Origin of the sequence: Streptomyces xylophagus (assembly GCF_000716435.1) — a bacterium.
Taxonomy (GTDB): Bacteria; Actinomycetota; Actinomycetes; order Streptomycetales; family Streptomycetaceae; genus Streptomyces; species Streptomyces xylophagus.
Map to the genome: position 1 here is coordinate 1 of NZ_JNWO01000002.1, position 458910 is coordinate 458910.

Annotated in this window: 419 protein-coding genes, 3 pseudogenes and 1 riboswitch (1 of these 423 only partly in view); of the genes and pseudogenes, 224 read left to right on the plus strand and 198 right to left on the minus strand. The window is 70.2% G+C overall.

Annotated features, from left to right (window positions below):
• Nucleotides 1-119: 119 nt before the first annotated feature.
• A complete protein-coding gene (locus tag OO70_RS03420; RefSeq protein WP_043663783.1) occupies nt 120-2111 on the minus strand; it encodes an alpha-1,4-glucan--maltose-1-phosphate maltosyltransferase in 1992 nt (663 codons plus the stop codon).
• 72 nt (nt 2112-2183) lie between these two features.
• The gene (locus tag OO70_RS03425; RefSeq protein ID WP_043665278.1) at nt 2184-2486 is read right to left on the minus strand and encodes a DUF5133 domain-containing protein; all 303 of its coding nucleotides are present in this window, start codon (nt 2484-2486) and stop codon (nt 2184-2186) included.
• Nucleotides 2487-2784: 298 nt separating this feature from the next.
• Between OO70_RS03425 and OO70_RS03430 the strand changes: the two genes are divergently transcribed.
• A complete protein-coding gene (locus OO70_RS03430) occupies nt 2785-3288 on the plus strand; it encodes a hypothetical protein (protein ID WP_043663784.1) in 504 nt (167 codons plus the stop codon).
• A 23-nt stretch (nt 3289-3311) separates the two neighbouring features.
• Nucleotides 3312-5420 carry a glycogen debranching protein GlgX gene (gene glgX, locus OO70_RS03435; RefSeq protein WP_199827256.1) on the plus strand — a complete coding sequence of 703 codons (2109 nt, stop codon included), beginning with the start codon at nt 3312-3314 and terminating at the stop codon, nt 5418-5420.
• Nucleotides 5421-5423: 3 nt separating this feature from the next.
• On the opposite strand, the gene OO70_RS03440 is transcribed toward glgX, so the two are convergent.
• On the minus strand, nt 5424-6227 hold the full coding sequence (locus tag OO70_RS03440; RefSeq protein ID WP_043663786.1) for a VOC family protein: 804 nt from the start codon (nt 6225-6227) through the stop codon (nt 5424-5426).
• Nucleotides 6228-6370: 143 nt separating this feature from the next.
• Here OO70_RS03440 and OO70_RS03445 point away from each other — a divergent pair, with 143 nt between their 5' ends.
• The 4 genes from OO70_RS03445 to OO70_RS03460 all read left to right on the plus strand — a co-directional run bounded on the left by OO70_RS03445 (nt 6371) and on the right by OO70_RS03460 (nt 9208).
• Nucleotides 6371-6826, plus strand: coding sequence for a MarR family winged helix-turn-helix transcriptional regulator (locus OO70_RS03445; RefSeq protein WP_043663788.1), 456 nt, complete (start codon nt 6371-6373; stop codon nt 6824-6826).
• Nucleotides 6823-7683, plus strand: coding sequence for an ABC transporter ATP-binding protein (locus OO70_RS03450; RefSeq protein ID WP_043663790.1), 861 nt, complete (start codon nt 6823-6825; stop codon nt 7681-7683). The genes OO70_RS03445 and OO70_RS03450 overlap by 4 nt, the downstream gene beginning before the upstream one ends.
• Nucleotides 7643-8503 (plus strand): ABC transporter permease, encoded by an 861-nt coding sequence (locus OO70_RS03455; RefSeq protein WP_043663793.1) that lies wholly within the window; start codon nt 7643-7645, stop codon nt 8501-8503. The genes OO70_RS03450 and OO70_RS03455 overlap by 41 nt, the downstream gene beginning before the upstream one ends.
• 189 nt (nt 8504-8692) lie before the next feature.
• Nucleotides 8693-9208 (plus strand): hypothetical protein, encoded by a 516-nt coding sequence (locus OO70_RS03460; RefSeq protein ID WP_043663796.1) that lies wholly within the window; start codon nt 8693-8695, stop codon nt 9206-9208.
• A gap of 10 nt (nt 9209-9218) precedes the next feature.
• On the opposite strand, the gene hemC is transcribed toward OO70_RS03460, so the two are convergent.
• The 9 genes from hemC to OO70_RS03505 all read right to left on the minus strand — a co-directional run bounded on the left by hemC (nt 9219) and on the right by OO70_RS03505 (nt 19046).
• A complete protein-coding gene (gene hemC / locus OO70_RS03465) occupies nt 9219-10154 on the minus strand; it encodes a hydroxymethylbilane synthase (protein WP_043663798.1) in 936 nt (311 codons plus the stop codon).
• A 73-nt stretch (nt 10155-10227) separates the two neighbouring features.
• On the minus strand, nt 10228-11235 hold the full coding sequence (locus tag OO70_RS03470) for a questin oxidase family protein (protein WP_043665282.1): 1008 nt from the start codon (nt 11233-11235) through the stop codon (nt 10228-10230).
• A 172-nt stretch (nt 11236-11407) separates the two neighbouring features.
• Nucleotides 11408-12976 (minus strand): MGH1-like glycoside hydrolase domain-containing protein, encoded by a 1569-nt coding sequence (locus OO70_RS03475; protein ID WP_043663800.1) that lies wholly within the window; start codon nt 12974-12976, stop codon nt 11408-11410.
• A 77-nt stretch (nt 12977-13053) separates the two neighbouring features.
• The gene (locus tag OO70_RS03480) at nt 13054-13830 is read right to left on the minus strand and encodes an NPP1 family protein (protein ID WP_043663802.1); all 777 of its coding nucleotides are present in this window, start codon (nt 13828-13830) and stop codon (nt 13054-13056) included.
• 138 nt (nt 13831-13968) lie between these two features.
• Nucleotides 13969-14916 (minus strand): non-homologous end-joining DNA ligase, encoded by a 948-nt coding sequence (gene ligD / locus OO70_RS03485; RefSeq protein ID WP_078651234.1) that lies wholly within the window; start codon nt 14914-14916, stop codon nt 13969-13971.
• 159 nt (nt 14917-15075) lie between these two features.
• Nucleotides 15076-15765, minus strand: coding sequence for a response regulator (locus OO70_RS03490; protein ID WP_043663807.1), 690 nt, complete (start codon nt 15763-15765; stop codon nt 15076-15078).
• Complete coding sequence (locus OO70_RS03495; protein ID WP_043663810.1) at nt 15762-16970, minus strand: sensor histidine kinase; 1209 nt, start codon at nt 16968-16970, stop codon at nt 15762-15764. The genes OO70_RS03490 and OO70_RS03495 overlap by 4 nt, the downstream gene beginning before the upstream one ends.
• 248 nt (nt 16971-17218) lie before the next feature.
• On the minus strand, nt 17219-17863 hold the full coding sequence (locus OO70_RS03500) for a response regulator (protein ID WP_043663812.1): 645 nt from the start codon (nt 17861-17863) through the stop codon (nt 17219-17221).
• Nucleotides 17864-17885: 22 nt separating this feature from the next.
• Nucleotides 17886-19046 (minus strand): sensor histidine kinase, encoded by a 1161-nt coding sequence (locus OO70_RS03505; protein WP_043663813.1) that lies wholly within the window; start codon nt 19044-19046, stop codon nt 17886-17888.
• Between the two features lie 178 nt (nt 19047-19224).
• Between OO70_RS03505 and OO70_RS03510 the strand changes: the two genes are divergently transcribed.
• The 6 genes from OO70_RS03510 to OO70_RS03535 all read left to right on the plus strand — a co-directional run bounded on the left by OO70_RS03510 (nt 19225) and on the right by OO70_RS03535 (nt 24327).
• On the plus strand, nt 19225-19407 hold the full coding sequence (locus OO70_RS03510) for a hypothetical protein (protein WP_043663814.1): 183 nt from the start codon (nt 19225-19227) through the stop codon (nt 19405-19407).
• Between the two features lie 360 nt (nt 19408-19767).
• Nucleotides 19768-20490, plus strand: coding sequence for a response regulator transcription factor (locus tag OO70_RS03515; protein WP_106971623.1), 723 nt, complete (start codon nt 19768-19770; stop codon nt 20488-20490).
• A gap of 356 nt (nt 20491-20846) precedes the next feature.
• A complete protein-coding gene (locus OO70_RS03520; RefSeq protein ID WP_043663819.1) occupies nt 20847-22088 on the plus strand; it encodes a cytochrome P450 in 1242 nt (413 codons plus the stop codon).
• A gap of 49 nt (nt 22089-22137) precedes the next feature.
• Nucleotides 22138-22335 carry a ferredoxin gene (locus tag OO70_RS03525; protein ID WP_043663821.1) on the plus strand — a complete coding sequence of 66 codons (198 nt, stop codon included), beginning with the start codon at nt 22138-22140 and terminating at the stop codon, nt 22333-22335.
• Nucleotides 22332-23507: an NAD(P)/FAD-dependent oxidoreductase gene (locus OO70_RS03530; protein WP_043663822.1), complete on the plus strand. Its 1176-nt coding sequence runs from the start codon at nt 22332-22334 to the stop codon at nt 23505-23507. Before OO70_RS03525 ends, OO70_RS03530 begins: the two co-directional genes overlap by 4 nt.
• Nucleotides 23488-24327, plus strand: a complete 840-nt coding sequence (locus OO70_RS03535; protein WP_043663824.1) for an SDR family oxidoreductase — start codon at nt 23488-23490, stop codon at nt 24325-24327. The genes OO70_RS03530 and OO70_RS03535 overlap by 20 nt, the downstream gene beginning before the upstream one ends.
• A 67-nt stretch (nt 24328-24394) precedes the next feature.
• Here the strand turns inward: OO70_RS03535 and OO70_RS03540 are convergent, their stop codons facing one another.
• On the minus strand, nt 24395-25198 hold the full coding sequence (locus tag OO70_RS03540; protein ID WP_043663826.1) for an EamA family transporter: 804 nt from the start codon (nt 25196-25198) through the stop codon (nt 24395-24397).
• 161 nt (nt 25199-25359) lie between these two features.
• Between OO70_RS03540 and OO70_RS03545 the strand changes: the two genes are divergently transcribed.
• The 8 genes from OO70_RS03545 to OO70_RS03580 all read left to right on the plus strand — a co-directional run bounded on the left by OO70_RS03545 (nt 25360) and on the right by OO70_RS03580 (nt 34005).
• Nucleotides 25360-26214 (plus strand): LysR family transcriptional regulator, encoded by an 855-nt coding sequence (locus tag OO70_RS03545; protein ID WP_043663829.1) that lies wholly within the window; start codon nt 25360-25362, stop codon nt 26212-26214.
• A gap of 62 nt (nt 26215-26276) precedes the next feature.
• Complete coding sequence (locus tag OO70_RS03550) at nt 26277-28154, plus strand: tannase/feruloyl esterase family alpha/beta hydrolase (RefSeq protein ID WP_234336694.1); 1878 nt, start codon at nt 26277-26279, stop codon at nt 28152-28154.
• A gap of 164 nt (nt 28155-28318) precedes the next feature.
• Entirely contained in the window at nt 28319-28969 is a 651-nt protein-coding gene (locus OO70_RS03555) for a GntR family transcriptional regulator (protein WP_043663832.1), read from the plus strand.
• Between the two features lie 61 nt (nt 28970-29030).
• Complete coding sequence (locus OO70_RS03560; protein ID WP_043663834.1) at nt 29031-29780, plus strand: PIG-L deacetylase family protein; 750 nt, start codon at nt 29031-29033, stop codon at nt 29778-29780.
• 2 nt (nt 29781-29782) lie between these two features.
• Nucleotides 29783-30487 (plus strand): 4-carboxy-4-hydroxy-2-oxoadipate aldolase/oxaloacetate decarboxylase, encoded by a 705-nt coding sequence (locus OO70_RS03565; protein ID WP_043663836.1) that lies wholly within the window; start codon nt 29783-29785, stop codon nt 30485-30487.
• Nucleotides 30484-31611: a 4-oxalomesaconate tautomerase gene (locus OO70_RS03570; RefSeq protein WP_043663838.1), complete on the plus strand. Its 1128-nt coding sequence runs from the start codon at nt 30484-30486 to the stop codon at nt 31609-31611. The genes OO70_RS03565 and OO70_RS03570 overlap by 4 nt, the downstream gene beginning before the upstream one ends.
• A complete protein-coding gene (locus tag OO70_RS03575) occupies nt 31592-32542 on the plus strand; it encodes a catechol 2,3-dioxygenase (protein WP_043663841.1) in 951 nt (316 codons plus the stop codon). The genes OO70_RS03570 and OO70_RS03575 overlap by 20 nt, the downstream gene beginning before the upstream one ends.
• 125 nt (nt 32543-32667) lie before the next feature.
• Complete coding sequence (locus tag OO70_RS03580) at nt 32668-34005, plus strand: MFS transporter (protein WP_043663844.1); 1338 nt, start codon at nt 32668-32670, stop codon at nt 34003-34005.
• Nucleotides 34006-34061: 56 nt separating this feature from the next.
• Here the strand turns inward: OO70_RS03580 and OO70_RS03585 are convergent, their stop codons facing one another.
• Nucleotides 34062-34472 (minus strand): cupin domain-containing protein, encoded by a 411-nt coding sequence (locus OO70_RS03585; protein ID WP_043663847.1) that lies wholly within the window; start codon nt 34470-34472, stop codon nt 34062-34064.
• Between the two features lie 233 nt (nt 34473-34705).
• Here OO70_RS03585 and OO70_RS03590 point away from each other — a divergent pair, with 233 nt between their 5' ends.
• The 12 genes from OO70_RS03590 (at nt 34706) to OO70_RS03645 (ending at nt 45855) form a co-directional block, all read left to right on the plus strand.
• Complete coding sequence (locus OO70_RS03590; protein ID WP_078651235.1) at nt 34706-35278, plus strand: carboxymuconolactone decarboxylase family protein; 573 nt, start codon at nt 34706-34708, stop codon at nt 35276-35278.
• Complete coding sequence (locus OO70_RS03595) at nt 35275-36777, plus strand: sugar ABC transporter ATP-binding protein (protein WP_043663854.1); 1503 nt, start codon at nt 35275-35277, stop codon at nt 36775-36777. Before OO70_RS03590 ends, OO70_RS03595 begins: the two co-directional genes overlap by 4 nt.
• Nucleotides 36774-37787 (plus strand): ABC transporter permease, encoded by a 1014-nt coding sequence (locus OO70_RS03600; RefSeq protein ID WP_051740606.1) that lies wholly within the window; start codon nt 36774-36776, stop codon nt 37785-37787. Before OO70_RS03595 ends, OO70_RS03600 begins: the two co-directional genes overlap by 4 nt.
• Before the next feature lie 60 nt (nt 37788-37847).
• Nucleotides 37848-38798, plus strand: coding sequence for a sugar ABC transporter substrate-binding protein (locus OO70_RS03605; RefSeq protein ID WP_043663857.1), 951 nt, complete (start codon nt 37848-37850; stop codon nt 38796-38798).
• Nucleotides 38799-38975: 177 nt separating this feature from the next.
• The gene (locus OO70_RS03610) at nt 38976-39887 is read left to right on the plus strand and encodes a LysR family transcriptional regulator (RefSeq protein WP_043665285.1); all 912 of its coding nucleotides are present in this window, start codon (nt 38976-38978) and stop codon (nt 39885-39887) included.
• A 98-nt stretch (nt 39888-39985) separates the two neighbouring features.
• Nucleotides 39986-40906: a VOC family protein gene (locus tag OO70_RS03615; RefSeq protein ID WP_043663860.1), complete on the plus strand. Its 921-nt coding sequence runs from the start codon at nt 39986-39988 to the stop codon at nt 40904-40906.
• A 32-nt stretch (nt 40907-40938) separates the two neighbouring features.
• Nucleotides 40939-42387 (plus strand): NAD-dependent succinate-semialdehyde dehydrogenase, encoded by a 1449-nt coding sequence (locus OO70_RS03620; protein WP_043663863.1) that lies wholly within the window; start codon nt 40939-40941, stop codon nt 42385-42387.
• A gap of 6 nt (nt 42388-42393) precedes the next feature.
• Nucleotides 42394-43164: a fumarylacetoacetate hydrolase family protein gene (locus OO70_RS03625; RefSeq protein ID WP_043663866.1), complete on the plus strand. Its 771-nt coding sequence runs from the start codon at nt 42394-42396 to the stop codon at nt 43162-43164.
• The gene (locus tag OO70_RS03630; protein WP_043663869.1) at nt 43161-43532 is read left to right on the plus strand and encodes a VOC family protein; all 372 of its coding nucleotides are present in this window, start codon (nt 43161-43163) and stop codon (nt 43530-43532) included. Before OO70_RS03625 ends, OO70_RS03630 begins: the two co-directional genes overlap by 4 nt.
• 26 nt (nt 43533-43558) lie before the next feature.
• The gene (locus OO70_RS03635) at nt 43559-44344 is read left to right on the plus strand and encodes an alpha/beta fold hydrolase (RefSeq protein WP_043663872.1); all 786 of its coding nucleotides are present in this window, start codon (nt 43559-43561) and stop codon (nt 44342-44344) included.
• The gene (locus OO70_RS03640; protein ID WP_043663876.1) at nt 44341-44823 is read left to right on the plus strand and encodes a GlcG/HbpS family heme-binding protein; all 483 of its coding nucleotides are present in this window, start codon (nt 44341-44343) and stop codon (nt 44821-44823) included. Before OO70_RS03635 ends, OO70_RS03640 begins: the two co-directional genes overlap by 4 nt.
• A gap of 3 nt (nt 44824-44826) precedes the next feature.
• Nucleotides 44827-45855 (plus strand): uroporphyrinogen decarboxylase/cobalamine-independent methonine synthase family protein, encoded by a 1029-nt coding sequence (locus OO70_RS03645; protein ID WP_043663878.1) that lies wholly within the window; start codon nt 44827-44829, stop codon nt 45853-45855.
• A 46-nt stretch (nt 45856-45901) separates the two neighbouring features.
• Here OO70_RS03645 and OO70_RS03650 read toward each other — a convergent pair whose 3' ends face one another.
• Nucleotides 45902-46189, minus strand: a complete 288-nt coding sequence (locus OO70_RS03650; RefSeq protein WP_043663881.1) for a putative quinol monooxygenase — start codon at nt 46187-46189, stop codon at nt 45902-45904.
• 258 nt (nt 46190-46447) lie between these two features.
• Between OO70_RS03650 and OO70_RS03655 the strand changes: the two genes are divergently transcribed.
• From OO70_RS03655 to OO70_RS03675, 5 genes are all read left to right on the plus strand, one after another.
• The gene (locus tag OO70_RS03655; protein WP_199827245.1) at nt 46448-47896 is read left to right on the plus strand and encodes an aldehyde dehydrogenase family protein; all 1449 of its coding nucleotides are present in this window, start codon (nt 46448-46450) and stop codon (nt 47894-47896) included.
• A 32-nt stretch (nt 47897-47928) separates the two neighbouring features.
• A complete protein-coding gene (lhgO, locus tag OO70_RS03660) occupies nt 47929-49137 on the plus strand; it encodes an L-2-hydroxyglutarate oxidase (RefSeq protein ID WP_043663887.1) in 1209 nt (402 codons plus the stop codon).
• Nucleotides 49138-49305: 168 nt separating this feature from the next.
• Nucleotides 49306-50166, plus strand: coding sequence for an amidohydrolase family protein (locus OO70_RS03665; RefSeq protein ID WP_043663890.1), 861 nt, complete (start codon nt 49306-49308; stop codon nt 50164-50166).
• A 13-nt stretch (nt 50167-50179) separates the two neighbouring features.
• The gene (locus OO70_RS03670; protein ID WP_043663892.1) at nt 50180-51889 is read left to right on the plus strand and encodes a thiamine pyrophosphate-dependent enzyme; all 1710 of its coding nucleotides are present in this window, start codon (nt 50180-50182) and stop codon (nt 51887-51889) included.
• Nucleotides 51890-51910: 21 nt separating this feature from the next.
• A complete protein-coding gene (locus tag OO70_RS03675; protein ID WP_043663895.1) occupies nt 51911-52990 on the plus strand; it encodes an Ldh family oxidoreductase in 1080 nt (359 codons plus the stop codon).
• A 70-nt stretch (nt 52991-53060) separates the two neighbouring features.
• Here the strand turns inward: OO70_RS03675 and OO70_RS03680 are convergent, their stop codons facing one another.
• The 3 genes from OO70_RS03680 to OO70_RS03690 all read right to left on the minus strand — a co-directional run bounded on the left by OO70_RS03680 (nt 53061) and on the right by OO70_RS03690 (nt 55795).
• Nucleotides 53061-53996 carry an alpha/beta hydrolase fold domain-containing protein gene (locus OO70_RS03680; RefSeq protein ID WP_043663897.1) on the minus strand — a complete coding sequence of 312 codons (936 nt, stop codon included), beginning with the start codon at nt 53994-53996 and terminating at the stop codon, nt 53061-53063.
• Between the two features lie 331 nt (nt 53997-54327).
• A complete protein-coding gene (locus OO70_RS03685; protein ID WP_234336695.1) occupies nt 54328-55395 on the minus strand; it encodes a M56 family metallopeptidase in 1068 nt (355 codons plus the stop codon).
• Nucleotides 55340-55795, minus strand: a complete 456-nt coding sequence (locus OO70_RS03690; RefSeq protein ID WP_043663900.1) for a BlaI/MecI/CopY family transcriptional regulator — start codon at nt 55793-55795, stop codon at nt 55340-55342. Before OO70_RS03690 ends, OO70_RS03685 begins: the two co-directional genes overlap by 56 nt.
• 230 nt (nt 55796-56025) lie before the next feature.
• Here OO70_RS03690 and OO70_RS55755 point away from each other — a divergent pair, with 230 nt between their 5' ends.
• From OO70_RS55755 to OO70_RS03705, 3 genes are all read left to right on the plus strand, one after another.
• A complete protein-coding gene (locus tag OO70_RS55755; RefSeq protein WP_043663901.1) occupies nt 56026-57762 on the plus strand; it encodes a glycosyltransferase in 1737 nt (578 codons plus the stop codon).
• On the plus strand, nt 57759-58493 hold the full coding sequence (locus OO70_RS03700) for a polysaccharide deacetylase family protein (RefSeq protein ID WP_043663904.1): 735 nt from the start codon (nt 57759-57761) through the stop codon (nt 58491-58493). Before OO70_RS55755 ends, OO70_RS03700 begins: the two co-directional genes overlap by 4 nt.
• Before the next feature lie 179 nt (nt 58494-58672).
• A complete protein-coding gene (locus OO70_RS03705) occupies nt 58673-59194 on the plus strand; it encodes a MarR family winged helix-turn-helix transcriptional regulator (protein WP_043663906.1) in 522 nt (173 codons plus the stop codon).
• 40 nt (nt 59195-59234) lie between these two features.
• Here the strand turns inward: OO70_RS03705 and OO70_RS03710 are convergent, their stop codons facing one another.
• Together OO70_RS03710 and OO70_RS03715 are read right to left on the minus strand one after the other, a co-directional pair.
• A complete protein-coding gene (locus tag OO70_RS03710) occupies nt 59235-60296 on the minus strand; it encodes an NAD(P)H-dependent amine dehydrogenase family protein (RefSeq protein WP_043663909.1) in 1062 nt (353 codons plus the stop codon).
• A 76-nt stretch (nt 60297-60372) separates the two neighbouring features.
• Complete coding sequence (locus OO70_RS03715; protein WP_043663912.1) at nt 60373-61038, minus strand: TetR/AcrR family transcriptional regulator; 666 nt, start codon at nt 61036-61038, stop codon at nt 60373-60375.
• Nucleotides 61039-61183: 145 nt separating this feature from the next.
• On the opposite strand from OO70_RS03715, the gene OO70_RS03720 reads away from it, so the two are divergent.
• From OO70_RS03720 to OO70_RS03745, 6 genes are all read left to right on the plus strand, one after another.
• Nucleotides 61184-62464 (plus strand): acyl-CoA dehydrogenase family protein, encoded by a 1281-nt coding sequence (locus tag OO70_RS03720; RefSeq protein WP_043663915.1) that lies wholly within the window; start codon nt 61184-61186, stop codon nt 62462-62464.
• Nucleotides 62461-63483, plus strand: coding sequence for a phosphotransferase family protein (locus OO70_RS03725; protein ID WP_043663917.1), 1023 nt, complete (start codon nt 62461-62463; stop codon nt 63481-63483). Before OO70_RS03720 ends, OO70_RS03725 begins: the two co-directional genes overlap by 4 nt.
• A complete protein-coding gene (locus OO70_RS03730) occupies nt 63480-64451 on the plus strand; it encodes an NADPH:quinone oxidoreductase family protein (RefSeq protein WP_043663920.1) in 972 nt (323 codons plus the stop codon). Before OO70_RS03725 ends, OO70_RS03730 begins: the two co-directional genes overlap by 4 nt.
• Nucleotides 64441-65292 (plus strand): acyl-CoA dehydrogenase, encoded by an 852-nt coding sequence (locus OO70_RS03735; RefSeq protein WP_043663922.1) that lies wholly within the window; start codon nt 64441-64443, stop codon nt 65290-65292. The genes OO70_RS03730 and OO70_RS03735 overlap by 11 nt, the downstream gene beginning before the upstream one ends.
• Nucleotides 65289-66437 carry an acyl-CoA dehydrogenase family protein gene (locus tag OO70_RS03740; protein ID WP_043663925.1) on the plus strand — a complete coding sequence of 383 codons (1149 nt, stop codon included), beginning with the start codon at nt 65289-65291 and terminating at the stop codon, nt 66435-66437. The genes OO70_RS03735 and OO70_RS03740 overlap by 4 nt, the downstream gene beginning before the upstream one ends.
• Nucleotides 66438-66521: 84 nt before the next feature.
• Nucleotides 66522-67313 carry an enoyl-CoA hydratase gene (locus OO70_RS03745; protein WP_043663928.1) on the plus strand — a complete coding sequence of 264 codons (792 nt, stop codon included), beginning with the start codon at nt 66522-66524 and terminating at the stop codon, nt 67311-67313.
• 19 nt (nt 67314-67332) lie between these two features.
• Here the strand turns inward: OO70_RS03745 and OO70_RS03750 are convergent, their stop codons facing one another.
• The 7 genes from OO70_RS03750 to OO70_RS03780 form a co-directional block, all read right to left on the minus strand.
• Nucleotides 67333-68133 carry an SDR family NAD(P)-dependent oxidoreductase gene (locus tag OO70_RS03750; protein ID WP_043663931.1) on the minus strand — a complete coding sequence of 267 codons (801 nt, stop codon included), beginning with the start codon at nt 68131-68133 and terminating at the stop codon, nt 67333-67335.
• Between the two features lie 42 nt (nt 68134-68175).
• Nucleotides 68176-69006, minus strand: a complete 831-nt coding sequence (locus tag OO70_RS03755; RefSeq protein ID WP_078651237.1) for an NAD(P)-dependent oxidoreductase — start codon at nt 69004-69006, stop codon at nt 68176-68178.
• Complete coding sequence (locus OO70_RS03760) at nt 69003-69530, minus strand: nuclear transport factor 2 family protein (protein ID WP_043663937.1); 528 nt, start codon at nt 69528-69530, stop codon at nt 69003-69005. Before OO70_RS03760 ends, OO70_RS03755 begins: the two co-directional genes overlap by 4 nt.
• 6 nt (nt 69531-69536) lie before the next feature.
• A complete protein-coding gene (locus OO70_RS03765; RefSeq protein ID WP_043663941.1) occupies nt 69537-70559 on the minus strand; it encodes a zinc-binding dehydrogenase in 1023 nt (340 codons plus the stop codon).
• A 185-nt stretch (nt 70560-70744) separates the two neighbouring features.
• Nucleotides 70745-70897 (minus strand): hypothetical protein, encoded by a 153-nt coding sequence (locus OO70_RS55270; RefSeq protein ID WP_199827246.1) that lies wholly within the window; start codon nt 70895-70897, stop codon nt 70745-70747.
• Between the two features lie 26 nt (nt 70898-70923).
• Nucleotides 70924-71157 carry a hypothetical protein gene (locus OO70_RS03775; protein WP_043663948.1) on the minus strand — a complete coding sequence of 78 codons (234 nt, stop codon included), beginning with the start codon at nt 71155-71157 and terminating at the stop codon, nt 70924-70926.
• The gene (locus OO70_RS03780) at nt 71157-71357 is read right to left on the minus strand and encodes a hypothetical protein (RefSeq protein WP_043663951.1); all 201 of its coding nucleotides are present in this window, start codon (nt 71355-71357) and stop codon (nt 71157-71159) included. The genes OO70_RS03775 and OO70_RS03780 overlap by 1 nt, the downstream gene beginning before the upstream one ends.
• A gap of 170 nt (nt 71358-71527) precedes the next feature.
• On the opposite strand from OO70_RS03780, the gene OO70_RS03785 reads away from it, so the two are divergent.
• Nucleotides 71528-72280 carry a DUF6879 family protein gene (locus OO70_RS03785; RefSeq protein WP_043663954.1) on the plus strand — a complete coding sequence of 251 codons (753 nt, stop codon included), beginning with the start codon at nt 71528-71530 and terminating at the stop codon, nt 72278-72280.
• A gap of 12 nt (nt 72281-72292) precedes the next feature.
• Nucleotides 72293-73144, plus strand: a complete 852-nt coding sequence (locus tag OO70_RS03790; protein WP_043663957.1) for a helix-turn-helix domain-containing protein — start codon at nt 72293-72295, stop codon at nt 73142-73144.
• A 430-nt stretch (nt 73145-73574) separates the two neighbouring features.
• On the opposite strand, the gene OO70_RS52065 is transcribed toward OO70_RS03790, so the two are convergent.
• On the minus strand, nt 73575-73787 hold the full coding sequence (locus OO70_RS52065; protein ID WP_078651238.1) for a hypothetical protein: 213 nt from the start codon (nt 73785-73787) through the stop codon (nt 73575-73577).
• 795 nt (nt 73788-74582) lie between these two features.
• Between OO70_RS52065 and OO70_RS03795 the strand changes: the two genes are divergently transcribed.
• The 4 genes from OO70_RS03795 (at nt 74583) to OO70_RS03810 (ending at nt 78329) form a co-directional block, all read left to right on the plus strand.
• Nucleotides 74583-75389, plus strand: coding sequence for an SDR family oxidoreductase (locus tag OO70_RS03795; protein ID WP_043663962.1), 807 nt, complete (start codon nt 74583-74585; stop codon nt 75387-75389).
• A gap of 36 nt (nt 75390-75425) precedes the next feature.
• Nucleotides 75426-76310, plus strand: a complete 885-nt coding sequence (locus OO70_RS03800) for a helix-turn-helix transcriptional regulator (protein WP_043663965.1) — start codon at nt 75426-75428, stop codon at nt 76308-76310.
• 232 nt (nt 76311-76542) lie between these two features.
• The gene (locus OO70_RS03805; RefSeq protein WP_043663969.1) at nt 76543-77706 is read left to right on the plus strand and encodes an RNA-guided endonuclease InsQ/TnpB family protein; all 1164 of its coding nucleotides are present in this window, start codon (nt 76543-76545) and stop codon (nt 77704-77706) included.
• Nucleotides 77707-77735: 29 nt separating this feature from the next.
• A complete protein-coding gene (locus OO70_RS03810; RefSeq protein ID WP_043663972.1) occupies nt 77736-78329 on the plus strand; it encodes a TetR/AcrR family transcriptional regulator in 594 nt (197 codons plus the stop codon).
• A 31-nt stretch (nt 78330-78360) separates the two neighbouring features.
• Here the strand turns inward: OO70_RS03810 and OO70_RS03815 are convergent, their stop codons facing one another.
• Genes OO70_RS03815 through OO70_RS03835 form a run of 5 tightly spaced genes read right to left on the minus strand, consistent with a single transcriptional unit; the run spans nt 78361 to nt 82495 of the window.
• Nucleotides 78361-79575, minus strand: coding sequence for a metal-dependent hydrolase family protein (locus OO70_RS03815; RefSeq protein WP_043663976.1), 1215 nt, complete (start codon nt 79573-79575; stop codon nt 78361-78363).
• A 6-nt stretch (nt 79576-79581) separates the two neighbouring features.
• Complete coding sequence (locus OO70_RS03820) at nt 79582-79902, minus strand: hypothetical protein (RefSeq protein WP_043663979.1); 321 nt, start codon at nt 79900-79902, stop codon at nt 79582-79584.
• Nucleotides 79889-81154 (minus strand): aromatic ring-hydroxylating oxygenase subunit alpha, encoded by a 1266-nt coding sequence (locus OO70_RS03825; protein ID WP_043663981.1) that lies wholly within the window; start codon nt 81152-81154, stop codon nt 79889-79891. Before OO70_RS03825 ends, OO70_RS03820 begins: the two co-directional genes overlap by 14 nt.
• Nucleotides 81155-81158: 4 nt before the next feature.
• The gene (locus tag OO70_RS03830; RefSeq protein WP_106971612.1) at nt 81159-81794 is read right to left on the minus strand and encodes a carboxymuconolactone decarboxylase family protein; all 636 of its coding nucleotides are present in this window, start codon (nt 81792-81794) and stop codon (nt 81159-81161) included.
• Entirely contained in the window at nt 81791-82495 is a 705-nt protein-coding gene (locus tag OO70_RS03835) for an SDR family NAD(P)-dependent oxidoreductase (RefSeq protein ID WP_043663984.1), read from the minus strand. Before OO70_RS03835 ends, OO70_RS03830 begins: the two co-directional genes overlap by 4 nt.
• Before the next feature lie 236 nt (nt 82496-82731).
• Between OO70_RS03835 and OO70_RS03840 the strand changes: the two genes are divergently transcribed.
• The 14 genes from OO70_RS03840 (at nt 82732) to OO70_RS03905 (ending at nt 95904) form a co-directional block, all read left to right on the plus strand.
• Nucleotides 82732-83463: an SDR family oxidoreductase gene (locus OO70_RS03840; RefSeq protein WP_043663987.1), complete on the plus strand. Its 732-nt coding sequence runs from the start codon at nt 82732-82734 to the stop codon at nt 83461-83463.
• Entirely contained in the window at nt 83460-84899 is a 1440-nt protein-coding gene (locus OO70_RS03845) for an aldehyde dehydrogenase family protein (RefSeq protein WP_043663990.1), read from the plus strand. Before OO70_RS03840 ends, OO70_RS03845 begins: the two co-directional genes overlap by 4 nt.
• Nucleotides 84896-86101, plus strand: coding sequence for a CaiB/BaiF CoA transferase family protein (locus OO70_RS03850; RefSeq protein ID WP_043663993.1), 1206 nt, complete (start codon nt 84896-84898; stop codon nt 86099-86101). Before OO70_RS03845 ends, OO70_RS03850 begins: the two co-directional genes overlap by 4 nt.
• A gap of 39 nt (nt 86102-86140) precedes the next feature.
• Nucleotides 86141-87508, plus strand: a complete 1368-nt coding sequence (locus OO70_RS03855) for an ABC transporter substrate-binding protein (RefSeq protein WP_043663996.1) — start codon at nt 86141-86143, stop codon at nt 87506-87508.
• A 42-nt stretch (nt 87509-87550) separates the two neighbouring features.
• Entirely contained in the window at nt 87551-87745 is a 195-nt protein-coding gene (locus tag OO70_RS03860) for a ferredoxin (protein ID WP_043664000.1), read from the plus strand.
• 36 nt (nt 87746-87781) lie between these two features.
• Entirely contained in the window at nt 87782-89158 is a 1377-nt protein-coding gene (locus tag OO70_RS03865; protein WP_043664003.1) for a cytochrome P450, read from the plus strand.
• Entirely contained in the window at nt 89155-90813 is a 1659-nt protein-coding gene (locus OO70_RS03870) for a thiolase C-terminal domain-containing protein (protein WP_043664006.1), read from the plus strand. Before OO70_RS03865 ends, OO70_RS03870 begins: the two co-directional genes overlap by 4 nt.
• Nucleotides 90810-91742 carry an alpha/beta hydrolase gene (locus OO70_RS03875; RefSeq protein ID WP_043664009.1) on the plus strand — a complete coding sequence of 311 codons (933 nt, stop codon included), beginning with the start codon at nt 90810-90812 and terminating at the stop codon, nt 91740-91742. The genes OO70_RS03870 and OO70_RS03875 overlap by 4 nt, the downstream gene beginning before the upstream one ends.
• Nucleotides 91739-92350 carry a DoxX family protein gene (locus tag OO70_RS03880; RefSeq protein ID WP_234336696.1) on the plus strand — a complete coding sequence of 204 codons (612 nt, stop codon included), beginning with the start codon at nt 91739-91741 and terminating at the stop codon, nt 92348-92350. Before OO70_RS03875 ends, OO70_RS03880 begins: the two co-directional genes overlap by 4 nt.
• Nucleotides 92350-93201, plus strand: a complete 852-nt coding sequence (locus OO70_RS03885; RefSeq protein WP_051740608.1) for an NAD(P)-dependent oxidoreductase — start codon at nt 92350-92352, stop codon at nt 93199-93201. Before OO70_RS03880 ends, OO70_RS03885 begins: the two co-directional genes overlap by 1 nt.
• A 79-nt stretch (nt 93202-93280) precedes the next feature.
• Entirely contained in the window at nt 93281-94576 is a 1296-nt protein-coding gene (locus OO70_RS03890) for a cytochrome P450 (RefSeq protein ID WP_043664013.1), read from the plus strand.
• Nucleotides 94573-94761, plus strand: a complete 189-nt coding sequence (locus OO70_RS03895) for a ferredoxin (RefSeq protein WP_043664017.1) — start codon at nt 94573-94575, stop codon at nt 94759-94761. The genes OO70_RS03890 and OO70_RS03895 overlap by 4 nt, the downstream gene beginning before the upstream one ends.
• A 9-nt stretch (nt 94762-94770) precedes the next feature.
• On the plus strand, nt 94771-95082 hold the full coding sequence (locus OO70_RS03900; protein ID WP_043664021.1) for a DUF1330 domain-containing protein: 312 nt from the start codon (nt 94771-94773) through the stop codon (nt 95080-95082).
• A gap of 249 nt (nt 95083-95331) precedes the next feature.
• The gene (locus tag OO70_RS03905; RefSeq protein WP_051740610.1) at nt 95332-95904 is read left to right on the plus strand and encodes a TetR/AcrR family transcriptional regulator; all 573 of its coding nucleotides are present in this window, start codon (nt 95332-95334) and stop codon (nt 95902-95904) included.
• Here the strand turns inward: OO70_RS03905 and OO70_RS03910 are convergent.
• From OO70_RS03910 to OO70_RS03920, 3 genes are read right to left on the minus strand one after another with little or no spacing between them, the layout of a single operon-like run.
• Nucleotides 95870-96667: an alpha/beta hydrolase fold domain-containing protein gene (locus tag OO70_RS03910; protein ID WP_234336697.1), complete on the minus strand. Its 798-nt coding sequence runs from the start codon at nt 96665-96667 to the stop codon at nt 95870-95872. The genes OO70_RS03905 and OO70_RS03910 overlap by 35 nt on opposite strands.
• A complete protein-coding gene (locus OO70_RS03915; protein WP_043664029.1) occupies nt 96660-97379 on the minus strand; it encodes an enoyl-CoA hydratase/isomerase family protein in 720 nt (239 codons plus the stop codon). Before OO70_RS03915 ends, OO70_RS03910 begins: the two co-directional genes overlap by 8 nt.
• Before the next feature lie 4 nt (nt 97380-97383).
• On the minus strand, nt 97384-98388 hold the full coding sequence (locus tag OO70_RS03920; protein ID WP_043664031.1) for a ferredoxin--NADP reductase: 1005 nt from the start codon (nt 98386-98388) through the stop codon (nt 97384-97386).
• Between the two features lie 64 nt (nt 98389-98452).
• Here OO70_RS03920 and OO70_RS03925 point away from each other — a divergent pair, with 64 nt between their 5' ends.
• From OO70_RS03925 to OO70_RS03965, 9 genes are read left to right on the plus strand one after another with little or no spacing between them, the layout of a single operon-like run.
• Complete coding sequence (locus OO70_RS03925) at nt 98453-99991, plus strand: AMP-binding protein (RefSeq protein WP_043664033.1); 1539 nt, start codon at nt 98453-98455, stop codon at nt 99989-99991.
• A 35-nt stretch (nt 99992-100026) separates the two neighbouring features.
• Nucleotides 100027-101205 (plus strand): amidohydrolase family protein, encoded by a 1179-nt coding sequence (locus tag OO70_RS03930; protein WP_043664035.1) that lies wholly within the window; start codon nt 100027-100029, stop codon nt 101203-101205.
• Nucleotides 101202-102629, plus strand: coding sequence for a FadD3 family acyl-CoA ligase (locus tag OO70_RS03935; protein WP_043664037.1), 1428 nt, complete (start codon nt 101202-101204; stop codon nt 102627-102629). The genes OO70_RS03930 and OO70_RS03935 overlap by 4 nt, the downstream gene beginning before the upstream one ends.
• Entirely contained in the window at nt 102626-104227 is a 1602-nt protein-coding gene (locus OO70_RS03940; protein WP_043664039.1) for a methylmalonyl-CoA mutase family protein, read from the plus strand. The genes OO70_RS03935 and OO70_RS03940 overlap by 4 nt, the downstream gene beginning before the upstream one ends.
• Nucleotides 104227-104625, plus strand: a complete 399-nt coding sequence (locus OO70_RS03945) for a cobalamin B12-binding domain-containing protein (protein ID WP_043664042.1) — start codon at nt 104227-104229, stop codon at nt 104623-104625. The genes OO70_RS03940 and OO70_RS03945 overlap by 1 nt, the downstream gene beginning before the upstream one ends.
• Nucleotides 104626-104656: 31 nt before the next feature.
• Complete coding sequence (locus OO70_RS03950; protein WP_043664044.1) at nt 104657-105613, plus strand: LLM class F420-dependent oxidoreductase; 957 nt, start codon at nt 104657-104659, stop codon at nt 105611-105613.
• Entirely contained in the window at nt 105610-106668 is a 1059-nt protein-coding gene (locus tag OO70_RS03955) for a CaiB/BaiF CoA transferase family protein (RefSeq protein ID WP_043664047.1), read from the plus strand. The genes OO70_RS03950 and OO70_RS03955 overlap by 4 nt, the downstream gene beginning before the upstream one ends.
• Nucleotides 106665-107120, plus strand: coding sequence for a VOC family protein (locus OO70_RS03960; protein WP_043664051.1), 456 nt, complete (start codon nt 106665-106667; stop codon nt 107118-107120). The genes OO70_RS03955 and OO70_RS03960 overlap by 4 nt, the downstream gene beginning before the upstream one ends.
• The gene (locus tag OO70_RS03965; RefSeq protein ID WP_043664054.1) at nt 107117-107950 is read left to right on the plus strand and encodes an SDR family oxidoreductase; all 834 of its coding nucleotides are present in this window, start codon (nt 107117-107119) and stop codon (nt 107948-107950) included. The genes OO70_RS03960 and OO70_RS03965 overlap by 4 nt, the downstream gene beginning before the upstream one ends.
• A gap of 19 nt (nt 107951-107969) precedes the next feature.
• Here OO70_RS03965 and OO70_RS03970 read toward each other — a convergent pair whose 3' ends face one another.
• From OO70_RS03970 to OO70_RS03980, 3 genes are all read right to left on the minus strand, one after another.
• Nucleotides 107970-108152: a hypothetical protein gene (locus OO70_RS03970; protein WP_043664058.1), complete on the minus strand. Its 183-nt coding sequence runs from the start codon at nt 108150-108152 to the stop codon at nt 107970-107972.
• Nucleotides 108153-108301: 149 nt separating this feature from the next.
• Complete coding sequence (locus tag OO70_RS03975; protein WP_199827247.1) at nt 108302-109054, minus strand: SDR family NAD(P)-dependent oxidoreductase; 753 nt, start codon at nt 109052-109054, stop codon at nt 108302-108304.
• Between the two features lie 5 nt (nt 109055-109059).
• Entirely contained in the window at nt 109060-109821 is a 762-nt protein-coding gene (locus OO70_RS03980; RefSeq protein WP_043664061.1) for an SDR family NAD(P)-dependent oxidoreductase, read from the minus strand.
• Nucleotides 109822-109887: 66 nt separating this feature from the next.
• On the opposite strand from OO70_RS03980, the gene OO70_RS03985 reads away from it, so the two are divergent.
• The 3 genes from OO70_RS03985 (at nt 109888) to OO70_RS03995 (ending at nt 113317) form a co-directional block, all read left to right on the plus strand.
• Nucleotides 109888-111303 carry a class I adenylate-forming enzyme family protein gene (locus tag OO70_RS03985; protein ID WP_199827248.1) on the plus strand — a complete coding sequence of 472 codons (1416 nt, stop codon included), beginning with the start codon at nt 109888-109890 and terminating at the stop codon, nt 111301-111303.
• Nucleotides 111296-112444, plus strand: a complete 1149-nt coding sequence (locus OO70_RS03990; RefSeq protein ID WP_043664067.1) for a thiolase family protein — start codon at nt 111296-111298, stop codon at nt 112442-112444. Before OO70_RS03985 ends, OO70_RS03990 begins: the two co-directional genes overlap by 8 nt.
• A 111-nt stretch (nt 112445-112555) precedes the next feature.
• Nucleotides 112556-113317, plus strand: a complete 762-nt coding sequence (locus OO70_RS03995; RefSeq protein ID WP_043664070.1) for an SDR family NAD(P)-dependent oxidoreductase — start codon at nt 112556-112558, stop codon at nt 113315-113317.
• A 21-nt stretch (nt 113318-113338) separates the two neighbouring features.
• Here the strand turns inward: OO70_RS03995 and OO70_RS04000 are convergent, their stop codons facing one another.
• The 4 genes from OO70_RS04000 to OO70_RS04015 are packed head-to-tail and all read right to left on the minus strand — an operon-like array spanning nt 113339 to nt 116458.
• Entirely contained in the window at nt 113339-114142 is an 804-nt protein-coding gene (locus OO70_RS04000; protein ID WP_043664073.1) for an acyl-CoA thioesterase, read from the minus strand.
• Nucleotides 114143-114162: 20 nt separating this feature from the next.
• A complete protein-coding gene (locus OO70_RS04005; protein ID WP_043664075.1) occupies nt 114163-114948 on the minus strand; it encodes an acyl-CoA dehydrogenase family protein in 786 nt (261 codons plus the stop codon).
• A gap of 2 nt (nt 114949-114950) precedes the next feature.
• Nucleotides 114951-116066, minus strand: coding sequence for an acyl-CoA dehydrogenase family protein (locus OO70_RS04010; protein ID WP_234336698.1), 1116 nt, complete (start codon nt 116064-116066; stop codon nt 114951-114953).
• On the minus strand, nt 116063-116458 hold the full coding sequence (locus tag OO70_RS04015) for a nuclear transport factor 2 family protein (protein ID WP_033282975.1): 396 nt from the start codon (nt 116456-116458) through the stop codon (nt 116063-116065). Before OO70_RS04015 ends, OO70_RS04010 begins: the two co-directional genes overlap by 4 nt.
• A 210-nt stretch (nt 116459-116668) precedes the next feature.
• Between OO70_RS04015 and OO70_RS04020 the strand changes: the two genes are divergently transcribed.
• From OO70_RS04020 to OO70_RS04050, 7 genes are read left to right on the plus strand one after another with little or no spacing between them, the layout of a single operon-like run.
• Nucleotides 116669-118783 carry a branched-chain amino acid ABC transporter permease gene (locus OO70_RS04020; protein ID WP_043664083.1) on the plus strand — a complete coding sequence of 705 codons (2115 nt, stop codon included), beginning with the start codon at nt 116669-116671 and terminating at the stop codon, nt 118781-118783.
• Complete coding sequence (locus tag OO70_RS04025) at nt 118764-119474, plus strand: ABC transporter ATP-binding protein (RefSeq protein WP_043664086.1); 711 nt, start codon at nt 118764-118766, stop codon at nt 119472-119474. The genes OO70_RS04020 and OO70_RS04025 overlap by 20 nt, the downstream gene beginning before the upstream one ends.
• On the plus strand, nt 119471-120178 hold the full coding sequence (locus tag OO70_RS04030) for an ABC transporter ATP-binding protein (protein WP_043664091.1): 708 nt from the start codon (nt 119471-119473) through the stop codon (nt 120176-120178). Before OO70_RS04025 ends, OO70_RS04030 begins: the two co-directional genes overlap by 4 nt.
• Nucleotides 120175-120558: a hypothetical protein gene (locus tag OO70_RS04035; RefSeq protein ID WP_043664093.1), complete on the plus strand. Its 384-nt coding sequence runs from the start codon at nt 120175-120177 to the stop codon at nt 120556-120558. The genes OO70_RS04030 and OO70_RS04035 overlap by 4 nt, the downstream gene beginning before the upstream one ends.
• Complete coding sequence (locus OO70_RS04040) at nt 120524-120847, plus strand: hypothetical protein (RefSeq protein WP_043664095.1); 324 nt, start codon at nt 120524-120526, stop codon at nt 120845-120847. The genes OO70_RS04035 and OO70_RS04040 overlap by 35 nt, the downstream gene beginning before the upstream one ends.
• 26 nt (nt 120848-120873) lie before the next feature.
• Entirely contained in the window at nt 120874-122169 is a 1296-nt protein-coding gene (locus OO70_RS04045; protein ID WP_043664098.1) for an amidohydrolase family protein, read from the plus strand.
• Entirely contained in the window at nt 122166-122894 is a 729-nt protein-coding gene (locus tag OO70_RS04050; protein ID WP_043664101.1) for an enoyl-CoA hydratase-related protein, read from the plus strand. Before OO70_RS04045 ends, OO70_RS04050 begins: the two co-directional genes overlap by 4 nt.
• 51 nt (nt 122895-122945) lie before the next feature.
• Here the strand turns inward: OO70_RS04050 and OO70_RS04055 are convergent, their stop codons facing one another.
• Nucleotides 122946-123932 carry an enoyl-CoA hydratase/isomerase family protein gene (locus OO70_RS04055; protein WP_043664104.1) on the minus strand — a complete coding sequence of 329 codons (987 nt, stop codon included), beginning with the start codon at nt 123930-123932 and terminating at the stop codon, nt 122946-122948.
• A 97-nt stretch (nt 123933-124029) separates the two neighbouring features.
• Between OO70_RS04055 and OO70_RS04060 the strand changes: the two genes are divergently transcribed.
• Entirely contained in the window at nt 124030-125034 is a 1005-nt protein-coding gene (locus OO70_RS04060; RefSeq protein WP_051740627.1) for a CoA transferase, read from the plus strand.
• A complete protein-coding gene (locus OO70_RS04065; RefSeq protein ID WP_043664109.1) occupies nt 125028-126278 on the plus strand; it encodes an amidohydrolase family protein in 1251 nt (416 codons plus the stop codon). The genes OO70_RS04060 and OO70_RS04065 overlap by 7 nt, the downstream gene beginning before the upstream one ends.
• 28 nt (nt 126279-126306) lie before the next feature.
• Here OO70_RS04065 and OO70_RS04070 read toward each other — a convergent pair whose 3' ends face one another.
• The 13 genes from OO70_RS04070 to OO70_RS04130 form a co-directional block, all read right to left on the minus strand.
• A complete protein-coding gene (locus OO70_RS04070) occupies nt 126307-127032 on the minus strand; it encodes an SDR family NAD(P)-dependent oxidoreductase (RefSeq protein WP_043665300.1) in 726 nt (241 codons plus the stop codon).
• Nucleotides 127033-127078: 46 nt separating this feature from the next.
• Nucleotides 127079-128227: an acyl-CoA dehydrogenase family protein gene (locus OO70_RS04075; protein WP_043664111.1), complete on the minus strand. Its 1149-nt coding sequence runs from the start codon at nt 128225-128227 to the stop codon at nt 127079-127081.
• A gap of 11 nt (nt 128228-128238) precedes the next feature.
• On the minus strand, nt 128239-129384 hold the full coding sequence (locus tag OO70_RS04080; RefSeq protein ID WP_043664114.1) for a thiolase family protein: 1146 nt from the start codon (nt 129382-129384) through the stop codon (nt 128239-128241).
• Nucleotides 129384-130220, minus strand: coding sequence for an enoyl-CoA hydratase/isomerase family protein (locus tag OO70_RS04085; protein WP_043664118.1), 837 nt, complete (start codon nt 130218-130220; stop codon nt 129384-129386). Before OO70_RS04085 ends, OO70_RS04080 begins: the two co-directional genes overlap by 1 nt.
• Complete coding sequence (locus OO70_RS04090; protein ID WP_043664121.1) at nt 130217-131413, minus strand: CaiB/BaiF CoA transferase family protein; 1197 nt, start codon at nt 131411-131413, stop codon at nt 130217-130219. Before OO70_RS04090 ends, OO70_RS04085 begins: the two co-directional genes overlap by 4 nt.
• A gap of 1 nt (nt 131414) precedes the next feature.
• On the minus strand, nt 131415-132998 hold the full coding sequence (locus tag OO70_RS04095; RefSeq protein WP_043664124.1) for a FadD3 family acyl-CoA ligase: 1584 nt from the start codon (nt 132996-132998) through the stop codon (nt 131415-131417).
• A 15-nt stretch (nt 132999-133013) separates the two neighbouring features.
• A complete protein-coding gene (locus tag OO70_RS04100) occupies nt 133014-134153 on the minus strand; it encodes an acyl-CoA dehydrogenase family protein (RefSeq protein ID WP_051740629.1) in 1140 nt (379 codons plus the stop codon).
• Nucleotides 134150-135121: an acyl-CoA dehydrogenase family protein gene (locus OO70_RS04105; protein WP_043664127.1), complete on the minus strand. Its 972-nt coding sequence runs from the start codon at nt 135119-135121 to the stop codon at nt 134150-134152. Before OO70_RS04105 ends, OO70_RS04100 begins: the two co-directional genes overlap by 4 nt.
• A gap of 2 nt (nt 135122-135123) precedes the next feature.
• Nucleotides 135124-135924: an enoyl-CoA hydratase/isomerase family protein gene (locus tag OO70_RS04110; protein WP_043664130.1), complete on the minus strand. Its 801-nt coding sequence runs from the start codon at nt 135922-135924 to the stop codon at nt 135124-135126.
• 82 nt (nt 135925-136006) lie between these two features.
• Nucleotides 136007-136861, minus strand: coding sequence for a FadR/GntR family transcriptional regulator (locus OO70_RS04115; protein WP_234336699.1), 855 nt, complete (start codon nt 136859-136861; stop codon nt 136007-136009).
• Nucleotides 136862-136921: 60 nt separating this feature from the next.
• Nucleotides 136922-137689, minus strand: coding sequence for an SDR family NAD(P)-dependent oxidoreductase (locus tag OO70_RS04120; RefSeq protein ID WP_043664135.1), 768 nt, complete (start codon nt 137687-137689; stop codon nt 136922-136924).
• Entirely contained in the window at nt 137690-138856 is a 1167-nt protein-coding gene (locus OO70_RS04125; protein ID WP_043664138.1) for an acyl-CoA dehydrogenase family protein, read from the minus strand.
• Between the two features lie 45 nt (nt 138857-138901).
• Nucleotides 138902-139519 (minus strand): HAD family hydrolase, encoded by a 618-nt coding sequence (locus tag OO70_RS04130; protein WP_043664141.1) that lies wholly within the window; start codon nt 139517-139519, stop codon nt 138902-138904.
• 118 nt (nt 139520-139637) lie between these two features.
• Here OO70_RS04130 and OO70_RS04135 point away from each other — a divergent pair, with 118 nt between their 5' ends.
• From OO70_RS04135 to OO70_RS04145, 3 genes are all read left to right on the plus strand, one after another.
• On the plus strand, nt 139638-140018 hold the full coding sequence (locus tag OO70_RS04135) for a DoxX family protein (protein WP_043664144.1): 381 nt from the start codon (nt 139638-139640) through the stop codon (nt 140016-140018).
• Nucleotides 140015-140482, plus strand: a complete 468-nt coding sequence (locus OO70_RS04140) for a peroxiredoxin (RefSeq protein WP_043664147.1) — start codon at nt 140015-140017, stop codon at nt 140480-140482. Before OO70_RS04135 ends, OO70_RS04140 begins: the two co-directional genes overlap by 4 nt.
• 64 nt (nt 140483-140546) lie before the next feature.
• The gene (locus OO70_RS04145; protein ID WP_043664150.1) at nt 140547-142904 is read left to right on the plus strand and encodes an ATP-binding SpoIIE family protein phosphatase; all 2358 of its coding nucleotides are present in this window, start codon (nt 140547-140549) and stop codon (nt 142902-142904) included.
• Between the two features lie 9 nt (nt 142905-142913).
• On the opposite strand, the gene OO70_RS04150 is transcribed toward OO70_RS04145, so the two are convergent.
• Nucleotides 142914-143348, minus strand: a complete 435-nt coding sequence (locus OO70_RS04150) for a cupin domain-containing protein (RefSeq protein ID WP_043664153.1) — start codon at nt 143346-143348, stop codon at nt 142914-142916.
• Nucleotides 143349-143447: 99 nt separating this feature from the next.
• Nucleotides 143448-144278 (minus strand): aldo/keto reductase, encoded by an 831-nt coding sequence (locus tag OO70_RS04155; RefSeq protein ID WP_043664155.1) that lies wholly within the window; start codon nt 144276-144278, stop codon nt 143448-143450.
• Between the two features lie 133 nt (nt 144279-144411).
• On the opposite strand from OO70_RS04155, the gene OO70_RS04160 reads away from it, so the two are divergent.
• Nucleotides 144412-145389, plus strand: coding sequence for a TauD/TfdA dioxygenase family protein (locus OO70_RS04160; RefSeq protein ID WP_043664157.1), 978 nt, complete (start codon nt 144412-144414; stop codon nt 145387-145389).
• An 8-nt stretch (nt 145390-145397) separates the two neighbouring features.
• Here OO70_RS04160 and OO70_RS04165 read toward each other — a convergent pair whose 3' ends face one another.
• Entirely contained in the window at nt 145398-146426 is a 1029-nt protein-coding gene (locus tag OO70_RS04165) for an LLM class flavin-dependent oxidoreductase (RefSeq protein ID WP_043664159.1), read from the minus strand.
• Between the two features lie 72 nt (nt 146427-146498).
• Nucleotides 146499-148007: a metallophosphoesterase family protein gene (locus OO70_RS04170; RefSeq protein ID WP_043664163.1), complete on the minus strand. Its 1509-nt coding sequence runs from the start codon at nt 148005-148007 to the stop codon at nt 146499-146501.
• An 88-nt stretch (nt 148008-148095) separates the two neighbouring features.
• On the opposite strand from OO70_RS04170, the gene OO70_RS04175 reads away from it, so the two are divergent.
• Complete coding sequence (locus tag OO70_RS04175) at nt 148096-150384, plus strand: zinc-dependent metalloprotease (RefSeq protein WP_043664166.1); 2289 nt, start codon at nt 148096-148098, stop codon at nt 150382-150384.
• Nucleotides 150385-150457: 73 nt separating this feature from the next.
• On the opposite strand, the gene OO70_RS04180 is transcribed toward OO70_RS04175, so the two are convergent.
• Complete coding sequence (locus tag OO70_RS04180; RefSeq protein WP_043664169.1) at nt 150458-151486, minus strand: MHYT domain-containing protein; 1029 nt, start codon at nt 151484-151486, stop codon at nt 150458-150460.
• A gap of 154 nt (nt 151487-151640) precedes the next feature.
• Nucleotides 151641-151823: an antitoxin gene (locus tag OO70_RS04185; RefSeq protein WP_043664173.1), complete on the minus strand. Its 183-nt coding sequence runs from the start codon at nt 151821-151823 to the stop codon at nt 151641-151643.
• Nucleotides 151824-152067: 244 nt separating this feature from the next.
• Here OO70_RS04185 and OO70_RS04190 point away from each other — a divergent pair, with 244 nt between their 5' ends.
• From OO70_RS04190 to OO70_RS04200, 3 genes and pseudogenes are all read left to right on the plus strand, one after another.
• Nucleotides 152068-152829 (plus strand): SDR family NAD(P)-dependent oxidoreductase, encoded by a 762-nt coding sequence (locus OO70_RS04190; RefSeq protein ID WP_043664176.1) that lies wholly within the window; start codon nt 152068-152070, stop codon nt 152827-152829.
• Nucleotides 152830-152997: 168 nt separating this feature from the next.
• A pseudogene (locus OO70_RS51745) lies at nt 152998-153670 on the plus strand (SDR family NAD(P)-dependent oxidoreductase).
• A gap of 26 nt (nt 153671-153696) precedes the next feature.
• Complete coding sequence (locus OO70_RS04200; RefSeq protein ID WP_043664179.1) at nt 153697-154539, plus strand: helix-turn-helix transcriptional regulator; 843 nt, start codon at nt 153697-153699, stop codon at nt 154537-154539.
• 65 nt (nt 154540-154604) lie between these two features.
• Here the strand turns inward: OO70_RS04200 and OO70_RS04205 are convergent, their stop codons facing one another.
• Genes OO70_RS04205 through OO70_RS04245 form a run of 9 tightly spaced genes read right to left on the minus strand, consistent with a single transcriptional unit; the run spans nt 154605 to nt 164666 of the window.
• Nucleotides 154605-155849 (minus strand): MFS transporter, encoded by a 1245-nt coding sequence (locus tag OO70_RS04205; RefSeq protein ID WP_043664182.1) that lies wholly within the window; start codon nt 155847-155849, stop codon nt 154605-154607.
• Between the two features lie 31 nt (nt 155850-155880).
• Complete coding sequence (locus OO70_RS04210) at nt 155881-156861, minus strand: sugar phosphate isomerase/epimerase family protein (RefSeq protein ID WP_043664185.1); 981 nt, start codon at nt 156859-156861, stop codon at nt 155881-155883.
• On the minus strand, nt 156858-157469 hold the full coding sequence (locus tag OO70_RS04215; protein ID WP_043664188.1) for a nucleoside deaminase: 612 nt from the start codon (nt 157467-157469) through the stop codon (nt 156858-156860). Before OO70_RS04215 ends, OO70_RS04210 begins: the two co-directional genes overlap by 4 nt.
• 31 nt (nt 157470-157500) lie before the next feature.
• The gene (locus OO70_RS04220) at nt 157501-159027 is read right to left on the minus strand and encodes a GMC oxidoreductase (protein WP_043664191.1); all 1527 of its coding nucleotides are present in this window, start codon (nt 159025-159027) and stop codon (nt 157501-157503) included.
• Between the two features lie 34 nt (nt 159028-159061).
• Nucleotides 159062-160192 (minus strand): ROK family transcriptional regulator, encoded by a 1131-nt coding sequence (locus tag OO70_RS04225; RefSeq protein ID WP_199827259.1) that lies wholly within the window; start codon nt 160190-160192, stop codon nt 159062-159064.
• Nucleotides 160193-160200: 8 nt separating this feature from the next.
• On the minus strand, nt 160201-161550 hold the full coding sequence (locus tag OO70_RS04230) for a carboxylesterase family protein (RefSeq protein ID WP_043664195.1): 1350 nt from the start codon (nt 161548-161550) through the stop codon (nt 160201-160203).
• Nucleotides 161551-161555: 5 nt separating this feature from the next.
• Nucleotides 161556-162446, minus strand: coding sequence for a carbohydrate ABC transporter permease (locus OO70_RS04235; protein ID WP_043664198.1), 891 nt, complete (start codon nt 162444-162446; stop codon nt 161556-161558).
• Nucleotides 162443-163354 (minus strand): carbohydrate ABC transporter permease, encoded by a 912-nt coding sequence (locus OO70_RS04240; RefSeq protein ID WP_043664201.1) that lies wholly within the window; start codon nt 163352-163354, stop codon nt 162443-162445. The genes OO70_RS04235 and OO70_RS04240 overlap by 4 nt, the downstream gene beginning before the upstream one ends.
• A 7-nt stretch (nt 163355-163361) precedes the next feature.
• Nucleotides 163362-164666: an extracellular solute-binding protein gene (locus tag OO70_RS04245; protein ID WP_043664204.1), complete on the minus strand. Its 1305-nt coding sequence runs from the start codon at nt 164664-164666 to the stop codon at nt 163362-163364.
• Nucleotides 164667-165091: 425 nt separating this feature from the next.
• Between OO70_RS04245 and OO70_RS04250 the strand changes: the two genes are divergently transcribed.
• Nucleotides 165092-167485 carry a M4 family metallopeptidase gene (locus OO70_RS04250; protein ID WP_456113472.1) on the plus strand — a complete coding sequence of 798 codons (2394 nt, stop codon included), beginning with the start codon at nt 165092-165094 and terminating at the stop codon, nt 167483-167485.
• 59 nt (nt 167486-167544) lie between these two features.
• Here the strand turns inward: OO70_RS04250 and OO70_RS04255 are convergent, their stop codons facing one another.
• The 9 genes from OO70_RS04255 to OO70_RS04295 form a co-directional block, all read right to left on the minus strand.
• On the minus strand, nt 167545-168732 hold the full coding sequence (locus OO70_RS04255; protein WP_043664211.1) for a glycoside hydrolase family 64 protein: 1188 nt from the start codon (nt 168730-168732) through the stop codon (nt 167545-167547).
• Between the two features lie 165 nt (nt 168733-168897).
• Nucleotides 168898-169659 (minus strand): dienelactone hydrolase family protein, encoded by a 762-nt coding sequence (locus OO70_RS04260; RefSeq protein ID WP_043664214.1) that lies wholly within the window; start codon nt 169657-169659, stop codon nt 168898-168900.
• A 102-nt stretch (nt 169660-169761) separates the two neighbouring features.
• Entirely contained in the window at nt 169762-170382 is a 621-nt protein-coding gene (locus OO70_RS04265) for an L-threonylcarbamoyladenylate synthase (RefSeq protein WP_043664216.1), read from the minus strand.
• 194 nt (nt 170383-170576) lie between these two features.
• A complete protein-coding gene (locus OO70_RS04270) occupies nt 170577-171803 on the minus strand; it encodes a cytochrome P450 family protein (RefSeq protein ID WP_043664219.1) in 1227 nt (408 codons plus the stop codon).
• Complete coding sequence (locus OO70_RS04275; RefSeq protein WP_043664221.1) at nt 171800-173026, minus strand: cytochrome P450 family protein; 1227 nt, start codon at nt 173024-173026, stop codon at nt 171800-171802. Before OO70_RS04275 ends, OO70_RS04270 begins: the two co-directional genes overlap by 4 nt.
• A complete protein-coding gene (locus OO70_RS04280) occupies nt 173023-173631 on the minus strand; it encodes a GTP-binding protein (protein ID WP_043664223.1) in 609 nt (202 codons plus the stop codon). The genes OO70_RS04275 and OO70_RS04280 overlap by 4 nt, the downstream gene beginning before the upstream one ends.
• A complete protein-coding gene (locus OO70_RS04285) occupies nt 173603-173965 on the minus strand; it encodes a DUF742 domain-containing protein (RefSeq protein ID WP_043664226.1) in 363 nt (120 codons plus the stop codon). Before OO70_RS04285 ends, OO70_RS04280 begins: the two co-directional genes overlap by 29 nt.
• Nucleotides 173962-174384 carry a roadblock/LC7 domain-containing protein gene (locus tag OO70_RS04290; protein WP_043664229.1) on the minus strand — a complete coding sequence of 141 codons (423 nt, stop codon included), beginning with the start codon at nt 174382-174384 and terminating at the stop codon, nt 173962-173964. Before OO70_RS04290 ends, OO70_RS04285 begins: the two co-directional genes overlap by 4 nt.
• On the minus strand, nt 174381-175814 hold the full coding sequence (locus tag OO70_RS04295) for an ATP-binding protein (RefSeq protein ID WP_043664231.1): 1434 nt from the start codon (nt 175812-175814) through the stop codon (nt 174381-174383). The genes OO70_RS04290 and OO70_RS04295 overlap by 4 nt, the downstream gene beginning before the upstream one ends.
• 227 nt (nt 175815-176041) lie before the next feature.
• Here OO70_RS04295 and OO70_RS04300 point away from each other — a divergent pair, with 227 nt between their 5' ends.
• Nucleotides 176042-177124: an alpha-hydroxy acid oxidase gene (locus OO70_RS04300; RefSeq protein ID WP_043664233.1), complete on the plus strand. Its 1083-nt coding sequence runs from the start codon at nt 176042-176044 to the stop codon at nt 177122-177124.
• On the opposite strand, the gene OO70_RS04305 is transcribed toward OO70_RS04300, so the two are convergent.
• From OO70_RS04305 to OO70_RS04315, 3 genes are read right to left on the minus strand one after another with little or no spacing between them, the layout of a single operon-like run.
• Nucleotides 177090-178130, minus strand: a complete 1041-nt coding sequence (locus tag OO70_RS04305) for an NAD(P)-dependent alcohol dehydrogenase (protein ID WP_043664236.1) — start codon at nt 178128-178130, stop codon at nt 177090-177092. The genes OO70_RS04300 and OO70_RS04305 overlap by 35 nt on opposite strands.
• A gap of 20 nt (nt 178131-178150) precedes the next feature.
• Entirely contained in the window at nt 178151-178924 is a 774-nt protein-coding gene (locus OO70_RS04310; RefSeq protein ID WP_043664239.1) for an SDR family NAD(P)-dependent oxidoreductase, read from the minus strand.
• Between the two features lie 7 nt (nt 178925-178931).
• Complete coding sequence (locus OO70_RS04315; RefSeq protein ID WP_043664242.1) at nt 178932-179600, minus strand: TetR/AcrR family transcriptional regulator; 669 nt, start codon at nt 179598-179600, stop codon at nt 178932-178934.
• A 182-nt stretch (nt 179601-179782) separates the two neighbouring features.
• Here OO70_RS04315 and OO70_RS04320 point away from each other — a divergent pair, with 182 nt between their 5' ends.
• The 3 genes from OO70_RS04320 (at nt 179783) to OO70_RS04330 (ending at nt 183936) form a co-directional block, all read left to right on the plus strand.
• On the plus strand, nt 179783-181132 hold the full coding sequence (locus OO70_RS04320; RefSeq protein WP_043664245.1) for a transaminase: 1350 nt from the start codon (nt 179783-179785) through the stop codon (nt 181130-181132).
• A 22-nt stretch (nt 181133-181154) separates the two neighbouring features.
• Nucleotides 181155-181595: an Lrp/AsnC family transcriptional regulator gene (locus OO70_RS04325; protein ID WP_043664247.1), complete on the plus strand. Its 441-nt coding sequence runs from the start codon at nt 181155-181157 to the stop codon at nt 181593-181595.
• A gap of 94 nt (nt 181596-181689) precedes the next feature.
• A complete protein-coding gene (locus tag OO70_RS04330) occupies nt 181690-183936 on the plus strand; it encodes an MMPL family transporter (RefSeq protein ID WP_043664250.1) in 2247 nt (748 codons plus the stop codon).
• A gap of 3 nt (nt 183937-183939) precedes the next feature.
• Here OO70_RS04330 and OO70_RS04335 read toward each other — a convergent pair whose 3' ends face one another.
• Nucleotides 183940-185022, minus strand: coding sequence for a PP2C family protein-serine/threonine phosphatase (locus tag OO70_RS04335; protein ID WP_407702740.1), 1083 nt, complete (start codon nt 185020-185022; stop codon nt 183940-183942).
• Between the two features lie 180 nt (nt 185023-185202).
• Here OO70_RS04335 and OO70_RS04340 point away from each other — a divergent pair, with 180 nt between their 5' ends.
• Entirely contained in the window at nt 185203-186738 is a 1536-nt protein-coding gene (locus OO70_RS04340) for a DUF4331 domain-containing protein (protein ID WP_043664252.1), read from the plus strand.
• A gap of 52 nt (nt 186739-186790) precedes the next feature.
• Here the strand turns inward: OO70_RS04340 and OO70_RS04345 are convergent, their stop codons facing one another.
• Nucleotides 186791-187993 (minus strand): beta-1,3-glucanase family protein, encoded by a 1203-nt coding sequence (locus OO70_RS04345; RefSeq protein WP_043664255.1) that lies wholly within the window; start codon nt 187991-187993, stop codon nt 186791-186793.
• Nucleotides 187994-188250: 257 nt separating this feature from the next.
• Between OO70_RS04345 and OO70_RS04350 the strand changes: the two genes are divergently transcribed.
• Nucleotides 188251-190671 (plus strand): GH92 family glycosyl hydrolase, encoded by a 2421-nt coding sequence (locus tag OO70_RS04350; RefSeq protein WP_051740636.1) that lies wholly within the window; start codon nt 188251-188253, stop codon nt 190669-190671.
• 63 nt (nt 190672-190734) lie between these two features.
• Here OO70_RS04350 and OO70_RS04355 read toward each other — a convergent pair whose 3' ends face one another.
• Both OO70_RS04355 and OO70_RS04360 read right to left on the minus strand, forming a co-directional pair.
• On the minus strand, nt 190735-193152 hold the full coding sequence (locus OO70_RS04355; protein ID WP_043665312.1) for a phosphoketolase family protein: 2418 nt from the start codon (nt 193150-193152) through the stop codon (nt 190735-190737).
• A gap of 26 nt (nt 193153-193178) precedes the next feature.
• Entirely contained in the window at nt 193179-193598 is a 420-nt protein-coding gene (locus OO70_RS04360) for an STAS domain-containing protein (RefSeq protein ID WP_078651240.1), read from the minus strand.
• Between the two features lie 395 nt (nt 193599-193993).
• Between OO70_RS04360 and OO70_RS04365 the strand changes: the two genes are divergently transcribed.
• The 3 genes from OO70_RS04365 (at nt 193994) to OO70_RS04375 (ending at nt 195982) form a co-directional block, all read left to right on the plus strand.
• Entirely contained in the window at nt 193994-194392 is a 399-nt protein-coding gene (locus OO70_RS04365) for a nuclear transport factor 2 family protein (protein ID WP_043664258.1), read from the plus strand.
• Nucleotides 194393-194585: 193 nt separating this feature from the next.
• Complete coding sequence (locus tag OO70_RS04370) at nt 194586-195476, plus strand: GNAT family N-acetyltransferase (RefSeq protein WP_043664261.1); 891 nt, start codon at nt 194586-194588, stop codon at nt 195474-195476.
• A 119-nt stretch (nt 195477-195595) separates the two neighbouring features.
• Nucleotides 195596-195982: a hypothetical protein gene (locus OO70_RS04375; RefSeq protein ID WP_043664264.1), complete on the plus strand. Its 387-nt coding sequence runs from the start codon at nt 195596-195598 to the stop codon at nt 195980-195982.
• Between the two features lies 1 nt (nt 195983).
• Here OO70_RS04375 and OO70_RS04380 read toward each other — a convergent pair whose 3' ends face one another.
• Nucleotides 195984-196871 carry a Gfo/Idh/MocA family protein gene (locus OO70_RS04380; RefSeq protein WP_043664266.1) on the minus strand — a complete coding sequence of 296 codons (888 nt, stop codon included), beginning with the start codon at nt 196869-196871 and terminating at the stop codon, nt 195984-195986.
• Between the two features lie 314 nt (nt 196872-197185).
• Between OO70_RS04380 and OO70_RS04385 the strand changes: the two genes are divergently transcribed.
• The 3 genes from OO70_RS04385 (at nt 197186) to OO70_RS04395 (ending at nt 200210) form a co-directional block, all read left to right on the plus strand.
• Nucleotides 197186-198043, plus strand: coding sequence for an aldo/keto reductase (locus tag OO70_RS04385; protein ID WP_043664268.1), 858 nt, complete (start codon nt 197186-197188; stop codon nt 198041-198043).
• 90 nt (nt 198044-198133) lie between these two features.
• Nucleotides 198134-199906: an ABC transporter ATP-binding protein gene (locus tag OO70_RS04390; protein ID WP_043664271.1), complete on the plus strand. Its 1773-nt coding sequence runs from the start codon at nt 198134-198136 to the stop codon at nt 199904-199906.
• Between the two features lie 73 nt (nt 199907-199979).
• Nucleotides 199980-200210 carry a DUF5133 domain-containing protein gene (locus tag OO70_RS04395; RefSeq protein WP_043664272.1) on the plus strand — a complete coding sequence of 77 codons (231 nt, stop codon included), beginning with the start codon at nt 199980-199982 and terminating at the stop codon, nt 200208-200210.
• A gap of 5 nt (nt 200211-200215) precedes the next feature.
• On the opposite strand, the gene OO70_RS04400 is transcribed toward OO70_RS04395, so the two are convergent.
• Nucleotides 200216-201184: a GlxA family transcriptional regulator gene (locus tag OO70_RS04400; protein ID WP_043665318.1), complete on the minus strand. Its 969-nt coding sequence runs from the start codon at nt 201182-201184 to the stop codon at nt 200216-200218.
• Nucleotides 201185-201328: 144 nt separating this feature from the next.
• On the opposite strand from OO70_RS04400, the gene OO70_RS04405 reads away from it, so the two are divergent.
• On the plus strand, nt 201329-201796 hold the full coding sequence (locus OO70_RS04405) for a membrane protein (RefSeq protein ID WP_043664275.1): 468 nt from the start codon (nt 201329-201331) through the stop codon (nt 201794-201796).
• Nucleotides 201797-201800: 4 nt separating this feature from the next.
• On the opposite strand, the gene OO70_RS04410 is transcribed toward OO70_RS04405, so the two are convergent.
• On the minus strand, nt 201801-203840 hold the full coding sequence (locus OO70_RS04410) for a SpoIIE family protein phosphatase (protein WP_043664277.1): 2040 nt from the start codon (nt 203838-203840) through the stop codon (nt 201801-201803).
• A 200-nt stretch (nt 203841-204040) separates the two neighbouring features.
• Here OO70_RS04410 and OO70_RS04415 point away from each other — a divergent pair, with 200 nt between their 5' ends.
• The gene (locus tag OO70_RS04415) at nt 204041-205186 is read left to right on the plus strand and encodes a serine hydrolase domain-containing protein (protein WP_043664279.1); all 1146 of its coding nucleotides are present in this window, start codon (nt 204041-204043) and stop codon (nt 205184-205186) included.
• Nucleotides 205187-205232: 46 nt separating this feature from the next.
• Nucleotides 205233-205784 carry a hypothetical protein gene (locus tag OO70_RS04420; RefSeq protein WP_158711408.1) on the plus strand — a complete coding sequence of 184 codons (552 nt, stop codon included), beginning with the start codon at nt 205233-205235 and terminating at the stop codon, nt 205782-205784.
• A 24-nt stretch (nt 205785-205808) separates the two neighbouring features.
• On the opposite strand, the gene tgmB is transcribed toward OO70_RS04420, so the two are convergent.
• The 3 genes from tgmB to OO70_RS04435 all read right to left on the minus strand — a co-directional run bounded on the left by tgmB (nt 205809) and on the right by OO70_RS04435 (nt 207464).
• Nucleotides 205809-206795: an ATP-grasp ribosomal peptide maturase gene (tgmB, locus tag OO70_RS04425; RefSeq protein WP_043664283.1), complete on the minus strand. Its 987-nt coding sequence runs from the start codon at nt 206793-206795 to the stop codon at nt 205809-205811.
• A 16-nt stretch (nt 206796-206811) separates the two neighbouring features.
• Nucleotides 206812-207003 (minus strand): putative ATP-grasp-modified RiPP, encoded by a 192-nt coding sequence (gene tgmA / locus OO70_RS04430; RefSeq protein WP_033283043.1) that lies wholly within the window; start codon nt 207001-207003, stop codon nt 206812-206814.
• Between the two features lie 164 nt (nt 207004-207167).
• The gene (locus tag OO70_RS04435; protein ID WP_043664286.1) at nt 207168-207464 is read right to left on the minus strand and encodes a YkvA family protein; all 297 of its coding nucleotides are present in this window, start codon (nt 207462-207464) and stop codon (nt 207168-207170) included.
• A 156-nt stretch (nt 207465-207620) separates the two neighbouring features.
• On the opposite strand from OO70_RS04435, the gene OO70_RS04440 reads away from it, so the two are divergent.
• Nucleotides 207621-208418, plus strand: a complete 798-nt coding sequence (locus OO70_RS04440) for an AraC family transcriptional regulator (RefSeq protein WP_051740637.1) — start codon at nt 207621-207623, stop codon at nt 208416-208418.
• Between the two features lie 60 nt (nt 208419-208478).
• On the opposite strand, the gene OO70_RS04445 is transcribed toward OO70_RS04440, so the two are convergent.
• The 3 genes from OO70_RS04445 to OO70_RS04455 form a co-directional block, all read right to left on the minus strand.
• On the minus strand, nt 208479-209750 hold the full coding sequence (locus OO70_RS04445) for an alpha-L-fucosidase (RefSeq protein WP_043664289.1): 1272 nt from the start codon (nt 209748-209750) through the stop codon (nt 208479-208481).
• A 295-nt stretch (nt 209751-210045) separates the two neighbouring features.
• A complete protein-coding gene (locus OO70_RS04450; protein WP_234336700.1) occupies nt 210046-211236 on the minus strand; it encodes a hypothetical protein in 1191 nt (396 codons plus the stop codon).
• Nucleotides 211237-211506: 270 nt separating this feature from the next.
• The gene (locus OO70_RS04455; protein ID WP_078651241.1) at nt 211507-211938 is read right to left on the minus strand and encodes a hypothetical protein; all 432 of its coding nucleotides are present in this window, start codon (nt 211936-211938) and stop codon (nt 211507-211509) included.
• 420 nt (nt 211939-212358) lie between these two features.
• On the opposite strand from OO70_RS04455, the gene OO70_RS04460 reads away from it, so the two are divergent.
• Nucleotides 212359-212682 (plus strand): hypothetical protein, encoded by a 324-nt coding sequence (locus tag OO70_RS04460; protein WP_043664294.1) that lies wholly within the window; start codon nt 212359-212361, stop codon nt 212680-212682.
• Here OO70_RS04460 and OO70_RS04465 read toward each other — a convergent pair.
• Nucleotides 212621-213586, minus strand: a complete 966-nt coding sequence (locus OO70_RS04465; RefSeq protein ID WP_043664297.1) for a DUF1152 domain-containing protein — start codon at nt 213584-213586, stop codon at nt 212621-212623. The two genes, OO70_RS04460 and OO70_RS04465, sit on opposite strands and share 62 nt — an antisense overlap.
• Nucleotides 213587-213606: 20 nt before the next feature.
• Here OO70_RS04465 and OO70_RS04470 point away from each other — a divergent pair, with 20 nt between their 5' ends.
• Together OO70_RS04470 and OO70_RS04475 are read left to right on the plus strand one after the other, a co-directional pair.
• Nucleotides 213607-214563, plus strand: a complete 957-nt coding sequence (locus OO70_RS04470; protein ID WP_078651242.1) for a sigma-70 family RNA polymerase sigma factor — start codon at nt 213607-213609, stop codon at nt 214561-214563.
• 57 nt (nt 214564-214620) lie between these two features.
• A complete protein-coding gene (locus OO70_RS04475) occupies nt 214621-215178 on the plus strand; it encodes a dihydrofolate reductase family protein (protein WP_043664302.1) in 558 nt (185 codons plus the stop codon).
• Nucleotides 215179-215242: 64 nt separating this feature from the next.
• Here OO70_RS04475 and OO70_RS04480 read toward each other — a convergent pair whose 3' ends face one another.
• The 3 genes from OO70_RS04480 to OO70_RS04490 form a co-directional block, all read right to left on the minus strand.
• The gene (locus OO70_RS04480; RefSeq protein WP_043664306.1) at nt 215243-216469 is read right to left on the minus strand and encodes an IS30 family transposase; all 1227 of its coding nucleotides are present in this window, start codon (nt 216467-216469) and stop codon (nt 215243-215245) included.
• Nucleotides 216470-216551: 82 nt separating this feature from the next.
• Entirely contained in the window at nt 216552-217916 is a 1365-nt protein-coding gene (locus tag OO70_RS04485) for an FAD-dependent oxidoreductase (RefSeq protein WP_043664308.1), read from the minus strand.
• A 160-nt stretch (nt 217917-218076) separates the two neighbouring features.
• The gene (locus tag OO70_RS04490; protein WP_043664311.1) at nt 218077-218835 is read right to left on the minus strand and encodes an SDR family oxidoreductase; all 759 of its coding nucleotides are present in this window, start codon (nt 218833-218835) and stop codon (nt 218077-218079) included.
• Between the two features lie 211 nt (nt 218836-219046).
• On the opposite strand from OO70_RS04490, the gene glnT reads away from it, so the two are divergent.
• The 10 genes from glnT to OO70_RS04540 all read left to right on the plus strand — a co-directional run bounded on the left by glnT (nt 219047) and on the right by OO70_RS04540 (nt 231813).
• The gene (gene glnT, locus OO70_RS04495; protein ID WP_043664315.1) at nt 219047-220423 is read left to right on the plus strand and encodes a type III glutamate--ammonia ligase; all 1377 of its coding nucleotides are present in this window, start codon (nt 219047-219049) and stop codon (nt 220421-220423) included.
• Nucleotides 220424-220456: 33 nt separating this feature from the next.
• Nucleotides 220457-221332 carry a class II glutamine amidotransferase domain-containing protein gene (locus OO70_RS04500; RefSeq protein WP_043664316.1) on the plus strand — a complete coding sequence of 292 codons (876 nt, stop codon included), beginning with the start codon at nt 220457-220459 and terminating at the stop codon, nt 221330-221332.
• Complete coding sequence (locus tag OO70_RS04505) at nt 221320-222009, plus strand: GltB/FmdC/FwdC-like GXGXG domain-containing protein (protein WP_043664318.1); 690 nt, start codon at nt 221320-221322, stop codon at nt 222007-222009. The genes OO70_RS04500 and OO70_RS04505 overlap by 13 nt, the downstream gene beginning before the upstream one ends.
• Nucleotides 222010-222025: 16 nt before the next feature.
• On the plus strand, nt 222026-223360 hold the full coding sequence (locus tag OO70_RS04510) for an FMN-binding glutamate synthase family protein (protein ID WP_106971613.1): 1335 nt from the start codon (nt 222026-222028) through the stop codon (nt 223358-223360).
• On the plus strand, nt 223357-224451 hold the full coding sequence (locus tag OO70_RS04515; RefSeq protein ID WP_051740640.1) for an FAD-dependent oxidoreductase: 1095 nt from the start codon (nt 223357-223359) through the stop codon (nt 224449-224451). The genes OO70_RS04510 and OO70_RS04515 overlap by 4 nt, the downstream gene beginning before the upstream one ends.
• 53 nt (nt 224452-224504) lie before the next feature.
• On the plus strand, nt 224505-225155 hold the full coding sequence (locus tag OO70_RS04520) for a helix-turn-helix domain-containing protein (protein WP_051740643.1): 651 nt from the start codon (nt 224505-224507) through the stop codon (nt 225153-225155).
• 87 nt (nt 225156-225242) lie between these two features.
• Entirely contained in the window at nt 225243-226511 is a 1269-nt protein-coding gene (locus OO70_RS04525) for an MFS transporter (protein WP_043664321.1), read from the plus strand.
• Nucleotides 226495-229215 (plus strand): MGH1-like glycoside hydrolase domain-containing protein, encoded by a 2721-nt coding sequence (locus OO70_RS04530; protein WP_043664322.1) that lies wholly within the window; start codon nt 226495-226497, stop codon nt 229213-229215. The genes OO70_RS04525 and OO70_RS04530 overlap by 17 nt, the downstream gene beginning before the upstream one ends.
• Nucleotides 229212-230696, plus strand: a complete 1485-nt coding sequence (locus OO70_RS04535) for an alpha-amylase family protein (protein ID WP_043664323.1) — start codon at nt 229212-229214, stop codon at nt 230694-230696. The genes OO70_RS04530 and OO70_RS04535 overlap by 4 nt, the downstream gene beginning before the upstream one ends.
• Nucleotides 230697-230886: 190 nt before the next feature.
• On the plus strand, nt 230887-231813 hold the full coding sequence (locus OO70_RS04540; protein ID WP_043664324.1) for a hypothetical protein: 927 nt from the start codon (nt 230887-230889) through the stop codon (nt 231811-231813).
• A gap of 59 nt (nt 231814-231872) precedes the next feature.
• Here OO70_RS04540 and OO70_RS04545 read toward each other — a convergent pair whose 3' ends face one another.
• Nucleotides 231873-232328 (minus strand): MarR family winged helix-turn-helix transcriptional regulator, encoded by a 456-nt coding sequence (locus tag OO70_RS04545; RefSeq protein WP_043664326.1) that lies wholly within the window; start codon nt 232326-232328, stop codon nt 231873-231875.
• Nucleotides 232329-232505: 177 nt separating this feature from the next.
• On the opposite strand from OO70_RS04545, the gene OO70_RS04550 reads away from it, so the two are divergent.
• Together OO70_RS04550 and OO70_RS04555 are read left to right on the plus strand one after the other, a co-directional pair.
• On the plus strand, nt 232506-233963 hold the full coding sequence (locus OO70_RS04550; RefSeq protein ID WP_043664328.1) for an MFS transporter: 1458 nt from the start codon (nt 232506-232508) through the stop codon (nt 233961-233963).
• 155 nt (nt 233964-234118) lie between these two features.
• Entirely contained in the window at nt 234119-234940 is an 822-nt protein-coding gene (locus OO70_RS04555; protein WP_043665333.1) for a class I SAM-dependent methyltransferase, read from the plus strand.
• 17 nt (nt 234941-234957) lie between these two features.
• On the opposite strand, the gene OO70_RS04560 is transcribed toward OO70_RS04555, so the two are convergent.
• On the minus strand, nt 234958-235611 hold the full coding sequence (locus tag OO70_RS04560) for a TetR/AcrR family transcriptional regulator (protein WP_043664339.1): 654 nt from the start codon (nt 235609-235611) through the stop codon (nt 234958-234960).
• Between the two features lie 101 nt (nt 235612-235712).
• Here OO70_RS04560 and OO70_RS04565 point away from each other — a divergent pair, with 101 nt between their 5' ends.
• Nucleotides 235713-236558 (plus strand): patatin-like phospholipase family protein, encoded by an 846-nt coding sequence (locus OO70_RS04565; RefSeq protein WP_043664342.1) that lies wholly within the window; start codon nt 235713-235715, stop codon nt 236556-236558.
• Nucleotides 236559-236600: 42 nt separating this feature from the next.
• Nucleotides 236601-237803 carry a cytochrome P450 family protein gene (locus OO70_RS04570; RefSeq protein ID WP_043664344.1) on the plus strand — a complete coding sequence of 401 codons (1203 nt, stop codon included), beginning with the start codon at nt 236601-236603 and terminating at the stop codon, nt 237801-237803.
• Here the strand turns inward: OO70_RS04570 and OO70_RS04575 are convergent.
• Together OO70_RS04575 and OO70_RS53600 are read right to left on the minus strand one after the other, a co-directional pair.
• On the minus strand, nt 237800-238459 hold the full coding sequence (locus OO70_RS04575) for a DUF402 domain-containing protein (RefSeq protein ID WP_043664352.1): 660 nt from the start codon (nt 238457-238459) through the stop codon (nt 237800-237802). The genes OO70_RS04570 and OO70_RS04575 overlap by 4 nt on opposite strands.
• 3 nt (nt 238460-238462) lie before the next feature.
• A complete protein-coding gene (locus tag OO70_RS53600) occupies nt 238463-239335 on the minus strand; it encodes a helix-turn-helix domain-containing protein (protein ID WP_043664354.1) in 873 nt (290 codons plus the stop codon).
• Nucleotides 239336-239423: 88 nt separating this feature from the next.
• Between OO70_RS53600 and OO70_RS04585 the strand changes: the two genes are divergently transcribed.
• From OO70_RS04585 to OO70_RS04595, 3 genes are read left to right on the plus strand one after another with little or no spacing between them, the layout of a single operon-like run.
• Nucleotides 239424-240020 carry a non-oxidative hydroxyarylic acid decarboxylases subunit B gene (locus tag OO70_RS04585; RefSeq protein ID WP_043664358.1) on the plus strand — a complete coding sequence of 199 codons (597 nt, stop codon included), beginning with the start codon at nt 239424-239426 and terminating at the stop codon, nt 240018-240020.
• A 57-nt stretch (nt 240021-240077) separates the two neighbouring features.
• Nucleotides 240078-241502, plus strand: coding sequence for a non-oxidative hydroxyarylic acid decarboxylases subunit C (locus OO70_RS04590; RefSeq protein WP_043664370.1), 1425 nt, complete (start codon nt 240078-240080; stop codon nt 241500-241502).
• Nucleotides 241503-241537: 35 nt separating this feature from the next.
• Nucleotides 241538-241765: a non-oxidative hydroxyarylic acid decarboxylases subunit D gene (locus OO70_RS04595; protein ID WP_043664373.1), complete on the plus strand. Its 228-nt coding sequence runs from the start codon at nt 241538-241540 to the stop codon at nt 241763-241765.
• A 16-nt stretch (nt 241766-241781) separates the two neighbouring features.
• Here OO70_RS04595 and OO70_RS04600 read toward each other — a convergent pair whose 3' ends face one another.
• The 5 genes from OO70_RS04600 to OO70_RS04620 form a co-directional block, all read right to left on the minus strand.
• A complete protein-coding gene (locus tag OO70_RS04600) occupies nt 241782-242372 on the minus strand; it encodes a TetR/AcrR family transcriptional regulator (RefSeq protein WP_043664376.1) in 591 nt (196 codons plus the stop codon).
• A 230-nt stretch (nt 242373-242602) separates the two neighbouring features.
• The gene (locus OO70_RS04605) at nt 242603-243079 is read right to left on the minus strand and encodes a hypothetical protein (protein WP_043664378.1); all 477 of its coding nucleotides are present in this window, start codon (nt 243077-243079) and stop codon (nt 242603-242605) included.
• Nucleotides 243072-244487 carry an APC family permease gene (locus tag OO70_RS04610; protein ID WP_043664380.1) on the minus strand — a complete coding sequence of 472 codons (1416 nt, stop codon included), beginning with the start codon at nt 244485-244487 and terminating at the stop codon, nt 243072-243074. The genes OO70_RS04605 and OO70_RS04610 overlap by 8 nt, the downstream gene beginning before the upstream one ends.
• Complete coding sequence (locus OO70_RS04615; protein WP_043664382.1) at nt 244480-246390, minus strand: primary-amine oxidase; 1911 nt, start codon at nt 246388-246390, stop codon at nt 244480-244482. The genes OO70_RS04610 and OO70_RS04615 overlap by 8 nt, the downstream gene beginning before the upstream one ends.
• A gap of 120 nt (nt 246391-246510) precedes the next feature.
• Nucleotides 246511-246891, minus strand: a complete 381-nt coding sequence (locus OO70_RS04620; protein WP_043664383.1) for an ATP-binding protein — start codon at nt 246889-246891, stop codon at nt 246511-246513.
• A 336-nt stretch (nt 246892-247227) separates the two neighbouring features.
• Here OO70_RS04620 and OO70_RS04625 point away from each other — a divergent pair, with 336 nt between their 5' ends.
• The 4 genes from OO70_RS04625 to OO70_RS04640 all read left to right on the plus strand — a co-directional run bounded on the left by OO70_RS04625 (nt 247228) and on the right by OO70_RS04640 (nt 250953).
• The gene (locus OO70_RS04625) at nt 247228-248325 is read left to right on the plus strand and encodes a PP2C family protein-serine/threonine phosphatase (protein WP_043664384.1); all 1098 of its coding nucleotides are present in this window, start codon (nt 247228-247230) and stop codon (nt 248323-248325) included.
• A 69-nt stretch (nt 248326-248394) separates the two neighbouring features.
• Nucleotides 248395-248850 (plus strand): MarR family winged helix-turn-helix transcriptional regulator, encoded by a 456-nt coding sequence (locus OO70_RS04630; protein WP_043664386.1) that lies wholly within the window; start codon nt 248395-248397, stop codon nt 248848-248850.
• A 28-nt stretch (nt 248851-248878) separates the two neighbouring features.
• Complete coding sequence (locus tag OO70_RS04635) at nt 248879-249931, plus strand: LLM class flavin-dependent oxidoreductase (RefSeq protein WP_043664388.1); 1053 nt, start codon at nt 248879-248881, stop codon at nt 249929-249931.
• Nucleotides 249932-249990: 59 nt separating this feature from the next.
• Nucleotides 249991-250953, plus strand: coding sequence for a GNAT family N-acetyltransferase (locus tag OO70_RS04640; RefSeq protein WP_043664390.1), 963 nt, complete (start codon nt 249991-249993; stop codon nt 250951-250953).
• Nucleotides 250954-250959: 6 nt separating this feature from the next.
• Here the strand turns inward: OO70_RS04640 and OO70_RS04645 are convergent, their stop codons facing one another.
• The 3 genes from OO70_RS04645 to OO70_RS04655 form a co-directional block, all read right to left on the minus strand.
• Complete coding sequence (locus tag OO70_RS04645; protein WP_324604832.1) at nt 250960-251892, minus strand: chitinase; 933 nt, start codon at nt 251890-251892, stop codon at nt 250960-250962.
• Nucleotides 251893-252155: 263 nt separating this feature from the next.
• Nucleotides 252156-253331, minus strand: a complete 1176-nt coding sequence (locus tag OO70_RS04650; protein ID WP_043664395.1) for a permease — start codon at nt 253329-253331, stop codon at nt 252156-252158.
• Nucleotides 253332-253442: 111 nt separating this feature from the next.
• A complete protein-coding gene (locus tag OO70_RS04655; protein WP_078651244.1) occupies nt 253443-253880 on the minus strand; it encodes a DUF2218 domain-containing protein in 438 nt (145 codons plus the stop codon).
• 121 nt (nt 253881-254001) lie between these two features.
• Here OO70_RS04655 and OO70_RS04660 point away from each other — a divergent pair, with 121 nt between their 5' ends.
• The 5 genes from OO70_RS04660 to OO70_RS04680 all read left to right on the plus strand — a co-directional run bounded on the left by OO70_RS04660 (nt 254002) and on the right by OO70_RS04680 (nt 258619).
• Nucleotides 254002-254580: a TetR/AcrR family transcriptional regulator gene (locus OO70_RS04660; protein ID WP_043664398.1), complete on the plus strand. Its 579-nt coding sequence runs from the start codon at nt 254002-254004 to the stop codon at nt 254578-254580.
• Nucleotides 254577-255323: a hypothetical protein gene (locus tag OO70_RS04665; RefSeq protein ID WP_051740645.1), complete on the plus strand. Its 747-nt coding sequence runs from the start codon at nt 254577-254579 to the stop codon at nt 255321-255323. Before OO70_RS04660 ends, OO70_RS04665 begins: the two co-directional genes overlap by 4 nt.
• A gap of 188 nt (nt 255324-255511) precedes the next feature.
• Entirely contained in the window at nt 255512-256642 is a 1131-nt protein-coding gene (locus tag OO70_RS04670) for an ABC transporter substrate-binding protein (protein ID WP_043664400.1), read from the plus strand.
• 85 nt (nt 256643-256727) lie between these two features.
• The gene (locus OO70_RS04675) at nt 256728-257975 is read left to right on the plus strand and encodes a sensor histidine kinase (RefSeq protein WP_043664401.1); all 1248 of its coding nucleotides are present in this window, start codon (nt 256728-256730) and stop codon (nt 257973-257975) included.
• On the plus strand, nt 257972-258619 hold the full coding sequence (locus OO70_RS04680) for a response regulator (protein ID WP_043664403.1): 648 nt from the start codon (nt 257972-257974) through the stop codon (nt 258617-258619). The genes OO70_RS04675 and OO70_RS04680 overlap by 4 nt, the downstream gene beginning before the upstream one ends.
• Here the strand turns inward: OO70_RS04680 and OO70_RS04685 are convergent.
• The 4 genes from OO70_RS04685 to OO70_RS04700 form a co-directional block, all read right to left on the minus strand.
• Nucleotides 258612-260666, minus strand: a complete 2055-nt coding sequence (locus OO70_RS04685; RefSeq protein ID WP_043664404.1) for a beta-galactosidase — start codon at nt 260664-260666, stop codon at nt 258612-258614. The two genes, OO70_RS04680 and OO70_RS04685, sit on opposite strands and share 8 nt — an antisense overlap.
• A 154-nt stretch (nt 260667-260820) precedes the next feature.
• A complete protein-coding gene (locus tag OO70_RS04690) occupies nt 260821-262161 on the minus strand; it encodes an ABC transporter substrate-binding protein (protein WP_043664406.1) in 1341 nt (446 codons plus the stop codon).
• Nucleotides 262162-262207: 46 nt separating this feature from the next.
• Nucleotides 262208-263158 carry a carbohydrate ABC transporter permease gene (locus OO70_RS04695; protein ID WP_043664411.1) on the minus strand — a complete coding sequence of 317 codons (951 nt, stop codon included), beginning with the start codon at nt 263156-263158 and terminating at the stop codon, nt 262208-262210.
• 2 nt (nt 263159-263160) lie between these two features.
• Nucleotides 263161-264087: a carbohydrate ABC transporter permease gene (locus OO70_RS04700; protein WP_043664413.1), complete on the minus strand. Its 927-nt coding sequence runs from the start codon at nt 264085-264087 to the stop codon at nt 263161-263163.
• Nucleotides 264088-264382: 295 nt separating this feature from the next.
• On the opposite strand from OO70_RS04700, the gene OO70_RS04705 reads away from it, so the two are divergent.
• Nucleotides 264383-265390 carry a LacI family DNA-binding transcriptional regulator gene (locus OO70_RS04705; RefSeq protein ID WP_043664416.1) on the plus strand — a complete coding sequence of 336 codons (1008 nt, stop codon included), beginning with the start codon at nt 264383-264385 and terminating at the stop codon, nt 265388-265390.
• A 31-nt stretch (nt 265391-265421) separates the two neighbouring features.
• Here the strand turns inward: OO70_RS04705 and gndA are convergent, their stop codons facing one another.
• From gndA to OO70_RS04725, 4 genes are all read right to left on the minus strand, one after another.
• Nucleotides 265422-266891: an NADP-dependent phosphogluconate dehydrogenase gene (gene gndA / locus OO70_RS04710; protein WP_043664418.1), complete on the minus strand. Its 1470-nt coding sequence runs from the start codon at nt 266889-266891 to the stop codon at nt 265422-265424.
• Between the two features lie 144 nt (nt 266892-267035).
• Entirely contained in the window at nt 267036-267545 is a 510-nt protein-coding gene (locus OO70_RS04715) for a hypothetical protein (RefSeq protein WP_234336701.1), read from the minus strand.
• Between the two features lie 116 nt (nt 267546-267661).
• The gene (locus OO70_RS04720; RefSeq protein ID WP_051740649.1) at nt 267662-268186 is read right to left on the minus strand and encodes a GtrA family protein; all 525 of its coding nucleotides are present in this window, start codon (nt 268184-268186) and stop codon (nt 267662-267664) included.
• A 135-nt stretch (nt 268187-268321) separates the two neighbouring features.
• On the minus strand, nt 268322-268954 hold the full coding sequence (locus OO70_RS04725) for a TetR/AcrR family transcriptional regulator (protein ID WP_043664421.1): 633 nt from the start codon (nt 268952-268954) through the stop codon (nt 268322-268324).
• Between the two features lie 212 nt (nt 268955-269166).
• Between OO70_RS04725 and OO70_RS04730 the strand changes: the two genes are divergently transcribed.
• The gene (locus OO70_RS04730) at nt 269167-270027 is read left to right on the plus strand and encodes an endonuclease/exonuclease/phosphatase family protein (RefSeq protein WP_051740651.1); all 861 of its coding nucleotides are present in this window, start codon (nt 269167-269169) and stop codon (nt 270025-270027) included.
• A gap of 1 nt (nt 270028) precedes the next feature.
• On the opposite strand, the gene OO70_RS04735 is transcribed toward OO70_RS04730, so the two are convergent.
• Both OO70_RS04735 and OO70_RS04740 read right to left on the minus strand, forming a co-directional pair.
• On the minus strand, nt 270029-270493 hold the full coding sequence (locus tag OO70_RS04735) for a hypothetical protein (protein WP_106971614.1): 465 nt from the start codon (nt 270491-270493) through the stop codon (nt 270029-270031).
• A 206-nt stretch (nt 270494-270699) separates the two neighbouring features.
• Complete coding sequence (locus tag OO70_RS04740; protein WP_043664423.1) at nt 270700-272109, minus strand: C40 family peptidase; 1410 nt, start codon at nt 272107-272109, stop codon at nt 270700-270702.
• An 8-nt stretch (nt 272110-272117) separates the two neighbouring features.
• A riboswitch (cyclic di-AMP (ydaO/yuaA leader) is annotated at nt 272118-272290 on the minus strand.
• 334 nt (nt 272291-272624) lie between these two features.
• On the opposite strand from OO70_RS04740, the gene OO70_RS04745 reads away from it, so the two are divergent.
• Nucleotides 272625-274682 carry a DUF1996 domain-containing protein gene (locus OO70_RS04745; RefSeq protein ID WP_051740653.1) on the plus strand — a complete coding sequence of 686 codons (2058 nt, stop codon included), beginning with the start codon at nt 272625-272627 and terminating at the stop codon, nt 274680-274682.
• Between the two features lie 82 nt (nt 274683-274764).
• On the opposite strand, the gene OO70_RS04750 is transcribed toward OO70_RS04745, so the two are convergent.
• The 5 genes from OO70_RS04750 to OO70_RS04770 form a co-directional block, all read right to left on the minus strand.
• Nucleotides 274765-276210: a glyceraldehyde-3-phosphate dehydrogenase gene (locus OO70_RS04750; RefSeq protein WP_043664425.1), complete on the minus strand. Its 1446-nt coding sequence runs from the start codon at nt 276208-276210 to the stop codon at nt 274765-274767.
• 157 nt (nt 276211-276367) lie between these two features.
• Nucleotides 276368-276697 (minus strand): SCO5918 family protein, encoded by a 330-nt coding sequence (locus OO70_RS04755; protein ID WP_043664428.1) that lies wholly within the window; start codon nt 276695-276697, stop codon nt 276368-276370.
• Between the two features lie 64 nt (nt 276698-276761).
• Entirely contained in the window at nt 276762-278318 is a 1557-nt protein-coding gene (locus OO70_RS04760) for a DEAD/DEAH box helicase (protein ID WP_043664430.1), read from the minus strand.
• Between the two features lie 177 nt (nt 278319-278495).
• On the minus strand, nt 278496-278699 hold the full coding sequence (locus OO70_RS04765; RefSeq protein ID WP_019056860.1) for a cold-shock protein: 204 nt from the start codon (nt 278697-278699) through the stop codon (nt 278496-278498).
• 253 nt (nt 278700-278952) lie between these two features.
• On the minus strand, nt 278953-286800 hold the full coding sequence (locus OO70_RS04770) for a type I polyketide synthase (RefSeq protein WP_043664434.1): 7848 nt from the start codon (nt 286798-286800) through the stop codon (nt 278953-278955).
• 279 nt (nt 286801-287079) lie between these two features.
• Here OO70_RS04770 and OO70_RS04775 point away from each other — a divergent pair, with 279 nt between their 5' ends.
• Nucleotides 287080-288009: an oxygenase MpaB family protein gene (locus OO70_RS04775; RefSeq protein WP_043664437.1), complete on the plus strand. Its 930-nt coding sequence runs from the start codon at nt 287080-287082 to the stop codon at nt 288007-288009.
• A 91-nt stretch (nt 288010-288100) separates the two neighbouring features.
• Here the strand turns inward: OO70_RS04775 and OO70_RS04780 are convergent, their stop codons facing one another.
• The 3 genes from OO70_RS04780 to OO70_RS04790 form a co-directional block, all read right to left on the minus strand.
• Nucleotides 288101-288727: a DUF1349 domain-containing protein gene (locus OO70_RS04780; protein ID WP_043664439.1), complete on the minus strand. Its 627-nt coding sequence runs from the start codon at nt 288725-288727 to the stop codon at nt 288101-288103.
• Nucleotides 288728-288936: 209 nt separating this feature from the next.
• Nucleotides 288937-289743, minus strand: coding sequence for a class II aldolase/adducin family protein (locus OO70_RS04785; protein WP_078651245.1), 807 nt, complete (start codon nt 289741-289743; stop codon nt 288937-288939).
• A 118-nt stretch (nt 289744-289861) separates the two neighbouring features.
• Nucleotides 289862-290311, minus strand: a complete 450-nt coding sequence (locus tag OO70_RS04790) for an Lrp/AsnC family transcriptional regulator (protein ID WP_043664442.1) — start codon at nt 290309-290311, stop codon at nt 289862-289864.
• A 180-nt stretch (nt 290312-290491) separates the two neighbouring features.
• On the opposite strand from OO70_RS04790, the gene OO70_RS04795 reads away from it, so the two are divergent.
• The 7 genes from OO70_RS04795 (at nt 290492) to OO70_RS04825 (ending at nt 297404) form a co-directional block, all read left to right on the plus strand.
• Nucleotides 290492-291637: an acyl-CoA dehydrogenase family protein gene (locus OO70_RS04795; protein WP_043664445.1), complete on the plus strand. Its 1146-nt coding sequence runs from the start codon at nt 290492-290494 to the stop codon at nt 291635-291637.
• Between the two features lie 40 nt (nt 291638-291677).
• Complete coding sequence (locus OO70_RS04800; RefSeq protein WP_043664449.1) at nt 291678-292439, plus strand: SDR family NAD(P)-dependent oxidoreductase; 762 nt, start codon at nt 291678-291680, stop codon at nt 292437-292439.
• Between the two features lie 69 nt (nt 292440-292508).
• Nucleotides 292509-293648 carry a thiamine pyrophosphate-dependent dehydrogenase E1 component subunit alpha gene (locus tag OO70_RS04805; protein WP_043664452.1) on the plus strand — a complete coding sequence of 380 codons (1140 nt, stop codon included), beginning with the start codon at nt 292509-292511 and terminating at the stop codon, nt 293646-293648.
• An 8-nt stretch (nt 293649-293656) separates the two neighbouring features.
• A complete protein-coding gene (locus OO70_RS04810; RefSeq protein ID WP_199827261.1) occupies nt 293657-294613 on the plus strand; it encodes an alpha-ketoacid dehydrogenase subunit beta in 957 nt (318 codons plus the stop codon).
• Between the two features lie 13 nt (nt 294614-294626).
• Nucleotides 294627-295913 carry a dihydrolipoamide acetyltransferase family protein gene (locus tag OO70_RS04815; RefSeq protein ID WP_043664457.1) on the plus strand — a complete coding sequence of 429 codons (1287 nt, stop codon included), beginning with the start codon at nt 294627-294629 and terminating at the stop codon, nt 295911-295913.
• Between the two features lie 129 nt (nt 295914-296042).
• A complete protein-coding gene (locus OO70_RS04820; protein ID WP_043664460.1) occupies nt 296043-296738 on the plus strand; it encodes an alpha/beta hydrolase in 696 nt (231 codons plus the stop codon).
• Nucleotides 296739-296804: 66 nt separating this feature from the next.
• Nucleotides 296805-297404 carry a helix-turn-helix domain-containing protein gene (locus OO70_RS04825; RefSeq protein WP_043664462.1) on the plus strand — a complete coding sequence of 200 codons (600 nt, stop codon included), beginning with the start codon at nt 296805-296807 and terminating at the stop codon, nt 297402-297404.
• A gap of 63 nt (nt 297405-297467) precedes the next feature.
• On the opposite strand, the gene OO70_RS04830 is transcribed toward OO70_RS04825, so the two are convergent.
• The 4 genes from OO70_RS04830 to OO70_RS04845 form a co-directional block, all read right to left on the minus strand.
• Entirely contained in the window at nt 297468-298511 is a 1044-nt protein-coding gene (locus tag OO70_RS04830) for a glycoside hydrolase family 5 protein (protein WP_043664465.1), read from the minus strand.
• Between the two features lie 372 nt (nt 298512-298883).
• A complete protein-coding gene (locus OO70_RS04835; protein ID WP_043664468.1) occupies nt 298884-299711 on the minus strand; it encodes an SAM-dependent methyltransferase in 828 nt (275 codons plus the stop codon).
• Between the two features lie 84 nt (nt 299712-299795).
• Complete coding sequence (locus tag OO70_RS04840; RefSeq protein ID WP_043664470.1) at nt 299796-300047, minus strand: DUF397 domain-containing protein; 252 nt, start codon at nt 300045-300047, stop codon at nt 299796-299798.
• Nucleotides 300044-300916 (minus strand): helix-turn-helix domain-containing protein, encoded by an 873-nt coding sequence (locus OO70_RS04845; protein WP_043664471.1) that lies wholly within the window; start codon nt 300914-300916, stop codon nt 300044-300046. Before OO70_RS04845 ends, OO70_RS04840 begins: the two co-directional genes overlap by 4 nt.
• A 241-nt stretch (nt 300917-301157) precedes the next feature.
• On the opposite strand from OO70_RS04845, the gene OO70_RS04850 reads away from it, so the two are divergent.
• Nucleotides 301158-301604, plus strand: a complete 447-nt coding sequence (locus OO70_RS04850; protein ID WP_051740655.1) for an ATP-binding protein — start codon at nt 301158-301160, stop codon at nt 301602-301604.
• 40 nt (nt 301605-301644) lie between these two features.
• Here the strand turns inward: OO70_RS04850 and OO70_RS04855 are convergent, their stop codons facing one another.
• The gene (locus tag OO70_RS04855; RefSeq protein WP_043664473.1) at nt 301645-303066 is read right to left on the minus strand and encodes a PP2C family protein-serine/threonine phosphatase; all 1422 of its coding nucleotides are present in this window, start codon (nt 303064-303066) and stop codon (nt 301645-301647) included.
• Nucleotides 303067-303137: 71 nt separating this feature from the next.
• Between OO70_RS04855 and OO70_RS04860 the strand changes: the two genes are divergently transcribed.
• From OO70_RS04860 to OO70_RS04880, 5 genes are all read left to right on the plus strand, one after another.
• On the plus strand, nt 303138-303950 hold the full coding sequence (locus OO70_RS04860) for an SAM-dependent methyltransferase (protein WP_043664481.1): 813 nt from the start codon (nt 303138-303140) through the stop codon (nt 303948-303950).
• A 129-nt stretch (nt 303951-304079) separates the two neighbouring features.
• Entirely contained in the window at nt 304080-304958 is an 879-nt protein-coding gene (locus tag OO70_RS04865) for a SigB/SigF/SigG family RNA polymerase sigma factor (RefSeq protein ID WP_234336702.1), read from the plus strand.
• A gap of 143 nt (nt 304959-305101) precedes the next feature.
• The gene (locus OO70_RS04870; protein WP_043664483.1) at nt 305102-305680 is read left to right on the plus strand and encodes a hypothetical protein; all 579 of its coding nucleotides are present in this window, start codon (nt 305102-305104) and stop codon (nt 305678-305680) included.
• 114 nt (nt 305681-305794) lie between these two features.
• Nucleotides 305795-306451, plus strand: a complete 657-nt coding sequence (locus OO70_RS04875; protein ID WP_043664484.1) for an O-methyltransferase — start codon at nt 305795-305797, stop codon at nt 306449-306451.
• A gap of 100 nt (nt 306452-306551) precedes the next feature.
• Nucleotides 306552-307226, plus strand: a complete 675-nt coding sequence (locus OO70_RS04880; RefSeq protein ID WP_043664486.1) for a TetR/AcrR family transcriptional regulator — start codon at nt 306552-306554, stop codon at nt 307224-307226.
• Nucleotides 307227-307229: 3 nt separating this feature from the next.
• On the opposite strand, the gene OO70_RS04885 is transcribed toward OO70_RS04880, so the two are convergent.
• On the minus strand, nt 307230-308075 hold the full coding sequence (locus OO70_RS04885; RefSeq protein WP_043664488.1) for an LmeA family phospholipid-binding protein: 846 nt from the start codon (nt 308073-308075) through the stop codon (nt 307230-307232).
• Between the two features lie 10 nt (nt 308076-308085).
• A complete protein-coding gene (locus tag OO70_RS04890) occupies nt 308086-308718 on the minus strand; it encodes a TetR/AcrR family transcriptional regulator (RefSeq protein ID WP_043664491.1) in 633 nt (210 codons plus the stop codon).
• Nucleotides 308719-308827: 109 nt separating this feature from the next.
• Here OO70_RS04890 and OO70_RS04895 point away from each other — a divergent pair, with 109 nt between their 5' ends.
• The 3 genes and pseudogenes from OO70_RS04895 to OO70_RS04900 all read left to right on the plus strand — a co-directional run bounded on the left by OO70_RS04895 (nt 308828) and on the right by OO70_RS04900 (nt 311687).
• A complete protein-coding gene (locus OO70_RS04895; protein ID WP_043664493.1) occupies nt 308828-310438 on the plus strand; it encodes an MFS transporter in 1611 nt (536 codons plus the stop codon).
• A 12-nt stretch (nt 310439-310450) separates the two neighbouring features.
• Nucleotides 310451-310597 (plus strand): annotated as a pseudogene (locus OO70_RS55760) (VOC family protein); the annotation flags it as partial.
• A 37-nt stretch (nt 310598-310634) separates the two neighbouring features.
• Nucleotides 310635-311687 (plus strand): lysylphosphatidylglycerol synthase transmembrane domain-containing protein, encoded by a 1053-nt coding sequence (locus OO70_RS04900; protein WP_043664496.1) that lies wholly within the window; start codon nt 310635-310637, stop codon nt 311685-311687.
• Nucleotides 311688-311710: 23 nt separating this feature from the next.
• Here OO70_RS04900 and OO70_RS04905 read toward each other — a convergent pair whose 3' ends face one another.
• A complete protein-coding gene (locus OO70_RS04905) occupies nt 311711-312496 on the minus strand; it encodes an SDR family NAD(P)-dependent oxidoreductase (RefSeq protein ID WP_043664498.1) in 786 nt (261 codons plus the stop codon).
• A gap of 87 nt (nt 312497-312583) precedes the next feature.
• On the opposite strand from OO70_RS04905, the gene OO70_RS04910 reads away from it, so the two are divergent.
• A complete protein-coding gene (locus tag OO70_RS04910; RefSeq protein ID WP_043664501.1) occupies nt 312584-313435 on the plus strand; it encodes a helix-turn-helix transcriptional regulator in 852 nt (283 codons plus the stop codon).
• 6 nt (nt 313436-313441) lie between these two features.
• Here OO70_RS04910 and dmpG read toward each other — a convergent pair whose 3' ends face one another.
• From dmpG to mhpD, 3 genes are read right to left on the minus strand one after another with little or no spacing between them, the layout of a single operon-like run.
• The gene (gene dmpG / locus OO70_RS04915; RefSeq protein ID WP_043664504.1) at nt 313442-314458 is read right to left on the minus strand and encodes a 4-hydroxy-2-oxovalerate aldolase; all 1017 of its coding nucleotides are present in this window, start codon (nt 314456-314458) and stop codon (nt 313442-313444) included.
• Entirely contained in the window at nt 314455-315390 is a 936-nt protein-coding gene (locus tag OO70_RS04920) for an acetaldehyde dehydrogenase (acetylating) (protein WP_043664507.1), read from the minus strand. The genes dmpG and OO70_RS04920 overlap by 4 nt, the downstream gene beginning before the upstream one ends.
• Entirely contained in the window at nt 315387-316229 is an 843-nt protein-coding gene (mhpD, locus tag OO70_RS04925; protein ID WP_199827250.1) for a 2-keto-4-pentenoate hydratase, read from the minus strand. Before mhpD ends, OO70_RS04920 begins: the two co-directional genes overlap by 4 nt.
• 106 nt (nt 316230-316335) lie before the next feature.
• On the opposite strand from mhpD, the gene OO70_RS04930 reads away from it, so the two are divergent.
• Nucleotides 316336-317115, plus strand: coding sequence for an IclR family transcriptional regulator (locus tag OO70_RS04930; protein ID WP_051740658.1), 780 nt, complete (start codon nt 316336-316338; stop codon nt 317113-317115).
• A gap of 30 nt (nt 317116-317145) precedes the next feature.
• Complete coding sequence (locus OO70_RS04935) at nt 317146-318702, plus strand: hypothetical protein (protein WP_051740660.1); 1557 nt, start codon at nt 317146-317148, stop codon at nt 318700-318702.
• Between the two features lie 13 nt (nt 318703-318715).
• Here OO70_RS04935 and OO70_RS04940 read toward each other — a convergent pair whose 3' ends face one another.
• Nucleotides 318716-319741 carry an Lrp/AsnC family transcriptional regulator gene (locus tag OO70_RS04940; RefSeq protein WP_043664510.1) on the minus strand — a complete coding sequence of 342 codons (1026 nt, stop codon included), beginning with the start codon at nt 319739-319741 and terminating at the stop codon, nt 318716-318718.
• 114 nt (nt 319742-319855) lie between these two features.
• Here OO70_RS04940 and OO70_RS04945 point away from each other — a divergent pair, with 114 nt between their 5' ends.
• The 4 genes from OO70_RS04945 (at nt 319856) to OO70_RS04960 (ending at nt 325259) form a co-directional block, all read left to right on the plus strand.
• On the plus strand, nt 319856-321415 hold the full coding sequence (locus tag OO70_RS04945) for an AbgT family transporter (protein ID WP_043664513.1): 1560 nt from the start codon (nt 319856-319858) through the stop codon (nt 321413-321415).
• A 47-nt stretch (nt 321416-321462) separates the two neighbouring features.
• Entirely contained in the window at nt 321463-322647 is a 1185-nt protein-coding gene (locus OO70_RS04950; RefSeq protein ID WP_043664516.1) for a M20 family metallopeptidase, read from the plus strand.
• An 81-nt stretch (nt 322648-322728) separates the two neighbouring features.
• Nucleotides 322729-323472 (plus strand): hypothetical protein, encoded by a 744-nt coding sequence (locus OO70_RS04955; protein WP_043664520.1) that lies wholly within the window; start codon nt 322729-322731, stop codon nt 323470-323472.
• A gap of 131 nt (nt 323473-323603) precedes the next feature.
• Entirely contained in the window at nt 323604-325259 is a 1656-nt protein-coding gene (locus OO70_RS04960) for a carboxylesterase/lipase family protein (protein WP_043664523.1), read from the plus strand.
• A gap of 10 nt (nt 325260-325269) precedes the next feature.
• On the opposite strand, the gene OO70_RS04965 is transcribed toward OO70_RS04960, so the two are convergent.
• A complete protein-coding gene (locus OO70_RS04965; RefSeq protein WP_051740662.1) occupies nt 325270-326487 on the minus strand; it encodes a chitinase in 1218 nt (405 codons plus the stop codon).
• Nucleotides 326488-326722: 235 nt separating this feature from the next.
• Here OO70_RS04965 and OO70_RS04970 point away from each other — a divergent pair, with 235 nt between their 5' ends.
• From OO70_RS04970 to OO70_RS04985, 4 genes are all read left to right on the plus strand, one after another.
• Nucleotides 326723-330097: a pyruvate carboxylase gene (locus OO70_RS04970; protein ID WP_043664527.1), complete on the plus strand. Its 3375-nt coding sequence runs from the start codon at nt 326723-326725 to the stop codon at nt 330095-330097.
• 101 nt (nt 330098-330198) lie between these two features.
• Nucleotides 330199-330798: a cysteine hydrolase family protein gene (locus OO70_RS04975; RefSeq protein ID WP_043664529.1), complete on the plus strand. Its 600-nt coding sequence runs from the start codon at nt 330199-330201 to the stop codon at nt 330796-330798.
• Between the two features lie 10 nt (nt 330799-330808).
• Nucleotides 330809-331717, plus strand: a complete 909-nt coding sequence (locus OO70_RS04980; RefSeq protein WP_043664532.1) for a GlxA family transcriptional regulator — start codon at nt 330809-330811, stop codon at nt 331715-331717.
• 74 nt (nt 331718-331791) lie between these two features.
• A complete protein-coding gene (locus OO70_RS04985; protein WP_043664537.1) occupies nt 331792-332406 on the plus strand; it encodes a DinB family protein in 615 nt (204 codons plus the stop codon).
• Between the two features lie 3 nt (nt 332407-332409).
• Here the strand turns inward: OO70_RS04985 and OO70_RS04990 are convergent, their stop codons facing one another.
• The 3 genes from OO70_RS04990 to OO70_RS05000 all read right to left on the minus strand — a co-directional run bounded on the left by OO70_RS04990 (nt 332410) and on the right by OO70_RS05000 (nt 335975).
• Nucleotides 332410-333900 carry a UxaA family hydrolase gene (locus tag OO70_RS04990; RefSeq protein WP_078651247.1) on the minus strand — a complete coding sequence of 497 codons (1491 nt, stop codon included), beginning with the start codon at nt 333898-333900 and terminating at the stop codon, nt 332410-332412.
• 159 nt (nt 333901-334059) lie between these two features.
• A complete protein-coding gene (locus OO70_RS04995) occupies nt 334060-334938 on the minus strand; it encodes an SMP-30/gluconolactonase/LRE family protein (RefSeq protein ID WP_043664546.1) in 879 nt (292 codons plus the stop codon).
• Nucleotides 334939-335042: 104 nt separating this feature from the next.
• Nucleotides 335043-335975: a LysR family transcriptional regulator gene (locus OO70_RS05000; RefSeq protein ID WP_043664548.1), complete on the minus strand. Its 933-nt coding sequence runs from the start codon at nt 335973-335975 to the stop codon at nt 335043-335045.
• A gap of 137 nt (nt 335976-336112) precedes the next feature.
• Here OO70_RS05000 and OO70_RS05005 point away from each other — a divergent pair, with 137 nt between their 5' ends.
• The gene (locus tag OO70_RS05005) at nt 336113-337315 is read left to right on the plus strand and encodes a mandelate racemase/muconate lactonizing enzyme family protein (RefSeq protein WP_051740663.1); all 1203 of its coding nucleotides are present in this window, start codon (nt 336113-336115) and stop codon (nt 337313-337315) included.
• 69 nt (nt 337316-337384) lie between these two features.
• Nucleotides 337385-338107, plus strand: a complete 723-nt coding sequence (locus tag OO70_RS05010; protein ID WP_234336703.1) for an SDR family NAD(P)-dependent oxidoreductase — start codon at nt 337385-337387, stop codon at nt 338105-338107.
• 21 nt (nt 338108-338128) lie between these two features.
• Here OO70_RS05010 and OO70_RS05015 read toward each other — a convergent pair whose 3' ends face one another.
• Together OO70_RS05015 and OO70_RS05020 are read right to left on the minus strand one after the other, a co-directional pair.
• Nucleotides 338129-340459, minus strand: a complete 2331-nt coding sequence (locus tag OO70_RS05015; RefSeq protein ID WP_043664553.1) for a glycoside hydrolase family 95 protein — start codon at nt 340457-340459, stop codon at nt 338129-338131.
• 52 nt (nt 340460-340511) lie between these two features.
• Nucleotides 340512-341663, minus strand: a complete 1152-nt coding sequence (locus OO70_RS05020; RefSeq protein ID WP_043664556.1) for an ROK family transcriptional regulator — start codon at nt 341661-341663, stop codon at nt 340512-340514.
• Between the two features lie 403 nt (nt 341664-342066).
• On the opposite strand from OO70_RS05020, the gene OO70_RS05025 reads away from it, so the two are divergent.
• The 5 genes from OO70_RS05025 to OO70_RS05045 are packed head-to-tail and all read left to right on the plus strand — an operon-like array spanning nt 342067 to nt 349769.
• Complete coding sequence (locus tag OO70_RS05025) at nt 342067-344184, plus strand: fibronectin type III domain-containing protein (RefSeq protein WP_051740665.1); 2118 nt, start codon at nt 342067-342069, stop codon at nt 344182-344184.
• 33 nt (nt 344185-344217) lie between these two features.
• Nucleotides 344218-345237: a carbohydrate ABC transporter permease gene (locus tag OO70_RS05030; protein ID WP_043664557.1), complete on the plus strand. Its 1020-nt coding sequence runs from the start codon at nt 344218-344220 to the stop codon at nt 345235-345237.
• Nucleotides 345238-345251: 14 nt separating this feature from the next.
• The gene (locus tag OO70_RS05035) at nt 345252-346190 is read left to right on the plus strand and encodes a carbohydrate ABC transporter permease (protein ID WP_043664559.1); all 939 of its coding nucleotides are present in this window, start codon (nt 345252-345254) and stop codon (nt 346188-346190) included.
• A gap of 18 nt (nt 346191-346208) precedes the next feature.
• A complete protein-coding gene (locus OO70_RS05040; protein WP_043664562.1) occupies nt 346209-347558 on the plus strand; it encodes an ABC transporter substrate-binding protein in 1350 nt (449 codons plus the stop codon).
• 27 nt (nt 347559-347585) lie between these two features.
• Nucleotides 347586-349769: an alpha-galactosidase gene (locus OO70_RS05045; RefSeq protein ID WP_043664565.1), complete on the plus strand. Its 2184-nt coding sequence runs from the start codon at nt 347586-347588 to the stop codon at nt 349767-349769.
• 6 nt (nt 349770-349775) lie between these two features.
• Here the strand turns inward: OO70_RS05045 and OO70_RS05050 are convergent, their stop codons facing one another.
• Complete coding sequence (locus OO70_RS05050) at nt 349776-350999, minus strand: cytochrome P450 family protein (RefSeq protein ID WP_043664568.1); 1224 nt, start codon at nt 350997-350999, stop codon at nt 349776-349778.
• A 221-nt stretch (nt 351000-351220) separates the two neighbouring features.
• The gene (locus OO70_RS05055; protein ID WP_043664570.1) at nt 351221-351970 is read right to left on the minus strand and encodes an SDR family oxidoreductase; all 750 of its coding nucleotides are present in this window, start codon (nt 351968-351970) and stop codon (nt 351221-351223) included.
• Nucleotides 351971-352214: 244 nt separating this feature from the next.
• Between OO70_RS05055 and OO70_RS05060 the strand changes: the two genes are divergently transcribed.
• Nucleotides 352215-352619 (plus strand): tautomerase family protein, encoded by a 405-nt coding sequence (locus OO70_RS05060; RefSeq protein WP_043664573.1) that lies wholly within the window; start codon nt 352215-352217, stop codon nt 352617-352619.
• 149 nt (nt 352620-352768) lie between these two features.
• Here the strand turns inward: OO70_RS05060 and wrbA are convergent, their stop codons facing one another.
• The gene (gene wrbA, locus OO70_RS55765; RefSeq protein WP_043665380.1) at nt 352769-353371 is read right to left on the minus strand and encodes an NAD(P)H:quinone oxidoreductase; all 603 of its coding nucleotides are present in this window, start codon (nt 353369-353371) and stop codon (nt 352769-352771) included.
• Nucleotides 353372-353515: 144 nt separating this feature from the next.
• Nucleotides 353516-353959, minus strand: a pseudogene (locus OO70_RS55770) (YceI family protein); the annotation flags it as partial.
• Nucleotides 353960-354119: 160 nt separating this feature from the next.
• Here OO70_RS55770 and OO70_RS05070 point away from each other — a divergent pair.
• The 5 genes from OO70_RS05070 to OO70_RS05090 all read left to right on the plus strand — a co-directional run bounded on the left by OO70_RS05070 (nt 354120) and on the right by OO70_RS05090 (nt 358393).
• Nucleotides 354120-354662, plus strand: coding sequence for a MarR family winged helix-turn-helix transcriptional regulator (locus OO70_RS05070; RefSeq protein ID WP_043664576.1), 543 nt, complete (start codon nt 354120-354122; stop codon nt 354660-354662).
• Between the two features lie 72 nt (nt 354663-354734).
• Nucleotides 354735-355526, plus strand: coding sequence for an acetoacetate decarboxylase family protein (locus tag OO70_RS05075; RefSeq protein WP_043664579.1), 792 nt, complete (start codon nt 354735-354737; stop codon nt 355524-355526).
• A gap of 42 nt (nt 355527-355568) precedes the next feature.
• Complete coding sequence (gene poxB, locus OO70_RS05080) at nt 355569-357296, plus strand: ubiquinone-dependent pyruvate dehydrogenase (protein ID WP_043664582.1); 1728 nt, start codon at nt 355569-355571, stop codon at nt 357294-357296.
• Nucleotides 357297-357394: 98 nt separating this feature from the next.
• Nucleotides 357395-357856 carry an MEKHLA domain-containing protein gene (locus OO70_RS05085; RefSeq protein ID WP_043664585.1) on the plus strand — a complete coding sequence of 154 codons (462 nt, stop codon included), beginning with the start codon at nt 357395-357397 and terminating at the stop codon, nt 357854-357856.
• Between the two features lie 84 nt (nt 357857-357940).
• On the plus strand, nt 357941-358393 hold the full coding sequence (locus OO70_RS05090) for a MarR family winged helix-turn-helix transcriptional regulator (RefSeq protein ID WP_043664588.1): 453 nt from the start codon (nt 357941-357943) through the stop codon (nt 358391-358393).
• 95 nt (nt 358394-358488) lie between these two features.
• Here the strand turns inward: OO70_RS05090 and OO70_RS05095 are convergent, their stop codons facing one another.
• From OO70_RS05095 to OO70_RS05105, 3 genes are all read right to left on the minus strand, one after another.
• On the minus strand, nt 358489-360018 hold the full coding sequence (locus OO70_RS05095; RefSeq protein ID WP_043664591.1) for a GMC family oxidoreductase: 1530 nt from the start codon (nt 360016-360018) through the stop codon (nt 358489-358491).
• A gap of 91 nt (nt 360019-360109) precedes the next feature.
• On the minus strand, nt 360110-360988 hold the full coding sequence (locus OO70_RS05100; protein ID WP_043664593.1) for an LLM class F420-dependent oxidoreductase: 879 nt from the start codon (nt 360986-360988) through the stop codon (nt 360110-360112).
• Between the two features lie 173 nt (nt 360989-361161).
• The gene (locus tag OO70_RS05105; protein ID WP_043665383.1) at nt 361162-361713 is read right to left on the minus strand and encodes an HdeD family acid-resistance protein; all 552 of its coding nucleotides are present in this window, start codon (nt 361711-361713) and stop codon (nt 361162-361164) included.
• Between the two features lie 234 nt (nt 361714-361947).
• On the opposite strand from OO70_RS05105, the gene OO70_RS05110 reads away from it, so the two are divergent.
• The 6 genes from OO70_RS05110 to OO70_RS05135 all read left to right on the plus strand — a co-directional run bounded on the left by OO70_RS05110 (nt 361948) and on the right by OO70_RS05135 (nt 371901).
• Complete coding sequence (locus tag OO70_RS05110) at nt 361948-364434, plus strand: lysylphosphatidylglycerol synthase transmembrane domain-containing protein (RefSeq protein ID WP_043664596.1); 2487 nt, start codon at nt 361948-361950, stop codon at nt 364432-364434.
• A 156-nt stretch (nt 364435-364590) separates the two neighbouring features.
• Nucleotides 364591-367275 (plus strand): AAA family ATPase, encoded by a 2685-nt coding sequence (locus OO70_RS05115; protein WP_043664598.1) that lies wholly within the window; start codon nt 364591-364593, stop codon nt 367273-367275.
• A 72-nt stretch (nt 367276-367347) separates the two neighbouring features.
• Nucleotides 367348-370050 carry an AAA family ATPase gene (locus tag OO70_RS05120; protein ID WP_158711409.1) on the plus strand — a complete coding sequence of 901 codons (2703 nt, stop codon included), beginning with the start codon at nt 367348-367350 and terminating at the stop codon, nt 370048-370050.
• Nucleotides 370051-370303: 253 nt separating this feature from the next.
• Entirely contained in the window at nt 370304-370957 is a 654-nt protein-coding gene (locus OO70_RS05125; protein WP_043664600.1) for a BON domain-containing protein, read from the plus strand.
• Between the two features lie 122 nt (nt 370958-371079).
• Nucleotides 371080-371340 (plus strand): hypothetical protein, encoded by a 261-nt coding sequence (locus OO70_RS05130; protein WP_043664602.1) that lies wholly within the window; start codon nt 371080-371082, stop codon nt 371338-371340.
• Between the two features lie 90 nt (nt 371341-371430).
• On the plus strand, nt 371431-371901 hold the full coding sequence (locus OO70_RS05135) for an SsgA family sporulation/cell division regulator (protein WP_051740669.1): 471 nt from the start codon (nt 371431-371433) through the stop codon (nt 371899-371901).
• 33 nt (nt 371902-371934) lie between these two features.
• Here the strand turns inward: OO70_RS05135 and OO70_RS05140 are convergent, their stop codons facing one another.
• Together OO70_RS05140 and OO70_RS05145 are read right to left on the minus strand one after the other, a co-directional pair.
• Complete coding sequence (locus tag OO70_RS05140; protein WP_043664605.1) at nt 371935-372249, minus strand: WhiB family transcriptional regulator; 315 nt, start codon at nt 372247-372249, stop codon at nt 371935-371937.
• A 65-nt stretch (nt 372250-372314) separates the two neighbouring features.
• Nucleotides 372315-372782 (minus strand): DUF1003 domain-containing protein, encoded by a 468-nt coding sequence (locus tag OO70_RS05145; protein ID WP_051740671.1) that lies wholly within the window; start codon nt 372780-372782, stop codon nt 372315-372317.
• 294 nt (nt 372783-373076) lie between these two features.
• Here OO70_RS05145 and OO70_RS05150 point away from each other — a divergent pair, with 294 nt between their 5' ends.
• The 3 genes from OO70_RS05150 to OO70_RS05160 all read left to right on the plus strand — a co-directional run bounded on the left by OO70_RS05150 (nt 373077) and on the right by OO70_RS05160 (nt 377933).
• Entirely contained in the window at nt 373077-373553 is a 477-nt protein-coding gene (locus OO70_RS05150; protein ID WP_043664609.1) for a hypothetical protein, read from the plus strand.
• 291 nt (nt 373554-373844) lie between these two features.
• Nucleotides 373845-376697, plus strand: a complete 2853-nt coding sequence (locus OO70_RS05155; protein ID WP_051740674.1) for an AAA family ATPase — start codon at nt 373845-373847, stop codon at nt 376695-376697.
• 6 nt (nt 376698-376703) lie between these two features.
• Nucleotides 376704-377933: a PucR family transcriptional regulator gene (locus tag OO70_RS05160; protein ID WP_234336704.1), complete on the plus strand. Its 1230-nt coding sequence runs from the start codon at nt 376704-376706 to the stop codon at nt 377931-377933.
• On the opposite strand, the gene OO70_RS05165 is transcribed toward OO70_RS05160, so the two are convergent.
• A complete protein-coding gene (locus OO70_RS05165) occupies nt 377930-378922 on the minus strand; it encodes a phospholipase D-like domain-containing protein (RefSeq protein ID WP_043664613.1) in 993 nt (330 codons plus the stop codon). The two genes, OO70_RS05160 and OO70_RS05165, sit on opposite strands and share 4 nt — an antisense overlap.
• 353 nt (nt 378923-379275) lie before the next feature.
• On the opposite strand from OO70_RS05165, the gene OO70_RS05170 reads away from it, so the two are divergent.
• The 16 genes from OO70_RS05170 to OO70_RS05245 all read left to right on the plus strand — a co-directional run bounded on the left by OO70_RS05170 (nt 379276) and on the right by OO70_RS05245 (nt 397514).
• Nucleotides 379276-379770: a nitrobindin family protein gene (locus OO70_RS05170; RefSeq protein WP_051740675.1), complete on the plus strand. Its 495-nt coding sequence runs from the start codon at nt 379276-379278 to the stop codon at nt 379768-379770.
• 157 nt (nt 379771-379927) lie between these two features.
• Nucleotides 379928-381337 carry a condensation domain-containing protein gene (locus OO70_RS05175; RefSeq protein ID WP_043664614.1) on the plus strand — a complete coding sequence of 470 codons (1410 nt, stop codon included), beginning with the start codon at nt 379928-379930 and terminating at the stop codon, nt 381335-381337.
• A 135-nt stretch (nt 381338-381472) separates the two neighbouring features.
• On the plus strand, nt 381473-381763 hold the full coding sequence (locus OO70_RS05180; RefSeq protein ID WP_199827251.1) for a hypothetical protein: 291 nt from the start codon (nt 381473-381475) through the stop codon (nt 381761-381763).
• Between the two features lie 124 nt (nt 381764-381887).
• Nucleotides 381888-382580 carry a DJ-1/PfpI family protein gene (locus OO70_RS05185; RefSeq protein WP_043664617.1) on the plus strand — a complete coding sequence of 231 codons (693 nt, stop codon included), beginning with the start codon at nt 381888-381890 and terminating at the stop codon, nt 382578-382580.
• Nucleotides 382581-382627: 47 nt separating this feature from the next.
• Nucleotides 382628-382933, plus strand: a complete 306-nt coding sequence (locus tag OO70_RS05190; RefSeq protein ID WP_043664618.1) for a hypothetical protein — start codon at nt 382628-382630, stop codon at nt 382931-382933.
• Between the two features lie 170 nt (nt 382934-383103).
• A complete protein-coding gene (locus OO70_RS05195; protein WP_063749677.1) occupies nt 383104-384705 on the plus strand; it encodes an ABC transporter substrate-binding protein in 1602 nt (533 codons plus the stop codon).
• Complete coding sequence (locus OO70_RS05200; RefSeq protein WP_051740679.1) at nt 384702-385736, plus strand: ABC transporter permease; 1035 nt, start codon at nt 384702-384704, stop codon at nt 385734-385736. Before OO70_RS05195 ends, OO70_RS05200 begins: the two co-directional genes overlap by 4 nt.
• A complete protein-coding gene (locus OO70_RS05205; protein ID WP_043664625.1) occupies nt 385733-386590 on the plus strand; it encodes an ABC transporter permease in 858 nt (285 codons plus the stop codon). Before OO70_RS05200 ends, OO70_RS05205 begins: the two co-directional genes overlap by 4 nt.
• On the plus strand, nt 386587-388359 hold the full coding sequence (locus tag OO70_RS05210; protein ID WP_043664628.1) for an ABC transporter ATP-binding protein: 1773 nt from the start codon (nt 386587-386589) through the stop codon (nt 388357-388359). Before OO70_RS05205 ends, OO70_RS05210 begins: the two co-directional genes overlap by 4 nt.
• Entirely contained in the window at nt 388356-389606 is a 1251-nt protein-coding gene (locus OO70_RS05215; protein WP_051740681.1) for a M24 family metallopeptidase, read from the plus strand. Before OO70_RS05210 ends, OO70_RS05215 begins: the two co-directional genes overlap by 4 nt.
• Complete coding sequence (locus tag OO70_RS51090; protein ID WP_051740683.1) at nt 389596-390477, plus strand: alpha/beta fold hydrolase; 882 nt, start codon at nt 389596-389598, stop codon at nt 390475-390477. Before OO70_RS05215 ends, OO70_RS51090 begins: the two co-directional genes overlap by 11 nt.
• Nucleotides 390474-391646 (plus strand): aromatic ring-hydroxylating oxygenase subunit alpha, encoded by a 1173-nt coding sequence (locus OO70_RS05225; protein WP_043664631.1) that lies wholly within the window; start codon nt 390474-390476, stop codon nt 391644-391646. Before OO70_RS51090 ends, OO70_RS05225 begins: the two co-directional genes overlap by 4 nt.
• A 32-nt stretch (nt 391647-391678) precedes the next feature.
• On the plus strand, nt 391679-392911 hold the full coding sequence (locus OO70_RS05230) for an NAD(P)/FAD-dependent oxidoreductase (RefSeq protein ID WP_043664635.1): 1233 nt from the start codon (nt 391679-391681) through the stop codon (nt 392909-392911).
• 10 nt (nt 392912-392921) lie between these two features.
• Nucleotides 392922-394850, plus strand: coding sequence for a S9 family peptidase (locus OO70_RS05235; protein ID WP_043664638.1), 1929 nt, complete (start codon nt 392922-392924; stop codon nt 394848-394850).
• On the plus strand, nt 394850-396112 hold the full coding sequence (locus OO70_RS05240) for a PucR family transcriptional regulator (RefSeq protein WP_051740685.1): 1263 nt from the start codon (nt 394850-394852) through the stop codon (nt 396110-396112). The genes OO70_RS05235 and OO70_RS05240 overlap by 1 nt, the downstream gene beginning before the upstream one ends.
• Nucleotides 396113-396212: 100 nt before the next feature.
• Nucleotides 396213-397514: an NAD(P)/FAD-dependent oxidoreductase gene (locus OO70_RS05245; protein ID WP_043664641.1), complete on the plus strand. Its 1302-nt coding sequence runs from the start codon at nt 396213-396215 to the stop codon at nt 397512-397514.
• Between the two features lie 15 nt (nt 397515-397529).
• Here OO70_RS05245 and OO70_RS05250 read toward each other — a convergent pair whose 3' ends face one another.
• Entirely contained in the window at nt 397530-398465 is a 936-nt protein-coding gene (locus OO70_RS05250; RefSeq protein WP_043664643.1) for an ADP-ribosylglycohydrolase family protein, read from the minus strand.
• Between the two features lie 56 nt (nt 398466-398521).
• Here OO70_RS05250 and OO70_RS05255 point away from each other — a divergent pair, with 56 nt between their 5' ends.
• Nucleotides 398522-399043, plus strand: a complete 522-nt coding sequence (locus OO70_RS05255; RefSeq protein WP_043664645.1) for an AAA family ATPase — start codon at nt 398522-398524, stop codon at nt 399041-399043.
• Between the two features lie 22 nt (nt 399044-399065).
• Here OO70_RS05255 and OO70_RS05260 read toward each other — a convergent pair whose 3' ends face one another.
• The 11 genes from OO70_RS05260 to OO70_RS05310 form a co-directional block, all read right to left on the minus strand.
• Nucleotides 399066-400250, minus strand: a complete 1185-nt coding sequence (locus OO70_RS05260) for an acyl-CoA dehydrogenase family protein (protein WP_043664647.1) — start codon at nt 400248-400250, stop codon at nt 399066-399068.
• A 67-nt stretch (nt 400251-400317) separates the two neighbouring features.
• Nucleotides 400318-401403 carry an MSMEG_0565 family glycosyltransferase gene (locus OO70_RS05265; RefSeq protein ID WP_043664650.1) on the minus strand — a complete coding sequence of 362 codons (1086 nt, stop codon included), beginning with the start codon at nt 401401-401403 and terminating at the stop codon, nt 400318-400320.
• A complete protein-coding gene (locus tag OO70_RS05270) occupies nt 401400-402236 on the minus strand; it encodes a carbon-nitrogen hydrolase family protein (RefSeq protein WP_043664653.1) in 837 nt (278 codons plus the stop codon). The genes OO70_RS05265 and OO70_RS05270 overlap by 4 nt, the downstream gene beginning before the upstream one ends.
• Nucleotides 402233-403087: a carbon-nitrogen hydrolase family protein gene (locus OO70_RS05275; RefSeq protein WP_043664656.1), complete on the minus strand. Its 855-nt coding sequence runs from the start codon at nt 403085-403087 to the stop codon at nt 402233-402235. The genes OO70_RS05270 and OO70_RS05275 overlap by 4 nt, the downstream gene beginning before the upstream one ends.
• Nucleotides 403084-404514 (minus strand): MSMEG_0567/sll0787 family protein, encoded by a 1431-nt coding sequence (locus tag OO70_RS05280; RefSeq protein ID WP_078651282.1) that lies wholly within the window; start codon nt 404512-404514, stop codon nt 403084-403086. Before OO70_RS05280 ends, OO70_RS05275 begins: the two co-directional genes overlap by 4 nt.
• A gap of 5 nt (nt 404515-404519) precedes the next feature.
• Entirely contained in the window at nt 404520-405611 is a 1092-nt protein-coding gene (locus tag OO70_RS05285; RefSeq protein ID WP_234336705.1) for an MSMEG_0568 family radical SAM protein, read from the minus strand.
• A 10-nt stretch (nt 405612-405621) separates the two neighbouring features.
• Nucleotides 405622-406143 (minus strand): MSMEG_0572/Sll0783 family nitrogen starvation response protein, encoded by a 522-nt coding sequence (locus OO70_RS05290; RefSeq protein ID WP_033279770.1) that lies wholly within the window; start codon nt 406141-406143, stop codon nt 405622-405624.
• Between the two features lie 42 nt (nt 406144-406185).
• On the minus strand, nt 406186-407001 hold the full coding sequence (locus OO70_RS05295; protein WP_043664662.1) for an amidohydrolase family protein: 816 nt from the start codon (nt 406999-407001) through the stop codon (nt 406186-406188).
• A 15-nt stretch (nt 407002-407016) separates the two neighbouring features.
• A complete protein-coding gene (locus OO70_RS05300; RefSeq protein WP_043664664.1) occupies nt 407017-408333 on the minus strand; it encodes an MSMEG_0569 family flavin-dependent oxidoreductase in 1317 nt (438 codons plus the stop codon).
• Complete coding sequence (locus tag OO70_RS05305) at nt 408330-408509, minus strand: hypothetical protein (RefSeq protein WP_158711410.1); 180 nt, start codon at nt 408507-408509, stop codon at nt 408330-408332. Before OO70_RS05305 ends, OO70_RS05300 begins: the two co-directional genes overlap by 4 nt.
• 144 nt (nt 408510-408653) lie before the next feature.
• Nucleotides 408654-409145 carry a hypothetical protein gene (locus tag OO70_RS05310; protein WP_078651252.1) on the minus strand — a complete coding sequence of 164 codons (492 nt, stop codon included), beginning with the start codon at nt 409143-409145 and terminating at the stop codon, nt 408654-408656.
• 202 nt (nt 409146-409347) lie between these two features.
• Here OO70_RS05310 and OO70_RS05315 point away from each other — a divergent pair, with 202 nt between their 5' ends.
• On the plus strand, nt 409348-411495 hold the full coding sequence (locus tag OO70_RS05315) for an MMPL family transporter (protein ID WP_043664668.1): 2148 nt from the start codon (nt 409348-409350) through the stop codon (nt 411493-411495).
• Nucleotides 411496-411518: 23 nt separating this feature from the next.
• Here the strand turns inward: OO70_RS05315 and pepN are convergent, their stop codons facing one another.
• Nucleotides 411519-413951, minus strand: a complete 2433-nt coding sequence (pepN, locus tag OO70_RS05320; protein ID WP_043664671.1) for an aminopeptidase N — start codon at nt 413949-413951, stop codon at nt 411519-411521.
• Between the two features lie 197 nt (nt 413952-414148).
• Complete coding sequence (locus tag OO70_RS05325) at nt 414149-414898, minus strand: IclR family transcriptional regulator (RefSeq protein WP_043664673.1); 750 nt, start codon at nt 414896-414898, stop codon at nt 414149-414151.
• Between the two features lie 241 nt (nt 414899-415139).
• Between OO70_RS05325 and OO70_RS05330 the strand changes: the two genes are divergently transcribed.
• Nucleotides 415140-417962 (plus strand): AfsR/SARP family transcriptional regulator, encoded by a 2823-nt coding sequence (locus OO70_RS05330; protein WP_051740687.1) that lies wholly within the window; start codon nt 415140-415142, stop codon nt 417960-417962.
• Here the strand turns inward: OO70_RS05330 and OO70_RS05335 are convergent.
• Entirely contained in the window at nt 417928-419172 is a 1245-nt protein-coding gene (locus tag OO70_RS05335) for an MFS transporter (RefSeq protein WP_043664675.1), read from the minus strand. The genes OO70_RS05330 and OO70_RS05335 overlap by 35 nt on opposite strands.
• Before the next feature lie 130 nt (nt 419173-419302).
• On the opposite strand from OO70_RS05335, the gene OO70_RS05340 reads away from it, so the two are divergent.
• Nucleotides 419303-419788, plus strand: a complete 486-nt coding sequence (locus OO70_RS05340; RefSeq protein WP_043664677.1) for an Lrp/AsnC family transcriptional regulator — start codon at nt 419303-419305, stop codon at nt 419786-419788.
• On the opposite strand, the gene OO70_RS05345 is transcribed toward OO70_RS05340, so the two are convergent.
• The 6 genes from OO70_RS05345 to OO70_RS05370 are packed head-to-tail and all read right to left on the minus strand — an operon-like array spanning nt 419785 to nt 427718.
• A complete protein-coding gene (locus OO70_RS05345) occupies nt 419785-420771 on the minus strand; it encodes a PDR/VanB family oxidoreductase (RefSeq protein ID WP_043664679.1) in 987 nt (328 codons plus the stop codon). The two genes, OO70_RS05340 and OO70_RS05345, sit on opposite strands and share 4 nt — an antisense overlap.
• Nucleotides 420761-422197 (minus strand): glutamine synthetase family protein, encoded by a 1437-nt coding sequence (locus OO70_RS05350; protein WP_043664681.1) that lies wholly within the window; start codon nt 422195-422197, stop codon nt 420761-420763. The genes OO70_RS05345 and OO70_RS05350 overlap by 11 nt, the downstream gene beginning before the upstream one ends.
• Before the next feature lie 5 nt (nt 422198-422202).
• Entirely contained in the window at nt 422203-423555 is a 1353-nt protein-coding gene (locus tag OO70_RS05355; RefSeq protein ID WP_043664684.1) for an aromatic ring-hydroxylating dioxygenase subunit alpha, read from the minus strand.
• Between the two features lie 28 nt (nt 423556-423583).
• Nucleotides 423584-425530, minus strand: a complete 1947-nt coding sequence (locus OO70_RS05360) for a primary-amine oxidase (protein ID WP_043664686.1) — start codon at nt 425528-425530, stop codon at nt 423584-423586.
• Complete coding sequence (locus OO70_RS05365) at nt 425527-427068, minus strand: gamma-glutamyltransferase (RefSeq protein WP_043664688.1); 1542 nt, start codon at nt 427066-427068, stop codon at nt 425527-425529. The genes OO70_RS05360 and OO70_RS05365 overlap by 4 nt, the downstream gene beginning before the upstream one ends.
• On the minus strand, nt 427065-427718 hold the full coding sequence (locus OO70_RS05370) for a cyclase family protein (protein ID WP_043664689.1): 654 nt from the start codon (nt 427716-427718) through the stop codon (nt 427065-427067). The genes OO70_RS05365 and OO70_RS05370 overlap by 4 nt, the downstream gene beginning before the upstream one ends.
• Before the next feature lie 149 nt (nt 427719-427867).
• Between OO70_RS05370 and OO70_RS05375 the strand changes: the two genes are divergently transcribed.
• Entirely contained in the window at nt 427868-428572 is a 705-nt protein-coding gene (locus OO70_RS05375; protein ID WP_043664691.1) for a GntR family transcriptional regulator, read from the plus strand.
• 29 nt (nt 428573-428601) lie between these two features.
• On the opposite strand, the gene solA is transcribed toward OO70_RS05375, so the two are convergent.
• From solA to OO70_RS05435, 12 genes are all read right to left on the minus strand, one after another.
• Nucleotides 428602-431076, minus strand: a complete 2475-nt coding sequence (gene solA, locus OO70_RS05380) for an N-methyl-L-tryptophan oxidase (RefSeq protein WP_043664693.1) — start codon at nt 431074-431076, stop codon at nt 428602-428604.
• Nucleotides 431073-432530, minus strand: coding sequence for an aldehyde dehydrogenase family protein (locus OO70_RS05385; RefSeq protein ID WP_234336706.1), 1458 nt, complete (start codon nt 432528-432530; stop codon nt 431073-431075). Before OO70_RS05385 ends, solA begins: the two co-directional genes overlap by 4 nt.
• 11 nt (nt 432531-432541) lie before the next feature.
• The gene (locus tag OO70_RS51095; RefSeq protein WP_078651254.1) at nt 432542-433393 is read right to left on the minus strand and encodes a creatininase family protein; all 852 of its coding nucleotides are present in this window, start codon (nt 433391-433393) and stop codon (nt 432542-432544) included.
• 29 nt (nt 433394-433422) lie between these two features.
• Nucleotides 433423-433881 (minus strand): cytidine/deoxycytidylate deaminase family protein, encoded by a 459-nt coding sequence (locus tag OO70_RS05395; protein ID WP_043664695.1) that lies wholly within the window; start codon nt 433879-433881, stop codon nt 433423-433425.
• On the minus strand, nt 433878-434642 hold the full coding sequence (locus tag OO70_RS05400; RefSeq protein ID WP_043664697.1) for an amidohydrolase family protein: 765 nt from the start codon (nt 434640-434642) through the stop codon (nt 433878-433880). The genes OO70_RS05395 and OO70_RS05400 overlap by 4 nt, the downstream gene beginning before the upstream one ends.
• A gap of 33 nt (nt 434643-434675) precedes the next feature.
• Nucleotides 434676-435638, minus strand: coding sequence for an ABC transporter ATP-binding protein (locus OO70_RS05405; protein WP_043664700.1), 963 nt, complete (start codon nt 435636-435638; stop codon nt 434676-434678).
• Entirely contained in the window at nt 435635-436648 is a 1014-nt protein-coding gene (locus tag OO70_RS05410; RefSeq protein ID WP_043664702.1) for an ABC transporter ATP-binding protein, read from the minus strand. The genes OO70_RS05405 and OO70_RS05410 overlap by 4 nt, the downstream gene beginning before the upstream one ends.
• Nucleotides 436645-437334: an alpha/beta hydrolase gene (locus OO70_RS05415; protein ID WP_043664704.1), complete on the minus strand. Its 690-nt coding sequence runs from the start codon at nt 437332-437334 to the stop codon at nt 436645-436647. The genes OO70_RS05410 and OO70_RS05415 overlap by 4 nt, the downstream gene beginning before the upstream one ends.
• 5 nt (nt 437335-437339) lie before the next feature.
• A complete protein-coding gene (locus OO70_RS05420) occupies nt 437340-438410 on the minus strand; it encodes an ABC transporter permease (RefSeq protein WP_234336707.1) in 1071 nt (356 codons plus the stop codon).
• Nucleotides 438407-439324, minus strand: a complete 918-nt coding sequence (locus OO70_RS05425) for an ABC transporter permease (protein WP_234336709.1) — start codon at nt 439322-439324, stop codon at nt 438407-438409. Before OO70_RS05425 ends, OO70_RS05420 begins: the two co-directional genes overlap by 4 nt.
• The gene (locus OO70_RS05430; protein ID WP_043664711.1) at nt 439317-440972 is read right to left on the minus strand and encodes an ABC transporter substrate-binding protein; all 1656 of its coding nucleotides are present in this window, start codon (nt 440970-440972) and stop codon (nt 439317-439319) included. Before OO70_RS05430 ends, OO70_RS05425 begins: the two co-directional genes overlap by 8 nt.
• A 152-nt stretch (nt 440973-441124) precedes the next feature.
• On the minus strand, nt 441125-441928 hold the full coding sequence (locus OO70_RS05435; protein ID WP_043664714.1) for an N-acyl homoserine lactonase family protein: 804 nt from the start codon (nt 441926-441928) through the stop codon (nt 441125-441127).
• A 227-nt stretch (nt 441929-442155) separates the two neighbouring features.
• On the opposite strand from OO70_RS05435, the gene OO70_RS05440 reads away from it, so the two are divergent.
• Both OO70_RS05440 and OO70_RS05445 read left to right on the plus strand, forming a co-directional pair.
• Nucleotides 442156-442767: a GNAT family N-acetyltransferase gene (locus OO70_RS05440; protein ID WP_043664716.1), complete on the plus strand. Its 612-nt coding sequence runs from the start codon at nt 442156-442158 to the stop codon at nt 442765-442767.
• Nucleotides 442768-442869: 102 nt separating this feature from the next.
• On the plus strand, nt 442870-443988 hold the full coding sequence (locus tag OO70_RS05445) for a hypothetical protein (RefSeq protein WP_051740692.1): 1119 nt from the start codon (nt 442870-442872) through the stop codon (nt 443986-443988).
• On the opposite strand, the gene OO70_RS05450 is transcribed toward OO70_RS05445, so the two are convergent.
• Both OO70_RS05450 and OO70_RS05455 read right to left on the minus strand, forming a co-directional pair.
• Complete coding sequence (locus tag OO70_RS05450) at nt 443973-444752, minus strand: GNAT family N-acetyltransferase (protein ID WP_051740695.1); 780 nt, start codon at nt 444750-444752, stop codon at nt 443973-443975. The genes OO70_RS05445 and OO70_RS05450 overlap by 16 nt on opposite strands.
• A gap of 181 nt (nt 444753-444933) precedes the next feature.
• A complete protein-coding gene (locus OO70_RS05455; protein ID WP_043664719.1) occupies nt 444934-445497 on the minus strand; it encodes a CGNR zinc finger domain-containing protein in 564 nt (187 codons plus the stop codon).
• A gap of 100 nt (nt 445498-445597) precedes the next feature.
• Here OO70_RS05455 and OO70_RS05460 point away from each other — a divergent pair, with 100 nt between their 5' ends.
• Together OO70_RS05460 and OO70_RS05465 are read left to right on the plus strand one after the other, a co-directional pair.
• Nucleotides 445598-446830, plus strand: coding sequence for an MFS transporter (locus tag OO70_RS05460; protein ID WP_043664721.1), 1233 nt, complete (start codon nt 445598-445600; stop codon nt 446828-446830).
• Between the two features lie 131 nt (nt 446831-446961).
• Nucleotides 446962-449352: an ATP-binding cassette domain-containing protein gene (locus tag OO70_RS05465; protein ID WP_043665439.1), complete on the plus strand. Its 2391-nt coding sequence runs from the start codon at nt 446962-446964 to the stop codon at nt 449350-449352.
• Between the two features lie 44 nt (nt 449353-449396).
• Here the strand turns inward: OO70_RS05465 and OO70_RS05470 are convergent, their stop codons facing one another.
• From OO70_RS05470 to OO70_RS05485, 4 genes are all read right to left on the minus strand, one after another.
• Nucleotides 449397-451505 carry a bifunctional serine/threonine-protein kinase/ABC transporter substrate-binding protein gene (locus OO70_RS05470; RefSeq protein WP_043664724.1) on the minus strand — a complete coding sequence of 703 codons (2109 nt, stop codon included), beginning with the start codon at nt 451503-451505 and terminating at the stop codon, nt 449397-449399.
• A 51-nt stretch (nt 451506-451556) separates the two neighbouring features.
• Nucleotides 451557-453734 (minus strand): bifunctional serine/threonine-protein kinase/ABC transporter substrate-binding protein, encoded by a 2178-nt coding sequence (locus OO70_RS05475; RefSeq protein WP_043664727.1) that lies wholly within the window; start codon nt 453732-453734, stop codon nt 451557-451559.
• Nucleotides 453731-454432 carry a hypothetical protein gene (locus tag OO70_RS05480; protein WP_234336711.1) on the minus strand — a complete coding sequence of 234 codons (702 nt, stop codon included), beginning with the start codon at nt 454430-454432 and terminating at the stop codon, nt 453731-453733. The genes OO70_RS05475 and OO70_RS05480 overlap by 4 nt, the downstream gene beginning before the upstream one ends.
• A 298-nt stretch (nt 454433-454730) precedes the next feature.
• Nucleotides 454731-455342 carry a TetR/AcrR family transcriptional regulator gene (locus OO70_RS05485; RefSeq protein WP_043664732.1) on the minus strand — a complete coding sequence of 204 codons (612 nt, stop codon included), beginning with the start codon at nt 455340-455342 and terminating at the stop codon, nt 454731-454733.
• A 109-nt stretch (nt 455343-455451) separates the two neighbouring features.
• Between OO70_RS05485 and OO70_RS05490 the strand changes: the two genes are divergently transcribed.
• From OO70_RS05490 to OO70_RS05510, 5 genes are all read left to right on the plus strand, one after another.
• Nucleotides 455452-456027: an ester cyclase gene (locus OO70_RS05490; RefSeq protein ID WP_234336712.1), complete on the plus strand. Its 576-nt coding sequence runs from the start codon at nt 455452-455454 to the stop codon at nt 456025-456027.
• A gap of 164 nt (nt 456028-456191) precedes the next feature.
• Entirely contained in the window at nt 456192-456887 is a 696-nt protein-coding gene (locus OO70_RS05495; RefSeq protein ID WP_043664738.1) for a type 1 glutamine amidotransferase domain-containing protein, read from the plus strand.
• 154 nt (nt 456888-457041) lie between these two features.
• Nucleotides 457042-458082: an alpha/beta fold hydrolase gene (locus OO70_RS05500; protein ID WP_043664740.1), complete on the plus strand. Its 1041-nt coding sequence runs from the start codon at nt 457042-457044 to the stop codon at nt 458080-458082.
• A gap of 93 nt (nt 458083-458175) precedes the next feature.
• Entirely contained in the window at nt 458176-458793 is a 618-nt protein-coding gene (locus OO70_RS05505) for a VOC family protein (protein WP_043664742.1), read from the plus strand.
• A gap of 66 nt (nt 458794-458859) precedes the next feature.
• Nucleotides 458860-458910: the 5' end (the start) of an SDR family NAD(P)-dependent oxidoreductase gene (locus tag OO70_RS05510; RefSeq protein WP_043664745.1), read on the plus strand. Its footprint extends 717 nt past the window's final position; only the first 51 of its 768 coding nucleotides appear in the window; the start codon lies at nt 458860-458862; its stop codon lies off the right edge, out of view.

The window sequence follows — 458910 nt, forward strand, 5'->3', positions numbered from 1 at the left end:
GTTGCTGTCCTGGAAGGAGCGGACCAGGACCTCGTAGAAGACGGCGCGTTTGAACCACTCGGGGTCCCGGTCCTTGGCGGGAGTGTCCTCGAAGGTGTCGTGGACCGGTTCGTTGACAGTCATGAAGCTCTTGACCCTCCGCTCTGTGTGGACCGCCGGACGTGGAGCACGTGCGCGGGAGCCCGGCCGGGTTCGAGACGCACATAGTTGGTCCTGCCCCACTGATAGGACTCACCCGTCAGTTCGTCGTACACCGACATGGATTCGTTTGATTCCAGGCCGAGTTGCGGCATGTCCAACGAGACCGTGGCCTCCTGGGTGTGGTGCGGATCGAGGTTGACGACCACCAGAACCGTGTCCACGCCCGTTGTCTTGCTGTACGCGATCAGCGCGTCGTTGTCCGTCCGGTGAAAGCGGAGATTCCTGAGCCGGCGCAGCGACGGATGGCGGCGCCGGATCGCGTTGAGAGACGCGATGAGAGGAGCGATGCTACGTCCTTCTCGCTCGGCAGACTCCCAGTCGCGGGGGTGGAGTTGGTACTTCTCGGAGTCGAGATACTCCTCGCTGCCCGGCCGTAGCGCGGTGTTCTCGCACAGTTCGTAGCCGCTGTAGACGCCCCATGTCGGGGACAGCGTGGCGGCCAGTACCGCCCGCAGTTCGAAGGCGGGCCGGCCGCCGTCCTGGAGGAACTCGTGCAGGATGTCCGGGGTGTTCACGAACAGGTTCGGCCGCATGTAGGCGGCTGCCTCGCCCGACAACTCGCTCAAATACTCGGTGAGTTCCTGCTTGGTGTTGCGCCAGGTGAAGTAGGTGTACGACTGCTGGAAGCCGACCTGCGCGAGGGTGGCCATCATCGCGGGCCGGGTGAACGCCTCCGCCAGGAAGATCACGTCCGGGTCGGGGCCGTTGATCTCGGCGATGACCCGCTCCCAGAAGACGACCGGCTTGGTGTGCGGGTTGTCGACGCGGAAGATCCGCACCCCGTGGTCCATCCAGTGCCGCAGCACGCGGAGCGTCTCGGCGACCAGCCCGTCCAGGTCCCGGTCGAAGGCGATGGGGTAGATGTCCTGGTACTTCTTCGGCGGGTTCTCCGCGTACGCGATGGTGCCGTCGGGGCGGTGATGGAACCACTCCGGGTGCTTGTCCACCCACGGATGGTCCGGCGAGCACTGCAGCGCGAAGTCCAGCGCGATCTCCAGACCCAGCTCGGCGGCCCGCGCCACGAACGCGTCGAAGTCCTCCAGCGTGCCCAGCTGCGGGTGGATCGCGTCGTGGCCACCCTCCGGGGAGCCGATCGCCCACGGGACGCCGATGTCCTCGCGCCCGGCGGACAGGGTGTTGTTCGGGCCCTTGCGGAAGGTGGTCCCGATGGGGTGGATCGGCGGCAGGTAGACGACGTCGAAGCCCATCGCGGCAATCCCGGGCAGTCGTTTGGCCGCCGTACGGAACGTGCCGTGAGGCTGGGCCGGGGTGCCCTCGGAGCGGGGGAAGAACTCGTACCACGCGCCGTAGAGTGCCCGCTCCCGCTCGACCAGCAGCACGCGAGGTTCGGAAGTAGTCACCAACTCCCGCAGCGGGTACCGCTCCAGCACCCCTTCCACATCCGGCGTCAACGCGGCCACGAACCGCGTGCCCACCGCCAGCGTGTCGTCGCGCAGTGAGTCTGCCGCCGCCAGCACCGTGGCGCGGGCCGGTCCCTCGGGCACCCCGGCGGCGGCGCGGGCGTGCAGTTCCGCGCCCTCCTCCAGCATCAGGCCGACGTCGATGCCGGCCGGGATCTTGATGCGGGCGGCTCGGCGCCAGGTGGCGACGGGGTCGCCCCAGGCCTCCACGACGTAGGACCAACGGCCTGTCGTGTCCGGGGTGACCTCGGCGCCCCAGTGGTCGCTGCCGGGGGCGAGTTCGCGCATCGGGGTCCAGGGGCCGGGGCGGCCTTCCGGGTCGTGGAGGACGACGTTGGCGCCGATCGTGTCGTGGCCCTCGCGGAACACGGTGGCGGTGACCTCGAAGGTCTCGCCCACCACCGCCTTCGCCGGGCGGGCGCCGCTGTCCACGGCCGGGCGTACGTCACGTACCGGAATGCGGCCGATGGCCGCCGGGGTCGCGTTCATGGGTCTCACCTCCGCCGTGCTCGTGGCCGGGCTGTTCGCCCGGCCGGGGTCCAAGCTGCGCCGGAAGGGGGACTACCTTCCCGCCGGGGAACGCTGTTCGACGGCGACGGGCGGTCCGCGGTGGACGACGGCCGTCGTACGGGGGCGTCCGTTCTGCTCCTGGAGGTACGAGCCCTCGCTGCTGCACAGATAGCGCTCGGCGGCGTCCGCGGCCTCGCGCGCGCAGCGCTTCCCCATCAGCACGCACAAGGTGTAGCCCGAGTCCTCGAAGGTGGCCCGCGCCGTCCGGTCGCCCGGCGACGCGAGCATCACGCGTTCCCACACCCGGTAGCGCCGCAGGTGGCGGGCTACTTCGGCTTTGGCGGGTAGCAGCATGGCGCTGTTCACCTTCCGCCTCGGCGGACCGCGTTTCCCGACCGTCGGGTGGCGGCCGTGCACGGAGAGGGATCGTTCCGTCACGGCAGTCGAGGCTTTCACTCATGGTGCACAGGTGATGACCAAGCGTCTTGTTGGATCTTCAACTACCTCACCCGTCGCTCGTGTTGCACGAATGGCCTAGCGCTCGCACTCTGGAGCTGACTCAGAAGCGATCAGTGCTCACGCTTCGTGTTCGGGGCTCCGGCCCCGCAGGGCGAGGGGAAGCGCGAGCTTCGCCGGTAGGGAGCCAACGAAGATGAAGACCGCAGTGCCCTGCTACTACCACCTCGACGTGGACGTCAGCCCGGAACGGGTCGGACAGGTCAGGCGCATCCTGGCCGCCCACCTCCGCCTCTGGGACCTGGAGATTCTCGTGGAGCCCGTCTGCCGCGGCGCCGAGCTGCTGCTGCGGGCCATCGACGAGCACGCCACCGACAAGCACACCTCGATCGAGCTCTGGTGGAACGGCCAGCACCTGATCACCGCCATCGGCGACAACAACCGCGATCTGCGCCCGGACCAGGACCTGCGCGCCTGTCTCGCCCGGATCGCCGCGATGAGCGACGGCTGGGGCTGCTGCGCCACCGACACCGGAAGCAAGGTCATCTGGTTCTCGCAGCGCGCCCGCAGCGGCGAACGCGTCCCGCGCGTCCCCAGGACGCCCGCGCCGCGTCTGCGGGAAATGCTCCAACTCCCCCGCGAGGTACCGGCCGCCCTCCCGACCCGCCCGCCGCACGGCGCCCTGGAGGACGCCCGGTGACCGCGAGCCCGCGCAGGAAAGGGGTGTCCGTGTGGAGCGGGCACCCCTATCCGTTGGGTGCCGCCTTCGACGGGAAGGGCACCAACTTCGCGCTGTTCAGCGAGGTCGCCGAGCGCGTCGACCTCGTCCTCGTCGATGACGACGGCAGCCACCGGAACGTCCGGCTGACCGAGGCCGACGGCTTCGTCTGGCACTGCTATCTGCCCGACGTGGGTCCGGGGCAGCGATACGGCTACCGGGTGCACGGCCCGTGGGCTCCGGCCGCCGGACACCGCTGCAATCCCGCGAAGCTGCTCCTCGACCCGTACGCCCGGGCGGTGGACGGCCAGATCGACAACGACCCCTCGCTGTACGAGCGTTCGGCCGGCCCCGCCCCCGGCGACAGCGGCGGACACGGCATGCTCGGCGTGGTCACCGACCCGGCCTTCGACTGGGGCGACGACCGCCCGCCCCGGCGCTCGTACGCCGACACCGTGATCTACGAGGCCCATGTGAAGGGGCTGACCCGCACCCACCCGGAAGTGCCCGAGGAACTCCGCGGCACGTACGCGGGACTCGCGCACCCGGCGGTCGTCGACCACCTCGCCCAACTCGGCGTGACCGCCGTCGAGTTGATGCCGGTGCACCAGTTCGTGCAGGACGGGGTGCTCCAGGACCGGGGCCTGTCCAACTACTGGGGCTACAACACCATCGGCTTCTTCGCGCCCCACAACGCCTACGCCGCGCACCGCGAACGAGGCGGGCAGGTAACCGAGTTCAAGTCCATGGTGAAGGCGCTGCACGCAGCCGGCCTCGAAGTCATCCTCGACGTCGTCTACAACCACACCGCCGAGGGCAACGAGAAGGGTCCCACCCTGTCCTTCCGGGGCATCGACAACGCCTCCTACTACCGTCTGGTGGACGGCGACTGGGGCCACTACTACGACACGACGGGCACCGGGAACAGCCTGCTGATGCGGCACCCCTACGTCCTTCAGCTGATCATGGACTCGCTGCGCTACTGGGTCACCGAGATGCACGTCGACGGCTTCCGCTTCGACCTCGCGGCCACACTGGCCCGGCAGTTCCACGAGGTCGACCGGCTGTCGGCGTTCTTCGACCTGATCCAGCAGGACCCGGTGATCAGCCGCGTCAAGCTCATCGCCGAGCCGTGGGACGTGGGCGAGGGTGGCTACCAGGTGGGCAACTTCCCGCCGCTGTGGTCGGAGTGGAACGGCAAGTACCGTGACGCCGTACGGGACTTCTGGCGGGGCGGCGAGCACACGCTCGGCGAGTTCGCGTCCCGGCTCACCGGCTCGTCCGACCTGTACCAGCACAGCCGGCGGCGTCCGCGTGCCAGCGTCAACTTCGTCACCGCGCACGACGGGTTCACCCTGCGCGACCTGGTCTCGTACAACGACAAGCACAACGAGGCCAACGGGGAAGGGAATCGGGACGGCGAGAGCAGCAACCGGTCCTGGAACTGCGGGGCGGAGGGGGAGACCGACGATCCCGCCGTCCTGGAGCTGCGCGCCCGGCAGCAGCGCAACTTCCTTGCCACGCTGCTCCTTTCGCAGGGCATCCCGATGCTCGGCCATGGCGACGAACTGGGCCGCACTCAGCGCGGCAACAACAACGCCTACTGTCAGGACAACGAAGTCGCCTGGATCGACTGGGAGTTGACCGGCGAGCAGCGCGAACTCGCCGCCTTCACGCGGTATGTCATCGGGTTGCGCGCCGCACATCCCGTGCTGCGCCGTCGCCGGTTCTTCCGGGGTGAGACCGCCGTGCACGCCGGACAGCCGCTGCCCGACCTCGTGTGGCTGCTGCCGGACGCGCGCGAGATGGCCGACCGGGACTGGCAGCGCTCCGACGCGCACTGTATGGGCGTCTTCCTCAACGGTGACGCCATCGCCGAACGCGACCCGCACGGCGGGCCCGTCGTCGACGACTCCTTCCTGCTCCTGCTGAACAGTTACTGGGAGGCCGTCGATTTCCGGCTGCCCGACGGCACCTACGGCGAGCGCTGGACGACCCTGATCGACACAGCCGAGCCGCAGGGTGCTCCGGACGAGACGGAACACAAGGCCGGCACGGAGATGGTGGTCGAGGCGCGCAGTCTCGTGCTGTTGTCGCGGCCTGCCAGGCGGTGAGGGTCAGGGGGCGCCGCGCGAGGTCACCGTGAACCGGGCGCCGTCCGGGTCGCGCAGCACGGCGTCGTGCGCGTTCTCCCGCAGGACGCTCCCGCCGTAGGCCTCCGTGACCCGTGCGCAGGACCTGATGTCCGAGACCGCGAAGTGGACCTGCCAGTGGGGGCGGACGGTCGGGTCGGGGGCCGCCTCCAGGGCGCCCGACTCGATGCGGGCGACGACGTTGCCGCCGCTGCGCAGGACCACCTCGCCGCCCTCGTACTGCACCTCGCAGCTCGCCGGGTCCGCCGAGGCCCAGTCGAGAACCTCGCCGTAGAAGATCGCCGCGTCGAAGGCGTCGCGGGTGCGCAGCCGGACGAAGGCCGGGGCCGAGCGGCGCCAGGTCTCCCAGCCGCGCATGAGGTCGCCCTCCCAGATCCCGAAGGTCGCGCCGTCCCGGTCGCCGAGCAGGGCCGCGCGGCCGGGCGGGAAGGAGAGCGGTCCCACGGCGACCGTGCCGCCGCGCTCCCGTACCCGGGCCGCGGCCACATCCGCGTCGGGCACGGCGAAGTACGGCGTCCACGCCACCGCGACCTGCCACATCGAGGCGACCGCGGCCAGGCCGGCCACCGGAATGTCGTTCGCCGTGGCGATCCGGAAGCGGTCGCCGAGACTGGCCTCGCGCCACTTCCAGCCGAACACGGCCTCGTAGAACGCCTCGGTGGTCTCCACGTCGCGGCTGGTGAGACTCACCCAGCAGGGGGCGCCGAACACCGAACGGGTGGAGACGGCGTCCGGCTCGCCGAGGGACGGTTTCCTGTCGTGGTTCATGGCAGTCGCGTTCCGATCTCGTGGACCGGCGGCCACCGGTCTCCTCCCAGTGTCCAACCGGAAGCGGTCGCGCTGCCTCCCGAGCACGGGTCTTGACCATCCTTTTGGGTTAGTTACCTCTGCTAAAGAGGTAATCTCCGGGTGTGGAGACGGAGAAATTCCCGGAAGAGCTGGCCGACGCGCTCGTCGGGGTCCAGCGGCTGATCCGCAGGCGACTGCGCAGCGAGATGACCATGCCGCGGCTGCGCGGCGCCGAGGTGGAGCTGCTGCGCCTGGTCGAGGTCCGGCCCGGTATCGGCATCTCGGACGCGGCAAAGGAGCTGTTCCTCGCGAGCAACTCGGTGTCGACGCTGGTCAACCAGCTGGCCCGGGACGGCTTCCTGATCCGCGAGACGGACCCCGCCGACCGGCGCGCCGCCCGCCTCCAGCTCACCGGGACGGCCAAGACCCGCCTCAGCGACTGGCACGCACGGCGCGCCGAGCTCGTCCGCGCACAGGTCGACCGTCTCGACCAGGCGGACCGGGACGCGCTGCGCGCGGCGATCCCGGCCCTGCACCAACTGGCCGTCAATCTGCACGAGGAGGTCGAGGACTCATGACGCCGGACACCGCCACCGGGCCGTCCCCAGCCGTCAGCTGCACCCGGCTGACCTATTCCTTCGGCGAGACCACCGCGGTCGACGGACTCGACCTGTCCGTGGGGGAGGGCGAGGTCTTCGGACTGCTCGGCCCCAACGGCGCCGGAAAGACCACGGCCATCCGCTGTATCACCACCCTCCTGCCGGTCCCGGCGGGCATGGTCCACGTCTTCGGCCACGACACGGCCAAGGAGCAGATGTCCGTACGACGACTGCTCGGCTACGTCCCGCAGCAGCTGTCCGCCGACAGCGGGCTCACCGGCCGCGAGAACGTCGCTCTCTTCGCCCGCGTCTTCGACGTCCCTCGCAGGGAACGCGCGGCCCGCGTCGCCCAGGCCCTTGAGGCGGTCGACCTCACCGACGCCGCCGACCGGCTGGCCAACACCTACTCCGGCGGCATGGTCCGCCGGCTCGAACTCGCGCAGGCCCTGGTCAGCGCACCCCGACTGCTCATCCTCGACGAACCCACCATCGGCCTCGACCCGATCGCCCGCACCAGCGTGTGGGAGCACATCAACGCCGTACGCGAGGCGACCGGCATGACCGTCCTGGTCACCACCCACTACATGGACGAGGCCGACCAGTACTGCGACCGCGTCGGCCTGATGCACCGCGGCCGCATCCGCGCCCTGGGCACCCCGGTCCAGCTCCGCGAGGGCCTCGGCGAACGCCGACGGGCCGACGGCGCGCCCGCCACCGATCCGCTGCCCACCCTCGAGGACGTCTTCCGGGACATAGCCGGCAGCGGTCTCGAAGACCAGTCAGGAGGTTTCCGCGATGTCCGAAGCACCCGCCGCACCGCGAACCGCGTCGGCTGACCGCACCCCCGCCACCAGCCTGAACCTGCTGCTGACCCCGCCCGAACCCCGGGCCGGCTGGCGCCTGATCCCCGCCCGCGTCATCGCGATGTGCGCCGTCGAACTCCAGAAACTTCGCCACGACCGCACCGAGCTGTACACGCGAGCCGTCCAACCGGCCCTGTGGCTCCTGATCTTCGGTCAGACCTTCACCCGCATCAAGGCGATCCCCACCGGCGGCATCCCCTACATCGACTACCTGGCCCCGGGCATCATCGCCCAGTCCGCGATGTTCATCGCCATCTTCTACGGCATCCAGATCATCTGGGAACGTGACGCCGGCATCCTCAACAAGCTCCTCGTCACCCCGACCCCGCGCTCGGCACTGATCACCGGCAAGGCCTTCGCGGCCGGTGTGAAGTCACTGATCCAGGCCGTCGTCGTGGTCGTGATCGCCGCGATCCTCGGGGTGGCGCTGACCTGGAACCCGCTGAAGCTGCTCGGCGTCGGGGCGATCGTGATCCTCGGCTCGGCCTTCTTCTCCTGTCTGTCGATGACCATCGCCGGCATCGTGCTCAGCAGGGACCGGCTGATGGGCTTCGGACAGGCGATCACCATGCCGCTGTTCTTCGGTTCCAACGCCCTCTACCCGGTGGCGATCATGCCCGGCTGGCTCCAGGCGGTCAGCAAGGTGAACCCGCTGAGCTACGAAGTGGACGCCCTGCGCGGGCTGCTGCTCGGCACCCCGTCGCATCTGGGCACCGACTTCGGCGTCCTGCTGGTGGCCGCCGCACTGGGTATCGCCGCCGCTTCCTCCCTGCTCGGACGGCTCGCCCGCTGATCTTGCCGGGGACGTGATGTGCGGCACGCTCCCGGCCAGGATTCGACGGCCCGAATGCGGATTCTTGCTGCGCACGGCTTGATCAGTGATCAAGTGGGCGAAAACGCTGGCCACAGCGCATTCTGCTCATTTGACAGTGCGCTGAGCACACAGATAGGAAGCAGCTCTCTGAGGTCGAGAGGGTGCACTGTGTACGAGCCCAACGTGGTCGGGGACTGGCAGGAGTACGACGAACATGCCGGTCTGCGTGTCCGCGTCCACAGCCTGGCGGCGGCCGAGCCGCCGCGCGGACGTGACGACGCGGCCGAAGGGCTGACCTACTTCACGCTCCGTGTCACCGTCGAGAACCGCGGCGCGCGGCACCTCGGCATCCACCTGGAGGACGGTCAGATCGACGTCAGGCTCGGCCCGGACGGCGAGAGCGCCTTCATCGACTGGCGCAGCTCGCAGTTCATCGAGGGCTTCGACGTCTACCCGCTGCGCCGTGCCACCGCCGTCGTGTACGCGGCCGGTGCGGAGGCCTCCCTGACGCAGGTGGACGTACAGATCCAGCTGCGGGTCGAGGAGGAGTGGACCGAGCGGCGCCTGTGGGCGGGCGGTATCGGTCTGTGCGAGGAGGCCGTCGCGGCCGGTGCCGGGCGGGACGGCCTGGTGCACCAGGTGAGCAAGTTCCTCCGGGACCAGGCGGAACCCGGCACCCCCTGAGACCCTCGGGTCAGTGCGGGATGCCGTCGATGATCTCCCGGGCACCCTGCCGCAGCAGCGCCACCGCCACCGACGTGCCGAGCGTCGCCGGGTCCAGTCGACCCGCCCACTCGTGGGCGTTGAGCCGGGTCTTGCCGTCCGGAGTGAACACACAGGCGCGCAGCGACAGTTCACCGCTCCGGTCCACCTGGGCGTACCCGGCGATCGGGCTGTTGCAGTGCCCCTGGAGGACGTGCAGGAACATACGCTCCGCAGTGGCCTCGCGATGGGTCTCGGGGTGACCGAGCGCACTGATCGTGTCGATCACGTCGGTGTCGCCCTCGCGGCACTGCAGGGCGAGGATGCCCGCGCCGATCGGCGGCATCATCGCCTCGGCGGACAGCACCTCGCTGATCACGTCGCACCGGTCGATGCGCTCCAGGCCGGACATCGCCACCAGCAGCGCGTCGGCCTCGCCCGCCGCGAGCTTCTCCAGCCGCCGGTTGACGTTGCCGCGGAACGGCACGCACTCCAACTCCGGGTGCGTGGCGGCCAGTTGGGCGACCCGGCGGACCGACGAGGTGCCGATGCGGGTCCCGGCCGGCAGCTCGTCGAGGGTCAGCCCGCCCGGGTGGATCAGGGCGTCCCGGATGTCGTCCCGCTTCAGGAACGCGGCGAACGTCGTACCGGCGGGCAGCGGCCGGTCGGCGGGCACGTCCTTCATGCAGTGCACCGCGAGATCCGCCTCACCGGCGAGCAGCGCGGCGTCCACCTCCTTGGTGAACGCCCCCTTGCCCTCGACCTGGGACAGAGCTCCCATCCACTTGTCGCCGGTCGTCTTCACCGGCACGACCTCGGTGCGCACGTGTGGATGGAGGACGGCCAACTCGGCGCGCACGCGCTCCACTTGGGCCAGCGCCATGGGCGAGTCGCGGGAGACGATACGGATCAGTTCGGGCACGGACATGCGGACACGATAGACCTTCCGAGACGTCCCCCGACGCAGCACGGGTCAACTCAAACCCGTCGCACCACGCGAATCAGACAAGGGGCTCACTGATCTCCACGGCGCGCAGCGCGGCGACCAGGGCCGTTTCGTCCCCCACGTCCAGCGCGGTGTCGGTGAACTTGATCACGTGTTCGTCGCCATGGACCACGGCCCGCTCGAGCACCTCCTCGGCCGTGAGGCCCGCCGACGGTGTGTACCCGATCGGCTCACTCGGGGCGTACATCGCGGTGACCGCCGCCGACGCCGTCCACGCCGCGTGCAGACTCGGTGCCCACAGGTCCCGGGGCAGCGCGTCGAGGGCGCGCAGCACGGCGTTGGGCGCCGTCGCCGCGTGCACCAGCATCGTCGGCTCGCCGTGCCCGTGGGTGGCGTAGCGATGCGTGGCAGCGCGCACCAGCTCGGTGAGCCGTTCCCGCGCCACCTCCGGATCGCTCACCTCGCCCGCCCAGACGGGCAGTTGACGTACGGCGTCCAGCCGAGCGCGGAATCCGACCACCCCTCCGGCGATCGGCGGCACGGCGTCGAGAGTGCCGGCGGCGCTGGTTCCGCCGGGCAACGGCACGATGCCCACCACGGGTTGATGCCGCGCGGCCCAATAGCCCAGCCCATGCGCGAGTTCGGTACGGCGGGGTTCGTTCTCGCCCGAGCCGAGCGCCCGTACGGCATGGCCGACGCGGATGACCGGGTGGGTGGCGCCGGCGTAGATCCCGGGCAGCAGACGCGGCCACCACACGGCGAGGACGCTCCGCCAGGGGTGCTCGGCGACGGCCCGGGAGAAGTAGCCGATCCAGTCGGCGGCCCGGCGCGGATCGCCCAGCGCCGAGGGCCAGTTGTCGTCCGTGACGGGAGCCACCGCGTCGGGGAAGTCCTCCAGCTTGTCCCGGTAGAGATCGAGCCAGCGATGGACGGCCCCCGCCCGCCCGTGCGCGGCGAGCGCCTCGGCGACCATCGGCGCGTGATTACTGAGCCAGCCGTTTCGCTCGGGCCCGGTGGAGTGCAGCCGTTCGAATGCCTCTTCCAACGTTCCGCTCGTGTCCATGCCCAGCACGCTAGGCGCGGGGCTGCGTCCGCAGAACGGGCGGGAGGCGTAAGAAGAGCCCACCTCTGGTCCTACACCCGAGGACCGAGCGGATCGGGGCGCTGCCCCGGCAGCGCCCTGAAGGGGCGCGGGGAACTGCGCGACCAGCCACGACGGCGCGGCAGCCGAACGACTACCTACCGCCGCCCAACTCGATCGAGATCACACGATCCCCCCGCCCGTCCGAGGCCACGACAGGTTCCGCCGCCCGCCCGTCCACCGTGCACGACAACACCTCGCTCCCCCCGCCGCTCAACGTGACATCCAACGTCATCCCCCGATACGGCAGCCCACGCAACCGCACCGGGCCCCAGTTCGACGGCAGGCACGGGCGGAGCCGTAGCGCGTCGTCCGTGAACGTCAGGCCGAACAGGCCGTCGTGGATCAGCCGCAGATACGCCGTCGCCGACCAGGTCTGGTCGGGCTGGGAGACGAAGTGGGAGGCGTGCCCGCTCGCGCCGCCCTGCCAGCCGCCGTCGACGGCGCCGGTCACGGAGTTGTACAGCTCGTAGAAGCCGCCGCTCGTGGTGACCAGGTCGACGAGGGTGTCGACGGCGAGGGCGAACGGCTCGGTGCGGCCCGCGTCGGCGGCGGCCTGGCCGTACAGCCCGTGGACCATCGGCCAGACCATCACGTTGTGCCGTCCCGGACGCCGGTCGTCGAAGCGCGGGAAGTGCGGCCAGACGTTGACGATGCCGTACGGCTGCCAGTGCGTGGAGTCGAGGAGCTGCCCGGCGCGTTGGCGGTCGGCGACGCCGAGGAGGACGGCGAGGGCCAGCCCCGCGCCCTCCTGGGAGGTGTCGAGGTGTCCTGCAAGGGGGCCTTCGCCGTGGACGAGGTAGCCGTAGGTGTCGGCGTCCGCGCGCCACAGGTGCTGGTCGATCGCCGTGCGCAGGTGGTCCGCGTCCGAGCGCAGTGAGGCGGCCTGTACGGGGTGGCCGAGGGCCTCGGACATGGCCGCGAGGGCGAGATGGGCGCCGTAGTAGAGGCAGTTGGTCGACAGGCACATCAGCTTGGCGGCGTGCGGGTGGTCGAGGACGAAGGACGAGTGGACGGACTTCGAGGCGGGCGGGCTGGGGTAGCCGGAGATGCCGTCGTTCATGAAGCCCGGGCCCTCGAAGAGGCCGAACGACGGGTTGAAGTGCTGGGCGCGGCGGGCCGCGAGGGTGTGCGCGGACGTCTCGTGGGCCCGGGTGAGGAAGGCCAGGTCGCCGGTGACGAGGTAGTGGTGGTGGGCGGCCAGGACCCACACGATCTGGTCCCACCACTGATTGTCCTGCTGGACGACGAGCCCGTCCCGCGCGCGGTCCACCACGGACCACAGGGTGTTGCGGGCGACCTCCGGCGCCAGCAGGCTGACCCCGCTCCACGTGTTGACGGCCGCGTCGCGAGTCCAGCGCTGCGGCGCGGGATAGCCGCCGCCCGCCCGGACGACAGTGCCGGGCGGGTAGCTGAGCAGGCCCGCCTTGTCGTACACCGAGCGGTCGGCGCCGATGGTGTTGGCGCCGGACACGGATCTGAGCGCGGGCGAGTAGAGGGCGCCGAGCCTGCGTTGTACGGCCGGGTCGTCGAAGGCGAGGGTGGGCATGGCGTATCCGTTCCCGGGAGCCGGGCCCTGCGCACCCGCAGGGATGGCCGTCGCCCCGGCGATACCCAGGGCGATGAGCAGAGCCCTGCGTGAGATCCCGCGTTCAGCTGCCACGTTCCGTCCTCTCGGGCTCCCGGCGTCGAGATGACTCCGGGAGCCCTGAGAACGATGGTGCCCTGTAGACGGTACCGTCAGGCCGCCGGGTCGAACGCGATTCCGGAAGGCTTCGCCGAGGTGAGGTGGGCCACGAAGTTGGCGTCCTTGAGTCCGAAGTTGGCGCTGCCGAAGTCGTAGGCGCTCAACTTGTCGCGCAGGCCCGCCGGGTAGCCGTTCCAGCCGACGAGCGGCGGGTACTGCCAGGTGTGCTTGTCGTTCTCCGGCGGCTCGTCGTTCGCGTTCCCCAGCCGGAAGTCGTGCGTGCCGATGCCGTCCTTGTGGTAGACGATCTTGGCGTGGGTGCCGTCGAAGCGGACGTCGGACGCCGCGTGCACGGTGAACGAACCGTGGTTGGACGTCGACACGTACTGGATCGTGCCGTTCTGCACCCACACCACGACGTGTTCCCAGTCGTTGCGGTGCCCGCCGATGCTGGAGTTGGCGACGGCCTGGTCCTTCTCGAAGTACAGGCCGTACATGTACGCGCACCAGCCGTTGTTGCACTTGTAGCGCGAGTAGCTGTTGGTGTTGTCGAGGTCCGAGGCGTCGTGGCACTCGCCGCTGAGCGAACCCGTCGGGTTGAGGCCGCCGTTGATGGTCCCGTCGGGGCCGATCGCGGGCGTCGGGTAGCAGCCGTCCGTGTCGTAGTCGAAGGCGGGCAGATACGTCTGCTCGGCGGCTTCGGCGTTCGCGGGCAGTGCCTTGGGCGGGGCGGCGAAGGCGGCGTTCGGGAACGCGATGACGAGCGCGGCGGCACCGCCGAGACCGGCGAGCCACCTTCTGCGGCGGGTGCGGGACTTCTGGGACGACACTGCGTCCTCCTCTTCGGGCGCAGCCCAACGGCTGTGGGGGGAAAGGGCTTTCAGAGTCCCTACTTTTCATGTACGTGCCAAGGGGGCGGGGTGTCACTTCGGTAACAGGCCGCCCAATACTTGATCTTCGTAACCTCCTCAGCTCCGTGGGAAGTCGGCGGCCGACTCCTCCGGCGCCAGGTCCGGGCGCAGCCGCAGCCAGGACGGCTGGCGCAGCATCCCGGCCCGGGTACGGGTGCTGTAGCGGACCTCGCCGACCAGCCGGGGCACGACCCAGTGCGCGTCGGCCACCGGCGGTACGGGATCGAAGGGGCACCTGTCGGTCCCGGCGGCCCGCAGGAGTACGGCGAGTTCGGCGCGTTCGGCCTCGCTCCAGCCGGTGCCCACATTGCCGACGTACCGCAGCCGCCCCTCCGCGCGCTGTCCCACCAGCACCGCGCCCGGCAGGCCCGACAGGCGCCCCTTGCCGGGCACCCAGCCGCCGACGAGCACGTCCTCGCTGCGCAGGTTGCGGATCTTGATCCAGGCGCGGGAACGGACCCCGGGTTCGTACACCGAGTCCAGCCGCTTGCAGACGAGCCCCTCCAGGCCGTGCTCGCGGGTGGCTCGCAGTGCCTCGGCGCCATGCCCGGTGAGTGCGGCGGGAGTTGACCAGTACGGGCCGTGCAGACCGAGTCGCTCCAGCTCGGCGCGACGATGGGTGTAGGGGAGTGCTAGGAGAGGTCGGTCGAGGTACGGGACGTCGAACAGCACCAGGTGGACGGGCGTGTCCGCGGCTCGGCGGGCCGCCAGCGCGGGCGACCCGGCCAGGCCCATCCGGTTCTGCAGCAACTGGAAGTCGGCGCGCCCCTGTTCGTCCAGGGCCAGCACCTCGCCGTCCAGGATCGCCGGGGTGTCGCCCAACTCGCGCGCCAAGGACAGCAGTTCGGGATAGGCGCCGGTGATGTCCTCGCCGGAACGGGCACGTAGGACGACGCTGCCGTCGCCCGGGAGGTGGACCAGCACGCGCTGGCCGTCCTGTTTGGTCTCGTAGGCCCACCGGGTGTCCTGCGCGGCGGGCGGGAGGGTGCCGGGGGTGGCGAGCATGGGCGGGATGCGGGGGAGGGGCGGGGGTGGTGGGGTCACGGCAGAGGTGTCGACGGGGGTGGGCGGTGGCACGCGTGTTTCGGGATGGGTTCGCCTGAATGGGGTGAACGACCGCTGGTTTGCCGGAAGGACCGCGGGGCTGCCTGAACGGCCGCCGCGTCAGAACTCGGGACCGGGCGGAAGCGGCGCCTGCACCAGACCCGTCTGGTAGGCCATCACCACGAGTTGGGCGCGGTCGCGGGCGTCGAGTTTCGTCATGGCGCGGTGCACATGGGTGCGGACGGTCAGCGGGCTGACGTACAGCTTCTCGGCGATCTCGTCGTTGGAATGGCCCTCGGCGGCCATGGCCATGATCTCGCGTTCCCGGGCGGTGAGGGCGCCGAGTCGGTCGGGCGTGGCCAGCGGCGCGCCCTGTACGGGTGTGGCCAGGAAGCGGGTGATCAGGGTGCGGGTGGCGAGCGGGGAGAGGAGGGACTCGCCGGACGCGACCGTGCGGATGCCGGACAGCAGCGCCTCGGCGGTGACGTCCTTGCCGAGGAAACCGCTCGCGCCGGCCCGCAGTGCCTGTGCCACGTACTCGTCGACCTCGAAGGTGGTGAGGATGAGGACGCGGGTGCCGGACAGCGCCGGGTCGGCGCAGATGGCGGTCGTGGCGGTCAGGCCGTCGGTGCCGGGCATGCGGATGTCCATCAGGACGAGGTCGGGACGGTGTTCACCGGCCAGCAGGATCGCCTCGGCGCCGTCCGCCGCCTCGGCGACCACCTCTATGTCCTCGCAGGTGTCGATCAGGATCCGGAAGGTGGCCCGCAGGAGGGCCTGGTCGTCGGCGAGGAGCACGCGGATGGTCATGGGGTTCTCTCCGGTTCCGGGGCGCTGGGGTACAGCGGCAGTTCGGTGGTCACTTCGAAGCCGCCCTCGGCGCGGTGCCCGGCCTGGAGGGCGCCGCCGACCGACCGGGCACGCTCGCGCATCCCGATCAGCCCGAACCCGTGGCCGGGTGCTGGGGCGGCTGCCGTCGCCGCGCTCGCTCCGTCGTCGGTCACGGTGACGGTCAGCCGGTCGTGGAAGTAGCGCAGGCGCACGTGCGCCGACGCGGTCGTGGCGTGCTTGCTCACGTTCGTGAGGGCCTCCTGCACGATTCGGTACGCCGTCAGGTCCACCCCGGGGGAGAGCGGATGCGGCTCGCCCTCCGCCGTGACGGTGACCGTGAGTCCCGCGGCCCCGAACGCGCTTGTCAGTTCGGCGAGTTGGGCAAGGCCCGGGCTCGGGGCCAACGGTGCATCGGGGTCGTCGGGCCGGCGCAGCAGACCGACCGTGCTCTTCATCTCGCGCAGCGCGGAGGACGTCGTACCGGCGAGTTCCGTCAGGATCTTCTGCACATGGTCGGGGTGGGTGCGCGCGAGGTGGGCGGCGGTGCCGGCCTGGGCGTGGGCCAGGGCGAGATGGTGGGCGACGACGTCGTGCAACTCCCGGGCGATACGCATCCGTTCCTCGGCCACCCGGTGCCGGGCCTCCTCCTCCCGGCTGCGCTCGGCGTACTCGGCCCGCGCCTGCACCGCCTCCAGGTAGGCGTCCCGCAGCCGCAGCGCGTTCCCGGCGACGACCGGCAACAGCAGCCAGGCGGCCGGTCCGACGGTCTTGAACGGCCAGGGGTGATGCGCCGGGTCCATCACCGTGGCCGTGGTCACCACCAGCACGACCGAGGCGAAGAAGTAGCGGCGGGCCGTTCTGCGCCGGGTGAGGACGGCCAGCCGGTACAGGGCCAGCATCAGCGGCCCCAGCATCAGCGGGGTGAGCAGACAGCCCAGCGCGCCGGCCCCGGCGGCGGCCACCGCGGTGACGGCGACGACCGTACGAGGACGGCTCCGCTGCCAGAGCAGGGCCGCGCAGGAGATCGCGGCGAGCGCGATCGTGGGGCCCACCGCGTCCGGGCGGGGGCCGTTGGGCACGCCCAGTTCGCTGCCGAAGAGGAACATGGCGAACAGCAGGACGGCCGACATGGTGTCGACGGTGCGGAGGTGCTCGTCCGCGTAGCGCTGCCAGCTGTCGTTCATGGAGGTCTCCGGTGGGGCTCCTGGGGTCGGGGTCGGTCCTGGCCGGCGGTGCCGGAAGGCGAGCCGGTGCGGTCGACGGAGGAACATCGCCACGGGACGGGGCACTCCACATCTGCTCTCGGTGAACGATCCAGCCTCCCAGGCGGACCCCCCACCCCGTCGTCCTGCGGCTGCCGACAATCGTGGCTACTGAGAACGCAGTACGCGCCGCCGGCCGTGTCATCCCCGGGCACGACCGGCGGCGCGTGTCACACGTTCTGCAGATACGCCAGCACGGCCAGCACCCGGCGGTGCCCGCTGTCGCTCGGCGGCAGGCTCAGCTTCAGGAACACATTGCCGATGTGCTTGCTGACCGCGCGTTCCGTGACGACCAGGGTCTTGGCGATCGTCGTGTTGTCGTGGCCCTCCGCCATCAGCTTCAGCACCTCGCGCTCACGCGGGGTCAGCGAGTCCAGCGGTGAATTACGGCGCCGGGTGAGCAGCTCGGTCACCACCTCGGGGTCGAGCGCCGTACCGCCGGCCGCCACCCGGTCCAGCGCGTCCAGGAACTCGTCCACGCGGCCGATCCGGTCCTTGAGGAGATAGCCGACCCCGCTCGCCCCGACGCCCAACAGCTCGGCGGCGTACGACTCCTCGACGTACTGCGACAGCACCAGCACCGGCAGCCCGGGGATCCGCGCCCGAGCCTCCAACGCGGCCCGCAGCCCCTCGTCGCGGAAACCGGGCGGCATCCGCACGTCGAGCACGGCGACGTCCGGCCGGTGTTCGAGCAGCACGGGCAGCACCTCGGGCCCGCTGCCGGCGACGGCCACGACCTCGTGCCCTGCCGATGTCAGCAACAGGACGAGGCCCTCCCTGAGCAGGGCGTTGTCCTCGGCGATCACCACTCTCACGACAGTTCCGCCTCAACTACGCTCACCAGACGCACGGCAGCTCCACTTCGATCACGGTAGGTCCCCCCACGGGGCTGGTCACGGTCACACTGCCGTCGAGCGCGGCGACCCGGCGCTGCATACCGAGCAGCCCCGATCCGCCCGCTTCGTCGGCTCCGCCCCGCCCCTCGTCGCGCACCTGGACGCGCAGTCCGGTGCGGGCGCGGGCGAGATGGACGTCGGCGCGGTCGGCGCCGCTGTACTTGGCCGCGTTGGTCAGCGACTCGGCGATCACGAAGTAGGCCGCCGCCTCCACCGCCGCCGGAGCGCGCGGCCCGTCGTGTCCGTCGGTCAGCCCGTCCACGGTCACGGTGACCGATAGGGCGCTGCTGGCGGCCAGTGCCCGCACCGCGCCGACCAGGCCGCGGTCGGTGAGGATCGGCGGATGGATGGCGCGTACGACGTGCCGCAGATCCGTCAGCGCCTCCTCGGCCAGCGTCTGCGCGTCGTCGAGCATCCTGCGCGCCGCCTCCGGGTCCTGGTCGTAGGCCCGCTTGGCGAGCCCGATGCGCATCGACAGCGACACCAGCCGGGCCTGCGTCCCGTCGTGCAGATCCCGCTCGATCCGGCGTAGTTCGGCACCGTGCGCGGCGATCGCGCCGGCCCGGGTCTGCACCAACTCCTCGACTCGTACGGCCAGTTGGGCCTTCGGTGAGGGCTTCAGCAGGACGGTGGACCAGTGGGCGTCGAGATCCGCGAGCCGGCTGATCAACGGCAGGACGACGGCCCGGCGGCGCAGCAGCCCGCACCACACCCCGTCGACGACCAGCCCCAGCGGCCACAACGGCAGCATCAGCACGGGCAGCACGCCGTAGCCGTAGTAGGCGACCATCCAACGGAAATCGGTGAGCGTGCCCGGGTCGCGGACCGCCGTGCGCACCCGCTCCCGGACGGTGCCGGTGAGCGGCTGGTACGCCTCGGGGATCTTCCGGCCCGTCCACGCCCCCGCCTGCTGCCGCTTGGCCCCGGCGATCCGCCGTATCAGCAGCACCGTCTCCGGCAGCATGAACGCGCCGACCACCGCGGCCGTGGCGATCGCGGTGATCAGGAGCACGGTGATGAAGATGTACGACCCGAAGGCCATCGCGGCGGAGATGACCAGCTGGAGCGACGCCCGGGCCGCCTGCCGCAGGGTGTGGCGCATGGAGATCAGGTTAGGCGCGTGGGCCCGCCGGCGGTGGAGCTGACCGCCCGGCACGGGTGCAGCCCGCTCCACCACGGGTTCGGGAGAGCGCTCCCTCGTGTCGCCGGGCGGACGACGGAATCGTTGAAGCAACACGTCAACCAAGATCCAAGTCTTCTCGATCCGGAGGAAACCACCCATGAAGCCGCTGCTCGCGTCGAGACCCGTGCTGTGGTTCCTGTTCCTGTTCAACCTGGTCGTCGCCACGGCCGCGCCCTTCGTCGCCGCGGGGGCACAGGCCGTCCTGACCGCCGTGGGCATGGGTGTCGTCTCGATGGGGGCGGGCGTCAGCCTGTTCCGGACCCGCCGGAGGCAAAGCTGACAGGTCCTGTCGGTCATGTCGGGGGCCCGCGCCTACGGCACCGCGGGACCGGAATGTCGGAGACGGGAGGGGGTTTGTCCGCGGACCCGGTGCCGAGCCGGGGGAGTGGTCGGCGACCGGGTCCGGGACGGCGCCGACCCCCGTCCCCACGGGTTCGGCGCGGGGGCCGCCTTCCGCTCAAGGCGGCCCCGGCTCTGGTGAGCGAGGGCTCAGGTGCACTCCTGCTTTCCGACGGGCCCGACCGGGGCCCGGCTCCACGACGGCCATGGTTGAGTTAGGCAAGCATATGGGACTTACTTGAGTCAAGCAATCGAATGTATATTGCTTGAGTCAGGCAAGCAGCGCGGTAGGGTGATGCACATGTCCACGTACGACAGCATCGGTGAGACACGATCACTCGCCCGCGGTGGCGGGCAGCATCTGCTCGTCGCCGTGGATGAGCCGGACAACGCCGAACTCCTCTCCACGACACTGGAGTTGGCGGGCTACCACATCAGGACGGCCGGCAACGGCACCGAGGTGGTGGCGCGGCTCGCGGAGCAGCAGTTCGAACTGGTCGTCATCGACGCGGAGTTGCCCGAGATGGACGCGCTCGCCGAGGGCCGCCGACTCGTCACGCACCGCCCGCCCGTCCTCCTGCTCACCGCCTGGGACGCCCTCGACAGGCTGCTGCCCGAACTGGGCGCGGGGGAGCGGGACTACGTCACCAAACCCTTTCGGATCGCCGAAGTGCTGGCCCGCATCCAGGTGTTGCTGCGAGGCCGGGGCGGCTGTCGGGACGGTGCGCTGCACTATGCCGACCTGGTCCTGGACGACACCACCTGTCAGGCGCGGCGCGGCCGGCGCATCCTCGATCTGACGCCCGCGGAGTACCGGCTGCTGCGCCATCTCCTCGTCAACGCGCACAAGGTGCTGTCCAAGGAGCAGATCAGCCGGTACGTCTGGGGAGACTTCCGCGGCGGCAATGCGATGGAGCAGCTCGTCTCCCGTCTCCGCCGCAAGGTGGACCAGGAAGGTGCGGCGCTCATCCATACGCGCCGGGGCTTCGGTTACTGGCTCGGGGGTGCGGCCGCCGAGAGGTGAGCGGTCCGGTGGGGGAGTTGCAGGGGATTCGCGGAGCAAATACGAGCCCCCTGTGAAGTGGTGTGCCGGGAGGTGTCGCGGTGATGCGGCGCCGCCCGTTTCGCGTTGCGTTCGCGAGTCGGTGTCGTCACGTCCTGATCATTCAACCCGCAGGAAATTCACCCGAGTTGACCCTCCCTGACATCTGTGTCCGGTTCATGGCAACAGTGACGACGTGTGATCCGGGCCACGTCAGGACGTTGTCAGGAAACTGACCGGAAGGCGTCAGCCCACTCTGTTTGCATGTGCTCATCGAGGCCTCGTTCCCAGTATCCCGGCGCTCCGCCCGCGTGGAGCCCCCACCACCGAGGAGAGACATGGCCGACGTCCTGACCGACACCGCGCCCGACACGGCAGCGGCGGTCCCCGAATACCCGATGCAGCGGGACGCACGCTGCCCCCTCGCCCCGCCGCCCGCCGTGCACGGGCTGCGCGACGGGAAACCGCTCTCCAAAGTCCGTATCTGGAACGGCAGTACGCCCTGGCTGATCACCCGCCACGCCGACCAGCGCGCCCTGCTCACCGACCCGCGCGTCAGCGACGACGACCTGGAACCCGGCTTCCCCTACGTCAACGCGCACCGCGCCGAGATCGCCCCGCACACCCCGCGGATGATCACCAACACCGACGCCCCCGAGCACACCCGGCTGCGCCGGACGGTCAACGCGCCGTTCCTCGTCAAGCGCATCGAGGCCATGCGGGCCCCCGTCCAGAAGATCGTCGACGAGCTGATCGACGACATGCTGGCCGGCCCCAACCCCGCCGACCTGCTCACCGCGCTCGCCCTGCCCGTCCCCTCGCTGGTCATCGCCGAACTGCTCGGAGTGCCCTACGAGGACCACGACTTCTTCCAGCGCAACAGCAGCATCGCGCTCGACAGCGCCGCCTCGCCCCAGGAGGCGCGGGAGGCGAGCGGCGCGCTGGCCGCCTATCTGGACAAGCTCATCGGGCTCAAGCTGGAGAACCCGGGCGAGGGCGTGCTGTCCGAGATGGCAGGGCGGGTCAACAGCGGTGAGATGACCCGCACCGAGGCCGTCCACATGGGCGTCGCCATGCTCATCGCCGGGCACGAGACCACCGCCACGATGATCAGCCTCGGCACGCTCGCCCTGCTCCAGAACCCCGGCCAACTCGCCCTGGTACGGGACACGGACGACCCGAAGGTCATCGCCGGCGCGGTCGACGAACTGCTGCGCTACCTGACCATCGTCCAGACCGGAGTCCGTCGCGTCGCCAAGGAGGACATCGAGCTCGGCGGCGTCACCATCCGCGCCGGCGAGGGCATGATCTTCGACCTGCACGCCGCGAACTGGGACCCCGAGGCCTTCCCCGAGGCCGACCGCCTCGACATCACCCGCTCCGCCCGCCAGCACCAGGGCTTCGGCTACGGCCCCCACCAGTGCCTCGGCCAGAACCTCGCCCGCCTCGAACTCCAGGTCGTCTACGGCACCCTCTACCGCCGCATCCCGACCCTCCGACTGGCCGCCCCCGTCGAGCAGTTGGCCTTCGACCGCACCGGCACGACCTACGGCGTGGCCTGCCTGCCCGTCGCCTGGTGACCACCCCCTCATCAACGAGCCGAACGAACAGAGAGCAGAGGACACAGCCATGAAGGTCGAACTCGACGAACCGAAATGCGTCGCCTCCGGGCAGTGCGTGGTCGCCGCCCCCGACGTCTTCGACCAGCGGGACGACGACGGCGTGGCGATCCTCCTGGAGGAGCACCCCGGCGCCGAACTCGTCGACGACGTACGGGAAGCCGTGGCGGTCTGCCCGGCCGCGGCCATCCGACTGGTGGAGCGGTGACCCGGATCGTCGTCGTCGGAGCCTCGGCCGCCGGACTCGCGGCGGCCGAGACACTCCGCCGCGAGGGCTACACCGGCACGCTCACTCTCGTGGGCGAGGAACCCCATCTGCCCTACGACCGGCCGCCGTTGTCCAAGCAGGTCCTCGCCGCGGAGTGGGAGCCGGACCGGGTGGCCCTGCGCACCCCGGACGACCTGAGCGGGCTCGGCCTCGACCTGCGTCTCGGTGTCGCCGCGACCGCGCTCGACCTCGCCGCGCAGGCGATGTGGCTGTCGGACGGTGCGCAGGTGGCGTACGACGGGCTGATCATCGCGACCGGGGTGCGCCCGCGGCGGCTGCCGGGTGAGGGCGCGCATGTGCTGCGCACGCTCGACGACGCCCTCACCCTGCGCGAACGGCTCGGTCCCGGGCGGCGGTTGGTCGTGGCCGGCGCCGGGTTCCTTGGTGCGGAGGCCGCCGCCGTGGCCTGGCGTCTGGGGGCCCGAGTGACCCTGCTGGAACCGGCTCCCGTGCCCCTGGCGCACGCCGTCGGGGAGCAGGTCGGGCAGGTGCTGGCGCAGGCCCACGTCGAGCACGGCGTGAACCTGCGCACCGGAGTCTCCGTCACCGAGGTGACCGACGAGGGCGTACGGCTCGCGGACGGCAAGGAGATCGAGGCCGACGAGGTGCTCGTAGCGATCGGCTCGCTGCCGAACACCGGGTGGCTCGCCGACAGCGGACTGTCGGTGGGCGACGGCGTCGTGTGCGACGAGTACTGCGAGGCCGCGCGGAACGTCTACGCGGCCGGTGATGTCGCCCGCTGGTACAACCCGCTGTTCGGCACGTCGATGCGGATCGAGCACCGCACCAACGCGGCCGAGCAGGGCATTGCCGCCGCCCGCAACCTTCTGAACCCCGAGGCACGCAAGGCGTTCGCGCCCGTGCCGTACTTCTGGTCCGACCAGTACGACATGAAAATCCAGGCCTACGGCTATCTGCGCGGCCACGACGAAGTCGCCGTGGTGGACGGGGACTTGGGCGAACGGCGGTTCGTGGCCGCCTATCGCACCGGCGACCGGCTCACCGGCGCCCTCGCGGTCGGCATGCCGCCCAAGGCGATCCGCGGATGGCGGCAGGCCATCGTGGCCGGAGCGAGCTGGCAGGAGGCCCTCCATGGCGCAACGACCGTCTGAGGAACCCCGCGACGTCGTCGTGGTCACCGGCGCCGGCGGCATGGGGACGGCGATCGCGCGTCGCCTCGGCAGCGGCAGGACCCTGTTCCTCGCCGACGCCTCGCGCGGCCAACTCGACCGCACCGTGGCCGCGTTGCGCGCCGAGGGCTACGCGGCACACGGCGTCCTCACCGACATCTCCGACCGAACGGCGGTCGAGAAGCTCGCCCAGGCCGCAGCCGGAGAGGGCCGGATCGTCGCCGTCGCGCACACGGCCGGGGTCTCCGCGTCGATCGCGTCGGCGCGCACGATCCTTGAGGTCGACCTGCTCGGCACCGTCCATGTGATCGACGCCTTCGAGGAGGTGGCAGGACGCGGCACCGCCCTGGTCGCCGTCTCCAGCATGGCCGGGCACTACGCCTCGCTCAGCCCCGAGGACGAGGCCGCCCTCGCGACGGCACCGGCGGAGGAACTCCTCTCCCTGCCCGTCGTCACCGCCGTGGGCGACGACTCGCTGCGCGCCTACATGGTCGCCAAGCGCGCCAACCATGTACGCGTGGAGGCCGCCGCGCTCGCCTGGAACCTGCGCGGTGCCCGCATCAACACCGTGAGCCCCGGCGTCATTTCGACCGCGATGTCGAAGGCCGAGGCCGAGTCGCCGCACGGCCGACACATGCTCAAGATGATCGACGACTGCGGAGCGCGCCGCACCGGCACACCTGGCGAGATCGCCGACGCGGTGGCCTTCCTCACCGGTCCCCAGGCCCAGTTCATCACGGGCACCGATCTGCTCGTCGACGGCGGGCAGGCGGCCTGGGTGCGTCGGCACATGCGGCACTGACCGCCCCGCCCCGGACGCCGGCCACCCCACGGACACCGGCGTCCGGCCTGTACCGGGGCGCCATTGTTCAGTCCCGGGAAGTCAGAATGCTCAGCGCGTTCGCGGCCACGATGGCTCCGATGCCTACCCATTCCGCCCAGCCCAGCCGCTGACCGAGGCCGATCCATCCGACCACGGCGGCGAGCACCGGGTTGACGCTCATGAACAGCCCGAAGGCCGGGGCCGGCACCCGGCGCAGGGTGAACAGATCGGCCAGATACGGCACCGCCGACGACAGCACCCCGGCCGCCACGGCACACGCGGCCGCCGTGAGGGTCGGCGGATGCCGGACCCCGACGACGATCCCGACCGGCAGGAACATCAGCGCGGACACCCCGGCCGCGGCCGCCGCACCCTGCGCCCCGGGGATGCGTCGGCCGACGGTCCGGTTGAGCAGGATGTAGGACGCCCAGCACGCGGCGGCCAGGAGGCCGAGGCCCATGCCCAGGTAGTCGGCCGAGGGGCGCGGACGCATCAGCGTCACCACGCCCGCCGCCGCGATCAGCGCGTAGCAGACGTCCACGCGGCGCCGGGTAGCGGCCAGCGCTATGGACAGCGGGCCCAGGAACTCCAGCGTCACCGCCAGACCTAGGCCGACGCGGTCGATCGCGGTGTACAGGGACAGGTTCATCGTCCCGAACACCACGGCGAGCAGCAGTACCGGCCACCACTGCCGCCAGGTGAACTCCCGCAGCCGGGGCCTGCCCACGGCGAACAGGACGGCGGCGGCGACGTACTGGCGCACCGCGACCACCCCCACGGGCCCGATGACGGGGAAGGCGAGGGAGCCGAGCGCGGCACCGGTCTGGTTGGACAGCCCGCTGCCGGCCATGGTGGCGACACCGGCGAGTCCCACCCGGGACGGCCGCGGGGCGCCATGTGACGTGGTGGGCAAGGGAGTTGTCGCTGAGGAAGCTCCAGGCATGGTCCGATCGTGCGCCCCGCCCGCAGTTGCGCAAAATGCAACCACCGGACGATCTATACGCTTGAGTCATGGATATGGAGCTGAGGCAGTTGCGCTGTCTCGTCGCGATCGTCGACGAGGGCACCTTCACCGACGCAGCCCTCGCGCTCGGCGTCTCCCAGGCGGCCGTCTCCCGTACCCTCGCCTCACTCGAACGCGCCCTGGGCGTAAGGCTGTTGAGACGCACCTCCCGATCGGTGACCCCGACGAGCACCGGGCTGCGGGTGGTCGCGCACGCCCGGCGGGTCCTCGCCGAGGTCGACGAACTGGTCCGTGACGCCACCTCGGGCCACGCCCATCTGCGGATCGGCTACGCCTGGTCGGCGCTCGGCCGGCACACGCTGCCCTTCCAGCGCCGCTGGGGCCGGGCGCACCCGGAGACCGAGCTGCATCTGGTCCGCGTCAACTCGGCCACCGCCGGCCTCGGGGAAGGCGCCTGCGACCTGTCCGTGGTCCGCAGACCGCTCGACGACCGGCGGTTCGAGTCGGCCATCGTCGGGCTGGAGCGACGGCTGTGCGCGATGGCCTCCGACGACCCGCTGGCCCGGCGCCGCTCGGTCCGGCTGGCCGACCTCGCGGGGCGCACCCTCCTCGTCGACCGCCGTACCGGCACCACGACCGCCGACCTGTGGCCGCCCGACTCCCGCCCGGCCACCGAGGACACCCACGACGTGGACGACTGGCTCACCGTGATCGCCACCGGCCGGACCGTCGGCATGACCGCGGAATCGACGGCGAACCAGTACCCACGGCCCGGAGTCGTCTACCGGCCGGTGCGTGACGCCGAGCCCATCGCCGTACGGCTCGCCTGGTGGAAGGACGACCCGCACCCCGCCACCCAGCCCGTGCTGGAACTGCTCACCGCGCTCTACCGCGAGGCCTGACCCGGTCACCCTTGTGGCCCACGGCGGTGGCCTCCGCCAGGGGCCCACTCGACGCTGAGGTCATGAGCCCTGGTCATGCCCACTCGTCGAAGCGGACGAGGATCGCCCTCCTGGTGGCCGTCATCGCCGCGGCCCTCGTCACCGGCCTCGCGCTGCTGCCCGACACGTTCTCGGCGGACGCCGACGCGAGTGTCACCAAGGTGCGCGCAGGCGGTGACGTGGGCAAGAACCTGCCGGTGACCAAGCCGACCATCTCCTGCGCCGACCTGCTCCAGAAGGACTTCGGCACGCTGGACGACGCGGCGACATCCGTAGCCTCGGCGACCGTCGTGGCCAAGGGCGACGCGAACGCGTACGAGTACTGCGACGTCAAGGGCACCGTCGCCCCGCAGATCCAGTTCGAACTGCGGCTGCCGACACAGACGTACCGGCAGCGCTACCTCCAGGAGGGCTGCGGCGGCTACTGCGGCATGGTCGGCGTCAGCGCCCAGCCCGCCGCCTCCACCGGCTGCGTCCCCGTCACCGACGGCTCCTTCGCCCTCGGGCAGGACAACCAGGGGCACGTCTCCACCTCCGGCATGGGTGGCGGCTCCGCCGAGGTCTGGGCGACGAACCCGCAGCTCAAGGTGGACTTCGGCTACCGCTCCGAGCACGCCTTCGCCACCGCCGCCAAGGCGATCACCAAGGCGTTCTACGGCGCTGAGCCGATGTACACCTACTACGACGGCTGCTCGGACGGCGGGCGCGAGACGCTGATGGAGGTGCAGCGCTACCCCGGCGACTTCAGTGCCGCCCTGGTCGGCGCCCCGGCCTTCAACCAGACCGCGCTCAACGCGATGCAGGAGGCCTACCTCTCGACCATCGACTTCCGCGCCGACGGCTCGACGATCCTGCCCGCCTCGAAGCTCGGCATGCTGCACAAGGCCGTCATCGCGAAGTGCGCCGACCCCAAGCTGAACAACGACCTCATCCAGGATCCGGTGACCTGTACCTTCGACCCCGTGAGCCTCAAGTGCCCCGGCAACAAGGACAGTTCGAGCTGCCTCACCACCGAGCAGGCCGACGTCGTACGCAAGGCGTACGCGGGTGTGACCGCCCCGGACGGCACTCATCTCTACACCGGCGGCCAGCCCTACGGCTCCGAGACCGCCTGGGAGGGACTGTTCGTCCCGAAGGCGGGTCAGGGGCAGAGTTCGGTGCAGCTGTACGGGATCGGGCTCGGGTTCCTGCGCTGGGTCGGCAAATGGGAGGCGGACCCGACGCTGAAGCTCGACGCGTCGCTGTTCACCGTGGACACCTTCAAGGCCTATCAGCGGGAGGTCTCCGGGATCTACGACGCGACCGATCCCGACCTCACCAAGTTCCGGCAGGCCGGCGGCAAGCTGATCCAGTGGCACGGGCTGATCGACCCGAACATCCCGCCGACCGGCACGCGCGTGTACCGGCAGGCCATGATCGACACGATGGGGCAGGGCGAGGTCGACGACTTCTACCGCCTGTACTTGTTCCCCGGCGTGAACCACTGCGGCGGCGGTGACGGACCCGACAGCTTCGATCTGCTGAGCAAGCTGATCGACTGGCGGGAGACCGAGAAGACCCCCGGCGCCGTCATCGCCTCCAAGACCAGCGGCGGCAGCCGGCCCGGGGGACCGGCGGGCGGTCAGCTCGGCGGCGGTGACACCAAGGACACCAAGGCCTCCGCGAGCGCGAGCAGCAGCGCGCCCACCGTCGCGTACACGCGGCCCGTCTACCCGTACCCCCAACTCGTCGCCTACGACGGCTCGGGCGACAAGAAGGACGCGGCCAACTACCGTGCCTACACGCCGGACAAGCTGCCCGACGACCACTACAAGTGGGCCGGATCCTTCTCCTCCGGCTACCAGGAGTGGTGCGAGACGAAGGACGGCAAGTCGATGAGTTGCAGTCGCCGCAAGCCGTAGCGGAAGACGGTTCACCGCCCGTCCATGGCCGGTCCGTGGGCGGGCGGAGCCGTGTCTGCGGTAAGTATGGGCGGAAGCATGCCTGCAATACGGCGGACAAAATTGTTGACAATCTTGTTTGGCTAGATTTAGGTTCGACAGGCACTCACTCAGGGAGGGCAACGATGCCGAAAGAAGCCCGTCCGAGCACCGGGGAGCAGGCCAAGCAGCATGCGCTCACGCAGCTGCGGCAGGCGATCCTGCACGGCGACATGGCACCGGCACAGCGGTTGGTGGAGAACGAGCTCGCCGAGCAACTCGATGTGACGCGGGCCAGTATCCGCGCGGCGCTGATCGATCTGGCGGCCGAAGGACTGGTCGAGCGGATCCGCAACCGCGGCTCGCGGGTGCGGGTGGTGACCGTGGAGGAAGCGGTCGCCATCACGGAGTGCCGCATGGTCCTGGAAGGACTGTGCGCGGCCAAGGCGGCCGTCGCGGCCAGCGACGACCAGCTGACCGAACTGGCGGACCTGGGCCGGGCCATGACCAAGGCCGTGGCCGACGGCGAACCGGTCACCTACTCCGAGCTCAACCACGAACTGCACGACAAGGTCCGGGAGTTCTCCGGCCAGCAGACGGCCCTGGCCCTGCTGGAGCGGCTCAATGCCCAACTGGTGCGTCACCGCTTCCAGTTGGCGCTGCGGCCGGGGCGTCCGCAGCAGTCCCTGAGTGAGCATCTGGCGATGATCGAGGCGATCACGGCCAGGGACCCACAGGCGGCCGAGGCGGCCGTCCGCGCCCATCTCACCAGTGTGATCGAGGCGTTGCGCGACTGACGCGCGGCGGATCGGCACACCCGGGGCGGGCGCACACCTGTCCACCAAGGAGATTCGAGTCATGACGCACGGCAACGCGCCCGCCACCCCACGATCGACACTCGTCGTCACGGCGCACGCCGGGGACTTCGTCTGGCGGGCCGGCGGAGCCATCGCTCTGGCCGCCGCCCGCGGCGAGAAGGTCACCATCGCCTGTCTGACCTTCGGCGAGCGCGGCGAGTCCGCCAAGGCCTGGCGCGAGGGCAAGAAGCTGGACGAGATCAAGGCGATACGCCGCGACGAGGCCGAGCGCGCCGCGGCCACCCTCGGCGCCGAGGTCCTCTTCTACGACGCCGGCGACTACCCCCTGGTCGCCACCGCCGAGCTGACCGACAAGCTCGTCGAGGTCTACCGCGCCACCCAGCCGGACGTCGTGCTCACCCACCCCACCGAGGACCCGTACAACGGCGACCACCCGGCCGCCAACCGGATGGCGCTGGAGGCCCGCGTCCTGGCCCAGGCCATCGGCTACCCCGGCGAGGGCGAGATCATCGGCGCCCCGCCCGTCTTCTACTTCGAGCCGCACCAGCCCGAGATGAGCGGCTTCAAGCCCGAGGTCCTCCTCGACATCACCGAGGTGTGGGACACCAAGCGCAAGGCGATGGAGTGCCTCGGCGCCCAGCAGCACCTGTGGGACTACTACACCGACCTGGCCGTCCGCCGCGGTGTCCAGCTCAAGCGCAACGCCGGCCCGAACCTGGGCCTGGCCCACAAGACGATGGCCGAGGCGTACATGCGCCCGTACCCGCAGATCGCGAAGGAGCTGGCATAACCATGGGCGGCGTGATCGTCACCAACCCCCCGAAGGCCGAGGCCAAGGACGTCGAGGCACTGGCCGGCTTCGGCGTGGCCACCGTCAGCGAGGCCATGGGCCGCACCGGTCTGCTCGGTCCCTCAATCCGCCCTGTGCAGCAGGGAGTTCGGGTCGCGGGCACCGCTGTCACCGTGCTCAGCTGGCCCGGCGACAACCTCATGATCCACGCGGCCGTGGAGCAGTGCGGCGAGGGCGACATCCTCGTCGTCACCACCACCTCGCCGTGCACCGACGGCCTGTTCGGCGAGCTCTTCGCCACCGCGCTGCAGAAGCGCGGGGTGCGCGGAGTCGTCCTCAACACGGGCATCCGCGACACCCAGGAACTGCGCGACATGGGCTTCGCCGCCTGGTCCCGCGCCGTCTCCTCCCAGGGCACCGTCAAGGCCACCGGCGGCTCGGTCAATGTGCCCATCGCCATCGACGGCCAAGTCGTCCGCCCCGGTGACGTGATCGTCGCCGACGACGACGGCGTCGTGGTCGTACCGCGCGAGAAGGCCCGCGAGACCGCCGAGAAGTCGGAGGCCCGCGAGGCCAAGGAGGCGGCCACCCGCGCAGCCTTCTTCGAAGGCCAACTCGGCCTGGACCGCTACGGGTTGCGCGACACCCTCAAGCAACTCGGCGTCGAGTACCAGTCGTACGAGGAGTACACCGGAGCCGGGTCGTGACCGGGCCCGCGGAGGTGCGCTGCATGCTGATGCGCGGCGGCACCTCCAAGGGCGCCTACTTCCTGGCCGAGGACCTCCCCGCCGACCCGGCCGAGCGGGACGACCTGCTGCTGCGGGTCATGGGCAGCCCCGACCCGCGCCAGATCGACGGCCTCGGCGGCGCCCACCCGCTCACCAGCAAGGTCGGCGTGGTCTCCGCCTCGGCCGACCCCGAGGCCGACGTCGACTATCTGTTCCTGCAAGTCGCGGTCGACCGACCTGAGGTGACGGATCGTCAGAACTGCGGCAACATCCTCGCCGGAATAGGCCCGTTCGCCGTGGAGCGAGGGCTCGTGGCCCCCGCCGACGACGAGACCTCCGTCCGCATCCGGATGCTCAACACCGGGGAGCTGGCGATCGCGAGCTTCCCGACACCGGGCGGCCGGGTCGACTACACAGGCTTCGCGGAGATCTCCGGCGTGCCCGGCACCGCGGCACCGGTGGTGATCGAATTCCCGCAGGGCAGCAGTCCGTTGCTGCCGACGGGCCGTATCCGTGACGTCGTCGCCGGCACCGAGGTGACGTGCGTCGACAACGGCATGCCGGTCGTCCTGATCCCGGCCGCCGCGCTCGACATCACGGGGTACGAGAGTCCCAAGGATCTCGAAGAGAACCTCACTCTCGCCGACCGCCTCCGGGAGATCCGCCTGGAGGCCGGCAAGCTGATGGGCCTCGGCGACGTCGAGGGCACCACCGTGCCCAAGCTCACCCTGCTGGCACGGTCCAGGGACGGCGGCGCCGTCATGACCCGCACCTTCATCCCCGTGCGCTGCCACGCCTCGATCGGCGTCCTCGGCGCCGCGAGCGTGGCGGCCGGACTGCTCCTGCCCGGCGGGGTGGGGGAGGGCATCGCGGAGCTTCCGTCCCAAAGTGACCGAATTCGCATCGAGCATCCCAGCGGATTCCTAGACATCGAAACTAGCGTGGACGCCGGATCCGAAGACTCCGCTCCGGTGGTCCGCAGAACCGCGGTCGTACGCACCGCGCGAAAGATCTTCGACGGCACGGTCTTCCCCCGACCCGCCGCCTCAACTCCCGCACCCGCACGACCCCTTGGAGGCAACGATGGCTCCGCCGCTCGGTGACATCGCCCATATCGGCCACGCCCAGCTCTTCACCCCGGACCTGGACGCCAGTGTCGCCTTCTTCACCGACTACCTGGGCCTCACCGTCAACGGCCAGGACGGCGACACCGTCCACCTCCGGACCTACGACGACTACGAGCACCACAGCCTGGTCCTCACCGCCCGCGAACAGCCCGGCCTCGGCCGGCTCGCCCTGCGCACCTCCAGCGAGGAGGCCCTCCAACGCCGTATCAAGGCGATCGAGCAGGCGGGCGGCACCGGCAAGTGGGTCGAGGACGAACCCGGCCTCGGCAAGCTCTACGTCACCACCGACCCGGACGGCCACGAGCACGCCCTGTACTGGGAGAGCGAGCACTATGTGGCCCCCGACGAGCTGAAGCCGGCCCTGAAGAACCAGCCGCAGGCCAAGCCGAACCGGGGCGTCGGCGTACGGCGCCTGGACCACATCAACTTCCTCGCGGCCGACGTGCTCGCCAGCGCCGAGTTCCAGGAGCAGGTGCTGGGCGCCCGGCCCACCGAGCAGATCCGGCTCAACATCGGCCGGATCGCGGCGCGTTGGCTGACGTACACCAACAAGTCGTACGACGTCGTCTACACCGAGGACTGGACCGGTTCGACCGGGCGGCTGCACCACATCGCCTTCGCGACCGACACCCGTGAGGACATCCTGCGCGCGGCCGATCTCGCCATCGACACAGGCGTGTTCATCGAGACGGGGCCGCACAAGCACGCCATCCAGCAGACGTTCTTCCTCTACGTCTACGAACCCGGCGGCAACCGCATCGAGTTGTGCAACCCGCTCACCCGGCTCGTCCTGGCGCCCGACTGGCCGCTGATCACCTGGACCGAGGAGGAGCGGAAGAAGGGGCAGGCCTGGGGCCTGAAGACCATCGAGTCCTTCCACACGCACGGGACTCCGCCGGTCGGCTGAGCAGCGCGCAGGAGTCACCGGAGTCACCCTCACGCGATTGTCGATGAGATTGTTGACAAAAACGTTGACTATCCGGGGGGTGACTCCTTAGCGTCTGGCGCACCAAGCACGAGAGGTAACCAACGATGTCTTCCTCCCCCTCCCCGTCCCCCGCTCTGTCCGCCCGTATGAGCCGGCTGGCCCTCCTGGTCATCGGTCTGTGCTGGCTGGCCGTGCTCTTCGACGGCCTCGACATGTTCATCTACGGCTCGGTGCTGCCGCACCTGCTGGAGACGAAGACCTTCGGTCTCACCGCGGACCAGGCGGGCGACCTCGGCAGCTACGCCACCTTCGGCATGCTGGTGGGCGCCCTGACCGCGGGCACGGTCGCGGACCGGATCGGCCGTAAGCAGCTGATGATCGCCTGTGTGACGCTGTTCTCGCTGGCCTCCGGGATCTGCGCGGTCTCCGGCAGCGTCGAGGTCTTCGGCCTCGGCCGCACCCTCGCCGGCGTCGGCCTCGGCGGGCTGCTGCCCACCGCGATCAGCATGGTCTCCGACTACGCCCCGCGCGGCCGGACCGCCCTCACCATCGGCATGCTGATGACCGCCCACCACGCCGGCGGCATCCTCTCCGCCTACGTGGCCAAGTGGCTGGTGGACCCGGTCGGCTGGCGCGCCGCCTTCTGGGTCTGTGTCCTCCCGCTGCTCTTCGTCCCGGTGCTGCTGAAGTTCCTGCCCGAGTCGCTGAGCTTCCTGGTCGCCAAGGGCCGCACCGACGAAGCCCACGCCCTCGCCGAGCGCTTCGAGGTCGAACTCCCCACCGCCACCGGCAAGAAGACCGCGGCCGACCGCTGGGACGCCCTGCGCAACCTCTTCAGCGACGGCCAGTGGATCCAGACCCTGCTGTACTGGTTCGCCTCCTTCGGCGGCCTGCTGCTCGTCTACGGCGTCGCCACCTGGCTGCCCACCCTGATGCGCTCCGAGGGCTACGCACTCGCCGACGCCCTCACCTTCGTCGTCGTCTTCAACCTCGGCGGCATCGTGGGCATGCTCGCCGCCGGCCGTGCCGCCGACCGCTTCGGTGCCCCGCGCATCTCGTCGATCTGGTTCGCGCTCACCGCCGTGGGCGTCTTCCTGCTCGGTGTCCACATGGACCAGGCGGTGACGATGCTGGTCGTCTTCCTCACCGGCGTCTTCCTCAACAGCGCCCAGACGATGATCTACGCGACGGTCTCCATCCGCTCCACCCCGGACAACCGCGCCACCGCGGTCGGCTGGACCTCCGGCATGGGCCGCTTCGGCGCCGTGTTCGGCCCGTGGCTCGGCGGCCAGCTGCTCGCCTCCGGCAACGGCGACTGGGGCTTCACGTCCTTCGCGATCGCCGGTCTGTCGTCCATGGTGTTCATCGGGATCGCCGCCCTGCGCAGCTCGAAGCAGGCCGAACGGACCGGCGCGGAGCAGGAGTTGGTCTCCGCCCACTGACGTGACACACGGAGGCGCCCGCGTCGAAAGACGCGGGCGCCTCCGTGTGCGGCGGGTCAGTCCTTGCCCATCTGGTCCTCCGCCGACAGGTGTTCCACCGTCTTGCCCGTCTCCGTGAAGGTCCGGGTCACGTACCCCGACGAGTACACCCACAGGATGCGCAGCGGGGTGTCGCCGATGTTCCGGAACAGGTGGGGGATCGGTGAGGGGACGTACGTGGTGTCGTACTGCTCCAGCTTCGTCACCTCGCCGTCGACCCACACCTCCGCCTCGCCCTCGAGGATCGTCACGTGCTCGTCGCAGTTGTGCGAGTGCAACGGCGCCCCGGAGCCCACCGGATACACGCTCATGCCGCTGGTGATCCGGTTCTCCCCGCCCGCCGACGGTGTTGTGACGAGGGGTGTTGTGACGACGGCACCGCCCCGGTCGAGCAGGGGCACGGACGCGACCTTGATGATCGTGGTCATCCGGAGTTCCTTTCCACTTACACGCTTCGGCGTCGAACGACGGTAGGCCTCGCGCGGGGGAATGGGTGCCCTCTGGCGTGCAGCTTTACCTTGCATTTCCGGAGGGGTGAGGTTGCCGGACCCGGCTGTAGCGTCGGCTCGCATCGCACGGCTCCACGATCCGTGCACGTAACGCGCCGGAAAGAAAAGGCAGGTATCGGCCCATGAGGCTCCCCGTTCTCACCGAAGAGGAAATGGACCCGCGCCAGCAGGAACTGGCCGCCCGCATCGCCGGCCGGCGCGGCGGAGTCCGCGGCCCGTTCCGGGTCTGGCTGCACAGCCCGGAGATGTGCGAACGGGCCGAATCCCTCGGCGCGTTCGCCCGCTTCGACAGCAGCCTCCCCAAGCACCTGAGCGAACTCACCCTGCTGATGGCCGCCCGCAACTGGGACGCGCAGTACTCCTGGAACGCCCATGTGCACCAGGCGATCGAGGCCGGCATCCCGGAGGCCGTGGTCAAGGCGATCGCCGAGAAGCGCGAGGCCGTCTTCGACAACGAAGTGGACCAGGTTTTCTACCAGTTCTGCCGCGAGATCCTCGACGACCACTTCGTCACCGACGCCACCTTCGCCGCCGCACTGGAGCACTTCGGTTCCAAGGGCCTCGTCGACACCATCGGCGCGCTCGGCAACTTCACCATGCTCGGCATGTGCCTGAACACGTTCCAGGTGGACCTCCAGGCCGACAAGGAACCCCCGTTCCCCGATATCCGCGGCTACGGCCGCATCGCCCCGGACGGCTCCGACGGCACCGAGCCACGCCCGTGACAACCCCGGGGGGAGACGCGGTACTTCGCGTCCGGGACGTCACCAAGAGCTTCGGTGGGGCAGCCGCGCTGAAGGGCGTGGACCTCGACCTGTACCCCGGCGAGGTCCACGCACTGATGGGCATGAACGGCGCCGGCAAGTCGACGCTGGTACAGGTCCTTTCGGGGGTTCATCAGTCCGACGCCGGTACCGTCGAGGTCAACGGCCGGGCACAGCACGGACTTACGGTGCGCAAGGCCCGCCGGCTCGGCATCGCCTCGGTGCCGCAGCGCCGCGAACTGGCGATGGGGCTCACCGTCGCCGAGAACGTGATGCTGGGCGACCTGCCGACCCGCGCCGGTACCGTTCGCTGGAAGGCCGTCAACTCCCAGGCGCGTCAGGCACTTGAAGCCCTCGGCATCGACATCGACGTGACGCGGACCGCGGCCTCGCTCACCGTCGCCGAACAGACCATGGTCGAGGTGGCCCGCGAGGTCCGGCGCGGCGGCCGCATCCTGATCCTCGACGAGCCGACCGCCTGTCTGAGCGCCGAAGCGGCCCACCAGATACGGGAGTTGGTACGCACCCTGCGCGACGAGGGCGTGGCCGTCGTCTACATCTCGCACTACATCGACGAGGTACTGGCCGTCGCCGACCGCGTCACCGTCCTGCGCGACGGGGCCGTCGTACGCAGTGCGCCCGCCGCCGAGTTCGACGCCGCTGGTCTCGTACGGAGCATGGTGGGCAGGGATGTTGTGTCCCAGCGTTCCCAACGGCCCGCCCCCAAGGACGAGATCGGGCTCACCGTACGCGGCCTCACCGACGGCCGGGCCGTACGGGACTTCACCGTCGACGTGCGCAAGGGCGAGATCGTCGCCGTCCTCGGCCCGGCCGGGGACGCCCAGTCACGCCTCTTCGACCTGCTCTCCGGGCGCCGCCGCCCCGACACCGGCCGGCTCGCCGTGGACGGAACTCCGGTGGCCTTCGGCCGAGTTCACGCCTCCCTGGCCAGCGGTCTGCGCTGCGTCACCGGCGACCGCCGGGCCCTCGGCCTGGTCCCGGAACTGTCCCTGGACGAGAACCTGATGCTGGCCGGCGACCGCTTCGCCCGCCGGCGCACGTACCGACGCACCGAACTCGCCCGCCGCGCAGCCCCGTTGCGCCGCAGCTACGGCGTGGTCGCCCTCGCCGGCAACCCGCCCGTGGGCGCGCTGTCCGGCGGCAACCAGCAGAAGGTGCTGCTCGCCAAGTGGCTCCAGACCGAGCCGGTCGCCTGCTTCCTGGAGGACCCCACCAACGGGGTCGACATCGCCGCCATGGCCGACATCCACGCCCTCGTCGACGACCTCGCCTCGCGCGGTGTCGCCGTACTGCTCGCCTCCTCGTCCGCCGAGGAGGTCATGCGCCTCGCCGACCGGGTCGTCGTCGTCAGCGCCGGCCGGACCGTCGCCGAGCACGACATCGACGCCCTCACCCACGACGAACTCGTCGCCACCGCTCTCGGAGGTCAACCGCAGTGAGCGTCAAGACACTTGCCGATGCTTCCGGCGTCGACGACCCTCCCGAGCAGACCCGTCCCAGGTTCTCTTTGACCACGCTGCGCGGCGCCCCGCACACCGGGCTCATCGCCGTCCTGATCGTCGTGGTCGTCGCCACCTCGCTGCGGACCGATTCGTTCGCCACCGACACGAACGTCATCAACATCCTGCGCCAGGTCAGCGTCCTCGCCGTGATCGCCGCAGGGCTCACGCTGCTGATGACCGCGGGAGGCATGGACTTCTCCATGGGCAGCAACGTCGCCGTGACCACCGCGGTCGGGGCGCAGCTGCTGGCCCACGGCCACTCCACCGCGTTCACCGTCGTCGTCTCCTTGGTGCTGGCCACGCTGATCGGACTGGTCAACGGGGTGGTCGTGACGTTCACGAACGTCGCCCCGTTCGTCGCGACCCTGGCGACCGCCACCCTCCTGGACGGTGTCGCCCTGCTCGTGCTCGACAGCGTCAGCGTGTCCATCGGCACCAAGATGTTCGCCTTCGGCAACAACAAGATCCTCGGGGTGCCGTACCTGCTGGTCGTGGCGATCCTCGTGCTGGTGGCGACCGCCCTGGTCATGCGGTTCACCGTGTTCGGCCGCGACGCCTTCGCCATCGGCGGCAACGAGCACGTCGCCCGCCTCAGCGGCATCAACGTCACCGCCCGCAAGCTCTCCCTGTACGCCCTCACCGGCGCCCTGTCGGGCCTCGCCGGCCTGATGCTGCTGTCCCGGCTCAGCGGCAGCAGCCCCGGCACCGGCGGACTCTCCCTCCAGCTCCAGGCCGTCGCCGCGGTCGTCATCGGCGGCACCGCACTGGCCGGCGGCTACGGGACCGTCGTAGGCACCGCGCTCGGGGTGGTGCTTCTCGGAGTCGTCGCCAACGCGCTGAACCTGCTCCAGGTCTCCAGCAACTACCAGTCGGTCTCCGTCGGTGGAGTGCTGCTCATCGCGGCCATCGCCAACGAGATGCACAAGGCACGTTCCGCACGTCATTGACCGGCCCTGCCCACTCCCTCCTTGAGCCCTGCTCACTCCACCTTCGAATGGCGGTTCACCATGAGAATTTCGGTCCGTTCCCGCAGAACCGTGCTCGCCGCGTTCGCCGGCAGCAGTCTCGTACTGAGCGGCTGCGGCAGCGGTGACGACAGCGGGAGTTCCGGCGATGTCACCCTCGGATTCGTCAACGGGGGTGACACCGAGTTCCACAGCTGTCTCCAGAAAGCGGTCGAGCAGACGGCGAAGACGGAGAACGCCAAGATCTTCACCGCCAACTCGCACCAGAATTCCACCACCGAGCTGTCCAACATCGAGGACATGACCTCGCGCAGTGTGAGCGCGCTGATCGTGCAGACGGTCAATGTGGACGCGCTGAAGGGCGACATCGCCAAGGCGAAGGCCGCGAACATACCGATCTATCTGACGTCCGTGGCCACCAGCGACGTGAACGACATTCTCGGCGCGGCCGTGGTCGACCTGGGGAAGCTCGGTGCCCTGGACGCGGGCTGGATCGCGCAGGACGCGGGCGGCAAGAGCGTCCAGGTCGGCGTGATCGCGGGGGCGCCCGGTGCCGCCTCCGACCTGATGGTGGGCGGCTTCACGAAGGCGCTGCCGAGCACCGCCAAGGTGGTCGCGAACCAGCCGGGCATGTTCAATCCGGTGAAGGCGCAGGACGTGGCCGAGAACATGATCCAGGCCCACCCCGACCTGCAGTACGCGTTCGTCGCCTCCGAGGACATGGCGCTGGCCGCCCGCAAGGCGTTCGACGCGGCCGGCAAGAAGGACGTGAAGATCGTGACCGCCAACGGCACGGACGAGGGCCTGGCCGCCGTCAAGGACGGCCGGCTCTCCGCCACCGTCGCGAACTCGGCCATGTCGATCGGGCAGACCGCGGTCAAGAACGCCGTCGGACTCCTGGCCAAGAAGAAGGTTGACAAGATTGCCAACATTCCTCTTTTGTTGGTCACCAAGGACAACCTGAGCAAGGCACCCCAGTACTGCCCCAAGTAGCACAGCCGCGCGGGCAGCGTGCCTGCCCCCGACTGTCCTGAGCCGCCCGTCCGGCGCGTCGCGCGAATGTCCTGATAGAGCCGCTATGGGGACATTCCGGATCCGACCGGATCCCTAGGAATGACCGGCACCGCCGCCGGGGCCCACCCCTGGCACACGTGGGCCTCCGGAGGAATCATGGATCGACTGCTCCTCATGCACAGCTTCGTCACCGTCGCACAGACCGGGAGCTTCAGCGGCGCGGCGAAGAAGCTGGGCTCGTCCGGCTCGCTGGTGTCGCGCCACGTCGCCGAGCTGGAGCGACAGGTCGGCGTCCGCCTCGTCAACCGCACCGCCCGCTCGGTGAGCCTCACCGAACCGGGGCTGAAGTACGCCGAGTTCGCGGCCCGCATCCTCGACGAGATCGAGGCCGAGGACGCCGTCATCTCGCACCTCCACGACCGCGCCGAGGGCTCGCTCAGCATCATCTGCCCCAAGTGGATAGGCAGCCTGGACCTCGGAGACGCGATCGCCGCCTTCTCCGCCGCCCACCCCAAGATCCACGTCCGCTTCGAACTGGGCGGCATGTCCGACCGTACGTACGACTTCCTGGACAGCGGCTTCGATGTCGCCTTTCACACGAGGGACCTGCGGGACTCCAGCGTCCGGCTGAAGAAGATCGCCTCGCTGCCCTTCGTGCTGTGCGCCTCCGAGAAGTACCTGGAGCGCGGCGGCCCCCTCACCGAACCGAACGGCCTCGCCCACCACGACTGCCTCGTCCACGTCAACGACCCGGTCTGGCGCATCGGCCACGGCCACGCCTCCACCCTGCACAAGATCCGCAACGTGGCGTTCTCCTCCAACTCCTACCTCGCCCTCCAGAAGGCCGCCGTCCACGGCCGCGGCATCGCCCTGCTCCCGCAGCGCCCCGCCTACGACGACCTGCTCTCCGGCGCCCTCAAGGTCCTGCTCCCCGAACTCGCCGTACCCGACCGCCCGCTCTTCGCGATCTACGGCCCCGGCCAGGCCACTCCCCGCAAGGTCAGCGTGTTCCTGGACTTCCTCTCCGAGTGGTTCTCACAGAATCCCATTCCGGCCATCCGCGCGTAGCTGCAAGAAACGATTGCGAATTCAGACGAGCCCGGACCATTGAGGCCTTCACGCCCTGAAATCTAGGCTCGCCGGGCGACCCGCGAAACGAGGCATCCATGGGAATCCAGAGAATCGAATCAGTCACCTATGGCATCGACGACGTAGACGAATGTGTCCGTTTCTTCGAGGACTTCGGGCTGTTCCTGCTGGAGCGGACCGACGAGCACGCGGTCTTCGAGACCTTGACCGGACAGACGCTTCACCTGGACACCGTCCCCGGTTCGCTGCTGCCGCCGCCCTTGGAGGCCGGCCCCACCATCCGCGAGATCGTCTGGGGCGTCGACACCACCGAGGAACTGGCAAGGCTCGTCACCGCGGCCGGCCGTGACCGCAAGGTCCACGAGAGCGCCGACGGTGTCTTCCACACCGTCGACGAGAGCGGCTTCGGCGTCGGACTCACCCTGGCCCGCCCCAAGGACGCCGACGTCACCCCCCGCCCCGCCAACGCGCTGGGCAGCGTCGACCGTTGGAACACCCCGCTGGAACCGCTCACCCGGGCCTTCCCGCTGCGCATGTGCCATGTCGCGCTGAACATCGTCAAGGACGGGCGCGAGGAGGCCGTCGCGTTCTACACGGATCGGCTCGGCTTCCGGCCCACCGACGTCGTCGAACCGATGGGCGTATTCATGCAGGCACCGGGCGACGACGACCAGCACACCATGCTGCTGTGCCACCGCCCCGACCGCGCCGGCGTCAACCACATCGCCTACGAGGTCCCCGGCTTCGACGACGTCATCGAGGGCGGCAACTACATGATCGAGCGCGGCTGGCGGGAGGCCCGCAAGCTCGGCCGCCACACGGTCGGTTCGAACGTCTTCCGGTTCGTCCACGCCCCGTGCGGGGGCCGTGTCGAGTACGCGGCGGACATGGACCGCGTCGACGACACGTACGAGACCCGCGTCCACGAGACCACCCCGCCCCACCACATCTGGGCCCTTCGCTCCAACCGCGACCAGCAGGACGCCCCCGCCAACTGACTCTCCACCCCAGCCTGAGAGGGCACCCACTCATGACCTCCGACCACGGCTACCCCGCCGTCCGCATGTACATCGCGGGCGAGTGGTGCCAGGGCGGCACCGGACGGACCGCCCCGATCGTGAACCCGGCCACCGAGAAGGTGATCGGCGAAGTACCCCTCGCGACCACCGCCGACCTCGACCGAGCCCTGGACGCGGCCACCGAGGGCTTCCGCACTTGGCGCGCCACCCCCATAGCCAAGCGGTCCGCGATCCTGCACGCCGCCGCCGACCTGATCACCGAGCGCGCCCCCGAGATCGGCCGGATCATGGCCCAGGAACAGGGCAAGCCCCTCCGCGAGGGCACCACCGAGGCCCTGCGCACCGCCGACACCCTGCGCTGGCACATCGAGGACGCCCGCCGCGCCTACGGCCGGATCATCCCGTCCGCACCCGGCACCGTCCTCACCGTCCGCCGCGAACCTGTGGGCCCCGTGGCCGCGTTCGTGCCGTGGAACTTCCCCGTCGGCGGCCCCAACCGCAAGCTCTCCTCCGCCCTGTCCGCCGGATGCTCCATCGTCATCAAGGCGTCCGAGGAGACCCCGGGTACGGCCGCCGCGTTGGTCGCCTGCTACGCCGACGCCGGACTCCCGGCCGGTGTCCTCAACCTCGTCTTCGGCGAACCGGCCGAAGTCTCCGCCCACTTGATCCCCTCGCCGCAGATCCGCCTGGTCGCCTTCACCGGCTCGGTCCCGGTCGGCAAGCTCCTCGCGGCCCAGGCCGGTGAGGTCATGAAGCCCACCCTGATGGAACTCGGCGGCCACGCCCCGGTCATCGTGTGCGCCGACGCCGACCCGCTGAAGTCCGCCCGCAAGGCGGCACAGGCGAAGTTCTTCAACGCCGGCCAGGTGTGCACCTCGCCGAGCCGCTTCTTCGTCCACGAGAGCATCGTCGACGAATTCACCGCCGAGTTCGTGAAGGCCGCTCAGCAAGTCACCGTGGGAGACGGCCTCGACGCCGACACCACCATGGGCCCACTGGCCAACGAGCGCCGACTGCAGGCCGTGGAGAACCTGGTATCAGATGCCGTAGAGCGAGGTGCCAAGGTGCTCACCGGCGGTCAACGCCTGGAGCGCGACGGCTACTTCTACGCCCCGACTGTCCTCACCGACGTACCGGCGGACGCGCAGCTGATGCACGAGGAGCCCTTCGGCCCGCTCGCGCCGATCGTCCCGTTCACCGACCTGGACGAGACCCTGGCGCTCGCCAATGCCCTGCCCTACGGCCTAGCCGCCTACGGATTCACCGAGTCGGCCGCCACCGCCGAGAAACTCTCGGACGCGCTGGAGGCCGGCATCCTCTCCATCAACCACTGCGGTGGCTCCGTCGCCGAGGCCCCCTCCGGTGGCGTGAAGGAGAGCGGCTACGGCAGGGAGGGCGGCCCCGAGGCCCTCGACGCCTACCTCATCACCAAGCGCGTCTCCCACCTGCTGGCGGGCTGAACCGCCATGAGGTACACGCGTGTTGCGGTCGGCGGCCGAGCGGTCTGGGGCCGCGTGGGGGAGGAGGACATCGAGCTGCTGTCGGAGTCCCCTTTGGAAGGCGATCCGTCTGTCATCGGCTCGGTGTCGATCGCCGACGCCCAGTGGCTGCCTGTCGTCGTCCCGCCCGTGTTCTACGCGGTCGGCATGAACTACCCGCGCCACATCGCGCACGCCGGCGCGGAGACCCCGGACCGACCCGAGGTCGGCTACCGCGCCAACAACGCGCTCACCGGCCACCGTTCACCCATCGTCAAGCCGGTCGAGGTCGAGGGCCGCTTCGAGGCCGAGCCGGAACTCGTCGCCGTCATCGGCCGCACCCTGCGTCACGCGACCTACGACGAAGCACGTAAGTCGGTCTTCGGCTGGACCATCGGCAACGACGTCAGCGCCCGCACTTGGCAGCACCAGGACCGTTCCTTCTGGCGCAGCAAGAACAGCGACACGTTCAAGCCGATGGGGCCGTGGATAGAGACGGACGTCGATGCCCTCGCGCAAACCACAACTCTCCGTGTGAACGGGGAAGTTCGCGCCTCGTTCGCCACCGGCGACATGGTCTTCGACCCGTTCGACCACATCGTCGAGCTCACCAAGCACATCACCATGCACGCGGGGGACGTGCTGTGGATGGGCGCCGAGTCCACCTGCCAACTCGAACCCGGGGACACCGTGGACATCGAGATCAGCGGCATCGGCGTCCTGTCCAACCCCGTACACAGCGAAGGGAATCCGTCATGAGCAGCGCACCCCGCTACATCCACCACGTCAACTTCCCCACCACCGACCCCGACCGGACCGCCGAGTGGTACACGAAGGTCTTCGGGATGAAGCGGATCATGCCCAAGTCCAACTCCCGTGTGGTGCTGATGACCCGCGGCAACTTCGACCTCCACTTCACGCCGGTCGAGGAGATGGAGCGCATGGCGCCCTATCACTTCGCCGTCGAGGTCGACGACTGGGACGAGTTCCTCGCCCACATCACGGACCTGGGCATCCGCCACACCCGGCCGATCGAACGGCCCGAGAACCAGTCGAAGTTCTGCTACATCCACGACCCCGACCACACCATGATCGAGCTCGTCTTCCATGGTCGCCGCCCCAACTGATCCCCCGCGTACAGGAGTTCACCCCCATGCCCCTCGCCGACTCCGACGGCACCTCCATCTACTACGAGCGCCACGGCAGTGGTCCGGCGATCCTGTTCGTGCACGGCAGCGGCGGTCACCACGCCGCCTGGTGGCAGCAAGTGGCCGCACTGCGCGAGGAGTTCACGGTCGTCACCGTGGACCTGCGCGGCTTCGGCAAGTCCGACTCGTCCATGCCCGAGTTCGACGGGCAGGACTTCCCTGGCGACGTCGTCGCCGTACTTGACCAAGAAGACCTGACCGACGCCATGCTCGTCGGCCAGTCCATCGGCTCGGTCGCCGCCCTGCGCGCCGGACTGCTGCGGCCTGAGCGGGTCGGCTCCGTCGTGCTCGGTCACTCGCTGGGCGGCATCAGCCACCCCGAGCTGAAGGAACTGGCCGCCGCCGACCGGGCCGAAGCCGTCAAACTGCCGGTCATCGACCGCCTGTTGACGAAGCGGTTCCAGGAGGAGCGGGCCGACCTCACCTTCCTGTTCCAGCAGATGGGCACGTTCAACGTCGCCAAGATGCAGGATCTGCGGAACCTCGACACCAACGGCCCCTCCCTGGACGACATTCGGGCCTCGGGCGTCAAGGTCGCCTTCCTCGCGGGCGAGAAGGACGCGGTGCTCAGCGTGAAGACCGTGACCCGCGCCCACGAACTGCTGCCCGGCTCGCACCTGGAGATCGTCCCGGACGCCCCGCACTCCATGTACTGGGAGACGCCCGCCGCGTACAACGCCGCCGTCGCCCACCTGCGCCGCACCCTCACCGCACCGAAGGAAGCAGCATGAGCAGCCTCACCCTGGACGCCGCCGAGGAGATCATCGACGCCGCCCACAAACGCGCCCAGGCCATCGGGAAGGCGGTGAGCGTCGCCGTCGTGGACGCCGGCGGCTTCCCCATCGCCATCCGCCGCCCGGACGGCGCCCGCCCGCTCACCCCGGACATCGCCCGCGCCAAGGCGTACACGGCGGCCATCATGCAGCGGCCCGGCAAGATGCTGAAGAAGTGGCAGGAGAGCCAGCCCGTCTTCTTCTCCCAGCTCTCCCAACTCCCCGGCGCCGCCATGCCGATCATGGCCACCGAGGGCAGCCTCACCATCAAGAAGGACGGCGAGATCATCGGCGGCCTCGGCATCGCGGGCGGCACCGCGGACGAGGACCAGCAGATCGCCGAGGAGGTTCTCGCCTCCCTCGGCTACGAACTGGAGTTCGCCGCCTGGGGAGTTGCGGGAAAGCCCGCACCGTCCTCGCCCGGAAAGGACGCATGAGCCATGGCGGATACGTTCAACTACCGCATCGACCACCAGGGCAGCCTGGTCCGCCCCGCTGAACTCACCGCGGCACGCGCGGCCGGCGACCCCGAGGCGCTGAAGGAGGCGGAACTCCAGGCCGTCAGGGACGCGGTCGTCTTCCAGCGCAAGCTGCGCTCCACCGTCGTCACCGACGGCGACTTCCCCCGAGAAGACTTCCGCAGCGCGGTGTTTGACGGAGTATCAGGTTTCCGGCGGACGGACGAGACCGACACCGACGGCCTGGTCCGCTGGGTCGCGGAGTCCCTCCCGAAGGCCAACGGCCCGCTGCTCGCGGACTGGGCGGCACGCCTCACCGAGCTGACGGTGATCGCCCCGAAGGCCTCGCTGCCCTCGCCTGCGTACCTCGCGGCCACCACCTTCCAACCGGGCCTGGGCCCCTCCTCCGCACGGGAGTTGGGGGAGGCCCTCGCGGAGATCGTCCTCGCCGAGATAGAGCTGCTGGTCTCCAAGGGCGTCCGCCTGATCCAGCTCAACAACCCACTCCTGCTCCGCCAGTTGGGCACCGACCCGGCCGACTCCGGCGCGCTCTCCTTCGCGGACGCCCTAGCCGTCGACGCCCTGGCGGTACGCCTGGACGAGCGCCCCGAGGGCGTACGGATCGGCGTGGCCCCCGGCCCGATCGCCCCGGCCGCGGTGGACCTGTCCCGTGCCGAGCAGCTCTACGGCGCGATCGGCGCCGACCGCTGGATCCTCCCCTTCGACCAGGGCACCCCGGCCGAACTTGCCCTGGTCAAGGCCTTGCCGGAGGACCGGGACTTCTGCCTGGGTGTCGTCGACGCGACCGTGCCCGCGCTGGAGGGCATCGACACGGTGATGGCGAGGCTCGACGCGGTGGGCGAGTTCAAGGACCTGGAGGACGGGGCCGTAGCGCCGTCCCGGGGCTTCGCCGACGTGGCGAGCCGGCCGTTGCTGACCACCGAGGAACAGCGCCGGAAGATCGAGCTGGTGGAGACGGTGGCACGGTACGTGTGGGGCAACGAGTTCTGACGCACGAGCCGGGAAGCGCGTCCCAGCGCTTCCCGGCAGGGGTGTCTCAGAGCACCTCGGCGAAGGTCACCTTGCGGTCGGTCAGCAGCGGCCAAATCGCCTGCACGATCAGCTCGTCGAAGTGCTCGGCCGCCTTGTGCGCGTCGAAACCGGCCCGGTCGGCGTACTGCTCGTACAGCACGAAACTGCCCGGTGCGTCCGCCTCGGCGTGCACCTCGTACGCCAGGTTCCCCGGCTCGGCACGGGTGTGCTCGCGCACCTTCAGCAACGCGGCGCGCACCGTGGCCTCGTCGGCGGGCTCGCAGAAGTAGTGGGCGATGACTGCGTAGGCCATGTCGTGTCTCTCCTCAACGGATCTTCGATCGAATCCTCAGTGGATTCTCGGCTCCCGGCGGGCCGGCGCATGCCGTCCGGCCTGCCGATTCCAGCACGGATCAACCCTCCGCCGACCTGCGCGCGGCGCAAGCAATGCCTGCCTCTGCGGGACTGGTGGCACCGCCCCCACATGGTGTGTTGTCGCATCCGGCCCACTGTGGCCGCTGACTGTGCAGACCGCGGACCCGCACCGCGGCGGACGAAGGAAGTGATCTTCATGCGAAGCCTGGAAACCCTCTCCGGTGGAGAGTGGGTGGCGACCGGCGAGTGGATCGAGGTACAGAACCCCGCCGACGTCCGCACCCCCCTCGCGCGCATCCCCGCCCTCGCCGCCAAGGACGTCACCCGCGCCTACGACCACGCCGAGCGCGGCTTCGCCGTATGGAAGCGCACCAGCCCCTTCGAACGAGCCCGCGTCTTCACCGAGGCGGCCCGACTGATCCGCGACCGTGTCGACGAGATCGCCGCCGACGTCACCGCCGAGAACGGCAAGACCGGCGCCGAGGCCCGCGGCGAGACCCTCAAGGCCGCCGACTTCCTCGACTACTACGCGGGCCTGGCCCGCCAGGGCTACGGCACCCTCCTGCACGACGCCCGCCCGCACACCCGCGTGCACACCCAGCGCGAACCGATCGGCGTGATCCTCGTGATCAGCCCCTGGAACGACCCGCTGATCACCCCGGCCCGCAAGCTCGCCCCGCTGCTGGCCACCGGCAACGCGGCCGTGTTCAAGCCGGCCACCGAGACACCGTTGTCGGGCCTGCACTTCGCCCGCGCCCTGCACGACGCCGGCCTCCCCGCCGGTGTCCTCAACGTGGTGACGGGCCGCACCGCCGAGATCGAGGAGGCGCTCCTCGACGACCCGCGCATCGTCGGCATCACCTTCACCGGCTCCAACGAGGTCGGCAACCGCATCCGCCGCCGCCTCGCCGACCGCAACGTCCGCTTCCAGGGCGAACTCGGCGGCAAGAACGCCTCCGTCGTGCTCAAGGACGCCGACCTGCCGTTCGCCGCGAAGACCGTCGTAGCCGCCTCCTTCGGACAGGCCGGCCAGCGCTGCACCGCCACCAGCCGTGTCGTCGTAGAACAGCCGGTGTACGAAGAGTTCACCCGCCTCCTGGTCGCCGAGGTCGAGGCGCTGAAGGTCGGCCCGGGCAGTGACCCGACGACCACCCTGTGCCCGTTGTCCAGCCCGAAGCAGCGCGACAGCGTGCTCGCCCACATCGAAGGGGCCGTCGAGCAAGGCGCCACCGTCCTCACCGGCGGCCGGGCGGACACCGAGGGCGACCACGCGCACGGCTGCTTCGTCCAGCCGACCGTGCTCGCCGGCATCACGCCCGAGACGTCGATCTGGCGCGAGGAGGTCTTCGGCCCGGTGCTCGCGATCCGCGCCGTAGAAGACTTTACGCAGGCCGTCGAGGCCGTCAACGACTCCGACTTCGGGCTCGCCGCCGCCGTCTTCACCCGCGACCTCGCCTCCGCGCTCCGCTTCGCGGACGAGGCCGAGTGCGGGCAGATCGCGGTCAACGCGACCACTCCCGGCTGGGACGTCCACCTGCCCTTCGGCGGATTCCACGACTCCGGCACCGGTTACAAGGAGCAGGGCGACGAAGTCCTGCGCTTCTCCACCCGGGTCAAGACCGTCGCCATCCACATCGGCGCCTGAGCAAGCCGTAGGACAGAGAGAGGAGGATGCCGATGGCTGACGAGACGATCGGCATCGTCGGCGCCGGCATCGTGGGCCTGGCCACCGCCCGCGAGATCGCCCTGCGCCGCCCCGGCACCCGGGTCGTGGTCCTGGAGAAGGAACACGAGGTCGCCGTCCACCAGACCGGCCACAACTCCGGCGTCGTGCACGCCGGCATCTACTACGCGCCGGGCAGCCTCAAGGCCGACCTGTGCGTCCGGGGCGTATCGATCCTGCGCGAGTACTGCCAGGACCGCGGGCTGCCGTACGACGAGATCGGCAAGCTCGTAGTGGCCGTACGCCAGGACGAGTTGGGCCGGATGGAGAACCTCTACGAGCGGGCCAGGAACAACCACGTGCCCGAACTCCGCAAGATCTCCCAGGAGGAGATCAAGGAGCTGGAGCCCCACGCGGGAGGCATCGCGGCCCTGCACTCCCCGCGCACCGCGATCACCGACTACCCGGCGATCGCCCGCGAGTTCGCCAAGGACATCGAGGCGTCCGGGGGAGAGGTTCGGCTCGGTTTCCCGGTCACGTCCATCACCACCGTGCCGGGCGCCATCGAGGTCGCGTCGGGACAGGAACGCGTCCGCGTCGACCGGCTGATCCTCTGTGCGGGCCTGCACTCGGACGCCGTGGCGAAGCTCGCGCAGGACAAGAGGGAACCGAAGATCATCCCGTTCCGGGGCGAGTACATGCTCCTCAGACCCGAGCGCACGCACCTGGTGCGCGGGCTCATCTACCCGGTGCCGGACCCCCGTTACCCCTTCCTCGGCGTGCACTTCACCCCGCGTGTCGACGGCAGTGTCGAGGTCGGCCCGAACGCCGTCCTGGCCCTCGCCAGGGAGGGGTACAAGCTCAGCCGCTTCTCACTGAAGGACCTCGCCGGACTCGCCGCGTACCCCGGGTCCTGGCGGATGGCCGCCCAGCACTGGCGGACAGGCATCAAGGAGTACCGCGGCTCGCTCTCCGCGACGGCCTTCATGAAGGACGCGAAGCTCTACGTCCCCGGAGTCGGCGTCTCCGACGTCGTACGCGGCGGAGCGGGCGTCCGGGCGCAGGCGCTGGACCCCGACGGCACGCTCGTGGACGACTTCCGCATCCATCAGGTGGGCCGGATCACAGCCGTCCGCAACGCGCCCTCGCCGGCCGCCACGGCCTCCATGGCGATCGCCGAGCACATCGTCGGCGCGGTGTTCGACACTCCGTCCGCACACTGAGAATGCCCTGCGTACAGCGGTGTTTCGCGCAACTACTGCTTGCACTCCCAGGGCTCCGCAAGGCCTCGCGACCCGCCTAGCGTTCCTTCCGTCAACACCGCCTCACGATCCGCTTCCCACGACCTTTCAAAGACCTTCGATGGACCTTCGAGAGAAAGAGCTCAGGACATGTTCGTTGTCGACACGCAGATCCACATCTGGAAGGAAGAGACCCCGGACCGCCCCTGGGTCCCGGGCGCGCGGGAGCGCATCCGCCTCAACGGACACCGCGAGGACCCCTTCTCCTACGAGGAGGCCCTGGAGCTGATGGACGAGGCCGGCGTGAACCGGGCCCTGATCCTGCCGCCGTCCTGGGAGGGCGACCGTATCGACTACGCCCTGGAGGCCTGCGAGGCGTACCCGGACCGTTTCGGGATCATGGCGCGTATCCCGCAGAACAAGCCCGAAGAGGGCAAGGCGATGCTGGCCGACTTCGCGCAGAACCCGCATGTGAAGGGCACGCGCCTGACCTTCCACCGGCCGCAGGACCGCAACTGGATGATCGACGGCACCAACGACTGGTACTGGCCGATCGCCGAGGAACTGCGCGTCCCGACGATGGTCCACGCGCCCATCTGGAAGCGGGAGTTGGGCGAGATCGCCGCCAAGCACCCCGAGCTGAAGATCATCATCGACCACATGGGCATCATGGCCCGCTGCGTCGACGACGCGATCGGCTACTGGGTCTCGGAGACCGCCGACCTCGCCGCCCACCCGAACATCTACGTGAAGCTCTCGGCGCTCCCGGGCTACTCCACGCAGCCGTTCCCGAACAACAACATCCAGAAGTACGTCCGCGAGATGGTCGACAAGATGGGCCCGCAGCGCTGCTTCTACGGCACCGACATCACCCGGCTGCTCGGGCACGGCATCACGTACACCGACACGATCGAGCAGTTCACCAAGCACTGGGACTTCACGCCCGAGGAGCTTGAATGGATCATGGGCCGCGGTATCTCCGAGGTCCTGAACTGGCCGATCGAGGGCTGAGGAAACACGAGAGATGACCGACACCACCAACTCCCCGGGCGCCGACGGCGGCGATGCTCTCGTTACCGCCTTCAACGCCGTCGGCGCCGACTACATCTTCTGCTCCTCGGGCTCCGAGTGGGCCCCGGTCTGGGAGTCCCTGGCCCGCCGGCACCGCGACGGACTGCCCTGCCCGCAGTACCTGGACCTGACCCACGAGACCGTCGCCGTCGGCATGGCCACCGGCTACGGCCTCATCAAGCGCCGGCCGCAGGGCGTTCTCCTGCATGCGGCGCCCGGTCTGCTCCAGGGCTCGATGGCCGTGCACGGGGCGCTGCTCGCGGGCGTCCCGATGGTGGTCAGCTCCTCGGAGTCCACCACGTACGGCGACGGCCCCGGCCAGGACCCGGGCGGCCAGTGGTATCGCAACCTCTCCATCGTCGGCGGCCCGCACCAGATCGCACAGCCCTTCACCAAGTGGTCCAACGAGGCCGCCAGCGTCCACACCCTTCCTACGATGGTGACGCGCGCGGCGGAACTGGCGTGGCGGGCCCCGGCGGGACCGGCGTACCTCAACGTCCCCCTGGAGATCCTGCTTGAGGAGTGGGACGGGCGAGAGGCCAAGCCGATCGTGGCCCCGGGCTCCACGCACAGCTCGCCCGAAGAGGTGGACCCGGTAGCCCAGTTGATCCGGGAGGCGTCCAACCCCGTCATCGTCACGGAGACGGCGGGCCGTGAGGCGGGCGGCTTCGAGGCCCTCGTCGCCTTCGCCGAGGCGTGGAACATCCCGGTCGTCGAGCCCGACTCGGCGGTCTGCGGCAACTTCCCGCGCACCCACCCGCTGCACGCCGGCAGTGACATCGGCCCGTGGATGGACGAGGCGGACCTGATCCTCCTCGTCAACTGCCGCGCACCCTTCTACCCGCCGTCGCGCCGCCCCTGCAAGGCGACCGTCGTCGTCATCGACGAGGTGCCGCAGCGCCCGCACGTCGTCTACCAAGTCCTGTTCGCCGACAAGTACTTGGAAGGGAACGTCACCAACACGCTGCGGCAGCTGGCCAAGCGGGCGAAGGATCTCGACGAGACGACTGTGGCGGAGCGCAGGGCCGCACAGGAGGCTCGCTTCGCGGCCGAGCAGACGGCGATCACCCAGGCCGAGACGAAGGCCGAAGGCGCCGAGGGCATCGACCCGGTTCTCGTCGCCGCCACGCTGCGCAAGCTGCTCGACGGCAGGGACGCGATCGTCGTCGACGAGACCATCACCCACAGCCGCGTCGTCAAGCGCCACGTCCAAACGGCCGACCCCGACTCGTACTTCTACGTCCAGGGCGGCCTCGGCCAGGGCATCGCGGTCGCCCTCGGCGTCAAACTCGCCGCGAGGGAACGCCCGGTGGTGCTCACCATCGGGGACGGCGCGTTCACCTACAACCCGGTCATCCAGTCGTACGACGCCTCGAATGCCTACGAACTCCCTTTGCTGATCGTGGTGTTCAACAACCGCGTCTACAAGTCGATGAACCTCAACCACCGCAGGTTCTACCCCGAGGGCGCCGCCGCCGACACGGGGGAGTGGCTCGGCACCGATCTGCGCCGGCTGCCCCGACTCGCCGCGTTCGCCGAGCCGTTCGGGATGCACACCGAGACGGTCGACGCACCCGAGGCTCTCGCGCCCGCGCTGGAGCGTGCGCTCAAGGCCGTGGCGGAGGGCACCACCGCCGTCGTCGACGTACTCGTCACCCGCTGAACCAGGAAGGCACCCGCCACCATGTCCGACATCGCAACGCCCAAGCCGGGCAAGGTCCTTGTCGCCGCCGACGACCTGCGCACCTTCTCCGCCGCGCTCCTGGAGAAGGGCGGTCTGAACGCCGAGCGGGCGCGCACCACCGCCGACGTGTTCGTGTGGGCCGCGCTGCGGGGCGTCGACTCGCACGGCATCGCCCGCGTCCCCGCCTACCTGGAACTCCTCGCCAAGGGCCTGGCCAACGCCGACGCCGACATCAGGATCGAGTCCACCACTCCGGCCGCCGCCGTGCTGGATGCCGACCGTGCCCCTGGCCCGGTCGCTCTCAGCGCCGCCGCTGAGGAGGCGGTAACCCGGGCTCGGATCAGCGGAGTTGCTGCCGTCGGGGTCCGCCGTACGGTCCACACCGGGGCCATCGGCTACTACGTGTCGAAGATCGCCGAGCAGGGCCTCGTCGGCATCGGCTATGTCTCCGGGATGCCCAACATGGGCTACACCGGAGTCAAGGGCGCCGCCGTGGCCACCAGCCCGCTCGCCATCGCCGTACCGGCGGAGTCCCACGCCCCGCTGTTGCTCGACATGGCCACCGCGACCATCGCGCTGGGCAAGATCCGCCAGGCGAAGGCGAGCGGTACCCCGCTGCCCGAGGGCGCGGCGGCCACCGCGGACGGCACCCCGACCACCGACCCCGAACTGGCCGTCATGCCACTGCCGTTGGGCGGCGCCAAGGGATCCGGGATGTCCCTCGCCTTCGAGCTGCTGACCAGCGTGCTCGTCGGCGCGCCGATCTTCGCCGCGTTCCACTCGGACGACCCGCAGGGCCGCAAGCACCGTCAGAACGCGCTGCTCATCGCGTTGGACCCGGCGGCCTTCGGTGACCCGGCCGCCTTCACCGCGGCGGTCGACGAAACGCTGGCCACCCTCAAGCAGCTGCCGCCGGCGGATGGCGCAGAGGGAGTCTTCTACCCGGGCGAGCGCAGCGCCGCGGTCGCCGAAGGGCGCGGTGCGAAGGGCATCCCCGTGGCGCCGAAGGTGTGGCGTGAACTGACCGAGGCGGCAGGGAAGTTCGGCCTCACGCCGCCGGAGCCGGTGCCGTCGGCGTGACTCGGCGGCAGGCACTTCGCCGACCGTCCGAGGGGGGTGGTCGGCGAAGTGTGCTGTCCGCGTGGGGAGTTCAGGCGGTGCCCAGGGCTTCCCGCAGCTGACGGGCGATCAGGGCGTAGGTCTGCAGGGCCCGTTCGTCGTCCTTGCCGTCGTAGCCGTGGTCGGCTCCGGCGACCTCGACGTGCTCGACCAGGGAGCCCGCCGTCCGCAGTCGGTCGGCGTAGGCGACGCCCTCCGCCTTGAGGAGGTCGTACTCGGCCGTGATGACCATGGCCGGGGCGATGCCCTTGAGGTCCGCGGTGTCCGACGGATGGGCGGGCGACACCAGCCGGTCGGCACGTACCTTCGGGTCCGGGACGTAACAGGTGTCGAAGACCTCGGCCATCCAGGGCCGCAGCACCGGCTTGGCGATGGCGGAGTGCTTGTCCTTCGCGCTGGTCGCCAGGTCCAGCGGCGGATAGTGCAGCACCTGGAGCGCGATCGAGGGACCACCCTCATCGAGTGCCTGCCGGGCCACCGCCGCCGCGAGTCCGCCGCCGGCGCTCTGACCGCCCACGGTGAGCCGGGTGCCGTCCCAGCCCTGCTCCGCACCGTGCTCCGCGATCCACCGGACCACCTCGAAGGCCTGCCGGGGCGGCGCGGGGAACGGGTACTGCGGCGCGACCACATAGTCGACGTTGACCACCACGACACCCGCCTCCGCCGCGAGGAAACGGCACAGCGGGTCGTCCAGTTCGGTCAGCGGTACGACGTAGCCGCCGCCGTGGAAGTTCACGTGCACCGGCGGAGGCGGCCCTTCACCGGCGGGCAGGTACACCGTGGCGCGCGCCGGGGCGACGGTGGTCGGGATCGTCAACTCCCGTGTCCGGCGCGAGAATTGAGGAAACCGTTGATGTGAGGAGGCGGCGGAACCACGCCCGCTCGGGCGCCGGTCGGCCATCACGGAGAGACGCTGCAGGGACTTGGCGGCGAAGGCGGCCACCGCCGGCCGGGCCAGAACAGACATGCCGCTCCATTCGTGGAGTGCGCGCGACGGGGGACCACGGCCCGATCGCCAGAATTCGATCGACAGGATTCCTGGCGATGGACAGGGCGACGATAACACGGGCGCAGGGCGGGTGGATGCCGGGATCGCCCCTGTTCAGGGGCGGGCCGCCGCTCGCGGTACAGGCTGTGGGGCGGGAGGGGCGGCATCGAGGCGACCGCAGTTCTGGGCGTTGTGGATGCCCTGTGGGTCAGTGGTGCCAGGGGCCTGTTCCGAGGTTCGTGTTCGCGTCACGGTCCGCGGGCCGGCGTCGGTGCTGTCGTGGCTTGCGCCGCCGCATCGGCCCTGTCGGTCAGTGCTGGTGCGGAGGCGAGTCCGGTCGTCCGTGTGCGCAGCACGGCCCGTGCGGCGGAACCAGCGGCTGCGCCGACGTGGCCGCCGCCTGAGCCGTCACGCACGCCGCGTGCTGCGCGGTCTCGATCATCTGCTCGCTGTCGCCCGCGGCGTCGGCCAGGCTCGCGCAGCACATGACGAGCAGTGCGGCGCCCGCGACGAACGGCAGGGCCCGGCGCGGGGGAGGAGGCGCGAGCAGCGCCCGTACCCGCTGGGGTACCGCCCCGCCGGTGGCGGCCAGCGCCGGGCGGGAACGGTTCGCCGAGGTGGCCAGCGCGGCCCGGCCCACCGCGCGGGCGACGACCGTACGATCACCGACGCGCACCGCGGCCTCCTCGTCGGCCCAGCGCTCCAGGACGAAGCCGCCCGCGCCGGACAGCGGTCGTAGCAGTGGATTCACGGCGGCGGTGAGCCGCCAGAGGGTCTGGAAGAGATGGTGGCGGCAGCGCAGATGCGCGCGTTCGTGGGCCAGCAGCGCCTCGCGCTCGCGGTCGCCCAGGCAGCGCAGCATGCCGCGCGAGACCACGATCCGGCCCGGCGCCCCCGGCAGCGCGAACGCCTCCGGCAACTCCATGTCGAGGACGGCCAACTCCGTGTCCCCGGGCAGCAGTCGGCACTCGCGGCGGGCCCAGCGCAGGTGTCGTAGCTGACGGGTGGCGGCGACGGCGAGTCCGGTGACGGAGGCGAGGAGGGCGAGCGCGGCGATTCCGGCGACCGTGAGGTACACCGGGTCGGAGGCGCGCACGGCCGCGACCGACCACCGGCCCTCCTCGGCGACCTCGGGGAGCTGCGCCAGCCCGGCGAACGCGAGCAGCGCCAGGGAGCCGAGCCAGCCCAGCGACGCCACCAGGGCGGCGGAGACCAGCGACCAGGCGGCCGGGCGCGGGGCCAACAGGGGGGCGGCCCGGGGTGCGAACACGGCGACCACCATGGTGATCAGGAGAGGGACGTACACACTGATCAGCACCGGCTCACGGTCCTTCGTCGGTGCGACCGGTGTGCTGCGGTTCGCCGTGCTGCGGTCCACCCTGCTGGGGTCCGCCGTGCTCGGAGAGCAGTCGCTGGAGCAACTGCTCGTCCGCTTCGGACAGTTCGGAGACGAAGCGGGTGAGTACCGCCTCGCGGTCGGTACCGTGCTCCAGCAGTGAGCGCATCCGGTCCGCGGTGTGGGTCGCCTCGTCCCGGGCCGGCGCGTACGCGTACCCGCGTCCCGCGCGGTGCCGGACGAGCATGCCCTTGTCGTGGAGCCGCGACAGGATCGTCAACACGGTGGTGTAGGCGAGATCCCCCGGCAGCCGGTCCTTGACCTGGCGTGCGGTCAGCGGCTCGTCGGACCCGTAGAGGGCGGCGAGAACACCGCTCTCCAACTCACCGCGCGCCCTCCTGCCGGACGTCGCGCCGGGCTCGTCGCTCTTCCGGTCGTGCACTGTTCACCCCACCGCCTCTCACCGCTCGGCGTCCCAGCCTACCCGCCGACCTACTACGGCCTGTAGGAAGTGTGCCAACGGTGAGGAAGGGCTTGAAGTGGTCGGTCGAGGGCCCGGCCGCGGGGTTGGCTGGGATCTTTGCGAACGCGATCTACTACATGTCGTACGAGCTTACCTACTACATGTTGTAGAGTTTCGCCGCTCCACTCCACCTGCGGAGGAAAAAGCCCATGCCTCACCTCGGAAGTACGGTGCATCTGCGTGCCCTCGCGGCCGCCACCCTGCGCCCCCGGCCGGCGACCCCGCCCCGCCGCCCGTCGTCGGCCGAGCGTGTCGTGATCGTCTCGGCGAGCGTCGGAGCCGGCCACGACGGCGCCGCCACCGAACTGGAGCGGCGCCTGGTGGCGGCCGGTCTCCCGGTCGACCGGTTCGACCTGCTGGACGTGCTGCCCGCCAGGCTCGGCAGGCTCGTGCGGGACGGCTATCACCGGATGCTCGTCCGGGCGCCGTGGGCGTACCAGCGGATCTACAGCAGCACCGAGCGCGCGGGCGGCGGCGGCCCCCTCGCGAAGGTACTGCTGCGCTCCGCCGAGGAACGACTCCTGCGCGCCCTGCCCGCCGACACGGGCGCCGTCGTCTCGACCTACCCGGGTGCGAGCCGGGTCCTGGGCAACCTCCGACGCGACGGCCGCCTGACCGTCCCCGTCCTCACCTACCTCACCGACTTCTCGGTCCACCCGCTGTGGGTGGCCGACGGCGTCGACGTCCACCTCGCGCTGCACGCCGTGCCCGCCGCGCAGGCCCGGGCCGCCGGCGCGCACGACGTCCGGGTGTGCGGCCCGGTCGCCGACCCGCGCTTCCACCCCGCGGACGCGACGGAACGCGCCGCGGCCCGCACCCGCTTCGGTCTGCCCACGAACACCCCGCTGGCCCTGCTGGTCGCCGGCTCCTGGGGCGTGGGCCCGGTCCGCCAGGTCGCCCGGGACCTGCGCGACTGCGGCGCGGCCGTACCGCTCGTCGTCTGCGGCCGCAACGAGACGCTCGCCGACCAACTCCGCGCGGACGGCATCGACCACGTCTACGGCTGGGTCGACGACATGCCCGGCCTCATGCACGCCGCCGATGTCCTGGTCCAGAACGCCGGCGGCCTGACCTCACTGGAAGCCTTCGCCACCGGCCTGCCCGTCGCGAGCTACGGCTGCATACCGGGCCACGGCCTGACCAACGCGGCCGCCCTGGACGAGGCGGGTGTCGCCGCGTGGATCCGCGATCCGGCCCAACTCAAGGATGTGCTGGGTGAGTTGATCGACGGTCCGCGGGGGTTGTTGCAGCGGGAGGCGGGGCTTTCGCTGTTCGCGGGCGGGGCTGCGGAGTGGGGGCGGGGTTCGTGGGCGGGCGGGGGCTTGTGCGGCGGGGTGGATCGGGGGTTGGGAGCTGCGGCGGATGTGGGCACGGATCCCGGAGCGGATCGGGTTCCGGTCGCAGACACCACGCAGGAGTTGGGCACCGGCACGGACTGGGGCTGGGGCGCTGAGATAGATCGGGTGCCGGGCGCTGCGACGCTTCGGGACCCGGTGACGGACCAGGATTCGCCCTCCGGAACGGATCACGGCCGAGCCGCCCAGACACACCAGAGCCGGGCCACGGGAACGCACCAGGCCCCGGCCGCGGGACCCGACCGCTGCCCCGCCGCCGAGATCGCGCGAGCCTGCCGGTCCGGTGTCGGACCCGCCCCCCGGTCCTCCACCCGACGTACGGTCCGACCGGCCGCCCTACGACTCGCGATCACCACCGCCCTCGCCTGCGCGGTCTGGGCAGGCGCGGTCGGCACGGCGGTAGCCACGACTGACGGTGGCCCGGGCCTGATACACGCCATAGGGCACGGCCTCGACCTCGACGACCTGGGCCACGGACACCACGCGGATCACCTGTCCCACGCCGACTACGTGAAGGGGCGTCACTCATGACCCCCGCCCACCTCCTCCGCACGACCGCCCGCATCGCGCTCCCCGTCCTCGCCGCCGCATACGCCGCCCCCGTCCTCTCCACCTACGGCCCGCTCCGCAACCGCGTCATGCCCCGCCTCTCCGGCCGCGGCCGGCCGGAGCACGTGGCGCTCACCTTCGACGACGGGCCGGACCCGCTGTCCACCCCACTGTTCCTGCGCCTGCTCGACGAGCGCCGGGTCCACGCCACCTTCTTCCTCCTCGGCAACCAAGCGGTACGCGCCCCCGGCCTGGTCCGCGAGATCGCCGCCGCCGGACACGAGATCGCCGTCCACGGCTGGCTCCACCGCCCCCTGTTGCTGCGAGGCCCCCGTGTCACCCACGACGACCTGGCCCGCGCCCGCGACACGGTCGGCGACCTAACCGGCAGCACGCCACGGCTCTTCCGACCGCCCTACGGCGTGATGTCGACCGCCGCTCACCTCGCGGCCCGTCGCCTGGACCTCACGCCGGTGTTGTGGACGGCCTGGGGCGAGGACTGGAGGGCGCGCGCTACACCGGAGTCGGTCCACCGGACGGTCACCGAGGATCTGCGCGGCGGTGGCACCGTCCTGCTGCACGACTCCGACTGCACCTCGGCACCCGGCTCCTGGCGCGCCACGCTCGGTGCCGTTCCGCGGATCCTCGACACCTGTGCGATGCGCGGGCTGTCCGTGGGGCCGCTGCGGGAGCATGCTGTGGATCAGCTCTGAAGTTGACACCATTGTGGGCGTTCCCGGTCAGCGGAATTTACGTTCGCAAGTACCCAGACCAGGGAGTCCCCGGTGGCCCCGGTGACATCGGGCCGGTGACGTACTCTCGTCGCCGTAGCCGGGGTAAACGTGCGCAGTAACTTACTTGAGTTACGCAACAATATGGTAAAGTGGGTTCCATGACCACACCACCGGTCCCCACCGCCCCCGCCTCCCCGGAGGTGACCGAGATCGAGCGAGCCCTCACTCGGATCACCTACCTGAGCACGCGCGCCCGCCAGCACGACCGGCTCATGGCCCTTGCCGGTGTGCCCCTGGACCGTGCGGCGGTGGCGTTGCTGCGGCAGGTCGCCGACTCCGAGCCGCTGCGCCCGGGGGAGCTGGCGCAGCGCCTCGGGGTCGAGGCCTCGCATGTGACGCGGACGGTGCAGCAGCTGCAGAAGTCCGGCTACGTCACCCGCGTGCCCGATCCCGACGACCGCCGGGCCCAGCGGATCGAGCTGACAGAGGCCGGCCGGAAGGCCGTCGGCAGCGTGCGGGACGCCGGTGCGCGTGGCATGCAAATGGCCCTCTCGGACTGGTCGACGGACGAACTGCAGCAACTGGCCACGCTGTTCCACCGCATGGTCGACGACTTCCTGAAGTACTCGATCGACGAGGAAGGCGAGCCGGAGGCCGTGACGCGGGCCGGCACCGCCTGAACTCGTGAGCACCTGAACTCGCCCACGGGTCGCGCCGACTTCAGCCGAGGTCGGCGACGATCTGCGGGAGGTCGGCCGTGGAGCGGATGCCGGGGGCTGCCGCGCAGACGAACGGCACGACGTTCACCGCACGGTTCGCGGTGTAGGAGGGGGACATCGCGGCCATCCGGTCGAGGGGCACGGGGAAGCGCAGGTCGATGTCGAGCGGTGCGTCCCCCTCGACCGCGACGTGCCAGCCGGTCGCGCGGAGATCCCAGGCGGGATCGAGGTCGGTGGTGCAGTACCAGTTGGCGCGGAACCGCAGCAGGGGTTGGCCTTTTCGCAGGCCGGACACCGTGATCCGCTGCGCGGCCACCGTGCCTGTCGGCAGGATGCCCGCGGCGATCCGGGTGGTGCGGCGGGCGGTCGCGACCTCGCCGATCGCCTCCACCGAGTCGAGCGGTGTCGAGAGCGCCTCGGCGAGCAGCCGCAACGACGGGCCGAAGCTGTCGCGCAGCCCGGCCAGACGCCGTTCGCCGAATGCGGCAGGCGGCTGTCCGAAGCCCATCACCTCGAACAGCAGCCCGGGGGAGTCCCGTTGGGAGAGATCCGCGAACTCGTCGATCGTCAGCGCGTCGAGCCGACGCTGGATCGAGGTGAGCGCGAGCGGCAGGGCCTCCGTGATGAATCCGGGACTGCTGCCCGTGCTGTGGATGGAGGTACCGCCCCGCTCGCACGCGTCCTCGATCCGCTTCCGCACGACCGGGTCGAGGCTGGGCGCGTGATGGAACTCGCCGCGCGTCGACACGACGTTCACGCCTGACGAGAGCAGCGTGCACACCTCGTCGAAATCGCAGCTCCGCGGGGTGTAGAGGACGCAGTCGGCGCCGAGCGCCAGGATCTCGTCGATGTCGTGCGTGGCGACGATCCCCGTCCTGCCGAACTCGCCACCGCTCAACTCGCCCGCATCCAGGCCCGACTTGGCCGGTGTATGGACATACACCCCGGCCAAGGTCAGGTTCGGATGCTCCAGTACGGCACGCATCGTGCGGGCACCGATGTTCCCCGTGGCCCACTGCACGACCCGGTAGCGCTGTACCCCATGCCGTAGCGGCTCGGTCATCAACCACCTCCCGTTCCGGTGGGCGAGAACCGTACTCTCCGCTGTGGAGAGCGTCAATTACGCCGTCTGTGCGCCGTCAGCTGCGGACGGGGACGCCCGAGAGGCCTCCGAGACAGAACTGCCAGATCTCCTCGGCGTTGACCCCCGCCGCGTGGCTGCCGGCCGGAACGCCGTTGCCCTGCGCGACGAACATGACCGTCTGCATCAGGAGCGAGGCCTGACGGCGGGGCTTCCCGGCGGGGATGACGCCGGCGTCCTCGGCCTGCTCGACCAACTCCGTGAACACCGTGAGCAGAGGGAGATGGGCGGTCGCCACCTGTGCGGGATGCTTCACGAGGAGTTGGAGGGCGAAGTCACTGAACAGCGGGCGCTCCACACCGGGGTTGGGCAGCGACTGCTCGAAGAGCATCGTCACGGCGAGGCGCAGCGCCAGGAGCGGATCCGACTGGGAGCCGGCGGCTTCGCGGATCTCGGCAGCCGACTTGGACAGCGCGTCCTCGAACAGGGCGAGCAGCAGCTCGTGTTTGCCGTCGAAGTGCTGGTAGAAGCTGCGCAGTGACTGTTTGGAGCGGTCCACGATCTCCTGGACGGTGAAGTCCGTCGTCCGCTTCTCCGCGATGAGTTCCTGCGCCGCGTCCAGGAAGCGCTGCACACGTTGTTCGGCGCGGAGCTTGGCGGCACGGGTGGAACGCTCAACGGCGCGCTGGCGCCAGGCTGGTTGTTCTTCGGGGACAGCTGTCACCCGAAGAACGATACTCCACTTCAGCGGTAACACCTGGGCTTCCCCTACCGAAGACCGCACTGCAAGTTTCGAGACCCTTACTTGCGTGAGATGAGAATGATATTCTCACCGCCATCCGTCCGGGTTGGCAGGAGGTTCGTCTGACATGGCATGGGACTTTTCCACCGAGCCGGAGTTCGAGGAGAAACTGGAGTGGATCAGGCGGTTCCGCGCCGAGCGCGTGGAACCCCTGGATCTGCTGTATCCGGATCGGGCGTACCACCCCCTCGACGACGAACTCGGCCCGATAGTCCGGGCGTTGAAGCAGCAGGTCCGCGACGAGGGCCTGTGGGCACCGCACCTCGGCCCCGAGCTGGGCGGCCGCGGCTTCGGCCAGGTCAAGCTGGCGCTCATCAACGAGATCCTGGGCCAGTCGAGTTGGGCTCCCGTCATCTTCGGCACGGCCGCTCCCGACACCGGAAACGCCGAGATCATCGCCCGCTACGGCACCGACGAACAGAAGGAGCGCTACCTCCGGCCACTGCTGGAAGGCGAGTGCTTCTCCTGCTTCTCCATGACCGAGCCACAGGCCGGCGCCGACCCCACGATGTTCACCACCCGCGCCGAGCGCGACGGCGACGACTGGGTCATCACCGGCCGCAAGTTCTTCTCCTCCAACGCCCGCACCTCGAAGTTCGTCATCGTGATGGCCGTGACGAACCCCGACGTCAGTCCCTACAAGGGCATGTCGATGTTCCTCGTGCCCAGCGACACCCCCGGCGTCCGCATCGAACGCCACCTCGGCATCATGGGCGAGGCCACCGACGAGGGCATGCACGCACTCATCGCCTACGACGGCGTCCGCGTCCCCGCCGACGCGCTGCTCGGCGGCGAGGGCCAGGCCTTCGCGATCGCCCAGACCAGGCTCGGCGGTGGCCGCGTCCACCACGCGATGCGGGTCGTCGGCCAGAGCCAGAAGGCGCTCGACATGATGGCCGAGCGGGCCCTGTCCCGCGAGACCCAGGGCGAGCGCCTCGCCGACAAGCAACTCGTGCGGGCCGACCTCGCCGACTCCTACGCCCAACTCGCCCAGTTCCGGCTGTTCGTGCTCTACACCGCCTGGCAGATCGACCGGTACCAGGACTACAAGCGGGTCCGTAAGGACATCGCCGCCATCAAGTTCCTCACCCCGAAGGTGCTGCACGACATCGTGTACCGCTCGATGCACCTGCACGGAGCCCTCGGCGTGTCGAACGAAATGCCCTTCGCGGACATGTGGAACGGCGCTGCCGTCATGGCGGTCGTCGACGGCCCCACCGAGGTCCACAAGATCACGGTCGCCCGTGACGTCCTGCGCGGCTACGAAGCCGCCCCCGGCCTGTGGCCCACCCAGCACCTGCCCACCCGCCGGGAATGGGCCCGGAAGCAGTTGGAGGACCTGCTGTGACGCTCGCCGACACGGAATCGCTCGCCCGCTGGCTGGACGACCAGGGCATCGCCCCCGGCGAACCCGTCGAGACGTCGTACATCTCCGGAGGCACCTCCAACGACATCTACGGCATCCGGCGCGGCGACCGGAACATGGTGCTGCGCAAGCCGCCGGAGAAGGTTCCGCCGGGGCGCAACGAGACCATGCTCCGTGAATACCGCGTTCTCAACGCGCTCAACGGCACGGACGTACCGCACCCCGAGGCGATCGCCGTCTGCGACGACACGAGCGTGCTCGGCTCCTGCTTCTACCTCATGGCACACGTCGACGGCTGGTCGCCGATGAACTCCGACGGCTGGCCCGAGCCGTTCCTCAGCGACCTGTCCCTGCGCTCCGGCCTCGCGTACCAACTCGTCGAGGGCATAGCCAAGTTGGGGAACGTGGACTGGCGGGCCCAGGGACTTGAGGGCTTCGGCCGCCCCGACGGCTTCCACGACCGGCAGGTCGACCGCTGGCTCGCCCACCTCGCCAAGTTCAAGTTCCGCGAGATACCCGGCCTGGAGAACGCCGCTGCCTGGCTGCGAGAACACCGTCCCGCCCACTGGGAACCCGGCATCATCCACGGCGACTACCAGTTCGCCAACGTCATGTTCCAGCACGGCGCACCCGCCCGGCTCGCCGCCCTGGTCGACTTCGAAATGGCCACCGTCGGCGACCCGTTGCTCGACCTCGGCTGGGTCATCATGGGCTGGCCGGACGCCGACGAGGACCGGACCCAGAAGGGCTACGTCGACTACGCCGGCATGCCCGACCGCGCCGACCTCCTGGAGCACTACGCCAAGGTCAGCGGACGCGATGTCAGCGAGATCGACTACTACGTGATCCTCGCCCGGTTCAAGATGGCCGTGGTCCTCGAAGGCGGCTACGCCCGTCATGTGAAGGGCGAGGGCGGCAACCCGAAGATGGCCCACTACGGCGACGTGGTCCTGCAGATGGCCGCCCAGGCGGCCGAACTCGCCGCGACGACCCGGCTATGAGAGCCGCCCGCTGCAACGCCGTCGGCGGCCCGGTGGTCGTCGAGGACATCCCCGAACCGGTCATGCCTGAAGGGGAGTTGGCCGGGCCGGAGAGCGGCATCCCCGTCGACGTGCACTACGCCGCCGTCAACTTCGCCGACCTCCTCGTGATCGACGGCGCCTACCAGGTGAAGGCGGAACCGCCCTTCACCCCCGGCAGCGAGTTCGCGGGCGTGGTCGCCGCGTCCGCGAACGGATTCGAGAAGGGCGAGCGGGTCTTCGGCTCTATGTTCGTCGGTGCCTTCGCCGAACGCGTCACCGCACGGCCAGCGGGCCTGAGCCGCATCCCCGACGGAATCCCCACCGAGCGTGCGGCGGCCTTCGGGGTCAGCCACGCCACCGCCTTCGACGCACTCCGCCTGGTCGCCGACGTACGGCCGGGGGAGCGGGTGGCCGTCCTCGGCGCGGCCGGCGGGGTCGGCCTCGCGACCGTCGAACTCGCCGTGCTGCTCGGCGCGGAGGTCGTCGCCGTCGCCTCGACGGAGGAGAAGCGGACGGCGTGCGCCGAGCAGGGCGCGCGGGTGACCTTGCCGTACGACGACCTGAAGCGGAGCCTGCGGGACGCGGGTGGCGCCGATGTCGTGATCGACCCGGTCGGCGGGCCGTACGCGGAGGAGGCGTTGCGGGCCATGCGCTGGGGCGGGCGGTTCGTGAGTGTGGGGTTCGCGAGCGGTGAGATCCCGCGTATCCCGCTCAATCTGCCGATGCTCAAAGGTGTCACCCTGCACGGCTTCGACCTCGGCGGCTGGGCGCGGCACCGGCGGGACGACCTGGTCGCCGCCCGCACCGAACTCCACGGACTGTTCGCCGCCGGGAAGATCCGGCCCCGCGTCCACGCCGTGTATCCGCTCGCCGAAGTCGCTGAGGCCCTGAGCCTGGGGCGCCGCGCCATCGGCAAGGTCCTTCTGGAGGTCGCGCATGGAGTTTGAGTTCGACGACGAGCAGCGGTTGCTCCAGCGAGTGGTCCGCGAAACGGTCACCAAGTCACGCGCGCTGCCTGAAAAACAACTCTGGGACACCTATCTGGAGTTGGGCTGGCTCGATGCCCCTCCGCTGGAACTGGCCATCGTCCTGGAGGAGTTGGGGTACGCCGCCGATCCGACGCCCTTTCTCGCCACGGCGACCTGGTTCGCGCCGCTGGCCGGACGGCTGCCGCGCGGCTCGGGCACCGGTGTCTTCGACGGGGAGGGAAAGTTCGTCCTCGACGCCGACCGCGCCGACGAGATCGCCCTTCTCACCTCCGAGGGCGTGGTCGTACGGGACGGAAAGGAGCTGGCGGCCGAGCGGCTGTCCGTGTTCGACCCCACCCTGCACGTCGCCCGGGTGGACGTGCCGGACCTGGTCGCCGGTGTTCCGGACCTGGCCCTGATGGGCCTGGCGGTCAGCATGGTCGGCAGTTGCCGGCGCATCCTCGACCTGGTCGTCGCCCATGTGAAGCAACGGCACCAATTCGGCGTACCCATCGGCTCGTTCCAGGCCGTCAAGCACAAGGCCGCCGACATGTACGTCGCCATCGAACGCGCCAAGGTGCTCGCCTACTTCTCCGCGCTCACCATCGCCGAGGACGACCCGCGCCGCGGCCGGGCCGCACGGATGGCCAAGGCCGCCGCCGGAGACTGCCAACGGGTCTGCTTCCAGAACGGGTTCCAGCTGTTCGGGGCCATGGGCTACACGTGGGAGAACGAGCTGCAGATCCATCTCAAGCGGGCCAAGGCCGGGGACCTCCTCCTCGGTACGGCGTCCGAGCACAGGAAGGCGCTGCTGGTATGAGGCTGGCCCCCGACCCCGAGGTCGAGAAGTTCCGCGCCGATTTCAGCGCCTTCCTCGACGCCCACCTGCCCGCCCCCGAAGAGGCCACGGTCCGCTCCAAGTCCAGCGCGGACATACCGGATTGGGCCCGGCGCTGGCAGCGCAAGCTCTTCGACGCCGGCTGGCTGCTGCCCGCCCAGCCGCCCGAGTACGGCGGCCGCAACGCCACCCTGCCCCAAGTGGTCGCCCACCTGGAGGAGTTGTCCCGGCGGCGGATCTACCACAGCTTCAACCCGCAGGGCCTCAACATCATCGCGGCCTCGCTGCTCACCTTCGGCACCGAGGAACAGAAACGCGAATGGGCCGTCCCCCTGCTGCGCGCCGAGATCACCGCGTCGCTCGGCATGAGCGAGCCCGGCGCCGGTTCCGACCTCGCCGGGCTGCGCACCCGCGCGGTCCTCGAGGGCGACCACTTCATCGTCAACGGGCAGAAGGTGTGGACCTCGGGCGCGCACGACGCCGACGTCCTGCTCACCTTCGTCCGCACCGACCCCGAAGCGCCCAAGCACAAGGGGATCAGCGTCCTGCTGATCCCCACCGAGTCCGAAGGCCTGGTCCGGCGGCCGTTCGGGTCGATCGCCGCGCCGGACGACTTCGACTTCAACGAGGTGTTCTTCACCGACGTCCACGTCCCCAAGGAGAACCTCGTCGGCCCCCTCAACGAGGGCTGGCGCGTGGCCAACGGCTCCCTCGGCCATGAACGGACCTTGCTGTGGGTGCACTACGCCGAGCGGATGGACGCCCTGATCCAGGACGCGGCCTGCGACGAGGAGTGGCACGCCACCCTCCAAATGGACGTCCAGGCACTGCGGTTGCTCGGCTACCGACTCCTCGGGCCCGACCGGAACCCGGTGGAGATCTCGGTGCTCAAACTCCTTGGCTCCGAAGCCGCGCAGAGCGCCGAACTGCACGCCCTCGAACAGCACGGCGCCGAGGCGCTGTTGCATCCGGTGCAGACGGGGCCGTACACCCACATGAACCTGGAGACGTTCAACGCCAGTTGGTTCGAGCGGTACGCGCGCAGCTTCGGCGGGACCATCGCCGGCGGCACCTCCGAGATCCAGCGGAACATCATCGCCGAGCGCATCCTCGGCCTGCCGCGCTGAAGCCGCCGTACGCCACAACTGTCATACGCCAGAGCCGAATTCCGCCAGAGCCGTCATACGCAGAGCCGACAGAGGACGAAACGCATGGACGAGATCCTGTACGAGGTCGACGGCCGGGTGGGGATCATCACCCTCAACCGGCCCGAGGTCGCCAACGCCCAGAACAGCGAGCTCCTCGACGCCCTCGACGCGACGTGGAGCCGGGCCGCGGCCGACGAGGACGTGAAGGTCATTCTCCTGAAGGCCAACGGCAAGCACTTCTCGGCGGGACACGACCTGAGGGACCGCTGGCCGGCGCCGAAGGAGATCACCCTGGAGTGGATCTACAGCGCCGAGACCCGCCGGTACCTGGAGTACACCCTGCGCTGGCGCAACGTACCCAAGCCGACGATCGCCGCAGTCCAGGGCAAGTGCATCGCGGGCGGACTGATGCTCTGCTGGCCCTGCGATCTGATCGTGGCCGCCGAGAACGCCGAATTCTCCGACCCCGTCGTCCACATGGGCATCGGGGGAGTCGAATACCACGGCCACACCTGGGAGTTGGGGCCGCGCAAGGCGAAGGAGATCCTCTTCACCGGGCGGGCCGTCACCGCCGAGGAGGCGGAGAAGGTCGGCATGGTGAACAAGGTCGTCCCGCTGGACCAACTGGGCAGCGAGGCCCTGGAGTTGGCCCAGCGGATCGCCCGCATGCCGTCGTTCGGGCTCCGCCAGGCCAAGCGGGCCGTCAACCAGAGCCTCGACGTCCAGGGCTTCTACGCGGCCATCCAGTCCGTCTTCGACATCCATGAGACGGGGCACGGCAACGCGCTGAGCGTCACCGGATACCCCATTCTCACGAAGCTCGACGCGATGAAGGAACATCTCAAGGAGCAGTAGGCCGGGATCGCGAGCCGCCTCACTCGCGGTGCGCGGTCGCGCCCCGGCTCATCGCGAGGACCGCGTCACGGCGGCTCAGCGCCCCGAACGGTGAACCGCCGCTCGGGGCGGGGCTGCCGCAGATCCAGGTCGGGCCGTCGGAGAGATGGGCGAGCGCCTCGGCGGCCACATCGTCGGGATCGGCCAAGTCGCCGCTGTAGGAGCCACCTTGGACACCTTCGGTCCGACGCAGGGACGGGGTGTCGGTCCTGCCGAGGACCAGCCCCAGGACATCCACCCCGCTGCCCTGCCACTCCGCCCACAGGCTCTCCGCGAGGATGAGGTCGAACGCCTTCGACGCACCGTAGGCGGCGAGCGTGGCGCCGCCCGCCCAGGCGGCGCCCGAGGTCACCAGGACCACGGCTCCCCGCTTGCGCGCCACCATCGGGGCACCGAAGCGGTACGCCGCTTCGAGTACGGCCGTGCAGTTGCGCTGCACAAGCCCCAGATGGGTGTCGAGGTCCTTGTCCAGGAACGGCACGCTGCGGTCGTCACTGCCCGCGTTGTACACGAACAGGCCGACCTCCAGGCCGACGGTCGCCTGCTCCAACTCCGCCAGGGCACTCGGGGAGCTGAGGTCGAGTGCGACGGTGCGGACCTCCACGCCGTGCCGGGCGCGGATCTCGGCGGCGGAGGCCTCCAGCACGGGCAAGCGCCGGGCCACCAGCACGACGTTCATTCCCTGGGCGGCCAGCCGGTGGGCGAACGCCGCACCCACCCCGTCCGACCCACCGGCGATGACACCCCACGGCCCGTACTTGGTGGTGAGGGATTCGGTCACTTCATACTCCTCAATCAAGATCAGTCGGATCAGTCAAATCGGTCAGATCGTCCGGGACGAACGGAGAATCTTCTTCTCGACCGCGTCCGACGACAGCACCGTCCCGATGATCCCGAGGTCGGCACCGGCGCTGCGAGCCACCTCGCGCACCACGCGGACGTCCTTGCTCATCAGGTCCGCCAGCCGCTCCGCGACCGAGTCGACCGAGCCCCCGCTGGCGACGACACCGAGCGCGCGACTGGCACCGCTGCCGTGCTGCAGGGCGGCGAGAATCACCTTCTCGTCGATCCCCAGCGAACCCGCCACCCGCACCGCGTCGACCGCGAGCCCTACCTGCGCCACGAACACGGCGTTGTTGACGAGCTTGACCCGCTGACCGTTGCCGGCCGGTCCCACGAACATGACCGGCGAGGCATACGTCTCCAACAGCAGCCGCATCTCCTCCAGTTGGGCCTCGTCCCCGCCGACCCACAGCGTGAGGCGGCCCGCGGCGATGTCGTGCGGGCCGCCCGAGAGCGCGGCGTCCAGGACCCCGACACCGCGCTCCGCGCCCGCCTCGGCGAGCAGCTGCGCGGTGGCGGGATCGAAAGTGGTGTGCTGGACGAGCGTCGCCCCTGCCGTCATGGCCGCGATGGCGCCGTCCGGACCGAGGCACACCGATCGCACCTGCTCGTCGGTCAGTACGACGACGAACACCACGTCGGCGTCAAGCACGGTCGCCTCGATCGTCCCGGCCCAACTCGCCCCGTCCGCGCGGGCGTCGGGCTGCGTCTCCGGGTGACGCACGTGGACCGTGACGTCATGCCCGGCGGCGATCAGCCGGTCGACGATCGGCTGCCCCATACGGCCCGACCCGATGAACCCGATCCTCAACTCCCCTCCAGGTGGAGTGAGTTGGAAGACGGCGCCAGCATCGCGCGCGGTCCCTCGGTACCGTCGAGGTTGGCGTTGACCCGCTCGGAGATGCGCCAGCCCTCCGAAGTGCGCACCCAGCGCCAGGTGTTCGCGGAGACCTGGTACACCCAGAACCGGCCGGCGTCGGCGTCCCAGCGCATGTGCAGCGCATGGCTGCGGCCGGTGGCGTGGTCGCCGTCGACGACGACGTGCGGCGCGGTCAGGATGTGACCGCAGCCGGTGTGGATCACCGTCTGGTGCCCGGGGCCGTGGACCATGCCGACGATGCCGTCACGGCCCTCCATCCGCAGATGGGGAATCGCGTCGAAGACGCCGTCCTCGGTCCAGAGCGCCGCCGCGGCCTCTCCCGAGCCGCTGTCGACCGCAGGCCCGTACTGGGCGACGAGCTGCGTGATCTCGACCTGGTCCTCCAAGGCGCGCACCTTCGCAGCCAACGACTCGACGGCGGCGCGGAGTTGGGCAAGTTCGTCGGTCTCGCTCATGCGTGTTCAGCTCCCTGCTACGACAATGATGCGGGCCGGCCCGTGGGCGTCCCGTGCGGCGTCGAGCGCGGCCGGCACCCCGTCGAGCCCGACGGTGTGGCCGAGCATCGGCCCGACATCGAGGCTCCCGGAGCAGACCGCCTGGAACGCTTCGTCCCAGTGGTCCATCGACGGGCCGCCCCCGAACTGGATGTTGATCCCTTTCCGCTTCGCGGTCAGGGTGTGCAGATGGTCGCCCTCCGGCGGACCGCCGACGGAGAAGATCCGGGTACCGCGCTCGCAGCCCTTGATGATCGAGTCGAGAACGCCGGGAACGCCGACGCACTCGAACACCACACAACTCGCCTGAGGACCGGCCGCGTTGCGCCACGCCTCGTACGGCGAGACCTCGGCCGGGTCGACGACCACATCGGCGCCCATGGCCAGCGCGGTCGCACGACGCGACGGGACCAGGTCGGCCGCCACGATCGGGGCGACGCCGAGGCTCTTGAGCCGGCCGATCGCCGACAGTGCGATGGCGCCGCAGCCGATGACCAACGGCGCCTCACTCGCGGACAGTTGGGCGCGGGACGCGGTCGACCAGCCCACCGAGATCGCGTCGGCGACACACACGATCTCGCTCGGCAGGTCCGACACCACGACTCGGGTGATGGCCTCGGTCAGCAGGAACAACTCGCCGAACCCGCCGGGTGCATCGGGGCTCTGGCCGATGATCCTGCGTCCGCCCGGGGTGGCCAGGACGGGCAGCGAACTCACCCGCGTCCCGACCGGAATCCGGCGCTCGGTGCCGAGGCCGTAGTCCACGACCTCGGCGCAGTACTCGTGACCCATCACGATGTCGACGTCCTGGTCGTACGTCGACATCCCGCTGTCGTCGTCGGCGCCCGCCTCCGGATGGTCCATGAAGTGCAGATCCGAGGCGCAGATCCCGCACGCCAGTGAGCGGACGAGGAGTTGGCCCGGTCCGGGGACCGGATCGTCGACGGTCCGCGTCTCGACCGTCCCGCCCCGCAGCACAGCAGCACGCATCAGATCTCCTCCGAACTCCGAAGTCCGTCCCCTTCGGGACTGTAGCCACACGGAGGGAATTACAGAAGACCGTCTCCTATAATCGGGACGTCTCCCGGTCGCCAGAGTCCTTCGAGGATGCCTGGCCTTCGGTATGAGGAGGAATCGGACTCCTGGGAAGCAGGGCAAGTGCGAGCGAGTCGCTGTCAGGGCGAATCGGCTGCTGCCGATGGATCGAGGAGGTTGACCTTCAGGAGAATGCCGCTTCCGCCCGGAAGCGGTATGTCTTTGGTCTGCTGGCACTCGTCGTGCAGGTCCGCGTAGCCGGGCTGCTGGGCGACCGCGCACTCGGCGGACATCGTGGAAGTGTCCTCGGTGGCCGTCACTAGAAGACACCGCCGCTGCTCTCGGAGTTCAGGGCACGGTTCCGCTCCTGCATGGCGGTGAGGCGCTCGTCGTTCGTGGCCAGGCGGACGAGAGCGGGGTCGGCGTCCCACTCCCGCCCGCCGGTCAGCGGCCGAAGCTGTACGTACGGGCCCTCGTGACCCATGACGTAGCCCAGCTCGTCTCTCTGCGTGTCGTGGACCAGGGCGCCCTTCGGCTGCTGTTCCTGCGCCATCACTCAAGGCCTCCCCGCCGAAGTGCAGTTGCCAGGCGATCGGCCACATCGGCGTGGATGCGCCCCAGTTCGACGAGCTTCAGGTCGGGCGACGCCGGGTCGACCCTGAGCGAGGGGAAGACGATCCCAGCCTCGGTGAGCGCTGCTCTCAGGGTCTCCACGGCTGCGTACGGGTCGACGTCCGGTTTCTTCGTTGCCATGAACCGGACGCTAGAAGTGGGGAGTTGGCTGGCAGTACGCTGTTTTCTCGTATTTGCTCGACGCCTCATCGAGATTGCTGGCATTTTCTCCTGAGCCCCGTCTGACCCCGTCGTGCCGAGCCGGGGCCCCGGCCATGCTGATTGGATCAACCCTGGAAGGGAGAGCGTCCATGGCTCGCCAGCTACGCTTCACCGGCACAGACAGCAAGGTCGACGGCTGCCCCGCCCTGCACACGGACGAGGGAACCGGCGAGATCGTCGTTCAGGGCCAACCAGTGACAGACCCTCAAGACCTCGCGCAGCTCCGGCACTTCGGGCCGGATGAGGCGGCGGTGGTCGTACCGCGCGGACTGCTCGTGAACTGGGGACCGAAGGAGATGGAGAGGGTGCCCGAACTGGTCGACCGGGACACCTTCCGGCGTCTCTTCGAGACCTTCGAACACACCGCCTGGCGCCTGGAGACGCGGCGCGGCTACGCCTCCGACCGTCAGGACCCCGACTTTCAGGCGTTCCTGGCTACGGGCTCGTCCACGTGGGACCCCAGCGAGACCTGGTTCGTCAACATCAAGGCGCAGACGGAGGCCGGCAAGACGGTCGGCCGTGTCCGTATCGCCGACAACCCGCCCACCACGGAGCAACTGTTCCTGCTTGACTACGCCCGGTACAACGCGTCCGTCGGCGAGGACATCCGTTACGTCTGGCGCGAGGACGCCGACCGGGCCCAGCTGCCCGCCGAAGACTTCTGGATCTTCGACTCGCGCCTGGTCGCCCTGCTGCACTTCGACAACGACGACAACCTGCTGAACATCGAGCTGATCACCGAACCGGCCGAGGTCGTGCGGTACGCCATCGTGCGTGACGCGGCGATGCATCACGCGGTGCCGTTCGACCAGTTCGCCGCGCAGGTGGCCCCGACCGAGTAGCGCGCGTGACCGGTGAGCACTGACTACCAGCAGGCACGGGAGGCGCTCGGGGCGCGGCTGCGCGAACTTCGCTTCTCGTGCCCGGCTGGCCGGCTCACCGGTCAGCAACTCGCACAGCGGCTCGGCTGGCCGGGCTCCAAGGTCAGCAAGCTGGAGAACGGCAGACAGACGGCCACCCCCGAGGATCTCCGGGCGTGGGCCGATGCGACCGACCAGCCGGACCTGTATCCCGAACTCGCCGCCCGCCTGGCCGGGTTCGAGTCCCACATCAGGTCTTGGCGCCGGGCCCTGGCGAACGGCTTCAAGCCGCTGCACGAGGGCCTGAGCGCCGAGATCGACCGCACCTCGGAGATGTGGATCTGGGAAGAGTCGGTGGTCCCCGGGCTGTTGCAGACCCCTGAGTACGCCCGCCATGTCATCCAGCGCTACTTCGAACTGCTGGGTGGGGCCAGCGACGTCGAGGCCGCTGTACGCTCCCGGGCGCAGCGGCAGGAGTGGCTGTACCACCCTGGGCGCAGGCTCCACGTGCTGATGTGGGAAGCCGCGCTGCGTTCGCTGATCTGCCCTCCCTCGGTCCTCGCCGCCCAGCTCGACCGCCTCACCGGCATGATCGGGATGGACACCGTCGAGCTGGGCATCATCCCCTTCACCGCCTCGGTGAAGATCGTGCCCGCCAACGGCTTCTGGGTCCTGGACGACCGTCTCGTCGTCGCCGAGGACTGGCACGCCGAGTTGTGGTTGGACGACGCCGACAACATCGCCCTCTACTCGAAGGTCTGGCGCACCCTCCGCGAGTCCGCGGTCCACGGTGCCGACGCCCACAACGTCATCAACTCGGCGAGGCGAGCCCTCAACCCCCTTTGAGGCGTTTGGCTTCAGACAAAGAAGAAGGGCCCACCGCGTACGATGGACCCTTCGTCGTGTTGTGCCGTTTACAAGGCTTCAGCCACATGTACCACTGCATTAGCCACGCTCGCGGCCGACATGAACATCTTGAACTGACTCATTCCGACCACCACCCCTCTTGAACTCGCTCTTCTTGCACTTGACTTCTTGCGGTATTCTTTGATGCGTTCGAACAGGTCGTACAGGTCCCAAAGCAAAAAGATGACCGCGACTATGGCCGCTGCCGGAATCGAACCGTGCATTGTGGCTATAGCTCAGTAAACGGACCAACTCTTACCAGTATAGCATGAGTTCATGATCTGACGTAGCGTCAGGTCCGCCAGGTGGCAGAGCGGTGCCGGTATAGCGGCGAAGCCCCGAAGGTTGATTCTCCAGGGCTTCCGCGCGTTCAAGCAGCTCCGCCAGACAGCACGCCCAGAGAGCCCAGCACTGCCAGGCACAGCGTCATGACACCGATGAATGTGCCGCCTCCGAAGAGAACGGCGTCACGCTTGCGTGCACCTGCCTTGTGACTAATCCAGGCAGCTCCAGCACCGACGATGACGGAGACCAGGGCGCAGATGACGACGATCAGCACCTTGACACCGAGAGAGAGGTTCAACGGCCCGACTACCTTTCCGGTGATCGGACCGGGTGTCAGACCTCAGCCCGACCACCACGTGACACACGTGTGGTCTTGCTGAGGCCCACCGACGTTGGGGCTCATGGGGGTTGGCTGCCTGGTCAGGGCCTCTAGATACCGCCGCTCCCTTTTGCGCGGGCAACGCGTGCGTACTCGGGACATGAATGTCCCTGACCTAGAACGTCGGGTCCAGGCTCGCTGCGTGCTACAGAAAAGATGGTGCAAGTCTACCGGCGCTGGGGCCCGTTGATGGGTTGTTGGGGCCGCGGGTCGCCGTGCGCTGAACTCCAGTTGAGCCGCGCCCTGCTGACCTCAGCGTTTGATGACGTCTCTCCGGAAGGGGCTTCGCCACCGCTCCAGCTTGAACGGCACCTTGAAGTTAGCTTCAGCTTTGATGGCTTCAGCAAGCCGCTTGTCGATCAAGTCAGCGCTCTCAGTCAGCGACTTGATTTCTTCCCACTTCTCGTCAGCCTTGCGGTGTGCTTCTACGTCCGCTGAGGGACTGCTTTTCAACCTGCGCCACTCGGCGGTGGCCGCTACCCACTGGCCGTACGCGGTGATCCGGACTCAGCGCACCAGGGAAGGGGGGTCTGACAGTACCTGTATCACCAGGGTCTCCCCGACGTTCCAAAAACCTGTCAACCTGGTTGAGCCGAAAGCGCCGACAACACTTCATGGAAACGCACTGCAGCTTTACCATCATCATTCAATTCAGCTGCCCCGAATACGCGACCGTGTCGGCACATTCTTTTACGACAGAAGTGACGGAGACCAATGGCGGAGAACCAGTTCACCACTCACGCAGAACTTTTCGATCTGAGGGGAAAGTACGCCCTTGTCACTGGCGGCACCAGAGGCATTGGGATGATGATTGCGCGCGGCCTTCTCCAGGCGGGCGCCCGCGTCGTCATCAGCTCACGCAACGCGGACACGTGCGCGGAGGCACAGCGTCTACTGTCCGAATTCGGCGACGTGCGAGCAATCCCCGCCGACCTGTCCAGGCACGACGAGTGTCAGCGCCTCGCTGATCTTGTCACGGCCGACTCGGAAGGCCTGGACATCCTTGTCAACAACGCGGGAGCGATGTGGCGCGAGCCGCTGGAGACGTTCCCGGACGAGGCCTGGGATACAGTGCTCGACCTCAACCTCAAGTCGCCGTTCTGGCTGGTGCAGGCACTGCTCCCGGCACTTCGTAAGGCGGGCACCGCCGATGATCCCGCACGGATCATCAACATCGGCAGCATCGCCGCCATCCACGTCGCCCCGGCACCCAACTACTCGTACGCCAGCAGCAAAGCGGCACTCCATCAGCTCACCCGGGTCCTTGCCAGGGAGCTGGGCCCACAGCACATCACGGTGAACGCGGTAGCACCGGGAGTGTTCCCGTCGCAGATGATGGCGACCACTCTCGATGCCATCGGCGACAAGATCGCGGCGGCGGCCCCACTGCGCCGGGTCGGCCGCGACGACGACATGGCGGGTGCCGCCGTGTTTCTCGCCAGCCGGGCCGGGTCCTACCTCACGGGCGCCATCATCCCGGTGGACGGCGGCACCGCAACGACCGCAACAAATATGCATTAGATTGCGGGACGGGCTTACGGTGAGGAGATAACCGCGATGGATCTACGCACGGAGATCCGGGAGTTTCTCAGCTCGCGTCGCGCCCGCATCGCACCGGAGCAGGCGGGCCTGCCCGCTTACGGCGGCAACCGCCGAGTCAAAGGTCTGCGCCGCGAGGAGGTAGCGCTACTGGCGGGGGTGTCGGTCGACTACTACGTGCGCATGGAGCGCGGCAGCCTCGCCGGTGCCTCCGACGGCGTGCTCGGCGCGTTGGCCTCTGCCTTGCAGCTCGACGAGGCCGAGCGCGACCACCTGTTCCACCTCGCGCGCCAGTCGAGGGCGCCCAGCGGCCCACGCCGGCGCAGGCCTGCCGTGACGGTGCGTTCGACGCTGCAGCAGGTGCTCGACGCGATCTCCGATGCGCCGGCCTGGATCGGTAACGGCCGTTATGACGTGCTCGCCATGAATCAACTCGCTCGCGCGCTGTATTCACCGGTGCTGGCCGACCCGCGACGGCCCGCGAACACAGCGCGGTTCGTCTATCTGAACCCTGAGGCGGCCAGAGATCTCTTTGTCGACTACGACCAGGTTGCCGGTGGCGTGGCCGCGAAGCTGCGCATGGAAGCCGGCCGCAATCCGCACGACGAGGAACTGATCGCCCTGGTCGGCGAACTGTCAACGTGCAGTGAGCTGTTTCGGCAGCGGTGGGCATCTCAGGACGTGCGGCTGCACCGGTCCGGCCGCAAGCGTATGCACCATCCGATCGTGGGCCGGCTCGACTTGGACGTCGAGCCCCTGGAACTGCCCGCCGAACCCGGCCTGCACCTCAACATCTACACCGCACCCGCGGGCACACCGACCGCTGACAATCTGGCGCTCCTGGCGTCGTGGGCGGCCACCCAACAGACGCTGGCGACCGAGCTCGAAGCACACAACGGATAGTCCAACCCCTTTCAGCCGTACCAGGGTCCGTCTCCCCGACCAGCGCGGGCGAATCCGGCTTCGAGGACCGCATCGCCGACATCGACGGTCAGATTGCCACCGTTGAGAAGGCCAGCACCACCACTGCGGTCGACTACGCCAAGGCAGGGCAGCGCGCCAACGACCTGGTCGCCCTGGCCACCCGTGCCCGTGAGCGAATGTCGGGTATACCCGGTACACCTACCGTTTGCGTATGTCGTCGACCGCGCGCGCAGGCCTGCTCAGTGAGTGGGCGCGGTGCCGGTGGATCTGGAACGAGTGCTGCGCCCGATCGAAAAAGGCGTACGCCGAGGAGGAGAAGTGCGGCGCGGCCCGTCTCGACAAGATGCTGACCGAGGCCAGCACCGCGAACGCCTGGCTGCGCGAGGGCAGTTCGGTGCAGCAGCAGCAGGTCATCCGCGACTTCGCCAAGTCCCGCGCCAAGGCCCTGAAAGACATCAAAGGACGGTTGCCGCAGCAACGGCGGGCCGGGATGCCGAAGTGCAAGAAGAAGCATGCTGCCGACCCGACGCTGAACTACACGCAGAGCGGGTTCCGACTCAAAGACGGCCGCTTGCATCTCGCGGGCGGGATCGTGCTGAGTGTGGTGTGGTCGCGGGAATTGCCCAAGCCGCCGTCCTCCGTTCTCGTCTGTCGCGAGAGTCTCGGGCACTGGTACGCCTCGTTCGTGGTGGCGACCACAACCGAGGAACTGCCCGCCACTGGACGGGACATCGGCATCGACTGGGGCGTCAAGGAGACCGCAACCACAACCTCGGACATCCACGACCTCCCACACGCCCAGCACGGCAGGAACGCCGCGCAGCGCCTGGCCTGCTATCAGCGGAGGACGGCTCGCCGGAAACCCAAGCGTGGACAGGCCGGATCGAAGGGCTATAAGGAAGCGAAGCGGCAGACCGCGAAGCTCCACAAGAAGGTCGCCCGCCAGCGCCAGGACACCGGCCGCAAGTGGGCCAAGCGCGTGGTCCGTGACCATGACCGCCTTGCGGTCGAGGACTTCCGCCCGAAATTCCTCGCCAAGTCCACGATGGCCGGCAAAGCCGCCGATGCCGCGATCGGCGTGACCAAGCAGGCCCTGATCCACATGGCCCGCAAACACGGACGTGAACTCCACCTCGTACATCCCGCGCACACCACCATGGACTGCGCACAGTGCGGAGCGAGAACCAAGCACGCACTGCCTCTCTTGGAACGAACTTACGCCTGCACTGCATGCGGAGCCGTGTCCCCCAGGGACAAGAACTCCGCCCGCGTGATGCTGGTCCGGGCTGGTCTCAACCCGGCTGGTGCTGATCGTGTAAGAGCTGCTGGGCCGCCGGTCCACGGCCAACGTGAGCCAGGAATCCCCTCTCTTTAGGAAGGGGAGGATTCAATACAATCACCGGCATGGCAGAACCGCGCCGCGCCCCGGGCCGTCCACGTGACACGAGCATCAACGAACGGGCTCTCGCGGCCACGCGCGAGCTGCTCGTCCAGCGCGGCTTCGACGCGACGACGATCCAGGCGGTGGCCGAGCACTCGGGCGTGCACGCCTCGGCCATCTACCGCCGCTGGCCGTCCCGGATCGAGCTGATCGAGGAGGCCACGTTCCCCGGACTCAGCCCGCTGAGCGTCCGCCCGACAGGGGACCTGCGACGAGACCTCCGCCGGTTCATCCGCGCCTACTTGGCGGCCTTCGGCGCCCCCGCGGCCCGTGCCGCCGCGGCCGGACTCTTCGCTCACTCCCAGACGTCGAGCCGCCCCCGGCCGCCGGAGATGCTGCTGCGCGTGTCGGCGCGACCGCAGTTCCAGGACATCCTGCGCGCCGCGCCGACCGGGAGCGTCGACCCCGCCGTGGACCCGGACGACGTGTTCGACATGCTCCTCGGCGCCGTACTGACCCGCACCCTCCTGTCCACGGTCACGGCCCGCGACCGCCCCGTCGAGCGCACGGTGGAGATGATCCTGCGGATGCTACGGCCGCTCGACGGGCCGGTGTGATCAACTCCCGTGGCCTGCCTAGGCGTTGGACTCAGCGGCGTTCGTCGCGGAACACCTTCCCGCCCTTCATCACGAACCGGACGTCCTTCATCACGGAGATGTCCTCCAGCGGATTGCCCGGCACCGCGATCAGGTCGGCGAGCAGGCCTTCCGCGATACGGCCCCTGTCGTCGGCGTCGATCAACTCCGCCGCGTTGACGGTCGCCGCCTGGAGTGCCTCCAGGGGAGTCATGCCGCGGTCGACCAGGGCGATCAGCTCCTGCGCGCCGCGGCCGTGCGGAATCGCCGGCGCGTCCGTGCCCAGCGCCATCCGGACACCCGCCTTGCCGGCCCTGGCCACCACCGTCTTCGCCCGGGGGAAGATCTCGGCGGCCTTCTCCTTCAGTTCGGGCGCGGCGTGGGACATGTCCATCCCCTCGATGAGAGCGGTGGTCGGCACCAGGAAAGTGCCCCTCTCCGCCATCAGCGCGATGGTGTCGTCGTCGAGCAGGAAGCCGTGCTCGATGCAGTCGATGCCCGCCTCCACCGCCGACCGGACGGCGTCGGCCCCATGGGTGTGGGCCGCCACCTTCAGTCCGCGCCGATGGGCCTCGTCGACGATGGCGCGCAGTTCCTCATCCGAGTAGTGCTGCGCGCCGGGGGTGCCCGTGTGGGACATCACGCCCCCGGACGCGCAGACCTTGATGAGCCGCGCCCCGTGCTTGATCTGGTAGCGGACCGCCTTGCGCACCTCGTCGACACCGTTGGCAATGCCCTCTTCCAGCGAGAGAGGCATGATTCCGGGGGCGTACCCGGCGAACATCGTGGGGTCCAGATGCCCGCCGGTGGGCGTGATGGCGTGTCCGGCCGGCACGATGCGCGGGCCGTCTATCCAGCCGGCGTCGATGGCCTTCGCCAGCGCGACGTCCAGCAGATAGCCGCCTGTCTTCACGAACAGGCCGAGATTCCGGACCGTCGTGAACCCCGCGCGCAGGGTCCGCCGGGCGTTGCCCACCGCGCGGAGCATCCGCAACGGGGGATCGTCCTGGACGGGGGAGAGCGCGAGCGTCTCTCCCCGGCCGCCCATCAGGAGGTTGACCTCCATGTCCATGAGACCGGGCAGGAGAGTCACATCGCCGAGGTCGAGAACCTCGCTCTCGCCCCCGCCGCCGGACGTGATGCGGTCGCCCTCGACCGTCACCAGGCCCGGCGACTCGAACTCGCCCGTCTCCACGTGCAGTACACGCGCCGCTTTGAGCGTGACCACGACCGGTCAGACCTTCGGCTCGACGACGAGGTCCATATAGGCGGCCCCGCTGTCCGGCACCCGGGCCTGCTTCCAGACCTCGACCGGGAACGACACGTTCACCAGGGAGAACATCAGGAGCAGCAAGTTGCGCTCCTGCTCCGGGAGTTCGGTGAGCTGGAACTTGTCGAGGTGGTCGGAGGCCTGTTCGAGGAGCGGGAACGCGGCGTCGTAGAACGCCTGCATCTCCTCCATGGAGCTGGCCAGGCGCTTGCTGTAGCGATCGCGCTCGGACTCCAGGACCCACTCGCTGAACGGTTCGAGTGCCGCGAACTCACTGGGCAGCATCGGTGTGCTCCTTGACGTAGTCGGCGACCGTCTTGTGCAGATGGCGGAGCAGCAACTCCTGGTCGCAGAGCGGGAAATCGGTGACGACCCGGCTCTTGAGCATCGTCTGGGTGGCCTCCAGCGTGTTGCCGTCCTGGAGGGCGTACTCCTTGAACGTCACCGCCGCCAGCTCCTGCTTGAGCCGCTCGCGCGCCGTCTTGGCGGGCACGAAGTACAGGTTGGCCTCGAAGATGTGCTTGTCCACGGCCGTCGGCCAGTAGTGGTACGTCAGGTACCAGCCGGGCTTCCAGATCAGCAGGGTCATGTTCGGGAAGAACTCGAAGGAGTCGTTGCCCCACGCGCGGTGCCGGCCCGGGTTGAGTCCCGTCGGCAGGTTGTCCAGGCCCTCGATGTCGGGTGCCTCCCACGGCCCGAACAGGCCGCTGCGCAGGACGCGTTCGATGGGCTTGACGATGGTCAGGTCCTTGGGCGGCGACATGCCTCCCCAGGAGGAGATCATCGAGTGCGGGGAGTGGATCTCGTAGTGCAGGGCCTCGTACCCGACGTTGAAGAGCTTGTCGGCCTCGTCCTTGACGGCCTGCTTCATGTGCAGGACGGGTGCGTGGTAGAACTCCGCGAACGCGTCGATGAACAGCTTCCAGTTGCTGCCGATCTCGGCCTTGTACGTGAAGACCTCGGTCATCTCGTGGAAGGGGTAGCCCTCCAGGCCCTTGGCGAACTCGCCCAGGTACTCCTTGAGCGGCTGGGCGTTCGGGTCCAGGTTGACGAAGATGAACCCCTCCCAGACCTCGCAGCGGACCAGCTTGAGGCCGTAGTCCGCCTTGTCCAGGTCGAAGAACTCCTTCTCCTGCTGGACGAAGGTCAGATCGCCGTCGAGGCTGTAGCGCCAGGCGTGGTACTTGCAGGTGAACTGGCGGCAGGTGCCTTTGACTTCCTCGCCCGGGAAGTCGTTCCACACGAGCTTGTTGCCGCGGTGGCGGCAGACGTTGTGGAAGGCGCGGATCTCCTTGTCCTTGCCCCGCACGATCACCAGTGAGGTGTCGGCGACGGCCAGCTCCTTCGTGAAGTAGCTGCCGACCTTGGGGACTTGCTCGACCCGGCCGACGTTCAGCCAGGTCTTCTTGAAGATCGCCTCCTTCTCCGCCTCGTAGTACGCGGGGTCGATGGAGTCCTCGTAGTTGACCGGGCTGGTGCCCAGCTCGGGGTAGTTCTCGGTCCAGCTCCCGGCCTCGGGCTTGGCGAAGTGTGGCATGGGATCACCCCTCTCGCTTGTGAGAATACCATTCTCGTTTTGGGAAACTGAAGTTCTCTTCCGAGATCACAGGGTCGAGTTCCACGCCGAAGGTGTTGAGGGCCATCGTGAGCATCGTGTAGGCGCCGATCGTGAACACCAGGTCCATGAGCTGGCGTTCGTCCAGGTCGACGGCGAGCGCGGCGTAGGTCGCGTCCGACAGGCCCGAGTCGGTGTCCAGTTCGTCCACCGCCCGGTTGAGCAACGTGTCGGCGTCCGTGCGGACTTCCTCGATCTCCTCCTCGGTCACCCCGGCCTTCCGGCCGATCAGGACGTGACTGGCCCACTCGTATCTGCTGCCCCGCCGCCAGGCCACCCGCATGACGGCCAGTTCGCGGACGCGCACCGGCAGGGTCGAGGTGTTGAGGTGCATGTTGAACGTCAGGAACGCCCGCGCCAGGGCCGGATGCCGCTGGAAGATCCCCAGGACGTTGGCCTGCGGCAGCTTCCGGGGGTGGTTGATGACCGAGAACAGTTCGTGGTCCCAGTCGTCGTACGGCACCGGGGCGATGCGAACGCCGTTCTCGGCGGTGGTTCCGCCGTGCTCGCGGTACTCGGTGCCCGTCTCGCCGGGTCCGTCGTGTTCGCTCTGCTCGCTCACGTGTTCCGCCCGCCGTTGACGCCCAGGATCTGGCCGGTGATGTAACCGGCCTCCTCGGAGGCGAGGAAGGCGCAGGCCGCGGCGATGTCCTCCGGGCGCCCGACGCGCCGTACCGGAGTGCGCTGGATGTGCTCCTCGACCGTCCCGCCGAGCAGTTGACGCTCCTCCGAGCGGCGCAGCATCGGTGTGTCGATGAAGCCGGGGGGAACCGCGTTGACGGTGATGCCCTGCGGACCCAGCTCCAGGGCCAGCGCCTTGGTCAGCCCGTTGACCGCAGACTTGGCGGACACGTAGTGCGTCATGAACGGCTGGCCCGACTGCGCGCTGGACGAGGAGATGTTGACGATCCGGCCCCAGCCGGCCTCCACCATGTCCGGCAGAACGGCCTGGACGCAGTGGAAGACGCCGTTCAGATTGACGTCGATCACCCGCTGCCAGGCCTCGAAGGTGAGGTTGGCGAAGCGCTTGTAGCCCTCCATCCCGGCCGCGTTGACCAGCACCGTGACCGGGCCGAGCTGCTCGCGGATCTCGGTGAGTGCCTCGTCCACCTGGGCCCGGTCGGAGACGTCGGCCTTCCGGGAGAAGCCTCTGTCGGACGGATTGAGGTCGAGGGTGGCGACCTGGAGGCCGTCGGCCTCCAGGCGTTGTGCGATGGCCAGTCCGATGCCGGAACCGCCGCCTGTGACGAGGGCTGTCCTCATGCCGGAACCCCCTTCGTCTCGATCATGAAAATCTCCCTTCCAGATCTGAGAAGCGTATTCTCGTCTCCGGCGCTTCCGGAAGTCCCGCGCAGGCGAGGGCTGTTCGCGGCGGTCTGCGCGCCTGTCAGCTCCTCGTCAGGATGACATTCTCGCTTCCGGATGGTTGATTCGCGTATAAGGAGAATGTAGTTTCCGCTTCATTGGAGCAAGCCGCCCATCCATGCGAGGAGAACAGGATGCGGTTCCAGGACAAGGTGGCGATCGTCACCGGAGCGGGACAGGGAATCGGCGAGGACTACGCCCGGGCGCTGGCCGCCGAGGGAGCACGGGTCGTGGTCGCCGACATCAACGAGGAGCAGGGACAGCGGGTCGCCAAGGAACTCGACTCCGCGCTCTTCGTCAAGGTCGACGTCGGAGACCCCGCCTCGGCCGACGCGCTGGCCGCCGCCACCGTCGCGGAGTTCGGCCGCATCGACTACCTGATCAACAACGCCGCGATCTACCACAGCATGCGGCGCGAGGGCCTCACCACCGTCGACCTCGACTACCTCAACCGCTTCATCCAGGTGAACCTGATGGGCGCCCTGTACGTCACCCGGGCCGTCGTCCCGCACCTGACCGAGGGCAGCGCGATCGTCAACCAGTCGTCCGCCGCCGCCTACATGGCCAGCGGCTACTACGGCCTGGCCAAGATCGGCATCAACCACCTCACCGCGTCCCTCGCCGCCGAACTCGGCGGCCGGGGCATCCGCGTCAACGGCATCGCCCCCGGCCCCACCGACACCGAGGCCACGGCCACCGTCGTACCGGTCGAGTTCCAGGAGCGGATGACCCAGGCCCTGGCCCTCAAACGGATGGGCACGCCCGGCGACCTGACCCCCACCGTGCTGTTCCTGCTGTCCGACGACGCCGGCTGGCTCACCGGCCAGACCATCAGCGTGGACGGCGGACAGGTGGTGCGGCTGTGACCCGCCTGCTCATCAACGGCCAACTCGTCGACGCGGAGCGGACGTTCCCGTCCCTCAACCCCGCGACCGGCGAGGTCTACGGCCACGCGCCCGACGCCACCACCGCCCAGGCCGAAGCGGCCGTAGCGGCGGCCCGGACAGCCTTCGACACCACCGCCTGGTCCACGGACGTACAACTGCGCATCCGCTGTCTCGACCAGCTGCACCAGGCCCTCACCGACCACGTCGAGGAGCTGCGCGAGCTGACCATCGCCGAGGTCGGCGCGCCCCGCATGCTCACCTACGGCCCCCAACTCGACGACCCCGTCAAGCTGGTGCGCTACTACGCGGACCTGCTCCGCAAGTACCCGCTGACCGAGGAGCTCGGCGAGTCCGAGAGTCGCGGCCAGCGTCACCGGCGCTGGGTGGAGAAGGAGGCTGCCGGGGTCGTCGCGGCGATCATCGCCTACAACTACCCGAACCAGTTGGCCCTGGCCAAGCTCGCCCCCGCGCTCGCGGCCGGCTGCACGGTCGTTCTCAAGGGCGCGCCCGACACCCCGCTGACCACCCTGTTCCTCGGTCAACTCATCGCCGAACACACGGACATACCGCCCGGCGTGGTCAACGTCCTGACGTCCTCCGGTGCCGACGTCGGCGAGGCGCTCACCACGCACCCCGACGTCGACATGATCACCTTCACCGGTTCGACGGCGACCGGTCGCCGAATCATGGAGGCCGCGAGCCGTACGGTGAAGAAGGTCTTCCTGGAGCTCGGCGGCAAGTCCGCCATGATCGTCCTCGACGACGCGGACTTCGCGACGGCCGCGATGTTCGCGGCCGGCACCATCTGCTCCCACTCCGGGCAGGGCTGCGCGCTCACCTCCCGGCTGCTCGTGCCCAGGGAGCACCACGACGAGATCGTCGCCATGGTGGCGGCGGGCCTCGGCCGTATCCCGCTCGGCGACCCCGCCGACCCCAAGACCTTCGCGGGCCCGCTCATCAGCGAGCGCCAGCGCGAGAAGGTCGACGGCATGGTCGAGAGGGCCGTAGCGGCAGGTGCGAACCTCGTTACCGGTGGCGAGAAGATCGATCCCGGCTTCTTCTACAGGCCGACGCTGCTCAGCAACGTCGATCCGGACAGCGAGATCGCGCAGGACGAGGTCTTCGGCCCGGTGCTCGTGGTGATTCCGTACGACGACGATGACGACGCCGTCCGGATCGCCAACAACTCCATCTTCGGCCTCTCCGGCGGCATCCAGAGCGCCGACGACGAGCGGGCCATCGCCCTCGCCCGCCGGATCCGCACCGGCACCTTCAGCATCAACGGCGGCAACTACTTCGCGGCGGACGTCCCGTTCGGCGGCTACAAGCAGTCGGGCATCGGCCGGGAGAGCGGCGTGGCCGGGCTCGAGGAGTTCCTGGAGTACAAGGCGTTCGCGGTCGTGGTCCGGTCATGATGCCGCTCGAGGGCATCCGCGTTCTCGAAGTCGCCATGTACGGCTTCGTGCCCTCGGCGGGAGCCGTCCTCTCCGACTGGGGAGCGGACGTCATCAAGGTCGAGCACGCCGTTACCGGCGACCCGCAGCGCGGTCTGCGGCAGACCGGCACGATGCGCGTCGAGGGCGACCCCAACCCCAACGTCGAGCACGCCAACCGCGGCAAGCGCAGCCTCGGCCTCGACATCTCCCGCCCCGAGGGCAAGGAGGTGCTCTACGACCTCGCCCGCCGCGCGGACGTGTTCCTGACCAGCTTCCTGCCCGGCCACCGGGAGCGGTTCGGCATCGACGTGGACGACATCCGTGCCGTCAATCCGCAGATCGTCTACGCCCGGGGCAGCGCCTTCGGACCGCGCGGACCGGAAGCGGGCAAGGGCGGCTACGACATGACGGCGTTCTGGGCTCGCGCCGGCACCGCCGCGAGCATCACCCCCCAAGGCACCGACGGCATCATCAACCCGCCCGCACCGGCCTACGGCGACACCATCTCCGGCACCAACCTCGCCGGCGGCATCGCGGCCGCGCTCCTGAAACGCGAACGCACCGGCGAACCGTCGGTCGTGGACGTCTCGTTGCTCGGCAGCGGACTGTGGGCGATGGGCCACGCCACCGCGCTCTCCCTGCACCTCGGCAAGCCCTGGATCCCGCCGCCCGTCGGCACCCACGGCTCGCCGACCAACCCCCTGTCCGGGCTGTACGAGACCTCCGACGGCCACCATCTGGCGTTCGTCATGATGCAGCCCGGCAAGTTCTGGGCCGATGTGTGCCGGCACATCGACCGCCCCGAACTCGCCGACGACGCCCGCTTCGACACGGCCGAGAACCTCGCGACCAACACGGCGGAGGCCGTCAAGATCCTGCGCGAGGTCATCGCCACCCGCACCCTCGCGGAGTGGAGCAGGCGCTTCACCACCCTGGCCGGGCCGTGGGCCCCGGTACAGGACTCCCTGCAAGTGGGCGACGACCCGCAGATCAGAGCGAACGAGTACCTCCTGCAGGCAGGAGAGCTCGAACTGGTCGCCAGCCCCGTGCAGTTCGACGTGCACGCCCCACAACTCGGGCCCGCACCCGAGTTCGCCGCCCAGACCGAGGAGATCCTCCTCGAACTGGGCCTGGACTGGGACCGCATCATCGCGCTCAAGGCGGCGGGCGCGGTCACCTGATCACCCGACAGCGGGACTCATTCTCAACGAGGAGAACCGATGAGACGCTTGCTCATCCCCGCGCTCGTCCTGGCCCTCGCGGCCGCGGCCGGATGCTCCGGCCGTACCAAGTCCGCGGAAACCAGCAGCCCTTCGACCACCGGAGCCGCCGACACGGCCACCGCTGACTTCGGCACGCTGAAGTCGGTGTGCGGCAAGGGGACGGCCAAGACCGTCACCAGTCAGGGCGTCACCGGCTCCGAGATCAAGGTCGGCGTCTTCAGCGACGTCGGCTTCACCAAGAACCCGGAGTTCGAGAACGCGGCGAAGGTCTTCACCTCCTGGTGCAACGCCGCCGGCGGCATCAACGGACGCAAGATCACACCCGTGACGCACGACGCCCAACTCATGCAGGTCAACCAGCAGATGATCGAGGCCTGCCGCACCGACTTCTTCGAGGTCGGCGGCGGCGCCGCCCTCGACGGCCTGGGCGTCAAGACCCGGCTGAAGTGCCTGCTCCCCGAGTTCCCGGCGCAGGTCACCTCCGAGGTCGGCGCCGACCTCCAGGTGATGACCCAGGGCGCCTCGTCCGGATACGCGCCCTACACCGGCTACTACTCCTGGCTGCTCAAGGAGGCGTACCCGTCGTCGGCGAGCGGCGTCGGCATCATCGCCGGAGACGTGCCCGTCACCAAGGGCATCGGCGCCCAGGACAAGGAAGTCCTGACCTCGTTGGGCGGCAAGGTCAACTACTTCGACCTCTACCCCGCGCAGGGTGTCTCCGACTGGACGCCGTACGCCCAGTCCATCAAGACGAAGAAGGTCAAGGGCCTCGTCTTCCTGGGGGACTTCACCCAGTTGGCGAAGCTGGAGCAGGCGCTCACCAACATCGACTACAAGCTCGACTGGGTCGACGCCAACAACAACGCCTACGGCCCCGCGTTCCTCAAGCTGGCCGACACCGCGTTGAGCTCTCAGACCAACTTCGCGAGCATCGACGGGACTTACCCGCTGGAGAAGGCGGACGCCAACCCGGCGACCAAGGAGATGGTCGCCCTGTTCAAGAAGTACGCGCCCGACGCGCAGATCACCCTGCCCGCCGTGCACGCCTTCTCCGCCTGGCTGCTGTTCGCCACCTCGGCCCGTGACTGCGCGGAACTGACCCGCAGTTGTGTCCTGGCGAACGCCGAGAAGCAGACCGAGTGGACCGGGGGAGGGCTCCAGGCCCCGGTGAACCTGTCCTCGCCCGACGAGCCCGTGAAGTGCTTCAACGTCGAGAAGGCCACCACCAGCGGCTGGGTCCCCGCCGACTTCAAGCCGACCGACGGCGCCTACCGCTGCGACGCGCCCGTCTACAAGTACAAGGGCAACTACGGCAAGCCGCCGACACTCGCCGACGTCGGCAAGTCGCTGTCCGACCTCAAGTAGGCACCCCGGTAACCCCGTTCACCACGGCAGGAAGGAAGGACCGTGAAGGTACGAGTCGACCCGGAGCGCTGTCAGGGCCACACGCTCTGCGCGATGCGCGCTCCGGACACCTTCGAACTCAGCGAGATCGACGGGCACTCCTCGGTCGTCCAGGAAGAAGTCCCCGCCGACCAGGAGTCGGACGTCCGCGAGGCCGTCCTGTCCTGTCCGGAGCGGGCGATCTCCGTCATCTCCTGACCCCCACCTCATCCACCGAGCAGGAGAGGACTCCGCATGACCACGGAAGACGCGGCCGTCGACGACGACGGTGGCCGTAAGCACCCCCAGGTGCACTTCGACCGGCACACACCCGACTACCGCGACCGGTTCGAGGACATCACCCACGAGCTGCACGGGCAGTGCCCGATCGCCTGGACGGAGACCCACGGCGGCCACTGGGTCGCCAGCGGCAACCGTGAGGTCTTCGAACTCGCGAGGTCCGCCGAGTTCCTCTCCAACGACCATGACGTGAAAGGGGAGCGGCGCGGCTACAAGGGCATCTCCATCCCCCCTCCGCCGCGCGCCAGCGAGGCCCAGGGCGGCTTCCTGGAGATGGACCCGCCGGACCAGCGCTACTACCGGCAGACCCTCAACCCGTATCTGTCGCCGGCGGCGATCCAGCGCTGGATCCCGTTCGTCGACGAGGTCGTGCGGGCGAGCATCGACGAGAAGATCGAGTCGGGGCACATCGACTTCGTCGACGACCTCGCCAACATCGTTCCGGCCGTGCTCACCCTGGCGATGATGGGCATCCCGATCGAGCGCTGGACCATCTACAACGAACCCGCCCACGCCTCCGTCTACACACCCCCCAACTCACCCGACCGGGAAAGGGTGTTGGACCTCAGCCGCAAGATGGGCATGGACCTCATGGGCCAGCTCATGGAGATCCGCAAAGTACCCCGCCCGGGCCTGGTGGACGCCCTGGTCCGCGCCGACCTCAACGGCCGCACCCCGGACGACGGCGAACTCCTGGGCGTACTCGCCCTGTTGATCGGCGGCGGCTTCGACACCACCACGGCCCTCACCGCCCACGCCCTCGAATGGCTCTCGCAGAACCCGGAGGATCGCGACCGGCTCAGCCGCGACCGGAAGACCCTGCTGGACTCCGCGACCGAGGAGTTCCTGCGCTTCTACACCCCGGCCCCCGGCGACGGACGTACCTTCTCCGCCGACTGCGAGATCGCCGGCACCGAGTTCAAGGAGGGCGAACGCCTCTGGCTCTCCTGGGCGATGGCCAACCGCGACCCGTCGGTCTTCCCCGACCCCGACACGATCGACATGGAACGCAAGGGCAACCGGCACAGCAGCTTCGGCCTCGGCATCCACCGCTGCATCGGCTCCAACGTGGCCCGCACGGTGTTCAAGCGGATGGTGACGGCCGTACTCGACCGCATGCCCGACTACCGGTGCGACGCCGAAGGCGCTGTGCACTACGAGACCATCGGTGTCATCCAGGGCATGCGCCACCTCCCGGCGACCTTCACCCCGGGCAAGCGGCTCGGCGCCGGACTCGACGAGACCCTCGCCGAACTGCAGAAGGTCTGCGACGAGCAGCGCCTCGCCGAACCCGTCACCGTCCGCAAGTCCACGGCACGGATCGGCACATGACGGATCATCAGCGTCCCGGCCCGGTGGTCACAGAAGAGAACGAGTTCTTCTGGACCTCCGGCGCGGACGGCCGGCTGCGGGTGGCGGAGTGCGGGTCCTGCGCGGCCCTCGTCCATCCGCCGCAGCCGGTCTGCCGGTACTGCCACGGGCACGACATCGGCGTCCGGGCCGTCTCCGGCCACGCGACGCTGATCGGCTTCACCGTCAACCACCGCTTCGCCCTGCCCGGCCTGCCCGCGCCCTACATCGTGGCCCAGGTCGCCCTGGAGGAGGACCCCAGGGTCCGGCTCACCACCAACGCCGTCCAATGCACGCCGGACGAACTGGAGTTGGGCATGCGGATGGAGGTCGTCTTCGAACAGGTCGAGGACGCCTGGCTGCCCCTGTTCCGCCCGGCACGCGAACGCCCGGCGACGGACCCCCTGCCGCTCGCCGAGGTCGAGACCCACCAACTCGCCCGGCGCGTACGGCCGATGGTGACCACGGAGAAGTTCGAGGACAAGGTCGCGATCACCGGCATCGGCATGTCGGAGATCGGCCGCCGCCTGATGGTCCCGCCGGTGTCGCTGACCGTCCATGCCTGCGAACGCGCGATCGCCGACGCCGGCCTCACCGCCGACGACATCGACGGCCTCGCCACCTACCCCGGCGCCGGCCCCTACGGCGGCTTCGGCGAAGGCGGAATCACCGCACTGGAGTCCGCCCTCGGCCTCGAACCGACCTGGTACAACGGCGGCGGAGAGACCTTCGGCCCCGGCGGCTCCCTCATCTCCGCGATGCTCGCCGTCGCGGGCGGCCTGGCCCGCCATGTCCTGTGCTTCCGCACGGTCTGGGAGGCGTCGTACGGCGAACTCGTGCGCCGGGGCCGGATCGCCCAGGACCCACCGCGAAAGATGGACGGTTGGATGAAGCCGTTCGGAGCGATCTCGGCCGCCCACACCCTCGCCCAGAACGCCCAACGCCACTTCCACCGCTACGGCACCACCCGCGAGAGTCTCGGCTGGATCGCGCTCAACCAGCGGGCCAACGCGGCACTCAACCCCACGGCGGTCTACCGAGACCCGCTCACCATGGACGACTATCTCAACGCCCGCCCCATCACTACCCCGTTCGGCCTCTACGACTGCGACGTCCCCTGCGACGGAGCGGTCGCCGTGATCGTGTCGGCGGTGGACGCGGCCCGGGACCTCGCCCAACCCCCCGTCCTCGTCGAGGCGGTCGGCACCCAGATCCTGGAACGGCTCGAATGGGACCAGAGCACCCTCACCCACGAACCCCAAGTGCTCGGCCAGTCCGCCCACTTGTGGTCCCGTACCGCGCTGCGCCCCGAAGACGTCGACGTGGCCGAGCTGTACGACGGCTTCACCTTCAACTGTCTTTCCTGGCTGGAGGGGTTGGGGTTCTGCGGCATCGGCGAGGCCAAGGACTTCCTGGACGGAGGCAAGAACATCGCACGGGACGGCGTACTGCCACTGAACACCCACGGCGGACAGCTCTCCCACGGACGCACTCACGGCATGGGACTGGTCCACGAGGCCATCACCCAACTGCGCGGCGCGGCCGGGGCGCGGCAGATACCCGGCGCGCGAGTGGCGGTCGCGAGCAGCGGCGGTCTCACCCCCAGCGGCGTGATTCTCTTCCGGGCGGACGGATGAACTCCCGCACCGCGAACGTCGTTTCACGCGTCGTCGACGTCGACGGCATCCCCATGTCGGCGTTGCTCAGCGAGGTGCCCGACCCGCGCGCCGTCGTCGTCGCGCTGCACGGGGGAGCGGTCACGTCGAGCTACTTCGACTATCCGGACCAGCCCCGCCTGTCCCTCCTGCGCACGGCGGCGGCACTGGACTTCACCGTCGTCGCCATCGACCGTCCGGGATACGGCAGTTCGGCTCCGTACAGCGAGGGCATGGCTTCCCCCGCACGTCGTGTCGACCTCGCCTACGGAGTCGTGGACCGGCTGCTCGCCTCACGTCCGCGCGGAGCGGGACTGTTCCTGTGGGCGCACTCGATCGGCTGCGCCCTGGGCGTGCACATGGCGGGTGACGAACGCCGGAACGACCTTCTCGGCCTGGAGATCGCCGGTACCGGACGCCACCACGCTCCCGACGCTGTCGAGATTCTCGACTTCCGGCGACGTGACCCGGCCGTGCCGAGACGGTCCGGCCCCGGCCTGCGCGACCTGCTGTGGGAGCCGGCTCGTCTGTACCCGGACGAGGTCATCGGCGCGCCCCGGATCCAGTCCCCGGGGCCGCCGTACGAGGCGACCGTCGCTCGGCGCTGGCCACTGGAGTTCGCCGAAGTCGCCGCCCGCGTGAGGATTCCCGTCCACTACACGCTCGGCGACCACGAACGCGTGTGGAGCTCCGGGCCCGAGGCCATGGCCGACATCGCGAGCCTGTTCACCGACTCCCCGAGAGTCGTCACCGAGGAACAGGCCGACAGCGGCCACAACTTGAGCATCGGGCGCACCGCGACCGGATACCACCTGAAGATCCTCTCCTTCGTCGAGGAGTGCGTTCTCGGACACGAGAACGGCGGGTACGACAACGACGGGATCGACCGTCTGCCGAGGAGGGCCGGATGAGTGACGCCGATGTCGCGGTACTGCTGCTGGTACGCGTGGTCGTAGGGCTGATCATGATCATGCACGGGGTCAATCACTGGCGCGGCGGTGGCCGCATCGAGGGCACCGCCCGCTGGTTCACCGGACTCGGCCTGAGACAGGGCGTGTTGCAGGCCTGGATGAGCGTGTTCACCGAGGTCGGCGCGGGCGTCCTGCTGATCCTCGGCCTCCTCACCCCGCTCGCCTGCGCGGCCGTGATCTCGGTGATGCTGGTCGCGGGACTGCTCGCCCACCGGCCCAACGGGTTCTTCGTCTTCAAGGACGGCTACGAGTACGTCCTCACGCTCGCCGTCGTCGCCCTGGCGCTCGCGGTACTGGGTCCCGGCCGCTGGTCCGTCGACAACGCCGCCGGCATCGACCTCACCGGCTGGACCGGCGGCGGAATCGCGCTGGGCGCGGCCGTGGTGGCGACCGGGGGACTGCTGGGCACGTTCTGGCGACCGGAGCCGCAGAGCGACGCGGAGACGGAGGCCGAGCCTGAGGGCGCAGCCGACCCGGAGTCCGACGCGGCGCTGCCCCGGCCGGAGTCCGAGAACACCCCCGAGTCGGTCGATCAGGAGGCCCGCTGATGCGCGTCGGATTCATCGGGCTGGGCAGTCAGGGCGCACCCATGGCGCGCCGGATCGTCGAGGCGGGCTTCGTCACGACGCTCTGGGCGCGTCGCCCGGCGGCGCTCGCCGCGTTCGCGGACACGCCGGCGCGGCGGGCCGCGTCTCCCGTCGAACTGGCCGCCGCCAGCGACCTGGTGTGCGTCTGTGTCGTCGACGACGCCGATGTCGAGCAGGTCGTCACGGGTTCGCAGGGTGTGCTGACCGGGCTGCGCCGGGGCGGGGTGATCGCCGTGCACAGCACCGTCCACCCCGACACCTGCCGACGGCTCGCCGAGCGCGCCCGGGCGCACGGCGTGTCGGTGGTCGACGCACCCGTCAGCGGCGGCGGAAAGGCGGCCGCCGAGGGCCGGCTGCTGGTGATGGCGGGCGGCGAGTCCGGCACCGTCGCCTATTGCCGCAAGGTGTTCGAGACGTTCGGCGATCCCGTCGTCCACATGGGCGCGCTCGGATCGGGACAGATCGCCAAACTCCTCAACAACCTTTTGTTCACTGCCAACTTGGCCACCGCAGCTGACACACTCGCTCTGGCACCGGGGTTCGGCATCGACCGTGGTGCCCTCGCCGAAGTCGTGCTGCACGGCAGCGGATCGAGCTTCGCGCTCGACCGGGTGAAGGCCGCGGGCGGCACGCTGGACCGCCTCGCGGAGCGCGCCGGACCGCTGCTGCGCAAGGACGTCAGGCTGCTGGCCGACCTCGCCGAATCGGCGGGCGCCGCGACCGGCACCGTGCTGGTGGCGGCCGACGCGGCCCTCGACCACATGGGCCAAGGGCGCCTTACGGCCTCCGCAAATCCCACTCCACGAAAGTGAAAACGACCTTCTCGTCACAGGAGAAGATTGATATCGTCGCTCGTCGTCAGACTGGTGACGGAAGGGAACCGTACACACCGTGAAGGACTTCGAGGCGATCGACTTCTTCCAGGACGACGAGGTCGTCGCGGACCCCTATCCCTATTTGGAGGCCTTGCGCGGGAAGTGCCCGGTGCTGCGCGAGAGCCACCACGACGTGACGATGGTGACGGGATACGACGAGGCGATACAGGTCCTCAACGACGCCGACACCTTCTCGTCCTGTATCTCGGTCACCGGGCCGTTCCCCGGGTTCCCGGTCCCGCTCGAAGGGGACGTCGACGTCAGCGCGCTGATCGAGCAGTACCGCGACCAGCTCCCGTTCAGCGACCAGCTGCCGACGCTCGACGCGCCGCTGCACACGGACCACCGCGGACTGCTGATGCGGCTGATCACCCCGCGCCGCCTCAAGGAGAACGAGGCGTCGATGTGGCACCTCGCCGACGCCCAGCTCGACGCGTATCTCGCGGCCGGCGAGGGCGACTTCATCAGCGGCTTCGCCGGGCCCTTCACCCTGCGGGTCATCGCCGATCTCCTCGGCGTGCCCGACGAGGACCGCAACACGTTCGTCGAGGGCCTCGAACACCAGCCGCGGGGCGGCATCGGGAGCACCGACGGCGAGGTCACGCACTCGCCGCTGGAGTACCTGTACGCGCAGTTCTCGGCCTACGTCGAGGAGCGCCGCCGCGAACCCCGCGAGGATGTCATCACCGGCCTCGCCACCGCGAAGTTCCCCGACGGCTCGACCCCCGATGTCGCCGACGTGGCCCGCGTCGCCACCAATCTCTTCGCGGCCGGCCAGGAGACCACCGTCCGGTTGCTGAGCAACGCCCTCCTGCTGATCGCCGAAGACCCCGATCTGCAGCACCTGTTGCGGACCGAGCGCGACCGCATCCCGAACTTCATCGAAGAGGTGCTGCGCACGGAGAGCCCGATCAAGGGTGACTTCCGGCTGTCCCGCGTACCCTCCACGGTCGGTGGCGTCGACATCCCCGCCGGCACCACCCTCATGGTCCTCAACGGCGCGGCGAACCGGGACCCGCGCCACTTCGAGGACCCCGAGACCTTCGACCCGGCCCGCGCCAACGCCCGGCACCACCTCGCCTTCGGCCGCGGTCCCCACACCTGCCCCGGCGCCCCGCTGGCCCGCGCCGAGGGCAGGGTGGGCATCGAGCGCATGCTCGACCGTACGACGGACATCAGGATCTCGGAGAGCGTGCACGGCCCTGCCGACGCACGGAACTTCCGTTACCTGCCGACGTACATCCTGCGCGGACTCACCCATCTCAACCTGGAGTTCACGCTCGCCGAGGAATCCGAGGAGCCCGCCCGATGAAAGCCGTCGTCGACACGGACCGTTGCCGGGGTCACGGGATCTGCTGGTCGATCTGCCCCGAGGTGTTCGACCTGACCGACGACGGCTATGCCGAGGTGCTGACCCCCGAGGTCCCCGCCGAGTACGAGGACCAGGTCCGCACGGCCGTCGGTAGCTGCCCCGAGCGTGCGATCACGCTGAACTGAGGAGAACGGATGCCCAAGGGGTACGTCATCCTGACCGAGTCCATCAAGGACCCGGCCGGGATGGACGCCTACAGCCGGGCGGCCGGCCCGTCGATGGCCCAGGGCGGAGCCTCCGTCCTCGCCGTGGACGGTCGGCCGCAACTCCTCGAGGGCGAGTGGCACGGCGACCGTACCGTCGTCCTCGAATTCGCTTCGGTGGAAGCGGCGAGAGCCTGGTACGAGTCGGAGGCGTACGAACGCGCGAAGCCGCTGCGGCAGGCCGCGGCCGACACCAACGTCGTGATCGTCTCCGGTTTCGAGCCGCCGTCCGGGGGTGCGTGAGCCGAACCGTACGGCGGGCTGCCGCCAGGCCCGGGCCCCAGTGTCCGGGCCTGGCGGCAGCCCGTTCCGCATGCCGCACATCGCCGACGGCACCATCGGACCCGTGCACCCACCACACCCTCCCGACCGGGACGACGTCTCCGGCACCGCTGGACGGTCAATGGTTTCGTGATGGCCGGAAGACTCGCCCGATCGCGACGGCAACCGTAATGTCACGTGGGTGTTGCCGTGGTGGAAAAGGGGTGCTCAATGACGACGACCCGACACGAGGAGATCCTTGTCGCCGCGCTGGCGGTGTTCGCCGAGCGGGGCTACAAGAAGGCCTCCATCGACGCCGTGGCCGAGCGCGCCGGCCTGACCAGACAGGGCGTACTGCACTACTTCCCGAGCAAGAAGCGGCTTCTCCTCGCCCTCGTCCAGCTCCGCGAGGACCTCGCCCGCGAACACCTCGCCGCCCTCCACACGGACGCCGGCGAGGACCTGCCCGGACTGCTCGCCGAGGTCATCACCTACGACCACAAGAACCCCGGTCTCGCCCAGATCCACAGCGTTCTCGTGGCCGAGGGCGTCACCGGCAGCGACGAGGCACAGCGGTTCTGCCACGACTACTACCGGACTATCCAGGACCAGACCGTCGAGCACCTCACCGCGCTCTACGGCGACCGCGTCCCCAGCGGCCTGACCCCCCGAGCCGCCGCCACCGCCGTGGTGGCGATGCTCGAAGGGGTCCAGCAGCAGTGGATGCTCGACGAGGAGCAGACCGACTACCCCGAGATCATCCGCGACGTCATGGGCGTGCTGCTCGGGCCCACGCCTGTATGAAATCGGCCATCGCCGTCACGCTCTCCGGATGCAGACTCACCGCGTCCGGCCGTACCCGAAGATCCACCGTGACACCGGAGTGGGCCGCGCGGGCGGCGAACGACAGGGAGTCGTCCAGCAGCGGATCGGTACCGGCGACCAGGAGTTGGATCGGCGGCAGCCCGTGCAGGTTGGCGTGCAGCGGGCTCAGCAGCGGGTTGGTCCGGTCGGCGCCGCCCGCGAACCGGGCCGCGTGCAACCGGAGTTCGTCGATGTCGAAGCCCGGATCGGCCGCCGCGTTGAACAGCAGACTCGGCGCGTCCAAGGTCAGATCGAGCAGCGCCGAACTCAACACCGCGCAGTCCGGCTGCTGCGCCCCCATGTCCCGCAGCCGCACCAGCAGCGAGGCCGCGAGCCCGGCCCCCAACCGCTCACCCGCCAATGCGACCGGACCACGGGCCTGGCACGAGCTGTACACGGCATGCACGTCGTCCAACGCCCCCGGGAACGACGACCGGTAGCGCGGGCACACCACAACAGCCCCCGTCCGCAGCGCGAGCCGCTCGGCCAGGTCCACCGCCGACTCCGGCGAACCCGACAACTGCCGGTCCCCGTGCAGATACAGGATCACGAGATCGGTCGCGTCCGGCGGCCGTACGATCTGCCCGACCGGGCTCGACTCGACCCGCACCCGCCCGTCGCCGGCTGCCGCACGATCCGTGTCCGCTCGTACGTCGGCCAGGTCGGCGCCCGCCCCGGTCGCCCCAACTCGTGTGTCACCCACGGGACATCACCCTCTCCGCTGCCTGCCAGTGCTCGTCGGACACCCAGAGGCGGGCGAAGGCGCGGGCCGCCTCCTCCTCCGGGACGGCTCCGCTCATCACGCGTTTGATCTCCCGCGCCGGATTGGTCGCGAGGGATCTGGCCAGGGTGCGCCAGCCCTCGGCGAAGTCGGCGCGGGGCAGCACCAGTTCGAGCAGTCCGACGCGCTGGGCCTCGGCCGCGTCGAGCACGGTCCCGGCACCGGCGAGCATCAACGCCCGCCCCTTGCCCACGAGTTGGGCGAGCCGCTCGGCGCCGCCCCACGCGGGCATGATGGCCAGCGCGACTTGGTTGAAGCCGATCCTGATGTCGTCGGCGGCGACCCGGATGTCGGCGGCCACCGCGACCTCGGCGCCGCCGCCGAACGCGTGCCCGTTCAACGCGGCGATCACCGGTCCGGGGAAGGCCGCGATGCGATCGCAGATCCCCCTCATCCGCAGGGCCATGGCCATCGCGTCCTCCTCGGTGCGGATCGCACTCAGCTGTTTCAGATCCCCGCCCGAGACGAACGCCCGGTCGCCGGCGCCCGTGATGACCAGCGCCTTGGCGCCCGCGGCCGCGTCGAGCACCTTGTCCAGTTCGTCCATCGTGGTCGGGGCGATGGCGTTGCGGGCCTGCGGGCGGTCGATGGTGACGACCGCCAGACCCTCGTCGAGTTCGAGATCTACGTCCATGGCCTCAGTCCTCGTATTCGACAGTGACGTGCGGCGTGGTCGGCTCGCCCTGGCAGGTCAGGACCCAGCCCTCGGCGACCTCGTCCTCGTCGAGCGCGTTGTTGACGCGCATCTTGGCCTCGCCCTCGGTGACTTGGGCGATACAGGTGGCGCAGTTGCCCGCCTCGCAGGAGAACGGCGGGGCCAGACCTCCCCGACGCGCGCTCTCCAGAAACGTCTCGCCGGAGCGCTGCGCGAGCGTGTGCCGCTTGCCGGAGAGCACGAGTGTGACGGTGCCCTCCTGTTCGGGAGCGTCCGCCGGTGGTGGATCGGCGGCCTGCGCGAACCGCTCGACGAAGATCCGCTCCGGGGCGACTCCATGGGCGAGAAGCGCGTTCTCCACCAACTCCATGAAGGGCGCGGGTCCGCAGAGGTAGAAATCCGCGTCGGCGTCGCCACCCGCGAACTCCCGTATCTGGTCGGCGGTGACGAACCCCAGCCGGTCGTCGAGGTGGTGCCGGACCTCGAACCGGTCCGGATAGCGCTCGGCCAACTCGCCCAGCGCGGCGGCGAAGATGACGGAGCCGGCGTCCCGGTCGGCGGCCAGCACCCGCACCGGACGCCCGGTGCCGGCCAGCGCCGACTTGGCGAGCGACAGGATCGGGGTGATCCCACTGCCCCCGCAGAACGCCACCACCGGAGCGGCGACTTCGCGGGCCTCGCCACCCTCTCTCAGACAGAACACCCCTGCGGGGAGCGTGGTTTCGACGACATCGCCGGGTGCCAGGTGGTCGTGCATCCAGTTGGACACCAGGCCCCCCGGAACCCGCTTCACCGTCGTCATCAACTCGGCGTCCGTCTCCGGCGAACTGGACATGGAGTAACTGCGCAGCGTGCCACAGGCCTTGATCGTCACGAACTGGCCCGCCCGGTACGGGAAGGGCGCGTCGAGTACGTACGTCCGTGTGTCGGGCGTCTCCTGGATGATCCGTGTGATCCGCACCGGGTGGAACCCGTGGTCTCGTCCCATGTATGGAATTTACCTTCTCGCTCTGAGAGAGTGCAATTCTCAATGACGAGAGGAAGTTCCTGTCGTGCGAACGATCCCCGCTGAACTCGTCGACCGCTACGAAGCGGAGGGCTGGTGGACCAGGGAGACGATCGGTGACCTGCTGACGCGGGGACTGACGGCCGCCCCGGGAACCGCGTTCCGGGTGCACTCGGCGGTACGGCCCTGGGAAGGCGCCTTCGGCGAGGTCGAACTGACGGCCCGCCGACTCGCCGCCGGCCTGCGCGAACGCGGTGTCCGCCCCGGTGACGTCGTGGCGCTCCAACTGCCCAACTGGATGGAGGCGGCGGCGGTCTTCTGGGCCTCGGCTTTCCTCGGCGCGGTCGTGGTGCCGATCGTCCACTTCTACGGACGCAAGGAAGTCGGCTACATCCTGGAGACCGTCGAGCCCAAGGTCTTCGTCACCGCCGACCGGTTCGGACATCTCCGCTACGACCCCGAGCTGAGCGCGAAGGTCCCCGTGGTCGGCGTCGTGGGCCGGGACTTCGACGACCTGCTCGCCGACGAACCGCTGCCCGGCGTCGTACCGACGGACCCGTCCGCGCCCGCGCTGATCGCCTTCACCTCCGGAACGACCCGAGACCCCAAGGGTGTTGTGCACAGTCACCAGACCCTGGGCTTCGAGACCCGCCAACTGGCCGGCCGCTACCCGCCCGACCGCGGCGACCAGCTCACCTCCGCACCCGTCGGCCACTTCATCGGCATGGTCAACGCCTTCCTGATCCCCGTCCTCGACGGCTCCCCGGTGAACCTCGCCGACACCTGGGACCCGGGCCTCGCCCTGGAGTTGATGGCCCGCGACGGCCTCACCGTCGGAGGCGGCGCCGCCTACTACATGACGAGCCTCCTCGGCCACCCCGACTTCACGCCCGCCCACCTCGCGCGCATGAAATACGCGGGCCTCGGCGGCGCGGGCGTACCGAACGCGGTGACAAGGCGCCTCGCCGACCTCGGCATCACGGTCTTCCGCGCCTACGGCAGCACCGAGCACCCCTCGATCACCGCCTCGGCCCACACCGCGCCCGAGGACAAGCGCCTCTACACGGACGGCGACGCGCTCGACGGGGTGGAGATCCGGCTGGCCGACGACGGCGAGATCCTCAGCCGCGGCCCGGACCTGTGCCTGGGCTACACCGATCCCGCTCTCACCGAGCGGGCCTTCGACGAGGACGGCTGGTACCGCACCGGCGACATCGGGGTGCTCGACGAGGACGGCTACCTCACCATCACCGACCGCAAGGCGGACATCATCATCCGCGGCGGCGAGAACATAGGCGCGCTGGAGGTGGAGGAGGTTCTCCTCGCCCTGCCGGGCGTCGCCGAGGCCGCGGTCGTGGCCGCCCCGGACGCCCGCCTCGGAGAGCACGCGGCAGCCGTCGTACGACTGCGGCCCGGTCACCCCGAACCCACCCTCGACGATCTCCGCGCCCACTTCGCCGCGGCGGGCCTGGCCCGCCAGAAGTGGCCGGAGGAACTGCACCTCGTCGAGGACTTCCCACGGACCGCCAGCGGCAAGGTCCAGAAGTTCGTTCTCCGCAAGGATATTGCCGCCCATCAAGAGTGAGAATAGGATTCTCGCAATCTGCGAAGGAGGATCTCATGCCATCGCGCGTGCCGCCGTATCCACTGTTCGACGCGGACAACCACCTCTACGAGACGGAGGATGCGCTCACTCGGTACCTGCCCAAGCAGTACGCGAGCGCCATCCAGTACGTGCAGGTGAAGGGCCGTACGAAGATCGCCATCCGCGGTCAGATCAGCGACTACATCCCCAACCCCACCTTCGAGGTCGTCGCCAGGCCCGGCGCGTGGGAGGACTACTTCCGCGAGGGGAACCCGGAGGGCAAGTCGCACCGGGAGCTGTTCGGCGAGCCGATGCGGTCGATCCCGGCGTTCCGCGAGCCCGGCCCACGCCTGGCACTCATGGACGACCTGGGCATCCAGCAGACCCTGATGTTCCCCACACTCGCCAGCCTGGTCGAGGAACGCATGCGGGACGACCCGGAGTTGATCCACGTCGTCGTGCACGCCCTCAACCAATGGCTGCACGAGACCTGGCAGTTCAACTACAAGAACCGCATTTTCACCACCCCGGTGATCAGCCTGCCGATCCTGGACAAGGCGATCGCCGAACTGGAGTGGTGCCTGGAGCGCGGAGCGAGGGCGATTCTCATCCGGCCCGCCCCGGTCCCCGGCTACGGCGGCTCGCGGTCCTTCGCGCTGCCGGAGTTCGACCCGTTCTGGAAGCGCGTCGAGGAGGCGGGTGTGCTGGTCGCCATGCACTCCTCCGACAGCGGCTACTCGCGCTACTCCAGCGACTGGGAGGGCAAGAGCCAGGAGATGACGCCGTTCCAGGCGCAGGTCTTCCGGATGATGTCCGAGTGGCGCCCGGTCACCGACGCGGTCGCGTCCTGGGTCTGCCACGGAGCCCTGTTCCGCTTCCCGGAACTGAAGGTCTCGGTCATCGAGAACGGCTCTTCCTGGCTGCTGCCGCTGCTCGACCAACTGGCCAGCACCTACAAGAAGCAGCCGAAGGGCTTCCTGGGCGACCCGGTCGAAGAGGTCAGGAAGCGGATCCACATCAGCCCGTTCTGGGAGGAGGACATGGCCGCCCTCTCCGAGGTCGTCGGAGTCGAGCGCGTCCTGTTCGGGTCCGACTACCCACACCCCGAGGGCCTCGCCGACCCGGTCTCCTACATCGACGCGCTCCAGGGCATGAAGGAGGCCGACCAGGCCAAGATCATGGGCGGCAACCTCGCCCGGTTGATCGGCGTATGACCTGGGAGAGCATCCCGCAGATGGTGCTGAGCGCGGCCGACCGCTTCGGTGACGCCGAAGCCGTGGTGGACGGCCCGCTCCGCCTCACGTTCACCGAGCTGGTCGAGCGGGTGCGTGTGGCTGCGGGTGCGTTCGCGTCGGCCGGGGTGGAGCAGGGCGACCGGGTCGCGATCTGGGCGCCCAACTCCGCCGAGTGGATCATCGCCGCCTTCGGTCTCATGACCGCGGGCGGTGTGGTGGTGCCCGTCAACACCCGCTTCAAGTCGGACGAGGCGCACGACATCATCGTGCGCAGCGGTGCGAAGGCCGTTCTCGTCCAGGAGGGCTTCCTCGGCCTGGACTTCAAGGCACCGCCCGGTGTCCCGGTCATCGACCTCAAGTCCGGCTTCCTGGCGAGCGGTTCACCCTTCGAACGGAAGGTGGCCGGCGAGCAGGTCAGCGACATCGTCTTCACCTCGGGCACCACCGGCCGGCCCAAGGGCGTCCTGATGACCCACGCCCAGACACTCCGGCTGTACGCGGAGTGGTGCGACCTGGCCGGGGTCAGGGAGGGCGACCGCTATCTGATCGTCAACCCGTTCTTCCACATCTTCGGCTTCAAGGCGGGCATGGTCGCCTCGCTCATCCGCGGCATGACCATCCTGCCCGTGCCCGTCTTCGACGTGGACCACGTCCTCGACCTCGTCGAGCGCGAGAAGGTGACGGTCCTGCCCGGCCCGCCCACGCTCTACCACTCCCTGCTCACCGACCGCGGCTCAAGAGACCTGTCCTCACTGCGAGTTGCGGTCACCGGAGCCGCCGACATCCCCGTTGAACTGATCCGCCGGGTGATGACCGAACTGCCCTTCACCTCGATCATGACGGGCTACGGCCTGACCGAGGCGGGGACAGCGACGGCCACCCGGCCCGGCGACTCCTTCGAGGACATCGCCACCACCGTCGGCACCCCCTGCGACGGCGTCGAGGTGGAAATCGCCGACGACGGCGAGGTGTTGGTCCGCGGCTACAGCGTGATGCGCGGCTACTTCAACGACCCCGACGCCACCGCCGAAGCCATCGACGAGGACGGCTGGTTGCACACCGGGGACCTCGGAACGCTCGACGAGCGCGGCTACTTGAGGATCGTCGGCCGCAAGAAGGACATGTTCATCGTCGGCGGCTTCAACGCCTACCCGGCCGAGATCGAGGGCTTCCTGATGGAACACCCGGCGGTCGCCCAGGCCGCCGTGATCGGCGTACCGGACGAACGGATGGGACAGGTCGGCAAGGCCTTCGTCGTCCTCCGACAGCCGCTGACCGCCGACGAGTTGATCGAGTGGAGCCGGCTCCGGATGGCCGGGTTCAAGGTGCCCCGGACGGTGGAGTTCCTGACGGAACTGCCGCTGAACGCCACCGGAAAGGTGATGAAGGACCTCCTGCGATGACGCCTCCCACACCGCCCCAGGGCGACGACCTCGTCCGGACCGCGTCCGGCCTGCCCCTCAAACCGGTCTACGGCCCCGACGACATCGCCGCCGAGCCACCCGCGCCGGGCAACTTCCCCTTCACGCGCGGCAATTACGCCACCGGCTACCGGGGACGGCTGTGGACGCTGCGCCAGTACTCCGGCTTCGGCACCGCCGAGTCCTCCAACCGCCGCTACCACTACCTCCTCCAACAGGGCGGCACCGGACTCTCCGTGGCGCTCGACCTGCCCACCCAGTGCGGCTACGACTCCGACGACCCCGAAGTCGGCGAGGAGGTAGGCCGGGTGGGCGTCGCCGTCGACACGCTCGCCGACGCCGAGATCCTCTTCGAGGGCATCCCCCTCGACAAGATCAGCACCAGCTTCACCATCAACGGCACGGCCGCGATCCTGCTCGCCTTCTACGTCGCCGCCGCCGAACGGGCAGGCGTGCCACGCGCGAAACTCACCGGGACGATCCAGAACGACATCCTCAAGGAGTACGCGTCCAGGGGCACTTGGATCTGGCCGGCCGAACCCTCCCTCCGGCTCATCGCCGACACCATCGAGTTCTGCGCGGCCGAGGTACCGCGCTTCAATGCGATCTCGGTCGCCGGATCGCACTTCCGCGACGCCGGCGCCAACGCCGTACAGGAGATGGCCTTCACGCTCGCCGACGGGGTCACCTACTGCGACACGGTGCTGGCCCGGGGCCGTATGACGATCGATCAGTTCGCCCCGCAGGTCTCCTTCTTCTTCTACACGCACGGCGACTTCTTCGAGGAGATCGCCAAGTACCGTGCAGGGCGCAGGCGTTGGGCGACCATCGTGCGCGAGCGGTACGGGGCGGGCAGCGACAAGGCGGCCATGTTCCGCTTCGGCTGCGTGGCCGGAGGCGCCTCGCTCTACGCGCCCCAGGCACAGAACAACACCGTCCGGGTCGCCTACGAGGCGCTCGCCTCCGTCCTCGGCGGCGTCCAGTCGATGTTCACGGCCGCCTGGGACGAGCCGTTCGCCCTGCCCAGCGAGGAGTCGGCGACGCTCGCGCTGCGCACGCAGCAGATTCTCGCTCATGAGACGGGCGTTACCAGGGTCGCGGACCCGCTCGGCGGCTCGTACTTCGTCGAGGCGCTCACCGACGCCACCGAGGCCCGCATCGTCGAGATCATGGACGACCTGGAGCGCTACGGCGGCATGGTCCGCGCCATCGAGGACGGCTATCTGCAGACCCTCATCGCCGACGAGGCCTACCAGTTGCACCGCGAGGTCGAGGCGGGCACCCGGCCGGTGGTCGGCGTCAACCGCTTCGTCTCCGACGAACCACCGCCCGACCTCGCCACGTACGAACTCGACGCGGAGGGCCGCGACCGGCAGCTGAAACGGCTCGCCGACGTCAAGGCCACCCGAGACGCAGCTCTCGTACGGCAGCGTCTCGCCGAACTGGCCCGTGCCGCGGAAGGTACCGAGAACCTCATGCCCATCCTGATCGACTGCGCCAACGCCTACTGCACGGTCGGCGAGATGGTCGCCGCGCTCAAGGCGGTCTGGGGCGAGTTCCAGCAGCCGGTGGTGTTCTGATGAACGCCCGCGTACTGGTCGCCAAACCGGGGCTCGACGGACACGACCGCGGGGCCAAGATCGTCGCGCGGACGCTGCGCGACGCGGGCTTCGAGGTGATCTTCACCGGCATCCGGCAACGCGTCGACGACATCGTGGCCGTCGCCGTCCAGGAGGACGTCGCCGTCGTCGGCCTCAGCATCCTCTCCGGCGCGCACCTCGCGCTCACCACCCGCGTGATCGAGGCCCTGCGCGCCACGGGATCCGAGGACATCGCCGTCGTGGTGGGCGGCACCATCCCACCGGCCGACGTACCGAAGCTGCTCTCGGCGGGAGCCGTCGCGGTCTTCCCCACGGGCACGCCGCTCGACGCCCTCGTGGCCAAGATGCGCGCCCTGACATCCGTCACCTCGCCATGACCCGGCGGCTACCCGAATACCTGGAGGCAGCGTGCGTATCGGAGTGATGATCGGGCCCGAGCGCGGTGACTCGGTCCGCAAGATCACGCGGATGATCGACGACGTGACATGGGCCGAGAAAGCGGGCTTCGACACCGTGTGGGTGCCGCAGATCCCGACCGACTTCGACGCGCTCACCGCCGTCGCGCTGATGGGCGCGCGCACCGAGCGGATCGAACTCGGCACCGCTGTCGTGCCGTTGCAGGCCCAGCACCCCATCGCCCTTGCCCGGCAGGCGATTTCGACCCAGGCCGCGGCGGGCGGACGGCTCGCACTGGGCCTCGGACCGTCCCACCACTGGATCATCCGGGACATGCTGGGACTGCCGTACGAGAAACCGGCCGCCCTCACCCGTGACTACCTGGACGTCCTGGACGCCGCGTTCGGCGGAACGGACATGGTCGATGTCGAGAACGACACTTTCACCGTCCACAACCCGCTCACGCTCGCCCCCGTCTCCCCGTTGCCGGTCCTGCTCGCGGCCCTCGGCCCGGTCATGCTGCGCCTCGCCGGGGAACGGGCCGACGGGACCGTGCTGTGGATGGCCGACGAACGCGCGGTCGCCGAACACGTCGTCCCCCGCATCACCAAGGCCGCCGAGAGCGCCGGACGCCCGGCACCCCGGATCGTCGCGGGCATCCCGGTCTGCCTGTGCAGCCCCGACCGGGTCGACGAGGCCCGCGAGCGCGCCAACCGCATCCTCGGCGAGGCCGAGATCTCGCCCAACTACCAACGGGTCCTCGAGTACGGCGACGCCCGCGACATCGGCGATCTGTGCGCGGCGGGCGACGAGAACGCCATTGCCGCCCGCTTCCAGCGGTTCGCGGACGCCGGGGTCACCGACCTTTCGGTACGGCTACTGCCCATCGGCGACACCCGCGACGAACTGGTCGCCTCCAAGTACCGCACCCGCGACATGCTCGCCGCCCTCGCCGCGGACCTGCGATGACGGCCGGACCGCTCGACGGCATCCGCATCCTGGAGGTCGGCCACATGCTGGCCGGCCCCTACGCCACGATGATGCTCGCCGACCTCGGCGCCGAGGTCACCAAGATCGAACCGCCGGGCGGGGACATCTCCCGCCAGGTGAGCGACGCCTACTTCGCCAGCCTCAACCGTGGCAAGCGCAGTATCCGCCTCGACCTCACGACCGACGACGGACAGGCCCGACTCGGTGAACTCGTCGCCGACGCCCACGCGTTGCTCGTCAACCTCAAACCGTCGGCGATCCACCGACTGGGCCTGACGTACGACGTGATACGGAAGTGGAACGAGCGGATCGTGTGCGTCGCGCTCACCGGATACGGGCTGGAGGCGGGCGACGAACCCGCCTTCGACTACGTCGTCCAGGCCGCCACGGGCGTTGCCGCCCTCACCGGCGACCCGGACGCGCCACCGACCCTGCCCGGCTACTCCTCGGCGGACAACTCCTCCGGTTTGACTGCCGCGTTGGGGCTCCTCGCCCAGGTAGTCTCCGGGCGTGGAGGCCAAGTCGAGGTGTCCTTGCGGGATGTGATGCTGTCTCAGCTCAACTACCGCGCCTCCGCCTATCTCAACGAGGGTGTGGAGCCGCGCCGACTCCCGCTCGGCGCGCACTCCTACTACGTGCCGGCCCAGCTCTTTCCCACCGCCGAGGGCTACTTGGCGCTCTTCATCACCCATGACGGCTTCTGGAAGTCCTTCGCCGCCGAGGCCGGCGTCCAGGGATTCCCCACCATGGCCGAACGCGCTGAGCGGCGCGAGGAGGTGCTGGCCGCTGTGACGGATGCCCTGGCGGGCGACACCGCCGTGGCTTGGGAGGCGCGGCTGCGTCCGCTCGGGGTGCCGGCTGCCGCCGTACGGACGCTGCCGCAGGCGCTGGCGGCCACGCCGGAGGCCGTGGTGACGGCAGGGGACTTTCGGCTGGTGCGCAGTTCCGTGCGGGTCGAGGGGTACGAGCCCGACTACGGGCCGCCGCCCCGCCTGGGTGAACATGATGTTTCCGGGGTGGTGGGGGAGTCATGAGGGCCGAGGACCAGTTCCATCTCGGGCTTGTCGTCGAGGACTTCGAGGGGGCGCTGGCCGAGTTCTCGGCGGCGTTCGGGTACGAGTGGTGCGCCGAGATCGGAGGGGCGGTTCCGCTGACGCTGCCGAACGGAAACGCCGTTCTCGACATCAGCTGCGCGTACTCCCGGACACTGCCCCGACTCGAGATCGTCCGACGTGTCCCGGGAACGCTGTGGGAACCGGTGGCAGGCGGAGGCGTGCACCACGTCGGCTACTGGTCCGACGATGTCGCAGCGGACGCGGCCGAACTGACCCGTCAGGGCTTCACGACCGAGGCGACCCGGGCCGGTTCAGGTGGCGCACCCTTCGCCTTCCTGCGCGCCCCGAGCGGACTGCTCGTGGAACTCGTGGACCGGGTGGCACAACCGGGGCTGGAGAAGCTCTGGAGTCACGGAGGAGGGGACGTATGACGACCGTAGGCATCGCGACCGGCGCCGGGCGCGGCATGGGACTGGCCTGCGCGCGGCGGCTCACCGACCTGGTGGACACGCTGCTGCTGGTGGACCGGGACGAACTGGCCGTGACCGCCGCGGCGAAGGAACTGGCCGCCGCCGACGAGGAGGTCGAGGTCGAGCCGTTCGTCCTCGACATCACCGATACGACAGGACTGGCCCAACTCGCGGCACGAGTAGCCGAATTGGGCACTCTCAGGGCCGTCTCCCACGCTGCCGGGATCTCGCCCACCATGGCCGACTGGCGGCGCATCTTCGAAGTCGACCTTGTCGGCACCGCACGCCTCGCCGATGCGCTCCGCCCGCTCGTCACTGAGGGGACGGCGATGGTGTGCTTCGCCTCGATGGCCCCGCTCCTCGGCAATCTGGAGGCCGATCCCGTCGTAGCCGCGATCCTCGACGATCCGCTGCGGGACGACTTTCTCGACCGGCTGCGGGACGCTCTCGGGCCGGCCGTCGAGAACACCGGTCTCGCGTACGCGTGGGCCAAGCACGGAGTGCACCGGTTCGTACGGAAGGAGGCGGTGCGGCTCGGGCCGTACGGTGCCCGGGTGTGTTCCGTCTCGCCGGGCGTCATCGACACCCCTCAGGGGCAGCAGGAGGCCTCGGCTCAGCCCGCCATGGCGGCTCTTGTGCAGCAGACGCCGCTCGGGCGGGTGGGCCGGGCCGAGGACGTCGCGGCTGCGGTGGCGTTCCTGCTGTCGGACGAGGCCGCTTTCGTTTCCGGAATCGACGTTCTCGTCGACGGTGGGGTCTGTGCGGCGGTGCGGGAGCGCGCCGGCCGGTGACCGGCCGGCCACGGCTTCCTCAGCGCCGACGTCCGCCACTTCGGGTGGACCAGCCGGAACCCACGCCGGCCGAGTGCGCGGCGAGGAAGGCGAGTCCGAGCAGCATGAGGCTCGTCGGGCTGAAGATCAGCTGGGTCGACGTCTCGGTGACACGGATGATGAAGGCGATGAGGAAGAGCGCGGCAGCCACGAATGCAAGCATCTGATGTATCCCTACTGGTGGAGGGCGAGCCACGCGTGATCCCGGTGGCTGCGCTGTTGCCTGCCGGGTGCCCTGGATGATGCCGATCAATCGCGTGGACCCCGCACTCCGACTCGCCGCCGCGCCCCGCCTGTAGGCCCAACTGCCGCTCAGGAAAGGGATTCTGAGCGCTGGACGGTCCCTGTGATCCCGGTGGCGTCCTGGCCCGCGAGGAGGACGGCGGCCCTTGCCATCGCCTCCGGCGGCTCCACCATCTCCGGAGGAATCTCCCGGCCACCGCCACCCGCTTGCCAGCCCTCCGTGAGCACCACCCGTGACGGAGCAAGGCAGTTCACCGCGATGTTGTCCTTCCGCAGGTCGGCGGCGAGCCCCAAGTAGAGGCGCTCGACCGCCGCTTTGGACACCCAGTACGCGTTGGCGCCCCGGTCCGTCATGCTCACCCCGCCGGTCGTCACGGCGATCAACGAGCCACCGCCACGCGCGCGTACGTGCGGGATCACCGCGCGGGTCACCAGGAAAACCCCGGTCAGATTGACGTCCAGACACAGCTGCCAGCGCTTGAGCGGTGTCGACTCGACCGGGCCGAGCCACAGCACCCCGGCGTTGGCGACGAGAATGTCGATGCCGCCGAACTCGGCGACCGTGGCGGCGACGGCCGCGTCGACCGACGCCTCGTCGCTCACGTCACAGGGCAGGGGCAGGGCGCGTCCGCCCGCCGAGACGATCCGGTCCGCGACCGAGTGGATCGTCCCGGGCAGCCGACCTTCCTGCTCGGAACGCGCGGCTACGGCAACCGAGGCGCCCGCCTCGGCGAGCGCCAGCGCGACCGTACGGCCGATACCGCGGCTGGCGCCCGCGACGAACGCGACCTTGCCCTTCAACGGGCCACTCAGATCGGTCACTTCACTCACTTCGGCGGGAACCGGAGGGCGCCGTCGAGCCGGACGACCTCGCCGTTGAGATAGTCGTTCTCGACGATGTGCTGCACGAGACCCGCGTACTCGACCGGCAGCCCCATGCGCTTCGGGTACGGGATCTGCGGCCCCCAGTAGGCCTCCAACTGGTCGCCCGCCTTGCCGTAGGCCGGCGTGTTGAACGTGCCCGGCGCGATCGTGACGACCCGGATGCCGAGCGGGGAGAGGTCGCGGGCGGCGACCAGGGTCATGCTGACGACCCCGCCCTTGGCGGCTGCGTACGGGAGTTGGCCGATCTGGCCCTCGTACGCGGCGATCGAGGCCGTGCTGACGATGACGCCCCGGCCGCCCTCTGCGGGCTCCTGGCGGGCGATGGCGGCCGCGGTCAGCCGCATCACGTTGAACACGCCGGTGAGATACACGTCGATCGTCGTGCGAAAGCCCGCGAGGTCGAGGGGCGAGCCGTCCTTGCCGACGAGCCGGCCACCGCTCGCCGGGCCGCCGTGCGCGTCCACCGAGATCCGCAGCGGTCCCGCCGACTCCGCCTCGGCCAGCGCGGCTTGGACATCGTCCTCGGAGGTGGCGTCGGTGCGCACATAGCGCACACCCAACTCCTGCTCCAGGGCCTTGCCCTTCTCATCGGCCAGATCGGCTACGACGACCTTCGCTCCCGCCGCGTGCAGTCGACGGACGGTGGCCTCGCCCAGGCCGCCCGCCCCGCCGACGACCACCGCGGAGCTCCCACTGATCTGCATCAAGGATTTCCTCTCTTGCGAACAGCGCTCTAGTGAGACGAGAATAGCATTCTCATGAATATAACCATGATTCTCGAGATGGTGGCCTCGGGCGGCGACCGACCGGTGGTCACGGCGAACGGCCGCTCCCTGACCGCCTCGGAACTGCTTGCCCGCGCCCGCGCCGCCGCGCACCGCTTCCAGGGCCACCCGGCCGTGCTGTATCTGAGCCCCAGTCACCTCGCCTACCCGGTGGCCCTGTTCGGCGCCGCCCTGGCGGGCATCCCGTTCATCCCCCTCAACTACCGCCTCGGCGACCACCAGTTGGCCCGCCTCCTGGCCCGCCACCCCGGCGCCCTCGTGCTGCGCCCCGCCGACCTCGACGCCCTGCTGAGCGCCGAAGAAGCCGCCGACGCACCGGAGTCGACCCCGGACCAGGACTCCGTCGCCGTGGTCCTCTACACGAGCGGCACGACCGCCGAGCCCAAGGCGGCGCTCCTGCGCCACCGGCACCTGCTGGCGTACGTCCTGAACACCCAGGAGTTCGCCTCGGCGGGGGAGGGCGACGCGGCGCTGGTGGCCGTTCCGCCGTACCACGTGGCCGGGTTGATGAACCTGCTCACCAACCTCTACTCCGGCCGCCGGCTGGTGTACCTGTCCGCCTTCGACGCGGGGGAGTGGCTGGAGACCGCGCGCCGCGAGCAGGTCACGCACGCACTCGTCGTGCCCACCATGCTGGCCCGCATCGTCGCGGAGGTCCCGGCCGGCGACGCCCGTACGCCCACGCTCCGGAGCCTCGCCTACGGCGGCGCCAGGACTCCACGGCCTGTGGTGGAGCGGGCGTTGGAGATCTTCCCCGGCACGGGTTTCGTGAACGCGTACGGTCTGACGGAGACGGCCTCCTCGGTCGCCGTGCTCGGGCCCGACGACCACCGCGAGGCGCTGGCGTCGGACGATTCGGCCGTACGGGACCGACTCGGCTCCGTGGGACGCTCGTTGCCCGGCGTCGAGATCGAGATCCGCGCCGACGACGGAAAGCCGGCCCCTGCCGGTGAGACCGGGCTCGTGTTCGTGCGCGGGGAGCAGATCTCCGGCGAGTACGGCGGACGCAGCGCCCTCGACGCGGACGGCTGGTTCCCCACCCGGGACCGGGGCCGACTGGACGCCGACGGCTATCTGTTCATCGAGGGACGCGCCGACGACACCATCATTCGCGGCGGCGAGAACATCGCTCCCGTCGAGATAGAGGACGTTCTCGTCGCCCACCCCGGGATCGTCGAGGCGGCCGTGATCGGCGTGCCCGACCCCGAGTGGGGACAGCGGATCGTCGCCGTCGTGGTCGGCGAGGGCGATCCGGCGGAGGTCCGCCAGTGGGTCAAGGACCGGCTGCGCTCCTCCAAGACCCCCGACGCGATCGTGTTCCGCGCCGAACTCCCCAAGACCGAGACCGGAAAGCTGCTGCGCCGCACCCTGCTGGCCGAGTTGGAGACCACCCATGCCTGAAGCAGTCCTCGTGTCCGCCCTGCGCACCCCCGTCGGCACCGCCGTCAAGGGCACCCTGCGCGACACCACCGCGTTCGACCTGGCCCACCACATCGTCGCCGCCGCAGCCGCCACGGACGGCCTCGACCCGGACGCGGTCGACGACGTGATCCTCGGCGAGGGCCTGTACGGCGGCGGTGTCGTGGCCCGGCACGCGGCACTGACCGTCGGCCTCACCTCCGTACCGGGCCTCGCCCACAACCGCCACTGCGCCGCCGGACTCGCGGCCGTGCAGAGCGCGGCGGCGAGCATCCGCGCGGGCATGGACGAACTCGTCATCGCCGGCGGCGTCAACTCGGCCTCCACCTCCCCGAAACAGCGTTTCCGCGTCGACGGGGAGTGGGTCGAACCCTGGAGCCCGCCCACGCACCCCGACCGCCCCGACGCCCCCAACCTGGACATGTCGATCACGGTCGGCTGGAACACCGCCGTGCGGGCAGGCCTCACCCGCGCCGACATGGACGCATGGGCACTGCGCTCCCACCAGAACGCCATTCGCGCCATCGACGAAGGGCGTTTCGACGCGGAGCTCGTGCCCATCGACACACCGCACGGTCTGTTCTCCGTGGACGAACACCCCCGCCGCACCACGAGTCTGGAGAAGCTGGCCTCGCTCAAGCCGCTCCACCCGGAGATAGAGGGCTTCTCCATCACGGCCGGCAACGCGGGCGGCGCCAACGACGGTGCGGCTGCCCTGGTGGTGGCCAGCGACCGGTTGGGCCTGCCTGCCCTCGCCGTCGTCCGCTCCTGGGCGTCGGTCGGCGCGGACCCCGCCGAGACAGGCCTCACCCCGGTGACGGTCATCCCCAAAGCCCTTGCCCGCGCGGGACTTTCGACGTCCGATGTCGACCTCTTCGAGATCAACGAGGCCTTCGCCGCCGTGCCCGTCGCCGCCGTGAAACTGCTCGGCCTCGACCCCGACAGCGTGAACGTCAACGGCAGCGGCTGCTCCCTGGGCCACCCGGTCGCCGCGACCGGCGCCCGGATGCTGGTCACGCTCGTGCACGAACTGCGCCGCCGCGGCGGCGGCATCGGTGTCGCCGCGATGTGTGCCGGCGGGGGCATGGGTTCGGCGACGGTCATCGAGGTACCGGCGCCGTAACGGGCGAGTTCTCGGTGCCGGTGCCGGTGCCGGTGCCGGTGCCGGTGCCGGTGTGTCGGCCTCGGTGCCGTTCCCGGTGGTGGAGAGCGACGACGAAGTGAAGGGAACAGCATGGAGGGCTTGAAGGAGAAGGTCGTTCTCGTCGCCGGCGCGGCCACCGGGCTGGGGGCCGCCTCCGCCCGGCGGCTGGCCTACGAGGGCGCCCGGGTCGTCGTCGGTGACCTCGACCTCGACGGAGCACGGCAGACCGCCTCGGTCATTGCTGACGCCGGTGGCCAGGCGGTCGCGGCGGGCTTCGACATCGCCGACGAGGCCTCGGTCGGCGAACTCGTGCGGGCCACCGTGCGGACGTACGGCGGACTGGACGCCGTGCACATCAACGCGGGCGACATGGGCGCGGTCTCCAAGGACACCGACGTCGTCGACATGGACCTCGCGGTGTGGGACCGCACCTTCGCCGTCAATCTGCGGGGCCACATGCTCGTCACCCGGTACGCCGTTCCCGAGCTCCTGGCCCGGGGCGGCGGCGCGATCGTCTACACCTCGTCCATTGCGGCCTTCACCGGCGAGGCCGCACGCCCCGCGTACTCGGCGACCAAGGCGGGCATCAACGCCCTCGCCCGCCATGTCGCCTCCCGCTGGGGCAGGGAGGGCATCCGTGCCAACGCGGTCGCGCCGGGACTGATCCTGACGCAGGCCATTCAAGAGGGCGCGGCGCCCGATCTGTTGGAGGCACTGCTTGCCCGCACCCGCAGCACCCGGCACGGCCGGGCCGACGACATCGCCGGCATGGTGGCCCACCTCATGTCCGACGAGGGAGCCTGGATCAACGGCCAGGTCATCAACGTCGACGGCGGCACCGTCATGCGCTGAGCGCTCTGCGGGGACGGGCCGTCACGCGACCGTACGGAAGCGCAACAACGCCTCCTGCGCGAACGAGGCGACCAGGGACCCCTGCGCGGTGAGCACATCGCCCCGGCCGTAGCAGCGGCCGTGGGCGAGCAGCGGGCTCTGGTGGCGCAGGAGAAGCCAGTCGTCCGTGGTGAAAGGACGGTGGAACCACACCGTGTGCGCGGTGACGGCAGACGAGAACGCCGTTCCCGAATCGTGCTGGGTGACCCCTTCGAGCGGCCGAAGCGCCGTGCCGATCAGACTCAGATCGCTCGCGTACGCCGTCAACGCCGGGGCGAGTTCCGGGGCTACGGTCGGCGTGCGCATCCACAGGTCGTACTCGGGCGCCTCCGACTTCGGCGAGTCCACGTCGGCGGTGGCCCGGGTGTCCCAGGGAAGCAGCGAGAGGTCCACGTCGTGCTCCGCTCCCGGTACCGGAGGCATCGGGAACGCGATCTGTTGGTCGGGACCGTCCTCGTGGGAGTGCAGCGACACGGCCGCGACAGCGGCGACACCCTGCGTCTGCCGCGCAACGACCGTCAACGTGGCGAAGGAGCCGCCCTCATGATGACGTGTCACTTCGTACCGCACCGGTTCCTGTGGTCGTCCCGCGCGCGCGAACTGGACATGAAGGCTCTTGACCGCCTTGTCCGGGCAGGCGAGTTGGGCGGCGCGGACGCTCTGGGCGAGCAACTGCCCGCCGAAGATGCGGTGGTAGCCGAGTTCTTGGTTGCGGCCCTCGAACACGCCATCGGGGCGGGTGTCGAGGTCCAGGCAGGAGAGCAGGTCGCTCCACAGATCGGTCACTGATGTCACTCCTCGGTCGATCACAGGTGGACGAGCCGTGGCGCTGACCCGCCGGCCCGCAGCAGCGCCCCCGCCTCGCGCGTCAACTCCCTTGCGCTGCCCAGCAGTCCGTCCAACACCATGGCCCGCCGGACATGCCGGTGCAGATCGTGTTCGGCGGTGAACCCGACCCCGCCGAGGACCTGTTGGCAGTGCCGGGCCGCCGTCAGCGCCGCCTGCCCGGCCGCCGCTTTGGCCAGCAGCGCGCCAAGCTCGTCCGTCGCGGCCACCAGGGTGACCTCGGCGCCGTCCAGCGCCACGAAGGTCTCGGCGAGCCGATGCCGTACGGCCTGGAAGGAGGCCAGCGGACGGCCGAACTGCACGCGGTCCACGGCGTGTTGGCGGGCCAGCGCGAGCATGGCGCGGCCGGTTCCGACCAGCCACCAGCCCAGCGCGACACGGCCGGCGGCGAGCGGTACGGGAGGTCCGGCGGGCACGGTGTGCAGGGGGAGTTCGGCGTCCAGGGTTGTCCCGGCGGCACTGTCGTCGCGCTCCCAGACGACCCACGTACCGCCCGTGTACGGCAGCGGCAGTGTGCCGCCGACCGGACGGCCCGCCGCATTCAGCAGGACGTCGTTGAGGAGCGGCGCGTGGGCGCCCGTCTCGCCGAGCAGGCGGAAGGTGAGCGGGACGGCGATGTCCGGTTGTTCGGCGAGCAGTTCGGCCCAGCCGAGGTCTGTGAGGGAGGCGTCCAGTGCCTGCCCCGTCGCGGCCGTCATCGTCTTGCGGAGCGTCTCGGCGAGCAGGTCCCGTTCGGCGGCGTCCACGGCTACTCCCGTCCCAGGTCGAGCAGGCGGCGCGCGATGATGTTCCGCTGGATCTCGGCCGTACCGCCGTAGATGGTCGCCGCCTTCGCGTACAGGTACTCCGAGCGCCACGGCGTGTCCGTCAACTCCAGTACGCCGGGCAGGAGATCGCGCACGGTCTCGAAGAGCCGTTGCTCGGCCGTGGCCAGCAGCACCTTGTCGACCGACGTCTCCGCGCCCAGGCGCTCACCCTCGGCCAGGCGCCGCTGCGTGGCGTGGGAGCGGCAGCGGACGGTGTGCAACGCCAGGTAGGCGGCGCCGAGTTCGGCGTCGTCCGGGATGCTCGTCTCGGCCACCAGGCGGTCAAGCCGCGTGTAGAGATGGGCGATCCGGTGCCAGAAGCAGGTGGAGCGCTCGTGCGGGAGCAGGTCCATCGCCAGGCGCCAGCCGTCGCCGGGTTGGCCGAGCATCCGGTCGGCGGGCACGACCACGTCGTCGAAGAACACCTCGGCGAACTCGTCCACGCCGTGCATCGTGCGCAGCGGCCGGACGGTGATGCCGGGGGTGTCCATGTCGACGAAGAACGCGGTGATCCCGTTGTGTCCCGGCGCGGTGCGGGTCAACAGGACGCAGCGGGCCGCGAATTGGGCCAGGCTCGTCCAGACCTTCTGGCCGTTGATCACCCAGTGGCCGTCGCGCGGAACGGCCCGGGTGGTGAGGGAGGCGAGGTCGCTGCCGGAGCCCGGCTCGGAGAAGCCCTGGCACCACTGTTCACGGCCGCTGAGCAGCCGCGGGACCATCTCGGCGGCCAGTGCGGGAGGGGCGTACGAGATCATCGTCGGGGCGAGGACCTCGATCATCGAGTAGATCCCCGGCTCGGCCAACTCCCGGGTGGCGACCTCCTCGCCGAGCACCGCCCTCAGCACCGCCGGCCCGCCGAGCCCCCTCACCTCGGCGGGCCAGCCGTACCGCATCCAGTCCGCGTCGAACAACGCCCGTCGGACCCGGGCCAGTTGAGCGACCTGGGCGTCGAGGGAGTGGTCCGGGCCGGGGGACAGGTCGTGCTCGTCCAGCCAGGCGCGCAGGCCCCAGCGGAAGCCGCCGACGTCCATGTTCCCGGGCGGTGAGGTGACGCTCATGTACCCGGGCGCTGATAGGCGTGCGGGCGGCCCGAGTCGTGCGCTCCGCTGCGGCGGATGAACGTCATGGCGCGGGTGCGCAGTCGCCAGCCCTCGTCCGTGCGGACGTAGGTGTCGTTGTAGTAGCCGATCCGCAGGTCGTGCGTGGCGTGGTCGACGAAGCAGAGCGGCTGGGTGCCGGTCGCCGTGTCGCCCGACAGATCGACGGCCGGCGTACCCGTCAGGAACAGCCCCTTGGGGGCGGCGGCCACGAGCGCCGGGAACTCGTCGAGGCCGTAGGAGTCGCCGAAGGCGCTGTACGTGCCGTCGGGTGTGAACACCCCCAGCACCCCGTCCAGGTCACCGCGGGTGATGCACACCGCGTAGCGGGCGAGGAGCTGCTGGATCTCCATCAGGTCGTCGGTCGGACCAGGGGGAGGAGCCGGAACAGGCAAGGAGGACAAGGACTTTCCACCCTTCACCATGAGTGAGAATGCCATTCTCTCAGATGAGTGGCAGATTTCCACGGGGTGGCGGGCAACGTCAACAGTCTCTGTCTGAATGGTTGATTCTCCGTAGATGAGAAGCTAGTTTCCAGAGATGGAGAGGGGAGATCCGACGCGATGGACCAGTTCCTCACCTTCGGGATCGTCGGCCTGAGCACGGCCGCGATCTATGCCGTCATCGGCAGTGGGCTCGTGCTCACCTACACCACCACCGGCGTGTTCAACTTCGCGCACGGCGCGGCCGGCATGCTGTCCGCGTTCATGTACTGGCAGCTGACCGTCGGCTGGGGCTGGCCCGTTCCGGTCGCCCTGGTCGTGGTGCTGCTCGTGCTCGCCCCGGGCTTCGGACTGCTCGTGGAGCGGTTCGTACTGCGGCCCGTCCAGGCCCTCGGCGAAGCCGAACGGCTCGTCATGACGGTCGCGCTGCTCAGCGGTCTCATCGCCACGGCGCGCTGGATCTGGGACCCGAACGTGGCGCGCCCCCTGCCGATGTTCTTCGCCGCCCGCAAGCCGATCCACCTCGGCCCGGCCGTCATCACCTGGCACCAGGCGATCACCATGGCGGTGGCCGTCGCCGTGGCGATAGGCCTGCGCATCCTGCTCTACCGCACCCGCGCCGGAGCCGAGATGCGCGCGGCCGTCGACGACCGGGCACTTGTCGGCCTCACCGGCGCCGACCCGGTCCGGGCGGGCCGGGTCTCCTGGATCCTCGGCACCCAACTGGCCGCGATCGGCGGCATCTTGATCGCCCCGACCGTCACCCTGGATGCCGCCCAGCTCTCCCTGCTGATCGTCAGCGCCTACACCGCGGCCGTCTTCGGCAGGCTGCGCAGCCTGCCGCTCACCTTCCTCGGCGCCGTCGTCGTCGGCTGCATGGAGAGCTATCTCACCGGCTACCTGCCGCAGAACGAATACCTCCCCGGACTACGGCTCGCCGCCCCCGCCTTCCTGCTCTTCCTCGCCCTGCTGGTCTTCCCGCACCGACGCCTGCGCGGCCGCGAACGACGACTCGCCCGCGTACCGGTACCGACCGCGCGCGGCACGCTCGTCTTCGCCGCGGTCGTCATCGCCTTCGGCGCGGTACTGGCCTCCCTCCTCGGAGAAGCCGACCTCATCACCTACGGAGCGATCTTCTCGCTGGGCGTAGTGGCACTCTCGTACGTCCCGCTCGCCGGGTACGCCGGACAGGTCTCCCTGTGCCAGCTGAGCATGGCGGGCATCGGCGCGGTCGTCTGGGGACACCTCGGCGCCCACGGCCAACTGTGGGCCCTCGGGGCTGCGATCCTCGTCTCGGCGGCGGCCGGAGCGCTGGTCGCACTGCCCGCACTGCGGCTCTCCGGTGTGTATCTCGCCCTGGGGACAGCCGCGTTCGCGGTGATCCTCGACCGGTGGATCTTCGGCATCCCGGCCTTCCATGTTTTCGGCCTGCGGATCGCCCTCTTCGACCAGGGCTCGGTCGACGTCTCCGGACCCCGTCTCTTCGGCCTACGGCTCGACAGCGGACGGGAGTTGATGGTGTTCGCCGCCGTCTGCCTCGCCCTCGCCTCGATCGGCGTGGCGGCCCTGCGCCGCAGCCGCTTCGGCCGGCGACTGATCGCCCTGCGCGACAGCGAGGCCGCGTACGCCACCCTCGGCGGCAACCTGCTCGTCGCCAAGGTCGCCGTGTTCGCCCTCGCCTCCGGCATCGCGGGACTCGGCGGAGCACTGTACGGAATGCAGCAACGCACCGTCACCGCCGACCAGTTCAGCCTCATCGCCGGCCTGCCCATCTTCCTCGTCGCCGTGGTCGGCGGACTCGGCGCGGTCGGCAACGGCCTCTTCGCCGGCACCGCCTTCGTCGCCCCGACGAACGCCCTGATCGCCATCGCCCCCGGCACCGCGAACCTGGTCGCCCTGCTCCCCGGCCTGGCCGGCGTCGGACTCGGACACAACCCCGACGGCATCGTCTCCCGCTTCCGCCGCCAGTGGGAGCCACTCGCCCGCGACCGCATCGCCCTGCCCATCCTGCTCTGCGTCCTCGCCCTGGCCTGGGCACTGCGCTTCACCGACGTGATCAACGACTGGACGTACTACGGCGGTTCACTCGTCATCGCCGCGGCACTCCGCGCCTGGGCGAGCGCCCGGCAGGCCGAACCGGCCGAGCCGGAGATCCCCGTCGAGTGGTGGGGCCTACGGCGTGCCTGGCGCCCCGAGGACGAGGAGGTGCTGGCCCGTGGCGTCGCTGCAGGTTAGTGGAGTGACCGTCTCCTTCGGCGGAAACCGCGCTCTCGACGGGGTCGCCCTGACCGCCGAGGCGGGCCGGGTCACCGGACTCATCGGACCCAACGGGGCAGGCAAGAGCACCCTGTTCGACGTCGCCTCCGGACTGCGCAGACCCTCCTCCGGACAGGTCCGGCTGGACGGCCGCGACGTCACCCGCGCCCGGCCCTCCGCGCGCGCCCGGCACGGACTCGCCCGCACCTTCCAACGCCTCGAACTGTTCGGCCGCCTCAGCGTGCGTGACAACCTGCTCGTCGCCGCAGAACTCGGCCCCGAACGCCGCCGGGCCGACCGGATCGTCACCGAGATCCTGCACCGCCTCGAACTCACCGACCTCGCCGACACCTCACCCGACGCACTCCCCACCGGAGTCGGCCGGCTCGTCGAAGTCGGCAGGGCCCTCGCGATCCGACCGAAGGTGCTTCTCCTCGACGAACCCGCCGCAGGACAGGACGTGGAGGAGACCGAACGCTTCGCGGAACTCCTGCGCGCCCTCACCGATGACGGCACCGCCGTCGTCCTCGTCGAACACGACATGAGCCTCGTCATGGCCGTCTGCGACGAGGTGTACGTCCTCGACCTCGGCAAGATCATCGCCGTCGGCCCGCCCGAGGTGATCCGCAGCGACGAAACGGTTCTCGCCGCCTACCTGGGGGACGCGTGAGCGCACTTCTCGAACTGCGCGGCATCCGCGCCGCCCACGAACGCATCACCGTTTTGCACGGCGTCGACCTCGACGTCGCCGCCGGACAGGTGGTGGCGCTGCTCGGACCGAACGGCGCGGGAAAGACCACCACCCTGCGCGTCGCCGCCGGAGTCCACCCCGCCGAATCGGGCCAACTCGTCCTCGGCGGACGGGACATGACCGGCGCCGACCCCCGCGACCTGGCCCGCGCCGGAGTCTGCCTCATCCCCGAAGGACGAGGCGTCTTCCCGAACCTGTCCGTCCGCGACAACCTCCTCATGATGACCTTCACCGGCCGCAGCCGGGAGGAGATCGAGGAGATCGCGTTCGCCCGCTTCCCCGTCCTGGCCCGGCGCGCCGGACAGGCGGCGGGCACCCTCTCCGGCGGCGAACAGCAGATGCTCGCCCTCGCCCGCGGCCTCACCACCGACCCCGCCGTCCTGCTGCTCGACGAACTCTCCATGGGGCTCGCCCCGTTGGTTGTCGGCCGCCTCTACGAACAGGTCGGCGAGATTGCCCGACAAGGCGTCGCCGTGCTGGTCGTCGAGCAGTTCGCCGCCGCGGTCCTCGACATCTGCGACCACGCCGCCGTCCTCGTACGCGGCCGGGTCGAACGGCAGGGCCACCCCGACGGCGGCCTGCGCGCCGAACTGTCCGCTCTCTACCTGGGGAGTTCCACATGACGTCCACCGAGACGCGAGCGGACCGCTTCGTCCGCGAACTCACCGTCCTGAAAATCCCCGACCCGGCCGCCGGAAGGGCCGCTCTCTGGCTGCGCGCGGGCGCCGCCCTGATGACGATCGGCGTCGTCCTCGGCGTGTGCGCCTACTTCATCTCGCACAACACCAGCGATCCGCTGGTGCAGAACGACGCTCTCACCCTCGGCCTCGCCGCGGTCGCCGGGAGCGTCGTCGGTTCGGCGCTCTTCCTGCGGTACTCGCTCACCGGCTTCCTGCGGTACTGGATGGCCCGTCAGTCCTACGACGTGGAACTCCTCGCCGACCGCCTGCTCGAAAGGGAACTCCGCCATGACCCCACCGGCACCGACGCTGCGCCCCGGTGACCAACTCGCCAGCACCGTCTGCGGCACCCGCGTGGTCGTCATCCGCGCACCCGGCGCCGGCCGGCCGCAGCCCCGACTGACCTGCGGCGACAGCCCGTTGGTCCCCGCGGCCGACGCACCCCCGGCGAAGCCCGGACCGGCCGGCACCACCACCCTCATCGGCAAGCGGTACGTGGACGCCACCGGGACGCTCGAACTGCTCTGCACCGCCTCCGGCGCGGGCGAACTGGCCTGTGACGGCGCCCCCATGGCCCTGAAGGCGGCCAAGCCGCTGCCCGCCTCCGACTGACCGACCCACCCCCGTAAGGAGCCGTCATGGACCGCGACGACCTCATCCTCATCAGCGTCGACGATCACATCATCGAACCGCCCGACATGTTCGTGAACCACCTGCCCGAGCGCTACAAGAAAGACGCGCCCCAGCTGGTCCACCGGGACGACGGAACCGACGTGTGGCAGTTCGGCGGCGCGACCATCACCAACTCCGCGCTCAACGCCGTGGCCGGCCGGCCCAAGGAGGAGTACGGCGTCGAACCGCAGGGCCTCGACGAGATCCGCCCCGGCTGTTACGACGTGCACGAGCGCATCAAGGACATGAACGCGGGCGGCATCCTCGCCCAGATGAACTTCCCGTCCTTCCCGGGCTTCTCGGCCCGGCTCTTCGCGACGAAGGACGTGGACTTCTCCCTCGCACTCGTACGGGCCTACAACGACTGGCACATCGACGAGTGGTGCGCCGCCTACCCGGGGCGCTTCATCCCGATGGCGCTCCCCGCCATCTGGGACGCGGAGCTGTGCGCGGCGGAGGTCCGCCGGGTCGCGGAGAAGGGCGTTCACTCGCTCACCTTCACCGAGAACCCCGCCGTCCTCGGCTACCCGAGCTTCCACGACCCGTACTGGAACCCTCTGTGGCGCGCGCTGTCCGACACGGACACCGTCATGTCGGTGCACATCGGCTCCTCCGGCAGGCTCGCCGTCCCGGCCGCCGACTCGCCACCCGACGTGATGATCACCCTCCAGCCGATGAACATCGTCTCCGCCGCCGCAGACCTGCTCTGGTCACCCCCGATCAAGCAGTTCCCGAACCTGAAAATCGCCCTCTCGGAAGGCGGAACGGGCTGGATCCCGTACTTCCTGGAGCGCCTCGACCGCACCTTCGAGATGCACTCGACGTGGACCCTCCAGGACTTCGGCGGCAAGCTGCCCTCCGAGGTCTTCCGCGAGCACTTCCTGACCTGTTTCATCACCGACAAGCTGGGCGTACGACTGCGCCACGACATCGGCATCGACAACATCTGCTGGGAGGGCGACTACCCGCACAGCGACTCGCTGTGGCCGGACGCCCCCGAGCAACTGCACGACGTGCTCTCGAGCTGCGACGTCCCCGACGACGAGGCCCGGAAGATCACCTACGAGAACGCCATGCGCTGGTACTCCTTCGACCCCTTCGCGCACATCCCGCGCGAACAGGCCACCGTGGGCGCACTGCGCAAGGCGGCCGAGGGCCACGATGTCAGCACCCGGTCCCGCAGCCACCAACTCATCGAGCCCGCCGAAAAGTTGGAGGCGTTCCGCTCCAAGGCCCGGGCGGCCGTGGCGGCGGCCCGATGAGCGACCTGGTCCTGACGGAACGGGTCGGCGCCGTCCTGGTGGCGACCCTGAACCGCCCGGAGGCCCGAAACGCTCTGAATCCGGAGCTGATTGACGAACTGTCAGCTGCGCTCCGGGAGGCGGACGCCGACCCGGCGGCCCGGGCGATCGTCCTCACGGGCGCCGGAACGGTCTTCTGCTCCGGCATGGACCTCAAGGCGTTCGCGAAGGGCGGCGGCAAGTTCGACGGCCTGGTGTGGTTCTTCCGCGAGGGCATCACCACACCGGTGATCGCCGCCCTCAACGGCTCGGCACTCGCCGGCGGGTTCGAACTGGCCCTGGCCTGCGACCTGGTGGTCGCCGCCGAGGACGCCAAACTGGGGATCGCGGAGGTGAAACGGGGCCTGTTCGCTGCCGGCGGCGGTACGACCCTCGCTGACCGCGTGCCCCTGGCTGTCGCCCTGGAGATGGGGCTGACCGGCGACTTCGTCACCGCCACGGACGCCAGGCAGTTCGGCCTGGTGAACCGTGCCGTGCCGGCCGAGAAGGTACGGGACGAGGCACTGACCCTGGCCGGGCGCATCGCCGAGAACGGCCCTCTCGGCGTCGCGATGACCAAGAAGCTGATGCGACAACGCCGTTGGGCCGAACCGGAAGAGGTCGAGTCGGTGTTCAGGAGCGCCGACGCGGTGGAGGGGGCACGGGCGTTCGCCGAACGCCGTAGCCCGGTGTGGACGGGGAAGTGACGGAACTCCGGGGTCTCCGAGGCCATGGTCTCGGAGCCCCCGGAGCGATGCTCACGCTGATCGATGCCGGGCGGTGTCCTGAGGAGGGTTCGCGGTTGCGTCGGCCGCCTCGCTGATCTCGTCGACGAGTCCCCACCGCAGCGCCTCCTCAACGCTCAACTCCACGCCGGACAGGGCGAGATACGCCGTCCGCTCCCGGCCGACCCGTACCGGGATGCTCGCCGTGCCGCCCGCGCCCGGAATCAGCCCCATCCCGACCTCCGGCAACCGGATCACCGTGTCCGGCGCGGCGACGACACGCCCCGCGAAGGCGGCAAGCTCGATCCCCGCGCCGACACACGCACCGTGCAGATGCGCGGTCACACGGGGAGCGCAACGGTGCAGCAGCGCGCCCGGACTGCGACGGACCCGCACCAGATGGGCCTGCGCCGGATCACGGGACGTACCGAACTCGGCGAGATCGCCTCCGCTGCAGAAGGCGGGACCGTTGCCGTACAGATCGACTCGACTGATCGACGGGTCGGCCACGGCGACCTGGAGCGCCTCGCACAGCGCGTCCCGCGTCGCCGCGTCGAACGCGTTGCGCACCCAGGGCCGGTCCAGCGTGATGGACAGCCGGGAACCGTCGCGGTCGAGCCTTACGGGGGTCTCGGCGGGGCGTGACGTGCGCTGGGGAGCCGCGGCGAGCCAGGTCCGGAAGTCCACTCCACCCTGAAGCGTCGAGTACGCGAGGGACTCGAGAATCAGCCTGTCCGGTGCCGAGAGGCCGCTGCCCATCCGGAGCACCTGCACCAACGCGACGGAAGCGGCGGGTCGACTCTCGACGACGTCACGCAGCTCCTGGGCCGTGGCATGCGGATCCGCGCATCCCACCCACGGCCCGGGCGGATCGGGGACGCCGGTGAGCAGGACATCGAACCCCGCGACCGCATCCGTGGGTTCCGCCGCCACGCCCACCACGACACAGTCCCGGTCCCGCGCGGCCGACTCATGCTCGGGAGCGCGGTCGAGGTCGACCAGCACGAAGGGCGACTCCACAGTGATCTCCCTCCAGACGTGAACCGGAGTGTAATTTGAGATCACCTGTGGAGAGAAGGGGGTTCAGCTCATGGAGAATCGCGCTCTCCATGCCTGGATGGACGACGTTGAGCCGTTCCTGGCCCCCCTCACTGATGTCGCCCGCTCGTTCACCGGCCTGACGGGCGTGCCGGTCGATCTGCCGAGCGCGCTGTTCCTGCGGGCCCAGCTGGCCGGCCTCGAACACCCGGGAAGGACATCGGCCAACGGCTCCTGCCACCTCCTCCGAACCGCCGACGGCTGGGCCGCCGTGAACCTGGCCCGCCCCGACGACCTGGCCGCCGTACCCGCGCTGCTGGCGCTCCTCGGTTCGCCGGGCGAGCCCGGGAGCCTGCATACGGCGGCACGACGGGTCTCGGCGACGGAGGTGGTCGAGGCCGCGCAGTTGCTCGGGATCGCTGCCGCGGTGCCGGGGTCGGCCCGAGGCGCACGGCCTACGGTTCACGCCGAGCGTTGGGGCGAACGGCGTGTCCGGGCGATGACCGACCTGCGGATCGTCGACTTCTCGGCGCTCTGGGCGGGTCCGCTGTGCGCGCGGCTGCTGGGGCTGGCGGGTGCGCAGGTGGTGAAGGTGGAGAGCACGACGCGACCCGACGGTGCCCGCTTCGGAACCCCCGCCTTCTACCGCTGGCTGCACGAAGGGCACGACAACCTGGTCGTGGATTTCGCCCCGGGTGCGCTTGACGAGATCGTCGCCCAGGCCGACGTCGTCATCGAAGCGTCCCGGCCACGCGCATTGCGCCGGCTCGGCCTCCGCGCCGAGGAGTTCCTCGCCGCGCGCCCCGGCCGGGTCTGGGTCGGTATCACCGGTTACGGACGCGAGAACGACCGTATCGCCTTCGGAGACGACGCTGCCGTGGCCGGCGGTCTGACCGGCGTCGACCCGAACGGCGACCCCGTCTTTCTGGGAGACGCGCTCGCCGATCCCGTAACCGGTGTGTTCGCCGCCCATGCCGCAGCCCGTTCCCTCGCCGCGGGAGGCGGAGAACTGCTCTGCGTCTCCATGGCGGCCTGCGCCGCGACACTCGCGGATGCCCGAACCCGGGTCCACCCGCCGTGCTGATCAGAAACGTGGAGGTGGAGGGCCACGGACCGGCGGTGGACGTCCGGATCGAGGGCGGGCGGATCGCCGAGATCGAGCCCGGGCTGACAGGGCCGAGTGACGTGGACGGTCGGGGCGGTGCGTTGCTGCCGGGCCTGCACGACCACCACGTACACCTCGCGGCGCTGGCCGCCGAAGCCGCCTCGGTGCGCGTCGGGCCGACGGACATGCGAGACCGTGCGGCGCTCGCGGCGGCCTTGGTCAGCGGACGGGCAGGGGAGTGGGTGCGGGCTGTCGGCTACCACGAGAGCGTCGCGGGGGATTTGGACCGGTGGGTATTGGACGCGCTCGCGCCGCATCGACCGGTGCGGGTGCAGCATCGCACCGGGGCGCTGTGGGTGTGGAACAGTGCCGCACTGCGGGCGGCCGGGCTGGATGGCGACGGGCGGTTCTGGCGCGAGGACGAGCGGCTGCGCGGGTTCGTGCCGCCCGTACGGCTGGATCTCGAAGGTGTGGGGCGGCGGGCGGCGGCACTGGGCGTCACGGGGTTCACCAACGCCGACCCGCACCCCGCGAGCGGCCTCACCCAGATGCTGTCGGTCCTCCCGCAACGGCTCCTGGTGATGGGCGTCGACGAGCCGGTGAAGCTGATGCTCGACGATCCGACGCTCCCCACTCCGGCCCAACTCGCCCGCACCATAGGGGAGATCAGGCCCAGACCCGTCGCCGTGCACTGCGTGACACGGGTGCAGTTGCTGGTGACGTTGCTGGCCCTGGACGAGGTGGGGCCCGCCGACGGCGACCGCATCGAGCACGGGTCGGTGATCCCGGCCGAGACGATCCCGTGGCTACGACGGCTCGGCGTGACGGTCGTGACCCAGCCCCACTTCCCGGTCGAACGAGGCGACGCGTACGCCACCGACGTGGACGCCGACGACCGCCTGCACCTGTACCGCTGCCGTTCCCTTGCCGAGGCCGGCATCCCGCTCGCCGCCGGTACCGACGCGCCGTACGGCACCCCGGACCCCTGGGCAGTCATGCGGGCGGCGACCGAGCGGGACGACGGCGAACGGCTCGAACCCCAGGCGGCTCTACGGCTGTTCACCGGTGAACCCCAACACCCGGCCCGGGCACGCCGGTTGATGGTCGGAACGGTCGCCGACCTGTGCCTGCTCCACGTACCGCTGCGCGAGGCCCTGCGCGCACTGTCCGGGGAACTGGTCCGCGCCGCATATGTGTCAGGCCGGCGCATCACGCCCCTGTGACCTGGTCGGCGCACAACGCCCGCGTGACCTACACGCTGTACCCGCCGTCAACTCCCAACGCCTGCCCGGTGATGAACCCCGCCCGGTCGGAGGCGAGGAACGCGACCGCTTCCGCGATGTCGGTCGCGTCGCCGAAGCGGCGCAGCGGAATGTTGCGCCGGGTGACGGCGAGGGCGGCCTCGTCCAGTTCGCCGGAGCTGATCAGCCGGCCGGCGATGCCGTCGTTGAGCATGCCGGGCGCCACGCAGTTCACGCGGACGCCGTACCGGCCCTCCTCGGCGGCGAGCGCCCGAGCCACCGCCTCGACCGCGCCCTTGGCGCCCGACGACAGCCCGTCCCGTACCGGGAAGCGGCGGGTGGCCACGGTCGTCACGGCGACGATGTTGCCCCGGCTCTCGCGCAGCAACGGCAGCGCGGGATGCACCAGGTTGAAGAACGCCACGGCGTCGCCCTCGAGTTGGGCGCGGTACTCGCTCGGTGTCACCTTGCTCAGGTGCCGCATCGGGACGTGCGGGCCCGCCGCGTACACGAGGGTATGGATGCCACCGCCCACCTCGGACACCGCCTCGGCTGTAGCCGACTCGTCGGTCAAGTCCAGCCGTATGGACCGGACTTGACGGCCCAGCTTCGTGACCTCGGCGGCAATCGCGTCCGCCGCCTCCTGGTTGGCCCGGTAGGTGAAGGCGATGTCGCTGCCCCGCTCCGCGAGAAGCCGGACGATCGCCGCTCCGATCCCGCCCGAGCCGCCCGCCACGAACGCGACACCTGGTCTGCTGGAGAAGTCCGGCACCGTAACCGCCTCACAATCCGAGGGACTTGGCGATGATGACCTTCATGACCTCGCTGGTCCCGGCGTAGATGCGGGTGATGCGTGCGTCCGCGTAGAGCCGGGCGATGGGGTATTCCAGCATGTAGCCGTAGCCGCCGAACAGTTGCAGACAGCGGTCGACCGCGCGGGCCTGCATCTCGGTGCAGAACAGTTTGACCTTGGCGGCGTCGGGTCCGCTCAGTTCGCCGGCGACGAGTTCGAGCACCGCACGGTCCAGCATCGCCTGCGCGGCCTCGATCTCGGCTGCCACCGCGGCGAGTTCGAACTTGGTGTTCTGGAAGGAGGCGACCGTCTTCCCGAACGCCTTGCGTTCCTTGACGTACGCGATTGTCGTGTCAAGGGCCGCCCGCGCCTGCGCCACCGAGCCGACCGCCACCGTCATCCGCTCCTGCGGGAGATTGTGGCCGAGGTAGCCGAAGGCGGCGCCCTCCTCGCCGAGCCGGTTGGCGACCGGGACCCGTACGTCGTCGAAGGCCAACTCCACCGTGTCCTGCACCTTGATGCCCAGCTTGTGCAGTACCCGGCCGCGTGTGAAGCCGGGCATGCCGTCCTCGACGACCAGCAGGGTGAGCCCGGCGCGGCGGTTGTCCGGGTCGGTCGACGTACGGGCCACGACGATGACCAGGTCGGCGAGGAGTCCGCCGGTGATGAAGGTCTTCGCGCCGTTGAGGACGTACGAGTCCCCGTCGCGCACGGCGGTCGTACGGATCCCCGCGAGATCGGAGCCCGTGCCCGGCTCGGTCATCGCGACGGCGGTCAGCAGCTTCCCGGAGGCGAGGCCGGGGAACCAGCGTTCGCGCTGATCCTGGTCGGCGTAGGTGAGGAAGTACGGCAGGACGACGTCGAGTTGGGTGCGCACGGTCCCCAACGTCACCAGGGCGCGGGCCGATTCCTCCTGGAGGACGACGTTGTAGCGGTAGTCGTGGAGGCCCGCTCCGCCGTACTCCTCGGGGACTGCCATGCCCAACAGGCCGAGCGAGCCGAGCTGTTCGAAGAGCGCGCGGGGGAGTCGGCCGGCCTCCTCCCACTCGGCGTAGTAGGGGACCACCTCGCCCGCGATGAAGTCCCGCGCTAGTCGGCGGAACGCCTCGTGGTCGTCGGTGAAGACGTCTCGGCGCACAACATCCCCTGTCAGGAAGCGAGTTCGACGACGGTGGCGTTGGCGGTGCCGCCGCCCTCGCACATGGTCTGCAGGCCGTAGCGGATCCCGTGGTCCCGCATGTGGTGGATCATCCGGGTCATCAGGACGGCCCCCGACGCGCCGAGCGGATGCCCGAGCGCGATGGCGCCGCCGAGCGGGTTGAGCAGGGCAGGGTCGGCGCCGGTCTCGGCCAGCCAGGCGAGCGGGATCGGCGCGAAGGCCTCGTTGACCTCGAAGACGCCCACCTCGGAGAGTCCCACTCCCGCCTTGCGGAGCACCTTCTCGGTCGCCGGAATCGGCCCGGTCAGCATGAGCACCGGGTCGGAGCCGGTGACCACGCCCGCGCGGTAGCGCACGATCGGTGTCAGGCCGAGCTCGCGGGCCTTCTCCGGAGTCGTCACCAGCAGGGCCGCCGCGCCGTCGGAGATCTGGGAGGAGTTGCCCGCGTGGATCACCCCGTCCTCCTGGAAGGAGGGTTTCAGCTTCGCGAGAGTGTCGATGCTCGTGCCGCGCCGAATGCCTTCGTCCACCGACACCGCGTCCGTGTCGACGCCTACCGGCACGATCTGTGCCTCGAACGCTCCGCCGTCCTGCGCGGCCGCCGCGCGCTCGTGCGACAGCGCGGAGAACTCGTCGAGCACACCCCGGCCCAGCCCCCACTTCTGCGCGATCCTCTCGGCCGACACACCCTGGTTGAAGGAGAACCCCTCGTAACGAGCGAGGACTTGAGGCCCGTACGGCACACCGCCGGCCCGCGAGGACCCGAGCGGGACCCGGCTCATCACCTCGACACCGCCCGCCACCACGACGTCCTGCTGACCGGACATGACCGCCTGGACGGCGAAGTCCAGCGCCTGCTGGCTCGATCCGCAGGCCCGGTTCACCGTGGTCCCCGGGATGGTCTCGGGCCAGCCCGCGGCCAGCACCGCGTAGCGCCCGATGTTGCTCGACTGGTCGCCCAACTGGCCGACGCACCCCCACACCACGTCGTCGACGACCTCGGGATCAAGGCCCGTGCGGTCGACGAGCGCGTTCAGGACGACGGCGGAGAGGTCGGCCGCGTGCACACCGGCCAGACCGCCGTTCCGTTTCCCGACGGCGGTACGGACCGCCTCCACCACCACTGCCTCACGCATCACGTGTCCTCCGTAGTTCTCGGCACGACTGTTCCCGGTACCGCTGTTCCCGGCACCGCCCAGCGCCCCGTGTAGCGAGGTGGGCGCTTCTCCACGAAGGCGGCATACGCCTCCGGGACGTCTGCCGTGGCGAAGTTCATGGCCTGGGCCCGCGCCTCGCCGGCAAGGGCCTCCCGCAGGGTGCGATCGGCGTTCTCGTTGAGGAGCGCCTTGTTCTGTGCGAGGGCGACCGGGGCTCCGGCCACCAGTCGCGCGCCGAGGTCGTCGACGAAAGGGTCGATCTTGCCGGCGTCCACGACCCACGTCACCAGGTTCAGGGCGTGGGCCTCCTCGGCGCCGATCGTCTCGGCCAGCAGCGCGAGCCGTTTCGCCTGTTGCAACCCCACCAGCTTCGGCAGCAGCCACGAGCCGCCGCAGTCCAGGGACAGCGCGCGGCGCGCGAAGATCTGCGAAAACGTGGATTCCGGCGTGGCCACGACGAAGTCGCAACCCAGGGCGAGGTTCCAGCCCGCGCCGACCGCAACACCGTTCACCTTGGCGATGGTGGGGATCGGCAGCTCGTGCAGCAGCAGCGTGACCTCGCTCAGGGTCCGCATCCGGTACAGGGGATGCTCGGTGCTGACGCCGTTGCGGATGTCGGCCCCGGAGCAGAACGCACCGCCGGCACCGGTCAGGACCAGCGCACGCACCGTACGATCGCTGCCCGCTGCGGAGAGCGCCGTTCGCAGGGCATCCCAGAGTTCCGCGTCGATCGCGTTCTTGCGCTGCGGCCGGTTCAACGTCAGGGTCCGTACGCCCTCCGCGTCACTCGTCAGGAGAACGGGCTCCCCGGTCATCGCACCGCTCCCTGCTCCCGGAGAACGGCGATCTCCTCGACGGCCAGGCCGAGTTCGGTGAGCACGGCGTCCGTGTGCTGGCCGAGAGCGGGGATCGCGCCCATCGGTGGGTCGTACCCGGCGATGACCGGGGGCGGCAGCAGCGCCGGGACCGGACCCGACGGTGTGTCGATGTCGCGCCACCGGTCGCGGGCCCGCAGATGGGGGTGGTCGATGACGTCGCTGGGCGTGTTGTAGCGGGAGTTGCCGATGCCGGCCGCGTCCGCGCGGTCCTGCACATAAGCGAGGTCGTGCCGTGCGCACCAGGCGCTGATCTCCGGCTCCAGCACGGCACGGTGCTCCACGCGCCCGGCGTTGCTGCTGAAGCGCGGGTCGTCCGCGAGGTCGGGCCGGTCGATCAACTCCCGTGCCAGGCGCTGCCATTCACGGTCGTTCGTCGTGCCGAGGACCACGGTGTGGCCGTCGGCCGTGCGGTGGGCGCCGTACGGTGCGACGGCGGGGGAGCTCATGCCTAGAGGCTGTTGCTCGATGCCGGAGTGGCGGGTGTAGGTGAGCGGATAGCCCATCAGCTCCGTCATCGTGTCGAACAGGCTCACCGCGACGGATGACGCGCCGGGCCCGACGCCACGTTCTCTGCCGCACAGCAACGCGACGACGGACAGGGCGGCGTAGAGGCCGCTGCACACGTCGGCCATCGGTGGGCCCGGCTTGGCCGGTGCTCCGGGGTGGCCCGTCACCGCGCAGGCTCCGGACTCGGCCTGTACGAGGAGGTCGTAGGCACGCTTGTGGGAGAGGGGGCCGCCGGGGCCGTAGCCGTCGATCTCGACGGCGAGGAGATCGGGGTGACGGGTTTTCAAGTCGCCCGGGGAGATGCCGAGTTTGGCCGTGGTGCCCGGTGTGAGGTTGGAGACGAGGACGTCGGCGCGCTTCAGCAGGCGGTGCAGGACGTCCATGCCGCCGGGTGTCTTCAGGTCCAGGGCGACGGATTCCTTGCCCCGGTTGACCCACACGAAGTGCGCGCCGAGCCCCTTGACGACGTCGTCGTAGTGGCGGGCGAAGTCGCCGCCCTTGGGGTTCTCCACTTTGATCACGCGGGCGCCGAAGTCGCCGAGCGTGCGGGTGCACATGGGAGCCGAGATCGCCTGCTCCAACGCCACCACGGTGATTCCGGCCAGTGGCCCGGTCGTCGTCATGTCAGCCCGCAACCGTGAAACCGGCGCGGAGTTCGTCCTTCAGCACCTTCTGGCTTGCGTTGCGCGGGAGTTGGTCGACGAAGCGGACATGCCGGGGGACCTTGAAGTTGGCCATGTGCTCACGGGCCCAGGCGATGACGTCCGTCTCGGTCGGGGTGTGGTCCGGCGGTGTGACCACGAAGGCGCAGCCGACCTCGCCGAGCCGTTCGTCGGGAACCCCGATCACGGCGACCTGCTGGACGTTCTCGCAGTCGAGAAGCAGCTTCTCTATCTCCGCCGGATAGGCGTTGAAGCCGCCGACGATGTACATCTCCTTCTTGCGGTCGACGATGGAGAGGTTGCCGTCGTCGTCGAGCCGGCCGATGTCCCCGGTGTGCAGCCAGCCCTCGGCGTCGATCGTCGCGGCGGTGGCGTCGGGGTCGTCCCAGTAGCCGCGGGTGACGTTGTAGCCGCGGACGAGGATCTCGCCGTCGAGACCGATCGGCACGTCCAGACCGTCGGCCGCGACGATCCGTACCTGGACTCCGGGAATGGCGCTTCCCGTTGTGCGAGCGACCGTCTCCTCGGAGTCGCCGACCCGGGTCGTGGTGACCAGCGCCGTCGACTCGGTGAGGCCGTAGGCACTCATCACGATGTCGAACGACAACTCCGTTTTCATGGCGCGGATCAGCGATTCCGGAATCGTGGTGCCGCCTGTCATGGAGACCCGAAGCGACGACAGGTCGTGCAGGGCACGGTCGGGATGATTGACCAGGTCGTGGAAGATGGTCGGCGGGCCGAGGAGGATGCTCACCCGTTCCTGGGCGATGAGGTCCAGCGCCCGCCCGGCGTCGAAGACGGGCATGGGGATGACGGTCACCCCGTGCATCAGGGAGGCCAGCCACCCCGCCTTGTAACCGAAGCAGTGGAAGAACGGCGGGATCACCAGGAAGGTGTCGGAGGCCCGGAAGGTGTACTCCTCGGACATCCACCCATAGGAGCGCAGGGATTGGCCGTGGGTGAGCATCACGCCCTTCGGGTGGCCGGTGGTGCCGGACGTGAACATCACGTCGGACACGTCGTCCGGCGTCACCCGGTCGATCGACTCATGGGCCGCGGACGCCGAAACGCCCTCTCCGGCGCCGAGAAAGTCGTTCCAGGCCAGCTCGGCCGTCCCCTGCGGACCGAGAACGGACACCGTCTTCTGCAGGGCCGGAAGTCCCGGATCGGCCTTCCGCAGTTCACCGATGTAGTCGTTGCCGAGGAAGGGCGAGGCGAACACGGCCGCCGCCTCCGACTTCCGCAGGATGTACGAGATCTCCTGCGCCTTGAACCGTGTGTTGAGCGGAACCAGGATCGCCCCGGCGCCGTGGATGCCCAGCGCCGCGAAGATCCACTCGGCCGAGTTGGGGGCGCAGAGTCCGACCCGGTCTCCCGGCTTGATGCCGAGCGCCATGGTGGCCCGGACCGAGTCGACCATCTGCTCTTCCAGCTCCCGGAACGTCCATCGACGGTCACCGTCGATGAGCGCCGTGGCGTCCCCGAAACGCCTGGCCGCCAGCCTGATGACGTTCGGGATGCTCAGGAATTCGTCGTCGTAGCGCATCAGTTGGCTCCAGGGCTAACCGTTCGAGGGCAGATGCAGGATCCGCTTGGCGATGATGTTCCGCTGGATCTGGGAGGTGCCGCCGTAGACGGACGCCGCACGGGAGTAGAGGTAGTCACCGAACAACTCACCGCCCTCCCCGGCGAGTTCGGCGGGGAACACCTCGAGTGCCGTGTCGTAGAGCCGCTGTTCGGTCCTCGTCATCAGCAGTTTGTCCACGGACGACTCCGGGCCGGCGACCTGCCCGGCGAGACGTTCGGCGGTACGGCGGCGGGCGTGTGCCACCAGGACCTCGTAGTCCACGACGCACCGGCCGATCCGGGACAACAGTCCGTCGGGCAGGCCGGCGCGCTGCTCGGCGGCGAAGCGCCGCAGCCGTTCGACGAGCAGTCCGTACTTCGAGATGTGCCCGGTGTCGAGGGCGTTGCGCTCGTACGACACCGTCGTCATCGCCAGGGCCCAGCCGACGCCCTCGACACCGATGCGTTCGGACTCCTCGACGCGGACATCGTCCAGGAACAGCTCGCAGAACTCGTCGTCGCCGTTGGCCGCGCGCAGCGGTCGTACGGTCACGCCGGGTCGGTCGAGGGGCAGGACGAACGCCGAGATCGACTTGTGGGCCGGTGCCGAGCGGTCGGTACGGGCCAGTAGCAGACACAGCCCGGAGTACTGGGCGTAGCTGGTCCAGAGCTTCTGACCGCGCACTGTGTAGTGGCCGTCGTGCCGCTCGGCGAAGGTGCTCATGCCCGCCAGGTCCGAACCGGCGCCCGGCTCGCTGAAGCCCTGGCACCACACCTCGTCCCCGGCCAACATCCTTGGCAGGAACCGCAGTCGCTGTTCCTCCGAGCCGAATTCCAGCAGCGCGTGGGCGAGATAGCCGATCCGGGGGACGCCCGGTGCCCGGCAGGCGCCCAGTTCGTCACTGATCGCGACCTGGTGCAGCGCGGTCAGGCCCCGGCCGCCGTAGCGCTCCGGGACGTCGAGGCCGACCCAGCCGCCCGAGTGCAGGAGCCGGTGCCAGCGGTGCAGGAAGACCGGCAAAGGTTCGTCCGACTGCCGCTCAGGGAGCGGGTGTTCGGCCAGCCAGGCACGGAACTCCTGTCGCAGCCGGTCCAGTTCGACCGGGTTGCCGAAGTCCAGCGGGGTGGAGGTCATCGCGTCACCTCCGGTACGGCCAGCGCGGGGAGCAGCTCGGCCGTCGTGGCGAGCAGGGTCGAGCCCAGCCGCACCTTCCGCAGGTACAGGTGCGCGATGTGCTCCCACGTCTGGGCGATACCGCCGAAGACCTGCATCCCGGCGTAAACCGCTTCCAGCGCAGAGGAGTTGACCTCCGCCTTGGCGACACGTGCCGCCGCGAGGGCCCGTTCCGGGGGTTCGTTGTCGAGGCACCAGGCCGCGTAGCGCGTGACGCTGGTGCACGCCTCCACCAGGACCGTCGCGTCCGCGAGCAGATGCTGAACGGCCTGGAAGGAGCCGATGGCCTGTCCGTACTGGCGGCGGTCGCGGGCGTACTGGACCGCCTGCTCCACGAACGAGCCTGCGGCGCCGACGAGTTCGGCGGTCACGACGACAAGGGCGTAGGCCTGCCAACGGAGTTGGTCATCAGCCGCGAGTTGGCCGACGACCTCCACGGGAGCATCCGACGGCACCGCGCGCACCGTGCGCACGAGGTCCGTGCTCGGCGCCGACGGGCCCAACTCGACCCGACTGACCGTCCCGTCGGTGGTGACGCAGAGCGCGCTGTCGGCTCCCTCGCTGTCCCAGGCGACCAGATCCGTCGGTGTCCGTCCGGGGAAACGGAGTTCGCGGGTGAACGCGATCGTGGGGATCGCCGGTGAGGTGGAGGCGCCGAGCAGTCGGAGCAACTCCGGGGCCAGCAGGACCGTACCGAGCAGGGACGTCGTGAGGGGGCGGCGGCCGTGTTCCTCCGCGAGCAGCGCGCACTCCTGTGCGGTCGCCGCCGGGGGAGAGGTGCGCCGTAGTTCTGCCAAATCCAGTTCGTCCAGGGCCTGTTGGGCCGCTGCTCGGGTCGACGGTTTCACCTCGTCCGCCGATGTCACGCCGTGCCGGGTCGCGAGTGAGCGCACCATGTCGCGGACCAGGACGAACTCCTCGCGGTCCACGCTCAGTGCTCCTCAGGGGGGTTCGCGCGCCGTTCGGCGCGGGACGCGAGTTCGGTGATGATGCGGATGTGGTCCGGGCTGGTCATCGTGGCCCGCTCGGCCATCAGTGCCGCTTCCATGCCGCCGCGTGACACCTGCTCGACGACGGCGGCGAGGGCCAGCTTGGTGGCGCGGAGGGCCTCGGCGGGCTGGGCCGCGAGCCGGTGGGCCAGGGTGAGTGCCTCGCGCATCAGGTCGTCGGGCGGGACCGTGCGGTTGGCGAGGCCGAACTCGACCGCCTTGGCCGCGGGAATGCGGTCCCCGGTGAAGAGGTACTCCTTCACGCGCAGCAGGCTGGTGAGCATCGGCCACAGGGTGACTCCGCCGTCGCCGGCCACCAGGCCGACCGAGATGTGCGGGTCCGCGAAGTAGGCGTCCTCGGCGATCAGTACGAGATCGCAGGCCAGGGCGAGGCTGCAACCCAGGCCCACCGCAGGGCCGTTGACGGCGGCGATCACCGGCAGCGGGAAACGGATCATCTCCGTCTGGATGGTGCGGTCGAGCCGGATCGACCGCTCCCGCAGCTCCGGATCGGTGTGGTGTCGTAGCAGATGGTCGAAGTCGCCGCCGGCGCTGAACGCCCGTCCCGCGCCCGTAAGGACGACGGCCCGGGCCTTCGTGTCGTCCGCCAGCTCGCGCCACACCTCGGACAGCCGTCGGTGCAGTTCCTCGGACACGCCGTTCAACCGGTCCGGGCGGTTCAGGGTGACGATGCGGACGTCTCCGTCGGCGGCCACGGTCAGCACGGGAGTCACCTTGCTCATACCGCGATGGTATTAAAGGTCAGACCGAAACTGTCAATGGTGTTGCACGAAGAAGAGAATCACATTCTCACCTTCGAGTGAGTCAGTTCTCGGGATCAATGAGGTCCACGCCGTCTCGGCGGTCCACCTCGGCCGCCGCGCGGGCGAAGCCGCACACATGGCGCGTCATCCGGCGCATCGCGGCCTCGCTGTCGCGGTCCCGGATCGCCTCAGTGATCCGGGCGTGCGCGCGGGCGGTGAGCCTGCGGATGTCCGCGTCCATGAACTGCTCGATGTTGGTGGCCGCGTGGATCGACTGCGAGAGCGCGCTCATGAACCCGATGAGAAGCTCGTTCTCCCCTGCCCTCGCCACGGCGTTGTGCCAGTGGATGTTGGCACGCAGAAAGCGCTGGATGTCGTCCCCGGCCGCCACGAGGTCCGCATGGGCGTCGTCCAGCTCCGCGAGGTCGGCGTCCGTGCGGCGCCTGGCCGCCAGCGCCGCGCACGCGGGCTCGATCGCCTCCCGGGTCTCGTGCAGGTCCTCAAGGCGGATGCGCTGCCCCCGGATCACCAAACGCACGGTATTCGCGAGCGATTCGCGGCCCGGCCGGTGTACGAAGGCACCGCCCCCGCGCCCCGGCCTGATCTCCAGGAGCCGTTCGACCTCCAGGATGCGCAGTGCCTCGCGCACCGTCGCCCGGCTCAGCCCCGTCTGCTCGACGAGTTGCCGCTCCGGCGGCAGCGCCGTGCCCTCCGTGAACTCCCCGGAGAGAATCCGCTCCCGCACCTCCGCCGCCAGCACGTCCGACGCCTTGGGCACGGTGAGCGTGTCGAAGCGCGGCCGGGGTTCTCCGGCCGTAGCGCGCCCCCGGACGGTGCGGGAAGGGTGCTCGGCGCTCTGCACAGGTTCAGGCCTCTCGTCGAAGGCCGCGCTCTTCGGCCTCTTTGGCTGAACCATTCAACACAGCACGCGCGCCGCCTGTCACATCACCGTGCCGCGCAGCACGCACGCCGCCCGTCACATGACCATGCCACCGTCCACCGGCAGGACCTGCCCGGTGATGAAGGAGGCGGCGTCCGAGGCGAGGAACACGAAACTGCCCGCGACCTCCGCCGGCTCGGCCCACCGCCCCAGCGGAATGCGGGCGAGCATCTGGGCCGAGAACTTCTCGTTGGTGCGGATGGTCTCCGTCATGGGCGTGGCGGCCAGCGGCGCAAGGGCGTTGACCAGTACCCGCCGCCGCGCCAGTTCGCGGGCAAGGGATTTCGTCAGGCCGATGATCCCGGCTTTCGCGGCCGAGTAGTTGACCTGCCCGAGCGTGCCGACCAGGCCCGCCGACGAGGTGACGTTGATGATCCGTCCTGTGCCGTCGTCCGGCAGGAACGGCAGCGCGGCCTGCGCGCAGTGGAAGGTGCCCATCACATGGATGTCGAGGACGCGCCGGAACGCCTCCTCCTCCAGCTTGTCGAACATGGCCGGGGCGATGACCCCGGCGTTGTTCACGAGGATGTGCAGCGTTCCGTCGGCGAGTGCCGCCGCGCGTGCCACGGCCGCGTCGGCGGCGGGCCGGTCCCGTACGTCGAGTGCGGCGCTGTCCGCCGTCAGGCCCGCGGCGTTGATCTTCCCCGCGACGGCCGCGGCGGCTGCCTCGTCGACGTCGGTCACCAGCACCGCGGCACCCGCGCGCGCCAGCGCCTCGGCGACCGCGGAACCGATGCCGCCCCCGGCGCCGGTGACGAGCGCCGACCGGCCCGTGAGGTCGAACAGCCCTGTGCTGGCGGTCATTCAATAGCTCCTCGGGAGTCCCAGCGTGTGTGATCCCAGGTAGTTCAGGATCATTTCCTGACTGATCGGTGCGATACGCATGAGGCGGGCCTCGCGGAAGTAGCGGGCCACGGCGTACTCCTCGGAGTAGCCCATGCCCCCGTGTGTCTGCACCGCCCGGTCGGCGGCGGTGAACCCGGCGTCCGCGCACAGGTACTTGGCGGTGTTCGCCTCCCGCCCGCAGGGCCTCCCGTTGTCGTACAGCCAGGTCGCCTTGCGGAGCACGAGTTCGGCGGCGTCGAGGCGGGCGAGGGAGTCCGCGAGGGGGAACTGGATGGCCTGGTTCATGCCGATCGGGCGGCCGAAGACGATGCGCTCCTTGCCGTACTGGACCGCTTTGTCGAGTGACGCCCTGCCGATGCCCAGTGCCTCCGCCGCGATCAGCATGCGTTCCGGGTTGAGGCCGTCGAGGAGGTAGCGGAAGCCCTGGCCCTCCTCGCCGACGCGGTCCTCGACCGGGATGCGCAGGTCGTCGATGAAGAGTTCGTTCGAGGTGACGGCGTTGCGGCCCATCTTGGGGATCGGGCGGATGTCGATCCGGTCGCGGTCGATGTCCGTCAGGAACAGGGTCATCCCGTCGGTCCTCTTGGTGACCTCATCGGCCTTGCTGGTGCGGGTCAGGAGAAGGATCTTCTCCGACTCCATCGCCTTGGAGATCCACACCTTGCGGCCGTTGACGACGTAGTGGTCGCCGTCCCGTCGTGCGTACGTCGTGATGCTCGCGGTGTCGAGTCCCGCGCCCGGTTCGGTGACGCCGAAACAGACGTGGAGGTCGCCGGTGGCGATGCGTGGGAGCGTGCGTCGCTTCAGCTCCTCGGAGCCGTGCACCACCACCGGATGCATGCCGAAGATGGACAGATGGATCGCGCTGGCCGCGTTCATGCCGCCGCCCGACCGTGCCACTTCCTCCAGGAGCAGGCTGGCCTCGGTGATGCCGAGGCCGTGGCCGCCGTACTCCTCCGGGATCGTGATGCCGAGCCAGCCGCCGCCGGCGACGGTCTCGTAGAACTCCGTCGGGAACTCGTGCGCCTGGTCCTTCTCCATCCAGTACTGGTCGTCGAAGTCGCGCAGCAGTCCGGCGACGGACTTGCGGATCGTTTCCTGGTCCTCGGTCAGTTCGAAGTCCATAGACTGTGGACCCTTCTTCGGTCTGTTTTTGAAACATATCAAAGGTCAGACCGAAACTGTAGGGTCCAGATGTGCGGCGATCCGCGCGACCGTGCCGGCGTTGTCCTCGAAGAGGTGTGCCTGCATTCCCGCGGCCCTGGCGGCCTTGATGTGGGGAGCGAAGTCGTCGACGAACAGGCAGTCGCCGGGCCAGACTTGGAGCCGTTCGCAGGTGAGGGCGAAGGTCTTGGGATCGGGTTTGCGGACGCCGGTCTCGTGCGAGTAGACGATTTCGTCCACCAGCCGGTCGAAGCCGTACGCCGCCGTCTCCAGCTCGCGGGCGCCCACGAAACTGTTGCTGAGGATGCCCAGCCGGCAGCGCGGGCGCAGCGTCGCCACGTAGTCGATGAGTTCGGTGTTCGGGGTGCCCAGGTACTCGCCCCACAGGTCGGCCATGAAGGACTCGGTGTCCACCGGGCCCAGCCCCAGCCGGGCGGCCACCTGCTCGCGCACCTCGTTCTCGGCGATGGTCCCGACCTCGCCGGCCTCCCAGACGTCGGCCAGTCGCCCGTCCGCCGTGCCCTGCGGAAGGCCGAGACGCTCGTCCCAGCGGGCGAGCCAGCCCGTCGGGGGCGTGAGCTCCAGGACACCCCCGATGTCGAGGATCAGACAGCGCGCGTTCATGCGGTTTCCTCTCGTTCGTCTCCGCACGACCGTCGGGCCTCACCTTTGGACAAGGTCAACCGTCAGCACTGGCCTACCGTCAAGTAATATCGCGCGGCAGGCCATCAGAGGAGGAACCGTGCCACGGTCCGAACGCTCGTCGCTGTTGCTCGCCGGTCTGCTGGCGACCGCGGGAGTCGCTCACTTCGCCTCGCCGAAACAGTTCGACGCGACGATCCCGAGCGCCCTGCCGGGGACGCCCCGGGCCTGGACGTACGCGAGCGGTGCCGTCGAACTGGCGCTGGCCGCGGGGATCGCGCTGCCGCGCACCCGGCGTACGGCCGCGCTCGCCGCGGCGGCGTTCTTCGTGGGCGTGTTCCCCGCCAACGTGAAGATGGCGCTGGACTGGCGGGACCGCCCGGCCCCGCAGAAGGCGGCGGCCTACGGGCGGCTGCCGCTGCAGGTGCCCCTCGTACTGTGGGCCCGCAGTGTCGCGAAGAATGGGGAGGGACAGTCATGACAGGACGCCTGAACGTCGGCGACAAGGTCGAGGACTTCACGCTGCCGGACGAGACCGGCGCGGAACGCAGCCTCACGGAACTGCTCGCCGAGGGGCCGGTGGTGCTGTTCTTCTATCCGGCCGCCCTGTCCGCCGGCTGCACCGCCGAGGCCTGCCACTTCCGTGATCTGGCCGCCGAGTTCGCGGCTCTCGGCGCGCGGCCCGTCGGCATCAGCGGCGACTCCGTCGACAAGCAGCAGGAGTTCGCCGGGAAGCACACCCTCGGCATGCCGCTCCTCTCGGACACCGACGGGACGATCCGGGAGCTGTTCGGGGTCAAGCGCGGGTTCTCGCTCGCCCCCACCAAGCGGGTCACCTTCGTCGTAGGAGAGGACCGCACCATCCTCGAGATCGTCTCCAGCGAACTGCGTATGAACACCCACGCCGACCGCGCCCTCGCCGCACTTCGCGCCCACCGGAAGTGACCCAGGGGCCGCAAATGCCGTATCGCGGTTGATGCGGCGCGGTAAAGGGACCATCCTGGACGATATGGAGCAGGCCTCCGCCGCGGCGGTCATCGATGTCCGAGGCATCGTGACGGGGTGGAGCGAGGGTGCCCGCTCACTGACGGGTTACCCGGCCGAGGAGGCCGTGGGGCGGTCGGTGGGAGCACTCCTCGCCGAACCTCCGTCCGCCACGTCCGTGGCCGCCCTGGCGGGCCCGGTGGTGCTACGACACCGGGACGGCTCCCCGCTCCCGCTCACGGTGCGGGCCTGCGCGGTGCTCGGCGCGGACGGTACACCGGACGGATACGTCCTCACCGCCGAACCGCCCTCCGCATCCGCATCCGCGTCCGCGTCCTCGCCCACGCTCGCTGAGCAGGCCTTCGAGCAGGCGTCGATGTCACTGTCCGTCTTCGACACCGAGCAGCGCTACCTCCGCCTCAACGACGTCGCCTGCCGCGTGATGGGCGTGCCGGAGGACGTCCTCGTCGGCCGCTACTTCCCGGAGAGCGTGGAGGACGCCGACCACAGCCGGAGCTTCCTGAGCAACCTGCGCCTGGTCGCCGAGACGGGCAGACCGGTCCGCTACAACAGCTGGGCGGGCGCTCCCGCCCTGAACCGGGAGCACGCCTGGAGCATCGAGATGTGGCCCCTCAAGGACCCGTCCGGCCGGCCGACCGCGGTCGCCCTCGCGGCGTTCGACAGCACCGAGCAGTACCTCGCCCAACAGCGGCTGGCCCTGCTCAACGAGGCGGCGGCCGGCATCGGCACCACCCTCGACGTGGTCCGCACCGCCGAGGAACTGGTGGAGATCCTCGTCCCGCGCTACGCCGACTTCGCCAGCGTGGACCTGCTCCCGTGGGTGCTCGGCGCCGACGAACCACCGCCGGCCCCGGACGGCGAGATCGTGCTGCGCCGCGTCGCCCACGGCTCGGTCACCGAGGGCACACCGGACGCCGCCGTACGGCTGGGGGAGGCGGACGTCTACCCGCCGTTCTCGCCACCTGTGCAGGCCTTGCGCGCGGGGCGGGCGGTGCGCAGTCAGGCCGGCGAACCCGACTTCGTCCGCTGGGTCGATGACCGCAACGCCCGCTCGCCCGAGGGGAGTCCACACCGCAAGGGCGTCCACTCGATGATCGCCGTGCCGCTGCGGGCGCGCGGCACCACGCTCGGCGTCGCGGTGGGCGTCCGGATGGCCCACCCGGACGACTACGCCGCCGACGACGCCGTACTCGCCGAGGAGTTGGCCAGCCGCGCCGCCGTCTGCATCGACAACGCGCGCCGCTTCGCCCGCGAGCGCTCCACCGCGCTCGCCCTCCAACACAGCCTGCTCCCCAGGGACTTGCCCGGGCAGGCGGCGGTCGAGGTCGCCCACCGCTATCTGCCCTCCGGGTCGCTCGCGGGCATCGGCGGCGACTGGTTCGACGTGATCCCGCTGTCCGGCGGCCGGGTCGCGCTCGTCGTTGGCGACGTCGTCGGCCACGGCATCCCGTCCTCGGCGACCATGGGCCGGCTCTGCACGGCGGTCCGTACGCTCGCCGACGTCGACCTGCCGCCCGACGAACTCCTCACCCACCTCGACGACTTGGTCACCCACCTCGCGACGGACGACACCGGCGACGAGGTCGCGGAACTCGGCGCCACCTGCCTCTACGCCGTCTACGACCCCGTCTCGCGCCGGCTCACCATGGCCGCCGCCGGGCATCCACCGCCGGCCGTCGTCCTGCCCGACGGGACCGCGAGCCTCGTCCCCATGGCCGCGGGACCACCGCTCGGCGTCGGCGGACTCCCCTTCGAGGCGGTCGAGTTGGAGCTGCCCGAGGGCGCCGTCGTCGCCCTGTACACGGACGGGCTGATCGAGGACCGCGACCGCGACGTCGACCATGCCAGCGCCGAACTCTGCCGCGCGCTCACCGCGTCCGCCGAGTCGCTGGACGCGCTGTGCGACTCGGTGCTGAAGGCGGTGATGCCGGAGGAGCCCAGCGACGACGTGGCCCTGCTGCTGGCGCGCACCCGGGCCCTGGGCGCCGACCGGGTAGCCACCTGGGACATCGAACCGGACCCCGCGCACGTGGCCGGGGCCCGGCAGTCCGCCACCGAGCAACTCACCGCCTGGGGACTGGACGAGGAGGCCTTCGTCACCGAACTCGTCGTCAGTGAACTCGTCACCAACGCCATCCGCTACGGCGAACCGCCCATCCAGCTCCGCCTGATCCGCGACCGCGCCCTCATCTGCGAGGTCTCCGACGGCAGTTCCACCTCACCGCATCTGCGCCGCGCCCACGCCTACGACGAGGGCGGACGTGGACTCCTCCTCGTCGCCCAGCTCACCCAGCGCTGGGGCAGCCGGCAGACCGGCAGCGGCAAGACCATCTGGGCCGAACAGCCGCTGCCGACGGACTGACCGGAGGGCCTACTGGAAGGGGCAGCCGGGGTTCGGCGCGTCCTCCGAGAACGGCGATCCGTGCGGCAGGACGTACAGCACGTCGAGGACGAGAGGGGTGTTCCCCAGATTGCGGCCGATGTGGACGTGGTCCGACCCGGCCGGTTCCTGGATGGTGCTGCCCGCCTTGTACACGCCGTCGGAGGCGCAGTCGGAGTCGAAGTGGCTGAGCGTGCCCTGCTTGACGAAGCCGTACAGGGGGCCGTCGTGGTAGTGCCAGCCGGTGGCCTGGCCGGGCGGAATGGTGATCTCGCGCAGCGTGTAGTCGGTGTCGCCGATCGTGGTCTGGCTGATCAGCTTGGCGGTGACGCCGGGCCCGGCGGGTGTCGCCTGGGCGGTGCCGCCGATCAGCAGAACGGCGGCGGCCACCGCTCCGGTCACGGCGGTACGGAACGCGTTGCGCATACGAGGGCCTTCCGGTGAGATCTTGAGCCTCCGCCGTGAACATAGAGGCAGGGAAGGCGAGTTGGGGGCGGAAACACGCAACTTCCACCCCCGGGATGCTCAGAATTCCTCGTGCGTTTCCGGGTCCCCGCCCAGCCGCTGGGGCGTGTGGTCGGAGATCGCGGCCAGTTGGGCCGGGCCGAGTTCGAAGCCGAAGATGTCGAGGTTCGCGCGCTGCCGGTCGGGGTCCGCCGACTTGGGGATCGGGATGGCCCCGAGCTGCGTGTGCCAGCGCAGCACCACCTGGGCCGGCGTCACACCGAAGACCTCGGCGACCGTCACGACGGTGGGGTCGTTCAACAGCTCGGAGCCGCGCCCGAGAGGACTCCAACTCTCGGTGAGAACGCCCTTCTCGGCATCGAAGGCACGCAGTTCGTCCTGCGGGAACAGCGGATGCAACTCGATCTGGTTGACGGAGGGCGGCACGCCGGTCTCCTTCTCCAGGCGCTCGATGTGTCCGGGCGTGAAGTTGGAGACGCCGATCGACCGGACGAGACCCTCCTCGCGGAGCTTGATCATCGCCTTCCAGGAATCGACGTACTTGTCGACGCGGGGCAGCGGCCAGTGGATCAGGTAGAGGTCCACGTACTCCACCCCGAGCCGCACCCGGGACTCCTCGAAGGACGCGAGGGTCTCCTCGTAGCCGTGATGGCGGCCCGGCAGCTTCGTCGTCACGACGATCTCCTCGCGCGGCACGTCGCTGCGGGCGATGCCACGGCCGACGCCGGTCTCGTTGCGGTAGTTCGTCGCCGTGTCCACCAGGCGATAGCCCATGCGCAACGCGCCGTCGACGGCCTCCTCGGCCGTCGCGTCGTCCATTGGCCAGGTGCCCAGGCCGATGGCGGGGATCTTCGTACCGTCGTTGAGCGTGTGCGTCGGGATGCTGATCACGGTCGGACCTTCCCTTGGATGTGCGGTACAGCCAGTATGGGCGACCGGAACCCCTGTCGCCCTGTGCGGGGATCGCTGACACGATCTTCCTCGGAACCGGTACGAGCCGGTACGGACGACCTACGGAGCACGTATGACCACGGACAGCAGCGGTACGACGGACGAGGCGGTGCGGGTGGACGGGATGGAGGTGAGGCCGGCCGCCGGGCACATCGGGGCCGAGATCACCGGGGTCGATCTGGCCGGTGACCTCGACGACGCCGTGGTCGCCGCGATCCGGGCGGCGGTACTGCGCTGGAAGGTCGTGTTCTTCCGCGGGCAACGGCTGGACCACGCTGGGCATGTGGCGTTCGCGCGGCGGTTCGGGGAGCCGGTCGTGCTCGGGCGGCGCGGGAGCGCGTCACCGGAGGGCTTCCCCGAGGTCGAAACGACCGCCGACCGGCTGGAGTTGGGCGGACGCTTCGGCATGGAGCACGAGGAGTGGCTGGAGCGGCGACGGCACACGCTGCTGCGCGGCTGGCACTGCGACCACGGCGCCCGCGTCGACCCGCCGGCCGCGACGATCCTGCGCGCCGAGACCGTCCCGGCGTACGGCGGCGACACCACCTGGTCGAATCTGGCCGCCGCGTACGCCGGACTGTCGCAGCCGGTACGGGAGTTCGTGGACGGACTGCGCGCCGAGCACCGGCTCGGCGTCGGTTATCAGCCGCGGCCCGGCGACGACGCCTACGTCCGCCACCTCCTGGACCACCAGGTCGCCTCGGTGCACCCGCTGGTACGGGTGCATCCCGAGACGGGTGAGCGGGTGCTGTTCGTCAACGGCTACTACCTGGAGCAGATCACCGACGTCTCCCGCGCGGAGAGCGCCGCGATCCTGGAGATGCTCCTCGCACAGGCGACCCGGCCCGAGTACACGGTCCGGTTCCGCTGGGAGCCGGGCAGCGTGGCCTTCTGGGACAACCGGGCCACCATCCACCTCGCCCCCGGCGACAACGCCCACCTCGGCTTCCCCCGGACCATGCACCGTGTGATGCTCACCGGCGACATACCGGTCGGCGTGGACGGCAAGCCCTCCGAGCCGATCGTCGGCACCGAGCCCGGCCGCTGGTGACACCGGGGTCAGGCGGCGGGTTTCCACCCGAGGGCCGGTCCCAGTTTCGCCGCCATGTCCGTGAGGATCTGCACGTAGTCCTCGTGCTCGAAGGTGAACGGCAGCGCGAACGCCACCTCGTCGATCTCCCTGAACGCGGCGTGCGCGTGCAGGAGTTCGGCGATCTCGTCGGAGGTACCGACGATGTCCGGCGCGAACATCAGCCGGGCCGGGCCCTGGGGCGAGGCGGTACGAGGAGTGCGCTTGCGGGCGAACTCCTCGTACTTCGCGCGCTGTTCGGGTGACGCGGAGTCGGTCGGGATGACCACCAGCCCCTGGGAGACCCGGGCGGCGTCGCCGTCGGGGTGGTGGGCGCGGAACGTACGGATGTGGGAGAGCTGGATCTCCGCGAAGTCCCTTGACTCGTCCGGTCCTTCGGCCTTGACGACACTGCTCGTCAGGAAGTTCATCCCGTGCTCGCCGGCCCACTTCGCCGAGCTCGTGCTGCCGCCGCCGTACCAGAGGCGACGGCCCAGACCGGGGGAGTGCGGCTGCACCCGGTCGGAGAACACCTCGAAGCCCTCGACCCCGCTGAAGTCGGTGGCCGGCTTGCCCCGCACGAAGTCCAGCAGCCGCCGCACCCGCTCGTAGCCGAAGTCCTCGACGTCGGCCGTGTCGGGGTACAGCGCCTCCTTGAGCTGCTCGAAGTGCATCGGCGGCCCGACGCTCACACCCGGGTTGATACGACCCCCGGAGAGGATGTCGACGGTCGCCAGGTCCTCCGCCAGCCGCAGCGGGTTCTCCCAGCCGAGCGGGATCACCGCCGTGCCGAGTTCGATACGGCTGGTGCGCTGCGAGGCCGCCGCCATGACGGCGACGGGGGAGGAGATGCCGTACTGGAGATGGCGGTGGCGCAGCCACGCGCTGTCGAAGCCGAGGCGCTCGCCCAGTTCGATGATCTCCAGCGTCGACTCGTGGCCCCGGCGCGGATCGGCCTCGTCGAACAGGCCGATGGTCAGGAAGCCCAGCTTCCGCAACGGGCGTGAGGTGGGCGACACGGGCTCCTCCGGCTGTCGTACGGCAGTGCTGTTCTGTCCCGATTGTGGCAGGTGAACATTGCGGGCGTGTGATCAGTGCAGCGGGATGGTGATCTCGTCCTCGACCGGCGGGTCGATCTCCTGGGCGCGATTGCCGGTGGCCGCGAAGCAGCGCAGACGGACCGCCTCCGGGGTGACGTCCAGCCGCAGGAAGCACTTGAAGAACGGCGGGCTGTACGTCACCGAGCTGGGCGAGAACAGCTGGGTGTAGATCTTGCGCACCGGGAGCCGGAAACGGGAGGTGCGGTCGGGACGGCCACCGGCGCCCAGCAGGCTCGCGACCAGGCGGATCCGGCGGGTGATGCGGACCGGCGGGCCCGGCGTGCGGGTCGGCGGGATGCCGAGGCGCTCGCAGATCACGGCCGACGCCTCGGCCTCGGTGAGGGTGAAGAAGCGGCGCAGACGCAGCCGACGTCCGTACAGCCTGCTGTAGAAGGCCAACGAGTCGCCGCGCAGCGGATAGCAGCGGAAGTCCTGCTCGGTGACGTTGGCGATGTCGACGCGCGGGACGGTGTGGGTGGCGTGCATGAACGCGCCGCCGCCGCCCGAGACCACGTACTGGAGCGTGCGGCCGTCCGCCAACCGGACCGGATACCGCTGGTAGTTGTGGATGTCGCCGCCTATCGCCGCCACGAAGTGGTGGGCCGGATCGCTGACGATGTCGTCGACCGTGCCGCCGCCGTCGATGGCGCAGGGGTGGTGCTCGCCGTCCACGTACAGGGGCGAACCGGTGAGGAGGATCTTCGGCGTCGGCCCCTTCGCCACCTCGCGCAGCCAGGCACCCTGTTCGGCGTCGATCGTGCCCAACAGCCCCGTGTCGATGCCTATGATTCGCACCGGTCCCGCGTCGATCGCCCAGTACGGGCCCGGCTGCACGGCCTGTTGGAGCGGCGAGGACCGCAACTGTCTTGCCTTGTCCAGGCGTTGGCCGTCGGACGGGCGGGCGTGGTGCCACAGCAGCGAGCGCCACCAGGCACGCGTCAGGGGGCGCGGCTTCGACTGCGGTGCGGGCAACGCGGGCGCGTCGTCGCAGAAGACACGCATGAAGCCGCCGAGACCCTCGTACCAGTCGTGGTTGCCGGGTATCGCGTAGATCGGCGCCGGGTAGTGCTGGTACGGGCGGAAGAACTTCGTCTCGTAGTCGTCCGCGGTGCCGACGGGATAGATGACGTCACTGGTGACGACCGCGAAGTTCGTTCCCTGACTGACCTTCAGAAAGCCTGGTACGACGGCGTATTGGGGGTCGTCGCCCTCGCCGGTGTCGCCGATGACCATGAAGGAGAAGGTGTCCGGGTCATCGCGTCGGATCACCTTGTCGGCAGGTGCTCCGGCGGCCGTGCGCTGCGCGGCCCAACGGCTGCGGGTGTCGCCCGTGGGGTCCCCGAACCAGGACGCCAGCACGCCGTTGCGTGCGGCCCACAGGGTCTTCGGGTCGAGCCACGAGACCTTCTCGACGTGGGACGGCATGAGTTGCTGGTACGCGCCGCGCTCCGCGGTGCCCCAACCGGCGCCTTCGGCGGTATCGCGTGAAGATTCAGACACCGGCGAACCGTAACAACCAGCCATGGCGGGCCGAGCGGCGGGGGCCTGGCAACATCAACGCGACGATGATCGACCGAAAGGCCCCCGCATGCCCGGCGAAGCCGACTTCCTCGACCTGATCCCCGACCCCGAACTCCGGTCGGACCGGCTGCTGTTGGGCATCCGCCACTTCGACGAACCCTTCCTCCTCACCGTCTCCCTCTCCCAGGGCCTGGGCTCCAGCGACCTGTGGCTCGACCGGGGCCGGGCGGGCAAGACATGGCTCGCGGAGTTCCGCCGGGTCGGCGACCGGGTCCTGTTCGCCGTGCGCAACAAGCACTTCCTGACCTCCGGCGACGAGGCCGCCGTACGGGCCGGGGAGGAGTCGTTCGCGCTGTCCGTGGTGTGGAGCGCGCCCGTGCTGCGCGAGGAGAACGGGGCGGCGGTCGTGGACGCCACCGGGCTCGTCCTCGCCGACCACGACCGGATCGCCGAGCATCTGCACGCACGCGAGCAGGGCGACTACACGGTCGACGAGTCCGCGAGCCTCCCGCTTCTCGCCGACAGCCGCACCGGCCCCGGCGCCGTCCGCCTGCCCGCGCTCCTCACTTTCCGGGGACCAGGGCGCGGACCGGCGGTCCGGGCCGTCGCCGCCGACCCGCGCGCCCTCACCGTCGTCCAGCAGCTGACCCTGATCCGGCTCCCGTCATCCCCGCTGCCCGTCCGGCGCTACCACCCCGCCTCGGGCGGCTACGGCATCGGCTACGCCGACCACGGCCTCGTCGGCCGGGCGAGCACCCAGGTCAAACTCCAGCCCCGCTTCCGCGCCGAACCCGGCGGCGCCCCGATCGTCTTCCAGGTCGACCCGGCCGTCCCCGAACCCTTCCGCTCGGCGGTCGTCGAGGGCGGCAACTGGTGGCGGGACGCCTTCGCCAGGATCGGGCTCCCGGACGCCTACCGGGTCGAGCCCGGCGGCGACGGCTTCGATCCGTACGACCCCGACGTCAACGGCGTGGTCTGGGTGCACCGGGCCGGCCGCGGCTGGTCCCTCGGACAGGGCCTGACCGACCCGCGCACCGGCGAGATCCTGCACGCCCGGGTACGCCTCGGCTCCCAGCGCGTCGAACAGGTCCGCGCCCTCGGCGAGGCCCTGCTCGCACCCTACGGCCGCACCGACGAGGCCGAACGGCTCGCCGCCGTCGAGGAGTTGGTGCTCGCCCGGCTGCGCCAGCTCGCCGCGCACGAGATCGGCCACGCACTCGGCTTCATGCACAACTTCGCCGGGACGCACCACCCCGAGCCGTCCGTCATGGACTACCCGCACGCGCGGATCCACGTCACGGAGGAGGGCGACCTCGACCTGTCCGCCGCGTACGGCACGGGACTCGGGCCCTGGGACCACTTCCTGGTCGCCCACGCCTACGGCCGGTTCGACGCCTCCGAGGAGGAGAGCGCGCTCGCCGAACTGCGCCGCCAGACCGCCGAGTCGGGCCTGACCTACCTCTCCGACGAGGACGCCCAGGGTCCGAACGCCGCCCACGCCGACGCCGTGCCCTGGGTGAGCGGGCCGGACGCCCTCCAGGCGCTGGAGACGATGCTGCGGATCCGCCGCATCGCGCTGGACGGGTTCTCCCGCGGGGTGCTGCCGCCCGACCGGCAGACCGGTGAACTGCAGGAACGGGCAGTCCTGTTGCAGCTGCTGCACCGCCACGAGGTGACGGCGGTGGCCCGGCTGGTGGGCGGGGTGCGCTACGCATACGGCCTCGCGGGCGAGGACGGCCGGGGCGCGGAAGCCGTCGACGCCACCACTCAGCACACGGCGGTGACCCGGCTTGCCGAGCTGCTGCGCGCCGAGCAACTCGCCCTTCCCTGGGCGGTGTTGGACACCCTCACCCCGCCCGCGATCCGCTACGGCCGGACGGAACAGTACCTCGACACCGGTGCCGGACGCGTCTTCGACCCCTTCGAGGCCGTACGGGTCGCGACCGCACTGGTCACGGAGCACCTGCTGGACCCGGCCCGCCTCAACCGCGTGGCCTGGCAGCATGCCGCCGACCCCGCGGTGCCCGGTGTCACCGACATCGTCGACGCGCTTCTCGCGACCACCTGGCGCCGTACCGACCCGGTGCCCGCGGAACTGCCCGGCGGAGTCGCCGTGCAGCACGCGGCGGACTGGACGCTCCTGAACCACCTGCTGCCCCTGCTCGACGACGCCGCTCTGCACGCACCGGTGCGCATGGCGCTGCGCGGTGCCGTACGGCGGCTAGGGACGGAGCTGCGCTGCCAGGGCGACGAACAGGCGCGTGAGGCAGGGGAGTTGATCCGGGCCTTCCTCGCCGATGCCGGGTCGGTACGGGTCGACCCGCTGCCTCGGGTGCCGCCCGGCGCGCCCAACTGAGCCCGTCGTAGGCCTGCATGACGTTCATCGGGGCGGCGGGTGACCGAACTCGGGCCGTGGCGCGCGCTGTTGGTCACCATTCCTGGGACCGTTGTGGGGCCCTCTGTGGGCCCCGGCGGTCGCGTGCGGGATTGGCGGTCGGGGTGTCGTAGGCGCTTCGGGGACTGACCGGTGGTGGGACGGCCGCGCGCCTGCGTGGGGCGCGGTTGCGGCGGCTGCCGGGCGGGGCGGCCGGGCTCTCGTACGGGGCCGATCGGCCGATCACCGGGCGGGCCCCCGTGTCGAAGAGCGAGTCGGGGCGCTGCGCGGGCTGCTTACGGGCGGCGTCCGAGTCGACGGGGTGGCGGGTGAAGGAGCGGTCCCAGTTGCCCTCGCCCATCACCAGCAGCGGGTCGAACATCACGACGACCCCGGCCAGTACCAGGAAGACGATCGGCCCCAACAGCATGGGAAGCAGAAGGGAGTTGGGCGAGTCGCCCGCCCACGCCCCGCCGGTGCCGTGCAGATGGACGCTCACGGCGGCCATGCCCGTGTAGTGCATCCCGGACACGGCCACGCCCATCACCAGGCTCGCGCCCAGGCTCGTCAGGAAGCCCCGGATGGAGACGGCCGCCCACAGGGCCGCCGTCGCGGCGACGATCGCGATCACCACGGAGAGCGCGACCGTGCTGGTGCGGTACTCGATGTCGCCGTTCAACTTCAGAGCCGCCATGCCCAGATAGTGCATCGCGGCGACCCCGAGACCGGTGATGACGCCGGCCGCGGAGAGTGTGCCGGTGGTGGCGCCGCGGTAGCCCACGGCGAACACGCCGATACCGACCACGACGATCGCCACGACCAGACTTAAGACCGTGAGGCCGACGTCGTAGCCGATCCGGGTCTCCTCGACCTGGAAGCCGATCATCGCGATGAAGTGCATGGTCCAGATGCCGGTGCCGATCGACGCCGCGCCGAGCGCGAGCCAACCCGCCTTCCAGGACTCCTGGTTGTACAGGGACCGCACCACGCAGCGCAGTCCCAGAGCCCCTCCCAGGCAGGCCATCAGATAGGCCGCCACCGGAGTCACCGCACCGTAGCGGAACCCGTCGATCGTGCCTTGCATGAGCCAACTCCCCCCAGAGTTCTGGCTTCCTGTGGGGGGAGTATGTATGGATCGGGGCCCGGCTGCGCAACCTTTTCACACCAGTGGTCGGTTAACTCTCTGCTTCCGGGTCATCACTTGGGGCGCATCGAGGGTGATACGGGGACAGAAGCGGTCACGGCTGCTGGGGCTTCTCACGGTCGATGAAGTCCTTGGCCTTGTCCTGCGCCATGTCGACCTGCTTGGCGTGCTTGCCGCCCGTGCGTTCGTCGACCATGTCTCCCGCGCGGTCCACGCCTTCCTTGGCCTTGTCCGAGTGCTGGCCCAGCATTCCCTTGACCTTGTCCATGATCGACATGGCTGTCCTCCTTCGGACGTGCGTTGGCCCTCCCAGCATCCCCCGCCTTCCCGAAAGCCGCATTTCGGTGCCGGAAGCCGCATTTCGTGCCGGAGGGTGCCGGAGCACGCCAGACAGGGATCGGTTGTCCCTGGATCGGTTGTGCCTTCATCCGCCGGGGCGCCGCCGGAATCGTGGGCGGTGGCGGGGTCACCGCTCGTGCACCGCGCACGACGACCCGCCACCCGTATCCGAGGAGACCGACATGAGCCGACACACCATCGCCCTGATCACCGGCGGGAACCGTGGCCTGGGCCGGGCCACCGCCCTCCGGCTCGCCGAGGCGGGCACCGACGTCATCGTGACCTACCGGTCCAACAAGGACGAGGCCGCGGCGGTCGTGGACGCGGTCACCGCGCTGGGCCGCAAGGCGGTGGCACTGGAACTGGACACCACCGCGTTCGACACCTTCCCCGACTTCGCCGCGACCGTCCGGGACACCCTGAGCGCGACGTGGGACCGGGACAGCTTCGACTTTCTGGTCAACAACGCCGGTGTCGCCGCCCTCACGCCCCTGGGCGAGACGACCGTCGAGGCCTTCGACCTCATGGTGAACGTCCACTTCAAGGGCGTGTTCTTCCTGACCCAGACGCTGCTGCCGGTCCTCGCCGACGGCGGCCGGATCGTGAACGTGTCGACCGGCCTGACCCGGTTCGTCCACGAGGGCTGGTCGGTGTACGCCTCGGCCAAGACCGCCATCGAGACCTACAGCCGGTACCTGGCCAAGGAACTCGGCGGGCGCGGCATCAGCGTCAACGCGGTCGCCCCGGGCGCGACCGCCACCGACTTCGGCGGCGGCGTGATCCGCGACGACCAGCAGCTCCGCGCCCAGCTCACCGGCCACACCGCGCTCGGGCGGGTCGGCACCCCCGAGGACATCGGCGGCGTGATCGCCGCGCTGCTCGCACCGGGCACTGGCTGGATCACTGCGCAGCGCATCGAGGCTTCGGGCGGGGCACTGCTGTAACGCTCCGCGGGGGTCGACGGCCCGCTCGACGCCGACCCGCCGCGGCAGCAGCGCGCCGCGCCCCGCACCTGCCCGTCGTACGCCTTTCTCCTACGACTTTTTCCTACGCCTGTCTCGTGCACCCTCGTCCTCTGCCGCCACGCGGCCCCACCCCAGGAGCGACCCCTCATGGCGAAGTCCGCACCGACCGATCCCGACCTGACCGGGAAGCTCGCCGTGGTCACCGGCGGCAGCGACGGGATCGGGTTCGGGTTCAGGCTCGCCGGCCGTCTCGTCGCGGCCGGAGCCGAAGTGATCCTGCCGGTGCGCAACTTGGCCAAGGGAGGGGACGCCGTCGGCCGTATCAAGGCCGCCCAGCCGGGCTCACGAGTCTCCACCCGCGAACTCGACCTGTCCTCACTGGACTCCGTGGAGGCCCTCGCCGCGACCCTGATCGCGGAAGGGCGGCCCGTCCACTTCCTGGTGAACAACGCCGGGATCATGGAGGCGGCCGGGTGACCTCCCAGACGAGCATGTCGGCGAACATGGGCAGTATCAACTGGGACGACCCGCAGTGGCGCCGGACGTACAGACCCGCTCGCGCCTACAGCCAGTCCAAGATCGCGCTGATGCTCTTCGCCCTCGAACTCGACCGCCGTAGCGCACAGTTGGGATGCCCGCGCTGTACGCGGCGACGAACCCGGCCGCGCGGGGCGGCGCGTTCTACGGCCCCGGAGGCTTCCGGCACCTCAGCGGCGCCCCCGCCGAACAGGACATCTACAAGAACGCCCGCGGCGAAGCCGACGCCCGGCGGATCTGGGACCTGTCCGAGGAACTGACCGGCGTCCGCGTCCCCGCCTGATTCCCCGCCTGAGAAAGAATCACGTCATGGACCGAGCACAACTGTCCGACTTCCTGCGGACCCGGCGCGAGGCACTGCAACCCGAGGACGTCGGCCTGCCCCGCGGGCCGCGCCGACGCACCCGGGGCCTAAGGCGCGAGGAGATCGCCCTCCTCTGCGGAATCTCCGCCGACTACTACGCACGCATCGAGCAACAGCGCGGCCCCCTGCCGTCCGAGGCCATGCTCGGCGCCCTCGCCCGCGGACTGCACCTGACGCTGGACGAACGCGACCACCTGTTCCGGATGGCCGGCCACAACACACCCAGCCGCGGTCTCGGCACCGACCACGTCAACCCCGGCATCATGCGCATCCTGGACCGCCTGACCGACACCCCCGCCCAGGTCGTCAACGGCCTGGGCGAGACCCTGGTGCAGACCCGTCTCGCGGTCGCGCTGGTCGGCAACGAGACCGAGTTCACCGGCCTCAGACGCAGCTTCGTCTACCGCTGGTTCACCGACCCCCGTGCCCGACGGATCTACCCCGAGGCCGACCACTCGCTCAACAGCCGCGTCTTCACCTCAGACGTCCGCGCCGTCTACTCCCGGCAGGGCGCCCACTCCCGGGTGCGCGAGACCGTCGAGGCGCTCCTGGCGGAGAGCGAGGAGTTCGCCGCCCTCTGGAGCGACCACGAGATCTCGCTCCGCAGGCCCGACGACCGCAAACGCATCATCCACCCCGACCTCGGCACCCTCGACCTCCAGTGCCAGATCCTCTACGACACCGACCAGGCACAGGCCCTCCTCGTCTACACCGCCACACCCGGCACCGAGAGCCACGAGAAGCTCCAGCTCCTGTCCGTCGTGGGGGACCGCCGGCCGCACCTCTGAAGCCGCCGTGTGCGCTGGCGATCGATGGACTTGTGCTGCTGTGCGGGGTGATGACAGGGCCCCGCTCAGGCAAGCACGAGTGGCTCGAACTCATCGGTGTCGCGGGCGTCCCGGGTGCGGGACACGGCGAGCAGGAGAGCTTGGAGGACCGCTCCGGACAGGCCCACCCACAAGGCGAACCGATAGCCGACCCGGTCGGCGAGGAGCCCGCCCAGGGGTGCCCCGACCGCCACCATCCCCCAGTTGAACGAGCGGATCGTGGCGTTCATCCGCCCCCGCAGCCGGTCGGGCGTGACCGCCTGCCGATAGCTCATCTCGACGGGGCTCTCGAGCGAGATGGCGCAGGAGACCACGAAGAAGGCCAGCGACACCGACACCAGGGCCCACGGACCGCGCTGGGCGAGAACCAGCGGCAGCCAGCCGACGGCGGCGACGAGACGGCCGGCGATCAAGGTGGCACCGACGTCGAACCTCCGCGCCACCCGCCCGGAGAACGCGCCGCCGAGCACACCACCGAGCCCCGCGCAGGCATAGGACACGCCCAGCCCGAAGTCCCCGATCTTCAACTCACGCAGCGCGAAGACCACGTAGACCGTGCTCACGACGGTGTTGAAGAGCAGCATCAGGTGCGAGGTCAGCGCGATGGACGCCAAGGTCCGATGGCGGTAGACCCAGGCCACGCCCTCACGCAGCTCGCGGACGAGACCGCGCCGCGCGCCACGGTCGGGAACCGGATCGGGGGCCTTCACCGAGGTGAGCAGCAGGCCGGACACCAGATAGCTGACGGCGTCGACGAGCACGGCGAGCGGCGCGCCGACGAGCTTGATCAGCACCCCGGCGATCAGCGGCCCGGTCGACCCGGCCGCCGCGTCGGCCTGCCCCACCCGGGCATAGCCCGCGTTGAGGAGATCCTTGGGGACGAGCTGGGGCACGTAGGAGTGGTTGGCCGCGTCGAAGAACAGACAGAGCACCCCGAAGGCGAAGACACACGCGCACAGTGCGGCGATGCTCAGCCGGTCCAGCGCGTACAGCAGCGGGATCGCACCCAGCAGGGCGGCCCTGCCGAAATCCATGCCCACCATGACCGGCCTGCGCCGACAACGGTCCACCAACACCCCGGCCACGAGACCGAAGAGCAGATACGGAGCCCAGCGGGCCGCACTGACCAGCCCCACCTCGGTGGCGGAGGCGCTCAACGTGACGGCGGTGAGGATCTGCAGCGCGAGCCCTGTGATCTGCGAACCGAATGCCGAGACGGCGGAGGCGGTCCAGAAGCGCATGTACCCAGGGACATCCACCAGGCGGGGCATGATCGGACCGTATCAGCGAACTGCGGCCGGACTAACGGGTGTTGGGGGCAGTCTCTGCCGGGGAGGTGGCCGCGAAGCGGGAGGGGCACGCGACGACCGCCGTCGCCACCGCTCTCCCCGCCCGCAGCGCGGCAACCGGATCGGCCGCCTCGTCCAGTTCGATGAGTACCGTGTCGGCGCCGGGTGTGCGGGACATCGCGTCGGCCCAGCCCTTCCAGTCGACGATGCCCGTGCCCAGTTCGGTCATGTAGGGCTGCTGCTGGGCGAAGACCGTTTCGTCGACGGTGAGTTCGACGTCGATGGGCTTGATCGCGTCCTTCCAGTGGGCGAGGGCGATGCGTTGTGCGTGACGGCTTGCCACGGCCACCGGGTCACCTCCGCCGAGGGCGATGTGGCAGGAGTCGGGGCACAGCCAGACGTAGCGCGGGTCGGTGAAGGACATGAAGAGGTCGATGTCCCGCTCGTACCAGAGCGTGCTGTTGGACTCCGTGTGGAAGGCGAGCCGCACGCCCTGCCGGGAGACGGCCTCGCCGACAGCGTGGGCGATGTCGGCCATGCGGGTCATGTAGGCGGCGTCGACGAAGAGGGGCGGACGCGTGCCGAAGGTCGTGCGCATGGGCAGTCCCGTGACGAGGAGTTCGGCCCCCACGTCGGCGAGGAAGGCCGCGCGTCGTTCGGCGTCGGCGACGATCGCGGGCAGGTTGTCGGCGTCCCGCCAGTCGGGGCAGTCGCTCCCGGCGATGAACGCGCTCACGACGGACAGGCCTCGGGCCGCCAGCTCGCGGCGGAAGGCCGGCGCGCTGCCGAAGGCGCGTAGCGCGGACTCGATGTCGCCCGGCGCGAAGGTCAGTTCGAGGCCTGTGACATCGGCTTCGGCGAGCGCTTCCATGACCCGGACCCAGAAGTCCTTGGGGTTCGCCAAGGCCCACTCGCGTACCGCGTCCGCGGAGGCGAGGCCCCAGAAGTCCGGGTGGTAGAAGGTGATGATGTCGGTGGCGAAGCGCGGGGTCACGCGGTGCCGCCACGGGCGTTGTAGACGACGATGCCGTCCGCTTCGTCGACGGCTTTGCGGTAGTTCCGGAACACGGCCAGCGCCTCGTCCCGGAGGACGTCTCCTACGACCGCGATGCCGCGTGCCTCGAACTGCTCGGCCCAGTCCGCGCCGAGCGGGCCTTCGTCGAACGTGGTGATCTCCTCCAGTTCGGGGCCTTCGCCCGCGACCACCAGGCTGCGCACCCCGGACCACATGGTGGCGCCGTAACACTGGATGCAGGGGCGCCAGTTGACGACGAGTTCGTGGGTCGGGAGGCCGGTTGCGCCCAAGTCCCAGCCGCCGGTGGCCGTTTGGGCCAGGCCGAGGGCCACGACCTCGGCGTGTGCGCTGGAGACACCGGAGGCGAGGACGACGTTCACGCCCACCGAGACGATCCGGCCGGTGTCGCGCTCGGCGACGAGAGCGGCGAACGGACCGCCGTTGCCCTCCCGCCAGTTGCGGTCCGCGAGCCGGTGCACGAGGCGCATCCGGTCCTCGCGGCCGGGGACGACGGCGGATACGTCGGCCAACTCGTCGTCGATCCACGCCGGCAGTGCCACGCGGTATTCCTTGGCGATCTCGATCACGTTCGGGCTTCCTTCATGTTCGGGCTGCATGTCAGTGTGCCGCGAGCGGCGCGGTGCGGGTGGTGACGGCCCGGGCGGCTCGTACGGCGGTCACCGCGCCGGTCAGGGTGACGTTGGCGGCCATCGCGGTGGGGATCACGCCGGTGCCGGCGACGTACAGGTTGTCGAAGCCCCACACCCGGCCGTCGGGGTCGCACACGCTGGTTCCGTCGTCGGCGGTGCCGGAGCGGACAGTGCCGGTCAGGTGGAGGGACGAGCCGGGTGGGAGCAGGGCGAGTTCGGTCGCGGGGTCGAAGGGGCCGAACTCCTCGGCCAGGGAACGGACTTCGGTGAGTCCCCGGTCGATCAGCGCGCGGTCGGTGTCGGAGTAGTCGAACTCGACGCCAATGCGCGGGAGTCCGGCGAGGTCGGTGTCCAACTCCGAGAAGACCAGGCGGTTCTCGGGGCGTGACTCGACGGGCGTGAGCAGCGCCAGGCCCACGGCGTGGGCGAGGGGGCGGCCGTTCTCGTCGACGTATGTCCGGTTCATGATCTGGCCGTGGAACGGCTGTGCCGCCCCGTTCTGCGGCAGCCACAGCGAGTCCGTGCTGAACTCGCCGGTGCGGGGGAGCGGCAGTTCGTCGAGGGCGATGCCGAACCGGTCGAGATCCAGCAGCACTTGGGCGGTGATGAACGCGTGCTCGTTGAGGTAGCGGCCCAGTGCCTCGGGGCGGATGCCCGAGGCGAACAGCAGTTGCGGGGTGCGCAGCGCGTCGGCGCACACGATCACGGTGTCCGCGTGGAGTTCGGACTCGGTGCCGTCGGCGACGCGGCGCAGTCGGGTGCCGGTGACCCGGCCCTCCGTGACCAGCAACCGGGTGGCGAGCGTCCCCGTCAGCAGGGTGAACGCCGGGTCGCCGCCCGCCGCGAGCGCAGGGAAGATCGTCCCCGGCGCGGTGCGCGGCATCGGGCCGGAGGCCGTGGCCGTGACGGCCATGGGCATCGGCTGCGGGCGTCGATCTGCGGGTGCGGTGTCGTCGTAGCGGCGGCGCAGTACGTCGAGTACGGTCCGGCCGACCTCGGTCGGGCCGATGGGGGAGGGGGTGACCGCCAGCACGCGGCGCGCGGTGTCCAGGTCGGCCGCCCAGCCGGCCGGGTCGCCGAAGTCGAAGACCTCGTCTCCGGCGGGCCAGGGGGTCGCGGCGGTCCAGTGCACGCCCATGCCGCCCGCGTTCCAGGCGAGCGCCGTCGCGGGCATCGCCTCGGCGTCCTCGCCGAAGGCCAGGGCGTGGAACATGCCGGGTGTCAGGTCGGCGAGGCGGTCGGGGACCTCGCGCACCACCTCGGCGCCGGTGTACATGGCCTGGATGCCGCTGTCGACCTGTTCGTTGTAGCGCGACCAGAGGGCCGGGTCGGCGACGTCGTGCAGATGCAGTCCGGGTGCCTCACCGATCGCGCTGCCGCCGTCGACCATCGTGATGCCCAGCCCCGGATCGCTCTCACGCAGCAGCCGGGCCACGACGGAACCCATGATGCCGCTGCCCACGATGAGGACGTCGGTGTGCGGGGTGTCGGTCACAGGAAGACTCCAAAGTCGGTTGGTGTGGGGGGAGTTACGCGCTGGGGACCAGCGGTCCGAACAACTCGGTGTCCATGCGGTCGAGCGCCAGCTTCACGGCGCCGATCAGGGCGGCGTCGCGGCCCAGGCCGGTGGCGCGCAGTTCGATCGCGGGGGTGCGGGCGACGCGCATGGCCTCGCGCACCCGGGGGAGCAGCACATCGGCCGCGTCCTCCAGACCGCCGCCGAGCACGATGAGTGAGGGCGCGACCGTCCACGACAGGGTGGTGAGGATCGAGGTGATGTTCTCGACGAACTCGTCGACCTCGGCGAGCGCTTCCGCGTTCCCGGCGCGGGCCGCGTCGAAGCGTTTCAGAGCCACCTTCCGTTGGGCCGGTTCCGGTGAGCTCAGCAACGCCACAGGGCGGTCGGCGATCGTGTCGGTCGGGATCGAGTGGGCCTCGACGATCTCGCCCGCGGCGCCGTCCAGCCCCCGGTGCACGGCGCCCCGTATGAGGATGCCGAGGCCGGTCCGGTTGCCGAGATGCGCCCATACGACGTTGTCGTGGTCAGCGGCCACACCCCGCCAACGCTCCGCCAGGGCACCGAGGTTGGTGTCGTTGTCCGCGAACCAGGGCATCCGGATCCGCCGCCCCAGCTGGGCCGGGAGATGCACGCCCTCCCAGCGCGTGGTGTGCACCAGGCGGCGCACGACACCCTCGTCGTCGATGGCGCCACCGGCCGCCACCGCACCGGCGCGCAGCCGCTCCGGCGAGCCGCCCGCGTCGTCGAGTGCCTCCCGTACGAGGGACGCCGCGTCGTCGAGCGTGGTCTCGGGGTCCTGGTAGGCGCGCAGCGGACGGTGTGCCCGGCCGACGATCCGGCCGCGTACGTCGGCGATGACCGCGGAGGCGTCCGCGGTGTTGATGTACACCGCCGCCAACAGGGCGTGTTCCGCGCGCAGTTCGTACCGTCGGGCGGGACGTCCGGCACTGCCGCTGGTCGGTATCCGCTCCAACTCGGCCACCCAGCCCGCCTCGACGAGCGAGTCCAGGATCAGCTCGATCGTACGGCGGGACAGACCGGCCCGTTCGGCGAGCGCGGTCAGTGTCGTCGGTCCCGCCGACACCGCGAGCGCGCGCAGGATGACCGAGGTGTTGACGCGCCGCACGGCGCTCTGGTTCATCCCCGACATCAACACCCCTTCACCTCCTCGGACTTGCCCCGTACGACGGGATCGAACACGCCGGTGGTGTCGGCCACCGGGGTCGCTCCGGGGCGGCCGTACTCGCGGGCCGGATCGCCGAGCGCGCCGGTCGCCCTTGTCCAGCCGGCCTCCTCGCCGTGCACGAACCCAATCAGATCCGCATGCATCCAAGTGGCCAGCTCCGCAGGCGGGTTGGGGCCGAGCGCCTCGGGGACACCCGGCGCGTCGAGGACGTCGAAGAAGAACGGGATGTCCAGGCAGTGCGTGGCGCCGTCCAGAGGCCACTCGAAGGAGTACAGCCAGGTCCCGGCACCTGCATCGCGGCGGGCTGCCGCCGTGCGCGGGCAGGCGGCGCGGAACAAGGTGTCCGTCACACGGGTGCCGGCAGCCCTGGCGGTGGCGTTCGCGACAGGGTCCGCAGCGGCCGCATCGCCGTCGAACTCGTCGCCGGTCGCACCGAGTAGCAGCGGTACGTCGTGGCCGTGCCGGGCGAGCCCCTCGGCGACGGGCGCCGGCAGGAGGTCGTCGCCGACAACCGGGCCGAGCGGAGGCCGATCGCTGTCACGGAGATCGAGGACGGCTTGCTGGAGCCGCTCAACGGAGCAACTGGCAAATCCGTCCAGGGTCGGTGTCACCCCGAGCCGCTCACCAAGTCGCCCCAGATAGCCCCGCACCGCGTCCTCACCCACGCCGAGGAAGGCCCCTGACATGCTCACCGCCCGCTGGAAACGGCCCGCACCGGCGGGGGAGGAGAGCAGCGCGAGCACTGCCGCGCCCCCTGCCGACTGACCGGCGAGCGTGACCCGCTCCGGGTCACCGCCGAACGCGGCGATGTTCTCCCGCACCCAGTCGAGCGCGAGCAGGATGTCGCGCAGCGCGAGGTTCGTCGGCATGTCGTCCAGTACGGCGAATCCGTCGACGCCGAGCCGGTACCCGACCGTTACGCAGACGACCCCGTCACGGGCGAAGGCGCGGCCGTCGTACCAGGGACTGGCCGGGCTGCCGGCGAGGAAGCCGCCGCCGTGGATCCAGACCAGCACGGGGAAGGGCGCACGCTCGTCGTCCGCGAGGGGTGCGACGACGCCGAGGTTGAGGAAGTCGTCCCCGGGGATCGACGGCTCCGGGATGGTGGTCGTGACGAACAGCGGAACGCGCTGTGAGGTCGGGCCGTGGCGGGAGGCGTCGTAGGGCTCGGTGAACCGGGCGCGGGGGACCGGGGCTGCGAACCGCCTTACGCCGGTGGGTGGTTCGGCGTACGGGATGCCGAGGAAGCGGCGTACCGCGCCGGTGCGACGGCCGACGATCGGGCCCGCGGGAGCCTGCACGATCTCGGTCATGGGGGTCACCGCATTCCCGATCCGGCGATGCCCTGCACGAAGTACCGCTGCAGGAACAGGAAGAGCACGAGGACCGGCAGCATCACGACGAGCGCGCCGGCGAGGACCAGGCCGTAGTCGGTGACGTGCTGGGCCGCCTGGCTGGTGGCGGCGAGGCCGACCGGCAGGGTGTAACTCGACGTGCTCTGGGCGACGATGAGCGGCCAGATGAAGTTGTTCCACGAGGTCAGGAACGACATGATCGTGATCGTAGCCACTGCTGGACCGGCCAGTGGAAGGAAGATCCGGAAGAAGATCCGGAACTCGCCCGCGCCGTCGATCCGTGCCGCCTCCAGCAACTCGTCGGGCACCGACTGCGCGTACTGGCGCATGATGAACACCGACAGCGGCAACGCCACACCGGGCAGCGCGATTCCGGTGAGGGTGTCGGCCAGGCCCATGTCGACGGTGATCACGAACTGGGTGACGAACACCGTCGTGAACGGGACCATCATTGCCGCCATCACCGCGCCGAACGCGAGCCGCCTGCCCGCGAATTCGAGCTTGGCGAGGGCGTATCCGGCGGCCGACGCCGCCACGATGTTGCCGATCACCACCATGAGGGCGACCAGGACACTGTTGGTGAGGAAGCGTCCGAAGCCCTCGGTGCGGAAGAGCCGCACGAAGTTGTCGAGCGTGACGTGCTGCGGCACCCACGCGCCCGGGTCGGCGCGGATCTCGTCGAGACCGCGCAGCGAGCCGCTGACCACCCAGTAGAACGGCAGCAGCGTGAGCAGCGCGCACAGCACCAACGCGCCGTACAGCAGGGGGCGGCCAACGGACCGTGTGCGTACGGCGGTTCGGTCCTCGGCGGCGGTCAGGTCGGCGTCGTTCAGCGACGCGGCTACGGCGGTCATGTGCGGGGCCTCAGCAGTCGGAACTGGACGACACTCACCAGCAGCACGAGCAGCAGCATCACGAAGGACGCGGCCGAGGACATCCCCAACTGGCCGGACCCGAACTGGTGGTAGGTGTACAGCGAGACGGACTCGGTCGACCCCAACGGGCCGCCGTCGGTGAGGAGGTAGGGCTCGTCGAAGACCTGGAGGTAGAAGACGGTCAGCAGCACCGACACCATGAGCGTGGTGGGCAGCAGGAGCGGCAGGGTGATGTGCCTCAACTGCCGCCATTTTCCTGCCCCGTCGAGCGCGGCGGCCTCGTACACGTCCTCCGGGACGGCCTGAAGTCCGGCCAGGAACAGGACCATCGCCGTGCCGAAGTTGCGCCAGACGCCGAGCAGGATCACCACGGGCATGGCGAGGTGCGGGTCGTCCAGCCAGTTCGGTCCGGCGAGGCCGACGTATCCCAGCGCCTTGTTGACGGTGCCGCCCGCGTTGAAGGCGTACTGCCAGATCAGGGCGACCGCGACGATGTTGGTGACGACCGGGGCGAAGAAGACCGTGCGGAACACGCCACGCATCCGCCGGATGCCGGAGTTCAGTGCCACGGCGAGCGCGAAACCGATCGCCATGGTCAGTGGTACACCGACGGCCACGAAGACGGCGGTGTTGAGGATGTCCCGCAGGAAGGTCGGGTCCTGGAACAGGCGCAGGTAGTTGTCCAGGCCGGTGAAGTCGACCGCGAGGGGGTGGCGCAGGTCGGAGCCGCGCAGGTCGGTCAGGCTGAAGCCGAGCGCGGCCACCGTGGGGATCGCGGTGTAGAGGACGAACACGGCGGCGAACGGCGCGAGGAACAGCCAGGCGACCGCCGTGTGACGGGAGCGACGCCCCTTGCTGCGCGCCCCCGGGACGAGCGTGGTGGTCATCCGCCGCTCACTCCGCGCCCGTGCCGAGACTCTTGGCGTACGCCTGGATGCTCGCGGCGGCCTTCTCGGCGGTCTGGGTGCCCTTGGCCACCGCCTCCACCTCCTTGCCCAGCCGGGTGGCGACCTGCTGCCAACTGCCCACCTGGGGAAAGGCCTTGGTGTTCTTCAGCTGGGTGAGGAAGGCGTCGAGGAGCGGCTGTCCCTTGATGGCCTGGTCGTCCCAGGCGGAGATCACCGAGGGCAGCGAGCCGTACGCCGAGTACTGCGCGACCTGCGTGCTCGGCTTCGAGACGTACCGGACGAGCTTCCACGACGCGTCCGTGTTCCCGCTGTCCGAGAGGACTCCCCAGGTGCCGCCGGCGGAGAACGAGGTGCTGCCCGAGGAGCCGGCCGGCAGGGGTGCCGTGGCGACGTGGGCCGCCGTCCAGCCGGTCTTCTTCGCGGCGGTGTCCAACTGCCCTATCACCCAGGGGCCGGTGATCATCGTGGCCGTCTTGCCGGACACGAAGTACGGCTGGGCGTCGAGGAAGGTGGGGGTCGCGGTGTCGGCGGAACCCGAGGTGAAGAACGACGCGTTGTACTTGAGGGCGTCGACCATCGCCGGTGTGTCGAGGGTCCAACTGCCGCTGGACGAGAGCAGGTTGCCGCCCGCCTGCCAGGCGTACATCGCCACGTCCTGGCCGTTGAAGATGTCCCAGCCGTTGTCCGCCCCGAGCCCGCGCACGGCACCGGCACCCTCCAGCGCCTTGAAGAACGGCACCATCCCGGCCCAGGTCGTGGGCGCCTTGACGCCCGCCTTCTTGGCGAGGTCGGCGCGGTAGACGAGGGCGTACGTGTACGCGTACCAGGGCACCGTGTAGGCCACGTCCTTGACCACACCCGCATCCCACAGGCTCTTGAAGAAGGTGCCGGAGTCGACGAGCCCGTCCGGTACCGGCTGGAGGATCGACGGGTCGAGGAACTGCGCCTGCGACTCGGGGAAGAACTGGGCCACGTCCGGGCCCTTGCCCGCCGCGATCGCCGCCTGGAGCTTCGTGTAGTACTCGGCGTTCGGTATCAGCGTGACCTTCACGGTGACGTCCGGGTTCGCGGACTTGAAGGGCGCGATCACCTTGGTGAGCACGTCGGCGTCGCCCTGTGCGGCCCAGACGTCGACGGTGCCGGTGGCCGGCTTGTCGTCGATCGACTTGGCGGAGGCCTTCGCGGAGGCGGTGGCGTTGTCGCCGCGCCCACAGCCCGCGAGGGCGAGGCTGCCGAGGAGGGCGGTGCCGGCGGACAGTCTGAGGACGCCGCGGCGGGAGGGATTGGACACTCGGAGCTCCTGTCTCAATGGGCGCTGAGGACAGTGGGGGGATTCCGGAGCTCCGCCATTTTCGGAGTTCCGGGATTTTCGGGGAAAGCAGCGTTATCGGTCCGACGGCCGTAATGCGGCTGATGGGACCTCTGTGGCTGACTGCGACGTTAGGAAGGGTCTGTTTCGCCGGCGTGGCTCAGCCGTCACGAATAATTTCGGAACTTGTAGCGAAATCCCTGACAGAGGGAAAACCCTTGAGTGGCCCTGACCTGGGTGACATGGACGGGTCAACGCTGTCATCCTCCACGCAGCCACCCCCACGAATCCTCCACGGATTGGTCAAAGTTCCGTACGCCCCGCACAGCTCAGCTCTTCCCGGACAGCAGACCCGGCTGCCCGGTCTGTCACCGGCCGCGTTCGCGGTCGTCGCAGTAGGAGTAAGAGTGAGACGCATCCCCCGCAAGCGGATGGCGGTTGGAGCCCTGGTCTCCACCGCCGCTTTCCTGGCCGTCGGCATCCAGTCGGTGCCCGCGACAGCGAAGCCCGCCTCCCCCCACCCCAGCCCCCTGCTCACCGGCAGCCTGGAGGCGAAGCTCACCCCGGCCCAGCACTCCGCCCTGGTGAAGAGCGCCACGCAGAAGACCACGTCGACCGCCCACACCCTCGGCCTCGGCGCCAAGGAGAAGCTGGTCGTCAAGGACGTCGTCAAGGACAACGACGGGACGCTGCACACCCGTTACGAGCGCACCTACGCGGGCCTGCCCGTCCTGGGTGGCGACCTCGTCGTGCACACCCCGGCCTCCGGCACGGGAACCCTCGGCACGACCTTCAACAACAAGCACACCATCACGGTCGCCTCGACCACCCCGAAGCTCGCCGCGACCTCCGCTCAGGGCAAGGCGCTCAGCGCCGCCAAGGCCCTCGACGCGGTCAACCCCGCCGCCGAGAAGGCGCGCAAGGTGATCTGGGCCGGCACCGGCAAGCCCGTCCTGGCCTGGGAGACCGTGGTCACCGGCCTGCAGGACGACGGCACGCCGAGCAAGCTGCACGTCATCACCGACGCCCTCACCGGCGAGAAGCTCTCCCAGTTCGAGGGCGTCGAGACCGGTACCGGCAACAGCCAGTACAGCGGCACCGTCAGCATCACCACCAACCTGTCGGGCTCGACGTACCAGCTGTACGACACCACGCGCGGCGGCCACAAGACGTACAGCCTCAGCAACGGCACGTCGGGCACCGGCACCCTGATGACCGACACCGACGACACGTGGGGCACCGGCTCCGGCTCCAACACCCAGACCGCCGGTGTCGACGCCCACTTCGGCGCCCAGACCACCTGGGACTTCTACAAGAACACCTTCGGCCGCAGCGGCATCAAGAACGACGGCGTCGCCGCCTACTCGCGCGTCCACTACAGCACGGCGTACGTCAACGCCTTCTGGGACGACGACTGCTTCTGCATGACGTACGGCGACGGCACCAGCAGCACCCACGCGCTGACCTCGCTGGACGTGGCGGGCCACGAGATGAGCCACGGCGTCACCTCGAACACCGCGGGCCTGGACTACACCGGTGAGTCCGGCGGCCTCAACGAGGCGACCTCCGACATCTTCGGCACCGGCGTGGAGTTCTACGCCAACAACTCGACCGACGTCGGTGACTACCTCATTGGCGAGAAGATCGACATCAACGGCGACGGCACCCCGCTGCGCTACATGGACGAGCCCGACAAGGACGGCTCCTCGGCGGATTCGTGGTACTCCGGCGTCGGCAACCTGGACGTCCACTACTCCTCGGGCCCCGCGAACCACATGTTCTACCTGCTGTCCGAGGGCAGCGGCAGCAAGACCATCAACGGCGTCACCTACAACAGCCCGACCTCCGACGGAGTGGCCGTCGCCGGCATCGGCCGGGCCGCCGCCCTGCAGATCTGGTACAAGGCGCTGACGACGTACATGACGTCGAGTACCAACTACGCCGGAGCCCGCACCGCCGCGCTCAGTGCCGCCGGAGCGCTGTACGGCACAAGTTCCGCGCAGTACGCGGGAGTCGGCAACGCCTTCGCCGGTATCAACGTCGGCAGCCACATCACCGTGCCGACCAGCGGTGTCACGGTGACCAACCCGGGCAGCCAGTCCTCCACCGTCGGCACCGCGGTGAGCCTGGCGATCACGGCCAGCAGCACCAACAGCGGCACCCTGACGTACGCCGCGACCGGACTGCCGACCGGCCTGTCGATCAGCAGCTCGACGGGCGCCATCACCGGTACCCCGACGACGGCGGGCACCTACAGCACCACGGTGACCGTCACCGACAGCACCGGGGCGACCGGCACCGCGTCCTTCACCTGGACCGTGAGTTCCAGTGGCGGGGGCGGCACCTGCACCTCGACGCAGCTCCTGGGCAACGCGGGCTTCGAGTCGGGTAATACGACCTGGACCGCGAGCAGCGGGGTCATCACCAACTCCAGCAGCGAGGCGGCCCGTACCGGTTCGTACAAGGCCTGGCTCGACGGTTACGGCTCGACGCACACCGACACGCTGTCCCAGTCGGTGACGATCCCGAGCGGCTGCACGGGGACGACGTTCACCTTCTACATCCACATCGACACGGCGGAGACCACCACCAGCACGGCTTACGACAAGCTGACGGTCACCGCCGGATCGACCACGCTCGCCACGTACTCGAACCTCAACGCGGCCAGCGGGTACGTCGCGAAGTCCTTCAGTCTGTCGGCCTTCGCGGGCACCACGGTCGCCCTGAAGTTCAGCGGAGTCGAGGACTCCTCGCTCCAGACCAGCTTCGTCATCGACGACACGGCCGTCACGACCAGCTGATCGGTCCGTAGGTCCGGCACCCCGCACGCGCCCCAGGCGTGCGGGGTGTTCCGGTGTCCTCAGCTGAGCGGGTCCAGCGTCAGATAGGCCTGTTGCGGGTTGCCGTCGTTCACCAGGGACTCCTGGGCGCCGACGTCGTCGAACGCGAACGCGTAGGCCTTGCCGTCGGCCATCTGCGCGTGGATCTTGCGGGCGTAGTGGTTGGTCACCGTGTCCAGGTAGAAGTTCGCCGTGGTGGTGTCCGGCTGGTTGGGGTTGACCAGGAGCGTGGACCGGTTGTAGCCCGCGCACAGGGTGCGCGAAATCGGCCCGCGCACAAGGTCGTTGGGCGCGTCGAGGTACTTGTAGCAGCCGAAGATGCTGGCCGCGTCAGGCTTCTGGAAGGTGGTGACGACCGCCCCGGCGCTGTTGGTGAAGTTCATGACGTTGCCCGACACCCGGCCGTAGTACTTCGTGTTCGGCTGGTCGGCGAACGGCGTCACGGTCAGCGTCGACGACGAGTACTTCGACCAGACACGGTTGATGTAGTCGTCCATCACGGTGCTCGGCAGAGCGCCCGTCTCGATCCCGTACGTCGGTGAGAGCGCTCGCAGGACCGTTCCGTCGGACCGGGTCTGGATCAGGTTGGCCCAGCCGCCCGGCTGCCCGCGCAGGGCGTTGAAGAACCCGGTGTAGCCACCGGACTTGAGGTGCCCGGTGCTGGCCGTGCTCCCGTCGGCACGCTGCACCCCGACCGCGTATGGCACGGAGAACATGTCCACCTGGGTGCTGTTGATCCACAGCCCGGAGTCGTTGAGCGTGTACTCGGACCAGTTGAAGAGGATGTTGCGGTTCGGGTCGGTCGGGTTCTGCACCGCCGGCTGCACCAGACCGCCGGTGGTCAGCTTGAACACCAGCTTCTGGCCGTACGAGAAGTAGATGCGGCCCGAGAACTTGGGGATCCGGATGGTGCTGGACTGCCCGGCCGCCGGGCCCGCGATCGACGCGTCCGGGGCCGGAGTGGGCGGGTTGCCCCCGGCGGGCCAGGCGTGGAACGTGCCGTTGGCGTCCGCCCAACCCTGCTGGCCGGTCGAGAGGTTGGTGCCCAGGTTGTAGATGTAGACCGCGTCGCCGCGGGCCGAGTTGTTGGTGATCTTCAGCGGGATCGTGGCGGGCACCGCGGCGTCCGCCGTCAGCGGTGTGGCCAGCGCGAGCATGGTGGCCACCGCGGTCGCGGCGCCCAGTCGGCGCAGGAGTCTGGCGAGCACTACTCACCTCCGTGTGGGGGGTGTACGAGAAATTGGTCCGTACCTATGTGAGAGCGCTCTCAGAGTCCCGCCGAGGCGCGGGCATGTCAATGAGTTGAACGAAAGGTGCCCACGACAACTCACGTCGTGGGCACCCGCGTTGAATCAGTGAAAGCGGTCTGTCGATCAGAACGTGCGCTCCAGCAGGTCGAGCAGCGCGCCCCAGTGACGCGCGTCGGCCTCGGCGTTGTACGACGAGGTGTCGGCCTGTGTGTAGCCGTGCCGGGCGCCTGGATAGACCTCGCAGCGGTGCCGGACGCCCGCCGCGGTGAGCGCGTCCTCGAACCGCTTGATCTGCTCCTCGGGCAGCGAGGGGTCCTGGTCGGCATGGCCGAAGTAGAGCTCGGCGGTGATGTGTTCGGCGGCCAGGTGCGGGCTGTGGGGGTCGTCGGTGGCGAGGCGCCCGCCGTGGAAACCGGCCGCTGCCGCCACCCGGTCCGGGTAGGCACCGGCGGTGTACAGCGCCAGCCGGGCGCCCATGCAGTACCCGGTGATCGCGACCGGCCCGTCGACGACCAGCGGGGAGTCGGCAAGCCAGCGCAGATAGGCACCGGCGTCCCGCTCGACCAGCTCGGGGTGCCGGGCCAGCCCCATGATCAGCGGGCCGACCTTCTCGAAGATCTCCGGACGCCCGTCGTGATCGATGAACTCGGGCAGCTCGACCACCGGCGCGCGCCCCTGCCGGTAGAACACGTTCGGCACGAGGACCGCGTAACCGGCCTCGGCCAGCCGGTCGGCCATCGACTTCAGGTGGGGACGGAGCCCGAAGGCGTCCTGGTAGAGCAGCACGGCCGGACGGGGGCGCTCGTCGCCGGGATGCACCCAGTAGGCGTCGGCGATGCCGTCCTCGGTGGTGATGTCCACGGCTGTGCCCTGTACGGCGGTCATGGCGGGGGTGCCTCCCAGCGGATCGGCGCCGGGCCGACTGCCGGCCCGGCACGGCGTGTTCCGATCATCGTGGCACGCCCGCCCACGGCCCCTCCGCCGGGGTCACTCGAAGCGGGAGGTGTCGCCCGCGCCCTTGCGGACGATCTCGGCCTCGCCGTTCGAGAAGTCGATGACGGTCGTCGGTTCCGTGCCGCAGTCCCCGGAGTCGACCACCGCGTCCACCACGTGGTCGAGCCGGTCCTTGATCTCCCAGCCCTGGGTCATCGGCTCCTCCTCGTCGGGCAGGAGCAGGGTGCTGGAGAGCAGCGGCTCGCCCAGCTCGGCGAGCAGCGCCTGGGTGACGACGTGGTCGGGGATGCGGACGCCCACGGTCTTCTTCTTCGTGTTCAGCAACTGGCGCGGCACCTCCTTCGTCGCGGGGAGGATGAACGTGTAACTGCCGGGTGTGGAGGCCTTGATGGCGCGGAACACGTCGTTGTCGATGTGCACGAACTGGCCCAGCTGGGCGAAGTTCTGGCACACCAGCGTGAAGTGGTGCCGGTCGTTCAGGTGCCGGATCGTACGGATCCGTTCCATGCCCTCACGGTTGCCCAGCTGGCAGCCCAGCGCGTAGCAGGAGTCGGTCGGGTACGCGATCAGCGCACCCGAGCGCACACTGTCCGCGACCTGGGAGATGGTGCGGGGCTGCGGGTTGTCCGGATGCACGTCGAAGTACTTGGCCACCCGCCGAGCTTATGCCGTGCCCGCGCGGGCCGCCGCGCGGGCCTGTCGCCGGCGGTCGATCCGGCGGGTGTACCCCGGCGAATCAGGGGAAGCCGACGAGAGCGCTCGGGTCTCTCCCCCGAACCCGGGCAGGACCGGCTCCGCCCGCGGCCCGCCTCCGGGGCCGCGGCGGGGCGGTTCGCTGCTTGTGCGGCTCAGCCGTGCAGCCGCACCGGCACCTCCTGCCAGCCGAACGCGATGAACGACGGCACCTGGCGCAGCTCGTCCGCGTCGACGGCGAGCCGGGCGTCCGGGAAGCGGTCGAAGAACGCGGGCAGCGCGGTCAGGGCCTCCACACGGGCGAGCGGCGCGCCGATGCAGCGGTGCACGCCGATACCGAACGACAGATGGTCGTCGGCGCCGCGGCCCGCGTCGAAGACGTCCGCGTCGGGGCCGTAGTGCGCGGGGTCGAGCCCGGCCGCGGCGAACGTCGTGATGATGGCATCCCCGGCCGGGACGGTGACGTCGCCGACGGTGAGGTCACTGACGGCGAACCGGAGCGGCAGCGACGCGATGGACGGGTGGACGCGCAGGGTCTCGTCGACGACCGCGTCCCAGCTGATCCTCCCGGCGCGCACGTCGGCCAGCTGCTCGGGTCGCTTGAGCAGGGCGACGATCGCGTTGCCGATCAGATTGACCGTCGTCTCGAAGCCCGCGCCGATCACCAGCAGCAGTGTGTACAGCAGTTCCTCGTCGCTGAGCCGGTCGCCGTCCTCGTCCCGTACCCGGATAAGCTCGGTGGTGAGGTCGTCGCCGGGGTGCTCGCTGCGGTGGGCGATCAGCGCGGGCAGCACCGTGCCGATCTGCTGCTGGACGAACGTCGCGTGCTCCGGAGACGGGTCCGAGGTGTCCATGATGGCCGCGATCAGCCGCCCGGTGTCACCGACCAACTCGTCCGGCACACCGAACAGTTCGCAGATGATCCGCATCGGCAGCGGGTGGGCGAGGGCGGCCTTGATGTCGACCACCTCGGCGTCGTCGGCCGCGACCGCGTCGAGCAGTTCCGCCGTGATGGCCTCCACCCGGGCCCGCATCGCCTCGGTGCGGCGGTGCGTGAAGCTCGGCGCGACGAGTTTGCGCAGGCGTGCGTGGTCGGTGCCGTAGGTGGAGAGCATGTTGATCACGCCGACCCAGCCCAACACCCAGCCCCAGGAGGGGTGTTCGCCGATCTCGGGCCACAGGTTCCAGTGCAGCCGGGGGTCCTTGCTGACCTGCGGGTCGAGGATCAGTTCCTTGAGGGTGTCGTAGCCGGTGGGGGCCCAGGCGGGGATGCCGCCGGGCAACTCGACGGGCACGATCGGGCCGAGGGCACGCAGCTTGGCGCTCTCGGCGGCCATGTCGGCGCCGAACGGGTCGAGGGCGATGCGGTCGGACACGGTCACGACAGGTCTCCTGGCTGGTCGGGGGAGCGGGGGCTGAACCGGACGGGCAGCGACGTGAGCGAGCGATGGAAGGGACCGGGACGCCAGGTCAACTCCGCACGCGGTACGACCGGTTCGAGGTCGGGCAGCCACAGCGTGAGCCGCTCGATCGCCTCCGTCGCGATGAGCAGCGTGTGCTGCTTGACCGGGCAGGCGTGCGGCCCCGCCGACCACGACAGGTGCGAGGCGTCCTTCGGGTGCCGGCCGGTGACGACCTCCTGCTCGGCGAAGTGCGCGAGCGCACCGTACGAGACGACGACCGGGATCGCGGGCCTGATCCACGCGCCGTGGAACGTGACGGGCGAACGGGCGTAGTGGATGCCGTAGTTGGCGAGCGGTGTCTCGTGGTGCAGTACCTCCGCCACGGCGTCCATGATCGGGCGGGCGCCGCTGGTCAGCGTGGAGTAGTAGACCGAGGTGCCGAGGATGCGGGACAGGGCGTTGGACACCAGGTTGGCGGTGGGCTCGTGGCCCGCGCCGAGGGTGAGGAACACCTGCCAGGCGACCTCCTCCGGGGTCAGCCCGGCCGGATGGTCGAGGAGCCAGCTCGGCAGGTCGTCGCCGCGGGACTCGGCCTTGGCGGCGATCAGTTCGAGGACGTAACCGCCGAACTCGGCCTCGCCCTCGGCTGCTTGGGCGCCGCCCTCCATCATCATGCCCAGTGCGCGGTCCAGCCGCGCGCTCTGGTTGTCGGGCAGTCCGAACAGGCTGTTGAACACCATCGCCATCAACGGCCGCGCGAACTCGCCCACCAGATCGGCCTGTCCACGCGGTCCGATCCGGCTCACCAGCGCGTGCACCGCGCGGTGCACCCGGGCCCGCAGGTCGTGCGGCTCGATCCGGTCGAAGGTGTCGATCAGCGAGGCACGGTAGCGGACGTGCGCGGCGCCGTCCGCGAACAGGGAGTTGGGCCGCCAGCGCATCATCCCGAGGACCGGTGAGTCCTCTGCGACGGTCGTCTCCCACGGCCGGGGATCGTGCGAGAACGTGTCGGTGTCGCGCAGCAGATCCAGCGCGGCCTGCCGCTCGGTGACCACGTACGCCGGTACGCCCGGGGCGAGTTCGGCCCAGCCGACCGGGCCCTGGGCGCGCAGGGCGGCGTAGTAGCCGTAGGGGTCCAGCGCGAAGCCGTCCTCCCACAGGCGGACGGGTCGGGTGGGGCCGACGGGGGAAGTGGTGGTCACCGGCGCTCCGGAGGGTCGCGGTCGATCAGATGCTGGACCAGGGCGAGCAGCGCGTCGATCGAGGAGTTCGCGTCGCGGGCGTCACAGGTCACCAGCGGTGTGCCGGGCTCCAGGTCCAGGGCTGCCCGCAGCTGCTCCTCGGTGTGGTGCCGGGGCGCGTCCGGGAAGGAGTTGAAGGCGACGGCGTACGGCAGCCCGCTCTCCTCCACCAGCCCGAGCACGTCGAACGAGGCGTCGATCCGGCGGCTGTCGACCAGGACGAGCGCCCCGAGCGCGCCGTACGAGATGTCCTCCCACAGCGCCCGGAACCGCTCCTGCCCGGGCGTGCCGAACAGATACAGCACGATGCCGCCCGGCAGGCTGATCCGCCCGAAGTCGATGGCGACGGTCGTCGTCGACTTCTCCCGCACCCCGTCGAGGTCGTCGACGGGGACGGACGCCTCGGAGAGCCGCTCCTCGGTGTGCAGCGGCCGGATCTCGGACACCGAGTCGATCAGGGTCGTCTTGCCCACCCCGAACGGACCGGCGATCAGGATCTTGACCAACTCGCGGGCGGTGTCCGGCAGATGGATGCCGCTAGTTGTGCTTGAGGGCGCGTAGGCCATCGGCCACTCTCTTCAGCAGGTCGGGGTCGAAGCGTTCGGCGGGCGGGATCGGGGCACGGGCGAGCACCAGGCTCCGGTCGACGAGACCGGCGGCCAGCACCCGCACCGCGGAGACCGGAAGCTCCAGCAGGGCCGCCGCCTCCATCACCGTCAGCGAACCGCCGCGCAGGGCGTCCAGCAGGGCGAGTTGAGCCGCGGGCAGACCGGCCGGGGCAAGCTCGCCGCTGCCGGAGAGCACCGTCAACCGCTCCAACTGGGGGCGGCTCGGGCGGGCCACACCGCCTGTCGACAGATACGCGGGGACCAGAGGACGGCCGCCGCGACGGCCCGTCATGCCGGCGCGCCGCCGTCAACTCCCCGCGCGGCGGCGGACATCGCCTTCTCACCCAGCCGGGCCACCTGCGAGTGCACCCGGTGCGCGAGCAGATCCAGCCGCACTTCACTGTCGCCGTAGGCCGCCACACACGTCCCGTGATCCGTGGGCACGATGAGGACGTACCCGTGGTCCGACTCGATGACCACCTGCCGTATCTCGGCCCGTTCCCGGTCGGCGAACGCGGCGGCGGCCGTACGGCACGCTCCCTGCACGGTGCTGGTGATGGCCGCCACCCGCTCGCCCGAGGCCTGGGACAGCGCGTCGGTGTACCCCCGCACCAGCCCGTCCCGGGTCAACAGCACCGCGGCCACCACATGCGGCACCTCCAGGATCGGATCGAGCACCCATGCCGTGTCGCCCCCATCGCGGCTGATCATCTAGCCGCTCCCCCCTCATAGTCGTTCTGATCGATGTCGTGCGCTGCAACTGCCTCTGGAACTACGGCTGTTTCTCCTACGGCGGCCCCGGCGCCCTCACTCGCGGCGCGCGCGGCGGCGGTGCCGGACTGCAGGGCGCCGAGTGCGGCGGCGGCCTCCTCCGGGCGGCGCTCCGGCAGTCGGGCCTCCGGCACGGCCGGTGCGGCCGGCGCGGTGACCGGGGTGCGGCGACGCCGCCGCGGCAGACCGCCGGCATCGGGTACGGCCTGATGCCCGGCCACGTCGGCCACGGCCCGCTCGTCGCGCTCGGAGCCGTAGGAGTGGGTCGGCGCGGGCGAGCGGGTGGGTGCGGAGGCTCCGCGGGTCGAGCGTGGGGCGCTGGCGGCGGGCGGTTGCTGCTCGGGGTCGATCCGGCTGAGGAGATGGCTGTCGATCCGCAGGACCGCGCGCACGCCGCCGTACGGGGACGGCGAGGACACGTCTACGCCGAGGTCGAACTGCCGGGTCAGCCGGCCGATCGCGGCGAACCCCATGCGGGGCGGGTCGCCCAGATCGGTGAGCAGGATCGGGTCGGAACCGGCCACCATCCGCCGGGCGTGGTCGCGTTCGTCCTGCGTCATGCCGAGCCCCGCGTCGTCGACGGTGACGCAGGCACCGTGATGCACGTGCTCCAGGTTGACCACGACGTCGGTGTCGGGGGCGGAGTGCCGCAGCGCGTTGTCGAGGAGTTCGGCGACGATGATCGCGACCGGTTCGACGGCGTGCGAGACGAGCGCGGTACCGGCTTCGAGATGGTTGTGCACCCGCACCCGGTGGTAGCCGGCGAGCCGTGCCTGGCCGCCGGTCACCGCCTCCACGAGGTGCGACTCCTCGCGCGCGAGTCCGACCCACGCCCCGCAGACGACGGCCGCGACCTGCGCCCGGCGCAGCGACTGCTCGTTCTCGTGGTCCAGTGCGAACAGGGTCTGCGTCAACTCGGGGTCGTCGTAACGCTGTTGGAGCGTGCGCAGGGCGTCCTGCAACCGGTACAGCGCGGCCTGGATCTCGCGGGTGGCCCCGCGCATCCCGGCCTGCGCGGCGGCGTCGATGCGGGTGCGCTGCGCGGAGAGTTCCGAGCGCAGCGAGTTCAGCACGTTCTCGAGGGCGATCCCGAGCGGCGAACCGATGAACTGCGGCTGCGCCGGACCCGGCACGGCGACCCGCGCATGCGTCAACTGCCGTGCGGCGGCCGGGACCCGCTGCGCCGCGAGATGCTCGACCTCGGCCGCCAACGCCGCCTGAACACCGTCCAGTCGGTCCCGCAGAGCGGCGATCTCCTCGCGCTGCAGGGCACGTTGACGCCGTGACCGCAGCAGCCCGGCGCCGAGCACCAGCGCGGACAGCGTGCCGGCGCCGAGAGCGCCGACCACCAGGTCCGGTAATTCGGTCATCGAAATCGAGTCCAAGCGAAGTCGGGCAGGGCTGAGTCCGGGCCCCTCAGGCGGGGTGCCCGGAGCACAGTACACACCGTCATCGACCGCTCTCGCACGGTGTAACCGGACTTCCCTTCGAAACTGACCGGCCTCTGTTCACTTCTGCGCCAAGTGTCTGAAATGGCGTGTGGGGAAAGAGAGTTGACCCGTTAGGGTCGGTGCATCACGCACGGAGGGGGAGCGGTGTGACGGGCGTGGCGCGCTGGCTGGACGGCATCGAGGAAGCGGCGGCCGATCTCCTGCCACCGGAGATCCACGCCTACTTCCGCAGAGGCGCGGGCCAGGGCCTCAGCGCCGCCGAGGCCGCCCCGGCCTGGGACGGGTTCCGCCTGCGCCCCCACATCCTGCGGGACGTCTCCCGCTGCGACACCGCAACGACCGTACTGGGCACGGCAGTCGGCACTCCCGTCCTGATCGCCCCGAGCACCTTGCAACGCCGAGCCCATCCCGACGGCGAGGCGGCCACCGCGTTCGGCGCGGCCGGTGCGGGCTCGCTGCTCGCGGTGACCTCGAACACGGCGGTCCCGTTCTCCGCCCTCGAACCCTCGGGCGCGCCGTGGTGGGCGCAGGTGTACGTGGCCCGGGACCGCTCTCTCACCGAGGAGACGCTCCAGCGGGCCGTAGCCGCCGGGGCCCGGGCGGTCGTGCTGACCGCCGACACACCCGTCATCGGCTCCCACGGCCAACCGGGCGCGCATGTCGCCGACTTCGTGGGGCCGGAGGACCTCTACGGCAACGTCACCGGCATCCCCGACCGGGAGGCCGCCGAGCACGCCCCCGATCTGACGCCGGACGTCATCGGTTGGCTGGGCGACCTCACAGGGCTGCCAGTCGTCGTCAAGGGCGTGCTGCGCGGCGACGACGCCCGCGCCTTCGTGGACGCGGGCGCCGCCGCGCTGATCGTCTCCAACCACGGCGGCCGTCAGCTCGACGGACTGGTGCCGACCGCCTGGGCGTTGCCGGAGGTCGTCGACGCGGTCACCGGGACGGGCGCCGAGGTGTACGTGGACGGCGGACTGCGGCGCGGCACCCACGTCTTCGCCGCGCTCGCCCTCGGGGCCCGCGCGGTGTTCGTCGGCCGCCCGGCGCTGTGGGCGCTCACCCTGGCCGGTGCCGAGGGCGTCACCCGCCTGATCGGGGAGCTGACGGCGGAACTCGTCGAGACGATGCGTCTGACGGGCGTAGCGGAACTCCCGGCGATCGGGCGGGACTTGCTCCACCCGCCGCCAGTGATCAGCCGTTCGGCAGGATCACCGCACGCCCGTTGATCTTCCCCGCGTGCAGCCGCTCGTACGCCAGCGGAGCCTCGTCCAACGAGAACGTCTCCGTGTGGACGGACACGGCACCGGACCGGGCCAGCGCGAGAACCTCGACGAGTTCGCTTCGGCTGCCCCAGTAGGGGGCGTGGACGGACACCTCGAAGGGCAGGTGGCCGAAGCCGACGGGCAGCGCCCCGCCGCCGATACCGACGATCGCCACCTCACCCTCGACGGCCGCGACCGCACCGGCCGTCCTGACCGTGGGCTCCGCGCCGACGAAGTCGAAGACCGCCTCCGCGCCGATGCCCCCGGTGAGTTCACGGACCACCGCGGCGGCGTTCGCATCCGACAACACCGCCTCGTGCGCGCCGACTTCACGGGCGAGCCGCAGCTTGTCCTCGCTCAGGTCCAGCGCGATCACCCGCGCCGACGTCATGGCCCGCAGCAACTGGATCGCCACATGGCCGAGGCCGCCCGTGCCGATGACCACCGCCGTCGAGCCCGGCACCAGCTTGGGCAGCGCGCGCTTGATCGCGTGGTACGGGGTGAGGCCCGCGTCCGTCAGCGGGACCGCCGCGACCGGGTCCAGCCCGTCGAGCGGGATCAGGTGCCGGACGTCGTCCACGAGCAGGTACTCGGCCATGGCGCCGGGCGCGCCCAACCCCGGCGGGTGGATGCCCAGTTCGGCCGCCCGCAGGCAGTAGTTCTCCTTGCCTTCGGCACACTTGGCGCAGGTGCCGCAGCCCCAAGGCCCGTACACCGCGACCGAGTCGCCCTCCTGGACACCGGTGACACCGGCACCCAGCGCGGCCACCGTGCCGACGCCCTCGTGGCCCAGGGTGAGCGGAAGGTCGTACGGGAAACTCTCGGCGGGCCAGCTCATCACGGCGATGTCGGAGTGGCAGACGCCGGCGGCGGTGACCTTCAACAGGACCTGGCCCGGGCCGGGTTCGGGGTCGGGGACCGTGACCACCTCGGGGGCGGCGCCGATCGTGCGGTACTGAAGGGCCTTCATGTTCCGATTCCTTTCCGCGCTCAGACGGCGGTGTAGGCGCCGTCGACCAGGTGGTAGCTGCCGTGCACGAACGAGGCGCGCTCGGAGAGCAGGAAGACGATCAGCTCGGCGACCTCCTCGGGGCGGCCGAGGCGCCCGGCGGGGTGCAGGGCGACGAGACCGTCGTAGGCGGCCCTGTCCATGCCCTGGAGCAGCGGGGTCTCGATGAAGCCGGGACCGACCGCGTTGACGCGGATGTTCTTCGACGCGTACTCGGCGGCAGCGGTCTTCGTCAGGCCGACCACGCCGTGCTTGGCGGCGACGTACGCGGAGGAACCGGCGAAGCCCGCCGAGCCGAGGATGGAGGAGACGTTGACGATCGCGCCGCCCGTGCCCGCGGCCTCGATGACCGGGAGTTCGTGGCGCAGCGAGTAGAAGACGCCGTCCAGGTTGGTGCGGACGACCCGGTCGTAGGCCTCGATGTCGTACTCACCGGTCGGCGCGCTCGGGCCGCCGATTCCGGCGTTGTTCACGGCCAGGTCGAGTCCGCCGAAGGTGTCGACGGCGAAGCGGACCGCCGCCTCGACGGACTCGGGTCGGGTCACGTCCAGCGCGACGGCGGCGGCCTTGATGCCCTCTGCCTTCAGGTCGGCGGCGGCCTGTTCGGCGCCTTCGGCGTTGTAGTCGGCGATGACGACGTTCGCGCCGCCGGCGCCGAGGCGGCGGGCGGTGGCCAGGCCGATGCCGGAGGCGGCGCCGGTGACGAGGGCGGTCCTGCCGGAGAACTCGGTCGCGTAGTCGGTGAGGGTGCTCATGGTGTGCTCACTGTTCGGTAGTGCTGCGGGAGGCCGCGTCCACGGCCTCCCCGATCAGGGCGTCGTAGGCCTGCTCCACCAGGGCGGCGAGGTCTGCGGCTCCCGAGTCGTGCTCGTCCGCGCGGCGCGCCCAGATGCGCAGGGCGGCCGTGAGGACTCCGGCGGCGGCGTCGACCACGACGGCCGGGCGCACGTCCCGGACGTCGTCGGTGCCGAGCCGGTCGGCGAGGATGCGGATCGACTCCTCCTGGGCGTCGACCCGGATGCGTTCGTAGGCGGCGAACAGGGCGGGCTCACGGTCCACCAGCGCCAACAGCCGCCGCATGCGCGGCCGTAGGTGCCAGGCCGGGTTCTCCCGGTCGGCGAGCCAGTCGCGCACGGCCCTGCGATAGGCCAGCAGGGGCGGTTCGGCGGCCGGGCGGGTGCGCAGCAGGGCGTTGATGCGGTCGCCGTCGCCCCGGACGAAGTCGAGCGCCGCGTCCTCCTTGCCGGTGAAGTGCCGGCTGAAGGTACGCCGCGTGACATCCGCGCGCTCCGCGATCTCCTCGACGGTGGTCGCGGCCAGGCCGTGCTCCAGGATCAGGTCCACGGCGGCGGTGGCCAGCGCGTTACGGGTCTGCCGCGCCTTTCGCTGCCGTCGGTCGACGGGATCGGCGGGGGGCTCCATTGCCTTCATGCCTTCGACCGTACACCCATGATGTCCCAATGGGACATGAGGCCCGGCGAGACTTATGTCCCAACGGGACTAAAGCGCGAATCGATCGTCGAAACAGCTGATTCAGTGGTGGTGTCTTGCTCGTGCGTAGCTTTCGGTCGTATCGTCCGGACAATCCGTCGCCGACATCACCGGGATATCCCATGGACCGCACTCGCCTGCAGGACCTGCTCGCCCGGGAGAGCGCCGAGGCCGAGCGGCGCAACCCGCGCTCGAAGGCCGCCTACGACCGAGCCGAGCACCTCTTCGGGCGCGTGCCGATGACCTGGATGAACAAGACCGCCGGAGCCTTTCCCCGCTACCTCGACACCGCCCGGGGCGCCCGCGTCACCGACATCGACGGTCACGAGTACATCGACTTCAGCCTCGGCGACACCGGAGCCATGGCCGGCCACTCGCCCGCGGTGGTGGCCGAGGCGGTGCAACGTCGGTTCGCCGAACAGGGCGGTGCTACGGCCATGCTGCCCACGGAGGACGCCGAGTGGGTCGGCGCCGAACTCACCCGCCGCTTCGGACTCGCCCGCTGGAGCTTCTCGCTCACCGCGACCGACGCCAACCGCTGGGCGATCCGACTCGCCCGGGCCGTCACCGACCGCCCCAAGATCCTGGTGAACAGCTACAGCTACCACGGCAGCGTCGACGAGTCGCTCATCGTCGTAGGACCGGACGGGCAGGGTGCGGCCCGACCCGGCAACGTCGGCGCCCCCTGCGATGTCACCCTCACCAGTCGCGTTGCCGAGTTCAACGATCCGGCCCAGCTGGAACGGGAGTTGGCGCACGGTGACGTCGCCGCCGTCCTCATGGAACCCGCGCTCACCAACATCGGCATCGTGCTGCCCGAGCCCGGCTACCTGGCCGCAGTGCGCGAACTCACCAGGCGATACGGCACGTTGCTCATCATCGACGAGACCCATACCTTCTCCGCCGGCCCGGGCGGCTGCACCGCCGCCTGGGACCTCGAACCCGATCTGCTCACCATCGGCAAGGCGATCGGCGGCGGCATCCCGGCAGGTGCCTACGGCCTCTCCGTCGAACTCGCCGACCGGTTGCTCGGCCGCGCCGACCTCGACCTGGTCGACATGGGCGGCGTCGGCGGCACCCTCGCGGGCAACGCGCTGTCCGTCGCCGCGATGCGCGCCACACTCGAACACGTCCTGACCGACGAGGCGTTCGCCCACATGACGAAACTCTCCGAACGCTTCGCCGCCGGTGTGCAGGAGGGAATCGACGCCCACGCGCTGCCCTGGACGGTGAGCCGCCTCGGCGCTCGCAGCGAGTACCGATTCGCGTCCCCGGCCCCGCGCACCGGCACCGAGTCCGAAGCGGCCGGCGACCCGGAGTTGGAGGACTTCCTCCACCTCTACCTCGCCAACCGGGGCATCCTGCTCACCCCGTTCCACAGCATGGCGCTGATGTGCCCCGACACCACCGAGCAGGACGTCGACACCCACACCCGGGTCTTCGCCGACGCGCTCGCCGAACTGGCAAGCTGAACAAGGGAGTTGGGGACAAGTCGTGGACGACATCGACCGGGCCATCCTGCGCGAGCTGCAGACCGACGGACGTATCGCGTACGCCGACCTCGGACCCAAGGTCGGGCTGTCCGCGTCGGCCGCCCGGCAACGACTCCAACGCCTCTTGGATTCCAAGGCGGTTCAGGTCGTCGGGGTGACCGACCCGATGGCGATGGGAGGGCAGGCCATGGCCATGCTCGGCATCGAGGTGGACGGCGACCCGCGCGCCGTCGCCGACGAACTCGCCCTGCGCGACGAGGTGGTGTACTCCGTGCTGACCTCCGGCGGGTTCGATCTGTTCGCCGAGGTGGTCACCCCGGGGCAGCGGGACCTGCTGGACTTCGTGAACGACGTGGTGCGGCCGATCGAAGGGGTGAGGAGCGTCCAGTCGTTCCCGTACTTCGGCATCCACACGCACCGGTTCCTGTGGGACGTGGGATGACCGCCGCTTGACCGCGAGCTCGAGATGCCGGAGTGATCGCGCGGGCGTCTAATGGGGGTGTCGGAAATGTCCCCTGGCGGAAAAGGCCGAGGTCATGACGCCCACGGATTCCAGTGCAGGGGGCAGCGGGGGCGCAGCCAAGGGGGTGCTGCGGCGGCTGGGGGAGTGGTGTGCCCGGCACTTCGTGATCGTCATCGTCGCCTGGCTCGTCGCGCTCGCCGCGCTCCAGGTCCTCAACAGGTCCTTCGGGGGCGACTATTCGGACGACTTCTCGCTGTCCGGCGTACAGTCCCACCACGGTTTGCAGGTCCTGAAGGAACACGATCCGGCGGCCGGGGGCTACAGCAGCCAGATCGTCCTGCACGACAAGGACAAGGCGCTGACCTCCCTGAGCTCGCAGATGTCCGAGACGGTCGGCGACCTGCAGAAGCTCCCGCACGTCCTGTCGGTGCAGAACCCGCTGCCGCAGCCCGGAGCACAGACACCGACGTCCTCCGGTCCGAACGTGGGACCGCTGTCGTCCGACGCGAAGACCGGTTACATCACCATCCGCTTCGACGTACAGCCGTCGACCCTCGGTGACGGCTACCTCCACGGCGTCGACACGTCCGTGAAGCCGCTGCGCGCCGCCGGGGCCCAGGTCGAGTACGGCGGACCGCTCGGCGAACTGGCCCGGCCCGCCGCCGACGACCGGGTCAGCGAACTCATCGGGTTCGCCGTGGCGATCGTCGTCCTGCTGATCGGCTTCGGCAGTGTGATCGCCGCCGCGATGCCTCTGGTGACCGCGCTGATCAGTGTGATCGGGGGACTCGCCTGCCTCGGACTGCTGGCGGCGGCGTTCACCTTCGCGACGGTGTCACCCACCCTCGCGACGATGATCGGCATCGGGGTCGGCATCGACTACGCCCTGTTCCTGATCACCCGTCACCGGCAGAACCTCATGAACGGCGCCGATCCGGTGCGCGCCGCCGGACAGGCCACGGCCACCAGCGGCCGGGCCGTGCTCGTCTCGGGATGCACCGTGATCATCGCGCTCGCCGGACTGTTCGTGTCCGGCGTGCCCTTCATCGGCCTGCTCGGGCTTGCCGCCGCCGTGACGGTCGTGTCGGCGGTCATCGGCGCGCTCACCCTCGTCCCCGCCCTGCTCGGGCTCCTCGGCAAACGGATCGACCGCTACCGGGTGCGCCGCCCGGTCGCCGAGACCGACGCCGAGCCGGGCGCCGAACCCACCGGCACCTGGCACCGCTACGCACAACGCGTGGAACACCGGCCCTGGACGTTCCTCGCGGCGGGTGTCGCGGCCGTCGTCGTCCTCGCGATCCCGGTGTTCTCCCTCCAGTTGGGGCACATCGGCGACGGCGCCGACCCCACCTCGTTCACCGACCGGCGCGCCTTCGACCTGATGACCGACGCCTTCGGGCCCGGCTCCAACGGCCCGCTCACCATCGTCATCGACCAGACCGGCGTCCCCTCCTCCCAGCGCTCGGACCTCTCCTCCCAGGCCCAGAAGACCCTCGACGGGGCGCAGGGCGCCGCCAAGGTCACCCCGTTGACGACCACCAAGGACGGTGACGTCCTGGTCGGCACCGTCTACTCCCAGCAGTCCCCGCAGAGCGCCGACACCACCGACCTCACCAACCGCCTCGTCCACGACACCTTGCCCGCCGCGGTCTCCGGCACCTCCGCCAAGGGCTATGTCACCGGCACCACGGCCGCCCAGGTCGACTTCCGCGACATCGTGTCGAGTCGGCTGCCGCTGATCATCGGCGTGGTGGTCGCCCTGGCCTTCCTGATCATCCTCGCCGTGTTCCGCGGCCTCCTCGTCGCCCTCAAGGCCGCCGTCCTCAACGTGCTCTCGATCGCGGCCTCCTACGGCGTCGTCGTCGCCGTCTTCCAGTGGGGCTGGGGCGGCCCCGCCCTGGGCGTCTCCGGCAAGGTCCCCATCGAGAGCTACGTCCCGATGATGATGTTCGCGATCATCTTCGGCCTGAGCATGGACTACGAGATCTTCCTGCTCTCCCGTGTCCACGAGGCCTGGCTGCGTACCGGCGACGCCGAGGCGTCGGTCGCCCACGCCCTGGAGATCACGGCGCGTGTCATCACGTGTGCCGCGCTGATCATGGTCAGCGTGTTCGCGGCCTTCGTCGTCAGCGACAACATCGTGGTCAAGATGCTCGGCCTCGGCCTGGCCGTCAGCGTGCTGATCGACGCCACGGTGGTACGCCTGCTGATGGTGCCCGCGGTCATGACCCTGCTGGGCCGGCACGCCTGGTGGACACCCCGTTTCCTGGACCGGATCCTGCCGCACATCGACGCGGAGGGTGACCACGAAGGGGCGTGAACATCAGCCGCCGGGCGTCAGGACGAGCATGGTGACGTCGTCCCGGATCTCCTCCGAGTGCCGCAGAACATCGGCCCACACCCGCTCCGGCAGATCGGCGCAGGCGCCGTCGGCGAGCACGGCCAGCCGGTCGGCGAACGGATAGAACACGCCTCCGGCGTCCCGTGCCTCCCACACCCCGTCGGACGCCAGGAACAGCCGGTCCCCGGGCAGCAGCGGCACGGTCACACCGGCGAGAGGACCCGAGTCGGCCAGCCCGAGACCGAGTGGTGTCCACGCCTCGACGTCGATCTCCGTGACCCGGCCCGCGCGCAGTAGCACCGGCGACGGATGCCCACAGGCCACGATCCGCACGGCACCCGCGTCCCCGGTGAACTCCAGCAGCACCGCCGTCGCGAACAGCTCCGCGTGCGCCGACCGCGCCGAGTCCACCACCAGCCGCCGGTCCAGCCGCGCCGCGACCGACTCCAGGTCCGGCAGGTCGAGCACCGCCTCCCGGAACGCCCCGAGCAGCGAAGCGACCGTCGCCACGGCCGACAGTCCGTGCCCCTGCACGTCCCCCATCACCGCCCGCACGCCGTACGGCCCGTCCCGCACGTCGAAGAAGTCACCCCCGACCAGCGTCCCGCGCTGCGCCGCCCGGTACAGCCCAGCACACCGCACCGGCCCCACCCGCGCCGGCAACGGCGGCACGACGGCCCGCTGCGCGGCCTCGGCGACCGTGCGCTCCAGATCGAGCTGGGCGTCGCGCCGACTCCGTACGAACGAGATGAACACGCTCAGCAACGCGACGAAGCAGATCGTCAGCAGATCCGTACTGCCCGGATCGTCGAGGTGGAAGGCCGGGACGGTCAGCAGCGCGATGCTGAGACCGCCGAAGAGCACGGTCGCCACCGGGCCGTACGACAGACCGGCCAGCGGCGGGATCGCGCCCAGCACGAAGCCGATGTCGAGCGGGTTCGGACTCACCAGCGTCGCCACGCCCACCCCGACGACCAGCACACCCGGCAGCACCCGCACCCACAGCGGCGCCGGCGCGCCCCGCAGCCAGCCCCGCCGGGCCGGCTCCCGGTTCCGGCGCGCCACCAGACCCCGCACCTTTGCCACACCACCACGTTCCTACGACGGGTCCCGCCCCGCACGCCGAGCGCCAAATCGCTAGATCAACTGAAAGATCGGTCAGATCAGTCAATATTCACCAATCCGCAAGGGGTGGCCGTTCCGAATCCTCCAGCGTCAGGGAAGTTGGCACGGAGGACGGACGGTATGACACCTATCGCCAGGAGCGGTGCGAGGCGCAGGAGCCTCGCGACCCTCGTAGCAGGTGCGCTGGCCGCCGGGGGACTCGCAGCCGCCGGCATGACCACGCTGGAACCGGGGGCGGCTTCCGCCTCCAGTCACCGGGAGGCCCCGCTGATCTCGGGGCATCCCAAGTACGACAACACGGACGTGTACGCCTTCGTCAGTCCGGACGATCCGGAGACGACGACGATCATCGCGAACTGGATCCCGTTCGAGGATCCGGCGGGCGGCCCGAACTTCTACACGTTCGCGGACGACGCCCAGTACGACATCCACATCGACAACAACGGTGACGCGCAAGGTGAGTTGCTGCTGCGCTACACCTTCAAGACGCACACGAAGAACAAGAAGACGTTCCTCTACAACACGGGCCCGGTCACCAGCCTGGACGACCCGGACCTGAACGTCACCCAGACCTACGACATCGACCTGCTCAAACTGCACAACCAGAGCCTCGTGTCGAAGACGAAGCTCGCCGACGACGTACCGGTGGCCCCGTCGAACGTCGGCAAGGCGTCGATGCCGGACTACAGCACGCTGCGCAAGCAGGCGGTCCGTCAACTCGCCCACGGAGGGCGGACGTTCGCCGGTCAGGCGGACGATCCGTTCTTCCTGGACCTGCGCGTCTTCGACCTGCTGTACGGCGGGAACCTCTCCGAGGTCGGCAACGACACCCTCAAGGGCTACAACGTCAACTCGATCGCCCTGCAACTGCCCACCGACATGATCACCGAGTCGAAACAGCAGCCGATCGTCGGCATCTGGTCGACCACCCAGCGAAAGAACGCCCAGGGCTACTACGAGCAGGTCTCTCGTCTGGGCAACCCGCTGGTCAACGAGGTCGTCAACCCCCTGAAGGACAAGGACAAGTTCAACGCGTCCTCGCCGTGGAACGACGGCCGGTTCCTGAAGAACGTGACCCATCCCGAACTGCCGAAGCTTCTGCAGGCCATCTATAAGATCAAGGCGCCTGCCGAACCGCGCACCGATCTCGTCGATGTCTACCTGAAGGGCGTCAAGGGCCTCAACCAGCCGCCCAACGTGCGACCGGCGGAGATGCTGCGCCTGAACACCTCGATCAAACCGACCGCCGACCCGAAACGGCTCGGTGTCCTCGACGGCGACAACGCGGGCTTCCCGAACGGGCGCCGACTCACCGATGACGTCGTGGACATCTCGCTGCAGGCCGTCGAGGGCGAACTGGTCGGCGCCAAGAACGACTTGGGGGACGCGGTCGACGCCAACGACCAGAAGTTCGGCGACTCCTTCCCCTACCTGGCCGAACCCGTCGCCGGTTCGCGAGGCCCGCTCGCGAAGGGCACGGCCGGCGGCAACAGCGTCCGCGACCAGGTGGGCAACGCCCTGCAGCCGACCGACTCGGCAAACGGCACGCGCAACACCGGCCTGATCGCCGCGTCGGCGGCCTCGGGCGCGGCGGGCATCCTGCTGATCGGCGCGGGCCTGGCATGGTGGCGTCGACGCATGCAGCGGTCCAACTGAGCGACACAGAACAAGAGAGAGGGCGGGGGCCGCGCTCCCGCCCTCTCCGGCTTCAGAACGGCGTGAGCGTCAGCCGTATCCCTGTGGGTGCCGTGTCCTGGACGTAGGACGCGAAGTCCGCCACGTCGTCGAAGGCGAAGCCGTAGGCCTTGCCGTCGGCGGTGGCCGCGTGCACCGCCTTCGCGTAGTGGTTCGTGAGGTCGGTGCGGTAGAACTCCGAGGCGTCGGTGGTCGGTTGGGCGGGGTTCGACAGGAGCGTCGAGCGGTTGAAGCCGGCGCCGAGCACGGCCGCGACCGGGCCCGTGGTGCCGTCGTTCGGGGCGGCCAGGTTGCCGTCGCAGAACAGCACGTCCCGCGTCGACGGCTTCGCGAAAGAGACCGAGGCCGGGCCGGTGAAGGTGAACCTGTCGGCGCGCACCCGCCCGGTGAAGGCGCCCGCGTTCGTGGTCACGGTCAGGTCCTTGCCGGTGTAGGTGCTCCACACCTCGTCGATGTACGGCGCGAAGTAGTCCGCCGCGAACAGGCCCGCGTCCAGCCCGTGCCCCGGCGCGATCACCCGGGTGTCGTCCACGATCAGCGGGGCGAACGCCTCGACCTGACGCACCGCGTCGAACACCGACGCCCGCCCGCCGGCGCGCAGGGTGCCCGTCGTCTGGTCCTGGGTGCCGGTCAGCCGGATGCTCAGGGGCACGCTGAACATGTCGACCATCGTCGTGTTGCAGAACATCCCCGACGCGTTGTGCGTGAACTCGGCGCAGTCGTGCAGGACTTGGTAGTTGGGGTCGGAGGTCACCCAGCCTGCCGGGTACTGGAGCGCGGGGTTGCCGTTGCCGTCCGCCACGGCCTTGAACTTGAGCTTCGCGCCGAGTGCGACGTAGATGCGGCCCGACAGGTACGGGAGCGAAATCGTCGTCTCCGTGCCGGAGTCGAGGCTGATCGCGTAGTCGGTGAAACCGTCGGCACCGTTGTCCGAGAGCGCTATCGGCGCGAGCGTCCCGTCGGCAGCGCCCCGCACCTGTTTGCCGTCCACGTTCCCGACGATGTAGACGTGCACGTTCGCGTTGTTGAACGAACCGCTGTTGTTGACCAGCGTCAACGGGAGCGCGCCGGCCTCAAGTGCGCTGGTCTCCATGGACTTTGTGTCCGCGAGGGCGTGCGGTGCAAGTGCCGCGACGGCGGGAGCGGCCACCGCCGCGCCACCGAGGGCGAAGAGCAGCTTGCGGCGGCCGAGCGTGCGCTGATGACGGGGAGTCATGTGTGTGTGTGGGGGGGGGGGGGGGGGGCCCCCGGGGGGGGGGGGTTTTTCGGGGGTGCGGAGACGTGAAGAGATAGGCCGCTTAACCCCCAGTTAAGGGCCACTTAAGCGCACGGCGAAGCGTTCACCCGCACTTCACCACCCGTACCCGGGTGCCTCTTCCCTCCCATCGCGCGGCCTCCTAGCCTCACGACGCCCCCTGTCACTTCTGCCCGATGTCCCGTCCCATGTCCCTTCCCCGAAAGGCGACTTGACGCATGCGTCACCAACTACTGGGCACGGCAAGACGGTTCGGCGTCGGAGTCGCGGCCGTCGCGGTCACGACCGCGCTCGCCGCAGCCGCCCCGTTCCCCGCCCTCGCCGCGGCGACCGGCTCCTCCGGTGAACTGTCCTCGCTCGTCGACCCGTTGATCGGTTCCTCCAACGGCGGCAACACCTACCCCGGCGCCACCCTCCCGTACGGCATGATCGCCTGGTCCCCGACCAGCACCACCGGCGACCAGACCAGTACGGGCGCCGCGAACGGCTACGAGTACGGCGTCACCCGCATCCGCGGACTGAGCCTCACCCACGTCAACGGCGCCGGCTGCAATCCCGGCGCGGCCGGCGATGTGCCGATCATGCCGTTCGTCGGCGACGTCACCTCGTCACCGTCGGCGGACACCAAGGACGCCGTCTACGCGTCCAACTTCTCGCACGCCGACGAGAAGGCCACCCCCGGCCGCTACACCCTCGGCCTCGCCTCCGGCGCCACCGCCGACCTGGCCGTCAGCAAGCGCGCCGGAGTCGCCGACTTCACCTTCCCCGCCGACCGCCCGGCGAGCCTGCTCTTCCGCGCCTCCAACTCCCTCAACGGCAGCGAGGACGCGCACGTCGACATCGACACCGCCCACCAGAAGGTGACCGGCTGGGTCCTCACCGGAGCCTTCTGCGGGCGCCGCGCCAACGGCGGCGTCAACAACCGAAAGACCTACTACAAGCTCTACTTCAGCGCCTCCTTCGACCGCGCCTTCTCCTCGGTCGGCACCTGGCACGACAGCACGGTGTCACCCGGTTCGACGTCCGCCTCCGGAGGCGAGGGATACGCCACCGGCGCCGACCGCGCGGGACGTGGTTCCGGCGGCTGGGTCGGCTTCGACACGACATCTGACAACGATGTCCACATGCGGCTCGGCATCTCCTACGTCAGCCTCACCGGAGCCGAGACCAACCTCCGCCAGGAGATCGCCCCGCACGCGCGCGTGGCCGACGTCGCCGAGGCGGGCGCCCGCGCGTGGGACCGCGAACTGAGCACCGTACGCGTCGACGGCGGCACACCCGCACGCCGCCAGACCTTCTACACGGCGCTCTATCACGCCCTCATGCAGCCCGACCTGATCAGTGACACGGACGGCCGCTACTGGGGCATGGACCAGGCCGTCCACAAGCTCGCGCGCGGACAGCGGGCGCAGTACAGCAACTTCTCGGGCTGGGACCAGTACCGCGCCCAGATCCAGCTGCTCGCCCTCCTCAAGCCCACCGTCGCGGGCGACTTCGCCCAGTCGCTCTACAACTTCTCGAAACAGAACGGCGGAGTCTGGGACCGCTGGGTGCACATCAGCGGCGCCACCCACGTCATGACGGGTGACCCGTCCGCCGCGACCCTCGCCACCTTCTACGCCATGGGCGTACGCAACTTCGACTACAAGGGCGCCTTCGACTCCCTGGTCCACCAGGCCACCGTGCCCAACCCGGACGAACTCTCGGACGCCGGCTGCCCTGGCCAGTGCGTGGGCCAACGACCCAACCTGGCCCAGTACTTGACCTCCCACTACGCGGCCCAGAACGCCTGCCACTGCTGGGGCGGCGCCGCCGAGACCCTGGAGGACGCCGTCGCCGACTCCGCCCTCGGGCAGTGGGCGAAGCTGCTGGGGCGGGACGAGGAGGCGAAGGACTTCGAGGCGCGAGGCGCCTACTGGCGCAACGTCTTCAACCCCGCCACCGGCTACATCCAGGCCCGCAACCTCGACGGCTCCTGGGTGACCCCGTTCAACCCGGCGAGCGATCTCGGCTTCGCACAGGGCTCGGCCGCCGCGTACGTCTGGATGGTCCCACAGGACGTGACGGGACTGGCCGAGGTGATGGGCGGACGCGAGGCTGCCGCGACCCGGCTCGACGGCTTCTTCCATACGGCGGACGGTTCCTGGTCGGTCCGGGGCGGCGACGCGCTGCGCTACGACCCGACCAACGAGCCCGACATCCACGCCCCTTGGCTCTACAACTCCCTCGGACAGCCCTGGAAGACCCAGGCGACCGTCCGCCAGATCCTCGACACCGCGTACGGCACCGGCCCCAAGGGCCTCCCCGGCAACGACGACCTCGGCACCATGTCCGCCTGGTACGTCCTCTCCGCCCTCGGCATCTACCCGCGCACCCCGGGCAGCGCCGACCTGCTGCTCGGCGCCCCGCTCTTCCCGAAGGCGGTCCTGGACCGGCCGGGCCGCACGGACATCGTCATCACCGCACCCGACGCCGACGACACCCACCCGTACGTCGACGCCGTAAGCCTCAACGGCCGGAACCTCAACCGCTCGTGGACCGGTGCCGCCCTGACGCTGAAGGGCGGCAGGCTGGACTTCCGGCTCGCCACCGAGCCCAACACGGGCTGGGCGACCGACCCGGAGGGACTCCCGCACTGACGTGCACCGGCCGGCGGGGTTCATGCCCCGCCGGCCGGACCGGGAATCGGTGTCACCGGGTCGTCACTGACTCCAGGTCCATTCGGCGACCTCGGGCAGATCCTCCCCGTGGGCGCGGATCCAGTCGTGGTGGCGGTAGCGGACGTCGACCATCCGCTGCCGCACCGCCGCCGCGCGGACCGCGAGACCGGGCACCCGGTCGATGACGTCCATGACCAGCCGGTACCGGTCGAGGTCGTTGCGTACGACCATGTCGAACGGGGTCGTGGTGGTGCCCTCCTCCTTGTAGCCGCGCACATGCAGATGCTCGTGGTTGGCGCGGCGGTAGGCGAGCCGGTGGATCAGCCACGGATAGCCGTGGTAGGCGAACACGATGGGCTTGTCGGGGGTGAACAGCGCGTCGTACTCGCTGTCGGGCATGCCGTGCGGGTGTTCCTCCGCGGGCAGCAGCCGGGCGATGTCGACGACGTTGACCACCCGTACCGCGAGGTCGGGCAGGTGCCGGCGCAGCAGCGAGGCCGCGGCCAGCACTTCGAGGGTGGGTACGTCGCCCGCGCAGGCGAGCACCACGTCGGGCTCGCCCAGGTCGGACTCGGTGCCCGCCCACTCCCAGATCCCGGCACCCCGGGCGCAGTGCACGCGGGCCTGGTCCATGGACAGCCAGTCGAAGCAGGGCTGCTTGCCCGCGACGACGACGTTGACGTAGTCGCGGCTGCGCAGCACGTGATCCGCCACGGACAGAAGGGTGTTGGCGTCCGGCGGGTAGTAAACGCGCACGACCTCCGGCGACTTGTTGAGTACGTGGTCGACGAAGCCGGGGTCCTGGTGCGAGAAGCCGTTGTTGTCCTGGCGCCAGACATGCGAGGTGAGCAGGTAGTTGAGGGAGGCGATCGGGCGGCGCCACGGGAGCCGACGGGCGACGCGCAGCCACTTGATGTGCTGGTTCGCCATGGAGTCGACGATGTGGACGAAGGCCTCGTAGCAGGAGAACAGGCCGTGCCGCCCGGTCAGGAGATAGCCCTCCAGCCAGCCCTGACAGGTGTGTTCGGAGAGGATCTCCAGCACCCGGCCACCGCGCTCCAAGTGCTCGTCCGTGGGCAGCACTTGAGCCTCCCACGCCTTCCCGCTCGCCTCGTAGACGGCCTGGAGGCGGTTGGAGGCTGTCTCGTCCGGGCCGACCAGCCGGAAGTCGCGCCGCTCGCCCGTGTCGGCCATCACCTGCGCCAGCATGTCGCCGAGGACCCGGGTCGGCTCGTGCGTGGTCGCACCGGGTTTGTCGACCGGGACGGCGAACTTCTCGAGGGGCGGCAGGGGCAGATCGCGCAGCAACAGACCGCCGTTGGTACGGGGGTTGGCGCCCAGGCGGCGGGTGCCGTCGGGGACGCAGGCCAGGACCTGATCCCGGGGGCGGCCGTGCTCGTCGAAGAGTTCCTCGGGCCGGTAGGAGCGCAGCCACTGCTCCAACTGCCGCAGATGGTCCGGGTTTTCGCGTACGGCGGGCAGCGGCACCTGGTGGGCCCGCCACGTGCCCTCCACCGGGACGCCGTCGACCTCGGCGGGGCCGGTCCAGCCCTTCGGGGTGCGCAGCACGATCATGGGCCAGCGCGGGCGTTCGGCCGCGCCCTCCGTGCGGGCGCTGTGCTGGAAGGCGGCGATACGGTCCAGGGCCTCGTCCATGGCGCGGGCCATCGCCTGGTGGACGGTGTGCGGGTCGTCGCCGGTGACGTGGAGGGGCTCGTGGCCGTATCCCCTTAGCAGGGAGTCGAGTTCGGGTTCCGGTATGCGGGCCAGGACCGTCGGGTTGGCGATCTTGTAGCCGTTGAGGTGGAGGATCGGCAGGACGGCACCGTCCCGTACCGGGTCGAGGAACTTGTTCGAGTGCCAGGAGGCGGCCAGCGGGCCCGTCTCGGCCTCGCCGTCGCCGATCACGCAGGCCACCAGGAGCCCCGGGTTGTCGAACGCGGCCCCGTAGGCGTGCGCGAGGGAGTAGCCCAACTCGCCGCCTTCGTGGATCGATCCGGGCGTCTCGGGTGCGACATGGCTCGGGATGCCGCCCGGGAAGGAGAACTGCCGGAAGAGGCGGGCCATGCCGGTCGTGTCCCGCGTGATGTCCGGGTACGTCTCGGTGTAGCTGCCCTCCAGCCAGGAGTTGGCCACCACGGCGGGACCGCCGTGACCGGGACCCCAGACGCAGATCGCGTCCAAGTCCCGTGCTTTCACCACCCTGTTGAGGTGGGTGTGGACCAGGTTCAGTCCCGGTGAGGTGCCCCAGTGGCCCAGCAGTCGCGGTTTGATGTGCTCGGGTGCCAGGGGCTCGGTCAGCAGCGGGTTGGACATGAGGTAGATCTGCCCGACGGCCAGGTAGTTCGCCGCCCGCCAGTGGGCGTCCAGCGCCCTCAGTTCCACCTCGTCGAGGTGGTCGGAACCGGCGGGGGTGTCGAGCGGGTCGCGGGAGTTGTCGCGAGGGAGGCCGAGCGGCATGACGAACCCTTCGTGGAGAGGGTTGTTCAGGAACTTCGGAAGCTGCTGCCGACGGAGGCGAGCTGACGCCACCATGACCGGGCGGGCGGGGCCGGATCCTCCTTGGGAGGAGGGGGCGGTTGCCCGACCGGAGGGCCGAGGAGCAGGGGGCCGGAGCCGGTGAGGTCGAGGATCAGGCCCAGTGTCGGTGGCGGGTGGTGCAGTCGCAGGATTCCGCCGGCTTCCGCGGTGCGCTGTAAGGCGTAGAGGAAGGCGTTGAGGCCGCTGCAGTCGCAGAAGGTCACGGGGGTGAGGTCGACATCGACGAGGTGGATGCCGTCGCTCAGGCACCGTGCCAGTGCCGCGCGCACCAGCGGCGCCGATTGCAGGTCGATCTCGCCGGCCAGGGTGATCAGTGCCCGGTTCTGTCGGTCGTGACGGTAGACGGTGAGCTGGGGGAGGGGCATGACGCCTCGGTTCGGAAGACCATCCGGCAGCGAGACGGGGATGCCGGGATTCCGGGCCCTTCTCGATGCGCTGTCGGCAGGGGGTAGGTGCGGCGGAGGCGAGCGATGCCGGTCCGAGGGCCTGTGCGACAGGACGACGGACCCACCCGGTTCCCTCCAGGGATGCGTCGGGTGACGGACAAAAAGTCCGCTCCCCGCAGCCATCTGTGTCGAGCAACGACAAGCCGCCGGGGTCTGGGACGTCCGTACAGCAGCATAGTCCTCGACGTGGCCCGGCGGGCGGCCGAGAGCCGTTCGTTCGTCGTGTCCGGGCGACGCCCGGACGGGAGCCGCGCGGGTACGTCGGCGGCCCGGGCCGGTGATGCCCGGAGCCCCTTCGCTGTTACCGTCGCGCCATGTCCAAGATCGAGATAGACGCGGTGACCACCGAGTTCTTCGGTGCCTTCGACAACCGGGGCGGCAAGGCCGCCGACGTGGACCGGATCCGGCGGCTGGTCCTTCCGGGCGGTGTGATCGTCAAGACCGGCCCGGAGTTCACGGTCTACACCGTGGAGGAGTTCATCGAGCCCCGCCGGTTGCTGCTGACCGACGGCCGGCTGCTCGAGTTCTCCGAGTGGGAGACGTCCGAACGAACGGAGATCGTCGGCGACATCGCGTCACGGTTCGGTGAGTACCGCAAGTCCGGACTTCTGGACGGCGAGCCGTACGAGGGAGGCGGGACCAAGACCATCCAGTTCGTCCGCACCTCGGAGGGCTGGCGGATCTCGGCGCTCGCGTGGTGGGACCAGCCCTGACCGGCCACGAAAAGAGTTGGACGGGTACGCGGCCCGCCGTCTAGCGTGTGACCGCACGCCTTGAGACCAACGGAAGGAGGCGAGTGCCATGAGGCTCACAACACCCCAGCGCTCCCTCCCTGTTGACACGGTGTGCCTCGACTGACCTGACCGGGAGCGCTTCACGCAGTACGCATCCCGGAGGAATCAGTCCATGACCGATCCGGTCATTCGCGCGCTCGACGAGAGCGACGCCCATCTTTTCGACGCACTTCCCGACCCGCTCGGCGCCCGCGCCGCACACCGACTCACGACCTGGCGGCCCGACTGGCAGCGGGTCGCGCTGCGCGACGGCAAGGTCGTCGCACGCGCCGCCTGGTGGGGCGGCCCGAACGACACCGAACCTCTCACCGTCGACTGCTTCGACCTGATCGAGGGCGAGGAGGAGGCCGGAGCCGCACTCCTGCGCAGCGCACCATGGCGCGTCGAGGCGGAACTGAACCTTCCGCCCGGCTGGCGCGACAGCCCCGAGACCCGCGCCGCGGCCGAGGCCCGCTTCACCGCCCTGCGCACGGCCGGATACGACCTCCTCGTCGAGCGGTTCATCTACCGATGGACCCCGGCATGCGGGCTCCCCGAACGCCCCGGACGTCTTGTCTTCGGCCCCGAACCGGACGACTCCGTGTTCTTCGACGCGCTGCGCCGCATCCACTCCGTCACCCTCGACGCCCATGCCCGACGGGCCGTACGGCAAGGGGGAGTCGACCAGGCCGCACAGGAGGAGGTCGACTTCTTCCGCTGGTGCCCGTCCCCGCGCGAGTGGTGGCAGGTCGCCCGCACCCCCGAGGGAGACCTCGTGGGAATCCACATCCCGGCCCACAACCCGTCGGGCCCGTGCATCGGCTTCATCGGAGTCGTACCGGAACAGCGCGGCCACGGCTACGCCCTCGACCTGCTGGCCGAGTGCACCCACTATCTCGCCGAGCGGGGCGCCGAGTTCATCGCCGCCGCCACGGACCAGGGCAACTTCCCGATGGCCGCGCACTTCGCCAAGGCCGGCTATCCGGTAATCCGTGAGCGCGCCAACTTCCATGTCGTCGAGTAGGCGCACGGGGCATTAGCCCTGCGGGACAGTCGGCCCGGCCTGTCATCAGCTCCGGGCCGACTGTCAGTGCCGGGTGGCAAGCTGGCGGCAGGTCGATCTACGGCGGGACGGAGTCGGGCATGGGGTTCGTGGGCGAGGTCTGGCAGGTGCGCAGGGGCGAGGAGTCGGTCGGGGAGATCCTGATCGACGACGCCGATTTCCCTTGGCTGTCGGGCAAGTTCACCGCAGGTCCGGCGTTCGACGCCGTGCGGGACCTGTTCGCGCGGGACATCGCCCTGACGAAAGCGGACGACGACGGGCACTGGACCCGGTGGGAAGAGGCCTACGACGAAATCCGGAGACAGGTCACTCTCACCTCGCCGGACGGTCCCGTGCCCGAGTTCCTCCTGCACATCGAGGGAGGGCGGGCGTGGTTCCGGTGGAGTGACGAGCCGTTCGGCGAGGAAGAGGAAGAGGACGACGACGAGGCAGGGGACAAGCACGAACAGCCGCCCGGCGCCGGGTGATTCAGACGGCCTCGCCGTACACCATCGCCTCGGCCTGCGCCAGGATCTCCGTGACCCGTTGCCCGAACGCCGCGTCGCACGGATGCGGTCGGCCCGTGCGGACGGCCACGCCCAGCGCGTCGGCGGCCCGGACCAGGGCGGACACCGCATTGCCGGAGCTGTCCGGAAGGACGGTCACCCCGGTCTCGCCGCGCAGCTCCACCGTGGCTCCCGCCGCCGCGGTCGGTGCCGTGAGGCTCAGCGTCAGCGTGCTCGACGCGCCGCCGACGTGGTCCAGGATCAGCAGGGCCGTGTCCCCGGGCCCCCGCACGGCCGCAGCCACCCGGCGGACGTCACCGAGCACCGGCAGCAACACCGACAGGGCGTGCGGGCCTACGTCCCACAGCGCGCCCTTCTCCTGCCGCCAGGGCGACGCGGCGAACGGGCTGTCGCTGGTGAACACCGAGCCGAGCCACTCGGCCCGAGCGGTGAACCAGCCCTCGGCGGCGGCCTGTTCGGCGATCCACGCCTCCGTCTCCGGCTGGAAGCGGGTGGTGAAGAACACGACCGACGCGACCCCGGCCTCCTGGACCGCGTCGACCACGGCCCGCCCCTGCTCCACCGTCGGCGCCAGGGGCTTGTCCAGCAGCAGATGACGGCCCGCCCGAGCCGCCCGCACCGCCAACTCGGCCTGCACGGACGGCGGCAGGGCCACGGCGACGGCGTCCACGTCCGCGATGAGGGCGTCGGCATCGTCGTAGGCGGGCACGCCGTGCCGGTCCGCCAGTTCCTTGGCGGCATCCGGGCGGCGGCCCCACACACCCGCGAACTCCCACTCCGGGTGCCCGCTGAGGGCGGGGGCGTGCGCCATCTGTGCCCAAGGGCCGGTGCCGAGCAGTCCGATGCGCATGGCGCTGCCTCTCCACGGGGTCGAATCAACGGGTCGAACCTGTCGAACCTGGTGACGACCGGAGTCAGAGCCGACCCGGCCGGTCGCCGGTGAGCGTGCCACATGAACAGGGCAGGTGCGCAAGCCCCTCGGACGACTCGCCGATTGAGCAGTCCCGCTGCTGGATGCGTTCGATTTCTTCTATTGGACCTGCGGACTTCGGCCGGAGAGGCTGGAGGGTGCGTCCTGCCCGCCGCGACCCGATCGGTCGTCCGGCGGCGTCGGACGGCACGGTTCCGCACGACAGCCGGCAGACCGGAAGAGGAGCACGAGCAATGGACACCCGCCGTATCGGTGACGTCGAGGTCAGTGCGATCGGCCTGGGCGGCATGCCCATGTCGATCGAGGGACGGCCGGACGAGGCACGCTCCCTCGCGACCATCCACGCCGCCCTCGACGCGGGCGTGACGCTGATCGACACCGCGGACGCCTACCACCTGCACGCCGACGACGTCGGTCACAACGAGACCCTGATCGCCAAGGCCCTCGCCTCCCACGACCGGGGGGCGGACGTCCTGGTCGCCACCAAGGGCGGGCATCTGCGCCCCGGGGACGGCAGTTGGACCCTGAACGGCAGCCCCGAGTACCTCAAGGAGGCCTGCGAGGCATCCCTGCGCCGACTGGGCGTGGAGGCCATCGGGCTCTACCAGTTCCACCGCCCCGACCCGACGGTCCCGTACGCGGACTCCGTCGGCGCGGTGCGGGACCTGCTGGACGAGGGCAAGATCCGCATGGCCGGTATCTCGAACGCGAACCCGGAGCAGATCCGGCTGGCGAACGAGATCCTCGGCGGGCGGCTGGTCTCGGTGCAGAACCAGTTCTCCCCGGCTTTCCGCTCCAGCGAGCCGGAGCTGGACCTGTGCGACGAGCTCGGCATCGCTTTCCTGCCCTGGAGCCCCCTCGGCGGCATCGCCCGCGCCGGCGAACTCGGCTCCGCCTACGCGCCGTTCGCCCTGATCGCCGAGCAGCACGGCGTCAGCCCGCAGCGGGTGTGCCTGGCCTGGATGCTCGCCAAGTCGCCGGTCGTCGTACCGATCCCGGGCGCCAGCCGCCCCGAGACGATCCGCGACTCGGCCGCCGCACCCGAACTGGCGCTGTCCGCCGAGGAGATCGCGGAACTCGACGCCGTCTGAGCCGATGTCTGATGTCTGAGGTGCAGTCGTGGCGGGCAAGGACTGAAAGCGCTTGCCCGCCAACCGGTCACAGGGGGAGGACCACCACCGATGGCGTCGTCCACGGAGAAACCGCTCGACCACCGCTACCGCGACGAACACCCGATCCGCACCCTCGCCTACCTGTTCCACCAGGACCGTAGACGCCTGACCCTGGCCGTCGCCGTCTTCACGGTCAAGCACAGCCCCATCTGGCTGCTCCCGCTGATCACCGCGTCCATCATCGACACCGTCGTCCAGCACCAACCGGTCAGCAGACTCTGGATCAGCACCGGCGTCATCCTGTTCATCCTGCTGATCAACTACCCCTTGCACGTGCTCTATGTCCGCCTTCTCTACGGCAGCGTCCGCCGCATGGGCACCGATCTGCGCTCGGCACTGTGCACCCGCATGCAGCAGCTCTCCATCGGCTACCACTCCCGGGTCAGCGCCGGCGTCCTCCAGGCCAAGGTCGTCCGCGACGTGGAGACCGTCGAGCAGATGGTCCAGCAGACCGCGGAGACCGGTCTCGGCGCGATCACCGTGCTCACCGGCGGTCTGGTCATCATCGGCTTCCGTACGCCGGAGTTCGTGCCCGTCTTCGTGGTCGTCGTGCCCGTCGCCGCACTCCTCGTGTCCCGGTTGCGGGCACGCCTGCGCACCCACAACGAGCACTTCCGCCACGAGGTCGAGACCCTGTCCTCGCGCGTCACGGAGATGACCCGCCTCATCCCGGTCACCCGCGCCCACGGCCTGGAGGGCAAGGCCCTGCGCCGCATGGACGGCACCCTGCGCCGACTCCTCACCTCAGGAAACCGCCTCGACCTGCTCAACGGCCGCTTCGGCTCACTGGCGTGGGTGGTCCTGAACGTGGTCGGCGTCCTGGTCCTCGCCGGCGCGGCCCTGGTGTCGTACTACGGCGTCTGGGGAGTCACCGCCGGCGACGTCGTCATGCTCAGCGCCTTCCTGACCACCCTCACCAACTCCACCACGACCCTCGCCGGCCTGGCCCCGGTCATCACCAAGGGCCTGGAGTCGGTCCGTTCGGTCGGCGAGGTGCTCCAGGAACCCGAACTGGAGGACAACGAGGGCAAGGCCGAGGTCACCGCGGTGCGCGGAGCCGTCACCTTCCGGAACGTCGGCCACACCTACGACACCGGCCAACTCAGGCCCGCCGTCCACGACTTCACCCTCACCGTCGCCCCCGGCGAGACCGTCGCCCTCGTCGGCGCGTCCGGCGCCGGAAAGTCCACGGTCCTGAACCTCGTCATCGGGTTCATCCGCCCCACCGCCGGCCAACTGCTCCTCGACGGCGCCGACATGACCACCCTCGACCTGCGCACCTACCGCCGCTTCGTCTCGGTCGTCCCCCAGGAGTCGATCCTCTTCGACGGCACGATCCGCGACAACGTGGCCTACGGCCTGGACGACGCCGACGAGGAAACGGTGCGCGCGGCCCTGCGCGACGCCAACGCCCTCGAGTTCGTGGAGAAGTTGCCGCGGGGCCTGGAGACCCTGGTGGGCGAACGCGGGGCGCGGCTGTCCGGCGGGCAGCGCCAACGCCTCGCCATCGCACGGGCGTTGATCCGCGACCCCAAAGTGCTCGTCCTGGACGAGGCGACCTCGGCGCTCGACACCCGCTCGGAGGCCCTCGTCCAGCAGGCCCTCGCCCGGCTGCTGCGCGGCCGTACGACATTCGTGGTGGCGCACCGGCTGTCCACGGTGCGCGGCGCCGACCGGATCGTGGTGATGGGCGACGGGGAGATCCTGGAGGTCGGCACGCACGACGAACTCCTGCGCCAGGGTGGGGCGTACACGGCGCTACACAGCGGGCAGGTGGCTTGAGCAGATCTCTTGGCGGTGTGCTTGATCGGGCGTCGGCGGGGCACACGAGGGCGAAACGAGAGAGGGGCTCTCCGTGCTCGTGCCGGACCCGAAGGCCGTCAGAAAACTGCTCACCCGGTACGCGGTGCTCCGCATCGCCCAGGCGGAGAGGCATCGCCCACAGACGGCCGAGGAGTTGAACGACGTCGTGTCCACCCTCTGCGTGATGATGGGCACCACGGGCATCCGGGAAGCGATCGTCAAGGCGGACGCTCTGTTGGCGGCGGCGCGTGGCACGGCTGCCGACGGGCGCGCCGTCGCGTAGATCCGTCAGGAGAACGCCACTTCGGCGACCCTCCTGCCGTGGAACGCCGAGCGGTACGCCTGCGGACTCGTGCCGACGACCCGGCGGAAGCGCTCGCGGAACGCGGTGGGGGAGCCGAACCCGGCCTGCTGGGCGATGCGTTCGATGGTGTGGTCGCTGTGCTCCAGCAGGTACTGGGCGCGGCGCACGCGGGCCCGCAGCAGCCACTGAAGAGGGGTGCTGCCCGTCTGTTCGCGGAACCGGCGGCTGAACGTCCGCTCGCTCATGCCCGATCGCGTCGCCAGCGCGCCCAGGGTGACCTCGTAGGAGAGGTTGTCCTCGATCCACCGCAGCAGCGGTTCGAGGGTCGAGCCCTGGGGGACCGGTGGATGTTGGTGGACGATGAACTGGGCCTGCCCGCCCTCGCGTTCGAGCGGCATGACCGACAGCCGTGCCGCGTCCGCGGCGATCGCCGAGCCCAGGTCCCGCCGGATGATGTGCAGACACAGGTCGAGGCCGGCGGCGGCCCCGGCCGAGGTGAGGATCTGGCCGTTGTCGACGTAGAGCACGTCCGGCTGCACCTCGACCAGCGGATAGCTGCGGGCCAGCAGATCGGCGGCGATCCAGTGGGTGGTGGCGCGCAGCCCGTCCAGCAGGCCGGCCTCGGCCAGCACGAAGGCGCCCGCGCAGATGGACACGATCCGGGTGCCCGCCGCTGCCGCCTCCCGCAGTGCCTCCAGCACCCGGGCGGAGGGCGGCGGGGCCTGCTCCGAGCGGCCCGGGACGATGACGGTGTCGGCGTCCGCCAGCGCTTCGAGCCCGTGGTCGACCCGCAGGGCGAACCCGTCCGCCCGCACGTCCGGCGTCTCGCCGCACACCCGCACCCGGTAGGCGTTGCGGCCGTCCGGCAGCCGGGTACGGCCGAACACCTCCATCGGCGTCGCCATGTCGAACGGCACCACATGATCGAGAGCGAGGATCACCACGGTATGCATGAACACCACGATAGGCAGATTCCTGCCAGAGGTGTGACATGGCCCTATGTCTCTGTGGCCTGGTGGGAGGTGTTGGCGGGAATCCGTTGGAACCTGTCGTTTCAGCCTCTGTGCTCCCGCGTGGGACGTCCCTAGCCTGGGCCGGTGACCAAGATCCTCCTCGCTCTGCACGTCCTGGCCGCCATCGTCGCGGTCGGCCCCGTGACCGTCGCCGCCAGCATGTTCCCACCGGCGGCCCGCCGCGCTCTCACGGGCCCGGACGGCTCCGACGCGGGGGTGACGACCGTACGACTGCTGCACCGCATCTGCCGTCTCTACGGCGCGGTCGGCCTTGCCGTGCCCCTCTTCGGCTTCGCCACCGCCTCCGCGATGGGCGTCCTGGGCAGCGGCTGGCTCATCGCCTCCATCACCCTGACCGCGGTGGCGGCCGGCATCCTGATCGCCTTCGTCCTGCCCCGCCAGGACGAACTCCTCGAGGAACTGGGCGCGCGGCGGCCCGTGGAGCGGGCCGGGACCGTTCAACTCGCCATGTTCACCGGCATCTTCAACCTGCTGTGGGCCACCGTCACCGTCCTCATGATCATCCGCCCCGGCTCGACCACGGGCGCCTGAGCGGTCAGCCGGTGGCGCGGACCAGGAGGAGCGCGACGTCGTCGTCCGGTTCCGGGCGCAGCGTGTTGAGGAGCATGTCGCTCGTCTGCTCCAGCGGGCGGCGCGAACTCTGCAACAGCCGCGTCAGCGTGTGCAGTCCGACGTCGATCGACTCGCCGCGGTTCTCCACCAGGCCGTCGGAGTACAGGGCGAGCAACGCGCCTGTGGTGAAGTCGACTTCGGCGGTCCCGAAGTCCACCCCGCCGACACCGAGCGGGACTCCGCCGGGAATCTCGAGGAGTTCCGCCGAGCCGTCGGGACGGATCAGCACGGGCGGCAGGTGCCCGGCGCTGGACAGCGCGCAGGTGCCCCGGCCGAGGTCGACCACGCCGTACGCACAGGTCGCGATCGTGTCGCCGAGCGATCCGGTGAGGTCGTCGAGGTGGTGCAGCAACTCCGCGGGCGGCAGATCGAGTCGGGCCAGCGCGCGGGTCGCCGTGCTCAACTGGCCCATGATGGCGGCGGCTTGCACGCCCTTGCCCATCACGTCGCCCACGACGAGACCGGTCCGCCCCGGCCCCAGCGGCAGTACGTCGTACCAGTCGCCCCCGACCTCGCTCAGCGCCGGGAGATAGCGGGCCGCGATGTCGAGCCCCTCCTGCCGGGCCGGGGTCGGTGGCAGCAGGCTGCGCTGCAGGGTCAGCGCGGTGGCGCGCTCACGGCCGTAGAGACGGGCGTTGTCGATGCAGATCGCGGCGCGCGCGGCGAGTTCGGAGGCGAGGACGCGGTCCTGTTCGTCGAAGGGGCGCTCGTTGACGGTGCGGTAGAGGCTCAGCGTGCCGAGTACCTCGCCGCGGGCCATCAACGGGACGGCCAGGTACGAGTGGACGCCCGCCGTGCGCAGGGTCTGGGCGGCGCGTCCGTCCCTGGCGATGCGGCGCATCATCGGCGGGTCCACCCGCTCGACCAGGATCGGGCCGGCCTCGCGGACGCATCGGGTGATGATGCGGTGGGGGCCGTAGGTGGCCAGTTCGCCCACCGGGTCCGCCGCGTGGATCGCGTCGGTGAGGTATCCGGCGGCGACGGCCAGCGCGCGGAACTCCACCTGCGTGTCCGCGGTCACCGGAGTGATCGTGCCGTGTGTGACCACCGATTCCAGTACGTCCACGGCGGCCAGGTCGGCCACATGTGGCACCGCGACGTCGGCCAGCTCCCGCGCGGTCTGCTGGAGGTCCAGGGTCGTCCCGATCCGCACCCCGGCCTCCGCCACGACGGACAGATGCTGGCGCGCCTGCGCGACCTCGGCGGCGGCCTGCTCCCGCTCGGTGACGTCCAGAACGGCCATCGCCAGCCCCAGCACCCGGCCCTGCGCGTCCTCGATGCGGTGATACGACTCCGAGTACGCCCTGTCCGTGACGTCGGCCGCCGTCCGGCCCACGGTCTGCTGGTCCAGCAGCGGCTTGCCGGTGATCAGCACATGGCGCATACGGGACTCGATGGCCGCCACGTCCAGACCAGGCAGTACCTCGCCCACACGACGCCCGATGAGCCGCGCCTCCGGTACGCCGTTCATGCGCTCCAGGGCCGGGTTGACGCCGATCCACCGCAGATCGGTGTCGAACACCGCGATGCCCACCGGTGTCTGCCGCACGAGGCTGTGGGACAGCGCCAGGTCGCGCTCCACACCCCGCACCGTCGTGGCGTCCGCGGCCAGCCCCAGCAGATGCGGCTGACCCTGGCTGTCGCGCAGCCGCATCGTGCGGAACTCCACGGACCGCTCCGTACCGTCCCGGTGCAGCAGCGGGAACACACCCGCCCAACGGGCACCCGAACCCACCTGAGCGAACAGCTCCCGTGCCCTGACCCGGTCGTCGGGCGACACCAGCAGCCGGTCCGCGCGCTGCGTCAGCGCCTCCTCGGGGGAGTAGCCGAGCAACTGCTCCGCCTCGGGACTCCACAGCCCGATGTACCCGCCGGCGTCCAGCACCACCGCCGCGACCTGCAACAGGTCCAGCAGCCCTCCCGGGGCGGCCGTGACGCCGTCCCCGGCACCGTACGCGTCCATACCGGCCGCTCCTTCCGGCGAGACACGGCACCGCCAAGATCCGCACCGCGGGTCATCCGATTACGGCACAGCACGCCCTGCGGGGCAACACCGCGAGACGGCGAAGGCGGAGGGGGCCGTATGGAGCACATGCCCGCGCGGACGCCGACGAGCCCCCGGATTCTGGTCGTGCCCCGCCCCCACAGCCCCCAGGACACTCCATGCCCTTCCCGCTCCGCCTCGTCTCCCTCCTCGTCGCCACCTGCGTCGGCGCCCTCGTGCCCGCATCGCCCGCCGCGGCCGACGACCACTCCCTCCAGCGCGGCCTCGACGAACTGGTCGCCGCCCCCGACGGCCCGCCCGGCGTGATCGTCGTGCTCCGCGACGGCGACCGGCAGCGCGTCCTGCGGGCAGGCACCGCAGACCTCACCACCGGCCGCCCGCTCGAAGCGCGCGACCACACCCGGACCGCGAGCACCAGCAAGGCGTTCAGCGGGGCGGTGGCCCTGAGTCTCGTACGACAGCACCGGCTCACCCTCGACGACACGATCGGCACCCGACTGCCGCAGCTGCCCGGAGCCTGGCAGGCCGTGACCCTGCGCCAGCTGCTCCAACACACCAGCGGCCTCCCGGACTTCAGCCAGAGCCCACAGTTCCGCAGCCTCATCGCGGCCGACCCGCACCACCACTTCGACTCGCGGCGCCTGCTCGACTTCGTGGCCGGCGAGCCGCTCCGCTTCGCCCCGGGCACGAAGTACCAGTACTCCAACTCCGACAACATCGCCGTGGCGCTGATGGCGGAGGCGGCGACCGGCACACGCTACGAGAACCTGCTGCGCCACGACGTCTACCGGCCGCTGGGCCTCCACGACACGAGCCTGCCGCAGGGCTACGAGATGCCGGAGCCCTACATGCACGGCTACGCCGTCGGCGGACCGACCGGACCGGAGGACGTCAGCGAGGCGATCGGCATGTCCGGCGTGTGGGCCTCGGGCGGCATCACCTCCACACCCCGCGACCTGGCCGCGTTCATCGGCGGCTACGCCGCCGGAGCCCTCACCACGCAGGCGGCACTCCGGGAACAGCGGCACTGGATCCCCGGCGCCTCCGAACCGGCCGGCCCGGGCCGCAACAGCGCCGGGCTCGCCCTGTTCCGCTACGACACCCGGTGCGGGGTGGTTCTCGGACATACCGGAAACACCCTTGGTTACACACAGTTGATGGCGGCGACCCCCGACGGCCGGCGCGCGCTCACTTTCTCATTGACAACTCAGGTGAACCAGGCGGGGAACCCCGCTCTGCTCAGCAAGGTGCGCGCGGTCGAGGAGGACGCGGTGTGCAGCCTCCTGGGGACATACGGGTCGTAACGCCACAGGCGTGCCGGACGCCTCCGGCATGCCGCACCATGAGTGCGTGCACACGCGACTCACTTGTCAACGGCAGGACGAGCGGGCGGCGTTGGCGCTCGCGGACGCGCTGGGACGCGCCGGTGCCGACGTCGTGCTCGACGTGTGGCCGACAGCCGCGGACGGTGCCCCCGATCCGGAGACCGTCGTCGTCCTGCTGTGGTCGGCGGCGTGGGGCCGAACGCCGACGGAACCCGCGCCGCTCGGCGCACCCGTGCCCGTCCGACTCGACGACACGCCGCTGCCGTCCGCCCTGGCCGGGCTGCGCCACGTACGGCTCGCTCAGGGCTGGGGCCGGGTGTCGGACGAGGCGGCGGCGATGATCGTGCGCCTCGGCTTCCCGGACCTCGTGCCGCCGCTCCCCGTTCGGGGCACCCCCACCGAAAGCACCCTGGCGATCAGCGACTTCGGCCCTCTGGGACTGTTCGCGAGCTGCCCAGGGTGCGGCGGGAGCAGCGAACGGCTGCGCCCGTACGTCACGGTCGACCATCACCACGACCGGGCGCTGCGGCTGGTCATCTGCGGCGCGTGCAACTGGCAGGACGGCTGCGAACTGTGACTCCGGTGAACCGTTTCCGCTACGTCAAGTGACCTTGCTGTCCGACCCGTTGACGCATCCCTCCTGTTCCGGGGAGGCGGGGAGGGACAGCCACTCCGCGATGGTCTGTGCGATCGGCTGACCGGTGTCCGCCTCCACGAACCCGAACTGGCCCGACTGGTTGCACTCCAGGAACCACCAGGTCCCGTCCCGGTCCTCGGCGAAGTCGAAGGCTCCGTAGGCCAGTTCGGCGTCGCACATGTACGTCCGGACGGCCGCGGCGATGCGCGGCGGGACCTCGGTGGGGTGCCAGGGCTGCAGGGGTACGGCGAAGCGGACGTCGACCTCGGCGGGGTCCGGGTCAGGGGCGGTCGCCATGCGGGCGGCCAGCATGCGGTCGCCCACCACGGTGAGCCGGATGTCGGCCTGCTTGGCGATCCGCCGTTGCAGCAGCGTGGGACCGAACGCGACGGCGGCGAAGTCGGTGTCCGGCGCGACCCGGCTGGTCGGCACCGCTCGGGGCGGATCCTGCGGGTGGGCGCCGGAGACCGGCTTGACCACCAGGTCCGGGAAGCGCCGCGAGAACTCGCGGGCGGCCTGCGGGAACGTGGTGATCAGGGTGGCCGGCACGGGCAGCCCGCTGCGCTGGGCGAGACGCAGCTGCCAGGGCTTGTGCCGGGCGCGGCGAGCCGCGTCGGGGTGGTTCATCCAGCGGGCGCCGGAGCCGCGCAGCATGCCGTAGAGCGCCTGGGAGGCCTCCTCGGTCAGCCACTCGGAGGGCTGGGGCGCGCGGGTCGCCGGGGTGCCCGGTCTGCGCACCCAGATCGACCGGAGTCCGCTCATGCTCACCAGCCGCCCCCCGGCGGACAGATGGCCGCGGAAGGCTCCGTGGACGTACTCCCCGGAGAGCGCGACCCCGCCGGTGAGGTCGGCGGGATCGATCCGGACCACGGGGACGCCGGACGCGTGCAGGTGGACCACCACCATGTCCGCCGTGACGTCCTCTTCGCAGGTAAGGACCAACACGGTCATTTTCGTCGTTCCGTGTTCAGTCGTCGAAGTGAGTCTTCGATCCCGCGGTGGACGTCGTGGTCCCCAGTTCTCTCAGCAGAGCGAGATCATGGGCGGCGACCCGTCCGTCGGCGAGCACGTTCAACTGCAGTCCGGAGTCGTAGCTGTACGGAGCGGTCAGCTCCAACTGTGCTGCCGGGCGAGCGTAGTTGAGCGCGAACGGTTGCATCGTCTCTCCCTCGTCGGTACTGCCTCGTGCAAGCGGTGGCCACCCTGCGAGGTCGCTTGGCCCGCTGACTTCCGTCTGCTTCCAGAGACTTATACGAATCGAACGAGTGAATGGTTTCCTTACTCTGCGTAACCACGGTAAGGAAGGTAAGAGCCGTGCCGGGTTCAGCCGAGGTCGCCCGGCCGCCCCTCCTCCTGCTCGACGAGGGACTTGCGCATGGTGCGCAGGGCGAGGAGAAGTACGCCGATGTCGTCCAGATACACGGGATCGGGCATCAAGTCGGTCGGCAGTACGAAGTAGAGGACGGCACCCCAGAAAACCCATTTGGGGCCGGTCGGAAGCCCTGCGCGCCGCATTCCGCGCCGAGTGCGGACCAGCCGCACCAGCACTCCGACGGCCACGGCGAGCAGCATCAACGCGAGCACCGCGGCGATGACGATCACGGTTGTGGTCGAGTCCACTGGCGCCCCTTTTTCCGGTCCGACGGCACGGCATGTGCCCTATCCGGATGCCCGGTTACGGCCCCGGTATGGCCGACGAGGGGAACATCACACCCGAACGCGCGGAAGAGTCTTGACAGTCGATGACCTCTTGTCCGGCACTGGTACGTTTTCACCGTGAGCGACACCATCGGCACGGGAACCCACGTACGGATCGGCCTCGACGCCCCGCCGCGTGTGGCGAGCCTCGGCGTCGGTGTGCACGGCACGGTGAGCCCGCGTGACGTGTTCCGGCTGCCGGACCTCTGGCAGCTGCACCTCTACCGCTACGAGGCGGAGCTGACCGTCGACGGTGTCCCGCACGAGATCAGGCCCGGCCATGTGAGCCTGGTGCCGCCCGGCGCGCTGGTGCGCTTCCACTACCGGGGCCGGTCCGAGCATCTCTTCGCCCACCTGGAACTCCCGTCGGCCGGTGAGCGGTTGACCGTTCCCGTGATGCAGGACGCCGGTACGCAGACTCCGGTGCTGACCGACCTGATGCTGCGGGCCGTCGCGGCGGCACCGCGCAACTCAGCCCGTGCGGCGGCGGAGTTGTGGACCGTGCTGTGGCGCGTGGCAGACCTCGCGACCCCGGCCGCCGGCGGCACCACCGGGCCGCACCCCGCTCTCGCCCTCGCCGTCGCGCACATCGAGTCGCACCTGGCCGCACCGCTGACGGTGCCCGAAGTGGCCCACGCGGCAGGCGTCTCGCACAACCACCTCATCCGCCTGTTCCGCGTCGAGACCGGCAGCACGGTCGTCGCCTACATCCGGCACCGCCGTATGGAACGCGCCCGGCATCTCCTGCGCGAGTCGACGCTGTCCATCCCGGCGATCGCGGCCGCCGTCGGCATCGGCGATCTGCAGGCCTTCAACAAGGCGTGCCGACGCGAACTGGGCGCCTCACCCAGGGCAGTTCGCGCCGGCACCTTGTGAACAGACACCGCGCGGTGTGGCTCGGTCCCGGACTGTGCGACTCAGCCAGCACCGCGTGGATCAATCCCGGCCCGCACCCCGGTACAGGTCCAACTCCCCGTCCAGCTCGACCGCCAGGACCGTCGCCCGCTCGTCCACATCGGCCGCGCCCGGCGCATCGATCCACGTCACGCCCGGCACTTCGCCGAGCCCGCCGATGACGTCGTGACCGAGTTCGGCGCCGGTGCCGACAACCGTGACCCGTTTGACGGGCGTACGCAGGCCGCGCACCGACACCGCCTCGCGCGGCGGATCGAAGCACACCAGGTACAGCGTGCGGCGGTCGGCGGAGAGGGTGCTGGGGCCGTAGTGGTGCCCGGCGGGCAGCCCGGCGACCGTGCCGTACACCGCCTCGGCGTGCCGGGCGATCCACGCGCCGAGCCCCTCAAGTCGCTCCGCTTGCGCGGGCGTTATCGTCCCGTCCTCCTTCGGACCCACGTCGAGCAGGAGATTGCCGCCCATCCCGATCGTCTCCGTGAAGTAACGCACCAGCTGCCGCACCGACTTGTGATGCTCGTCCCGGTGCTGGAAACCCCACGAGTCGTTGACCGTCAGGCACAACTCCCAAGGCCCGTCCGGAGCTTGCAGCGGCACCCCCTGCTCGGGCGTCGCGTAGTCGCCGTAGCTCAGCATGCGGGCGTTGAGGACGGTGTCGGGGTTCCCGGCGAGGATCAGCTCGGCCAACTCCCGCATGCCCCACTGCTCTTCGCTGCGCTCCCACTCGCCGTCGAACCACAGCAGGTCGGGCCGGAAGCGGTCGACCAGCTCGCCGACCTGGCCGTCGCGGTAGGCGAGATAGCGGGCCCAGGCAGCCGGATCCTCCTCGCCGGGACGTGCCGAGGAGTACGGGTTGGTGAGGATCTCCTCGTCGAGTGGCTGCGGGTGCACCGTGCTGGCGTAGTCGGGGTGGTTCCAGTCGGAATGGGAGTAGTAGAGACCGACCTTGAGACCCTCTTCGCGCAGCGCGTCCGTGTACGGGCCGATCAGATCACGGCCGGCCGGGGTGCGGCGGACCACGTCCAGGTCACCGTGGGCCGAGTCCCACAGGGCCACGCCGTCGTGGTGACGGGCGGTCAGCACCGCGTACCTGGCACCCGCCCGCGCGAACAGCCGGGCCCAGGCCCGCGGGTCGTAGCGCGCGGCGGTGAACCCGTCGAGCTGCCGCATGTACTGGTCGTGCGGGACCTGGCCGTCGTAGAAGGACCAGGACTCCGGCACACCGTCGACGGCGTAGATCCCGTAGTGCAGGAAGATGCCCAACTTGGCATCGCGGAACCAGGGTTGCATCGGCATGCCGCCAAGGTAGGTCGGGGCGTGGTGGGGGCGCGTGGGCGATGATCACCACTGGTGGTCCATTTTCACCGGCGTCGCTGCGCTGCGTAGGCGGTTGGCCGCAGGACGGGGGACTCTCGCCGTCTAGGCGGGCATCCAACACCTCGACCCTGTCGCGGAGTTGCCGGGTCTCAGGGCTCGGCGGCGGCCGGACTGGCTCCGGCGCGCGGCACATTGGGCGCGGGCCGCCACAGGGCCGAGCGCCGCTCACCGAGACCGAACGACCGCCCCCGGCGCCTGCATCGGCCCCGGCCGTCTACTGCTCTTCAGTCGAGCGGCCACCGTCGTGCGACGGATCTCCACCGGCCCCGTCGGCCGGCGGCGCCGGGCGCAGTGCCTTCGTCGCCTCCCTCAGTCGACCGAACGTCCGCTGGAACGGGGACCCGGCGGACTGAGAGGGCAACCCGGACACCTCACCGGAGGACTCGCGCAACGCGGCGAGCGCCTCGTTGGCGCGGTCGGCAGACTCCCGGTACAGGTCACGGGACTTGGTCATCGCCTCGAGAGCCTCGGCGTACATCGCCACGAGCCTGCGCTCCCGGGCGAGTTCCTCCTCCAGGGTCATCAGGGCCCACTGCTCCCGCAGCGCGGTGACGGCTGCCTCGCCGCCCTCCGGCAGCGGACGCGCGGACGCGGCGTAGCGGCACAGCACGTCCACGAGTGCGGTGGGTTCGGAACCGTCGAGGAAGACGCTGCGCACGGAGAAGTCGCGCACGTCGTAGCCGGGCGCGGCCGGGTTCGTGGGCAGCACCACGGCACCGCCGCGCGGCACCTGGAAGTCGAACTCGCGCAGCAACGCCCAGTTGACGGACCGCAGTTGGTCCGGTGTGGCCCGGTGCTCCACCACGCAGTGCCGGAGACTCGGCGGCAGCAGCCGGGCCACGGGCAGCCGGCCCTGCGCGTCCGGCGTCATGGCCTCGTGCACGACGACGTGAATGCTCCAGCCGTCCTGCGCGCAACTCCTGAACAGGCGCCGCAGATCCTTCTCGTCCGAAGGCAGCGGATTGACCTCCCGGAAGCGCAGCCCCGGAACCGTCGCATGGTCCCAGCCGGTGTCCGCGTCCTCGGGCCAGAACACGGTCGCGGGGGAGGGCCACCGAGGATCCCAGACCCGCTCGGCCTCCGCGACCAGGACCCACTCCTGCCCCTGGGCCGAGGCCGCAGAAGAGGGGCCTGAACCCGATCCCGGCTCCGGAACGGACGGCAGCGTCAGCCGCGCCCGCACGGTCACCGTCCCCTCGACCCGCCAACGCGCCTCGAAGACCCGGTCAGAAGCGGCCGGGTCGTCGTCCGTGTCCGGTTCCAGATGGTCGTCGATGACCTCGCGGTCCTTGAGTCGCTGCAACTGTCGCCGTACGACATCTGCCGCGTCGGACCCGACGTGGCGGCCGCGAGCCAGCCACACCGTGTGGGGGATCGTGGGCGAAGTTGTGGAGGAGTTCGACATAGGCCAATCTGCGGGCGGGTGCGGTGCTGACCCACCAGTATCACCGTGGGAGATCTTGGCGGGTCAAGCGGGGGTCGTGGAGTCTCGTATGCCCGAGTTTCCTGCGATACCGCGCGAGCTTACGCGCGGGGTGTGATCGGTCCACTCCGGGTGGCCGGGTTTCACTCGTGTCTGTGACATGGCAATGTCCCCAGAATGGTGGGGCGGACGGGACCCGCCCACCATCCGCTCGGGGCGGGTCCCTTCCGTGTGCCACCGGCGCCCCGGTCCTCACCTCCGCCGACGACCGTCCACGGCACCCGGCCGGGACGGGACACCCGGTTCGGCCGGGGGCGCGCTGAACCCGGCCGGCACCGAGCGCGCGCTCGTCGCGGAAGGCACTTCCAGGGGTACGACCGTTTCCTCGCGCGGCGGCCGGGCGCGCGGCACGGGCCGGCCGACGACGCGGGTGTGCGTCATCAGCGAGGCGCAGGCCGCGCAGACCTCGGCGAGGGTCCACACCTGGCCGACGGCGGGATCGTGCCGCAGCACGAGCAGCACCGAGCCCGAGCAGTCGACCCGGGTCCCCTCGTGCGCCGCGCACCGCTGCCGACGGCAGCCGCAGGCCGCGTCGGGCCGTACGGTCGCCGCTCTGACGTGGGCCGCCGCATGGGCTTCGGCGAAACGGCGCAGGGCCGCGATGTCGCGCGACCGGGCGGGCATGCCGCACCCGGAGGAGCAGCTGACCGAGGCGGTACGGTCGCGGTGACCTGTGATGCGAATAGTCCAGGTACGCCCGGGCCGACGGGCTGACGGGGCGTCAGGGTACGCGAGAGCCAAGACCACAGTTCCTTTGAGTGGAGGTGTTCACGCGGAAGAGGCGCTGAGTTAAGAACTACCCGTCGTGGGGCAGTTCACATCATTTGCTGCCCCCAAGTATTCGTTCGACTCCGCGCCGCGGTCGCCAGGCCGTCCCGCCGACGTGCTCGGCCCCGGGACGACCGTGACCAGGGAGTTGTCGCGCAGGACCGTTGACCCCGACGACGGCCGCCTCGACCGTCTCGATGGCGGGCGCCGGGATCTACCTCGCCCGCACGGCCCCCGAGGACGCGTTCAGCGGCCCGGCGTACGACAGTCGACGGGATGCCGGGTTCCTGGGCGCCGCTGCCCGTGCCGGCCGTGACCCGACTCGCCGCTGTGGCAGCGCTGTTGTGGATCGCCCACTTCTGCCTCGCCCCGGTGCTGTCCGTCGCCGCCGCGCCGGTGTTCCAACACGGCCTGGGCCTCGACCGGTTGACGGCCCTGTCCGCCGGTGTCGCCGTCGGCTGCGGAATGCTCGCGTTCGCGGTGACCACCGTCGTGAGCCTGCGCGCCCGCGAACCGCTGCCGGCGCTGGGGCGGCCGGTCAGTGGGGACAGGCGCGAGGCGGCCGTTGCCGGGGCAGCTCGTCGCGGAAGTCCTCGATGAGTGAACTGACCTGACGGATGAGGGCGGTTGACTCCAGCCGGTCCAGATAGAGGTTGCGGCGCGCGAGTCCCGGCGCGTCCACGCAGAAGTACAGAGCCATCAGCGGATTGATGAACAGCTCGCCGCCGCGCGTGCGTTCGGTGAAACGGACGTCTCCGAAGTCCCCGCGCACGGCGGCCGCCACGGAACCGTTGACGATGCTCGGATGATCCGGCGTGCACTCCTGGGCGTGAGCCACCGCATCGAGATACAGCTGCCCCTCGCGGCTCTCACGCGGCAGCGAGAACGCCCCGAGGTAGGCGCCCTCGCGCTCCAGCGCGGCCAGATTCTCGAGAACCAGCGAGTGGTTGACCCCGTGATACGCGTCGACGCCGAAGCCGAGGCAGGCCACCAACCGCACCGGCACCTCATCCAGCCCGTTCACCGCCGCGAGGCTGACCATGTCCTCCTCCGGAGTGCCCAGCCCGTGCTCGTCGCCCCGCATCAGGATGTCGGTCCCGCCGTCCACCAGCACGATCGCGTCGACACCGCCGAGGTGCCCGATCAGCGTGCGGTACGCGTCCCGCAGCGGCCGCACGCCGGTCAGCGGGAACGCGTACACCGTGGACGGCATGTCGTGCAGGTCGAGCCACCGGGCGAGGGACCGCTCGGGGAAGTAGTCGCCCCGGGCCACCGTGTCGGGCCGTACGGCAGCGACGTCCTGGTCCACCCACACGTCCAGGTCGAGGCCGTACAGGTCGGCGAAGGACAGGTTGGCGAGGTGCACCTCCTTGCCGGCCGCGCGCAGGGCAAGGGCCAGTGGCAGCCCGGCGTAGACGTCGAAGCCGCCGCCCGCGCCGGCGACGAGTATCCGGCGCGCGTCGCGCAGACGGGAGAAGAACGGGGGTTCGAGAAGAGAGAACACCGCAGGACGTTAACAGCCCCTTGCGCCATGATGGGCGGGTGGACTTCGAGCCGTACCGGGGCGAGTTGGTGGCGTACTGCTATCGCATGCTGGGCTCGTTCCACGAGGCCGAGGACCTGGTGCAGGAGACGATGCTGCGCGCGTGGAAGGCCCGCGACCGCTACGACCCGAACCGAGCCTCCGTACGGACCTGGCTGTACCGCATCGCCACCAACGTGTGCCTCACCGCGCTCGAAGGACGGGCGCGTCGCCCCCTGCCGTCCGGCCTCGGCACACCGAGCGAGGACCCCGGAACACCGCTCACCCCGGCGACCGACATCCCCTGGCTGCAGCCCTTCCCCGACGCGCGCTACGACATGGAGGCCCGTGCCGACATGCGGCTCGCCCTGGTCGTCGCCCTGCAACGGCTGCCGGCACGGCAACGGGCCGTCCTCGTGCTGCGCGAGGTGCTGCAGTTCAGCGCCGCCGAGGTCGCCGACCAGCTCGACACCACCGTCCCGGCCGTCAACAGCACCCTCCAGCGCGCCCGCGCCGCCCTCACGGACGTCGGCGACGGCGACACGATCACCGAACCGGACGACCCCGAGGAACGCGAGGTGATCGACCGCTACCTCCGGGCGTTCGAGCAGGCCGATGTCCCCGCCCTGGTACGGCTGTTGGCCGACGCCGTGGTCCTGGAGATGCCGCCGGTCCCGTTCTGGTTCCGGGGCACCGAGCACTACGGCGCGTTCATGCGCCGGGTCTTCGAACTCCGGGGTACGGACTGGGCGTTGAGGCCGATCACGGCCAACTCGCAGCCCGCGCTCGCCGCGTACGCGAGGGACCCCGGCGGAGGCCGGTGGCTGCACAGCGTCCAGGTGTTCACGGTCGTCTCCGGCCGTGTCACCCGCAACGTCGTGTTCACCGAGCCACAGGTTCTGGCGTCCTTCGACCTGCCGCGGCGGATTTCTCCGGATCGACCGCTCCCGCCGCGATGAGTTCGGCCGCTGCCGCCGGTACGTACCGGTGAGCATCGACCGAAAGGACAATGGATCATGAGCGTCACCGTCATTCAGTTCACCACCCTGGACGGGGTCGTCTCCGACCCCGACGGGTCCGACGGCACCCCTTACGGAGGCTGGCTCTTCCGCTACGGCCGAGAGGAGATCGAGGGCGACAGGTTCCGGCTGGCCGACATCCTGGCCGACGGGGTGCTGCTGCTCGGCCGCGGCACGTGGCAGGCGTTCGCGCAGCTGTGGCCGGGCCGCGACGACCCGTTCTCCGCCCGCATGAACGCCGCGTCGAAACTGGTCGCCTCCCGCACCCTGACCGATGCCTCGGCGTGGGCGAACTCGACCGTTCTCGACGGCGATCTCGTCGACGCCGTGAAACGCGAGGAGCGGGAGGTGATCGTCATGGGCAGCCTGAGCGTGGTCCACACGCTGATGGCGGAGGATCTGGTCGACGAGTACCGGCTCATCACCTTCCCCACCGTCGTCGGCGCCGGCGAGCGGCTCTTCGCCGCCGATGGTCCGTCCGCGCTCCTGGAGTGCCTGGCGGTGGAGAAGACGGGGTCCACCGTGTTCGCCCGGTACGGGAGGGCCGTGCGCTGACGTGCGAGGGGCCCGGCGGTACGGGGCGGTTTCTAGGGGTCGTTGCAACACACGGTTGTGTTGATCAGGCCGTGAGCAGTTTATGCAGGCGCTCGGCTGGGGTTTCCCAGCCGAGCGTTTTGCGTGGACGGCCGTTGAGTTCGGCGGCGACGGAGGCGAGATGCCCGGGGCTGTGGACGGACAGGTCGGTGCCCTTTGGGAAGTACTGCCGCAGCAGGCCGTTGGTGTTCTCGTTCGAGCCGCGCTGCCAGGGGCTGGCCGGGTCGCAGAAGTAGACCGGGATGCCGGTGGCAACGGTGAACGATCCGTGGGCGGCCATCTCGCTTCCCTGGTCCCAGGTCAGGGACCGTCTGAGGTGAGCGGGCAGAGTCTCGACCGTGGTGACCAGCGCGTCCCGGACGTTCTCGGCGCTGTGGTCGCCGGGCAGATGCAGGAGCATGACGTAGCGAGTGGCGCGCTCGACCAGCGTGCCGATGGCCGACTTCCCGTCCTTGCCGATGATGAGGTCGCCCTCCCAGTGACCGGGGACGGCACGGTCGGAGGCCTCCGCGGGCCGTTCACTGATCATGACCATGGGTGTGGTGAATCGCGGCTGGCGTGAGGCGGCCTGGCGTTGAGGCTTGCGGCGCGCGCGGCCCGAGCGCAGAGCCCGGGCGAGCTCGCGGCGGAGCTCTCCACGGCCCTGCACGTAGAGGGCCTGGTAGACCGTCTCGTGGACCACGTACATCTCCGGCCGGTCGGGGAACTGACTGCGCAGAGCCTGGCAGATCTGCTCCGGGCTCCACCGTATGGTCAGGCGGTCCTGGATGAAGTCCCGCAGCTCGGGATTCCGGGCGATCTTCCCCGGCTTCGGACGAGGCCGGCGTGCCTCGGCGCGGGACTGGGCCGCGTGCGGCCGGTAGTGCCGCTGGCCGCGGGGATCGATCGTGCAGTTGCGGCGGATCTCCCGGCTGACGGTGGAGGGGCTACGGCCCAGCTCGGCAGCGATCGCGCGGGTCGACGCCTTCTCCCGCAGCCGGTCGGCGATGTGGATACGGTCCGCCTCGCACAGATACCGGGACGGCCCGGAAGGCGCCGCCACCGCGCCAAGCGGTGCCAGCGCCTTCCTCTGCGCGCCAGTGGGCTTGCGCCCGTAAAGCCACTTCCTGCCCGTGCGGGTGGCTATGCCGACGATCCGGCACGCCTCCCGATTGCTGTAGCCCTGCTGCATGAGCCGGGAGTATGCCTCCCGCTCCCGACTCAGCTTTCTCGGCCCTTGAGGGGTCCGGTCCCGCCGGATCTCGAAGTCCATCGCCACCCCTGAACTGGGGTGTTGCGACAACCACTAGAATCCAAGCGGCCGCCGGGCCCCTCGAACTTCAACTCGTCGAGGCTTACGCGCCGCTCGCCCGCAGCATGTCCTCACGCTCGACGATCTTCACGCGCTCACGGCCCTGCGGCTCGCCCAGCGCCTTCTCGGCGGCGTCGAGCCGGTACCAGCCGTCCCAGGTGGTGAAGCGGACGTTGCGCTCGGCGAAGAACGCCTCCACGGCCTCCGGGTCGGGCGAAACAGGCGTGTGCAAACGGCCGTTGGCGTGGTCGTCGAGCAGGTTCGCGACCGTCTCGTTGGCGTCGCCCTTGGTGTGGCCGATCAGACCGACCGGGCCGCGCCGGATCCAGCCGGTGACGTACGTCGACTGGAGGTGCTCGCCGGTCTCCTGGATGACCCGGCCGCCCTCGTCCGGGACCGTGCCCGACTCGATGTCCCAGGGAAGCTTGGGGAGCTTGTCGGAGAGGTAGCCGACCGCGCGGTAGATCGCGGTGACGTCCCAGTCCTTGAACTCGCCGGTGCCCTTGACGTTGCCGGTGCCGTCGAGGGCGGTGCGCTCGGTGCGCAGACCGATGACCTTGCCGTCCTCGCCGAGGATCTCGGACGGCGACTCGAAGAAGTGCAGGAAGAGCTTGTGCGGGCGGTCGCCGACATCGCGGATCGCCCAGTTCTCCAGGGTCTTGGCGACCATGTCGGCCTGCTTGTTGCCACGACGCGTGGTGATCGAGCCCTCGTCGTAGTCGATGTCCTCGGGGTCGACGATGACCTCGATGTTCGGGGAGTGGTCCAGCTCGCGCAGCTCCATCGGGGAGAACTTCGCCTGCGCCGGGCCACGGCGGCCGAAGACGTGGACCTCCAGCGCCTTGTTCGCCTTCAGGCCCTCGTGGACGTTCGGCGGGATCTCGGTCGGCAGCAGCTCGTCGCCGGTCTTGGCGAGGATGCGGGCCACGTCGAGCGCCACGTTTCCGACACCGAGAACGGCGACCTTCTCCGCCTCCAGCGGCCAGGTGCGCGGGACGTCCGGGTGGCCGTCGTACCAGGAGACGAAGTCGGCGGCGCCGTAGGAACCGTCGAGCTCGATGCCGGGTATGGACATGTCGCGGTCGGCCGTGGCGCCGGTGGAGAAGACCACCGCGTCGTAGAAGCTGCGCAGGTCGTCCAGGCTGATGTCGGTCGGGTAGTCGACGTTGCCGAAGAGGCGGATCTGCGGCTTGTCCAGGACCTGGTGCAGGGCGTTGATGATGCCCTTGATGCGCGGGTGGTCGGGGGCGACGCCGTACCGGATCAGGCCGAAGGGCGCGGGCATCCGCTCGAAGAGGTCGATGGACACGCCGGGTTCGGCGGCCACCTCGGACTTGAGCAGGGCGTCGGCGGCGTAGATCCCGGCGGGGCCGGCTCCGACGATGGCTACCCGCAGGGGGCGCGGCATGATCAGGTTCCCTTCGAGCGATGACAAGCGACTCGACGGGAAGCCTAAACTAAGGCATGCCTAAGTCGGTATGCGGGTCCGGTCTATGACCTCATAAGGACGACTTATGGGGTGTCCAAGTCTGATACATGGGTCGGATGGGGCGACCGGGTGGGCGTTCTCAGCCGGCCGGACGGATGTGCACCACGTCCTGTACGACCTCGGGCGGCGTGCTGAGCAGCTGGAACATGACCCGGGCGACGGTGGCCGAGGGGAGCGGCTTCATGGCTCCCACCCTGGTCAGGTAGCCGTCCGCCTCCCATATCGGGGCCGCGCGCTGCCGGTCCTCGCCGGGGAAGTTCTCGATGAAGGCGCTGTCCGAGATCGAGCCCAGGATCACCAGCGCGACGCGGATTCCGTCGCCGCGCAGCTCCTTGTGCATGGCTGCGGTGAAGCCGTTCAGACCGTGCTTGCTGGCCGCGTACATGGCCATCAGCGGCATGTGGTCCAGGGTGATCTCGGAGGAGATGTTGAGAATGTCACCACCTCCCGCCGCCCGCAGCAGGGGCACAGCCGAGCGGATCGTGTGGATCGGGCCCAGGAGATTGGTGCCGATGCAGGCGTGGATGTCCTCGTCGGCGGTCTCCTCGATGGCGCGGATGCGGGCGACGCCTGCACTGTTCACCAGGATGTCCACCCTCCCGAACCGCTCTTCGACCTGAGCGAACGCCGCGCGGACACTGTCGCCGCTGCTGGCGTCGGTCGGGATCGTCAGCACCGACCCCGTCATCTCCCGCGCCGCCGCCTCCAGTCGGTCGGCACGCCGGGCGAGCAGCACCACCTGCGCCCCGTTCTCGGCGAGCAGCGACCCGACGGCGCGCCCCACGCCGGTCGAACCTCCGCTGATCACGGCGACCTTGCCCTGCATCGTGCCTGCCATGACGGCCTCCCCGGCGAGACGTGACGAATGGATGAGAGGCTACCTCTCGTTATTTGAGAACGCCATATCCACGACGGGGAGCCGGAGTTGAGCCACCCGACACCGGCAACAGGGTGCTTCCCTGCGGGAAATGAGGCTGTAATCGCGAGGGAGTTTCCTGATGGGAAATGGTGATTCACATCAGGAAACCCCTGGATGCTGGGAGCCTCCCATGGCGATGGACACCGCAGCCGCACCGCCCACGACCACCGGCCCGGCGCCGGCGGCCGACCCCGCACCCGATCTCGCCGCCCAAGTCCGCGCGGACGGCGTCGAGTTCGTCCTGGCCGTCTTCGTCGACCTCGCGGGCAAGCCCTGCGCCAAACTCGTCCCCGTCGAGGCGGTCGAGGAACTCCAGTCCGACGGCGTCGGGTTCGCGGGCTACGCGGCCGGCGCGCTCGGTCAGCAGCCCAGCGACCCGGACGTCATCGCGCTCCCGGACGTCACCTCGTACACCCCGCTGCCGTTCGTGCGCCCCGGACTCGCCCTCGTGCACTGCGATCCGCATGTCGAAGGGAAGCCCTGGCCGTACGCGCCCCGCATCATCCTGCGCGCCGTACTGGCGCGGGCCGCCGAACTCGGACTGTCCCTCGCGGTCGGCGCGGAGATCGAGTACTTCCTCGTCAACCGCGACGAACACGGCACGCTCTCCGTCGCCGACAGTCGCGACACCGCCGCCCAACCCTGTTACGACGCCCGCGGGTTGACCCGGATGTACGACCACCTCACCGCCGTCTCCAAGGCGATGAACTCCCTCGGCTGGGGCAACTACGCCAACGACCACGAGGACGGCAACGGCCAGTTCGAGCAGAACTTCGCCTACGCCGACGCCCTCACCACCGCCGACCGGGTCATCACCATGCGGTACCTGGTGTCGGTACTGGCCGAACAGCGGGGCATGACAGCCACGTTCATGCCGAAGCCGTTCACCGACCGCACCGGCTCCGGGATGCACATGCACCTGTCGCTGTGGCGGGGCGGCGAGCCGGCCTTCCCCGACGCCTCCGACACCCGCGGCCTCGGTTTGTCCCCGCTCGCGTACTCCTTCGTCGGCGGCATCCTCGACCACGCCCGCGCCCTCCAGGCCGTCATCGCGCCCACCGTCAACTCGTACAAGCGCACCGGCGCGGTCTCCACCCGCTCGGGCGCCACCTGGTCGCCCCGCAAGGCCGGTTACGGCGGAAACGACCGCACCCACTTCGTCCGCGTCCCCGACGGCAACCGCGTCGAACTGCGCGGCGGTGACGGTTCCGCCAACCCCTACCTCGCGGCAGCCGCGACCCTGGCCGCCGGACTCGACGGCATCGAGCGCGCCCTCGACCCCGGCGAACCGGGAGACGCGGCGGCCACGGCAGCCCGTCCCGAACTCCCGCCGACCCTGCTGCACGCCGTAGAAGCGCTGGCGGCCGACCCGGTGATCGGCGGGGCCCTCGACGCGGCCGGACCCGGCGTCAGTGAGTACTTCGGCGAGGTCAAGCGTCAGGAGTTCTTCGACTGGCACGGCACGGTCGGCGCCTGGGAGTTGGACCGCTACCTCACCGCCTTCTGATCCCCTTGACGCTTCTCGTGACAGGAGAGCCGCATGTGCGGAATCGTCGGGCTCCATCTGCGGGAGCCCTCCCTCGAACCCCGGCTCGGTGAACTGCTCACCGCCATGCTGGGCCAGGTCGTGGAACGCGGCCCGGACTCGGCGGGCGTCGCGGTCTACGGCGACCCGCGCCTGTCGCCGCCCGGGCGTGCCGTCGTCTCGCTGCTGGGAGTGACCCCGCACCAGGCGGCAACAGCGTTGCCGGACGCGGTGGTTGTCGCTGCCGACGCCACGACGGTGGTGCATGCGCAGTCGCCGGTCGCCGAGTTGCTCGCCACAATCGCGACCGCGTTGCCGCGGGCCACCGTCATCGGGTCGGGGGAGGGGTTCGCCGTCCTCAAGGGCACCGGAAATCCGGTCCAGTTGGCGAAGGAGTTCGGGCTCGCCGGAGTGACCGGCTACCAGGGCGTCGGCCACACTCGGATGGCCACCGAGTCGGCCGTCACCCCCGAGGGCGCGCATCCCTTCTCCGTCGGCCCCGGCCAATGCCTGGTCCACAACGGATCGTTCGCCAACCACGCCACCATCCGGCGTGAACTCCGCGCCCAGGGCGTGCAGTTCGACAGCGAGAACGACTCCGAAGTCGGGGCCCGCTTCGTCGCCCACCACCTCGACCGGGGCGCCGACCTGGAGAAGGCACTGCGGCTGCTGTGCGAGCGCTTCGACGGCTTCTACACGCTGCTCGTCTCCACCGCCGACTCCTTCGCGGTCGTCCGTGACGCCATCGCCTGCAAACCCGCCCTGGTCGCGGAGACCGACGCCTGGGTGGCGATGGCGTCGGAGTACCGCGCCCTGGACGTCCTGCCGGGCATCGAGAACGCCCGCATCTTCGAACCCGAGCCGGAAGAGGTGTACGTATGGCAGCGCTGACCGAGGTGGACCTCGGGGCTTCCTCCGTGCGTGATCTCAACCAGGCGCTGCATGCCCCGGCTACCGAATCGGCCGCATCCTGGCGGGTGTTGAACCCCCGAGGCGCCCACAGTGTCGCCTGCGGTCTCAAGGACGAGGTGACGGTCGACGTCGAGGGCCACGTCGGCTACTACTGCGCCGGCATGAACCAGCGCGCCACGGTCACCGTGCACGGCAATGCGGGAGTGGGCGTCGCCGAGAACATGATGTCCGGCGCGGTCCGGGTGCGTGGCGACGCCTCCCAGTCGGCCGGGGCCACCGCGCACGGCGGCCTGCTGGTGATCGAGGGCAACGCGGCGGCCCGGTGCGGGATTTCGATGAAGGGCGTGGACATCGTCGTCGGCGGGAACGTCGGCCACATGAGCGCGTTCATGGGACAGGCGGGACGACTGGTGGTCTGCGGCGATGCCGGTGACGCCCTCGGCGACTCCCTCTACGAGGCCCGCCTCTACGTCAAGGGCAAGGTCAAGTCCCTCGGCGCGGACTGCGTGGAGAAGGAGATGCGGGACGAACACCGCGTGGAACTCGCCGAGTTGCTGAAGGCGGCGGAGTTCGACCAGGACCCCGCCGACTTCCGCCGCTACGGCTCGGCCCGACGGCTGTACCACTTCAAGGTCGACAACTCGACGGCGTACTGAGGGAGTTGTTTCTGCCATGGACATGGATTTCGCATCCCGAGGCCTGCGTGAGTCGGCCACCTTCGACCGCGCCACCATCCACGCCATCCAACGGGCCGCAGCCACCGGCGTCTACGACATCCGCGGCTGGGGCGCCAAACGCCCCCTCCCGCACTTCGACGACCTGCTCTTCCTCGGCGCCAGCATGTCTCGCTACCCCCTGGAGGGCTACCGCGAGCGCTGCGACACGGACGTCGTCCTCGGCACCCGCAACGCCAAGTACCCGCTGCACCTGGACATCCCGGTCACCATCGCCGGCATGAGCTTCGGCGCGTTGTCCGCGAACGCCAAGGAGGCGCTCGGGCGCGGGGCGAGCGCGGCCGGTACCTCCACGACCACCGGCGACGGCGGCATGACCCCGGAGGAACGCGGCCAGTCCAAGCACCTCGTGTACCAGTACCTGCCGTCCCGCTACGGCATGAACCCCGACGACCTCCGCAAGGCCGACGCCATCGAAGTGGTCCTCGGGCAGGGCGCCAAGCCCGGCGGCGGCGGAATGCTGCTCGGCCAGAAGATCACCGACCGGGTCGCCGGAATGCGCACCCTGCCCGTCGGCGTCGACCAGCGCAGCGCCTGCCGTCACCCGGACTGGACCGGTCCAGACGACCTCACCATCAAGATCGGGGAACTCCGCGAGATCACCGACTGGGAGAAGCCGATCTACGTCAAGGTCGGCGCGACACGCACCTATTACGACGTGAAGCTCGCTGTCCAAGCGGGCGCCGACGTCGTGGTCGTCGACGGCATGCAGGGCGGCACCGCGGCCACGCAGGAGGTGTTCATCGAGCACGTGGGCATCCCCACCCTCGCCGCGATTCCCCAGGCGGTACAGGCACTTCGGGAACTCGGCGTCCACCGCGAGGTCCAACTCATCGTCTCCGGCGGCATCCGCACCGGCGCCGACGTCGCCAAGGCGATCGCGCTCGGCGCGGACGCGGTAGCCATCGGCACCGCCGCCCTGATCGCTCTCGGCGACAACCACCCCCGACACGACGCCGAATACCGTCAACTCGGGTCAGCAGCAGGCTACTTCGACGACTTCCAGGACGGCCGCGACCCGGCCGGTATCTCCACCCAGGACGAGGAACTCGCCGCCCGCCTCGACCCGGTCGAAGGCGGACGCAGGCTCGCCAACTACCTCCGCGTCCTCACCATGGAGGCCCAGACCCTCGCCCGCGCCTGCGGCAAGGCCCACCTCCACCACCTGGAACCCGAGGACCTGGTCGCCCTCACCATCGAGTCCGCCGCCATGGCCCGCGTCCCCCTCGCCGGCACCGACTGGATCCCCGGAACCCCTGGAGCCGTACGGTGATCGCCGTCGTAGGCGCGGGCCTGATGGGCGCGGCAACGGCCTGGCAACTCGTCCGGCGGGGCCACGAGGTCACCCTCGTCGAGGCGTACGACATCGGCCACAAGCACGGCAGCTCCCACGGCAGTTCACGCATCTACCGCCGCGCCTACGGCGACCCTCTCTACGTCCGCCTGACCGGCGAGGCCCGCGAACTCTGGCAGGAGCTGGAGTACGACACCGGCACTCAACTCCTCCGTCTCACCGGGGGATTGGACTTCGGCGCGGGCCGCGACCCGGAGGGCATCGCGGACCTCCTGGCGGCAGCCGCCGTACCGCACGAACTGCTGACCGCGACCGAAGCGACCGACCGCTGGCCGCAGTTCCGCTTCGACGGTCCCGTGCTCCACCACCCGGACGCGGGCACGGTCGACGCCGACGCGACGGTGGCCGCCGCGGTGCGCAGGGCCGCCGAGTTGGGCGCCCACGTACTCACCGGCGTCCGCGTGACCGGCGCGGACATCCGCGCCGACGGCCGGGTGGAGCTGCGTACGGACGGCCCGGCAGTCGTCGCGGACACGGTCGTCGTCGCATCCGGCGCCTGGCTGCCCCAACTCGCCGCCCAGCTCGGCATTTCCGAGCCCCTGCCACCCCTTCAGGTGACCCAGCAACAGGTCTTCCACTTCCGCCGCCGCGATCCGGAAGCGGACGCCTGGCCCGTCTTCGTCCACAAGGACGAACTGAGCCTCTACGGCCTCCCCTCCGGCAGCGACGGCGGACCGTTCCCGGCGTTCAAGGTCGCCCAGCACGATGAAGGCACCCCCACGACCGCCGACACCCGCACGGGCACCGTCGACCCCGTATCCCGCGACAAGGTCACCGCGTGGGTGGAACGCACACTGCCGGGCCTCGACCCCGCACCCGTGGCCGAGGCCAGCTGCCTCTACACCACCACCCCCGACGAGGACTTCGTCCTGGACCGGACCGGGCCCTTCGTCGTCGTCTCCCCGTGCTCGGGCCACGGCGCCAAGTTCACGCCACTGATCGGCAGCATGGCCGCGGACCTCGCCCTGGGCCGTACCGAGTCCCACCCACGCTTCGCACTGAGCCGATGACCCCCGACCCGCAACTCCCGGTAAACACACGCCCATCAGGCAGAATGACCGCCATGGGCACCGACCACGACGACCAGGCAGCCGCTCTGCCCGACCGGGAGATCACCCTCGAACAGGCCGACGGACCTGTCGACTTGGAGACCGCGATCGCCCGCCAGGTACGCCGCTACCGGATCGCGGCCGGCCTGTCGGTCGCGGAGATGGCGGCCCGGGTCGGCATCTCGAAAGCCATGCTCTCCAAGATCGAGAACGCGCACACCTCGTGCAGCCTCACCACCCTCGGCCGCCTCGCCACCGGCCTGAACGTGCCGGTCACCGCCCTCTTCCGAGGCGTCGACACCGAGCGCGAAGCCGTCTACGTTCCCTCCGGCCATGGCGCCCAGATCATCCGCCGCGGCAGCCGCGTCGGCCATCTCTACGAACTCCTCGGCGCCCTGCGCGGCCCCCACAAACGCATGGAAGCCGTTCTGGTAACCCTCACCGAGTCCAGCGAGGTCTTCCCCCTCTTCCAGCACCCCGGCACCGAACTGCTCTACATGCTCGAAGGCGTCATGGTCTACGGCCACGGAGAGGCGGCCTACACCATGCGTCCCGGCGACGCCCTCCAACTCGACGGCGAGGGTGCGCACGGCCCCCAGGAACTGGTCGAACTCCCCATCCGCTTCCTGTCCGTCACGGCCTTCGGTGACCACGGGAGGGACTGAAACGCTAGGCTGGGCGGCAGAATCGGGATCGTCAACGCGCCGGTGGCTGGGTAGCGCGTCTCTCCGACGTGTTTACGGGAGACGCTGATGGCGTACCGATCCCTCCTCCGCGTGCCCGGCGCGGCATTCTTCCCGCTGGGGTTCCTCGCCCGCCTTCCCTACGCCACCTCGTCGCTCGCGACCCTCATCCTCGTCCGGGCCGCCTCCGGGAGTTACGCCTTCGCCGGTCTCGCCGCGGGCGCCCAGGGCATCGCCAACGCGGTCGGCGGTCCGATCTCCGGGGCGCTGGCCGACCGCCACGGCCACCGCCTCGTCGGGGCGGTCACCGCACTCGCCAACGCCGTCGCCCTGACCTGCCTCATCGCGGCGAGCCACACCGACCGCGCGAGCATGATCGTCGCATCGGCCCTGGCCGGGTTGACCCAACCGCCGGTCGCCCCCCTGGCACGGGTCCACTGGTCACGCCTCCTCCGCGCACGCGACCGGCCCGACCTCATACCCACCGCCTTCTCGTACGAGGCGACCGCCGACGAGATCAGCTTCGTCGCCGGACCCGCGATCGTCGGCCTGCTCGCCTCCCTCGGCCCGACAGCGCCGACCATGGCGGCCATCGCCCTCCTCGTCCTGGCCACCCTCCCCTTCGCACTCTCCCTCACTCATGGGGGAGCCGAGCACCGGCAGAGCGCGCACACCTCCCGAACTCCCTTGCCCCGACTGCCACTTGCCGCCATGTTCCTCGCCATGGCCGCGATGGGCACGATGTTCGGAGCCGCGCAGACCGGCGTCACCGCCTACGCCAACGACAGCGGTGACCCGGCCAGCGCCGGTCTCCTCTACGCCGTCTTCGGCATCGGCAGCGCCCTTGCGGGTGCCGCCTGCGCCTGGCTCCCCGCGCGCTTCACCCTCCGCCACCGGTACGTGACCTTCTCCGCGACCTTGTTGCTGGGCGCCCTCACCCTGGCCGTCGGGGACAGACTTCATGCCGTCCCTACGGCCATGGCGGTCGCCGGTGTGACCGTCGCTCCGTACCTGATCAGCCTCTACGCCCTCACCGAACGCATCGCCTCCGCCGACCGGGCGACCGTCGCCCTGACGATCCTGTGCGCGGGCGGACCGCTCGGCACCGCCACCGGGCAGGTGTGGGCCGGGTACCTCGCCGACAGCCACGGCAGCGCCGGAGCGTTCCTGGTGGCGCCGGTCGCGGCGACGGCGGCGCTGCTGCTCGCCGTCGCGGTGTTCCTGGCGGGAGCCGACGCCCTCCGCCCGGCAGTTCGTGTTGCCGTCGGGTCCGGGACACCCGAGTCTGGGGGAATGGGTTCGGCCAAGGGGAGGACAAGCGATGGGGACGAACGGTGAAACACCGGACGCCGAACGGCGACGGCTGGCCGAGGCCGACGACTCCGGGGTGCCATGGCGCCGTTGGGGTCCTTATCTGAGCGAGCGCCAGTGGGGGACAGTCCGGGAGGACTACAGCCAGGGCGGCGACGCCTGGTCGTACTTCACCCACGACCAGGCCCGCTCCCGCGCCTACCGCTGGGGCGAGGACGGCATCGCGGGCGTCAGCGACGACAAGCAGCGGCTGTGCTTCGCGCTCGCGCTGTGGAACGGCCGCGATCCGATCCTCAAGGAGCGGATGTTCGGCCTCACCAACGCCGAGGGAAACCACGGCGAGGACGTCAAGGAGTACTACTTCTATCTCGACAGCACACCCACGCACTCTTACATGAAGTACCTCTACAAATACCCGCAGTCGGAGTTCCCGTACGAGGACCTGAAGGCCACCAACCAGGCCCGTGGGCGCGGTGACTTCGAGTACGAACTCCTCGACACCGGCATCTTCGACGAGGACCGCTACTTCGACGTGTTCGTCGAGTACGCCAAGGCCGGCCCCGAAGACCTGCTGATCGAGATCACCGCGCACAACCGCGGCCCCGACGAGGCACCCCTCCACCTGCTGCCGACCCTGTGGTTCCGGCACACCTGGTCCTGGGCGGGTGGGACCGTCGTCCCCTCCATCCACCAGGAACCCGGCGGCCCACTCCGCGCCGACCACGAGGAGCTGGGCCCGCGCTGGCTGTACTGCGACGCGGACGCGCAGACCCTGTTCACCGAGAACGACACCAACAACGAGAAGATCTTCGGCAGTTCGAACACCTCCCCGTACGTGAAGGACGGCATCGACCGGTACGTCGTCGCGGGCGAGACCGGAGCCGTCAACCCCGAGGGGACCGGAACCAAGGCCGCCGTCCACCACGTGCTCACCATCCCGGGCGGCCAGAGCGCCACCGTCCGCCTGCGCCTCAGCGCCACCGAACTGCCCGACTGGACCGGTGACTTCGAGCCGGTCATGGCGCAACGTCGTGCGGAGGCCGACGAGTTCTACGACGGCATCACCTCCGCCGACACCCCGGTCGACGAACGGCGCCTGGTCCGGCAGGCGTTGGCGGGAATGCTGTGGAGCAAGCAGTACTACTACCTCGACGTCGAGCGCTGGCTGTCCGAGCACGGTGTCGACCCGCTCGCCTCCGACCCACGCATCCGCAACAGCAACTGGTACCACATGGTCAACGACGAGATCATGTCGATGCCGGACACCTGGGAGTACCCGTGGTTCGCCGCCTGGGACCTCGCCTTCCATACCGTCGCCCTGTCGATGGTCGATCTCACTTTCGCCAAGGGCCAGTTGGACCTGCTGCTGCGCCGCCTCTACCTCCACCCCAACGGCCAGATCCCGGCCTACGAATGGAACTTCGGCGACGTCAACCCGCCCGTGCACGCCTGGGCCACCCTGTTCCTCTACGAGCTGGAGAAGCACCGCACCGGCAAGGGCGACCGCGCCTTCTTGGAGAACGCCTTCCAGAAGCTGATGAAGAACTTCAGCTGGTGGCTCAACCGCAAGGACACCGACGGCAACAACGTCTTCCAGGGCGGCTTCCTCGGCCTCGACAACATCGGCGTCTTCGACCGCAGCGCCCCGCTCCCCACCGGCGGCCACCTCGACCAGGCGGACGGCACGGCGTGGATGGCGCTGTACTGCCAGAACCTCCTGGAGATCGCCATAGAGTTGGCGGTCGACAACCCCGTCTACATCGAGCAGGCGCAGTCCCTCTTCGAGCACTTCGCATGGATCGCCGTCGCCATGAACCGCATCGGTGCCGACAACGCGAGCCTGTGGGACGAGGAGGACGGCTTCTTCTACGACGTGCTGCGACTGCCCGACGGCACGGCGACCCGGCTCAAGGTGCGCTCGCTCGTCGGACTGATCCCGCTCGCGGCCACCAGCCTCGTCGGCGGCTGGGCGGACCAGCGCTTCCCCGAACTGGTCGCGGGAGCAAGGGAGTTCATCGACCGCCATCCGGCGGTGGAAGCCACCATCTCCTCGCACGAGGCACTGGGCCCGAACGCCGACGGCCGGTACCTGTTCGCCCTGTTCGGCGAGGACCGGCTGCGGCGCATCCTGTCGCGGATGCTCGACGAGGGCGAGTTCCTCGGCCCGCACGGCATCCGCTCCCTCTCCCGCTATCACGCCGAGCACCCGTACAACTTCGAGGTGCACGGGGAGTCGTACGGAGTCGGCTATCTGCCCGCCGAGTCCGACTCCGGGATGTTCGGCGGCAACTCCAACTGGCGTGGCCCCGTGTGGTTCCCGGTCAACCTGCTCCTCATCCGCGCCCTGCTCAACCTGCACGCCTTCCACGGCCCGGAGTTCACCGTCGAGTGCCCGACCGGATCGGGCCGCCAGCTCACCCTGTACGAGGTCGCCCGCGAGATCTCCGACCGGCTCACCGCCACCTTCCTCAGCGACGAGGACGGACACCGGCCGGTGCACGGCGCCCAGGCCAAGTTCGCCAAGGACCCGCACTGGAAGGACCTGATCCTCTTCTACGAGTACTTCCACGGCGACAACGGCGCCGGCCTCGGCGCCTCCCACCAGACCGGCTGGACCGGCCTGTCCGCGGTCACGGCCACCCTCTTCCACATGTTGGGCGACGAGGAGTGGTCGGCCCGGGGCCGCGAGAGCCTCCGCCCGACCGGCGACCGAGAGGAGCCGCTGTCATGACCGCCTGGCCCGACCATCCGGTGATCTACGAGATCAACACCCTCATCTGGCTGGGGGAGTTGAGCAGCCGCTACGGCCACCGCGTCACCCTCGGCGAGGTGCCCGAGGCCGCCTGGGACGAGGTTGCGCTCGACGGCGTCGACGCCGTCTGGCTGATGGGCGTGTGGGAACGCAGCCCGGCCGGACTGGAGATCGCGCTGCGCGACGCGTCGCTCCAGGAGTCGTTCCGCGCGGCACTGCCCGACCTTCGCCCGGAGGATGTGGCCGGATCGCCGTACTGCGTCCGGAACTACGTCGTCGACGCATCCCTCGGCGGCCCCGAGGGTCTGGCCGCCGCCCGCGCCCAACTGGCCGCCCGTGGCGTCAGGTTGATTCTCGACTACGTCCCCAACCACGTGGCTCCCGACCACCCTTGGCTGACCGAACGCCCCGGCTGCCTGGTCCAGGGCACCCCGGACGACCTGGCCCGCGACCCCGCCGCCTTCCTCGAAGCCGGCGGCAAGGTCTTCGCCCGGGGCCGAGACCCCTACTTCGCGCCCTGGCCGGACGTGGTCCAACTCAACGCCTTCAGCGACGAGTTGCGCACGGCCGCCGTCGACACCCTGGCCTCGATCGGCGACCAGGCGGACGGCGTGCGCTGCGACATGGCCATGCTGCTGATGACCGACGTGTTCGCGAAGACCTGGGGCGAGCGGGCGGGCACGGCACCGGCCGAGGACTTCTGGCCGTACGTCGTCCCGAAGGTCCGCGAGCGTCACCCCGACCTCCTCTTCGTCGCCGAGGCGTACTGGGACCTCGAATGGGCCCTCCAACAGCAGGGGTTCGACCACTGCTACGACAAACGGCTCTACGACCGACTGCTGCACGAGGGCGCGGAATCAGTGCACGGTCATCTCCAGGCCGACCTTGCCTACCAGCGCGGCCTGGTCCGCTTCCTGGAGAACCACGACGAACCCCGGGCCGCCGCCACCCTGTCGCCCGAGCGGGAACGGGCGGCAGCCGTCACCATCGCGACCCTGCCCGGCGCGACGCTCTGGCACGAGGGCCAGTTCGAGGGACGGAAGGTACGGCCACCGGTCTTCCTCTCCCGTCGGCCGGAGGAGCCCGTCGACAAGGAACTCCTCGCGTTCCACCACCAGTTGCTCGCCGCCGTCGCCTCCTCCGGCATGCGCACAGGAGGGGAGTGGCGGCTGCTCGACTGCACCGGCTGGCCGGACAACCCGTCCCACGAGAACCTGGTCGCCTGGTCCTGGACCACCGACTCCAGCCGCCATCTCGTAGTCGTCAATCTCTCCGAACAACCCGCCCAGGGCCGCGTCCGCCTCCCGTGGACCGACCTGCGCGGTGGTACCCGCCAACTCACCGAACTGCTCACCGACTTGACCTACCACCGGGACGGCGACGAGCTGGTCGACCCGGGTCTGTACGTCGAGTTGGAGGGGCTGCGCTGGCATCTGGTCGCGGTGCTGCCCGGATCTTGATCTGTGTGCAACTGGTGAAGGATTGACGGGAGTTGTGAAAGGTGACAAGAATTCGGCTTACTTCGCTGTCCCTTTACTGAGCGAAGTACCTGCGAGCGGTCCGGTCGCGCACGCCCTCGATCGTTTCCTTTCGTGCGCCCGTCGCTCGCTCTGCCACCTCCCACACCTTTCACCATCGTCGAGGCTCACTTTGTCACGTTCGCACCACCTTCAATCCCTGTCCGCCCTCGCGGCCACCGCGTTCCTCGCCGCCGCCGCGCCCGTGCTCGCGGCCGGCCCGGCGAGCGCCACCGATTCCGACGCATGCCAGTCCGCCACCGTGCAGTACCGCATCGTCGGTGCCGATGGAAACGTTGTCGGCGCGGACTGGACCTCCCAGGGCGGGTTCCTTCAGTGGGACACCATCCCCGGCACCGTCGAGGTCCGGCTGGCTCCCGACCAGAGCGTCGGAGACAGCTGCAAGTACCCCGTCTCGCTCGCCGAGTACACCGCCGAAGGCCCCAACTGGTACAACTCCGGCCACCAGACCATGGTCGACAAGGCCACGGTCTACCTCACCGTCAAGGACGTCGCCGGCGCGGACGACGCACAGCAGACCTGGCAGCAGCTGAAGGTCAAGTCGCCCGACTGCTACGGCCAGATCGACCTGTACGGCGACGACGTCACCTACGACGGCGGCACGGGCGAGGGCCACGGCCCGCTTCCGTACCAGCCCGACAACATCATGACGCCGTACCACCTCATCGCGGCCTGGAACGGCGGCGACAAGGAGTGCACCCCGAGCACGCCGGACTCGCCCACCCCGACGCCGACCCAGCCGGCCTCGGCCCCGCCCGCGACGCCGTCGACCCCGGCCGACAGCACGCCTCCCGCCGAGGAGTCGACCCCGCCGGCCAGCCCCAAGCCGTCGACGACGCCTCCCACCTCCGCGCACGTCCCGCCGCTGAAGTCGACGCCCTCGCCCTCGCCGAAGGCGACGCCCAACGGTGGCAACCAGCCGCTGGCGGAGACCGGTTCCAGCGCGCCGGTCGGACTCATAGCGGGCGGTGCCGCCCTGGTGATCGCCCTGGGCGCCGGCGGGGTCTACGCGGCCGGCCGCGCTCGCCGCTCCTCCTGACACAGTCACGCCCGGCGTGAACCGACCGCCCCGCCCCGTGAGTTGTCACGGGGCGGGGCTCACGGCCGTGGCCAGGGACGCCCGCCGATCCGTTCGATGTCGGTGTTGAAGCGTCGTAGAAAAGCCGCGAAGGCGTCGATGTCCTCGTCCGACCAGCCGTCCATGATCTGGTCCAGGGACCGGACCAGACCCTCGCGTTCCTCGTCCAGCATCCGCTCGCCCAGGTCCGTGATGCGGAACTTGCGGGCCATGCCGCCCTGCGGGTCGGGGATGCGCTCCACCAGTCCGGAGCGCATGGCGGCCGCCGTCTGCCGGTTGAGGGTGGACGTGTCGAGGCCGAAGGCGTCGCTCAACTCGCCGATCGACATGGGTCCTTGGACGCGGATCCGGCTCAGCAGGATGTAGGCGCTGCGCTCCAGCACGCCGTCCTTGCGGCGACCGCCCTTCTGTGCGAGCAGGCCGTGCCGGCTGAGGAGCATCTGCTCGTACTCGACTTCGCGCGTGCGCCTGTCCATCGGTCCGCTGCCTCCTGCTTCCCGCCGATACCGCCGCCGTGTCATGCGGTCAGGGGCGGCCGTGCCCATCCTCGCACGACGGTATGCATCATCCCCATCACATGGCTGATACATACGATGTGTACGATGCACATTCCTTCACCTCCCGACCGAACAGACATGCCGAGGAGTCCCGTCATGGACGCCCCCCAGCCCTCAGCCCGCGCAGGCGGCGTGATCGCCACGCTGGCCTTCGCCGGCACCACGGCCGCGATCATGCAGACGCTGGTCACCCCGCTCATCGCCGACCTGCCGGAGATGCTGCACACCTCGTCCTCGAACGCCGCGTGGGTGATCACGGCCACCCTCCTGGTGGCGGCCGTCTGCGTACCGGTCGTCGGCCGCCTCGGCGACCTGCTGGGCAAGCGCCGCATGCTGCTCGCCTGCTCCGTCCCGCTGATCGTGGGCTCAGTGGTCTGCGCGCTCTCCTCCTCCGTCGTCCCGATGATCGTCGGACGCGGTCTGCAGGGCATGGGCATGGGCATGGTCCCGCTGGGCATCGCCCTGCTGCGGGACGTCGTACCGCAGGAGCGGCTGAGCCCCTCCATCGCGCTCGTCAGCGCCTCCATGGGCATCGGTGGCGGCCTCGGCCTGCCGATCGCCGCGGCCATCGCCCAGTACGCCAACTGGCGTGCCCTGTTCTGGGGTTCGGCCGCTCTGGCCGCGGTCGTCGCCACGCTGATCTGGTTCCTGATCCCGGACGTACCGGCCGCCGCCAAGGGCCAGCGCTTCGACGCCCCCGGCGCCCTCGGCCTCGCCGTCGGCCTGGTCTGTCTGCTGCTCGGCATCTCCAAGGGCGCCGACTGGGGCTGGGGTTCGGCCACCGTCCTGGGCCTGTTCGCCGTCGCGATCGTGGCCTTCCTGGCCTGGGGCGTGTGGGAACTGCGCACCGGCGACCCGCTGATCGACCTGCGCACCACGGCCCGACCCCGAGTCCTGATCACCAACATCGCCTCGGTCTTCGTCGGCGTCGGCATGTACTCCAGCATGCTGGTCGTACCGCAGCTGCTCCAGTTCCCCGAGGCCACCGGCTACGGCCTGGGCCAGTCGATGCTCGCGTCCGGCCTCTGGATGGCGCCCGGCGGCATCATGATGATGATCGTCTCCCCGCTCGGCGGAAAGCTCACCAACGCCCGCGGCCCCAAGTTCACCCTGATCAGCGGTGTGCTCGTCATCACCGCCGGCTACGCCCTGTCGATGGGCCTGATGAGCTCCGCGTGGGGCCTCATGGTGGTCATCATCGTCATCAACAGCGGCGTCGGCCTCGCCTACGGCGCGATGCCCGCCCTCATCATGAGCTCGGTCCCCCTCTCCGAGACCGCCGCCGCCAACGGCTTCAACACCCTCATGCGTTCCCTCGGCACCTCCATCGGCGCCGCGGTGATCGGCGTGGTCCTCGCCCAGATGACCACCACGGCGGGCGGCTACACCTTCACCTCCGAGGGCGGCTTCCGCACGGGCCTCCTCATCGGCGGCAGCGTCGCCCTGCTCGCGGCCCTGGTCGCGGCCGCGATCCCGGCCGTACGCCAGACCGCGCCCGGGGAGGAGAAGCCCGAGCCGGTCACCGCGCTCAAGGGTGCCGGGGTCGAGTCCTGACCGCAACACGCTGAACGTACGGGGGTAACGCTGCCCGGCGACGAAGGACTGCGGGATCGGTCCTCGGCGCCGGGCAGCGGGCTGTTCGACGACCGAGCATGGAGCGGCACGGGAGCTGTTGCCGATGGCGGGCCCGTGGGGGGAGCGTGGTCGGTGTGGAGAAGCGGCGGTCCGACGTGTGGGCGGCCGGGGATGCCTACGAGGGGTACATGGGGCGGTGGAGCCGTCGTGTCGCCGAGGCCTTCGTCGCATGGCTCGGGTGTGAGCCCGGTGCGCGCTGGCTGGACGTGGGATGCGGTACCGGAGCGCTCACCTCGACGGTCGTCGACCGGTGCCGGCCCCGGACGGTGGTCGGCCTGGAACGGTCCGCCGGGTTCGCCGCCTCGGCCCGCACCGCCGTTCCCGCGGCCACGGGCTTCGCCGTGGCCGACGCCGAGGAACTGCCGGTCCGTGACGCGGTGTTCGACGTGGCCGTCAGCGGTCTGATGCTCAACTTCCTTGCCGAACCGGCCGATTCGGTGCGCGAGGCGGCCCGCGCGGTGCGAACGGGCGGGCTGGTCGCCGCATATGTGTGGGACTACGCCGACGGCATGGCGTTCCTGCGTTACTTCTGGGACGCGGCGATCGCGGTGGACCCGTCGGCCGCCGAACTGGACGAGGGCCGCCGCTTCGAGCTCTGCCGTCCGGATCCACTGCGCGCGGTGTGGGCGGCGGCCGGGCTGACGGACGTAGAGGTCGCTCCGCTCGAAGTGCCCACGGTCTTCCGGGACTTCGCGGATCTGTGGGAGCCGTTCCTCGCGGGTCAGGGCCCCGCTCCTGGCTATGTCGCCGCCCTCCCACCGGCAGGTCGGGAGGGATTGCGCGAAACGCTGCGCGCGACCGTACCGACACAGCCGGACGGATCGATCACGCTCACCGCTCGCGCATGGGCGGTGCGCGGCCGCAGACCGGTCGGCGTCGACGCGCTCACGCCGTAGCCGAGTCGGTTGCTCGATCAGAGGCCTTGCAGGGCGCTGTTGAGTTGGGTCGCGGTGAGGGCGGGGGCGGGGAGCGCGGGCGTGGCGGGTGCGGCGCGCAGGCCGTCCAGGAGGAGGGCGAGGGGGCGGCGCCAGGCGTCGGGGCCGGCGGCCGTGGTGAGGGCGGGGACCGTCCGGCCCAGGGCGGCGAGGGCGAACAGAACGTCCTCCGGGGTGACGTCCGCGCGGATCGTCCCCTGGTCGCGGCCCCGGCTCAACAGCAGTTCCACGGTACGGCGGTTGTGGGCGTGCACGGCCTGGAGCGAGTCGACGCCGTCGAGGTGGGTGGTCATGAGGTCGTTGGTGCCGCGGTCGGCGGCCAGCCCGGCGAAGACGGTGTGCAGATAACCGGTCAGGCCCGCCCAGGCGTCCTCGGCGGTACGCGCCTGCTCGCCCATGGTCATCGTGTCGGTGAGCAGGTCGTGGAAGACCGCGTCCACGAGAGCGGCGCGGGTGGGGAAGTGCCGGTACAGGGTGGCGTTGCCGATGCCGGCCCGGCGGGCGATCACGTCGATCGGCGCGTGGAGGCCCTGCTCGGTGAAGACCTCGTGGGCGGCCTCGATCAGGAGCTCGCGATTGCGCCGTGCGTCGCGGCGCCGAGCAGGTGCCGTCGTGTCGTCCACGCCCGTCATCTTCACCCTCCGCACTAGTGGGGAGTGCTCCCCGGTAGTGATGCTATCGTCCATCCATCAAGTGGGGAGTGCTCCCCATTTAGGCAGACGAAGGGGGCGTCATGCATGGCACGGCACTGGTCCTGGGCGGCGGTGGGCCCGTCGGCGGGGCGTGGATGACGGGGGTGCTCGCCGGGCTCACGGAGGCCGGCGTCGATCTCGACCGCGCCGACGTGATCATCGGCACCTCCGCGGGCGCGATCTTCGGCGCGCGGCTCGCGTGCGGCGAGCCGCCGGGGGAGTTGTACGAGCGCCAACTGTCCCGCGCCGACAAGGTGGAGCTGCGGGTCACCGCGGCGCAGACGGTCCGCTTCCTGTGGGCGGCGCTGGGATCCCGCGATCCGCGGCGCTCCGTGCGGCGGCTGGGCCGGGCCGCCCTCGGCGCACGCACCGGACCCGAGTCCGAACTCCTGGACGCGGTCGGCACGTTGCTGCACGGCGCACGGGACTGGCCCGGCCGAGCTCTGCGCATCACGGCCGTCGACGCCGTGACCGGGTCCCTGGAGACCTTCGACGCGGACGCGAAGGCGACCCTCCTCGAAGCCGTCGCCGCGAGCTGTGCCGTACCCCTCGTCGCACCGCCCGTCACGGTCGCCGGCCGACGCTGGATCGACGGCGGCAGCCGTACGACCACCAACGTCCACCTCGCCGCCGGCCACCGGCACGTCCTTGCCGTCTCACCGATACCGACGGCGGTCGGCCCGCACCCCGGCGCCCACCAACAGGCGGCCCAACTCGCCGCACAGGGAACCGAGATCACCCTCGTCACCCCGGACCGCGCGGCCCGGCGCGCCATGGGCCGCGACATGACCGCCGACGCCCGCCGCCCGGCAGCCGCCCGTGCGGGCCACGCCCAGGGAACGGCCCTCGCGCACACGGTGCATGCCGCCTGGCGCACCGATTCCTGACCCCACGACCGCGCACACCCGGTGACCATCGAAAGGAGTGCCATGCAGGCACCCACCCCGCAGGACCTGGACCCCGACCCCCACCTCTTCTACGCGGCCCTGCGCGCCCGAGGGCCCGTGCACCGGGTCCTGGTCCAGGGAAGCGGCGAGACCTGGCTGGTGGTCACCCGGGACGCGGCCCGCGCCGCGCTGACCGACCCGCGCCTGCGGAACGACATCCGGCACTCCTCGTCCTGGCAGGACGACGGTGGCCATGCCCTCGGCCGCAACATGCTCCAGACCGACCCACCGGACCACACGCGGCTACGGCGCCTGGTCGCGGGCCACTTCACATCCGCGCGGATCGCCGCGCTCCGCCCGCGCATCGAAGCGATTGCCCTCGATCTGCTCGCCGAGCTTCCGCCGCGCGGGACGGTGGATCTGGTGAGCCGGTACGCCCTGCCGCTGCCCGTGACGGTGATCTGCGACCTGTTCGGGGTGCCCGCCGCGGACCGTACGGTGTTCCACGCCTGGTCGAACGAACTCGTCATGCCCGCTTCGCCCGAGAAGGGTGCCTCGGCCGCTGCCGCCCTGGGCGCCTACCTGGCCGAGTTGATCCACCAAAAGCGCGGCGCAGGAGAGGCCGACCTGCTCAGCGACCTGGTCGCAGCGGCCCGCGTACCCGCCCCCGAGACCCCCCTCACCTCCGAGGAACTCCTCGGGATGGCCTTCCTCATCCTGGTCGCCGGACACGAGACGACCGTCAACCTGATCTCCGCGACCGTCCACGCCCTGCTCACCCACCCCGACCAACTCGAACTGCTGCGTACGGAACCGGACTTGGTCGGCGCCGCCGTGGAGGAGTCGCTGCGGTACAGCGCACCCGTCCATGCCACCGCGTTCCGCTTCGCCGCCGAGACACTGGACCTCGCGGGCACCCGCATCCAGGCCGGGGACGCCGTACAGATCTCCTTGGCCGCGGCCTCCCGCGACCCCCTCCACTTCCCCGATCCCGACCGCTTCCACCTACGGCGTCGAGGCCCCGGACACCTAGCCTTCGGCCACGGCCTCCACCACTGCCTGGGCGCACCCCTTGCCCGCACCGAGGCCGCCATCGCCGTACGCCTCCTGCTGGAACACTGTCCCGACCTCGCACTCGCCACCGACCCCACGACACTGACGTGGCGAACGAGCACGCTGCTACGGGGCTTGGGCGAACTGCCGGTGCGGTTCGGGGCGTCGGGAGATCCGGGTGATGCCGGTTAGTCCAAGGCCAGCACGTCGGTGGGGAGTTGGGGAGCCGGCCGGTGAGGATCGTGACGCCAGTCACTCAACCCCTGTTCGGTGGCGAACGGTCCGACGCCTGCCTCGATCAGCGCGACCGCTTCCTCGCGAGCCCTCTCCACCGCCCGGTGATCGGCCTCGCTCACCACCCCCAACCGGCGACCGTGGGCATATTCGTCCTCGTCCTTCCAGTCCCACCGCGACAGATCGGGCGCGACCACCAGGTCCAGCAGAAGGTCGAAGGTGTCGAAGCCGATGGGCGTCCGGCGCATCGGATGCTGGAAGTTGACGTACCAGTGCGTCAGCCGGCGGTCGCCCGTGGCGTCGAAGAACGCGTTGACGCTGAACCACGCGTCGGGCGGTACCCATTGGAGATGGTCCGTGCTCCGCCAAGTCCACGGGCCGAGCTGCCAGTTGCCGTGGGCCAGGTTCGGCAGGGCGCGCAGCCGGGCGGTCTCGTCGCCCGTGAGGAGCCACTCGATCCAGGTTGTCGGGACCAGCAACTCCGCGCCCGGCCCGCATCCGAGAACGAGCGCTTCAGCCGTGTCCTCGACGACCCGCAGCGCATGGGCACTCCACACCTGCCGCCCGAACACATCGCGCCGTACGGCGGTCTCACCCGGCTGGAATTCCTGCACGACTCATCTCTGCCCACGCGCCACCGCCCGGAACTCCAGGGGCGTACGGCCGTCCCGCTTGCGGAAGAACTTCGCGAAGTCGGTCGGTTCGGCGAAGCCGAGGGTGCGGGAGATGTCCGCGGCCGTTGCGTCGGTGTGGACGAGGAGGCGTTTGGCTTCCAGGAGGACGCGGGCGTCGAGGTACTGCTTGGCGGTCGTGCCGGTGGCCGCGAGGGTCGCGCGGGTGAGGGTGCGCGGGCTGTAGCCGAGGGCGGCGGCGTAGTCGGCGACCTGGTGGCTGGTGCGGAAGTCGTGTTCCAGGGCGGCGCTGTAGCGGCGGAACGTGTCGTCGGGCGGGGCGGACGACACCGGGTCCGGGCGGACGTGGGACAGGCGGAGCAGCAGGACGGAGAGGAGCATGCGGAGGGTCTGGAGGTGTGCGTCGAGGGGGAGTGACGTCAAGTCGGCGTATTCGTGCGCGAGATGACGCAGCGTCAGGCGGGCTGCCCGGGCGTGGGGTTCCGTCGGGAGCAGGGGTGACTGGTCGAAGGGGGGATCGGCCAGGACGAAGCCGGGCTGCCAGATGACGATCGTGCCCCGGGCCGTCGTCAGGTCGTCGGGGACGTACTGGTGCACCTGCCCGGAGCCCACCCACAGCCAGCCGCCCGCTTCCACCGCACAGTCCGTGAAGTCGACTCGGTGGCGCAGTGTGCCGGCCGTGACGTGGATCAGGTGGTGGAAGTCCGGCCGTTGCGGGGCCGACAGGTCGAGGCCACGGCGCTTCCCGCGGGCCAGCAGCTCGGTGAAGTCCAGGACGTCCATACCGATGGGCGCGCCGAGCGACGGGCGGTACGACACGTCGGTGATCTCAGGTCGAGGCTGACCGTTTTTTCCCATGGTGAGTCCCGAGCCTACCCTTGTCGGGCACCGAACCGCTCCTACGGTCGAAGACACAGAGACCGGACCGGGCAAGGAGCTGGGCGACGTGCGACTGATCGTGGGGATGACCGGGGCGACCGGAGCCGTCCTCGGCGTCCGGCTGCTGGAGCAGCTGGCCGAGCTGCCCGACGTGGAGACCCATCTGGTCCTCAGCCGGTGGGCCCGGACCACCGTCGAGCTGGAGACGGGCCGCACCGCCCGCGAGGTCGCCGAGCTGGCCGACGTCGTCCACAACCCGGAGGACCAGGGCGCGACCATCGCCTCCGGGTCGTTCCGTACCGACGGCATGGTGATCGTGCCCTGCTCCATGAAGACCCTGGCCGGTATCCGCACCGGCTACGCCGACGGGCTGATCGGCCGCGCCGCCGACGTGATCCTCAAGGAGCGCCGCCCGCTGGTCCTCGTGCCGCGCGAGACGCCCCTGAGCGAGATCCACCTGGAGAACATGCTCGACCTCGCCCGCAAGGGCGTACGCATCGTGCCGCCGATGCCCGCGTTCTACAACCACCCCGCCTCGGTCGACGACATCGTCACCCACATCACCGCCCGCGTCCTCGACCAACTCGACCTGCCCGCCCCCGCCGCCAAGCGCTGGGAAGGCATGCGGACCGCCCGCGACGAACGCATCCACCCCGCCGCCTGAGACCCCCGAGACACCCGCAACTCTGCGACATCCGCCCACGACGTACGGAGCCTCCCCATGCCCTACGACGACCTGCGCAGCTTCCTGGACACCCTGGACAAGGAGAGCCAGCTGCTGCGCATCACCGAACAGGTCCTTCCCGAACCGGACTTGGCCGCCGCCGCCAACGCGGCCGGACGCATCGGCGAAGGCGCCCCCGCCCTCTACTTCGACAACGTCAAGGGCTTCACCGACGCCCGTATCGCGATGAACGTCCACGGCTCCTGGCGCAACCACGCCCTCGCCCTCGGACTGCCCCCGGACACCTCCGTGCGCGAACAGGTCGAGGAGTTCGCCCGCCGCTGGGACGCCTTCCCGGTCGAACCCGAGCGCCGCGAGGACGCGCCCTGGCGGGAGAACACCCAACAGGGCGCCGACATCGACCTGTTCAGGGTTCTCCCGCTGTTCCGGCTCAACGACGGCGACGGCGGTTTCTACCTCGACAAGGCCGCCGTGGTCTCCCGCGATCCGCGCGACCCGGACCACTTCGGCAAGCAGAACGTCGGCACGTACCGCATCGAGGTCATCGGCCGCGACCGCCTCGCCTTCCAGCCCGTCCCCATGCACGACGTCGCCCAACACCTGCACGCCGCTGAGGAGTTGGGCGAGGATCTCCCCATCGCGATCACCCTCGGCAACGACCCGGTCATCACGATCGTCGCCGGCATGCCGATGGGCTACGACCAGTCCGAGTACGAGATGGCAGGCGCCCTGCGCGGAGCCCCCGCCCCCATCGCCACCGCTCCACTCACCGGCTTCGACGTCCCCTGGGGTTCGGAGGTCGTCATCGAGGGCGTGGTCGAGAGCCGCAAGCGTCGAATAGAGGGCCCCTTCGGTGAGTTCACCGGCCACTACTCGGGCGGCCGACGGATGCCGGTGATCCGTGTCGACCGCATCTCCTACCGCACCGACCCGATCTTCGAGTCCCTCTACCTCGGCATGCCGTGGACCGAGGTCGACTACCTCGTCGGCCCCAACACCTGCGTCCCCCTGCTCAAGCAACTCCGCGCCGAATTCCCCGAAGTGCAGGCCGTCAACGCCATGTACACCCACGGCCTCGCGGTGATCGTCTCGACGAAGAAGCGCTACGGCGGTTTCGCCAAGGCGGTCGGCATGCGCGCGATGACCACACCGCACGGCCTGGGCTACGTCACGCAGGTGATCGTCGTGGACGAGGACGTCGACCCGTTCGACCTGCCCCAGGTGATGTGGGCGATGTCCGCGAAGGTCAACCCCCAGGACGACGTGATCATCGTCCCCAACCTCTCCGTCATGGCACTGGCACCGGCCGCCAACACCCCAGGAATCACCAGCAAGATGATCATCGACGCCACGACCCCGGTCGCACCGGACAACAGGGGCCACTTCGACACCCCGGTACGGGACCTGCCCGAGACCCCCGAGTGGGCCGACCGGCTGCGCGCCCTGATCGCCGCCCGCTGACCCGATCCACGAACCACCGTCAGGAGCCACCCGCCATGTTCTGCCCCCGCTGCGCCCACGACACGGTCGACACTGTGACCACCTCCCCGGTCCCCGGCGTCTGGGACGTACTCCAATGCACCCGCTGTCTCTACATGTGGCGCACCACCGAACCCGACCGCCGCACCCGGCGCGAGGCGTACCCCGCCGAGTTCCGGATGACACCGGCCGACATCGAAACCGCCCTGGAGGTGCCCGTCGTACCGCCGCTGCTCGTCAACTGAACTTGACGGTGTGCGGCTACGGCCGCAACGGTCTCAACAGGCCGTCGAGTACCGCCTCTTGGCGCCGGGGCGTGGTCGTGTGGGGCAGCAGGACCGCGTTGATCTGGAAGCCCATGAGAGCCGCGAGGAGGGTGTCGACGATCTCGTCGTCGGGCGTGCTCGTGCCGATGTCGCCCTGCCTGCGGCCCTGTTGGAGAAAGGCGCGCATCTGTTCGCGCCAGGACGCTATGGCGCTCTCGTGCACCTCGGCCATGCGCGTGTCGTGCACGGCGTGGTCCCAGAAGGCGATGACGACCCGGGCCTCCATGAGGCGCACGTCGTCGAGCGGCATGATCTCCAGGCAGAGCAGACGCAGGGCGGCGAGGCCGGTCGCGTCGCCGATGGACTCGCGGGCCCGGACGTTTGTGCTCTCGAAGGCGTGCTGGAACGCGGCGAGAAGGATCTCGTCCTTGTTGCGGAAGTAGCCGGCCAGCGCACCGTTGGCGTAGCCGGCCTCGGCGGCGAGGTCGCGCATGGTGACGGCGTCGAGCCCGCGTCTTGCGATCAGGGCCCATACGGCCTCGATGATCTCGCGGCGCCGAGCGTCATGATCGACGATTTTGGGCATGCCCCGACCTTAGGGCCTGTCCGGCGGATCATGCCGCAGACGCGGGGCGTGGCACGCCCACCTGCGGCGTTGTCGTCGGTCGCCGACGCTCCGCGTCGACTCCCTCCTCCGCCTTGCAGCTGCACGCACCACGCCCCGCTCACCGGCACTGATCAGGCGCCGTTGCTTTCCTGCGACTTGATCCGTCGGACAGGCCCTAATCCAGCAGCTCCGGCGCCGGTTCGACACGCTCAGGCCAGCATGGCGGCCATGCCCAGGGCCATCATCGCCCCGCCGATCTCGCCGATCTCGCCGATCCCGCCGATCCCGCCCAGCGGACCGGCGTGCAGCGGACCGGGACGCAGCGCCCGGTGCATGAAGGCACTCGCCCGCGCCAGCACCCACAGCACCACCGCCAGCGCGAACAACCCGTGACCGTCGGTGTGGTGGTCATGGTGCCCCTGCGGAAGGCGGGCCATGGCCGCCGTGATCAGGGCCATCACGGCGAGGTCGGCGGCGACCGGTCCACGGGCGAACAGACACATGCCAGCTGTCACGGCGGCGCCCGCAAGCAGCGGGTACGGTCCCGGACTCCCCACCACCATCACCAGCGTCACGGCGACCACGACGGCGTGCGGCCCCCAGCGCCGTACGGGCCCCGGCACATGCCCCGCGAGGCACAGACCGGAGCCCGTCAGCGCGACGGCGGCCGGGAGAACGTCATACATCGCGACGGCGCCGGACGGTGGCCGAGACCGCCCCTGCCGCGAAGCACAGCACGACGATCCCCTCGAAGAGCCGCGTGAGCCCGGTCGAACCACCGATGAGGGTGGTGAAGTTGGCCAGCACCATGAACGTGATCCCGCACAGCCCGAGCGCGCCGAGCGCCGGCGCGAGCCGGGTGTGCCACAGCCGGGTGTCCGCCTCCGTGCGGGCGAAGAAGGCGATGATCGCGACCCCGACGAGGATCATCAGCACCAGCACGCCGAGCGTGGCCAGACCGCTCATCCAGGTGAACAGCTCCAGCACCGGATCGGACCCGGCGAGGACGAACGCCCCCACCACCACGGCCGCCGACACGCTCTGCACCAGCGAACCAGCGTGCGGCGAGCCGTGCTTGACGTGACTGCGGCCCAGCACGGCGGGGGCGTCGCCCTGGCGGCCGAGGGAGAACAGATAGCGGGAGATCGCGTTGTGGAAGGCGAGCAGCGCCGCGAACAGGCTGGTGAGCAACAGGACTTCCATCGTGTCGGAGGCGGCCGGGCCGACGTACTGCCCGGCCACGGTGAAGACCAGCCCGGTCGTGTCCTTGGCGGCCGCGCCCTGTACCTCGTCCGTGCCGACGGCCAGCACGACCGCCCAACTGGACAGCGCGTAGAAGCCGCCGATGGCGATGACCGCGAGGTAAGTCGCCCTGGGCACACTGCGCTTGGGGTCCCGCGCCTCCTCGCTGTAGATGGCGGTCGCCTCGAAGCCGACGAAGGAGGCGACCGCGAACATCACCCCGATGCCCGCCGACCCCGTGGTGAACGCACCGGGCGTGAAGGACTCGAAGTCGATGCCGTGCGCGCCTCCTTGGGCCAGGATCGCCACCGTCATCACCGTGACGATGCCGACCTCCAGGATCAGCAGCACCGACAGCACCTTGGTGTCGACCTCGATGTTGCGGTAGCCCAGCACTGCGACCAGCCCCCACAGCACGCCGGCCCACAGCCACCAAGGCAGGTCCGGGCCGCCGTACTTCACGACCAGCCCCTGCAGGGTGACACCGGCCAGGCCGTAGATCCCGGCCTGGATCGCGCTGTACGTGAGCAGTGCCAGGCCTGCCGCTCCGGTGCCGGTGATCCGGCCGAGTCCGGCGGTGACGTACGAGTAGAAGGCGCCGGTGTCGACGACATGGCGGCTCATCGCCGCGTAGCCGACGCTGAACAGCAGCAGGACGACTGCGACCAGGAGGTAAGCGGCCGGTACGCCGGGGCCGTTGCCGATGGCCAGCATCACCGGCAGGGCGCCACCGATGGCGGTGAGCGGCGCGGCTGCCGCGACGACCATGAAGACGATCCCGCCGACTCCGATGGAGCCACGGAGTTTTGACGGTGTGTCAACTGAGCTGTTGCTGATGGTCTGTTCAGACATGGCAACTACCTGAGCCCGTGCCGCAGGCAGCGTGGGCGGAGGCGCTCGGCGGTACGTCGAGGGTGGGGTTGCGGTCGAAGAAGCCGACCGGCTTGAGTGTGAAGCCCGTGGTGTCGACCGGCATGATCGGCCAGTCCTCCGGGCGCGGTGCGTGGGTCAGGCCGAAGGTGTGCCAGACGACGAGGTCCTGCCCGTCGAGGTCCCGGTCGGCGGCGGCGTACGCGGGCAGCCCCGCTCCGCCGGGATGCTGGTTGACGAAGTCGCCGGCCGGATAGCGCTCGGCCGGGTCGTAGGCGGTGACCCAGAGGTGCTTGGTGGCGAAGGCCGCGCGGGCCGCCACCGAGGACTCAGGATCGGCGAGCAGGGCCGGCTTGCCCTCCGGGTGCAGGGCGTAGGCGACCGGGCGGCCGAGCCGGTTGAGCGAATCGGGGTTGGAGATGTGCCACACGCGGTCCACGCTCGCGTCGGCCATTCGCTGCGCCTCGCTCTCTCGCGTCAACGGGGTGCGCTGGAGGGCGAATGCGTTGCCGCGCGGGTTGTCGGGGCCCATCGGCACCCGGACCGTCTCGACCTCCTCGACACGGTTCACGGGTCCGTCCACCGCCATGTCCAGCCGCGCGCTGAACAGGTGTTGGTGGTAGGGGGCGCCGAGACCGGGGGCGAGTTCGGTGGCGTACGGGTAGTCGCCGCCGGGGTGGGCGGAGGTGAAGACGACGCCGGTGGCCTTGGCCTCGAACTCGATCGTGCCGTCGAGGTACAGGTACCAGTAGAAGCCGTAGTCGTAGTTGCCGACCGTGGTGAAGAAGGAGAGCACCATGCGCCGTTGCCGCCGGGTCTCGGCCGAGCCGGTCCAGAGGTCGGTGTGCTTCCAGAGGATGCCGTAGTCCTCCTCGTGCAGACAGACGGCGTTGGTGAGGGTCTGCGGTGCGCCGGTCTCGTCGGCGATCACCGCGTCCAGGTAGGTGATGTCACCGAGGCAGTCGCAGCCGAGCTGGAGCGCGTTGGCGTAGCGGCCGATGAGGTACTCGCCGGTGTCGAAGTAGTTCTGCCAGGACCGGACGGGGGCGGGGTCGGCGTACGGGACGACCATCTCGGCGATCGACGCGCGATGGATCACCGGGCGCCCGGCGAAAGCGAGTTGATGGAGGATCAGGCCCTCGCGGGCGTCGAAGCCGATGCGCAGCGACCAGTTCTCCCAGGTCAGTGCATTGCCTTCGAGGGCGAAGCTGGGGCCCTGCGGCTGGGTGATCTCGATGGGCTTCAGGGTGGTGCGCGGCGGGCCGGTGACGGCCGGGTCGTCGAAGTTTCCCGACTCCGCGGGTACCGGTACCGGGCCGAGGTCGATCACCTGGTCCACGGTCCGGTTGAGGACGTCCACGTAGGCGACGAGTCCGTCGACGGGATGCGCCCACGCGTGGTCCTTCGGGTGCTCCTGTACGAAGGCCAGCCCGCGCAGGATGCGGCGGCCCCGCTCCTGCGGGTACTCGGCGTCGTACACGCCCGCGGACAGCGGGGCGACCCGCACCGAGTCGACGTCCAGGCCCCGCGCGGCCAGGGCGTCCAGCCAGCGCCCGTCCTTGGCGAGGATCTCCTCGACGAGCGCGAACTCCGCGTCCAGAACCGGGAGTTGTCCCTCCGTCGCGGCGTCGATCAGCCGGTGCGAGTCGACCCGCGCCTCGGTCAGCGAGACCGTCGCGTCACGGGAGGGGCCGCCGGAGACGTCGAGCAGCAGGACACGCAGCCGGCGATCGTCCTGCGCGGGGGTGTTCTTGGGCGGGTCCAGGAGCCCGAGATAGGCGAAGCGAGTGGTCTCCGTGACCAGTCCGGCCGCCGCGAGCAACTCGCGGGCGACGGTGATCTCTTCCGGGGCGAGCGGGTCGAGGGGATGACGAGCGGCAGCCATACGAGCCTCCGGGGATCTTTTTCTCTACGTCCGTAGAGCAAAAAATCGCGCGGCCACGTTTCGCTCGGCAGTACGCCCGCGTTGCCTTGCTGTTAAGTCCGTCGGACCCGGCGCGCCGGGTCAGATGGCCAGGATCGCCCGCACCCGCTTGCCGCCCCCGGTCAGCGGGGTGACGTCGAGCCGGTGGGCCAGGCAGCGCACCATGGCCAGACCGCGCCCGCTCTCGCCCTCGGCGGTCAACGGCCGTACGCGGGGCGGGGTCGGGTTGTCGTCGTAGACCTCGACCGTGACCCGCTCGTCGGACAGTTGGAGGCGCAGTCGGCACTCGCCGCGACCGTGCTCGGTCGCATTGGCGACCAGTTCGGACACGATGAGCGTCGCGTCCTCGATCTGCTCCGCGTCCACCCGCGCCATCCGATGACGGGAGCGGGCGAGGAACTCCGAGGTCAGCCTTCGCGCCTGACCCGCCGACGCCGCCTCGTCGGGCAGCAGGTACTCCACGCGTACAGAACGCCTATGGGTACGCCGATGCGCACGCATGGCGAATCACTTCCCCTCCTAGGACAACCCGGTATCCCCGCGGCGCGACCGCACCGGGGCCGTCGCAGGTCTTGCGCGGCCGGTCCTACACAGTTCACTTGCCCGCAGTCCGTGATCGGCAACCAGGCGATGCGACACGGTTGTCGTCGATCAGGAAATGTCCGTTCTCGGCCTCAATTGGGTAAAGCGCCGGGCACGCCACGGGGATTGCCTGGCAGCCTTGCGATGTCCAAAGGTGGGGGAGGGGCCCCTGCGGAAGGTGGCTCCCGGAAGCCGCCGGCGCACTTGGAGTGGACCATGGCCGCAGCGAAGCCGCAGCGCAGTCTCTCCGTGCTGACCTGGCTGCCCGCCGCGGTGATGGCGGTGGTCGCGGTCGGGGACATCCTCACCGGCCCCGGACTCGGCTTCCTGCCGCTGGCCTCCCTCGGCCCGGCCTTCGCCGGACTGGTCGGCGGCTGGCGCCGTACGGCGTGGTTCGGCGCCGCCGCGCTCGCGCTGTGCGTCGGACTCGGCCTGTACGACGGCCTGTTCCAGGAACGCAGAGGCTTCCTCGCGATGGTGTCGGTGGTGGGCGTGACCGCCGCCGGCATCGCTGCCGCCGTGATGCGCGGACACCGCGAGGCCGAACTCGCCAGTGTGCGGTCCATCGCGGAGGTGGCGCAGCGCGTCCTGCTGCGGCCCGTTCCCCTGACCGCCGGCCCTCTCCAGGCGGCGGTGTCGTACACCTCGGCCGTCGCGGAGGCCCGTATCGGCGGTGACCTCTACGAGGTGGTCGCCTCCCCGCACGGCGTGCGGGTGATCGTCGGCGATGTGCAGGGCAAGGGGCTCGCCGCCGTCGAGACGGCCGCCGTGGTGCTCGGCGCGTTCCGGGAGGCCGCGCACGACGAACCCGACCTGGTGGGACTGGGTGAGCGCCTGGAGCGCAGCGTCTCCCGCGTCCTGTCCGACGAGAAGTTCGTGACCGCCGTCCTCGCCGAGATCGGCACGGACCACGAGGTCCTCTTCCTCAACTACGGCCACCCGCCCCCGATGGTCGTACGCCGCAACGGCGCCGCCGACTTCCCGGCACCGCCCTCCTACGCCGCGCCGCTCGGCCTGGGCGGCGCACAGGGCAGCGAGAGCCCGAAGCCGTTCTCCGTGTGCTTCGCACCGGGCGAGCAACTGCTGCTGTACACCGACGGCGTCACCGAGGCCCGCGACGACCACGGCACCTTCTATCCGCTCGGCGAGCGCGCCCACCTCCTGAAGGAGCCCGACGCGCAGAGCGCGCTCGACTCCCTGCGCGAGGACCTGGTCCGCCACACGGCCGGCCCCCTGCATGACGACGCGGCGATGCTTCTGCTGCGCTATCACGACCATGCGGATACGACGGGAGACGCCTCGCCCATCGGGTGAGCGCGGGAGGTCCGTGCTGCCCACCGGTCGGCCCACTTCCTTGTTTCGTCAATCAAGTAAACTGGTGGCATGACCACGCCCGAGCAGCCACTGCGACCCATGAGTCCGCGCGAGGAAGAACTGGTGCGCGAACTCGCCCGGGTGATGCTCGTGCTGCCCCGGGTGGTCGACGCCGACATGATGCGGGAACAGCGCCTGCCGCTCTCGGAGTACACGACCCTCATGCACCTGTCCGAGGCCACGGACCGGCGGATGCGCATGAGCGAGCTGGCCTCCGTCTGCAACCTCTCGCTGAGCGGCATGACCCGCATCGTCACCCGCCTGGAGACCCAGGGGCTGGTCGCACGGGCGCGGTGCGCCGAGGACGCCCGCGGCTGGAACGCCGTCCTCACCGACCAGGGCCTCGCCCGCCTCCAGGAGGCATGGCCCGCCCACCTCTCCAGCGTCCGGCGCCATGTCCTCGACCACGTCGACGCGGCCGACCTGACCCGGCTCCTCGGCGTGATGCGCCGTATAGCCACCTGACCCACCGAGCAGACCCAAGGAGTACGAGATGACCACCCCGACCGACACCTTCGGCATCACACTTGGCCTGGACACCTTCGGTGACGTCACGAACGACGCCGAAGGCGCGCCGCTGACGCACGGCCAGGCCATCCGCCGCCTCGTCGAGGAGGGCGTCCTCGCCGACCAGGTCGGCGTCGACCACTTCGGCATCGGAGAGCACCACACCGAGGCGATGCCGCTGTCGGCCGCCGACGTCGTCCTCGCGGCCATCGCCGCGCGCACCGAGCGCATCCACCTCAGCTCGGCCGTGACAGTGATCAGCTCCGACGACCCCGTCCGGGTCTTCCAGCGCTACGCCACCCTCGACGCCGTCTCCGAAGGCCGCGCCGAAGTGATCCTCGGCAGAGGGTCGAGCACCGAGTCCTTCCCTCTCTTCGGCTACGACCTGAACGACTACGAGGAGCTGTTCGAGGAGAAGGTCGCCCTTTTCGCCGAACTGCTCAAGGAGAAGCCCGTCACCTGGTCCGGCAACACCCGTCCCGCCCTCGACGGTCTCTCCGTCTACCCGCACAGCGAGACGGGTTCGATCCCCACCTGGATCGGCGTCGGCGGCAGCCCGCAGTCGGTGATCCGCACCGCCCAGTACGGGTTCTCCCTGATGCTGGCGATCATTGGCGGGGACGTGGCCCGCTTCGCCCCGTTCTCCCAGCTGTACCGCCGGGCGCTCGCGGAGTTCGGTCACCCCGCCCGGCCCATCGGCGTCCACGCGCCCGGCCATGTCGCCGCCACCGATGAACAGGCGGTGGAGGAGTTCGTGCCGGCCTTCCAGGAGCTGATCCGCAGCGTGGCGCGGCAACGCGGTTTCCGCACCCCGACCCGCGAGAGCCTCATGCAGGACGTCGGCCCCGGCGGCGCCCTGCACGTCGGATCACCGGAGACCGTGGCCCGAAAGATCGCGGACACCCTCAAGACCCTCGACGCGACCCGCTTCAACCTGAAGTACGGGATCACCGGAATGCCCCACGACACCCTCATGACCAACATCGAGCTGTATGGCACGAAGGTGGCGCCGCTGGTGCGCGAGTTGATGGCGGACTGAACGCACGGGGGCGCGGAAACTCCGTTGCAGGCCGGGGGCCGTCACCCGACAGTGGGTCCATGACCGCCCCCACCTCTGCGCCGCCCGGCCTGAGCGTCCGTCCGGCGACCCCGGACGACGCGTCGGCGGTGTGCGCCCTGCTGAACGAGATCGACCTCCTGGAGATCGGCCGCGCGGACACCGAACTGGCCGAGATCCAGGCGGACTTGAAGCACCCCGAGGTGGACCTGGAGCGCGACTCCTGGCTGCTCTTCGAGGGCGCTCGCCTCGTCGGATACGGCCTGCTGTGGGACGACTCGGGCGGCGAGCGGATCGACATCGATCACTACATCCTGCCGGGCCAACTACCGGGCGCTCTTCACCTGTTCGCCTTGATGGAGGCCCGCGCCGCCGAACGGGCCGCCGCCAACGGTGCAACCCGAGCGGTGGTCCACCTGCACCTCACCCTCGCCCCCACCATGGACCTGAACGCGTTGCGGAACCGAGGCTGGCGCCCGGTCCGCCGCTACAACGTGATGGCCCGTCAACTATCGCCCACGGTCGACTCGTTGCCGACCACCCCGCCCGGCGTGACGGTGCGCCCCTGCCTGACGGAACCGGACCGCCGACGCGCCCACGCGCTGCTCCAGGAAGCCATGACGGAGCACTTCGACTTCCAGTACCGCACATACGCACAGTGGCTGGACGACATCGACGCCGAGCGGGTCGACTGGTCACTGATCTGGATCGCCCACGTCGACGGCCTCGGGGACGTCGCGATGGTGCGCAGCCACAACGACCGCGCCTCCATGGCCTGGATCGGCAACCTCGCCGTCCTGCGCCAGGCCCGCGGGAGGGGCCTGGGCAGCCACCTCCTGCGGTACGGCTTCGGCCACTACGCGGCACTCGGCCGCGACCGGATCGGCCTGGGCGTGGATACCGACAACACCAGCAACGCCCTCGCGCTGTACGAGCGGCACGGCATGACCCTCGACTTCGGCGTCGACACCTGGGAGTTGACCCTTCCCGTCACCTCCGGATGATCTCCGTCACCTCCGGGTGAACGACTTGAAGGTGTGGCTGAAGTACCAGGTGTCCTGGGCGATGCCGGAGCAGTTGTTGGCGCCGCCGGTGCCCACACAGCCGCCGTTGTCGCGCTGGAGCGCCCAGAAGGAGAGCGTGTTGATGCCCCGGGCGACGGCCCACTTCTTCACCGTGACGGCGTTCTCGGTGGTGAAGGTCTCCGCCGGGCCGAAGTCGTCGATGCCGGGCATCTCGGTGACGCCGATCTTCTTCCACAGCTTGGCCGGGTTCTTCTTCGGGTAGAGCGCGGCGAGTTGGGCGTGCAGGCCGGTCGCGGCGGTCTTGGTGTCCTCCGCCATGTCGTGCGCGGCGCCGTCGTAGTAGTCGAACGTCATGATGTTGACGACGTCGACGCGCGCGCCGTTGTCGACCGCGTTCTGCAGCAGGGCCACGCCGTTGGGCGCGAGACCGGTGGTGGTGGTCGGCAGCGTGTAGGAGAACTCCACGCTGCGGCCGGTGCGTTCGGCCCAGCGCTGCACCTTGGCGATCGCCTTGTTGCGGCGGTCGATACCGGCGGTGTTGTTGATGGAGTCGGCCTCGATGTCGAGGTCGATCCGGCTCACGCCGTAGGTCGTGACCAGGCTCTCGTAGACCTTCGCGATGGCGTCGACATCGGTGCAGCTGTCGGCCAGTTCGGTGTTGGTGGTGTCCGCGCTGTAGCCGCCGAAGGACGGGATGACGTTGCCGCCGCGCGCCTGGATGGTGGCGATGTCCTTGCCGAAGGTGGACTTGGCGATCGGCTGGGCGGGCAGGCCGTTCCAGTACGCCGTGCACGAGCCGGCTGCCTCGGTCTGCAGGAAGGCCATCGTGAGGTACTTGTTGCCGGACTCGGCGGCGAGCGCGGCCGGACTCTCGCCGGTCCACGCCTCGAAGTACGGCGCCGCCACGTGGTCCGGCATGGGCTGCGCGCGATGATCAGCGCTCGCGTCACCCCCGCCGAGAGCAACAAGCCCCGTGGACAAGGCGGTTACGGCCGCGCAGGACAGTGACGCGCGAAGAGGCCCAGGTCGTCTCATTGACGCTCCCATGCTGAAAGGAGAGAAGCCGCCCCAGACCGGGGCGAACAGCGACCATATTTGGACTAGACCAATCGTCTGTCAAGGTTCTTTACAGTGAACTGACCGGGACGGCGCGGGAATTCGGCGGGAGGCGCCGCCTCCGGTCAGTGGTGATGGTGGTGCTCGTGTTCCTGCTCCTGCTCGCCGTGATCAGGTGAACCGCCCATCATCCGCAGCATGGCCGGGCCGCCGCTGCGCAGGAACCGTACGACCAGACTCGCGGCCAGCAGCAGGAAGGCGATGTTGAGCCAGGTCGTGTAGTTCCAGGTGATCCCGTCGTCGGGGATCTTGGCGTCGGCCTGGTCGGGGATCAACCCGAGCCCGCCGAACGCGAACTCGACGATGTAGCCGGCGACGGCCATCGCGGTGAAGAAGGTGACCAGCAGGAAGCCGGCCATCCGGGCGCCGTAGTACTTCCGGTAGATGTTCAGGATCGGCAGGATCAGCAGGTCGGCGTAGATGAAGGCGATCACTCCGCCGAAGCTGATGCCGCCCTTCCACAGCACCACCGCGAGCGGCACGTTGCCGATCGAGCAGACGAAGGTGGCGATGGCCACCAGTGGCCCGACGAGCGGTCCGACCAGCTTCGCGGCGAAAGGGTGGTCCGCGAGGAAGAACGTGTGCCAGAAGCTGTCCGGCACCCAGGCGGCGATCGCGCCCGCGATCAACAGTCCGGCCACCAGGTCGCGCAGAATCGCGGCCCACTCCATCACGAAGATGTGCGCGACGGACGTGAACCCGTCCCGCGAGAACAGCCGTCGGACGAAACTCCCCTCGCCCCCGATCGACATGTCCATCGCCGCATGCCCCTCCATGGAACCGGCCAGCCCGCGCTCGGCCTGCTCCTGCGCCCGGTCCAGCAGGCGCTGACGCAGGAAGAGGCGGAACAGCACCGCGAGGACGACGATCATGATCGGCCCACCGACGAACTCGGCCGCGGTGAACTGCCAGCCCATCAACAGGGCCAGGATCACGCCGAGTTCGACGACCAGGTTGGTGGAGGCGATTTCGAAGGCCATGGCCGCGGTGAAGTTCGCACCCTTGCGGAACAGGGAGCGTGCGAGCGCGACAGCCGCGTACGAACAGGAGGACGAGGCCGCGCCGAGCCCGGCGGCCAGAGCGAGCGTCCGCGGCCTGTCGTCACCGAGCAGCCGTACGACCGTCGACCGGCGCACCACCGCCTGCACGACGGCGGAGAGCGTGAAGCCGAGGATCAGTGCCCAGGTGACCTCCCAGGTCATCGAACCGGCAATGGACAATGCGTGCCCGATCGCTTCCATGAACCCGCCCCTCTCCGTGTGCGTCTGGCAGGACTATACCCCCAGGGGGTATTTAGTGCATGTGTCGCGGCAGGGGCGGGGGAGGGGAGGTGGCGTTGGTCGCGTCTGGGACTAGCCGGCGCGAAACGGCGATGGCCGCGGACCTGGTCCGGCCGTCGTGCCGTCGACGTGGCGGAGCTGTCCGCCGGGCGTGTCGACGATCGCCTCGGACGGCTCCCACTCCACCCGCAACGGATCGCGCCTGCTGAACCTGCCGATGTGCGTGGTGACGAGATCCTGAAGCCGCCCCAGGTTCTCCTGATCCTCGGCCTCGATGTGCACTCGCAGAGTGCCGGGGGTGGCCTGGAGGGTGCACTGCCCCCAGGGCAGGCGGAGCATCCCGTCGCTGTCCGTCCACTCGACCTGGATCTGGTCGGGTCGAAGGTCGGGGAGCGTGTGGGTCCGTGGGCGATGGGTCAGGTGGTGGCCCTTGTTGGCGAAGTGCTTGCAGAGCTGTACGAGGTACCGGGTGGGGCGTTCGGTGGCTATCTGTGCTTCGGCGGTGGGCATGGGGTCCTCGGTTCGGTCGGGCGTGAGGGACTCGTGTGTGACGGCTCCTTCAGCTTTATCGAGACACTGTGTCGCTGTCAATGCATACTGTCTCGACAGTGGCGGGACGTATGCTGAGGCGGTGCCGAAGCTTTGGAACGAGACCATCGAGGAGCACCGTCGCGCCGTACGCGACTCGGTGTTGGAGACCACGGCGGTGCTGGTGACCGAGCGTGGGCTGCGTGCGGTGACGATGTCGAAGATCGCCGAGGAGAGCGGGATCGGCCGGGCCACGTTGTACAAGTACTTCCCGGACGTCGAGTCGATCATGACGGCCTGGCACGAGGAGCAGATCGCCGGGCATCTCCGCGAACTCGCCGCACTCCGGGACGGCGCCGGCAGCGCGGGCGAGCGGCTGAGAGCGGTACTGGAGGCGTACGCCTTCATCCAGCAACGACGCCACGGCCACGGACCCGAACTCGGCGCGCTGTTGCACCAGGGTGAACATGTCGTCGGCGCCGAGCAACACCTCCATCGCTTCCTCCGCGAACTCCTGGCCGAGGGCGTGCAGTCCGGCGACATCCGCGACGACGTCTCCCCGGACGAACTCGCGACCTACTGCCTCCACGCCCTTGCCGCGGCGGGAGTCCTGCCCTCCAAAGCGGCGGTACGACGACTCGTCTCGGTCACGGTGACGGGGCTGCGCCCGGCGGTGGGATGACGGGATACCCGGGCTTCGACGTGCTGCTGGCGCGGTGGGCGAGCCGGCGGCAACTGGACGTCGCCGACCTGGCGAAGACGGCGGGGATTCCGGAGCACGAACTCCGGGCGGTGTTCGACGGAGCGGTGCCCGACTCGCCGGTGCTTCGAAGGCTCGCGCCCGCGTTGCACCTGCACGCCGCTGACTTGTTCGTGATCGCGGACGTGGTGGTACCGGACGATCTGGCTCCCCTGGACGAGAGAGCGGGAGGGTTGGCCGCGGGCCTCGTGCAGGATGCCGTGGGCCTGCCACCGGAGCACAGAGACCGGTTGCGCCGACTCGTCCGTTCGTTGCCCCAGGAGAGCCGCACGCAGCCGGTTCGGATACCGCCGGTGTATGAACAGTTTCCGCAGGGCCCTGGTCGTGTGCTGGTACGCATGGTCCGTAACCGGAATCTGAGCTGGACGGGGATGGCCCGGACGTTTCTCTGTCTGACGGGCCGGTACTGGGCCGCGTCCACGTATGGGGCGGTGGGCAACGGGCGCAAGGAACTCACCCCCGACCTGCTCGTCGACTTCGCGACCGTCCTGGGCGTCCCCGCCGACACCCTGTCCGTCCTCACCGGTGTCGACCTTCCCGATGGCACCCTGCAGGCGAACCCCGTGGCGGTCGACGTGGCCCAACTGCTCTGGGATGTGCGGCGCCTGACTGTCGATCAGATGCGAGAGGTCAGTGACGCGGCGCGGGCGATGCCGCCCGCATGACGGAAGGCGAGCGGCGGAAGGCCGTTCAATCGATCGGTTGAACGGGACTTCAACCTCCCGCTCACCCCTCGCTCCGTACGGACGACGCGAACGCCCCCTGGGCGGCTGAAGAATCACGAATGACCATGGCGCCGGGCTTCCGCCCACGCAGCCCATGGGCCTCACCCCCATCAGAGAGGTCCCCCAGCGTGTCCAGCTTCCTCAGCAGACGACGTGTACTTGCCGGCGGAGCCGGTGCCGCCCTCGGAATGAGCGTGCTCGGTGCGACGGCCACGACCGCGTCCGCTGCCCCGTCCCTCCGGTCCTCGCGGGAGGAGACCAGGACGCTCGACGAGCTGTACCGGGCCGCTCTCGCGGACGGCGGCAAGCTCGTGATCTACGCCGGCGGTGACACGCCGACCCAACAGGACGCCACCAAGGCCGCCTTTCGGAAGCGTTTCCCCGAGATCGATCTGACGCTGATCGTCGACTACAGCAAGTACCACGACGTACGCGTGGACAACCAGTTCGCGACCGACACCCTCGTGCCCGACGTCGTACAGCTCCAGACGCTGCAGGACTTCACGCGCTGGAAGGAGCAGGGCCGGCTGCTGCCCTACAAGCCGGCCGGGTTCTCGAAGGTCTACGACAAGTTCAAGGACCCGCAGGGCGCCTGGGTTGCCATCGCCGCGATCGCCTTCAGCTTCCTGTACGAAGTCGACGCGGTCGGTGCGGATGCTCCCAAGTCCCCGCTCGAACTGATCGACCCGAAGTGGAAGGGGAAGATCGCCTCGTCGTACCCGCACGACGACGACGCGGCCCTCTACCTCTACACGCTGTACGCGCAGCGGTACGGCTGGGAGTGGGTGGCCGCGCTCGCCGGGCAGGACGTGCGGTTCGCCCGGGGCAGCAACTCCCCGGGAGACGCGGTCCGCGCAGGGCAGAAGGCGATCGGCGTCGCCTCGTCGGGCACGCTGGTCTCCACTTCTCCCGTGAAGTGGGTCGTCCCCGACGGCGATCCCTTCATGGCCTGGGGCCAGCGCGCCGCGATCCTGAAGCAGGCCAAGAACCCGACGGCCGCCAAGCTCTACCTCAACTGGCAGCTGTCCGCCGCACAGCAGCAGGCGTCCTTCAACGGTTGGTCGGTACGCACCGACATCACGCTCCCGGCGGGACTGAAGCCGATCTGGGAGTACCCGAACGCGAACATCGACGGCTTCCCCCGCTTCATGGCCGACCGCGCGGCGGTCGAGCGCTGGAAGCAGACCTTCGCCCTCTACTTCGGCGAGGTGAAGGGCGATCCCTCGCCGGGCTGGCTGGGGCTGCACCCGGGGGCGTGACGGACCCCACTGTTCACACGGGTCATACAGGTGGTCGATAGACTCGGGAGCCCTGTCCGGATCTTTCGTCCCAAGGGGATCTGCCGTGTCCGCTCGCGCTCCGCTGACCGCTCGCGGCAGTCGGCACACCCTGGACCACGTCTCCCATCTCGCGTTGTTCCTCGTCGTCGGGGCGGGTCTGGTCCGACTCGCCCTGATCGACGACCCGTTGTGCTGGTACATCGTGAGCCTCAGCGGAGCACTGGCAGTGGTGTACGCGGGCGGGCTGACGTGGTGGGACCGGCTCGGGTCGCTCGGCAGGCGCGCGTGGGTCCCCGTACTGGTTCTGCTGTGGACCGTTCTGACCTTCCTCACCCAGACACCGCTGACGACTGCCTACGTGTGGTGCGCCGTTCCGCTCGCCTGTGCCGCCCTGCGGGTGCTCGGCCGCCGAGCCGCCGTGGTGACGGTGGCCGTGATCACCGTCGTACTCGTCGGGTCGCTGGTCCGGTCCACGGGCCGGTTCGACCCCGAGGTGGCGCTGGTCCCCGTCGCGGCCGTGTGGGCGACCGTCGCCCTCTACCGGACCCAGCAGCGGGACGCGTCCGTCCGCCAGCGGCTGGTGGAGGAGCTGCGGGACACCCGGGACACCCTCGCGAAGCAACAGCGTCAGGCAGGCGTGCTCGCGGAGCGCACCCGTATCGCCCGCGACCTGCACGACACCCTGGCCCAGGAACTGGCCGGCAGCGTCATGATGCTGCAGGTGGCCGAGCGCGACTGGGACGACCGGCCGGACGTGGCACGCACCCGGGTCCGGGCCGTGGCCGACGGGCTCGGCGCGAATCTGACGGAGACCCGGCGGATCATCCGCGATCTCACCCCGGCCGCCGTCGCCGAGGTGGGCCTGGAGGACGCACTGCGTCTGCTGTGCGCCCGATCGCGGGCCGAAGGCGCCGGATCCAGCGTCCGGTTCCGCACGGTGGGCTCACATCAGCCGGTACTCGACGACCACACGGCCACCACCCTCTTCCGCGTCGCCCAGAGCACACTGGCGAACGTACGCGAACACGCCCGCGCGGGAAGCGTGTCGGTCACCTTCCGGCGGCACCGCGACCGGGTGGAACTCGAAGTGACCGACGACGGGCTGGGCTTCGACCCGGCCGCCGCCTTCGCGGCCGGTGCCCGCGCGGACCGCGGATTCGGGCTGCCCGCGGCCAGGGCGCGACTGCGTGAGTGCGGGGGAGACCTCGACGTGAGCAGCGTGCCGGGGCGGGGGACCAGGGTCCGCGCCACGGTGTCCGCCCGGTCCCGGACCCAGCCGGTGGTACCCCTCACCGCAGCGACCGCCTCATGACCGCCGGACCGCTCCGCCTCCTCGTCGCGGACGATCACGCCGTCGTGCGGGCCGGGCTGCGCGCCCTGCTCGACGGCGAACCGGACATCGACGTGGTCGCCGAGGCCGGCAGCGGTGAGGAAGCCGTCAGCCTGGCAGCCCAGTTGACGCCCGACGTCACGCTGATGGACCTGCGCTTTGCCGGGCCGGGGAGCGGGATCGACGGCGTAGAGGCCGTCCGAAGGCTCGCCGCACGCGCGCCGGGCGTGGCGGTGGTGATGCTGACCAGCTATGCCGGACGAGCCGATGTCGTACGGGCGTTGGAGGCGGGCGCCCGCGGCTATGTGCTGAAGGCGGGGCCGCCGGAGGAACTCTTCCAGGCGGTCCGTACGGCCGCCGCCGGCTCGGTCGGGCTGGCGGCGGAAATCGTCGGTGAACTCGTCGGCCAAGTGGTCGATCCCGCGCAGGAGTTGACCCGGCGCGAGGTCGAGGTCGTCCGGCTGATGGCCGAAGGGCGCAGCAACCGGGCCATCGCCGAGGCGTTGTTCCTCAGCGAGGCCACGATCAAGACCCATCTCGTGCGGATCTACCGCAAGTTCAAGGTCGACAACCGGGCGGCGGCCGTGTCGGAGGCCGTCCGCCGCGGGCTGCTCGAACTCACCTGACAGGCTGCCGTACTACGGCGACCTCCCTCGGGGAGAGCACGGGGAAACCGTCCTCGCCCGCGCTGCCGACCAGAAGGTCCCCGGACAGTCCGGTCAACGGCACTGCCTTGTCGGTGCGGTTGACCAGGAACAGGTAGCGGCTGTCGGCGCTCCGGCGAACGGTCAGTTCGACATCTCCCCTTACGGCGTCGGGGAGTTCACTGCCGACACCGGCGGGCGCGAGCAACTCGGGGAGCAGGCCCGCGAGTCCGTCGCGGCCCAGTCGCGTGGAGACGTACGCGGCCGAACCCCCGCCCACCGTACGGCGGGTGACGGCGGGGCGGCCGGTGTACGCACCGCTGCGGTAGTGGGCCAGCACCTCGACTTCGGGGTCGGTCACCGTGATCCGGTCGGTCCACAGGGAGCCCGTGGCCGCGCCGTCGAGGTCCAGCTCGACCGTGTCGCCGTCGAGCAGCGGGCCGAACTCCTCGATGCGGATGCCCAACAGGTCCCGCAGGGCGCCCGGGTAGCCGCCGAGCCAGATGTGGTCGTTCTCGTCGACGACACCGGAGAAGTACGTGGAGACCAGGTGGCCGCCCTGCTCGACGTAGCGCGTGAGCTCCTTGGACAGGGCCGCCGGGATCATGTGCAGCACCGGCGTGATCACCACGTCGTAGCGGTCCAGGGCGGTCTGCGCGGTGACGATGTCGGACCGTACGCCGAGGTCGAGGAGCGCGGAGTACCAGTCGAGGGCTTCCTGCCGGTAGTCGAGCCGGTCGGTGGGGTGCGAGTCCTGCTCGCTCGCCCACCAGGACTCCCAGTCGAAGACGATGCCGACCCGGGCCGTCTCACGGTCCGTCCCGGCGACCGGGGCCAACGTCCGCAGCGTGCGGCCGAGTTCGGTCACCGCGCGGAAGACCTCGCTCTCGGCACCGGCGTGCGGCACCATCGCGGAGTGGTACTTCTCGGCGCCGGCGGCCGACTGGCGCCACTGGAAGTAGCAGACGGCGTCGGCGCCGTGCGCGACGTGCAGCAGGGAGTCGCGGGCCAGGTCGCCGGGGCGCTTGGCCACGTTGACGGGCTGCCAGTTGACCGCGCTGGTGGAGTGCTCCATCAGGAACCACGGCTTGCCGGCGGAGATGCCGCTGACGAGGTTCGCGGAGAAGGACAGCTCGTCGCGGTCCTGCGAACCGGGCGTGACGTAGTGGTCGTTGGAGACGAAGTCGATCTCGGCGGCCCAGTCGGCGTAGTTCATGCCCTTGGTGTTGCCCATCACCATGAAGTTGGTGGTGATGGGCACGTCCGGCGTGATCTCGCGCAACAGGTCGCGCTCCGCGCGGAGATGGTCCTTGAGGGCGTCGGAGGAGAAGCGCTTGAAGTCGAGTTGCTGGGTGGGGTTCGGGAAGGAGGCGGCCAGCCGGGGCGGCAGTATCTGCTCCCAGTCGCTGTACCGCTGGGACCAGAAGGCCGTGCCCCAGGCCTGGTTGAGCGTGTCGATCGTGGTGTAGCGGGCGCGCAGCCACTCGCGGAAGGCGCGGGCCGCGTCGTCGGAGTAGTCGTAGACGTTGTGGCAGCCCAGCTCGTTCGAGACGTGCCAGGCCACCAGCGCGGGGTGGTTCGCGTACCGCTCTGCCAACTTCCGTACCAGGCGCAGCGCGTGCTCACGGAAGACGGGCGAGGTGGGGCGCCAGTGCTGGCGGCCGCCCGGCCACAAGGTCTCGCCGGCTGCGGTCACCGGGAGGATCTCTGGGTGCTCCGTGCTCAGCCACGGCGGCGGGGACGCGGTCGCGGTGGCCAGGTCGACGCCGATGCCGCCTGCGTGCAGCAGGTCCATGACCTCGTCGAGCCAGCCGAAGTCCCATGTGTCCCGGGCGGGTTGGATGCGGGCCCAGGAGAAGATCCCCACGGAGACGATGTTGACGCCGGCCTCGCGCATCAGCCGGATGTCCTCGTCCCACACCTCGCGAGGCCACTGCTCCGGGTTGTAGTCGGCGCCGTAGGCGAGGCGGGGGGTGGTGGGCTCACCGTCCGGCCCGTGCCGCAACTGGGACAGGAGGGTGGAGATCATGATGGTCCTTCCGGTTACTGCACAGGCGGTACGCGATACGTGGTGGATTCCGGGCGGCCGCCGCCGAGCCGACTGCTGCTCGGCGGCGGCTCCCGAGGAGGTGCCGTTACTTCTTCGTGCCGGTCACTTCTTCGAGCCGGTCACTTCGAGCGGGTCACTTGTTGACCGTGAAGCCCTGCTCGTTGCCGTACTTGACGGAGGCGTCCTGCCAGCTCTTCAGACCCTGGGCCAGCGTGGTGCCCGAGATGTAGGCCTTGCCGACGGTGTCGTTGAAGATCGAGTTGGCGTACTGCTGGAAGGGCAGGTACGACCAGTCGGAAGCGACCTCGGACGCGGACTCGGCGAAGATCTTGTTGGCCTGCTGGCCGCCGAAGTACGGGAACGCCTTGTCCTGGAACGCCGCGGACTGCTGCTCGGCCTTGGTCGCCGGGAAGGCGCCCTGGTCGACACGGGTCTGGACACCGGCGCCGGCGTTGGCGTACTCGACGAACGCGTAGGCGAGTTCCTTGTTCTTGCCCAGCGTCGGCAGGGCGAGGGATGAACCGCCGTTCTCCGCGCTGGCCTTGGCACCCGCGGTCCACTGCGGCATCGGGGCCGCACGCCAGTCACCGGAGGCACCGGCGACACCGCTGACGAAGTTGGCGGGCATCCAGGCACCGGTGGTCAGGGTGGCGATGGTGCCGTCACCGAGGCCCTTGTACCACTCGTCGGTCCAGCCGTTGATGGGCGAGACGAGCTTCTCGTCGAGGAGCTTCTGCCAGGTCTCCGTGTACTTCTTGGCGCCCGCGTCCTCGAAGTTGACCGTCACCTTGGTGCCGTCGACCTTGTAGGGGCGCGAACCGGCCTGCCACAGCATGCTGGTGGTGAAGCCGGCGTCACCGGCGTCGTTGGCGATGTACGCCTTGGGGTCGGCCTTGTGCAGCTTGCGGGCCGCGACGACGTACTCGTCCCAGGTGGTCGGGACGGCGATCTTGTACTTGTCGAAGACCTTCTTGTTGTAGAACATCGCCATCGGTCCCGAGTCCATCGGCAGGCCGTAGACCTTGTCGCCGTCGCTCACCGCGTTCCACGGACCGGCCGTGTACTTGGAGGCCAGCTTGTCGGCGCCGTAGGGGGCCAGGTCGGTCAGGCCCTTGGTGAGGGAGTACTGGCTCAGCGCGAAGTACTCGACCTGGGAGACGTCCGGGACGCCCTTGCCGGCCGCGATCGCGTTCGACAGCGCGGTGTAGTACTTGTCACCGGACTTGTCGCTGACCAGGTTGATCTTGACCTTGGGGTACTTCTTCTCGAAGTCGGCCGCGACCTTCTTCAGCGTGGGCTCCCAGGCCCAGACCGTGACCGAGCCGCCCTTCTTCAGGGCCGCCTGGATGTCCGAGGCCGAGACCGCCTTGGTGCTGGAGCTGTCGTCGCCCGAGCTGCCGCACGCCGTCGCCCCCAGGGAGAGGACGGAGAGGAGGGCGAGGCCGCGCAGCAGGCGGCCGGTGGTTCTGCGCATGGAGGTGCTTCCACTTCTTCGTGGGTGGGACTACTTGAGGGTTGGGTTATTCCTTGACGCTTCCGGCGGCGAGGCCGGACTGCCAGTACTTCTGCAGCAGCAGGAACGCCGCGATCAGCGGCACGATGGTGAGCAGCGAACCGGTGATCACCAGGTTGAAGATGACGTCGCCGCCGATCGTCTGGGCCTGGGAGCTCCAGACGCTCAGACCCAGGGTCAGCGGATACCAGTTGGGATCTCTGAGCATGATCAGCGGCAGGAAGTAGTTGTTCCAGGTCGCGACCGTGGTGAACAGCAGCACCGTGACCACACCGGGGGCGAGCAGCGGCAGCGAGACCTGGAAGAAGGTGCGGATCTCACCGGCTCCGTCGATGCGGGCGGCTTCGAGGAGCTCGACGGGGATGGCCTCGGTGGCGAAGACCCACATCAGATAGAGGCCGAACGGCGAGACCAGCGAGGGGATGATCACCGCCCACGGTGTGTCCGTCAGCCCGATCTTGCTGAACATCAGGAAGGTCGGGACCGCGAGGGCCGTACCGGGGACGGCTACGGCGCCGATGACCACGGCGAAGATCGCGCGCTTCCCGGGGAAGTTGAACTTCGCCAGCGCGTAGCCGCCGAGGATCGCCAGGAAGGTGGCCCCGCCGGCGCCGAGCACGACGTAGAGCAGGGTGTTCAGCAGCCACCGGCCGAAGATGCCGTCGTGGTACGTGAACGTGTCGTGGATGTTCGACCAGAGGGCGAAGTGGTGCGCGAACCAGAGGCCGTTGGAGTCGGCGAGCCCCGTCTGGGTCTTGGTGGAGCTGATGACCAGCCAGATCAGGGGCACCACGGTGTAGACCATGATCAGACCGGTGAGCACGGTCAGCAGCACGCTGCGCCTGGGGCGCCCGGGTGTGTGCTTCTTGCGGGGGGTGCGCAGCCGCGGCGTGCTCCGGGAGCCGCCGCCGGACGGTGCCGGCGCCGACGCGGAGGCGGTGGTGACGGGGGTGCTCATGGTCAGGCTCCCTTGCGCATGCCGCGAAGCTGCACGACATAGGCGATGACCATGGTGATCAGGCCCATGATGATCGCGACCGCCGCGGAGTAGTTGTGCTGCTGGCCGTTGAAGGACAGCGAGTACGTGTAGTAGTTCGGGGTGTAGTCCGTCGTGATCGCGTTGCGTGCCAGCGGTCGCAGGATGCTCGGCTCGTTGAAGAGCTGGAAGCTGCCGATGATCGAGAAGATCGTCGCGATGACCAGGGCACCGCGGATCGCGGGGAGCTTGATGGCGGTGATGACGCGGAACTGCCCGGCACCGTCGATCTCCGCGGCCTCGTACAGCGAGTTCGGTACGACCCGCAGCGCGGAGTAGAAGATCAGCATGTTGTAGCCGACGAACTCCCAGGTCACGATGTTGCCGATCGACGCCAGCACCAGGTGCGTGGAGAGCGGGTCGGGCAGCGTGACATCGAGCGCGCTGTTGATGTCACCCACCAGACCGAACTGGGTGCCGTACATGAAGCCCCACATCAGGGTGGCGACCACCGCGGGCACGGCGTACGGCAGGAAGATCGTGATCCGGAAGAAGTCCCGGCCGAAGAGCCGCCCGCTGTCCAGGGCGAGGGCCACGAACAGGGCGATGCCCAGCATGATCGGCACCTGGATCAGCAGGAACAGCGAGACCCGCTCCAGGGAGGACCAGAACTGGTCGTCCTGGAAGGCCTGCGTGTAGTTGTCCAGGCCGACGAAGTGATTGCCGCCGATGAGCTGGTTGCGGTACAGGCTGAGGTAGACCGAGTACACGATCGGAGCCAGGAAGACGAAGGCGAAGACCAACGCGAAGGGTCCGATGAAACCCCACCCTGTCCAGGAACGGCGATCCCGTTTCGCCGATGGCCGGATCGGGGGCCGAGTCGCGGCCGCAGGGGGCTGAAGCGTCGTCATGTAGTTCCTCGCTCGTCCATCTCGGAACCGGCGTCTTACGCCGTCGCGATGGTTGCGTAAACATGCAGGTCCAAGAGTGCCTCGGCCTGTTATGTTTACGTAAACATCTGATGGCGGCATGTCTACACTGCCCCAATGTCGGTGGTCAAGGGTCGTTTGGTGAAACGCGACCGAGGCGATCGGATCGATATGTGAGGGGAGACGGGTGGACACAGCGGACGGTGCCTCGGCCGGCACCGAGGAACCACGTAGACGTACCGGGAAACGGTCCTCGCGGCGCGCACCGAGCGCGTCCATGGCGGATGTCGCGCGCGTGGCGGGTGTCTCCTCGCAGACCGTCTCCCGGGTGTCGAACGGTTACGAGGGCGTGAACGAGGAGACCAGGCAACAAGTCCTGGCCGCCATGAAAGAGCTGGGCTACCGGCCCAACAGTGCGGCCCGCGCCCTCAAGCGCGGCGAGTTCCGCACCATCGGCGTGATCACCTTCAACCTCTCCACCACCGGCAACATGCGCACCCTGGAGGCGATCGCGACCTCCGCCGCGCACGAGGGCTACGCCGTCACGCTGCTGCCGGTCGCCGTGCCCACCCAGGACGAGGTGCGCGGCGCCTTCTCCCGGCTGGGCGAACTCGCCGTCGACGCCGTGATCGCCATCATGGAGGTCCACCTCCTCGACGCGGCGACGATCTCGCTGCCGCCCCACGTCCAGGTCGTGGTCGCCGACTCCGACGCGGGCGACCGCTACAGCGTGGTCGACACCGACCAGAACGGCGGAGCACGCGCCGCCGTACGCCACCTGCTCGACCTCGGCCACCGCACGGTCTGGCACCTGGCGGGCCCCGAGGAGTCCTTCGCGGCCCAGCGCCGCGCCGACGCCTGGAGCGCCGAACTCACCGACGCGGGACGGCCCGTACCGGAGGTGGTGCGCGGCGACTGGTCGGCGGAGTCCGGCTATCGCATGGGACTGGAACTCGCCCAACAGGCCGACTGCACGGCCGTGTTCGCGGCCAACGACCAGATGGCACTGGGCCTGCTGCGGGCCCTGCACGAGCGCGGCCGGCGCATCCCCGAGGACGTCAGCGTCATCGGCTTCGACGACATCCCCGAGGCCGGCTCCTTCCTGCCGCCCCTCACCACCGTCCACCAGGACTTCGCCGAGGTGGGACGCCTGTGCGTGGAGGGTGTCCTACGGCGGATGCATCAGCGCAACGACGAGCACGGCACCACGCTGGTGCCCACGAAACTCGTGGTACGCGACAGCACGGCACCGCCCGCCGCACACACGTCCGGCCCCCCTGCCTGAGCAAGGGGGCCGGACGTCAGGTCGGTACGGCTCAGGCCGTCGTCTCCGGGCGGCCGGGCCGGGACCAGTGGGTGTGGAACGTACCCGTGCGGTCCGTACGGCCGTAGGTGTGCGCGCCGAAGAAGTCGCGCTGGCCCTGGAGCAGGGCCGCCGGCAGCCGGTCGGCGCGCAGCGTGTCGTAGTGGGACAGCGCGGCGGAGAACGCCGGCACGGGAATGCCGCGGCGTGCCGCAGAGGCGACGACCTCACGCCAGGGGACCTGCGCGTCGCCGATCTCCTGCGCGAAGCGCTCTTCGCCGAGGAGGCTGACCAGACCCGGGTCGGCCGTGTACGCGGCACGGATACGGTCCAGGAACGAGGCACGGATGATGCAGCCGCCGCGCCAGATCCCGGCGACCGCCGCGAGGTCGATCGACCAGTCGTACTCGGTGGCCGCGTCCTGGATCATCTTCCAGCCCTGGTCGTAGGCGATGACCTTCGAGGCGTACAGCGCCTGTTCCACCTGGGCGGTGAACCGGTCGGCCTCAGTGCGGCTCAGCGGGGGAGTGGTGCCGCCGGGCAGTCCGCGGTAGGCCGCGCGCAGGGCCGCCTGGCTGGAGGAGGCGCGGGCGAAGGTGGCCTGGGCGATCGCGGTGACCGGCGAACCCAGCTCAAGGGCGGTCTGCACGGTCCAGCGCCCGGTGCCCTTCTGGCCCGCCGCGTCCTTGACGATGTCGACGAACGCCCCGCCGGTCTCCGCGTCCGTGTGCGCGAGGACCTCGGCGGTGATCTCGATCAGATAGGAGCCGAGCCGTCCCTCGTTCCAGCGGCGGAAGACGTCCGCGATCTCGGCCGGGGTGTAGCCGCCGACCTGACGCAGCAGGTCGTACGCCTCGGCGATGAGCTGCATGTCGGCGTACTCGATGCCGTTGTGCACCATCTTGACGAAGTGCCCGGCGCCGTCGGTCCCGATGTGCGTGGAACAGGGCTCGCCGTCGACCTTCGCGCTGACGGACTCGAACATCGGGCCCAGCACGGCGTACGACTCCGCCGAACCGCCGGGCATGATCGACGGCCCGTTCAGCGCGCCCTCCTCGCCGCCGGAGACACCGGCGCCGACGAAGTGGAGCCCCTGCTCGCGCAGGGCCGCCTCACGGCGGCGGGTGTCCGCGAAGTGGGCGTTGCCACCGTCGATGATCATGTCGCCGGGCTCCATGAGCGCGGCGAACTCGTCGATCACGGCGTCGGTGGCAGGACCGGCCTGGACCATGATCATCAGGCGGCGGGGGCGTTCGAGCGCGGCCACGAACTCCTCTGCCGTCTCGGCCGGCACGAAGGCGCCCTCGTCGCCGTACTCCTTCATCAACTCATGGGTGCGGTGCGGCGATCGGTTGTGGACGGCGACCGTGTAGCCGTTGCGGGCGAAGTTGCGGGCCAGGTTGCGGCCCATCACCCCCAGGCCGGTGACGCCGATCTGGGCGGTGGCGTCGGTTGCGGAGCCGTTCGGTGCGGATGCGTTCATGGGGTGCCTGTTCTCCGGGTCGGTGACGTGGCGGGTCGGCGCGGGGCGCCCATGTCCGCAGGTACGTCTGTGATCACGAATTGACTCGAAGTCCGGGACCCCGATTCGTAATTCGTTCCGGCGCCCCGCAGTCGGGCCCACATCTCAGCAACCCGTTCCGGCCGGGGCGAATTCCACGCGCGCGTGCTCGTCCGCGGTGCGGACCTCGTCGTAGACGGCACGCGTGACCTGGTACCAGACGTCGTCCTTTATGGTGTCGCCGCCGACGTCGTCCAGGCTCACGCACCACCGTTCCTTGCGGACGAGCCTGGTGTACGTCTCGGTGCCGCGCTGCACCTTCGCGCACTTCCGGTACTGCTCCGTGGTGTACCAAGTGCGGGTCTTCTTCTTGGTGCCGGTACCCGAACTGGACTTGTGCTGGACCCGCTTGGTGGCGGGAGTGCACTTCGTGACCGTGTGCGGCCGAGTGGCTCTCGTCGTCTGCTTGGCGAGGTGACGGACCGAGTCCCGGAGCCCGGTGACGGTGTCGGGGGTCGGTGCCGCTTCGTGCGCGGTGCTCGCACTGCTCTGACTGGCGCCGGACGTGGAACTCGTACTGCTCCCGCCCCCGCCCCCGCCGCATGCGCCGAGTGTTCCGATCAGAAGTGTCGTCAACCCGGCTGAAACCAGGCGCTTGTTGAACATGTTCCCCCGCTGTCCGTGTTTTGGAAGCGGTCAGCGTAGCTGATCACTGGGGGACTTCGGCGGGGCAGGCGCCTGCATGTCCGCCGCTACAACGCCCCTGCGACGGCTGGAACGTTCGCGGCGACCGGGAAGCGGTTCTGCAGGTCGCGTGCCCAAGTGGGCCGCAGGGCCTTCGTCTTGCGTCCGGCCGCGAAGACGTACGCGCGCAGCAGCAGGAAGCGGGCGAGGCCGGCCAGACCGGAGGCGCTGAGGTACACGATCTGCTCGGTGAGCATCCCGGGCGACGACTGCACCAGGTGCAGGACGAACATCGCGGCACAGGTCACCACGTAGGCCGCCGCGGCCGAGCCCGCCGACTGCCAGTGCTGGCGCCATCCGGCGTGCCGGCCCGAGCCGAAGGTGAAGCGGGCGTGGAGTTCGGTGCACAGGAGCGTGGAGGCGATGGTGATCAGCACGTTCGCCAGCGCCCAGGGCAGCTGCTCGGCCAGCAGTGCCACCGCGCCGCTGGAGAGGAGCCCGACACCGCCGCCCAGCAGTACGAACCGGGCGAAGGAGGCGAGCGGGCCGGGGGCGGCCGGGGTCCGGGGCGCGTCGTCCATGGCGGTCTCCATCCGCTCCGTACGCTGCGCCTGGGGTGAATCGGCCGCGTAAGTTTGCTTGACTTACTCAACTATAGCGGCTTGCTTGAGTTACGCAAGTAAATTTTGGGATGGTGTCGACAGAGGATCGCGCGTGGGTGATGTCGGTCAGCGCGTACGGCGAATGAGGAAGCCGTCGACGAGCCGATCGAGGAAGTCCTCGTCGATCGAGTCGCCCGTCACGAGGACGCGGTAGTAGAGCGGCCCGACGAGCTGGTCGGTCTCGGCCGCGAGGTCGAGGTCGACGGGCAACTGGCCACGCTGCACCGCGCGTTCGAGCGGCAGACGGTCCCGCTTGCGCTGCTCGTCGAGATAGCGCGCCCGGAAGTCCGCCGCGAACGCCGGATCGTGCTGGGTCTGCGCGATCAGCGCCCGGAAGACGGCTCCGGGGTCGGACCGGCCCAGGAAATGGGCCAGTTGACGCAGATAGGCGCGGAGGTCGAGGGCGAGGTCGCCGTGGTCCGGCGGGGTCAACTCCTCGGCGAGGTCCTGGAGGAAGGCGTCCACGAGGACATCGGTCTTGGACGGCCACCAGCGGTACACGGTCTGCTTGGCGACGCCGGCCCGCGCCGCGATGCCCTCCATGGTGAGCCCGGCGAAGCCCTTCTCGACGAGCAGCCCGTCCGCCGCCTCCAGCACCGCCTGCCGCGCCTGCTCGCTGCGGCCGTGCCGGTTGCCGTGATGGGAACGCCCCTGCTTCCCGGCGGCGCTCTCCTCGGCGGCTCCTGTCGCGGATCCCAATGTCCTCGCCTCTCTCGTTCCGGGCCGTCGGCTCCGGTGTGCACGATACGGTGCGCGTGGTCCGGCGGGGCGGCGGTCGTCCGTCGGCCCGCGGGCGAGTGCCGGGCCCGGGCGCACTCCGTATTTCTTCCTACAAGAGACCTCGGCGCATGCGAGGATCACTCCTCCTGCCCGCCGACCCCCAGGGGACGATCGGATGACGACGGCACGACATGGGTGACATCCGGGTGAGGCTCGCGACGTTCAACGTGCTGCACGGTCGACGGATCCAGCCGGACGGCCGCCCGGCGCCCGATCGCCCCGGCGATGCCGCCACGCCTCTCGCCGAAGCGGTCGCGGCCTTGGACGCCGACGTGGTGGCACTCCAGGAGCTGGACCGCCTCCAGGAGCGGTCGGGCAGTGTCGATCAGGCGGCGGTCGCCGCCGACGCGATGGGCGCGCGGGACTGGCGCTATGCGACGGCACTGCACTGCCGTTCGGTGCCGGGCCGGGGCTGGGTCCGCGATCCGGCCGAGCCCGGGATGCGCGTCTACGGCCCCGAGGCTCAGCAGCCCCAAGTCCCCTCGCACGGGCTCGCGTTGCTGTCCAGACTTCCGGTCCGCGCATGGCGGGCTCTACGACTCCCACCGGCACCCCTCGCCCTGCCGTTGCGGGTCGCCGGGCGGGCCGTCCCGGTCCTGGCCCGGGACCAGCCCCGGGCCGCCCTGGCCGCCGTACTGGAGGGACCGCAGGGGCCGTTCACCGTCGTGGCCGTCCATCTGTCGTTCGTGCCGGGCTGGAACATCGGCCAACTGCTCACCGTGCGCCGCTGGATCGCCGATCTGCCTCAACCCCAGGTGCTCATGGGGGACTTCAATCTCATCGGTGCGCTGCCTCGGCTCGCCCTCGACGTGACGGGACGGAGAGGCTGGCGAGGGTCGGCGCGGCAGGCGACCTTCCCTTCGCACCGCCCGCTCGTCCAGTTCGACCACATCCTGGCGACGGGGCTCGGCGCGGACGCCGTAGGCACGGCACACGCGCCGCGGACGGCGATCTCGGATCACCGGCCGCTGGTGGTGGAGCTGTCGCTCTGAGTCAGTTCCACAGGGGATAGGTCACGACGTGCGCGAACTTGTCCGGCCTGGCCGCCGTGTACGTCAGGCTGATCTCGCTGTAGTGCTGCACCTGCGGATGCTTCTTCCAGGGCTGCGGGGTGTCGAGCCGGACGACGACCGGGTACGAGTGGAACTTGCCCGCCGCGCAATAGGGCTTGCAGTCGTTCACCACGTTGTAGCCCGTCGCCGTCGCGGAGTTGTCGTTCCAGTACGTCCAATGCAGCGACGTCAGACGGCTGTTGCCGTCGCCGCAGGCGAGCATGAAGTCGGTGGGGCGCACCTCGGGATGCCACAGGCAGTCGACCAGCACCGGGCCCGCGAGCTGTCGATGGGCGGCCGGCACCGCGTGCACCGTCGCCGGGGCCGCGGACGAGGTGCCCACGGCAGGCGCGAGCAGGGCGGCGGCACAGAGCGTGACGACTCCGACCATGGTGTGTTTGTACATGTCCGCTCCCGGCCGCCTGTTCGTACCCGTCGTCCCGCACCCGTACCGGCGGTGGACCGCCTGACGGGGCACGGTCGTCGTCTGTCGTCCCGTTCGACGCTACGACCGTGCCCGGGGTTCCACCACTCGTAGGGACCAACGACGCGGCCCGCCGAGAGTGTCGGGGGATACGCGACCAGGGCCGGGAAAGCCCGGCCCCGAGCGGATCAGGCGGGCCGTACGGCGCCCCGGATGGCGGCCGGACCGGCGTAGAAGATCGACTCCTCGCGTATCGGCGTGCCGGGGCTCGGCGCGTGGATCATCAGGCCGTTGCCGGTGTAGAGACCGACGTGGTCGATGCTGTCGTAGAAGAAGATCAGGTCGCCGGGGCGGATGTCCGTGAGCGGGACGAGTGCGCCGGCGCCGGACTGTTCCTGGGCGGTGCGCGGGAGCAGGACGCCCGCGGCCTTCCAGGCGGCCTGGGTGAGGCTGGAGCAGTCGTACGCGTCCGGGCCCGCCGCGCCCCACAGGCAGGGCCTGCCGATCTGTGCGCGGGCGAACGCGAGCGCGATGCTGGTCTTGCTCTGCGTGCCGGCGTCCGGTGCGGCGGGGACGGCCGTGGTGGTCATCGGGCTCATGGCCGGGGCCGTGGGGATCTCGGGGGCCATGGTCGGAGCGGTAGGGAGCGTGAACTCGGGGGCCATGACCGGAGCGGTCGGGAGGGTGAACTCGGGGGCGACGACCGGGGCCGCGGCGAAGGCGGTCTCGGGGGCCGGTGCGGTCGGCTGCCACTCCTGCTGGGGCGGACGCCAGTCCGGTTCCGGCGTGGTGTACCAGGTGCCCTGGCCGGTCGGCTGCTGGGGCACCATGGGGATCTGGCCGGTGGACCAGGTCGACTCCGGGGCGGCGGTCCAGGTTGTTTCCGGGGCGGGCCAAGCCGTCTCCGGGGTCGGCCAGGGGGTGTTCGCCGGGGCGGCTTCGGTGCGCGGTGCGGCGATGTACGGGAGCAGCGCCAGGTCCGACGTGAGCGGGTCGAAGACCGGTTCCGGGGCTGCCTGCGGGGCGAATTGCTGCGGCTGGACCATCGGCGCGGCCGGCACCTCGAGAGCGGGCACGGGCGGCAGGTCCAGGACGGTCGCCTGCGGCATCTGCTGAGCGGGGGGCAGCGCGGCGACGGGCCGGTGGGTCGTCTCCGCCATCGGGCTGGTGATGTCCGGCACGGAGGGCCCTGCGGTCAGCTCGGCCACGGCGCGGCTCGGCGCATCGAGAGCACGGCCGGTGCTTTCGGGCTCGGGGCGTCGCTCGGGCCGTGAGGGCGAGGCTTCCGCCGGGCGCCCCTGAGTCCTGCTGGGCGGCAGGATCGCCGGTACGGTCGGGCCCAGTTCGGCGCGGGCCTGGTCGAACCACTGCTTGGTGACCGCGTCGAGAGCGGGATCGGAAGGCCGGGACGCACCGGGTCGGGGAGTGGCGCGCTGGCGCGGGGCCCCCGACATCTTGCGCGTGGCGTTGTAGTTTCCGGTGGCCGTCTCGGCCCTGTCGTAAAGGGAGTTGATCCGCCGCTGGACTTCGTCGCGGCTGGGTCGGTCGTCCACGGTGGGGCCACTGCCTCCGGTGCGCGTACTTCGTTCTGCCGGCATGGCAGACGTGCTCCTTCCGTATCGCGCCTACCGAGTTAGCTGTCGGGTTCGGGCGTCGATCACGGAAGGTTTGCCCTACGGCCCGTGCCCTGAAGGGCAGTTGGGCCGATTCACCCCAAGTCGGTTGGGTCCCCGGCTCCGGCTGCCGCGTGCGGCGCACCGGACTCGGCGCAAGCCGCGCGGCCCGGCGCCAATCGCCGGAGTAGGTCGTACGGCCTGTCGGTCAACTTAGCCAACGTGTGTGCCTCGTGTGAAGGTTGAAGCGCGATATGTCCGATACGTATTTGTGACCTTTACCTCGCCCTGGGGATGACGAGGGCTCATGGACTCCGGAGCCGGGCGTTCCATATGAGGTCGCTATGAATTTCTGGGACGGTTGAACACGCCGGGACCCGTCTCCGTATAGGGCTGGGGGATTTCCATGCCGGGACGATCCGGGCCGACCGATACGTGTAGGAGCAACTCCCTTGGCACGCAACACGCGCAGACGCCCCACAGGCGCACGACGCGCGACGATGGCAGCGGTCGCCCTGATGCTGGGCGGCGGAGGACTGGTGGCGGCGAACGTCTACGCGTCGGCGTCCGAGGGCGGTTGGGGCGGTGACTCCACCCAACAAGGGTCTCCGGACGCGGCGTCGCGTGGCGCGACGATCGACTGCCCGGACATCGGCACCCAGTTGACGACGGTGCCCGACGAGGCGAAGGCCGACGTCGACAAGGAACTCGCGCTTCTGGACCAGCAGATAACCGAGGCCTACCAGAAACTCCAGGACTCGACCGAGTCCATACGCCAGGACGCCTCCTTCGCCGACAACGCGATCATGAATCCGTTGAAGGAGAAGCGGGCCGCGACCATCGGGCGCATCGACGACGCCATCGACCGTGTCGGGGACCGCCCCGAGGGACTCGACGCGCTCGCCGCCTGCACCCTCATCGCCCCCACGAACGGTGACCAGAACGGCAGCGGCGGCGACCAGAGCGGCAGCGCCGCCCCGACCGGCCAGGGCCAGCAACAGGGCGGCGACCAGGGCCAGCAGCAGTCCACCAACGGGCCTGTCGCCTCGGACTACGCGGACATCACCTCCGTGCAGCCCAACGTGAACGCCCCGCAGGATCAGGCCGACGCCTCCCGCGGCACGTTCGTCACCGCGTGCGGTGTGAACGAGAACGGGCTGTTCAACTCCGACAACGTGATCGTCGCCCCCGGAGTCAGCAACGGCGCCCACCACTTCCACGACTACATCGGCAACCAGTCGAACAACGCCTTCGCCAGCGACCAGGACCTCGCGAACGCCGACACGAGCTGCGAGAACCCAGGCGACAAGTCCACCTACTACTGGCCCGTCCTGCGCCTGCAGAACGGCAAGCAGGAGCAGGACGCCGACAAGCCCGGCGGCGGCACCGAGGGCAACTCCGGTGAGATCGTCACGGCCAAGCAGGTCACGCTGACCTTCGAGGGCAACGCGAAGAGCAAGGTCGTCGCGATGCCGCGCCTCCTGCGCATCATCACCGGCGACGCGAAGGCGTTCGTCAACGGCCCGGCCAACGCCAACGCCTCCTGGAGCTGCACCGGGTTCGAGGACCGGCAGCTCAAGGACAAGTACCCGCTGTGCCCCTCGGGCAGCGACGTGGTGCGCACCTTCAAGTTCCAGAGCTGCTGGGACGGCCGCAACATCGACAGCGCCAACCACCGCACCCACGTGGCCTTCGAGGCCGCCGACGGCACCTGCCCGGACGGCTTCAAGGCCATTCCGCAGCTGGTCCAGCGCATCGTCTACGGCGTCGACGCGCCGAGCCTCCAGGACGGCGGGAAGACCACTCCGCTGTTCGCGGTGGACTCCTTCCCGGAGCAGCAGCACAAGCCCGTCACGGACCACGGCGACTTCATCAACGTCTTCGACGAGGGCCTGATGAACGACATGGTCACCTGCATCAACAGCGGCGAGAAGTGCGGCGCCGGCACGGACAACGACCCCGGATCGGGCAACGGTTCGGGCGGCGGCGCGGGTGCGGGCGGCGGTTCCGGTGAGCCGTCTGCGTCCCCGACGGCCACCGACACCGCTACCGCTACGGCGACGGCCACCGCGACCGCGACCGCTTCCGACGAGCCCGGCGGCAACGGCGGCGACGAGGGGAACGGCGGCAACGGCGGCAACGCCGGGAATGGTGACAACGGCGGCAACGGTGACCAGCCCACCGCGGATCCCGCGACGAGCGCCCCGGACACCGAGACCACCGACCCCGAGCCCACCGACATCCAGACCACCGACCCCGGAGATCTGACGACCGCCGTCTCGGTGCCCAAGGCCGACACGAAGACCGAAGGATCCAAGTCGACCGAGACACAGGGGAGTTCGGACAACGGATCCGGTGGCCAGGTCGGCAGCGCCGAGTCGACACCGCCCGCCTCGTCCTCGGGCGGGGAGAGCTACGCCGCCGTAGGCCCGAACCAACCGCAGGCGCAGGGCGGGCTGGCGGAGACCGGCGCGAATCTGTGGCCCGCCGTGGCCGGCGCACTGCTTCTCATCGCCGGATTCGTGGTGCTCTACCGGAGCAAGCGCAGCGCTCGCTGAACACCGTGCACGGCTGTGACAACGACGGCCCGGCCGCCCTCACTCGGGGGCGGCCGGGCCGTCACACGTTCAGCGCGCCGCGTCAGACGGCAGGCGAGGGGTACGTCGGGTACTCGACCCCGGAGACGTGCTGGACGACCCGGATGACCTGGCAGGAGTAGCCGAACTCGTTGTCGTACCAGAGGTAGAGGATCGCGTTGTCGCCGTCGACCTTGGTGGCGCCCGCGTCGATGATCGAGGCGTGACGGGAGCCCATGAAGTCGCTCGACACCGCGTCGGGGGCGGTGGTGAAGTCGATCTGGCGCTTCAGCGGCGAGGTCAGTGACACATCGCGGAGGTAGTCGAGGACCTCGGCGCGGGTGGTCTCGCGGCCGAGCCGCAGGCTGAGGATCGCGATCGAGACGTCCGGCACCGGGACACGGATCGAGCTGCCGGTGATCGGCGCCTTGAGGTCGGGCAGCGCCTTGGCGACGGCCGAGGCGGCACCGGTCTCGGTGATCACCATGTTCAGCGGCGCCGAACGGCCGCGGCGGTCGGCCTTGTGGTAATTGTCCAGCAGGTTCTGGTCGTTGGTGAACGAGTGGACGGTCTCCACATGGCCGCGCAGCACACCGTACTCGTCGGCCATCGCCTTCAGCGGCGGCACGATCGCGTTGGTGGTGCAGGACGCGCAGGACAGGATCTGCTCTTCCGGCTTGATCGTGTCGTGGTTGACGCCGTGCACGATGTTGGGGACGTCGCCCTTGCCGGGCGCGGTCAGCACGACCTTGTCGATCCCGGGCCGCAGATGCTGCGAAAGGCCTTCCCGGTCACGCCACTTGCCCGTGTTGTCGATGAGGATGGCGTCCTTGATGCCGTACGCCGTGTAGTCGACCTCCGACGGGTCGCCCGCGTAGATCACCTTGATCTCGTTGCCGTTGGCGATGATCGTGTCGCTCGCCTCGTCGACGGTGATCGTGCCCTGGAACTGGCCGTGGATCGAGTCGCGGCGCAGCAGCGAGGCCCGCTTCACGATGTCCTGTTCCCCGCCCCGGCGTACGACGATGGCGCGCAGCCGCAGACCGTTGCCCGAGCCGGCCTTCTCGATGAGCAGCCGGGCGACCAGGCGGCCGATGCGGCCGAAGCCGTACAGGACGACGTCACGGCCCTCGCGGCACTCGATCTTGTTGACGCCGGTGGCGCCGGCGACCGCCTCGGCGGTGAACTCCTCTACGGAGAGGCCGCGTTCGTCGGTCCGGTGCGTGGCGGCGAGCATGCCGATGTCGATCTGGGAGGGGCCCAGGTCGAGCGCGGTGAGGGCGCGGAGGTACGGCAGGGTCTCGGTGACGGACAGTTCCTCGCCGTCGATCTGCCGGGCGAACCGGTGGGTCTTGAGGATGCTGACCACCGACTTGTTGACCAGGGAGCGGCTGTGCAGCAGGACGGTGACGTCCCGCTCGCGGTGCAGCTTCCCGATCATCGGGATCATCGACTCCGCGATCTCCTCGCGGGTCTTCCAGTTGGTGAACGAGTCCTCGTTGACAGGCACAGGTTTCTCTTTCGAGCTAGACGGCGCTCATATGCTAACCCGCTGTTCATCTGCTCGTTCAGCTGGGGTGCCGCCCGGCCCGTGGCGGGCCCGGAGCGCCGAAAGGGCCCTGCCGACGCGCGTCGGCAGGGCCCTCAGGGTCGTACTGGTGTCGCTTCTACACGGTTTCCACAGCGTCCTGGACCGCCGCGCCGCTGCCCAGCAGCGCCGACGCGTTCTCCAGCGGAGAGAGGACGTGCACGGGTACGGCCTCGGGCAAGCCGTGGCACGTGAAGCCGAGCCGGGTCATGGCCCGGATGACCTCACCACTGTTGAAGTCGCGGGGATCCTGCCGGGTGATGACCTGCCCCACCTGCTTGACGGGGTAGCGGCGCCGCCCGATGGTCACGGACTCACCCGTGACCAGCTCGGGCTTGATGCCCTTCATCGTCTCCAGGACACCCATCTTGGTGAGGTCGAAGGGATACCGGGCGATGACACAGCGCATGTTGCCTCACAGAGAGAAGGAGGATCGGGGGCCGAACGGGCGCCCGAAGGCGCCGAGTTGGTCCTCAGGCCGCAGGACCGAAGGACGACCGTCGCTGCCCCCGGCTGCCGCTACTGCCGCCGCGCCGCGCCGCACCACCGGTGGACGACCGGCCGCCCTCGCCGGCCGGACGGCCACGACGGCCCCGCGACGACGAGGAGGACGGGCTACGACGGGCACGCTCGCGCTCGACGACCGGCGCGGTGATGACGACCGGGACGCCGGACGGAGCCTGGGCGCCCGTGATCCGGGTCAGCTCCTCCTCGCCCGACCGCACCGCGGTGACCTCCGCGGTGACGCCGGCCATGGTCATCAGGCGGGTGAAGTCACGGCGCTGGTCGGGGGTGACCAGCGTGACGACACTGCCGGACTCGCCCGCACGGGCCGTACGGCCGCCGCGGTGCAGATAGTCCTTGGGGTCGGTGGGCGGATCGACGTTGACGACCAGGTCGAGGTTGTCGACGTGGATGCCGCGCGCCGCGACGTTGGTCGCCACCAGCGCCGTCACATGCCCGTCCTTGAACTGGGCGAGCGTGCGGGTGCGCTGCGGCTGGGACTTGCCGCCGTGCAGACCGGCCGCGCGGACACCGTTGTTCAGCAGGTGCTTCACCAGCCGGTCCACCGCGTGCTTGGTGTCCAGGAACATGATGACCCGGCCCTCGCGCGCCGCGATCTCGGTGGTCGCCCGCTGCTTGTCCGTGCCGTGCACGTGCAGGACGTGGTGCTCCATCGTCGTGACCGCGCCCGCGGAGGGGTCGACGGAGTGGACGACGGGGTCGGTCAGGTACCGGCGGACCAGGAGGTCCACGTTGCGGTCCAGGGTGGCCGAGAACAGCATCCGCTGGCCACCCGGCTGCACCTGGTCGAGCAGTGCGGTGACCTGGGGCATGAAGCCCATGTCGGCCATCTGGTCGGCCTCGTCGAGGACGGTGATGGTCACGCCGTCGAGTCGGCAGTCGCCGCGCTCGATGAGGTCCTTGAGGCGTCCCGGCGTCGCGACCACGACCTCCGCGCCACCGCGCAGCGCACCGGCCTGGCGGCCGATGGACATACCGCCGACGACGGTGGTCATCCGCACGCTGACGGCGCGGGCGTACGGGGTGAGCGCGTCGGTGACCTGCTGGGCCAGCTCGCGGGTGGGGACGAGGACGAGCGCGAGCGGCTGACGCGGCTCTGCTCGGCGGCCCGCCGTACGGGCCAGCATCGCGAGACCGAAGGCGAGGGTCTTGCCGGAGCCGGTGCGGCCGCGGCCGAGCACGTCACGGCCGGCGAGGGAGTTGGGGAGCGTCGTCGCCTGGATCGGGAACGGGACGGTGACGCCCTCGTGGCCGAGAGCGGCCAACAGCTTTGCGGGCATGTCGAGTTCGGCGAACGACTCCACGGCGGGCAGACCCGGCGTGACCGTCTTCGGCAGGGCGAACTCGCCCTGCAGGGCGACCGGACGGCCACCGCCGCCCTTGGACCGGCGGGGTGCGCTGGAGCGGTTGCCGGACGGGGCTGCCGAACGGTAGCCGCCCTTTCCGGATTCCGGATTTCCATTCCGCTTTCGCGGGGAGCGATCATTTGTACGTGCGCGGTTCAATGGGAACCTTCCTTGATATGGCACGTATCAAGGAATTCCCGCGGTGAATGAACGGCGCAGAGAATCGCAAGAACGAGCCGGTGGCTTCGGCGGAATAGCGCCGAAAGCTTGGAAAAAGCAGCGAGCTGGGGCCCGCACCCCAAGGTGCGGGCCCCAGCTGCGAAGTAAACGTCGTCGTTACGCAGGAACGATGTTCTCGGCAGTCGGGCCCTTCTGGCCCTGCGCGATGTCGAAGGTCACCTTCTGACCCTCCTGCAGCTCGCGGAAGCCCTGGGCGGCAATGTTCGAGTAGTGGGCGAAGACGTCAGCGCCGCCACCGTCCTGCTCGATGAAGCCGAAACCCTTTTCCGCGTTGAACCACTTCACGGTGCCACTGGCCATTTTGTTCTCCTTCGGGGCGGTCAGCGGAGTCCGCACTGTGCGGGCTCCGTGTCGCCGTGATGATCACCCCGCCGGAAGAAAGACCGGACACACAAAAAAATGCTCCACCGCCTCGGAGGGCGGTGCGGGCATCTGAAGGGTTTGGCAACCACAACTGCAACTGAGATCAAGACTAGCACGGCGCGATCGTCCGTGTGCGGCCGTTAATTCCGTTTCTCACGTCGCCGACATAGATATTCGATCGGCTCCCTGGTTACGCGAGCGTGTCGATCCAGTCACGGATGACCTTAGCTGTCGTCGGGGCGTCCTCCTCCAGGACGCTGAGATGGGTGCCGGTGGTCTCCGCGGTGTCCTGGACGCGAGGCCAGGACGAACGCCACTCCGGAGGCATGTCCGGCAACGGCTCGGACGCGCGCACCAACAAGGTCGGCACCGGTGTCGGCTCGGGCTGCCACCCCCGGAACATCCGGGTGTACGCGCCGAGCGACAGCAGCGCCAGATCGTCGACCAGAGTGTCGAATCTCTCTCCGACGGCCAGGGGAACCCGGGCGGGCAGTGACAGCAGCCACGGCTCGGCCTCTCGGTCCGGGGTGATGTGGTACGAGTCGATCAGCACCAGTCCGGCCGGGGGAGCGCCGAGAGCGGTCAGCCGGCCGGCCAGCGCGTGGGCGGCCGTACCGCCCATGGAGTGGCCGACCAACACATAGCGGCGATCGCCGAGTTGGTGCCGCACGGTCGTGGCGTGCGAAGCGGTCAGGGTCTCCAAGTCCCGTGCCACCGCGTCTCCGTGGTCGACGCCGGAGTGCCGCACCTCGAAGACGTCCCGCTCGCCCTCGAAGCAGGGGGCGAGCCCCGCGTACCAGGGACGGCCCAGGGTGGTGGCGAAGCCGGGAACACAGACGAGAGCGGGGCCCTGGGTGCCCGCGGCCAGCCGCAGCGGCGGCAGCGCGTGCCGGGCGGCCTCCTCCGGGCCGAAGACGGGCGCGCCGATGGAGGCGGTCACCAGCAGATGCATTGCGGATACGACGTCACCGGTCTCGCAGACCTGCCGATACAGGGCCGGCAGCGACTGCCCGGCTCCACGCCCGCGTCCACGGGACCGTGCCGGTGACGGGGCGGTCGCGACGGCGGGCTCGTCGGGCAGGACGCCGCGCAGCTCGCCGTACAGATGCTCGGCCAGCTGTTCCGTGTCCGGCCAGTCGTAGGCCACCGTGACCGCGAGCGGTGTTCCGGTCAGCAGGCTCAGCCGGTTGCAGAGCATGACCCGCATCAAGGAGTCGAGGCCCAGCTCCGAGAAGTCCCGGTCGACGGCGTCGGCGTCCGTGTGCCCGAGCACGGCCGCGACCTCGGTACGGATGAGCGCCTGGAGGGCCGGGAGCCGCTCGGGCAGGGGCAGTCCCGCGAGGCGATCACGCCAGGACCCGGCCGCGTCGTCCGGCACCGCGCCCCCGCTCGCTGTCATGGCGGAGGCCGACCGCCGCTCGGCGCGCAGCAGTCCACGCAACGGCGGCGGAACAACCGTCCCGGCCGGAACCGCCTTGGGCGAGCGGTCCAACGGCAGTGGCGCGAGGACCGGTTCGTCACTGCCGAGCGCGGCGTCGAAGAGCGCGAACGCCTGCTCCGGGGAGACCGAGCGCACCGGCCCGCCGTGGACCCGGCCGCTCCGCGCCGCCATACCCTCCCCATCCGCCCACGCGCCCCAGGCCAGCGACAGCGCGGGCAGCCCGAGTGCCGCGCGATGGCGGGCGAGCGCGTCCAGGAAGGAGTTCGCGGCCGCGTAGTTGGCCTGACCGGGGTTGCCCAGCAGCCCGGCCGCCGACGAGAACAGCACGAAGTGCGACAGCGGCAGCTCCTTCGTCAACTCGTGCAACTGCCAGGCCGCATCGGCCTTAGGCCGCAACACCGCCGCCAGCCGCTCAGGAGTCATCGACGCGAGCACGCCGTCGTCCAGGACGCCGGCCGCGTGCACTACGGCGGTCAGGTCGGGGCCGAACGTCTTGAGAACGGAGGCCAGTTGATCGCGATCGGCGGTGTCACAGGCCACCAGGTCCACCTGCGCGCCGGATTGCCCCAGATCGTCCCGCAACTCTGCTGCGCCGGGCGCCTGTTCGCCGCGTCGGCTGAGGAGTACGAGCCGCCGCACTCCATGGTGCTCGACCAGGTGCCGGGCCAGCATCGCTCCCAGGGATCCGGTGCCGCCGGTGATGAGGACGGTGCCTCCGCCGAGGGAGTCGTCGGGCGCCTCCGAACTGGGTGACGCCGTCAGCCGGGGGACGCTCAACATGCCCTCGCGGACCGCGAGTTGCGGTTCCCCCGTGGCGAGGGCGGCGGGCAGCTGTCGTAGCGATTCGGGGTGGTCGTCCACGTCCACGAGGGTGAGGCGTCCGGGGTACTCGGCCTGCGCGGTGCGCAGGAGTCCCCAGACCGTGGCGGCGGGCAGGTCGGGTGACGGGTCTGCGGCGCCGCGGGTGACCACGGCCAGTCGTCCGGTACCGGCGAGGTGTGTTTGCAGCAACTCCAGTGCCCGGACGGTAAGTTCGTGCGCCTCGGTTGACGGGTCCGTGTCGACGGGGGCGGCTAGGGACGCCACGATTGTCTCCGGCGTCTCCTCGGACCAGGACGCCTCGTCGTCGGCGGAGGCAAGGATGGAGGACAGGCCCAGGTCGTCCGTCTCCGACATCGCCACGGCGGGGGCATTGCCGGCGGCCGGAACGCGCGTCCAGCGCAGCCGGTACAGCTCTCCGGCCGGGGGACCGATCCTCGGTGCCGGTCGGGTGGTCATCGACTCCAGCCGGGCCACGGGCGCGCCCGTCGGGGTCGCGAGGTCCAGGGTGATCGAGTCGGGGCCCGTCGTCGTCATGCGGACGCGCAGTGCCGTCGCTCCCGTGGCGTGCAGGGTCAGGCCCTGCCAGGCGAACGGCAGGCGGGGCGGGCCGGCGGGCGGTTCGGCGAGCAGGCCCGCGTGCAGGGCGGCGTCCAGCAGGGCCGGGTGGAGGATGTGGCGCCGGGCGTGCGGGACCGGCACCGGGCCGATCTCTGCGAACAGTTCCTCGTCCCGCCGCCACAACGCCGTGACGCCCTGGAACGCCGGACCGTACGCCAGCCCGGCCTCGGCCACCCGGTCGTAGGCGCCGGAGAGATCCACCCGCGTAGCACCCGCCGGTGGCCACGCGGTGAGAGGAACCGCGCCGTCCGGAGCGCCCAGTACGGCCGGGCCGAGCCGCCCTGTCGCGTACTGCGTCCAGGCGCCGAGCGCACCGGACTCCTCGGGCCGCGCGTATACGTCCGCCGCGCGGCGCCCGGTGTCGTCCGGCTCGCCCAGGAACACCTGGACCTGGACGCCTTCCTCGTCGTCGGCGGGCAGGAACAGCGGGTTCAGCAGGGCGAGTTCCTCCAGCACGGCGAGACCGCACAGGTCGCCCGCGTGCAGCACGAGGTCGGCGAACGCGGCGCCCGGCACGAGCGTGTGGCCGCCCACGACATGGTCGCGCAGCCACGGTTGGGCCGCACCGGACAACCGGCCGCCGCACAGCAGGCGTTCCGTACCCGGCACCGTGACCGTCTGGGTCAGCAGTGGGTGCCCGCTGCCGGTGTGCGCGTCGGTGCCGGTGTCGGACAGCCAGTAGCGCTGTCGCTGGAAGGGGTAGGTCGGCAGGTTCTCGACACGTCGGGCGCCGCTGTCCGCGTACACCCGGTGCCAGTCCAACGGCACACCGTGGACGTGGAGTTGGCCGAGTGCGTCGAACACCGTCCTCGGCTCAGCGCCGTCCCGGCGGGCCGCTGGGGCGAAGAGGAGTTCCTTGCCGGTCCCGGCCAGGCTCGCCGCAGCCTGAGCCGTGAGCTGGGTGGCCGGGCCGATCTCGGTGAACGCGGTCACCCGTCCGTCGTGCGCCAGCCAGTGCACGGCGTCCCCGAACCGCACGGCCTCACGAGCGTGGCGTACCCAGTACTCGGCAGAACGCAGTTCCTCCCCGGTGGCCGGAAGCCCGGTGAGGCCCGACACGACCGGGATGGTGGGGGAGCGGTACGTCAACTCGCCCGCGACACGGCCGAATTCGGCAAGCATCGGCTCCATGAGAGGGGAGTGGAAGGCATGGCTGACCCGTAGCCGGACGGTACGACGGCCTCGTACGGCGAACCGTTCCGCGAGCGCGAGGACCGGCTCCTCCGCGCCGGAGACCACGGCCGCGCGAGGTCCGTTCACGGCCGCGATCGCGACCCCGTCGGACAGCTCTGCCGTCACCTCCGCCTCGGTGGCGTCGAGTGCCACCATGGCACCACCCTCCGGCAGCTCCCGCATCAACCTCCCGCGCGCCGCGACCAGTTCGACGGCGTCCGCCTCGGACAGCACGCCCGCACAGTGGGCCGCCGCCAGCTCGCCGATCGAGTGCCCGGCGAGGAACTCCGGCCGTACGCCCCAGGATTCGAGCAGTCGGAACACGGACACCTCGAAGGTGAACAGGGCGGCCTGCGTGAAGTCCGTACGGTCGAGGAGCGCGTCGTCGTCGGCGTTCCAGAGCACCGAGCGCAATGGACGCTCCAGGTGGGCGTCGAAGCGTGCGCACAGGGCGTCGAAGGCGGCTGCGAACACCGGGAAGGTGTCGTACAACTCACGGCCCATGCCCGTCCGTTGGGCTCCTTGGCCGGTGAACAGCAGGGCCAGGCGGGCGGAGGAGCTGGCGGTGTGCGGTGGAGCGGAATCCGCCAGGGTGTCGAGGGCGGTCAGTGTCGTCGTCCGGTCGTCGGTGGTGACGGCGGCTCGGTGGGGGAGGGCGGCCCGGGCGGTGGCATGGGTGAACGCCACGTCCAGCAGGGCGAGTTCGGGGTGCTCGCGCAGGAGGATGGCGGTGCGTGCGGCCTGTGCCAGGAGGGCGGCGGGGCTCGCGGCCGAGAGCAGCAGTGGGGGTGTCACCGTGCGGCGCGAGGTCCGTTCGACGGCCTCGTCGGGCTCGGCCTCCTCCAGGATCACGTGGGCGTTGGTGCCGCCGATTCCGAACGCCGATACGGCTGCGCGGCGCGGGCGTCCGGGCTCGGGCAGCCACTCCTCGTCCCGGGACAGCAGTCGTACGGTGCCCGACGACCAGTCCACGTGCGGTGACGGCTCGTCGGTGTGGAGTGTGCGGGGGAGGCGGTCGTGGTGCATCGCCAGGACGGTCTTGATGACGCCGGCGACTCCGGCCGCGGCCTGGGTGTGTCCGAGGTTGGACTTCAACGAGCCCAGCCACAGCGGTCGTTGGGCGGGGCGGTCCTGTCCATAGGTGGCGAGGAGCGCCTGTGCCTCGATCGGGTCGCCGAGCGCGGTGCCCGTGCCGTGTGCCTCCACGGTGTCGATGTCGGCCGGGGACAGTCCCGCGTCGGCCAGCGCCGAGTGGATCACGCGTTGCTGGGCGGGGCCGTTGGGCGCGGTGAGCCCGTTGGACGCGCCGTCGGAGTTGACGGCCGAGCCGCGCAGCACGGCCAGCACGGGATGGCCGTTGCGCCGGGCGTCGGAGAGCCGTTCCAGCAGGACCAGGCCGACACCCTCGCCCCAGGCGGTGCCGTCGGCCGCCGCCGAGAAGGGCTTGCAGCGGCCGTCCGGAGCCAGCCCGCGCAGTCTGCTGAACGCGATGAACGGGCCGGGCGACGACATGACCGTGACGCCGCCGGCGACGGCGAGGGAGCACTCCCCGTCGCGCAGGGACCGTACGGCCGAATGCACCGCGACCAGCGATGACGAGCACGCGGTGTCCACCGTCACCGCCGGTCCGCGCAGCCCCAGCGTGTAGGCGATGCGGCCGGAGGCCACACTGCCGGCCGAGCCGAGGGCGAGGTGTGCCTCCAACTCGTGCCCGGCGCCGTGGAGCAGACGGCTCGCGTAGGTGGCGTGCATGACGCCGACGAAGACGCCGGTGTCGCTGTCACGCAGACCGGCCGGGTCCAGGCCCGCCCGCTCCAGCAGTTCCCAACTGGTCTCCAGGAGCAGTCGCTGCTGTGGGTCGGTGGCGAGCGCCTCGCGGGGCGACATGCTGAAGAAGGCCGCGTCGAAGTCGGCCGCGCGGTGCAGGAAGCCGCCCCGGCGAGTGACCGACCTGCCGAGGCGGTCGGGGTCGTGGAGATCGGCCACGTTCCAGCCGCGGTCGGTGGGGAAGTCGGAGGTCGCGTCGGTGCCGGCGGCGACCAACTGCCACAAATCCTCCGGGGATTCGACCCCGCCCGGGTAGCGGCAGGCCATGGCGACGACGGCGATGGGCTCCCCGGGGTCGGTGCGGTGGCTGACGTCGGACGCGCGTGTGGGCTGGGGTCGGTTGTCGCCGTGCAGCGCGTCGCGCACCAGGGCCGCCACGGCCGTCGGCGTGGGGTGGTCGAAGACGAGTGTCGCGGGCAGCGCGAGGCCGGTCGCCGTGCCCAGCCGGTCGCGCAGCAGGACAGCGCCGAGGGAGGTCAATCCCTGTGCGCTGAACGGCACTTCGGAGTCCAGCTCCCGCACGGGGATGTCGAGAGTCCGTGACGTCACTTCGAGGATCAGGTCGAGTACGGCGTCGGACTCGGCCGCGAGCCGCTCGCGCAACGCGGCCGACGCGGCCGTACGTTCCGCCGCGAGGCGCTCCGGCACCTGCTCGGCGAGCACGGCGCGGGCGATCTTGCCCGACGCGGTACGGGGAAGGGACGCGGTCGGATAGATCTCGTCCGGCACCTTGAACCCGGACAGCCGCTCCCGGCAGGCAGCGAGCGCCCGCGCCGTGTCGACCCCGTCCGGGCCGGGCACGACGAAGGCCACCGGCACCTCGCCCAGCACGTCGTGCCGCCGGCCGACCACTGCGGCGTCGGCGACATCGGGGAGGGCCAGCAACACCCGCTCCACTTCGGAGGGGTTGATGTTCACACCGCCCCGGATGATCAGTTCCTTGACCCTGCCGGTGACATGGAGATGACTGTTCGCGCCGCGTCGGCCGAGGTCCCCGGTGCGGTACCAGCCGTCCGTGAACGCCTCCTCGGTCGCGTCCGGACGGTTGTGATAGCCGGCCATCAGACCGGGACCGCGCACCCAGATCTCGCCCTCGTCCCCGTCGCCGGCCTCCGCACCGGTGGACGGGTCGGTGATCCGGACGTCCAGCACCAGCAGCGGAAAACCGCGCGAGGAGTCGTCAAGGGGGCCGTCGAGCCGCTCGACCGCGATCTTTCCGCAGGTCTCCGTGGAGCCGTACCCGTCGAGCAGGGGAGCGGCCAGGACCCGCTGGACCTCGGCCCGCAGTTCAGGCGAACAGGGCGCCCCACCGCTGATGCACACCCGCAGCGACGCCGGCACCGGACGCGCCGTCTCCCGCAGCGACTCCAGCAGGAGCCGGTAGGTCGCGGGGACCCCGCCCAGGATGGTGAACGGCTCGGCGGTGAGCGCCTCGGCGACATTCGCGCCCGGCGCGAGGACGCGCGCGGTCGCACCGACCGAGACGACGCCCAGCAGACACACGGAGTGGCCGAGGGCGTGGAACATCGGCACCGGCCAGAGCAACCGGTCCTGTTGCTCCAGCCCGTACGCCGGCACGTAGGCCGCCGTCACCGACCACAGCGCCGAACGCTGCGTGGACACAACGCCCTTGCTCTGCCCGGTCGTGCCCGAGGTGTAGTGGATCCAGGCCGGCTCGTCCAGCCCGAGATCGTCCCGGGGCGCGGTGGTCGGGTCCGTCCCGGCGAGGCTCTCGAACGCGACCGCACCATCGACCGGTTCCTCCTGCCCGACGACGATCACCCGCTGCACGGCGGCCAGTTGGGCCAGCGGTTCCTCACTCACGACCGCCACGGCACCGCTGTCGTCGAGGAAGTACGCCAACTCCTCTTCCGAGGCACCGGGGTTGAGCAGGACACCGATCGCCCCGGCGCGCAACACACCGAGCCAGGTCTCCACCAGCTCCACCCGGTTGCCCAGATGGATCGCGACCCGGTCCCCACGCTCCACCCCGAGCCGTACGAGATGTCCCGCCAGTCGGGCGGTGCGCTGTTCCAACTCCCGATAGGTGACGGCGCGTCGGTCGTCCAGGTAGGCGGTCTTGGCGCCGATCCGGGCCGAGTGCTCCCGCAGGATGCCGGGCAACGTCTGCGTCAACTCGTCACCAGAAAAAGCCATTTCTCCCCCTTTGGCCACCAACCCCGAGTGGCAACCGTACGACAGTCGTCACCGACTGCATCTTCGACGCGGCATGCGCCCGCCCCCGCTCCCGGCAACTACGCTCGCGTCATCAGCGTCGCCGACACACTCCGGGACGTGCCGGCCACTCATGCCCACCAAGACGTTGGAACTGATCAACAGGTTGTCCGGCCAGGCCCGGCTCGGCGAACTGTTGCGGAGGAACGGCGGCTGTACCGCTCGTGGGCCTTGTAGAACAACTCGCAGCCTGGAGGACCAGTGACCACACCCGGCGACCGCCGGACGCCCGAGCCGCTCGGTCCGTCGTCAGTGGCCTGGCGGTACTTCAGCGACTGGCGGGGCATGCTGATCGGCCTCTGGGCAGGGTCCCTGCAGAACATGCATCCCGCCCTCGGCGCCGGAGTCGAGGAGCACTCGCAGTTCTTCGAGGAGCGCTGGGAGCGGCTGCTGCGCTCGCTCTACCCGATCGCCGGGGTGATCTACGACGGCCCGGACGCGGCCCGAACCGCCCGCGCGGTGCGCGACTACCACGTCGACATCAAGGGGATCGACAGCCGGGGCCGCCGCTATCACGCGCTCGACCCGGACACCTTCTTCTGGGCACACGCGACCTTCGTCATGGTCCCGGTGCTGGTGTGCCAGTACTTCGGCCGGCCGCTGACGGCTGTACAGAAGGAGCAGCTCTATGTCGAGAGCCTGCAGTGGTACCGGCTCTACGGGGTCAGCGACCGGCCCGCTCCGGCCGACTGGTCAGGATTCACCGCGTACTTCGAGCGGATGTGCGCCGACGTCCTGGAGGACAACCGGGCGGCACGCGCCGTGCTGGACATCCGCCGCATAGGCAAGCCACCCGTGCTGAGGTGGCTGCCGGACGTGGTGTGGAGGGTGCTTCGTGTACCGGTGACGCGGCCCTTCGTATGGCTCACGGTCGGGATGTATCCGCCCGCGGTGCGCGCCAAGTTGGGCTACCGCTGGTCGCGTCGGAGCGCGCTAGGGCTGTGGCTGCTGGGCCGTACCGTCGCACTCGGCTGGCACCTGGTGCCGTTCGAGCGGCGCTACCACCCACGGGCCAGGGCCGGTTGGCAGCGGGTCCGGGGTCTCGCCGTAGGACCGGTCGAGACGCCGCTGCGGAATCTGCCGCCGGAGGAGCGACGGGGTGACGGCAAGCACTACGTGCCGGAGGCGTGAGGAGCCGAGTTCGTCCAGGACCAGCCGGTGCAGGCCGAGATGACGACGTAGGTGATCGCCCTCGGGTCCAGTCCGTCTGCCGTGCCTCGAGTCACGAGCCGTCGCGCAGTTCGCGCAGGCGCTCGCAGGTGAAGCGGATGTCGTCGAAGCAGACGACGCAGCCGTCGCCGGTCGGTGACTGCGCCTCGAAGCCGATGGAGACCGGCGTGGACGCGTCGCCGACGGCGAAGAAGCGGATCATCCGCCAGGTCTTGCCGTCGAGGGAGGCGTGGTAGGCGAATGCCTGGTCGATCCGGGAGACGCGCAGCCATACCGTCCGCCCGTCGACCACGAAGGCGTTGGCGTCGTCCGAGACACCGCGGGTGATCACGGAGACGATCATGGGTTCGCCGTCGGGGGAGTACTCGAAGCAGAGCTTGCCCCAGTGGCGGTCGTCGATCCACAGGAGCAGCACGCCGGCGTCGTAGGTGGAGGCGAACTCGACGGTGAGGCGCGCGCTGAACTGGAAGTCGCCGTCCGGCGGGACGCCGACCAGGGTCGCCGCGTTGAGCATGGACTCGGCGTTGAGCTGTGAGTCGGCTCCCGGGTCGATGAAGATGTCGCTGCGGGGAGCCGCAGTGGCGGTCACTGTGCCGGTCGCCTCGTCGATGGTCCACGCCTCGCCCGATGACGACGCGAGGGTGAAGGGCAGCCCGGGCACGTGATGGGTGAGGGGCATGTCGTTTCCTCCTGCGGTCTGTTCTTGGGCAGATGTGGAACGAGGTCGTGGGGCGGGCGACGTCCTCGGTGAACTCCCGGGGCAGGAAGTACCGTTACAGGCCGATGCCGTTCTGTACAGCGTCTACGTCGTCTTCCCCGTCGAGCACTCGGTTCGCACCGCCTGGACCGCTGTTCGTCCCCGCCGCCCTCGGCCGTGCTCCCGGTGGCTCACTCCAGCACGTCGGGCTCTTCCTCCACCACGAGGTCGGCCAGCAGGTTGAAGTTGTGGCGGGCCATGTTGGCGTTGCTGAACTGCCGGTGGGCCAGGGTGACTTCCTCCTCGGTCATGATGCGCGGCTTGCCGGCGGCGTCGGCGAGAAGTTGCATCTGGCAGGCGCGCTCCATGCTGATGAACCACCACGCGGCCTCCTCGACGGACCGTCCGACCGTCAGCAGGCCGTGATGCCGGAGGATGGCCGCCCTCCGATCGCCGAGGCGGGCGGCGATCCGCTCGCCCTCGGTCTTCTCCAGGACCAGGCCCTTGTACTCGTCGAACAGGACGTGGTCGTCGTAGAAGGCGCAGGACTCCTGCACGATCGGATCCAGGAGCCGGTCCAGTGACGCGAAGGCCCTGCCGTGGATGGTGTGGGCGTGCGCCACCGCCACGACGTCCGGACGGGCGTGGTGGATGGAGGAGTGGATCCAGAAGGCAGCCTTGTTGGTCCTGCGGTCGCCCTCGATGACGCGGCCTTCTTCGTCGATGAGCAGCAGGTCGCTGACGCGGATCTTGGAGAAGTGCACCGCGTACGGGTTGACCCAGAACCTGTCGGGGAACTCCGGGTCCCGCGCGGTGATGTGTCCGGCGATGCCCTCGTCGTAGCCGTAGCGGGCGAAGATCCGGAACGCGGCGGCCAACTGCCGCTTGCGGTGCGCGCGTTCGGCCTCGATGGTGCCGCGGCTCTCCGCCAGCCGGGGAATGTCCAGTTCCTCGGCGTTGTCGAAGTCGATGTCGTTGCTGCCGGCGGTGATGGACATCGGCAGGTCCTTTCCGGTGGGCGGTCACGAGGAATTTCTTTCAGGCTGCAACCATCCTTCGCCCCGTGTCAACCTCAGAGGCAAGATTATTTGCCTCATGGGTACATCGCTCGCCGGTTCAGTCACCCCTGCGCCATGCGCCCAGCACCATGAGCGTCTTCGTGCCGATCACGGCGCCGGTGCGCCGGAGACGGTCGATGACGTCTCGCAAGTGCTGCACGTTTGCCACCCGGACGCGGACCAGGGCGTCGGGGTCGCCCGCGACGGTGAAGACCTCCAGGGCCTCCGGCACGCTGGTGGCGGCCATGGTGATCGCCTCGACCTTGACGTCGCCGGCGAACCGCAGCTCGACGAAGGCCTCGAAACCGGCCCCCAGTTTTCCGTGGTCGAGGGTGACCGTGTAGCCGGAGATGACTCCGACCCGCTCCAGCCGGTCGACCCGGCGTTTGACCGCCGACGGGGAGAGGCTGACCCGCTCCGCGATCTCCGTCATCGTTCGGCGGCCGTCCTCGACCAGCAGATCGAGAATCGCGCGGTCGACGCTGTCGATGAGTTCCGTGTCGGTCATGCGCTCGTCCTCCTACTGGTGCCTGTTCTTTGCGCGCCTGCATGTCCTGGCTCCACTTTTTTGCATCGCATGCAAGATACCTGCAACTTAATTGCCATGGCCTGGGTCCCGCCGCTCCACTGGCAACGCCTGTAACTGGTCGGCGACCGCCGTTCGAGGACGTGAGGAAGGGACCCAGCGGTGAAGGTTGAGCGCGAACTGCCCTCCGGCGAAGCCCGGGAGCTACTGGAACTGACGGTCGAGATCGCGGACAAGGAACTCGCCCCGCGTGCGGACCGGTTCGAGGAGGAGGGCCGCTTCCCGCGTGAGGTGTTCGGCCTCCTGGGCGAAGCGGGGCTGCTGACCCTTCCGTTCGGCGAGGACGTCGGGGGAGGGGGCCAGCCCTACGCCGTCTACCTGCAAGTACTCGAAGAGCTCGCCGCGCGGTGGGCCGCCGTGGCCGTCGGCGTCAGCGTCCACACCCTGTCGTGCCACCCCGTCTCCGCCTTCGGCTCCGCGACACAGCAACAGACGCTGCTGCCACGGCAGTTGAGCGGCGCCGCCCTCGGCGCGTACTGCCTGTCCGAGGAGCACGCGGGCTCCGACCCCAGTGCCATCCGGGCCGGCGCGAGACGCGACGGCGAGGCGTGGGTGGCCCGGGGCACCAAGGCCTGGGTCACCCATGGTGGCCAGGCCGACTTCTACACCGTCTTTCTGCGCACGTCCCCAGATCCGCGCGACGGCATCTCCTGCTTCCACGTGGACGCCCGGTCACCCGGTCTGAGCGCGGGCGCTCCGGAGCGCAAGATGGGGCTGCGCAGTTCGACCACCGCGCTGATGAACTTCGACGATGTGCGCATCCCGGGCGACCGGCTGATCGGCGAGCCCGGCCAGGGCCTGAAGATCGCGCTGTCCGCACTCGACGCCGGCCGACTCGGCATCGCCGCGGTCGCGGTCGGGATCGCGCAGGCCGCGCTCAACCACGCGGTCGACTACGCACGCGAACGCCGGACGTTCGGCCGTCGCATCATCGAGCACCAAGGTGTCGGATTCCTGCTCGCCGACATGGCGGCGCGCACCGAAGCCGCCCGCGCCACCTACCTCGCCGCCGCGCGCCGCAAGGACTCCGGCCAGACGTTCGGCCGGCAGGCCAGCATGGCCAAACTCATCGCCACGGACACGGCCATGGCCGTGACCACCGACGCCGTCCAGGTGCTCGGCGGTGCCGGATACGTCCGTGAGCACCCGGTGGAGCGCTATATGCGCGAGGCGAAGATCACCCAGATCTTCGAGGGGACCAACCAGATCCAGCGCATGGTCATCAGCCGCCATCTCGCCGACTCCTGAACACATCACGTTTCCAACGAACTTGAGGAAGGCGGGCGCCATGGCGCATCGCGATGCTGTTGCCGTCATATCGGGAGGCGGCTCGGGGCTGGGGCGGGCGACCGCCCACCGGCTGCACCGACAGGGCCGTACCGTCGTGCTGTTGGACCTTCCGGGCGGTCAAGGGGAGGCCGCAGCCGATGCGTTGGGGGAGCACGCCCACTTCGTCGCGGCGGATGTGACCGATCCCCACCAGGTACGGCGGGCCTTCGCGTACGCGGCCGGTCATGGGCCGGTGCGCGCGGCGGTCAACTGCGCCGGCGTCGCGACGCCCGGCCGCATCCTGAGCAAGCGGGGAGTGCTGCCCGCCGAGGACTTCCGGCGCGTGGTCGAGATCAACCTGCTCGGCACCTTCCACGTGCTCGCCGCCGCTGCCGCCGTCATGGCCGGCAACACCCCGGACAACGGTGACCGAGGCGTCATCGTGTGCACCGCGTCGATCGCCGCCTACGACGGGCAGATCGGCCAGGCCGCGTACGCGGCGAGCAAGGGCGGGGTTGCCTCGCTCACCCTGGCCGCGGCCAGGGATCTCGCCGACTCGGCCGTCCGCGTCGTCACCGTCGCGCCGGGGCTGTTCGACACCCCGCTGCTGTCGGGACTGCCGGAGAAGGCACGCACCCAACTGGGCGCCGCCGTACCGCATCCGTCCCGTCTCGGCTCACCGGACGAGTACGCAGCCCTCGTCACCCACATCCTCGACAACCCGATGCTCAACGGCGAGGTCATCCGCCTCGACGGCGCCCTGCGCATGCCCCCGCGCTGAATCCCCTTACGGAGAAAGCCCGTTGACCCGCGCTCCACGTCGAGAGCATCGCCCGGAAAGAGAAGACGCATGGCACACGCCGTACAACACCCGCCGTCGGACACATCGCTGGCCGATCCGCCTGTACAACTGCTAGATCCGTCAGGGAAGTTGAGCGCGGACGTCAGGCTTCCCCTGGACATGGCGACCGTCGACCTCCCCGCCCTCTACCGCGACATGGTGCTGGCCCGTCGGCTGGACACGGAGGCCATCGCGCTGCAACGGCAGGGCGAGTTGGGGCTGTGGCCCTCGCTGCGCGGGCAGGAGGCGGCACAGGTCGGTGCGGCGCACGCGCTGCGCGGCCAGGACATGGTCTTTCCCACCTACCGGGAGCACGGCGTGGCTTGGTGCCGCGGGCTCGACCCGGTCTCCCTGTTGGGGCTCTTCCGGGGTACCACGCTGGGCGGTTGGGATCCCTACGAGCACCACTTCAACCTGTACACGCTGGTCATCGGGGCGCAGACCCTGCACGCGGTCGGCTACGCCATGGGCCTGTACCGGGACGGCAGCACCGCCTCGGGCGAACCCGATCGCGATACGGCCGTGCTCGCGTTTCTCGGCGACGGCGCGCTGAGCGAGGGCGAGACGAACGAGGCGTTCATCTGGGCCGCCGCGCAGAACCTGCCCGTCGTCTTCTTCTGCCAGAACAACCAGTGGGCCATCTCCGCGCCCTACAGCGTGCAGAGCCAGATCCCCGCGGCCAGGCGAGCCGCCGGATACGGCTTTCCGGGCATCCGCGTGGACGGCAACGACGTACTGGCCTGCCTCGCCGCGACACGCCAGGCGCTGGATCAGGCGCGATCGGGTGGCGGTCCGACACTCATCGAGGCCGTCACCTACCGCGTCAACGCCCACACCACGGCTGACGACGCGAGCCGGTACCGCCCCGCAGAGGAGACCGAGGACTGGACGGCCCGAGACCCGCTGGAGCGACTGCGCACCCACTTGCAGGCCGTAGGCGCTGTGACCGACGAGTACTTCACCGACCTCGAACAGCGTGAGCGGGACCTGGCTGAACGACTGCGCAGCGGCTGCCGCGGACTCGCCGAACCCGACGCGTCCTCCCCCTTCGAGCACACCTATGCGCAGATGCCCGCCGATCTGCGCCAACAGCTGCGCGAGCACATGGAGTTCGTCTCCAGGGGGCCGCAGGACGGAGAACGGAAGTGAGCACCTCCATGGTGAAGGCCCTCAACGACGGTCTGCGCCAAACCCTGACCGACGATCCCCAAGTCCTGCTCATGGGCGAGGACATCGGCCGGCTCGGCGGTGTGTTCCGCGTGACGGACGGACTGCGCAAGGAGTTCGGCGAACTGAGGGTGGTCGACACCCCGTTGGGGGAGGCCGGCATCGTCGGCGCGGCGATCGGACTCGCGATGCGCGGCTACCGGCCCGTCTGCGAGATCCAGTTCGACGGCTTCGTCTACCCGGCCGCCAACCAGATCATCACCCAACTCGCCAAACTCCGGCACCGCTCGGCGGGCCGCATCTCCCTGCCCGTCGTGATCCGCATCCCCTACGGCGGAGGCATCGGCTCGATCGAGCACCACTCGGAGTCACCGGAGACTTACTTCGCCCACACGGCCGGGCTGAAGGTGGTCACCTGTTCGACCCCGCACGACGCGTTCCACATGATCCAGCAGGCCGTGACCGACGACGACCCCGTGGTGTTCCTCGAACCCAAACGGCACTACTGGACCAAGGGAGAGGTCGGCCCGGCCCCCGACCTCCCGCTGGAGCGGGCCGCCGTCCGCCGCGAGGGGACGGACGTGACGCTGATCGCCTACGGCCCGACCGTGCCGGTCGCCCTGGAGGCGGCCGACGCCGCAGCGGAGGAGGGCCACAGCGTGGAGGTCGTAGACCTGCGCAGTCTGTCTCCGTGGGACGTCGCGACCGTCCGCGCGTCCGTGCACCGCACCGGGCGGGCCGTCGTCGCCCATGAGGCCGCCTTCTCGCACGGGTTCGGTGCGGAGGTCGCCGCACGGCTGCAGGACGAGGAGTTCCACTTCCTCGAAGCACCCGTCGTGCGGGTGACCGGATACGACACCCCTTATCCGCCCAGCCGGCTGGAGTCGGACTGGCTTTCCGGTGTCGACCGGATCCTCAACGCCATTGACTGCAGCCTGAGTTACTAGGAAAGGCCCCGCCGTGACGAGCCCGCAGCAGTTCCTGCTCCCCGACGTCGGCGAGGGCCTGACGGAGGCGGAGATACTCGCCTGGTCGGTCCGGCCCGGCGACACCGTCGAGGTCAACCAGATCCTCGTCGAGGTGGAGACGGCCAAGGCCGCCGTCGAACTCCCCTCGCCCTACGCCGGCGTGGTCAGCACCCTCCACGCGGACGTGGGGGAGTTGCTCGCGGTCGGCAAGCCGCTCATCACGATCGACACCGACCCGTCGGGAGAAGTGGCGGTCGGAGGGAGGGCGCGGCAGCCGGACCCGCAACAGGCCGCCCTGCTGGTCGGATACGGTCCGCAGGAATCGGGCACCGGCCGCCGCAGAAGGCGCCCCGCCCATGCACCTCACCGTGTCGAGGGCGACGGCCCGAACCGAGCCGCTGCCCGAACGGCGGCCAAACCACCGGTCCGCAAACTCGCCAAGGACCTCGGAGTCGACCTCGCCACCGTCGCCCCGACCGGCCCCGGGAACACCATCACCCGCGAGGACGTCCACGAGGCCGCCCGACGCGCGGCCCCGCAGACCACCTCGGCCCCCACCACATCCCAGGCCTCTGAAACCCGCATTCCGATCCGCGGCGTACGCAGGCATACGGCCGCCGCCATGGTCGCCTCCGCCTTCACCGCACCGCATGTCACCGAATTCATCACCGTCGACGTCACCGCCACCATGCGCCTTCGTGAACTCGTCGCCGGGCGCAGGGAGTTCCGCGAACTGCGGGTGACGCCCCTGCTGTTCTTCGCCCGGTCCTTCCTGATCGCGCTGGCCAAGAACCCTGAGGCGAACGCCAGTTGGGACGAGTTCGCGCAGGAGATCGTGTTGAAGCACTACGTCAACCTCGGTGTGGCGGCAGCGACGGACCGCGGTCTGGTCGTGCCGAACATCAAGGGCGCGGACCGGATGTCGCTGCACGAACTGGCCCAGGCGCTGGCGGCCCTCACCACGACCGCCCGAGCCGGCCGGACTTCGCCGCAGGACATGACGGGCGGCACCGTCACGCTGACCAACGTGGGTGTGTTCGGCGTGGACACCGGCACCCCCATCCTCAACCCGGGAGAGGCCGCGATTCTCGCCGTCGGTGCTGTCCGCCGTATGCCCTGGGTCGTCCAGGGCGACAACGGAGACGAACGCATCGAGCCCCGGTGGGTCGCCCAACTGGCGCTCTCCTTCGACCATCGGCTCATGGACGGTCGGCAGGGTTCCGAGCTGCTGGCCGACACCGCGGAGATCCTGCGCGAACCGGGGCTCGCGATGCTGTGACGTCCCCCTGGGTGGTCGACCGTGCGGCCTGTGAGGCAACTTATTTTGCCCATGAGGTTGACTTGGGTGAGCCGGGCCGTGACCCTGTGGGAAAGAGCGAGGGCTCTGGAGTCTCAGGAGGAGCGGGCCATGGCGACGTTCGTGCTGGTACACGGTTCATGGGGTGGCGGCTGGGTGTGGGGCCGGTTGCGCCCCCTGCTGGAGAGCGCGGGCCACACGGTTCTCACGCCCACGTTGACCGGCCTCGCCGAGCGGCGCCAACTCTCGTCGCCGGACGTCGGATTGAGCATGCACGCGCGAGAAATCGCCGAACTCCTCGAATTCGAGCGGGTGGAGGACGCGATCCTGGTCGGGCACAGCTACGGCGGGATGGTGATCACCGGGGCCGCCGCACTCGCCGCCGATCGTGTCGGGCAGGTGGTGTACGCGGACGCCTTCGCCCCCGTCACCGGTGAGTCGGCGTTCACGATGCTGCCGTGGCTGGGGCCGGCGTTCGCCGAATCGCCGGGGCCCGCCGAGTGGGAGGTGGCACCGCTCGACCCCGGGTTGCTCGGCGCGGACGACGACGGGGTGGCGTGGCTTGCGGGCAGGCTGACACCGATGCCGCGGTTCACCCACGCGGAGCCGCTCGGTCCCGGCAGCGAAGAGGTTCTGGCCAGCAGGCCCGTCAGCTATGTCTACTGCGCCGACCAGGCCCTGTTCACCGACATCGCCGCCTCGGCGGAGAAACGTGGATTCCGGGTCGTCGCGCTGTCCGATGTCACCCATGTCGGGCTGCTGACGAGCCCGGACGTACTCGCGCGGGAGTCGCTGAACCTCGTATAGAGGGAGGCCGTCCGATGTGCCTGGCAGGCGGGTTCTATTGCCTCAGGGGCATGTTATCGTGCGGGAATGTCGATCGAGGACACTGATCTGTGGGTTGCCCAACGTCTCAAGGACATGCGCAGCGAGCGTGGCATCACCTTGACGACACTCGCCGAACAGACCGGCATTTCCTCGGCGCATCTCTCGCGCCTGGAGAAGGGCGTACGCAAGCCGTCCATCGGCAGCCTCTTGCAGATCGCCCGCGTGTACGGCGTATCCATCAGCGAGTTGGTGCAGGAACCCGATCAGGACGACTTCCATCTGGTGCGCGCCGACGCGGCGATGACGCGTGACGGGCAGGACGGCCGCTACACGGTACTGAGCGGCCCCCGCGAAACGATGTCCGTCATCCGGGTCGAATTGGCGGCAGGCAAACACACCAAGACCGCCCGGCACGTCGGTGAGGAATGGCTGCACGTGGTGTCGGGGGCGATCGCAGTCGATATTTCGGGTGTGACGCTGCAACTCGGTGCCGGGGATTCCGTGCATTTCGACTCGTCGAAGGAGCACCGGCTTACGAACGCGGACGATGCCGTCGCCACCGTACTGATCGCATCGACGGCGGCGACCGTTCCGATGCGGCACCCCATTCCGGCATCACGGCGCAATGCGGCGGACTCGCGCTGAGGATCGGGTGCACCCGATCCGTGTCCCCGCCGCAAGGGAGACACGGATCGGGTCGTCACTCGGTCAGGACTTGACCGGCCTGCCGCGGCCCCAGGCCCAGGCGAGGCGATCGGCGCCGGACTGGTTGGTGGTGACCAGCCAGGGGCGGGCGGCGTCGCCGATGAGCTTCTGGATCGAGTAGGTGTCGTCGGTGCGCAGACCGGGCCAGTAGACCGACCCCATGCCGAGCTCGCGGAAGACGTCGGTGTCGGCCTGGATGAAGTTGACCGAATTGTCGTCGGGCGTCGGCACGTTGTAGTTCAGGCCCGTGGTCATCGGGGCCCCGAACTCGTCGGCCACGGTGCGGTTCGCGCAGTCGCCGAGGCGTTCCTTGAGGTCGCTCACCCACTGGTCGTAGGTGGCGTAGCTCTTCCAGAACCCGTAGTGGTGCAGCGAGAGGTACGTGCCCTTCAGGCGCGGGTCGGCACAGACCGTGGTGACGTGGTCGTTGTAGCCGGCGCCGCTGACGAAGACCCGGTTGCGCGGCACCGAGGAGTAGGTGTCCAGCCACTTGGCGGCGAGGTCGGCCCACTCGGCGTCCGTGTAGCCGTGGGGCTCGTTCATCGGCTCGAAGTAGACCCGCTCGTTGTGCTTGTAGGCCTTGACCACCGTGTCCCACATGGGCCAGTACGTGGCCGGGTCGTCGATGAAGCCGTCCTTGTTGGCGCCCGTCCCCTCCCAGTACGACACGATGACCTTGAAGCCCTGCGCCGTCGCCGCGTCGATGACCCCGCGGTACGACTTCCAGTAACTGCCGTTCACCGTGTACGGGTTGATGGGCAGCCGCACTGTGTTGGCGCCGAGGTTGGCGCGGAACGCGGCGATGACGCGGGTCGCCTTGGTGTACGTCTGGGCGTAGCTGTCGGAGAGCGACAGGCCGGACAGGACGACCGGGTCGTCGGCGTAATTGTCGCGCGGGTCGGCCCAGTTGACGCCCTTGAACTGGGACGTGTTCGTGCTCGGCGCGGCGGAGGCGGGGCTGCCGGCCAGGGTGGCGCCGGTGACCGCGGCGATCGCGACAGCTACGAAGGTGGCCCGCAGGCGGGTTCTGGCGGGGTTGGTGCGCATCGACTTGCCCTTTCAGGAATGGCGACTCGGCGCATGGCGAGGCCTGCGCGCGGCTGAGCGGCCGTCGGAACAGGTACCGGGCGGGACGGGTGATGTCGGCTCGTCGTCCCAAGTCCCGGTGGGCACGGTGTTGGTGGGGGAGTACGGGCACGGTGGGCCCTGCTCACCGGGAGCCTCCTGTCCTCCCTCCTCCACCGGCCGCGACGCGGTGTTTACGTAAACATCAAACGGTCGGAACGCTCGGCCGATCTGTCGGCCGAGTCGCTCCGTGGAGATGTTTACGCAAACATGGCGGCGCCGGAATCGTGGCATCCGGCACCGCCATCGTCAAGGTTTCCCGCACGTAACGTCGTTGGAGTCCTGTGGCAGGGGCTACGGCTTGATGCCCACCCCGGTCCACAGGCTGACCTCGGCGTCCGTGGGCGGCTCCGCCGTGACGGCGCCCTCGTCGGCGGCGTCGGGGCGCCAGCGGTGGCCGACGGCGACGCCGGGGTCAAGCAGTTCGAGCCCGGTGAAGAAGCGGGAGACGTCCTTCTGGGAGCGGAACTGCACCGGTGTCCCGGCGTTGTTGTAGATCGAGGTCACCTTCTCCCAGGTGGCGGGATCGAAGTCGGGCGTGCAGTGGCTGATGGCCAGGGCACTGCCCGAAGGGAGAACCGACAGCAGGCGGGCCACGAGCCCGTACGGGTCCTGGGCGTCGGTGACGAAGTGCAGAAGCGCGTTGAGGGAGAGTGCGACCGGCTTGTCGAGGTCCAGGATCTCGGCCAACTCGGGGGCGTTCAGAAGGGTTTCGGGGTCGTTGACGTCCGCCTGTACATACGTGGTGCGGCCCTGCCGGGTGCTGCGCATCAGCCGCTCGGCGTACTTCAGGACCAAGGGGTCGTTGTCGGCGTAGACCACGCGAGCCTCGGGGACCACGGACTGGGCGACCTGGTGCAGGTTCGGCTCGGTGGGGATGCCCGTGCCGATGTCGAGCCACTGGCGAATGCCGTGCTCCCTGGCCAGGACACGGGTGGCCCGGTGCATGAACGCACGGTTCTCGCGGGCGCAGACGAAGATGGCGGGATAGGCCGCCGCGACCGTCTCCGCCGCCTGCTTGTCGACCTCGAAGTGGTCCTTGCCGCCCAGGTAGTAGTCGTACATGCGGGCGGAGTGCGGCCTGCTGGTGTCGATCTCCCGCGCGGCGTGGGCGTTGGTCATGCTCTCCCTCTCAAGTGGTGTTCTTCGGCGTCTCGGGCAGGTCGCAGCCGGGCCGGCTCCAATTCCCCACGCCCGTGGTCTTGTTCAGCCGGCCATCAGATGGTCGGCGAGGCCCCGCTTGACTCCGGCGACGAACGCGGCCATCTCCTGCGGCGTGTAGATCAGCGCGGGTCCGGCGGGGTCGGTCGACTGGCGCAGCGCGATACGGCCGTCGGCGAGCTGCTTCGTCTCCACGCACTGACCGCCGTTGGGACCGCTCCAAGGGCATTCCCAGCCCTGCTCGCCGAGGTTCGACGCGGGCATCCCGTTGTAGACCATGTCGTCGGTGGTGGTCATGAGTACTCCTTGCGCATGCGGTTCAAGAGCGCCTTGCTGTCCGCGGACGAGGTCAGCAGCGACATCCTGTTGTGCGCTTCCAGATGGGCCACGACATCGGATCGCTGGTCCAGGTACATGGAGGCGGAGAGGATCTCGCTGTAGACGATGTCGGGCAGCTCCGGTTCCTCGAACCGGAAATAGGTGAAGGGTGCGCACGCCCCGACGTGGGCACCCGCCGAGAACGGGACGATGTCAACGCTGACGTGGTCCAGTTCCGAGACCTCGAGGAGCCGGTCTATCTGGTCCCGCATGACCGCGGGGGTGCCCACCACCCGGTGGAGCACGGCTTCTTCCAGCACCGCCCACAGCGTGGGCGCGTCCGGCCTCTCCAGCAGACTCTGGCGGTGCAGGCGTAACTGCACCCGCCGTTCCAGGTCTTCGTCGTTGTCGTTCGGGAAGCCGCCGCTCAGTACGCCACGCGCGTAGTCGTACGTCTGGAGCAGTCCCGTCACGTAGTGCGGCTCGTAGGTACGGAGGGTCTTGGCGCCGGTCTCCAGGCTCACATAGGCGGTGAACCAGCCGGGCAGCACATCACGGTAGTCGTGCCACCAGCCGGGTTGGTTGGCTCGCTCGGCGAGGGCGACGAACTCCTCGATCTCCTGGCGGTCGGCGCCGTAGGTCTCAAGGAGCTTCTCGACATAGAGGGGTTTGAGGCCGACCTCGGCCTTCTCCAGCCGGCGGATGGTCAGGGACTTGACCCGCAGGGCCCTGGCGGCGTCCTCCAGGGACACGCCCGCACCCTGTCGCCGCTCCTGCAGCCGGCGGCCGAGGATCATGCGGAGAACCGTGGGCGCACCGGTGCCGGTGCCCGAACGAGCTTCGCTCACGCCCAACCTCCTGAGGGACTGTCACCAGTATTAGTCTGACAGCGACTTGATGATGCCACCAGACGGAAACCGCCGTTCTGAAATTATCAGGGAGTCGGTTGCAGCTTGAACTGAGCTATGGGCATAGTTACTTGTGTGAGCGATCTAGGCCGCCCGCCGGAACACCCCAAGTCCGGTCGGCCAGTTGCTGACTCCGTGCGTCTCCCGCCTGCGTCCGCCCCCCGATGGAAGGCGAACCACCGTGTCCCCCCACACGACTCCCTCCCCGCAGCTCTTAGACGTCGCCAGCCCGGATCTGGCGCACTGGCTGGAACTCCCGGCGCACCGCTCCGGCGTCCGGGTCGCCCGGCACGCCATGGGCGCACAGCTGACCAAGTGGCGCGTGCCCGAAGAGGTGCGCGACGACGCGGTGCTGCTCATCTCGGAGTTGGCCACCAACGGGGTGTGCCACACACCCAGCACACGGCTCCTGTGCGGAATCGGGCTCGTCGACGACCGCTGTCTGCGCATCGAGGTGCACGACCACGACTACGCGGGCAGCAGTCTGCCCAGCTGCGATCCGTGCGCCGACGACGAGAGCGGACGCGGGCTGTTCATCGTGCAGGCGGTCGCGGACACCTGGGGGGTCGACCGGTCGGCGCTCACCGGCGGGAAGGCCGTGTGGGCCACGCTGTCCATCGGCTACTGAAGCCAGTTGAATGGAGGGGGCGAGGACGCCCGCGGCCTGTTCAGGTGGTCGCGGGCGTCAACTCGGCGAGCAGCAGGGTGCGGTCGTCTGCTCCGGGCGTCGCGGACGGGGCGCGCAGCAGCCGCTCGCACAGCGAGGGGAACGCGTCCTGGCCGCCGGACGGCGCGGGCTCGGCGGCGGCCGTGTCGAGGGCCCGGGCCAGGCCGGCGATCTCCTGGTCGATGTCGGCGTGCCGGGACTCGACCAGTCCGTCGCTGTACAGCAGGAGCAGGGACGGTTCGGAGACCGTCAGCACCGTGGCCTCGTAGTTGCCCGTGCCGAGCCCCAGGGGCAGCCCCGGCCCGGCGAGGGTGACCGGCATGGCCGGTCCGTCCGGGCCGCGCAGCAGCGGGGGCGGGTGGCCGGCGCCGACCAGCGTGCAGGAGTGCGACTTCGCGTCCCACTCGGCGTACATGCAGGTCGCGAAGGACGCGCCCGGGGTGTCGTAGGCCAACTCGTCGAGGCGACGCATCAGTTCGGCCGGCTCCATGTCGAGCCGGGCCAGGGTGCGCACGGCCGTACGCAACTGGATCATGGCGACGGCGGATTCGGGGCCGTGCCCCATCGCGTCGCCGACGACCAGACCGACCCGGCCGCCGGGGCGCGGCAGGACGTCGAACCAGTCACCGCCGATGATGTTGCCCTGTCCCGCGGGGAGATACCCGTGGGCGATACGGCAGCCGGTGAACGCCTGGGCCGGGTCCGGGAGCAGGCTGTTGCGGATGGCCAGCGCGGTGCGGCGCTCGCGTTCGTAGCGGCGCGCGTTGTCCAGGGCGACACCGGTCCGGGCGGCCAGCGATTCCACGGCCACGGCCTCGCCGGGCAGGAAGGGATCCCGTTCCGGGCCGCGGGTGCAGGCGATGAACCCGACGGTGGAGCCGCGCAGTTGGAGCGGCACGACGAGGAAGGACGCCGTCCCGAGGAGGTCGTCTATCCGTTGCGCGTCCCCGCCCGCGGAGGCCAGCAGCCGGTCGGCGGTGTGCTTGTCCACTCCGTCGAGGATCTGCGTGTGCCCGCTGGCGAGGGCGCGGGCGTACGGGGTCTCGCGAGGGAAGACGACCACCTCGCCGACCGGCAGCACACCGTCCCAGCTCTCCGGCGCCTCCGCACCCACCCGCACCGCCAGCCGACGTGCCTCGATCTGCGGCGGATCCACGGCGGGATAGGCGTTCTCCTCGAGAACCCACCGCTCCAGCAGATATATCGACGCCGCGTCGCAGAAACCGGGCGTCAGCGCGTGCACGACATGGCTGCCCGTCAGCCGCAGATCGAGCTCCGAGCCGATGACGTCCGCGGCGGGGGCGAAGGCCTGCCTGCGGCGTGGGGGCCCGGCGGCGGGTGCGTCACCTCGGTGACTGCGCGGTTCGTTCCGCAGGGTCGTGCCTTTCCGGGTGGGGACCGGCCGCGTGGCGTGGGGGGACAAGCGGTCTGCCGTGCGATCGTCGGCAATTATATGATGACGCGTCAAGGATCTTGTGATGAAGGGGAGTTGCCGTGCCGGATGATGGAGGTCTGCCGCAGGGGATCGATCCTGGAAAGGCGAGCGTCGCTCGAATGTACGACGCGATGCTGGGCGGTGACCACAATTTCGCCATAGACCGCGAGGCCGTGGCCGCGTTCACGGCGATCGACCCCCAGGTGCGCACCCTGGCCCGGGCCAACCGGGACTTCCTCGGCCGGGCCGTGCGCTTCCTGGTCGAGTCCGGGGTACGGCAGTTCATCGACCTCGGCTCGGGCATCCCCACCCAGGGCAACGTCCACGAGGTCGCGCAGGCGGCCAGCCCCGGAGCGCGCGTCGTCTATGTGGACAACGACCCGGTGGCCGTGGCCCACAGCACCTCCCTTCTCGCCGACAACCCGGACGCGGACATCGTCGACGGCGACATCCGGCGACCGGCCGACGTCCTGTCCTCCCCGCAGGTACGGAAGTTGATCGACTTCGACCAGCCCGTCGCCGTACTGATGATCACGATCCTGCACTTCATCACCCCCGCGGAGGATCCCGCCGGCATCGTCGCCGCCTTCCGCGACGCACTGCCCGACGGCAGCTGGCTGGCCCTGAGCCACGCCACCAACCAGGACCGCCCGGACACCGCCGCGGCCGTGGGCCAGTTGTACCGCTCCAAGGCCACCTCACCCGTCACCGCGCGCTCCTACGAGGAGATCCTCGCCCTGTTCGACGGCTTCGACCTCGTCGCACCCGGCCTGACCTACGTCCCGCTGTGGCGCCCTGACCCGGAGGACGAGATCCCGGAGAAGCCGTCGGAGTACTGGGTCTACGCGGGGGTCGGCCGCAAGGGCGCGTGAACCTCCGGTACTTCGGCGAGGGAAACGAGGTGCGTACCCCGGATTTGACCGGATGAGGGGGAGTGAGTCGCGAGAAGCGGGGCAGGGGGCTCATGTCGGTAGTTCGTTCGGACGAATGGGGTGGGCGATATGGCAGCCGTGACGGCAGCGGAGGCACCGGGCACGGCAGGGCTACGGGTGGCGGCCGGAGAGGCTCTCCCGTTGATCGCGGAGCCGTCGAAGGTGAGCCCGAAGGACGCGCGTGAACTGTCGCGCCAGTTCTTCGACCGGCTGACCTCGCTGGAAGAGGGCACCCACGAGTTCCAGTACGTGCGCAACACCCTGATCGAGATGAACCTCTCCCTCGTGCGCTACGCGGCCGCGCGCTTCCGCAGCCGCAGCAACAACGAGATGGAGGACATCGTCCAGGTCGGCACGATCGGACTCATCAAGGCGATCGACCGCTTCGAACTCTCCCGCCAGGTGGAGTTCACGTCGTTCGCCGTCCCCTACATCGTCGGCGAGATCAAGCGCTTCTTCCGCGACACCAGTTGGGCCGTCCATGTGCCGCGCCGACTGCAGGAGGCCCGCGTCGAGCTGGCCAAGGCGACCGAGGAACTCCGGTCGCGCCTCGGCCGTACGCCCACCACGCGTGAGCTGTCCGAGCTGATGTGCCTCTCCGAGGAAGAGGTCATCGAGGCCCGCAAGGCGTCCAACGGCTACACGTCCTCCTCGCTCGACGCGGCGCTGAGCTCCGACGCCGGTGCCGAGGGCGAGACCGTGCTGGCCGACGTCATGGGTGCCGACGACCCGGGGATGGAACTGGTCGACGACCTCAGCTCGTTGGCCCCCCTGATCGCCCAACTCGACGAGCGCGAGCGGCAGATCATCCACATGCGCTACGTCGAGGAGCGCACCCAGGCCGAGATCGGCGAGCAACTCGGCATCTCCCAGATGCATGTGTCCCGGCTCATCAGCCGTATGCTCCGCCGCCTTCGCGCGGGGCTGCTCGATCCCGCGGTCGCCTGACGGACCGTATCCGCCCAACAATCCGGCCTGTTGGGTGAATTCACCCTTCCCGGATGTCCGTTCTGCGGCACTCTCGTAGCGTGGCCGGGCCGGCACTCAAAGTGTCGGGTCCGGCCGTCGCGGGGTTGCCGGAAGGGGGAGTTGTGGCGTGGAAGAGTGAGGAGTTCGGGGAGTCCCACGAGGGCATCGTGGGGGCGGTCCTCGCCGACGGCAGTGAGCCGAAACCGGTGTATCTGGACGTGGGCAGCGGAAGTTGTGGCTTCGAGACGCGTGAGTGGTGGGCCTACAGCGGCTGGTTGGGCCGGCCGAAGGCGGACGCCTGGCGGGCCTCCTGTGCGTGCGGTTGGCGCGGGGACAGTCACCCCATCGACTGGAGCCAGGTGGAGGACCACGACCTGGACGACCTGGACACCTCCGACGCGTACGACGACTGGTGGGAACACATCCTCGCGGTCGAACGCCGCACGGTGCCGTTGCCGGAGGAACTCTCCGATCTGATGGAGCAGTTGGAGGAACGGCTCGACGCGCTCGCGGAGACGGCGCCCGTGGCCGCGCTCAAGGCCGTGGCCATGCTGGAGCGCATGGCGGCCCGGGTCGGCAAGGAGGCCGCGTACGGGGCGCAGGCCGACGATGTGTCGGAGGAGGCACTCGGCAAGGCGCTCGGGTTGAGTGCGAACAAGGCCCGGTCCCGTCTCGATCGCTACCTTCGCACCTATTACTGACGGGCATCGGGCGGAGATCGTCGGTTCCGGGATGTCGTGCGAGCTTCTGCGGGACGGCGCGGGATGTCGTGCGGACTTCTAGATAAGACGCAACGTTGCGTCTAGTCTGAAGTCATGCCCTTCACCCATGCTCTGGCCGACCCCCGGGTCGCCGACGTCATCGACCGCCTCTTCGCCGGCGCTCAGCACGACGAGGCCGCCGCCGCCCGCGTCGAACTCCCCGAAGGGTTCGAGCGGACGACATCTCAGCAACGGGCCGACGCCCTGGCCGAGGTCTACATGCCGATCTCCGCCGACGGCGGTCGGCTGCTCTACAACCTGGTCCGGGCCACCCGCCCGGCCACCGTCGTCGAGTTCGGCACGTCCTTCGGCATCTCCACCCTGCATCTCGCCGCCGCCGTGCGCGACAACGGCACCGGACGAGTGATCACCACGGAGCTGAGCAAGGACAAGATCGCCGCCGCCGGGCGTGCCTTCGCCGAGGCAGGTCTGGACGATCTGATCACCGTGCTGGAGGGCGACGCCCTCGACACCCTCGCCGGCGTCGAAGGCACTGCCGACTTCGTCCTCCTCGACGGCTGGAAGGACCTGTGCCTGCCCGTGCTGCGCCTGCTGGAGTCGCGCCTCGGGCCGGGAACCCTCGTGGTGGCCGACGACGTCGACCTCGACAGCCTCAAGCCGTACCTGGACCATGTCCGCGACCCGGCCAACGGCTACCAGAGCGTCACCTTCCCGGTCGAGGACGGCATGGAGATCAGTTGCCGTCTGTGACGCCGTGCCGCCGCGACGCCGTAGGGTCCAGGGCCCGTGCCAGACTGGACGTACCGCTTGCCCCCCGCTCCGTAGCTCCCGTACTTCACCGAGGTTGTCCGTGACCAAGCCCCTGGCCCGTGTCCCCCAGCGACGCAACGCGCGCTCCAACCGGGAACGCATCCTGGCCACGGCCCGCCGGGAACTCGGCCGGAACCCGGACATCACCCTGGAGGAACTCGCCCGCGCGTCCGGCGTGGTGCGACGCACCCTGTTCGGGCACTTCCCGGGCCGGGAGGCCCTGCTGGAAGCGCTGGCCGAGGAAGCGTCGGAAGCCCTGCTGGGCGTGCTGCCCGCCGACCAGACGCCGCCGGAGCCGGAGTCGGGGGCCGAGTCGGCAGACCGGTCGTTCGCGCGCTTCGTCCTGTCGATGTGGACCGTGGGGGACCGCTACCGCCTCCTCCTGACGCTGGCCCGCCGCGACCTGGGCCAGGAGCGCGTGACCGAGGTCCTGGCGCCGGCCCGCCGCGCGGCCACCACCATCCTGGACCGAGGACAGCGCGACGGCGTCTTCCACACCCAGCTGCCGCCGGCCGTGCTGAGCGCCGGTCTTGAAGCCATGACGGTCGCCCTGCTCGAAGAGGTCAACTCCGGGGAACTGGAGGACGACGGGACCCACGCGGCGGTCGCCGCGCTCATCGCGGCCGGTGTACCCGAGAAGCAGGCACGTGTCGTGGTGGACGAGGTCGCACCGGCGGAGGCCGAGCGGGCCGCGCGGAGCGTCGCGGCGGACTGAGCCTCAAATACCCTTCCCATACGGCGAGTTGCCCCGCGCCACCTCGCTGCGCACCGAGTCGTTCCGCGAGGCGTCGTCGGACCGGAAGGTGACCGACTCGCCCGACAGGCGGGCACTGAGACCGTTCTCCGTCGTGGTGACCGAGCGCAGGTGCAGGCCGTGCGGAATGTTCCGCAACTGGATCGGCCGGTCGAAGACCTTGCTGAGTGCGACTCGCCCCACCTCGGGCAGCAGACCGCCCGTGACCTGGAAGTCCTTGAACGCGATGCGGTTGCCGGACAGCACCGACACGTTCGCCGCCACAGTGACGTCGTTACCGGGAGGCAGGAGGACGGTTGCGCGGACCTGGTCGGGACGGGCGCCCCGGGAGATCTCGAGGCCCAGGGCATCGGACACGTCCGTGTAGGTCAGCAGGGCCGTCGCGTCCGCCGAGCGTGCCAGCGCCTCCGTGTCGTCGTCGGACTTCCTCAACCCGGCCAGACGCAGGGAGAGTTCACTCACCGGCAGCGGGCCGGTGGTGTCGCTCGCCGGTATGTCGTGCGCGGTGATGTCCACGTGTCGCAGGGTCCCCGAGGCCAGCTGCGTCAGCACGGGGAAGCCCCGCACGTGGACCTCCGGCGCCGAGGGAGTGCGCATGCCCTCCTGGAACGCCTTGGCCGTACGCGACTCCACCTGGGCCGCCGCGAAACGGTCGACGGCGACCGGAACGAGGAGCAACGCGAGCAGCGCGCCGACGGCTATGGCGACCGGGCGGCGGTTCCTCCGGGGCGGGGGCGAGTCGTAGGGCTCGTAGTACGGGTAGGTGGTGTCGGCGCCGAAGTCGCCGTACTCGTACGGGTGTTGCTGCATGGCTATCTCCTCAACGGGATGGCTGGGGTTGCCCGGTGCGGGTGTGCAGACGGTGGACCGTGGCGGTCGCGAGGTCGCTGTTGACGCCCACGGCGATCAGGGCCGCGGTGGCGGCGGCCGTGCCGTCGTCGGTCCAGAGGCCGGAGTTGACGCTGTCCAGCAGCGCCAGCAGGTGTGCCTCCAGGGCTCTGGTGAGCGGGCCGGGTGGGACGACGGTGTGGAAGACGCCCTGTTGCTGACCGCGGGCGAGGATTTCGGCGGCCGTGTCACGGGCCGGGCCGAGCAGGGCGCCGACCCGGTCGGGGCCCAGGTCGCGGTGGGCGAGGGTGATGAGCGTGCGGAAGCGGTCGCCGACCGGCCACAGGGTGAGGACGAAGCGGGCCAGCGCGGTCACGGGATCCGGTGTCGGCGCGCGGGCGACGGCCGCACTCGCACGCCGTACCGCCTCCCCGGCGTCCGCCACAAGGCCGCCGACGAGCGCGGCCCGGCCCGCGAAGTGCCCGTAGATGGTCCGACGCGCCACGCCTGCGGCCTCCGCGATGTCGCCGAGGCTGCTGTCGGGGTCGCGACTCAGTTCCTGACGGGCCGCTTCCAGGATGCGGGCGCGCGTGGCCTGCGCCTTGGTGCTGCTGCGGCTGGTCACCTCGACACCTCCTGGAGGGGCTGATCCGTCCGGGCATAGTTGCACATCGATGGGCAATAAAATAGTCTGCACATCAGTGAGCAATTAATGTCCCCGCTAGGAGCCTCCGATGCCGCTCGTCGTCACCACACCCGTCGACAGGATGACCGGGCCGTACGCCCGGCGCTGGTCCGCCCTGATCGTGCTCTGTCTGAGCCTGCTGATCGTGGTCATGGCGAACACCTCGCTGATCGTGGCCGCTCCGGACATGACCACGGACCTGGGCCTGAGCAGCAGTGATCTGCAGTGGGTCATCGACGGCTACACCGTCCCGTACGCCGCGCTGATGCTCGTGCTCGGCTCTATCGGCGACAAGTACAGCCGTCGCGGAGCACTCATCACCGGCCTGGTGATCTTCGCCGGCGGATCGGTCATGGGCAGCCTGGTACACGAGACCGGACTGGTCATCGCGGCCCGCGCGATCATGGGCGTGGGCGCAGCCGTGGTCATGCCGGCCACGCTGTCCCTGCTGGTCGCGATCTTCCCGAAGCGTGAGCGGGCGCGGGCCATCACGGCCTGGACCGCGACCTCGGGCCTAGCCATCGCCGTCGGCCCGCTGGTCGCGGGCTGGCTGCTCGAGGACCACGCCTGGGGCTCCACGTTCCTGATCAACGTCCCCATCGCCGTCGTCGCGGTGGTCGGCGCCCTGGTCCTCGTGCCGCCGTCCAAGGCGGAGCAGATGAGTCGCATTGACTACGTGGGCGGTCTGCTCTCGATCGTCTCGGTCGGCAGCCTGGTCTACGCGATCATCGAGGGCCCGCACTTCGGCTGGGGCGCGGGTCCGGTCACCGCGGCCGTCGTCGCCGCCGTGGGCTTTCCCGCCTTCGTGGCCTGGGAGTTGCGCCACCCGCACCCCATGCTCGACGTCCGCAAGTTCGCCGAGCGCTCCTTCAGCGGTTCGATGATGGCCGTGCTGTTCTTCTTCTTCGGCACCTTCGGCGCGATCTACTACGCCACGCAGTTCCTGCAGTTCGTCCTCGGCTACGACGCGCTGGAGACCGGCGTACGACTGCTGCCGCTGGCCGGTGCCGTCTTCCTCGGCGCCGCGGTCACCGGACGGCTGACCCCCAAGCTCGGTATGAAGCCGATGGTGGTGGCCGGCATGGTGATCGGCACCGTGGCCGTCTTCCTGCTCACCCAGGTCGACAAGGCCTCCACCTACGGCGACTTCCTGCCGACGATGATGCTGCTGGGCTTCGCGATCGGGCTGAGCGTGTCCCCGGCCACGGACACCATCATGAGCTCCTTCCCGGAGAACGAGCTGGGCGTCGGCGGCGGCGCGAACGACACCGCGCTCGAACTCGGCGGCTCCCTCGGCATCGCCATCCTCGGCTCGTTGCTGGGCACCACCTACAAGGACAGGCTGACCGACCTAGTCGGCGGACACCTCCCCGCCGCCGCGCTGGACACCGCCAAGGACTCCGTCGGCGGCGGCCTGGCCGTCGCCCAGCAGATCGCGAAGACACCCTCGGCCGGACCGCAGCAGGCGCAGGCACTGGTCGACGCCGTGCACGAGGCCTTCGCCCACGGTGTCGCGCAGACCAGCCTCGTCGGCGGGATCATCATGGCCGCCGGCACGCTGATCGTCCTCGCGGTCCTGCCGGGCCGCCGTGCCACCGCCGAGTCCGAGCCGAAGGCGGCGGAGACCAGCCAGGACCAGGAGCATGCCGACTCCGTGTAGAACCCCGCTCTCACAACCCACCAGGGCATCAGCATCCGGGGGCACACTCCGGTCGGTCGGACCATCGTGGATAAACTGGCGCAGTTCCGCCTCGGCACCCGCTCCTTCGCCCGCTCGGAGAACACCGTCCCCGCACTGAGCGGTGCCGGAATCGCCGACGGTTGGCGCTCACTTCACGAAATCGACGGTCCTGCCTGTGCACGCTCCGGACACCACCGCCCTCACACCCGAACCGGCAGACGTGGCGCCGCGTCGCACCCGACGCTGGCTGCGCCCGGTGGTGATCACGGTCCTGCTCGCGCTGTTCACCACCGAACTGGTGCTGGGATGGCCGTCGTTGGCCTCCGCGCTCTCGCAGCTGCGCGCACCCCGGCTGAACTGGTTCGCCGTCGCGCTGGTCGCCGAGGTGGCCGCCATGGGCTGCTACGCGCGCATGCAGCGCCGGCTGCTGCGCTCGGCCGGGGTGGACGTGCCGATCCAACGGCACGTCGCCCTCGCCTACGCCGCCCACTCGCTGAGCGTCACCCTGCCCGGTGGCCCCGCCTTCTCCACCCACTTCAACTACCAGCAGATGCGGCGCTTCGGAGCCACGCCCGCCATCGCCTCCTGGTGCATCGCGCTGTCCGGCATACTCTCCGCGGCGGCCCTGGCCGTCGTCACCGCGATCTCCGCGATCGCCTCCGACGGCAGCCTCCAGTGGCACAGCCTCGTCACCCTCGGCCTGGCCGTGGTCCTGCTCACCGTCGGCATCCGGCGCATCACCCGCCACCCCGAGAAGGTCGAACCGGCCACCCGGGCCGCGCTGGCCCGGGTCAACCGGCTGCGGCACCTGCCCGAGACCCAGGGCCTCGACCGCATCCGGGGCTTCATCGAGCAACTCCGCACCGCCCGGCTCCAACCCCGGCACGCCGTCGCCGCCGCCGTCTTCGCCGTCCTCAACTGGCTGCTCGACGCGGGCTGTCTGTGGCTGTGCTTCCACGCCATCAGTGACACGCAGATCAGCAACGCCCAACTGCTGCTCGCCTTCTGCGCGGGCATGGCCGCCGGGACTCTCACGATCATCCCGGGCGGCCTCGGCCTCATCGACAGCGCGCTGATCCTCGGACTGGTCACGGGCGGCGTCGCGACCAGCACCGCCATCGCCACGGTCGTGCTCTACCGGATCATCAGCTTCGGGTTCATCATCGGCGTCGGCTGGATAACGTGGCTGGTCATCCGCCGCCACAATCGCCGGGAGGCGGTTGTTTAGCGGATCTTCCGGCCCCTTGACTCTCAGGCCCGCGCGCCGCCGTCGACCCGCAGGACCGTGCCGGTCACGAAGGAGGCGCGGTCGCTGAGCAGCCAGGCCGCCGCCTGGGCGATCTCGTCGGGGTCGGCCGCGCGGCGCAGCGGGGCATGCGCCGTGAGCCGCTCCTGGAGACCGGGGGAGTCCGCTTCCCAGGCCCGGATCATCTCGGTGAGGGTGTTGCCGGGGGCGATGGCGTTGACGCGGATGCCCTCCGGGCCGTAGGTGACGGCGGCCGACTCGGTGAGGCTGTTGACGGCCCTCTTCATCGCGCCGTAGGCGGGCAGTTCGGGGTTGCCCATGAGGCTGCCGACGGACGAGTTGTTGACGATGGCGCCGGTTCCGGCGGTGGCGCGGATGGTGGCGATCTGGGCGACCATGGCGACCCAGACGCCCTTGAGGTTCACGTCGTAGAGGTGGTCGAAGTCGCTCTCCGGCAACTCGTCCATCGGGCCGGGGCGTTGGATCGTCGCGCCGTTGTTGAAGGCCACGTCGAGCCGGCCGTACAGGTCCACGGTCCGGTCGACGGCTGCGCGCACACTGGTCGAGTCGGCCAGGTCGCAGACCACGTAGTCCGCGGTGCCGCCTGCCTCCCTGATCTCTTCGGTGACGGCCTTCAGCTGGGCCTCCGTGCGGGCCGCGAGCAGCACTCGGGCGCCTTCTCGGGCGAACAGCCGTGCCGCTGCGGCGCCGATTCCGCGTCCTGCGCCGGTGATGAACGCGACCTTGTCGGCCAGCAGGCCGAGGGAGGGAGGAGTGGGTGTGTTGTCCATGGCAGCGAGCCTGCGCCTGTCCGCGGAGCGCATCCAGGCATCGGCAGTACCTGGCTGGAGAGGGCGACGCCCGTACACACTGGGGGTGTGGATCGAAGAGAACTGGGCGACTTCCTGCGCAGCAGGCGTGAGCGGATCACCCCCGCCGATGTGGGGCTGCCGGCCGGACCGCGCCGCCGTACCCCCGGACTGCGCCGCGAGGAGGCGGCTCAGCTGGCGTTCATCTCGACGGAGTACTACACGCGGCTGGAGCAGGCCCGCGGCCCGCATCCGTCGCGCGAGGTACTGGCCGGGCTCGCCCGGGCCCTGCGCCTGACGGACGCCGAGCGCGACCACCTCCACCACCTGGCGGGCGTACCGCCGGGCCCGCCGCCCGGGCCCTCGCGCGAGGTGCGGCAGAGCATCCTCGATCTCGTGCAGCGGCTCCCGCAGGCCGCCGCGATCGTGGTTTCCGCGACGCACGAGGTGATCGCCTGGAACGACCTGGCCGCCGCCCTCATGGAGGACTTCTCGGCCGTGCCGCGACGCGACCGCAACCTGCTGCGCCGGGTCTTCCTCGGGCCGCACTCGGAGGGGCGACGGCTGTACGGGGTCTCGGACGCGGACGAGTTCGGGCGCCGCGCGGCCCAGGACCTGCGCGCCACCGCCGCCCGCTACCCCGACGACCCGGAGCTGACCGAGCTGGTGGCCGAACTCCTCGCCGGGAGCGAGGAGTTCACCGAGTTGTGGAACTCCCACGACGTGGCCGCCGCGCCCACCTTCTGCAAGACCTTCCAGCACCCGCTGGTCGGGCCGGTCACCGTCAACTGCGATGTCCTCGACATCACCGACCGGGACCAGCGGGTCGTGATCTACACGACCGTCCCCGGTTCGCCGTCCGAGGGTGCCCTGCGGCTGCTGTCGGTCATCGGGACCCAGCGCATGGACATGACCTCCTGATCCGGATCAGCCTTCCGCACGCGCGACCAGGTCCAGCGCGATGTCGGTGATCATGTCCTCCTGGCCGCCGACCATGGCCCGCCGCCCGGCCTCGACCAGGATGCTGCGCGTGTCGAGGCCGTAGCGGGCCGCCGCGGTCTCGGCGTGGCGCAGGAAGCTGGAGTACACGCCCGCGTAGCCGAGACTGAGGGTCTCGCGGTCCACCCGTACCTCGCGGTCCTGGAGCGGTCGTACGAGATCATCGGCCGCGTCCATGAGCGGGAACAGGTCGCAGCCGTGCTTCCAGCCCATCAGGTCGGCGACCGCGACGAACGCCTCCAGCGGACAGTTGCCCGCACCGGCGCCCTGGCCAGCGAGGGAGGCGTCGACGCGGATCGCACCGCCCTCGACCGCGACGACTGTGTTGGCCACGCCCAGCGCGAGGTTGTGGTGGGCGTGGATGCCCAACTCGGTCTCCGGGGCGAGGACTTCGCGGTACGCGCGGAAGCGGTCCCGGACGCCGTCCATGGTCAACCGGCCGCCGGAGTCGGTGACATAGACGCAGTGGGCGCCGTAGGACTCCATCAGCTTGGCCTGGCGGGCGAGTTCGGTGGGCTCGGCCATGTGGGACATCATCAGGAACCCGGCCACGTCCATGCCCAACTCCCGCGCGGCGGCGATGTGTTGGGCGGAGATGTCGGCCTCGGTGCAGTGCGTGGCGATCCGTACCGAGCGGATGCCCAGCGCGTGTGCCTGCTTGAGGTCGTGGACGGTTCCGATGCCGGGCAGCAACAGGGTTGTGGGGACGGCCTGTTGTACGACGTCGGTGACCGCCTCGATCCACTCCCAGTCGGTGTGGGCGCCGACGCCGTAGTTGATGCTGGACCCCGACAGTCCGTCGCCGTGGGCGATCTCGATGGCCGCGACGCCTGCCGCGTCCAGGGCGGCGGCGATCGCGCGGGCCTGGTCGACGGTGTAGCGGTGCCGTACGGCGTGCATGCCGTCCCGGAGGGTGACGTCCTGAACGTAGAGGGACGGGTTCACTTGGCTGCCTCCTTTTCGGTGCGGGCAGCCATGCGTTCCGCGGTGCGCAGGGCGGCCGAGGTCATGATGTCGAGGTTCCCGGCGTAGGCGGGGAGGTAGTGGGCGGCGCCCTCGACCTCCAGGAACACCGACACCTTGAGCAGTTCGCCCGTGCCCGGCGCGAGGGTGCGCAGCGGGTCGTCGGCGGCCACCCTGTCGTACTGCACCTTCTGCTTGAGGCGGTAGCCGGGCACGTACGCCTGGACGCGGCCGACCATCTCCTCGACGGACGCCGTGACCGCTTCGGTCGCGCAGTCGGAGACCAGGCAGTGCACGGTGTCCCGCATGATGAGCGGGGGTTCGGCCGGGTTGAGGACGATGATCGCCTTGCCGCGCGCGGCGCCGCCGACCACCTCGATGGCCTGCGAGGTGGTCTCGGTGAACTCGTCGATGTTCGCGCGGGTGCCCGGTCCGGCCGAGCGCGAGGCGATGGACGCGACGATCTCGCCGTAGTGGACCGGCGAGACCGCGCCCACCGCGGCGACGATCGGGATCGTGGCCTGGCCGCCGCAGGTGACCATGTTGACGTTCGGGGCGTCGAGGTGGGCGTCGCCGTTGACCGGGGGGACGACGTACGGGCCGATGGCGGCCGGGGTGAGGTCGACGAGGGTGCGGCCCAGGGGCCGTAGGACCTCTTCGTGGTGGCGGTGGGCGCCGGCCGAGGTGGCGTCGAAGACGAGGTCGACGTCGGCGAACTCATCCAGTTTGACGAGTCCTTCGACACCCTCGTGGGTCGTGGCGACCTTCAGGCGGCGGGCGCGGGCCAGGCCGTCGGAGTCCGGGTCGATGCCGGCCAGTGCGGCGATCTCCAGGGTGTCCGAGAGGCGCAGGACCTTGATCAGGAGGTCGGTGCCTATGTTGCCGGAGCCGATGATGGCGACCTTCGTGGTCACTTGCCGTCCCTTTCCGTGGCTTCCGCTGCGAAGCGGACCCGTACCGAGCCCAGGTCCGAGATGTGCGCCTCGAAGGCGTCTCCGGGGGCGGCCGGGGTCATCGGGCCCAGGGCGCCGGTCAGCACGAGGTCGCCCGCGCGCAGCGGGTTGCCCCGCTCGGCGAGGGCCGAGGCCAGCCAGACCGCCGCGGTGAGGGGGCTGCCGAGGCAGTCGGCGCCGGTGCCCTCGGAGACGGTTTCGTCGCCCCGGCTCATGGTCATCGTGACCGTGCGCAGGTCCACGGCGGTCAGCGGTACGGGCGTGGCGCCCAGGACGTACAGACCGCAGGAGGCGTTGTCGGCGACGGTGTCGATCAGGGAGATGTCCCAGTTCCGGACCCGGCTGTCGACGATCTCCAGTGCGGGGAGCGCGAAGTCCACCGCGCGCAGTACGTCCACGATCGTGCACTCGCGCTCCGGCAGGTCACGGCCGAGCACGAGCGCGACCTCCGCCTCCACCTTCGGCTGGAGCAGCCGGCCCACGGGCACCTCGCCGCCGTCCGGCACCGCCATGTCGGCGAACAACGCCCCGAAGTCCGGCTGGTCCACGCCGAGTTGGCGCTGCACGGCCGGGGAGGTCAGGCCGATCTTGCGGCCGACGATGCGGCGGCCGGCCTCCAGACCGCGCCGGACGTTCAGTTGCTGGACGGCGTAGGCGGTCTCCAGATCGCCGCCGTCGAGCAGGTCGCGTACCGGCGGACAGACGACCCCGGTACGGGTGGCCTCCGCCAGCAGGTCGGCGGCCTTCACCACGGCCGGTGACACGGCGTCCGCGCGGGCGCCGTCGGGCTCGGTGGGCACGGGTTACCTCCTGGGAGAGCGGTGCGGGTACACCCCACCGGTATAGACAGCATCCCCTCAAGGGGACAATGTTTGTTCCGTGACACGGAACAACGCGGGCGGCAGCATGCTGGAGAAGGCCGCACTCATCCTCGACTGCTTCAGTCCGAGCGGCGGACCGTACCGCCTGTCGGAACTTTCGGAGCGCACCGGACTGCCCAAGCCCACGGTCCACCGGCTGGCCGCCGACCTGGTCCGGCTGGGCTGGCTGGAGCGCTCGGGTCCCCGCTATCTGCTCGGCGCGAAGCTGTTCGAACTGGGCTCGCTGGTGCCGCACCGGCGCGATCTGCGCGAGACGGCCCTGCCCTTCCTCCAGGACCTGTTCGAGGCCACCCGCGAGACCATCCACCTCGGCGTCCGCGAGGGCATGGAGGTGGTCTACCTCGAACGCATCCACGGCCACGAGGCCCTGCGGCTGCCCTCCCGTATCGGCGGCAGCCTCCCGCTGACCTGCACCGCCGTCGGCAAGGCCCTACTGGCCTTCTCCGGCGCGGAGTTGACGGAGGAGGTGCTGTCGCGCCCGCTGCCGAGCCTCACCCCGCACTCGATCACCGACCCGGCCCGCCTGCGCATGGCCTTGGAGAAGATCCAGGTCTCCGGCCTCTCCTACGAGGAACAGGAGGCCGCCCTGGAGGTGAGCTGCATCGCGGCCCCGGTGTTCGCCGGCGACACCGCGGTCGCCGCGCTCTCGGTCGCCGTGCCGCGCAGCCGCTTCCGGCCCGCCCAACTCGCCCCGGCGGTACGGACGGCCGCGCTCGGGCTGTCCCGAGTGCTGCGCGGGGGAGGAGCCACGACTTTCCCACTGTCGTCGCTGCGAACCCGACCGTACACTGACAAGTCGCGGTAACGGGGGAACAGTTGAACCGGGGGGAACAGCATGTCCGAGGATCAGTACGGCTCTGTCCAGGGGTTCGTCGTGCCACCGATGCCGACGTCCCCGCCGCCCGCACCGCCGGACCGACTGAGATCCGTCGCGGTCGGACTCCTCAACCTCAGCGGTCTCGGGCTCGGTTACGCCCTGGTGCGCCGCTGGCTGCTGATGGCCGTCTGCTGGGTCGCGACCGTCATCCTGCTGCTGGTGGCCCTGCCCGCCGACCCGGACGGTGTCTCCGGTGTCCTCGTCACCCTGTACGTCGTGTTCCTCGTGTTCGCCGCCGTCCACGGCGCGTTGGTCGGCCTGCGTACCCGGCTCGCCTGGCCCGCGCAGACGCCGGTCGCGGTGGTGCTGGGCCTGGTACTGCTCGCCGTACCGGCCGGGGGAGTCGTGCTGTACGACAACGCCCGTGACGAGGCGACCCAGCAGATGCTCCTCGACCGGCTGGACAAGGCGGACCAACTCGTCGCGGACTCCGGTAGGTTGCCGTTCTCCGCGGCCGAACCCCACTACCGCCAGGCGCTGGTCGCGTACGACGACCTCACTACCGCCCACTCCGGTTCGCGGGCGGCCGACAAGGTGCCCGACCGGCTGAAGACGTTCTACACGACGGTCGCCGGGGCCTACACGCAGAAGAACTACTGTGACGCGATACCCCAGTTGAAGTATCTGCGGACCGTCCCCGGCACCATCGGCAAGAAGCAGCTGGGCTCACTGACCACCTGGCCGGACGACCGGCTGGCCACCTCCCTGTACGAGTGCGCCTCCACCGGGCTGGCCGCCCAGCGCGCGGACTGGTCGACGAACTTCGGCGATCTGCTCACCACGTTCCCGCAGTCGTCCCAGGCGGGTCAGGTCGAACCGGCCGTCAAGTCGGCTGTCAGCAAGGCGGCACAGGGGGTGCGTGGCAGCCAACCGTGCACGGCGGTCGAGCAGTTGCAGAGTCTCTCCACCCAGATCGGGAGCCTCCAGGGCGGGCAGGGGAGCGTAGGCCTCGCACTCACCGCGGACGCCCAGCGTGCCGGCAGTCAGGCCGACGCCGGCGCCTACCAGTGCGGCGTCTCGCAGTACAAGGACGGCGATTTCGACTCGGCGCTCACCACGATGAACGACTTCGTGAAGAACAACACGCACGACAAGAACCGGGCCCGGGCCAAGAAGATCGCGATCGCCGCCGAGGTGGCGCAGACGGTCCCTGCCGCCGGCAAGAAGCTGCCGACGACCGCGTCCGGCGGCAGCATCTCCGTCACCGTCAAGAACGACAGCCCGGACGACATCACGGTGCTGTACACGGGGCCGGTGACCGGCAGCTTCAAACTCAAGGGCTGCGGGAGCTGCACGACGTACTCCCTGACCACCACGCTGTTGTCCGGGTTCAAGCCGTGCAGCTCCGGCAAGAGCTACCCGCAGAGGACGATCAGTCTGCCGACCGGCACCACGTACTTCGTGCACCGCGCCGACAGTTCGAGCGCGACCCCGGCCTCGGACACGGCCAAGCTCAGGTCGGGCTACATCTACACGGAGTGTGCCTACAGCACGCGCGGCTTCGGTACGACCTGAGATCGCCCCCGTCCTACAGCAGCCTCGGCGCGTGGAACGCGCCGAGGCCGACGGTCAGGTCGCGGTCCAGCCAGTAGCGGCGCGGCTCGGCGAGCATCACGGCGACGCTGACGCCGAGGAGGCCGGGGATGCCGGCCAGTTCGTTGTCGACGAAGAGCGCCAGCGCGGAACGGTCGGTGACCAGGCCGGTGGCGAGGACCGACATGTCGCTGGCGACGTGCGCGGCGAGCCGGGTCTGCGGGAGCTGGTCGATCCGGCGCATGACGTCGGGGGTCGCACCCGGCGCGACGCGCAGGCGGAGGATGAACGCGGTCTGGAATCCCAGCCACTCCGACACGATCTCCAGTCGCGGCTTGACCCAGCCCTCGTCCAGGACCCGGCGGACCACGCGGTGCGCGGTGGAGGTGGCCAGGTCGGCGGTTCGGGCGATGCTCGCGGCGGACGCGCGGCCGTCCTGGAGCAGCTGGGCCACGACGTCGCGCTCGGCCTCGCTGAGCGGCTTCGCCGGGGGAGTCGCGGTCGCGGTGCCCTCGGGGCGGGTGCCGGTGAGCTTCAGCAGTTCGGCACGCTCCGTGTCGGTCAGGAACTGCGGGTCCCAAGTGATGCCCCGGCGCAGCGTGCTGAGCGCGGGCAACGCGTTGACGCGCCGCACGCCGGGGACGGAGAACATCCGGTCGATGGCCTCGCTGGTGGCCGCCTCGGACGGGGCGTGGACGACGGCGTAGAGCGGGTAGTCGCCCGAGATCTGTGCCAGCAGCTGGAGATGGGGCAGGTCACGGAGTCGCTGGAGGACGGCGAGAGGGGTTTCGCCGGTGATGTCCAGGAAGACGTGGACGGGCATCGCCGTGGAGTGGATTCCCCAGTCGGCCTGCCCGATCACCCGCACCATGCGTGCCTCGTGCAGCCGGTCGTAACGGCGTTTGAGCGTGCTGGCGTCGGCGGCCAGGATCTCGCCGATGTCGTCCCAGGTGGCCCGGGGTGCCAGATGCAGCGCGCCGACGAGGCGCCGGTCGAGCTCGTCGAGGAGAGGGCGGGTCATGAGCCTCACTCTAGAGTGCCGTTTAATCCCACCGTTACTTCCGGGATATAGAGAATCTCTCACCAGGGTGCCATTGTTCGCAGGAACATCCCCCCATCGCCTCAAGAGGTACCGATGAGTGTCACCTCCGCTCAGCCTCAGCCCCAGTCCACCGAGCCTCGGTCGAGAGTCCTGCGCACCGCGTTCCGGAGCCTGGCGGCGATAGAGAAGATCGGCAACAAACTCCCCCACCCCTTCTGGCTGTTCTGGATCCTCGCCGGCATCGTCGCCGTCCTCAGCGCGGTACTGGCGGCGACCGGCATCAGTGCCGTGCACCCCGGCACGCACGAGACCATCAAGGTGCAGAACCTGCTCAGCAAGGACGGCCTGACCATGGCCGTCGAGGGCGCCGTCGACAACTACGCGGCCTTCCCGCCGCTGGCCACCATCCTCACCGTGATGTTCGGCATCGCCGTCGCCGAGAAGAGCGGACTGTTCTCGGCCCTCCTTCGCCGCATGGTCGCGCGCGTGCCGGGCAAGTACCTCACCTTCGCCCTGTCGATGACGGCCATGGTCAGCCATGTCGCCGGCGACGCCGCCTATGTCACCCTCATTCCGCTCGGCGCCCTGGTCTTCCGCGCGGCGGGCCGCAGCCCGGTCCTCGGCTGTGTCGTCGCCTACGTCTCGATCGCCGCCGGATACGACGCCTCGCCGTCCCTCACCACCACCGACGTCCTGCTCTCCGGGATCTCCACGGCCGCCGCCCACACCATCGACGCCCACTACGTCGTCACCCCGGTCGCCAACTACTTCTTCGGGCTCGGCTCCTCCGTCCTGGTCGCGCTGGTGATCACCCTCGTCGTCGACAAGGTCCTCGCCCGTCGCGCGGACCTGGAGCCCGACGAGCCGCTCGCCGCGCCCGACGCCGAGGAACTGGCGGAGATCGAGGTCACCGGGCAGCAGCAACGCGCCCTGCGCGTCACGGGGTTGGTCGCCGTCGGCTTCCTCGCGTTCCTCGCGGCGGCCATGATCCCCTCGTCCTCACCCCTGCGCGGCGAGGGCGGCGGCATCGTCGACTCCCCGCTGATCGGCGGGATGGCGCTCGTCCTGGGCGTGTTCTTCGCCGTGCTCGGCACCGTCTACGGCCGACTCGCCGGCACCTTCACCGCCGCCCGCGACAGCATCGGCGCGATGGTGGACGGCACCCGCTCGATGGCGCCGATCCTCGTCCTGTTCTTCGCGATCGCCCAGTTCCTCGCCTACTTCAAGTGGACGAACATCGGCAACATCCTCGCCGTCAAGGGCGCCGAGACACTGCGCGACCTGCACCTGCACGGCTGGACCGTGCTCGTCGGCATCGCCGTGCTGATCACCTTCATGAACCTCGTCATCACCAGCGGCTCAGCCCTGTGGGCACTGGCCGCACCGGTCCTCGTGCCCATGCTGATGCTCATCGGCATCGAGCCCGAGACCACCCAGGCCGTCTACCGCGTCGCCGACTCGGTCACCAACTGCGTGACCCCGATGAGCCCTTACTTCGTCATGGCCCTGGGCTTCATCCAGCAGTACCGCAAGTCCGCCGGCATCGGCACCCTGGCCTCCTTCACGATCCCGATCGCCGCCGTCGTGTGGGTCGTCTGGGTCGCGTTCTTCGTGGCCTGGTACCTGCTGGGCATCCCCTTCGGCATCAGCTGACGCCCGTCGAGCGACTCCACCCGCAGCTCCGCACCGGAAAGCAGATCATGACCGCCTCACCGGCACCCGTCACCCTCACCACCCGCGCCCAGGACGTCTCGTCGCAGATCGTCGAGGACATTCTGACCCTCGTCCGCCAGGAGACCAGTAGCTACGACCTCCCCGGCCTCGCCACCGGCTTGGACCTGCTGTGTGAGCTGACCGTCCAGCGGCTCGGCCGACCCGACCACGAACAGCGCCATCCCGGTGGCGAGTGCGGCGACACGCTCACCCTGACCTACACCGGCACCGGCGCCGGGCGTGTCGCGCTCGTCGGGCACTACGACACCGTATGGCCGACCGGGACCCTTGCCGGATGGGAGCAGCCGGGGGCGGCCGAGGACGGGCGGTCACGGCTGAGCGGGCCGGGCATCTTCGACATGAAGACCGGTCTGGCGCAAGGGATCTGGGCACTGAAGCTGGCCCGGGAGAGCGGTGTGCCGCTGCCCACCGTCACCTTCCTCTTCAACGGTGACGAGGAGATCGGCTCCCTGTCCTCGCGGCCGGTGATCGAGGCGGTCGCGCAGCAGGTCGATGCCACGCTGGTGCTGGAGCCGAGTGCCCACGGCGCGGTGAAGACCGCCCGCAAGGGCACCGGGATCTTCCAGGTCACGGCCACCGGTGTCGAGTCCCATGCGGGGCTCGCGCCGCAGGACGGAGCGAGCGCGATCACCGCGCTGTCCGAATTCGTGGTCGCCGCCGCGGCCGTCGCCGCCCCCGACAGGGGCACCACGATCAACACCGGGCTGATCAAGGGCGGTTCCGCCATCAACGTCGTCGCCGGGCAGGCCACCGCCGGCGTCGACATCCGGGTCAGCAGCACCGCCGAACAGGACCGGGTCGACGCCGAGTTGGACGCCATCAAGGTCAGCGATCCGCGCGTCCGTATCGAGATCGACCACGCCTGGAACCGGCCGCCGATGACCCTCAACGCCGCCTCGGTCCCGCTGCTCGACCTCGCTCGCGAGGTCGCCCACGAGCAGGGGCGTGACGCCTTGCGCGACACGGCCGTCGGCGGCGCGAGTGACGCCAACTTCGTCGCCGCGCTCGGTCTGCCGGTGCTGTGCGGCATGGGCGCGGTCGGCGACGGGGCGCATGCCCAGGGCGAGTTCATCTACCCCGACACGGTGCCCGCCCAGACCGCCCTGGTCGCGGGACTGCTCGGACGACTGGCGGAACCGCTGCGGGGCTGACCGCGACCGGCCGGAGCATCCTCGGGCGCCAAGGGTGGGGCGCGTCACGAGATCGCCCCCTGACCGGGGACAATCGGTGCCATGACGGACGGTACGGACGGTAGGGGCGACTCCGAGAGCCGCTTGGCCAGGATCGAGCGGCTGCTGGAGGACAGCAGGCGCGAAGTGGTGCCCGCGTGGCGCCAGGTGACGCGTGGCGAGTCGCGGTGGGCGGTGTCGGCCGTCATCCTGGTGGCGGTCGCCCTCCAGCTGATGCTGCCGCACCGGCTCGCCTTCCAGCCGTACTGGCTGCTGCCGGTCCTGGAACTCGCCCTGATGGTCGGTCTGTTCGTCGCCAATCCGCGCCGGATCGAGCCCGGCACACGGTGGCTGCGCTGGCCGAGTCTGGTTCTGACGGGGGTGATCAGTCTGGCCAACAGCTGGGCGGCGGCCCGGCTGGTGGCGGGCCTGGTCAGGGGCACCGAGCGGCTGGACGCCGGGCCGCTGCTGCTGACCGGCGGGGGCATCTGGCTGACGAACGTCATCGTGTTCGCCCTCTGGTACTGGGAGTGGGATCGCGGCGGGCCCATGGCGCGGGTCATGGGCAACCACGAGTTCGCCGACTTCCTCTTCGTCCAGATGCAGAGCCCGGAGACCGCGCCGTCGGACTGGGAACCGGAGTTCCTGGACTACCTGTACCTGTCCTTCACCAACTCCACCGCCTTCAGCCCGACCGACGTGATGCCGCTGTCCCGCTGGGCCAAGATGCTGATGATGGGCCAGTCCTCGGTCTCCGTGTCGATCGTCGTCCTGGTCGTCGCGCGGGCGGTCAACATCCTGCGCTAGTAAGGGAGTTGGACTGTCGAACAGCTGTCGAAACTGTCGAGTCTGTGAGTCCGCGCGTTCCGCTTGCCGCACTCCGGCGACCGGCTGAGCATGGGGCGACTCGCCCGTCCCCCACTCGACAGGGAGCCCCTGTGAACTCGCGAGACCTCAACCGCCGCGTCTTTCTCACCGGTACCACCGCCGCCGTGCTGGCCGTCGGCCTGGACTCCGGTGTCGCGTCGGCCGCCGAGCGACGCACCAGCCGGAGCGCCGACGACATCGTGACCACGGAGTCGGGCCAAGTGACCGGTACCCAGGGCGGGTTGAAGGGCATCGTCGCCTACAAGGGCATCCCCTACGCGGCCGCCACCGCCGGCGACAACCGCTGGCGCCCGCCCCAGCCGGCCCCGTCCTGGGACGACGTCCGCAGGGCGAACAGCTGGGGCCCGGCCTGCCCCCAGCCCGTCACGGGCATCCCGAGCGACCAGGTGCCCGAGCTGAGCGAGGACTGCCTCAACCTCAACATCTGGACCGGCGCGGCTACTTCGGGCGAGAGCAGACCGGTCCTCGTCTGGCTCCCGGGCGGCTGGGACAGCGCCGTGTGGGCCGGGCAGGAGATCTACAACGGGGCGCTGCTGGCGAACAAGGGCGTCGTGTTCGTGAGCGTCAACCACCGCGTCGGCCCCTTCGCCGGCCTCGCCCACCCCGACCTGAGCGCCGAGTCCGGGCACTCCGCCTCCGGCAACTGGGGTGCCCTGGACGTCGTAGCGGCTCTGGAGTGGGTGTCCCGCAACATCGCCGCGTTCGGCGGCGACCCTGACCGCGTGACGCTCGGCGGCTGGCAGAACGGCGCCAACCTCGTCGACATCCTGATGGCCTCGCAGTCGGCCCGAGGGCTGTTCCACAGGGCCCTGCTGCCGTCCGGTACGCGTTACACCAGGGACCCCGCGCTCGGCCAACGGCCTTACAGCTACCGTACGTTGGCTGCCGCCGAGGCCAACGGCACCTCCTTCGCCGCTTACTTGGGTGCCTCGTCCCTCGCCGATCTGCGCGGGGTGTCCGCCGACGAGATCGTCGCGAAGACCTACGCGGACGACGCGCCGGGCGACGCCACCGACTTCGGCGACGTGCTCGACGGCTATGTCCTGCCGAGTACGTACACCGAGGCCATGGAGTCCGGCGCGGAGCTCGATGTACCGGTCCTCACCGGCAACTGCCGGGACGGGAACAGCGGTTCACCCACTCTGGCCGAGTACCAGGCGTACGCCGAGAGCCGGTTCGGACCGGCCGGGCTGACGGACACGTTCCTCGGGCTGTACCCGGCGACCACCGATACCGAGGCAGCCACGCAGTACAACAACTACGCGCGCGACGAGGAACGCGTCTCGACCTTCCTGTGGGGTGGCCAGTTCGAGGACACCGCCGGCAGCCGCAGCTCGGTCCACACCTACTTCTGGACCCGGGTCCCGCCGGGCCACGACGCCACCAACCCCGTTGTCGGGACCGGCACTTCGGGTGCCTTCGACGGAGCCGACGTCTACTACCTGCTCGGCTTCCTCTACAACACCGACCGGCCGTGGGCATCGCGCGACTACGACATCGCCGACACTGCGGCCTCGTACGTGGCGAACTTCGTGGCCACCGGCAACCCGAACGGCGGCAGCCTGACCACCTGGCCGGTCCTGGACACCGGCACCCCGCAGACGATGGAACTCGGCGACCACTTCGCCACGCTTCCCGCAGCGGACAGCGACGCCAAGTACGCCTTTCTCAAGGCCTACTTGACGTCGCAGCCCATCTCCTACTGATCCCGCCGGATCAGCAGGCGCCCTCGTCCTGCCAGGGGCCCCACTGGGAGGCACCGGGCACCTCGTTCTGGGTCCACCACTTGGCCACCCAGTTGTGGTTGCCGTACGACACCTCGTTGCCCTGCGTGTAGACGGCCGTGGAACTCCACGCCGTCTTGCACGTGCCGGGGGTGGGCGTCGGAGTCGGCGTGGGTGTCGTGGTCGGCGGGGTCACGCCCGCGAACTGCACCGAGTACTTCGCGAAGTCCCACGCGTTCTGCGCCACGCTGGAGCAAGTCCCGGACGTCGTACCGCCGTTGTCGACCGGGCTGCACTGCCGGTCGCGGTTGAGGGACCAGAACGTGAAGCGGTCCATGTTGTGGCTGGTGGCGTAGTTCAGGACCGTCTGGAAGTCGGCCTGCGTGAAGTACTCGCCGGTGTCGCTGCGCCCGTTCATGCCCGAGAAGCCCTCGTGGGCGTACGCGGTCGCCTGGTCCCAGCCGAACGTGGACTGCAGGATGGAGTTGAAGTTGGTGAGTGCGCTGGTCTGGGAGGCCGCGCCGTTGAAGCCGCCGTCGAACGGCATGATGGAGAAGTTGTTCGGCGTGAACCCCTGCGACTTCGCCTCCAGCAGCATCTGCTTGCCGAACCAGCCGGTTCCGTCCGCCGTACCGGCCGTGGTGACGGAGACGTACAGGCCCGAGTTGTTCTGCTGGAGGATCTTGGCCGCGCCGATCTCGTTGTGGATGGCCGCCGTGTTCTCGTACTCCGGCTCCTCCAGGTCGAAGTCGATCGCGTGCAGGCCGTACTTGGTGATGACCTGCTGGTAGGCCGCCGCCGTCGAGGCCGGGTCCGAGCAGGCCTGGCCGAGCTTCGTGCCGCCGTAGCCGCCGATGGAGACGGAGACGTCGCCGCCCTTGGCGCGGATCGTGTTGATCACGGACTGGACGGCCGTGTCGGACGAGACCGGTGAGGTGCCGCCCCAAGTGGGGGTGCAGCCGCCGCCGTTGGGGGCGAGGACGAAGGCGAGCTGGAAGGCCTTGAGGCCGGTGGCGTCCATGATGGTGCCCGCGTCCGGCGGGTTGTTGTCCGTCGGCATCAGGTAAGGGGCCGCGGCGTACCAGCGGTTGCTCAGCGCGGTGGCCGCGTTGGTCGCGCCCTGGGCGTTGGTCGCGATGAGAGCGGTCGTGCCCGCGGCGGCGAGCGTCACGGCGGCCGCCGCGCCGAGACATGCGCGAAGACGTGTCACGTTGTGCCTCCGGTGGGAGTGGGGGAGGCGCCCAGCTTCTGGCCGTGTCGCGGCCACGTCAATGGATTGGACTGGACCAAATCCCACTTTGGACTAGACCATACGATTTCTTTACCGTCGGCCCGTTGAAGCGCGTCGCGCGACACGTTTGCGACTAGTGTCCCGGCTCACATGGCGTTATAGGGGTGACGCCGACACCATGGTGCACGTCACCGGCAGGCTGAAGGGATCGGGAATGTTCCGCAAGGTGCTGGTCGCCAACCGTGGAGAGATCGCCATTAGGGCGTTCCGCGCCGGCTATGAGCTGGGCGCGCGAACGGTCGCGGTCTTCCCCCACGAGGACCGCAATTCGCTGCACCGGCTCAAGGCCGACGAGGCCTACGAGATCGGTCAGCCCGGGCATCCGGTCCGCGCCTATCTCTCGGTCGACGAGATCGTCCGCGCGGCACAGCGCGCGGGGGCGGACGCCGTGTACCCGGGCTACGGATTCCTCTCCGAGAACCCCGAACTCGCCCGCGCCTGCGAGGAGGCGGGCATCACCTTCGTCGGTCCGAGCGCCCACATCCTGGAGATGACCGGCAACAAGGCCACGGCGATCGCCGCCGCCCGCGCGGCCGGCGTACCGGTGCTCGGCTCCTCGGCACCCTCCACGGACGTCGACGAACTGGTGCGTGCCGCCGAGGAGATCGGCTTCCCGGTGTTCGTGAAGGCGGTCGCGGGTGGCGGCGGGCGCGGTATGCGCCGTGTCGAGGACCCCGCGACCCTGCGCGAGTCCATCGAGGCGGCGGCCCGCGAGGCCATGTCCGCGTTCGGCGACGCCACGGTGTTCCTGGAGAAGGCCGTCGTCGACCCCCGTCATATCGAGGTGCAGATCCTCGCCGACGGCGAGGGCAACGTCATCCACCTCTTCGAGCGCGACTGTTCGCTGCAACGCCGGCACCAGAAGGTCGTCGAGCTGGCCCCAGCGCCCAACCTCGACCCCGAACTGCGCGACCGCATCTGCGCCGACGCCGTCCGCTTCGCCCGCGAGATCGGCTACCGCAACGCGGGCACCGTCGAGTTCCTCCTCGACCCGTACGGCAACCACGTCTTCATCGAGATGAACCCGCGTATCCAGGTCGAGCACACGGTGACCGAGGAGGTCACCGACGTCGATCTCGTCCAGGCACAGCTGCGCATCGCCTCGGGGGAGACCCTCGCCGACCTCGGCCTCTCGCAGGAGACGGTCACCCTGCACGGCGCGGCCCTCCAGTGCCGTATCACCACCGAGGACCCTGCCAACGGCTTCCGCCCGGACACCGGCCGCATCAGCGCCTACCGTTCGCCCGGCGGCTCCGGTATCCGTCTCGACGGCGGAACCACCCACGCGGGTACGGAGATCAGCGCCCACTTCGACTCGATGCTGGTCAAACTCACCTGCCGGGGCCGGGACTTCACCACCGCGGTCAACCGCGCCCGGCGCGCCGTCGCCGAGTTCCGTATTCGCGGTGTGGCCACCAACATCCCGTTCCTGCAAGCGGTCCTGGACGACCCGGACTTCCAGGCGGGCCGCATCACCACCTCGTTCATCGAGCAGCGCCCGCACCTGCTGACGGCCCGTCACTCCGCCGACCGTGGTACGAAGTTGCTCACCTACCTCGCCGACGTCACGGTCAACAAGCCGCACGGCGAACGCCCCGACCTGATCGACCCCACCACCAAGTTGCCTACGATCCCGACCGGCGAACCCCCGGCCGGATCACGGCAGTTGCTCGCCGAACTCGGCCCCGAGGGCTTCGCCCGCCATCTGCGCGAATCCCCGACGATCGGCGTCACCGACACCACCTTCCGCGACGCCCACCAGTCGCTCCTCGCCACCCGCGTCCGCACCAAGGACCTCCTCGCGGTCGCCCCGGTCGTGGCCCACACCGTGCCCCAACTCCTGTCCCTGGAATGCTGGGGCGGCGCTACCTACGACGTGGCCCTGCGCTTCCTCGCCGAGGATCCGTGGGACCGGCTGGCCGCCCTGCGCGAGGCCGTTCCCAACATCTGCCTCCAGATGTTGCTGCGCGGCCGGAACACCGTGGGCTACACGCCGTATCCGACCCAAGTCACCGACGCCTTCGTCCAGGAGGCCGCCGCCACCGGCATCGACATCTTCCGCATCTTCGACGCGCTCAACGACGTCGGCCAGATGCGCCCGGCCATCGACGCCGTACGCGCCACCGGAACGTCGATCGCCGAGGTCGCCCTCTGCTACACCTCGGACCTGTCCGACCCGGGCGAGCGCCTGTACACGCTCGATTACTACCTCCGGCTGGCCGAGCAGATCGTCGAGGCGGGTGCTCATGTCCTCGCGGTGAAGGACATGGCGGGCCTGCTGCGCGCCCCGGCCGCCGCGACGCTCGTATCGGCGCTGCGCCGCGAGTTCGGCCTGCCGGTCCACCTGCACACCCACGACACGGCAGGCGGTCAGCTCGCCACCTACCTCGCCGCGATCCAGGCCGGCGCGGACGCCGTCGACGGCGCGGTCGCTTCCATGGCGGGCACGACCTCGCAGCCGTCCCTCTCCGCGATCGTCGCCGCCACCGACTACTCGGACCGCCCCACGGGCCTCGACCTCCAGGCCATCGGCGACCTGGAGCCGTACTGGGAGAGCGTCCGCAAGATCTACGCCCCCTTCGAGGCGGGCCTTGCCTCGCCCACCGGCCGCGTCTACCACCACGAGATCCCCGGTGGCCAGCTCTCCAACCTGCGCACCCAGGCGATCGCGCTCGGCCTCGGCGACCGCTTCGAGGACATCGAGGCGATGTACGCCGCCGCCGACCGCATCCTCGGCCACCTGGTGAAGGTCACCCCCTCGTCGAAGGTCGTCGGCGACCTCGCCCTGCACCTGGTCGGCGCCGGAGTGAGCCCCGCCGACTTCGAGGCGTCCCCTGACCGCTACGACATCCCCGACTCGGTAATCGGCTTCCTGCGCGGAGAGTTGGGCACCCCGCCCGGCGGCTGGCCCGAGCCGTTCCGCACCAAGGCACTCCAGGGCCGCGCCGCCCCCAAGCCCGTACAGGATCTCACCCCCGAGGACCGCACGGCCCTCGACAAGGACCGCCGCGCCACCCTCAACCGCCTGCTCTTCCCCGGCCCCACGCGGGAGTTCGAGACGCACCGCCAGACCTATGGCGACACCAGCGTCCTCGACAGCAAGGACTTCTTCTACGGCATCCGCCCCGGCAAGGAGTACACGGTCGACCTGGAACCCGGCGTCCGTCTGCTCATCGAGCTGGAGGCCGTCGGCGAGGCCGACGAACGCGGGATGCGCACCGTGCTGTCCGCCCTGAACGGCCAACTCCGCCCGGTCCAGGTGCGCGACACCGCCGCCGCTTCCGACATCCCCGCCACCGAGAAGGCCGACCGGACCAACCCCGGCCATGTGGCTGCCCCGTTCGCGGGCGTGGTCACCCTCGCGGTCGAGGAGGGTGACGAGGTGGAGGCCGGTGTCACCGTCGCCACCATCGAGGCCATGAAGATGGAAGCGGCGATCACCGCTCCCAAGGCCGGCCGGGTGGCCCGCCTCGCCATCAACCGCATCCAGCAGGTGGAGGGCGGCGACCTGCTCGTCGAACTGAGGTAGACGGGAGGGTACGACAGGCCGCCTCCCGGTGACCGGATCGGTCCGGTCCCGGACCCGATGCGGCCTGTCGCCACCCCGCCCGCACGGCGCAGTCTTGGGACATGACTCGAGCACTGATCGTCATCGATGTCCAGGAATCCTTCCGCGCCCGCCCGCTGTGGGAGACCATCTCCGACCCGAAGATCGCCGAACAGGCGAACCGCCTGGTCCGGCTCGCCCGTCAGGCCGGCGACCTCGTGGTGTGGGTCCTGCACTCCGAGCCCGGCAGCGGCGACGTCTTCGACCCGGCCCTCGGCCACGTCCGGCTCATGGACGAACTGGAGCGCGCGGAGGGCGAGCCGCTGCTCCACAAGACCTCACACAACGCGTTCACCACCACCAACCTGCAGCAGATCCTCACCGAGCACGGCGTCCGCGAGCTCACCGTCTGCGGCATCCGCACCGAGCAGTGCGTCGAGACCACCACCCGTGTCGCGAGCGACTTCGGCTACCAGGTCACCTTCGTCACCGACGCGACCGCGACGAACCCCATCCCGCACCGCGAGGCCCCCGCCGACCAGACCGTCGCCGAACTCCTGGCAGACCCCCGCACCCTCCCCGCTGACGAGGTAATCCGGCGCACCGAGTACGCCCTCGCCGGCCGCTTCGCCACCATCGCGACGGTCGACGAACTGGAAGCCGCCGCCGCACCTCAGGCATGATGACCGGATCGTGAGCCACGTCGTCTTCTTCCTGGTACCCGGAGTCCACCTGCTGGACCTGGCCGGCCCCGCGCAGGTCTTCTCCACGGCGGCGGACTTCGGGCACCCCTACACGCTCTCCTATGTCGCCGAACAGCCCCAGGTCACCAGCGCCCAGGGGCTGCCGCTGGCGGCCGTGCTCGACTGGCCCGAGCTCGGCCCGGAGGATCTGATCGTGGTGCCCGGCTGGCGTTCGCTCCGGCTCGCGGACGGTCCCGCCATCGGCCCCACGCCCTTGCGGGCCCTACGGGACCACCACGCCGGCGGCGGAACGGTGGCCAGCGTCTGCGCCGGAGCCGACGCACTCGGCCGGGCCGGGCTCCTCGACGGCCGCCACTGCACCACCCACCACGATGTTCAGGACGAACTCGCCCTGCGCCACCCGAAGGCGACGGTCGTCCGCGACGTCCTGTTCACCACCGACGACCGGATCATCACCTCGGCCGGCATCGCCAGCGGCATCGACCTCGCCCTGCACATCGTCGCCACCCGGCACGGCCCCGCCGTAGCCGCCCAGATCGCCCGGGACATGGTCGTGTACGCCCGTCGCAACGGCCATGAACCGCAGTCCAGCGCGATGCTCCGGCACCGCTCCCACCTGGACGACACGGTGCACCGCGCCCAGGACCTCATCGACACCCGCTTCGATGAAGCGTTGCCCCTGCCCGCCCTCGCCTCGGCCGTGGGCGTCAGCGAACGCACCCTCACCCGCCTCTTCACCCGGGCCACCGGACTCACCCCGCTGCGCTACCAGCAGACCCTCCGCCTCGAACACGCCGAGCACCTCATCAGCCACGGCGCCACGATCGACTCCGCTGCCCGCACGGTCGGTTTCGAGGACGCCCGGATGCTGCGTCGGCTGCGCGCCCGCACCCAGTAAATGAGGGGCAGTTCGGCGGGGACGCTGTTAGGTTGCCGGGTCGACGACCCACCGGCTCGCCACAGGAGTGCCCCGTGATCCCACCCCGACTGGCCCCGCTGCTCGACCAGTTCGACTTCGCGTGCGAGCGCCTCTCCGGCCGTCTGGCCGGGCCCGTCATGGACAGCGGCGACGGCACGGACACCCGGGTCGGGCCCATGACCGACGAGGAGTACTTCTGGGAACCGGTGTCCGACTGCTGGTCGGTGCGACGGCGCGCGGACGGGCCGGGAGCCCGGGCAACCAGCCTTGAGGGACAGGGTGATTGGGGACGCGACGCCGCCGCCTACCCGCACCCCTGGCCCCCGCCCTTCACCACCCTCGCCTGGCGCCTGAGTCACCTCACCGAGTTGCTGACCCTCCGCGCCGACCACACGGCCGGCAGCCGCACACTGACCCGCGACGACCACCCCGTCGCGGGCGATGCCGCCAGTGCTGTCGCGGCCTTCGACGCGGCTGTCGGCGCCTGGCGGAAGGCGCTGCTGAGCGTCGACGACGCCGCGCTCGACACCGTCGGGTACTGCACCTATCCGCACGGCAGCGACGCGGAGGAGCCGTTCATCGACATCGTGTGGTGGGTCAACCAGGAAGTACTGCACCACGGAGCCGAGATCGCCATGCTGCGTGACCTGTACCGAGAGCGTGGTTGACCGTCACAGGACCGCGCCCATGCGCCAGGGGACGATCTCCTCGGTCCCGAACCCGAGCGCCTCGGACTTGCTCTCGGTACCGGAGGCCATGTCCACGAGGGCGTCGAACAGGGCTGTTCCGTATGTGACTTGATCGGTGTGGCTCATGGCGGGCCCGGCGTCGAAGTCGATGTCGCCGCGCATCCGCTCGTACAGCCCACTGGTGGTGCTGATCTTCAGGCAGGGCACGGGACGGGAGCCGAACAGTGAGCCGCGTCCGGTCGTGAAGGCGAGCAGGTTGGCGCCGCCGGCGACCATGCCGGTGGCCGACACCGGGTCGTAGCCGGGGGTGTCCATGAAGGTGAGGCCGGGCGCGGTGACGGGCTCCGCGTATCCGACGACGTCGTTCAGCGGACTCGTCCCGGACTTGAGTACGGCGCCCAGGGACTTCTCCCAGATGGTCGTGATCCCGCCGGCCCGGTTTCCCCGCGACGGATTGTTGTCGAGGGTCGCGCCGTTGGCCGCCGTGTACTCCTGCCACCAGGCGATGAGTTCGTCGATACGGGCCGCCGCCTCGGGAGTCGACGCCCTGTCCCGCAGTAGGTGGTGGGCGCCGTAGATCTCCGGGGTCTCGCCGAGAACGACTCTTCCGCCGCCTGCGACGAGCAGGTCGGCAGCGACACCGAGCGTGGGATTGGCGGTGAGCCCGGAGTAGGCGTCGCTGCCGCCGCACTGGAGGCCAAGCGTCAGTTCCGCGAGCGGGATCGGCTCGCGACGGGTCCGTGTGATGTGCGAGACAAGGTCCGCGATGCGGTCGAGCGCCGTGTTCACCGTCGGTGCGGTGCCGCCGAGTTGCTGGATGGCGAGGGTTTCCACGGCCGTGCTGTCGCCGAGGATGTTCTCCGGCTGGTTCACCTCGCAGCCGAGGCTGATCAGGAGGGCGCCCGCGACATTCGCGTGGCCGAGGTAAGTACGCAGTGTGCGGCGGAGAATGGCGTCCCCGGAGGTGCCCTCCGCCATTCCGCAGCCGAGGTCGTGGGGGAGGGCGATGACGCCGTCGAGTCCGGGTGTCCCCTTGTGCCGGTCGTCGGCCCGCAGGGCGATCATCCGGGCCACCGTGGCGGAACAGTTCACGGTCGGGACCACCACGATGTAGTTCCGGGTGGCCGCGCGCCCGTCCGGCCTGCGGTAGCCGAGGAAGTGGTCGCGGGTGGGGGAGACGCCGGTCGGCAAGGTGCGCGTCGGGGAGGGGGCGGTGGTCGGCTCCTCCCACGGGCCGATTCCGAGGTTGTGCACGTGGACGTGCCCGCCCGCCGGGATGTCGGCCAGGGCCACGCCGATGACCTCACCGTACTTGCGGACCGGAGCGCCCTTCGGAATCGCGTGCAACGCGACCTTGTGCCCGGCGGCGATGTCCTCGACGGCGGGTGCCGGGCCGGCGTCGAGTTCGAGGAGCGTTCCCCGTGCCACGTCCACGAGCAGCAGGCCTATGTCGTCCGGGCCGGGACGCGGCACCAACGGCCTGATGGTCGGCGTCGGTCCCGGTTCCGATGAGTCACGACGGTTACGGTTCACGTGATCGACCGTAGGACCCCGACACCGCACAGGGGAAAGACGGTTATCGATGGTCGGTCATCCGGAATACGAATGCCCGCCGCCCGTGGGGGAGTTGGGTCAGGCGCGGAACGGGCGGACGGGGACGCCTGCCGTCCCGGTCTCGACGACGAAGACCGATCCGGACAGCGGGGACCTGGCCAACTCCTCGGCGGACAGGCCGTTTCGGGCGGAGGTGATGAACAGGCGACCGTCCGCGCCGAAGGCACAACTGGTCGGCTGGAGCACGGGTACCGGGACGAGTCCGACGACCCGGCCCGTCGGGTCGTACCGGCGCACTTCACGTCCTCCGTGCATGGCCACCCAGAAGCACCCCTCCACGTCGACGGCGAGGCCGTCGGGGACACCGACTCCCTCGGTCTTGGTCAGTACCTCCAGGCGGCCGAGTTCTCCGGGCTCTGCGTGGAAGTCCGCGCGGTACAGGAGGTTGGCGTAGCTGTCGGCGAGATACATGACGGTGTCCTCGGCGTTCCAGCCCAGTCCGTTCGGCAGTACGAGTCCGTCCGCGACGACGACGCTCGGTCCGTCGCCGTCCCACCGGTGGAGGCGGCCCTGGCCCGGTGCGAACTCCATGTCGTTGCTGCCGGCCCAGAACCTGCCGTGGGAGTCCACCTTGCCGTCGTTCATGCGCAGGTTCGGTTCCGGCAGCACGGGATCGACCAGTGTCAGGCCGTCGCCGGTGACGTAGCCGAACCCGTCCGCCACCGCGACGGCGAAAGCGTCCTGTGCCTCGCGGGGCGCTACCGCGCCGACCATCGTGCCGACGTCCGTGACGGTCTGCCGGCCGGTGGACAGGTCGTCCTCGAACACCTTGCGGCCGTAGATGTCGACCCAGAGGAGATGTCCGGTGCGAGGATCGAACACCGGCCCCTCACCGACGTCCGAAGTGTCACTGCGTACCGCCACTTCAAGAGGTGCGTACGTGCGGACATTGGCCATTGCGACTCCGTTCGTTTTCCCTCAACCTCGCCCCGGTCGCCCGTAATCGTCAATGCCGGATCGCGGATGTCGGGCATTCGTTCCGCGAATGGGGCAGGGCTTCGTCAAACCGGTGGAACGGTGGTCGTGCCTTCAGGACGCGGTGCTTTTACCACGGCTCGGATGAAAGCGCGTGCGGCTGCGCCCAGCGGGCGTTCCGAGTGCCACCAGATTCCCACGTCCCGATAGCGGTTGAGTTGGTGAATGGGGCGCATTTCCATTCCCTCGCGCAGGATCATCACCGCGCCCAGATAGTTGATGATGCCGATTCCGTGTCCGGCGCGCACCATTGCTCCGAGTGTGGTCGGCTGATGGGAGACGATTCCGTACGGCGAGACCAGGTTCTTGATGCTCAACTCGACCTCGGCCTCGTAACCGACAATGGTGTTGGCGAGCGGATCGCCGATCGTGATGACGCGCTCGTCCGCGAAGTCCGCCAACTCGACCTGACTCTTCTCGAGGAGGGGATGGCCGGTCGGCGCGAGCATGACGAAGGGTTCCCGCCAGAGCGGACGCATGGTGAAGTCGTGGTCATGGGGCTCGGGCCGGACCGGGCGCAGCGCCACCGAGACCCGGCGCTCGGACAGTGCCGCCTCGATGAACCCCGAGTCCCCGTCCAGGACCGCCACCCTGATCCGCGGGTACTCCTCCTGGAGCGCCGTGATGACCCCTGGAAGGAATTCCGAACTCCCGCTCGCGAAGCTCGCGACCGTGACGGTTCCCGTGATGTTGCCCAGATCGGTCTGGCGGGCGGTGACCAATTCGTCGGCGGCGGCGAGCACCGACCGCGCCCGGGCCAGCAGAGCGCGCCCGTCGTCGGTGAGGGTGAGGGGGCGGATACGGCGTTCGATGAGCAGACAGCCGAGTTCGCGTTCCAGATTCGCGATATGCGCCGACACGCGTGGTTGCGACAAATGCAACTTTTCGGCCGCTCTGGTGAATCCGCCGGTATCCACGACCTCGACCCAGGTACGCAGCCAAGCCAGTTCGAGCGTCATCGACCGAACCTCCTCTCCTCGAAGCCGGACCGCCGCAGGGCGGGAATTCCCGCTGACGGCATGTCATCTGCGCGGCAGATCATCTGTATTCGTATTTCGCTGTTGACTCGTCCAGTCGGCCATGGCCGACTGGAACAATGACCGAGCAGACTTCTTTCGGCACCGCCCGCGGGCTGCTGTCCGCGCACGGAGCGGACCTCCTTCGCGGCGACGACGGTGCCGTGATCACCTCCGTGGAGACCTATGCCCTCGCCGTGCCCCTGAAGCGGCCCATCGCCGACTCCACGGCAGCCATGGCGCACTGGACGGTGCCGGTGGTCGAGATCCGCACCGCCGACGGCCGCGTCGGCACGGGGATCTCCGGAGTCCACTGCGCTCCCGAACTCCTCTCCGACGTGATCCTCTCCTACTATGCCGACGCCCTCCTCGACACCTCGTCGGAGGACATCCTGGGCACCTGGAAACGCCTGTACTGGCTGCCCACGCACTGGATCGGCAGGGCCGGTGTCGTGCACATGGCGCTCGCCATGGTCGACATCGCCCTGTGGGACCTCGCCGCGCAGCGGGCCGGCATGCCGCTGTGGCGCCTCCTCGGCGGCACGCAGGAGAGCGTCGAGGCGTACAACACCGACGGAGGCTGGCTCAACCTCAGCGACACCGAACTGGTCCGGGATCTCACGTCGTTGGTCGACCACGGCTGGTCCCGGGTGAAGATCAAGGTGGGGCGGTCCGACTGGCGCGAGGACGCCCGACGGGTGCGCGCGGTCCGGCGGGCGCTCGGCGACGACGTGACCCTGATGTGCGACGCCAACCAACGCTGGGACCTGTCCACGGCGAACCAGATCATGCCGGTCCTGGAGGACGCGGCGATGGACTGGGTCGAGGAGCCCTTCCACGCCGACGACCTCCAGGCCCACGCCCGCCTCCAGTCGTCGACGCGGCTGGACGTGGCGGCCGGCGAAAGCATCTACTCGTACCACCAGTTCGCCTCCTTCATGGCAGCCGACGCCATCCGCGTCGTCCAGGCCGACGTCACCCGGGTCGGCGGCGTCACCGAGTTCCTGCAGATCGCCGCGCACGCGGCGGCACGGGGACTGCGGTTCGCACCGCACGCCGGCGACATGATGCAGGTGCACCAGCACCTGGTCGGCACCGTCCTGTCGGAGGTGCCGCCCCTCGTCGAGTTCATCCCCTGGACACAGGAAGCCTTCGTCGAGCGCAGCGTCGTACGCGAGGGACTCATGGAACGCCCGCACGGACCGGGCGCCTCCACCGCGATCGACCCCGCCGCGCGTGTCCGCTGGCAGATCGCCGCGGTGGGATCGACCAGGACCCTCTGACACCCCCGCCCCACCATCGACGGAAGGACCGAGATGACCGAGTCGCCCCAGAGGCACACTGACGATCGCGTGGCCGTCGTCACCGGCGCGGGCCAGGGAATCGGACGCGCCATCGCCGTGGCCCTCGCGGCCCGTGGCGTACGGGTCGTCGTCACCGACCGCAACACCGAGACCGGCACCGCCGTCGCCAAGGAGGTGGGCGGCGACTTCCTGCCCCTGGACGTCTCCGACCCCCGCGCCGTCGCGGAGACGGCGGACGAGGTCGTACGGCGCTTCGACCGCGTCGACGTCCTGGTCAACAACGCCGGTATCGCCCACGAGGACGCGGCTCTCGACGTGACGGACGAGGTGTGGCACCGCGTCCTCGACGTCGACCTGACCGGCACCTTCGTGGCCTGCCGCGAGTTCGGCCGCCACTTCGTGCGCCGACGGTCCGGTTCGATCGTGAACATCTCCTCCATCGCCGCCTTCATCGGCTCCAATCCCGAGTACCACGTCGCCTACGACGTCGCGAAGGCCGGCGTCTCCCAGCTGGCGCGGTCGCTCGCGGTCGAGTGGGCGCGGTACGGGGTCCGGGTCAACGCCGTCGCGCCGGGACGGACCCGCACCCCCATCCTCGACACGGTCGGGATGGACGATCCGCGGCGGATGACGCAGTGGATCGACCAGATCCCGATGGGCCGACTGTTGGAGGCCGAGGAGATCGCGGCCGCCGTCGCGTTCGTGGCGCTCGACGGAGCCGCGATGACCGGGCAGACCCTCCTCGTCGACGGCGGCCAGATCGCGCAGTGACGCCGACATCGCCGCCTGCCCTCAGCCGGGGCCGACGGCGAGCATCTCCCCGGCGCCGAGCCTGACTTCGAGGACGTCGGCGCCGTAGCGCAGCCGTATGTCGACGGCCCGTGACGCCCGGATCGACGCGGTGGTCAGCCGCCCGTCGCGCCACCGGACGTCCACGGTGAGTCCGCCACGGGCGCGCAGTCCGCACACGCTTCCCTCGGGCCAGCCGGAGGGAAGCGCGGGCAGCAGTTCCACGTCCCGGCCGTCGGACTGCAGCAGCATCTCGGCGACTCCCGCAGTACCGCCGGCATTACCGTCGAAGGAGTAGATGTTCTGCGCCGCGCCGGCCACCCCGCCGGCGGAGAACGTCATCAGGTTCGCCTCGCTGGTGTCCGCGATCAGGCCGGTGAGGTGCTTCAGGGCCGCCTCGCCATCGAGCAGACGGGCGAAGTAGACCGTGAAGTTCGCCTCGACCCACTCGGTCTGCTCCCAGCCCGGGGCCTGTTGCCTGCGCGCGATCGTGACTTCCGCGGCGCGTGCGAGATCAGGGGTCCCGCGCGGGGTGATCTGGCGCTCAGGGAACAGGGCGCTGAGATGGGAGGTGTGCCGGTGGCTCGGCTCGGCCTCCTCGTGGTCGTGCAGCCACTCCTGCACCTGCCCGTGCCGCCCGATCCGGAACGGCGGCAGCCGGCGGCGCGCGGTGGCGATCCTGGTCCTCAAGTCGGCGTCGACGCCGAGCAGTTCGGCGCTCTCCGCACAGATCCGCAGCACGGCCTCCATGAACACCCGGTCCGCGGTGGCGCCCATGGACACGGAACACCGGCTGCCGTCGGGTGCGAGATACCAGTTCTCCGGGGACTCCGACGGACCGGTGACGAGCAGGCCGTGCTCCGGTTCTTCGACCGCGTAGGCGAGGAGGAACTCGGCGGCTCCGCGCAGGATCGGATACGCGCGCTCCCGGAGGAACGTCTCGTCGAGGCCGTACTCGTAGTGCTCCCACAACTGGAGGGCGAGCCAGGCCCCGCCGGTCACGTTCATGCCCCAGCCGATACCGGAACCGGGTGCCGTGTACCCCCACGCGTTGGTCACCGTGTGCGCGACCCAGCCGGCTGCGCCGTACATCTGCTCCGCCGTCGCCCGGCCACGGTCTGCCAGGAGTTCCAGCAGACCGAACAGCGGCTCCTGGCACTCGGCGAGGTTGGTCGGCTCGGCGGCCCAGTAGTTCTGCTGGGTGTTGATGTCGAGGTGGAAGTCGTTCGTCCAGGACGCGCTGCTGGCCAGGCCGTCGTTCCACAGACCCTGCAAGGCAAGCGGCAAAGGGGAGTTGTGGCGGGAGCCGGCCATCGTCAGGTAGCGGCCGTACTGGAAGTAGAGGGCCATGAGGTCGTTGTCGGCCTTGCCGGAGGCGAGCCGTTCGCGGCGGGTGTCGGTGGGGAGGGGCGCGATGTCGGGCGGTGGCGATCCGAGGTCGAGGGAGACCCGTCGCATCAGTGCCTGATGGTCCGCGATGTGCGCCGCCCGGATCTTCTCGTACCCGGCTTCCAGTCCTGCGGAGAGCAGTGATTGAGCGTGCTCTCGTGGGTTCGCTCCGGCCCAGTCGGTTCCTACGACGATGTAGACGACCGCGCTGTGGGCGCCCTCCACACGAAGCGCATCGCCCGTGCGGTGGACCGTGCCGCCCTCTGTTTGGAGGTGGGCGCGGATCTCCAGCGCGACGCCCTGCTGCCCGTCGCTGTGCAGGCTCTCGTACGCGTGGCCGCTGAAGTGGACGCACGAGTCCGTCGCGGTCGTGTCGCCGGGGAGTATGCCGTCCCGGATCGCGAGGTCGAAGGTGAGCGATCCGAGACGGTCCGCAGTGAGGTGTATCGCGATCAGACCATGGGGATTGGTCGCGAACACCTCGCGGGTGAAGCGGACTTCGTCGTGCGCGTAGGTGACCGTGACGAGGCCCGTGTCCAGGTCCAGCGTCCGTCGGTAGTCCTGGGCCTGAGTCCTGTCGGGGAAGGCGAGTTGTATTTCCGGCAGGGGCAGATTGGTCCCGAACGACCTTGGTCTGCCCAGGAGATGCTCGGTGGCGAGCCGCTGCGCCTCGGCGTGTTTTCCGGCGAAGAGGAGTTCGCGGATGCGCGGGACCTGCTCTCCAGCTGTTGGACTCAGGTCTGTTGTCGACGGGGCGCCCGACCATGCGGTGGACTCGGAGAGTTGGACCCGTTCGCGGTCGGTGCCGCCGTAGACCATGCCGCCGAGGCGGCCGTTGCCGATGGGGAGGGCTTCGAACCAGCGGGTGGCGGGGCGGTCGTAGCGGAGCGTTCCCGGTGGGACGCGGACATCGCGGATGTTCTGGTCGGAGAAAGCTTTCAGCATGGCGTGTGCTTTCGGGACGGTGTGAAGGAGGGCAACTCGTGGTGGGTGTGCGCTACTTGGCCGGGGCGAAGACGTGCTGGGCGGCGACGGCGGCGCCTCCGCGGGCCCACTCCTCGAAGGGGAGCGGTCTGACGACGAGGTCGCAGTCGGCCGCCGCGCCGAAGGCACGGGCGGCGAAGGTGGCGCGAATCTGGTCCTCGTAGAGGTCGTACGTCGCCACGCCCTCGCCGGAGATGATGATGCGTTCCGGTCCGATGAGGTTGGCCACGGACGCCAGCGCCAGGCCCAGGGCGTGGCCCGCCCGGGCGAAGACGGCGCGGACGTCGGCGTTGCCGGCGTGGGCGAGGCGGACCGCGCCGTCCATGGTCAGCGCCGGGTCGCCCGTCGCACGGCGGGCCTGTTCCGTGATGGCCTGGGTGGAGGCGACGGCTTCGACGCAGCCGGTGTTGCCGCAGGTGCACACCCGGTCCGTACCGCCCACGGGCAGGTGGCCGACCTCCCCTGAGACGCCGTGGGCGCCGGAGACGACCCGGCCGCCGATGGAGATGCCGCAGCCGATGCCCGCGCCGACGGTGACCAGGGCGAAGGACGACAGCCCGACCCCGACACCGAACCACTGTTCCGCGACGGTCAGGGCGCGGACGTCGTTCTCGATGACGGTCGGCAAGTCGGTGGCCGTCTGGACGAGTTGGGCCAGGGGTACGCGGCGCCAGTTCAAGAAGGGGGAGTACTGGACGGTCCCCGTGTGGCCGTCGACGTCCCCGGAGATCGTGACGCCGATGCCGTGCAGGACACCCGGTGCGTGCGGCGCCGCCTTCGCGTTCAGCCGGTCGACGAGTTGGACGATCGCCAGGACGACCGAACCGACGTCACGCGAACCGAGAGAGGCCCGCGCGGTGGCCAGGGTCTGCGCGGTCAAGTCGGCCAGCACACCGATGAGTTCGTCACCGGTGATCTTCACTCCCACGAAGCGGGCCCGCTCGCCGCGCACCGCCATGAGCGTGGCCGGCCGGCCCTGCGTGCGTTCGGTCGAGCGGCCCAGCTCGGTGATCCAGCCGTCGGTCAGCAGGGGAGTGGCGACCTTCGTGACCGCGCCGGGCGACAGGCCGGTACGGCGTCCGATCTCGGCGCGCGTGAGCGGGCCGTGGGCGAGGAGGGTCTGGAAGAGCAGAGCGGCCGCGGGTGGCTGATCGGCGAGCGTCATGCGGCGACCATACATTTCCATTGGAAAAGAAGAAAGAAGAAGGAACGCACCGATCAACGCCCTTCTTCCGCACTCATCTCCCGAATCCCGCTCCATTCTTTCCACGAATGTCGATGATTCGCGCCGCACAATATGTTGACGCTGGAAGAAAAGTCTGGCTACATTCGCGGCACCTCACGACAGGTGGACGGGACGTCCACCGACGCAGGTGGCGGCCGGTTTCCTCCCCGACCGGCCGCCCCGACAGCCCCTGGCTGCGCCCCGGGACCGGGCGTCGCCTTACGGCCACGAGGGCGGATCCGAACGCCCACACCCAATTCCCCATGCGGCTGACCGTGCAGGGGCACTTCCGGGCCTTCCCAGGGACCCGCCGTGCTTTTTCGCGCCGAGATGGAGTAAACACATGGCTCGTCCAGCAGGACCCGCGTCTTCCGTACGACACAGACTCCGCGCGGGCGGTGTCCGCCTCCGACACCTGCCCGTCCTGGCCGCCACCGCGCTCGTGGTGTCCCTCGCGGCACCGGCTGCGGCGACCGTTTCCCCGGAAGCGGCCGGCGCGACCACGACGGAGACCTCTCCGGCGCCGTCGAGCACGGGTCATCAGCAAGCCGTCCTGGCCGCCAAGCCATATATGGGCTGGAGCAGTTGGAGCCTGGAGGCCACCAGCTATCCCGGCTACGGCGGGGTGAACTGGCTCACCGAGGCACACGTCAAGCAACAGGCCGACGTGGTCGCCTCGAAGCTCAAGTCCCATGGCTACGAATACATCAACGTGGACGCGGGATGGGCGAACGGCTTCGACGCGTACGCCCGGCCGACGGCGAACACCACCACGTTCCCGCATGGCATGAAGTCCCTGGGCGACTACCTCCACCACAAGGGCCTCAAGTTCGGGCTGTACCTGGCAGTTGGGCTCGACCCCGTCGCGTACGGCGAGGGGAAGACCCCGATCCATAACGCGCCCGGCTGCACCACCTCCGACATCGTCTATCCCGACCTGCGCAAGACCAACGGGTGGAACTCCGCCTACAAGATGGACTTCGCCAACCCCTGCGCGCAGAAGTACATCGACTCCCTCGCCGACCAACTGGCGGGCTGGGGCGTGGACTTCCTCAAGGTCGACGGGGTGGGCCCGGGCTCCTGGCAGGGGGACGCGGACCACGACAACACCCCGGACGTGAAGGCCTGGCACACCGCGCTCCAACAGACCGGCCGCCCCATCCAGTTGACGCTGTCCTGGTCGCTCAGCCACACGAAGGCCGATACCTGGAAGACCAACTCGAACGGCTGGCGGATCGACACGGACGTCGAGTGCTACTGCAACACGCTGGTGACGTGGGACAACTCCCTGAAGGTGCGCTGGAACGACGTCGTGCAGTGGATCGACGACGCGGGGCCAGGGCACTGGAACAACCTCGACTCCCTGAACGTGGGAGTCGGCGCCATGGACGGTCTCACCGAGGCCGAGCGCCAGAGCTACGCCACGCTGTGGGCCATCGAGTCGGCGCCGCTGTACTCCGGTGACGACCTCACCAAACTCGACGCGTACGGGCTGAAGTTGCTCACCAACGACGAGGTCATCGCCGTGGACCAGGCGGGTCACCCGGCGCGACCGGTCAGCCAGACGACGAACCGGCAGACCTGGTACGCCCGTAATCCCGACGGCAGTTACACCGTCGCACTGTTCAACCTGGGTTCCGAAGCCGCCGATGTCACCGCTGACTTCGCCGACCTGGGCATCACCGGCACGGCGGCGGTCCGTGACCTGTGGCAGCACAAGAACCTCGGCCGCGTCTCCGGGCACCTGACGGAGAACCTCCCGCCGCACGGCTCGCGACTCTTCACCTTCACCCCGACCCGGCAGGGCGCCAACCCCGGTACCCCGCTGGGCGTGCACGGCACCACCGCCACGTCCACGAGCGTCTCCCTGGCCTGGGACAAGGTGAACACCGGCGCCTCACCGGTCACCCGCTACACCGTCTACGCCGACGGCCGGCCGGTGACCACCAGCACCGGCACCACAGCCACCGTCAGTGGCCTGAGCGCCGCCGGCGCCCACACCTTCACCGTCGTCGCCCGTGACGCCAAGGGCCGAACGTCGGCTCCGAGCAAGGCGGTTGAGGTCACCACGCCCGCGTCCGGCGGTCCCACCGTCTACGAGGCCGAGGCACCCGGTAACACCCTCACCGGCAACGCCACCGTCGCGGGCTGCGACAGCTGCTCCGGCGGACAGAAGATCGGCAACCTCGGCGGCGGCGAGGTGGCCATCACCCACGTCACCGCCCCGAAGGGCGGCACGTACCTGCTGAAGCTGGACTACGTGGACGGCGACTCGAGCCGGACCATCGACCTCACCGTCGGCGGCACCACCCTCCAGATCCCGGTGTCCGGCACGAACGACAACAACTGGGGTGCCCCGCAGTCCCTCACCGTCCCGGTGCCGCTGAAGGCCGGGGACAACACGCTCCGCTTCGGCAACGCCACCGACTACGCACCCGACATCGACAAGATCACCGTCTGATCCACCAGTTCGTACCGCACGAAGGAGGGTGCTGTGGTGGTCACATCACAGGGCAACCACGCAACGTCGGTGATACCGCGCTCCGGTGAGCCGGGCGCGGTGGCCACCACAGCCAACTCGCCGGCCAAGAGGAAGAGTTCACCGAGGAGGGGCCGGCGCCCCGTCGCCACGAGGTCCGCGGCGGCGCGACGCCGGGACCTGCCGGTCGCGCTGCTGCTCATCCTGCCCGCAGTGGTCGGCTTCGCGACCTTCTACGCCTATCCGACCCTGCGCGGCATCTACCTCAGCTTCACCGAGTTCCACGTCCTGAGCCCGCCGCGGTGGGTGGGACTGGCCAACTTCCGCGAGCTGTTCGGGGACGACGTCTTCTGGCACTCGCTGCTCGTCACCGCCTACTTCGTCCTGCTGTCCGTCGTCTTCGGCACGCTGATCTCGCTGGTGACGGCGGTCGTACTGGACCGGGTGACCAGGTCGTCGGTACTGCGCGGAGTGATCCTGCTGCCGTTCCTGATCTCCAACGTCATCGCCGCCCTGGTGTGGCAGTGGATGCTCGACCCCACCCTCGGCATCGTCAACATCGCCCTCAAGAACCTGACCGGCCACTCCATCCTGTTCTTCGGCAGCGGGGGATGGGCGATCCCCTCCCTGGCAGCGATCAGCGTCTGGAAGTGGATGGGCTACTACGCCCTGCTGATCTTCGCCGGCCTGCAGACCATCCCGCCGACCATCTACGAGGCGGGTCGAGTCGACGGCGCGAGCGAAGTGCAGATGTTCCGCCGGCTGACCGTGCCTCTGCTGCGGCCGATCCTCATCATGGTGGTCGTCCTGACGGTGATCAACTCCTTCCAGGTGTTCGACATCGTCCAGGTCACCACCGAGGGCGGTCCGGCCAACGCGTCGAACGTGCTGCAGATGTACATCTACCGCAAGGCCTTCCGCCAGTTCGACTTCGGCTACGCCGCCACCATGTCGCTGGCCCTGTTCGCCCTGCTCATCGCGGTCACCTTCACCCAGCTGCGGCTCGCCCGCGCCAACGAATCCGACCTGAACTGAAGGAGGCCGCCCCCATGGCTGTCACCATCGCACCCGGCCCGGCGGCCGTCCCGCGGCGCCCGACCCGCAACTCCACCCGCAGGTTCTCGCCCGGCAGGGCCGTGGCCCGGACCTACCTCGGTGTCATCGTCCTCGTCACCCTCTTCCCGTTCTACTGGATCCTGCGCACCGCGCTGTCGAACAACTATCAACTGGCGACCGACCCGTCCTCGCCGCTGCCGGTGGGCTTCACCTGGGGCGCCTTCGAGCGGGTCCTGGGCCTCGCCTCCACCGCGGAGGCCCAGGCCCAGGGCGGCTCCGGCGCCACCCTCGACATCGCCCTCTACCTGCGCAACTCGGTGATCTACGCGTCCGTGCAGACCGCGCTGGTCGTGCTGATCTCGGCAGCCGCCGCCTACGCGTTCTCCCGGTTGCACTGGCGTGGCCGCAACCTGGTGTTCAACATCCTGATCAGCGCCCTGATGGTGCCCAGCGTGTTCACGCTGCTGCCCAACTTCGTCCTCGTGAAAGACCTCGGACTCACCGACACCTTTGCCGGACTCATCCTGCCCGGCGGGCTCTTCCAGGCCTTCACGTTGTTCTTCCTGCGGCAGTTCATGCTCGGCCTGAGCAACGAGGTCGAGGAGGCCGCCATCATCGACGGCGCCGGCCCCCTGCGGATCTTCTTCCGGATCATCCTGCCGATGTCGTCCGCGCCGATCGCCACCGTGTCGCTGCTGATGTTCGTCAACGCCTGGAACGACTACTTCTGGCCGCTGCTGATCGCCAACGACCAGAGCGTCCAGCCCCTCACCCTCGCCCTCGGCGTCTTCAAGCAGTCCTCACCCCAAGCCGCCCCCGACTGGGCCGGGTTGATGGCCGCCGCCCTCATCGCGGCGCTGCCGATGCTGCTGCTCTTCGTCGCCTTCGGCAAACGCATCGTCAACTCCATCGGCTTCTCCGGCCTCAAGTGACCAGTGAAAGAAGGAACCATGAGAGTTCGCCAAGCCGTGGCACTGGGAGCCGCGCTCACCCTGACCGCCGTCGTGTCCGCGTGCTCCTCCTCGTCGGGCAGCGGCTCCGGCTCCTCGACCGTGAACTGGTGGACCTGGGACGACAAGCAGGCTGCCGCCTACAAGGTCTGCGCCACGGACTTCGAGAAGGCCAACCCCGGCGTCACGGTCAAGATCACCCAGTACAACGTCGTGGACTACTTCACCAAGCTCACCGCAGGCTTCGTGGCCAACAAAGCTCCCGACGCGTTCCAGAACAGCGTCCAGTTCTTCCCGCAGTACGCCGACCAGCACCAACTGCTCCCGCTGGACGACTACATCAAGAAGGACAGCTTCGACCTGTCGCGCTTCTCCGTCGGCGTCGACTCCTGGAAGTACACCGACGGCAAGCAGTACGGCCTGCCCCTGGACTGGGCGGCCACCGGCCTCTACTACAACAGCGACATGCTCACCAAGGCCGGCTACAGCACCAAGGACGTCCAGAACCTCAACTGGAACCCCGACAACGGCGGCACGATCGGCAAGATGATCGCCCATCTGACCCTCGACACCAAGGGCCGACGCGGTGACCAGGCGGGCTTCGACAAGGCACACATCAAGACCTACGGCTTCGGCCAGCTGGCCGCGAAGGACTTCCTGGGCCAGTCCACCTGGAGCTCCTTCGTCTCCACGACGGGCTGGCGGCTCGGCAACAAGGCCAACTGGCCGACCGAGTTGAACTACAACGACCCGCGCCTGGTGAAGACCATGGACTGGATCCGCACCCTGGTCGCGAAGGGGTACGCACCCAAGATCGGTACGTTCACCAACACCGTCTCCGACGTCGACCTGCTCTCCTCGGGCAAGGTCGCGATGGAGACGGGCGGATCGTGGTCGGCGTCCACCTTCGCCAAGATCCCCAACATCAAGGTCGGCATCGGTCCCACGGTCCTCGGCCCCGACGGCAAGACCCGAGCCGTCTTCAGCAACTCCAACGGGAACACCATCTGGGCCGGCACCAAGAACCCTGACCTGACCTGGAAGTGGGTCTCCTACATGGGCTCCGAGGCCTGCCAGACGAAGGCGTCGGCGACCGGAACCTTCTTCCCGTCCATCCCCGCCTCGATGGCCGCCTCGGCCAAGGCCCTCAAGGCGCAGGGCGTCGACCTCACGGTCTTCACCGACATGCTCAAGAACAAGGAGCTCTATCCCTCCCCGGACTTCAACAACGGCGCGGAGCTGCAGGACGCGATCGAGCCGCTGATCGAGGCCTACTTCGGCGGACAGAAGAACGACAGCGTCTTCGCCGACATGCAGGCCAAGACCAAGAGCATCCTCACCCAGAAGTGACCGCCGCCCTCCCCGAAAAGAGAGTGCATGCCCACAACCCCCTCGCGCATCGTCAGCCTCCGCGCGGCCGGCACCTGCTTCGCCGTGGAACTCACCGAACCGGTGCCCAGAGTCCTGCACTGGGGCGCCGACCTGGGCGAACTCACCCCCGAGGACCTAAAGGCCCTGAGCCTGACCGCCGAACCCGCGATCCTCAACAACGCACCGGACATCCCGCGCCGCTTCACCGTCTGGCCCACCGAGGCCGACGGCTGGTCCGGCACCCCGGCCCACCACGGCCACCGTGCCGGCACCGCCACCGCGCCCCGTCCGACCCTCACCGGGGCCACCCACCGCACGAACCCCGACGGCGGCGGTGAACTCCACATCCAACTGGCCGACGCGGCGTCCGGACTGGACATCACCCTCACCTACATCCTGGACACCCACGGAATACTCACCACCGACGCCGTCCTCACCCGCGGGGACAGCGCCGATACGACGCCCTACGACCTCTCCGGCGCCCTGACCCTGCTGCCCCTGCCGCGCCGGGCCACCGAGATCCTGGACTTCACCGGCAAGTGGAGCCGGGAACGCTCGCCCCAGCGCCGCCCGCTGCACCACGGCGCCCATGTCCGTGACGTACGGCGCGGGAAACCCGGTGTCGACTCGCCCCACCTCCTGACGGTGGGCGTACCCGGCTTCGGATTCCGCACCGGCGAGGTGTGGGCCGTACACGTGGCATGGAGCGGTGACCAGCGCTACCTCGTCGAGCAACTCCCGGAGGGAGCCGGTGTGCACGCCTCCGCCCTCGGCGCCGGCGAACTCCTCCGGGCCGGCGAGATCCGTCTGGCACCCGGCGACACCTACCGCACACCGCGCTGCCATTTCGGGTGGTCGGCGAACGGCCTGGACGGCATCGCCGACCGCTTCCACCGCCACCTCCGCGCACGACCGCAGCACCCGTGCGGCCCTCGCCCTCTCGTGCTCAACAGCTGGGAGGGCGTCTACTTCGACCACGATCTCGACCGGCTGCGGGCCCTGGCGGAGCGTGCCGCCGCGGTGGGGGTCGAGCGGTTCGTGCTCGACGACGGCTGGTTCAGCGGTCGCCGCGCCGATACCGCGGGTCTCGGTGACTGGCTCGCCGACCCGACCGTCTGGCCCGACGGGCTCAGCCCGCTCGCCGACCATGTCCGGGCGTTGGGCATGGACTTCGGACTCTGGGTCGAGCCGGAGATGGTGAACCCCGACTCCCAACTGGCCCGCACCCACCCCGAGTGGATCCTCGGGCCCGCCGCCGGCCTCGGCCCGACCGCCCGCCATCAGCACGTCCTGGACCTCGCGTGCCCCGAGGTCTTCGACTACCTGCTGAAGTCACTGGACGCACTCGTCGGAAGCTACGACATCGCCTACCTGAAGTGGGACCACAACCGGGAACTCCACGAAGCCGTGCGCACTCCGGGCGACCGGCCCGCAGGACATGCCCAAGTCGGGGCGCTGTACCGGCTGTTGGACGCTGTCAAGCAGCGTCACCCCGGCCTGGAGATCGAGAGCTGTGCGAGTGGCGGCGGCCGGGTCGACCTGGGCGTACTCGCCCGCACCGACCGGGTGTGGCCCTCTGACTGCAACGACCCCGTGGAACGGCAGGCGATCCAGAGCTGGACCGTGCAGCTCCTCCCTCCCGAACTCGTCGGCACCCATGTCGGCGCCGCACGCAGCCACACCACCGGACGCGTCACCTCCGACACGTTCCGCATGATCACCGCCCTGTTCGGCCACGCCGGCATCGAGCAGGACCTCGCACGGTGCTCGGAGGAGGAGTTGACCAGGCTGACCGCCTGGAGCGCCCTCCACCGCGAACTGCGCCCACTGCTCCACACCGGTCGCACCGTCCGTGCCGACCTGGAGGACGAGTCCCGGGTGCTGTACGGAGTCGTGGCCCAGGACGGTTCAGGAGCCCTGTACTCCTGGGCGCGCGTGGCGACTTCCCCCGAAGGCCAGTCCGGCCGTACGACCCTTCCCGGCCTGAGCGCCGACGCCCACTACCGACTCCGCGTGCGCACCGACCTCGGCCTGCCCTCCTTCCACGAGGTCGCGCCGCCCCCGTGGTTGACGGCCGCGCAGGAGGACTGGCTCACCCTGCCCGGCTCGGTGCTGGCCACCGCGGGCCTGCCCATGCCCACCCTCAACCCAGAGCAGGCGCTGCTCATCGAGGTCCGTCGCCAGGACTGAAGTCGCTCAGCAATAGCGCGAGTTGGAGGTCCCGGAGGTCACGACCGACACGGGAAGTCGCCGCACTCCGTGCATCAGCAGGCCCGGAGTCCACTCCAAGTCGGCCGCGTCCACGGCCAGTTCGAGACTCTCGACGCGCTCCAGCACCGCGCTGATCGCGACCGTGGCCTCCATCCTGGCCAACGGCGCCCCCAGGCAGTGGTGGACGCCGTGCCCGAAGGCGACATGGCCGGCCGGCCGGCCGAGGCGGAAGGAGTCCGGCTCCTCGAACCGGGCGGGGTCCCGGTCGGCGGCGGCGAGGGACACCAGCAGCATGTCGCCCCGGCGCACCGGCACTTCACCCACCCGCATGTCCTCGGTGGCGAAGCGCTCGGTCGCCGTGAGTACCGGTCCGTCCAGACGGAGGAACTCCTCGACGGCCGAGGGTACGAGGGAGGGATCGGCGCGCAACGCCTTGAAGAGGTCCGGCTGTTGGGTGAGTCCGAGCAGTACGGCACCGATGAGGTTGGCGGTCGTCTCGTACCCGGCGATCAGCAGGAGGAAGGCCATGCCGACCAGCTCCGGGTCGGTGAGCCTGTCCTCGTCGCTGTCGTTGGCCAGCGCGCTCAGCAGGTCCTGACCCGGGTCGGCCCGCTTGCCGGCGATCAGCTCGGCCAGGTAGCCGCTCATCCAGACGTACGCCTCCTCCCGGTCGCTGCCGGCGACCGGGGACACGATCTGCTCCGAGGCCCAGCGGAACCTGTCCCAGTCGTCCAGCGGCACGCCGAGCAGTTCGCAGATCACGGCGATGGGGACGCGGGCGGCGAAGCCGTCGACCAACTCCGGTGTGTCCTGGGCCAGTACGTCGTCCGCGAGCTTGCCCGCGATCTCCTGTGTGCGGGGCCGCAGGGACTCGATCTGCTGCGGGGTGAAGGCGCGTGTCACCAGTTTGCGGAGACGGGTGTGGTCGGGTGGGTCCACGGTCAGCATGTAGTCGATCCCGACCTCGTCCCGGACCCCGCTCATCAGCCAGCCGGGTTCCAGTCCCGCGCGCTCGCTCCGCTTGGACACGCGGGGATCGGTGAGTACTTGGCGTGCCGCCTCGTATCCCGTGACCAGCAACTGCGGCGGCGCACCGTCCGGTTCGCAGCGGTGCGCGGCTCCGGAATCCGTCAACTGCCGTAGCACCGCGTGCGGGTCCGTCTGGAACGCGGCACCTTCCAGTACCGCCCGCAGGTCGCTTGTCGTCATCGAGGTCTCCCGCCCGAGTTAATTGCTTTCGTGGGCAAGCATTACGTCGGAGAAAGGGCATGTCAAGGAGTGGCGGAAGCGGAGGGAGGTGGTGGAAGGGTTCGAATCTGCTTGCCAACACACGTAAATAAGCGGGGGAGTTGATGGCAGGTCCGAGGTGCCCGTACGGAACGGGAGGCCGTCGTGAAGGGTGGCGGGCGGCCGGAGCCGCGCCCCGGTGACTAGAAGCCGGCCCGGGTTCCGCCGTCGATCGTCACCATGGCGCCCGTGAGGTACGACGCGGCCGGCGACAACAGGAAGGCGGCGACACGGCCGAACTCCTCCGGGGCGCCGTAGCGACGCAGCGGGACGTCGGCCACGGCGTCGGCGGCGTTGCCGGTGAGCGCCGCGATGTCGCGCGCACGGTCGGTCGCGATGTGCGCGGGCAGGAGGCCGACCACGCGAACGCCCCGGGGGCCCAGTTCGTCCGCGAGGTTCTTGGCGTAGCCCGCCAGGCCCGGACGCAGGGCGTTGGAGACGGCGAGGCCGGGGATCGGCTCGTACACCGAGGTGGAGAGGACGAAGCCGATCACCCCGCCCTCGCCCAGTTCCCCGGCGACCGCGCGCGACAGCCGCACCGCACCCAGGAACCCCGACTCGAAGGAGTCACGCCACTGCTCATCGCCAACAGTGTCGGACGTGCCCGTCGGCGGACCGCCCACGCTGATGAGCACTCCGTCCAGTCGCCCGAAGGCATCGCGCGCCGCCGCGATCAACCGGTCCGGCGTTCCCGGGTCGGCATTGTCGGCGACGACACCGACAGCCGAGCCGGGGTCGCCGAGTTCGGCCTCCGCCGACACCACCGATGCCGTACCGCGACCGCTGACGACCACCTTCGCGCCGTCCGCGGTCAACTCGCGTGCGGCGGCCAGCCCGAGACCGCGCGTGCCACCGGTGACGATGTACACCCGATCCTTCAGTCCGAGATCCATGACTGCTCCCGTCGCGATTCGGAAGGGTGAGGTACGGCCGAATCGCCGACATCGTGGCCCGGGTGCGGTCGTCGCGGCCTCCGTCCGATGACGCAAACGCATACCGAAACGTGGGAGTCCGCAGCTGCTGGTGCGTCTGCTGCAGTCTCGGCCTCGGTCGGACGGCGGAAGCGGGGAGCTGCGTACGCGAAGGACCGTGTGCCGGTGTCCCGTTGGGCACGCCCCCGATTCGTGAGGAGCCGACATGCCCGTCTACACCTGCACCGCGGCGCAGGGCACGCTGACCCGTGAGTCGAAGGCGTCTTTGGCGGCCGAGATCACCCGGATCCACGCGGCGATCAACCACGTGCCGGCGGCCTACGTCGACGTGATCTTCTCCGAGCCACCGTCGGAGAGCGTCTTCGCGGGCGGGGTGCCGGGTACGCCACTGATCATCACGGGCTGGGCGCGGCGGGGGCATCCGCCGGAGGACACGACGCGACTGGCGCTGGAGTTGTCCTCAGCGGCCGTACGCATCACCGGAGTTGAGGAGCGCCACGTCATGGTGGTGATCCAGGACAGCCCCGCCCGGTCCGCGGTGGAAGGCGGTCAGGTGCTGCCCGAACCCGGCGAGGAGAAGGAGTGGTTGGCGCGCCGGGGCGACGGGTGAACAGCCGGCGGCCTCCCGCGCGACCCACGGCCGAACGCCGACGCCGTCCCGCGCGACCCACGACCGAATGCCGGCGCCCTCCTGCGAGGCCAACGACCGAATGCCGGCGACCGCCCCGAGGTGGTCGCCGGCATCCAACTGCCCTGGTGTTACTCGCCCTTGAAACGCGCGGTGACCGCGGCCACGCGCTTGCCCTGGTACAGGGCGGCGGCGCGCGCGGTGTCGTCGACGGGGATCGCTCCCTGGCCGTTGACGTGGCTGGTGCCGTAGGGGTTGCCGTCGGCGAACTTCACCGGGTCCGTGTAGCCCGGGGTGACGATGATGCCGCCGAAGTGGTGGACGGAGTTGTAGAGGGCGAGCAGCGTGGACTCCTGGCCGCCGTGTGCGGTGGCGGTGGCCGTGAAGCCGCTGTAGACCTTGTCGGCCAGCTTGCCCTGCGCCCACAGCCCGCCGAGCGTGTCGATGAACTGCTTCAGCTGGCTCGCGATGTTGCCGAACCGGGTGGGGCTGCCGAAGATCACGGCGTCCGCCCACTCGATGTCCGCCGGGGTCGCCACCGGTATGTCCTTGGTGGCCGAGGCGTGCGCCGACCACGCGTCGTTGGCGGCGATGGCCTCCTCGGGGGCGAGCTCGGACACACGCAGGAGTCGTACCTCCGCGCCCTCCTTGCGGGCACCCTCCGCCACCGACTCGGCCAACTCGTGCACGGTGCCGGTCGACGAGTAGTAGATGACTGCGATCTTGGGGGACATGGGGAGTTCCTCTCGCTGTTCAGTGGTCTCGACGGCAGGTGCCGCCGTGGTGTCGACGGCGGGAGCCGCCGTACTCGGGTCGGGATGGGCGGTGGTGGTCAGGGAGAGCCGCAGCAGGCGGGCCGCGACTCCCTTCGAGGCGGTCAGTCCGTGGCGGTACCGGTCGACGGTGGCCGAGGCCGATATCCGCAGCGATCCGTTCTCGACGGACAGGGCGTCCACCGTCAGCTCGACCGGTGCCTGGTGGCCGCGGACGGTGAGGAGCCCCTTGACGACCCAGGCGCCGGCGTCGCCGCGGGCCACCCTGGTCGACTCGAACCTGATGTCCGGGTAGCGCTCCGCGTGGAGGAAGGCGGGGGAGCGGACATGATCGTCGCGGCGGGTCGTGCCCGTACGGAAACTGCGTGCTTCGACGACGGCCCGCGCGGTCGAGTGGACGACCGGTTCCGCGATCGTGATGCGGCCCGACTCCACCTGGAACGTGCCGGTCACCTTGCCCAGTCCGAACATGTGCCGCGTGGTGAAGGTGAGGGACGAGAGGCCTGGATCGACCTCGTACGTCCCGGCGGGGGGCAATTGAACGCTCATGCCCTGCTGGCCTCTCGCTCGTCGTCGCGCGGGACGTCCCGTGCGGCGCTGGTGCTTGCGTTGGCAAGTATCTTCACCCTATGCAAAATGCTTTGTCAAGCAAGTAGTGGTTGTGGTTCAGTGTCCTTGTAAAGAACATTCGGAGAGGAGGAGGAAGGAGATGCCGACGACGAAGGACCCCGCGACCGCGCCCGCGCCGGAACCGCTGAGCGGCACGGAGGAACGCCTGTGGCGCTCCCTGCAGCGACTGCTGGTGGCGCTGCCCCGGGCGCTCGACGAGGATCTCCTGCGCTCCACGGGACTGTCGCTCACCCAGTACATCGTCCTGATGCACCTCTCCGAGGCGGACGGCAACCGCATGCGCATGACCGACCTGGCCACCGCCACGGCGCTGTCCGCGAGCCGCATCACCCGGCTCGTGGAGACCCTCCGGGTCCACGGCCTGGTGGTCAAGGAACGGCACGCGACGGACGCCCGGGGGAGCATGGCCGTCCTCACGGAAGCCGGTCGGCAACGGCTGCTGGGCGCCTATCCGGCTCATCTGGCCAGTGCGCGCCGACGCGTCATGGACCAGCTCGACCCGGCCCTGGTCCAGCGGCTGGGCGAGGAGCTGACGGCGGTGGCCGATCCGCTCCGCTCCCGGTGCCGGCCGGGCTGCGAGTGCTGCGAGGCGACTTCCGTGTACGGGGAAGCAGTCATGTGACGCAAGCCAGGACCGGTTCCCCGGGCGAAGCATGGCGCTGTCCCGGCTCGACCGTCTGCTGAGGAGGCCCCCATGCTCCAGGGCTACACCTACCCGCTGTCACCGCGCGGAGAAGCGAACCTCGCCTCCGCCCCGCCGTGGCACTACGCCGGTGACATCGTCGGCGTCGAGTTCTGGACGGACCCGGCCGCCGCCGAGGCGACACTCCCCGAGGGGCTGACCCCGGACCCGGACTCCGACGGGCACGCGGTCGCGCTGTTCATCGACTGGCAGTTCTCCGCGGAGCACGACGAGTACCTCGACCCGGTGCGTAGCCAGTACCGCGAGTTCATGGTGCTGGTGGACGCCCAGTGGCAAGGCGAGCCCGTGTCGTGGTGCCCGTACATCTACGTCGACAACGACCTTGCCCTGGCCCGCGGTTGGGTGCAGGGGTTCCCGAAGAAACTGGGCTCGGTCCACCAGACCCGCGTCTTCGCGGCGCCCGGCAGCGCGTCACCGACCCTCGCGCCCGGCGGGCGGTTCGGCGCGTCCATGTCGGCGGCCGGACACACCCTCGCGGAGGCCAGGGTGACGCTGGAGCAGCCGGCGCCCGACCCGGCCGCCCTGTTCGCACGCCCCACGGTCAACCTCCGGCACTTCCCGCGCCTGGTCTCCGGCCAGTACGACAAGCCCGCCGTGCACGAGCTGGTGATGGCCGAGTTCAACGACCGGCAGCTCGCCGACGTGTGGACCGGCACCGGCGACATCACTCTCTTCGCCGCCCGCGGCGAGGAGTTGGCGGACCTGGCCCCCGTGCGTACCGGCGCCGGTTTCCGCGCCTCGATGTCCTACAGCGTGACGGACGTACGCCGGCTGGACGCATAGCAGGACGGACGTCGCCCGCAGTGTCGTTATGAAGGGAAGCTCATGTCCACGATCGCCGATCTCATCGTGGAGGGCCTGCGCAACGCGGGCGTCGCGCGGATCCACGGACTGCCCGGGGACTCGCTCAACGGACTGACCGACGCCCTGCGCAGGAACCCCTCGATGGCCTGGGAGCACTACCGGCACGAGGAGGCCGCGGCGTTCGCCGCCGCGGGCGAGGCGGCGACCACCGGATCACTGGCGGCCTGCGCGGGCAGCTGCGGACCGGGAAACCTGCACCTGGTCAACGGGCTCTACGAGGCACAGCGCAGCCGCGTCCCCGTCCTCGCGATCGCCGCGCACATCCCCGGCTCGGAGATCGGCACCGGCTACTTCCAGGAGACACATCCCGAGGAGGTGTTCCGCGAGTGCAGCGTCTTCTGCGAACTGGCCTCCTCGCCCGACCAGTTCCCCCACCTCCTGGACATCGCCCTGCGCACGGCCGTCGAACGCAGCGGCGTGTCCGTGCTGGTGGTCCCGGGCAACGTGCTCCTGCACCGGCTGGACCACTCGGTGAAGGCCGCCACGGTGCTGCCCACCGCGCCGGTCGTGCGCCCCGGCGACCCGGAGATCGAGCGGGCGGCCGCCGTCCTGAACGACGCCGAGCGGATCACCGTCCTCGCGGGCGCGGGCTGCGCCGGCGCGCACGACCAACTCGTCCAGCTGGCAGGGGCGTTGCGGGCGCCGGTCGTGCACACGCTGCGCGGCAAGGAGCACGTCGAGTACGACAACCCGTACGACGTCGGCATGACCGGGCTGCTGGGATTCACCTCCGGCTACCGGGCGATGGAACAGTGCGACACACTGCTGATGCTCGGCACGGACTTCCCGTACCGGCAGTTCCTGCCCGAACACGCCACCACCGTGCAGGTGGACCTGCGCGGCGAGCAGATCGGCCGGCGTACCCGCGTGGATCTGGCCCTGGTCGGCACGGTCCGGGACACGGCCGAGGCCCTGCTCCCGAAGCTCGCGCCGAGGACCGGCTCCCGGCATCTGGACTCCCTGCGCGACCACTACGTCAGTGCCCGCGCCGCGCTGGACCGGCTCGCCGTCGACGACCGGAACCGCGCGCCGATCCACCCGCAGTACGTGGTCAAGGTCGTCGACGAACTGGCAACCGAGGACGCGGTGTTCATACCTGACGTCGGCTCGCCGGTGGTCTGGGCGGCGCGCTACCTGACCATGAACGGCCGACGCAGACTGATCGGTTCGTTCAACCACGGCAGCATGGCGAACGCACTGCCCCAGGCGATCGGCGCACAGTCCGCCTTCCCGCAGCGGCAGGTCGTCGCACTCTCCGGGGACGGTGGACTGGCCATGATGCTGGGCGACTTGATCACGCTGAAGCAGCAACGCCACCCGGTGAAGATCGTGGTCTTCAACAACGGGGCGCTGAGCTTCGTGGAGTTGGAGATGAAGGCCGAGGGCATGGTGAACTTCGGCACCGACCTCGACAACCCCAACTTCGCCGACGTGGCAACGACGTTGGGCATCCACGGCAGCCGGGTGGAGCACCCGGCCGACCTGCCGGACGCCCTGCGCGCCGCGTTCGCGCACCCCGGGCCGGCGTTGGTGGAGGTGATGACCGCCCGGCAGGAGCTGTCGATCCCGCCGACGATCACCTTCGACCAGGTCAAGGGCTTCGCCCTCTACGCCGCCCGCACCGTCCTGTCGGGACGCGGCGACGAACTCCTCGAACTGGCCCGCACCAACGTCGTGCGGCGCCTCTAAGGAGCAGTCGCCTCACGGGAGTTGGGCCCCGCGCTCGTCCCCGGCGGCGTCGTAGTAGTACTGGGACAAGTTGAGGACCTACGAGAGGTGAGAAAACGATGGCCACGCTCCGCTGCGACCCGAGCTTCGCGCACCTGCTCCTGTCGAGCCATCAGCGGTTGACGGGCAGGTCCTTGGTTCCCTCGGAGTTCACGGACACCGGTGCGACGGCCCGGTGGCTCTACGAAGCCGCCCCCTTCGGACTGCTCGCGCACGACACGGCAGCCGATCCGGTCTTCGTGTACGCGAACGCGACGGCCCAGAAGTGCTTCGAATACGGCTGGGAGGAGTTCGTCGGACTTCCGTCCCGGCTGTCCGCGGTCCCGGCGGCGCAGGGTGACCGGGACGCGTTCGTGCGATCGGTGACCGAGCGCGGATTCGCCTCCGGTTACCGGGGACTGAGGGTCGCCAAGTCCGGCCGCCGGTTCTGGATAGAGGACGTCACGATGTGGAACCTCGTGGACGAGGACGGCACCTACCACGGCCAGGCCGCGGTGTTCCGGTCGTGGACGGACGACTGAGGAGAGGAGTGACCGCGGAGCGCGGACACGAGGTCCCCTGGTCATAGGTTGAGGTTCCTTGCTTGTGCACGCTAACCTGCACGGATGACCTCCGACGATGCCCTGACCGCGCAGGAAGAGCGATTCTGGCGTGCCCTGATGCGGGTCATCGTCGCGCTGCCGCGTTCGCTGGACGACGATCTGCTGCGCTCCACGGGGCTGACGCTCACCGAGTACGTCGTACTGATGAACCTGTCCGAGGCCGAGAACCAGGAGCTCCGCATGGCGGACCTCGCCGCGGCGACCGCGCTCTCGGCGAGCCGTATCACCCGCGTGGTGGACGCGCTGCAGAGCCGCGGTCAGGTCGTCAAGCGGCGCTACGAGGGAGACGCGCGCGGGAATGTCGCGACCCTCACCCCGGAAGGGATGAAGCGACTTCAGGCGGCGTATCCGATCCACCTGGCGAGCGCCCGCAAGCGGGTCATGGACCATATCGACGGCCGGTCGCTGGCGGCGATGGTGAGGCAGTTCGAGACGGTGGTCGAGAAGTTCGACTGACGGTCCGCATCCGTCGTCACTCTGGACGCACGCGAAAGGTCCCGGACACACTCGTCGTGTCCGGGACCTTCTGCATGGCTGGGTGCCGCGTGGCGTCAACTCCCGTACACGCGACGGGCGATGTGCTCCGCGATCATGATGGTGGTCGCGTTGGTCACGGTCGACGGGACCTCGGGCATGATCGAGGCGTCGATCACGCGCAGGCCCGTCAGCCCGTTCACCGCCCCCGACTCGTCGACGACGGCCCACTCGTCCCCGGGTCCGCCCATGGGCGCGGTCGAGGTCGGGTGGCCGTAGGTGGCGATGCCCGTCGCGATCGCGGTCTCCAGCTCCTCGTCGGTGCGTACGGCGTCGCCCGGTACGAGTTCGGCGGCGAGCGCACCCGCCAAGGGCGGGGTGCTCGCCAGGCGCCGTAGGAGACGCACGGCCTCCAGCATGCGACTGCGGTCCCTGGCCGTCGCGAGGTAGTTGTTGTCGATGACCGGAGCGTCGTGGGGATCACGGCTCGCCAGCCGAACCGAACCGCGCGACTCCGGGCGGGTGACCGCCGCGGCGAGGACGATCGCCCCGCCGGTGGGGCTGAAGGAGCCGTCCGGCAGGTGAGTCGCGACGACACCGAGGTCCAGCTCGCCGGCCGGTGCCTCGGACGAGGCCAGCCACAGATGGGCCGCGAAGGCGGAGGTCAGGGTCTGGTAATCGGCGGTGAGAGCGAAGAGCGAGTGGAAGAAGGGGTGATCGTGCAGCCTTCGGCCGACCGGGAGATCGGCGACCACGTCGATACCGAGCGACCGCAGATCCTCGGCCGGGCCGACGCCCGAGCGCAGCAAGATGGCCGGGCTGCCGTAACTCCCCGCGGAGAGCACCACTTCACCGGCCCGGAAGACTGTGCCCAGCGCGTCGACGACACCGCGGGCCGCGCCGCCCTGGATGAGCACCTTGTCGATGGTGATGTCGCCCAGCACCGTCAGGTTGGGGCGGCTGCGGACCTGCGGCGTCAGGTACACCAGGGCGGTGTTCTGGCGCACCCCGTCGACGATGTTGACCGGGTAGCCGCCGGTACCGTCCTGCCGGGCGCCGTTGAAGTCGTCGTTCCGCCGGAACCCCAGCTCCGCCGCGCTGTCCACGAACGCCTGGAGCGAGGACGTCAGTTCCTCGTACGTCCACTGGCGGACGGGGAAGGGTCCGGTACGCCCGTGGTGGGCGTCGTCGCCGCTCGGGGTGTTCTCCATGTCGCGGAAGGTCGGCAGGACCTCGTCGTACGACCAGCCCTTGATGCCGTAGCGCTCGCCCCAGGCGGCGAAGTCCGCCGCACGCGCCCGGATCGCCACCCCCGCGTTGACCGCGGAACTGCCGCCCATGGTCCGGCCGCGCGGTGCGGCGATGCTCGGGGCGCGGTCGGTGGCGCGTGCGGTGTAGCCCCAGTCGTGGTCCGGGTCGGCCAGGACGTGCGGGGTCAGCAGTCCCTCGGGGGTTTGTTCGGCGGGGTAGTCCGGGCCCGCTTCGAGCAGCAGGACCGTCCGGCTCGGATCCTCGCTGAGCCTGGCGGCGAGGACTGCGCCGGCCGAACCTCCGCCGACGATGACGACATCGGCCGTGTATGCGGGGTGTTCGCTGGTGGTGCTCATGTGCGTCTCCTTTTATACATGCTTTAGCAAGCAAATAAAGGCGGGATGTTCGCGGATAAAGGCGTGATGTTCGACTGTTCGCGGGCCTCGGTCAGATGGCCGACGCCTCCGGTACGAGGCGCTCGCCCAGCAGTCGCAGCGCGGCGTGCTGGTCGGTGCCGCGGATCGGTCCGATGACGTGGTCGATGCCGAGGTGGTCCAGCCGGCGCAGTTCGGTGAGCAGGGGCCGGATGTTCTCCCCGCGTGTGCCGGGGTCGAGGGGAAGCAGGACCGTCTTCTCGATCTCGGAGTAGTCGCGTCCGACGTCGTCGCAGTGCCGGCGGAGCACGTCGAGTTTGTGCGGGAGGTCGGGGCCGTGGAAGAGGTTGCAGGCGTCCGCGTACTCCGCGACGAGCCGCAGCGTCTTCCGTTCGCCGGATCCGCCGATCAGGATCGGGGGGCGGGGTCGCCGTACGGTTCTGGGGGAGTTGAGGGTGCGCTCGAGTCGGTAGTACCGGCCCTCGAAGGGCTTCTCGTCCTCGCTCCACATCTGCAGGCAGATCCGAACCGTCTCCTCCAGCCGCTCGAACCGCTCGGCGACCGGAGGGAAGGGCAGGCCGAGCCCGCGCGCCTCGGCGATGTTGAAGCCCGCTCCGACGCCGATGCCCAGGGCGGCACGGCCCTCGGAGAGGACGTCGAGCGTGGTGATCATCTTGGCCAGCAGGCCGGGTTCGCGGTAGCCGACCGAGGTCACCAGGGCGAGCAGTTCGGCGCGCTCGGTGGACGCGGCCAGGTAGCCCAGCGTCGTGTACGCCTCCAGCATCTCCTGCTCGGAGGCGCCCACGATGCCGATCTGGAACAGGTGGTCCATGACGGCGATGCGGGTGAAACCGAACTCCTCCGCCGTGCGGGCCAGGCGGCCCACGTGACGTGCGATGCCTGTCGGGCCGCCGGGCTGGGTGAAATCGGCGATGGCGATGCCGAGGTTCATGCGGGCCTTCCCTCGTGTGAACCGCTGGGTCGATCGCCATCGAGTATGCCCGACTAGATATGTGCTTTGTCAAGCAAGTAAATGAGAGATGGAGCGATCGATTTCGACTCGTCCGGTACCGCGTGGCGCCGTTTCCACCGGCTGACGCCACGCGGCTGTCCGTCGTCGCAGTCTCAGGCGCGGACCGGTTCGCGCGGGTTCGTGTTGCTGCGGAGGCGCCGCTCCTCGAACGAGGCGAAGACCACCGAGACGCCGTAGACGAGGCTGAACAGGCCGAAGACCGTGGCGAGTGAGGCCGCGCCGATGTCCGGGCGGACGAAGAGCGAGAACGCGAGGAGGATCGCCACTGCGCCGGACAAGAGGAACAGGGTCCGCTCGCCCGCCGACTCGCCGCGTTGGAAGGCCAGGGCTATCTCCATGGCGCCGGTCGTCAGGGCCCAGGCGGCGACCCAGATCGTGAGCGCGAGCGCCGTGATGCCGGGCCACGCCAGCGCGACCACGCCGGCCGCGAGCGAGAGCAGGGCGAGCAGCAGCCAGCCGACGACGGGTCCCACCCGGTCGCTGGCGAAGGCGCGGGCGCTGTCCGTCGCCGCGGTCATGAACGCGTAGACGGCGAAGAGGATGACGAAGGCGCCGACGGTGATGCCGGGCCAGGCGACGGAGACGACGCCGAGGATCACGGCCAGCAGACCGCGCCAGAGCAGTACGTTGGGTGAGCTGAACATGGTCACCTTCCACATACGAGGGTGTCGCCTCGTTCTACGCCCGAGGCCGGGGTTCGCCAGGAAGGCTAGAGTCGCGCCTCCCGGCCGCGATCTGTCATACGACTGCATCCCCTACTTCCTTACTCCTCTACGGTCGTCACATGAAGCGGTGCAGCCATCTGACGGATGCACGGACCGAGGTACTGCGCGATCATCGATGCCTCCTGGCTTTCGGCCTGTCGACGAGGAGCCGACGTGATCAAAGGGATCGAAGGCCACGGTGTCCAAGTGACTCCGGTGATCGATGTGCCGCCTCGGCGGCCCGTTCGCCGGGCGGTCGATCTGTGGCGGCTGCTGGTGTCCCTGGCCGTACTCGTGGTGACGGTCCTGCTGGCCGTCGCGACGCGCGACTTCGTCCGCGCCGCCCAGCAGGGACTGCTCAGCACCGCGACCGCCCTGCCTCCGGCACTGCGGGACGTCCTGGTGGGAACGGTGCAGGCCGTCGCCATGGTCGCGCCGATCGCGGCTGTGGTGGTGTGGGTGGTACGACGGCGGGTCGACCCGGCGCTACGGGTCCTGCCCGCGGCGGCGCTGGGTGCGGTCGGCGCGTGGTCGCTCACGCACCTGGCACTGGTGCGCGGGCGGCCCGATGCGTGGCCGGAGGTGCTCAAGGGCCGGGACGGTCTGGTGCAGGCCGGCTGGCCGTCGGCCGTGTATCTGGCGGCCTGCGCTGCGGCGGTCGTCGCGGCGGGGCCCTGGCTGGGGGCGCGCCCACGGCGGGCACTGTGGTCACTGACCGCCCTGTGCGCCCTGCTGAGCGTCGTCGCCGCCGCGATCGTGCCGTTGGATGCCGTCGCCGCGCTCGCCGTGGGCGCCGCCGCCGGGTCGGCCGTCCTGTTGCTGGGCGGGGCCCCCGCCGACCGCCCGACGGCACAGGCGGTCGCCGACGCCCTGGTCGCGTCCGGGATTCCGGTCGCCACGCTCCGTGAGCTGCCCGCGGACGAGCAGGTGTCGGGGGAGGGGACCGTCTACCGCGCCGTGGTCACCGCCGGTTCCCGGCTGGCGGTGCGGGTGCTCGCCGCCGAGGACCACAACCGCGACCTCTTCCACCGGCTCGCCCGGCGGACCCTGCTGCGCCACCCCGCCGACCCGGCCGCCCAGACACCGCTCGGAGCCGCCGAGCACGAACTGCTCATGCTCGTCTTCGCGGCCCGCACCGGCGCCCGGGTGGACGAACCGGTGATGGCGTACCCGGTGGCCGGGGGCGGCGCGCTCGTGGCGACCGTCGAGCGGGACGCGCGTGCGCTGTCCACGTTGCGGGACGAGGAGCTGACCGATCAACTCCTCGGCGGGGTATGGGCGTCCGTGGCCCGGCTCCAGGAACACCGGCTGGGGCATGGGGCGTTGCGTCCGGAGCACGTGTTCGTCGAGCCGGATGGTGAGAGCAGGCTCGCCGCGTTCGCGCGCGGGCGGCTCAACGCTCCGCCCGAGGTACTGGGCGGTGACATCGCCGAGTTGCTGGCCACGACCGCCGTACGGGTCCGACCCCGGCGTGCCACCGCGTGCGCACTGGCCGGGCTGGGACCGGAACTGCTGGCGACCGCACTGCCGTACCTCCAGCCGCTCGCCCTGATGGGGTCCGCGCGGCGGGCGGTCGCCCGGTACGACCAGGCCCGGGCGCGGGCGGCCAGGGAGAAGGCCGGGCGGCGGACACTGCGCGCCGGCGGCCGGCCCAACCTGCTGCACGATCTCGCCGCCGAGGTCTCAACTGTCAGCGGTGCCAAGGCAGTTCCCCCCGCGCATCTGGCGCGGTTCACGTGGAAGAGCGCCCTGGGACTGGTGGGCGCGTTCCTGGTGCTCCATCTCGTGCTGCCGCAGCTGGCCAACGCGCCCGCGGCCGTCCACGCACTCCGCGACGCGAACTGGTGGTGGGTGCTCGCGGTGCTGCCCATCACCTTCCTCTCGCAGGCCTTCTCGACCTGCCTGCAACAGGGCACCATCCCGGACAGGCTGCCGTTCGGCCCCACCTACCAGGTGCAGTTCGCCAGTTCGTTCCTCAACCGGATCACGCCGAGCAACGTGGGCGGCATGGCGCTCAACCTGCGCTACCTGCAGAAGACGGGCATCGAGACCGGGGCCGCCACCGCCTCCGTCGGACTGCAGAGCCTGGCCGGCGCGGTCTCCAACACCGTCGTCGCCGCCGTCTTCTTCGCCTGGGCCGGACGACGCCACGCCGGAGTGCATCTGGACCTGTCCGCCGGCCGCTACGCCCTGTGGGCCATCGCGCTGGCGCTCGCCGCCGGGGGTCTGCTCGCCTTCACTCCGCCCGGCCGCCGCTTCCTGCACGACAAGGTGTGGCCCTTCCTCCGCGCGGCCGGTTCGACGATCGCCGGGATCGCGACCGAACCGGCCAAGGTCGTCCTGGGTGTCGTCGGCGCCCTGGGCCTGCCCCTCATCCAGGTCGTCGGCCTCGCCATGAGCCTGCACGCACTGGGCGGCGGCCTTCCCTTCGTCCAGGTCGGAGCCGTGTACATGGCGGCCCGGCTGATCGCCAACGCGGCCCCCGTACCCGGCGGGCTGGGCGCGCTGGAGGCCGGACTCATCGCCGGTCTGACGACCCTCGGCGTGGCGGCGGGGGCGGCCACCTCGGCGGTGCTTGTCTACCGGCTGCTCACGTTCTGGCTGAACGTGCCGCTGGGCGCCCTGGCCCTCAGCGTGGTGCAGCGACGGGGCTACGTGTGAGGTGAGATGCGGCGTTCGCGGCGCACCCGGGCGTCGTCGGCGTCGTAGCGCCGCTTTGTGGTGCCGGCTCCAGTCATATGACTCAAGCCCTGTCGCCGCTGCTTGCCTACGATTGCGGCGGGAAGGTGTGGAGCCTTCTGGAAACGGGGGAGACGCGTGGACGAACCCGGGCTCCTCGGCCGCGACGAGCAGCTGAGGGTTCTCCAGGAGCTGCTGGACGGCCTGCCCGATGCCGGCGGCGCCCTGGCGCTGAAGGGCGGTCCCGGCGTCGGAAAGTCCGTGTTGTTGCGGGCCGCGGCCGAACGTGCCCGTACGGCGGGACGGCAGACGCTGGAGGTCGCCGGGCCGTTCGACGACACACCGTTCGGTGGTCTGCGGGAGTTGCTGCGGCCGGTGCTCGACACGGTGGACGCGCTGCCCGCGGGGCAGGCCGGCACGTTGCGGTCCGCCCTCGACGCGGGATCCGGGCCAGGACCGGAGACCTTCAAGGTGGCCCTGGCCGCATTCAACCTGATCACCGCGAAGGCTGCCGAGCAGCCCGTGGTGCTGGTCATCGACGACGTGCAACTGCTCGACGAACCCACCCGGGACGTCTTGGCGTTCATCGCGCGCAGGGCGGGCGACCACCCGATCGTCGTCCTCGGGGCGGTCCGTGCGGCACGGACCCGGGCGAGCGCGCCCGTAGTGGACGTGCCGACGCTGGACGAGCCCTCGGCGCGGCGGCTGCTGGCGCGCCACGCGGCCACACTGCCTCCCGTCGTTCGGGAGCGGATACTCGGTGAGGCGCTCGGCAACCCGCTCGCTCTGGTCGAACTCCCCGCGGCTTGGCACCGGACGGGACCGCACGGTTCGTGGACCCACCTGCCGGTGAACCCCACCTTGGCGCGGACGTTCGCGGCCGGGCTCGAGGAGTTGCCGGCGCAGGCCCGGGACGCTTTGCTGGTCGCGGCCGTCGACCAGGTCGGAGACCTCTCGGAGATCCTGACGGCCGCCTCCGTCCTGGGCGGAAGCGTGGTCGCGGTGGACGTCCTCGACCACGCGGTCGAGGCTTCTTTGATACGGCTCGACAGGACGACATTCGGTTTCCTCCATCCCGTGATCCGGTTCGCGGTACTGGACGCGGAGACCCCGGGCCGCCGGCAGGCGGCCAACGCCGCCATGGCGCAGGCGCTGACCGACCACCCGGACCGGCGCACCTGGCATCGTGCCCAGTGCGTCAATGGCCCCGACGACGAGATCGCGGACCAACTGGCGGACGCCTGCGCCTCCTTGCTCCGGCGCCACGGAGTCCTCGCGGCCATCCGGGCGCTCGAGCGATCGGCGCAGCTCACGACGGACTCGGCCACCCGGGGACGCCGGTTGCTGGGTGCCGCCGAGCACGCGTACGGACTCGGCCGCATGCACCTGACCCACTCCCTGATCGACGCGGCGGAGCGGCAGCAGCTCAGCGACGCGGACCGGGCCAAGGTCTGGTGGTTGCGGGACGTCTCGGACGCGGACCGGTGGCCGGGACCGGCCGGGGCTCGGTCGCACGACTTCACCGAGCTGCCGGCGGGTGATCCCGGCCCGGCACTCGACCTGCTGGTGAGCGCGGCGCTGCGTGCATACCGGACGGATGCCGAGCCCGCCGCAAGGACCGCCATCGTCCAGGCCGCCGAGCGGCTGACCGACAGCGGTGATCCACGCCACACCGTGGCTCTGGCGCTGGCCGAACCCGTGCTGCGCGGCCGGGCGGTGACCGACCGGCTGCCGTCGCACGAGACGGTGTGGTGCCCTCCCGACGCCGAGGGCCTCCGGCTGTTCGGCATGGCCGCGCACGCGATCGGTGATCCGATCCGCGCGGTCGACCTGCTGAGCCGGGCGGAGCCAGTCCTTCGCGAACAGGCCAGACTCGGTCTGCTGTCGGAGACGCTCCTCGCCGAAGCAGCCGACCTGCTGCTGATCGGGGACTGGCCGCGTGCCGCCCGACTCACCGAAGAGTCCCGCCGGATCCTCGTCGAGACCCGGCAGCCGGCCATGGCCGCCGTCCTCACCGGCGTGGACGCGATGGCCGCGGCCCTGCGCGGACAGGCCGGGCGCGCGGAGGAGCTGGCCGACGCGGTGGCCGCATGGCAGCGCACCGAACTCGTCCCGACGCTACGGCTGATCCGTGGTCTGGCTCGGCTCGGTGAGGGGCGGTACACCGAGGCGTACGACGAGCTGGGGCCACTTCTCGACCAGCCGCACGCGGGCCTGCGGTGGGAGGGCTTCGCCGCGGTGATGCCGTTCGCCATGGCAGCGGATCGCGGCGGCCGCCGTCATGAGGCCGCGCACGTAATCGCGACTATCGAGGAAGCGGCACGCGTGACTCCCGCCCCACTGCTGCACGTCCAACTGCCCTACGCACGAGCCGTGTTGGCCCCCGACACGACGGCCGAGGAACTGTACCTGGTCGCGTTGGGCCAGGATCTGTCCCGCTGGCCGCTCGTGAAAGCGCGGACGGAACACGCGTACGGACAGTGGCTGCGGCGCCGCCGACAGGCCGCCCGGTCCCGCACGATGCTGCTCTCGGCGCGGACCGCTTTCGACCTCGTGGGAGCCTCCGACTGGGCGGGCCACCACGTGCCGGCGGTCGACGCCCCGCTGCCGTCCGTCACGGCGCTGCTTTCGCCTCAGGAGACACTGATCGTGCGGCTCGCCGCCGAAGGGCTCTCCAACCGGGAGATAGCGGAACGGCTGTATCTCTCGCACCGCACGGTCGCCGCACATCTGTACAGAGCCTTCCCCAAGCTCGGCATCACCTCGCGCGGCGAGCTGGCGCCGCTGCTGAAGCAGCCGCAACCGGCCGCGAAGGACCACTGAAAGCCGAGGTCGCCGTACCGGCGGATGCGTGAGCGGGTGCAGTCATCCGACGCAAGCCGCTGCCGGTACGGCGTGATTAGCCTGGAGTTCTACGGGAGTTGGGAGAGCGTCGAGGAAGTCATGGGTGCGGCGATGCTGATCGGAAGGGAGCGGGAGATCGCCGTGCTGGAAGAGCTCCTCGACCGTACGCCGTCGAGCGGTGCGGTGCTGCTGATGGTCGGGGACCCGGGCATCGGCAAGTCCTCGCTGCTGGGAGAGGTGGAGTCCAGGGGGCGGGAGCGGGGTTTCCGGATCCTTCGGCTCGGCGGTGTCGAGTGCGAGGCGGCGTTTCCCTTCGCGGGACTCCATCAGCTGGTCGGTCCCGTGCTCGATCAAGTCCCGCTGCTTCCCCGGCCCGAGAGAGAAGCGCTGTCGGCGGTGTTCGGCCTGGTCGAGGGCCCGCCACCGGAGCCGTTCCTGATCGATCTGGCGGTCGTGGACCTGCTGGCGGGCGTGGCGGCCGACCGGCCGGTGCTGATACTCGCCGACGACGTGCAGTGGCTGGATCCCCAGTCGCACGAGGCGTTGACGCTGGTCGGACGGCGTGTCGCGGCACCGGTGGTGATCGTCGCCGTGATGCGCCGCGGCCACACGGGCCCGTTCCGCGACGCCGGCTTTGCGGAGCTGGCCGTGGGCGGCGTGGACGACGACGCGGCGGCGCGGATCCTCTCCGCGCACGCCCCCGACCTGAGCCCCGCCGAGCGACGCTGGATCAGGCGCGAGGCGCTGGGCAATCCGCTGGCGCTGCGCGAACTGCCCATCGGGATGACGGCACCGCCCTCCGGCGGACTACGGCCGCCGCCCCTCTCCGACCGGCTGGAGCACGCGTTCGCGGGGCGCGGGGCGGAACTGCCCCCGGCCACCCGGGACGCCCTGCTCGTCGCCGCCGTCGACCCGACCGACGACCTCGCCGAGATCATCGCCGGGACCTCGGCCCTGCGCGGCGAACCGGTCACTCCTGACGTGCTCGACCCGGCACGGGCCGTAGGACTGGTGACCGTGGAGGAGGACCGGGTCGCCTTTCTGCACCCGCTGATGCGTTCGGGGCTGCTGCAGGCCGAGGGCCTGGCCCGGCACCACGCGGCGCACCGGGCGCTGGCGCGCACGCTGGACGACGGGTACCGGCGGACCTGGCACCGCGCACGGTCCATCGTGGGTCCCGACGACCGGATCGCCGACGCTCTCGAGGCCAACGCCGCACGGGCGCTGATCCGGGGTGCGGTGATCGCGGCGATCAACGACCTTGAGCGCTCGGCACAGTTGACGAGTTGGCCGGCGCTGCGGGGGCACCGGCTGCTGGCGGCCGCCGGGCACGCGTTCGGCATGGGCCGGGACGACCTCGTCCACGACTTGCTGCGGTCGGCTGCCGGGACCGACCTGACCGACCTGGACCGGGCGCGGAGGGAATGGCTCGGCGAGATGTTCGCCCAGGGTCTTCCCCGGGACGCCGCCCGCGTGCACGAGCTGTGCGACATCGCCGTCCGGTCCGCCCCCGCCGATCCCGATCTGGCGCTCGACATGCTCCTGGTGGCCGCCTTCCGCTGCTTCCTGGCCGACCCCGGACCGGCCGCCCGGGCGCGGGTCGTCGCCTGCGTCGACCGGCTGCCCGCGACGGTGGACGACCCGCGCCATCTCGCGACCCTGGCCCTCGCGGAACCCCTGTTGCGTGCCGGGCAGGTCATCGAGACGCTGACCCGGACACCGCCCGGCGACGACGGGAACGCCCTGCGGATCATGGGCATGGCCGCGCACGCGGTGGGACATCTCGCCCTGGCGGCCGAGCTGTTGGCCCGCTCCGAGGCGATCCTGCGCCGGCAGGGCCGACTGGGACTGCTCTCCCAGGTGCTGACCATGCAGGCGTGGACGCATGTGCTGCGCGGGGACCTGGTGGGGGCGGCCGGCGCGGCCGAGGAGGGGAAACGGCTGGCGGCCGAGACGGGGCAGCCGGTGTGGGAGACCGGAACGCTGCTCTGTGACGTCCTGCTGAAGACCCTCGTCGGTGACACGAAGGGGGCACTCACGCGGGCCACCGAAGCCGAACGGCGGGAGACCCGCGACCGGAACGCCATGCAGTCGTTGCTCCAACTCACCCGAGGACTCACGTCACTCGGAGCCGGGCGCGACCGCGACGCCTACCGGACGCTGCGGGCGGTGTTCGACCTGGCCGACCCCAGCTTCCACCGGGCCGAGCGATACATGAGCCTGATGTTCCTCGCGGACGCCGCCGTCCGCGCCGGACACCGCGAGGACGCCCGCGACCTGGTGGCGGAACTGGAGCCGACCGCACGGGCGACGCCGGCGCCGTTGCAGCACATCAACCTGTCGTACGCCCGCGCCGTCCTGGCCGGCGACGACGACGCCGAGGATCTCTACCTGGCGGCGCTACGACAGGACCTGTCCCACTGGCCCTACGCCCGGGCCAAGGTCGAGCTGGCGTACGGCTCCTGGCTGCGCGGCCAGGGGCGGGTCCATGAGGCGCGGTCGCTGCTGACCTCGGCACTGTCCGCCTTCGACCGCATCGGCGCGCTCCCGTCCGGTGACGAGGCCCGACTCGAACTGCGGGCGGCGGGCGCCCCGATCGACTGGCCCGAGTCGTCCGCCGAGCGGTTGAGGCAGATCACCGAGCTGTCCGCCCTGCGGCTCCCGGACGACGAGATCGCCGAACGGCTCGGCCTGCGGCGGGCAGTGGTGACGATGTACCGCGAGCGGACGACACGGCCCGACATCCCGCGGTGACGACATCGCGGCAGTCGGATGACGCAAGCCCGGCGACGGGGCCTCGGGCAGCATGATGCGCGTCCGCTTCTCACGAGTGGCCGGGTGGGACTCCACGGATTCCGGCACGGCACCGAGGCACGGCGCAGCGGGCGATCGGCCCGGACGAACCCGCCCGTAAGCCCGTCATCCACGGACCTCCCCCGTGCCTCGCGACACATGCTTTGCGACACCGCCGAAACAACACCCCTCACCGGAACGGAAGGATCCCCCGATGAGCAAGACAAAGGACGTTCGCCAGTCGGTAGAGGCGGAACTCGTCTTCGATCCACTGGTGGACTCGACGGACATCACCGTTCACAACCTGGGCGGTGAAGTACGGCTCACCGGCACCGTCCCGAGTTACCTCCAATACCTGGAGGCCGCCACCGCCGCACAGCGCGTGGGCGGCGTCACCAAGGTGCACAACAACCTGGAGGTGGTACTTCCGACCTTCCACGAGCGCGACGACGCGACGCTGGCGGAGACGGCGAACAACGTGCTGCTGAGCAACATCGCCGTGCCGGTCGGTGTCGTGGCGACCGCCGACAACGGCGACGTGACGCTGAACGGTGTCGTCAGGTACGGCTCGGAGCGGCAGGCCGCCGAGCAGGCGATCGCCGGGCTCACGGGAGTCCGCGGCGTCAAGAACAAGATCGAGATCTCCGACGACGCCGACCCGGTCGACGTCACCCTGCTGGTGTCGGACGCGCTGGACCGCAACGCGCTGATCCTCGACGACAGCGAGGTCGACGTCGCCACCAACGCGAACACGGTGATCCTCACCGGCCACGTCCGCACCTGGGCGGAGCACGACGCCGTGATCGCGGCCGCCTGGATGGCGCCGAGCGTCTACGACGTACGGGACGACCTGTACATCACCGGTTGACGCCCGGCCGCGACAGGAGTGGGAGAGGGCCGGTCCTTCGGGAAGCCCGGAGGACCGGCACGCCCCCCTTCCCGGGACCAGCACCAGGACCACCCGAACCCGACCGAGAGGCACAGCACGCCATGCCCGACGCGACGCGATCCACGAAGAAGGGCACCGGCCGATTCCGCGAGCCGGCCTCCGAACTCGAACACCTGCTGCGGGACGCCCTCGCACTGGTCGCCGGCACGAAGGCGGTCACCCGCACCGTTCACGACCACCACCGGTCCCATGACGCCCCGCGCCACAAGCTGGCCCGGTCCGCGGGTCACCTGGTCGGCTACGCACTGCTCGGCTACATCGTCCTTCACCAGCGGCGGAGCCTGAAGCACCAGGCCGCCTGACGAGGGGTCCGACCGCCCGGCGCGGAGCGAGTCCGCGCCGGGCGCGGCGACTTACGTGCCCCGGCACAGATCCGGACAGAAAGGGGAGCCATGTCCCGCTCGCACAACGAACCGGCCAGGGACGCAAGTTCACATTCCGAAAAGCAGGACTGCGCGGACCTCTCCCTGAAGATGTGGCGGCACGTGTCCCCGCAGGAGTCACTGCCGATCCAGGCCCGCTTCGGCTACGACCGCGTCCAACCCCTCGAAGTACGCGTGGAGTTCGTCAACGACAGCGGCGGCGCCGTCACTTGGGTGCTCTCACGGGATCTGCTCATGGCGGGCCTGCACCGGCCGAGCGGCGACGGCGACGTACGGATCTGGCCGCCGTGCCCGCGCCATGACGGGGACAGCCTCTGGATACTGCTCCAGGGACGGACCGGCGTCGCACTCCTCGAAGGCCCTGTCGCACCGTTGCGCGCATGGCTCGAAGAGACGCTCAGAGCCGTTCCCTTCGGCACGGAAGGCCTCGCGATGGACTGGGACGAGGCCTTCGCGCACGTTCTGGCACAGGGCGACTGAAGAAGACGCTGACGGCCACGGCCACTGGACCGGTCACGCGTTCCGGTCTTCCGACGCCGACTCGGTCGCGACGACTCTGCGGTGCCGCAGCAGCCGTAGCGCCCGGCGTTCCCCCTCGGACATCCCACCCCAGACGCCGTACGGTTCCGGGCCGCTCATCGCGGTCCACGCGCAGGCGTCGATCACAGGGCAACGTCCGCAGACCGCCCGGGCCTTCTTCTCCCGTCTCCGCTTGTCGGTGCCGCGCTCGCCGGACGGGGAGAAGAAGACGGAGCTGTCCATGCCCCGGCAGAGTGCGTGCTGTTGCCAGTCCCAGTAGGCGAGGAAGGGGCGGTGTCGAGGGATCATGTCGATCCTCCCAGTGACAGGTATCCGGTACTGGCCATCGTCATCGCCGGGCCGACGACGCGGCTTCAGTCGATTGGCTGATTGGGGGTCGGTATCTGCTCGGTGTTGTTCATCTTCGCCCGGTTCTGTGCCAGGAGGATCTTCACGTCCTGCTCGACCTGCTCGGCATCGATGCCGAGGGCATGTCCCATGTGGGCCGACCACACCTCGGAGCGGATATTGGTCTCGAAGTCCAGGTCGGCGCGGACCTTCTCACGGGTCGCCTGACGGTTCTGGCTCACCATCACGAAGGTGGACAGGAAGATCGCCTCAAGGCTGACGATCATGGTGAGCAGCCCGAAGGGGTAGGGGTCCCAGATCGCGGAACGGCCGAACAGCCCCTCGTTGAAGGTGATCCAGACCGCGAACCACAGCGCGTGCAGATAGACGAACTGCATCGTCCCGGCGAACGTGGTGATCGCGTCCGCGATCCGGTCCTGGGTTCCGCGCATCCGCGCGAGAACGGCCTGCTCGTTCGGAAGGCGTATGTCCAACCCATTGATTCCAGGGGGCACGGGCACTCCTTGATCCGCTGTTCACGGGAGATGCCCGTCAGCGTACGGACGGGCCGTGCGCCTTCCTTGGGTCAATTGACTGCGTACAAGGCCGCATGCGTGTCCGTACGCCGTTCATTGCGTCGATTGACCGAAGCGGGTCGGGCGGGTGCGAGGGGAGAGTGGCGGCGGCTCAGGCAACCACCTCGACACATCCACCTACCGCGACACATCCATCCACCTCAGTACGTCGCGCCATCGAGCAGCACGCATCCGTCAAGGAAAGGGATCACCATGTCGGACCCGACGCCGCAGAAGAACCAGGCTCCCGGCACCACCTCGGACGGCTCCGCCGGCCGTCTCGTCGAGCTCGCACAGAAGGCCGAGGAAGCCCAGCGGACCGTAGCGGCGAGTGTCGCGGAGGATCGGCAGAAGCTGACCGCCGTGGTGGCCGACGCGAAGGGCAGGGCCGAACAGGGCGCGCAGCGGCTGCAGTCGAGCGGGCAGCAGGCCAAGGCGAACGTCACCGGAACCTGGAACCAGGTGCAGACCTCCTGGCAGGACCATGTCGACTCGGTCCGCGTGAAACTGGAGGAACGCAAGGCCGAGCGCGATGTGAAGCGTCTCCAGAACGCCGCCGACGACGCCGAGGACTACGCATCCGACGCCGTCGACTTCGCGATCGCGGCCGTGGAAGAAGCCGAGTACGCCACGCTGGACGCCGTGCTCGCGAGGGTGGAGGCGGACGAAGCGGCCGACGCCGCGCAGTAGTCGGCCGTCGGCGCGTCCGCACGGGCGCGCGGCCGGGGCGGCGGGTCGTGGGACGACACCCATGACCCGCTGTTTCTTGTTGCGCCGACCGGTACAGCGCGGTGGCGCCGCCGCGCCGACGGCCGAGCGGCGGTGTGACCCGCCACTGACCTCGGCGCCGAACGCTGTGGCCGGGAACATCGACCATCACCTCTCGATCAGCGACGATCTTGCTGTCGAGGGAGAGTGCTTACCTCTTTCTCGCCGACCCGATATATTTCGTTCGGCAAGCAATTTGATGGAGGGAAGTCGGTGACCTCACGGGCTGGAGCGGACCTGGTCGGTCGCACGGCCGAGCTGGAGCTGATGGACTCGCTGTCGGCCGGGCGGCACGGGAGTCGCCCCGGCCTGCTGCTGCGCGGCGGCCCCGGGGTGGGGAAGACCGCGCTGCTGGACGCCGCCGCGGGACGGGCCGTAGCCGCCGGAATGCGGGTGCTGCGGGCCTCCGCCGTGGAGTTCGAGGCCGAGATGGACTTCTCGGCGCTGCACCAGATGCTCTACCCCCTGCGTCATCACGCCGACCGGCTCGCCGACCACCATCGGGACGTCGTCGACCGGATCTTCGGACTCGCGCCGGGACCGTCGCCGGACCCGCTGGCCGCGTCGACGGCGATCCTCGCCCTGCTCGGTCAGGCCACCGTCGAGCGACCGCTGCTGATGATCGCCGACGGTGTGCCGTGGATCGACCGCGCCAGCGCGACCGCGCTGGGGTTCGTCGTCCGCAGGGTCGGCGACGACCCGGTCGTCTTCCTGGCCGCCGTGCGGACCGGGGCGCACAGCTTCTGCGACCAACTCGACCTGCCCGTACGGGAGATCGGGCCCTTGGGCGAACGGGCGGCGGCCGAGCTGCTGGACGCCCGCTGGCCCGAGCTGGGGCCGTCGGTACGGCGGCGGATACTGGCCGAGGCCGCGGGCAATCCGCTCGCGCTCCTCGAACTGCCGACCGCGTTGAGCGGCCGTCAGCGCTCGGGCCATGTCCCCCTGCCTCCGCTCCTGCCTCTCACCGGGCGGCTGGAGGCGGCTTTCGCCGCCGCCGTCGAGGGGCTGCCCGTGCCGACCCGGACGGCGCTGCTCATGGCCGCGCTGGATCCCGAGCTCGACCTGGCCACGATACGGACGGCCGCGCGGGACTCCGCGTGCGTCGAGGTACTCGTCCCGGCGCGCGAAGCGGACCTGCTCCATGTCGACGAGGCCGTCGGCCATCTGCGCTTCCGCCATCCACTGATCCGCGCCGCGATCGTGCACCTGGCGTCCCCCGGTGAACTCCGTCGCGCGCACCACGCGCTGGCCACCGCCCTGACGGACCTGCCCGAGCGCCGGGCGTGGCATCTCGCCGAGGCCGCGACCGGCCCGGACGAGACGGTGGCCCGGGCGCTGGACGAAGCGGCCCTGTCCGCGTGGCGGCGCGGTACGACACCGGGTGCCGCGGCCCGGGCGGTGGACGAGGCGGCCGGCTCCGACCGGCGGCGCATCGCCGGGTCCGCCGCCGTGGCCGCGCTCATGCGGGCCGGTGAACTCAGCCCGCATCCCGGCGACCGCTCGCGCCGGCTGGTCGAGGCCGCCTACCTCGCCACCTTCACCGGCCAACTCGACGATGTGACAAGGCTGTTGGCCGATGCCGGACAGGCTCCCGACACCCCGACCGGGCTGATCCTGGCCGCCACCGCCCACCTCCTCACCAACGACGAGGGCGACGTCGACGCCGCCTACCGCCTCCTGGCCCGGGCCCTCGACGACACCACGACCACCGCCAGGAACGACGACTGGGACCTCTACGGCATCCTCTACGTGCTGCTGCTCGTCAGCCTCTACACCCTCCGCCCCGAGCCCTGGCAGCTCCTCAAAACCACGATGGCCCGCTTCGAACCGGCCACAGTGACACCGATCAGACTCTGCTACGACGCCTACGTCGACCCCACCAGCGGCTCCGACGCGTTGCGCAAGGGCCTCGCCGACGCCTTCGCGGCGCTGCCCGCCGACGCGGCACCCTGGGAGCTGATCCCCCTGGCCTTCGCGGCGGTCGCGATGGACGCCCTGTCGGACCACCGGTACCTGGTCTCCCGCATGATCGAACGCGAACGCGACGGCGGCGCGGTCGCCATGGTCATCCCCGCACTGATGCTGCTCTGCCACGACTCCTACGTCCACGGCCGCTGGGACGAGGCCGAGCGCCTGGCACAGGAGGGGCTGGACCTGGCGGCGGTCCACGGCTACCACTTCTGGGAGCGGCAGATCCGGGCCCTGCTGGCATCGGGCGCGGCACTGCGCGGCGACGCGGACCTCGCCAGGACCCGCAGCGAGGAGACCACGACCTGGGCGGCGCCCCGAGGCATCGAGGTGACCGAGGCCTACGCCCGCTCCGCCCGCCACGTCGCCGCCATGGGCCAGGGCGACTACGAGGAGGCCCATGTCCAAGTGGGGTGGATCGACCCACCCGGCGTACCGAGCCACGGCATCCCGAGCCGGTGGATGGTCCTGGACCTGGTCGAGGCGGCGGTCCGCACCGGCCGTACGGACGAGGCGCGCGCCCATGTCACCGCCGCACGGAAGGCGGGCATCCACCGGATCTCCCCGCGCATCGCGATGATCACCACCGGGGCCGAGGCCGTGGCCGCCGACGAGAACGAGGCAGGCCCCCTGTTCGAGGCAGCCCTCTCCCTGCCCCAGGCCGCCCGGTGGCCGTGGGAACACGCGCGCATCCAACTCGCGTACGGGCAGTGGCTGCGCCGCACCCGGGACCATCATGCCCGCCAGTATCTGAGCGCCGCCCTCGAGACCTTCGACCGGATCGGCGCGAAGGCCATGGCACAGCGGGCCCGCAACGAACTGCGCGCCACCGGCGTCGCCACCCCCACCGGACCCGCCGCGCCCAGTGCCGCGTTGACCGTGCAGGAGCGACAGATCGCCGAACTGGCGGCCGTGGGCCTGACCAACAGGCAGATCGGCGAACGGCTGTTCCTGTCCCACCGCACGGTCGGCTCCCATCTGCACCGGCTGTACCCCAAGCTCGGCATCACCTCACGCGCCGCGCTCCGCGCCGCCCTGGAGGCGATGAACTCCGGAGACGAGTACCAGGGACCACAGCCGGCGGTACCGTGGAAATGAGACCCCTTGAGCGGTGAGCCGGAGATGACATTGGTCGACAAGGAGATCAGAGCCCTGGCGACCGTGCTGCTCGAACGCGTCGACGAGCTGGCGAAGGAGATGGCGACGCGGATCCGGGCCGGCTCGCGGGAGTACCACTACGACGCGGTGCCCGAGGAGGACCTGGAGGAGGCCTGCCGCATTCACGTCGGCAACGCACTCCAGGCGCTCAGCGGGCAGGCACCGCTGGACACCGGGACCGCGGCCGAGATAGGCCACCGACGTGCCCGGCAGAACGTGCCGCTGCCCACCGTGATGACGGCCTACCGCGTCGGCGTGAAGTACTTCTGGGAGGTGGTGGTCGACGAGGCCACCACAACCGCCTTGGTGGGCAACGACGTTCTGGTCGCGACGGCCTCCGCGATGTGGGAGATCCAGGACGGCATCACCGAGGGCATGGTCTCCGGATACCACGACGAGGTGGCCCGACGGCTCCTCGCCGGCGACCAGGAACGCTCCGCGCTGGTGGAAGCGCTCCTGGAGGGCCGGAGCATGGACGCCGACGCCGTGTGGTCCGCCGCCGAGGTCCTGCGCGTGCCGCGCGACGGCCCGTTCACCGTGGTCGCCGCCGAAGTACCGGGGATCGGCCGCCGGGCCCTGCCGGACATCGCGGCCCTCCTGACCCGCCGCGGCATCCGGTCCGCCTGGCGGCTGCGCCCCGATCTCCAGCTGGGCATCGTGCACCTGCGGACCCCGCGGGACCTGGACGACCTGGTCGAGGTGCTGCGCGACCACGCGGAGCGGCGCGTGGGCGTGAGCCCCTCCTACGACGATCTGAACCGCACCGGCGACGCCCTGCGCTTCGCCAAGGTCGCGATGCGCGGCGGCGACGCGCAGAGCAGTGCCGTGACCGTCTTCGACGACTCGCCTGTCGCGGTCGCGACGGCCGGCGCACCCGATGTCATGGCCCGCGTGGCCGCCAAGGTCCTGGGTCCCGTCGAGGCCCTGCCGGAGGACGAACGGGCCCTGCTGCTGGACACGTTGGACGTCTGGTTCGACTGCGGCGGCTCCGCCGAGGAGGCCGCGAAGCAGCTCTACGTCCACCCCAACACCGTGCGCACCCGCCTGCGCCGCATCACCGAACACACCGGCCGCTCACTGACCGACCCGCGCGGCATCACCGAACTCGCCCTCGCACTGCGCGCCGTCCGCCAGACTCCGAGGCTCCCGGCCCCGGAGTCGACCGACGGGCCCTAGGCGGCGGTACCGCCCGCGTAGTCGCTCTTGAACGTGGTCTCGATCGTGGTGGCGACGGACTGGGCCACCCCCGTGCCGGTGAGGATGATGCCCAACTCCCTGTTGTTCGACAGCGAGTTGCTGCTGATGTTCATCGAGCCCGCCTCCACCTCCTGGGTGGACAGGCCGTAGTCGGCGACCATGGCCTTGGCGTGGATGTAGAAGCCGTTCGGGTCGGAGTACCCGACGACCGTGCCGCCGGCCGCCTTGATCGCGGACACCTGGGTGGAGTAGCTCGACGGGGTCTCCAGTACCACCCGTACGGTCACGCCGGCCTTCGCTCTGGCCACGATCGCGTTGACCACCGTGCTGTCGCTGAACTCCAGTTCCTCGACGTCGAGCGTCGTGGTGGCCGCGTTGATCACGGTGAGCAGACGGCTGCGGGAGTCGGTGGGGGACCAGAGCAGATGGTCGCCGTCGGTCGGGGTGATCGAGGTGCCGGCGTAGTCCGCGTTGAAGACCTTCTCGATCGCGGCGACATCACGGGTGTCGTCGGTGAAGACACCGTAGTCGCGGCCGGTCGTGTAGTACTGCGAGGTCAGATTGCCGGTCAGGATCAGCGACTTGGTGGCGTCCACCGTGATGGTCTTCTGGTGCGTGTAGACGAAGCTGGACGGCGACCACACCACGCCCACGCCCGCGTTCGTCAGCGCCGTGTACGCCGAACTGTTGGCGGACTGGTGCGCGTTGTCCAGGACCACCCGCACGGTGACGCCCTTGTTCTCCAGTGCGATCAGATCGTTGACGGCGGTGGTGTCCTCCAGCTCGTACATCGTCATGTCGAGCGAGGAGGTGGCCGAGTTGATGAAGTCGTAGATCGTCGGCTCGCTGGTGGTCTGCGAGAAGGCGAACGCGGTGTAGGTCGCGGCGTTGGCGGGGACGGCCGTGACGAACAGGGTGGCGCCGGCTGCCAGCGCGACACCCGCGCGGCCGAGGAACGTCCTCAACATGCGTGACTCCTAGTCGAGTTGATGCCCACGTGGGGGGTGGCGGGCAGGTGCATGACACCACGCGCGTAGAACGGGGTGGAAGAGAAGCAGGGTGAACTCGCGATTTCCAACCGCGAGTTCAGGCGGACAAAGGGGACTATGTGCAGGTGAGGCCCGGTTCATGGAGTCCCCGCGAGTTAGCAAAAACTTCGTAGCCGATGAATTCCGGGCCAGTTGCAACGCCCCAAAGGGGCGCGGGGAACTGCGCGCCCAGCCACAACGGCGAGTCACTGGAACGACGGCATATCGGGGCACTGCGAGCGAAGCGCCTAGGCTGCACACCGACCCACGCACCAACCCCAGGAGCGCGCCCCGTGTCCGACCTCACCCCCCACCCGCTGCTCACCCCCGTACTCGCCCTCCTGGGCCACTGGCACGGCCAGGGCACGGGCGAATACCCCACACTCGCCGACGACTTCACCTACTCCCAGGACGTCACCTTCACCCACGACGGCCGCCCCTTCCTGCACTACGAGGCCCGAGCCTGGATCCTCGACGCCGAAGGCAAACCGCTGCGCCCGGCAGCCCGCGAGAGCGGCTGGTGGCGACTGCAGCCCGACGGCCGAGTGGAAGCACTCGTCACCCAGCCCACCGGCATCGCCGAGATCCTCGTCGGCCACGCCACCGGCGACACGGTCGACCTCGCCACCCACGACGTCGCCCTCACTCCCACCGCCAAGAAGGTCACCGCCACCCGCCGCCGCTACACCCTGACCGACGACGGCACGCTCACCTTCGACCACGATATGGAGGCCGTGGGGGAGCCGCTGCAACACCACCTCTCCGCGCGACTGCGACGCACCGGCTGAAATGAACTGATCAGCAAGCCTGTTCACAGCGTTGCTTTCGGAATATCCGGTCGTTGATCTCCCATGCAGTGAGCGGTGCCCGAGCGGCATGGAGGCGTGGATCGACAGTGGTGCCCGGCGGCCTCCCGTGGGCAGGCGAACGGAGAGCCCTGTGCGCATGACCGACCTTCAGCGGTGCGAGATCCGACCCGGACGACTCGTCGAGTGGACGCTGCACCCGACGGCCGTGGGGACGGCGCGGGCCCTCCCCGACGACGTGCGGCCACCGGCGTACGTGCAGGAGTCCCACATCCGTACGGCGCGCTCGGTGCGCGAGGACGGACTGTTCGTGCCGACCTGGCTCGGTACCGCCTTCGACATGCCGGGGCCCATCGAACTCGACGTGCTCCAGGGCGCGTTGCGGTCCTGGATGCTCCGGCACGAGACGCTGCGCAGCGGCTTCCGGTGGGCCGGTGACGAGATGCGCCGCTTCACCCTGGACGCCGACGCGGTGGCCCTGCACCGCGAGGACGTGGGGGAGTTCGCGGACGCGGTGACGCTGACCCGGTACATGCAGGACCGTTTCGATGTGACGGCGGACGCGCTCACCTGGCCGAACTTCCTCTTCGCCGTGGTGGTTCGGGGCGACGGCACGAGCGTCTACCTGGCGTTCGACCACAGCAACGTCGACGCCTACTCGCTGCATCGCATCGCGGGCGAGGTCCACGAGCTGTACGCGGCGGGCCTCGCCGGGAAGACGGTCGAGTCGGCGCCCGTCGCGAGCTACATCGACTTCTGCGCGGACGAACGTACGGACGCCGACCGGATCGACGACACGCACACGGTCGTGTCCCGCTGGCGCGAGTTCATCGCCCGCTGCGACGGCAAACTGCCCAACTTCCCCGTCGACTTGGGCCTTGACCCCGAAGGGCCGCTGCCCACACAGAAGTTCCTCCAGGAGATGCTCGTCGACGACACGGACGCGGCGGCCTTCGAGGCGTACTGCCGCCCGTACGGCGGAAGTCTCGTCGGCATCCTCGCGGCCGTCGCCCTCGCCGCCCGAGAGATCAGCGGCCTCGACGTGTACCGCACCGTCGTCCCCTTCCACACCCGGGCCAAGTCCCGCTGGGCCGACTCGGTCGGCTGGTACGTGGGCGGCGCGCCGATCGAGATCCCCGTCCAGCACGCCACGGACTTCGACCACGCCCTCCGCATGGTCCGCGCCACCCTCCGCGAGAACCGGCCGCACGCCCGCATGCCCATCGCCCGTGTACTGCGCCTGCTGGGCGCCGACTTCAGGCCCACGTCCCCCGACCTGTACTCGATCGTCTCCTACGTCGACTCGCGCGCCCTTCCCGGTTCGGAACGCTGGCAGGAGCTGAAGGCGTACGGGCTGATCCGGGTGTCGTACGGCGACCAGGTGTGCGCGTGGGTGACCCGGGTCCACGAAGGTCTGCAGTTCGCGTGCCGCCTCCCCGACAACGACATCGCGGACAAGAACATGCGGCTGTGCATGGAGTTGGTGCGGGAGCGCCTCGTCTCGGTGGTCCGGGAGGCGGCGCCGGCGGTGGTCGGCCCGGCCCGGTAGCGAGCAGGGGTTCGAGGGACGTCACGCGCATCGGCCGGCCACTGCGTCCCTCGCACCCGTCGTGGCCTTCCTCACGTCGGCTCCCCCGTCCTCGACCTCGCCCTCGCGAGGGCTGGCCTTCCGGGCGCCGGCCCGATGTCGTGGGCGCTGACCGCTCTCGCGGCGGCGGGACTCGTCCTCGCCCAGGGTGCCGCCGCCGATCCGGGTGTGGCGTGCGGCTGGCGCCCGGCCCTGAACCGGACCGCGACACGTTCCGTCGCGGATCTGACGGGCTGCGCGCTGATCGCGGCGCTGGTCGCTCTGTGCGTCGCGTTCCGGCGGATGCTTCCGCTGCTCGCCCTGCTCCTGCCCGAACCGCTGACCTTCGCTATCACGGCCGTAGAACTCCGTGTCGAGCCTCCGGAAGACCCGGATTCAAGGAGGTGACAGGCGGTGGCGGGATCCCGTCGGACCCTGTCACCGAGCCCTCTGGTTGACTCCCGCACCCTCCTTCTAACGTCGAAGGACGGGCCGGTGATCGCCGGTACTGCCCTTCGACGGAAGACGTCACATGCACGTCCAGATCGTTCTGTTCGACGGCTTCGACCCGCTCGATGTCGTCGCCCCCTATGAGGTGCTGTACGCCGGTGGGAGCGCTTCGGGTGGCGCCGTCACCGTGGAGCTGGTCTCCGCCGAAGGTCCGCGGGACGTCGTCAGCGGTACCGGTTGTCTGGTGTTGCGGGCCACCGGCACGCTCGACCCGGCCCGTTCCGGGCTCGTACTCGTGCCGGGAGCCTCCGGCCGGGTCGGGGAGCCGGGCGAGGTGCCGGATGCGGATGCGGACAGCGCGGCGGAGTGGCAGCAGGACGAGTTCATCCCCGTCCTGCTCGGGCGCACATTGACCACCGAACTGCCCGGGCTGCTGAAGGCCGCCATGGACAATCCGCTGATCACCATGGCGGCGGTCTGCGGTGGCTCGCTCGTGCTGGCCATGGCCGGACTCATCGAGGGACGCAACGCCACCACCCACCATCTGGGCCTGGACATGCTTGAAGCCACAGGCGTGCACGCCGTCCACGCCCGTGTTGTCGACGACGGCGATCTGGTCACCGGCGCCGGCGTCACCTCCGGCCTCGATCTGGGCCTGTATCTGCTGGAGCGCGAGATCGGTCCGCGGGTCGCCCACGCCGTCGAGGAGTTGTTCGCACACGAGCGGCGCGGCACCACCTGGCGGGCGCACGGCCCCGTGCCCGCCGCCCTGTGACGCTCGACCGCCACCCGCACCGACTCCGCCACAAGGAAGAACCAATCATGTCCATCGAAGGCGTCTGGGACCTGACCATCGCCACACCCATCGGCCGTATCAAGCCCGTCGTCGAACTGAGCCGGGAGGGCGACGAGTTCATCGGAGTCGCTCGCGGCGCGGGCGAGGAGGTGCCCCTCCGGGACGTCGTCGTCGACGGCGACCGGATCACCTGGAAGCAGTCGGTCACCAAGCCGTTGCGCCTCAATCTGACCTTCGCGGTCACTGTCGACGGTGACGCCCTCATCGGCACCTCGAAAGCCGGCCGTCTCCCGGCCTCGAAGGTCACCGGCCGACGCCGACCCCAGTCATGACGCGCAGCAAGTGATGTGCCGGTTCCCCGGATTACGCATCACCTGTTGAATGCCTGCCTCCTGTCGTGATGCCAGACTTCCTGCAAGCCGAACCTGCTGACCAGAGGGTGTTCACCCCGTGTTCGGCTGCGCTCGGTACGTCGACCCGGCGTCGCAAGTGGGAGTCACGCATGACAGGTCCCGCCACAACAGCCCTCCCTCCTCGAACCACCTCACGGCGCACCGTTCTCCGGGGCGCCACCGCAGCCGGGATGCTCCTGGCCGGCGGAGTCCCTCTCGCCGCGTGCGGACGGCAGCCGGTGTCGGCGTCGGCCGGGCCGACCGGTCCGCCGCGCCGGGGCGGCCGACTGCGGGTCGGCATGGTCGGGGCGGGCAAAGGCGAGTCGTTCGACCCGTCCCTCGCCGCCAACGCCCTGATCAACACCGCGATGAGCTGCGCCGTTTTCGATCCGCTGCTGACCATGGGGTCGGACGGCGGGCTGCGGCCGATGCTCGCGACGTCCTGGACCTCCGACTCCACCGCGTCCGTGTGGACGTTCCGGCTGCGCAAGGGCGTCACCTGGCACGACGGCAAGGACTTCACCGCCGCCGACGTCCTGTACTCGCTGAAGTGGATGGCGAAACCGGGCAACGGGCTCGCCCTCAACGTCGCCGACGTCGATCTCGACAAGGTGTCCGCATCGGGGCCGTACACCGTCGTCGTACCGCTGAAGAGCCCCAACCTGCTCTTCCCCTACAGCCTTGCCACCGCCTCCGTCGTGCAGCGGGGCGCCGAGGACTTCACCAGACCCGTGGGCACCGGGCCCTTCTCCTTCGTCTCCCTCGATCCCGGTCAACAGGCCGTCTGCGCACGCAACCCGGCCTACTGGGACCCCGGGAAGCCGTACCTCGACGAGCTGGTGTTCCTGTCCGTGAAGGACGACTTCGCCCGGCTCAACGCGCTGCTGTCGGGCCAGACCGACGTCATGGCCCAAGTGCCCTTCACCCAGGCCAGGTCCCAACTCGTGGGTGACGTACGGCTGATCAGAAGTCTCGGTGTGACCGCGCAGGCCTTCTACATGGCGACGGACAAGGCGCCGTTCGACGACGTCCGGGTGCGCCGCGCGCTGCGATTGATCGTCGACCGGAAGCAACTGGTCGACGTCGCCCTGTTCGGCTTCGGGACGGTCGGAAACGACCTGTACGGCAAGGGACTCGAGTACTACGACGACTCCCTCCCGCAACGCACCCGCGACCTCATCGAGGCGAAGGCCCTGCTCGCCGAGGCGGGGCACGGCAGGGGGCTGACCCTGAAGCTGCAGACCTCGACCGTCGCGCCGGGGATGGTCGAGGCCGCCACGCTCTTCCAGCAACAGGCCAAGGACGCGGGCGTCGACATCGCCATCTCCCAGGTCGACCCGACGTCGTACTTCGACCCGACCCGCGACTACCTGAAGATGCCGTTCGCGCAGACGCTGTGGCAGGGGATGACGACCTTGGGCGACGTCTACAACGCGAGCGTGGTCTCCAAAGCCCCCTACGGCGAGACGCACTGGTCCGACCGCCGCACCGACGAACTCGTCGCCACGGCCACCGCCGCGCCCGACGCGGCCGCGGCGAGATCCGCGTGGGCCGCCGTACAGCGTCAGCAGTACGACAGCGGCGGCTACATCTGGTGGGGGAACGTCGACAACCTCGACGCGGTGTCCAACCGGGTCGGCGGTCTGACCCCGAACCGGTACCAGAACCTCGGTCTGCCGACCGGGCTCAACGAAGCGTATTTCGCGTCGTGACCGCCACCCTGGTGCCCACGGCCGCACCCACGTCCCCTTCCTCCTTCGGTTCCCGGCACCCGCTGGCCCGGGTCGCCCTGCGCCGGATCGCCGGCGGCATCCTCACCCTCTTCGTGCTGTCCGTCCTGGTGTTCCTCGCGACCTCCGTACTCCCGGGCGACGCGGCGAGCGCGATCCTCGGCAAGCAGGCGACGCCGGACGCGGTGGCCGAACTGCGGCACGCGATGGGACTCGACCGGCCCCTCGTCGTCCAGTACGGCAAGTGGCTCGCCGGACTGCTCCACGGCGACCTCGGCAACACCGCCGCCGGATACGCTGCCGGCGGCCGGTCCGGTGTCTGGGACCAGATCAGCGGCAAACTCGGCAACTCCCTGGTCCTCGCGGCCACGGTCTTCGTCCCGGTCCTGCTGCTCTCCCTCGTGCTGGGCGTCCTCACGGCCCTGCGGGCGGGCCGCTGGCTGGACCACCTCGTCACCACCGTCACCCTGGTGCCGGCCGCACTTCCCGAGTTCGTCCTCGGCACCGTCCTGCTCGCGGTGTTCTTCACCTGGCTGGACATCCTGCCCCCGGTGTCGTTCGTGGCACCAGGCGCGAGCCCCTTCGCGACCCCCGAGACCCTCGTCCTGCCCGTGCTCACCCTGGTCGGCGTGACCGTGGGACCGGCCACCCGCATGATCCGGGCCGGCATGCAGGAGGCGCTGCTGTCCGACCCGGTCGCGGTCGCCCGCCTCAACGGCATAAGCGAGGCCCGGGTCGTCCGCCGCTACGCCCTGCGCAACGCGCTCGCGCCGAGCATCCAGGTGTTCGCGCTCATCGCCCAGTACCTCGTCGGCGGGCTCCTCATCGTCGAGGATCTCTTCGGCTATCCGGGGATCGGCAAGGAACTCGTCGACGCCGTGACCGTCCACGACAACCTCGAAGTCCAGTCTGTGACCATGCTCCTCGCCACGTTCTACGTCGCCGTCACCATCGCCGCCGACCTGCTGGTCATGGCCGTCGTACCGAAGCTGAGAACAGGTGGTACGTCATGAGCGCCCTCCTGAAGACCTACTCCCCAAGAAGGGTTCCGTTCGGCGCGGCGCTGCGACGGCGCACCCCGAAGACGCTCTCCGGCCGGATCGGCCTCGCCCTCCTCGTACTCACCCTCACCGTCGCCCTGCTCGGCCCCCTGTGCACCCCGTACTCGCCCGACCGCACCGTGGGCATCCCCTTCGCCGGGCCGACCGCCGGCCACCCCCTGGGCCTGGACTTCCTGGGCCGGGACGTGCTGTCGCGGGTGCTCAGCGGCGGACTGAGCGTCGTCCTGTACGCGGGTGTCGCCACGCTCGCCGCCTACGCGGTCGGACTCACCGTCGGACTGCTGGCCGGCTACAGCCGCTCCTGGCTCGAACCGCTCCTGATGCGCCTGACCGACGTCCTGCTCGCCTTCCCGGCACTGGTCTTCCTGCTGCTCCTCGCGACCGCGTTCGGCCGGGGGATCACCGGCGTCGTGATCGCCACCGCGCTCATCCAACTGCCGCCGATCGTACGGATCGTTAGGTCGGCCGCGCTGGAACAGTCCCTCCGCGGCTACGTCGAGGCGGCCGTCGCCCGAGGCGAGGGAACGCTGTCGGTGCTCCGGCGCGAGATCCTGCCGAACATCGCACGCCCGGTCGCCGCCGATGCCGGTCTCCGGTTCAGCTGGTCGGTCCTGCTGATCGCGGGCGTCAACTTCCTCGGCCTCGGTCTCCAACCCCCGGCCGCCGACTGGGGGTTGATGGTCTCCGAGAACCGAGGCGGCATCGCCCTCAACCCTTCGTCGATGCTCGTCGCCGCCGCCCTACTCGGCGCCCTGACTCTGGCGATCAACCTGCTCGGCGACGCCCTCGCGGGAGGCACCGAATGACCGACGAGACCCCGCTGCTCGAAGTCAGCGGCCTGCGCATCGCCCTCGCCTCCGGAACCCCGATCGTCGACGGAGTCGACCTCACGCTCGCCCGGGGCGAGATCCTCGGCATCGTCGGCGAGTCGGGCAGCGGCAAGACCACGACCGCCCTCGCGCTGCTCGGCCACGCCCAGCGCGGCGCGGAGATAACCGGCGGCAGCGTCCGCGTCGCCGGCCGCGAGGTACTCGGACTGTCCCGGGCCGAACGCCGGGAGATCCGCGGCAAGTTGATCTCCTACGTCCCCCAGGACGCCGGGCAGGCCCTCAACCCCTCGCTGCGCATCGCCGACTCGGTCACGGACGTACTGCGCAGGCACCGCGAACCCGCTCCGGCCGCCGTACTCGGCCTCCTGGGTTCCGTGGACCTCCCCGCGACCACGGAGTTCGGCCGCCGACTGCCCCACCAGCTCTCCGGCGGACAGCAGCAACGCGTCACGATCGCGATCTCCTTGGCCTGTGAGCCGCCGGTCATCGTCATGGACGAACCGACCACCGGCCTCGACGTCCTCACCCAGCAGAGCGTGCTCGACGAGATCAGACGGCTGCGCGCCGAGCGTGGCGCCTCGCTGGTCTACGTGTCGCACGACCTCGCGGTCGTCTCCCAAATAGCCGACCGGGTGGCGGTGATGTACGCGGGGCGGATCGTCGAAGAGGGCCCGATCGCGACCCTCATGGAGCGGCCCAGGCATCCGTACACCCGAGGTCTCCTCCAGTCCATCCCGGACCACCGCCGTCCCGCCCGTCTGCTTCCGATGGCGGGCTCGGCGCCCGGAGTCGAGGAACGCCCGGACGGCTGCGCGTTCGCCCCCCGCTGCCCGCAGGCCGCCGACGACTGCCGCACCACGCCACCTGTTCTGGAGTCCGTGGACTTCGAACGGCACCAAGTCCGTTGTCCACACTGGGAGTTGACACCACCGGCCACGCTCGGCATCCCCCGTGACCGGACCGAGGTGACCGCCGGGCCCGCCCTCCAGGTCCGAGGTCTGCGGGCCTCGCACAAGGGGCGGGGCGGGACCGTCGTCGTCGCGGAGGACATCTCGTTCGACGTGCGGCGCGGCGAATGCCTCGCGCTGGTGGGGGAGTCGGGCAGTGGGAAGACCACGATCGCCCGCTGCCTGGTCGGCCTGCACCTGCCGGACGGCGGCAGTGTCCGGCTCCGTGACGCGCCGCTGCCCGCCCGCATCCGCAAGCGAAGTGCCGCCCAACGGCGCGGAATCCAGTACGTGTTCCAGAACCCCTACCAGTCACTCAACCCCCGTCGTCGCATCGGTGAGGACCTCGCTCGACCCGGGCACGTACTGCGCGGCCTGTCGGTCGCGGAGGCCAGGGCGGAGGTCGGCTCGCTCCTCGAGCGGGTCCAGCTCTCGCCCCGGCTCGCCGACCGGTACCCGAGCCAACTGTCCGGCGGCGAACGACAACGCGTCGCCATCGCGCGGGCCCTCGCGGCCCGGCCGGACGTGCTGGTGTGCGACGAGGTGACCTCGGCGCTGGACGTCTCCGTACAGGCGGCGATCCTGGAGGCCCTGGCCGAACTCCGCGACGACCTCGGTGTCGCGCTGCTGTTCATCACCCACGACCTGGGCGTCGTCTCCGGAGTCGCGGACCGGGTGCTGGTCCTGGAAGGCGGCCGGATCTGCGAGACCGGCCCCACCGACTCCGTCCTGCGCACACCCGAACACCCCTACACGCAGCGGCTGGTGGCCGCCGCCCCCACGCTGGCGGCGAGATGAGCACCCCCGACATCGAGGCCTACATCCGGGAACAGGAAGCCCGGTTGGCCGACCGCGAGCGCCAACTCCCCTTCACCGAGGCCGAGTACCGCGACCGTCTGACCCGCCTGCGGGAACGGATGACGGCGGACCGGCTCGACGTACTCCTGCTCACCGCACCGGACACCATGTGCTGGCTGCACGGCTACACCAACCGCTGGTACCGCCAGCACTCCTCCACCCGCTTCCCTCCCGTGCACTGCACGCTCGTCCGGGCCGACGACGAACGGACCGTGCTGATCGAGCCCGCCTACCACGAACAACTCGTCCGACTCACGTCGTGCGTCGACGAGTTCATCGGCGTCGAGGGGAGGAAAGGGGAGCCGACGGTGGCGGATTTCCTCAACGCTCTTACAGGCGAGCTGTTCTCGCCCGGTAGGCCCCGCACCCGTATCGGCGTGGAGAGTTGGAGCAGTGTCCCCAATCCGGCTGTCGCCGAGATCGTCGCCTCCGCGCTGACGGCTCACGGAGCCACGGTGATGGACGCCTCCGCGGCCGTGCGTGGGGTGCGCAGGATCAAGTCCCCGGCCGAGATCGCCGTCATCGAGCGGGCGCAGGCCGCCTGCGACGCCGGGGTGCGACACCTGCACGCCAACGCCCGCCCCGGCACGACCGAGTTGGAGGCGTGGAACCAGCTGATGACCGGCGTGATCGCGGCCGGTGGCGAACCGACGGCCATGCACGAGACGGTCGCGGCGGGACCGCCGATGCCCGTCCTGCACGGTCTGAGCAGCCGACGGCCCATCGGCGCGGGGGAGTTGTTCCACGCCGACGCGGCGGCTGCCGTCGACCGCTATCACGCCCGACTGACCCGGCCGTTCTCGATGGGCGAGCCGCCCAAGGCACTCACCCGGCTCACCGAGATCGCCGCCGGCGCCTACGACGTCGTGCTGTCCACCGCACGGGTCGGACTCCCCTTCCGTGAGCTGCACCGCACGCTGCGCGCCTACTTCGCCGAGTCCGGGCCGGCCGAGGGCTGGGCCGGTGGCTATGAGCTGGGGGTGTCCTTCATGCCCGACTGGGTGGGCGAGTTCTGCTGGGACATCCACGACGAGGAGACCGAGGACGTAATCGAGGCGGGCCTGGTGACCAACTTCGAGAGCTGCGCCTTCGTGGCCGTGGTCGACACGGTCGTGTTCGAGGAGACCGGACCGAGATTCCTGTCGTCGGTCCCGCGAGAGACGTTGGTGGTCGGCGATGCGCACTGAATCCGTGCTGACGGACGAGGGGTTCACACTCCACTGCACCCTCTCCGGCAGCGGCGACCGGGTGCTGATCGGACTGCACGGCGGTCCCGGCGGCTCGGGCGGCGGCTATCTGGAACCCCTGCACCGGCTGTCGGGTCCCGACCGCACTGTGGTGACCTTCGACCAACTCGGCACCGGCGCCTCGGAGTTGCCGCCACCGGACTACGACTGGAGCGTCGCGCGGGCCGTGGCCGACGTCGACGCGGTCCGCCGCCACTGCGCGGCCGAGCGGGTCGACCTCCTCGGCCACTCCTGGGGCGGCATGCTCGCCCTCCAGTACACCCTGGACCACCCCGGCCACGTCGGCCGCCTCGTCCTGTCCAATACGGCGGCCAGTACCGCCCGGGTCACCCTCGGCTCGCTCGCCCAACTCGCGGACGTGCTCACGGAGTCGGAGGCGTCGGCCGCCGTGACCGCCGACGCGCTCCGCGAACACGACAACCCGGCCTTCCGTGCGGCCGTGGAGGCATGGCTCGCCCGCTACGGCACCGACGGCGACCTCGACGCGGCGCGCGCGGAGACCAAGGAGGCGCTGGAGCCCGGGCCCGCCGGGCGCGGGTTGTGGGGCGACCGGCTGTGGTTCGCCGACGGCGCCCTGCGCGACTGGGACGTCGAACCGCGGCTGCCCGAGATCACCGCACCGACGCTGATCGTCCACGGCGGCGACGACATGTCCTCGGCCGACACCAACCGCGTACTCGCCGAACGCATCCCCGACAGCGAGTGGCTGACCATGAACAACAACGGTCACGCCATGTTCCACGCACCCAACGCGCCCGCCTATCTGGCCATCGTCCGGGCGTTCCTCGACGGATGGGACGAGCAGTCATGACCACCACCACCGACACCGCTGCCCGGTACAGCCGGATCGTGCGCGACCACATCGACCGAGGCGTGGGCGTCCCGCGCGAGCTGTACCTCGACGACGACCTGTACGCCGAGGAACTCGACCGGATCTTCCGGCGCAGCTGGCTCCTCGCCGGGCACGAGTCCCAACTCGACCGGCCAGGACGGTACGTGACCGTGGAGAGCGGCAACGAGAGCGTCATCGTCACCCGCACCGCCGGTGGCACGCTGGCCGCGTTCTCCAATGTGTGCCGCCATCGCGGGGCCCGGCTGGTGGACGCCGGCTGCGGGCTCGCCCGGCGCTTCGTGTGCCCGTACCACCAGTGGACGTACCGCCTCGACGGGAGTCTCCAGGGCGCCCCGCGCATGCCGGACGACTTCGATCCCGCCGGGCATCCGCTGCCCACCGCGCAGGTCGAGGTCTGGCAGGGGCTGGTGTTCGTGAACCTGTCCGACTCCCCGGCGGAGAGTCTGACCGAACTCCTCCGCACCGGCGCCGACTTGATGCGCACCTTCGACATCGCGGGCACCCGGATCGCGCACACGATCACCTACGAGATCGCCGCGAACTGGAAGATCGTCTGGGAGAACGCCCAGGAGTGCTACCACTGCAACGCCAACCACCCCGAGCTGCTCAAGACCTTCGATGTCGGCGGCCTGAACCAAGACGGGTACCGGGAGACCGAGTTGGTGGCCAGCACCGACCGGCGTGTGCAGCACGCCCGCTTCCCGCTGCGCCCCGGCGCCCTGTCGCTCACCCTCGACGGCGCGTACGCGTCCCGCAAACCGCTGGGCGACTTCGCCGACGGCCACGCGCCCTACACCGCGGCGATCCACCTCAAGCCGTCCTTCGCACTCGTCGCCTGCCCGGACTACGCCGTGGTGCTCGCCGAACGACCCCTCGCGATCGACCGCACCGAGATCCGGATGAGCTGGCTTGTACGGGCCGACGCGGAGGAGGGCACGGACTACGACACCGACACGCTGATCAAGGTCTGGAACGAGACCAACCTCCAGGATTGGGCCCTGTGCGAACGCGCCCAACTCGGCGTGCGATCACGGACCTACGTACCCGGACCGCTCTCGAACGACGAACAGTCCGTCACCGACTTCTACCGCTCCTACGCGGCCCTGCTCGACGCCGGAACCCGCTGACCACCCGTCAACTCACCGACAAGGAGGGCAAGATGCCCGACACCACCGACATCGACGTCCTGGTCGTGGGAGCCGGCGTACTCGGTACCTCCCTCGCCCACCACCTCCTCCTGCGCGGCGCGGGACGCGTGGTCGTCATGGAGGCGCAGACACCGGCCGCGGCGACCTCCGGTGCCGGGGCCGGATTCGTGGGTCTGTGGGCGGCCGGTTACGCGGACTTCTTCACGGACACCGACCTTCAACTGGAGCAGTACGGCATCGACTTCTACCGCCGGCTGGCCGAGCGGAACCCGGACATCGAGTGCCGGACCAACGGCAACCTGTACCTCGCCACCACCGAGCAAGGCTGGTCGAAGTGGGTCGGTCCAGTGCTGGAACACCCTCTTGCGCCCAGCGGCACAAGGGAGTTGACGCCCCGCGACGTCGCCACGATCACGGGCGGTGTCGTCTCGCCCGGCAGTGTGGTGGGCGGTGCCCTGCACCCGGGCGGAATCCAGATCAGCGCCGGACGGGCCACCCGCGCGCTCGCGGCCTCGGTCCGCCGACTCGGCGGTGAGATCCGCGAGAACACCCCGGTGCGGGGACTGATCGTGTCCGACGGCTCGGTCATCGGGGTGCTCACGGACACCGGTCCGATCCGGGCCCGCCGGGTGGTCCTCGCGTGCGGCGCCTGGACCAACACACTCCTACGACCGCTCGGCCACAGCCTGCCGCTCCTGCGCGTGGTCGCCACCCGGGTCGTCTCACCGCCGTCCGGCGTGCCCGACACGATGCCGACGGTCATGGTGCCCGACCTGTACGGCCTGTGGCTGCGCGCCCACCGCTCCGGCCTCACCTGGGGCAACGGGGACGGCTACAGCCCGGCGTACGAACTCGACGACGCCGTCGGCACCGTGAGCCGCCCGCGCTACCCCGAACTCGTCGACCGGCTGCGCGAGCGGCTCCTGCCCGGACTGCGCGAACTCGTGCCCGCGCACGACCTCAGGATCGACTGGTGGCTGCAGGGCATCCCGTGCATGACACCGGACCGCAGATTCCTCGCCGGTGCGGTACCGGACGTGCCGGGGCTGTACGTCCTCGGCGGAGACAACGAGGCCGGGGTGACCCACGGCCCCGGACTCGGGCGCCTCATGGCCGAGTTGGTCGAGGGCGACGGCGGCGGCTCGGAGTGGCTGGACGCCTCCCCGTACCGGCTGGACCGCTTCGCCCCGGACCGTTTCCCGACCGAGCGGGACGTCGCCGACGCGATGCCCGCCCGACGCTAGGACACGGACCGTGCCCCTGTTTCCCTCTCCGGAGACCACCGAGGTCGTGGAGCGGTACTTCGCCCGCGTGCACTGCGACGCCGGCATCACCGACGCGCTCGACCTCGACGTGTCACCCGACGGCCGGTCCATCGCCTTCACGGCGCCGGTCCGGACCACCGGCGCACCGGATCCGGTCCACCAGGCCGCCGTGCTCGACCTCGCCACCGGAACTCTGACCCGGCAGGACCGGGGCCGCAAACCCCGCTGGGCGCACGACGGCACGCGACTCGCGTGGCTCGGCGACGACTGGGTCGAGACGGTCCGCCACGATGCCGTGCCGCAGGTGGTCCGGCGGTCGCGGTTGCCCGGAGTGCCGGAATACCTGGAGTGGCGGCCGGACGGCGGCACCCTCCTGGTCGGCCTCGCCGAACACGGCGCGGAACGCTCCGACGTCGACGGATCGGGACGCCTGCCCGGCAGCCCGCAGGCCGGCCCCTTGGTGAGCGAGGGCCCGGACCGGGTGCCCGGACGTGGCCTGTGGCTGGTCGACCCGGACGGCGGCACACCGGTCCAGGTGTCACCCGCCGACCGCACGGTGTGGCAGGCGGCCTGGGCCGGACCGTCCGCCATCGTGTGCGTCGTATCGCGGGGCGCGACCGAATCCGACTGGTACGAGGCCGAGTTGGCGCTCCTCGACCCCCGCACGGGCACGCTGCGCACCCTGCTGCGCCCCGGCACCCAGCTCGGACTCCCGGCCGCCAACCCCTCCGGCTCGCTGGTCTCCGCGGTCGTCGGGGCGATGAGTGACCGCGGACTCTACGGCGGCGAACTCGTGGTTCTCCGCGCGGCGGACGGCGAAGCCCTCGCCGTGGAGACCGCCGGTGTGGATGTGACCTGCGCACGCTGGGAGAGCGAGGACGCCGTCGTGTTCGCCGGACTTCGCGGTCTGGACACGGTGATCGGCAGGGTCTCAGTGGGCGCGGCACGGACCGAGGTGCTGTGGGAGTCCGAGGGCACCTGCGGCGGGCTGCTGCCAGAGGTCGCCGTCGGCGGGGGCGTCGTCGCCTGCACCACGCACGCCTATGGCGAGGCTCCGGCGCTGAGCGTTCTGGAACCGGACGGGGCCGCGCGACCCCGACTGTCCTTCGCCCGGCCGCGCACCACCGTGCCGCTGGAGTCGGCGGAGCGGCTGACCTGGACCGCGCCCGACGGGCAGACGATCGAGGGGCTCCTGGTCACCCCGACGACTCCCGGGCCGTACCCACTGGTCGTGAACATCCACGGGGGTCCGGTGTGGGCATGGCGCGACGAATGGGCGCTACGGCACCCGCTCGTGCCGTTGCTGGTCGGCCAGGGGTACGCCGTGCTGTCGCCGAACATGCGCGGGAGTCTGGGGCGCGGGCAGAAGTTCGTGACCGCCGGGCTCCACGACATGGGCGGCGCCGACGCCGACGATCTACTGGCGGGCGTCGGCGCGCTGGTGGCCGCGGGGCGGGTGGACGGACGGCGGGTGGGGGTGACGGGCAACAGTTACGGTGGGTTCATGTCCGCGTGGCTGATCGCCCACTCCGACCGGTTCGCCGCCGCCGTGGCCCGCTCACCGGTCACCGACTGGGTCAGCCAGCACCACACCAGCAACATCCCCGGCTTCGACCGGATGTGCCTGGCCGGCGACCCGCTCGACCCGGCGTCGGACTACCGCACGCGCAGCCCCCTTTACCGCGCGGAGCACGTGCGCACGCCGGTGCTGCTGATGGCCGGCGCGCACGATCTGGCGACGCCGCCGGAGCAGGCGGCCATGTTCCACCGCGCCCTGCGAGAGCACGGCCGCGACAGCACGCTGGTGATCTACCCGGACGAAGGACACGGCGTCCGCGCCCACGCGTCCGTGGTCGACCAGGCGGCCCGGCTGCTGGAGTTCTTCGACCGCCATCTCGGCGCGGCGGGGGAGGAGTGATGGGCCTGGACGAGCAGAACCGGCCCGCCGCCCCGAGGGGTGACGCCATGGCCGGGGACGACGTCCAGTCGGTCGTCGACACCCTGGCCGACAGGCTGGGCCGGTCTGTCGCCGTGGACGATCCGCAGATCCGTCTCATCGCCGCGAGCAGGCACTTCGGCGACGAGGACGACATCCGTGTCCGGTCGGTGATCGACCGGCAGATCTCCTCGGAACTCCAGCGCTGGGTGCTCGCCAAGGGGATCGCGGACTGGACGGAACCGGGCCGCGTCACCGGAGAACCGGACTTCGACCTCGCGCCGCGCCTCTGCTTCCCCGTCCGCTGCAACGGCCTGCTGCTCGGGTTCCTGTGGCTCATCGAGTCCGCTACGGCGATCGGGGACGAGACGAACCGGGCGGTCGCCGAAGCGGTCGAGAGCATCGGCCTGATCCTGTACCGCCGGATGGTCCTCAGCGAACGTCGCCGCTCCCGCGTGGAGTCGTCGCTGCGCATGCTCCTCTCGCCGGAGAAGGACGACCGCTACCGGGCGATCGACGAGATCCAGGAAGAACAACTCCTCGCCCACTCCTCCCACCTCGTGGTCCTGGTCGTGGAGGCCGACGCCGAGCCGACCGGCGACACGGCCCTCGCGCTGGAGGCCGCCGCGGAGCGCATGGAACGTCGGCTCCCCAGGGGGTCGGTATTGACCCTCGTCAGAGGGCGCCGGGCGGTCGTCGTGGTCGGCGGCCCCCGTCCCCTGAGCGACCGTGCCGTACGCGATCTGGCGGAACGCCTGCGCCACGATTTCGGGCGGACGGCCCGGCCCGAGCGGACTTGCGCGATCGGCCTCAGCGCCACCGTGCACGGTCTCGAAGCCGTCGTCGACGCCCACCGGCAGGCCGGCACCGCGGTGCGCGCGGCCACGCTCCTGCCGGTGTTCGGCGGCGTGGCGTCCTGGTCCTCGCTCGGCCCCTTCGCCCTCCTCCTGCGTATCGACTTCGACCAGTTGACGCAGGATCTGCCCTTTCCCGGAGTCGGGGATCTGCTGGGAAACCCGGAACACGACATCCTCGTCCAGAGCGCCGAGGAATTCCTCGACCGCGCCGGAGACTCCAGCAGCACGGCCCAGGCCTTGCATGTGCACCGCACCACGCTCTACCACCGGCTCAAGCGCGTCGAGAGCATCACAGGCCTCTCCCTCGACGACGGAATGGACCGCCTCACCCTGCATCTCGCGCTCAAGCTGGCCCGGATCAACACCGCGCGCCGATCGTCGAGTTGAGCGCAACACCTGTTGCGTGAAAGCGCCGGTAGGCGCGACGGCGGGCGCTTCTGCCACACCTGAGGGCAATCCTACGATCGACGAAAAAGGAGGATCGCCGATGCATTCCGACGCCGTGATCGTGGGAGCCGGTGTCATGGGGACGTCGATCGCACTCGAACTGGCCAGATCGGGCCGCAGTGTCACGGTGATCGACAAGGCCCGGGGGATCGGGCACGGCTCCACCAGCGCGTCCAGCGCCGTCATGCGGTTCAACTTCTCCACCCTGGCCGGTGTCGCCACCGCCTGGGAGTCGAAGTTCCACTGGGAGAACTGGGCCGAGCACACCGGACTGGCCGAGTCCGCCGGCCTCGTCCGGTACGCCAGGACGGGCCTGGCTTTCCTCGACGTGGACATCGCGCCGAGAGCCCTGTACCTGCCCTTGTTCGACACCGTCGGAGTGCCCTACGAGGAGTGGGACGCGGACCGCCTCACGGCGGAGATACCCGGCATCGACACAGGCCGTCACTGGCCGCCGAAGCGCCTGGCCGACGACGCGTTCTGGGCCTCCTCCTCGGAACGTCTCGGCGCGGTGTACACCCCGGACGCCGGACACGTCAGCGACCCCCAACTGGCCGCGGCCAACCTGGCCGACGCGGCCGTACGCCAGGGCGCGGTGTTCATGCTGAGCAGGGCGGTGACGCAGGTGATCCGACGGTCCGGCCGGGTGGCCGCCGTACTCCTCGACGACGGGACCAGGATCGACACCGGCATCGTCGTCAACGCGGCCGGACCCTGGTCGGGCCGGATCAACGAACTGGCAGGCGTCGGCGACGACTTCACGGTCTCCCTTCGCCCGCTGCGCCAGGAAGTGCACCACGTGCCGGCACCGGCGCGGCGGGGCAGCGCGGGAGTGACGGACATGTGCATCGCGGACATCGACCTCGGTGTCTACCTGCGCCCCGAAGTGGGCGGGGGCCTCCTCATCGGCGGCACCGAGCCGGAATGCGATCCCCTGGAATGGGTCGACGACCCCGACGGCATCGCCACCGACGTGACGAAGCCCGTGTTCGAGGCACAGGCCACCCGAGCGGCCCGCCGCCTCTCGACCCTGACCGTCCCGAACCGCCCGAGGGGTGTCGTCGGCGTCTACGACGTCACCGACGACTGGACACCCATCTACGACAAGACCAACCTGCCCGGTTTCTACGTGGCGATCGGAACCAGCGGAAACCAGTTCAAGAACGCCCCTCTCGTCGGCGGGTTCCTGCGCACGATCGTCGACCAGACGGAGAACGGCGTGGACCACGACCTGCATCCCGCGGTGTTCAAGGCCCCGTACACGGGCCACACCATCGAGCTGAGCACCTTCTCCAGACTGCGGCCGGTGAACGAGAAGAACTCGGGGACGGTCCTGGGCTGACGGCTGTCGCCCGGTCTACGCGCAGGACTGGTGGGCCGCCGTGAGCGAATTCCAGCCGCTCCACGCGGGGATCGCCTCGCGGGCCTCCCGCCAGTCGGCCGGGATGTCGCCCGTGCCGGTGCGGGCCGCGACGACACCTCCCGCGATCGCGCAGGTGGTGTCCCGGTCGCCCCATCCGGCGACGGTCTGCCACAGCGCCTCGGGCAGGTCGTCCGGATGCCCCGCGGCGGACCACAGGGAGTACGGCACCGTGTCCGGAGCGGAGATCAGCGTCCCGGAGCCCAGCACGGACGCCGCGTGCCGGACCGACGTCCGCTCGGAGAAGTTCGCGGCGACCAGCAGTCCCGAGCGGACGTCGCTCTCCGGCAGATGCGAGGCGACCTCCCGCAGGAACTCGGCGCGCGGCGCGGCCTGTTGACCCGCACCGGCGGCCGCCAGCGCGGCGGCGACCGCCACGGCCACCGCCCCCGCGACGGCCTCCGGGTGGGCGTGGGTGGTCAGTGCGGACAGCCGGGCCTGCTCGGCGGCAACCTTGAGGTCGTCCCGGAACCAGGCACCCAACGGGGTGACCCGCATCGCGGCGCCGTTGCCGTAGGACCCCTGTCCGCCGAACTGCCCGGTGGTGACCGTCTGCCAGTCCTCACCCTCGCCGATGCGCCGCAGCACACTGTGCATGGACGGGCCGTACTTGCGTCCCGGCTCCCGCTCGTACTCGGCGGCGAACTCCCGTGCCAGACCGCCCGGTTGGACTTCCCCGTGTTCCACCAGATGCGCGAACAGGACGAACGCCATGGCCGAGTCGTCCGTCCACAACCACGGCACGGGGCGCAGTTCCCGTGCCGCCCACAACTCCTCGGGGGACTCGTCGGACCGTGTGAACCAGCCGTCGCCGAAGGCGTCACCCATCACCAGGCCGTCGAGGGAGGCGTGGGCGTGTTGCGGGCTGCTCATGGTGGGGCTCCTGTTAATGATCGGCCGACACAGCACATCGTAGTTAGGGTGCGTGGATGGAACGGATCTTGGTGGTCGGAGCGACGGGTGCGGGCAAGTCCACGCTCGCCCGGGCCGTGGGCGAGCGGCTCGGCGTGCCGTACCACGAGATGGACGCCCTCTACTTCACCGGCCCCGACTGGACCGTCAACGAAGGCCTGGCCGACGACGTCCTGCGTCTCACGGCCGAACCCCGCTGGATCATCGACTCGATCGGCTCGCCCGAAGTCCGTGACCTGCTCTGGGAGAAGGCCGACACGGTGCTCTGGCTGGACTACCCGAGACGCGTGATCATGCCGCGCGTCCTGCGCCGCTCCTTCCGGCGCTCGGTCACCCGAGAGAGTCTCTTCGGCGGCAACCGGGAGACCTGGGCGGGCTGGTTGAGCCGAGAGCATCCGGCCTGGTGGGCCTGGTCCCAGCACGCGGGTCGGCGCCGCGAGATCGAGCGCCGTACCGGTGACCCGCGCTTCGCGCCGCTCACCACACACCGGTTCGCCCGCCCCGACGACACCGAGGCCTGGCTGGCATCCCTGGGATGAGCCGTCGGGGCTGTCGGTCCGGTCAGAGGAAGGGCGTGCCCGCGTCGAGTCCGGAGAGGACCCGGCCGTAGATCTCCAGGTTGGTGGTCGGGTTGACGAAGGAGTGCAGGCTGAGGGCGTGCAGGTCGCGTACCGCGCGCTGGACGGGGACGTCACGGTGGAGGGAGGACGCACCTGACGCGGAGGCGATGAGGTCCACGGCCTCCTTGCACAGCCGCGTCGTATAGCCGCTCTGCGCGCGGATCTTGGCGCGTTCCGCCTGTGTGTACGGTTCACCGCTCGCCGCCGCGGCCTCGATCCGGGCGACGAACTCGCCGGTCAGCAACTCGGCGCAGGAGATTTTCATCGCCGCCTCGGCGGCCTGCAGATGCGTAACGCCCGCCTCGTACTGCCGCTCGTGGAAGGTGTACGTGATGCCCCGCCGGTGGATCCGCTCCGTGAACTCCGCGAGGGCCGCCCGCGCCAGGCCCAGCGCGTTCGGTGCCGTCCAGGCGCAGAACAGCATCAGGACCGGCATCCGGTAGAAGGGGTCGTCCGCGTTGGCCTTGGACGGGAAGTCGCCGCCCAGCAGCGGCCCGACCGGCAGGACGCGGTGCGCGGGCACGAACACGTCCCGCGCGACGACACTGTTGCTGCCGCTGCCCGCAAGCCCCGACACGAACCAGTCGTCGAGGATCTCCAGATCGGACATCGGCACGGCGAACCACAGCACCTCGGGCGGCCCGCCGTCGGAATCGACCCGGGCCGTCAGCAGGTGCCAGTCGGCGTTCTGGCAACCGGTGGCGAAAGCCGAGGTGCCGTTGGCGACATACCCGCCCTCCGTCGCGACCGCGACCGCGTTCGGGATGAGCGTGCCGCCGACCCGTACGTCCGGGCTCGTGAAGATCTCGTCCTGGGCCTCGTCCGGGAAGAGCGCGGCGATATAGGAACAACCGGCCTGGATCAGCGCCATGAACGCGGTCGAACCGCACCCGGCGGCGATCTCGCTCACCACCTCGACCTGTGTGCTCAACCGGCTCTGGTAACCGCCGTACCGGCGTGGGACGTTCATGCGGTAGACCCCGGCGCCGGTCAGCGCGGACACGACCTCGGACGTCACCCGCCTCTCCTGCTCGGTGCGTAACGCCTGCTCCCGGAGGAGCGGTTGTAACTCCCGTACACGTTCGGCGAGGCCTGCATCGGACGGGGGCGCTGACGACGGAGCCATGGACGACCTCCGGGCACGACGGGGACCTCACCGTGACGCGGATCGCACGCAGTGTCAACGCCCTTGCTCAGGCAGGAGAGTTGAGGGAACGGTAGAAGTCGAGATGGCTGCGGGCGGCGGCGTCCCAGGTGTGACGGGCGGCGAGGGCACGTCCGGCGGTCGCGCGGGCCGGGTCCTCCGTCGCGAGGGCGTGGCCCAGTTCGGTGGCCAGGTCCTCAGGTGTGGCGGCGAAGCGCGCGGCGGAGCCGAACACCTCACGCAGCACGGGCAGATCCCTTACGACCAACGGAACCCCCGCCGCCAACGCCTCCATCGCGGCGAGACCGAAACCCTCCTTGAGGGACGGGAAGGCGAACACGTCCGCCGCGGCGACGAGAGACGGCAGCTCGTCCTCGCCGACCTGCCCCAACACCACGGGTTCTACGGCGAGTTCGGCGGCCCGCGCCTCCCAACTCGCCCGGTAGTCACGGTAGTCGAAGAGCGTCTCGCCGCCCGCGATCACCAGCCGGACGTCGGGACGGTCGGCGCGCAACAGGGCGTAGGCCTCCAGCAGGTCCAGCGAGCCCTTGCGGGGTTCGATGCCGCCCACGGTGAGGACGTACGGGCCCAGGCGGGAACGCCAACTCGCTTGCGCGGCCGGGTCGGTGGCGGCGAAGCGGTCGTAGGCCACGCCGTTGGGAATGACCTCCGCCTTGATGCCCCAACCCTCGACCAGCTCCCGCGCGACCGCCCCCGACACGCACAGGTGCGCGTACGGCTCGACGATCGCGCGCTCGTGGCAGGCGGCGAGTTCGGGGGTGGTGAAGTGGTCGAGGTGGTGGACCGTGCGGACGCAGCGGCCGGCCGCGTTGGCGCTGATGCAGTCCTGGGCGTGGACGACGTCGTAGGGCGTGGGGTCGAAGGCGGTGCGGAGGGTGGCGATGGAGCGCAGGATGCGTGCGCCGACCGTCTCCTCGGACGGGCCGTCGGGGAACGGCACGATCTGGACGCGGACCGCCGGGTCCACGGGACGGAAGAAGCCGGCGTCGCCGCCCCGACCCAGCGACCACACCGTGACGTCCTCGCCCAGCGCCGCGAGGGCCTCCGCGAGGGCGAGGGTGTGGACGACCCCGCCGCGCGGCTTGGTGGAGTAGCTGAGCAGGGCGATCTTCACGTACGGGACTCCCGGTAGGCGTCGGGACGGCGCTCGTCGAGGTGGCGCAGGACGCGACGGGCCCGGTCGGTCTCGGCGGCCACGTCGATCTCGGCGACGGCGAGGCCGGCCTTGGACCAGGTGCGGGCGAGGATGTCGCCGCCCGGGCCGACGACCTTGGCCTGGCCGAGGAAGCGCATGCCGCCCATCGCGCCGGTCTGGTTCGAGGAGGCGAGGACGACCTGGTTCTCGGCGGCGCGGGACTGGTCGTACAGGTCGAAGAGGCGGGCCTGGCGGTCCTGGGCCATGCGCGGGGCGCGGTTGGTGATGCTGGTGGGCCAGGCGGACAGGCAGGCGAGGATCTCGGCGCCGTCCAGGGCCAGCGAACGGGCCGACTCGGGGAAGGTCTTGTCGTAGTCGATGAGCATGCCGAGGCGGCCGACCGGGGTGTCGAAGGCGTCGAAGCGGTCGCCCGGTGTGTACGCGGCGACCTCGCCGGCCGGGAGGTGGACCTTGCGGTGCCGGCCCAGGATGCCGTCACCGCTGACGCAGACCGCCGCGTTGTAGCGCTCGGTTCCGCCATCCTCGCAGTAGCCGACGCACACCACCATCTCGGCGGCCAGGCGGGCGACTTGGAGGATCAGCGGGTCGTCCGGCTTGAGGGCCGGGGGCAGCGTCTGGGGGTCGGGGTGGCGCAGGTCGGCGAGGTAGCCGCCGAGGGTCGCGTCGGGCAGGACCAGCAGTCCGGCGCCGTTGCCGCGGGCGTCGTCGATGAGTTTGGCGACGCGGGCCAGGTCGAACTCCAGGTCGCGGCCGAAGTGGGCGGCCGCGGCCGCGATCCGGATGGTGCTCATGCGGTGACTGCTCCCGGGGCTGGTCCGTAGGTCTCGGGCCGCCGGTCGCGCAGATGTCCCATCGACCGGCGGGCGGTCTCCAGGGCCTGCGCGACGTCGAGTTCGGCGACGGCGATGCCGGAGGTCACGCCCGTGTCGGCGAGGATCTCGCCGCCCGGGTCGACGACCTTGGCACTGCCTACGAAGCGTAGCGACCCGAACGTGCCCGCCTGGTTCGCGGACAGCCACACGATCTGGTTCTCCAGCGCGCGGGCCCGGTCGAACAGGTCGAAACGCCGCTTCCAGCGGTCCTGTTCGAGATCGGCGCTCGCATTCGTGCGCGCGCCCGGCCAGGCCGAGACGCACACCCCGATTTCGGCGCCGTCCAGGGCCAGGGCCCGCGCCGACTCCGGGAACGCCTTGTCGTAGCAGATCATCATGCCGATCCGCCCGACCGGTGTGTCGAAGGCGTGGAAGCGGTCGCCGGAGGAGTAGCTGGCGTCCTCGCTGAGCGGCTGGTGGACCTTGCGGTGGTTGCCGAGGACGCCGTCGCCGGTGACGCAGACGACGCTGTTGTACTGCCGTCCGTCCGGGGCGGCTTCGCAGTACCCGGCGACGACGGTCAACTCCCCGGCCAGCGCGGCCAGTCGGCGGATCTCCGGACCGTCGAGGGCGAGCGCGGGCGGGCCCTCGTCCAGTTCGCTGTCGTCATCGAGGCTGAGCAGGTAACCGCCCAAGCATGCCTCCGGCAGCGCGAGAAGGCGCACTCCCTGCTCCCCGGCCTCCTTGATCAGCCGTTCGGCGATCGCGAAGTCCTCCTCCAGGTCGCGGCCGAACTCGGCGGACACGGCCGCCATCCGCAGCGTGCTCATGCCGTCCCCATTCCGGTCACCGCGGAGGCGACCGCCTCGGTGATCTCTCCGTCGGGCCAGCGCAGCCCGACCCCTTGCCCGGCGGTCAACTCCCCGCACACAGCGCCTGTTGCGGGGCCGGCGGGCAGCGGGGGCGCGTCGGGTTCGTCGGCGGTGAGCATCGCGAAGCCCGGGAAGCAGGTCAGCCAGTCACCCATCGACGCGCTCGCGGGACGCGGAACTTCGGCCACATCGAGCACCGCCCCGCAGCCGCTCGCCTCGGCGAGCATCCCCAGCGTCCCGGCGACCCCGGCCATCGACACGTCCTTCGCGGCGGCCGGTCGTGCGGCGGCCACCGCCCTTGTCATCGTGCGCAGTTCGTCCGTACGGCGCCGGGTGGTCGAGTCCCACTGGCGGCCCCGGTAGCCCGCGCGCCAGCCGCCGCCGAGGTCGGCCGTGAGCCGCACGGCGTGTCCGGGGCGTCCACCCCCGCCGGGCACAGGCCGGTCGGTGCGGCCGAGCGCGGTCACCGACAGGGCGGCAGGTACGCCGAGTTGGGTGTGTCCGCCGAGCACCGGGACGCCGTAGGCCCGCGCGGCCCGGGTCAGTCCGGCGAGGATGAGCGCGGCATGTGTCGCATCACGCGCGCCCACCACGTCCAGCAGCCCTACCGGTGAAGCACCCATCGCCGCAAGGTCGTTGACGTTCACCAGGACCGCGCACCAGCCCGCCCACTCGGGGTCACGCTCGACCATCGACGGAACGATCGCGTCGCACGCGGCGATCACATCGGTGCCGGGGACGGGTGCGCCGTCGTCGCCGATGAAGCCGGGCGGCGCGGGCAACGCGGCGAGCAACGGGCCCAACGCGGACTTCGTGGCGGCGACTTGGGTCGCGATCCGCCCGATGGGCCACCGCATCAGGACGTGCGGGCTGTCGGCGACCTCCGTGGCCCGCACCGACTGCCAGCCGAGCCGCCGGAAGAGCACCTCGTTGCGGGCCTGGACGGTCGCGTCGAACCGCAGCGCGCCCTCCGCCTCCGCCCGTGCGCAGGCCGCCCGGACCAATGCCGCGCCGACTCCGTGCGGGCCGCGGGCCTGCTTGGCTACGACCAGCCGACCGCCCTGCCACCAGCCGAGGTCCGGACCGTCGTCGACCGGGCCCAGCCGCACCCCGCCGATGACCGTGCCGTCCTGCGCCCTGGCGACCAGTACGACGGTACGGGCGTCGGCGTCACGGTTGTCGAGGTCGTTGCCGGTGAAGAGGCACTGTTCGTGGACGAAGGTCTCGGTGCGCAGTCGTCGGTAGGCGGCCAACTCGGTTTCCCTGGTGGCCTGTTCGATGTGGAACGCGGGACGTCGGGCGAGTGTGCTCCGGTCGCCGAGCAGCGCCAGGATGTCCATCGGACCGTCGACCACGGGCGGTGCCGCGGAGCCGTCGAGGTACATGGACATCACCCGCCCGCCGACTGCAGGACACTGCACGCGCCGCACGCCGCGCAGCCCGCCTTCTGGTCGGCACCGCTCATCCCGGCCGCACGCAGCTTGGCCGCGACGCCCTCGGTGACGTACGTCAGGAGTTCGGCGCTCGGTGCAGGGGTGCCGTCGCGGGCGGCGAGCGTGCCGGCCATCGGGCGGAACGGGACGACGAACGGGTACACACCCCGGTCGATCAACTCGCCTGCGCCCGCGATGAGTTCGTCCGCGTCCTCGCCGAGCCCGACGAGCAGATAGGTGGAGACGCGATTCGGTCCGAAGATCCGCACTGCCTCCTCCCACGCGGCTTCGTACTCCGCCATGGGGACAGTCGACTTGCCCGGCATCCAGCGTCGCCGCACCTCCTCGTCGAGGGACTCGACATGGATGCCGATCGCGGTGGCCCCGGCGTCGTGCAGTGCGCGGATCCAGGCGAGGTCACCGGGCGGTTCGCACTGCACCTGGATCGGCAGGCCGGGGACCGCTTCGAGGACGGCGCGCACGGAGCGGACCAGGTTGCGGGCACCCCGATCGGGGCCGGTCGTCGTGCCCGTGGTCATGACCATCTGCTTCACGCCGTCCAACCGCACTGCCGCTTCGGCGACTTCGGCGAGCTGTGCCGGAGTCTTGGCGGCGACCGCCGCGCCGGAGCGCAGGGACTCCTCGATGGTGCAGAAGCGGCAGCGGTCGGACTCGGCGTAGCGGATGCAGGTCTGGACGACGGTGGTGGCGAGGACGTCGGCGCCGTGCAGGCGGGCGATGTGCTCGTAGGGGATGCCCTCGGTGGTGGTGAGGTCGTAGAACTTCGGGCGGCTCACGGCGGTCAGGGCGAGGCCGGTGTCCTGGTCGCCGAGCCATACGCTGCCGTCGCGTACACGGTAGGGGCTGGCCGGGTTGGTGGGCAGTGCGGCGTTGGCACCGTCGACGAGGACGTGACCGTCGCCGCTCGGACCCGCGCCGTCGGGCCGCCGTACGGGGGCGTCCAACGCGACGCCGTGCAGGGCGAGTTCGGCGCGGGTCAGGATGCGCACATCCACCGCCGTACTCGTCGATTCGGTGCCAACGCTCACAGCGGACCCCTTACAGCTGGTAGGTGGAGTTGATGATGGCGCCCTTGCGGGCGTAGTGGATCAGCGCGTCCTGGACGTCGAGGGGGTGGGTCGGGATGACGCCCTCGATGAGGTCCTCCTCGCGGGCGCCGTGCAGGGACAGACCGAAGCGGCAGCAGAACACCTTGCCGCCCTCCGCGATGAACGTCTTGAGCTGGTTGTTGATGTTGTGCTCGCCGGGGAAGGCCGAGTTGCCGGTGGTCGGGAAGCCGCGAGTGGCAAGGCAGTTGAGGGAGCCGGGGCCGTAGAAGTAGATGGCCGTCTCGAAGCCCTTGCGCAGGGCGCGGGTCGCCTGGAGGACGGCGACGAACGACACCGACGACTCGTGGGCGATGCCGTGGACGAGCGTGAAGTACGTCTCGCCGTCCTCGGCCTTGTAGTCGGGGAACACCTTGGTGGCGCCGTAGATGCTGGTGCCGTCGGGGAGGGACGGGTGGGGGATCTCGTTGAGGGACTGCTGCTCGATCTCGCTGAGTTCGACGGTTTCGGACATGGCTGTCTCCTTGTACGTACCGGACTTGAGAGGGGAGGTCGGTCAGTCGTAGAGCGCGGCGAAGGTGTCCTTGAAGACCAGTCGGCCGAGTTCGCCGTCGCCGGTCGCTTCGGCGAGGCGGGCGTACTCGCCCGTGAAGTCGCCCCACGGCTGGTCGCTGGCGAAGAGCACCCGGTCGTGGCCGACACCACGGCGCTCGATCTCCCGGGCCAGCCAGCGGGGAGTGAAACCGATGGCCCAGGAGAGGTCGGTGTAGACGCGCTTGCCGGCGGTGATCCAGTCGAAGAACCGGGAGCCGGCGAGCTTGATGTGGCCGCTCATTCCGCCGCCGAAGTGCACGAGATGGACGGGGACTTGGTCGGCGTACCAGTCGACCAGGTGGCCGACCTCGTCGATGTCGGAGGCGGCGCCGGGGGAGGTGTGGACGTGGACCACCAGCCCGTGCCGGGCCGCCTCGGCGAAGATACGGTCCAGGTGCGGGCGGCAGGCCGGGTCGGTGGGGCGTCCGCCGAGCAGGAAGCTCAGCTTGAGTGCCTTCACGCCCCGCTCGCCCGCCAACTCCAGTGCCTGGGCGGTCCGTTGCTCGTCCTCCGGGCGCGGGGAGACCCACAGTCCGGCCCGGATGCGGTCGTCGGTCTGGGCGGCCTCGATCGCCAACTCGTTGAAGGAGAAGGCGATGGCGGGGTCGGGGACGCCGTAGTTCGGGATGACGAGGGCGCGTTCGGTGCCCTCCGCGTCCAGGTCGGCGACGAGTTGTTTGACGGTGGCGCGGGCGGTGGTGTCGGGGTTGACCGGCGGGCCGCCGTAGAAGGGGTAGGCGGGCAGGACGCCGATGTGGCGGTGTGCGTCGTAGGCCATGACTGTCCCCGTTCCTCAGCCGATCGGGAGGGCGGAGGCGAGGTCCGTGGGGGCGCCGGTGAGGGTGCCGCAGACGTCGGCCAGGCGACGCGAGGCCTCGATGTGGTTCGCGAGGAACTCCGCGTCCTTGCCCACCGCTTCGAACCGTCCCGAACCCCACGAGTGCTGCCAGGGAAGGCCCAGGAAGTAGAGGCCGGGGACGCTGGTGGCACCGCGCCAGTGCATCGGATAGCCGCGGCCGTCGAAGACCGGTGCCTCGATCCAGCGGTGGTCGCGGCGGAACCCGGTCGACCAGACGACGGACGTGATGTCGGCCTTGTCCAGGTCGAGTTCGCGCGGCTGGTGGTCCGGTTCCCACACCGGTATGTATCGGGGCTCGTCCGGCGCGGGGATGCCCTGGGCGGTGATGTGGGCGTCGATGGCGTCCTTGATGCCCTCGGCCACGGCGTCCGCGCGATCGAGGTTCACCTTGAGGTCGTCGGCGAACTCCAGTGCCGTACCGCTGACTTCGGTGAGCCGCCCGTACAACCGCATACCGTCGCGGGCGAAGGCGCGCAGGTCGATGTCGCGGCCTCCGTCGCGTCCGGTGACGTAGTGGTTGACGCGCATGCGGACCACGCCGGCGTCGTCGAAGTCGTCGATGCTCTTCGCGTAGTGGCCCATCTCGTCGAGCCAGGCCACACAGTCACGGCCGCGGTAGAAGCGGGCCACGCGCGGCGCGCTGCCGACGGCCAGGTGGACCTGGCGTCCGGCGAGGTGCAGGTCCTCGGCGATCTGGCAGCCGGACTGGCCGGTGCCGACCACCAGGACGGCGCCCGGGGGGAGTTGGGTGGGGTTGCGGTAGCGGGAGGAGTGGACCTGGGTGAGGGAGTCGGGCAGGCGCTGGGCCATCGAGGGGAGGGAGGGGGTGTGGTAGGGGCCGGTGGCGATCACCACCTGGTCGGCGGTGAAGTCCCCCTCGGTGGTGGAGAGTTCGAAGACTCCGCTCGGGGAGCGGCGCAGCCTGGTCACCGTCACGCCCTCGACCAGCGGCGGGCGGAAGTGGGCGACGTAGCCCTCCAGGTACCGCACGATGTCGTCGCGGACCATGAACCCGTCGGGATCGTCGCCCCGGTAGGGGTAACCGGGCAGCCTGCACTGCCAGTTGGGAGTCACCAGACAGAAGGAGTCCCAGCGGCGTTCACGCCACTCGTGTCCGACCCGGTGGGCCTCGACGACGACATGGTCGATACCGCGTTCGCGGAGCTCGTGGCTGACGGAGAGTCCCGCCTGGCCACCTCCCACCACGGCAACGGAGTAGTGCGCGCCGGGCAGTTGTGTCGCCGGGCTCATCGCGGGCTCCCATCGGCGCCGGTGAGGGCTGCGAATGCCGTTCGGCTGGGCTCGACGAATTCGGTGAGCTCGTATTCGGCGCCCGGGGTGAAGTAGTCCTGGACTATCGTGGAGGGGGAATAGCAGCGCTGGGTCAGACCGTCGGGCCGGCGCTCGTCGAAATACATCTCGGGCATGACATCCTCCATGCCGCGCGCCGAGGTCTTGCCACCTCGCCGCTCTTCATGGCGACCAACTTCAGCCCTGGGGATTTCCGAACGAAGTCATCGGGAACAAAGGGGAGTTGCGAAAACCTCACCGTTGCCGCAGAGGCAAGTCGGCTATTCCGTGAGCCTGGTGGCGGCTTCCACGGACGGCCACCGGGCGAGCGAGATCATCGCCATCACCCGGTGGATCAGATAGCCGGCCAGCGGCAGTTCGGCGAAGACCGCGAGGGCCGCGGCCGACCAGACGTCCGAGGTGCCGATGGCCAGCGACACGTCGAACCACGCGTCGCAGATCAACAGCGCCGCCGAGAAGACCGCCGCCACGATGACCGCCCGGTTCCGCCGCCAGCCGAGCAGCGCGGTGGCCGCCATCGCGAGCACCAGCAGGACGTCGAACCCGACCCATGTCGTCCGCCACTGGTGCACCTCGTAGGCGGACGGCAGCGTCACCGCCAGCAGGACCGTCCACGGGACGAGTCCCACCGCACAGACGGTGAGCAGTTCCAGCGTGTGCCGCCGGTGCCGCCGTACTTGCTCCAGCACATCGGGAGTCGGAGTCGGGGCGTCCGTCACCTGGCGTATGTCGGTCTTCGACGTGTCGTTCACCTTGACTGCTCCGTTCTCAGGAGTCCGGTGTTGATCCGGTACCGAGAAACTAAAACAGCCGTGCACCGCGCTCTCTTCCCGAGGGGCGCAAAGGCGGATTCTGTGCTTCCGGATTCCGTCATACCGGATGGATTATCCCGATAGCGGATGAACGGGGCGGCGGGCTAGACTCGCGCAACCTACGACCCGGGGAAGGTCCGGCATGCGACGGTGGGCCGAATTCGTTCTGCGGCATCGCAAAGCGGTGGTGGCGTTCTGGGGCCTGGTGCTGATCGCCGGCATCGCGCTGGCCGGTCGGACCACGGACCGGCTGACGATCGACTTCTCGCTGCCGGGCCAGCCCGGCACCGTGACGGCGCACAAGATCGAGAAAGCCTTCGGCAGCGGCGGCGACACGAACCCCTATCTGGTCTCGGTCACCCTCCCGGCCGGGCAGACCGTCACCGGTCACGAGACGGACGTAGGGAAGGTGTTCACGGCCGTCGGCACGGCGGCACCGGGCCTGCGGGTGATCGACGAGGCGAACACCGGCGACAAGGCGTTCCGGACGAAGGACGACCGTACCGCCTACGGCCTGGTGTTCTACCGGTTCAACCCGTCACCCAGCCAGAAGCTGCTGACCGACCCGATCCGGGCGGCTGCGGAGAAGGCGATGCCGGCGGGCGCGGCGATCGGGGTGACGGGCGAGGACACCCTGGCCTCCGGCGGTGACGACGGCGGCGGACCCGGAGTGCTCGGCGAGACGCTGCTCGGAGCCCTCGGCGCACTGGCGGTCCTCGCCTTCGTGTTCGCCTCCTTCCTGGCCCTGTTGCCGCTGCTCGTGGCCGCCGTCTCGATCCTCGCGACCTTCGTGATGCTGCTGCCGCTCACCTACGCGACCGACGTGTCGTTCATCGTGCAGTTCCTGGTCGCCCTCATCGGCCTGGGCGTCGCGATCGACTACTCGCTGCTGTTCGTCACCCGCTGGCGCGAGGAGCGCGACCGGGGCCGGGACAACCACGACGCGGTCGTCGTCGCGATGGAACACGCCGGGCACGCGATCGTGTTCAGCGGCGTCACGGTGGCCATCGGCCTGCTCTCCCTTGTCGTGCTGCCCGTCCCGTTCCTGAGAAGCATGGGCTACGGCGGCGCGCTCATCCCGCTCGCGAGCGTGCTCACGACACTCACCCTGACCCCCGCGATCCTCGGCGGCATCGGACCGAAGGTCGACTGGCCGAAGATCCGGCACGAGAACCGGGCGAGCCGTTTTTGGACCCGTTGGACCACCGCCGTCGTACGGCGCCGCTGGATCGCGGCCGGCGCCGCACTGGCCGCCCTCGCGGCCCTCGTCGGCGTCTTCGCCGGCATCAAGATCGGCCTCGCGTCGTCGGAGTCGCTGGCCAAGAGCGGCCCTGCCTACGAGACCCTGCAGACCCTCGAGCGCGGCGGCGTCCCGACCGGCGCACTGACCCCGATGGAGGTCCTGGTCAGCACCGACCAGGCGAAACCCGTCGCCGCCGCCCTGGCCAAGGTCGACGGTGTGAGCAGCGTGTTCGTGCCGACCGGGCCCGCCGGCAACCGGGGCGGACAGAGCATCGTCGTCGTCATCCCGGACACCGAGACGGTCAACTCCCAGAGCGTCGACGTGGTCAGACGCGTCAAGACCGCCACCGAACACCTGCCCGGGGCCGTCGGCGTCGCCGGCGTCGGCGCGGCGCAGATCGACTTCCTGCACGCCGTCTACGGCAACTTCCCGCTGATGATCACGATCATCGCGCTGCTGACGTACATCCTGCTCGTGCGCGCCTTCCGCTCGCTGCTGCTGCCGCTGAAGGCGGTGCTGCTCAACCTGATCTCACTGGCGGCGACCCTGGGCCTGATGGTGCTCTTCTGGCAGGACGGTCACGGCTCCGACGCGATCTTCGGCATCGCCGCCACCGGGGCCGTCACGTTCTGGATCCCGATCATGATCTTCGCGTTCCTGTTCGGACTGTCCATGGACTACGAGGTGTTCATCCTCTCCCGCATCCGGGAGGAGTACGACGCCGGCCACTCGACCGACGAGGCGGTCGTCGAGGGCATCGGCCGCACCGGCCGCCTCGTCACCAGCGCCGCACTCATCCTGTTCCTCGCCTTCGCCGCACTCGCCTCCGGACCGGGCACCGACCTCAAGACCCTGGCGACCGGCCTCGGTATCGGCATCCTGCTGGACGCGACCATCGTGCGGATGCTGCTCGTGCCGTCCCTCGTCTCCCTGTTCGGCGGCTGGAACTGGCACCTGCCCGCCTGGGCGGCCCGCCCGCTGCGGGTACAGCCGTCGTATCCGCACCCGGAACGGTCCACGCCCGAGCCGACGCCACCGGTGGACTGACCTCTCGCACCGGATCGCGAAGGTCAGGCCGCTACGGCTCGCGCGCGGAGCATGCGGCCCACCTCGTCCGAGCGCTCCAGGAGCGTGAGGCGGACCACCGGGACCGCCTCCTGGGATGCCTGCCGGGCCCGCTCGATGTAGTCCGGGGCGATGGCGTGCACCGGGAACAGGCGGTGGGTGTAGCTCATCGCCAGGATCATGCCGCCCTGATGCAGCTTCGGGATCGCCTCCAGGTAGCGCTCGGCGTAGGGGGCCAGCAGCGCGTCCTGGCCGGGACGCCAGAAGGCCGCCGCGACGAGGCCGACCGAGTTGATGGGGACGGTGCGGTCCACGACCAGTTGCTGCCACACCTCGGCCTTCGTGGCGGCGTCCGGCAGGGCCGCTCGTACGGTGAGGGCACGGAGCCAGGCGTCGGGGTCCGGGTCGCGGGCGAGGAGGAGGCCGGACTCCGCGGTGATGTCGCCACCCAGTTCCGCCTCGCGGATCAGCGCGCGCCAGCTCAAGTCCACGTCGTCACCGGCCTGTTCGCGGAGCCAGCCGAGATCGTCCGCGGTCGTCGCGGTACGGGCAAGACCGCGCAGCGCGACCTGACGGCGGCCGGGGTCCGCGGCGAGGCGCCGACAGGTCGCCGCCACCGCCGCCGACAACGCGTCACGCTCGGCCGGCGGCGCCCACAGTTCCGCGATGTTCGCGGCGAGGGTCAGATACGGCTCGATCACCGCGTCGGACGTCTCGGCCGCCAGGACCGAGGTGAGGCACCGACCGGCCTCCGCCGCCGTGGCCTCGCCGGTCGTCAGCATGTCCCACACGGTCGCGGCCGCCACGCCACGGGAGATCGCCGTGGGCAACTGCGCCGCCGTACGGAAGAGTTCATCCCTGCTCGCGGTATCCGGGCGGGTCGTGGCGAAGGTCAGGTCGTCGTCGTTGATCAGCAGGACGTCCGCCGGCGGGAGGCCGGTCACCGGGGTCCGGGTCTCCGTCACCTCGACCCGCACCAGCGCCCGGCGTTCCAGCGCGTCGCCGTTCCTGGCGTACGCGCCCACCGCCAGCACCTGCGGACGCGGGTTGCCGTCGGCCACCAGGGTGACGGTGTCCCCGTCGCGCTCCAGGGAGAAGCGGTCGGTGCCCGCCGTCGCCAGCCAGGCCGTGCGCCAGGTGTCCAGGTCGCGGCCACTGGCCTCGGACAGGGCGTCGATCAGGTCCTGGAGCGTGGTGTTGCTCCACGCGTGGCGGGCGAAGTAGGCGGCCATGCCGGTCCTGAAGTGCTCTTCGCCTACATACGTCTTGAGCTGCTGGAGGACGGAGGCGCCCTTGGGATAGGTGATGTTGTCGAAGATCGACGCGGCCTGGGCGACATCGTGGATGGGCTGGTGGATCGGGTGCGAGGCGGGGCCCTGGTCGGACAGGTACGCGCTGATCTTGCCGATCATCAGATGGCTCGCCCACGCGTCGGTGTGCCGGGTGGCCTGCTCGGCGGCCCAGTGACAGGCGAACTCCGCGAACGCCTCGTTCAGCCAGAGGTCGTCCCACCAGCGCATGGTGACGATGTTGCCGAACCACATGTGCGCCATCTCGTGCAGCAACACCCGTGCCAGCAGCCCGTGTTCGGCCGGAGTCGGCGCGGCCCGCCGCAGGAACGCGTCCGACCAGGTCACACAGCCGTAGTTCTCCATCGCCCCGCCGAACTCGGGCATGAACACCTGGTCGTAGCGGCGCTGCGGGAACGGCATCGCGAAGGCCTCGGCGTAGAACGCGAGGCCCTGGCCGGTGAGCGTGAAGATCTCGTCGGCGTCGCGATCGAGGACCTCGGCGAGTGAACGGCGGGCGTACAGGCCCAGGTTGTGGCCGTCGGCCTCGCGCCGTACCTCGTGGAAGGGGCCCGCGTTGATGACCGTGTTGTACGTCGACAGGGGCGGGGTGTCCGGGAAGGCCCAGCGGCGGGCCGCGTCCAGCTCCTCGACGCGCGCGTCACCGGAGTTGCTGGTGACGGTCCACGCGGCCGGGGCCGTGACGGTGAAGGCGTGCGGGGCCTTGAGGTCGGGCTGGTCGAAGCAGGCCCACACGAAGCGGGCCTCGTCCGGTTCGAAGCTCATCCACACGTACACCTCGCCGTCGGCGGGGTCCGTCGCCTTGTGGACACCCTCGCCGGCGGTGGTGTCGGCCTGGACGCTCTCCACGCGCAACACGTTGTGCCCGGCGAGGCCCGGGAGTTGGATCCGCCCGTCCTCACCGGGGGCGAGGGCGACACCGTTCAGCGTGGCGCTCACCACCTGTGCCGCACAGTCCACGAAGGTCTCCGCGCCCGGCTCGCGACAGGTGAACGCCACCGTGGAGACACAGCGGACCTCCGGCCCGTCCGGCAGCGCGGTCAGATCGACGTCCACGTCGTACCGCTCGACCACGACCAACTCGGCCCGGCGCTCGGCTTCGGCGCGGGTCAGGCTTCGGATCCCCATGTGTCCTCCCTCGGCAGACAGCGGCCGTCAGCGTACGACGGAGATCGACGGACAGCGCAGGGTTTTCCCGGCGGTTCGACTTCGGTGAGGGGGAGTTGAGGGGGATCGGAGTCGGGAGGGCGAGTTGGACGGGGCCGCCGGTGCGGTTGATGCTCGACCCCGCCCGAGCACCTCGCCGCACCGCCGGCCCCGTCCCGTCACCGCCCCCGCAGCCCCGCGCTGATCACCAGGCCGGTCCGGCGGGCGGTTTCCGCGAGCCGGTCCAAGTGGTGGGCGGGGTCGGTGAGGACACAGAGGGACGCCACGGGTGTGCCGCGCGCTCCGAGCAGCGGAACCGCCGCGCAGCACACCCCGGTCACCACTTCCTCCCGGTCGAACGCGGCGCCCCGCTCCCGTATCGCCGCGGCGTCCCTCGCCCAGGACGTGGGCAGCGGCCCCAGCAGGGGTGCCGGTGCGGACATGGCCACGAGCACCTTGCCCGCCGCGGTGAACCACGGCCAGGTCATCCGGGTCTGCAGCGGATCGGGACGTTCGGCGTCCTCCGGACACCACTCCATCATCAAGGTCTCGCCCTTCCACAGCACGGCGATTCCGACCGTCGTGCCCGTGACCCGGGCCAGCCGCCGCATCGGTTCACGCGCGGCGGCGCGCAGCCGGGGATGCGGCTGCCAGGCCCGCCCCAGGCGGAACATCCGCGGGCCCACCCGGTAGCTCCCCCCGCTCCGCTCGACCGCGCCCAGGTCCGCCAGCTGTTCCAGCAGCCGGTACGCGGTCGTCTTGGGCAGCCCGCAGTCGGCCGCCAGCCTTGTCGGCCCCGCCTCCACGGCCCGCTCCACCGCCTCCAGCAGCGCGAACGCGCCTTCCAGTACGCTCCTTCCGCCCGCGTTCCCCGAGGCGGCCGGTAAGGTCTCCGACCGCTGTACCGGCACCCGCGTCTCAGGTGCCATCACTTCCTGTGTGATCACACGTCTCGCCCCCGTTTTGCCTGTTGCGCAGCCGCCAGGCGACGGCCCTGCTCTCGTGCCGGGACGGGACGCGGTCAGCGCCCGTCCGTTCCCAGCAGATTCGCACCGGTGTGTGGCAGGAAACCTTGTCGAAGCCTTGTCGCGCCGCGCACGCGTCCGCGAAAAAGAGGAGGAGTCTTCCTGTAGGGGAGGTGAGGAGTCTTCCTGGAGGGGAGGTGGAGAAATGATGGAGGTCCAGTTGCTCGGGCCCGTGGAACTGTCCGCGGGGGGCCGCACGGTGGAGGTGGGCCCGCCCCAACGCCGCACCGTGATGGCCGCGTTGGCCGTGGACGTCGGCCGGCCCGTCGCGGTCGACGTGGTCATCGAGCGGGTCTGGGGTCCGCGTGCGCCGGACGGCGCACGCGGCGCGGTGCACGCCCATGTCGCCCGGATCCGGCGGGTGTGCGAGCAGGGTGCCGAGACCGCCGGGGAAGGCTTAGGTGTGGTGCGCCGTTCGGGCGGATATCTCCTGGAGGCCCGACCGGACCAGGTGGACGTGTACCGGTTCCGGCAGTTGGTCGACCAGACGCGGACGGCGGGGCCCGCCGACCCGGAGCGGGCCCGGCTGCTGCGCGAGGCGCTCGATCTGTGGCGCGGGGAGCCGCTGTCCGGTCTGAACGGGGAGTGGGCGGCCCGGATGCGCGAGGCCTGGCGGCGCCAGCACCAGGACGCCGCCGTCGGCTGGGCGCGCGCGGAACTGCGCCACGGTGAACCCGCCTCCCTCATCGGCCCGTTGACCGGTCTGCTCGGCGAGTACCCGCTCGCGGAACCCCTGGCCGAGGCGCTGATGCGGGCCCTGCACGACACCGGCCGCAGCGCCGAGGCCCTGGACTGCTACGCCACCATGCGGAAACGGCTGGCGGAGGAGCTGGGCACGGACACAGGCGCGGCACTGCGCCAGTTGCACCAGTCGATCCTGCGCGGCCACCGCTCCGCGTCGGCCCCGCGCCCCGAACGTACGGCGGTGGTACGGCAGACCGAGCGTCCCGCCCAACTCCCCATGGCAGTACGGGGATTCACCGGCCGGGACGGCGAACTGGCCCGACTCGCGGCGATCCTGGCCTCGGCGGAGGGCGAGTCCGCCGCCGTGGTGATCTCGGCGGTGTCGGGCATGGCGGGGGTCGGCAAGACCGCGCTCGCGGTGCACTGGGCGCGCCGGGTCGAGAGAGCGTTCCCCGACGGGCAGTTGTACGTGAACCTGCGCGGCTTCGATCCGCAGGGATCGGTGATGCCCCCGACCGAGGCGGTACGAGGATTCCTGGACGCCCTCGGAGTACGGCCGGAGCGGGTGCCGCCCGGCCTGGAGGCCCAAGTCGGCCTGTACCGGAGCCTGTTGGCAGGGCGCCGGATGTTGGTCGTGCTTGACAACGCACGGGACGAGGAACAGGTCCGCCCGCTGCTGCCGGGCGCGGTCGGCTGCATGGCCCTGGTGACCAGCCGGAACCGGCTGACCGGGCTGGCAGCCACGGAGGGCGCCCATCTGCTCGCGGTGGACCCCCTGACGCCGGACGCCGCACGGGGCGTACTCGCGGAGCGGCTCGGGGCGGGCCGGGTCGCGGCCGAACCGGAGGCGGTCGCGGACGTCGTCACCTGGTGCGCGGGACTGCCCCTGGCGCTGGCCGTGGTGTCGGCACGCGCCGCCGCGCATCCGCGACAGCCCCTGCGGACACTCGCGGAGCAACTGCGGGAAGCGGGCGGCCGGTTGGACGCGCTGGACGGGGGCGAGGAGGCCAGCCAGGTACGGGCGGTGTTCTCATGGTCCTACAGCACGCTCAGCCGACCCGCGGCCCGACTGTTCCGGCTGCTGGCGCTGCACCCGGGACCGGACGTGGACCAGCGCGCGGCGGCCGCGCTGGCCGGGCTGGAACCGGAACGCGTCCGCGCACTGCTCGCCGAACTGACCGGCGGCCACCTGCTGGTCGAGCACGCTCCGGGGCGCTACGCCTTCCACGACCTGCTGAAGGTCTACGCCGGAGAACTCGTGACCGCGTACGACGACGAGTGGGAACGACAGGCCGCGCTGCACCGGATGATGGACCACTACCTGCACTCGGCGCGGGCCGCCGACGTGCTGGTGACCCCGCAGCCCAACCCGGTGGAGGTCTCCGCGCCCCGGCCGGGGGCGAACGCGGTGCGGCCCGAGGACTACGGCCAGGCACTGGCCTGGCTCGCCGCCGAGCACCCGGTGCTGCTGGAGATCGTGCGGCAGCCGCAGCCCGGCTTCGACGGTCATGTATGGCGGCTGGCCGCCGTGTTGACCACGTTCCTGGACCGGCACGGGTACTGGCAGGCGCTGTTGACCGCTGCGCACAGCGCGCTGGTGGCGGCCGAACGGGAGGCCTCCCTGGCCGGCCGGGCGGGCGCCCACCGCGGTCTGGGGCTGGCCCTGGACCGGTTGAAGTGTCCGGAACCGGCGCGAGAGCATTATCTGCGGGCACTCGAACTCTTCGCCGCGCTGGGCAGCGAGGCGGGACAGGCCCGGACCCATCAGCACCTGTCGCGGATGTCCGCGGTCCACGGCAATTCCGAACTGGTACTGGAACACGCCTACTTGAGTCTGGAGCACTACCGGGCGGCGGGCGACCAGGCAGGGCAGGCCGCCGCGTTGAACCACATCGGCTGGCGGCAGGCGCACCTCGGCGACCACCTCCGCGCGCTGGCCCACTGCGAGCAGGCCCTCGAACTCGCGCGGACATCCGGGGACGTGGCCGGGCAGGCCCACATCTCCGACAGCCTGGGCTACATCCACCATCAACTGGGCCGATTTCAGCAGGCGGTCGACCACTACCGGCAGGCCGCCCGGTTGTTCCACGCCACCGGGGACCGCCACAGCGAAGTCGCCTGCCTGCTCTGCCTCGGCGACAGCCACCACAGTGCCGGCCAGCTCACCGCCGCCGACGAGGTCTGGGCCCGTGCACTCGCCCTCGCCACCGAACTCGGCCTGCCCGACGACGATCCCCTCCGCACCGGCCTCAACGACCGCGTCGGGGAACGGCCGTTGACGTAGCCGACTCGGATCCGGCACCGCTGCCGAGACGGAGGCTGAGGGCGATCCCCGCGGCCGTGCAGGCGCAGGTGATCCACCAGGTGGAGTGCCAGCCGCCGGTGCGGGTGGCCAGCCAGGCCGCGACCGTGGGACCGATGAAGCTGCCCGCGTTGAAGAGCTGCTGGATCAGGCCCATGGTCGCGGGAGCGGAGCCGCCTGCCGGAGTCAGTCCACCGATCATGCGCAGCAAGGTCGCCGGTATCGCCCCGCCGGTCAGCGAGAAGGCCACAACGCACACGAACTGCCAGGTGGTACCCGCCGGGAGGCCGTGCCAGTCGACGGCGAAGGCGAGCAGGGAAGTGGCGGCCATGAGCGTGAAGGCCGGTACGAGAAGGGAGTTAGAGGGCAGGCCGCGCTTCATGAGTGCCGCCGTGGCGATCGAACCGACGGCGTTCGCCGCGCCGACCACGGCACTGAGGACACCCGGCCAACTGCCCGTCATCCCGCCGTCGCGGTAGATGGTGGGCAGGAACCCGACCACGGCCATCCACGGCAGGGTGTAGCAGGCGAAGACGAGACCGGCCGTCCAAGGGGCCGGAGCCCGGACGGTACGGCCGATGCGGGTGAGAGCGTTCGCCGCGCCGCGCACACCGCCCGCCTCGTCGCTGGGAACGCGGGCCAGGACCCAGGGCAGCGGCGCCAGCGCGACCACGGCCATGCCCCACCACCACACCCGCCACGGCACCACCTGGAGGACCAGCGCGCCGACGACGAGCCCGGCGAAGGTCGAGATTCCCTGGTAGGCGCCCCAGAAGCCCATCGCCGTGGTGAAACGGCCGGGCGGGGCGACGCGCCGGATCAGCCCCGGACCCGTCACCGCCACCAGAATGAAACCGGCGCCCTCGACCGCCCGCGAGGCCAGCAGCGGAGCCGCCGACCAGGCGAAGCCACCACCGGCCGACCCGAGGAACAGCAGGACCAGCCCCCCGCTCAGACAGCGCCGCTCACCGATCAGTTCGGCCAGGAGCGACACGGCAAGTCCCCCGAGCATCCCGGCCAGTTGGACGATCCCCAGCAGGGTCCCGGCCTGGACGAGGCTCAGCGACAGATCGTGCCGCAGGTACGGGAGCGCGGGCGGCAGCTTCCACACCTGCAGCCCGGCGGCCACCCCGGCGGACACGACGACGATCCAGGAGCCACCGGTGCCAGTGGGATGGGTCTGCGAGGCCATGGGGGCGGTCCTTCAGGAGGGCGGAAGCGTTGGAACGGCCCACCACCTTCACCACATGCCGGGGCATACACGCAATACAGTCCATGATCAGTGCGACAGATGCGCAACAGCGTCGAAGATTGGTGACAGAATGCGCATCATGACGCTGATGGACCCCTTGGACGCCCGGATCGTTCTGGCCCTGGACGACGACCCGGACGCGACGATCCTCGCCCTGGCCCAGACCCTGGGCGTGGCCCGCAACACCGTGCACGCCCGGCTGCGGAGGATGGCCGCCGACGGTGCGCTCAAACCCTTCAGCCGACGCATCGATCCCGCCGCCCTCGGCTACGGCCTGGTGGCGTTCATGTCGCTCGCGGTGAGCCAGGCCGAGCCCGAGAGCGTCCACGAAGGACTGCTCGACCTGCCCGAGGTCATCGAGGTCCACTACACCACCGGTGACGCCGACCTCCTCGCCCATGTCGTCGCCAAGGACACCGCGGACCTGCACCGCATCACCAAAGCGATCCTCGCCATCGACGGAGTCGACCGGACCAGCACCGCCATCTCCTTGGCCGAGGTCATCCCCTACCGACCCCGCGCGCTCCTGCGCCGCCTGGCGAAAGGCCGCGGCTAGAGATCCAGCTCCAGCACCGGGGAGTCGCAGCGGCTCACGCAGATCATCATCGTGGTGGCGCCGGGACGTTCGGACGGGTCGATCACCGTGTCGCGGTGATCCGGGAGTCCCGCCGTGACCGGCGTCTCGCAGCTGCCGCAGTAGCCCTCCTCGCAGGAGAAGGGCACGTCCGGGAGCTTCTCCCGCACGACGTCCAGCACGGAACGGTCTGCGGGCACGGTCAGCCGCAGGCCGGAGCGGGTCAGTACCACCTCGAACTCCCCGCTCGGTGCGTCGAGTCGGATGGGGTCTGTGTCGTCGCCCGCGCTGAAGCGTTCCAGGTGCAGTGCCCGCGCCGAGCCAGCTGTACGGCACAGGGCCGTCACCGCGTCGAGCATCGCTTGCGGGCCGCAGGCGTAGACGGCGTGCGTGGACGGGGCGGCGGCGAGTTCGGCGGCCAGGTCCGGGAGGCCGACCTCGTCCTGCGGTACGAGGAGCACCCGGTCCCCGCCCAATGCCGTCAACTCCTCGGCGTACACGAGCCGGGACCGGTCGCGGGCGCCCAGGACCAGTCGCCAGGGCAGGCCACGGGTGGTGAGTTCGCGGGCCATCGGCAGCAGCGGGGTGACGCCGATGCCGCCGGCCAGCAGCAGATAGCCCTCCGCAGGCACCAGAGGGAAGCGGTTGACGGGCCCGCGCACCTCCAACTCCCGTCCCACCAGAGCGGTTTCGTGAATCTCCCGGGAGCCGCCCCGGCCCTCGGGCACGCGGTGCACGGCGACCGTCCACGCCTCGGTGTCCGCCACGTCCCCGCACAGCGAGTAGGCCCGCCGCAGTCCGGAGGGCAGGGTCAACTCCACGTGCGCGCCCGGCTCCCAGGCAGGCAGGGCGCCGCCGGTGGGCCGGGTCAGCCGGAGTTCCAGCACCTCGTGGGCGACCCAACGAGCCTGTCGGACCAGGAGCCGCTCGGTCGTCGCATAGAGGGAGTCGAGGTCAGAAGACACGGAAGTACTCCCGCTGTTCCCAGTCGGTCACCTCTTGGCTGAAGCGGTCGATCTCGGCCCGCTTGATGCTGGTGTAGTACGCCACGAAGTCCTTGCCGAGCCGGTCGGCGAGCATGCGGTCGGACTCCAACGCGTCCAGGGCCTCGCCCAGTGAGCGGGGGAGCGGTTCGGCACGCGCCGCGTAGGGCTCGTCGGCGGCCGGTCCGGGTTCCAGGCCGCCTGCCACGCCCTCGAGTCCGGCGGCGAGTTGGGAGGCGAGGTAGAGGTAGGGGTTGGCGGCCGGCTCGCCGATCCGGTTCTCCAGGCGGGTGGATGACGGTCCGTCACCCAGTACCCGCACCATCGCCCCGCGATTGTCCCGCCCCCACACCGCACGGTCCGGCGCCAACGACAGTGAGCGAAAGCGCTTGAAGCCATTGAGAGTTGGGGTCGAGAACGCACTCGTGGCCCGCGCGTGCCGCAGCAGCCCGCCGAGAAAGGCGGTCCCGTACGGCGACAACGGCGGCCCGGAAGCGGTGAGTTCGCCGCTCTCCGGCGCGAAGACACCCACGCCGTCCCGCAGCATGCTCTGGTGCAGATGCCAGCCGCTGGAGAACACGCCGGGCAGATGGGGTCGGCACATGAAGGTGGCGTGGTGGCCGTGGCGGGCGGCGACCTGTTTGACGGCGCTGCGCAGCAGGACCATCGCGTCGGCTGTGCCCAGGCCGTCGGCGGGCTGGAGGGTCAACTCGACCTGGCTCGGGCCGAATTCCACCTCCAGGCTGCGCAACGGCAGCCCCAGTCCCTCGATGTTCGCGCGCAGGACGTCGAGGATGGGATCGAGTTCGTCGTACCGCAGTTCGCTGAGGTACTGGTAGCCGTGGTTGAGCATGCCGACCTCGGGCGCGGCACCTGGCTGACCCTGGTCGCCCGGGCCCAGACGCGGGTCGTCGAGCCGGAAGAGGTGGAACTCCACCTCCAGGCCAGTGCGGTACGTCAGCCCGTCCGCCTGGTCGAGGACCGAGCGCAGCAGCCCGCGCGTGCACAGCGGGACCGGCGCTCCGGAGGTGAAGCGCAGGTCGCACAGCAGCCAGCCCGTGCCCGGCGACCACGGCAGCATCCGGAAGGTCGACGGGTCGGGCACCATCACCATGTCGGCGGCGCCGCGCAGTTCGGGCAGCCCGAGCGGTGTCTCCTTGGTGAAGAGCGGGAAGACGGTCCGCCCCGAGGTGTCCTTGGCGAGCAGGGACGAGGCGATGCCGGTGCCGTCGCGCAGCACATTGGGCAGTTCGCCCACGGTCACGGTCTTGCCGCGCAGCAGACCGTGCTGGTCGGCGAAGACCAGCCGTACCACCGTCATCCCGCCGCGTTCGGCGCGCGACTGTATCTCCCGTGCGGCGGCGGCCTGTTCGGGGTTCCACAGGCCGTGCCGTTCGATGAATCCCACGCGGCTCAGCCGTCCGTTCCCAGCGGCTGCGCCCAACTGCTGTCGGCGCGCTGCTTGTCGGTGACGGCCGTCCAGTGCTCCAGCCAGCCCTCGGTCGGGCCGATCCCGTCCAGGGCGACCGGCCCGTGCAACCGCCCCGCCTCCTCGGCCGGCAGCACCAGCGGCGGGTCCTCGCCGCGCTCGACGGCGCTGATGGCCTCGCCGAGCATCCGCCGGTACATCACGATGGCCTTGTCGGAGCGGCCCAGGTGCTCGCGGGTACGGTCCTGCACGGCCCCCTGCCCCTCCACCGCCCACTGGTCGTGCACGTTGATGTCGAAGCCGAGTCCGGTGTACGTCGTCGTGCGCTGCTCCACCGGGTCGTAGCCGTAGCCGTTCGCGCGGCCGAAGCGCGGCCGGTAGTCGGGCAGGGTGACCGCGCCGACCCGCTGCCGGCGCATCTCCGCCTGGTCGACGGGGCCGCCGACACTGGTGAACAGGGCATACCAGTAACTGGAGTTGTCGTCGATCGGCACATGCCACTGGGTGATCGCAGTCTCCTCGTCCAGCGGGATGTGGAAGGCGTGCGGGAACACCTGGTGGGTGATGCGCACGTGGGTAAGGCTGCCGTCCATCGGCAGGCCCTGGGTGTCCGTGCCGTCGAGCGTGCGCCGGGCGGTGAGGCGGATGCCGTAGGGGGTGCGGACGGCGTCGATGTCGGGGCGGCCGTACTCGCGCAGGATCTTCGTCATCGGGAGGTCGGTGCCCTGGGAGGCGGCGCGGAACTGTTTGCCGTAGCTGTCGGCGGGGTCCTCGTCCTGGAAGAAGCGGTGGAGGTAGGAGGCGTGGGCGGGGTCGATGCCGACCTCCAGGGCCTGGAGCCAGTTGCACTCCAGCAGCCCTTTCCAGGCGAAGGCGTGGTCGGCGGGGGCCTGGAAGCAGTCCAGGGCGGGGAGTTCGGGTGGTTCGCCGGGGCCGAGGTAGCCCCAGATGATGCCGTTGATCTCGCGGACCGGATAACTGCCCAGCCGCACGCGGGACTTGAGTGGGCTGTCGACGGGCTCGGCGGGTGTGTCGAGACAGGAGCCGTCGCGGGCGAAGAGCCAGCCGTGGAAGCAGCAGCGCAGTCCGCCGTCCTCCAGGCGGCCGAGCGTCAGGTCGGCGCCGCGGTGTGGGCAGCCCCGGTCGACGAGGCCGAGTTGACCCTCCTCGTCGCGGAACAGGACCAGGTCCTGGCCCATCACCTTGGGCGCTACCAGCGGTCGTGCGCCGTCGAGTTCCTCGCTGAGGGCGATCGGCTGCCAGTAGCGGCGCATCCACTCACCGGCCGGGGTACCGGGCCCGGTCCGCGTGAGCCGTGTGTTCTCTTCCTCGCGCATGGGACGCCTTTCGGGGGAGGGGGCGCGGTCAGCCGCAGCAGTGGTCCGGGGCCGAGGGGCTCGGCGTGTGGCAGGAGACGGGGGCGGGCACGTCCAGAGCCGGGTTGCGGTCGAAGAAGCCGTCGGGCTCCAGGCGCAGTCGCGCCTTGGCTACCGGCATCACCGGCCACTCCTCGGGGCGCGGGAAGTGGTGCGAGCCGACCGTCGCCCACAGCACCAGGTCCGTGCCGTCCAACGACCGGTTCTCCTCCTGCCACTTGTGGACTCCGTCCGCACCCGGCTCGGCCTGGTTCGGGTACTCGCCGCCGACGAACCGCCGCTCCGCGTCGTAGGCGGTCGCCCACAACTGCCGCCCCACGAACGGGGCTCGGCGCGCGCACACGCTGTCCTCGCGCACCGGCAGCACAGCCGTGTTCTCCAAGTGCACGCGGTACGCGGTCGGTTCACCCATCCGGTTGCGGGACTCGGTGCTCTCCACCCGCCAGTGCAGCGCGCGGGACGGGTCGGTGCGCCGGGCGCCCTCCGACTCGCTGAGGATCGGCCGCAGCACGGTACGGGCCGCGTTGCCGTACGGGTCCAGCGCTGGGTCGGGTTCGTGTTCGGCGGTGACCTCGATCAGCCGGTTGGGATCGCCGTCCACCGCCATGTCGAGGCGGACGCTGAAGAAGTGCTGGTGGTTGGTGACCGCGACGTTCGGCGCGACCCGGCGCGCGTACGGCGTCGCCTCGTCCTCCTCGACGCCGGTGGCGGAGAGGATGCCGGTCATCTTGATCTCCAGCATCACCGAACCGTCCTGGTACAGCGACCAGTAGAAGCCGTAGTCGTAGTTGGCGACGGTGGCGAACGCCGAGATGATCAGCCGGCGAGAACGGCGCACCTCCGTACGGCCCGTGCGGCCGTCGTGGTGCTTCCAGAGGATGCCGTCGTCCTCCTCGTGGACACAGACGGCGTTGGGGATGAGCCGGGGGACGCCGTCGCCGCCGAGCACGGCCGCGTCGAAGTACTGGATGACGCCGAGGCAATCGCAGCCCAGGGCAAGGGAGTTGGTGAGCGGGCCGGCGCCGTACTCGCCCCAGTCGAAGAAGTTCTTGCGGTACTGGGTGGAGGCCGTGTCGAAGTACGGGACGTACATCTCGTTGACGGCGGCACGCCGGATCACCTGCCGAGGACCCTTCCCGGCCGCGGAGAAGGCGAGGTCGTGCAGCACGAGCCCCTCGCGATGGCTGAAGCCGACCCGGACCGACCACCCCTGCCAGTCGATCCGCTGCCCGGTGACGGTGAAACTCGGCCCGTCCGGCTGGACGACCTCCAGCGGCTTGAGCCCCGGCCGCTCGTCCACCGTCCCGGCCGCGAACACACCGGACTCCTCCGACAGCGGGACCACCCCGTGGTCCTCGATGTGCAGGATCTCCATGGTCTCCATGTCGATGATCGGCACGACTCCCTGCACCGGGCGGGCGTAGCCGTTGTCGTCCTCGGAGACGCGGTGCCAGACGCTGCCCCAGGTCAGTCGGCGGCCCGCGTACTCGGGCGGTTCGAAGCCGCCGATCGACTCCGGGTCCACCATCACCAGCGACACGTCGTGGATGCCGCGCAGTGCGAGTGCCTCCCGGAAACGGGGGTCGGCGCGGCAGGCGGCAGCGGCCTGCCGTGCCTCCTCGGAGGAGCAGCCTGGACTGCGGACGTCCAACTCCCGCCACGCCGTGGTCTGCGGCTTGTCGCCGAGTTCGAGATCGACCTCGAAGGCGTGGCGTGCGGACGGCGAGAACACGACCGCGCGGGCGCGCCGGGCATCCCCGAGGGCTGCGCGCCGGGCGTGGTCCTCGTCCAGCGCCACACCCCAGAAACGCGCGTCGTCGGGGACCCGGGTGTCGGCCCTCAACACACTTACCGCAGCGGTCAGTTCGGAGACGGTGAGGGGGTCCAGCGGGTGCGGTGCGTCGGCCGGTACGGGTTCGGGGGCGAGAGTACTCACTGCGGGTTTCCTTCCAAGATGGTGCCGCCGTCGGCGCGCGGATCGGATGCGCCGTCCAGCCGACCGTCGGCGGACAGTCGTACGGCCTGGGTGTGACCGGCGAGATCGGTACGGCCCGGCGTGACGACGACCGGAACCACCGACGGGAACGCGCCCGCGGGGACGGACCCGGGCTCGGCCAGCAGTGTCTGTGTCTCGTGGCCGATGTCGCGGGCGCCGATCACCCAGCGTGGGCGGTCCAGGACGGTGACCGGATCGGCGGCCGGGTCCATCAGATCGGGCACCGTCTGGGCCAGGATCTGTGGCTGCGCCCGACCGCCCTGGCAACCGGCCGCGAGCAGGAGTTCGGCGGACCGGCCGAGCACCGGGCAGAGGGTGTGCGGAGGTCGCAGTCCGGGGCCGATGAGAGCGGGGTGGCCGGGCAGCAGGCTGAACGCCGAGCCGCGGTTGTGCAGGACGATGCCGGTCTCCGGTTCGCAGATGCCGGAGCCGAAGGTCTGGTAGACGCTCTGGATCAGGGAGACGGCCAGTCCGGAGGCGTCCACGGCGGTGATCGCCACGGTGTCCCCGGCGGGCCGGAAGGACGGCTCGGGCGCTCGTTCGCCGGCGAGCGGAGCCGGGCGCAGCAGTCTGTCCAGGTCGATGGGCGAGGGGCCGAGCGGGTCACCCAGCAGCAAGTCACGTGCTGCCGAGGCGTCTTGGCAGCGGGAGGCCAGAAGGATGGTGCGCTCCGGCTCGGGCAGTTTCGCGGCCGAGGCGGCGGTCTCGAGTACGGCCAGCAGGCTCGCCCCCTGGCTGGGCGGCGGGGCGGTCCACCACCGAGTTCCGGCCACGTCCAGCGTCAACGGCTCGCTGTTCTCCGCCTGATGGGCCGCGAGGTCGCTCGCGGTCAACGGACTCCCGGCCCGGCGCAGCCCGTCCGCCAGCGCCTCGGCGACGGCGCCCCGGTAGAAGGACGAAGGGTCGTCGGCGAGCGTGCGCAGGACGGCGGCCAGTCGGGGCTGGGGGAGCGGGTCGCCCTTGTCGAGGGGTGTGCCGTCGGGGCCTGTCAGCAGGGAGGTGAGCCCGGGGTCCGCGGCGATCTGCGAGGCCCGCTCGCGGATGGCCCGCGCCAGACCGGCTGAGACGGTGGCCCCGTCCTCGGCCAGTTCGGCGGCGTCCCGCAGCGCGGCCGCAAGGGCACCGGGTGTGCCATGGGCTTCGGCGAGCGCGGTCCAGCCCGCCACCACACCGGGCACGGTCACCGTCTGCGGACCCTGCGCAGGCATCCGTCGGTCGGCGGCTCGGAGAGCTTCGACGTCTACGGCCTGTGCGGCGGCGCCCGCCGAGATCACCGCGCGTACCGAGCCGCCGGGGGCGTGGACTAGGGCGATCAGGTCGCCGCCCAGGGAACACTGGTGGGGGTAGACGACCGTGAGTGCGGCGGCTGCCGCCAGCGCCGCGTCCACGGCGTTGCCGCCCCGCTCCGCCGCACGCCGGGCCGCCGAAAGCGCCGCCGGGTGCGGTGCGGCCAGGATCAGCCGGGAGGCGGTTGTCACGCCTCGTCCCTCGGGAGGAGCACGGTGCGGGAGGGGGCGGCCTCGGCACCCTGAAGGGGCAGGGGAAGCGAGATCATGTCGTAGACCCCGGCCGGGGTGTGCAGCAGATCGACCACTTCGAGGATCAACACCTCGGCGGCGCACAGGAGTTGGTGGGTCTCCCAGTGGGTGGTGTAGGCGACGGCCTCGATGCTCAGGTAGTCGATGCCCGCGGTGCGTACCCCGGCCTCGATGAGCCGTTCCGCTCCGTCGGGGGCCAGCCCGACCCACTGCCGGGCCTTCCACGGACTGCGCAGGACGCCCTCGGAGTTGCTGGTGCGCAGCAGCACACGTTCCTCGGTGCCGAGGCCGGCCGCGTCGAGGTCGGCGGCGGTGATCTGTTCCTTGACGTGGGTGAGGTCGAGGACCCGCGCGGTTCCGTTGAGGGCGGTCAGGTCGAGCCGGTCGACCGTTTTGCCGCCGTCGATGAAGTGCGCCGGAGCGTCGATGTGGGTGCCGGTGTGGGCGCCGATGCGCCAGCGGCTCACGTTGGAGGGGTCGCCGGCGGTACGGGATTCGACGATCTCCACCTCGGGGCGGCGACCCCAGTGGAGCATGCCGGGATGGATGGGAACGGACACGTCGATCGCCTTGGCGAAGTCCAGATTCATGCGGCCCTCCTATTGGATGCGGATATCATTGAAGTGGATCCAAAAATAAGCGACTCTCGAGTGGCTGAGGTCGCCCCTCGGCCGCATGGCAAACTGCTCAACCACCGCGCACCCCCCGACCGCCCCCGAGAAGGGTTTGACCGACTCCGATGACGCCCCAGACTGACGAGAGTCCCCTCGTCGACGACATCGCGGCCCGCATCCGCGCGCGGATCATGAACGGCGAGCTGGCGATCGGCAAACCGCTGCGCCAGGCGGCGCTGGCCACCGAGTTCGGGGTCAGCCGCACACCGGTGCGCGAGGCACTGCGTCAGCTGCAGAACGGCGGGCTGATCGAGATGCAGCCGAACCGCGGCGCGGTGGTCCGGGTGCCCGCGCCCTGGGAGGTGCGGCAGGCGTACGAGGTGCGCGCCGAGTTGGAGGGCATGGCCGCCCGGCGTGCCGCCTCCCGCATCACGGAACGCGGGCTCGCGGCGCTCCGCGAGCACAACGCCGTCCTGTGCGAGGCCCTGGCGGGAGCCGCCGGTGAGGCGAGGGGTGCGGGCAACCTCACGACCACGGCCGCCAACGACTGCTTCCACACGGTCATCTGCGAAGCGGCCGACAACCCCTGGCTGACCCGGATGATCGACCGGATCAACGAGAGCTTCCCGCGCAACGTCTCCTCGCTCGCCCTCGCCGGCGACGAGCGCCATCGACAGCTGAACATCCGTGAGCACCAGGCCGTGATCGACGCGTTGGCCGCGCACGACGCCGACCGGGCCGACGAGTTGATGCGCGAGCACGTCATCAGCTCCGGCGAGCATCTGACGGCCTGGTACGAGCGCCGGTCCCAGACCGTCTTCCACGGCTGAGCGGGCCTTCTCCGACCCCGAGCGGCCCCTCACGGGGTCCTGCCGGAAAGCAGCCGGGCCGGGGAGAGGAAGTCCAGGTCCGGGCGGGCGATCCCGCACACGAGGTCGGCCAGCGCCTCGCCGATCGCCGGCCCGAACTTGAACCCGTGCCCCGAACACGCCGACGCGACCAACACCTGCGGTGCGCCCGGTACTTCGCCGACCACGAAGCGCCGGTCGGCCGTCATCGTGTAGAGACACGTCAGGCTCTCGGTCACCGGGCCGGCACCGGGCAGTACCTGGGCCACCGCCTCGGCGAGCAGGGCGAGTTCCTCGGCGGTCGCGTCGGGGCGAGGTGCTTCCGGGGTCCAGGTTGGGCCGCTGTCCAGCCCCGCCTTGAGGCCGCGGCCGTCGGTCGCGGGGAACCCGTACAGCAGGCCCTGCGGCAGGTCGACGGAGAAGCTGCCGAGGCCGGAAGGGCCGAGCGGGCCCGTCGGGTCGGCGGCGAAGTAGGCGTTGACGATGCGAGTGACCGTCAGGTGGGGTGCGAGGGAGGGGACTTGGGCTGCCGTCCAGGGGCCGGTGCAGAGCACCAGGCGGCGGGTGCGCAGGATGCCCTCGCCGGTGCGGACCACGACCTCGTCGCCGTCCGGTTCCCAGCCGAGGACGGGGGAGTTGTCCTCGATGCGTGCTCCGGACCGTTCGGCCAGGGTCAGTTGGGCGCGGAGTGTCTCCTGCGCGTCGATGATCCCGGCTCGCGGGTCGTGCACCGCGGTGAATCCGGTGGGGAGCCGCAGCCCCGGGAAGATCCGTGCCGCTTCTTCGGCGCCGACCTGACGGCAGCCGGGGCCGCGCAGGGGATCGGGGCGGTCGTCCGGTGCCGCGTACAACCCGCCGGTGATGTCGAGGAGTTGGGCCTTCGAGGCGCCCTCCAGCTCCGTCCAGGCCTGGTAGGCGGTGTCGACCAGGGCGTCCCAGTCGGGGTGGGGGTAGGCGCGGCGGATCATCCTGGTCTCCCCGTGCGAGGAACCCAAGTCGTGGCCCAGGCGGAACTGTTCGAGGCCCAGGACGTCGAGTCCGCGCGCGGCCAGGTGACGCAGGGTGGCGCTGCCGTGTACGCCCAGGCCGACCACGATCGCGTCGTGGCGGCGGGAGAAGGAGCGCGAGATGTCCGGGGGGTGCGGCGTGGGAGCTGGTTCTGGGTCGGTGGCCGAGAACGCGGGCGGGATGTCGGGTTCTGAGGGCGATGGTTCGGGGCTGGGGCTGGGCGCCTTACCGCGCTGCTGCAGGCGGACGATCTCCCGCACCGCCTCGACCAACGCGTCCAGATCGTCCTCGTCGTTGTAGACGTGGACCGAGGCTCGAACCACCTTGGTCAGTCCCCGGTGATCCATGTCCCACCGCCCGTGCCCGGCCGGCACCGCGATCAAATGGACCCTGCGATAGGCGAGTTGCCGCTGGACATCTGAGGCGTCCATCCCGTCGACCACGAAGGTGACAATGGCGCCGCCCGCGGCCGGAGGGTCGGTGACGTGGACCCCCGGCAGTGCGGAGAGGCGTTCCCGCAGTGAGGCGCCGAGGGTGTCCAGGTGCCGGGCGACGGTGTCGACGCCGAGCGCGCTGAGGTCGGCCAGTGCCGCACCCAGGCCCAGGCGCAGGGCATGCGCGGCCTCCCAGAGCTCGAACCGCTTGGCGTCCGGAACCAGTTCCCAGCTCCGCTCGGCCGTCCATCGGGCGCCCCGGACATCGGGTGCCTCGGGGGCGAGGCGGTCCAGGAGCGGGCGGCGGACCGCGAGCAGGCCGGTGCCGCGTGGGCCGCGCAGGAACTTGCGGCCGGTGCCGATGAGGAGGTCGCAGCCGATGGTGCCCATGTCCACCGGCAGTTGGCCGAGTGACTGGGTCGCGTCGAGCAGGAAGGGCACTCCGTGGGCGCGGGCCAACTCGCCTATCGCAGCGACGGGTTCGACCAGTCCCGAGGAGGTCGGCACATGCGCGGCAGTGACCAGGGCGGCGGGTCCCGCACGCAGTGCCGCCTCCAACGCCTCCAAGTCCACCGCGCCGTCAGGGCCGTTGGGCAGCAGCTCGACCAGGACTCCGTGGTCGCGTTCGACCGACAGCAGGTGCAACGCGCTGCTGACGTAACTGGAGCGGGCGGCCAACACCCGGTCGCCGGGACGGAGTCGTAGCGCCGACACGGCGCGCTGCCAGCCGGCCGTGGCGCTCTCGACGAGGGCGACCTCCTCCAGCCGGGCGCCGAGGAGTTCGGCGGTACGCGCGTAGACGGCCTCCAGGGCGGGAGCCGCGTGTTTCGCGGCCTCGTAGCCGCCGGACAGGCTCTCCGCGCGGAGATGGTCGATGACCGCCTCGACGGTGCCGTTGGCGAGCAGGGCCGCGCCGGCGGAGTTGAAGTGATGGCCGGTGAACGAGCCGGGGGTGCGGGCCCGTTCGGCCGCGATGTTCAGGGTGCGCGGGGGCGGGGGATTCGGGGGCGAGGCGGCCGTCCCGGCCGTCACGGGCGCGCTCACAGGGCGATCGTCACGCTCTTGAGCTCGGTGAACCCGTCGACGGCGGCGTCGCCGAGGTCCCTGCCGAGGCCGGACTGCTTCATCCCGCCGAAGGCCACGGCGGGGTCGAACTCGTTGTACGTGTTGACCCACACGGTCCCGGCCTCCAGCGCGGCGGCGGTGCGGTGGGCACGGGCCAGACTGCCGGTCCAGACGCCGGCGGCGAGCCCGTAGTCGGTGTCGTTGGCCAGCGCGATGGCCTCCTCCTCGCTGTCGAAGGGCAGGATCGTGGCGACCGGGCCGAAGATCTCCTCCCGCGCGATCCGCATGTCGGGGGTGACCTCGGTGAACACCGTCGGCGGCACGAACCACCCCGGCCCCGGCAGCGGTTCACCGCCCACGGCCACCCCGGCGCCCTCGGCGAGACCCAGTTCGACGTAGCCGGTCACGCGGTCGTACTGCTCCTGCGACACCAGCGGACCGATGTTGATACCTCCCGCGAGACCCGGGCCGATCCGCAGCGCCTCCACCGCCGGCACCAGCCGGTCCAGGAACTCCTTGACGATCGTGCGCTCCACCAGCAGCCTGCTGCCCGCCGTGCACATCTGCCCGGAGTGCCCGAACACCGCGCGCACGGCGTTCGGTACGGCGGCGTCGAGATCGGCGTCGGCGAAGACGATGTTGGGTGACTTGCCGCCCAGTTCGAGCGTGAGCCGCTTCAACGACGGTGCCGCCGCGGCCATGATGTGCCGCCCGACCTCGGTGGACCCGGTGAAGGACACCTTGGCGATGCCGGGGTGCGAGACGAGTTCCGCACCCGTACGCCCGTCGCCCGTAAGGACGTTGACCACGCCCTCGGGCACGCCCGCCTCCAGGCAGAGCGCGGCCAGCCGCAGCGCTGTCAGCGGGGTCTGCTCGGCCGGCTTGACGACCACCGTGCAACCGGCGGCCAGGGCGGGGGCGAGCTTCCAGGCGGCGATCATGAAAGGGAAGTTCCACGGCAGTACGGCGGCCACCACGCCGACCGGTTCGCGGACGCTGTACACATGCCGGTCGGGGCCGGCCGCGTGCACGGTGCCCGCCAGTCGGGTCGGCGTGCCCGCGAAGTGGCGGATGGCCTGCAGGCCCAACTCCACATCGCCGCGGGCACGTTCGATCGCCTTGCCGTTGTCCAGGGTGTCCAGCACCGCCAGTTGCTCGGCGTCGCGCTCCACGAGGTCGGCCAGGCGCAGCAGGACGTCACGGCGCTGTCGGGGCGGCAGCCCGCGCCAACGGCGGTCCCGGTGCGCGGCGTTGGCGGCCTCGACCGCCGCCGACACCTCGGCGGAGCCCGCCTGGACGACGGTGGTGAGCTGCTCCTGGGTGGCGGGGTCGAGCACCTGGATGCGTTCCGTCGCGGTACCGGTGGTCCACTCGCCGCCGATGAGCATGGGCTCGCAGTCCGGCAGGTGCGGGATCACGATGCTGGGGTCCACGGTGTTCTCCTTCACGCCTGGCGTCCGGGACGGTGAGTGGGGTCGGGCCACGGCTCGCGTACCGCAGTGGACACCGCCCGGGCGGTGGTCAGGACGCAGCGGTCGAACTCCGCCTCGCCGTGCTTGGGGTCCGCGTCGGCCACGTCCCTGCCCCAGACCCCGGTCTCGCTGACCTGGTCCATGCGGTAGTCCCAGAACGAGTCGACGTCGACATGAGAGGTGGCCCGGTCCATCCGGACCAGTTCGGGCGCGAGGTGCAGCATCACGGACGTCTCGAAGAAGTTGGCGTGCATCAACGCCCGGCCGTAGGTGACGTGTCCGTCGACCTCGGGACCCGGGTACATCGTCACGTACCCCAACGCCCTCACCCGGGCGTCCCGGTGACGGACCCTCAGCTTCTCCGCCGACACATCGAGCGCGCCGTTGTTCCAGATGTGACCGTTGAGCAGGATGAACTGCCGTACTCCGGAGGCGTAGAGCGAGTCGATGACGTCCTCGATCACGGCGATCATCGTCTCCGGCCGCAGGGCCACCGTCCCCGCGAAGTCGCCGTGGGACGCGGACACGCCGAAGCTCAGTGGCGGCAGGACGGGCACGCCGGTGAGTGCGGAGACCCCGAGGGCGACCGCCTCGCAGATCCGGGTGTCCACGGCGAGGGGGAGATGCGGGCCGTGCTGCTCGGTGGCGCCGACGGGGATGATGACGGCGTCCTGGGCGGCGGCCGTGGACTCCGCCTCCGGCCAGGTCAGCTCCTCCCACAGCACCGGCGATCCGGACCCGCCCAACTGCGCGGCGAGTTCGGGGACATCGAGCCCTGTGGGGATCGTTCGGCCGGACGGACCGGTGACGAAGACGGACGACATGGCTCTCCTCTCCTCGGGACCGATGGCGCTCACCATCGGCGTCGGCTCTTCTCGGGCAGCAGGTCCAGGGCGCGCAACGGGACGGGCTTGTCGCCGTCGACCGTGGTGACCCACACGGTGGCGTCCGGGCAGTAGTCGCTGATCAGTTCGCGGCACACCCCGCACGGGGCGATGATCCGGAACCAGCCCGCCGGTTTGATCTGCACCGAGACCACCGACGTGATGGTCAGCTCCGCACCGGCGGGCAGGGCGCCCCGGGCCGTGCCCATGGCCACCCCCTCCGCACAGATCGAACTGCGCCGGCAGGAGCCCTCCACATGGACCCCGGTGTGGATCCGGCCGTCGGCGGTGCGGAGCGCGGTCGCGACCTCGTGACGGCCCGACTTCCAGACCCGGGCCAGCAAGTGCTGTGCGGTGGCGAGGAGTTCGATGTCGTCCTCGTCCATCGACGCCGGTACGGAGACGGGCCGCACGCCCACGGCACTCATACCGTCAGCCCCAGCAGCCGGGCCATGTTGCCGCCCTCGACCAGCGCCCGGTCCTTCTCGTCCTCGACCGCCTTGGCGATCTTCATGCGCTCCAGGTCGAAGTCGGAGCCGGGCCACTCGCTGCCCATCAGGATCTTCTCGGGTCCGAGTCGTGCGTAGGCGCGCTTGACGTCGCTCATCAGCGTCGCCGAAGTTTCCAGGTACACGTGCGGCTGCCGCTCGGCCACGATGATCGCCTCCGGGACGTTCCACACCGCCCCCATGTGGGCGATGATCGTGGGGACTTCGGGGTGGTCCCGCGCGATCTCCTCGATGGCCAGCGGTGCGCAGAACGCGTCGTCGAGAGCGTTGATCAGCACCAGCAGCCCGCGCCGCGCGCACGCCTCGAACACCGGGTCCAGCAGGCCGTGGTCGGCGACGTGGTAGCCGTGCAGGCTCGGGTGCAGCTTCAGGCCCACCAGACCCGCGTCGGCCATCCGGTCGATCTCGTCGAGGGCGTCGTCGGCCTGCGGCATCACCTGCCCGAAGCCGAAGAACCGGTCCGGGTACGAGGCCACCAGCGAGGCGATGAAGTCGTTCTCGATGCGCTGCGCGAGCGAGCACACCATCGCCATGTCCACTCCCGCCGCGTCCATCCGGTCGAGGATGCGGCGCGGCTCGAAGGGTGTGTACGGCGGCGGGGCCTGGCCCTTGCGGGCGCCCGTGAGGTAGTCGGAACGGCCCCGGACGTCCTGAGTGGTGTTGTACGCGTCGATGATCAAAGCGGTTCGTCCTTACTCGCTACGTGCGATTCGCTACTCGCTGGAGACCAGGGGCAGATGGCAGCGCACACTGCGGCCCGGCGCGATCTCGCGCAGTTCGGGGGCCGTGGTACGGCACTGCTCCGTGGCGATGGGGCACCGGGTGCGGAAAAGGCAGCCCTCGGGCGGATTCGCCGGATCGGGCAACTCGCCCTGCAGTACCTCCTGTTCACGGGTCTCTCCGGGCCGTAGCACCGGAACGGAGGACAGCAGCGCCCGGCTGTAGGGGTGTGCGGGGGCGGAGAAGAAGGCGTCGCGGGAGGCGACCTCGATGATCTGGCCGAGATACATGACCGCGATCCGGTCGGCGATGTGCCGGACGACGCCCAGGTCGTGGGAGATGAACAGCATCGTCAGACCCCGGTCGCGGACCAGGTCGGACAGCAGGTTCAGCACCTGCGCCTGGATCGACACGTCCAGCGCCGACACGGCCTCGTCGGCCACCACGAACTGCGGTGACGAGGCCAACGCCCGCGCGATGCCGATGCGTTGGCGCTGGCCGCCGGAGAACTCGTGCGGCCTGCGCCCACCGGCCTCCGCGCCGAGACCGACCAGGTCGAGCAGTTCGGCCACCGCCTTCGCGGCCTCGGCGCGGGTGGCGCCGCGCGCCCGCAGCAGCGGCTCGGCGACGATGTCGGCGATCCTGCGGCGCGGATTCAGCGAACCGAACGGGTCCTGGAAGACCATCTGCAACTCGGCACGGGTACGGCGCAGTTGGCGACCGCGCAGCCGGGTGAGGTCGGTGCCGTCGAACTCGATGCGGCCCGAGGCGGGTTCGATGACCCGCAACAGGGCCCGGCCGAGCGTGGACTTGCCGCACCCGGACTCGCCGACCAGGCCGAGGGTCTCGCCCTGGAGGATGTCGAGGTCGACGTCCCGCAGCGCCCTGACCCGGCCGCCCGCCCGGCCCGGGTACTCGACACGCAGCTCGCGGGCCTGGATGAGCGCGGCGGTCATGCGATGCCTCCCAGGGAGCGGGCCGTGGCACGGGCGGGGGAGGGCAGCACGCAGGCGTCGAGGTGACCGTCCTCGCCGTGCCGCTGCCGGAGCACGGGCCGCTCGGCACACGCGTCGTGGACGAGCGGACACCGGGGCGCGAACGCGCAGCCGGCCGGCCGGTCCACCCCGGTCAGCGGACTGCCCGCGATGGTCGGCAGCCGTCGTACGACAGGACCGTCGATCGGTGGGACGGAGCCCAACAGGCCCATGGTGTAGGGGTGTTGGGGGTGGAACAGCACCTCCTCGCGCAGCCCCTGCTCCACGATCCGGCCCGCGTACATCACCGCCACCCGGTCGGCGACCTCGGCGACGACGCCCAGGTCGTGGGTGATCAGCAGGACGGAGGTGCCGTGGTCGCGTTGGACGCGCTTGAGGACGGCGAGGACCTGGGCCTGGATCGTGACGTCGAGTGCGGTGGTGGGTTCGTCGGCGATCAGTACGGCGGGGTCGTTGGCCAGGCCCATGGCGATCATCACGCGTTGGCGCATGCCCCCGGAGAGCTGGTGCGGGTAGGCGCGTGCCGTGCGGTCCGGGCCCGCGATGCCGACCTCGCCGAGCAACTCCACGGCCCGGCCCATCGCCTGACCCCGTGTCACATCACGGTGGGCGCGGATCATCTCGGAGACCTGGGCGCCCGCCCGGTGCAGCGGGTTGAGCGCGGCGAGCGCGTCCTGGAAGACGACGGCGATGTCCTTGCCGCGCACCCCGCGCAACTCCCGCTCCGAGGCGGCGACAAGGTTACGGTCCTTGAAGACCGCCTCGCCGCTGATGTGGGTGCGCGGACCTCGGTTCAGGCCGACCAGGCTCATCGACAGGGCGGACTTCCCGGACCCCGACTCGCCCACCAGCGCGAGGACTTCACCCTGGTGGAGGGTCAGATCCACACCGTCCACGGCGGGCAGCCGGCCCGCCGGCACGTCGAACTGGACGCGCAGGTCCCGCACTTCGAGCACGGGCGCGGACGTCATGAGCTCTCGCCCACGGCCACGGCCGCCGTGTGGATCAGGTCGGCGACGCGCTCCGGCCACACCAGGGTCGTGTAGTGGCTGCCCGGCACGTGCTCGACGGTCGCCTTCATCCGGGCCGCCATGTCGTTCTGGATCTCGGGGCGCAGCGTGCGGTCGTCGTCGGCGACCAGGTACCAACTGGGCAGGGTGCGCCAGGCCGGTGCGCCGGTCGGCTGGGTGAAGATGAGGTTCTCCGCCTTGCGTCCCTCCGCCTCGACGACGGCCCGCTGTTCGGGCGAGAGGTCGGGGCCTATCTCCGCCCAGAACTCCTCGCTCGTCTCGGACTTCCACTCGCCGTTGGGGCCGCGCCGCATGTACTTGGAGATCTCGGCCTCCTCGTACCGCTCGACGATCTCGCTGACCGTCTCGCCCTCGTCGGGCCCGAACGCGGCAATGTAGACAAGCCCCTTGACTCGTGGATCGCGCCCGACATTGCTGATCACCGCGCCGCCGTAGGAGTGCCCGGCCAGCAGCACCGGGCCCGTCGTCTCCTCCAACACGGCCGCCGTGTTGGCGATGTCGTCCTCCAGGGAGGTCATCGGATTGGTGACGGTGAGCAGCCGGTGGCCGTGGGCGGCCAGCAGGGGCGCGACCGCCGACCAGGTCGTCGGCCGTCCGCCGGCACCGTGGACCAGCACGATGTCCATGCGGGTCATCCTTTCCGTAGCCGCGGGTCGAGGACCGTGTACAGCAGGTCCACCGCGTGGTTGACCAGGGTGAAGAGAAGGGCGATGGCGAGGGCGGCGCCCTGCACGACGGGGTAGTCGCGTTGCAGGACGCCCTGCACGAGCAGGCGGCCGACACCGGCGTAGGAGAAGACCGTCTCGGTGATCACCGAACCGCCCAGCAGGGAGCCGAACTGGAGGCCGAGGACGGTCACGATGGGCAGCCAGGAGTTGCGCAGCACGTGGTGGCGGATCACCACGCTCTCGCTGAGGCCCTTCATCCGGGCGGTCCGCACGAAGTCGTCGTCGAGGACCTCCAGCACGGAGGCGCGCACGATGCGGGTGATGAACCCGGCCATCGACAGCGCCAGCGTGACGGCCGGGAGGATCAGATGCTGGATCCAGGGCCACACCAGCTCGGGGCGGTTCTGCAGGATCGCGTCGAGGAGGACGAAGTTGGTCGTCGGGTTGTAGTCGAGCGAGCTGGGCAGCCGGCCCAGGACCGGGAGCCAGCGCAGCCACACGCCGAACACGACGATGCCGAGCACGCCGAGCGCGAACCAGGGGAGCGAGAAGCTCACCGTGGCCACGGCCCGGGTCGAGTGGTCGATCCAACTCCCTTTGCGCAGCGCGGCGATGACCCCGGTGACGACACCGAGGAGCACCGCGATGGTCATCGCCGCGAGCGTCAGCTCGATCGTGGCGGGGAGGGCGTCGCCGAGGAGACCCAGGACGCTGTTCGAGCCGTAGAACGAGGTGCCGAGCCGCAGGTGGACCAGGTCGTTGAGGAAGCTGCCGTACTGGACGAGCAGCGGTCGGTCGAGGCCGAGTGCCTTGTTGACACGTGCCTCGTTCGCGGCCAGTTGGGCGGCGGAGAGGTTGTTGCCGCCGGCCCCGAGCGAGGTCGCCGGTGAGCCGGGCAGCAGGCGCATCGCGAGGAACACCAGGCTGGCCAACGCGAACAGGACGACGGGGATGACCGCGAGGCGTCGTAGGACCAACAGGGCTGTCCCTGCCGCCCATTTGGGCCTGCGGGCGGTGAGCAGGGCGGTGGTCACGCCGGCCCCCGTACGTCGAGGGCGTCGCGCAGGTCGTCGCCCACGAAGTTGCAGGCGACGACGAAGAGGAGAGTGAACGTCGCGGGCAGGACGACCAGTCGGGGCGCCGTGTAGAGGAACTCCTGGCCCGCCTGGACCATGTAGCCCCAGTCGGGCTGCGGGGGTTGGATGCCGAGGCCGAGGTAGGAGAGGCCGGCGGCGAAACCGGCCGCGATCGACAGCGTCATGACGACCTGGGCGAGCATCGGCCCGGCGATGTTCGGGAGCAGCTCGCGGGTGAGGATGCGCGGGGTGCGGGTGCCGCCCAACTTGGAGGCGACGACGTAGTCACGGGCCGCCTCGCGCGCGGTCAGGGCACGGGCCAGCCGGGCCAGACCGGGTGCCAGGGACACGCCGATGCCGAAGACCAGACTGACCGTGCCAGGACCGGCGGCCGCCACCAGGAGGATGACGAGCAGGATGGACGGGAAAGCGAGGGCGAGGTCCACGATCCGCATCAGGATCTGCTCGACGACACCTCCCGCATACCCGGCGACGAGCCCGATCCCCGTGCCGACGACGGCCGCCAGCGCCGTCGCCGCGAACGCCACCAGCAGCAACGGGCGGGCGCCGTGCACGAGTCGGGCCAGTTCGTCGCGACCGAGGTCGTCCGTGCCGAACAGATGGCCGGACGACCCGATGGGCAGCAGTGCCGAGGAGGTCTGACGCAGCGGGTCCGCCTGGACGAACAGCGGTCCTACGAGGGCCACCAGCACCAGCGCGATCAGGACGAGCCAGGACAGCACGGCCGGCCAGGACCGCGCCAACCGGCGCCGACGCCACGCGGCGACGACGGTCCGCCCCGCCGAGGAGGCGGGGGGAGTGGGGGGCCGTGCGGTCGCCACGGGCGCTGGAGCGGCCGTCGTGTCAGACACTGGCTTTCTCCATGTAACAGCGGTGGTTGGCCAGTGCGGCGGTGTTCATGTGCTTCACATGCGAGCCGCTCACCACGAGGTTGGCGAAGCAGGCCAGCATCGACAGGACCATGTAGTCCTCGGCCCAACGGCGTTGGATCTTGGTGTAGGCGGCCGTGCGCTGTGCGCCGAGGGGCAGGTTCTTGGCCGTGTCCAGCTCCGCCTGGAGCGAGGCGGCTTCCTTGAGCGTGTCCATGCCGGTGATCGTCGCGCCGTAGAGACCGGTGGGGCTGGCCATGGCCCCGACCATGTCGTTGGCGTCCGGGACGTAGGTGTTGCGCTCCCAGATCATCAGGTCGTGGTAGTCGTCCTTGCCGTCGAGCAGCCGGGTGAAGTAGGTGGCCGGGTCGACAGAGGTGGTGACCACCTTGAAGCCGACGTCGGTCAGGTTCTGGGCGACGATCTGCGCGGCCTTCGGGTGCCAGGAGTCGCTCGCCGCCATCATCCGGATACGCCGGCCGCCCGCGCCCGCCTCGGCGACCAGCTTCTTCGCCTTCGCCGTGTCCTGCGTGCTCAGGTCGGCGAGACTCGTGTCGTAGCCGCTCTGCGCGGGCGGGATGGCGTAGCCCCCGGGCAGCGCGCCGACGCCGTAGAAGGCCTGGTCGAGGATGGCCTTGCGGTCGATGGCGAGATTGATGGCCTGGCGGACCTTGAGCTCGGGGACGCGCCGGGCGTCGATCATCAGGATGGCGTTGGCGTTGTACGGCGTCTTGTAGACGGTCACCGAGTCGTCCTTGCGCAGCTGTGCGGCGGCGGAGTACGGGGTGAACTGAGTGGCCGAGATGTCGCCGCTGAGCAGGGAGCTGACGATGGTCGACGGGTCCTGGACCTGGCGCAGCACCAGGCGGTCGACGGGCGGTCTGCCGAGCCGGAAGTCGTCGAAGGCCGTGAGGGTGATGGACTGGCCGGAGGTGGCGGCGGAGAAGGCGAACGGGCCGGTGCCGACGAGGTGCTTGCCGATGTCGGCGCCGTACTTCTTCAGCGCGGCCTTGGAGATGATGCGGCCGCCGATGTCGGAGAGCTGGCCGAGGGCGGTGCGGTCCGGCTTCTTGAGGACCATCTTGACGGTGAGGTCGTCCGGGGCGGTCAGCGAGGCGACGTTCGCGCCGAGGTCGGAGAGCGGACGGGTGGCGCCCTTGGGCAGTGTCGGGTCCTTCTCGTCGAACTGCCGGCCCAGGCTGGCCAGCACGTCCGCCGAGGTGAGCGTCGTACCGTCGTGGAACTTGACGCCCTCGCGCAGGGCGAAGGTGTAGGTGAGCTGGTCGTCGGAGATCGTCCAGCTCTTGGCCAGGTCGGGGGTGGGTTCGTTGGTCTCGAAGGAGATGAACGTCAGGCCCCGACAGATGCAGTCGACGGCCATCCAGTCGCCCAACGAGGTGTAGAACGACGGGTCGTTGACCGCGCTGGTCGCGTCGATGGCGAGGGTCAGCGTGCCGCCCTTGCCGCTCCCCTTGGCGTCGTCGGCGGCCGCACCGCAGGCACTGAGCAGGGCGGGGAGCCCGAAGCCGACTCCCACGCCGAGGAGCCCCGCGCCCCGCAGCATGGTGCGGCGCGACGCCGTCGACGGGGCGGAGCCGGGTGAGGACGATCCAGCTGACTGGTCCGGCATGTGGGCCTCCTTGGGCACCGATCCTCGAATAATGGATCTCAAAGTGTCGAGATTGGATCCAAAAACATGTTCACGGGCCACAGAGTCCCTCTCGTGTCCCAGGTGTTAAAGGCGTGTGAACCGGTTTGGGAACGCGATCCGGCCAGTACCGGCTACGCGCCCGGCACGCCCCTGCGGCGGATCAACTCCGGCCAGACCACGGGGTCATGACCGGGGACGAGTTCGTAACCGCGTTCTGCGGCGATGCGCTTGAGACGGCGGATGGGCTCCACCGTGTGCTCCGGATCGACACCGATCGAGGCGCCGATCGGGCGCTCGTGCTCGATGTTCTCCGTGAGATCGGCGGCGTCGAAGGCGAACACGAAGCCGCCGCCGTCCGCGAGGTCCACGACGAAACTCTGGTGCCCGGGGGTGTGCCCGGCCGTCAGTACGGCGGTCACGCCCGGGGCGATCTCGGTGTCGCCCACGGCCTGTCGCCAGTCGATACGCGGGTCGTCGAAGTCGACGCGGAAGATGGAGTGGCGCTCGACTTCCGGCTGCCCGGACAGGCCATAGGCGAGTTCCTCGCGCTGTACGTGCACCGGCACCCGGCCCGCGAAGTGCTTGAGCCCGCCCGCGTGATCGGCGTGCAGATGGCTGACGGCCACCGCGTGGATCGCGTCCATCGGGATGCCGGCCGCGTCGAGTGCCTCCTCCAGGGGCTCGCCCGGACCGGGCAGGATCGGCCGGTAGTTGGGGGAGCCGTAGAAGCGGCGGCGCAGGGCCGGGTCCCGGATCAGCGCCGTGTTGAAGCCGGTGTCGAGCAGCAGCCAGCCGCCGTCGCACTCCAGGAGGACGGCCGGTACGGGTTCACGCAGCCGCTCCTCGTACGGGGCGCCGTGCACGGAGACGGACTTGGGGAGTTCCTCCCAGCCCAGCAGCAGGGGCACGATCCTTCGTACGCCGTGGCGTGTCATGAGGCGTGCGGGGCGGGCGGCAGGTGCATGCGTGATCCGTTCCGGGAGTGCGGGGGATTATGTTCAGGGGGTCGGGTCCAGGGGATCGGTGGTGGGGGATGGACGGTGGGGATCCACACTTTAAGTATGTGGATCCAAAAGGCGGTTGCGGGGAGGTGAACAACTTCTCTCGGCCTGCCGGGCGAACTGAGTTGCTTCTTGATCAACGCGCGGTTACCTTCCGCACCATGTCTGCCGAGCCGCCACTGCCCATCGAACTCACTGGCCAGTACGTCCGCCTGGAGCCACTGGCCATGGATCATCTCGGTGATCTCTTCGTGGCAGGGGGCGGCGACGAGGAGGTGTGGCGCTGGCAGGGCGGGCCGGCTCCGCGGACGGAGGCGGAACTGGGCGACAAACTCGGTGCGTTGCTGGCGGCCGCCGGGCGCGGGGAGTACGTCGCGTTCGCGGTCGTCCATCGCGCGAGCGGCCGTGCCGTCGGCTGGACCACGTACATGGACATCGACGTGGACAACGAGCGGCTGGAGATCGGCTGGACCTGGTACGGGCGCGCGTACTGGCGCAGCCCGGTCAACACCGAGTCGAAGCTGCTCCTGCTCACGCACGCCTTCGAGGAACTGGGCATGGGGCGCGTGCAGTTGAAGACCGACCACCTCAACGAGCGCTCGCAGGCGGCCATCGCCCGCATCGGGGCGCGACGGGAGGGTGTGCTGCGGCGCCACCGCCGACGCCCGGACGGCAGTTGGCGCGACACCGTGTACTTCTCCCTCCTGGCCGAGGAGTGGCCCGAGGCGAAGGCCCGGCTGACGGCTCGGCTGTCAGGGGGTGGGGAGCGATGATGTACGGACGCGTATGGATCCGTATCACCGGAGTATGTGCCGTGCAGCCGTCCGTTGATTGAATCGCGCTGGATGTGTGATCCATTCACGGACGAGGGCCCCATGACCAGCGAGACCTGGCACTTTCCCCCTGACCTGAGGGGCACCTTCGCGCCGGAAGGTCTCACCCCGCAACAGGCCGATGAAGCGCTCGCCTGTGCCTGGGAATATGTGCGAACGATCATTCCCGCCTACACGAACCGTAGGCGCTACATCGCCCTCGCACGCCTCACCGCGATTTCCACCGTGACGGAATTCAGGGGCGAACACATTTCTCCCCTGAACTCTCCGGTCATCGCGGGATACGACACCGGCGAACTGCTGGCCGCGCTCTTCGCCCGGACCGCCGTCCACGAGACCATGGCTCGCGAGTACTACTCCTCGATCCTGATCACCGCCGAGAAGTCCTCCCCGTACGGGAACGCCGAACTCCTCGGCCGGTACGCGGCGGCGATCGCCCAGGGCCCCGCCCAGTGGTTTCGGATCCGCGACTGCGATGCCCAGGCCCGCCTCTTCATCGCCGCCGCCCTCGCCTGCAACGACATCGAGGACGCCTGGCTGACCGAAGAGCAGAACCAGATCCTGACGGAGATCTGCGACGCCATGTACGACGCGGTGGCTTACCACAAACACCGTGCCGAAGGCGAAATCTGCAACACCTTCGCCTACGCCCACCCCGACCTGCGCCAACACACCTACCGCACCTGTCGCGACACACTCTGGAATATCGACGCCCACTGGGCCGACACCCCGGAGCGGATTCCTGTCGTCACCTTTCTCCGCAACATCGCCGGCCCCATCCATCTGACGATGCGCCGCTACCGCTACGTCGAGGACGGCCTCACCCTCGGCAACCCCGAAACAGCCAGGACCGTCGACCAGGCCCGCAAGAACGTCAAACTCTGGTACCGCCTCAGCCCGACCCCGCAGGACAACAGCCACTACAAGGAAATCCTCGCGAACCAGGACCGAGTCCTCTTCCCGGGTTTCGCCGCGATCCTCGAGAACGCCGAACAAACCTGCCCCGACTGCCAGTACCCGTCCCACTTCACGCCAGCGCCCGCCCACTTCGCAGGCGTCCGCGTGTGCGCCGCGCACCGGCAGGCATTCGACACCCACCTCGCGGAACTCCCCGCACGTGCGCGCCGCATCCTCGGACTGTCCGGTCACCCGCCGTACTGAACCGCCACATGGTGGACGTGGCCCACCGTCTCGAACCCGAGCCCGCGGTACACGGACTCCCCGCGCCTGCTCGCCTGCAAGGACCCGACGAGCAGGCCGCGTTCACGTCCCGCGAGCAGCGCCGCCGTTGTCAACGCACCGGCGATTCCACGCTTCCGGTGAGCCTCCAGGGTGGCGACCCAGTAGATACCGGCGACGCCGTGACTCATCGACAACTGGGCGGTCCCGACGACCTGTCCGTTCACGCGGCCGACGAACCGTACGACATCGGAGCGGGCGGTGGAGTAGTTCGCTTCGGCGTCGACGACCGATGGGATCACATCGTGGGGAATTCCGAACACTTCCGAGTACGTGGTCACGTACTCGGCCAACCCGGGACGGTCGACGACAGGTGAGATCTCCAGGCCGGGCACGGTGGCATCGGCCACCTTCCCGAGATCGACGGCCATCACGGGCAGTGTGGAGGTGAGAGTTCCGCCACGGGCCACCAGTTGTTCGACCAGGCCAGGATTGCTGTCGTCGCCCACCCACCACAGATGCGGTGTGCCGTCCAGTCGCTTCCGGGCCAGGGACAGGGCATCGTCCAACGACTCGCCGCGAAACCGCAGCACACCGTTCAGCAACGGGTGCGGAAGCCCGGTTCGATAGACGGGCAGGTCGCTGTCCGTCGTGTCGTCGGCGTCCCAACCGAGCCAGTACGCACACAAGTTGGACAGCTGTGGCTGGAGGTCGTGAACCGAGTGGATCGGCGGATGGGGAGGCATGGGTGATGTCACAGGTCTCTCGTCTCGCGTACCACCGGGCTCCGAAGCGTCCCGGTACGTGCCTACCGCCGTAGCCTAAGAACCTTGGCACAGCGCGCACTTGGACCTCAGCGGCGTGCGGGCGGAACATCCGCGCCACGAGCCGCTGTTGAGGCGCAGCCGGCCGGCACTTCGCCGCCCCTCAGGCACCCCCACTGTCCTTCCTGCCGCGCAGCGTCTCCTTCTTGGCGCGGTTTCCGCAGGTGCCCATGGAGCACCAACGGCGGTTTCCCGGGCGGGAGATGTCCAGGAACAGGGCTCTGCAGGTCGGGCCCGCGCAGTTGCGGAGGCGGGTGAGCGAGGGGGAGGTCGCGAGGTCCAGCGCGTCGCGCGCGACGAGGGCGAGGGTGGCCCGGACGGGGGCGTCGGCCTGCCAGACGAGGTGCCCGGTGGGGGCGAGGTGCGGCACCGGTACAGGGTGTGCGGCGGCCGAGTTGACCTCGTCGACGTCTCGCGCGTCGGGGATCCGGCCGGCCCGGGCGGCGGTGATCAGGGCGTGGACGGCCTCGCGCAGGTCGCGTGCGTGAGCGGCATCGGCGGCCCCTGTGGCACCGGCGCAGGGACCGCACTGCCTCACCCACGCCAACAGCGCCTCGGCGTCCGGGAGTTCTTCCACCGCGTCGGCCGTGCCGCGATGGCGCAGGGTGCGGAGGAAGTCCAGGGAGGGGCGGCCGGCGCCCTGGCGGAAGCGGGGAGTTGGTGGCACGGCTCCACCCTATCCCCGTAGAACCGGTTTAAGTGGTGCCATGGGAGTGGCTCGCCTGTTACCGTCACCTGAACCAGTCAAACCGGTTCTCGCGTGAGGTGTGTCCGTGCCCCGCTGGGTGATCCTCGTCCTGTCCCTCGCCTGTGGTGTGGGCGTCTCGACCATCTACTTCCCGCAGGCGATCAGTTCGCTCGTCGCCGCCGACCTGGGCGTGTCCACCGGCTCGGCCGCCCTCGTCGTCACGGCGGCCCAATTCGGTTACGCGGCCGGCATCTTCCTCCTCGTCCCCCTCGGTGACCGGCTCCCGCACCGCCCCCTGATCGTCACCCTGCTCGTACTCACCGCCGTCGGACTCCTCGCCGCGAGCGCCGCGCCCTCGCTCCCGCTGCTCGTCGTCGCGAGCGCGGTCACCGGCGTGACGACCGTCGTGCCCCAGATCATCATCCCGATGACCGCCGGCCTCGTCCCCGCCGAGCGTCGTGGAGCAGTCACCGGCACCCTCCTCAGCGGCCTCATCGGCGGCATCCTCCTGGCCCGCACCTTCAGCGGCACCCTCGGCGAACGGCTCGGCTGGCGGGCGCCGTACCTCGTCGCCGCAGCGGTCTTCCTGGCCCTGGCCGCGATCCTCTCCCGGGTCGTCCCGGACACCACGCCGTCCACCCGGCACAGTTACCCGTCCCTGATAGCCGCGCCCCTGCACCTCCTGCGCACCGAACCCGACCTCCGCCGCTCCTGCCTCTACCAGGCCGCAGTCTTCGCCGGCTTCAGCGCCGCCTGGACCACCCTCACCCTGCTCGTCACCGGACCGACGTACGCCATGGGCGCCCAGGCGGTGGGGCTCCTCGGACTGGTCGGCGCGGCCAGCATGTTCAGCACCCCGCTCGCCGGCCGCCTGGCCGACCGCCGCGGCCCCGACACGGTCAGCCTCCTCGCCATGCTCGGCACGATCGCCGCGGCGGCCGTGCTCGTACCGGCCTACCGGGGCGGCACGACCGGCCTGCTGGCCCTGGCCGCGGGCATGCTGCTGCTCGACGTGGCCGTCCAGTCCGGCCAGGTCGCCAACCAGGCCCGCATCTTCGCGCTACGGCCCGAGGCCCGGGCCCGTATCAACACCGCGTACATGACCTGCGCGTTCCTCGGCGGCAGCGCGGGTTCCTGGCTCGGCGTGCGCACCTACGACCGGTTCGGCTGGCGGGGTGTGACGGGTCTGGTCGCCGCCCTGGCCGTGGTGGCGCTGGGCCGTCACCTGCGCCACGTACGCCGTGCGCGGCACAGTGGGACGCGACCGGACCGGTCAGGATTCGAGAAGCGCGAGTCCCCGCCCCGCCCCTAGCGTGACTTCCATGGACGTCACCGCGCAGCGAAGCCGGAAGCGGACGTACCGCTCGAAGCTTGGTTAGATCGAGCCGGGCGATGACCGCCGAGCGACTGTCGGCGGCCCGGCGCAAACGGAGGGAAGGCACGATGAGCAAGGCCACGAGGACGGACACGCAGGCATCCGCGCTGCACGCTGCCGACAGCCACGACCTGATCCGCGTGCACGGGGCGCGCGAGAACAACCTCAAGGACGTCAGCATCGAGATCCCGAAGCGTCGGCTGACGGTGTTCACCGGCGTCTCCGGCTCGGGCAAGAGCTCGCTCGTGTTCGACACGATCGCCGCGGAGTCGCAGCGGCTGATCAACGAGACGTACAGCGCCTTCGTGCAGGGCTTCATGCCGACACTGGCACGCCCCGAGGTCGACGTCCTCGACGGACTGACCACCGCGATCATCGTCGACCAGCAGCGGCTGGGCGCCGACCCCCGCTCCACCGTCGGCACCGCCACCGACGCCAACGCGATGCTGCGCATCCTCTTCAGCCGCCTCGGCAAGCCGTACCTCGGCTCGCCCAAGGCGTTCTCCTTCAACGTCGCCTCGATCAGCGGCGCGGGCGCGGTCACCATGGAACGCGGCGGACAGAAGGTGAAGGAGCGCCGCAGCTTCAGCATCACCGGCGGCATGTGCCCGCGCTGCGAGGGCCGCGGCTCGGTCACCGACCTCGACCTCACCCAGCTCTACGACGACTCCAAGTCCCTTGCGGAGGGCGCGATCACCGTGCCCGGCTACACGGGCGGAGGCTGGAACTCGCGCCTCTACACCGAGTCCGGCTTCTTCGACCCGGACAAGCCGATCCGCAGGTTCACGAAGAAGGAACTCCAGGACTTCCTCCACCGTGAGCCGACCCGGATGAAGATCGCGGGCATCAACATGACCTACGAGGGTCTGATCCCGCGCATCCAGAAGTCGATGCTCGCCAAGGACCGGGAGGGCATGCAGCCGCACATCCGGGAGTTCGTGGACCGCGCGGTCACCTTCACCACCTGCCCCGACTGCGACGGCACCCGCCTCAACGAGGGCGCCCGCTCGTCGAAGATCAAGGGCATCAGCATCGCCGACGCCTGCGCGATGCAGATCAGCGACCTGGCCGAGTGGGTCCGCGGCCTCGACGAACCGTCGGTGGCGCCGCTGCTCACCGCGTTGCAGCAGGCCCTCGACTCGTTCGTCGAGATCGGTCTCGGCTACCTCTCGCTCAACCGGCCGGCGGGCACGCTGTCGGGCGGCGAGGCACAGCGCGTCAAGATGATCCGTCACCTCGGTTCCTCGCTGACCGACGTCACGTACGTCTTCGACGAGCCGACCATCGGGCTGCACCCGCACGACATCCAGCGCATGAACGACCTGCTGCTGCGCCTGCGCGACAAGGGCAACACCGTGCTGGTCGTCGAGCACAAGCCGGAGACCATCGCGATCGCCGACCACGTCGTCGACCTCGGCCCGGGCGCCGGTACGGCGGGCGGCACCGTCTGCTTCGAGGGCACCGTCGAGGGGCTGCGCACCGGCGGCACCATCACGGGCCGGCACTTCGACGACCGGGCCAAGCTCAAGGAGTCGACCCGCAAGCCCACCGGCACGCTGGAGATCCGGGGCGCCGCGACCAACAACCTCCAGGACGTCGACGTCGACATCCCGCTCGGCGTCCTCGCCGTCATCACCGGTGTCGCGGGCTCCGGCAAGAGCTCGCTGGTCCACGGGTCGGTCCCGGCCGGCGAGAACGTGGTGTCGGTCGACCAGGGCGCCATCCGCGGCTCACGCCGGAGCAACCCGGCGACGTACACCGGACTCCTCGAACCGATCCGCAAGGCCTTCGCCAAGGCCAACGGCGTGAAGCCGGCCCTGTTCAGCGCCAACTCCGAGGGCGCGTGCCCCACTTGCAACGGCGCCGGCGTCATCTACACCGACTTGGCGATGATGGCGGGCGTGGCCACGACCTGCGAGGAGTGCGAGGGGAAACGGTTCGACGCGTCGGTCCTGGAGTACCACTTCGGCGGGCGTGACATCAGTGAGGTGCTTGCGATGTCGGTGACCGAGGCCGAGGAGTTCTTCGGCGCGGGTGAGGCGGCAACTCCGGCCGCGCACAAGATCCTTACCCGGCTCGCCGATGTCGGCCTCGGCTACCTCAGCCTCGGCCAGCCGCTCACCACCCTCTCCGGCGGCGAACGCCAGCGCCTCAAGCTGGCCACCCACATGTCCGACAAGGGCGGCGTCTACGTCCTCGACGAGCCCACCGCCGGCCTCCACCTCGCAGACGTGGAGCAACTGCTCGGCCTGCTCGACCGGTTGGTCGACTCCGGCAAGTCGGTCATCGTCGTAGAGCATCACCAGGCGGTCATGGCCCACGCCGACTGGATCATCGACCTCGGCCCCGGCGCCGGACACGACGGCGGAAAGATCGTCTTCGAGGGGACTCCGGCCGACCTGGTCGACGCGCGGTCGACGCTCACGGGGGAGCACCTGGCGGCATACGTCGGCGCGTGAGTGTCGTGCAACCCCCTTGCACCCTAAGGGAGTTGCACGACGTCTCACGCCTTTTTGCCGATGTCGGCGGACCGTGCCACGAAGCGGGCGGCTCCGCCGGTCACCCGGAACAGGAACCCTCCGCCGTCCTCGCCGGCCTGGAAGAACTGCGTGGAGGCGTCGAAACTCATGAGGCGCGTGATGCCCTGCCAGGGACGGCGCAGGAGTTCCGAGCGCAGGGCGGCGCGGCCGTCGTCGCCGACGGAGGCCAGGCCGTGGGCGGCGAACCGGACGGCGTCGTACGCCTCGGCCGCCCAGGGGCCCGGCGCGTGTCCATGGCGGGCGCGGAACGCGGCGGCGAACGCCTTGGTGCGGGTGTCGGCGTTGGCGTCCGTGTAACCCGTGGCGATCCTCCAGTCCTCGCCGGCGGCGAGGAAGGGGGCGCCGAGGACGTGCTCGCTCGCGCCCCGGGCGCCCCGGTGTCCCGCGTCCCGTAGCGCGCGGGCGCAGGCGGCGGCGCGGTCCGGGCTCACCCCGGCGAAGAGGACGGCGTCGCGGGGGCGGGCGGCGATACGGTCGGCGGCCGCGGTGAAGTCCTCGTCCGCGGCCACCTCCTCCACCGTCGTCCCGCTGTCGAGCACGCCGTTGACGGTGGTGAGGCGGACCGTGACCAGACTCTGCGCCTCGGTGGCCAGGTCGTGCAGGATCACCGTGCGGGCGGGCTTGGCGACCCGGTTCAGATAGATCACCGCCGCGAACGGGCCGACGATCTGGGTGTTGCGCAGCACGAGGGCGCTGGTGGTGTTGACGACGTCGAGGGCTTCCGTGTCGGCGCGGGTGATCAGCAGGGTCAGCCGGGCCTTCGTGCACGGGGCGAGGGCAGCGGGCACGGTTGCGTTCGTGCCCGCCGCGATCACCACGGACACGTCCGGGTCGGCGGCCAGCCGGGTGGCCGCCGCGGCGGAACCCTTCGCGGTGCCGGCGTCGTCGGTGGTGCGCAGTATGAGGTCCTGGGTTCGCTTGGCGTCCTGGTTGTGCTGCTCGACGGCGAGGAGGGCGCCGCGCCGGTGCTCGGTGAAGGAGGGGTCGTCCGGGCTGCCCAGCAGGGCGACCACATGGCGGGAGCGCCGTACGGAACCGGTGTTCGCCGACGCGGCGGACCGGCCCCACTCCCACCACGCGCCCGCCCCGGCCACCGCGGTCACACCGAGCGCGGCCCCCGCGACGAGCAGGCGCCGCCGGGTGGGCGAGGGCGGCGCGTCCACGGGGGAGGGCCCGGCGAGCATGGTCGGGTCGGGAACGGGCAGGTCGAGGACGCGTGCGGCCCGGGCGGCGACGAGGGCCGGCAGTCCTTCGGGCAGCCACTCGGCCACCGCGAACTCGCCGAAGGTGTCGAGGAGTTCACGGGCGCTCGGGCGGTGCTCCGGCTCCTTCGCCAGACAGCGTCGTACGGTCCGGTCGAGGCTGTCCGGGATGCCGTCCAGGTCCGGCTCCTCCCCGACGGTCCGGTACAGCACGGCCGCCGCGCCGCCGGTGCCGAACGGTGGACGGCCGGTCGCCGTGTAGGCGAGGACGCAGCCGAGTGAGAAGACGTCGCTGGGTGGGCCGACGGTGTGTCCGCGGGCCTGCTCGGGGGAGAGGTAGCCGGGGGAGCCCACGACGGAGCCGTCCGTGGTGAGCGCGGTCGCGCCGACGGCCCGCGCGATCCCGAAGTCGATCAGCCGCGGCCCGTCCGCGGCCAGCAGTACGTTCGCGGGTTTGACGTCCCGGTGGACCAGCCCGGCCGCGTGCACTCCGTCCAGCGCTTCGGCCAGCACGGCACCGAGGCCGCGCAACTGCGCCTCGGGCCAGGGTCCGCGCAGCGCGACGGCCTCGGCGAGGGACGGTCCGGGCACGTAGGCGGTGGCCAGCCACGGGGAGCGGGCGTCGGCGTCGGCCGCGACCACCGGTACGGTCCACCGGCTCGTGAGGCGCGACGCGAGTTCGGCCTCGCGGCGGAATCGGGCGCGGAAGCCGGGGTCGTCGGCGTACTCGGCGCGGATCACCTTCAGCGCGCACCACGCGCCGTGCGGCGAGCGCGCCAGATAGACGACGCCCATGCCGCCCGCGCCGAGCCGGCCGGCGAGCCGGTGCCCGCCGATCAGGGACGGATCGGTGGGCAGAAGCCGTTCCACGCCGGCCGCCTCCGTTTCGCCGTCGTTCCCGCCGTCGGTGCAGAGTGGTGGTCAGCCCTGGCTCTGCGCCGCGCGATTCAGATCGCCGAGCGATCCCAGTTGCCGGAACCGCCCGCCGCGGACCTGATGGACGAAGGTCTCGTCCGCCCAGCCCGTCGAGCTGTTGTCGTACTGGTGGAAGTCGCCGAAGGCGTACGTCCGGGCGATGCCCTGGTACTTCACCTTCGCCAGCCGCACGGCGAGATCGGCCCGCACCGGACGCCGGCGTGCCCCGGCCGGTACCGTGCGGGCGAACTCGGCGAGCAGCATTTTCGCACTGTCGTACGCCTCGGTCGCGTACGGCTCGGGAGTGCTGCCGTAGCGCTTCCGCCAGGCCGCGGTGAAGTCCTTGGCCCGCTTCGTCGTCAGTACGGAGGGGTCCACGGCGTCCGTCACCACGTACCAGCCCTCGCCCGCCGCGCTCGCGAGGCGCGGGAAGTCGGAGCCGTACAACTGGTGCTGCATCCAGCGCGGCCCGGTGAAGCCGGCCGTGGCCAGGGCCTGGGCCGTGCGGACGGTGGCGTCCAGGGCGCCCAGGTACACGAAGGCTTTGACGTCGGCGGCGAGCAGTTCGCGCACCGCCTTCGGGCCGTCGTCCGTGTCCTCGGCGACGACGCGGGGCACGACCTCGCTCTTGAGGACGTTGCGCCAGTTGCTGACCACCTGGGTGCCCTCGTCCTGCATGGCCGAGCCCCCGGCACGGTCGATGACGACTCCGGCCGGCACCACCTGTCGGGTTATGTAGGCGTGCAGGGCGATCCAGCCGCCGAGCGCGCCGTGGGCGGGGGCGCTCTGGAACGAGGTCTTCGGCGAGGTCAGGAAGTAGTCCTGCTGGCCCGTGCTGCTGGAGACATGGGTCAGCCCGGCCACACCGTAGACGGCCGGGGCCGTCCGCATGGGGATCTCGGCGACCGGTCCCAGCACCGCGACGACGTTCCGGTCGGCGGTGAACTCGCGTGCCACCGCCCGGGCGGTGTCCGTGTCGCCCCGGTCGGCGAGGACTTTCACCTTCAGGTCGTAGGAGCGCGTCCGTGTGGCGTTGTGCTCGGCGACCGCGAGGCGGGCGGCGCGTTCTGAGGCCCGGCTGACGGCGGCCTCGGCGGTGCCGCTGGTCGTGTGCACGCCGAGGACGTACACGGGACGCGCGGCGCTCGCGGACGGTTTCTTGTCGTCCCCCGACGCCCACACCGCCGCTCCGGTCCCGCCGCCCGCGAGCAGCAGCGCACCGCCGGCCAGCAGCAGACGGCGCCGTCCCGGGTGCCGGGCGGGGACGGCCGCATCGTCGAGGACCGTGGGTTCGACGTCCGGGAAGGCGAGGCTCTCGGCGGCCCGTGCGGCGACCATCCGGGCGACGGGGTCGGGGAGCCAGCTGCCGGAGGCGTCCGGGGCGTCATCGGTGAACAAGGCCCGTATGTCGTCGGTCGTGGGCCGCGCGTCCGGGTCCTTGGCCAGGCAGCGTTCCACCAGGGTCCGCAACTCGCCCTCGACACCGGCGAGTTCGGGCTCGTCGTGGACCGTGCGGTACATCAGGGCGTCCGGCGTCCCGGTGCCGAAGGGCGGAGTGCCGGTCGAGGCGTACGCCAGCACGCAGCCCAGCGCGAAGACGTCGCTCGCGGACGTGGCGGGCTGCCCCTCGGCCTGCTCCGGGGCGAGGAAACCGGGGGTGCCGACCACGAGCCCGGACGCGGTCAGCGCCGTGTCGTCGGCGGCGCGCGCGATGCCGAAGTCGATCAGGCGCGGCCCGTCCAGGGCGAGCAGCACGTTGCCCGGTTTGACGTCCCGGTGCACGAGCCCGGCTGTGTGCACGGCGTCCAGCGCCCCGGCCAGCAGCCAGCCCAGGACGCGTACGGCCTGCGATGGCAGCGGGCCGTGCGCGGAGACCGCCTCGGCGATGGAAGGTCCCGGGACGAACGCGGTGGCCAGCCACGGTTCGCGTGCTTCGGCGTCCGCGTCCAGGACGGGAACCACCCAGGGGCTGTCCACCCGCCGCGCCAGCTCCACCTCCCGCGCGAACCGGGCCCGGAAATCGTCGTCACCGGCGCCCTCCCCCCGGATCACCTTGACCGCGGCGAGTGCCCCGGAGTCGGTGCGCCCCAGGTAGACGACGCCCATGCCGCCCGCACCGAGCCGCCGCAGCAGCCGGAACCCCGCGAGGCGGGACGGGTCGGAGGACCGCAGCGGTTCGCTCACTGTCCCGCCCCCTTCGTCTCGGTCGGTTCGGCGCCGGCGCCCGTGTCGCCCGCCTTGCCCTTGCTGTCGATGCTCGCCGCGACGAAGGTCATTCCCTTGGCAATGTCGGTGGTGACGGTGGAGTCCTCGGCCTCGGTCCGGCCCGAGCCGTGCCGCGCGGTCGCGGCCACGGTGACCGGCCCCATCCGGAACTTGTACCAGTCGAAGGGATGCGCCTTGGCGCCGTCGGCGGCCCAGTTCCCGCTCTCCGTCAGGTCGTCGTCGGAGATCACGGTCCGCCCGTCGGCGAACGCGTCGACCCGTGAGTACAGGCCGCTCACCCGGTCCGTGGCGTTCAACTGCTGCTCGGGACAGCGCAGCGGCTCCTCCAGCGACCCGGCCATGTCGCGCCGCGCCGACACGACGTCCTGGTGCACGGTGACGGTCAGCGACACGTACACCGGCCCCTTGCCGCCCTTCGCCGGCAGCTCGTACCCCCGGGTGAGACTGGCCAGTACCGTGCCAGGCAATGCCTCGCGCCGCCACAGGCAGTCCTCGCCGAGTACGGCCCACTCGGCCGGATCGCTCTCGAAGGGATCGCGTGTGCGGTACCCGGTGCCGAAGTAGTCGGGGCGCACGGTGAGTTCACGAACGAACGCGACGGCCTCGGCCCGCGTCCTCGGTGCCCGGTCCTCGGCGAGCGTGTACGGCTTGTTCACGGGCGACGCCGAGGCCGAGGGCGACGCCCCGGAGCTCTTCTTCGGTGTCGCTTCCGCCTTGGGCTCGTCGCCCGACCCGCTGCTGCACCCCGCCAGCAGCAGCGTCCCCGCCGCCGCTGCTAAGACTGGTCTCCACCCGACCATGCGTCACTCCCACCCCTGTGCCCACACCCTTGTGACGAGTGTGGCGCACGCTAACGCTCTTGGTTGCCAACTACCCTTACAAACATGAGCAGTTAGGGGTTCTGACGACGGCGCACGGTGCTCCGGTTGCAGCCGGTGCGTGCGGGCCGACGCGTCAGCGAAGCGTGGCGACCGCCGTGCCGCAGAGGACTTCCTCCGCGCGGTCCCACGACCAGCCGTTCTCGACCACGAGCGTGCGCCAGCCGGTGGGGCCGAACCAGTACCAGAGGAGGTCGCCGGTCTCCTTCGCCGAGTGGGACGGCGGGGGAGTGAGGCTGTGCAGATGGCGGGCGGCGGTGTGCAGCGCGTCCCGGTACGCGGCCGTCATGCGCTCCCACAGCGCCTCGCTGTTCTCGTGGACGGGCAGTGCCTTGTGGACCGCCTCGATCACCGCGAACTGTCCCTCATTACCCAGCCGCGTGCCGTGGGCCAGCGCCTTGAGGACCGCATCCGGTGTCCGCAGTTCGAGCAGATCCCTCATGGTCTGCCGGTAACCGGAGGCGATCACGGCCCGGTCGACGATCAGGTCCAGGATGTCGCCCTTGCTGCCGACGCTCGCGAACACGGTCTTCGAGGCGACACCGGCCGCCGAGGCGATATCGGCGACGGTGACCCGGCCGTAGCCGCGCTCGGCGAACAGTTCCGTGGCGTGTTCGAGGATCAGCGCGCGCGTCCGTGCGGCGGCCTGTTCGCGCAGCGGAGAGACGTAACGGCGCGTGGGAGGCATGCGGTCATCCTACGGCGATGAATTCAATAGGCGTGCTGTAACCTCAATGCCTGTCGATCGGCACCACCCGTCGGAACGCACCTCCCCCGAAAGGGATCACGCAATGGGCATGGACGCCACGGAACTGGCCCACGGACTCTTCCGCATCCTCGAGACCGGCGACCCGGCACTGGCCGCGGAGGTGGTGCACCAGGACTTCCACAACCGCGAGGCAGCCGTGTCTCCCACCGCCTGCGCCATCCCCGGACCCGCGGGAGTGCTCGCCTCCAGCGCCTGGATGCGCTCCGCCTTCAGCGACCTGCACTTCCCGGTCCTCGGCATCGCCCACAACGACGAGCAGGTCTGGCTACGGCTGCGCATGCGCGGCCGTCACACCGGACCCTTCGTCCGCTTCCGTGAGGGCGCGCTCGACCAGGCGATACCCCCGACCGGGCGCGACATCGACTTCGAACAGATCCATGTGCTCGACCTCAAGGACGGCAAGGTGGTCGGGCACGAGGCGGTCCGCGACGACGTGGCCATGCTGGGACAGCTCGGCATCTTCCCGCCGAGCCCGGGCACGGCACTGGGCATGCTCACCTGGCGGGTGACGGGACGAGCCGCGCGCGCCGCCGCCGACGTGACGGCGAAAGCCGCGGAGGCGGCGGCCGGGGCGGTGCGGGAGAACCGGGGCCAGACCGGCTGAGCCGTAGCTCCTCCTCTGCTGCGATGGCCTTTCACGGGCCCGGGGACGATGACCAGGGTGTCCCACCGGTGCGACCGGCCGACCGTGCGCGGGAGCGTGGCACCAGGTGGCGGTTCCGCAGTGTGCACGCGGGTGCCGGGCCCTGGACGGCAGGAGTGATCGAGATGGCGAGGGTTCTTTTCGTGCTGACCGGAGCGACGTACTGGGTGCTCAAGGACGGCACCAGGTACGCGACCGGGTACTGGGCCGAGGAGTTCGCGGCCCCGTACAAGCTGATCACGGAGGCGGGCCACGACGTCGTGGTCGCGACACCGAACGGTGTGACACCGAACGTCGACATGATGAGCCTGCGCCCCTCCATGGCGGGCGGTGAGCAGGGGGCTCTCGACCTGGAGGAGATCATCCGGTCCGCGGAAGTGATGCGGCGCCCGCTCAAGCTCTCGGACGTCCGTCTCGAGGACTACGACGCGGTGTACCTGCCCGGCGGCCACGGCCCGATGGCGGACCTCGCCCTGGACGCCGACGTGGGCCGGATACTGACGGCGCAGCTCGCCTCGGGCAAGCCCCTCGCGATCGTGTGCCACGGCCCCTCCGCGATCCTGGCCACCAGGATCCACGGCGAGTCGCCCTTCAAGGGCTACCGGATGACGTGCTTCACCAACGACGAGGAGGAGGGCGTCGGCCTGGCCTCCCGGGTGACGTGGCTGCTGGAGACGGAGCTGAAGGACAAGATCGGCGTCGAGTTCAGCCGCGGCGAGATCTGGAAGCCGTACATGGTGGAGGACCGCAACCTCATCACCGGGCAGAACCCGGACTCGGCCGCGGTCCTCGGTGAGCGGCTGCTGGAGTTGCTGAAGTAGCGACCCCGCGCATGACTGGTGCCTGGGCGAGAGGCCGAACCTCCCACATGCGAGGAAACCGGTCCTGGCGCCCAGGACGACCAGCAGCGGAATCTGATCAGGGCCGCCCTCCAGCGGGTGGCACTCCGGCACCCCCAGAGGCAGGACGGTTCACATGATCAACAGGCGAGCCCTCGGCAGGACCATCGGCGCCGGGACCGCGGCCGCGTCCCTGGCGGGATGGCTCAGCTCGTCACCCGCGTCCGCGGCTCCCTCCGGAACGGAGACGTCAACTGCCGCGCAGGCGAAGGGGCATACGTCCTTCGCGTCGCTGAAGCAGGGCAGGGCCGGCGAGCTGAACATCGGGTACGCGGAGGTCGGTCCGGCGAAGGGCCCGGTGGTCGTCCTGCTGCACGGATGGCCGTACGACATCCACAGCTATGTCGACGTCGCGCCGCTGCTCGCCGCCGAGGGGTACCGGGTGATCGTCCCCTACCTGCGGGGCTACGGCACCACCACGTTCCGGTCGGCGAAGAGCTTCCGCAACGGCCAGCAGGCCGTGGTCGCCCTGGACATCATCGCCCTGATGGACGCACTGCGGATCGAGAAGGCGCTGCTCGGCGGCTTCGACTGGGGAGCGCGGACGGCCGACATCATCGCGGCACTGTGGCCCCGGCGCTGCAAGGCGCTGGTCTCGGTGACCGGCTACCTCATCACCAACCGGGAGAAGAACAAGCAACCGCTGCCTCCGGCCGCCGAGTTGGCGTGGTGGTACCAGTACTACTTCGCCACCGAGCGCGGTGAGCTGGGCCTGGCCCAGTACGGGCACGACTTCGCCAAGCTGATCTGGCGCAACGTCTCCCCGACCTGGCACTTCGACGACGCCACGTTCGACCGCACCGCGCAGGCCTTCGAGAACCCGGACTACGTGAGCATCGTGATCCACAACTACCGCTGGCGGCTGGGCCTCGCCGCGGGAGACCCGCGCTACGACGGCATCGAGTCCAAGCTCGCCGCGGGCCCGGTCATCGCCGTGCCCACGATCACTCTCGACGGTGAGCTGGACCCCTTCACCCCGGCGGGCGACGGGAGCGCGTACCGCGCCAAGTTCACCGGCCCGTACGACCACCGCGCCCTCGCCGGCATCGGGCACAACGTGCCCCAGGAAGCCCCGGAGGCGTTCGCCCGCGCGGTCCTGGACGCCGACCGCCTCTGAGGCGCGGGCCAGGGAGACTCCCTGGCGCGAACAAGGGCCGCAGCGGCGACTCTGGTGGAGTCGGCAGTTCGTCCGAGAACGGAGGCGCAGCTCATGGACATGAAGCTCGAAGTCGTCGTGGTGCCGGTCGGTGACGTGGACCGGGCCAAGAACTTCTACACGGCGCTGGGCTGGCGGCTCGACGCCGACGTCGCCACCGATGAGAACTTCCGGGTGGTACAGGTGACCCCGCCGGGCTCGCCGGCCTCCGTCATCTTCGGCACCTCCGTCACGTCCCAGACACCGGGCACGGCTCAGGGCCTGCAGCTGATCGTGGACGACATCGACGCCGCCCACGACGAACTCAAGCGGGTCGGCGCCGATCCCAGCGACGTGTTCCACGACGAGGGCGGCGTCTTCCACCACGCCGGAACCGACGCCCGGGTGCCCGGACCGGACCCGCGGCGCACCAGCTACGGATCGTTCGTCTCGTTCAGCGACCCGGACGGCAACGGCTGGATCCTCCAGGAGATCACCACCCGGCTCCCGGGCCGCCTGGACCCCGCGGCCACGACGTTCGCCTCGGCCGAGAACCTGGCGAGCGCACTGCGCCGCGCCGCGGCGGCGCACGGCGAGCACGAGGCGCGTACCGGCGCCGAGGACCCGGACTGGCCCGACTGGTACGCCCAGTACATGGTGCGCGAACAGGCCGGTACCGAGCTGCCGTCGTGAGCACGGCCGCCTGGTCGGCGGCAGCTCGGTACCGCGTCATGCCCGCCACGAGGAGGTGACACCGCCGTGTCGGAGAAACCGCTGGCCGGAGCCGTCGCGCTGGTCACCGGTGCCAGT

What these genes read in the sequence shown, in the direction of transcription:
- OO70_RS04745 (WP_051740653.1), top strand. Translation starts at nt 272,625, where the DNA reads ATGGCAGCGGTCGCCCTGATGCTGGGCGGCGGAGGACTGGTGGCGGCG.
- OO70_RS04050 (WP_043664101.1), top strand. Translation starts at nt 122,166, where the DNA reads ATGAGCGACCTGGTCCTGACGGAACGGGTCGGCGCCGTCCTGGTGGCG.
- OO70_RS05040 (WP_043664562.1), top strand. Translation starts at nt 346,209, where the DNA reads ATGAGAGTTCGCCAAGCCGTGGCACTGGGAGCCGCGCTCACCCTGACC.
- OO70_RS03515 (WP_106971623.1), top strand. Translation starts at nt 19,768, where the DNA reads ATGTCCACGTACGACAGCATCGGTGAGACACGATCACTCGCCCGCGGT.
- OO70_RS03735 (WP_043663922.1), top strand. Translation starts at nt 64,441, where the DNA reads ATGGAGTTTGAGTTCGACGACGAGCAGCGGTTGCTCCAGCGAGTGGTC.
- OO70_RS05195 (WP_063749677.1), top strand. Translation starts at nt 383,104, where the DNA reads ATGACAGGTCCCGCCACAACAGCCCTCCCTCCTCGAACCACCTCACGG.
- OO70_RS04510 (WP_106971613.1), top strand. Translation starts at nt 222,026, where the DNA reads ATGGACATGGATTTCGCATCCCGAGGCCTGCGTGAGTCGGCCACCTTC.
- pepN (WP_043664671.1), bottom strand. Translation starts at nt 413,951, where the DNA reads ATGGGGATCCGAAGCCTGACCCGCGCCGAAGCCGAGCGCCGGGCCGAG.
- OO70_RS03940 (WP_043664039.1), top strand. Translation starts at nt 102,626, where the DNA reads ATGACGCCTCCCACACCGCCCCAGGGCGACGACCTCGTCCGGACCGCG.
- OO70_RS03635 (WP_043663872.1), top strand. Translation starts at nt 43,559, where the DNA reads ATGCCCCTCGCCGACTCCGACGGCACCTCCATCTACTACGAGCGCCAC.
- OO70_RS03960 (WP_043664051.1), top strand. Translation starts at nt 106,665, where the DNA reads ATGAGGGCCGAGGACCAGTTCCATCTCGGGCTTGTCGTCGAGGACTTC.
- OO70_RS04975 (WP_043664529.1), top strand. Translation starts at nt 330,199, where the DNA reads ATGACTCGAGCACTGATCGTCATCGATGTCCAGGAATCCTTCCGCGCC.
- OO70_RS03935 (WP_043664037.1), top strand. Translation starts at nt 101,202, where the DNA reads ATGACCTGGGAGAGCATCCCGCAGATGGTGCTGAGCGCGGCCGACCGC.
- OO70_RS03470 (WP_043665282.1), bottom strand. Translation starts at nt 11,235, where the DNA reads ATGGACACGAGCGGAACGTTGGAAGAGGCATTCGAACGGCTGCACTCC.
- OO70_RS03980 (WP_043664061.1), bottom strand. Translation starts at nt 109,821, where the DNA reads ATGCAGATCAGTGGGAGCTCCGCGGTGGTCGTCGGCGGGGCGGGCGGC.
- wrbA (WP_043665380.1), bottom strand. Translation starts at nt 353,371, where the DNA reads ATGTCCCCCAAGATCGCAGTCATCTACTACTCGTCGACCGGCACCGTG.
- OO70_RS04360 (WP_078651240.1), bottom strand. Translation starts at nt 193,598, where the DNA reads ATGCCCCTCCCCCAGCTCACCGTCTACCGTCACGACCGACAGAACCGG.
- OO70_RS04625 (WP_043664384.1), top strand. Translation starts at nt 247,228, where the DNA reads ATGGCCGCAGCGAAGCCGCAGCGCAGTCTCTCCGTGCTGACCTGGCTG.
- OO70_RS05190 (WP_043664618.1), top strand. Translation starts at nt 382,628, where the DNA reads ATGTCCATCGAAGGCGTCTGGGACCTGACCATCGCCACACCCATCGGC.
- OO70_RS05020 (WP_043664556.1), bottom strand. Translation starts at nt 341,663, where the DNA reads ATGACGCTCGCCGATCAGCCACCCGCGGCCGCTCTGCTCTTCCAGACC.
- OO70_RS04355 (WP_043665312.1), bottom strand. Translation starts at nt 193,152, where the DNA reads ATGCCGCTCGGCCTCCCTCGCGACAACTCCCGCGACCCGCTCGACACC.
- OO70_RS05015 (WP_043664553.1), bottom strand. Translation starts at nt 340,459, where the DNA reads ATGCTGAAAGCTTTCTCCGACCAGAACATCCGCGATGTCCGCGTCCCA.
- OO70_RS03650 (WP_043663881.1), bottom strand. Translation starts at nt 46,189, where the DNA reads ATGGCCTACGCAGTCATCGCCCACTACTTCTGCGAGCCCGCCGACGAG.
- OO70_RS04320 (WP_043664245.1), top strand. Translation starts at nt 179,783, where the DNA reads ATGGACCGCACTCGCCTGCAGGACCTGCTCGCCCGGGAGAGCGCCGAG.
- tgmA (WP_033283043.1), bottom strand. Translation starts at nt 207,003, where the DNA reads ATGCAACCGTTCGCGCTCAACTACGCTCGCCCGGCAGCACAGTTGGAG.
- OO70_RS05250 (WP_043664643.1), bottom strand. Translation starts at nt 398,465, where the DNA reads ATGAGCAGCCCGCAACACGCCCACGCCTCCCTCGACGGCCTGGTGATG.
- OO70_RS03985 (WP_199827248.1), top strand. Translation starts at nt 109,888, where the DNA reads ATGATTCTCGAGATGGTGGCCTCGGGCGGCGACCGACCGGTGGTCACG.
- OO70_RS03945 (WP_043664042.1), top strand. Translation starts at nt 104,227, where the DNA reads ATGAACGCCCGCGTACTGGTCGCCAAACCGGGGCTCGACGGACACGAC.
- OO70_RS03955 (WP_043664047.1), top strand. Translation starts at nt 105,610, where the DNA reads ATGACGGCCGGACCGCTCGACGGCATCCGCATCCTGGAGGTCGGCCAC.
- OO70_RS04010 (WP_234336698.1), bottom strand. Translation starts at nt 116,066, where the DNA reads ATGAGCGTCACCTCACCGCCCGGGAACATGGACGTCGGCGGCTTCCGC.
- OO70_RS05505 (WP_043664742.1), top strand. Translation starts at nt 458,176, where the DNA reads ATGGACATGAAGCTCGAAGTCGTCGTGGTGCCGGTCGGTGACGTGGAC.
- OO70_RS05180 (WP_199827251.1), top strand. Translation starts at nt 381,473, where the DNA reads ATGTCGTGGGCGCTGACCGCTCTCGCGGCGGCGGGACTCGTCCTCGCC.
- OO70_RS04410 (WP_043664277.1), bottom strand. Translation starts at nt 203,840, where the DNA reads ATGGACGCGTACGGTGCCGGGGACGGCGTCACGGCCGCCCCGGGAGGG.
- OO70_RS05300 (WP_043664664.1), bottom strand. Translation starts at nt 408,333, where the DNA reads ATGAGCCCGGCGACACAACTGCCCGGCGCGCACTACTCCGTTGCCGTG.
- OO70_RS04475 (WP_043664302.1), top strand. Translation starts at nt 214,621, where the DNA reads ATGAGCGTCACCGTCATTCAGTTCACCACCCTGGACGGGGTCGTCTCC.
- OO70_RS05450 (WP_051740695.1), bottom strand. Translation starts at nt 444,752, where the DNA reads ATGCCTCCCCATCCGCCGATCCACTCGGTTCACGACCTCCAGCCACAG.
- OO70_RS05490 (WP_234336712.1), top strand. Translation starts at nt 455,452, where the DNA reads ATGGACGCCACGGAACTGGCCCACGGACTCTTCCGCATCCTCGAGACC.
- OO70_RS04955 (WP_043664520.1), top strand. Translation starts at nt 322,729, where the DNA reads ATGACGGACGGTACGGACGGTAGGGGCGACTCCGAGAGCCGCTTGGCC.
- OO70_RS04150 (WP_043664153.1), bottom strand. Translation starts at nt 143,348, where the DNA reads ATGCGCAACGCGTTCCGTACCGCCGTGACCGGAGCGGTGGCCGCCGCC.
- OO70_RS04240 (WP_043664201.1), bottom strand. Translation starts at nt 163,354, where the DNA reads ATGACCACCACGCTCGTCCCGGGGGCGCGCAGCAAGGGGCGTCGCTCC.
- OO70_RS05415 (WP_043664704.1), bottom strand. Translation starts at nt 437,334, where the DNA reads ATGGACATCGTGCTGGTCCACGGTGCCGGCGGACGGCCGACGACCTGG.
- OO70_RS03550 (WP_234336694.1), top strand. Translation starts at nt 26,277, where the DNA reads ATGAGCCCTGGTCATGCCCACTCGTCGAAGCGGACGAGGATCGCCCTC.
- OO70_RS04130 (WP_043664141.1), bottom strand. Translation starts at nt 139,519, where the DNA reads ATGAACGCGCGCTGTCTGATCCTCGACATCGGGGGTGTCCTGGAGCTC.
- OO70_RS04685 (WP_043664404.1), bottom strand. Translation starts at nt 260,666, where the DNA reads ATGATCTCCACCCTCCTGTCCCAGTTGCGGCACGGGCCGGACGGTGAG.
- OO70_RS04740 (WP_043664423.1), bottom strand. Translation starts at nt 272,109, where the DNA reads ATGCCGGCAGAACGAAGTACGCGCACCGGAGGCAGTGGCCCCACCGTG.
- OO70_RS04370 (WP_043664261.1), top strand. Translation starts at nt 194,586, where the DNA reads ATGACCGATCCGGTCATTCGCGCGCTCGACGAGAGCGACGCCCATCTT.
- OO70_RS04180 (WP_043664169.1), bottom strand. Translation starts at nt 151,486, where the DNA reads ATGCAAGGCACGATCGACGGGTTCCGCTACGGTGCGGTGACTCCGGTG.
- OO70_RS03850 (WP_043663993.1), top strand. Translation starts at nt 84,896, where the DNA reads ATGATGCCGCTCGAGGGCATCCGCGTTCTCGAAGTCGCCATGTACGGC.
- OO70_RS05125 (WP_043664600.1), top strand. Translation starts at nt 370,304, where the DNA reads ATGAGCAAGACAAAGGACGTTCGCCAGTCGGTAGAGGCGGAACTCGTC.
- OO70_RS04720 (WP_051740649.1), bottom strand. Translation starts at nt 268,186, where the DNA reads ATGGAGACCGCCATGGACGACGCGCCCCGGACCCCGGCCGCCCCCGGC.
- OO70_RS03965 (WP_043664054.1), top strand. Translation starts at nt 107,117, where the DNA reads ATGACGACCGTAGGCATCGCGACCGGCGCCGGGCGCGGCATGGGACTG.
- OO70_RS03835 (WP_043663984.1), bottom strand. Translation starts at nt 82,495, where the DNA reads ATGAGGACAGCCCTCGTCACAGGCGGCGGTTCCGGCATCGGACTGGCC.
- OO70_RS04995 (WP_043664546.1), bottom strand. Translation starts at nt 334,938, where the DNA reads ATGGCCAATGTCCGCACGTACGCACCTCTTGAAGTGGCGGTACGCAGT.
- OO70_RS04680 (WP_043664403.1), top strand. Translation starts at nt 257,972, where the DNA reads ATGACCGCCGGACCGCTCCGCCTCCTCGTCGCGGACGATCACGCCGTC.
- OO70_RS05260 (WP_043664647.1), bottom strand. Translation starts at nt 400,250, where the DNA reads ATGGCTCCGTCGTCAGCGCCCCCGTCCGATGCAGGCCTCGCCGAACGT.
- OO70_RS05335 (WP_043664675.1), bottom strand. Translation starts at nt 419,172, where the DNA reads ATGGCCTCGCAGACCCATCCCACTGGCACCGGTGGCTCCTGGATCGTC.
- OO70_RS04560 (WP_043664339.1), bottom strand. Translation starts at nt 235,611, where the DNA reads ATGACGGGCGTGGACGACACGACGGCACCTGCTCGGCGCCGCGACGCA.
- OO70_RS04820 (WP_043664460.1), top strand. Translation starts at nt 296,043, where the DNA reads ATGGCGACGTTCGTGCTGGTACACGGTTCATGGGGTGGCGGCTGGGTG.
- OO70_RS04570 (WP_043664344.1), top strand. Translation starts at nt 236,601, where the DNA reads ATGCAGGCACCCACCCCGCAGGACCTGGACCCCGACCCCCACCTCTTC.
- lhgO (WP_043663887.1), top strand. Translation starts at nt 47,929, where the DNA reads ATGGCTGACGAGACGATCGGCATCGTCGGCGCCGGCATCGTGGGCCTG.
- OO70_RS03995 (WP_043664070.1), top strand. Translation starts at nt 112,556, where the DNA reads ATGGAGGGCTTGAAGGAGAAGGTCGTTCTCGTCGCCGGCGCGGCCACC.
- OO70_RS03555 (WP_043663832.1), top strand. Translation starts at nt 28,319, where the DNA reads ATGCCGAAAGAAGCCCGTCCGAGCACCGGGGAGCAGGCCAAGCAGCAT.
- OO70_RS04045 (WP_043664098.1), top strand. Translation starts at nt 120,874, where the DNA reads ATGGACCGCGACGACCTCATCCTCATCAGCGTCGACGATCACATCATC.
- OO70_RS04630 (WP_043664386.1), top strand. Translation starts at nt 248,395, where the DNA reads ATGACCACGCCCGAGCAGCCACTGCGACCCATGAGTCCGCGCGAGGAA.
- OO70_RS03535 (WP_043663824.1), top strand. Translation starts at nt 23,488, where the DNA reads ATGGCGCAACGACCGTCTGAGGAACCCCGCGACGTCGTCGTGGTCACC.
- OO70_RS04950 (WP_043664516.1), top strand. Translation starts at nt 321,463, where the DNA reads ATGACCGCCTCACCGGCACCCGTCACCCTCACCACCCGCGCCCAGGAC.
- OO70_RS05465 (WP_043665439.1), top strand. Translation starts at nt 446,962, where the DNA reads ATGAGCAAGGCCACGAGGACGGACACGCAGGCATCCGCGCTGCACGCT.
- OO70_RS05325 (WP_043664673.1), bottom strand. Translation starts at nt 414,898, where the DNA reads ATGGCACCTGAGACGCGGGTGCCGGTACAGCGGTCGGAGACCTTACCG.
- OO70_RS03425 (WP_043665278.1), bottom strand. Translation starts at nt 2,486, where the DNA reads ATGCTGCTACCCGCCAAAGCCGAAGTAGCCCGCCACCTGCGGCGCTAC.
- OO70_RS03895 (WP_043664017.1), top strand. Translation starts at nt 94,573, where the DNA reads ATGAAAGCCGTCGTCGACACGGACCGTTGCCGGGGTCACGGGATCTGC.
- OO70_RS04380 (WP_043664266.1), bottom strand. Translation starts at nt 196,871, where the DNA reads ATGCGCATCGGACTGCTCGGCACCGGCCCTTGGGCACAGATGGCGCAC.
- OO70_RS04695 (WP_043664411.1), bottom strand. Translation starts at nt 263,158, where the DNA reads ATGAGCACCCCCGTCACCACCGCCTCCGCGTCGGCGCCGGCACCGTCC.
- OO70_RS05330 (WP_051740687.1), top strand. Translation starts at nt 415,140, where the DNA reads ATGATGGAGGTCCAGTTGCTCGGGCCCGTGGAACTGTCCGCGGGGGGC.
- OO70_RS05245 (WP_043664641.1), top strand. Translation starts at nt 396,213, where the DNA reads ATGCATTCCGACGCCGTGATCGTGGGAGCCGGTGTCATGGGGACGTCG.
- OO70_RS04810 (WP_199827261.1), top strand. Translation starts at nt 293,657, where the DNA reads ATGGTGAAGGCCCTCAACGACGGTCTGCGCCAAACCCTGACCGACGAT.
- OO70_RS04665 (WP_051740645.1), top strand. Translation starts at nt 254,577, where the DNA reads ATGACGGGATACCCGGGCTTCGACGTGCTGCTGGCGCGGTGGGCGAGC.
- OO70_RS04260 (WP_043664214.1), bottom strand. Translation starts at nt 169,659, where the DNA reads ATGACCGCCGTACAGGGCACAGCCGTGGACATCACCACCGAGGACGGC.
- OO70_RS03490 (WP_043663807.1), bottom strand. Translation starts at nt 15,765, where the DNA reads ATGACCATCCGCGTGCTCCTCGCCGACGACCAGGCCCTCCTGCGGGCC.
- OO70_RS05255 (WP_043664645.1), top strand. Translation starts at nt 398,522, where the DNA reads ATGGAACGGATCTTGGTGGTCGGAGCGACGGGTGCGGGCAAGTCCACG.
- OO70_RS04090 (WP_043664121.1), bottom strand. Translation starts at nt 131,413, where the DNA reads ATGACGACGACCGGGCCACTGGCCGGAATCACCGTGGTGGCGTTGGAG.
- OO70_RS05215 (WP_051740681.1), top strand. Translation starts at nt 388,356, where the DNA reads ATGAGCACCCCCGACATCGAGGCCTACATCCGGGAACAGGAAGCCCGG.
- OO70_RS05485 (WP_043664732.1), bottom strand. Translation starts at nt 455,342, where the DNA reads ATGCCTCCCACGCGCCGTTACGTCTCTCCGCTGCGCGAACAGGCCGCC.
- OO70_RS05095 (WP_043664591.1), bottom strand. Translation starts at nt 360,018, where the DNA reads ATGAGCACCACCAGCGAACACCCCGCATACACGGCCGATGTCGTCATC.
- OO70_RS03665 (WP_043663890.1), top strand. Translation starts at nt 49,306, where the DNA reads ATGTTCGTTGTCGACACGCAGATCCACATCTGGAAGGAAGAGACCCCG.
- OO70_RS05135 (WP_051740669.1), top strand. Translation starts at nt 371,431, where the DNA reads ATGTCCCGCTCGCACAACGAACCGGCCAGGGACGCAAGTTCACATTCC.
- OO70_RS03605 (WP_043663857.1), top strand. Translation starts at nt 37,848, where the DNA reads ATGAGAATTTCGGTCCGTTCCCGCAGAACCGTGCTCGCCGCGTTCGCC.
- OO70_RS04375 (WP_043664264.1), top strand. Translation starts at nt 195,596, where the DNA reads ATGGGGTTCGTGGGCGAGGTCTGGCAGGTGCGCAGGGGCGAGGAGTCG.
- OO70_RS04185 (WP_043664173.1), bottom strand. Translation starts at nt 151,823, where the DNA reads ATGTCGATCATGGACAAGGTCAAGGGAATGCTGGGCCAGCACTCGGAC.
- OO70_RS04805 (WP_043664452.1), top strand. Translation starts at nt 292,509, where the DNA reads ATGGCACACGCCGTACAACACCCGCCGTCGGACACATCGCTGGCCGAT.
- OO70_RS03760 (WP_043663937.1), bottom strand. Translation starts at nt 69,530, where the DNA reads ATGAGCGAGACCGACGAACTTGCCCAACTCCGCGCCGCCGTCGAGTCG.
- OO70_RS05340 (WP_043664677.1), top strand. Translation starts at nt 419,303, where the DNA reads ATGCGCATCATGACGCTGATGGACCCCTTGGACGCCCGGATCGTTCTG.
- hemC (WP_043663798.1), bottom strand. Translation starts at nt 10,154, where the DNA reads ATGTCCGTGCCCGAACTGATCCGTATCGTCTCCCGCGACTCGCCCATG.
- OO70_RS04125 (WP_043664138.1), bottom strand. Translation starts at nt 138,856, where the DNA reads ATGGACTTCGAACTGACCGAGGACCAGGAAACGATCCGCAAGTCCGTC.
- OO70_RS04505 (WP_043664318.1), top strand. Translation starts at nt 221,320, where the DNA reads ATGGCAGCGCTGACCGAGGTGGACCTCGGGGCTTCCTCCGTGCGTGAT.
- OO70_RS05045 (WP_043664565.1), top strand. Translation starts at nt 347,586, where the DNA reads ATGCCCACAACCCCCTCGCGCATCGTCAGCCTCCGCGCGGCCGGCACC.
- gndA (WP_043664418.1), bottom strand. Translation starts at nt 266,891, where the DNA reads ATGAACGCATCCGCACCGAACGGCTCCGCAACCGACGCCACCGCCCAG.
- OO70_RS04765 (WP_019056860.1), bottom strand. Translation starts at nt 278,699, where the DNA reads ATGGCCAGTGGCACCGTGAAGTGGTTCAACGCGGAAAAGGGTTTCGGC.
- OO70_RS04080 (WP_043664114.1), bottom strand. Translation starts at nt 129,384, where the DNA reads ATGCGTGAGGCAGTGGTGGTGGAGGCGGTCCGTACCGCCGTCGGGAAA.
- OO70_RS04290 (WP_043664229.1), bottom strand. Translation starts at nt 174,384, where the DNA reads ATGATCAGCCGCGATGGGGGCGACACGGCATGGGTGCTCGATCCGATC.
- OO70_RS03740 (WP_043663925.1), top strand. Translation starts at nt 65,289, where the DNA reads ATGAGGCTGGCCCCCGACCCCGAGGTCGAGAAGTTCCGCGCCGATTTC.
- OO70_RS04730 (WP_051740651.1), top strand. Translation starts at nt 269,167, where the DNA reads ATGGGTGACATCCGGGTGAGGCTCGCGACGTTCAACGTGCTGCACGGT.
- OO70_RS03710 (WP_043663909.1), bottom strand. Translation starts at nt 60,296, where the DNA reads ATGACCGAGCCGCTACGGCATGGGGTACAGCGCTACCGGGTCGTGCAG.
- OO70_RS03455 (WP_043663793.1), top strand. Translation starts at nt 7,643, where the DNA reads ATGTCCGAAGCACCCGCCGCACCGCGAACCGCGTCGGCTGACCGCACC.
- OO70_RS03885 (WP_051740608.1), top strand. Translation starts at nt 92,350, where the DNA reads ATGCGCGTCGGATTCATCGGGCTGGGCAGTCAGGGCGCACCCATGGCG.
- OO70_RS03730 (WP_043663920.1), top strand. Translation starts at nt 63,480, where the DNA reads ATGAGAGCCGCCCGCTGCAACGCCGTCGGCGGCCCGGTGGTCGTCGAG.
- OO70_RS03620 (WP_043663863.1), top strand. Translation starts at nt 40,939, where the DNA reads ATGACCTCCGACCACGGCTACCCCGCCGTCCGCATGTACATCGCGGGC.
- OO70_RS03780 (WP_043663951.1), bottom strand. Translation starts at nt 71,357, where the DNA reads ATGGCAACGAAGAAACCGGACGTCGACCCGTACGCAGCCGTGGAGACC.
- OO70_RS05100 (WP_043664593.1), bottom strand. Translation starts at nt 360,988, where the DNA reads ATGAACCTCGGCATCGCCATCGCCGATTTCACCCAGCCCGGCGGCCCG.
- OO70_RS04460 (WP_043664294.1), top strand. Translation starts at nt 212,359, where the DNA reads ATGCCGGGTTCCTGGGCGCCGCTGCCCGTGCCGGCCGTGACCCGACTC.
- OO70_RS04840 (WP_043664470.1), bottom strand. Translation starts at nt 300,047, where the DNA reads ATGACCACCACCGACGACATGGTCTACAACGGGATGCCCGCGTCGAAC.
- OO70_RS04565 (WP_043664342.1), top strand. Translation starts at nt 235,713, where the DNA reads ATGCATGGCACGGCACTGGTCCTGGGCGGCGGTGGGCCCGTCGGCGGG.
- OO70_RS03970 (WP_043664058.1), bottom strand. Translation starts at nt 108,152, where the DNA reads ATGCTTGCATTCGTGGCTGCCGCGCTCTTCCTCATCGCCTTCATCATC.
- OO70_RS03630 (WP_043663869.1), top strand. Translation starts at nt 43,161, where the DNA reads ATGAGCAGCGCACCCCGCTACATCCACCACGTCAACTTCCCCACCACC.
- OO70_RS04865 (WP_234336702.1), top strand. Translation starts at nt 304,080, where the DNA reads ATGGCAGCCGTGACGGCAGCGGAGGCACCGGGCACGGCAGGGCTACGG.
- OO70_RS03625 (WP_043663866.1), top strand. Translation starts at nt 42,394, where the DNA reads ATGAGGTACACGCGTGTTGCGGTCGGCGGCCGAGCGGTCTGGGGCCGC.
- OO70_RS03585 (WP_043663847.1), bottom strand. Translation starts at nt 34,472, where the DNA reads ATGACCACGATCATCAAGGTCGCGTCCGTGCCCCTGCTCGACCGGGGC.
- OO70_RS04825 (WP_043664462.1), top strand. Translation starts at nt 296,805, where the DNA reads ATGTCGATCGAGGACACTGATCTGTGGGTTGCCCAACGTCTCAAGGAC.
- OO70_RS04615 (WP_043664382.1), bottom strand. Translation starts at nt 246,390, where the DNA reads ATGGCTGCCGCTCGTCATCCCCTCGACCCGCTCGCCCCGGAAGAGATC.
- OO70_RS03655 (WP_199827245.1), top strand. Translation starts at nt 46,448, where the DNA reads ATGCGAAGCCTGGAAACCCTCTCCGGTGGAGAGTGGGTGGCGACCGGC.
- OO70_RS04905 (WP_043664498.1), bottom strand. Translation starts at nt 312,496, where the DNA reads ATGGACAACACACCCACTCCTCCCTCCCTCGGCCTGCTGGCCGACAAG.
- OO70_RS04015 (WP_033282975.1), bottom strand. Translation starts at nt 116,458, where the DNA reads ATGGAGATCCAGCAGCTCCTCGCCCGCTACGCGGTGTGCATCACCCGC.
- OO70_RS05275 (WP_043664656.1), bottom strand. Translation starts at nt 403,087, where the DNA reads ATGAGCACGCTGCGGATGGCGGCCGTGTCCGCCGAGTTCGGCCGCGAC.
- OO70_RS04020 (WP_043664083.1), top strand. Translation starts at nt 116,669, where the DNA reads ATGGACCAGTTCCTCACCTTCGGGATCGTCGGCCTGAGCACGGCCGCG.
- OO70_RS03920 (WP_043664031.1), bottom strand. Translation starts at nt 98,388, where the DNA reads ATGGGACGAGACCACGGGTTCCACCCGGTGCGGATCACACGGATCATC.
- OO70_RS04305 (WP_043664236.1), bottom strand. Translation starts at nt 178,130, where the DNA reads ATGAAGGCCCTTCAGTACCGCACGATCGGCGCCGCCCCCGAGGTGGTC.
- OO70_RS03670 (WP_043663892.1), top strand. Translation starts at nt 50,180, where the DNA reads ATGACCGACACCACCAACTCCCCGGGCGCCGACGGCGGCGATGCTCTC.
- OO70_RS04800 (WP_043664449.1), top strand. Translation starts at nt 291,678, where the DNA reads ATGGCGCATCGCGATGCTGTTGCCGTCATATCGGGAGGCGGCTCGGGG.
- OO70_RS03450 (WP_043663790.1), top strand. Translation starts at nt 6,823, where the DNA reads ATGACGCCGGACACCGCCACCGGGCCGTCCCCAGCCGTCAGCTGCACC.
- OO70_RS04415 (WP_043664279.1), top strand. Translation starts at nt 204,041, where the DNA reads ATGCCCTTCCCGCTCCGCCTCGTCTCCCTCCTCGTCGCCACCTGCGTC.
- OO70_RS05495 (WP_043664738.1), top strand. Translation starts at nt 456,192, where the DNA reads ATGGCGAGGGTTCTTTTCGTGCTGACCGGAGCGACGTACTGGGTGCTC.
- OO70_RS04690 (WP_043664406.1), bottom strand. Translation starts at nt 262,161, where the DNA reads ATGCGCAGAACCACCGGCCGCCTGCTGCGCGGCCTCGCCCTCCTCTCC.
- OO70_RS05035 (WP_043664559.1), top strand. Translation starts at nt 345,252, where the DNA reads ATGGCTGTCACCATCGCACCCGGCCCGGCGGCCGTCCCGCGGCGCCCG.
- OO70_RS04365 (WP_043664258.1), top strand. Translation starts at nt 193,994, where the DNA reads ATGTCCAAGATCGAGATAGACGCGGTGACCACCGAGTTCTTCGGTGCC.
- OO70_RS05375 (WP_043664691.1), top strand. Translation starts at nt 427,868, where the DNA reads ATGACGCCCCAGACTGACGAGAGTCCCCTCGTCGACGACATCGCGGCC.
- OO70_RS05295 (WP_043664662.1), bottom strand. Translation starts at nt 407,001, where the DNA reads ATGGCCTACGACGCACACCGCCACATCGGCGTCCTGCCCGCCTACCCC.
- OO70_RS05025 (WP_051740665.1), top strand. Translation starts at nt 342,067, where the DNA reads ATGGCTCGTCCAGCAGGACCCGCGTCTTCCGTACGACACAGACTCCGC.
- OO70_RS04935 (WP_051740660.1), top strand. Translation starts at nt 317,146, where the DNA reads ATGTCCGAGGATCAGTACGGCTCTGTCCAGGGGTTCGTCGTGCCACCG.
- OO70_RS05165 (WP_043664613.1), bottom strand. Translation starts at nt 378,922, where the DNA reads ATGTTGAGGACGTTCCTCGGCCGCGCGGGTGTCGCGCTGGCAGCCGGC.
- OO70_RS04830 (WP_043664465.1), bottom strand. Translation starts at nt 298,511, where the DNA reads ATGCGCACCAACCCCGCCAGAACCCGCCTGCGGGCCACCTTCGTAGCT.
- OO70_RS03675 (WP_043663895.1), top strand. Translation starts at nt 51,911, where the DNA reads ATGTCCGACATCGCAACGCCCAAGCCGGGCAAGGTCCTTGTCGCCGCC.
- OO70_RS05090 (WP_043664588.1), top strand. Translation starts at nt 357,941, where the DNA reads ATGACCTCCGACGATGCCCTGACCGCGCAGGAAGAGCGATTCTGGCGT.
- OO70_RS04205 (WP_043664182.1), bottom strand. Translation starts at nt 155,849, where the DNA reads ATGCCCCGCCTGGTGGATGTCCCTGGGTACATGCGCTTCTGGACCGCC.
- OO70_RS04635 (WP_043664388.1), top strand. Translation starts at nt 248,879, where the DNA reads ATGACCACCCCGACCGACACCTTCGGCATCACACTTGGCCTGGACACC.
- OO70_RS05225 (WP_043664631.1), top strand. Translation starts at nt 390,474, where the DNA reads ATGACCACCACCACCGACACCGCTGCCCGGTACAGCCGGATCGTGCGC.
- OO70_RS04790 (WP_043664442.1), bottom strand. Translation starts at nt 290,311, where the DNA reads ATGACCGACACGGAACTCATCGACAGCGTCGACCGCGCGATTCTCGAT.
- OO70_RS04895 (WP_043664493.1), top strand. Translation starts at nt 308,828, where the DNA reads ATGCCGCTCGTCGTCACCACACCCGTCGACAGGATGACCGGGCCGTAC.
- OO70_RS04945 (WP_043664513.1), top strand. Translation starts at nt 319,856, where the DNA reads ATGAGTGTCACCTCCGCTCAGCCTCAGCCCCAGTCCACCGAGCCTCGG.
- OO70_RS04120 (WP_043664135.1), bottom strand. Translation starts at nt 137,689, where the DNA reads ATGACCGCCAGCACAGGGCTGTTCGACCTCACGGGCCGGTCGGCGCTC.
- OO70_RS03700 (WP_043663904.1), top strand. Translation starts at nt 57,759, where the DNA reads ATGACCCCCGCCCACCTCCTCCGCACGACCGCCCGCATCGCGCTCCCC.
- OO70_RS03495 (WP_043663810.1), bottom strand. Translation starts at nt 16,970, where the DNA reads ATGAACGACAGCTGGCAGCGCTACGCGGACGAGCACCTCCGCACCGTC.
- OO70_RS05430 (WP_043664711.1), bottom strand. Translation starts at nt 440,972, where the DNA reads ATGCCGGACCAGTCAGCTGGATCGTCCTCACCCGGCTCCGCCCCGTCG.
- OO70_RS04490 (WP_043664311.1), bottom strand. Translation starts at nt 218,835, where the DNA reads ATGGCAGGCACGATGCAGGGCAAGGTCGCCGTGATCAGCGGAGGTTCG.
- OO70_RS04525 (WP_043664321.1), top strand. Translation starts at nt 225,243, where the DNA reads ATGGCGTACCGATCCCTCCTCCGCGTGCCCGGCGCGGCATTCTTCCCG.
- OO70_RS03805 (WP_043663969.1), top strand. Translation starts at nt 76,543, where the DNA reads ATGTCGTCGACCGCGCGCGCAGGCCTGCTCAGTGAGTGGGCGCGGTGC.
- poxB (WP_043664582.1), top strand. Translation starts at nt 355,569, where the DNA reads ATGTCCACGATCGCCGATCTCATCGTGGAGGGCCTGCGCAACGCGGGC.
- OO70_RS04225 (WP_199827259.1), bottom strand. Translation starts at nt 160,192, where the DNA reads ATGAACCAGAGCGCCGTGCGGCGCGTCAACACCTCGGTCATCCTGCGC.
- OO70_RS04385 (WP_043664268.1), top strand. Translation starts at nt 197,186, where the DNA reads ATGGACACCCGCCGTATCGGTGACGTCGAGGTCAGTGCGATCGGCCTG.
- OO70_RS05185 (WP_043664617.1), top strand. Translation starts at nt 381,888, where the DNA reads ATGCACGTCCAGATCGTTCTGTTCGACGGCTTCGACCCGCTCGATGTC.
- OO70_RS03565 (WP_043663836.1), top strand. Translation starts at nt 29,783, where the DNA reads ATGGGCGGCGTGATCGTCACCAACCCCCCGAAGGCCGAGGCCAAGGAC.
- OO70_RS04200 (WP_043664179.1), top strand. Translation starts at nt 153,697, where the DNA reads ATGGACCGAGCACAACTGTCCGACTTCCTGCGGACCCGGCGCGAGGCA.
- OO70_RS04085 (WP_043664118.1), bottom strand. Translation starts at nt 130,220, where the DNA reads ATGACCGGGGAGCCCGTTCTCCTGACGAGTGACGCGGAGGGCGTACGG.
- OO70_RS05445 (WP_051740692.1), top strand. Translation starts at nt 442,870, where the DNA reads ATGACCAGCGAGACCTGGCACTTTCCCCCTGACCTGAGGGGCACCTTC.
- OO70_RS04645 (WP_324604832.1), bottom strand. Translation starts at nt 251,892, where the DNA reads ATGCCGGACCACGTGGCGGCGCCGTACTTCGAGGCGTGGACCGGCGAG.
- OO70_RS03900 (WP_043664021.1), top strand. Translation starts at nt 94,771, where the DNA reads ATGCCCAAGGGGTACGTCATCCTGACCGAGTCCATCAAGGACCCGGCC.
- OO70_RS05050 (WP_043664568.1), bottom strand. Translation starts at nt 350,999, where the DNA reads ATGACGACAAGCGACCTGCGGGCGGTACTGGAAGGTGCCGCGTTCCAG.
- OO70_RS03580 (WP_043663844.1), top strand. Translation starts at nt 32,668, where the DNA reads ATGTCTTCCTCCCCCTCCCCGTCCCCCGCTCTGTCCGCCCGTATGAGC.
- OO70_RS03505 (WP_043663813.1), bottom strand. Translation starts at nt 19,046, where the DNA reads ATGCGCCACACCCTGCGGCAGGCGGCCCGGGCGTCGCTCCAGCTGGTC.
- OO70_RS04480 (WP_043664306.1), bottom strand. Translation starts at nt 216,469, where the DNA reads ATGGACTTCGAGATCCGGCGGGACCGGACCCCTCAAGGGCCGAGAAAG.
- OO70_RS03610 (WP_043665285.1), top strand. Translation starts at nt 38,976, where the DNA reads ATGGATCGACTGCTCCTCATGCACAGCTTCGTCACCGTCGCACAGACC.
- OO70_RS03680 (WP_043663897.1), bottom strand. Translation starts at nt 53,996, where the DNA reads ATGTCTGTTCTGGCCCGGCCGGCGGTGGCCGCCTTCGCCGCCAAGTCC.
- OO70_RS03915 (WP_043664029.1), bottom strand. Translation starts at nt 97,379, where the DNA reads ATGGACGTAGATCTCGAACTCGACGAGGGTCTGGCGGTCGTCACCATC.
- OO70_RS04655 (WP_078651244.1), bottom strand. Translation starts at nt 253,880, where the DNA reads ATGCCCACCGCCGAAGCACAGATAGCCACCGAACGCCCCACCCGGTAC.
- OO70_RS04350 (WP_051740636.1), top strand. Translation starts at nt 188,251, where the DNA reads ATGCGTCACCAACTACTGGGCACGGCAAGACGGTTCGGCGTCGGAGTC.
- OO70_RS05370 (WP_043664689.1), bottom strand. Translation starts at nt 427,718, where the DNA reads ATGAATCTGGACTTCGCCAAGGCGATCGACGTGTCCGTTCCCATCCAT.
- OO70_RS05175 (WP_043664614.1), top strand. Translation starts at nt 379,928, where the DNA reads ATGACCGACCTTCAGCGGTGCGAGATCCGACCCGGACGACTCGTCGAG.
- OO70_RS05230 (WP_043664635.1), top strand. Translation starts at nt 391,679, where the DNA reads ATGCCCGACACCACCGACATCGACGTCCTGGTCGTGGGAGCCGGCGTA.
- OO70_RS03855 (WP_043663996.1), top strand. Translation starts at nt 86,141, where the DNA reads ATGAGACGCTTGCTCATCCCCGCGCTCGTCCTGGCCCTCGCGGCCGCG.
- OO70_RS05305 (WP_158711410.1), bottom strand. Translation starts at nt 408,509, where the DNA reads ATGCCCGAGATGTATTTCGACGAGCGCCGGCCCGACGGTCTGACCCAG.
- OO70_RS04390 (WP_043664271.1), top strand. Translation starts at nt 198,134, where the DNA reads ATGGCGTCGTCCACGGAGAAACCGCTCGACCACCGCTACCGCGACGAA.
- OO70_RS03645 (WP_043663878.1), top strand. Translation starts at nt 44,827, where the DNA reads ATGGCGGATACGTTCAACTACCGCATCGACCACCAGGGCAGCCTGGTC.
- OO70_RS04590 (WP_043664370.1), top strand. Translation starts at nt 240,078, where the DNA reads ATGCCCTACGACGACCTGCGCAGCTTCCTGGACACCCTGGACAAGGAG.
- OO70_RS05270 (WP_043664653.1), bottom strand. Translation starts at nt 402,236, where the DNA reads ATGAGCACCATCCGGATCGCGGCCGCGGCCGCCCACTTCGGCCGCGAC.
- OO70_RS04340 (WP_043664252.1), top strand. Translation starts at nt 185,203, where the DNA reads ATGACACCTATCGCCAGGAGCGGTGCGAGGCGCAGGAGCCTCGCGACC.
- OO70_RS04455 (WP_078651241.1), bottom strand. Translation starts at nt 211,938, where the DNA reads ATGCCCGCCCGGTCGCGCGACATCGCGGCCCTGCGCCGTTTCGCCGAA.
- OO70_RS04400 (WP_043665318.1), bottom strand. Translation starts at nt 201,184, where the DNA reads ATGCATACCGTGGTGATCCTCGCTCTCGATCATGTGGTGCCGTTCGAC.
- OO70_RS05130 (WP_043664602.1), top strand. Translation starts at nt 371,080, where the DNA reads ATGCCCGACGCGACGCGATCCACGAAGAAGGGCACCGGCCGATTCCGC.
- OO70_RS04780 (WP_043664439.1), bottom strand. Translation starts at nt 288,727, where the DNA reads ATGCCCCTCACCCATCACGTGCCCGGGCTGCCCTTCACCCTCGCGTCG.
- OO70_RS04755 (WP_043664428.1), bottom strand. Translation starts at nt 276,697, where the DNA reads ATGCGCTGTGTCATCGCCCGGTATCCCTTCGACCTCACCAAGATGGGT.
- OO70_RS51090 (WP_051740683.1), top strand. Translation starts at nt 389,596, where the DNA reads ATGCGCACTGAATCCGTGCTGACGGACGAGGGGTTCACACTCCACTGC.
- OO70_RS04610 (WP_043664380.1), bottom strand. Translation starts at nt 244,487, where the DNA reads ATGTCTGAACAGACCATCAGCAACAGCTCAGTTGACACACCGTCAAAA.
- OO70_RS04160 (WP_043664157.1), top strand. Translation starts at nt 144,412, where the DNA reads ATGACCACGGACAGCAGCGGTACGACGGACGAGGCGGTGCGGGTGGAC.
- OO70_RS03430 (WP_043663784.1), top strand. Translation starts at nt 2,785, where the DNA reads ATGAAGACCGCAGTGCCCTGCTACTACCACCTCGACGTGGACGTCAGC.
- OO70_RS03545 (WP_043663829.1), top strand. Translation starts at nt 25,360, where the DNA reads ATGGATATGGAGCTGAGGCAGTTGCGCTGTCTCGTCGCGATCGTCGAC.
- OO70_RS05055 (WP_043664570.1), bottom strand. Translation starts at nt 351,970, where the DNA reads ATGGATCTCGGACTGAAGGATCGGGTGTACATCGTCACCGGTGGCACG.
- OO70_RS53600 (WP_043664354.1), bottom strand. Translation starts at nt 239,335, where the DNA reads ATGGGAAAAAACGGTCAGCCTCGACCTGAGATCACCGACGTGTCGTAC.
- OO70_RS05315 (WP_043664668.1), top strand. Translation starts at nt 409,348, where the DNA reads ATGCGACGGTGGGCCGAATTCGTTCTGCGGCATCGCAAAGCGGTGGTG.
- OO70_RS04285 (WP_043664226.1), bottom strand. Translation starts at nt 173,965, where the DNA reads ATGACGGGCCGTCGCGGCGGCCGTCCTCTGGTCCCCGCGTATCTGTCG.
- OO70_RS05290 (WP_033279770.1), bottom strand. Translation starts at nt 406,143, where the DNA reads ATGTCCGAAACCGTCGAACTCAGCGAGATCGAGCAGCAGTCCCTCAAC.
- OO70_RS05355 (WP_043664684.1), bottom strand. Translation starts at nt 423,555, where the DNA reads ATGCGCGAGGAAGAGAACACACGGCTCACGCGGACCGGGCCCGGTACC.
- OO70_RS05410 (WP_043664702.1), bottom strand. Translation starts at nt 436,648, where the DNA reads ATGACGTCCGCGCCCGTGCTCGAAGTGCGGGACCTGCGCGTCCAGTTC.
- OO70_RS04640 (WP_043664390.1), top strand. Translation starts at nt 249,991, where the DNA reads ATGACCGCCCCCACCTCTGCGCCGCCCGGCCTGAGCGTCCGTCCGGCG.
- OO70_RS04280 (WP_043664223.1), bottom strand. Translation starts at nt 173,631, where the DNA reads ATGGCCTACGCGCCCTCAAGCACAACTAGCGGCATCCATCTGCCGGAC.
- OO70_RS03820 (WP_043663979.1), bottom strand. Translation starts at nt 79,902, where the DNA reads ATGCTGCCCAGTGAGTTCGCGGCACTCGAACCGTTCAGCGAGTGGGTC.
- OO70_RS04330 (WP_043664250.1), top strand. Translation starts at nt 181,690, where the DNA reads ATGACGCCCACGGATTCCAGTGCAGGGGGCAGCGGGGGCGCAGCCAAG.
- OO70_RS03510 (WP_043663814.1), top strand. Translation starts at nt 19,225, where the DNA reads ATGAAGCCGCTGCTCGCGTCGAGACCCGTGCTGTGGTTCCTGTTCCTG.
- OO70_RS05440 (WP_043664716.1), top strand. Translation starts at nt 442,156, where the DNA reads ATGTCTGCCGAGCCGCCACTGCCCATCGAACTCACTGGCCAGTACGTC.
- OO70_RS04550 (WP_043664328.1), top strand. Translation starts at nt 232,506, where the DNA reads ATGGACGCCCCCCAGCCCTCAGCCCGCGCAGGCGGCGTGATCGCCACG.
- OO70_RS03870 (WP_043664006.1), top strand. Translation starts at nt 89,155, where the DNA reads ATGACGGATCATCAGCGTCCCGGCCCGGTGGTCACAGAAGAGAACGAG.
- OO70_RS04785 (WP_078651245.1), bottom strand. Translation starts at nt 289,743, where the DNA reads ATGTCCATCACCGCCGGCAGCAACGACATCGACTTCGACAACGCCGAG.
- OO70_RS04650 (WP_043664395.1), bottom strand. Translation starts at nt 253,331, where the DNA reads ATGGAAGCGATCGGGCACGCATTGTCCATTGCCGGTTCGATGACCTGG.
- OO70_RS04140 (WP_043664147.1), top strand. Translation starts at nt 140,015, where the DNA reads ATGACAGGACGCCTGAACGTCGGCGACAAGGTCGAGGACTTCACGCTG.
- OO70_RS05005 (WP_051740663.1), top strand. Translation starts at nt 336,113, where the DNA reads ATGACCGAGCAGACTTCTTTCGGCACCGCCCGCGGGCTGCTGTCCGCG.
- OO70_RS03615 (WP_043663860.1), top strand. Translation starts at nt 39,986, where the DNA reads ATGGGAATCCAGAGAATCGAATCAGTCACCTATGGCATCGACGACGTA.
- OO70_RS03540 (WP_043663826.1), bottom strand. Translation starts at nt 25,198, where the DNA reads ATGGCCGGCAGCGGGCTGTCCAACCAGACCGGTGCCGCGCTCGGCTCC.
- OO70_RS55755 (WP_043663901.1), top strand. Translation starts at nt 56,026, where the DNA reads ATGCCTCACCTCGGAAGTACGGTGCATCTGCGTGCCCTCGCGGCCGCC.
- OO70_RS04875 (WP_043664484.1), top strand. Translation starts at nt 305,795, where the DNA reads ATGCCCTTCACCCATGCTCTGGCCGACCCCCGGGTCGCCGACGTCATC.
- OO70_RS03705 (WP_043663906.1), top strand. Translation starts at nt 58,673, where the DNA reads ATGACCACACCACCGGTCCCCACCGCCCCCGCCTCCCCGGAGGTGACC.
- OO70_RS03520 (WP_043663819.1), top strand. Translation starts at nt 20,847, where the DNA reads ATGGCCGACGTCCTGACCGACACCGCGCCCGACACGGCAGCGGCGGTC.
- OO70_RS05140 (WP_043664605.1), bottom strand. Translation starts at nt 372,249, where the DNA reads ATGATCCCTCGACACCGCCCCTTCCTCGCCTACTGGGACTGGCAACAG.
- OO70_RS05280 (WP_078651282.1), bottom strand. Translation starts at nt 404,514, where the DNA reads ATGTACCTCGACGGCTCCGCGGCACCGCCCGTGGTCGACGGTCCGATG.
- OO70_RS04605 (WP_043664378.1), bottom strand. Translation starts at nt 243,079, where the DNA reads ATGTATGACGTTCTCCCGGCCGCCGTCGCGCTGACGGGCTCCGGTCTG.
- OO70_RS03720 (WP_043663915.1), top strand. Translation starts at nt 61,184, where the DNA reads ATGGCATGGGACTTTTCCACCGAGCCGGAGTTCGAGGAGAAACTGGAG.
- OO70_RS03930 (WP_043664035.1), top strand. Translation starts at nt 100,027, where the DNA reads ATGCCATCGCGCGTGCCGCCGTATCCACTGTTCGACGCGGACAACCAC.
- OO70_RS04175 (WP_043664166.1), top strand. Translation starts at nt 148,096, where the DNA reads ATGCCCGGCGAAGCCGACTTCCTCGACCTGATCCCCGACCCCGAACTC.
- OO70_RS03880 (WP_234336696.1), top strand. Translation starts at nt 91,739, where the DNA reads ATGAGTGACGCCGATGTCGCGGTACTGCTGCTGGTACGCGTGGTCGTA.
- OO70_RS04295 (WP_043664231.1), bottom strand. Translation starts at nt 175,814, where the DNA reads ATGACCGAATTACCGGACCTGGTGGTCGGCGCTCTCGGCGCCGGCACG.
- glnT (WP_043664315.1), top strand. Translation starts at nt 219,047, where the DNA reads ATGGCGATGGACACCGCAGCCGCACCGCCCACGACCACCGGCCCGGCG.
- OO70_RS03590 (WP_078651235.1), top strand. Translation starts at nt 34,706, where the DNA reads ATGGACCCGCGCCAGCAGGAACTGGCCGCCCGCATCGCCGGCCGGCGC.
- OO70_RS04110 (WP_043664130.1), bottom strand. Translation starts at nt 135,924, where the DNA reads ATGAGCAAGGTGACTCCCGTGCTGACCGTGGCCGCCGACGGAGACGTC.
- OO70_RS05205 (WP_043664625.1), top strand. Translation starts at nt 385,733, where the DNA reads ATGAGCGCCCTCCTGAAGACCTACTCCCCAAGAAGGGTTCCGTTCGGC.
- OO70_RS03525 (WP_043663821.1), top strand. Translation starts at nt 22,138, where the DNA reads ATGAAGGTCGAACTCGACGAACCGAAATGCGTCGCCTCCGGGCAGTGC.
- OO70_RS03440 (WP_043663786.1), bottom strand. Translation starts at nt 6,227, where the DNA reads ATGAACCACGACAGGAAACCGTCCCTCGGCGAGCCGGACGCCGTCTCC.
- OO70_RS03420 (WP_043663783.1), bottom strand. Translation starts at nt 2,111, where the DNA reads ATGAACGCGACCCCGGCGGCCATCGGCCGCATTCCGGTACGTGACGTA.
- OO70_RS03775 (WP_043663948.1), bottom strand. Translation starts at nt 71,157, where the DNA reads ATGGCGCAGGAACAGCAGCCGAAGGGCGCCCTGGTCCACGACACGCAG.
- OO70_RS05105 (WP_043665383.1), bottom strand. Translation starts at nt 361,713, where the DNA reads ATGTTCAGCTCACCCAACGTACTGCTCTGGCGCGGTCTGCTGGCCGTG.
- OO70_RS55270 (WP_199827246.1), bottom strand. Translation starts at nt 70,897, where the DNA reads ATGTCCGCCGAGTGCGCGGTCGCCCAGCAGCCCGGCTACGCGGACCTG.
- OO70_RS04035 (WP_043664093.1), top strand. Translation starts at nt 120,175, where the DNA reads ATGACGTCCACCGAGACGCGAGCGGACCGCTTCGTCCGCGAACTCACC.
- OO70_RS04940 (WP_043664510.1), bottom strand. Translation starts at nt 319,741, where the DNA reads ATGACCCGCCCTCTCCTCGACGAGCTCGACCGGCGCCTCGTCGGCGCG.
- OO70_RS04190 (WP_043664176.1), top strand. Translation starts at nt 152,068, where the DNA reads ATGAGCCGACACACCATCGCCCTGATCACCGGCGGGAACCGTGGCCTG.
- OO70_RS03840 (WP_043663987.1), top strand. Translation starts at nt 82,732, where the DNA reads ATGCGGTTCCAGGACAAGGTGGCGATCGTCACCGGAGCGGGACAGGGA.
- ligD (WP_078651234.1), bottom strand. Translation starts at nt 14,916, where the DNA reads ATGCTCGCCACCCCCGGCACCCTCCCGCCCGCCGCGCAGGACACCCGG.
- tgmB (WP_043664283.1), bottom strand. Translation starts at nt 206,795, where the DNA reads ATGACCGTGTTGGTCCTTACCTGCGAAGAGGACGTCACGGCGGACATG.
- OO70_RS04530 (WP_043664322.1), top strand. Translation starts at nt 226,495, where the DNA reads ATGGGGACGAACGGTGAAACACCGGACGCCGAACGGCGACGGCTGGCC.
- OO70_RS04535 (WP_043664323.1), top strand. Translation starts at nt 229,212, where the DNA reads ATGACCGCCTGGCCCGACCATCCGGTGATCTACGAGATCAACACCCTC.
- OO70_RS04520 (WP_051740643.1), top strand. Translation starts at nt 224,505, where the DNA reads ATGGGCACCGACCACGACGACCAGGCAGCCGCTCTGCCCGACCGGGAG.
- OO70_RS05210 (WP_043664628.1), top strand. Translation starts at nt 386,587, where the DNA reads ATGACCGACGAGACCCCGCTGCTCGAAGTCAGCGGCCTGCGCATCGCC.
- OO70_RS03785 (WP_043663954.1), top strand. Translation starts at nt 71,528, where the DNA reads ATGGCTCGCCAGCTACGCTTCACCGGCACAGACAGCAAGGTCGACGGC.
- OO70_RS04595 (WP_043664373.1), top strand. Translation starts at nt 241,538, where the DNA reads ATGTTCTGCCCCCGCTGCGCCCACGACACGGTCGACACTGTGACCACC.
- OO70_RS04115 (WP_234336699.1), bottom strand. Translation starts at nt 136,861, where the DNA reads ATGGTTCAGCCAAAGAGGCCGAAGAGCGCGGCCTTCGACGAGAGGCCT.
- OO70_RS03575 (WP_043663841.1), top strand. Translation starts at nt 31,592, where the DNA reads ATGGCTCCGCCGCTCGGTGACATCGCCCATATCGGCCACGCCCAGCTC.
- OO70_RS04095 (WP_043664124.1), bottom strand. Translation starts at nt 132,998, where the DNA reads ATGCGCTACGACGACGAATTCCTGAGCATCCCGAACGTCATCAGGCTG.
- OO70_RS04705 (WP_043664416.1), top strand. Translation starts at nt 264,383, where the DNA reads ATGGCGGATGTCGCGCGCGTGGCGGGTGTCTCCTCGCAGACCGTCTCC.
- OO70_RS04485 (WP_043664308.1), bottom strand. Translation starts at nt 217,916, where the DNA reads ATGCCGCGCCCCCTGCGGGTAGCCATCGTCGGAGCCGGCCCCGCCGGG.
- OO70_RS04735 (WP_106971614.1), bottom strand. Translation starts at nt 270,493, where the DNA reads ATGTACAAACACACCATGGTCGGAGTCGTCACGCTCTGTGCCGCCGCC.
- OO70_RS04500 (WP_043664316.1), top strand. Translation starts at nt 220,457, where the DNA reads ATGTGCGGAATCGTCGGGCTCCATCTGCGGGAGCCCTCCCTCGAACCC.
- OO70_RS04345 (WP_043664255.1), bottom strand. Translation starts at nt 187,993, where the DNA reads ATGACTCCCCGTCATCAGCGCACGCTCGGCCGCCGCAAGCTGCTCTTC.
- OO70_RS05150 (WP_043664609.1), top strand. Translation starts at nt 373,077, where the DNA reads ATGTCGGACCCGACGCCGCAGAAGAACCAGGCTCCCGGCACCACCTCG.
- OO70_RS04100 (WP_051740629.1), bottom strand. Translation starts at nt 134,153, where the DNA reads ATGACCTCCACCCCGCTGGACTTCGGCAACCCGGTCGAACTGGACCGG.
- OO70_RS04445 (WP_043664289.1), bottom strand. Translation starts at nt 209,750, where the DNA reads ATGCCGATGCAACCCTGGTTCCGCGATGCCAAGTTGGGCATCTTCCTG.
- OO70_RS04600 (WP_043664376.1), bottom strand. Translation starts at nt 242,372, where the DNA reads ATGCCCAAAATCGTCGATCATGACGCTCGGCGCCGCGAGATCATCGAG.
- OO70_RS03865 (WP_043664003.1), top strand. Translation starts at nt 87,782, where the DNA reads ATGACCACGGAAGACGCGGCCGTCGACGACGACGGTGGCCGTAAGCAC.
- OO70_RS04450 (WP_234336700.1), bottom strand. Translation starts at nt 211,236, where the DNA reads ATGTCGAACTCCTCCACAACTTCGCCCACGATCCCCCACACGGTGTGG.
- OO70_RS03875 (WP_043664009.1), top strand. Translation starts at nt 90,810, where the DNA reads ATGAACTCCCGCACCGCGAACGTCGTTTCACGCGTCGTCGACGTCGAC.
- OO70_RS03745 (WP_043663928.1), top strand. Translation starts at nt 66,522, where the DNA reads ATGGACGAGATCCTGTACGAGGTCGACGGCCGGGTGGGGATCATCACC.
- OO70_RS05085 (WP_043664585.1), top strand. Translation starts at nt 357,395, where the DNA reads ATGGCCACGCTCCGCTGCGACCCGAGCTTCGCGCACCTGCTCCTGTCG.
- OO70_RS04835 (WP_043664468.1), bottom strand. Translation starts at nt 299,711, where the DNA reads ATGACCAACGCCCACGCCGCGCGGGAGATCGACACCAGCAGGCCGCAC.
- OO70_RS05500 (WP_043664740.1), top strand. Translation starts at nt 457,042, where the DNA reads ATGATCAACAGGCGAGCCCTCGGCAGGACCATCGGCGCCGGGACCGCG.
- OO70_RS03825 (WP_043663981.1), bottom strand. Translation starts at nt 81,154, where the DNA reads ATGCCACACTTCGCCAAGCCCGAGGCCGGGAGCTGGACCGAGAACTAC.
- OO70_RS04885 (WP_043664488.1), bottom strand. Translation starts at nt 308,075, where the DNA reads ATGCAGCAACACCCGTACGAGTACGGCGACTTCGGCGCCGACACCACC.
- OO70_RS04060 (WP_051740627.1), top strand. Translation starts at nt 124,030, where the DNA reads ATGGACGACGTTGAGCCGTTCCTGGCCCCCCTCACTGATGTCGCCCGC.
- OO70_RS03640 (WP_043663876.1), top strand. Translation starts at nt 44,341, where the DNA reads ATGAGCAGCCTCACCCTGGACGCCGCCGAGGAGATCATCGACGCCGCC.
- OO70_RS05405 (WP_043664700.1), bottom strand. Translation starts at nt 435,638, where the DNA reads ATGACCGCCGCGCTCATCCAGGCCCGCGAGCTGCGTGTCGAGTACCCG.
- OO70_RS04700 (WP_043664413.1), bottom strand. Translation starts at nt 264,087, where the DNA reads ATGACGACGCTTCAGCCCCCTGCGGCCGCGACTCGGCCCCCGATCCGG.
- OO70_RS04770 (WP_043664434.1), bottom strand. Translation starts at nt 286,800, where the DNA reads ATGGCTTTTTCTGGTGACGAGTTGACGCAGACGTTGCCCGGCATCCTG.
- OO70_RS04040 (WP_043664095.1), top strand. Translation starts at nt 120,524, where the DNA reads ATGACCCCACCGGCACCGACGCTGCGCCCCGGTGACCAACTCGCCAGC.
- OO70_RS51095 (WP_078651254.1), bottom strand. Translation starts at nt 433,393, where the DNA reads ATGTCGTCCGTCTTCGTCACCGGTCCGTCCGGCCGAACGATCCCCACA.
- OO70_RS03795 (WP_043663962.1), top strand. Translation starts at nt 74,583, where the DNA reads ATGGCGGAGAACCAGTTCACCACTCACGCAGAACTTTTCGATCTGAGG.
- OO70_RS03765 (WP_043663941.1), bottom strand. Translation starts at nt 70,559, where the DNA reads ATGCGTGCTGCTGTGCTGCGGGGCGGGACGGTCGAGACGCGGACCGTC.
- OO70_RS05060 (WP_043664573.1), top strand. Translation starts at nt 352,215, where the DNA reads ATGCCCGTCTACACCTGCACCGCGGCGCAGGGCACGCTGACCCGTGAG.
- OO70_RS04930 (WP_051740658.1), top strand. Translation starts at nt 316,336, where the DNA reads ATGCTGGAGAAGGCCGCACTCATCCTCGACTGCTTCAGTCCGAGCGGC.
- OO70_RS04545 (WP_043664326.1), bottom strand. Translation starts at nt 232,328, where the DNA reads ATGGACAGGCGCACGCGCGAAGTCGAGTACGAGCAGATGCTCCTCAGC.
- OO70_RS03800 (WP_043663965.1), top strand. Translation starts at nt 75,426, where the DNA reads ATGGATCTACGCACGGAGATCCGGGAGTTTCTCAGCTCGCGTCGCGCC.
- OO70_RS04145 (WP_043664150.1), top strand. Translation starts at nt 140,547, where the DNA reads ATGGAGCAGGCCTCCGCCGCGGCGGTCATCGATGTCCGAGGCATCGTG.
- OO70_RS05070 (WP_043664576.1), top strand. Translation starts at nt 354,120, where the DNA reads ATGCCGACGACGAAGGACCCCGCGACCGCGCCCGCGCCGGAACCGCTG.
- OO70_RS04970 (WP_043664527.1), top strand. Translation starts at nt 326,723, where the DNA reads ATGTTCCGCAAGGTGCTGGTCGCCAACCGTGGAGAGATCGCCATTAGG.
- OO70_RS04235 (WP_043664198.1), bottom strand. Translation starts at nt 162,446, where the DNA reads ATGACCGCCGTAGCCGCGTCGCTGAACGACGCCGACCTGACCGCCGCC.
- OO70_RS05075 (WP_043664579.1), top strand. Translation starts at nt 354,735, where the DNA reads ATGCTCCAGGGCTACACCTACCCGCTGTCACCGCGCGGAGAAGCGAAC.
- OO70_RS04310 (WP_043664239.1), bottom strand. Translation starts at nt 178,924, where the DNA reads ATGAGCACCCTCACCGACTACGCGACCGAGTTCTCCGGCAGGACCGCC.
- OO70_RS04315 (WP_043664242.1), bottom strand. Translation starts at nt 179,600, where the DNA reads ATGAAGGCAATGGAGCCCCCCGCCGATCCCGTCGACCGACGGCAGCGA.
- OO70_RS04230 (WP_043664195.1), bottom strand. Translation starts at nt 161,550, where the DNA reads ATGACCGAGATCGTGCAGGCTCCCGCGGGCCCGATCGTCGGCCGTCGC.
- OO70_RS03810 (WP_043663972.1), top strand. Translation starts at nt 77,736, where the DNA reads ATGGCAGAACCGCGCCGCGCCCCGGGCCGTCCACGTGACACGAGCATC.
- OO70_RS05000 (WP_043664548.1), bottom strand. Translation starts at nt 335,975, where the DNA reads ATGACGCTCGAACTGGCTTGGCTGCGTACCTGGGTCGAGGTCGTGGAT.
- OO70_RS05395 (WP_043664695.1), bottom strand. Translation starts at nt 433,881, where the DNA reads ATGAGTGCCGTGGGCGTGCGGCCCGTCTCCGTACCGGCGTCGATGGAC.
- OO70_RS03560 (WP_043663834.1), top strand. Translation starts at nt 29,031, where the DNA reads ATGACGCACGGCAACGCGCCCGCCACCCCACGATCGACACTCGTCGTC.
- OO70_RS03905 (WP_051740610.1), top strand. Translation starts at nt 95,332, where the DNA reads ATGACGACGACCCGACACGAGGAGATCCTTGTCGCCGCGCTGGCGGTG.
- OO70_RS05435 (WP_043664714.1), bottom strand. Translation starts at nt 441,928, where the DNA reads ATGACACGCCACGGCGTACGAAGGATCGTGCCCCTGCTGCTGGGCTGG.
- OO70_RS03990 (WP_043664067.1), top strand. Translation starts at nt 111,296, where the DNA reads ATGCCTGAAGCAGTCCTCGTGTCCGCCCTGCGCACCCCCGTCGGCACC.
- OO70_RS05240 (WP_051740685.1), top strand. Translation starts at nt 394,850, where the DNA reads ATGGGCCTGGACGAGCAGAACCGGCCCGCCGCCCCGAGGGGTGACGCC.